The following is a 461,373-nucleotide window of genomic DNA, read 5'->3' as shown; positions in this document are numbered from 1 at the left end:
GGGTGATGTGCTCGGGTCGTAGCCCGAAACACGCCTCCGGGTCGGTAGCCGGTGGTAGGCCAAGCAACGCCAGGTGTTTACCGCGAATACTATTCACCGGGCCGGTCATGCGGGCCGCATACGTGGTTTTGGGGTTGAAATAAACCTCGCGTGGCGTGCCAATCTGCTTTAGCTGACCCTGTTGTAGAATGCCGATCTGATCAGCAATGGATAGCGCGTCGGTGGCATCATGGGTGACGAACAGGCAGGCGGGTGGTGGCTGGGTACCGCTTTTCTGCCTGACAAGGTCAAACAATAAATCACGGATTATCAGCCGGTTGGGAAGGTCAAGGTGGCTGAATGGTTCATCGAGAAGCAACACACGGGCGGGTTCGGCAATGGCACGGGCGATGGCCGTTCGCTGCTTTTCTCCGCCCGAAGCTTCGCGTGGTTTATGGTGCTGAACGGTCTCCAGTCGACACAGTTTCAGCAATTCATCCACGCGGGCATCCCGGTAGGTACGTTCATAGAAACGGAGGGCATAGTTGATGTTTTCGCGAATAGACACGTTGGGCATCAACTGGTATTCCTGCGGCACCACCCTAATTTGAGGGTGACCGGCCACCAGTACGTCTTTCGGGCCAGGAATAAGGGCACCATCGAGACGAACCTCACCCCGGTCAGTATCGAGTAAGCCGGCAATCAGATTTAGTAAGGTACTTTTTCCAGACCCGCTGGCACCGACGAGGGCCATAATCTGTCCGGCGGCGAGTGTCAGTGAGACATTTCGCACGGCGGGCAGGTCGGTAAATGATTTAGACAGATGAGAGGCAGTCAGCATAGCGGGGCAAGTTAAGCCCGGATTGCTTACTGAACGTAGGGCGTAATGAAGGCGTAGAACTGTTGGCGCACGGTGATGAACTGCTGCTCGAGCATCTGGTAACCACTGCGCATGCGGCGATGACGCTCGTCGATCTCCTGCCGGCGCTGCCAGTTGGGTATTCCCTGGGCCGTTGATCGCTCCTCCATTTCAATCAGCTCGGATAGCTGGGCCATCTGGGCGCGCAGGCCCGTAAACCATTGCCGAAAAGACCCCGACCGGTTTACAATGTCGTAGTCGGCAGTGCTGTCACACACATGCGACAGGAGTGAAGTAAAGTACGTTTCCTGATCAGAGTACAGGGCAAGCGTGCGAAGCCATTGTTGATATTCGTGCTGATAAAGCGAAAATCGTTCTGTGGTTAGTTGAGCGGTCGCCATGACAAGTTGCCAGAAAAAATGGGCGATAAGATGTCGAGTAGTAGAAAAGAGGAAGAATAAGTAAAACTATATATTTTAGAGAATGGTACATTAAAAATGTAAAAATTATCTTTTATTAATAAGCCAACGGGATGCTGGTTGCCTGCTACTGGAAGTCGACCGTAGCCCCTGAGTTTGGCCGTTGGATTTGGCCTGTAGACGTTGACCTCTTCTGCCAACTACGCGTCCAGTAAATATTGAGTGGCTGGTCTACGCAATGATATAACTTGCTAAACGCGTATTTATACAATGCGTCTTGACCGAAATTGACCATTGACCTTTAAGCAAGTTAAGACTATGCCTCCAGCCGCCCGACTCACCGATATGACTACCTGCCCATTGACTACCGGCCCTGTGCCGCACGTTGGCGGACCAATATCTGGCCCCGGAGCCCCAACTGTATTGATCGGCAAGTTACCGGCCGCCTGTCTGGGCGATATGTCGATCTGTGTTGGACCACCGGCCGCCATCATCAAAGGCTCGGCAACCGTACTGATCGGGGGGCGACCCGCCGCACGGATGGGCGACCAAACAGCCCACGGCGGCGTGATTGTGTCCGGTTTTCCCACTGTTATGATTGGAGGTTGATTTCTATGGCGTCACCCGTTCAATTTTTTCTGACGTACCTGCTGGTCCCGCTGATGGCCGTGGTACTTACTACCGCACTGGCGGCGATCAACCAGAAGAAGGCGCTGCTCAGTGGTCGTAAGCTGTTGATCAGTGTGGCACAGTTCACGTTGCCAATGGCGCTGGCCGGGCTTTTCGGCATGATCGACCTCTGGTTTATGCCGCTTTATTACCTGTTGATGGCCGTGGTTTTCCTGGTTGAAGGCATGCTCTATGTGCGGCAGCTTGTTCGGCTTATGGGCGACGAGCAACGGACCGAGCCGCTGTTTGTGCTGCTGCTCACTATACTCATTCTGGTTATCGGCGGGTATTCGTTCGGCTGGGTATTCAACTATTTCAGCACCCTGAAATATGGTTTCTGGGCGGCAACCTGTATTGTACCCTTCTCCATACCCCTGGTGTTTTCCCGCACCTACGACGCCCTGCTGGCTATACCCAACGAGGTACATAAAGTCTGGTATTACCCCCGCCAGGCCAAAGAGATCGAATTTGAAGGCGTTGACTATTACCGGCTTATGATTCTGGAAGTTGAACTTCGAAAAGACCCGGCCAGGCCCGCAGAGGGGCCGGTGAAGGTAAAAGCCCGTGCCACCCAGGATTTGTCGTTTGGGTTGTGGTTCCAGAAATTCATCGACGATTATAACTACAAGTTTCCGAACGACCCCATCGTCACCGAGACGCCCGAGCAGGCGGCCTATGGCTGGCTCTTTTACTACGTTCGACCGTCGTTCTTCAGCCTTCGACGCTATATCGATTTTGACATAAGCGTGGCTCAGAACCGGCTCACCGAACGGCATACGATTCAGGCCAAGCGGGTAGAATCCCATCAACTAACCTAGTTTCTAAACAGATCCCTTTTTATGCTCGTAGCCCGTACCTATCACCCCGTCAACTGGGTAAACGGGATGAAACTCTCGCAGAGCCATTTTCTGGACACCGACCAGCATGTGCAGGATATGGTCCGCGATGCGCTCTCGCTGTTTCTGACTAATTACAATTACGGGCTGTTGCCTCCCGAGCGGGGTAGTGCGTCTTCGAATGAGATTGAACTGCTCGAAAAAATAGGCAATCACGTGGAGGTACGTCTGCTTCGGTGCAACGCCATCACGTCGGGCGGGTGTCGGGTGGCCATTAACCCGGATGTGCTGCGTTTCCGAACGCTGACGGCATCCTTTGTAGTGGAAACTGAACTCGATGATCTGGAACGGCCACCTTACGATATTGTCTTGCTGGTCAACCCCTTCGAGCGCGTGCCGATGGGCGAGCCCGACCCCGAAGAGTCGCCGTTGCGTCACCCGTTTACGGATACGCATTATCAGTTGCAGGCCATCCCGACGGCGCAGCTAAATGCCGACGAACTGGGGCAGCATTACCTGACCATTGGCCGGGTAGTGTGCCGCGAAGGCAGGTACGTTGTTGAAGAGAGTTTCATTCCACCCTGTACCAGCTTATCCAGCCATCCGAAACTGATGGCGTACTATAAAGCGTTTGGCTGGAGTCTTAACGACCTACAGATCAGCTCGTTCAAGATTGTTCGAAAGGTATTCGACCGGAACCAGCCGTCTGATATTGCCAGGAATGTGCAGATGCTCTGCATAAAACTGCTCGACTCGCTGGGTCAGCTCTTTTTTGAGTATCGTAACCTGGATTTCCAGCATCCGCCCGTGAAAATCCTCGATTATTTCGCCAACCTGACCAGTCTGGTGTATACCAACCTGTATTGTATTCCAACGCGGGAGAAAGAAGAGTTGCTGCATTATTTCTACGAGTGGACCGACGTGACCCCCAACCATTTCGAGGGCATGCTCCTGAGTCTCCTCGAACTCGACTATAACCATAACCGAATTGGCGAGGCGATGCAAAGCGTTGAGACGTTCCTGGAGGTGATGACCCGGCTATGGAGTAAACTGAGCACGCTGGAGTACATCGGCCAACGCAAAGACAACATCGTTGTCCGGGAAGAAGCGGGTGCCCGACCCATTATTCGCCGGGGCTGGAGCGTGCTGGATTAACCCCACCTGCACGATGTCCGTAGAAGCGATAGCCTACTGACTGTAAGTTGATAGGTCAATAGGAGCCGATTGGCTTATAGTCGGTGCTTCCTTTTTTGGCGGGATGCCCCTGACCAGGTACGCCTGCGTGGGTGATGGAATTCTGGTGGTAGAACGTATACAGTTTTTCCAACTCCTGAGGCAGCCAGGATTCATACTGCTGTATCCGTATTTGTAGTTTTTCTTCGGTCAACAGGCTGGCTTTCAGAACCGATTTTTTCTCCTCTTCGGGCAAGCAGTTAATCAGTACGGCCAGCGACTGAAGGCGTTTCGACACGCCGTCCCACACACCAAGGCGAAGCGAAAACGCGTAAATTTCACTGGGTGACCATAGTTTCGGATTTCTATGGCGGCGGTCTTTCGAGTTTCCGTAGAGGCCAGTGACCCGGCCAAACTCGGCCTTGGTCATCGTCTCAAAAGCCATCGACCGGAGAATAGAGGTCTGGAAATTATAGTAGGATTGTAAGAGTTGATAAATCTGCTCCATAGCAAGTGGGAAGAAACACAGTGGTCATTTCTGGTACTATCAACAACCACGCCGATGTTATTCCGACGACTGTATTTATCAAAAAAACACGATTGATAAGTCAGTCGTGTTTTTTACCACAGGGCTTGCCTGGCAGTATTTCTAAAGCGTATCAATTGAAGTCACTGCGTGTTAGAGGCGTCACTTTCAACTAGTTCGAGGTGTAATCAAATTAAGAGTGGCGCGGTGTTGGTGTCGATCAGTACCGATTTTTTGATCCGTCTGGCAAGTGGTGCAGCTACCGTCCTGATGTTCTGCCCGGTTGCGTTTCTGTTATACACGGCAATGTGCGAGTTCATCGAATCGCAGCATAATACAACGCCGTTGGCCCGTGTTCCCACATTTGGCCCAAACGGAGCCATGCCATCGGAGACGATGATGTGTATATCCAGATTCTGGTTGGCCATCGTCCCGGCGTTGTGATCAGCACAGATTTCGACGCCCACCCGCAACCCATCTACCGTGCAGGTGGTCACGGTTGTGCCTCCCATAAATGTGAAAAGCCGATCTTCCGGGCTGTCAAGCTCATGGGAGTTTTGAATCTTATGGTACGCACCGATCTGAGCGCCATTGTGGAAAAGATAGCACGTATTTCGGGCCGTTCCTTTGGTGATCTGCTCGGCCCGACAGAAGCCAGCCGGCCGAATCACCGGTTCACGCTCGACCCAAAACATAGTGCCGGCAACGATCAAGACGTTGTTTGCCGACAGGGCCGACAGGCTGGCTACCAGCAAGTCGCGTTCCTGTGGCGAATACATCGTATGCTTCCGTTTAACACCCCTAAACTGGTTCAGATGCGCCTGCGTTATCATTTTCTCTGCAACAGTTGGCCCACGGTAGCCGTGATAGGTCTCGGCCAGTGTTGACACAACCTGAATCGGGCTTTTCCGGAAAAAATACTCCGGCACAACCACGATATGCAGGGTATGCGGATCAATAAGCGAGGTCATAAACGTCTCGCTGCACATCTCTCCGATAAGGGCTATCCGATCGGTCAGGCTTTGCGTCATCTGTTGCCAGTTCATCGACAGCATCGACACGTTAATGGCTTTTTCCATATCATCTCAAACCAGTACGTACACGTTGTCATGAACGATTAGTGCATTCCCTGCCCGTACCACTTCGAACGTTATTTTTTGAATGTATTGCGTGGGGTTGGGAGGAATCGTGGCGAGTGGATAGGGAAAATCATAACGTATCTTCACCGTTATTGATGTATGATGTTGGTTGGGCTGAATATGCCCGAAAACGTCCTGGTAAGTTGAACTCATTCTGGAGTTTTTTGGCGAGTTTACTACTTTTCTCAGGGCAAAGGCATTTGTATCTGTCAGCTTGTGAAAGGCTGCCGCATTGAGGCCATTGACTCCGGGTTTGTACTTGGTTAGTTTAGCTTGAATTTTCTGTTTTGCTTCGGTCTGGTACTCTGCCAGGGTTTTATGCCCAAATGTTGCCTGATACTTGAATGGCCAGGGGTTTGATGGATTCCTGATGACCACGTCGATGACCCATCTGTCGCCTGGTCTTGGGTTTTCTCCACGTTCACCGGTAAGCTGATTGGCTGCGTCACCGATCATGTTGAGCACCGCAGCACAGCCATCGTCGTATGTTGACTTTAATTGAATGGCTATGCCGCCCTGCCCGTTACCATAATTTGCTGTTACGTCGGCTATCCTGCCCTGGTATTTGACTTCACGCCTTTTTTTGAACCGGTTTTTATAATAAGCTTTCAGTTCGGCGTGTTTACCAGCAAAAGGGCCTATTGCTGTATTCAAAATACTGGCAATGTCATTCATCAGCTCATCGTCGAAGTGAGCATTATGATTAAAGCCTCCCGCCAGCACATCGTAAGCAATAATTTCATCAATCATGAGCAAACTCTCTTTTATCAGTTTGCTCTGAGCCTCAGCCTGTTTAATGTTCATGATTTACTTGTACAACTAGGTGAAAAATAGCCAAATATGATCCCTAAGGTGAGTATGTCAAAATGGGTAACGTATACATTCGCATCTGTGCCGAACAGATGTATTCATACAAGAGAAGTCTGCCCAACGATTAGTCTGGTTTGCTGACATTAGTAGTGACTGCCAATGCCTTCAAATCCCGTTCAGCTTCCCGGATGCTGCTGTTTACCCGGCGGAGGGCTGGTCGGGCACGTACCCAGGCAACGAAAAAGCCAGCCAGAAAGGTGGCGGCCAGTAGCAGGGTGATCTCGGTAAACGCCACCCAGGGCGAGAGTGGATTCATAGCTAAATCGGTTGGGTACGTTCTGTTTCGGCGAGGCCACGGCGCATCCGGCCCTGCCAGGCGCGTAACTCGCCCCATTGCCCTTCATGAGCGAGCCGAGCCTGATCGGGCCAGGTGGCGGGGTCGTATGGGTGCATAAGCGGCCCGTTATCTGTCAGAATACGCTGAATGGTGGCGGGCGTTTGCCGGGCAAGCTGCGCGAATGTCTGGATACCGGTCATGAGCAGGATACGCTCGACGGGCGCGGTGATGCCCAGAATTTCGATGAGCCGGTCGCTGCCTGGCAGGTTGTCGGTATCAACGGGGATCAGGCGGCTTTTTCGGAGTTGATCAATCCGTCGCTGAAGCCGCTGGAGCGTTTGCAGAAGCGTTAACTGCCGCCGTTTATACACCTGCTGGCCAATTAGATAGCCGAAAATAAGCATGCCCTGAAGCATCAGGAAATGCAGCAGGCTGGCATGAAGCAGGTGAAACGGGTTTAACTGGAACATGCCTTTATCGTTTAATGACGACCGTCACGCGGCGATTGGCCAACCGGCCTTCGGGCGTGGCATTGGCCGCAATAGGCTGGCTCGGTCCGCGCCCCTGCGGCAGAATCCGACCCGGCCGGGCGCCCAGCTTAACCAGAAACTGACGCACGGCCACGGCTCGCCTGAGGGATAACCGCTGATTGGCCGCCAACGTACCTACGCTATCCGTATGGCCTGTAACGCGCAGCGCCGGGCCGCGTGCCTGCTTGAGGAACGGAACCGCATCGGCCACAAACCGGTCTGTTTCCGGCGTTCGGATGAAGGTGGTCTGGCCGCTTTCAAAATACAATTCCATAGGGTGGAATAAATCGATATACCGCTGCGCATCAGCCAGCGAACGGGCCGTGGTGGGCCGGGCTTTCGTAAAAGCCACCGTCAGTGCGCCGGTTGAGTCGTTCACGTACCTGAGCGATGGTACGCGCTCACTCCCTACCTGAATCTGCCCCGGTCCAATGCCATCGGCCATCAGGCGGTCGGCTAGGTTGGCGGCGCGGGCTTTGCCCAGGTCTGGCGCCACCGTTGCCGACGCTTCGTCGAGCGTATACTGACCGGTGATGGCAACGGCCAGCCCCGGATTGGCTAATAAATGCAAGCTGAGCCGGTCAATCGGCGTATGGGCAGCACGGGCCATATCGCTCCCCGCGCGGCTGAATAGCGCACCCGGAAGCCGCGTTTGCCAGTCGGTTCCGTGCTTAATCAAAATGGGGGGCAGCGGTTCGATAACCTGCTGCCCCACGCGTTTAATGTAAAATAGATGCACCGCCACTGACCCCGCCCACCAAAGTCCAGCCAAAAGCCATAAGGCCGTTAAGCGGGTGATGAAAGGCTGTGTCATTGGATTGGGGATCTTGGATGTCGGATTGTGGATTTATAAACGCTGGAGATGGCTGGATCGCCGTATTTTTAAAATCACAATCCGGCATTCAAATCCCCAATCCGACTCCTGCTTACTTGTACGTATCTACCGGCCAGTCGTTCACCTGCTCGGCTTCGCCATTTTTAATCTTCTGGGCGTGAATCGTGATGCCCAAGGTAATGTTATCGCCGCCGAATGCCGAAAATGATTCGCTGTAACCCGTCAGAAAGCCATCGGTAAAGATGATATCTTTCAGCTTTCCACCATCTTCTTCGCTTTTGCTGATAGTGATGGTGCCGGTAGGAATAGGAATGTGCCCTTTGTTCACCATCTGCACCGCCAGGTCGGTTGTGAAGGGTGCGTCAATCGTCATATTCAGTTCACCGCCCTGCACGTTACCACCGGGCCGACCTTTGCTATCGACTCCGCGTGAATAACCGATGCTGTAAGAGAGAACGTCGTACTTTGCCCCAGCTATGTCTAAGACTGCCTTTGCCATTTCGTTTTTTAGTTAAAGTGAATAGTCAGTGTATTAAGCCATTACGCCGTAGTCAGATACCCACTCCGGGCTGTCGACGTCGTCGCCACGGCGTCCGTCGAGACGGATAACGAAGCTCTTGGCTGGGAAATAAGGTTTGATGAACAGGTCGAGGTGAATCAGATCCTTGATGTTCTTGTCGCGCTCGAACCGCATGATGCTGTGCTTCTCGATGAGCCGGTCGGGACCCATGATGCTGTCGAGGAACTGCACGATCTGGCGGCGCAGATCGGCCTCCATGCGGGGCGTCCAGTTCTCGAACGCGCGGCGGTTCAGGAAGTCGAACAGCACTTTCACCACGTGGTCGAATACCCGCACCACCGAGTAGGTCTGCAAGCCTGGGTTATCGCCGTTGAAGAGCGTTTTGGCCGAGAAAGCCATCACCTTGCCGTATTCAAACACCATTGGCACCAGACCCAGGCGTTCCAGATGCGAGATTTCGCTTTTCTTCAGCGGGTAACGTACCCCGTCGACTTCGTTCATGCCGCCATGCTTCTTACCCGCTGTCACCTGCGACATCAGCGTGTAGTAGATCTTGCCGGCCAGCGCGGCCGATGGTGGTACATACAGGTTGTCGGTCTCGCCCACTTCGGCTACCTTGCCCCGGCCAACCATCCAGTTGCAGGCCATAATCACGTTTGAGCAGTGCAGATCACCGCTGCTCATGTTGGCGGTGCTGAAGAGTTCGATCGTATCTTCCGGCGACTCCAGATCGGCGAAGTCGGTAACCAGCATCACTTTACTGTTATGAGCAATACGCGCCCATTTTTCCAGGATACCGTTTGTCCGCATAAAACCCGGCACGACCAGCAACGAATAGTTGGTCCGCAGGTCAAGGCGATCATAGTTTTGCTTGAACTCTTCGTTTACCCGATCAATGAAGATGGGATTGTCGAGATCGGTTAGCTGAGCCAGCGATGCGTTCAGGACGGTGACGTTGGGCACGCGGTCCATATCCGTGTTCTTGTAGAACAGAGACAGCGCCCGGTAGCTGCGTTCCAGTTCACGGGTGCTGTTGAGGGCCCGGAGCAGGTTTTTACGCAACTGCGCGTTAGAGAGGTTGGCTTTTTCTTCCGTCTTCTCCAGCATCTCCGTCTGGTTGCTGCTCGATTCGAGGAGGTCGATCCAGAGGTTCAGCTTCTGCTTCAGCATCTGCCGTTCCACCTTCTTGTTCTCATCGGTCATGAAGATGTTTTTGCGGGCCTTGCGCTCCGGGCTGATGTTCTGGATGCCGTCGATGAAGCTTTCAACGAATGGAAAGCCACCATAGGCTGCCAGCGTACTAAGGCCGGGAAGTCCGGTTGAGGGAGCGGCAACAACCGCTTCGGAGGCGACAGCAGCTTCGTCTGCGGCGGCCGATTTTTGTTCTTTTGCCATGAGGCAGAATGCGTTTAACCGTTAACGTTTGGTAAAATCAGAAGGGAGGGGGTGGTTATTCCTTGTCGGCGGCGTCTAATTCGCTCACCAACGATTTAAGCGCAGCCACCAGCGCCGCTTTTGCGTCGGGATTATCGAGGGCCGTCTGTAGAATCCGGTGACCTTTTAGGCGGCGGCTGATCTGCGTGTATTCGCTGTACTGGCCGTCGAGCGAACGCAGATAGGGGCTCTGCATGCTCAGTGCTTTGGCCCGGAAATCGGCAATGCTGCCAAATTTCAGGTTTTCCTGAACGGGAGTTCCGTTCTCGTCTTCGAATTCCACATCAACGTTTGGCTGATAGCGGTTGAAGACATCCTCGACCGTTTTGAGGCCGGTAACCAACTCAGGGGTTACGGGTTCCTCGTCGGTAAGCTGAAGCGCAAGCAGGGTCCGGTTGAACGGAATATCGGCAATGCCTTCCGAGGCCATCGGCTTGATCTCGTTCCCGCCAATCTCGTAGTTAAACATAGCAGTGACTGTTAAAAGGTTGAAATACAGTCTAAAGCTATATCACCTCCCAACGCACAGCAACTGAGCAACCCGCCAGACCTACCACTCAGTATATTTAGAGTTGCCAAATATATTGAATGGTAAAATATCGTCACGTCTAATAAATATCCGCCAAAAAGATTTCATAGGACTTGACAAGGAAAAAGTTGAATACCCCACCCCAACCCCTCCCCGTTAGGGAGGGGCTGATGATTCGCATCATTGGCTGATTCTTAGCCCCTCCCTAACGGGGAGGGGTTGGGGTGGGGTTCTACACCTTTGTCGGAATGAGCCATTCGATCTGACCCGCCTGGACAGGATCGGGAACGGTTGCATCTTTCACCACCTGCCAGCTTAGCTCCCCGTCGGAACGGGCCGTTACGCGCAGCCACTCGCCGGGGTGAATCTGGCCGGCAATGATCATCCGGGAAATAGGTCGCCGCAGCCGGTTTCTGATCACACCGGCCAATGGACGCGCGCCATATTGAGGGGTGTAGCCACTGAAGGCAAGCTGCTGCCGGGCGGCGGCATCCAGCTCCAGCCGGATTCCCTGGCGCTGAAGGCTGTCGGTCAGTTGCCGTAGCTGGATGTCGAAGATATGCAGTACGTGTTGCTCGGTGATGGGACTAAACGGTACTATTTCGGTAATACGAGCCAGAAATTCGGGTCGGAAGCTACCGCTCATCCGCTCCATGAGTTGCTGCGACGTGGGGAGCCGTCCCTGCTGAAATTCATGGCTGATCCATTCGCTGCCGATATTGGACGTGAAAATGAGCAGCGCGTTCGAGAAATCACCTTCTTTGCCCAACTTATCATGCAGGCGACCTTCGTCCATGATTTGCAAAAACACGTCGAAAATGGACGAATGGGCCTTTTCTATTTCGTCGAACAAGACCACGGCGTACGGTTGCTGGCGAATCCGGTTCACAAGCAGGCCCCCTTCTTCGTACCCTACGTACCCGGGAGGTGCCCCATACAACAGCGCGGCGGCATGCTCTTCCTTAAACTCCGACATGTCGAAGCGGATCATGGCCTGTTCGTCATTGAACAGAAATTCCGCCAGTGATTTAGAGAGTTCAGTTTTCCCCGTGCCGGTTGGGCCTAATAAAAAGAACGTACCTATGGGCTGCCCCGACTTCTGCAAGCCAGAGCGCGACTCCAGAATAGCGTCTGACAGCGCTTTCAGGGCGTGGTCCTGCCCAACAACGCGCTGCCGGAGGTGATCTTCCATCGTCAGCAGTTTCTCTTTTTCGCGCTCCTGCACCTTGCCCATCGGAATACCCGTTTTGTAGGCTACCACTGCTGCCAGGTCCGTTTTGCTGACGTGTGCTTTCCGCGCGTCGGCCAGTTCGTGCAGGCGGGTGAGCTTGGCCGTCAGGTAGGGAAGATACGATTCGGGCGTGATCAGTTCGGTGGGGTCAACGGGGTCTTCCCATTGGCCCATCAGCACGGGGCTGATCTGCTGTTGCAACTGCTGATCGAACCAGCGGTAATCGTCGAGCCGTTCTTCGGCCGTTAATTCGCTTTCGTTCAACTCCGCCAGCGCCTTGTCGAACTGGTCGAGGTCAGAGCCAGCCAGTTCGGTCACGGTACGGATGGCGGCCATCGTGCGATCGAGCAGGTCGAGGGCGGCATCGGGCAGGCGGCGGTCTTTCACGTATCGTTTGGCCAGCCGCACGCATTCGGGTACCACATCGGCATCAACGGTAAGCTGGTGGTGTTTCTCATAGAGCCCCACCAGCCCGCGAATCATGCGTTCGGCCACGTTTACGGGCGGTTCATCTACGTTCAGCAGTTCAAAACGGCGGCTCAACGCCTGATCGGGTTCAATCAGCTTACGGAATTCGTCGCGGGTGGTGGCACCGATCAGGGTCAGTTCACCGCGCGCCAGTTCGGGCTTGAGCAGGTTTGCCGCTCCGCCACCCGCCCCGCCTTTCGGGTCGAGCAGCACGTGGATTTCGTCGATGAAGAGAATGCATTTTTCGAATGCTTTCACCTCCTTTATTACATTTTTAAGGCGGTCTTCTACCTCGCCTTTATACGATGCTCCCGCCAGCAGCGCACCGGGGTCCAGTTCGAGCAACGTGGCTCCTTTGAGCCAGCCGGGCACTAACCCTGTGATTAATAACTGCGCCAGCCCATCGATCAGGGCCGATTTCCCGACGCCGGGATCACCGGTGAGCATGACGTTGGGTTTGCTACGCCGCCCCAGAATCTCGACCATCATCCGCAGTTCGCGCTCCCGGCCAATGATCGGGTCGAAGTGACCACCGCGGGCCAGCGCCGTTTTGTCGGTACAATATTTCTGTAAAACGCCCGCCGTTGCTCCTTCCCCCGCATTTGCGGAAGCCGCTGGTCCGGCAGGCGTTATGGTCCGGCCGGCATCGGCGGGGGTGATGGGTTTCATCTCGTTGAGGTATAAACCCAATAGGTCCCGCTCCTGAAGGGGGAGTGACCGCAGTTGTTCGGAGGGAAAACCCATTCCCGGCTTGGTCAGGGCCGTCAGTACGCAGATCGGCTCTACTTTATCAAGCCCCAGCCGCACCCGAACCACATCAGCCTCGTCCAGCACGCGGTCTACCGAGGTATCACCCGCCGGTTCGTCGGGGGGAATAGCCACCCTGGGTGACTCTTCCATTCGTACTTCGGCCCATTCGCGCAGGTAGGGGACGTCTTTATGCAGGGAGGTGAGCAGCGTGGCACCGGCCGAATCGGCGTGGACAAGCGCCCGCAGGAGGTGGGCGGCAGAGTACCGTTCATTGCGGTATTCCCGCGCCAGTGACTGCGATACGTACAGCGCCGTTTGAACAGCTTCGGAGAGAAGAAAAGAAGGGAGCATGTGAGGAGTGGTTTTAAAGGGCTGGGCTTCGTGGGAACACGCTGTTTGTTACGTCAGTCTTCAATTAAGCTACTGCTAATCAGTTATTTGAACAGATCGCTGCTAAGCCAGTAGTACGTGTGTCCATTGGACGTGAACCGGCTATTGGGGAAGGTAGGCAGTCGGGCCAGGTAATCGCGGCGTTCGCGAATGAGGTACAACAGCCGGAGCCATACCCCCGGACTCACCAGATCAGGATCAGCGAGCGCCCGGATCGGCAGGCTGGTCAGCAACGCATGGCGGCAGGGCAGGCCCGTTAGTGTCGCCATCAGATCGGCAACCGTAGCGGTATCGTGCTGCGACTGTCCCTGTTGCCTGGCCAGTTCGTCATACCTGCGAATGAGCTTGAGCCGGTCTGTATTGGCCAGCGGGTCCAGTTCGTCGGCTGCTAAATGGTTGATCCACAAGCTGATCCGGTCCATATCTGCCAGTGATAATAAACGAATTGGTCGGAACGCCGCTGGCAACGAATCGGCTGTGCGTACGTAGGTCTGCCCCATAAACGGGTAGGCCCGATTGGCAAACAGCGCTGGATCGACACTCGCCAGCGTGGGCTCCAGCCGGGCTTTCAGGGTTCGATTGACCACCGGATTGATCCGGCTACGATAAATGGACTGACTACGAAATACATCGCTCAGTGCCCCATCCACACGTTGGGCGTCGAACCGCATCTGGCGCAATAAACTGTCGGTCACGGCATGTAACAGGCTAAACGGTAGCTGCTGCCGTTTGCGTGGGAAGAGTACCCAACCCGGCGACATGCTGGCGTTTGGAAAAGCGAGCCGGTAGATATTCGAGACGCCGTAAGTGAGATCATAGGCGGGAGCTGGAACCACCAGTGCCGGGCTAACCAGCCGTTCGCGCTTGGGCTGACTGGCTTCGATAGCCGACTGATACACCAGTTGTTCGGCCTGTAACACATAACTGTTGGCCAGGGTGTCGGCGGGGGCTTCTACCTGGAACGAGAGGAAACGCGCCTCTGATGCCTGCATCCCGCTTCGGATATCGCTCAGTTGGGAAATATCGCGCGTATCGCCGTTGATGCCAACCATGATCACCGTATTGGTTTCGCCCGGATGAGTCGCCAGCATCGCCAGTGCCCGCTCCAGCCCCGCCCGGATTGGCTGCGCATAGCCGTCATAGCTGGGTACGTTGCTTGGTTTGGCGCGGTTCAGAAAGTCGGCCGCCCGGGCAATATCGCGTCCGATGGGAAAGCTGTTAACGTACCCGGTGCGCGTGCCCGAACTAGCTTCGCCGGGGCGATAGATCACGATGCCCACGCTGCCCTGCCGCACATTGGTCGAGTCGGCCAGAAGGGTGGCCGAGGCCTGAACGGTGTTTACCAGATCGCCCCAGTAGGGCAGCATGGCGCGGGTGCCTTCAACCACATACACGATGTTTTCGCTGCGCGACCGGTCGCGCCAGTTCTGGTATTGCCGGTGGGTAAGCCGTTGGCCGTTTACGTTCAGCACCGAACTGTCGGTCTGGAAAAGTGGCAGCAACGTACCCAGTTGCCAAACCGTCTGCTGCCCTTTTACACTACAGGCTTGCAACACCGGAAACCGAACGCCCGTCTGCTGCCAGGCCACCGCCTCATACCGAAGATTGCTGCGGTTAGGGCCGCCCTGCGCCGAATCGGGGCGGTTTTGCCAGGCCGCTTCGGCGGTGCTGAAGAACGGATAGGCAGGTGCGTTGGGCAGTAAACTGTCGCTTTCCCAGAACAGCCCATGCCCCAGTGGCTGAAGCGCTTCGGTAGGTGCCCAGCCCATCAGGTGCTTGGAAATACTGTCGGTGGGAAACCAGGGCGAGCGGCCAATCAGCGCTTCTTTCCCGCTTTCCGATAACTTGTATATGTAAGCAATGTCATATAACCGCAAGCCCCGGCCAGCGGACTGCTGCCCGCCTGGCTCGGTGTATAAACGAAGCGTGTCGTGAACGAGAAAAGGCACCGGTTTAGCCAGCAGTCGACCGCTGGTGAGGGCCGCGCAGTATAACGATGGCTGGTCACTGTCGGGGGCTGTCTGGGCCTTGGTAGTGGTCAGAAAGGAAGATTTCGGGGCCCATCCGTAGGCAACGGCCGACTTGCGATCTTTGAGCAGCCGGGGAGCGTACCACGTACCTACCTTTAAGGCTGCATCGTATTTGATCAAATTCAGGTAGCCGTCTTTCTCTTTCAGCACGTAAAATGCGTCGCGAAAATTGATCTGTTTAAACCGGGTAGTGGGCCGGGGGTAGTGGTAGGTAGGTACGTTGTTTCGGTCGGCAAAGACAATCCAGGGGCCGGTTCCGAGTTGCGGAGGTCCGGCCAGTGCCGCCTTACCCCGGCTTTGCAGCGATTGAGTTTGCGGTCCTTTCTTCGACGCGGTGGGAACAGGCGGACGTTTCAGGCTGGCAAACGGCGGCAATACCCCCTGTGCCTGACCGGTGAAGCCAGTAATGAGTAAAAGGAGTATCAGGCAAAAAAGGCGCATACAGGCCGTGGCGTTATTTTTTATGTTGAGTAATGGTCATTTTGGTCAGGCAGCTTCCATTCAGCCCACCCTCCAGCGCAACGGCGTCGATCAGGTTACGCCCCTCGAACTGGAGTGCCATGCAGTATGAATAGAAGTCGCGCGGGGGCTGGCCATTGGCGACCACCGGAAAATCAGGGTTGCCGCAGAGGTAATGGCTAACGAGGTAGCTGTACTGCGAATTCACCTGCTGCCCGTTGGCGATCCGCTGCAATCGCCAGCGAATGTCTTCGGCGGTGGTATCCACGGGCACCGTAAACCGGCTGTAGCGCGGCATCACCCGCACCTTCTGGGTGAGGGGCCGCTGCGTAATGTCGGTGGTGAGCGTGACGGTATACGTACCTGGTTCCACATAGCTGTACAGCGCCGTGGGTTCGCGGGAGTCGACCAGGCCGGTTTCGCCAAACTTCCAGGCAAACTTGTTGGGGCTGGCACCAAACGTGGTGAAACTGAGCTTTTCGTCCTGGTAGGCCACCGTTGGCCCAAGCAACCGCACCAGCGAGTCGCGCCGGGTGGGGGCGGGGCGCACTTTTACGGTAAACGTTTGCTGTTGTTTTCCGTCCACCGTCAGCCGAATCTGGTAGAGACCGGGCTGGGTATAAAAAAACTGACCCCGCTGCGCCCGATTGTCGGACCCCTGGCCAAACTCCCAGCGCCATTCTGTGGCCCCTGACGTGCTGTCGGCAAAGTAGATCGGCTGATTCACCATCACGCCCAGCGGCGTAACGCCTGCCCGAACCACTGGCCCCCGGTTATGCCAGTACAACAGCCCCAGCAGTAGGGCTGTTACCACAAAGGTGGCGCCTGTCAATATCCATTTACGTTCGAGCATGAGTGGTTACTGGGCCGGTCATCGGGCCGGAAAACGGGGTGTCAGGGTAGCGGTTGGGGCGGCGGGGGCCGAAGCAGCGCCAGCCGCTACGGGCTGGAAGCCAACTTCGCATTCTTCAAGTTGCTTACTGAAAAGCACAATGTTGTCCTGTTTGGTCCAGAGCACCCGTTTATCGTCATACATCATCCGGTAAAAATCGGCCGCCTGGGCAAACGCCCGGTACGACGCCACATCGGGGTTCTGGCTGTAGATGCGCCGGATGTCGTCGATCTGATTGTCGATATCGGCCTCCACAAACAGGGCGGTCATGGCGGGCCGGTAGGTGGCAATGGTGTGATGGGCCGAATCGAGGAGGGGCAGATACCGTTCCTGCTGTTGCAGAATGGCCTGTTGCCGCCGAATCCGGTCGGCCAGGTAAACGGCATTCGTCGTCGGGAAATCATAGGAACGGTACAGCACCCAGCCCGCCAGGCCGCCCAGAATCAACGTACCTGCCAGCAGGTACGCAAACAGGAATTGCCGTTCATTAACCCGAAATCCAAAAATGGTAAGCATAACTGGTGAAAAGTCATTTGGTGGTCATTACGCTTCGCTGTCATTAAGTGGTCATTACGTCGTTTTTGCAATCAATGACCACAAATGACGTTACCCTCATCGCGATAATCGTTCTCGCTGTTCGCAATTCGATAACTCGCGGCGGATCTCGAAAACGTTGGTTTCAACGCTGCGGATCGAGTCTTTCAGTAAGAGCATCTGATTCACGTATCCGTTGAGTTTCTGGTACACGGCAAAGGCTTTCTCGTTGCCGGGATGGTCGGTGATCAATTGCCCGATCGACTCTTTTTGCTGGCTGATCAGCCGTTGCATGGGGCGGTCGTAGCGAATCAGGTTTGTGTTCAGCAGCCGCATGTGTTTATACAGCGAGTCGGTTTGTTCGGCCAGTTGCCGCTGCACATACAGCACCTCGTCGTAGCGGGCTTTGTCGGCACTTAGCTGGTTGATCTGTTGCGAAAGGGACCGTAGAAAGCCGTAAACGCTCACCAGTACCACGCCAATCAGCAGCATAAACCGCCAGAGAAAATGCCAGTAGGCCTTCGTGATGGCCCTGTTGTTCAATGCACTCATAGACCGTTTAGCGAATAAATCCCGTCGGCAGGCACTACCTGGCGTTGGATTGGGGTTATTGACTGTATTTTTAGTTCGGTAACCGACTGGCTTTTCCTCTGACTATGACTCCACCCGCTTCTGCGCAGACGCAGCAACCCGAGTATGTGCTCGACCAGCTTGACCTCGACCTTCGGGCCGACCTGGTGGCCGCCGATCTGCTGAGTCGTATGCTGCCGCTCGATAAGCTGATCCTGAACCCGACCGGACCGGACGCGCGGGCTTATTCGAAAGATCATAACCCGCTGACATCCTGGCTGATCGATGGCTCCACAGCCCCGTACTGGCGACTCGATACCCCGCGTGAGGGAATCTACGACCAGTTGCCTCCTTACCTCTTTCACGCACCCGGAGCGGGCGAGGCTGGCCCGACGCGTGATGCCTTCGACGTCGACAGTATCCTGGATTCGGTGCAGCGGACGCACGAAATTGAGCGGGAGGCCCGTCAGTTTTTCCTGCCCTTCGATACCGAACTCAACTACCTGCGCGTGCTCCGTGCCCTGCGCGACCAGCAAAACGACCGGCTCGAAAATGCCGATACCCTGATTGACCAGTTTGCCGTTGGCTGGCCGATTCTGACCCGCCTCGATCCCCTGCATCGGGGATTGTTTGTCCAGTTGCTGCCCCTGATTCACCAACTGAGGAGCAACCTGAACTGGGTTAGCCGCCTGTTGGGTATGCTGTTTGTTGTGCCCATGCGCCTCGAAAGTGGCCGCCACCTGAACCGCCCCGCCGTCACCGACGACCGGTCGTCGCTGGATGGTTGTCGGCTGGGTATCGACGCCATCATGGGCAACTCGTTCGATGATGGCCGAAATGGCATTCGCCTCATCATCGGCCCCGTTCCCGACAACCGGGTGGCTGATTTTCTGCCGCATACCGACACCATGCAACTCATCGACGAATTGCTGGCGTATTTTCTGCCGGCGGCCAATGAGGTGTCGCGGGTGGTGCTGACCGAACGCCCCGCCAGCCCTACGCCTGACCATATCGATTACCTCGGATTCAATAGTTATCTGTGACATCGTGTGGCTGGTCAGGGGGTGAGGGGCTTCGCGGGTGTGGCTACTGCCTTACGCAGCCATTGGGCCCGTTCGGCGTCGGATAGTACGCTTACCGTACCCGGCATTCCCGGTGTAACCAGCAGCGTGTATTTCCCCTGAACCGCACCCGCTTCGTTGCGCAGTACATACAGGTAGAGCGTTGGCTTTTCAGGGTAGGGAATACCACCTGGCCAGATCACATCATTACGACGGGTGATCTCTCTGAAAATCAGCACATCCACCGTTGGGGGTACGGGTGCCAGTACGGCCGACGCCGACGCAGGCTTTGCAGGTACGTTGCCTTTCTTTACCGCCACTCGTTTACCCCGTTTGACCACTGTACTCCGCCGGGCACCTGACCCGGAAATGGCTGCTTTGGGGGCAGCGACACTGGCTTTCACCAGCCGTATCTCGTAAATATCAACGGTGAGCGGACTGGTTTCCCGAACCACATCGACCCGAACGGCTTCCCGCTTATAAAAACGCATGGAGCCGGTTACAGCCGGGCTGATGCAGGATTGCCCGGTCTGGTCGCGTCGCGAAGCCTGGATGGTGTAGTAGAACTGAGCGGTTGAATCGGGCACTTTCAGGGTTGGTAACCAGGGAAGAGCCCGACCGTCGGTTGTCCGTTCGTCAACCAGTTTGTTGCCGGGCAGGGAATAAAGCCGGAGGGTGAATGATTCGTCAGTTGAATAAACGGGTGCGCCACTATACCACACAAAACTCGGATTGGGCTGTTTATCAACGTCATACGTTAATACCTGATTGGGTAGAATGGGTGGATAACAGGTGGGTAGTATGGCCGGTGTGCCCGCCGCCCGTCGACCCCGGATGGCCAGCGAGGCACTCAACTGGACTGAATAGCCAACAAGGGCGCGGGAAAAAACAAAGAACGACCCATCCGGCCCATCTACGTTATACGATAGCTGACTGAGAAACCCAACGCCCCGCAATCCGAGTCGAAACGATTGGCCCATTGTCCGCTCCAGGGCTACCGACGCTGTCAGGCCGGGGCGAAACCGATCTGCTGCGGGCGAGAACCGGAACAGGAGCCGCTCGTTGGTGATGTCGTAGGCACCGGTAATGGGGGCATCGTTGAAAAAAAGACCGCCCCGCAGGGTCGCTGCTCCCGTGACACGCCTGCCCAGCGGCAACCGAACAGATGGCCCGGCAACCAGGTGAAATGAATGAAGATTGGCCGGTTCCAGCAGACCCGCCTGGTCGAAAGGGAGTTTGAGCAGTGCCAGTGCTTCCTTGATATACTGTTCGTTCTGGCGTTGCAGGCTGAAGCCGAAATACCCGGCTTCGATGCCCAGCCCGAACTTCCGTTTTAGAAAATAATCGGCCGAGAAAGACAGCCAGGGGCCAGGGGCACCGAAGAATTTGTTGCGGTATATGGTGCGCTGATACTGACTGGTGATGCCCGCGTGCAGGCCCAGTTCCCAGTAGCCACGGAAGGGTGGTAAAATGGCCGCATTGAGCGCAGGTACGTGCCGACAGCAGGTATCGGTCGAAAATTGAGCCACTGCCGGCGTTGCACTCCCCAGCCAGCCAGCCAGCATAAATAAACGTACGTTCATGAGGCAGCGGTGGGTTCGGTCAGGAAAAAGCGGTACTGGTTTACCTGCCCCGACCGGCTGATGAGCTTGGCTTTCAGGCTGGCATTCAGAGTATGCCAGTCGCTCTGGGATAGCTGGCAGTTGGCCGCCGGCGTCAGGTAGAGATCAATGGTACGGAGCAACCCTTCTTTGGGCTGGGTGCCAACCGCCACGCCCTTGCGAATAGTCACATCGGCCAGCAGGTCGGCCAGTTCCGCTTTGATAAACGAGCGAATATCCTCCATCGTCACAATCCGGTCGCGGCTCATCAGGGCGTATCGGTACGCATCGAGCTGGTTAGCGGCTTTCAACTGGCTCCGTCCGCCGAGGGTAGGCGTAAGAAGTCGGCAATGATCCACCAGCAGGTCGGTCATGTTATGGGGCAGCAGGGCCGTGCCGCCGGGAATATTATTGGCCGGTTCGCCGTCGATTGTCCAGTAACTCACTTCCAGCGTGTCGCCTTCTTCCTGTGGCTTAACCAGCAGGTAGTGAGGTAGTTCTCTGGCAACGCCTTCCTGTTGAAAAAGCAGCATCTCCAGTTGGGCGAGCCGTTCGTTGAGGTCGCGGGCATGCAGGAGTACCGCATCCTGCCCATAGGCCGTGAAGGCCACGGATTCATCGCGCAGCACTTCCAGCAGGTAATGCAGGTGCTCACGGGCGTCGCGGGCGTCGAACCGTTCAACGCCACCCCGGCGCAGCGCGTAACAACCCGTGGGTAGCCGGTCGACCTGCCGGAAGGGAAAGGGCGTGAACACCCGGTTCCGGCTGTCGATCAGGGAGCGAACGGCCAGAAACGTTTCGTTCTGCATTACCGGAAGCGGCAGAATATTATGCACGATTCGGGTACGGTATGTAAGCCGGTTCAGCTTCCGGTTCATGACCGGAAACGCGTTGATGCACACCTCCACCGACCGCAGCGCGTCTTCGTCAAAGCGGGCGGGGAGCGTCACCGACAGCCACACGATCTCCGGGTCGTTGAGGGTCATCAGGGCTTCGGGCGGAAAACAACTCGCAAAATCGGCGGGGTACAACTGCCGGGCTGCGTTGATCTGGTCCGAATAATCGTCAAGCGGTTGGCTCAGGTGGATAAACCGGCTGTGATAGGTCCGTTTAACGTCCATTTCCAGCAACTGATCCACCTCGAAGGGCGTCAGGAGCCGGTCGTGCTGATGCTCGGGTCGCCTGTTCTCAAAACTGGACGTACCTGTCAGTTCCACCGCCGGAATCTCCATGCCGGGCGTAACCATATTTGGGGCGGGTTCGTAATTGAAACCAGCCACCGACTTGATCCGTTGCCCGTTCATGTACCAGTGGCTCAGCGCCAGCAGGTCGTACAGGGTTTCGGTACGCTCGGGCCCTGTCTGATCGGGCCAGTTCAGGTAAAATGTCAGCCGGTCGAGCGAGGTCAGTTCCGTATGCAGGCGGAGGCCCAGCCAGAGCGTATGCGCAGGAAGCCGTTTCCGGCCGGCACCCGACCGCGCCACCAGCATCTTGCCCACCTCGGGATCGTTTTTGAACAGGCAGTCGGCAGCAGCAATGTAATGTACAGCGCCGTCAATGAGTTTGACCGTATCGGCGGGGCTAAAGAAAAGATCCTGCCGACTGTCGAGTTCGCCGTAGGGCTTGGACGCAAATCGTTTCGAGGTATAAAAGTGATGGTCGGGCAGCAGGTAGCCCACTGCTTCGGCTGGCTGAGCCTGCATGACGGCATGGGCCGGCCGCGGAACGGTCAGTAGATCAGGGGTTAGTAACGACGCCAGCTTATCGAGCAGACCCACTTCCGAGTCGAGGTATTCGTTACTGATTTTGTTGAGTTCATTGGCAAGCGTGTCCATCAGCAACCGAACGAAGGGGTCCAGATGGCTCAGGCTGCGCACACCCCAGAGGTGCATCACGTGCTGGAGCATCCGTTGCCGGATGGCTTCTTTCGTAAACTGATCACGGTACGTACTGAATGGCATAACAGAAAGCAGAAATCGGCTACCGGCCCGAAAGGGTGCCCAGCAGCAGACGGGTGGTGAAGCGGAAAGGTTCGTTGGTCATTTGTACGGTGGCCGACACCGACACATCGGCCAGCCGCCGGGTGTTGCCGGGCAGGCCGTCGATGCCCGCCGCCGACTGAATCACCACTCGCACGGTTACGTCGCGCAGCCGGGGTTCCTGCTGCCGGATGGCCTCGGTGAGCGATTGGGTCAACTGGGCCTCCCAGGTGTACTGGTTCACGGTATGGTCGAACTCCGTGTCCCAGATGGAATTGCCAAACTGCGGGTCGCTCCGTAGTTCGTTGAAACGCGAATGGAGCAGCATGTTCAGAAACTGAGCGATCGACGCCCCAATGTCGCAGGTGGGCAGGTCAGCACCCGTCATCAGGCTATTCAGCCGGATGGGGTAGCGGTAATACACGTGGCTCATAGAAAAGCTGGATGACAGGGTACGCGTCGGTTGGGGTACGAAATAATAGACTAAATTGGCCCATTTGCCTGTAAGACTACCGACATGTTACTGATATATATTGGACGGTAGGCTAGTATATACTGAGCGGTTTATTTGGGGTAGAACGGCAGCAGAAATTAACTGAACTTTGTTCTGCTATGAGCAAAACCGCAACCATCTCCATCGAGGGTACCCGTATTGAAGGGGTTCGCCACCTGGTCATCGAGCAGTCGATTCACACGTACCATACGTTTGAACTGGCTATCGAACACGAACGACTAAACGAGCATTTTTCGATAAAGCCTAAGTTTGGCCCATTTTTAGGTAAGAATATTTCTATTGTTATTACTGGTGAAGGCAGTATGCCCAAATTGACCTTTGAAGGAATAATTGCTGAAGAGGGGCTTTTTCAGCGGGACGATGAGTATCGGGGCGAGATTGTTTTCCGGGGCTATGGGCAACCCTACCAACTGGATAGTCTACCCGGCATTAGCATGTACGTCGACAAGTCGCCGACCGACATTGCCAACACCTGTTTGGCGGGGTACAAGAAGACCAAAAAGGTGGTGTCGGTGGTTGGGCCAACGGCGGCGATTCCGTATTGTGTTCGTTATCAGGAGACGTACTGGAATTTTCTGCGCCGACTGGCCTACGATTACGGTGCGTGGTTCTATTATGACGGTCAGGTCCTGAATTTCACCCAGGCACCAGGTACGTCTCCCGCCGTGAAGCTTGTCTTCGGCTCTGATCTGACCTGGCTGCGAACGGGCACCCGTTCGGTGGCGACCCACCATAAGCAGATCGATTATTTTTCGGAAACCCACACGAACCAGACCGCAGAAGGACCAGCCAACCCGGTGCTTTTTGCCACGATGGATGAACTGTTTCAGACGGGGCTGCGCAAGTCAAACCTGGCGGCGGATGTGGCTCCGCTCGCGCTGAACCGGTCTGAGTCGCAGAAGTCGATGACCCAGTTTACCCAGGGCCGGACCGTGATTCCCGGCATTTCGCCCGGTACGTCGCTTCAGATCGGAGCCACCTTGTCAGGCGATCAGATCGGCGAGTTGCACGTGCTCTCGGTGCGCCATGTACTCGACCAGATGGGCGATTATTACAACGAATTTGAAGCCACTTCCGGCGACTTCAAGCGCATGCCTCCCGAAATACTGCACCGCCCACAGGTGGGTCCGCAACTGGGCGAGGTGACGGACAACAAAGATCCCAAGAACCTGGGCCGGGTGAAGGTGCGCCTCGAATGGATGGATAGCGGCACCACGCCCTGGATCAGAACGGTGATGCCCAGCTTTGGCAAGGGGCAGCGTCCGCTGAAGAATCGGGGTTTCCAGTTTGTGCCCGATGTGGGCGACCAGGTGCTGGTTGCTTACGAACAGAACGACCCCGACCGGCCGGTGGTGATGGGTGCCCTGCCCCATTACGTGAACGCAGCCCTGGACACGCCCGCCGTGAAAGAGCACCATATCAGTGTGATGAGTGGGAGTATTCTGCGCTTCGTCGACACCAGCACGGTGCATGAATTCCACATGGAGGTGAATCCGCAGAACACGGTATTCATTAAAGTCGACAGTAACATGGGGACGATCACGGTGAAGTCGAACGATAAAATACGGATCGAGGCCACCAACCAAATTGATATCGAGGCCATGACGATCAACATCAAAGGCAAGAACATAAACATCGACGGGTCGATCAAAGTAGATGTGAAAGGCGGGGAGATCGCCGAAAAAGCGACGGGGCCGGCGTCGTTTGAAGGAGCAACCGTTGACGTGAAAGCAACGGGCACCCTCAACGCCAGCGGGGCTATGACCACCGTGAAAGGCACCGGCATGGCCACGCTGGAATCATCGGGCATAACGACCGTGAAAGGGTCGATGGTGATGGTCAACTAATGGGGGAGGAAACGTACCCAGTCGCCCTGTCGGCGTTGCAGGAAGCACTTGGACAGGGCGATGAGTCGATGGTACGGCTGGCCGTGGCGCGATGCCTGACGAGTATGGAGGTGGTGGCCCATCCCATTCTTGGCGGTGGCCTGTACCTGATGGCCGGGCATTTTTTTCTCCGACGAAAGCAGTATACGGAGGCCCGCACCCTCTACCAGCAGGGGCATCAGGTCTACGCAGAAGCTTATGCAAAAGGCATTTCCGGGGCCGACTGGCTGTGGGTGCAGGCCCAACTGTGTGAAGCACAGACGTATTACCGTGCGGGCAGGCACCCGCAGGCGCTGGCCGTCTGGCAGGCAACCCACCGGTTTGCCGCTACGCTGCCCGCCCCGTCGCCCCTGAGTGTAGAAGTGGCCATCCGCCTGGCCGAAGCTTACCGCCGCGACGGGCAACGCCGACAGTCTATTGCGCACTATGAAGAGGCATTGACGTTGGCCGAGAAACTGCCCCCGTCGCTCTGCCCGGTTCCGCTATTGCACCTGCTGCACAAAAACTACCTGCCCCTCCTGGATATTGCCCCCGATCGCCGCCGCCTCCAGGTACGTATCGATTCGCTGCTGCTGGGCCATTAAGAACGTACCTGGCTCAGGCGTCCGTCGTCGGTACACGTCTGGTGGACACCATACCTATCGAGACATTGGTGCCGGGTGGTGCTTTTGACGCCAGGAGACGATCCCTTCTTATCCGGTATGTTCGGTATATTGAATGTGAATGTACGTTTCAGGCTGCCAGTGCCTGGTCCAGATCGGCAATCAAATCCTCAACGTCTTCAATGCCGACGCTCAGGCGGATAAGGGTATCTTTTAAGCCATTCCTGGCGCGTTCTTCTTTCGGTATGCTGGCATGGGTCATACTGGCGGGGTGCGTGCAGAGCGATTCAACGCCACCGAGCGATTCGCCCAGGGAAAACAGTCGAATGCTTTCCATCACTTTGATGGCCTCTGGATAGGAGTCACCATGAAGTTCAAACGAGAGCATACCCCCAAAACCGCGCATTTGACGGGCCGCCAGTTCGTGACCGGGGTGAGTTGGTAAACCGGGGTAATGCACCTGGCTCACACGCGGATGCAGTTGCAGATACTCGGCCACACGCTGCGCATTCTCACAATGGCGTTGCATTCGGATATGCAGGGTCTTTATGCCACGAAGGGCAAGAAAGCAATCTTGCGGCCCCGGTACAGCCCCACACGCATTTTGAATGAATTTTAGCTGGGCGGCTGTTTCGTCATCATTGCAAATAATGGCACCCATTACGGTATCCGAGTGGCCACCTAAGTATTTAGTTACAGAATGAACCACGATATCGGCCCCCAGGTCGAGTGGGTTTTGCAGATACGGTGACGCAAACGTGTTGTCGACGACCAACTGGATATCTTGCCGGGTACGTTGCGCAATGGCCTGAATATCAACGATACGGAGTAATGGATTCGTTGGTGTTTCGATCCAGACCATCCGGGTACGTTCGGTCAGGGCCGCTTCCAGGTTGGCGGGGTTATCGAGCGAGACGAACTTGAATGTTAAGCCGAGTGGTTCAAATACCTTCGTCATGATCCGATACGTACCCCCGTATAGATCGCTGCTGGCAATAATTTCGTCGCCGGGTTTATACAGCTTCAGGATCGCGTCGGTGGCGGCGAGACCGGAGGCGTAGCAAATGCCGTGTTTGCCATTTTCGAGGGCGGCCAGGTTTGCCTGCAAGGCGTCACGCGTAGGGTTCTGGGTACGCGCATACTCGTAGCCTTTGTGTACGCCGGGCGATTCCTGCACGTAGGTCGAGGTTTGGTAAATAGGGGTCATGATGGCCCCCGTCGTAGGGTCGGGCTGTATGCCCGCGTGAATGGCTTTGGTTCCGAAATTCATCTTCGATGGGAGTTTACGGATTTCTGTTTGTCGTTTACTGTTGCGCTTCTAATTAGCAAAGTACAGATTAGCAACGCAACGGTAAACAGAAGACAGTAAACTAATTTTATGCAGTTACAGCCGCCAGAAGGTCAGCCTGGGTAATTACGTGGATATTGTCGGCGTCGTCACGGACGAGGAGGGCCCGGTTTTCACGGTCGATGAGTGAAGATAGCACGTCGAGCGTATTATCTAAACCGACGAACTTGAAGGGTTTATCCATTACCGTTTCTACGGGTTGGTCTTTCACCGATGGGTCGTCGATCAAAAGGGACAGGATAGCGGAGTCGGTGAGGCTACCGATAATGTGGCCGGTTAAATCAGTAACGGGCATCTGCGAAATGCTCTGCTGGTTCAGGAGCTTAATGGCCTGACTGACAGGTACGTTGCCACCGATGGTCGTGAGCGAGCTGTGCCCATTCCTGCTTTTAACGATGTCGCGGGCGGTGGCAAACTGGCGGGATTCCAGAAAGCCGTGGTCCTTCATCCAGGTGTCGTTGTAGATTTTGCCGAGGTAGCGTGTGCCATGGTCGGGAAGCAGGATAACCAGTACATCCTCTGCCTGAAGATGGTCTTTTGCCCATTCGAGCGCACCGTGCACCGCCGAGCCGCACGACCAGCCAACAAACAGCCCTTCCTCACGCGCCAGTCGCCGGGTCATGATCGCAGCATCCTTGTCTGTTACCTTTACGAAGTGATCAATCAGACTGAAGTCTACATTCTTTGGCAAAATATCTTCGCCGATTCCTTCCGTCAGGTAGGGGTAAATCTCCCCTTCGTCGAATACGCCGGTTTCTTTATACTTTTTGAAGACGGAACCATAGGTGTCGATTCCTATTGAAACGACCGTTCCGTTTTGCTCTTTTAAAAATTTGCTGGTGCCACAGATCGTGCCTCCGGTCCCGACGCCCGCCGCAAAATGGGTAATTCGTCCGTCAGTATCGCGCCAGATCTCGGGGCCGGTGGTCGCATAGTGCGCCGCGGTGTTCGACAGGTTGTCATACTGGTTCGGGTAAAGTGCGTTCGGTATGTCGCGGCTCAGGCGTTGGGCGACGGAGTAGTAGGAGCGGGGGTCATCGGGCGTCACGTTGGTTGGACAAACGATCACTTCAGCACCAACGGCCCGCAGGATGTCTATTTTTTCCTGCGACTGTTTGTCGGCCATTGTGAAGATGCATTTGTACCCTTTGCCAATAGCGGCCAGCGCCAGGCCCATGCCCGTATTGCCGGAGGTGCCTTCGATGATGGTACCGCCTGGTTTGATGAGACCCGCAGCCTCAGCGTCTTCGATCATCTGGACGGCGATACGGTCTTTGACCGAGTTGCCCGGGTTAAAGTATTCAACCTTCGCCAGGACCGTGCCCCGAATGCCACGGGTAACTTTATTCAACTTAACCAGGGGCGTATTGCCAATGGTGTCGATAATTGATTCGTAGTAGTTCATGAAGAAGAACAGTTTGCTACACCTATAAAGAGGTGCGGGGCCTAAGAGGTTTGAAAGATGCAAAAATTAAACCATCAGCAAACCTGCTTCTTTCCAATCGGCCCAGGTTTCGGACAGTAACAGCTTATCGATGCTCCCCAAACCGGCCTGTTCAAACTCCGTCTGAAACTGTCGATACGTCAATGGGGCCGGTGCCTGCGTGCTCAGCTTCGGCCACATCTCCGTCAGCCAATCGCCCAGATCAACGGGCATGTCGATGACGATATCATCCTGTTGGCGGGAAACCTGCCACTCGGCCCGTTCAATGACGCGCTTTCCCTGCTTCATCTGAACATGCTCGAGGCTGGGTGCGTAGCCCGGCCAGATCAGCAGCGCGTTGGCGCGAGGTTTGGGTACGTCGGGTTCGGCAATGGCTCGTTTAATGTAAGCGCGGGGAATCGAGGTGGGTGGCACCGGAAAGGAAAACCATTTTTTGAGCGGAAAATCCAGCCCGATGCCGTGCATGAAATTGAACAGCGATTTGCGGAGTCCTTCGCTAAACTGCTCATGATCAGCGCCCAGCGGATCGTCGTGGTCGAGGTCATTATCGGCAAACGGACCCATGACCGGGCCAACGCGTTGCACGTCGAACTGTGCAGGTTGCAGGCCAACGGGCGAATGGGCGGTCATGGCAAACCGGTGCCAGAAACCGGATTGTACCACGCCAGCCGCAAATAACTGCCTGACTATTTCGAGGGAGTCGATGGTTTCCTGGGCGGTTTGCGTAGGGAAACCGTACATCAGGTAGGCGTGTACCATGATCCCGGCCTGGGTGAAATGATCGGCTACGCGGGCTACCTGCGCCACCGTTACCCCCTTTTGCATGCGGGCTAGCAGGCGGTCGGAGGCTACCTCCAGGCCACCGGAAACAGCAATGCAGCCCGACAGTTTCAGCAACTGGCACAGATCGGCGGTGAAAGCCGACTCGAAGCGGATATTCGTCCACCAGACGATGGTGAGGCGGCGGCGGACGATTTCCAGGGCCAGGTCGCGCATCAGGGCGGGTGGGGCCGCTTCATCGACAAAATGAAAGCCATGCTGCCCGGTCTGGGCAATCAACTCCTCAATCCGATCGCAGAGTAGATTGGCCGTAACCGGTTCATAACGAGCGATATAATCGAGGGAAATGTCACAGAACGAGCATTTGCCCCAGTAGCAGCCGTGGGCCAGTGTCAGCTTGTTCCAGCGGCCATCGCTCCAGAGCCGGTGCATCGGGTTGGCTACTTCAATAACCGACAGGTACGTATCCAGGGCCAGGTCGCTGTAATCGGGTGTGCCAACGTCGCGCTGGGGTACGTCTTTTTCACTGGCTCCATTGGCGTATATAACCCGTCCGTCGGCGTTGAGCAGGAACGTGCGTTTCAACCCGTTTTGTGGCCGGTTGCCGCGCACGTACTCGATCAAAGAGCGTAGCGGGGCCTCGCCATCGTCGAGGCTGACGAAGTCGACGTAGCCGAACAAACGGGGCTCGGCCAGGCTCCGAAGCTCGGTATTGGCGTAGCCGCCACCGAGTACCACCCGAACGCCGGGATAGTGCCGTTTGATATGCTGCCCACACAAGAGTGCCCCAAACAGATTGCCGGGGAATGGCACCGTCAGGCAAACCAGATCAGGTACGTTGTGGGCCATATGCTGGTCCAACTGCCTGAGCAACAGGCTACCGATCAACGAAACGGGCTGTTGTAAGGCGGCGTTCAGTTCATCGAAATGAGTAGCCGAACGCCCCAACCGCTCGGCGTAGCGACTGAAACCGAAGTGCGGGTCGATCACCTCGACCAGTAAATCGCTCAGGTCTTCAAGGTACAGCGTAGCCAGGTGGCGGGCTTTGTCTTGCAGGCCCATGCTGCCAAACGCCCATTCCAGGTCTTCAATTTCGGCAAAACGACTGGCTTCGGGCAGGTAAGTACGTCCCGAAATGGCGTGGGCCAGCGTTGGGTTTTTATGCTGTAAAAACCGGATCGTCGGGTCGATTGTGACCGTGTAGGCATCGCGCAACCGACTGATTCGCTGGCTGTTATCGGAAACGATTATTCCCGCAGCCACGGCCTGATCGACAGCAGAGAACACGCTATTCAGCCCCGTTGCCGAGAAAAGGGCGAGAATTGTCTCCATCCCCAGATCGGCCTGACGGGCCTGCACTGCGCCATCGGGCCAGGTCAGCGTATTAAGATACCCTTTCAGGTACGCTGTGGCCGGATAGGGGGTGTTCAACTGGGTAAACGGCGGGGTAAGGAGCAGAACGTTGGTCAGCACTGGGTTGGTTACTAGTGTAACGCGGACTTCAGTCCGCACGTTGACTTATTAAAATGCGGACTGAAGTCCGCGTTACACTAGTCAACAGCTTTTGGCGCATATTGACTCCACGATTTACCGGCAGTTTGTCGTCAGCAGTGCGGTGGCTTCGGCATCGTTGGCCAGTTTACCCCGGCTCCAGGCTTCGCAGGCGGCCGTTTTGTTGCCCGCCAGTTGGTGAGCCTGACCCAGCCAGGCATAGAGGTTATCGACAGAGGGGTCAATTGCTTCAGCCTGTTTTAAGGCGGTCAGGGCGTCGGTTGCTTTTTTCTGTCGTACCCAGTAAATGCCCAGATTTCGGTGCGCCCAGGCATTTTGTCCGTTCAACCGGATACTTTCGCGCAGCAATGGTAGCGCCTCGCTGTCGCGGTTGAGCATCAGGAGCAGGAAACCCTTATTGTTCAGATAGAACGGCTGATTCGGCTTCTGGCCCAGGGCTTTATCGACAATGGGGACGGCATCGGCATATTTTTTCTCCTGAGCCAGTAGTAACGCCTTGTTGTTCAGGGCTTCGGGCTGGTTTGGATTGATAGACAGCGCCTTGTCGATATCGGCGCGGGCGGAGGGGTATTGCTTCTGGGCAAAGGCGAGGGCGGCCCGGTTGGTGAGGGCTTCTACATTCCGGGCGTCCAGAAAGATGGCTTTGTCAAACGCTGCCTGGGCCATAGGTACGTTGCCCAGGCCGGCGTATGCTTCGCCCAGTCGGCTCTGGTAAAAGGTAGAATCCTGGTAGGTTTTCTGAATGTGCAACAGATCCGTGAGGGCGTTTTGGGCCTTGCCGAGGGCCAGGTACGTATCCGCGCGGTTGACATAAGCGGTGCCAAAATCGGCATCTGTGTCGATGGCTTTGTTGTAGTCGGCCAGTGCTGCTTCGATCTCCCCATCCCGGAATTTAGCCAGTCCCCGGTTGCTGTAGGCATCCGCAAAGTCCGCTTTTTTGTCGATGGCTTCGGTGTAAAAACGAATGGCTTCTTTGTATTCCCGTTTCTGAAGCTGAACATTTCCCCGCAGAAAAAACTGGGCGGCTTCGTCGGTATCCGACGAGGAGCAGGCTGCAAAGAATAAAGAGACATTGACTATACTAAGCAGAAAATACCAGCGTGGTTTCATAAATCGGGCTACTAGATTGAACGAACGGGCAAATATACCCGGAACGTGCTGCCCAAACCGGGTTTACTGCTGGCGGAAATGGCACCACCGTGTTGTTCGGTAATTTTGTAGCAGATAGCGAGCCCGATGCCAGAGCCTTCGTAACGATTCCGGCCGTTCAATCGTTGAAAAACCTGAAAAATCCGGTCGATGTATGCCTCGTCGAACCCGATGCCGTTGTCGGTTATGCTGATTTCATGGACTAGCGCATAGCCCGATTCTGGTGCATCGGCGGCACCTGGTAACTGTACGCCAGGCGGTATATCCTTCGGGCTGACCTCCCGACAGGTGACCGAAATGACGGGGGAAACGTTTTTAGGACAGAACTTAATGGCGTTTGACAGCAGATTCTGGAATAGCTGACGCATCTGGGTAGGATTGGCCAGGATCGTGGGCAGACCGTTCAGGCTTATCGTTGCCTTGGTCTGGTAAATTCCTGACCAGAGTTCATCGGTTTGTAATTCGCCGATCAGGGTTGTCAGGTTAATGGGTTTATAGGCTTCCCGCTGCGTGCCAATCCGGGCATAGGACAGGATATCCTGGATCAGGAGCCGCATTCGGACGGCAGACGAGTTGATGATACCGATAATCTCCGTTGCGTCGGCGTTGAACTGCCCGGCGTACTGACCGTGTAGAATGGCCGCGAACGAGCTTAGTTTCCGAAGCGGTTCCTGCAGATCGTGGGAGGCGATGTAGGCGAATGATTCAAGACTTTCGTTTGAGTGTTTGAGGTCCCGGTTTGCCTGTTCGAGCTGATGGCGGTAGGTACGTTTGTCGGTATTATCCTGAACAGCCACTACGATGCCATCGCCAAACCGGGCTACCGAAAAATCGTACCAGCGTTTCCCCCAGGGCACATCGAGGCGGGCGGGTTGTCCGGTTTCCACCACCTGTTTATACTGCTCGAACAACGGCGTGTTCAACAGGCCGGGAAAAAATTTGGAGATTCGCCGGTGCTGAATCGCGTCGATGGGGTGTTTAAGCAGATCGGCCGCCACCTGATTGAGTTGGACCATTCTGAAATCGATGATGTCGCCCTGCTCATTCCGAATGCTCTGGTGCACCACGATAGAGGCCGGCGTTGTATTCATGACCTGTTCCAGCAGGGCAGCATGCTGTTGCTGCGCCATTTCTGCTTCTTTCAGCGGCGTTACATCGGTGTAGGTATACAGGATACAGCCATCGATGCAACAGAATGTTCCGTCGAACCAGCCTTTCATCCCAAAGGCCTCGTACGGAAACGTGACATGCTGCGACTGCCCCGTTTCTACCACCGCCACGTAGCGGCAAAACAAATCGGACTGCTGCCAGCCAGGAAAAAGGCTACTCACCAGCGCCCCCGTCATCTCGGCTACCGATCGGCCGGTGATGCGGGCGTTATACGCGTTTGTCAGCAGGTACTGGAAATCGATGATCTGCTGCTGCGAATCGCGGATTGGCCGGGCAAAAACCAATCCCGCCTGTGTATGCTCCAGAACCTGCTGTAAGACAAGGTGTTGCTGGGATTCATTATTATCCCGCCTAGCCGATTCGGTTCCCTTAAAAACCGTGTCGATCAGTTGATGTTGCCAGGCTGGTGACTGCGTAAACTCGACCGGTGACGTAATTTTCGTGAAGTGAACCAACACGCCCGTGTCTGTTTTCGATACCAGGAAATCGAATTTATCGGGCGGTCCAGTTGGCGAGAAAATACAGTCGATACTACATCGAACAGCTCTGTTACAGTCGATGACCAGGCTGAACTGTTTGCGTAGAAACAGCCAGTCTTCTGGAGTAACTAGTCGACGGAGAAGCGGTTCGAGTAGCTCGCCATCAGCCAGGGCCAGGTTTTCAGGCGGCGAACCGGTTATACCAACGAGTTGATAATCAATGGGATAACCATCAGACCCGTACCTTGCCCGAAAGGCCATTTTGCCACTCTGTGGTGCCGTCTCGAAGAAGGGGTTAAACTGGTTATTGGCTGATGAGGCGGGTGTCATTGGGCAGGTAGTTCGATAATCAGATACCTATGCAGTCCATGTCAATGTGTTCAGTAACAGTTGGGATGATCAGTTTTACCAGAACCATCTGCCAAAAATAGGCGATTCAACGGTTGAAAACGTAGTTGATCGCCGAATTAAACCGGTTAGTACCCGGTTATTTTTTGTAAGGGTTTTCGGGTAATACCGTAGCCCGGTATCTACTTTCTACCTCGTTTATGCGGTACATAAAAGACATCAGTCACGCTCAGTTGAAAATCAGTCTGTTCGCCTGGAACAGCAAATACATCGTAAAAATAGAGGCCGGTCCCTACGAACAGACCTACAAAGTAGCTGAGTTCGATGTGACCGGCCCCGATGACGTGGAGTCGCTGTTGACGGATTCGTTTATCGCCTCCGTGCTGACCCGTTTCCAGCAAATGGATCAGGACTGGACGGAAGCGATGAACACGTATCAATAAAACAATGGTCAGTTGGGCACAGGTACGTTCTGTAGCCGAGCGGACCAGGTTTCCTTACTTAATGTACAGCCACTTGCTGTACAGGGATTTCTGTTTGTCAGAAACGTTGGGGAGGGCTTCCAGTCGGTAGGAGACGAGCGGATTGGTGCCTAACTGAACCGACAGTTCGCGTGGCTGACCACCCCGATTGATCGAAAGACGGACCGTTTCGCCGGGTTTTTTACCTGCCAGTTGCTTCGATAACTCGTCTGTCAGTCGGTTGCCGTCGATGGATAAAATGATATCGCCAACGTTGACCCCAGCCTGTTCGGCAGGGCTTCCGCGACGGACAGACGCGATCACCTGCCGCGCTGCCGACGGGTTGAACGAAGGAGCTACGGATGCGCCGAAGTACCCGTCGGTCGAGGGTGGGCCGGTATTGACGAGGCGTAGCCCCACCGGCGCAAAGTACGTATCGTAGTCGATCGTGCCGGTGCCGTTGACGCCTTTATCGAAGAAGCTGGCGAGCGATGTACCGGCCATCTGCTCGGCAGCCCGGCGAAATTCATCGTCGGTAAAGCCACGTTTCTGCTTTTTGTAGTAGTCGTTGTATAACAGCCGCAGCAGGTCATCCATCGACCGCTGCCCGTTGCTGCCCGATAGAATGGCGAGGTTCAGCAACGTACCCAGCACCGATCCTTTCGAGTAATAGGAGATGGTGCTATTGGCCGAGTTTTCGTTGGGCCGGTAATTTTTTATCCACGCATCCCAGCTTGCTTCGGCGGCCGACTGCACCTGGTTGCCCGGCTGATTTTCGATGCCGGTGATGTCGCCGGCCACAATCTTAAGGTACTCTTCCGGCGTATGAAAACCGGCCCGGCGAAGAATATAATCTTCGTAGAAAGACGTGCAACCCTCTGACAACCAGAGCATGTGGGTGTAATTTTCTGTTTCGTAATCGAACGGGCCGAGGGCGATTGGCCGAATCCGCTTCACGTTCCAGAGATGGAAATATTCGTGGGCCACCAGCGTCAGAAATCCTTTGTAGCTACGCTCGGTCGCGTAGGCGTTGAGGGTCGTTTGTAAGGTGGTCGAGTTCAGGTGCTCAAGGCCACCGCCGGGCTGACTGGTATGGTGCACCAGGAACGTGTAGTCGGTGCAGGGGTGTTCACCTACTACCGTTGCCGCCGTTTCGCAGATCCGCTTGTAATCGGCGGTCAGTTTCTCGGCATTGTAGTCGAGTGGGCCATTGGCAAACATCGCCACCGTATGCGGGATAGCCTGCGCCGGATTGGCGGGGTTGGCGACCGTAAAGGAAAGGGCGGTGTGGTTGCCAATCTCGATGGGTGAATCGACCAGGATATCGTAGTTGGGCGCTTCATAGGTGAAAGGCGTTCCTGTGACCGCTTTCATGCCCGTAGCTACTTTTTTCCAGCCCGTGAACGGATTGATCTGCACCGTCAGCGGCTGGTTCTTCAGCGCATCGTTGTAGAGGAACATGCTGGCCCCGTTCAGGTAGCCGTGCTGATCGTCGAGGTAGCTGTTTCGAACGCTGAATTCGAACGAATATACCCGGTAATGAACCTGTACATCGTCGGCATTGGTATACACCCGCCAGGTGTTCTTATTGATCTTATCCGACCGGACCGGCTGCCCTCCGGCTGTGGCTGTGAAGCCTTCCACGTTCTTGGCATACTCGCGGATCAGGTAGGAACCGGGCGTCCAGACGGGCATTTTCAGGTCTATATAGCCATTTTTACGGGCGTTGGTGGCGGCAGCGGCATTCTGGAGGCGCATATCCACCTCAAAATAGTGTGTTTGTGGCTGCGGCATCGACAGCGTATAGCTAATTCGGGCGGCGGCGGCTTCAGTGGGGTCATCGCCGGTCGGGTTGTTTGCTGAACGGAATGGCGAAGCGGGAGGGGAGGGAAGAGCCAACAGTCCAGTGCATAGGGTTCGTTGAGTCAGCAGTAAAAACAGAACGAGCAAGCGTTTTTTCATACGGAAAGACCAGTACATTCGTTGAAACAATCGTAGTATGGGTACGTTTATTTGGCTACACCGGCGAAGTGAATCCGGTTTGGTCAGCTAAACTACAACCCTTTCTCTTCATTACACAACCGTTAATCGGTTCTATGCATCCAGCATCTCCCCGCGTTTGGGGGGCCGTCTGTGTGGTTGCGGGGTCATTGATGACTCCGGCCCTACTGGCTCAACGAACGTTAACCTACACTGAACCCGATCTGCACTACCGCAATGGGGTTGAACTTTTTGAACGAAGCAACTACGCGGCTGCCCGCTCGGAATTTGAGCGGTATCTCAGCCAGCGACGCCCGTTGCTCAACACATCGGGTACGCCCGCAGCCGGGTCACCCGCCAGTGATCCCAATGCCGTGTCGGCCGAGTATTACATGGCGCTGGCCAGCCTGTACGCCGACGAACCGGGGGCCGAAGCCCTGGTCGACCGGTTTGTGCGGAATCATAGCGAACACCCCAAAGCCGGTCAGTTATACGGCGATCTGGGGCTGTATTACGTCAGCCGGGAAGATTATACCAACGCGATAACGTACCTGGGAAAGGCCGTCAACCAGTCGAATTCGGCTGGCAAGCAGCGCGATTACCAGTTCAACCTGGCGCTGGCCTATTACAACACGCAGGATCTGGCGAAGGCGTTGCCGTTGCTGAATGCGATAAAAACCGATCCTGATTACGTCAATGCGGCGGCGGCTTCGTATTATGCCGGGGTGATCAACTTCCGCAATGGGCAGTACAACGAAGCCATCAGCGATTTCCGGCGCATCGAAAGTAACCCGACCTACCAGAGTGAGGTGCCGAACTGGCTGGCGCAGGCCTATTACAAACAGGGACGTTACGACGAACTAACGGCCTACACTGAACCGCTGCTGAAACGGAACACCGGCCCGGCCTTGGCCGAGGTGGCGCTCTTTACGGCCGAAGTCTACTACCGGCAGGGGCAATACGCGCAGGCTATTCCAGCCTATAAACGATACCTGACGGCCAAAGGCGCGGCGGCTCCGGCGGCGGTGAAATACCGCTATGGGCAGTCGCTGTATAAAACCGGGAACTATCCCGATGCCATTACGCAGCTCAAACCGGTTGCGTCGGGTAAGGATACGACCGCCCAGTATGCGGCCTACACGCTGGGTATCAGCTACCTGCAAACAGATAATCCATCGTATGCCCTGACGGCTTTCGATCAGGCCGGGCGGCTGACGTTCAACCCGTCGATTCAGGAAGAGGCCCGGTTTACGCACGCTAAACTGCAACTCGATCAGAAACGGGGCTCGGAGGCGATCACCGAACTGAACGACTTCATTAAGAAGTACCCCGACAGCCGATTCGAGAATGAAGCGAACGAACTGGTTGGCGAGGCGTACCTGGCGTCGAACAATTACCCGGCGGCGATTGCGTATATCGAAAAACTGAAGAATCGCACCGCCCGCATCAACGCAACGTACCAGCGACTGACGTATAACCAGGCGGTGGCCGATTACAACGCGGAACGCTATCCGGCGGCGCTGGTCAATTTCAATAAATCGCTCACCGTTTCCGGCGACGCAGAGTTGAAAACAAACGCCACGTTCTGGAAAGCCGAAGCGTTATCGGCGCAGAAGAAATGGGCCGAAGCCATCCCGCTCTACACCCAGGTACGTGGTGGCGAGTATGGGGCCAAGAGCCTGTACGGTCTGGGTTATGCGTATTACAACCAGAAAGACTACACCAGGGCGTTGTCATTCTTCCGCGATTTCATCAAAGTATCGGCGGGTAGTGATGACCCGACGGTTGGCGATGCCTACATCCGGTCGGCCGACTGTTTACTGGCCACCAAGCAATACAACGAGGCCATGAAAGCCTACGACCAGGCCATTGCCACCGGCCGGGCCGATTCCGATTACGCGACGTATCAGAAAGGAATTATCCTGACCTACGTGGGTCGTGAAACGGAGGCCAAAGCGTTGTTCGACCAGGTGCAGCGTAACCCATCGTCGCGGTATGCCGATGACGCGCAGTTCCAGACGGCTAACGTTGATTTCGAGAAAGGTAATTTTGCGGCGGCTGTAACGGGCTATTCAAAGCTGATCACCGCGAAACCCAACAGCTACCTGATTCCAGCGGCGCTATTGAAACGGGCCGTTGCCTACGCTAACCAGCAGCAGTATGATCCGGCCGTAGCCGATTACAAGCGTATTCTGGATGAGTACGGCAATACGCCCCAGGCACAAAGTGCGTTGCTGGGCCTTCAGAACACTCTGGACGATGCCAATCGGACCGACGAGTTTTCAGATGTGCTGGGTAAATACAAGCGGAGTAATCCGGGGTCTACGGATGTAGAGAAGGCCGAGTTTGAGAACGCCAAGTCGCTGTATTTCGCCGAGAAGTATCCGCAGGCGCTGGCGGCGTTCAAAGCCTTCTCGCAGGAATACCCGAACAGCCCGAACCGGAACGAAGCCCGCTATTACGGGGCTGATGTATATGCCAAGACCGGCGACGTACCGGCAGCTCTTCGTCTCTACGGCCAGTTGATCCAGGAAGGTAAATCGACGTTTGCCGTAAAAGCAGCCAGTCGCGCCGCCGAGCTGGAGCGTCGCCAGAAAAATTACCCTGGGGCCATCAAAAACTACCAGTATGTGCTGTCGCGTTCCAACGAACGCACCGATCAGATTACGGCGCAGCTTGGTTTGATGGACACGTACTATACGTACAAGATCGATTCGGCGGGCGTATTGGCCCGGCAGATCGTTTCGGCGGGTAATATTGTGCCGGGGGCTCAGAACCGGGCGCAGTTGATGCTGGGTAAAGTGGCGCTGTCGAAAGCCGACTACAAAACGGCGGTGGCTGATTTCGAGAAAACGATCGCCCTGGCCAAAGACGTGAGCGGGGCCGAGGCCAATTACCTCATTGGCGATGCGCAGTATCGGCAGAAGAAATACAAAGAGTCGATTGCAACGCTGCTGCGTTTCAATGAGCAGTTCGACGGGTTCGAGTACTGGAAAGGAAAAGCCTTTTTGTTGGTTGCCGACAATAATATTGCTCAAGGTGATTTACTACAGGCAAAAGGGGTCCTTAATTCGATCATCGAAAATGCTGCCGAAGCCGAGATTGTGGCCGAAGCCAAAACCAAATTAGCCGCCATTGAGACGAAATAGCCCTATGTCACGTACCTACAAACCGCTGTTTCTGAGTGTGTTGACCCTGTCCTGTATGGGCACGGTGGCACAGGCGCAACAGCCCGGAAAAATTGATAATCAGGAGATCACGGTTGAAAAGAGCCGCCGTATCGAATTGCCCCCCGCTGACCGGATTCAGAACAAGATTCCGTCGCCGAAAGCCAACACAGATACCAAGAAGCTGACCTACGAGTTTCAGGATCGCAAACTGACCATCGGCGATCCCCGCATCCAGCCAACGGTATTACCCCTGAACGCCACGAAGGCAGAGACTCCGCCCGCTTTTACCAACTACGTAAAACTGGGAGCCGGTAACTACAATACGTTCTACGGAGAAGGTTTTTACGGCCTGACTACCGAGAGCGGATTAGGCGTTGAAGCGTCGGTCCGCCATTTGGGTTCTGGTATCGGACCCGTCGACGGAGCCAATTCGGCTCAGCGTGAAACCCGGATCGATCTGAAAGGCACCTACAATACCGATCTGTTCAAGCTGACGGGTGGTCTTGGGTTCGAGCAGGAGCGGTACTACTTCTACGGTTACCGGCCGCACTATCTGGATGGCAACCGGGTAGTACCTGATCGTGATTCGCTGCGTCAACAGCTCAGCACCTTCCGGGTCAATCTGGGCATCGAAAATAACGGCAAAGACCAAACGCTTGATTATGCCCTGAAAACGAGCCTGACTACCCTGAAAGATGCCTACCGCGCCTCGGAAACAGACTGGGCTACTACCCTGCAAACATCACTGGCGATCACCGACAAGGTTATCGCATTGGTGAATGCTGACGCGTACATCACCCAGCGCAGCGACCAGGAAGTGGATAACCGCAACCTGTTCCGGCTTCGTCCGGCCTTCCGGTATTCATCGCCCAACCTGACGGTGACCCTGGCGCTGAATGCAGTGAACGAGACAGACAAGCGGCTGGGCATCAACAATACACTGGCTTTCCCGGTGGCCAACGTCGATGTAGTGCCGACGGGGAATATTCACTTTTTTGCCGGGATCGATGGGGATATTGTTCGGAATACACTGCGGAGTCTGCTGAGCGAAAACCGCTGGCTGGCTCCCAACGTGTTGCTGGCAAACACCATTAAGTCGTATGATCTGTACGGTGGCTCGAAAGGGCAGTTGGGCAATGGCTTCAACTATGAAGGAAAGGTGTCGTATGCCCGCTATCGAAATTTTTACGGCATCAACAACACCTGGCCCGACACGTCGAAGTTCTTCGCCCTGTATGATGGGGGGATCGCCCACGTGCTGACCCTATCCGGTCAGATTGGTTATTCGCTCAACGATCGCTTTACGTCTACGCTCAAAGCGGATGTGTTCCGGTATGATCTCGACCGGCTCGACGACGCCTGGGGCCGACCCCGCGCCACCGTGCAATGGCTCAACAGTTACACCCTCAACAAAAAGTTGTTCGTCACCTCCGACCTGTACGTCAACACCGGGATACGGAACAAAAACTTTAGTACCAATGAAACGGTGCAGTTGCCCGCGATCTATGATCTGAACCTTAAAATCGACTATTTCCTTGGTAAACAGGTGTCTGCCTTTGTCTCGTTAAATAATATCTTCGGGCAAACCTACCAGCGGTATTTGTATTATCGGGTGCAGGGTCTTAACTTTCTCGGAGGAATTTCATACTCCTTCTGAATTAGCCCTTTTAGCCTATGCAACCCATCGGTGATTACCTGAAGAAACTGCTGTACCAATACGATTGTATCGTGGTGCCTACACTAGGCGCTTTTCTGACGCATTCGGTGTCGGCTTCCTTCAATGAAGCAACCGGTCAGTTTTTGCCACCCCGTCGTAAAGTTGCCTTCAACGAAGCCCTGATGCTCGACGATGGCATTCTGCTGAATTACGTGATGCTGCACGAACGCATTACCCGTGATGAGGCCTTGCGGGGCATCAACTCGTTTGTAACAACGCTGAAGCAGCAGGCCAGGGAAAGGGGGAGTTTCTCCATCGATGGACTGGGTCTATTTTCATACAATGCTGAAGAAAGCCTTCAGTTTGAGCCTGAACTTCGTCATAACTTCCTGGGCAATGCCTATGGCATGCAGCCCGTCATGCTCGCCAACAAGGTGGTTCACCTGGCTCAGCCTGTACCAGTTGTGAAACAGTTGCCGGTGCCGCAGGTACGTCATCTGCCTGCGGTTGCGTCTGTACAAACGGCTGCGCTGGCCACAACGGTCGACGTTGAGGAAGGGCAGGTGTTATCCATGCCGCCCCGGCGGTCGGGTCAGGTATGGCGCTGGGCAGCGGCGGCCCTGCTGGTTGGTTCGTTAGGCTTCATCAGCTACTTCTCGGTAATTCGCCCCGGCGATCCGCTTCAAAGTAGTCTGAACCCTGCTTCGTTGCTCCGGCTACCCGATTTTTTAAGAACTGAGTCGACGGTATCAGCGCCTAAACCAGCCGTTGAACCAACCAAGACCGCCGAGAAACCAGTAGTTGTTTCCGTGGCTACGACTGAAGCTGAGGCTTCTATCCCCGTCGCTTCAGTAAAAGAAGTGGCTACAGCCGCAAAAGTAGACGCCCGTAAATCATTGGTTGCCGGGTCAACCAACGTACCTGCGCCGGGGGTAGAAACGGCTCCTGAGGCGAAAACGAATTTCACCGTTATCGCCGGTAGCTTCGCCAGTCGGATCAACGCCGTTCGTTTCAAGAAACGCCTGGTGAAAGCCGGCTATTCAGATGCCTACATTCTCCAGGGAAAGGGGCTCATTAAAGTAGCGGCCATTGGTGCACACACCCTGACAGAAGCCGAAGCGGGTATTGATTCGCTTAACTCATTAACAGGCATTACCCCCTGGATCATGCGTAATTAATCAGTGAACCTTCCTCAAGAGCAAAAAAAGGCGGCCATCCAGTCGCCTTTTTTTATGTTTGTACCTGAACAGTATAACGAAAGGCCCTGGCTACTCGTTAGGGAATAAATCGGTTCACCTGACCGACGCTCACTTATGCGTATTGCGTACGAAAACGAAACTGAAGCCCGCACCGTTGCTTTTGCCTCGGCAACAGCAGCTATGGTGGGTATACTGATTATCCTGTTTCTGGTGACCCTGTCAAGTTCCACCCCAAATCCACCACCCGTGGAATATGTTGAGGTGAACTTCGGTACATCTGATGTGGGGAGTGGTTCTGTTCAGACCTACAATAAGCCTAATCCCTCGCCGCGGGCCGAGAACGTTAAGAAATCAGAAGATAGACCGAACCCAAAGGTGACGACTACGCCCCGGGTAGAACGTACCCCCGTGGCCCCAACAACGCGGACGGAAGAAACGAAAACCAGTAAATCGCCCGCGGAAAAGCCAATCATCGCCAGCCGGACGGAGAGCCCCGTTAGTGTGCCCGAACGGCCCGAAACCAAACGCCCGGAAGCAACCTCGCCTAAATCGACACCGGCTCCGCCCAGAGCCGAACCGGTAAAAAAGGTAGAGACAGTCGATCCTAGTGCCTTGTATAAACGGTCCTCAGGCGCAGCAGGCTCCAACGGCACTAACGGTCGGGCAGCCGGAACGGGAGGCAACAACAATGGCGATGACAAGTCGGGGGTAGGCGATAAGGGCAATCCAGATGGGAACATCAATGCCAAAGAGTTTTACGGAAAGCCCGGTGGTAGCAAGAGTGGTGTTGCGCTGAACGTCTCGGGCTGGTCGTTTGGGAATAATAAACTGGATAAAGATGACTCGGATGAAGGAGGCAAAATCATCTACCAGATTCGTGTTGATAGTGACGGAAACATCGTGTCGGCCCGGCCCATGCAGCAAACTGTAAGCCCATCGGTCGAAAGTTTTTACCGTCGTCAGGTAATGCGGTTTAAATTGCGGCCTAAAGGCTCCGTAACGCCGTCAGAACTGGCGGTAGGTACGTTGACGATATCCATTAGTGCCAACTAGCGTATGACTTACAACGAGGCTATCTCGTATTTATATGATCGCCTGCCCGTATTTCACCGGGTGGGCGTTTCTGCTTATAAGCCCGGCCTGACCAATGTGCTGGCTCTCTGCGAAGCGCTGGGTAACCCGCAGCATCAGTTTCGAAGCATTCACGTGGCCGGTACCAACGGCAAGGGTAGTACATCGCATTTGTTGGCGAGCATCTACCAATTGGCTGGTTACCGGGTTGGGTTATATACCTCACCTCATCTAAAATCGTTTACCGAGCGTATTCGGCTTGGTGGACTTCCTATACCAGAGGCTGATGTGGCTCAGTTTGTTCGGAATCATCGCCCGCTCATCGAAACCATCGAGCCCTCTTTCTTTGAAGTGACCGTAGCGATGGCGTTTGATTTCTTTGCCCGTGAGCAGGTTGACCTGGCTATTGTGGAAGTTGGGTTGGGAGGGAGGCTTGACTCGACCAATATCATTACGCCGATGGCTAGTGTAATCACCAACATTGGGTGGGATCATGTGGAGGTGCTGGGCGATACATTACCTAAAATCGCGGCGGAAAAATCGGGAATTATCAAGCCGAACGTACCTGTCGTTATCGGCGAAAGCCAGTCCGAAACAAGTCCGGTATTTACGGCTATAGCCGAAGCCAACCAGTCACCCATTGTCTTCGCTGATCAGCAATGGCATTTAGCCGACAGCGGGTTAGCTAACGGTGTTAGGAAAGTGCTGTGTTATCACCTTCATACTGATGAACAGCCAGTTACAGTTGACTTACCATTGACAGGTCTTTATCAACTCGCGAATCTAAAGACGGTACTTGCTACGGTTGAGGTAATACAATCGGCCTACCCGGTGCACCAGAAGGCGCTGGTTGACGGGTGTCGATTGGTAACCGCCCAGACGGGGTTGAAAGGTCGATTTCAATGGCTACAGCAACGGCCAATCGTTATAGCCGATACGGCGCATAATAAACCAGGTATTGAGGCACTATTGGCCACAGTCCAGACAATTCCGCACCGGGCACTTCGTCTGGTGATCGGTTTCGTGCGCGATAAAGATGTATTGGCTGTCTTAGCCTTATTACCGACGAACGCGATCTATTACTTTTGTCAGGCCGATTCGCCCAGGGCACTGCCTGTTGACGAATTAGTGAGCCTGGCTGGTTCGGTGGGTCTGGCCGGAGTCGGTTATGCAGATGTCAATCTTGCTTTGGCGGCGGCCAGTCAGGAGGCTGACCCCGACGATTTTATTCTTATCACCGGTAGCACCTATGTGGTGGCCGAAGTAAATTCTTTATAAGTAGCATGGCAAGACGCCGGAAAATGTACCGTTTTGAGCAAAATCGCGAAGCCGATAATGTCATCGAACGGGGGAAGCCCATTTATTCGACCATCAAAGGGCATTGGCTCAGTGATTATTTCAAGAACACGAACCCAATTGTGCTTGAGCTAGGCTGTGGCAAAGGAGAATATACAGTGGGACTAGCCCAGGCGTATCCTGAGCGAAATTTTATTGGGATTGATATAAAAGGGGATCGTATTGCGCGAGGGTCTCAGGCAGCTCTTGATGCAAACCTGGCCAACGTTGCGTTTCTGCGTACCGATGTTCAGTACCTGCTTGAGTTCTTTGGTGAGCATGAAGTAGACGAAATATGGATCACGTTTCCTGACCCCCAGCCTCGCGACAAGCAGGAAAAGCATCGCCTTACTTACGCATCATTTCTGGCTCTCTACCGGTCTATTCTGAAACCAGACGGATTGCTGCACCTCAAAACAGATCATTCTCCCTTCTTCGAGTATAGCTTAAGTACTCTTCCCCAGAATGGATTTATTATACTAGCCTCGACGACTGATCTTTATCAATCTGCTCTGAATGACATTCACCTTGGCATCAAGACAAAATATGAAGGGATGTTCTTTGCGAAGGGCTTTTCGATCAACTACCTGCAAAGTCAAAAAGCGGGCTAAGTAAAGAAGTTATCTCTTTACCCAGCCCGCTTTTTGGGAGTTATTCTGGAATGCTTAGTTAAATAACCGCTCCATAAGATCGGCTACCCGACTAGAATACCCGTACTCATTGTCGTACCAACCAACGACCTTAGCAAAGTTTCCCATTGATGTGGTCAGCTTTGAGTCGAATACGCAGGAGTGAGGGTTACCAATAATATCTACTGATACCAGTTCATCGGTAGCAAATTCCAGAATGCCTTTCATCGTTGTTTCCGATGCCTGTTTCATGACCGCGTTGATTTCTTCAGCGGTAGCCTCACGTTTCAGGATAACTGACAGATCGGTGATAGAGCCGTCTGGTGTAGGAACACGCATGGCGTTTCCATCAAGTTTTCCTTTCAGATGAGGTAATACTAAACCAACCGCTTTAGCAGCGCCCGTTGATGTCGGAACGATTGATAAAGCAGCGGCCCGTGCCCGACGAAGGTCGGAGTGAGGGGCATCATGCAGGTTTTGGTCAGCCGTGTAGGCGTGAATGGTTGTCATAAAGCCTTTTTCGATACCGAAGTTATCGTCAAGTACTTTAGCCATTGGAGCCAGACAGTTCGTTGTGCAGGATGCGTTTGAGATAATTGTCTCGCTGCCCGTTAGTGTGTTGTCGTTTACACCTAGTACGACTGTTGGAATATTGCCTTTAGCCGGTGCTGAGATAACTACTTTTTTGGCTCCCGCCTGTAGATGCTGACCTGCGCCCGCCTCATCGACAAACCGTCCTGTTGACTCAAGAACGACGTCTACGCCGAGGCTTTTCCAGGGTAATAATTTAGGATCACGTTCCGCATAAGCATTAATCCGCTTACCGTTTACTGTGATGCTGTCTGCATCTGCGCTTACTTGTCCGGGGAAACGACCATGAACAGAATCATATTTTAGCAGATGTGCTAGTGTGGCATTATCAGTGAGGTCGTTTATTGCAACAATCTCAATGTTTTCCTTTTCCAATAATCGACGGAACGATAGACGGCCAATGCGTCCAAATCCATTGATAGCTACTTTAATGGTTGCCATTCGTTATGCAAACAGGTTTGGTTAACAGCCCAAATATAGGGGAGGTACATGACATTGACAGATATTTAGCAAAAAGACTTGATTTTAGCAAATATATTAGTACAGCAGTAGTATAATAGCAACAGAATTTAGCAAAAACGACTATTTACTAATAAATTTACCCTAAACAAGCTAATTATTTCGCTAAATTTTAGCTGATTAACTATAAATAATAGTAATAATTGACATTTGCTAATAAATTTACTATTGAATTGCTAATATTACTAATGCCTTTGTTGCTAACTTGATCTGCTAAGATCGTATTGCCCCTGTCTGTTTAGAACTATAGATACTTTTAGATTACTATTCATTAATACTGCTAACAAAATAAGGATATCATGATAAGGGCCTTTAATAAAAGGGTGGCATAACAATACAAAAAAAGTAAAGAAATCACCCAGTTATCAACTTAGCTAGTTTGGGCTTATTTAGATGAACATTCGTTCCGTTTATGGGAAAATGGAATACACCATAGGACAAATGTCCATCTGAGCAGCCTACGAAATGATTAAACCCTACTTACACATTTATTGAAAGCATATTTGACTTCCAAAGTTAAATACCAACGTAAATAAGTGAATCATAGAATTACTCTTACCTAATTGTCTAACACCTATTATCACTTACGCCAGTTCCAGGTTATACACGTCAACCAAAATTCCAGAAAGACAGAGCAAGACCAACACATATACAGCATATCGATTAACTATAATGACTCCTCATATATATGTAAACATATAGCCCCAACTACAGGTCCAGATGAGATGCATACCCGTAACCAGAGTTAGCTTCGTAATTAAGTGAGGGCTTTTAAGAGGTTCATATGGTAAAGACAAAGTATACAAATCGAATGCCCTTATATTTACAACCGAATCCAAACCTACTGATTGCGCATCTCTAATAGATTTGACTTTGATTAGTAGGTCCTCAATTTTTATGACAAAATATTATTTGCTCATTCAAAATTGATTCAACTTAAATACGCTGTTTATCAGTCAGTTAACACCACATTAATGAAGTATTACTTTCTATTATGAGTAACAAAATAACACAAATTCTTGAGGCTTGGACAGATCGTTCTTTATTATCCAACCCCACTTACAAAGCCATTGTTGACAATGTAATACAGGAATTGAACGATGGGAAAATTCGTGTAGCTGAGCCAGTAGATGGCAAGGAAGGAGAGGAATGGCAGGTTAACGAGTGGGTCAAGAAAGCGATACTCCTCTACTTCATCAGTCAGACCATGAAACCGGAAGAGGTCGGTATCTTTTCCTACAACGATAAAATTCCGCTAAAATCTGACTTCGCGGAAAAAGGCGTACGGGTTGTTCCTCCGGCCACGGTACGCCACGGGGCCTACCTGGCACCGGGTGCCATTCTCATGCCCTCATACGTTAATATTGGAGCTTATGTTGGTGAGCGTACCATGATTGATACCTGGGCTACGGTAGGCAGTTGCGCACAGATAGGAAACGACGTTCACCTAAGTGGAGGCGTCGGAATAGGAGGGGTACTCGAGCCGCCACAGGCAGCCCCGGTAATCATTGGAGATGGTGCCTTTATTGGGTCGCGGTGCATTGTTGTAGAAGGCGCCCGCATCGGGAGCAGGGCCGTTCTGGGTGCTGGTGTTACCATCACCGGGTCATCTAAAGTGATAGACGTCACTGGCGAAAAACCAGTTGAATACAAAGGATTCGTACCAGCTAACTCCGTTGTCATTCCAGGCAGTTATACAAAAGAGTTTCCAGCCGGAAGCTTCCAGGTACCCTGCGCCCTAATCATTGGTCAGCGTAAGGCGTCAACAGATTTGAAAACGTCGCTCAACGAAGCACTACGCGAAAACAACGTAGCTGTTTAACTTTGTCAATCTCCATTCTACAAGAGTGAGCGTAGCCCGTATTACAAATGTAATGCGGGCTATTTAATTGCCTACTCATTGACAATTGTATATAGACACCTTATATTTACAAAAGTAATTTACATATAGCAACTTCATACAAATGTCAATCAATGACAAAATTAAACAGGTCTTGACAATCAAGAACTTATCGCCTTCCTACCTGGCTGACGATATTGGCGTTCAACGCTCCAGTATTTCCCATATACTTTCTGGCCGCAACAGGCCTAGCCTGGATATCATTCAGAAAATTGTGCGACGCTTTCCTGAATTTACATATGAGTGGTTTCTGGAATCCGATATACAATTATCAACAGATGAGGCACCACCTCATGACCCTCCGAAATCACCTCTTCCATCCGACACTGCCCCTCAGGCGATGTCAACCAATCAAGGAAACGAAACGATCATTCCAAAACAAACTGGCACAACAAAACAGGTTATTGATCGTATCTTAATCTTTTATACCGATGGGACGTTCCGGGAATATACGCCAGCCTGACGGGACGTACCTGAACAGGTGGTTGGCGGGTATTATCCCGATCCAATCACTAACATATAATCGCTGAAGCTTTATTGATGGGTATCTTTATCCACTTATTCATTATTTCATGTATCAGCATCGTCCATTACGTTTATCGCTTCTTGGTTTAACGCTTCTGTTTTTTTCAGAAGCCTGCACCATCACAGAACCTCTGCGGACCGAACCATATGAGCATGGTGTCATTGTGCTCGAAGCAGGACAGTCCGGTAAAGGGAACGCATCAGTAAGCTTTATTTCATCTGATAGGGGATCAGTAAACAGCATCTTTACAACTACCAACGATCGGCCTCTTGGCGATCTTCTTCGATCCTATACTGAAATTGATGGTAAAGGGTACCTGCTCGTTAGCAATAGCGATAAAGTGGAAGTAGTTGAAAACAGTACCTTCCGTAGCATTGCGCTGGTTGATAAAAATGTTGAGCAGTGCCGATATATGGTTGCGGCACCTCCACAGAGTGGCTTTTACCTCAAAGGATATGTCAGCTACTGGGGAGGTAAAACGATGGCCCCAGGTATAGCAATCGTTAACTTGGCGGATCGAAAGGTAATTAATCATATTTCGGTTGGCCCGGGACCAGAACAGATGGTCGTTGTTGGCGACCAATTGTTCGTGGCTAACTCAGGTGGTCCTGATAATGGAAACACCGTTTCTGTCATCAATACAATAACAGACCAGGTCGTAACGACTATTCCGGTAGGGGACGTACCGACTTCTGTTATCTATGACCCTACAGCAGGACTTGTCAATGTACTTTGCAGCGGAAAGCCAAGCCGGCTTACCGCCGGAGGCACGACCACCGCTGAACTGGCCCGTATCAATCCGGTAACCCGGCAAGTAGTCGGCCACGTCAGTATTGGTGGTCATCCAGTAGCTGGCAACCCAACCAACCTGGTTTTTAACGCTACCAGCCAAACGTTCTATTTCCTGCTAAAAGGAGCCGTTTACTCGTTTCCGGCTGGCGCCACATCAATTCCAGTGGATAAACCCTTACTGAATCAATCGTTCACCGGGCTTGGCGTTGATCCATCTACCGGGATTATTTACGGTGGTTACTCGCGCGACTCAACGAGTAAAGGCGTCGTGAGGCGCTTTCAGCCAACAGGTCTCCGCATCGATTCTGTTGCCGTGGGCTACGTACCCAATGGCTTTTACTTTAAGTAGAGGGTGTGTATAAATCGTCGGGCAAGCTTACTTAACGTCTAGCTTTATTCGACTAAAAAACGCGCTATATGATCCATATAGCGCGTTTTTTAGTTAACTCACTCTCTAGTAATACATTAACGTTTCACGTGGATATGTTGTTGATAAGACGTGAATAACGTCCTTCTGTTTAGTTGTATAATTTATATTATGTTAAGTAAAAACCGACAAAAAGAAGGGAAGCCGTTTTAGCCTCCCTTCAACTCTTTATTTACCTGGATCTACACAGGCTACTTTCTTGTCTTCAAACTGCTTCAAGATACCTTCCAGTTGTTCCAGCGTACTGTTCAACGTTGCGTCGTCTGCCTTCACTGATTTAGCTTTCTGGAAAAAAGGCAATGCCTGTTTGAACTTACCACACACACGGCCTTCCACTTCTTTACCACTCTTTGTGTATTCAGCCATGCTCATGTTATCAACCTCGCTCTTCATCTCCACAGCGTCGTTAAATATACCGACACCCGTGTTGAAATTGGCTTCGAAGTTGTTGGCGTCTGCAGTCAGCGCTTTCTGATAGTAGTCACGGGCAATAGCCTTCGTATCATTCGCTTTCTTGCTCAGCTCAGTTGCTTTAGCCTGTAAAGCAGTGCCATCGACTCCTTTAGCGGCTTCTGCTTTAACCTGCTGATCAAGTTCGGCCATCTTCGTTTTCTGCTCAGCTATCTTGGTCTGAACGTCCGTCAGTTGACGCTTCAGTTCAGCACTCTTTGGCTGTTTCTTTATAGCAGCCGTTAACCGAACAACCTCACTCATATAGGTATCCATAAGTGCTTTTTCGTCGGCTAGCTTCTTGGTCAGCTTGCCTCCTTTCTTTGCCTCGTCAGCAGCTTTTTTTGCATCGGCCGAAAACTGCTGCGCACTGTTATCATACATGATACCGAGGTTCACCGCCGATTGGGCATCGTTCGGGTTTTTCTCGTACAATTCCTTCATGCCATTGATCGCCTCGTCCATCCGGCCCGACGATTGCAGGATGCTCACCCGCGTTGTGCCCAGGTCCCGGTTGGTCGGGAAGATTTTCATGGCCCGATCCAGCGTAGCCAGGGCCTTGTCTACTTCTTTATCGCTGTTGTACATCTGCGCCAGGCTAGCCCAGATCGTTACATCACGACCACCATTCTCCGCATATTTTTCAAACTGCTGTTTGGTCTTCGTCATGTACTCGGCGCGGTTGGCCCCCTCTCCTTTCGCCGACATAGCCTGCTGGGCACTGATCCCGGCATACATCGGTGCAGTGGTATCCTTGGCATTGATGTTGGCAGCCAATGACATAGCCGTATACGCCGCATCGTAGCTCTTGGCCTGATACCGCCGTATGCCCTGATTCATCATAGCCGAATAAAGCATCTGCCCTGACAAGGCGTCGTTGATTTCCTTGGTCATTTTGCCGTTTGGCTCTACCTCCAGGGCTTTTTTGTAGGAATCATAGGCGACCATCGCTGCATTTGAGTCGAGCGCCGATGCTTTCGTATCATTAGCCAACGCCTCATAAATCTGCGCCCGGCTTACCCATGTCTTGGCTTTAGTAGCCAGTTTAGGGTCATTGACGTTATTATCAATTTCGGTTTTGGCTTTGTCCAAAGCACCCTGTTCTTTGAAAAGAAGGGCTTTATTTTGGGCCATTGCAGACACGGATAAGAGTGTCGCTGCCGATACGGCCATCATGGTTTTCACGGAATGTGTCATGGAGTGTGCCATCGTTTGATGTGCCATGTAGTCTAATACTAAGTTTTGTTCAACAATACGGCGAAAATACACATTTCACCCGGCATTTTGACATAAAAAAGAGCCTCCGGTTTAACACGGAGGCTCGTTGCAATAAATTATTAACTGGCTCTCAGGCAATTATTCAGCCGCCTCGGGAGTTGGATCGTCGCTTACAACAACTTCAGCGGATTCGTCGGCCACGTCTGTTTCATCACGTAAAACGGTCATTACCGATGAGATAGCATCACCTTCACGTAGTTTAATGATCCGTACGCCCTGCGTATTCCGGCCAATAACGTTAATGGCATTAACCGGTGTACGCAACAGGATACCTGACCGGTTGATGACCATCAGATCGTCTTCATCAGATGCCTGAAGGATACCAACCAGCGCACCTACTTTTTCCGTAATCTTCAACGTACCTACCCCTTTGGCACCCCGGTTTGTCACCCGGTATTCATCAATGGGCGACCGTTTACCATATCCATTTTCCGAAATAACCAGCAGTTGCGCATCCGGTCGGCCGATACAAACCATGCCGATCACCCGATCGTCTTCTACCTCATCATCAAGTGTAATGCCTTTAACACCGGCTGCTGTACGACCCATCGGACGTACCCGGGTTTCGTGAAAACGAACCGCTTTACCAGCGCGCGAGGCAATCACCAGGTCATTATCACCGTTTGTCATGACCACGTCCAGCAGGCGATCGCTTTCGTCAATGGTGATGGCGATAATACCGGTCCGGCGAACGTTTGAGTAGGCTTCCAGCAAGGTCTTTTTAATCGTTCCCTGCTCGGTACACATCACAATGAAATTATTCTTGATGTAGTCGGGGTCATCCAGGTTCTTCACGTTGATTACCGCCCGTACCTTATCGTCGCTGTCGATCTGAATGTAGTTTGGTAGCGGTTTTCCCTTGGCGTCACGGGCACCCTCCTGAATCTTGTAAACCGGCAACCAGTACATCCGCCCCTTCTGGGTGAAGATGAGCAACGTATTGTGCATAGTGGCTGAGTACAGGAATTCAGTGAAGTCGCCGTCTTTCGACGATGCCCCCTTCGATCCTTTTGTACCCCTCCCCTGCTGACGATACTCGGTCAACGCCGTCCGCTTGATGTAGCCTTCGTGCGAGATGGTAATGATCATCTCTTCATCATCGATCAACGACAGGTCATCCAGGTCACCATCGCCCAGGGCGTTGATCTGGGTACGTCGTGGATCGCCAAACCGGGCCCGCAGATCGGCCAGTTCATCTTTGATGATCTGCTTCTTCCGCTCGTCTCTGGCCAGTATGTCGTTATAGTCGGCGATGTCACGCATCAACTCGTCGTACTCCGCCTGAATCTTGGCCCGTTCCAGACCGGTCAGGCGCTGGAGACGCATTTCCAGAATGGCTTTCGCCTGAATTTCTGACAAGGCGAACTTCTCCATCAGGCCATTCTTGGCCACCTCAGCATCTTTCGACGAACGAATCAGTTCGATCACCGCGTCGATGTTATCCAGGGCGATGAGCAGGCCCAACAGAATGTGCGCCCGCTTTTCGGCTTCACGCAGTTCGTACTGGGTACGTCGGGTAATCACCTCATAGCGATGCTCTACGTAATAGCGCATCATGTCTTTGAGGTTCAGAATCATAGGGCGCCCTTTCACCAGCGCCACATTGTTGATACTGAACGATGATTGGAGCGCCGTATGCTTATACAGGTTGTTCAACACCACGCTGGCATTGGCATCCCGCTTGATATCGTACACTACGCGCATCCCATCCCGATCCGATTCATCGCGGAACGCCGAAATACCTTCGATCTTCTTCTCATTGATGAGATCGGCCGTTTTTTCGAGCATCACCGACTTATTGACCATGTACGGAATCTCCGTAACGATAATCTGCGTTTTGCCCCGGTTTTCTTCGATCGTGGCGTTAGCCCGGATCACCACCCGGCCGCGCCCTGTATGAAACGCGGAATGCACACCACTCATGCCGAAGATCGTACCTCCCGTCGGGAAGTCAGGTGCCACGACAAACCTGATCAGTTCATCAATGGTAATGTCGGGGTTATCCAGAAAGGCCGTGATACCATCCACTACCTCCGTAAGGTTGTGAGGAGCCATGTTGGTAGCCATCCCAACGGCAATACCCGACGAGCCGTTGAGCAGCAGGTTAGGCAGCTTGGCTGGCATGACGGTTGGCTCTTCCAGCGAATCATCAAAGTTGGGTTGGAAATCAACCGTTTCCTTGTAGATATCACCGAGCATTTCGTCGGCAATCCGTTTCAGGCGGGCTTCTGTATAACGCATCGCCGCTGGTGAGTCCCCATCGACGGAGCCGAAGTTTCCCTGGCCATCCACCATCGGGTAGCGCAACGACCAGTCCTGGGCCATACGCACCATGGTATCATACACCGATGAGTCGCCGTGTGGGTGGTATTTACCCAGCACTTCGCCCACGATACGGGCCGATTTCTTATGCGGTTTATTGTAGTTTACACCCAGTTCGGCCATGCCAAACAATACGCGGCGGTGAACGGGTTTGAGGCCATCACGCACATCGGGCAAGGCCCGCGAGATGATAACCGACATCGAATAATCGATGTATGCCCCACGCATTTCATCCTCAATATTAATGGGGACAATGTTGCTGGGATTCTCCATTTCGGGAGTCTGTTCTGCCATAAACGGAAGGGGGAATTTCGCGAAAATTTGCAATTTCTGCCCGTACCGTTTCACACGGAAGGGCTATAGACAAATATACAAAATTTTCACCAGAAGAGAAAATAAAGCCTTGAATCGCCCGTCTGGAGGCTTATATCTCCTATCTACAGGCTTCACTGGCCAGGTACGTTCCAGGTACGTTCGCCTTCGTGGAACACCTCTATATTCTTACTGAAATACAATTATCCGCTATCTAAAACATGCCTTGAAATATAGACGCTGCCACGCACCAGTTTAGGGTTGGTGATGAGCCCATTAGCCGCAAACGAACCGCCCATCGAGGCAGCATTCACCGGCTACATCACCGCTAGCTAGCTTTTCAAACGGGGATCAAATGTAAAGGCTTCGGTGCGCAGTAACTGTATGGCAGCAAAAGAAGGATGAGCCGGGTTGAGTAAGTAATTCCACTCCTGCGGCACCACGGCCGACGGCACTTTCAACACAGGGGCAGCTCCCCGGAGCAACCATAATTCGCCCCGTTGCTGACAGATATCATAGTTCTGATAATCAGCCCAGTCAGTGGGCAGATCGGCCAGGGTAATCGTATCAACCGGTAAGGCGTTAGGTACGTCGATAACCATGACCCGGAATAATTCCTGCAGGCCTTCACCACTCCGGTGAACAACGTTTTCCAGACAGGCCAGTGCGCGGCTACCAGCCGTGTAAATAACGAAACGACCCCGGCTATTCCAACGGGCTGCTCCGCCCGACGCCACCAACCGATCCGTATAGATGGCGCGGGTAATTCGATATACCTCCACCCGTTAAGCCAGATCGCCGTAGTCGATCCGAATGAGCTCATCCATGATCAGATCGATTCCTCCGGAGGTATGGAGTAGCGCAAACGGCACTTGACCACCCAGCCCGAAAGCCGGTTTGTCCATCCAGCGACGAAAGGCCTCGGCCGACCCGAATACGTCGGTGCCCCGGCTGAAGAGTGCCTGAATTTTTAGTACTTTCTCGCTATCCTGCGGGTTCAGATTCCGGTGTTCACGTTCGTACCGTTGAAACGTTTTCAACGACGTATCGAACACCTCGGCAACCTGCTCGCGCCGGTACCCGGTCTGATCGGCCACCTCGAAGAAAAGCAGGGCCGGTACTCCCCGCAGGGCGGCTAACACTAATCGGTTACGATCCTGAACTGCCATGTGCTGTTTATTTACCAAAAACCAATATAGACATTTGTCTGGCAAACAAAGAATTTTGTCTATTTGTTCAGTTGACTAAGCTACTAATTCCAGCAGGTGATCCTGCTGAAGAACGGCCTTCATTCGCTCACCCAGGTCATCTGATGCTTTCATTAGTGGCAGACGAACATCAGAGCCCATCAGGCCGATCAATTCCATGATTTTCTTCACACCCACCGGGTTACCTTCTTCGTAGAGCAACGGATCAATGCGCAGGAAGTGGCTGAGCTCACGGCTGGCAGTTCGGAAATCACCTTGCAGTGCCGCGTCGATCAGGCCACAGAAACGGGCGGGAAACGCGTTGGCAATCACCGACATAACCCCTACCCCACCGATGCTGATGATGGGAACGCCCTGCACATCATCACCGGAGATGAGCAGAAAATCGTCCGGTTTGTCGCGGGCAATTTCCATGCACTGTTCAATGACGCAGGAAGCTTCTTTTACGCCAATGATATTCGGGTGCTGAGCCAGTTCAACAATCGTTTCGGCCGACATGTTAATGCCGGTGCGGAACGGAATGTTGTACAGGATAACGGGGACCGGGCTGGCGTCGGCAACGCGCGTAAAATGTTCGATTACGCCCCGTTTTCCAGGCTTATTGTAATAAGGGCAAACCGACAGAATAGCATCGACGCCCTGAAAATCAATATCCTTCATGCCGCTTACGACATCGGCGGTCACGTTTCCGCCAACGCCAAACACGATGGGCAGGTTACGCGGATTGTTTTCGTTTACGTACTGAAGCAACTGCTGCTTCTCGGCTTTTGTCACGGTCGGCGATTCGCCCGTGGTGCCCTGGAGCACGATATACCGCACACCTCCTTCTGAGATGTGATTGATAACCCGGCCAAAACCATCGAAGTCGATGGAATGGTCCGTATTGAAAGGTGTTACGATGGCAACACCCACACCGTGAAACTGTGTGTGCATGAGCAGAGAAAGGTCATATTGGCCCTTACAAAGGTACGAGTTAAGTATTACAAGTGTCAGGTTTCAGACTTCAGGTTTCCAGTGGCGTTGTTGACTCACCATTTAGTTGATTGGCAGTGTCACTCGAAACCTGAAACATGAAACATGACACTTGCTCATTCTCCCAGCATCGCCATGAACTCGTCTTCGCTGAGCTGGGTAACATTCAGTTGCTGCGCTTTCTGCACTTTAGACGGCCCCGCGTTTTCACCCACGATCAGGTAGTTTAGTTTTTTGGAAACACCGCTCAACAACCGTCCGCCGTTGGCGGCAATCCGTTCTTCGAGCGTCTCCCGGCTGAAATTGGCGAACGTACCTGTGTAAAGGAACGTCTTCCCCGCCAGCGACTCACTCTCCTGGGCGACTTCTTTTTTCTCCGAAACAAACGTCAGCCCGGCCGCCCGGAGCCGATCGATATAGCGCCGGTTTTCGTCGTCCTGACACCACAGGTACGCACTTTCGGCAATGCGCGGCCCCACGTCGGGTACACCCGCCAGTATGTCGAGCGGGGCCGCCATCAGCGCATCCATCGAGCCGAAATAATCGACCAGCCGGTCGGCCGTTGTTCGACCAACGTACCTGATACCCAGCGCAAACAACACGTTGGCAAACGGCTGCGACTTTGACCGCTCAATGGCCGTCAAAATATTATCAACGGTTTTCTGACCGAACTTCACCGTCCGGGCTTTACCCGGCTCTTCCGTTCCGTCTTCATGCACGATCGGACTGGCCGGATACGTCTTCTGAAGCCCCAGCAGCTTGTCGTTCGTCAACTCATATAAATCGGCGGGACTGTCTACGAGGCCCTGATCGATCAGCAATTCGATCTTGCCTTCGCCCAGGCTTTCGATATTCATGGCCCGGCGCTGAATGAAATGCTCGAAACGAGCCTGCCGTTGCGGCGGGCAATGTTTCTCGTTGGTGCAATAGAAGTGCGCCTCTTTCTCGCGACGGACCAGCTCAGTGCCACAGGCCGGGCAGTGCGTGGGGTAATCGACGGGGCGCACCAACTCAGACCGTTTGCTAAGATCTACGCCGGTTATTTTCGGAATAATTTCGCCGCCCTTCTCCACGAAAACCGTATCGCCCAGCATCACACCAAGCCGGGCAATCTCATTGGCGTTATGCAACGACGCCCGTTTTACCACCGTTCCGGCCAGCAACACCGGCGACAGGTGAGCTACCGGCGTAACCGCGCCCGTACGCCCCACCTGGTAGCTCACGCTGTTGAGCGTGGTTGCCGCCGCTACCGTTTTGTATTTATAGGCAATCGCCCAGCGCGGACTCTTGGCCGTGTAACCCAGTTCGCGCTGCTGATCGTAGCGGTTTACTTTGATCACAATGCCGTCGGTGTTGAGCGGCAGGGTAAAGCGTTTTGTCTCCCAGGTGGCGATATAAGCCAGTACAGCGGCTAAATCGGCACATTTCGCCCAGGTTGGCGACACGTTGAACCCCCAGTCGGCCATCTTCTGCAAACTTTCTTCATGCGTGGCAAACACCGATTCGTCCGCCAGAAACGAGTAGAGGTAACAATCCAGCCGCCGTTTGGCTACTGCCGACGAATCCTGTTGTTTGAACGTACCTGAGGCCGCATTGCGCGGATTGGCCAGCAACGGTTCGCCAATATCTTCGCGCTCTTTGTTGATCCGCTCAAACTCCGCCAGGGGCAGAAAACCCTCACCCCGTACCTCGAACAGGGCAGGAAGCGGATCGGCGGTGATGCGCAGGGGCACCGTCCGAATGGTACGGATATTGTTAGTAATATCATCGCCGCGAACCCCATCGCCACGGGTAGCTCCCTGCACCAAGAGGCCGTTCTCGTAGGTCATGCTAAGGGCTACCCCGTCGAATTTTTGTTCGCAGATATACTCGAATGCCTCCCCGTTGAGCCCTTTTCGTACCCGGGCGTCAAACTCGGTCAGGTCGGCTTCTGAATATGTATTCCCGAGCGAAAGCATGGGAAAACGGTGATAAACCGTCGTAAATTCCTTGCTGATCGTACCGCCAACCCGCAACGTGGGAGAATCGGGTAGGGTCAGATCAGGATATTGCTTTTCTAATGACTGGAGTTCGGCCAGTAACTTATCGAATGTAAAGTCATCCACAACCGACTGGCTATGTTGATAATACTGATCGTTGTAGTAATTGAGTTGGGTCGTCAACTCCTGGATACGGTCTTGTGGAGACATGGATAAAGAGGCAATAGCGGCCGGTCGATGGCCGTTTAGACAGGACAGATTCTGGACGGCACGAAGATGGCGGAGTTTCGGCATTCAGGCAAAAAAAAGGTAGTTTTACAAGCTTAGCTTTACAGTCCGCAGGCTTTCGCCGTTTAATAAGCTTGCTCACGCGTTTACCATGACCGATTTACTACTGGCTCCGTCTATCCTGGCCGCCGATTTTGCCAATTTACAACGAGATGTCGAACTGATTAACCGCAGTGAGGCCGACTGGTTTCATATTGATGTAATGGACGGTGTTTTTGTCCCCAACATCTCGTTTGGCTTTCCCGTCATGGAAGCCGTTCGCCGCCACACCACCAAACCCCTCGACGTCCATTTAATGATTGTGCAGCCTGAGCGCTATGTGGATGCGTTTGCCAAAGCGGGAGCTGCCGCCATTACGGTGCACTACGAAGCCTCCACGCACCTGCACCGCACGCTCACCCAGATTCGGGAAGCGGGTTGCCGGGCGGGTGTAGCTCTCAACATGCAAACCCCCGTCGACGTGCTCGCCGACTTGACCGATGCCTTTGATCAGGTACTGATTATGACCATTAATCCGGGCTTTGGCGGACAAAAACTGTTACCGCTGTCGATTCCTAAAGTCCAAAAGATGCGCCGACTGCTGGCCGGGGCAGGCAGTCCGGCACTAATTGGCGTGGATGGTGGCGTTGATCTGAATACCATTGGGGCTGTGCTGGCGGCGGGTGCTCACTACGCCGTTGCTGGCACGGCTGTCTTTGGCGCCGACGATCCGCTGCTCGCCATCCGGCAATTAAAACAACGCCCCACTCCTACCGTCGCCTGACTCCCCGCAGATAACTGAGGATCAGGCATTTCGCCCAACAGGACCCACCGTACTGAAACCGACATCTATGAAACGCACTTTTATTCACCTGGCCCTGCTCGTACTGACGTTGAGTGTCGGGGGATGTAGAACCAGTTCCGAGCAGACCGAAACCCAGGCCGGCTCATTATCTGTTACAACAAAACTCGATTCCACCGCCCAGGCAAGCCCAACCGTACCCGCTCCTGAGTGGACGAAAAACGCAACGATCTACGAAGTGAATGTCCGGCAGTTTTCGGCGAAAGGTGATCTGGCCGGTGTGGAAGCCCAGTTGCCCCGCCTTAAAGAGCTAGGCGTTGATATTGTCTGGCTAATGCCTATTTATCCTATTGGCATACAAAAGAAAAAAGGTACATTGGGTAGCCCCTATTCGGTGGCCGACTACAAGGCGGTCAACCCGGAATACGGCACGTTTGAAGACCTGAAGAAACTCGTGCAGCGGGCGCACGATCTGGGCATGCGCGTTATCCTCGACTACGTACCCAACCATACCGCCTGGGATCATCCCTGGGTGAAACAACACCCGGACTGGTATACGCTCGCCGGTGGCAAAATGACATCGCCGCTGGACGAGAAAGGTAAACCAACGGGCTGGGACGATGTAGTGGATTTGAATTACAACAACCCTGACCTGCGGGCGGCCATGATCGATGCAATGACCTTCTGGGTACGTGAAGCCGACATTGATGGCTACCGGATGGATGTGGCCGGCCTTGTGCCCGATGATTTCTGGCAGGAAGTCCGCCCAACGCTCGACAAGATAAAGCCCGTGTTTATGCTCGCCGAATCGGAGGGTGATCCATCTCAGTTCCGCTCCTGCTTCAACATGAATTACGGCTGGGCTATGCACGCGTTGTTGAAGAACATTGCCAAAGGAAAAGCCAACGCCAGAGCCATCGACTCGCTATTGGCCCTTCGCCGGAAAGAATATCCACGATGGGCCTACCAGATGCAGTTTACCCAGAACCACGACGAAAATACGTGGAACGGCACCCTGAGCGAATCATTTGGAGCCGGGGCCAAAGCCTTCGTAGCGCTGACCAGCACCTTCAACGGCATGCCGCTGGTGTATAACGGCATGGAATCAGGACTGAACAGGCGATTACCGTTCTTTGAGAAAGACCCCATCAACTGGGGAACGTATGCCGACGCTACGTTCTATAAATCGTTGCTCACGCTGAAACACCGCAACCGGGCGCTGTGGAACGGCGAAGCCGGTGGCGACCTGGTAAAAATTCCGACCGGACGCGATGAGCAGGTATACGCCTTCTACCGGCAACGGGACAATGACCGGGTCACCGTTGTCATTAACCTTAGTAATCAGGTGCAGAGCATTCGGCTGGGTGGCGATGGCTACGCAGGCCTGTATACCGATGTCTTCGAGCATAAGCCAATGGAATTAAAAACGGGGATGACCATGACACTCAAACCCTGGGAGTACCACGTTATGACCAATTAATCGTTCTTCATCAACCTATGTTTCCGCTTCAGCCTCACTCTATTTCCCACTTTCGGATCAGCCCCCGGTGGCTACTATACGTCTCGCTGGCCCTTCCCCTGGCTGGCCGCAGCCAGGCCATACAATGGGCAGACCGGGTGGTGAGCGTATCCTCTGAAGGACGGGGCGAAGGCGGTGGTAAACAGATGAAAGCGTCGCAGGCGCTCGGTGCACCAAGCGTCTTACTGCCGGTAAAGAGTACACCCTGCGCCTGGGCCCCCGCCAACGTGGATGGAAATACGGAAGAGTCAATTACCGTTGCCATGGCGCGACCGCAGGCCATCCGGCAGGTGCTGGTGGCCGAATGGACCAATCCGGGAGCGATTGTGCGGGTGATCGTGTATGATACCAAACAGCAGGAGCACGTTGTCTTTTCAGAGAAGCAGGCAGCCAGCCGAGCCAGCGATAAAACCATCGATCCGCTGCTCCGCATTATTTTACCCGACAGTTCGCTGGTTGGCCAGCAGGTAAAAGTGGTCTTGAACCCCAGCCGCACAAAGGGCATCAACCAGATCGACGCCATCGGGATCACAACCGCCGATAAACCCGTAACGCTGGCAGTGACTGTAGCGCCAAACACGCCCAACACGCTGGAAAAAGAGAACCTCGGCACAAACATCAACTCGCCCGGTCAGGAAGTTGCCCCGGTTATTTCGCCCGATGGCAGAACGATCTACTTTACCAGGACTCACAAAGGCAACATCGGTAATGCTAAAACGCAGGATGTCTGGTACGCAACCCTTAATACTGATCGGAGTTGGAGTGAAGCCAAAAACATTGGCGCACCCATCAACAATGCGGATAACAATGCAATCAGTGGCATTTCGCCCGATGGCAAAACGATCTACCTCCTCAACGTCTATAAGCCAGATGGCAGTCTGAACTTCGGCGTCTCGAAATCGACCTTTTCAAAAGGCGGGTGGACGTTTCCACGGGAATGTAAAATTACCAATAACTATACCCGGCAACCGACCGAAACGAGTAACCACGAAATCACACCGCCCCAGATGGAAATAACCGTCGCGCCCGACGGACTGACCATGTTGCTGGCAGTACAACGAAGCGAAACTGAGGGCGATCGGGATCTGTACGTTTCTTTCCGAACACCTGACCTCAGTTGGAGCGAACCCAAATCGCTGGGGGCCGTAGTGAACACGGCAGCCGAAGAAAGTGCCCCGTTTCTGGCCGTTGATAACCGAACGCTCTATTTTACGTCGGAAGGACATCCCGGTTTTGGCAACGGCGATATTTTTGTTACCCACCGCCTCGATGACAGTTGGGCCAACTGGTCGCCTCCTGAGAACCTTGGCCCGGCGGTCAATACCCCCGAATGGGATGGCTATTTCACCATTCCGGCTTCCGGCGATTACGCTTACCTGAGCTCCCGGGCCAATTCGCTGGGCGAAGACGATATTTTCCGGTTGAAACTGTATCCCGCCATTCGGCCCGAACCGGTAGCCATCATTTCGGGGCAGGTGCTGGATGCCATCAGCAAAAAGCCCGTATCGACCGAAGTGGTCTCTGGCCTGCTGGATACGGACAAAGAATTCAGTAAAGTGGAATATGACCCCGAAACGGGTGAATATAAAATGGTACTGCCCACCCAGAAAGCGTACAAACTGTCGGCCCGGAAGGATGGCTATTTCCCCATGACTGAAACGCTGGACCTGAGCCGTGATAAACGATTCCGCGACATCCGCCGGAACCTGTATATCATGCCCATTCAGCCGGGGGCCAAAGTGGTGCTGCGCGGCGTCCTCTTTAAACAGAGCGAAGCAGACCTGCTGCCGGGCTCAGAAGCCGAACTGGATCAACTGACAACCCTGCTGGCGCAGTACCCAGCCATGACTATCCTGGTAGAAGGCCATACCGACAACCAGGGGGAATGGAACCTGAACATGAAACTGGCCGAAGACCGGGTGCAGCGGGTAAAGCAATACCTGATAACCAAAGGCGTAACCGAAAACCGCATTCAAACCAAAGCCTGGGGGCCCAGCAAACCCATCGCCAGTAACGAATCGGAAGAGAAGCGACGGCTCAACCGGCGGGTAGAATTCACGATCCTGACTTTGTAAGTTAGCGGGGTGTTGGCTTACTTTGTAGCCACCCCCCCATTGCCTGCGGGCTAGTTTATCCCATGAATGTTCGCCAAACCGGCTCTAGTTTCGCTTCCCGACAAGCGCTGATCACCCTTTCCCTGATTCTACTGGTCGCGTTTGGGCTGCGTATCTATAAACTGGACGCCCACGGTATTTTCCTCGACGAGAAGTTCACGCTCGTCTGCACCCAGGGCGTTGTGCAGGAAGGCTCTAACCAGAAAGACGTTTTCTTCACCCCCGGCAAAACGTATTTTACCCCCGCCGAATTCTGGAAACCCAAAACCCTGGCCGATTATAACGAGGCCATTATCCGCAGTGATATCAGCAACAGCCCGGCCTATACCGGACTACTGGCCCTGTGGATCGAGGTCTTCGGCATCGGCGATTATTCGACCCGGTTCCTGTCGGTGATCTTCAGTATGGGCGTGATCATATTAACGTACCTGCTTGCCGTTCGCTACACGGGCTCCGAGCGGGTGGGACTGTTTAGCGCCGCCCTGGCCGCTACCGAGCCTTTCTTCGTGGCCTACGCCCACGTGGCCCGCAGCTACAGCATGACCATCTTCGTGTCCCTGCTGTCGACGTACCTGTTCCTGCTTATCCTGGAACGGCGGCAAACCAACAAACACCCCTGGGGCCTCTACATCGCCTATGGCCTTACCTACGCCATGACCATTCTGGGGCATAGCCTGGGCGCGATGGTCTTTGTGGCCCACGGCCTGTACCTGCTCTTCTATATCCGCGACATCCGAACGTACCTGGGTCTGGGCCTGACCTGGCTTATTGCCACCGTTACGTTGCTTGTTCCCTGGTTCACCATTGGCGGCGGCAAGTACATTTTCATGACCATGGCCTATCAGGCCCAGTTTTACCGGAACCTGGCCTACAGCAGCCCCGGCAACAACGGTTTTGGTTATATGCTGCCCGGCACGATTCCAAATATTCTGAAGATGGCGCTGCCCGTTTTCGCCGACCTCTTCTGGCTCACCAACGGCCTGACGCTGGATGCGCTGGGTAAACGAAACACCGTAGTCGGCCTATTTGTCGGCTTACTGGCCCTGGCAATTGTCTGGCGCTATCGACGGTCGGTTAGCGTACCCGCCTGGGTGTCGGCGGCGATTCCGGTGCTACTGAGCAGCGTGTTACTGATTGCCACCATCAAAACGGGGCAGCAGGTAGTGCTGGCGGCTGTACCGCTGTTTGGGTACGTTCTCTACCGGGCAATGACCCATTACAGTCAACCCGGCCAGCGGCAGTTTGCGGTGCTGCTCACTATGCTGCTCATCACGCCAACGCTGTTCCTGCTGATCATGGCCTTTAAGAACGACCATACGTACGGCATCACGCAACGGTATACGAGCTTTTCGTTTCCGTATGCGCTGATTCTGCTGGGTATGATGCTCGATCAACTGTTGCGTATGCCCCGCTTTCTGGCGGTGACCCTCGGCGTTGTGGTGCTCGTGCAGGGCTATTACATTTTGGCCCTCGACCAACGGATTCTCGACGATGTTGCCGTAAAGTATACCCAGTTCGGCGTACCCCGAATCCGGAATCCGTATATGACGGCGGCCGAATCGATTAAAACGCAGTATGCGCCCGGCGATACGGTACTGTATCCTGCCATACGGCTTCACCCCGCCGATGAAATTGAGAAGACCTACTGGCCATTTTCCATCAAAGATGCCCAGATGACGAACCTGTATTTACCCAAAAAAGCCACGTATTACCAACGCATGGACACCACCCAGTCGGACCGGATTTGGCTGGTAAAGGGGAAAACAGGCCAACGGGTGCTTATCTTTGATTTTAAAGGCCAGACGTACCGCTACTAGAGGCCGCAGCACATGTCGTTTACGCAACACCGTCAACCCATACAGCCCATCGTACCAGACCCGGCCGCAACAGGCAGGCCTTCGGTCTGGCCGGGTTGGCTCTATGCGCTGGTTTTCACGGCCCTGCCGATTGGGGCGGTGAGTTGGGCCTGGGCTAACCTGGCGGTGAACGTACCCAAGTGGGATGATCATGCGCTGAAAGGCTTTTTGATCGCGCTGGAACACGAAACATCCCCGCTGGGCTGGTTCCGGCAGGTGGTGAAGCAGCATAATGAACACCGGATTGCCTATGACCGGCTGCTTACCTGGGCCGATTATACCCTGTTTGGCAAGCTTAGCTTCAAACGGCTGATGATCTACGGGGACCTGAGCCTGCTGGCACTCGTGGTGCTGTTCGGCGCGTTTCTGCGCCGCTACGTCCGGCCGTGGTACCTCTTCCTGCCCCCCGTCGCCCTGTTTATCGTTAGTCTGGCGCAATGGGAAAATCTGTACTGGGCGCTTTCTTCCATCCAGAATTTTTCGATCGTTGGCTGGTCGATAGCCTGCCTGTACCTGCTGGCGCATCACCACCGGATTGGGTGGGCCATTACCCTGGCCATGATCGCCACGCTGGTGAGCGGCAACGGCTTTTTGGTCTGGCCTATCGGCCTGGTGTTGCTGCTGGCGCAGCACCGGACAAAGGAATTGATTCCCTGGTGCGTTGCTGCCGTACTCCTGATTGCACTCTACTTCGGCGATTATGTCCAGCCCACCACACACCCCCAAACCCGTGGCAGCCTACTTGAACTGGCGGGCGGATGCCTGGCTTTTCTGGGGGCTGCAGTCGAGGCACTACCTACAAACAAACCGTACCCGTTCAGTATCGTGCTGGGTGGAGGTTTACTGGCCTGCTGGGGCGTCATCTTTCTCCAAGCGCTGGCCCGTTCCCGCCAAAAAATAGCCTGGACCCCGTTGCAGGCATTCGGCCTTGGTGCACTGGCCTTTCTGCTGGGCACAGCCGTGGTGGTGGTGTGGGGCCGGTATGGCTACGGACACGACATGCTGCTGACGAGTCGGTACAGAATCTACTCCCTAACACTGTTAGCTTTAACGTACACCTACTGTATATCAGCCTATTACCAAACATATGCAGTTCCCTTTAGATCAGGCTGGTTTTTAGCGTTAATCGGGCTCGCTGTCGGTGGTATATTCTGGTGGAGTGCTTTCCGCTTTAACGCGCATGAGAGCATTGCCCTGCGCCGGATGCTGCTGACCAACATGCAGTATAACTGGACCTACACGACGAATAGTCCACTCTCGACGATCGACGATACGACCCGTCGCCTCATCGACAATGCACCTGCTTTCTACGACGCTCAGGTACCCGCTTTTTTTATCGGTACCCAGGCGCCACCCGTTCCGGTCGACACCCTCTTTAAACGCAACAACGCCTACGTCATTCGGCTCAGTGCACAGGTGGCTGGTGGTGATGTTCCGTCGCTCACCCGGCCCGACGCCGGTCTGAACGTGCTGCTGCGGTCGGCCAAACGTACCTACCTGTATGGAGCCCTGCCCGCCCCCCGCCGGCACTGGCGCGTGCTGGTCAATCTTCTGCCCTTGTACGCCACCGACCAGCCCATCGAACTGGTCATTCCCGACAACGAGCTGGAGGTAGGCACGTATCAGGTCGCCATCGTTCACTACAAGGCCAACCAGCCCGCTGGCATCATTCAACCAACCAGCCAGTTGCTGACGGTTTCCCCGCACCGGCTGGCTACTGGTCCTGCCAAAAACTGGTAGACCGACTAACGCTATGATCCCTACTACCAAATCAGCGACACGCCCCGTACTTAATCACCTCATTCAGTTAGACGGGGTGCGTTTTCTGGCCGTAGGCCTGGTCCTGATCGACCACTGGACTGCCGAACGGCTGCCACCGGCGCTGACCCTGCCCCTCGGCTCGCTGGGGGTCACCATCTTTTTCGTGCTCAGCGGCTTTCTGATCTCGCGCATTCTACTGTCGGGAAAAGACAAATTACCCCTGCCTAAAACAAGTCATCTGGGCAGTTACCTGAAGACCTTCTATATCCGGCGGACACTGCGCATTTTCCCCATTTATTACCTGACGCTGTTTGTTCTGTATCTGCTCAATGAGCCGCCCGTCCGCCGCACCATTGGCTGGCTGGCCCTCTACGCCAGTAACCTGTACATTGCCCGTTACGCTACCTGGATGGGCACCGTCGATCACCTTTGGTCGCTGGCCGTCGAAGAGCAGGTCTACCTGTTTATGCCCATGCTCCTCTTTCTGTTACCACGTACCTGGGTGATGCCCACCGCCCTGCTTATGCTGCTTGGTAGCGTGAGCCTGCGGTATGGGCTACTGCTACATGGCGATCCCTGGTTCATTGGGTACGTGTCCATGCCTACCTGCCTGGATGCCTTCGGGCTGGGGCTGGCCATGGCCTGGCTATGGCTCTACCAACGCGCCCGGTTCGAGGCCCTCTTCAGTTCATCCATTGGGCTTCTTGGCAGCATTGCCGCCCTGGGGCTGGTCGTCTGGGCCGCCAAGTCATACGCCGCCCAGCACCCACTCATCGACCATAATTCCTTTAACGTATACACCCATGTGTGGGAACGGCTGGCCGCTTCGTTTATCGGGTTCTTCCTGATTGGGAAAGCCATTGTCGGCTTTAAAGGCCCCATGAAAACGCTGCTCGAACACCCGGTCAGCCAGTACATGGGGCAAATCAGCTACGGCCTGTATTTGTACCATAACTTTATCTACAACGCCTATCACACGCCGCAAACGCACATTGTGCTGCGTGTGTGGCGAAAACTAACGAGTTGGGTTTCATTTCTGGATACCTCCTTTGCCTTCCAGTTTATCTATTTGCTGGCAATCACCATTGGCCTGGCTACCCTGTCGTGGTTCCTGATCGAGAAGCCAATCAACAAATTGAAAGATCGATTTGCGTATTAAGGCAGGCCACTCCCTAACCAGCAGGGCCACTAAGGCGAGTGGGCCAAACAAATACCTATCTTTGTGTTGTTAACTGCTAAGAGACCCTTATACGCTGTTTCCATCATTCAGCTCCATTGACCAACTAAACTTCATGAGCGTATTATTATCGATTGTCATGCCGGCCTACAACGAAGAAGCCTGTATCGAAGACGTTGTAAACCTGTGGACAAACCTGTTAGACCAGCAGTTCCCAACGGAAACCACCCGGCTGATTGTCGTTAATGATGGATCTAAGGATAAAACCGGCGCCATTCTGGACCGGATCAAGCCAAATTACCCCAAACTCATTGTCGTGCACCAACCCAACGGTGGCCACGGAAACGCCGTCGTCAACGCCTACCGGCAGGCAACAGCCATCGACTCCGACTACGTGTTCCAGACCGATAGCGATGACCAGTTTGTGACCGATGATTTCATGAAACTGTGGGCTAAACGGCACGAATCGCCGTTTATTCTCGGCTGTCGTGAAGTTCGGTACGATGCCCTCGCCCGCCTGATCATCACCCGTATTCTACGACTGAGCATCTTTCTGATCTACGGAACGTATATCAAAGACAGCAATATTCCATTCCGGCTCATCCGCGGCAGCTTCCTCAAGCGCCTGCTGGCTCAACTGCCAACGCCAACGCCGTTTGCCCCCAATATTTTCCTGGCCGTCATGGCCCGTAAAGCCGGCAACGACCTCTTCAATATTCCCATTACTCACAAAGAGCGGCTGACGGGCACGGTATCCATCCTGAAGTGGAAGTTATTGAAAGTATGTATTCAAAGCTTTAAAGAGTTAGCCCGGTTCCGCCTCGAATTGAGCGGTAAAGTGGCTGCTTTGCGCAAACCAGAACCCGTTTTGCACTAGGTTAACACAACGACTTTTCCGTTGTCGATTTGTTTCATTTACTCTCTCAAATGCACACTAAATACGTAATAATCGGCTCTGGACCAACAGGTTTAGGTGCCGCTTACAGACTCAACGAACTGGGCGTCACTGACTTTGTCGTCCTCGAAAAAGAAAACCGGATCGGAGGCTTGTCGAAAAGCTTCGTCGATGAAAAAGGCTTCACCTGGGATGTGGGCGGCCACGTGCAGTTTTCGCACTACAAATACTTCGACGACCTGATGCTCAAAGCATTGGGCGAAGATGGCTGGCTTAAACACCAGCGCGAATCCTGGGTCTGGATCGAGAACCGGTTTGTTCCCTATCCATTCCAGAACAACATCAAGTACCTGACCACCGATACGATGTGGAAATGCCTGGAAGGGATTATCCATGTCTACAAGAATCCCACCAACAACAAGCCGAAAAACTTCCGCGAGTGGATTCTGCAAACCTTCGGACCAGGCCTCGCCGAAACGTTTATGTTCCCGTATAATTTTAAGGTATGGGCCTACCCAACCGAAGAAATGAACGCCGTATGGGTGGGTGAACGCGTAGCCGTGACCGACCTCGGCCGGGTAACGAAAAACATCCTGTTCGATCAGGACGATTTCTCCTGGGGGCCAAACAGTACCTTCCAGTTCCCCAAGCATGGCGGAACGGGCGGCATCTGGGAATCGGTCGGTAACCTGGTGGGTCGCGACAAGATCAAGCTGAATGCTACGGTCGAAAAGGTAGTTGGCCCTGAAAAGAAGATCGTACTGGCCAGCGGCGAGACGATCACCTACGATCACCTGCTGAGCACCGTTCCGCTCGATATCTTTACCCGGAAGATAGAAGGGCTTGATGCACAGATCGTTGAAACGGCGCAGGGTCTGAAACACTCCTCTACCAACGTGGTGGGCATCGGCCTGAAGGGCAAGCCGAAGAAAAGCCTGGAGACGATGTGCTGGATGTACTTCCCGGAATCGAACAGTCCCTATTACCGGGTGACGGTTTTCTCGAATTATAGTCCTAATAACGTACCTGATTCGGAGCAGTTCTGGTCGCTGATGACAGAGACGAGCGAATCATCGGCTAAGCCAGTGAACCGCGAAACGCTGATCGCCGATACCATCAAGGCGCTGATCGAAGATCAACTGATCGAATCGGCCGACGACGTGGTGTCGACGTTCCACAAAGCATTCGACTACGGTTACCCGACTCCTTCGGTGGAGCGTGACGGCATTCTGAAGGCCGTGCTTCCCGCTCTGGAGCCGTTCGGCATCAAGTCGCGGGGCCGGTTTGGCGCCTGGAAATACGAGGTTAGTAACCAGGATCACTCATTGATGCAGGGTGTTGAATGGGCTAACCGGGTTGTAAACGACGTACCTGAACTAACGCTTTTCTTCCCCGAAACGGCAAACGCCATGTGGGGTAAATAAGAGATAGCCGCGTTTTGAGTTTTCCGGTTATTGACCAAACACTTGATCAATAACCGGAGAACTCAAAACGCATAATTAGTATATATTGCTTAAACCCGCGCGATGAAACGACCTGTCTGGTGGCTCCTCGGTAGCGCCGTGCTGGCGTTGCTGTGTTGGTTTGGTTATCAGTATTGGGCCACTAATCAGCAATCCATCGCCAGGTACGTTCCCACCGATGCCCTACTGATTGTTGAAAGCCGTGAGCTGCAAGGTGGAACGGCCACACCAGGCACCCCACCGCGCGGCCTCTCGATTCGGCAGCTTCCCCTGTTTGCTACCGCCGCTGCCCGCCTGCAGCGCGTGATCGCCACCGGCCTTGACTCAAGTGGTGCCGCCCGGTTTCTGAACCGGAAGATGATCCGCTATTCGCTGCATCCCGTCACCCGCGATGCCCTGGATTTCATCTTTTACATTCCCCTGGCCAACGACCAGCAACTTGTCGAACGGCTCCAGCAACCCGACCCAAATCGGTTTCGTGTGTTGAGCCGTCAGTACCAGGGGCAAACCATCTACAACCTGCGAGACCGGACCAACCAGTCGTTCGGTTTTTACCTGCTGTACCATAACTGCCTGATTGGCAGCCCATCGGGTGTGCTTGCGGAGAACGTTGCCCGGCATTTGCAAAAATCGGTGTCCAGCGCGGGCGTTACCTTTCCCGATTCGCCGGATAACCTGGCAACGCTCTTTGTGCGCGCCGAAACGCTGGATCAACTGTTGACCGATCGGGCACCCGGTCGCCGCACGTCGTCGGGCTCGTTGCTGCGCGTTTTCCTGCCTCAGACCATGACCCTCCAGTTCAGACGGTCGGCCTCGCCGACGCACTGGCTGGGGTTTGCTTCCGATGCCGTGGGCGACCGGCAGGCCATAGCCGACCTTTTTTATGGGCAAACGCCTCACCGAATCCGAAGCGGCCACCTCATTCCGGCCAGGGTGGCCACACTCTACCACGTCGGCCTGTCTGACAGTCCCCGATTTGGCAAGGAGCTGGCCCGGTTAGTTACGAATGCAGACAATGAGGGACTCAGGCAACGGGTTGAGCGGCTGGACGACCTGCTCCCGCAATTTTACGCGGCCCTATCCGGCGACTTGCTGCTTTGCCGGTCAGAAGCAACCAGCGAAGCCACCAGTCAGGTAATGCTGCTGGAGGCGACCGATGTAGGTACGTTGAGTCAGGTGATTCAGAAGGTAGCCTACCGATTGGGCGCCAACCGAGCGGGCGCGCCGCGTGGGTTTCTTGGTCATCAGCTATTGCCACTGTCGATCAGCGAATTACCGGCAACGTTGCTGTCTAACCTCTTTACAGGCTTTCCGCAAACCTGGATCACGCAGCACGACAGGTACGTTGTGCTGGCCAATTCAGAAGCTGCGCTTCAGACGTACCTGGCCCAGGTAAGCAGCGGCGCGGTCTGGACCAACGATACCCGACTGACTCAACTGCTCAACCAGACGCTTCGCCCTGCTCACCTGACCACGTTTACGCAGTTGAACCGGTCTGGTCTGTCGGTAACCCGTCAATGGCCCACCCCCTGGCAATCACTGCTGGGCGCTTTCCCGTTCGGGCAAGTCGAGAACCTGGCCTACCAAGTGGCCTATGGACAAGACCACATCCTGTCGACCGTTGTGCTGGGACGCACCACCCGGCAGGCCGATACGACAGTGCTCAACAAGCTGCTTTTGCGCAAACGTATCCCGTTCAACGCCAGCCTGATCGCGTCGCCCGTAGTGATCGGCCGACTGTCTGATCCATCGGCGCAGATCTGGGCGCAAAACTCGGCCCGGCAGTTTGTGCTGCTGACGACCGATAAGGACAAGATCGTTCAGGATACCACCGATGGCCCTATTCGCAGCAACGTGGTTGGAGTAGACTGGCGTACTAATGGCCGGCTGCAATACATTTTTCAGACCGACCGCTCGCTCTACGTAGCCGATCTTGGCAATCGTACCGTACAACTCCAGCGAATCAACCGGCCAACAGGGCTGGAAACGTCACTGATCATTCCCTTCAGTGGAAGCAGCCAGTTGCCTGATGTGGTGGCGCTCATTGCCCATCACGACGGCTCCATCTATGGGCTTGACCGGCGACAACAAAAACTGAACCGCCTGTTTAACAGCCGGAAACCATCGCCCCTTCTGCTCCCTTTTCAGGTAATCAACCAGGGGCAGACCGCAGCGGTACTGGGCTTACAGACCAACCGGTTGCTGAACCGATGGACCGATCAGGGCGGGACAGCCGGTTTCCTGCAAACGCCTCGCTTCCCCGCTCTTCTCGATTTACAGGGCGATAGTACCCGTTTTGCCGGTCCGGCCTTGTGGCTCCCGACCGAAGATCGAATCGCCACCATCACTACGGCGGGCGAATTACTATCGCTGAATGCCAATGGGCTGGTGGCAACCCGTAAACAATTATACCGCCCGCTACGGGGTGGGCAATTTCGACTGTTTCCCGATGTAGAACAAACTGGTTATGTATTACTGCGTTCGACCGACACCGATGTAGCCGTACTCGATGCGCAGGGAAACCGGCAGTTTGAACTGCGAAACCTCCGCCCCGAAGACACCCACCTGCAATACCACCGGCTCGGTAACGGTGTGGAGGTACTGGCCGTAAAATCCGGTAACTTTACCACCCTCTACACCCTGACCGGTCAGCGTATTGGCGACCGGCCAATACCAAGTTTGTTTCCAGTCACGCTCCAGTATGATGCTCAGTTGAACGAATTATACATTGTGAGCAGCATTCAAAAAGCCGTGCAGTTATTTACTATCCGCCTTCAATGAAGCCTATAAAATACGCTATTCTACTGATTGTCTGCCTGTTGTGGGTTGGCGGTTGTTCGAAAACCGTAATGCATCTGTTGTATGAAACAGGCATCATCGCCGACGATTACCGCTACGGAGACCTGTACCGCCTGTCGAATCTGGCTCAGTTCAAAGACCCGGCCGCCCCTTGTCCACCGCGTGCCGTTGCACAGGATTCGACACGTACCCACCTCTACGTGATCGGCGATAGCTTCACCGAACCGGGACGACTTGGTAAACAGGACGTACCTGTCTCGTACTTCCGGCGGGTTCAGTGGGACGAAAAAGACACGGTTCAGCTAGATCCTTCCGCGCATAACGTGCTGCTGATCGAATCGGTGGAACGCCATTTTCGGGAGCACGCCGCCAGCTCATCAGGCCCTATAGAGAATCTGTTCATTGTTGCCGACACAAATAGAACGCCTGGTCCAGAACCAGTATCACTCTCCTGGGGTCAACAGTTGGTCGACCTTGTTCACTCGAAAGGCATCGAGGAACAGTTGGAAACCGTGCTGTTCAGTCACGATCTGTTTTTATGGGTCAGAGAATTGAAAGCGGCATTGACGCTACGGGCTTTCGATCGGGTAAGTCCCACCGTTTCGCTCTCGCACGATAAGCAGCACATTTTCACTGGCCTCGATACCGATACCACCAACCGGTTTAACGCAGGTACGTCTCCTTTGCCAAAGCAGGAGTTGACTGGCCTCGTTCAGACGATCAACGAAACGGCAGCCCGCTATCAGTCGGCAGGTTTCAACCGGGTTATTCTCTCCATCATTCCCAACAAGTCAACTATTCTTGACCCAGGCCCCGCCTACAATCACCTGATCGAGCGGGTACAGGGCCACGCCAGGCTGACCGTGCCGGTGGTTGATACGTACTCGCAGTACAGGCAACACGCCCATGCGAGCCAGCCCCTCTACGCCCTGGGCGATTCACACTGGAACTGCACAGGCCGCGCTATCTGGCTTGATGAACTGGCAAAGAAGCTTCGATGAATTGAGCGAGGTACATAACCGGTGATTCGCTCAAACTGGCTGACGACGGTTCCCCACTGCCGCCTTCGACGATCAGGTAAGCACAACGATCTTCCCACCTGCTTTATTCTGCTCCATTAACTGGTGGGCTTTCTCAATGTTGTCAAGTGTGAACACCTGACTGACGTTGAGCTTGATCTGACCCGCTTCGACGGTACGAATAAACTGTTGAAAGGCAATCGCCTCGCTTCTAATCTGGCCTGTATCATAAACGGTCAGATGCACAGTTGCCGGTATAAATTCCATTGGAGAAAACGTAGCAATAGACCAGTTTTCAGATAGCATACCCGTCATGCAAGCCGTTCCACCAGGTTTCAAACAGTACATTGAATCCTGCAAGGTAGTTGTTCCCACCAACTCCAGCACCTTATCGATCCCGTTTGGGAAAATAGCCCTCACCTGATTGTACAGACTTCCCTCGTCGATCAGCACATAATCGGCACCATTAGCGGCCAACAAGGCTTCCTTGTCGACGTTCCGGGTGGTAGCCAGCACTGTAAGTCCGCCATTTTTAGCCATCTGCGTAGCAAGCATGCCAATTGATGATGTTCCGCCCCGAATTAATAGCGTTTCGCCCGGCTGAATACGAAGCGACAAGTGCAGCGACCCATACACGGTCTGAAACATTTCGGGGATAGCTCCCAATTCAGTCCAGGAAAGCGTACTGAGAAACGGATAAATAATGGACTTGGGCACTACAGTGTATTCTGCGTAGCTCCCATCAAACTCGCGGCCCATCCCCCCCATCAAAGCTGCTACCTGCTGGCCTGGTGCGTATTCTCCGGTTGGGTCATGCGCTACCTCACCTACGCACTCGATACCCAGCACACGCGGGAACCGTACATTGGGCGACAGTCCTTTTCGGGTCATCAGTTCAGATCGGTTTAAGCCAAAGGCTTTCACCCGAATTAGTACCTGTCCGAACTGAGGGGTAGGTATTGGCTTGTCTTCAAGGCTAAACTGGTCAGCCGTACCAGGGCCGTATAGGAGAGCCGCTTTCATGTGGTTTGGAAATTACCGTTAGTGCATCAAGGTGCAATGAGTAAGCATTCAACTTACTGTTAATTAATAAGAATACCATGTGCCCCGCCTTGGGGACGATGCCAAGTCCGACAGCCGTTGTGGTTCGGGCACCAACGCCAGTTGTTGCGTCCAGTACAGACTATCTAATCTAATAACCTGTTGGATCGTGAACTGGTATGAGCTCGGGCCGGGAACCATCTCGGCAGCGCCGATAGCAATCAGCTTTCGAACGGTTGCCGGGTACATACTCGCCAGCTTGTAACCGGCATAGGCCCCGGCACTGAATCCCGGCACAATAACACTATCCTGAGTTACAGCCCGGATAACAGCCTGAACGTCAACCGCCTGCTGTTCATAGGTAAGAGGTGCCGTACCAATTTCCGACTTACCATGTTCCCTGGCCGACATTGCAATGACCCGATAACTCTTCGATAAACTATCAATAAGCTGGACCATTTCGTAGGTAGAGCCCATAATACCGCCATGCAGAATGACAACAGGACTCCCTTTACCATATACTTCGTAATACAGACGCGCGTCACTCGTCTGAACGTAATGGACCTGCTCTCGAATTATTTCCCTAAGGAGTGCCATTGACTGGTGAGGGCGTTGCCAGCATTCGGGAGCTGACTGCTGGGCAAAAGCAGTTGAGGCGATAAGGAGACAAAACAAGAAGCTAGATTTCATTCTAAAGACGATTTATCCTGCAAAATTGTCCTGTTTGCGGCCAACTAACCCATAAACAATCGTAAGAAACAGGCTTAAGCCAGGTTAAGGATATTTAGCCGGAGGCGAGTCCTGTCTTAATTTTGCTCAAAATTCAGGCGTAATACCCAGATATGACGCGATTTGGGTATTAGGCAGCCGCTGAGCTAACGTTGGGTACTGGCCTAGAAACGCTACGTAACGCTCTTGTGCCGTTGAACTAATTGTCTGAAGCAGCCGATTTTGCAGTTCCACGAACCTGTTCTCGATAATCACTTTGAACATCCTGTCGAGCTTAGGAATATTTATGTATAAGAAGTACAAATCTTCTTTTTTATCTGCAAGATGACCGACGGTTCTATCGCCTCAATAAATAACTGGCTCGGCTTACCCGAATGACAACTCCCAATGTCCGCAATCCAGTCATTTTCAGCCGCGAACTGAAGGTTGTGTTCGGTACTTTTCACATCAACACTGTATAGTTTAAAACAGCCTGAAACCACAAACGAATAATACAGACAGGGGAAACCTTCCTGCAAAATGAGCTGCCGTCGTTTTAGCTGTCGCTGGAGAACTCGGCCTTCCAATAGCTGTTTTTCGCTCTCTGTGAAAGGCAACAGGTGATCAAAATAAGAAAGCAGTGGTGACAGAGTCACGTTGAGCAGGTGTTGAGCTGGTAAAGCGCTACTGAAAAATGATAGACCAAATCTAACCAAAATAAGCCTGACAGGTACCAGAACTGTTGTTTCATTGCTCAATATGGAACCTGTACCTGACTACTGCCACGCCTGTTTCCAATTTAGTAGATTTCAGAGGCCTTTACCAGGCTTTTGCTATTTTTATGAAAATAACTACACGATGCAGGGACTGTTTATCGAATACGTATTTCTCATTCTAATTATTCTATCGCTGGTCATGCTGGCCAATAAGCTTCGGCTGGCGTACCCTATCGTGCTTGTTCTGGGCGGATTAGCCCTTAGTTTTACGGATCAGTTTTCGAAGATCCTTATTGATCCTGACCTAATCTTTTTTCTGTTCTTACCTCCCCTCTTATACGAAGCTTCGTGGCAGATCTCGTGGAAAGAATTCTGGCGGTGGCGACGAATCATCACCAGTTTTGCCTTTCCCATTGTCATTCTCACCTCCTGCGTCATCGCGTTGGTATCCCACGCGCTCATACCGGGATTTACACTGGCACTGGGCTTTCTGCTGGGTGGCATCATCTCGCCGCCCGATGCCATTTCGGCAAGCACCATCATGCGGCAGGTGAACGCCCCCAAGTTACTGGTCAGCATTGCTGAAGGTGAGAGCCTGCTCAACGATGCGTCGTCGCTGATCGTGTTTCGGTTTGCGCTGGTTGCCGTCATCACCGGGCAGTTCCAGTTTCAGCAGGCCATCACCAGTTTCGGACTCGTTGTATTCATGGGGATAGGCATTGGTCTGCTGGTCGCGTTTATTTTTTACGGCATTCACCGCTGGCTGCCTACCACCCCCAGTATCGAAATCGTGTTAACGCTGGTCACGCCCTATTGCATGTATTATGCGGCCGAACATTTTCATTTTTCGGGTGTGCTGGCGGTCGTTAGCGGGGGGTTGCTCCTGTCCAGCAAGCGACAACACATGCTAACGTACCTGAGCCGGATTCAGGGCGTAACCGTGTGGACCAACCTTGTTTTTGTGCTGAACGGGTTTGTTTTCCTGCTCATTGGCCTTCAACTACCGTCTGTTGTTCAGCAACTTGGCGACGTAAGCCTACCCGATGCTATCGGCTACGGGCTGGCTATCTCGCTGGTATTGATGGCCGCACGGCTGCTTTGCACGTATGGCGCTGTGCTGTTTACCAAATTTGCGAGCCATTTTATCACCGTGGCCGATGCCAATCCTGGGTGGAAAGGGCCGCTGATTTTGGGTTGGGCTGGTATGCGGGGCGTGGTTTCGCTGGCCGCTGCCCTATCAATTCCTCTGGTCGTTGGGGCGGGGCAACCGTTTCCGCATCGCAGCCTGATTCTGTTCATCACGTTTATCGTTATTCTGATGACGCTGGTCTTTCAGGGATTGACGCTTCCCTGGCTCATTAAAAAAATAGACCTGAACGAGCGGGATAACGCCCTACTGGAACAGCAGCAGGAATTGCTTATCCAACAGAAAATTGCCCAGACGTCGCTTCAGTTTCTGGATATGGGGGATAATGGGTTGCTTACCAATGAGCACATTGCCAACCTGCACGAACGGCTACAGATTGACCTGCGATTGCTCAACCACGAATTGACCGAAACAGACACCATCCGGACAGATGCCATACTCACCTTTCAACGTACCTATCTGGATGTACTCCAGCAACAGCGAAACACGCTGAATGAACTGAATCACCAACCGGAAGTTGACGAAGAGCTAATTCGGAAATACCTCTCCTTAATCGACATTGAAGAGTTCAAAGTCCGCGAGAAGCTGGTGCAGGAACTGGGGTGATTCATCAAGTTGCCAGTTACCGCCTACAAGGTCGCGGCCATTTTTGCCAGCACGAGCGAATACTCGTGAATGTAGTTTTCTCCCGTTGGGTACGTCTTAACCGCTTTTGCTGCCCGTCGAAAGTATTCATGCGCCCGCTCGGCATTCCGCATGGTCGCGTAGGTCTTCGTCCAACTGGCTGTCGAGTCGAATTTGTATGGCACTTTCACACCCCCGTTGTAAAATCGGATAGGCATACTGATGGCGGCGGGCTTGAACCGGTTGAACTGGTTGGTATAAACGGTTCGGAAGAAGAGCGAATAGAAGTACAGGCTATTTTTTACCCGCTCCCGAATTTGCGCATCCGTTTCGGGCTGGGTAGGGCGCGTAAATGCAGCCGCTTCCAGAGCAGAAAAGCGTAAACCATCTATACTTAGGCCAAGCCGGTAGGCATGGCATCGAAGCTCAATCTGTTTATCGTTCGTCTCCTGCGTCAGCACCATCGAAATCGACTGGCGCCTAAGGGTGAACTGCTGAAAAACGGTTGCTCCGAAGGTCAGATTAGTGCCCTTCAGCACGTATGGCCCCTGTTGTAAAACACCGCCCCGCAGGTATCGGCATTGCCCATCGGGCGTAAAGGTATACAGGCTGTATTCCAGCGATTTAGCGTAGGCCAACAAGTCGTTGTACTCGTCTTCAGATGACCCCTGATGCACGCCGACCAGCCGCGCAGTGGTAAGCAGGTACGTACCTGCGAGCGCCTGAGTCGTCAGTGAATCAGGCACCTCCCCCGACCTCGGGTCAGATCGGCAGCCGCCAAGTAGTAAGCAACTTAGCCAGCAACTGACCACAGCGCCAATCAGTGCGGTATAAAAACGAGTAGCATGGCAACGGGCACCACCCTTTGGCAACTTACGGGTCATAACTGATTACAGAGCGGAAAAACGAAGAGGTGCGGTAGCTAATTTAAATGTAGCGGAAGAACGTATTGGTTGTGTTGACCCACCGTTATTTGTTTACTACCGATCAGGGAACGCCCATAAAAAAGCCCGGACGTTGCTACCAACATCCGGGCTACTCAAGTAGTCATCAGGTACGTTAGGCCGTTGCCAGCATTGATACGGCTTTGGCTTCCAGCATACTTTCACCCATCAAATAGATATCGGCGGCACGAGCGGCTTCACGGCCTTCTGAAATAGCCCACACTACAAGCGACTGCCCCCGGCGCATATCACCGGCGGCAAATACATTCGGATTGGTAACCGTCTGGTAATTAACCGTTTTCACGTTGCCCCGCTCGTCGCGCTCGAGATTCAGATCAGACAGTAGCCCGTCATGTTGTGGATGCAGGAAACCCGCCGCCAGCAAGGCCAGTTCACAGGGGACATCCCGCTCGCTGCCCGGCACTTCAACCATCTGCATGCGACCGTTTTCATTTTTCCATTCCAGATCCACCAGCCGCAAGGCTTTGAGGTTACCGGTTTCATCACCGATAAACGCTTTGGTGTTGATCGACCAATGGCGTTCGCAGCCTTCTTCGTGGCTGGTACTCGTCCGCAACATCATCGGCCAATGGGGCCAGGGTGTGCTGTCGGCGCGTTCTTTGGGAGGCATCGGCATCAGTTCGATCTGTGTGACGCTCGCCGCACCGTGCCGGTTCGACGTACCTACGCAGTCGGAGCCGGTATCGCCGCCGCCAATAACGACCACGTTTTTACCCGTAGCCAGGAGTTCGCCATTGTAGTACGGGACACCCCGGTGGTCGATGGTCACCGCGCGGCCAGCTACCCGCTTATTCTGCTGGCTCAGAAACTCCATGGCGGGATACACACCCGTCAGTTCACGCCCCGGAATTGGAAGGTCGCGCGGAACGGTTGACCCACCCGTGAGCATCACCAGATCAAAGTCGGCTAGTAAATCTTTGGCTTTCACATCAACACCCACGTTGACGCCTGTGCGGAAGGTAATTCCTTCGGCTTCCATCACAGCCAGGCGGCGGTCGATAGTCCATTTTTCGAGCTTAAAATCGGGGATGCCGTAGCGGAGCAAGCCACCAATCTGGTCGGCCCGCTCGAAAACGGTCACCGTATGGCCCGCCTTGTTCAACTGAGCCGCAGCCGCCAGTCCAGCCGGGCCGGAACCAACTACCGCTACCGTTTTTCCGGTACGTTTCAGCGGCGGCATAGGCTTGATATACCCTTTGGCAAACGCAACTTCAGCGATCGACTTCTCAACGAACTCGATGGCCACGGGTGGCTTGTTAATACCCAACACACAGGCCGATTCGCAGGGAGCCGGACAGATTCGTCCGGTAAATTCGGGGAAATTATTCGTTGTCGACAGGATTTCCCAGGCGTATTCCCAGTTCTGCTCGTAAACGGCGTCGTTGAATTCGGGAATAATATTGCCCAGCGGACAGCCGCTATGGCAGAACGGCGTGCCACAGTCCATGCAGCGGGCCGCCTGCTTCTGGCTATCAGACTCAGCAAACGGTTGCTCAATTTCCTTATAATCATGTACCCGCGCCGCAACGTCGCGCTTCTTGGGTAATTCGCGGGTAAATTCTAAAAATCCGGTAGGTTTTCCCATTTTACAAGGAGTAAATAAATGTCGGTCCGATGAATCGGCGAGTGGTTGACTAAATGCTTGATTGTGGCAGACTGACTTGGTTAGCTCGGGGCCACATCAACGATAATGTCCTGGTAAACAACGCTTTTATCGCGAAGCTGATCGCTCAGCGCAATACCCCGGCTGGCTAGTGCCTGTTTGAAATCATCAGGCAATACCTTCACAAACTTACCAATCTGGGTATCCCAATCCTGAATCAGCGACAGGGCCACGTTACTGGTCGTATGCTGGAAATGCTTCTCGACATACTGCCGGACAATAGCCTGATCTTCCTCATTCAGCGCATCAAGGCTGACCATTTCCCGGTTCACCTTCGGCGCAAAGGTGCCGTCGACATCGTACACGTAGGCCACTCCTCCCGACATACCTGCCGCGAAGTTCTGTCCGGTGCGACCAAGGATAATCGCCAGTCCGCCCGTCATGTATTCGAGGCCGTGATCGCCCACACCTTCCACAACCACTTTGGCACCGGAGTTACGGACCCCGAAGCGTTCACCGGCCATACCCCGGATGTAGGCCTCGCCCGATGTTGCTCCGTAGAACGACACGTTACCAACGATGCTGTTTTCTTCCGGTTTAAACGTAGCCGTGCGGTCGGGGTAAACGATCAGTTCGGCACCACACAGACCCTTACCGAAGTAGTCATTGGCGTCGCCTTCCAGTTCCAGACGTACTCCGGCGGTGGTGAAGGCGCCAAAACTCTGGCCCGCCGTTCCGCGCAGTTTAACATGAATGGTATTGGTGGGTAAACCCGGCCCGCCATACACCTTCGAAATCTCGTTCGATAGCATCGTGCCGATACTCCGGTTGATGTTCTGTACCGAATACTCGCCATACACCGACTCGGCACGTTGCAGAGCGGGCTGAGCCAGCTTTATCAATTGACGATCAAGGATATGATCGATGCCGTGATCCTGATCTTCCTGCTTGTAGAGCGCCACATCGAGGCTGGCTGGCTCCCGGAACAGAACGCCCGACAGGTCAAGGGTTTTGTATTTCCAGTTGGTGATATCGGGGCGCATGTGCAGCATCTGAACCTGCCCGATCATATCGGCCACGGTACGGAAGCCTAATTCCGCCATGATCTCGCGCAGTTCCTGCGCCATAAACGTAAACATGTTCACGACATGCTCGGGCTTACCCGTAAACATGGCCCGTAGTTCTTTATTCTGCGTGGCCACCCCTACCGGGCAAGTATTCAGATGGCATTTGCGCATCATGATACAGCCGGCAGCCACCAGCGCCGCCGTGGCTACGCCAAACTCTTCGGCACCGAGCATGGCGGCAATCGCCAGGTCACGCCCCGTCCGAATCTGCCCGTCGGCCTGCACCGTTACCCGGCCACGGAGTTTGTTCTTCACCAGCGTCTGATGCGCTTCGGCCAGTCCCAGTTCCCAGGGCAAGCCAGCGTGGCGGATACTCGACAGCGGCGATGCACCCGTACCACCGTCGTGGCCCGAAATGAGAATATGATCGGCATGCGCTTTGGCTACACCGGCCGCAATGGTGCCTACGCCCGCTTCCGACACCAGTTTCACACTGATCCGGGCGGCCCGGTTGGCGTTTTTCAGGTCGAAAATTAGCTGGGCTAAGTCTTCAATCGAGTAAATATCGTGGTGCGGCGGGGGCGAAATCAGGCCAACGCCGGGCGTGCTGTGCCGGGTACGTCCAATCCAGTCGTCGACCTTATGACCGGGCAACTGACCGCCTTCGCCGGGTTTGGCACCCTGCGCCATCTTGATCTGTAACTCACGGGCATTGCTCAGATAGTAGCTTGTTACACCAAACCGGCCCGATGCCACCTGCTTGATGGCCGAGTTCATGTTGTCGCCGTTGGCCAGCGGCGTAAACCGAAGTTCATCCTCACCGCCTTCGCCGGAATTGCTCTTGCCGCCAATACGGTTCATGGCAATGGCCAGGGTCGTGTGCGCTTCCCACGAGATGGACCCGAACGACATGGCCCCGGTGGCAAACCGTTTGAAGATGGCTTCGATCGGCTCAACCTCGTCGATCGGCACGGGCGTTGCTTTTTTGAACGTCAGCAGGCCACGAAGTGTCAACGCATTTTTCGTCTGATCGTCAATTAGTTGGCTGTATTTCTTGAACAGCTTGTAGTCGTTCTTCTGCGTCGACTGTTGCAGCAGGTGAATCGTATCCGGGTTGAAGATGTGCTTTTCACCCCGCTGCTTCCACTGGTAAATCCCCCCCACTTCAAGGCGACGCGCCGAAACGGACGGAATTGGCGGGAACGCCGTATGGTGCCGAACCAGTACTTCGCGGGCAATTTCGGCGAGGCCCATGCCCCCAATCCGCGACACGGTGCCGGTGAAATAATGATCAACGACGGACTTGTTCAGGCCGAGGCACTCGAAAATCATGGCCCCCTGATACGACTGAAGCGTGGAGATACCCATCTTCGAGAAGATCTTCAGCAACTCACCGTTGACCGCCTTGATGTAGTTTTTGCTCAGTTTTTCAAAATCGTAATCGACCTGCAACTGGTTTTTTTCTTTCAGGCTGGCGATGGTTTCGAACGCCATATATGGGTTCACCGCCGACGCTCCGTAGCCGATCAGCGTGGCTACGTGGTGGGTTTCCCACACATCGCCCGCCTCGACCAGAATACCGACTTTACCCCGCAGCCCTTCCCGAATCAGGTAGTGGTGAACGGCCGCCGTAGCCAGCAGCGACGGAATTGGCGCGTGGTTGGAGTCGATGGCCCGGTCAGATAGTACCAGAATGGTGTAGCCGTCTTCAATGGCATCTTTCGCATAGCGGCATACCCGGTCAATCGCCCGTTCGAGCGATTCACCTTTGCCGTCGGCCAGGAACAGCGTATTCAGCGTCTTTGCCTGAAAATTCGGCCGGTCGATGAACCGCAGCTTGTCAAATTCCTGCGTCGTCAGCACGGGTTGCTCCAGTTCTACCTGACGGCAGTGTTCCGGCGACTCGGTAAGCAGGTTGCTGGTGGCTCCCACGAAGGAGATCAGTGACATGATCGCCCGCTCTCGGATCGAGTCGATGGGCGGGTTGGTTACCTGGGCAAATAATTGCTTGAAGTAATGGCTCAGGTGCTGACTCTGCTCCGACAGAACGGCCAGCGGCACATCGGTCCCCATCGAGCCCAGCGCTTCTTTGCCTGTTTCCACCATCGGGGCCAGAATCATGCGCAGGTCTTCCGACGTAAAGCCGAAGGCCTGCTGCGACCGAAGCAGCGATGTTTCGTTGTAGCGGCTGTAGGTACGTGCCGGAGCGGTGAGATCAGCTATTTTTATCTTATTCTCGTCGAGCCACTGCTGGTAGGGCTGCGCCGAGCATATCTCGTTCTTAATTTCTTCGTCGGCAATGATGCGGCCCTGCTCCATATCGACCACAAACATTTTGCCGGGTTGCAAACGCCCTTTGCTAACGACTTTGCTCTGGTCGATATCGAGCACCCCGGCTTCCGATGCCATAATGACAATATCTTCGTCCGTCACCCAGAACCGGGACGGACGCAGACCATTCCGGTCGAGGGTGGCGCCCACAACGCGGCCATCGGTGAATGAGATCGAGGCCGGGCCGTCCCAGGGTTCGATCAGCGCCGCGTGGTATTCGTAGAACGCTTTCCGAACCGGGTCCATGTGCGTATTGCCATCCCAGGCTTCGGGGATGAGCATCATCATCACGTGCGGCAGCGACCGGCCGCTTAGTACAAGCAGTTCAATGGCATTATCGAGGTTGGCCGAGTCAGACTGCCGGTGGTCACAGATCGGCAGGAGCATGTCCATTTCTTCGGGCGTAAACTGGTTCGATTCCAGCAGCGATTCAGCCGCTTTCATCCAGTTCACGTTGCCCTTCACGGTGTTAATCTCCCCATTATGAGCAATGTAGCGGAACGGCTGCGCCAGTTTCCACGACGGGAATGTATTGGTCGAGAAGCGCGAGTGTACTACGCCCAGCGCCGACACCACGTCTTCGTTTTCCAGATCAGGGAAATACGGCTCTAGTTGCTCCGTCGTTAGCTGTCCTTTGTACGTAATCGTACGGCACGACAGCGACGAAAAATAAAAGTCGCCAACCCCCGAAATGGTTTCGTTGATGATACGGGTGCTGGTATTCCGAAGTACGTATAGTTTACGCTCCAGTTCGTCGGTGCTGGTTACCGTAGCCGGGCGCTTGATGAACACCTGTTCCATCTGTGGTTCACAGGAACGCGGCGTATTGCCGAGGTCGCTATTATTGACCGGCACTACCCGGTAGCAGAGCAGTTCGAGGCCGAGCTTTTTCATTTTCCGGTTCAGTACGGCCCGGCACTCTTCGCGCAGCCACACATCTTTCGGAAAATAAACCATGCCTACGCCATAGGCACCGGCGGGTGGCAGGTGAACGCCCAGTTTACGGCATTCATCCACGAAAAATTCGTGCGGAATCTGAATAAGCAGCCCGGCGCCATCGCCCGAATTCCCTTCGGCACCCACCGCGCCACGGTGCTCCATCCGGCGCAGCATAGACAGTGCGTCAGACACGATGCGGTGCGATTTGCGGCCCTTGATGTGGGCGACAAACCCAATACCGCAGTTGTCGTGCTCAAATTCAGAACGATATAAACCCGCTTGAGCAGGTTGATCTGTACCCAGGTCGACTTGGTCAGCCATGAACGAGATATAGGTTAGATGGCCGGTAGCCAACGAGCCTAAAGGTGGCTCTGTGGAACCGACGCTGTATTAGTATAAGTACAACGAGCGATTCTGGTTACGAATAACAACAGCAGGCGGGACGAGCTGGTTATTCGTGTCTGTTTGTGATGAAAGCTTCGGTGAAAGCCACGCAATATACACGTTGCTTTCTTTGGTAAAAAGGCGAATTGACCAAATTTCGTTCGCAGGCAATCGATTATATAATTAGTAATAAAACTCCTGCAAAAATGACTATTTTGTAAGAATAACTTTCTTTTATCAACAACTTTTCAGCCTTTCCTGAACGATATAGCTAACAGCAACGTACCTGACGCCCGATAGTAAGCCAATTAAAATACGGTGGTTCGGTTGGGATCGTAATTTGTTTGATCGGGCGTATCGCTCATCGAAAACGACGAGGCTACGCTGTCAATCGCAAACCGGAGAATGGTGCTGCCGGCCATAATCAGGTCTTCAGGTTCCAGGCAGATACTGTCGTGCGCCTGCTTATCGGCTTTGGCTGCAAACAGTTGCACACTCGTGATGCCATTCACCGTTTGCCGGGTAACGCGGGTGCCGTGAACACTACTTAGGTCCGAGACCATGTAGGACGGAATCCGGTTGTGCATGCGCGACTCGATCTGAAAATGCAACCGGCTCATCTTCTTATCGTCGGTCTGAATGGGCTGATCGCTCAGGTCGAAGTCCGATTTACGACCAAACGTCTGGATGCGTCCTTCACCGATCGGTAATCGCAATATGCCCCCATCCATACTCTGTACTTCCAGGTACGCCACTCGTTTGGCGGCTGGTACGGGTTCATCGAGCAGGATGGTGGGCGTGCTCGACGGCGGTGGTGAAGCGGCCCCGTTGCCCGACCCCGGCGGCGGGGTCTCTCCTACCGGCGGTTGTGGGCGAGGTTCTGACAGGCCCAGGCATACAACCGTACATTTTGGCTGCTTACCGACCAGGCAGTTTACCGACGCTTTCTGGTCCGCTTTCCAGGCAATATCACTTTCGGTATCGAACTGCTTCAGACAATCGGGGCAATTGAATTTATAGATAGCCATCGGGGTGGGATGTTAGATCGTCCAGATTGCGCCGCAACCGGCCAGACAGTGGCCCTGCTTCTGGTTCACAGACCGCTGCAACAGCATTCTGAAACTCGAGTCACGGGTGAGTGGAAAGGGCGTGCCGCATTTGGGGCAGGCATAAATCTGGGTCATCTGCGCTTCCAGCTCGGCCAGTTCGCGCTTTTTCCGGGCCGACCGCTCGGCGCCCAATAAACGACCCAGTGCCAGTCCGATCAACGGTACGCCAACGGTCAGATCGGATACCTGATCGGCCAGATTGCGGTTTTCCAACTGCTCTTTTAGTGCTACGTAATCTTCCCAAACGTTTTCCAGTTCGGCAAACTCACGGGTGTAATCGTCGGGGTTACGGGAAAACGCTTTGATCAGCCGCCGGTACGTCAATACCTGATTGCCAACACGTACCTGATCGTCGGGTTGCAGTCGCCGCCGCACAATCCGGAAATCGTTGACAAACGTGCCGTTCGAACTGTTGTTGTCTTCGAGCCAGTACGCATCGCCCTGCCGGGTAACGCGGGCGTGAACCTCCGTGATCGACAGCGTGGGCACGACAATATGGTTGGACTTACCGCGCCCAATGGTAATCGACTGTTTTGTAGCGGTTTCCTGGTTCATGACGGACGAGTTTTGGCCAGTTCTCTTGCCTAAGACAACCAACGGTCAGACGATGTTTCGCCTGACCGTTGAAATTTACTACTAAATCGATAAACGAACGTACCTACTCGCCAAGATGGTGTTGATCCATGCCATACTCATCCTGTGCATGATTGTGGTCGAACTGGTCGTGATGGTCAATCGAATCGATCGTGCTGCCAGCGATGCCTTCGCCATGCAGCGCGTTGGCCCCGTGGTGATCGGCGATCATCGGTTCGGGGAAGTTCGCATCGTCAGACGAATGCGCATCGGCCAACGGGGTCACTTCATGGTCAGCAACGGCCGCCAGCGGCACCACCGTGATGGCCGGTACCACGGCTACCGTACGGTGTTCAGCGTCAGCATCAGCCAGTTGAGGCTCAGCAACCGCTGGTGTCTGGTGACGTACCCCGCCCGACGGATGCACCGCACGTGCAGGTGCTTCCGGTTCGTTGGCCGAAGCTGATTCCTTATCGGTGGGCAGCGTAGCGATGAACGCATCGCGTTCAGCTTTAGTCAAGTTTGCTTCTTCCTGTTGGTAAAACGTATTGTACGTTCCTGAATGCCAGTTGAAATGATGAGCAGGACCCATTTGGTGACGGGCAGCGGCGAAGGCTTCATCAAACGTTAGCTCATCGAGCCGGTCCAGGGGCCAGTCCAGTTTCGATAGTTCAGACTCCACTGGCATCACAACGGGCAATACGGGTAACGATGCTTTGGCGCGGGCGTCGGCAGCAGCAGCGGCGGCCACCGCAGAAGAATCATCACTTACGGGTGCTTCGCTACTTCCGTCATCAAGTAAGCTCAGCCCGTAGGCAGCGGCTCCCAGCACCACCGAACCACCTACGGCAGTAGCAACGGCCTTTTTGTGATCGGTAGGCTCCTCGATCGTGTTGGCGTCGGGCGTAACTTCGGGATACTCCTGATAAGCGGGGTTATTTTCGTACATGGACTTGGCGTTTAGTGGATTCTAACGTTGATTAAAGACCCAGTGTAGGCTCTTGTGCCGAAAGCTCAAGTTAACTAATCAAATCTATATACTAACGCGGCTCAATCGTAAAAGATTATCTACTAATCATATCAATCTGATTATCAAGCCGCAAAAGCACGTTCATTTATCTATTGGTCAAAAATGGGTATTTAAAAAAGCCCGTATTCGCTAATTGTGATCAGCCACGGGGTAAGATGCCCCCCTCCTCGTCTTTTCCAGGCAGACAACCAATTCAGTCAATGCGCCATTCTCTGCTTACAGTTTATTTCCTGCTGGCCTCGCTCCCACTGACAATGGCCCAGCAAACGGGCAAAACAACATCCGGTAACCCCATTTTCCCGGGCTGGTACGCCGACCCCGAAGTGGCCGTTTTTGGGAAGCAATACTGGGTTTACCCCACCTTTTCGGCCCCCTACAACAAGCAGGTCTTCATGGATGCCTTCTCGTCGCCCGACTTGGTTTCCTGGACCAAACACCCGCGCATTATCGACACCACGGCCGTTAAATGGGCTAAACGGGCCATGTGGGCTCCGTCGGTGATCGAGAAAGGCGGCCAGTATTTCCTGTTTTTCGGGGCAAACGACGTCCACGAAGGAGAAATTGGCGGCATTGGCGTGGCGGTGGCCGACAACCCGGCGGGCCCCTTCCGCGATTACCTGGGTAAACCGCTCGTTGGCCAGATTCACAACGGCGCGCAACCCATCGACCAGTTTGTTTTTCAGGATAAAGACGGGCAGTATTACCTGATCTATGGAGGTTGGCGGCATTGCAACATCGCTAAGCTAACGCCCGATTTTCGGGGTTTCACGCCGTTTGCCGACGGCACGACGTTTCGCGAGATTACGCCCAAAGGCTACGTGGAAGGGCCGATGGTCTTCATGCGCGGCGGCAAATACTACTTTATGTGGTCGGAAGGCGGCTGGACAGGTCCCGATTATTCGGTGGCCTACGCCGTAGCCGACTCGCCGTTTGGCCCCTTCGAGCGAGCGGGCAAAATTCTTCAGCAGGACCCAAAGGTGGCCACCGGTGCCGGGCATCATTCGATTCTGCACGTACCCGGCAAAAAAGGTGCACCAGACGATGCCTGGTACATCGTTTATCACCGCCGCCCACTGACCGAAACAGACGGTAATCACCGCGAAACCTGCATCGACCGGCTTGAGTTCGACGCGAGTGGAGCCATAAAACCCGTCCAGATTACGGTGGAAGGCGTCAACGCCCGCCCACTGAAGTAAAGCCGGCCGACATCGCAGGTACGTTCCTACCCGATCTCCTTCGTTATGAAACAGCTACTCACGCTCACCAGCCTGCTTGTTTCGGGCTTTACCATCTCGCAGTCGGCCAATCCGCCCCGCTTCGTGAAATACTTCGTTGCCGCCGAAAGCTACGAGTCGGCGGGCGTGGTTGATGTGGATGGAAACGGTACACTGGACATTGTGTCGGGCGATTTCTGGTACGAAAATGAAGGCGGCCCGCGTCAGGGCGGCCCGCGTCAGGGGAACAGCCAGCCAACCTTTCGCAAACGACATCTGATTGGCCACCAAAAACGGGAAGATCAGTATTACGACGACTTCTCGACGATTCCTTTCGACGTCAATGCCGATGGTCGCCCCGACATTATTACGGGTGGCTGGTGGAGCGGCCGGTTACGCTGGCTGGAGAACGTACCCAAGGGCGACTGGCCCATTCACGAGATCGCTACCGTGGGTAATGTCGAGACAACCCGCGCCTGGGACATCGACGGCGACGGCAAGCCTGAAATCTGCCCCAACAACCCCGGCAAGCCCCTCGTCTACCTGAAATACCAGCCAGCCGAACGTACCTACAAGACGATGCCCGTTCATTCAACGCAGGGGCATGGGCTGGGTTTTGGCGATATCAACGGCGACGGGCGCGGCGATTTTATCATCAGCGATGGCTGGCTGGAACAGGCGGGCGACCGAAATAATCCTACGTGGACGCACCATGCGGCGTTCAGTCTCGGCACCGCCAGTGTGCCCATCCTGGTCGTTGACGTCGATGGCGATCAACTCAACGACCTCATCGTTGGGCAAGGCCACGGCTACGGGCTACACTGGTACAAACAGACGAAAGCAACCGGAACAGCGGACCAACGTACCTGGACGAAGCAGAGCATCGACGAGAAAAATTCGCAATATCACGTGATGGAGTGGGTAGACATTACCGGCGACGGCAAGCCGGAACTGCTGACCGGCAAACGATTCCGAGCCCATAACGACAACGACCCCGGATCAAACGACCCGGTAGGGCTATATTATTTCACCGTCGAGAAAGGCGTTTTCAAGAAGAACGTCATCAGCTACGGCCCGGCTGGCGAGGGAAAAGGAACCGGCATTCAGTTCGCCACCGCCGATCTGCGTCAAAACGGCCGAACCGATATCGTCGTTGCCGGCAAAGACGGGCTGTATGTATTTTTCAATGAGCAGTAGAGGTTATCTCAGCTTAGCCCGCACCGAGCTAACGTTCAAAGGTCCAATGTTGCTCCGCCCTTCCAAATCTGGAAGCACAGCAGAGCAACATTGGACCTTTGAACGTTAGACCTTTTAACTAGCTAAACCTTCACAGCCTCTTCTACCCGGCGTTCGTGCCCGGTTTCAAATTCGGCGGTGGCTTTGGCCGGGCGCATCTTAATGATTTTCAGGCCAGACAGTACCTTGATCATTGGGTACGTTGGATCGAACTCAAACCATTTGGCACCGAAGTTGGCGGCATTGGGGCGTTTGTGGTGGTTGTTCTGAAACAGCTCACCCATCATGACCACATCCATAATCAGCGAGTTCTTCGACTTGTCGTGGTTATCAAAGTTGGCATATCCGTATTTATGACCACTCCAGTTGATGATGGCTCCGTGTACAGGTCCCATCACGAAGTGAACCGGTAGCAGGAAGAAAAACGCCCAGTGCATGTCCAGATAGATGAACGCGAAGATGTAGAACAGGCTGTAAGCCACGCCCCATCCGGCCCGCGACACCCACGAATCGCCCAGTTTTTCGATCAGGTTCCACTCGGGGTAATTGCGGTCAAACTGACGTTCGATGGCCTGTTTGCGGTGCAGCACGGCATTGTAAATATTTTTCGTCTGCCACATCATCGTAAATACGTTTTTGGTGTGGTGCGGCGAGTGCGGGTCTTTCGGCGTGTCGCTGAACGCATGGTGCATCCGGTGCAAGACGGCGTATGCCCGTGGGCTCAGGTACGACGATCCCTGCGAAATGTAGGTCAGGGCATAAAAAAAACGCTCCCAAAACTTACTCATCGAGAACATCTTGTGCGCTGAGTAACGGTGCAGGAAAAACGTTTGGCAAAACAAAGAGAGATACCAGTGCGCAACAAAGGCGGCTACAACTATCACAGACAATAATGTTTAAAGATGGTAGACAACAAACAGAACAAAAATACAATTTTTCCGGGTTGCTATGCCTTACATACGAAATTTAGGCCTGTTTAGTTGGCTATTGTCGTGGCGTATTGCAATAAATTTGCGCCCATCCGCAAGGCCGACTGCCGCACCGACTCCGGATCATTGTAGACGGCCTGGTCTTCCCAGCCGTTGCCCAGGTCGCACTCATAACTGTAGAAACACACCAGTCGCCCCTGATAAATAAGGCCAAACCCCTGAGCCGCTTTACCATCGTGTTCGTGCACCTTCGGTAACCCGTTGGGAAACTTGAACTTCTGGTTGTAGATCGGATGTGAAAAAGGCAGCTCCACAAACGACAGTTCAGGGAAAACGCGCTTCATCTCCCGCCGGATAAATTTATCCAGTCCGTAATTATCATCGACATGAAAAAAACCGCCCGACATCAGGTAGCGGCGCATGTTCTGCACTTCAGCGTCGGAAAACGACACGTTGCCGTGGCCGGTCATGTGCACAAACGGGTAGGAAAATAAATCGGGGCTGCCTACCTCCACAATATCCTCTTCCGGGAAAATATTCATCCGCAGTTGCTGGTTGGCAAACTTGATCAGATTAGGCAGGGCCGTTTTGTTGGCGTACCAGTCGCCGCCGCCGTTGTACTTCAACTTCGCAATGCGGTATGCATACGGCTGCGCAGCAGCGACGCTACTGAACAAGGAGCAATGAGCAATGAACAGGGAGGCGATAACGAGAAGCTTCTTCATATGTCGGTTTTCACGCATACAAGGTCTGAAGGAGACCTTACAGGTTAGTTACTGGTTTAAAAAGTTTAGCGCCTGGCAGGCCGATAGGGCGGCGGTTTCGGTACGGAGCCGGTTCGGGCCAAGCGTCACCATCTGGAAACCTGCCTGGGTAGCCTGTTGCAATTCGGATGCCGAAAAATCACCTTCCGGTCCAATCAATACGGCATACTGACCCGTAGGCGTAGCCGTCCTGATCAAAGGTTGGGTGGGTACGTTCTCGGGCAGATGGGCGACGAACCGCTGCGACTCGCTTACCGAGGCTACCAATTTGGCAAACGGTATGGCTTCGTCCAGCTTCGGTAACCACGCCTGCAAGGATTGTTTCATGGCAGCCACGGCAATCTTCTCAATTCGTTCCAGTTTCAATATCCGCCTTTCTGAATGCTGCCCGACGAAAAAGCTGATGCGCTCGATGCCCAGTTCGACCGCTTTTTCGATGAACCATTCGATGCGATCCAGATTTTTGGTCGGCGCTACGCAGATACGTACGGCGAAAGGTCGGGGTGGCGTTTCGATCACCGTCTGCACCCGAAAAGCGCAGTGCTTATCGGCTTTAGTTATAACGCTGTCATAGCGATTTCCGCGTCCATCGGTCACGGATAAAGCGTCGCCGACGCCCAATCTGAGGGTACGGGTGGCGTGCCGGGCGTCTTCGTCGGTAAGCAGACCGGCCGCATCGGCTGGTGTAAGGGTAGGCTGGTAAAAAAGGTGCATAATTCCCGGATGGTGCCCGTAAAAATAGTGAAAGCCGGTCAAGGGCGGGTCACCTGTTTAAAAAGCATGTAACTTCACTTCTTCAATTCATCATCTATGCACCTTAAACGATCCCTGCTCGTACTTACCGGGTTACTGCTCGCTCATCTCACCCCGGCCCAACCTCGTTTACGAGCCATTCGCTGGTCGGCCGATGGCAACGCGACCCTCTCCACTGCCAGAAACGCCATTGTCCGTACCGATGTTCGCACGGGTACCGAAACGGAACTGGTGTCGGCCGCTCAACTTACGCCCACTGGTAGTAAAACACCGATCACCATCGCCGACTTCGCCTTCAGCAGCGATTCGACCACCGTACTTATTTTTACCAACACAGCCCGCGTCTGGCGGTACAATACCCGGGGCGACTACTACGTGCTGACTCGCCCGAAAGCGGCAGGTAGCTCTGGTACGCTGCGGCAGGTCGGTGCCAGACAACCCGGCCAGTCGTTGCTCTACGCCAAGCTGTCGCCCGACGGAAAACGCGTAGCCTACGTGAGCAAAAGCAACCTCTTTTCGGAAGAAATTGCGACCGGGAAAACAACCCAGCTTACCAACGATGGCACCCGCAAGCACATCAACGGCACCTTCGACTGGGCCTACGAAGAAGAATTCAGTTGCCGCGACGGGTTCCGCTGGAGCCCCGACAGCAAGCAATTGCTCTACTGGCAGGTCGACGCCAGCAAAATCCGCGATTTCCTGATGATCGACAACACCGACTCGATCTATTCGTATACCATTCCGGTCGAATACCCAAAAGTGGGTGAATCGCCCTCCCCTACCCGCCTTGGTGTGGTGTCGGCTACAGGCGGCCCTACCAAATGGCTGGCGATTCCCGGCGATCCGGCGCAGCATTACCTGGTTCGGGCCGAGTGGTTTCCCACGGCTGGTCCAGTCGGCGCAGAGCTGATCGTTCAGCAGTTGAACCGCAAACAGAACGAAACTACGCTCTTCGTGTGCCAGCCCGCCAAAAATACGGTGACGCCTATTTTCACGGAAAAGGACAACGCCTGGATCGACATTAAACCCCGCTGGGACAGCTACGACGACCCGAGCGGCTGGGAATGGACGAACGGCGCAAAGTCATTTCTCTGGATATCCGAGAAAGATGGCTGGCGGCATATTTACCAGCTCAGCCGCGACGGCAAAATCCAGACGTTGCTCACCCCCGGCAACTACGACATGGCCGAGTTGGGACGCATCGACGAGCGCGCTGGGTACGTCTATTTCACGGCCTCGCCCGACAACGCTACGCAACGCTATCTCTACCGCGTTCCGCTGGCTGGTGGCGGCAAGGCCGAACGCATCTCGCCAGCTACTCAGGCGGGTACCCACGGCTACGACGTTTCGCCCAACGGGCAGTTTGCCATGCACACGTTCACAAACGCCACCACCCCCCCGACGCGTGCCTGGGTGAAGTTGCCCGATCATTCGCCACTGCGCGCAAGCACGGCTCCAGCCAGACCGACGCAGGCGAGAACCAAAAACCTGCGTTTCTTCACTGTCACCACGGCCGACAATGTGACGCTCGACGGCTGGATGGCACTACCCCCGGCTTTCGATAGTACCAAACGCTACCCGATTGTGTTTCAGGTATATGGCGAACCGGCGGCTGTTACGACAAACGACGTTTTTTCGGCCGGCAACAATGACCTGTTTATAGGCGATATGCTCAGGGAAGGCTACATATACGCCGCGCTCGACAACCGGGGAACGCCCGCCTTGAAAGGTGCAGCCTGGCGCAAAAGCATTTACCGGCAGATTGGCCGCATCAACATCCGCGATCAGGCAATGGGTGCCAAAGCCCTCTTTGCCCGCCATGCATTTATCGATACCAGCCGGGTGGCCGTCTGGGGCTGGAGCGGCGGCGGCTCTACCACGCTGAATCTGCTGTTTCAATACCCGGAGATTTACCAGACGGGCATTGCCGTGGCGGCCGTGGCCAACCAGCTTACCTACGACAACATCTATCAGGAGCGGTATATGGGATTACCCCAGGAAAACCGGGAAGATTTTGTGGCCGGTTCGCCCATTACGCATGTGAAAGGGCTGAGAGGCAATCTGCTCTACATTCACGGCACCGGCGATGACAACGTTCATTATGCCAACGCCGAAATGCTGGTGAACGAGTTGGTCAAATACAACAAGACATTCCAGTTTATGGCTTATCCGAACCGCTCGCACGGTATCTATGAGGGCGCCGGCACACGGCAGCATCTGGGTACGTTGTACACTGATTTTCTGAAGAAAAACTGCCCGCCGGGCGCTCGATAAGCTAGACGTTCAGGTACGTTGCTATCCGTAAAAAGAGCCGCGCAGGACCAGGTTGATCTTCACCCGGTCCTGCGCGGCTCTTTTTAAGTAGTTCCCTCAAATGAGAGTAAGTAAAATAGGTCTTTAAAATCTAATAGAATAAATAGACTAAAGCTTTAACATGTTGATAAGTAGATTATTGTAAAAATATTTTTTAATTAAAAATCCAAGCTATCAAGTTCTCCCGTAGGTCTACCTGTCGATCGATCGCACACAGTTTCACTCACAAAACAAGTAAATCAAATTAACGACATGAAGACGATTAAGCTTCTTTTTTCGATGCTCGCCGTAGCTGCTATCAGCACAGGTGCTTTTGCCCAGGAGAAAACAGTAACGGTAGGTGGTGCCCCCATGTACCCGTCAAAAAATATTGTTGAAAACGCGGTAAACTCAAAAGATCACACCACTCTTGTTGCCGCTGTTAAAGCCGCTGGTTTGGTAGAGACCTTGTCGAGCGCTGGCCCGTTCACGGTGTTTGCACCAACCAACAAAGCCTTTGATAAACTGCCTGCCGGTACGGTAGAAACACTGGTGAAGCCAGAAAATAAAGCCACGCTGACCAGCATTTTGACCTACCATGTGGTATCGGGCAAAGTGAGCGCCGCTGATCTGATGAATCAGATCAAAGCAGGCGGTGGTAAAGCTACCTTGAAAACAGTAGCCGGTGGTACTCTGACGGCCACCCAGAAAGGCAAAAAAATCATGCTGACAGACGCCAAAGGTGGCATGTCAACCGTGACAATCGCCGATGTGAACCAGTCGAACGGCGTGATTCACGTAATCGATACCGTGCTGATGCCCCAGTAGGCACACGGATGTACCGCCTGTGTAGATGTGCCCGGACCCAATGGTCCGGGCTTTTTTTGTGCTCGGTTTTACCCCTGAGCTCGGTTTTACCCCCAACCCCCTGAAGGGGGCTACTGCGCTGCTTCTTGCCATCGCGGAGCATTAGCCCCCTTCAGGGGGTTGGGGGTAGACCGAGCTTACTGGGTAAACTGAGCACAAAAAAAGCCTCGCTACAAGTAGCAAGGCTTCAAATAGCCAGTGCTGTTTCGCCTTACGCCATTGACGGACGCAGCACGGAGAACCGGCGTTGCAGCAGGGCGTAACCACCAAACAAAAGACCGTTGAAGAACAGGTCGCCCAGCAGACCGTTCAGGAAAAACGACTGGTTGTTGTAGAAGGCGAGGCCGGCCGTGTAGCAGCCGAGTAGACCACCAGCCGTTTGTGGATAGAATGAGCTACCATACCACACCGCGAAATTGGTGATCAGGAAAAACAGGATCGATGCCGCCACCGAACCACCCACAACCCGGCCAAACGTTGGCTTACGCAGAGCAACTACGCCAATAAGCCAGGCAAGTGCCAGTGAGCTGTAGACAGCGCCCATAGTGCCGTGAAAGCCGATCAGGGCGTCGCTCAGCAGCATAGCGAGCACCGGAACAACCAGACCCAGCCACTTCCGCTCGAACAGGGCACCGCCAAACAAGGCCATCGCCATCACCGGCGTTGCATTGGGCGGATGAGGAATAAACCGTGCCAGCGCAACAAGCAAAACAAGTGAAGCAGTGGTAGTCAGGCGAATGTGAAGAGGTTTCATAGAAAAAAGTAACGTTTATAGGTCTCCGTTCAAGCCTTAAAAAGGCTGTTTTGTTTAACGATTGATGTATGCTACCGTGTAGGTTCCGTTCTGAACAGCGAGTTTCGTAACAGCGCCGTAGTCGAGGTGGAGGCGGTAGGCGTTCTGCAAAGGTAACTCCAGGAATAAACACAGCAAAGCCCGGATTACACCCCCGTGGCTAACGATATAGACGGTTATTGGCTTCTCGACGTTGGCCAGCGGCAATACTTCGTCACGCCAGAAGGCGCTCACCCGGTTGAACACATCCTGAAAGGAGTCGCCGTTATGCGGAGCCAGGTTCACAAAATCAGTCATCCAGGTATCGAGCGCCTCGCGGGGAATATCGTTCCAGGGCGTCATCTCCCAATCGCCGAAATGGTATTCGCGCAGCCGGTCGTCGAATTGAAGCGTTACATCGTGAACGGGCGGACTCACCTCTTCGGGCATCAATTGACCATTCATGGCCAGGTCCTCGGCCAGTTGTCGGCAACGCGCCAGCGGGCTGGAGAACACGACATCCGGCCCGGAATGGGGCAGATGCGTGGTGAGGTTGAGCCGCTGCGCCAGGTAATTATCGGCCAGTTCAACGTCGGAGCCGCCGTAGCAGACCGATCGACCAACGGCTACTTCCGTATGTCTGATTAAATAGATCGTCATGGTTATTGAACCAGTTGTTCATACAGCCGGTCAAGGGTTTGTTGAGGGTCGGCGCACAGACCCGGATGCACCGAGGAGGTTTGTACGACCGTACTGCGGGTGGCTGTCAGCCAGCGAAAACGGGACGCAATAGGCAGTTGTCCGATGGGGCCACCCACTTTACGACCGGCACAAATCTGGTCAAATGCCTTCAGCCGATCAGCCAGTTCATCCGTGTCAGGTACGTTGGGGAAGGCCCTGAGCCGCTCCACCGGTACGTCAAACCGGGTTTGCAGAAAGCCCTTCGCCGCGCAATACACCACCACCCCGACGTTGATAAACTCTTCGCGTTCGACCCGTGGTACCACCCGGATCACGGCGTATTCAAACAAGTGCATGTCGGGCATCATTGGCGGCGTTAACGAATCGGTCAGACGCGGCAAGCCGGGTCGTTAAAAATTGGACGTACACGTTCCGCTGTTCGTCCGGTGAAGCCTCCGCTCCTTCGGTCATCAGCCAGTCGTCGGGGATGAGCGCAACTATTTCCTGAATGCGTTCGGTGGTCAATATGAGCCGAAATTCAGCGTCGACAGCCGTTAATTCGGTGGCTCGGGGAAGCAATACGTGGTCTTTCACCGCCGCAAATGGGCGCAGTGCTTGTTCCTCCCACGGTTGCCCGCTGTGGTGAAAATAGAGGGAAGCGCCATGATCGATCAGCCACAGTTCCTTATGCCACATCAGCATGTTGGTGTTGCGGGCGGTGCGGTCAACGTTGGTCACGAGACAGTCGAGCCAGACGATCTGCGAGGCAAGCCGGGGTTCTACGGTGGTCACCAGCGGATCGAAGGTGATGGCCCCCGACAGGTAATGCAACGCCAGATTCAGCCCGGCGCTGGCTTTCAGCAGATCCTGAATTTCTTCGTCGGGTTCGGTCCGGCCAAAAGCGGGGTCGAGGTTGACAAACACAATTTCGGGTACGCGCAGGCCAAGTGTCCGGGCCAGTTCGCCCGCAATCAGTTCGGCAATCAGGGCTTTGGTTCCCTGCCCCGCTCCCCGAAACTTCAGCACGTACAAAAAATCGTCGTCGGCTTCGACCAACGCAGGCAGCGAGCCCCCTTCCCGAAGCGGCGTAACGTACCGGGTAACATCGACCGTTCTTAGTTGTATCTCCTTCATATACTATTTGTCATTAGGCTTCGCCGTCATTAAGCTGCGCTGTCATTTATGGTCATCAGGTGGTAATTGTTCGAAAAACAAGTAATGACTACAAATGACGCCGCAGGTTAACGACTACCTAATGACCATAAATGACAGCGTAGCTTAATGACTAATTTATTTCATAGACTCACCCACACCAGTGATACATACGAGAGATAAACCACCACTTCGGTGAGTTGTTGAGTGGCACCAAGGCAGTCGCCGGTGTAGCCGCCCAGCCATTTATTGAAAAAGCGGATCAATCGCCAGCGAACGAGCCAGAGCGGAATCAGGAAGGTAAGATACACCCAAAGGCCACTCAATGCGACGAGTACCAGTGTAGGTGCCAGACCAAAAAACGTGGCCACTGCCAGCGGCAGGCCCGTGATGCCGCCCTTGGCAATCGGCTTGGCTTTTGATTCTTCATCTTCCCGCGCATAGGTCATCGTCGCAATTAGCGTGGTGGCAATCCACCGGCTCAGGCTATGGGCCGAGATGTATTTCAGAGCCACTTTCCAGCCGAACGGTTCGCCGGGCAGTAGTTTCATCAGCGCAAAAAATTTGATAGCCAGCAGCAAACCCAGCCCCACCACACCATACGTACCCAGCCGACTGTCTTTCATGATGGTCAGGATCTGCGTCTTGGTCCAGCCACCGCCGAAGCCGTCGCACACATCCCCGAAACCGTCTTCGTGAAAAGCACCCGTCGCCCAGATCGTCGCCACCATACTCAGCAGCACGGCCAGTTCGGGCGGAAACAGGATGCTGCTCACCCAATACGTACCTACGCCAATGCCACCGATAAGCCATCCTATGAGCGGGAAGAAGAGCGTCGACCGGTTCAGCAGATCAGCCGAATGGTCAATGCCCTTCGGCACCGGCAACCGGGTGTAAAACATCAGGGCCGTAAAGAAGAGAGTTCGCATAGGGGGTTGTGATGAACAATGTCATTTATTGCTTACTCCTGCGCTGTCGAAGGAGGCCATTTCGTTGAGCATTGCCACGGATGCCTGTACAAGTGGATAGGCCAGCGCACAACCCGTACCCTCGCCCAGGCGTAGGCCCAGGTTCAGCAACGGACTGGCATTCAGGCGTTCCAGCATGAGACGGTGTCCTGTTTCGTCGGACCGGTGGGTGAATACGCAATAATCGATTACGGCGGGGTCGAGAGCCTGAGCCACGAGCAACGATGCCGTCGATATGAAACCGTCGACGAGAATAACCATCCCGTTTTCGGCGGCTCGTAACATCCCACCAACGATAGCCGCAATCTCGAAGCCACCCATCGCCGAGAGCAGCGCCATTGGGTCGGTTAGATCGGCGTAGCGGTCGCTTACTTCGGTCAGGATGGCGAGTTTGTGGGTGAGTTGTTCGTCGGTCAGGCCGGTGCCCCGGCCAACGCATTGACCCACAGGTACGTTAAGCAATCGATGCATGAGCAACGACGCCGATGACGTGTTACCAATCCCCATTTCGCCAAAGCCAACCACATTACAGCCCCGATGATGCACCCCATCGACCAGCAACCGACCAGCATCCATTGCCGCCTCGGTATCGTCGGAGCTCATGGCGGGCTGATGCCGCATATTTTGCGTGCCCGGCTGCACCTTGAACTTCACAAATTCGGCGGTATTGGAGTCGAACGTACCCCGCACGCCTACGTCGCAGACAACCAGCCGCAGCCCGTTCTGGCGCGTGAATACGTTGATGGCCGCGCCCCCGTTCATGAAGTTCAGCACCATTTGGTAGGTTACCTCGGCGGGATAGGCGCTCACCCCGTCGGCGGCAATGCCATGGTCACCGGCGAATACCAGAATATGCGGGTTTGTCAGCGTGGGCGTTTCAGTTTGCTGAATCAGTCCGATGTGCACGGCCAGCGTTTCGATTTGCCCAAGCGCACCGAGCGGCTTGGTTTTATGGTCGATAATGTGTTGTAAACGGTTCTCCAGCGAACGGTCGAGTAAGGAAGCGGGCATGTTGATGGCTAAGAAATCGAAACCGCAAAGGTGGCAGATAATGGCACGCGGATGACACGAATGCCGGTGGCGACGCGGATTAACACGGATTTTTATCTCTTTTCCAGATAAAAATCCGCGTTATCCGCACTACGGTATCTGCCGCCCCTGCAAGCCACCCGTATGAATGGCTACCACCGTTGCCTGATCAGGAAAATAACCTTTCCGGGCCAGATCATACAGCGCAAACAGCAGTTTCCCCGTATAAACCTGCTCTAGTAAGATGCCGTTCTTTTGCTCGAAAGCCCGGATAAAATCCAGCAGTTCAGGCGTGGTTCGGGCATAGCCGCCGTAATGATAGTCTGTCAGGACGGCGACATTTGACGGCAATACAGCCGGCAATCCGTCGAAATGAGCGTTGCTACCGGGCGGAACCTTCACAGCCGAAATGCCCAGCACCTGCACCGACGACGGGGCCGATCCGATCAGGCCCGCCAGCGTACCACCTGTTCCAACGGCACAGGCTACCGCCGTTGGCCACATACCCAGTTGGGCATTCAGTTCGGGCATCAGTTCGGCGGTGCCTTGAATTGCCAGCGGATTGGTGCCGCCTTCGGGCAGGATATAGCAGTGACCGTAACGTACCTGAAGGTCAGACAGATAAGCCGGATCAGTGGCGCGCAGGTACGTTGCCCGATCAGTAAATTGGAGGGTCATTCCCTGGCCTCGGCAAAAGGAAAGTGTAGCATTCAATGGCTTATTCGCCAGTTCATCGCCCCGCACAATCCCGATCGTATTGAACCCGAATACCCGTCCGGCAGCCGCGGTAGCGTATAAATGGTTGGAATACGCCCCGCCAAACGTCAGGAGCGTTTTGATGCCCAGCCGGTCTGCTTCGAGCAGGTTATATTTGAGTTTGCGCCATTTATTGCCAGATACCAACGGATGCAGCAGATCGTCCCGCTTCAGATACAACCGGATGGGCACCGGTTCGGGAAAGGGGTTGGGCAGGAACTCCAGCGGCGAATGGCCGACAATCTGGGCCAGATGAGCCACTAAATCAGACATGCTGCGTAATTTTACGGGAAACTTACCCAATACATATGCTCGATCACGATACCCAGCCCGACGAGACTGAAGACGACGACCTTTTTGAACACCATAGAATCGTAGTCGATGCGGGTCAGGCAATGCTTCGGATCGACCGTTTCCTGGATACGAAATTAGCCAATACCTCGCGAACCAAGCTCCAGTCGGCCATCGACGCTGGTGGTGTAAAAGTAAACGGTCAGGCGGTCAAGGCCAGTTATAAAGTAAAGCCCGTTGATCTGATCACGGTCTCGCTCCCCCACCCGATCCGCGACACCACCGTTATTCCGCAGAATATCCCGCTCGATATCGTCTTTGAAGATGACGAGCTTATGGTCGTAAATAAACCCGCGGGCATGGTCGTTCACCCCGCTCATGGCAACTGGGACGGTACGCTGGTGAACGCACTGGTGTATCATCTGCAAAACCTGCCCACGACGCGCAACGGCGAAGGAAGGCCGGGGCTGGTCCACCGCATCGACAAAGACACCTCGGGCCTGATGGTGATTGCCAAAACGGAATACGCCATGAGCCACCTCGCCCGGCAATTTTTTGAGCACACCATCGAACGTACCTACAACGCGCTGGTCTGGGGCATTCCCGACCCAGCCGACGGCATGATCACGGGCTACATTGGCCGGTCGGCCAGCGACCGGAAAGTGATGACGGTCTATGACGACGAAAGCAAAGGCAAATGGTCAGTGTCGCATTACAAGACGCTGGAAGCCCTGAATTATGTCTCGCTGGTGCAGTGTAACCTGGAAACGGGACGTACCCACCAGATTCGGGCGCATTTCCGGCACGTTGGCCATCCGCTGTTCAACGATACCACGTATGGCGGCGACAAAATTTTGCGGGGAAACCCAAACGGCACCTTCAAAGCCTTCGTAGAAAATACCTTTGCCTTATTGCCCCGGCAGGCCCTGCATGCCCGCTCACTTGGGTTCGAGCACCCGCGTACCCAGGAATGGTATCAATTCGACTCACCCTTACCCACTGATTTTCAGGCTGCTCTAGACAGGTGGCGCAACAAAATATGATAACGATCCGCACCGGCGTAGAGGCCGATATCCCCCAGCTTTTCGACCTCATTGTTGAGCTGGCCGTTTACGAAGAAGCCGCCGACCAGATGACCAATACGGTGGAGCAACTCCGCGAAGACGGTTTTGGCGCAACGCCGCTTTTTCATTTCCTGGTGGCCGAAGAGGTGGAAACGCAGAAGATTCTGGGCATTGCCCTCTATTATTTCCGCTATTCGACCTGGAAAGGGAAGCGCCTGTATCTGGAAGACATCATCATCACGGAAAGCCACCGTGGGCAGGGCCTCGGCAAAGAATTGCTCGACGCCACCATTGCCAAAGCCCGCGAATTAAACTGCACCGGCATGATGTGGCAGGTACTCGACTGGAACGAGCCCGCCATCGGCTTCTACAAACAGTTCGGCACCCGCTTCGACGACGGCTGGACCAACTGCCACCTCGATTTCTAGGATTGTAAAAGCAACGTACCACGTACTTCAGTCCGTTTGTTCAGGATGATGTACGGACTCAAGTCCGTGGTACATTGCCCTCCTGCTCAGCCTGACGCGTTATTTCTTCAAAAACGACACCACCTGTTTAGCGAACTCGGCTGTTCCCATTGTTGTGTTGTGCGTGCCGGGAACGGTAGCGAGTGTGGCGTTGGGCAGCGTGGCCGCCAGATCGCCGGCTTTGCCGTTATCTTCGTCTTTGTCGCCCGAAATAACCAGCACGGGTTGCTTAATGCGCTTCAGTTCGCCGGGCAACGTTACCGGCTGATACCGCTGCATCCACTTTAACGCCACCGTATCCGCCCCCGATTTAATGGCGTAATCGACAGCCGATTGTAAATCGGGATGGCTACCGGGGCGGGCCAACGCTTCGTAGAAGTTGCGACGACGAATCCAGTTTGGGTCAGAGAAATCCAGCCCCATGCCGCCAAGCACCGCCCGACGTACCTGCTGCGTTGGCGTTACGGCCAGCAGTTTCGCCGCGATGATCGACCCACGCGAATAGCCGACTACATCATACTGAGCAAAACTAAGGTGCTTCATCAGGGCCATGACGTCATACACTTCCTTATCCTTCTCATAAGCCGCGGCTTCGTGTGGCCGATCCGACCGGCCATTTCCCCGCAGGTCGAGCGTGATGACGGTGAAGCCCGAATCGGCCAGCATTGCCCGCAAAGGGGAGCGTTTCCAGGATTCACCGTTGCCGATGAAGCCGTGTATCAGCACTACGGCAGGGCCGCTGCCGATTTTATCGTAGTGAATCTTCGTTCCGTCCGTAGACGTAAACAGCGGATCGCGGTCCGATTGAGCCAACGAGACGGTGGTTAGCAGCAGAAAAGCAAAAAAGGCGGAGAGGAGTTTCATAATGGTATAGCTAGCATCGAAGCTGAAGCTTCTGTAGTGGTTTGATCTGCAACGTACCTGATTATCCAGGGCTTTGTGATAAAAAACTGCTTTCGCGTGGCCCTTCGACTCCGCTCAGGGTGACAGGAAACTCAAGAATGGTTATGACAAACTTGAGTAAGCTTGTCACCCTGAGCGGAGTCGAAGGGCCTAGATTATCACAAAGCCCTGCCTAACTACTACCGAAGCGGCGGACAGCTTTGGCACTACTTCTCCCTACTCTAATCCCTGCACCCGAATGTTCACCTTGCCATTGGCATGCACGACGGCAACCATCGCCGTGGGCGTAAGATAGACCTGATCGGGACGTACCTCGTCGATCTTTCCCGATAGCGTCACGCCTTTTGCCAGCGAATAATTGGCCATCCGATCCTGCACCGATTGCCGAACAGCGTCGATCTGATCGCCCACCGGAAAGGTCAGGTTTTTTTCCAGCGTTCGGGCCAATGTGCTCTTCAACAACCAACTGGCGGCTTTCTGCAACAAATTTCTGGTCTCCAGATCGTAGGTCAGGTTGCGCAGCGTGACCGATTTGGTTTGGGCATCATAATATGGTTGACCGCGCAGGTAAATATCGCCGGTAACGCTACCTGCAATACCCGCCTTGATGATCAGGTTCTCGTTCTGCCCGTACAGATCCAGATCGGTGATGGTGATCGAATACGTGCTGAAGCTGAACGACTTACCGACCAGTTGTTTTTTGGCCAGATCGGCCACCTCCGGGTACGTTGCCTCGCTGATGATGCCCACCCGAAAATCGTCTTTCACGGTCGGCACCACCGTCAGATCGGGCAGGTCGGTGGCGGGACGGACGGCGGGTTTAGCGCCAACGGTGGTGAGCGTGTGGCCTTCCAGCCCGATGGTAGTTCGGATTTCGCCTTGCTCGAACCGCAACGGCGTGATCAGCACCCGGCGCGGCACCACCATCAGCCACGTTCTGTATTCGTCGGAAACGTTGTAAGGCTCCCGGATCAGGTTCCAGGCGTGAAGTACGGGTGTTCGTAAATCGATCTTGTCACGTACCTGCTTATCAAGCGTTTGCGTCACCGTTCCCAGGTTACTGTTGATCGCTTTACTGACCAGGCCGGTGATCGGTATGTCGATACCCACCAGCCGAATGGTCGGTTTTGTCACGTAATCGAAGCCTTCGGCCGTTGTTTTGGTACTGACCGTCCAGTCTTTATCGATGGAAAAACGGGTGGCGAATCGCAGATCGATCTCGAAGGTGGTTTCCCCCGATTGCATGAAACCGAGCACTTTTTTGCCTGCTTTTGCCCAGATTTTCAACGGCACACTGAAGTAAAACAGGCTGTCGCCCTGCACAACGCCCGCTTTCACGCCAATGGGGGCCCGTTTCCAGACTTTGGTCATAAAGGGGGTTCCCTCACCATCGTCGTCGAACGAATTGTCTTCGTAAATCAGCCCGTTGACCTGCGTATTGATCTGTCGCTCTACATCTGCCAGCGCAATAGCTACCGGAATATTGACGGTGGAAATCAGGGCATCCGTACGTACGTCCATGCTAGTGTTGGTGTAAGCCGCTTTCGGGGCAGTGGGATTCAGCCGATTTTTATTGATCGACTGGCAGGCGGTGAAGAGAAAGAGACAGAGCAGCACCCCACCCCAACCCGGAAGCGGGATCTTACTTAAGTGTAACCTTCGTGGCACCGTAGCCAAATTTCTGCTTTTGGGCATCTTCAAAAAAACGAACGTTGGGGTGGCGGCTCAGGTGGCGGTGGAGTTCCTGCCGGAGCTTCCCGCTTCCAACGCCGTGAATAAACGTAATATCGGTCATCCCGCTGGCAATGGCATTCTCTAAATTTTTCTCGAAGGCCCGCAGTTGCACGTCCACCAGATCGCCCGGCGATTTACCGGTTTGGTTACCAGGCATCAGCTTTTCGATATGCAGATCCACCACGGCTTCCGGCTTGTCGACTGATACGGTCCCCTGCTCGGATTTCGGTTCAAGCAACGCCGATTTGATCGTCTCGGCCTGCGGACTCATCGCGGCGTTACTGGTTTCATCGTCGAGCTGGAAAAGGTGGCCCGGCTGGTTCAGCACGGGTACGTTCTGCTTGCTCTTGAAAAAGGATTGTGCCTTGGGTTTCAACCGTTTCACCAGCGGAATGCGGGGTGGCTGCCCAGCGCCGGGCCGGAAATACAGCGCCTGAAACAACAGCATTGGCCATTGTTCAAACCGCTCCATCACGTACATCTCGTTGAGCTTGAGCTGCGTTTTGGCTTTTAGCGTTGCACTCTGCAAACCCCGCGTTTTGCTGTCGCGCTCTTCAGTCACCGTCAGCAGAATATCCCAGTCCGTGTTGTTCACGATGTGCAACGCCACATCGCGGTCGTTCTGCGGCACGTAGGCCAGATATAGCCCCACGTTCGACAGAATCTGTCCGGCCGACGTACCCAGCGGCGTTGCCGTGCGTTGTGGGGCAAACCCTTCACGTGCTTCGGCCGCCTGCCCCGACGGCTTGAACCGCTCGGCCTCCATCGGCGACACCACCACCAGTTCCGACTGCATCACGGGAATCCGAAAGCCGTCTTCAATTTCAATTTCTACCCGGTTTCCGCTCAAAAAACGGACAATGACGCCCTGTTCTTTTGCCCGGATCATCCGTACTTTATCGCCAATGTTCATAGTGCTTAGTTTGTGGTTTGTCGTCTGTGGTTTGTGGTTGCGCTGCTTAGGCACCCGTTCCGTGGATTAGCAGCGCAACCACAAACCACGGACAACAAACCACAAACCTACTTTACTTCCAACCGCAACCCTACCGTAAAGTTCCGGCGGGGGGCGGCGTTATAATATCGGTTGCCAACCGCGTTGAGGTCATATCCGAGGCTGTAGGTCTGGTCGAGCAGATTATCGCCACCCACATACAGATCAGCCGCCAGGTGCTTGCTCAGGCTGCGTTTGTAGCCCGCCGTTGCCTGCAACAGCCGGGTTGGGTCGGCCTGGGCCGAGTTGGCATCGTTCAGGGCAAAGGGCGGCAAAAACTGGAACGTCAGGTGGGCGTACAGGCCATTCGTGTGGGTATAATCGGCGCCCCAAACGCCCGTGAACGGAGCCACGCCAGGTACGTTGTTGCCCGACAGATCAACGGCCAACTGCCGGTAGTTCAGGTACGTGTAATCGGCCAGCGTTATACTTTGCCAGAGGTTCAGCCGCGAACCGGTTCCCGTTTCAGACGGCCGGATCAGTTCGTAGCGTAGCGATGTCTCCAGACCCAATTGCTGCGTATTGCCCGCATTGACGAAGTACTCGGCCCCGTTGTCCTGAGAACGGCGTACGATGGTTTGTCTTAGTTGCAGCGAATAACCAACGAGGTCGTATTGAAAGCGGCTCGCCAGTGTTCCGCGTAGACCCAGTTCGGCCTGTACGCCCCGCTCCGGGTTCAGGTCTGCATTGAAAAAGCCCGCCGAAGACAGAATTTCCTGACTCGTTGGCGTTGAATACCCGCTGCTGACGTTAACGAAAACAGCGGCATTCGGCCCCAGCGTTTTCAGCGCCGACGCCCGAACCAGCCAGGCTGGCGTAAAGGTCCGTTGCTGTGGACCGGGGCCGGGTTTGCCCGCAATCGAGTAGCGCGTGAAGTCGTAGCCCGTCGAATTCCGGCTGAGGCCCGCGGTCAGGATCAGCCCGAGTGGCACTAGGTTTACTTCTTCCTGCACAAATACGGTCCACTGTTTAGCCCGCAGTTCGTCGTCGGTTTGCAGCGTGTCGGGCTGCCCTCGACGGTTGCCGAAGTTGCGCGAACCGGTTCGGTTAGTCTGCCATTCGCCCCCAAAAACCAGCGTGACCGGCACTTCCGGGCTTTTAACCTGTGTAAACCGCGTCACCGACCGTACGCCCATGCCCTGATCGGTGCGGCGTTCGTAGTTGGTAATGAACGGGTTATTGAATTCGGTCGATGACCCGTATAAGACGTTGGTCGTTTGCCAGCGGCTGCTCCAGGCCATCGTGTGTGAAAGGCCCAGATACCCTACTTTCTGGTAAATTCCGGCTCCCTGCGCGGCACTACCCGGTAAGGTGGCCGTGGCTGGTCGCGACGCCTGTGGATTCGCCCGGAACTGTGCTTGCGTGAGGCCGCCCGGTGTCTGGTAAGCCAGGTCAGAATACACAAAAAGGGCGGTAATGGTTTGCTTGTCGTCGGCGGGTCTGAACGTACCTGTAAACGCAACGTTATCCCGCGCCATGCCGCTCTGCTCCCGGTAGCCGTTGGCCTGTAAATGATTTATGCTCAAAGTAATAGCCGACCGATCGGTGGCTGTTTGGGCCAGCACGCCGTAGCCAACCTGACCGTAGCCACCGCCCAGCGCATTGACTTCAACCCGGTGTGTGCCGGGCGACGCCGCCGGACCAGTCAGCAACACGGCTCCACCCGTATTGGCCCCGTACAAGCTTCCCGATGGCCCCTTGATCACCTCTACCCTGCCCAACATGCGTACATCGAGGGCGTTCAGCGGCGTATTGCCGGCCGCATCGGTCAGCGGCATATCCTGGTAATACACTTTCACGTTCCGAACGCCAAACGGCGACCGAATCAGGCTGCCCCTGATGGAGAGGCGGTAACTGCCCGGCGACCGTTCGTCCATACGTACACCCGGCAGCGTATTCATGGCCGACACGAGCGTTGGCGTGGCAAATCGCTGCACCAGTTCGCGCTGCGACAGCAAGCCTACCGTGGCGGCCGTAGACAGCAGCGACCGGTTACTCTCGTAGGCCCGAACAACCACCTCATCCAGCGAACGGGCTGTTAACGTATCCTGATTGGCAACAACGACGCTATCCGTCGACTGAGCCAGTGTCGGCACGGCTGCGAGTAGAAAAAGGCCGCTTACTAGCGTAAGAGTAGTCATAGGTCGTAAAAGTACAGACAGCTCATGTAACACGGACTGAAGTCCGTTTTTTTCGTTATAGAGCGTACTAAAAAAACGAACTTCAGTCCGTGTTACATCAACCAATTTATTCACTAAAAATAGGCCAAAATGGACCGTTTAAGGCATTTTAGCTGTTTTCTAAATGATGGAAGATGTGCTGGAGAATCGTGTAGAACATGCGCCAAAAACCGATCTGCGGTCGGCGCGGGTATGGATGCCAAAACGGGTTTTATTTACGCCCGACGCCTTGAATGAACCTTTCGGGCAACAGATTTACGAACGCGTCTCGGCGCTGAATCTGCCCATTGAGGTGATGAAGAATAACCGCCTTACCGGCCTGCGCGGTGCTGATGAACGCGAGACATACCGCATTGCCAAGAATACACTGGCGGTGGTAAACGCCCCCCCGTCGGCCATGCGTCTGCAACCCATTCCCCCCTCGGCCGACTGGCAGATGAACCTCGCTGAAGGCTGTCCGGCTCACTGTCAGTACTGTTATCTGGCGGGTAGCTTGCAGGGGCCACCGGTGGTACGCGTGTACGCCAACCTGCCCGCCATGCTGGCGCATACGGCTACTTACGAAGGCACGTACCCACCCAACAAAAGCTGGCAGACATCCGACGCCAACCGGCCAACTACCTTTGAAGTAAGCTGTTATACCGATGTGCTCGGCATCGAACACCTGACGGGTAGCCTCGCCGAATGCATCCGGTACTATGGCTCACGGGAAAACGGTCAGCTCCGGTTCGTGACCAAATACGACCAGGTAGACAGCCTGATCGATCTACCGCACAACGGACAGACGCGCGCCCGGTTTAGCCTGAACGCCGAATCGGTAGCCCGGAAACTGGAAGGCGGTACCGCCTCGATTGAAGCACGCTTGCAGGCGTTGCGTAAACTGGCTTTACCGCGCAGCCTGGGTGGCGGCGGCTATCCGGTGGGCATCGTATTGGCCCCGATCATGCCTATTCCAAACTGGCGGGAAGAATACACTAGCCTACTCGATCGGATCTATACCGCGCTTGATTACGGCAACAATGCCGGTGTGCTGGATATGAATGTGGAATTGATCAGTCACCGGTTTACGCCCGGCTCAAAAGACGTGCTGATGCAGTGGTATCCGAATACATCGCTCGACATGGATGAGGCCAGCCGGGCGCAGAAACGCAACAAGTTCGGCGGCACCAAGTATGTCTACCAGCCCACCGATATGCAGGAGTTGAAACGGTTCTTCTACGACGAATGGGCGAAGCGCTTTCCAACGGCTCCTATCCTATACTGGACGTAATAATGTCGTACAGGGCACCAGCCCTGTACGACGCTAAAAAACATAATTTCTTGCCCGGAACTGGATCGTAAGCCCTACGGAAACGACAGCCAGGCTGAGTTTTTTCTGGCTACTCATGGTCGATTGTTGCGCTATATTGCCCAGTTGAGACTCCACAGGTACGTTGGCAAAATTGAACGCAGCCGAGCTATAATCGCCGTTGACGTGCAGGGCAACGGCGGGCGTCAGGCGGTAACGGGCCGTGAGTCCAAGCCCCGCCGAAATGGCTTTTGCTTCCTGATTATCGGTGCGGACCATCATGTTTACCTGACCCAGTTTGCCCTGAACACAGGTTTCGGGGCAGGTGGCCCAGATTTGGCCTGCCATTGCGCGCAGATCAACGGAAAAGCGGCCGATGGGAATGGTCACGTATGGACCTGCCATGATACTCCGCGTTTGCCATTGTCCGGCCCGACCAGCCGCCGCCGAAACCGTCAGTTGGCTATTCGGAACTTGTTCAAAGCGACCAAGCATCGCAGTGGGGTCAATGCCGTTATAGGTTTGTTCGTAGCGGGCCATCAACCCAAGCGGACCAGCCATGCGGTACCCGCCCGACACACTCATCGACTGACCACGAATAGCCATGCCGCTGTTATCTTCGCCGGAGAGCTTGCCGAACGTACCCAGTGGCTGACTGATACCCGCAGAAATGGAGATAAATCCGTTCTTTTGAAGCGTATTGTAGATAAACGCTTTTTGCGCCATACCGGCTGAAGCAGTCAGGAGTAGCAGTAAAAGTAGAGAGATCCGTTTCATAAGGAGCGCGTCGGTAATAGCGTATCTGTTGATTACCAAGCCTTCTCACAAATGCAATGCCAAACTTATAAAAAGGGTTACTTTCTTTGGCTCATGCACGCACCAACCGTCGACTACCTACTTACCAGAATCGCTGATAATCAGGCTATAAACTCACCTTTTTTCATCAACGGCCTGCTCCCCGCCTACCGGTACAACGCAGCCTGGGCTTACCACCGGCCCGATCAGAACCTGTTTTTTACGGCCATCAGCCTCTTCACGCTGCAACGGCTTATACCCCTGCTAACCACCGCTGAACAGACGATTCTCGACCCGATCATGGCCCGTGCCTTACCTGCTTATGATCGCTTTCGGAATAAAGATGGGCTGGCTACCTACAACTTCTACGCCACCAACCCCTCAGCGCATTTTCCGCACGGCTGGCTGATGCACCGCTTTCGTCATTTTCAACTCCCCGACGATATCGATGATACGGCGATGGTGTACCTAACCCGCAGCGGCGGACCGTCCCAGCCAGCGGCCAGCGACCTCGATTTCCTGAGCAAAAAACTGGCCCGACACGCCAACCGCACCAGCCTGACGGTGCAAAATACCTTCCCTGAGTATCGGCAGTTGCGCGCCTATTCAACCTGGTTCGGACTGCATATGCCCATCGAGTTCGACGCCTGCGCGATGACGAATATGCTGTACGCCGTGTATGAATACGGCCTTCCGCTCGACGTACACGCGCAGGATAGCCTGGCTTTTTTAGCCGACATTGTGCAAACGGACCGGTACCGCACCGATCCGTTTCGATGCGCGCACAACTACGCCCGTACACCGTTGATTGCCTATCACCTGGCCCGGCTCATTGGTCGGTTCGACCCAGAACCACTGCAAGCCATTCGGCAGAAATTTATCGCTGATCTCAACGCCGATTTCAGCCGGACAACAAGCCGCCCGGATCAACTGCTGATCGCCATTGCACTGATGCGGCTGGGTCAGATGCCCCCTATCGACGTACCTATGGATACTATCGAAGCCGACTTCGCGCCGTTTTCGTTCTTTATCGCGGGCCTGCTTTCTGCCTACACTCAGCCGTGGCTATATCGGTGGGCAAACCGCCCGTTCTGGCATATCCGCTGGCAGTGCGACGACCATAACCGGGTCTTACTGCTCGAATACCTTGTTCTGAAAAGGCAGCTAGCGGCAAAACCAGTGCGATCAGTCGTCACTGACTGACCGGCGTTGTATCAGCCGACACCCGGCGATTCACCAGGAGGAACCCGGCCGCCGACACGATGGTGAAGCCAAGCATGACCATCCACAAGGTTTGAAAACCGAATCGCTCGGCCACCTGCGAACCAATCAGCGGGCTACACACCTGCGAAAGTGCCCAGCCCATCGAGTACAGGCCCAGGTACTGCCCGCGATTACGTTCCTCGGATCGGTTGGCGGCGAAGGTGAGCAGAAACGGCATGGCCAGCATCTCGCCGACCGTGAGCAGAATAATCGTGAGCCAGGCAATGCCGGGCCAACGGGTCAACGTCAGAATAAACAGCGCCACACCGGTCAGTAAAGCACCTACGGCCGAAATGATCAGCCGCTGTTTCACTCGCTGTTCCAGTGAGTAGACCATCGCCATTTCGACAACTACGATCAGCAGCCCATTCAGGGCCATGAACAGACCAATCCGGCTTTCATTTGCGCCCAGGTACGTTTTGAAGTAAAGCGGCAACAGGCTGAAGAACTGCATGAAGGCCGTTAGGTAGAGAAACAGACAGGCCGTAAAAAGTAAAAAAAGGCCGTCGCGGTACGGCGACCGGGCAGCGGCCAGAGTGCCATCCGATGCGTGATGAACGGACGTATCCCGCTTCGGGGCCGGCAAGGCATAAACCAGGTATAGGGCGGCACTGATGCAGGTAAGCCCATCGACCCAAAACAGCAGGCGATAGTCGACACTCGCCAGCAAGCCACCCAGCCCACCGCCCACTGCCCAGCCCAGATTGATGGCCAGGCGATTCAGGGAGTACGCCCTTGTCCGGTTGCCCTGGTTGCTATAAAAAGCAAAAGCCGCTGAATTGGCTGGCCTAAACGCGTCGCCGAGTGCCGTAAAAATAAATACCGTGACGCAGAGCCACTCAAAGCGGACAATAAACTGCATCAGAATCAGCATAATGCCACCAAACAACAGGCTGCCTACCTGAATGGCATAAAAGCCAATCCGGTCAGTCAGTTTACCGCCCAGAAACGTACCCAGCAGCGAACCCATCCCGAAAAGCGCCAGCACAATCCCCGCCTGTTCGACCGAATAATGCAGATGTTGCGTCAGGTACAGCGACAGAAAGGGCAGTACCATTGTCCCGCTGCGGTTGATGAGCATCACACCCGCCAGCAACCAGACAGGCCTCGACAGCCCCGCATATGCATTTCGGTACAGTTGTAGAATCATAGGGCCAATGATCAATTGTCAGGTATCAATGATCAACACGGCCCTGGCAGTTCCCTCGATCACTACTCAATGATCATTATTTTCTTGTCCGTGATCTGGTCGCGGTGCTCGTTGATGAAGGCTTTGAAGAGGCGAATTTCTTCGAGTTGCCGGTCAATGGGGTGCGTGAGCGCGTAACTTTCCACGTAGACGTCGGTAAAGTCGGTGATGAGGTATTCCATCAGCTTGATACCGTGGCGTTTCAGGGCGTGCAGGTACAAATTCTGGTGGTTGAACAGGTATCGGCCGGGCTTGTACGATCCCGTTGTTTTTATGTCGACGGCCTTATATTTACCGATCAGGTCGACGTACCCGTAGAACAGCACATCGTCGATCTGCCACTGGCAATACACCTGCGTATCCACGATGGGTCGGGGAAGCAGCTTGCGCATTTTCTGAAGGATCTCCGCATTGAATTGTTCCTCTTCAGTGCCTTTTACCAGGGTTTCTTCAAACGAAATACCCCGTTGCTGCGCGGCTGTCGTAGGCGACGGCACCCGGTTGATGGCATCGAGCACCTGCTGTTCGGTTAGATTGTCTCCGTTTAAAAAACGCGAGAACGTATTCAGTAAGGTGGGGTAAAACCGGTAGGCAGGTGTCATAAAAAAGAAGTTTCAGGATTCAGGGATCAAGTGCGCTGCTTATCAACTATCCGTCAACAAGCAGGGCACTTGATCCCTGAAACATGAAACGTACCCCTTAAGTTACCCCACTTTTCCAAGCGCCACCAGGGCTGATAGTGTAGGCACCGGACTGCCGCCCGCTTTTTCGATGGTGATCGCAAAGGTATCGGCAGACTGAATTGGCCGGTTGGTCTGTTGCAGTGAATACCGTTCGGCCCGGTTATTAAACACACCGGCATCAATCGGCTTGCCATCAACGAGCGCCCAGAGCTGGTACTGTTTGTCGGACGGTAACTCGGGGAGCTGTTCCACCTCCAGGGTGACCAGTTTTTTCTGCCGATCCCAGTATACCAGTACATTAGCCGGGTCACCGTCGGGTTTGGCGGCGGCCAGACGCACCGTTTCAATGCCTGGCTGGCGCAGTAACGTCAGCAGTTGTGAATCGTGCGATTGCTGCTGTCGTAGCTGTCCAACTTCAGTCTGTAGTTGCGAATTAACCTGGGCTAGCTGGTCGGCGAACGCCCGTTTATTCTGCAACTGATTCATCAGGAAATAGGCAAAGGCAATAAGCAGCAGCGCCACGGCGGCGGCGGCCAGCCAGGCTACCTGAAACACAGGCCGTTCGCGATGCAGCGGAATGACTTTCGTTTCTTCGGTTGCGTCAGCAACGAGGGTTGGATCAGCGAACGATAGACGCTGGCGGATCTTTTCCTGTAAATCAACGGGGGGCGCTACACTATACATGAGCGCGTAGTTTTCCAGCGCCAGTGTAAGCCGATCAAGTTCCTGACGAAGCTCGGGATAAATCGCTGACATACACTCGACCTCACGCCGTTCCTGATCACTGACGGTACCTAACGCGTAGGATTCCAGAATACCGGAGGTTATGTAGTCGGGAATATTCATTGGGTAAATAAAGATTTAAGTTCTTGAAGAACATCACGTAGCCGATGTTGTAAAGTAGGTTCAGGTTGCTGACTAATGTCCGCCAGTTGACGAACAGATTGCCCCCGAAAATATACAGCGTCTAATAAAGTACGTTGTTCTTCGGCAATTGGATTGTCAACTATCTTGTTATCAGCGATAGATTTAGGCGAAGTTGGTGTCATTTTTGCTAATGAGGCGGCAACTTCGGCCCGTGCGCGGTTCAGTAACCAGGTCAGCAGGCGGGTTTTACGTGGGTTATACTGATCGAAGTCAGCCCAGGCTTTCACAAAAATCTCTTCCACGATCCGGCTCGCTACCGCTGGTTGCGATACGCTGCTTAACACCACGCCATACAGCACGTGCGCATACTGATCATACAGCCATTGAAACGCCAGCTCGTCGCGCCTGGTCAGCTTACGAAGCAGTATTTCTTCCGGAACCAGATATGATGGTGACTTCACAGGGTAAGGGTATGGTGGTCAAATATAGCCAAAAGCCCGAATTACCGCAGGTCATTAGCCTTAAGTATCTGCATCCAAATCTCTTTTCCGGTAGCATCGTAGGCCCGAATAGTTAACAAACGGGCATTCGCCGGGCCGCTAACGACCATCGTGGCAAAATTTCGGTCGGTAACCAGTGTCCCCGCCACCACCGTCGGTTGAGCCAGTTCGGACGCAGTGGGTGGCGCGGGGCCGGATGTCAGCGGAGAGATCGTGAAATCGTATAGCGGGTACGTACCTGGCCGCTCCAGTTTATGAACGATACTGTGATGCCGGTCGCCGGTGATAAACAGCAGACCCGGAATAGCCGCCTCGGTCAGCCTGCTCAGCAACTGGGTACGTTCGGTACCGTATACGGCATAATTCTCGAACACCGCCGCCGGATTGATGATCTGACCGCCCGTCACCACGAATTTAAACGTGGCCTTGCTGAAACGCAGGGCATCGATCAGCCAGTCGATCTGCTTTGTTCCGAAGTAAGCTTTTTCCGGTCCGGCCGCCCCGCCGTCGGGCTGCTTGTCGGGGGCGCGGTACGTACGATCATCGAGCAGAAAAAACTGGCAATCGCTCCAGGTGAACGTACCGGTGCACCCCTGATCGAAAATAAAATTCGGATTGGCCCAGAAAAGCTTGAACGCCTCCAGCGTGACGGGCTTCATCCAGTAGCTCCGATCAGAATCATCAGGACCGTAATCATGGTCGTCCCAGATGGCGTAGTTGTGGGTACTGGCCAGCAGAGGCTGCATTTCCGGCAGCGACCGGGTGTGGGTGTACCGCCTCAGCACGCCGGAACGTGAGTTCCAGTCTACTTCTCTGGTATAGGTGTTATCGCCCGTCCAGAGCATGAAGTCGGGCTTTTTGGCAGCAACGCTGGTAAAAATACCATAGCTGTCCCCGTAGGGTTTACCTGGCCGGTCAAACGGCGCTTCATTTACGTACGTGCAACTGCCTACGGCAAAGGTGAAATTGGGTGGATCGGTACGGAACTGCCAGAGCGGCTGCGTCTGAAACGCAGTGGCGTAGGGTAACGTCACCGGTTTGCCGTTCACAAGTACCTCGTAGGTGTAGCGTTTTCCGGGCAGCACGTCACTGGCAATGAGATGCGCCGTGTTGGCGTTGGCGGCTATAGTGGGCACTTCCGCCGTGTGCATCACGGGGGCTTTGGTGCCCTGCTCAACGTACCTGATCTGAACCCGGCCCGGCTGTTTGGTCTGTACCCAGAGCATCACCTCCCGCATGTCGGCGTACCCAAGCATCGGCCCCGACTGGATGGGTGAGCCAACTGATTTCGGTATAGCCCGACGGGCTTTTGGGGGCGACTGGGCCTGAGCGTAGCCCAGTTGCAGCAAGACGAGTAAACCAAACAGACGGAGTCTTGAGCGAAGCATGGCGAGGCGAGCCTTTGTTGATGGGCTAAAAGTACGGTAATCTACCTACTCCGAAAGGACGCACCTTGCCCCTCCGTTGATCAAACCGTATATTTGCGCCCTGTTTTTAACGAACTATGCATCCTCCTTATCAGATTCAGGGCCTCGATACGCTGGCTATTGCGCGGCAATTTGGCCTACCCCTCTACGTCTACGATGCCGACCGGATCATCCGGCAGATCGACACGTTTCGTTCATCATTTACCGGGGTTAATCTGAAGATAAAGTACGCCGCCAAATCGCTCACCAACCTGTCGATCCTGAAATTGATGCGTGCCCAGGGCGTCGACGTCGATGTGGTGTCGGTCAATGAGGCGAAGCTGGCGCTGCTGGCGGGGTACGTACCCCAGCAGATCATGTATACGCCCAGTGGCAATGCCTGGTCTGAAATCGAAGAAGCCATTGCCATGGGCCTGCGACTGAATGTTGACAGTCTGCCGCTGCTCGAACAGATCGGGCAAACCTATGGCGCTACGGTGCCGGTTTGTCTCCGCATTAATCCAAGCGTGGCCGATGGGGGTAACTTCAAGATTCAGACGGGTCACGCCAATTCAAAATTTGGCATTCCCAACGACTACCGCGACCGGATTCTGGCCCTTGTAAACCAGTACGATATAGCCGTTGCCGGCCTGCATATTCATACGGGCTCTGATTTTAAAGACGCAGGTACGTTCCTGAAAGGAGCCGCCGTGCTGTTTGACATGGCCGCCGATTATCCCGATCTCCAGTTTATCGATTTTGGGAGCGGCTTTAAAGTCGCTTATCGGGAAGGCGATCTGGTGACCGACTTAACGGACCTGGGCGCGAAAGTGTCAGCCGCTTTCCAGGATTTTTGCCAGCAGTATGGCCGTGAACTGGAGCTGTGGTTTGAGCCGGGTAAATACCTGGTGAGCGAAGCGGGGCATCTGCTGGCTCAGGTAAACGTGGTGAAACAGCACCCGACCCGCCGGTTTGTGCAGGTCGATTCGGGCCTGAACCACCTGATTCGCCCTATGATGTACGATGCCTGGCACGATATTGTGAACGTTTCCAACCCAACGGGTGAGCCTACGCTGTATGACGTGGTGGGCTATATCTGCGAAACAGATACCTTCGCCACCGACCGGATGTTGCCCCAGGTACGTCCCGGCGACGTGGTATCTTTCGAGAATGCCGGTGCCTACGGCTATAGCATGGCTTCCACGTATAACCTCCGCGAACGCCCCGCCGAAGTACTTGTCTACGAAGGCCAGGCACACCTGATCCGCCAGCGCGATACCTTCGAGGATCTAACGCGGGGCATGGTCGACATTGACGTATTTACAACTGTTGAAACAATCTAAAAAATGGCTCAAGGTCCAGGGGCTACCGTCTAAAGTTGCTTCGCGTCTTACTATGATGAGCGGAGCAACTTTAGACGGTATACCTTGAACTTTAGACTTAATATTTCTAAAAAATGGGACGCGCATTTGAATACCGGAAAGCCCGAAAAATGAAACGGTGGGGACAGATGGCCAAGACCTTCACCCGCATTGGTAAAGACATTGTAATTGCTGTGAAAGCCGGTGGTCCCGACCCCGATACAAACGGGCGTTTACGAGCCATCATTCAGAATGCCAAGGCCGCCAACATGCCCAAAGAGAACGTGGAGCGGGCTATTAAAAAGGCGTCGTCGAAAGAGCAGGAAGACTACAAGGAGATTGTGTATGAAGGCTATGCGCCGCATGGTATAGGGCTGGTGATCGAAACCGCCACCGACAACCTGAACCGGACAGTGGCCAATATCCGCAGTTACCTGAACAAACTGGGCGGTAGCCTGGGTACACAGGGAATGCTCGATTTCATGTTTACCCGAAAGTCGGTATTTCGCATTCCGGCCGATGGTGTAGACATGGAGGAACTGGAACTGGAGTTGATCGATCTGGGTGCCGACGAACTGGAACTGGATGAAGAAACCAATCAGATCGTGATCTACGGTGATTTCACGGCCTTTGGTGCCTTGCAGAAATACCTCGAAGAAAAAGGCTACGAGCTAAAAGGCGCTGAATTCGAGCGGATTCCAACTGATTATAAAGAATTGACCGACGAGCAGGTTGCCGACGTGGAAAAACTCATCGAGCGCATCGAAGAAGATGACGATGTGCAGATGGTTTACCACAACATGAAATAGCCGGTTACCAACTGACACTTAAAAACGGCTGGCCAGTGAGCGCATATACCGGGCAAACCGGCGATAAAGTGCTTACTGGTCAGCCGTTTTCAATATTTTTATGCCGATTCTTACCTGTAGCTACCCTCACTTTTGATTAAACGGTACATCGAGCCATGCCCGCTTCCTGTACTTTGGCCGTATTAGTCTAACGTGTCGGCAAAAGTGCTCACTATTACGCTCAAACCTGCGGAAGATTTGTTACCTGATGAGGTTCAAAACCTGTATGCGTTGGCCCGTCGAACCGGGTTTCCCATTGCTCAGGGGTATCTGGAGAAGTCCCATTTTGAACACAAACCAACCGTTGTGCTGGCGCATCAGGGGCAGGCACTGGTCGGTTTTCAGTCGTATAATACGTACCGGCTGAAAACGCCTTTCTTTCGGAAGCAGGTCCCGTTCATCTACGGTGGCCTGGCCTTTCAGGACAATGCGGTGGCCGGGCGGGGGCTTGGGTATCGAATCAGCCGCTACTACATGCAGCACACCCTTGGCCGGTTCTTCTTTCTTAAAAATTATGCGTTTGCGGTTCGCACACCAACGCCCCGCCTCATCCAGATCCTGTCGATCCAGCATAAGCTGATTCACTTCAAAAACGGGCTGGTTACCCCCGATGTGTACCAGTTTACCCAGCAGTTTGTACGCCACGTGCGGCGGTTCAGCGATCCGCTGGACGAACGACTCGTGGTACACACCAAACCCATTTGTGCCGACATTACCGACCAGTGGCCGACGCTCTTTATGGCCACCGACGACTATTACAATCAACTGGTATACGAAGCCGGGCTCATTCGGGCAGATGGCGACAAGCGGTTTATCACCGGCAATTACCTCATTCTCCTGGGGCATTCGTCGTTCAGGCAGCTCATTCGTTCGCTGACGAACTAAAAAGTATATTGCCACCAAATGACCCACCACCTCGCTCAACTTAACATCGGCCGCCTCCTGGCACCGATCGATGACCCGTTGATTGCCGACTTCGCCGGGCAACTCGATGAAATCAATGCACTGGCCGAACGCAGTCCGGGTTTTGTCTGGCGATTGACCGGCGAGGGGAATGACGCCACCAGCCTGCACCCGTTTTCCGACAACCTGATCATCGTTAATATGTCGGTTTGGGAGTCGATCAATACCCTGAAAGACTTTGCGTTCAAATCGGTCCATGCGGTTGTTATGCGCCGCCGCGCCGACTGGTTCGAGAAGTTCCCGACCGCCTACCTGGCCCTGTGGTGGATCGACGCCGGGCACGTACCTACCATTGATGAAGCAAAGGACCGGCTTCGCTCACTGGACGCGCACGGAGACACTGCCTATGCGTTTACATTCCGAAAACTGTTCGATCCTTCCTGATTAGTAATGAACTGGCCGTTTCAGTGGCGGCAAATACAGCTACCCGTCCGGGCGACATCCTGATTTTCGTATCTTTACCGGCCAGCATCAACGCTTATGATCAAGACCTTCGCCCAACTCGACGAACTGAATGCCGTGGCTCAGGAGCTTATTACTGAAGCCGCCGATCAACACGTGTGGCTGTTTGAAGGGGACATGGGCGTCGGTAAAACAACTCTCATAAAGGCACTCTGCCGGGCCGTCGGCGTGGTCAGCGTGGTGCAGAGCCCTACCTACGGGCTGGTGAATGAATACACAACCCAGACCGGTGAATCAGTTTATCATTTCGACTGCTACCGCCTTCGGAACGAAGCCGAAGCCTTGGACATTGGTCTGGAAGAGTACCTCGATTCAGGTGCGTATTGCTTCGTTGAATGGCCCGAACGCATCGAATCGCTCTGGCCACCAACCTATTACCACATCAGTCTATTTACCGACCCTGCCGGCATCCGTACGGTATCAACCCAACTCAAGTAGCAGTTGCTCACTACACTATGACCGGTTTTGAAGAATTAGCGAAACAAACAGCCCTGTACACCAGGGAGTCTCCGGCGCTTGTGAAGAGCACCCAGAGCAGCCTGCTTATTGGGTTGCCAAAAGAAGTTTCGTTGCAGGAGAATCGAATTGCGCTCACCCCCGAAGCCGTGGCTATCCTGGTTCGGAATGGCCATCAGGTCATTGTAGAGACGAACGCCGGAGTGGGTGCCAAATTCAGCGATTCAGATTATAGTGAAGCCGGGGCACAGATTGCGTATTCGCCCAAAGAGGCGTTTGAAGCCAACCTGATTCTCAAGATCGAGCCATTGGTCGATGAGGAATTTCAGTACCTGAAAAACGGCACAACGGTCATATCGGCCCTGAACCTGCCTGCCCGCGAACGGGGGTATTTCGAGAAGCTAAACGAACGCAACACAACGGGTATCGGCTACGAATACATTGAGGATCAGGCAGGTGGCATGCCCGTCATTCGCTCGATGAGTGAAATGGCAGGGAGCACGGTCATGCTTATTGCGGGCGAATACCTGAGTAGCAGTGCCAACGGCCGGGGCATTATTCTTGGTGGTATCACGGGCGTCCCACCCACCAAGGTCGTGTTTCTGGGAGCCGGTACAGTGACCGAATACGCCACCCGAACCGCCCTTGGCATGGGGGCCGACGTGAAGGTGTTTGATAAGGATCTGTACAAACTGCAACGCTTCAAATACGCCGTAGGTACGTCTGTCTATACGTCAATCTTAGACTCGGATACACTCACGGAAGCCATTGAACGGGCCGATGTAGTGATTGGGGCACTACGCGGCGAAGATGGGCACAGCCCCGTGGTGGTTACCGATACGATGGTCAGCCGCATGAAACCCAACTCGGTGATCATCGACGTGGCCATCGATCAGGGTGGTAATTTTGAAACCTCCCGCATGACGTCGCACAAGCACCCGACCTACCGGGTACACGACGTTATTCATTTCTGCGTGCCGAATATTGCCGCCCGCGTATCCCACACGGCCAGTATCGCGTTGAGCAATATTTTTCTGCCATTTCTGCTCCAGACCGGTACAAATGGCGGCATCGAAGCCATGATCTATGCCAACCGCTGGTTTATGAAAGGCGTTTATTGCCACAAGGGTTCGCTGACCAACCTGTATATGGCCCGTAAATTCGGCATGCGTTTCAAAGACCTGGAACTGTTGCTCGGCGCAAGTCGGTTTTAAACTAGTTTGTGGTTTGTTGTCTGTGGTTTGTGGTTGCGCTGCTAAAGCACGCGTTCCATGAATCAGCAGCGAAACCACAAACCACAGACAACAAACCACAAACTATTTTGATTAACAACAGCAACGAAAACGTCCTGATGGACGATGCCAATTCGCCCGATCTGAACAAGAAACTGATGGGCATGGTCTCGACCGATTTTGTGAAGGTGGCCGATAATCTGAAGGAAGCCTCCTACCAGATTCGTAAGCGCGGTTTTTCGGAGTATCCGGTTTTTGTCGCGTCGAAAAAAGACCTGCCGGTGGGCCAGCTTCTGTATGCGGAAGGCGATCTGGGCAACACCTTTACGTATAAAGCTTCTTTTTACGATGAGTTTGTTCAGCGCGAACTGATCGGCGAAGACTCGTACGACCTTTGGAAAGAGAATTATAAAAACCCGGATGAGTTCTGCTGCCTATTCGTGGTCCTTGGCGAATTCACGGGCTTTATTTATATCCCCTACCCCGAAGATTAAGTGGATTTATAGCCATAAGCGCGCTGCCAGGTTTAGAGGTTAAAATAAAAGAGCTACTTTTGTGCCAGATTATGGGTGCCCGATGCCAGCCTCTGCGCTGGCCCGACGGCTTAATAGGGAACATCGGTGACGTCACTTTTGACCAATCCGGGGCTGTCCCCGCAACTGTAACGCTCAACCAAGAGCCGATTGATCTACATCACCACTGGGCTAGCCCGGGAAGGTGTCAATCGGTGAGCGAAGCCAGGAGACCTACCCATAGTTCGCTGCTGCAGGGGCCACACGGAGGATGTGCCACCTACCGCCCGAATACCCCGACCCATTCGCTGGAGGGTCGTTGTTGAGTTATCAGGTATCATGTTTCGTTTCACAGCCTTGTTGCTGTGGGTCAGTGCGTTAGGTACGTCCTACGCGCAGGACTCGTCGTCGGTTCGGCACTTACAGACCGTCACCGTTCGCGGTTTCGCGCCCGAACGGTTCATGGCGGGCCTAAAGATTCAGCGGGCCGACTCGGCCTTGACCGAGGCCTACAGTTACCAGACCCTGGCCGATCTGCTGGCTTTGCAGGCCCCGATAAACTTCAAAAGCTACGGCCCCGGTCAGCTTACCACCGTTGGCCTGCGCGGCACATCCGCCAACCACACCGCCGTTCTCTGGAATGGGGTGAATATCAACCCACCCTATCTGGGGCAGACCGATTTCTCGACTATTCCGGTTAATGGGTTCGATCAGCTCAGCATTCAATACGGATCGGCCGCCTCGTGCGTGGGGACCGACGCTGTGGGCGGTAGCATCCTGCTCAATAGCACACCCGGCTGGAAACGGCAGGGCGTTACGGCCACGCTGGGTCACCGGTTCGGCTCCTGGAATTCGGGACAAACGCAGGTAGGCATCCGGTTTGCTACGCCGCTTGCGGGCGGAAGGCAACTGGCCGGCAAAACACTGGTTTACGGGGGCACTAACCGGTACCTGCCCGCTTATAGCGAGCGACAGGGGTATTCAGTTGAACCGTCGGAGACAGCACAGCAGGGGTTGATTCAGGATCTGTTTTACCGCACGAAAAACCAGCATCAACTGTCGGTAAATATCTGGCTGACAGACAATAAACTCACGGTATCTCCCGCCAGCCCAACAGGCCGTGAGGTGACACGTACCCAGGCCTACCGGTTTCTGACAAACTACGAATTTGGCGAAAGCAAGCCAGGAAAGTGGCTGTCGGGCCGGACCTTGCTACGGGCGGGGTTTATCCGCGACATCCTTGATTATGGCAAAGGAGACAGTTTCGATACGGCCCCCAGCCACTCTCAAACCGACCGTGTTCTGATTCGGGCTGAGCATGAACTGGAGCAATCGTTGGGTACGTCGGGGCAGTTGCTGAGCATCCGGGCCGGGGCCGAGTGGGTGCATTACACCGCCCGGGTAGATGGCTACGGCGATGGCGCACTCACTGAACAGCGTGCTGACCTCTACGCGCTCATTCGTTACCAGCCTACCTCCCGCCTGGTAACGGCACTGAACCTTCGGCAGGCGTTTATTACCCGCTATAACCCACCGTTTACGCCTTCCTTCGGTATCGAATACCGGCTGCTCAACGTCGGTAACTGGCGGCTCGACGGGCGGGGCAATGTGGCCCGCTCCTACCGCGTGCCCACGCTGAACGAACGCTACTGGAAAACACTCGGTAACCCCGACATCCGGCCTGAACGCGGTTTTTCGCAGGATCTGGGCCTGAATCTGTCGCGCAACGTACCTGGCCGGTCAATGTCGTTTAGCCTGAGTGCCTTCCGCAATCATGTTGACGACTGGACCTACTGGAACCCCGCCAAAGGCTACCGCGTCGAGAATTTGCAGGAAGTGCTGGCGCGGGGTTTGGAAGTGCAGGGACAAACCGCTCGGCAGTTGGGTACATGGCGGGTTGGTGCGTTTGGGCAGTACGCATACACCCGGTCTACGCAACTGCGCGTGTACGACCCATCGGCCATCGATGTGGTGGGCAAGCAGCTGATCTACTTACCGCTACACACCGCGTCGGCCAACGCTTTCGTGCAATACGGGCTAAACCGCCTTACCCTCACCTGGCAGGGAAGCGACCGCCGGGCTTCTACATTCGACAATAGCAAGTACTTACCTGACTACCAACTTGTTAACCTGCTGCTCGAAACAGCCGTTCGTATGCACGGCTGGCAAGGGAAAGCGGTAGTGCAGGTCGATAATTTGTTCAATGAATTTTACCTCAACGTAAAAAATAACGTCATGCCGGGCCGGAGTGTGGCGTTAACCCTTGTTCTCACGGCGAATACAAAACCTGATTGATACTAAAAGTCAACATGAAAAATCGTTTAAAAACCGCAGCCACCTACCTGCTGGCTACGGCCATCACCGGTGCTTTGTTCACTGCCTGTTCAAAAAACACAGATCCAACGCCAGCTGGACCCTACACTAATGGCGTAATCGTGATGAATTCCGGCAATTTCCTGCAAAACAACGGCTCACTCTCTTGGATCAACCGCACCAGCACGACCGCCGCTATCGATATCTTCCGCGCCCGCAACAACCGCCCCACGTCTGGACTGGTGCAGGAATACGTGGAAGCAGGCAACCGGGGCGTGATTCTGGTCGATAACTCGTCGGCAGGGTTGGATAAGGTCGAAATCGTAACGGCCGATTCGTTGCGCTCGGTGAAGACGCTCGGCGCACCAGACATCGAAAACCCCCGCCATGCTGCCCGCGTTAGTGACACGAAGGTGTACGTAACGTGCTGGGGAACAACCGGTTCAGGGGCCAACTTTTACGGAACCGCTGGGTACGTGGCCGTGATTGACCTTACCACGAATTCCGTCTTAAAACGTATTCCGGTGAACAAAGGAGCCGAGGGCGTAACGGTTGTCGGAAACGAAGCTTTCGTGGCGAGTACCGCCTATAGCGATGCCAAAACGATCACCGTGATTGACACACAAACCGACGCCGTGAAACAGCAGATAGCTGTTCCCACTGACGTAGTGAATCTGGTAGCCGACGCAAACAATAAGTTGTGGACCCTTTCGGGCAGAAACGCCCTGCGTATCAACCCGGCAACTAAAAGCATTGAAGCGACGATTCCGATTGGCACGGCGGACAATGCCAATACGCCGACACCAGACAAACTGATCGCCAGTGCCGACCGGCGGACGCTGTATTATACCTACACCGTTTCTAACGCGAGTTTTCTCCCCGATGGGCAACTTTACCGCTTTAACATTAGCGACGTGACGATCACCCCAACAACGCCCGTCATCAACCGCACCTTCGTAGGTTTTACCGGCGTGGGCTTTGATCCTCAGTCAAATGTAATCTATGTGGGTACAACGCCCAGTCTGGCGCAGGCCGGGTACGTGTATCGCTACCAGCTCACCGGCCAATTGGTTGATTCGGTACGGGTCGAAATTTCGCCGGTTGGGTTTTATTTTAAGTAGGCACATTACCCCATTTACCAATTACCCAATCCCCTAATCAACCAATCCCTAACCTCCATGCAAACGATCATCAACTGGTCGGGCGGGAAAGATTCGGCACTGGCCCTGCACCGTATTCGGCAGCAGGGCCAGTTTGCTGTTCAGCACCTGCTGACAACCATCAACGGAGCCTACGGCCGGGTGTCGATGCATGGCGTGCGCGAAGAACTGATTTTGGCGCAGGCTGAGCGGATTGGCCTGCCGTTAACGACCGTTCGACTTCCCGAAACGGCCAGTATGGACTTGTACCAGACCACCATGGATGAGGCTCTGCGCCCGTTGGTGGCAACTGGTGTGACCCACGCCGTGTTCGACGATATTTTTCTGGAAGACCTGCGGTTGTGGCGCGAACAGCAGTTGGCACCGGTTGGCTTGACGGGTGTTTTTCCACTCTGGCAAATACCATCGCTGGATCTGCTAAGCGAATTCTGGGAGGCTAGCTTTCAGACCATCGTGGTGGCGGTGAATGGAGCGCACCTCGACCGGTCGTTCTGCGGCCGGGTGCTAAACCGGCAGTTTGTGGCCGATTTACCATCAGGCGTCGACCCGTGCGGCGAAAACGGTGAATTTCATACCTTCGTTTTCGACGCCCCGTACTTTAACCGCCCGATCGGATTCACGGTCGGCGACGTTGTGGAACGTACCTACACTTTCACCGACGCAGACGGTCAGGAACGTACCTCGACTTATTATTTTGCTGACCTGATCCCGAACGGATGATCACCCCTGAGATGGAAAAACACGCCCCCGATAGCTGCCCCCGCTGCGGTAATCTGTTTACCTGCTCGGTTAATTCAGTGCTGAAATGCGACTGCATGTGGCTGAATCTCGCGCCCGCCGATCTGGCCTACATCCGGGAATACACCGAAATTACCTTTGGCGAATATACCTGTCTCTGTGTCAACTGCCTCCGTGCGTTGCAGGCCGAACGGATCGTAACAACTAGTTAAACAGGGAGTTAGTCCGGCGGGAGTCCAGTTTCAGGAAGATAAACAGCAGCAGGGTAAACGACCAGAGCGACGAGCCGCCGTAGCTGAAGTAGGGCAACGGAATACCGATAACCGGCATCAGGCCGATGGTCATGCCAATGTTGACCAGGATGTGGAAGAACATGATGCCGGCTACGCAATAGCCGTACACCCGGGCAAACTTACTGCGCTGTTTTTCGGCCAGAACAACGATCCGGCTAATCAGCCCGATAAACAGGATGATCACGATCAGGCTGCCGATAAACCCATGTTCTTCGCCGATGGTGCAAAAAATAAAATCGGTGCTTTGCTCGGGCACAAAGTCAAATTTGGTCTGGGTTCCCTCCAGGAAGCCCTTGCCATCCAGACGGCCGGAACCGATGGCAATTTTAGCCTGCGTCACGTTCCAGCCAACCCCCAGCGGGTCAACGTTCGGGTCGATCAGGACTTTGATGCGGTTGCGCTGGTGCGGTTGAAGCACCTTATTGACAAAAAAGTCGACGCCGGTTGCGGTGATCATCATCGCCACGCCGATCAGTCCAATACCGATCATGCTGCGGGCGGTGCGGTTGTAGCGGGGCAGCAACAGAATCACGATCACACACAGGACCGCAATACCCGCAAAGAGATATAGGGGTGGCACAACCAACGCCAGAATCAGTAGTACGGCCAGGGTGATTCCCAGCAACGGAATCCAGCCGGGTAGCCCTTCCCGATACAGCATGATCACGAACGACGCAAAGACCAGCGTCGACCCGGTTTCATTGGACAGAATAATCAGGATGGCGGGCAGACCGATGATACCGCCAATCCAGAGTAAATCTTTCTGCTTGGTCAGGTTAATGCCGGGCTGATCGAGGTATTTGGCCAGCGCCAGACTGGTAGCCAGTTTGGCAAACTCGGCTGGTTGAATCGTGAACGAGCCAAATTTAAACCAGGAGCGCGACCCATTGATGTTTGTCCCGGCCACCATCACCAGCAACAGCATGGCAATCATGAAGAGGTAAAACACAAAAGCGAACGTGTCGTAAAATTTGTGATCGATCACCAGCACGCAGATAATCAGCAACACAGCGGTACCAATCCAGATCAGTTGCTTACCGGCATTACTCGAAAAATCAAACAGGCTTGTCTGATCCTCTGGACTATATACGGCGGCATAAACATTCAGCCAACCCATCAGCACGCAACTGATGTAGAGCAGCACCGTCAGGGTATCAATATTTCGGGTTAATTCGGCGTTACGGGCCATTAGTTAGCACAATGAAGAATAAAGAATGACAAACAGCGTGCTACGGGAATCCACATGTTGCATTACAATGCAACTCGCACTTTTTCAATGAATTACGTTTCTAGTTTCCACCAACCGTTGACTTTTGATCCGTATCAATCCGGGTCATCAGTGGGCGGGCAGGTCGGCTCTCCGGCTTACGCAGGGTATCTTTTACGGGAGGCTGTTTGGCCGATGAATCCGGCTTTTTAGGAGCCCGGGGTTTGGGCAGCATCGACAGGGGCGGCATGTAGTTCTGTTTGATCAGCCATTCTTTCAGTTTCTGTCCCTGGGCTTCGTTTTTACCCTTCAGGTACCGCTCAGCCACCAGTGCAGCCACCGATGCAGCCGCTACGCCACCCCAACCGGCATTTTCGACAAACACCGCCACGGCAATTTTGGGATTATTCATGGGCGCAAAGCCGATGAAGATCGAGTGGTCATGGGCGTGGCCAAACTTGGCGTTTTGCGACGTACCTGTCTTCCCGCACAGCTCAATACCGGGAATATCGGCGTCGCGTTTCACCGTGCCCGCCTGCACCGCCATCCGCATGCCTTCAATCACCGGCAGGTAATACTTGGCGTCAATATCGGTGTAGTGTTTCTCCCTGTATATATCAGGAATGCCCTCACCCAGTTTGCCAATGCCTTTCACATAGTGCGGCGCAATGTACCAGCCCCGATTGGCGATGGTAGCCGCCAGGTTAGCCAGTTTCAACGGGCTGATGAGCAACTCCCCTTCGCCGATACTCAGCGAATAAATGTTGGAAAACTTCCAGGTTAATTCACCCCGATACGCTTTGTCATACGTGTCGACAGAGGGTAGATTGCCCCGCAATTCGCTGGGCAAATCAACGCCGAGTTTCTGGCCGATGCCGAATTTCATCGCGTGATCATGCCACTCCTGTAACCCAATCGCGGATGCTTTAAACGTATTTGGATTACCATTGTGGTAAATGTATTTCCGGAAAACCTGATAGAAGTACGGATTGCAGGAGAACCGCACGGCACCACGCAGGTTATTTCCCCCATGACAGTGACAGCGCATGGGCGAACCGCCGTGACCATACACCGTATTGGTGAACAACGACCCCTGTTGCTGGGCGATCAGCGCCTGAATCAATTTAAACGTCGACCCTGGCCGGTAGCTAGCCATAATTGGCCGGTTGATGAGTGGCTTGTAAGGGTCTTTGAGCAGCTTCCTGAAGTTTTTCGAGAAAAACCGCGACGACAACTGATTAGGGTCGTAAGTCGGAGCCGACACCGACACAAGTATTTCGCCCGTGCTGGGATCAATCGCCAGCACCGAACCCACCTTGTTTTGCATCAGACTGTCGGCAAACTGCTGCACGTCTACGTCGATACCCGTATACAAGTTTTTGCCGGCTACCGCCGCCGTATCGTACTCCCCGCTTTTAAACGATCCTTTCGCTACCCCACGTACGTTCTGCATCACGTACTTGATCCCGCGACGGCCACGCAATTCTTCCTCGTATTGCTCTTCCAGTCCGTTATGCCCCACATAATCGCCCTGGCGGTAGTAGGGTGTTTCCTGGCCGTCGAGCTTCTTTTTGCTGATCTCCGATACGTACCCGAGTGCATTGGATAAAGTGTGCGCCGGGTACGTTCGCATCGACGACATGACGGGCTCGAAACCACGGTAATCGACCAGTGCGTCCTGAATGCGGGCGTAATCTTCCTTGGAAAGCTGACGCAGAAAAACAGACGGTTTTACGGGTGAATAGGCTTTCGCCAATTCCATGATGCTATCGAACTCGGGACGCGTTACATCCATCATCCGGCAAAACGCCAGCGTATCTGGGATCTTCACCCGCTTAGGCGTTACATATAAATCGTAAACAGGTGTGTTATAGACAATTAGCTTACCATTCCGGTCATATATCTGACCGCGATACGGTATCTCAATGACACGCTTTATGGAATTGCTGGACGATTCAAGGGAGTAGCTGTCGTCCAGAATTTGCAGGTAGAACAGGCGGGCGGCGTAAATCAGGCCCACTAAGCAGAAGACGCCGATAATAATAAACTTCCGGTTTTCAATCATTGGTTCTCAACTCCTGAGAGACGCTCATAAACTGGCTCGAATTACGGTTTTCGAACCCTACTACAAAGCTACGAAGTTAGCGGCGATCAGGCCGCAGAGAAACCCACAAGTTTGACAGATTTAACTACGATTTATTGGCAGGCAACCAAGCGATGAAGTACGACTGAAATTAATCCTGTAAAATCATATAATTATGTCAGGAAATAAACTAACTGGCTTGGTGCCCCTTATCTATCGCTTGTGGCGAGGTCAGGTTCAGGTTGCTGAACGGCCGGTTTTTTCCCGGTAACTCTTGCAAAAGCTGCGTCATAATCGGGGCGGGTAGTGCCCATCCACTCGTCCCAGAAGCGGAAGTAAAGCCCGTAATTTCCGTTGAAATACTGGTGATGCTGATTGTGGTTCACCGACGTGTTGAGCCAGCGCGCCAGCCAGTGCCGGTTCCAGCGGGCGGGGAAAAGCTCCCAGCCCAAATGCCCGTACACATTGTAGCTAATCATAAAAAACAGGAAAGCCAGAATCGTGACCGGGTGCAACGGCAACACAAACGTAGCCAGAGGAACGATGGCCGCCTCCACAACGGCTTCGAGCGGATGGAATGCGTAGGCCGCCCAGGGCGACGGATTGGTCGACTTATGATGAACTAGGTGCGTCGCCTTAAACAGCCGGGGGTGGTGCATGGCCCGGTGCGTCCAGTAGAAGTAGGTGTCGTGCAGCAGAATGAGCAGCACAAATGACAGCAGCCCATACACCGTTCCGTAGTCAGACCACTTCATGTACAGCAGGTTATAGTGTCGGGCACCCGTCACAACCATCAGCCAGGTAACACCCGCGAAAATCACCGTCGTGCTGATCGAGTACAGAATCTCGCGCCGGTAATCAGTGGCTTTAGGAAAGCGGAGCTGAATTTTTTTGTATGCTATCGACGCCCGTTTCCAACTGTAGAAAATAGCGTAGAACAGACCGGCTACCAGCAGGTAGCGCAGCAGGTGAGTGAGCCAGACGGCAACCATGCCCCAGCCCGGATACGATTTCAGGATCGTGTACATATGGTTTAAAACACGGATCAACGCGTGTCAGTTTCTGCTACAGAACACGACTTTAGTCCGTACCTTGGACACTAAAAATACGGATTAAAGCCCCTGTTACGTATTCATGCCGCTTTTTATATTGACCAAGGATGACCGGGATTTTATTGCCAGCCACCTGACCGCCGACGTGCAGTCGCTTTTGCTTCGCCCACCAGCGGGCTCGGCCGGGCTGCACCTGCGCGAGGTGGCGGAACAGATTCAGGCGCGGCAAAAAGCAAAAAGTAAACTACCCTCCTGGTACGCCAACTCCGGCCTGACTTTCCCCCCGCCGATCTCCGTTGAACAGGCGTCGTCTGAACGAACGGCAGCCTACAAAGCATCGCTTGTCTCGGGCGATAACCTGGCCGATCTCACGGGCGGAATGGGTGTCGATACGGCGGCGTTTGCCCGGACAATGAACCGGGTCGACTATGTGGAACGTACCCAGCCCCTGGCAGAAATAACGGGCGACAATCTGGCCTTGCTGGGCCTGCACAACGTGTCTGTCCATACCGGCGATGGCCTCGACTGGATTGCCAGCCAGCCCGCGCCCGTCGACTGGCTGTACCTCGACCCCGCCCGTCGGGACGATCGCGGCGGGCGCGTCGTTGGTCTGGCCGATTGCGAACCCGACGTGCTGACGTACCTGCCGATGTTGCTCAGTAAAGCCCGCCACATAGTCTTAAAAACCTCTCCCCTGCTCGATATCGACGCTACCCTTCGCCAGTTGACCACCACCCGGGCGGTGCATATAGTGGCCGTTCAGGGCGAGGTAAAAGAAACGTTGTTTGTGCTGGGCCAACCGAACGTACCCAGCGCCGACGTCACCATAACCGCCGTTAACCTGCGTGAAAATGGTGACCAGCCGCCGTTCACGTTTCGGCGCGGCGACGAAGCAACGGCGCCCGTTACGCTCGCCGATCCGCAAACGTACCTGTATGAACCCAATGCCGCCCTGTTGAAAGCGGGCGCATTCCGGTTGGCCGGTGCCCGGTTTGGTCTGGCCAAGCTGGCTCCACACAGTCACCTGTACACGTCCGATGAGCTGGTTGCTCATTTCCCCGGCCGCATCTTTACTGTTGATGCCAGTTGCCGCGCCGACCGTAGATCGGTGCAGGCGAACGTACCCGGCAACCAGGCAAACCTGACGGTACGCAACTTTCCGCAGTCGGTTGATGTACTACGGAAGCAGTTGGGTCTACGCGAAGGCGGTGCCATCTATCTATTCGCTACCACGCTCCGAAATGGAGACAAACGATTGATTGTTACGCACAAAGCCGTAATATAGGCCCCTATTTCAACCATCTTTACTAGCTATGAATTTCCGTAACATTTTGGTAAGCGCCGGCCTGCTATTGGCCGCATACAGCACACAGGCTCAAACCGTTTACGCCGGTGAACAAACCATTGACAAACAGGTCTATAAGGGCCTTTTCCTGACCATCCCCCTCAGCGATAAGCAGGTAGAGAAAGATTGGGAAGAATATATAAAGCCTTTTGGCCGGGCTGCGTCGTCGCGGGGTACTTACCGCATCACCACGGCCGATATGAAAGATGTTTCGGCCGAACCCGTCAATTTCACGAGCCAGGTGAAAGGCAATAAAAAATCGACCACGATTTTTACGGCCTATGACCTGGGCGGCGGCAACTACGTGAGCGCAGGCAACGGAAACTACGACGCAGCCGATAAGCTACTGAAAGATTTTGCGGCTAAATCGTTGTTCAACGACGAAGTCCGGGTAGCCGAAGACGGTTTCAACGAGTCGCAGAAAAACCATCAGAAAATGGTTAAGAAAGGCGAGACGCTGGCCCGCGACATCGAGAACAACAAGAAAGAAAAAGAGAAACTGCTGCGGAAGATCGATGAAAATGCCAAAGAACTGGAGCAACTGCTGAAAGACGTGGAAACCAATAAAGTAGACCAGACGACCGCTATGACCGACATGGACAACAAACGCAAGAACGTTGAAACGGTGAAAGCAAAAAAACAGTAATCCGCTTTATACTATTTATTTACAGCCCTCTAACTAGCCATTCAGCTTCGTTAGGGGGCTTTTTCATGTTGGCGTAGAGCATCCGGGAAAAAATCATTTAACGAATAAAAAAGCATTCCCTTCAGAACTGTGTTACTTGCATAGTGTCTGTTGTCTGCCTGCTTACCGGCAATCAATGTTCGATCGATCAGAATCGAACAACCTGATAAAGCCTGGAATGAGCCGCAATTGACCTAGCCTCCCGCCTGCCCCGTCGAAACACGGGCCATCTATCAGGTACGTTGCTCCTCTTCACGGGCAGTTGAAGTCTGCCCGATTCAGCGTGTTACTACGCGCTTTTATCGACCACCCAACGAGCCGGTACACCGTTTTTACGAGTAGTACGTGTTGCAGGGAGTCGACTGATCTCTTTCAATTCATAGTGAACTCAGCGCATTCAGCAATGGGGCGGATGTGTCACTTATTGTGGCCATCAAAGTCAATTAAAACCAATGTCTATCATGTCTATCGACACAAAGAAAGCAAAGAAAGTAGTGGTAAAAGGAGCGAAAGCCGGGCATAAAGTGCCCAAATACGAACAACGCGAAACCGATTCGGCCCCCATTGCTCCTAAAACTGCCCAGAAAGGAGGCAAATAAATTGGTTCACTGCTTTGTACTTGACCCACATGGATGGCATCTGACCCACACCACAGGTAGTCTGTCAGCTTTTTTGCTGACAGGCGTCATGTACTTTTTCGCTCGGCCAACTGACCTTAGTGTGGTTAGTACGCAATTTCTGCCTGACACTACCGTCAGCAACCAACGTTTTGATACTCGTCATGAATACGATCATTCTCGCAACCGATTTTTCGGCGAATGCCACGCAGGCAGCCCATTTTGCGGCGCAGTTGGCCAACGACCAGAAAGCCACCCTCGTTCTGGTTCACGCCTACCAGGCCTGGCCCGATAACCCAGCCAAAACAGGCGATTTCCCGCTGTCGGTAAACGCCACACGGGAAGACAGCGAAACCAGGCTCAGTAACCTGGCCCACGATCTGACCAAAACTTTTGGTGCGTATACGCCTATCCGTTACTTAGTCATGGAAGGTCATGCCAGTGATGTGATCCGTCAAATCGTGCAGACGGAGAACGCCGATCTGCTGGTGATGGCGACGATTGGCACGGCCCCGCAAAGTGCCCGTCTGATGGGTAGCCTGGCTACAGCCATGGTCGCCGAAACAACCGTGCCGTTGCTGCTCATTCCGCCCGGACGTACCTATTCCCGTCTGAAAAAAGTGGTGCTGGGTATCGACCTTGCCTCGCCGCCCAACGCCCTAACGCTGGCGACGGCCCTGGAGCTTACCCGAACCTTTGGCAGTACCCTAAACGTGATCTGCATCAGCGACCAGCTCGACGACCCCAAAACCCTGGAGCAGGTGGCTCAGCTTAACGGATTACTGGGGAACCATCGTCATTCGCTCACGATTCAGGCCAGCGATGATGACATTTACGCGCTCCTGCTCGCCTTTGCCCACCAGACCGAGGCCGACCTGATCATGATGCTCCCGCAGGCACATAACTGGCTGGATAGCCTATTCGTTGAAGGTGAAACCCAGCGCCTGGCCCGACTCACCGACATTCCACTCGTAGCCGTCGTTTAACTTGCTCGACCAACACCAGATGAACATCGCCTTTTTTAGCTGTCACCCCTACGAGCAACCGTTTCTGGACGCCGCCAACCACAACCAGCGCCATACGCTGACCTTCTTAACCGATTCATTATCAGACGAAACCGTTCAATTGGCTACCGGCCATGAGGCCATCTGTGTCTTCGTCAACGATCAGCTTACGCGCCCTGTCCTCATGAAATTAGCGGAGTTGGGCATTCACCTGGTTGCTCTTCGCTGCACAGGCTACAACCAGGTAGACGTACCTGCCGCCCGGGAATTTGGCATCCGCATCCTTCGCGTACCTGCTTATTCACCACATGCCGTGGCCGAGCATGCCGTAGCCCTGCTCCTGTCGTTGAACCGGAAAACGTACCTGGCCTACCAGCGCACCAAGCAGAACGACTTCACCCTGGATGGGCTGATGGGATTCGACCTGTTTGGCAAACGGGTCGGGATTATCGGCACCGGAAAAATTGGCGCGGCCTTCGCACGCATCATGCTGGGGTTTGGCTGCCGCGTGCTGGCCCACGACAAAATTCGATCGGCCCTGTTGCAGCAACTGGGCGTTGAGTACCTGCCGCTCAGCGAGTTACTGGCCGAAGCCGATGTGGTATCACTGCACTGCCCGTTAACTCCCGACACGCACCACCTGATCGATGAAGCCGCCCTTGGCCAGATGAAACACGGTGCGTACCTGATCAATACCAGCCGGGGCGGCCTGCTCGATACGCCTGCCGTACTCAGGGCGCTGGCGAGTGGGCAGGTGGCCGCGCTGGGGATCGATGTGTATGAACTGGAAGATGACTACTTCTTCGCCGACTGGTCGGACAAACCCCTGCCCGATACCGACCTCAACGCGCTCACCCATCTGCCCAATGTGCTGCTCACGTCCCATCAGGGGTTCTTCACCCGCGATGCCATGGAGCAGATCGCCCACACCACTCTCAACAACCTGACGTACCTGGAACAGCAACAGCTTCCGGCCGACTGCATTGTGGTTGGATAAAATGGCCTTGCCATCAGACTGATTCTATCCCCATTCTCAACGTAGCTGTATTCCCCTCAGAAAGCCTATGAAAAAGGTTCTATTGCTGACCAACTTTTCGTCAGCCTCGCGCAATGCCCTTCAGTTTGCCCGTTCATTTTTCGGCGACACTGTCACTGATTTTCACCTGCTCTATCCCCACTCCGCGGCCCCCGATGGCATTCGACCGCCTGGGTACGTGGCCGAAACCACGCGCATTGCCTATGCCAATCAGCTCCACGAAGTGGTTCACGGACTGCGTACCGAAGCCCTGACGGACTGGCACACGTTTCGTTCGTCGGGTAAGGCGGGGCAGCCTTATGATATTGTTGAACAGTCGGTTGGTGCCGAAGTGTATGATTTTGTGGTGATTGGACCCAGTGAAGACGAAACTGATATTGTATTTGGCAACAGCGCCATCGCGCTCATTCGTCAGCTAAAGGCAAACGTACTGGTTGTTCCTGCCAACGCGCATGCCAAACCGGTTCAGCAGATTGTACTCGCCATCGACTTCGCCAGCCTGACGAATTATAAATTACTCGATCCCGTCAAAGAACTGGTACTACAGAAGAGTGCCCTGCTTACCCTGTTGACCATTGATACACCCGACAAGAAGATCATTCATGTGGAACAGGAAGCCCTGATTCGCCAGTATCTGCACCCGATCGATCCAACCATTGCCCACATACAGGCGCCAACCGCCAAAGCAGGGATCGACGACTTCCTGTCCGGCCATTCAGTTGACCTGCTCGTTACGATTCCAAAGTACCAGAGTCGCCCCAGACCATCGGCCAGTAACAGCCATATCCGGGCGCAGGCCTATTCCCCGGCTGTGCCGTTGCTCACCATCTTCAACAACAACAGCAACGAGCATGCCGAACAGATCGAGGATTTGTCAAACCTTGATTTTGCTTTATAAATCCGGCCAACATACTAATAGTCAAACTATTAGTCGAATTTCCTCTGGTTATGCATTCACCCATCAGAAGCGTTTTAACCCTCAACGGAGGTTCGTCGAGCATCAAGTTCGCCATCTATCAACTGGGCGACTCGCTCGAGCGGAGCCTCCACGGTCAGATCAGCCGGATTGGATTGCCAGGCACCAGACTGACCGTCAGCCGGCCGGTTGATGACGAGCCAGCGACCTTTACCGTTCCCGCGTCAGACCATTCGTCGGCAGTGACTTATCTGATCGACTGGCTGGAGAAGCAACCAGAGTTCAGCACGGTGGTCGCCATCGGCCACCGCGTGGTTCACGGCATGAGTCATTCTGATCCTGAAGCGATTACAAACGAGCTGCTCACCGAATTACACCGCATCAGTGTAGTAGACCCCGACCATTTGCCCGCTGAAATTGAGTTGATCGAAGCCTGTCGGCAACGCCATCCGTCTCTGCTACAGCTTGCCTGCTTCGACACGGCGTTTCACCGAACCATGCCCCGTGTGGCCCAGTTGCTGCCCATCCCCCGCCGGTTCGATGCGCAGGGTATTCGCCGCTACGGTTTTCACGGGCTATCCTATACGTACCTGATGCACGAACTGGATCGCCTGGCTGGCGCTACTGCCGCAAAGGGCCGGGTTATTCTGGCACATCTGGGCAGTGGAGCCAGTCTGGCCGCTGTCCGGGATGGCCACAGCCTCGACACCACGATGGGCTTCACTCCTACCGCCGGGTTACCAATGGGCACGCGCCCCGGCGACCTCGATCCGGGTGTTGCCTGGTATATGATGCAATCGGAACAGCTAACACCTCCGCAATTCAACCACCTGATCAACCATGAATCGGGCTTGCTGGGCGTCTCCGAAACGAGTTCCGACATGCACGATTTGCTCGATAGGCAGGCAACCGACAACCGGGCAGCCGAGGCCGTTGCGCTGTTCTGTTACCAGACCCGTAAGTCGATCGGGGCCTTTTCGGCTGTGCTGGGTGGCCTCGATACGCTGGTTTTTTCGGGTGGCATCGGCGAAAATGCCCCGGAGATACGTACCCGGATCTGCGATCAGCTTGGCTATCTGGGTCTTGAACTGGACGAGCAGCAGAATATCCGTAATGCACCCGTGATTTCAGTCGCAGCAAGCCGGGTTACAATCCGTGTGATTCCTACCGATGAAGAGAAAATGATGGCCCGGATCGTGCAGCAGCACCTTACGATGGCCGCCCACTAAACCACCATAACTACATGGAAACCAACACGCTGCAACAAACGTACCTGACGGCCGAAGCGCTACACCGGATCGATGCCTACTGGCGAGCCGCCAACTACCTGTCGGTGGGGCAGCTCTACCTGCGCGACAACCCATTGCTACGCGAACCGCTTACCCTGGCCCACGTTAAACCGCAGCAATTGGGCCACTGGGGCACCACGCCGGGGCAAAATTTCATCTATGCCCACCTGAACCGGGTCATCAACGCCTTCAGCCTGAATATGATCTACATGTCGGGGCCCGGTCATGGTGGCCCGGCGGTGGTGGCCAACACGTACCTGGAAGGAACCTACACCGAGGTGTATCCGGCCATCACGCAGGATGAGGCGGGCCTCAAAAAGTTATTCAGGCAGTTTTCGTTTCCCGGCGGCATTTCGAGCCACGCCTCTCCCCAAACGCCCGGCTCTATTCACGAAGGCGGTGAACTGGGCTATTCACTCAGTCACGCGTTTGGGGCGGTTTTCGACAACCCCGATCTGGTTGTTGCCTGCGTTATCGGCGACGGCGAAGCCGAAACCGGACCGTTAGCCACGGCCTGGCATTCCAACAAGTTCCTAAATCCGGCCACAGATGGTGCCGTACTACCCATTCTCCATCTTAACGGCTACAAAATTTCTAACCCCACGGTGCTGGCCCGCATAACCCATGAAGAACTGGATCAACTTCTTCGCGGATACGGCTGGACGCCTTATTTTGTGGAAGGCCACGAACCGGCGCTGATGCATCAGGCGATGGCACAGGCGATGGATGAGGCCGTTAGCCAGATTCGGCAAAGCCAGTTCGACGCCCGCCACGGGGTACGTACAACTCGCCCCCGCTGGCCGGTTATTGTGCTCAAATCGCCCAAAGGCTGGACCGGCCCTAAGTTGGTCGATGGGAAACCAAACGAAGGCACTTTCCGCTCGCACCAGATCCCAATTACCATTTCGGCTACTACACCACCTGAGCATCTGACCTTGCTGGAAAACTGGCTGGCCAGTTACAAACCACATGAACTCTTTGATGAGCAGGGTCGACTCGTAACGGAACTAGCCGAACTGGCCCCGAAAGGCAACCAGCGGATGGGCGCTAATCCACACGCGAACGGCGGGCTGCTGCTCCGCGACCTCCACATGCCCGACTACATTGATTACGCCGTTGACGTACCTGCTCCCGGAACCGTACAGGCCAGTGATACGCAGGTAGTCGGCCGGTTTCTGGCCGACATTATTGCTAAGAATCAGCACCCGAGAAACTTTCGGGTGTTCGGTCCCGACGAAACCCTATCCAACCGGCTGGAGGCCATTTTCGAGGTAACAAACCGGCAATGGGAAGCCGAGACCAATGTAAACGATCAGTTTCTGGCTCCGTCGGGTAGTGTCATGGAAATGCTAAGCGAACACCAGTGCGAGGGCTGGCTGGAAGGCTATTTGCTGACGGGGCGGCACGGTCTGTTCAATTCCTACGAAGCGTTCATCCACATTGTCGATTCGATGTTCAATCAACACGCCAAGTGGCTGAAAACGTCGATGGAACTGCCGTGGCGGCGCAACATTGCGTCGTTGAACTACCTGCTGACGTCGACAGTGTGGCGGCAGGATCATAACGGGTTCACACATCAGGACCCTGGCTTCATGGATCATGTGGTGAACAAAAAAGCGTCGATTGTCCGGGTATACCTCCCGCCCGATGCTAACTGCCTGCTTTCGGTGATGGACCATTGCCTGCGCAGTCGCCAGTACGTCAACCTGATTGTAGCGGGTAAACATCCGGCTCCGCAGTGGCTCAACATCGACGCTGCCCGCCGTCATTGCGCCGAAGGCATCGGTATCTGGACCTGGGCTGGCAACGACGAAGGCGACGAGCCAGATGCCGTGATGGCCTGCTGCGGCGACGTACCTACGCTCGAAACCCTGGCCGCCGTATCGATTCTGCGGGAACACCTGCCCGACGTAAAAATCCGGGTCGTCAACGTGGTTGATCTGCTGAAATTAGAACGCCAGACCGAGCATCCCCACGGCCTCAGCGATGCCGATTACAATGCCCTGTTCACCACCAACAAGCCGGTCGTTTTTGCCTTTCATGGCTACCCGTGGCTGGTTCATCGGTTGACCTACAACCGCGCCAACAACAGTAACATGCACGTGCGCGGCTATAAAGAAGAAGGCACCATCACCACCGCTTTCGACATGACCGTGCTGAATGAGCTGGACCGGTTTCACCTGGTCATCGACGTACTCGACCGGTTACCCCAGTTGGGCAATCGGGGAGCTTACCTCAAGCAACAGTTGAAAGACAAACTTGTTGACCACAAACACTACATCAAGCAGCAGGGCGAAGACATGCCCGAAATCCGCAACTGGTGCTGGCCTGCCTGATTTAAATCAGCCAATACTATCTTCGCCGGCATGACCACAACCACAGAACTGGTTCGTCAACGACTGACCAGTCAACAGCTTAGTACCTCGTCCTGCGGGTCTGTCGCGCAGGTAGTGCAGCATATGGGAGCCATGCAGGCGCAGGATTACGACATGGCCAAATGGGCCGTCGGCGTGCGGTTACCCGGCTCTACCGAACAACTGGTTGAAGAAGCCATGACCAGGGGCGACGTGTTGCGAACCCACCTGCTCAGGCCAACCTGGCACCTGGTAGCCGCCAGCGACATATACTGGCTCCTCGACCTGACGGCACCACATGTGAAAAGGCTCATGGCGGGCCGGAATCGCGATTTAGGGTTAACCGAAGACGTACTGACGAAAAGCAACACACTGATCGAACAGGCGTTAGCCGATCATACGTACCTGACGCGCGAGGAACTGATGAGCCGTCTGCAATTGGGTGGAATCAACACCAGCGACCTTCGAGCGAGTCACCTGATGATGCATGCCGAGTTGACAGGACTTGTCTGCAACGGCCCCCGCCTACCCAACGAACGCGGTGTCAAACAGCCTACCTATGCACTCCTGCGGGAACGGGTGCCAATCCGCCAGACCCTGAGTCGCGACGAGGCGCTGACCAAATTGGCAAAGCGTTATTTCACCAGCCACGGCCCGGCGTCGCTGAAGGATTTTGTCTGGTGGTCGGGCCTGTCGGTCACCGATGCGAGGCGAGCTATCGAGGATGCCCACTCCTTGCTCACGTCGGTCACCGTTGAGCACCAGCTTTACTGGCTGGCGCAATCAGCAGGCAACGTACCTGAACGACCCGACCAGGTTCAGTTTCTCCCCGCCTTCGACGAATTTATGGTCAGCTACTGCGACCGAACGGCTTCGCTGGCACCCGAATTTACCCGGCAGACCATCACCAGCAACGGTATTTTCAAACCAGTCATCATCGTCAATGGGCAGGTCGTTGGCAGTTGGAAACGTACCCGGACCCTCAACTCGATCACCATTGATCTTACCCTATTCTACGCCTTATCCACCGATCTGACCGAGCAGATTCACGAAGCCGCAAACGCGTACCGGACCTACGCGGGCGTAGAAAAAGACTGGCGGCTTCGCCAGCAGAGTTAACCAGCCACCAGCCTGTCAAATTGAGTAGTGGACGAATGTGTTTCGTCTTCTTTATATTTGATTTTCACAACCGGCCGTATGACAACTACCTCACTCGACGATTTTTATAAAGAGATAGCCACCCTTGTTCCAGATGGGGTTAGCAAAGAAATAGGTCACTTCAACGTATTTAACATTGCTGACCTGTTTGCGGCTACTAGCAGGAAACACACGGGCATGCCCTATAATCGGAGAGCCTACTATAAAATCAGCCTGATCTGCGGGCGCAACCGGGCCGAATATGCCGACAAAGTAGTTGATATTGAGCAGCATGCACTGCTCTTTGGTACGCCTAAAGTGCCGTATCACTGGCTGCCCCAGGACGACAATCAGACCGGCCATTTTTGCGTCTTCACCGAAGAGTTTCTCGTGCATTCAAAGAGCGGTGTCGTGCTGGATGACTTACCAATTTTCAGGCCCGGCGGCTACCCTATTTTCCAGCTCAGCCAGGACGAAGCCGACGATATAGGGTTCATATTCAAGAAGATAACCAAAGAAATAGCTTCTGATTACGCCTTCAAGTATGATCTGCTGCGCAACTATGTACTCGAACTAATCCACTACGGGCAAAAACTGCAACCAGCCACGGCCATGTATCCGTCTCATACGGCGGCGGCGCGTATCTCATCGCTGTTTATCGAACTGTTGGAACGTCAGTTTCCTATCGAGTCTCCCCGGCAGAAACTCAGCCTGCGAACAGCCAACGAATACGCCCACCGGCTGTCTGTTCATGTGAACCACCTCAACAAGGTGCTGAAAGAACATACCGGCAAAACCACGACCGACCTCATCGGAAGCCGAATTGTTCAGGAGGCTAAAATCCTGCTGAAACAGACCGACTGGACCGTTTCAGAGATTGCTTACTGCCTTGGATTTGAAGAAGTAGCTCACTTCTCCAACTTCTTCCGAAAACAGACCACCTTCTCGCCAATAGCCTTCCGCGCCTGACGGTTGCTTTGATCTTTGCAAACAACCGATTGATGTTTGCAAACAGCCTGCCTGTTTCCCATCGGACCTTTGTTCCGTCGATAACGCGTCGTAAAGACGAGGAGATCAACGAGTAAACCAGTTGGGATGGAGCCAGTTTCCTGGCCCGGACAAGCACACAAACAACCTTACATAATGTCAACTTTCAGTAAAATTGCCCTCGTGACCGGTGGTAGCCGGGGATTAGGAAAAAACATGGCACTCAGCCTGGCCCGGAAAGGGTTTGATGTTATATTGACGTACAACGCCCGAAAGGACGAAGCGCTGGCGGTAGTGACCGAGATTGAGCAGACCGGCCAGAAAGCCGCCGCGTTGCAACTTAATACCGGCGATGTGCGCAGCTTCGACACCTTCGTGAGTCAGTTCAGTGCCGTACTGACAGACAATTTCGGGGCCGATCGTTTCGATTTTTTGATCAACAATGCGGGTATTGCCGCCCACACGCCGATTGGACAGACGAGCGAAGAAGACTTCGACCAGTTGACGAATATCCATTTCAAAGGCGTCTTTTTCCTGACCCAGCGCTTATTACCCATTCTGAATGACGGGGGGCGAATCATCAATATATCTACCGGTCTTGCGCGTTTCACCTCACCCGGTTACGCCGTGTATGCTTCGCTGAAAGGAGCCATCGAGACGTTGACGAAGTACATGGCCAATGAGCTTGGCGCGCGCGGTATCGCGGTCAACGTGGTTGCTCCCGGCGCGATCGAAACAGACTTCGGCGGCGGCGTAGTGCGCGATAATGATCAGGTGAACAGGCATTTAGCCTCCGTTACGGCCCTGGGCCGCGTTGGTCTCCCCGATGATATCGGCGGTGTTGTCGCGTTCCTCTGCACCGACGAAGCCCGCTGGATCAACGCCCAGCGCATCGAAGTGTCCGGCGGCATGAATTTATAAGTCAGGTACGTTGGTAAACTGCGCATTGAACGTATAGCCCACTTTGGTGAAAAAATCGACCGAGCGTTTTAGCTCTTTGACGGGCATGTTTACAAAAATTTTGGTAGCCATGTATCTGTTGTTTAGCTGATTTCACAACAAAGATACCGCTGCGGCTCCGTTGCGCAGCCCCTGAACATGACAACTAAAAGGGGGTATTGGGCCATTCTGAACGGGCGGGTTACTGCTTCGTAAAATCGATGTTATAGACTACGTTTAGCCGAAAGCCGTTGTTGATTTCAAAGACCGGTTTTCCAGTTGCCGGGTCTTTAGCCGCGTGCTGGAGCACCTGATTCAGGTAGTTCAGTTCCAGTTGGATATTGTCACGAACCTGATAGCCCAGCCCACCCGAAATACGGTTCTGGTTGAAAATATTTTGTCCAACATTCTGCCCGAAGCTGATAAACAATTCGTCGAAAAAAGTCAGGTATAGTTCGCCGTCATCTATTTTGGGACCTTTCAGGGGTAATTCGCCAGCGATCTGGTACCGAATCCGATTCTGGAATTTCCAACTGGCCACCTGGCGCGGGTCCTGCTGCGACAACGTACCCAGCCAGCGTTGCTCGAGCCGGAAACGCTGCGTCAATTCAAGCCGTCCGTAGCTATCTTTCAGTTGTATATCTTCGTGCAGGCGATGTTCAGGGTACGGAACGCCCGCGTCGGCTTGCGGGTACTGGCCAAATGGGTAAGTAACAAAGTACGTGTAGCCAGTTCCCAGTTTCACGCGGTTACTCATCGTACGCACCACGTCCAGGCGGGCCAGCGACTGCTGCCAGGTACGTATCAGGTCAATGCGCCGCCATTGGTATTCGGTGTGAATTGCCCATTTATCGCTGATCTTATGATCGCCATTGTAGGTATACCACCCAACGGCATTATGGTCGAGCACCCGGTTTTGCCCGGCAGCAAAACCACCGAACAAGTATACTAATACCGTCATCCAGACGTAGCCCGTACCCATTTTATTCCGTATCATTCGTGCAAGTTCGCCACACCCGGCAATTCTGAAATCAGTTATTTATTAAGGCTTCCGGCAAACCCGGACGGAACCTGCTTAAGGCATCTTTTTTGCTTATAACTAAAAAAGCCGTTCGATACATCGAACGGCTTTTTTAGTTACTTTTTGGAGCCCCCAGTCGGGATCGAACCAACGACCTACTGATTACAAGTCAGTTGCTCTACCAGCTGAGCTATGGAGGCTTTTCCGACTCGCAGTAGCTATGCTTCCTGCGAATTGTGGTACAAAAGTAGGCCTTTTAGCGGGTTTCTGCAAGCATTTATATCAAAAAAAATGGCCTGCTGATGCATTATCAGCAGGCCGTTTTCTAACTCCTTGATTCTCTTACTCCTGATTCCGAAGCTGCTCAATCTGACGCTGTGCATCGGCGATTTTTTTCTCGATGTCTGCCCGTAATTGGTCGGCATTTTTCGAGCGGGCAAAAAACTCAATGTTATTTTGATAGGTAGCGATGTCGTTTTCCAGCGAAGAGATACGACGGCGGGTTTCGCTGCCGCTGCCTTCATTACTACGACGGTAGGCTGCATAGTCGCCGCTATCGCGGTAACCGCCGCTGTCGCGACCGCCATCACGTCCACCGCGGAAGCCACCACCGCCCTCGCGAGGTGCCCGATTTTGCCGGGGTGCGTTACCATCACCGCCTGGCCGTGGGCCTCGGTTCGGACCGTCGCCGCGGGGAGCACCACCTTCACGGGGGCCACGGTCGCCACGCGGTGCGTCGGAACGCGGCCCGCGATCGCCTCGTGGACCACCAAAGCGCGATACTTCGGCCTCGTTATCCTGAATAGCACGCTCTTTTTCGGTCGTCGATAAGGCACCGTTGGCACGAACCAACGCGTTGATAGCGGCAATATATCCTTTCTGGATACGCTCTTTGTCCTTCTTAGGCACAAACCCGATGCTGCTCCACTCCTCTTTAAAGGCGTTTAACTGCGATAAATCTGCGCTTTGTGTAGCCGACGCTTCAATGCGGGCAATCAGATCTTCTTTTTTGCTCAGATTGGCTTCAAACTCACGATCTGTATCCTGACTCCGATTGCGTTTTTTATCGAAGAAGGCATCGCAGGCGGCTTTGAAACGTTCGAAAATACTGTTCTTCTGCTTTTCGGGCACCTGCCCAATGTTCTTCCACTGTCGCTGGTACTCGATCACCCGCTGCGTAGCCTCGGCTGATTCGTCACCAGCAGCCAAAATAGCTTCAACCTGCTCGCACAACTCTGTTTTCGCTTTCAGATTCTCCTCGCGCTTACTTTCTAACTGACGGAAGAATTCCCCTTTATTGGCGAAAAACGTTTTCAGCGCCGCCCAGAACTTTTTGCTCAGCTCTTTCCCTTCTTCGCGGGGCATCGGCCCTTTGATGGCGTTCCAGCGATCCTGAATGGCCATGACCTCCTTGGTCTTGTCGTTCCAGTCGTTGATCCCCGACGAAGTAAACGACGTTAGCGGAATCAATTCTTCGTAAATCTTCGACTTCTCTTCGTAGAGTTGCGACGATTCTTTACGGTTTTCCTCATTCTGGCCACGCCGTTTTTCGTAGAGGGCGTCGAGGGCTACCTTCATACGCTGCCACAACACTTCCTGCTCCGCTTTTGGGGCCGGGCCGATGTGTTTGTATTCCTCAAACAGGGCGTTGGCATCGTCGATTGTCTGGCGTGTGACGTCTTTATCGGCATACGCTTTGACCATCGCTTCGACTTTGTCGATCACCTCCGCTTTTTGGGTGGCATTTTTCTTGCGATCGAGTTCTTTCAGTTCGAAATAAATATTCCGGTTACTGTAATACCGATCAACCAGGGCGTGGTACGTTGCCCAGAGCGTCGCATTATGGGGTGAATTGATATTGCCCGCTGCTTTCCACTCATCCTGAATAGCTTTGAAACCATTCCAGCTTGTTTTGGCATCACCGGCATTCGACTCATCCGATTCGACCAGCTCACGCAGGCGACGGAGCAGGTCCGTTTTAGCGTTGAAGTTCGAATCTTTAGCTTTATCCAGCGTCTGAAAATACGTATTCTTTTGCGACTTGATCTGTTTGTACAGGTCTTCGTAGCGAATGGCCAGATCGTCGGTACGGAACTGAAAGCCTTCCTCCGAACCGGTTTCTTCAACATATTTGGCCAGAGCGGCCTGACGTTCAGTTCGTTTCAACTGATCCATCACCGGCTTGCTCTGCTTCAATATATCATCGGCCTGACGAAACAGGCCAGGGGCTACGGTTTCCCCTTTCAGGCTGTTCAGTGTCTGGTCGAGTAGATTAACCAGATCCTGTTTTGAATAATTGCTATAGTCAACGGCAGGCTGAGCCGGGGTTTCGTCGGCCGCTTCAGTGTCTCCATACGTGGCCTCAGTCTCGCCCGATTCACCGGCCGCATCCAGTTCGGCTACAGGTGCATCTTCGGGTTCAGGGGTCGTATCGGGCACTCCCGCCTCAGCAGGATCATCTGCCGGCAAGGCTTCAGCCTCAGGCTCGTCGGGGGCTGAAGCCTCCGGTTCCGCCGATGCCACGGGCTCGGTGGCCGCAGGTATGTCGGGGCTGTCAGTCTCCGCAGCGTCGCTGGTGGCTGTCGTTGGCTCCGTGTCAGGTACGTCGACGGTGGGCTGTTCGGCAACCGGCTCATCCACATCGTCGTCAGCTACCGCAGGGGTAGTCTGTTCAGACACAGGGGCTTCGGCTGGCGTCGGCACAGAGGCTTCGTCAGTATCCGATACGGGTGTTGAAGCGACCTCATCGGTCGCCATAGTCGTTTCCGGCAGTTGGTTGTCAGGCGGGCTCACTTCCTCAGGCCGGTCGATTTGCTGTTCTTCGTTTGTCATGTTGGTTACGCACCAATTACTTTTGCAAAAGTAATGAAAATACGCGGCTTTTACCCATTTTTCCCGGTTCTTGCCCCTTCTCCCTGCTTACTATGACAGCTTCTATTGCCGACTTGCGTAAGGAATATACGCTTAACGGTTTGGATCAAACAGATGTTTTACCTGACCCTTACGCTCAGTTTCAACAGTGGTTCAACGCCGCCCTTGCCGCAGGGGTGCATGAACCAAACGCCATGCATTTGGCCACCATAAGCCCGGAAGGCCGTCCAGAGGGTCGAATTGTGCTTATTAAAGGGATCGATGCACCGGGGTTTACCTTCTATACGAATTATCAGAGCCGAAAGGCTGCGTCGCTGGCCATTAATCCGGTTGCCTCGCTCACGTTTTTTTGGCCTGAACTGGAACGTCAGGTCAGAATTGAGGGAACGGTAAAAAAAGTGTCAGAGGCTGAATCAGATACGTACTTCAACAGCCGCCCACGGGGCAGTCAACTGGGTGCCTGGGTGTCGCACCAGAGCGACGTTATTGCCGGGCGCGACGTGCTTGAAGCGGAGCAGAAACGGCTTGAGGTCCAGTTTGATGGACAGCCCATCCCACGCCCACCGCATTGGGGTGGCTTTCGGCTTTTGCCCGACCAGATCGAATTCTGGCAGGGCCGACCCAGCCGCCTGCACGACCGGATCCGTTACCGACTAGACGCAGGTACGTGGCTGATCGAACGCGTATCGCCGTAGAAGAAACAAAGAGAGACGGTTGCTTAAGCGATAGCAAAACGTTGGCGTAAGCAACCGTTCACTCTTTATTTCAGATCGAACAGGTTTGTCACGCCGAGCATGCGTTTGCTGATGAAGCCTTCGCCGAATTCGACGTTGATCATGTGCCCCTGGTCGCGGGTGCGTGATTCCAGGAACTTCATAAACGGCTCGCCGGAAATGTAGCTTTGTGGCTCAGAACTATCCGGGTTGAAAAACTGGCTTTTATACGCCTTGATGGCTTCCAGTTTCTGAGCCCAGTAGGGCGTGATGTCGACGACAAAATCAGGCTTGAGGGAACGGTCCTGAATGAAGAAATAGATAAAATCGGGACGATGGGCAGCCTGCACTTCACCTGTTACCGGATCGTTGGTCGCTATCTGCCTTAGCCCACTATAAAAACAGGCGTCGTTGACCAACTGGGCAGCGCGGCCATGATCGGGATGGCGATCGTCTACGGTGTTTGTCAGTACAATTTTTGGCTGATAGTGGCGAATCCAGGCGATCAGGGCACGTTGATGGTCTTCGTCGTTTCGGAAAAAACCGTCTTTGAACCCCATATTCTGCCGGTCGGTCAGCCGCATGATACGCGCCCCTTCGGCCGCTTCCTGCATCCGAATATCGGGGGTACCTCGGGTGCCAAGCTCACCTTTGGTCAGATCAATCACGGCAACCGTTTTTCCCTGATCAACCAGCGAAAGAACGGTACCGGCACTTGTCATCTCTACATCGTCTGGGTGGGCCCCGATGCACAATACGTCAACGTTCATAAAGGAGAAGTTTCAAGTGTCAGGTGCCTCGCTTAGTCAATAAGCAAAGCACTTGACACTTGAATCCTGTTTAGGGAAACTTTGGAAACTTGCTGAAGTCGGGTTTGCGCTTTTCGAGGAAGGCATTTTTGCCCTCTTTTGCTTCTTCTGACAGATAATAGAGCAGGGTAGCGTCGCCAGCCAGTTGCTGAATGCCTGCCTGACCGTCGAGTTCAGCGTTGAACGATGCTTTCAGCATACGAAGGGCAATGGGACTTTTCTCCAGGATTTTACGGCACCAGGCCACGGTTTCTTCCTCCAGCTTTTCCAGCGGCACCACCTTATTGACCAGTCCCATATCCAGGGCTTCCTGCGCATTGTACTGATCGCAGAGGAACCAGATTTCACGGGCTTTTTTCTGGCCAACGACCCTGGCTAAGTAAGACGCACCAAAACCACCGTCGAAGGAACCGACTATGGGGCCAGTCTGCCCAAATCGGGCGTTTTCGGCGGCAATCGACAGGTCACAAACCACGTGCAGCACATGCCCGCCGCCAATGGCGTAACCGGCCACCATGGCAATAACCGGCTTGGGAATGCGGCGAATCTGCATCTGAAAATCCAGCACGTTCAGGCGCGGTACAGAGTCTTCGCCAATATACCCACCATGCCCCCGCACCGACTGATCACCGCCGCTACAGAAAGCGTCGGGGCCTTCGCCGGTTAAAATAATGACGCCAATTCGTTCCTCCTGCCGGGCAATTTCCATGGCCTCCGACATCTCTTTGACGGTCAGTGGAGTAAAGGCGTTGCGTTTATGGGGCCGATTGATGGTAATCTTGGCGATTCCGTCAAAATAGTCAAACTTAATCTCGCGATACTCGCGAATCGGTTGCCAGTCGTATGTGCTCATAGTATGAATGAGTATCACTCATTCGCTCATTATTAGTTCGTGATAGGTAACGTCCCAGGTGTGGTCGGCCAGCATGCGGACTGTGGCGACACACCGTTCGAACGGAAATTTGCGCCCCCACTCGTTGGGCGCGATCATTGACAGGGCGTCGGTCCCATTTTTACGGAGGTAAAAGTAATAGGTGTGACCAATTACAGGCTCAAAGCTCATCTGGGCGCTGTAAATCCGTTCAGACACTTCAACCCGGTTTCGGATGGCCGTGGCCTGCTCGGCAAGCAGTTGCATCTGTTTGTACAGTTGCGCGATCTGCATGTCGGTCTGTTCACGCATGGCCGTCACGGCGCGGCCGGTGATTTTGCCCTTGTCTTCCGGCCGGATGATTGCGCCGCCGGCCGTGTGGGCGTACTCCAGGAGTCCGGGCCGATCGGTCACTTTATCGGGCGAGATCGGATTGACGATTTTGGCTTCTTCCATACTGTAGTGTAACGACCCGACTGGGGTATTGTTCGGGGATGGTCGTCGGTGTCGCTTGCTGATAAAGTCAGACCGTTCAGGTACGGTATTGTGTTGCAAAAGTACTTACATTTGGTCTCATACTGACGCCCAGCTTATGGAAAATACGCCCGACTCAACCACTACTCCTCCACTGACCCGCGCTGACTTCATGCGCCTTGTAGGTACCAGTATTGGCGTTATCGCCTTTACTAACTGTGTTTCAGCCTGCGGGAAAGAGAGCAGTGACCCCGCCCCGGCGGCAACCGTTGATTTCACCATCAATTGGGCTAAAAGTCCGTACAGTAATCTACAGACAAAAGGTGGGTACGTTACCGAACAGGGTGTGATCATCGCGCAAACGCTGACGGGAAATTTCGTGGCGGTTTCGGCCATCTGCACGCATGATAAAAATACGCTGGCGTTTCAGGGAGCCAACAACCGCTTCTACTGTCCGGCCCACCAATCGGCGTTCAGTACGTCGGGAGCAGTGCTGAACGGACCGGCGGTGAACGCCCTGAAGGCATACACGGTGACGGTAAACCAAACCACAGGCGACATTCGTGTACAGGGTTGAATGACCATGCATCCATTTTTAGCGGCCTGGCGATCGGGGGAAACGAAATTCACGTTGCATACGTCGGGGTCGACTGGCACGCCAAAGCCAATTGACCTGACCCGCGCGCAGATGGAAGCCTCGGCCCGACTGACAGGGCAAACATTTGGACTTCAACCGGGCGATAAAGCGCTGGTCTGCCTGAATACCAGGTACGTTGCCGGAGTGATGATGCTGGTCAGGGGAGAGGTGCTTGCGCTCAACCTGACCATCGTTGAGCCGTCGGCCAATCCGCTGGGTACGTTCAACCCGGCAACAACCCGCTTCGATTTTGCCGCTTTTGTGCCGCTTCAACTCCAAACTATGCTGGTCGACGTGGATCAGTCGGAAAAACCAGTTGCCCTGCCAATTCTGAACAACATGAAAGCCATTCTGGTGGGCGGCGCGGCCACTAGTCCGGCACTCGAAGATGCCCTGCAGGTGATTCAGGCACCAGTTTACAGCACCTACGGCATGACCGAAACCGTATCGCACATCGCCATCCGTCGGCTGAACGGCCCCGAACGCACCGATCTTTTTCAGGTATTACCCGGCGTTGACGTGGGAACAGACGAGCGTGGTTGTCTGCATATTACGGCTGCCGCATCAAACTTTGAGCGCATTCAGACCAACGATGTCGTTGACCTGATCTTACCCGATAGCGAAGCCGGTCAGGTACGTTTCCGGCTGCTTGGTCGGGCCGATTCGATCATCAATACGGGCGGCGTCAAGGTGCAACCAGAGGCTGTGGAGCGCGTTATCGAGAACACGCTTGTCCGGTTCGGATTAACACCCCGCCTCTTTATTGCCGGCCTACCCGACGAACGGCTCGGACAACGCATCGCCCTGTTTCTTGAAAATACAGCGTTGACTTCGGGTCAGTGGGAGGCTATCCAGCAGGCCGTCCGTACCGGTTCAGGTATGTATGCCGTACCGAAAGTCTGGTACAACGTACCTGCATTTCCTGAAACTGCTACCGGAAAAATTGACCGCAAGGGATTGTTGGAGGAATGGGTGAATAGGTAATAGGCGTAAATGGTATTCAGTCTCACCGGGCTGTGCCCGGTGCAAGTAGATGCGTTGCTTATCAACGCCCTTTTAGCCGCCTCAACTCGTAGAACAGCTTCTCGATCAGCCTTGTATCGTCGGTGATGATATTCCCGGTAGCTACGAGACCATTTCTGACACACGACCAGAGGCCACTTCCCAAACCGAGCTAACGAACAGTGCCAGGCAAAAAATTAATCCAGCTACCATAAGCGGCACACGACTTTGCTGAACAATCTCCCGCCGTCGGCTTATGGCATACTGTTTTTCGCCCGATTCCTCAGTTGGTTCAATTAGCAAGGCAATACCCGTCCAGTGCGCTAAAAAACCGGGCAACAGCTCCTTTTGCCAACCCTTAGCGGTATCATACCACTCAACGTGTTGCTCGTCCAATCGTCGAATTGGCGCAAATAGGTCGTCATCAGCCACATGTACTTGCACGAGTACTGGCAGAGGAATCTCTGCCAACCGATCTGCCGATAGTCGCGTTGCCAGATGAGGTACGCTCAACTCCGTCAGCACGTTGCCGTTACCGAGCTGCTTCCCGCTTGCTACGCAAACCATACGGGCACGAATCGGGCTGGTGCGGGCAGTTCAGCCCACTCGCAACCCATATCAGGTACGTACCCCGACTACCGCGACGAGCTGATTGCTGCGCAAAAGCGCGAAATCGAGTTACTGGATCTTCGTCTAGTTGACTTGGAATGTAGGCTAATAGGGGATAACCATATAAGGCCTGGGCGGCCCCGTTTCAAAACCTTATAGGGTTTAGAGTGGATTTCCTCGAACTAAATCCGTACTTTTGCGGGAAATTAAGGCACCGCAACATGGCTTCGTTTAATCCCGTCAAAATCTTTTCAGGCAGTCAATCCACGTACCTCGCGGAGAAAATTGCGCACTATTACGGAAAAGATCTGGGCGGGTATACCTGCCGCCGTTTCAGCGACGGAGAAATGTCGCCCAGCTTCGAAGAATCCGTCCGGGGTTGCGATGTGTTCCTGATCCAGTCGACCCCACCGCCGGGCGACAACCTGATGGAACTGCTCCTGATGGTCGATGCCGCCCGCCGCGCGTCGGCTCACTACGTAACGGTGGTTATCCCCTATTTCGGCTACGCCCGGCAGGACCGGAAAGATAAACCCCGCGTGGCCATTGCCGCCAAACTGGTGGCTAATATGCTGGCCGCCGCAGGTGCCGATCGCCTGATGACCATCGACTTACACGCCGGACAGATTCAGGGCTTCTTCGATTTCCCCGTCGACCATCTGGAAGGTACGTCGGTATTTGTGCCTTACATTAAAAGCCTGGCCCTCGAAAACCTCATTATCGCCTCGCCAGACGTAGGCGGTGCCAATCGCGCCCGGACGTTTGCCAAGCACTTTAATGCCGAAATCGTGTTGTGCGACAAGCACCGGAAACGCGCCAACGAAATTGCGTCGATGCAGGTGATTGGAGATGTAGAGGGCATGAACGTGGTGCTGGTCGATGACCTGATCGATACGGGCGGCACACTCTGCAAAGCGGCGCAAATTCTGCTCGACAAAGGAGCGCAGTCGGTACGGGCTATCTGTACGCACCCGATTATGTCGGGCAAAGCGCACGAAAACATTGCCAACTCGGTGCTGGAAGAACTGGTGATAGCCGACACGCTACCACTGAGTCAGCCAAATCCAAAAATCAGGGTGCTGTCGGTAGCGGAGTTATTCGCCAAAGCCATCGGCCGCATCCGTGACCACGAATCTATTAGTTCACTTTTCATACGGTATTGACGCATCAGGGACCAGCCTACTTTCGGTACAGGTTCCAGGTACGTTCAGTATTTATTTTCTTACTTATTTAATACGGACTGAAGTCCGTGCTACAAAATGAAAAAAATCGAGATTGTAGGGTATCAACGAGCGAATCTCGGCCGGACGGAATCACAAGCCATTCGTGCCGAGGGTAATGTACCCTGTGTATTGTACGGAGGCGCCGAGCAGATTCACTTCACCGTGCCTGCCATTCTATTCCGTCCGTTGGTGTTCTCACCCGATGTCTATGACATCACGCTGAACATCGAAGGCGCAGAGTACCGCGCCATTTTGCAGGAAACTCAATTCCATCCGGTGAATGACTCGCTGATCCACGCCGACTTTTTGTTGGTGACCGATAAGCCAGTTAAAGTAGCGGTTCCTGTTCGGCTGGTAGGCAATGCCCCCGGCGTACAGAAAGGGGGTAAACTGGTGACCCGGATTCGGAAACTCCGCGTTCGTGGCCCGGTAGACAGCATTCCCGAATACATTGACGTTGACGTGTCGAAGCTGGATCTAGGCAAAGTGGTTCGGGTAGGTCAGATCGTCGTAAACGGCATCGACATGCTGGAAGAAGCGGCTAACCCCGTAGCCAGCATCGAAATCCCACGTGCACTGCGTGGTACGGTGTCGGCCAAATAAACAATTTGTCTTCTTTTTTCCGTTTACTTTCTTCTGTGGCTCTGCTACATAGCGAGGCAACAGAAGAAAGTAAACGGAAAAAAGAAGACTAGTTTTCGCTAATAGATACACACAAAGCCGACCCATTTGGGTCGGCTTTGTGTGTTATTTGGCTGTCTGGATTTTTTGTCGGTGGTTTGTATGGCTAACTTTTCACTTCATCAACCATTCATACGCTATGCAAAACATCGTCATCGTCGGCTTAGGCAAAGTAGGTTCATTAGTTGGGCTACTGCTTCATAAACGCTTCACAGTCAGCGGATTTGACCAACAGATACCCGTTCAGTCTCTCCCATTTCCCGTCCATCATGGCAACATCAGCGATACGGCTGCGCTCTATGCCGCCCTCAAACAGGCTGATGGTGTGGTATCCTGCTTACCCTACAATCTAAATCTACCGATTGCACAGGTAGCACACGAACTTGGTATTCATTACTTCGACCTGACCGAGGACGTACCCACCACCGATGCCATTCGGGAGATGGCCAAAACTGCCAAAGGCGTGATGGCCCCACAATGCGGTCTGGCCCCCGGCCTGATCGGTATCGTTGGCTCCGATCTGGCCAAACGCTTCGAGCGCATTCGTGACATTGAACTCCGCGTAGGTGCCCTGCCCCGTTACCCAAACGGTTTGCTTGGCTACTCGTTTACCTGGTCGCCGGCGGGGGTGATCAACGAATACCTGAATGACTGTGAGGTGATTGCCAACGGGCAGCGTAAGATGGTACCTGCACTGGATGGCATTGAAGTGATCAACATCGAAGGGCAGGAGTTCGAGGCTTTCAGCACATCCGGCGGGCTGGGTACGTTGTGTGAAACCTACGAGGGTAAGGTCGATACCTTGAATTACAAGACGATCCGCTACCCCGGTCACTGCAAACTGATGCGGTTCCTGCTGTATGAATTGATTCTGAAAGACCAGCGCGAGTTGACGGAGAAAATCCTTACCGAAGCCAAACCGCCCGTTCAGGATGACGTCGTTTACGTTTATGCTGTAGTGGAAGGCTGGCGTAACGGTCAACTCGCCCGCGAAGAATTTTATCGGGCCTACCACCCCCGCTTAATCGACGGACAGTCGTGGCGTGCTATTTCCTGGACTACAGCCGGCTCAGTGGCAGCGGTCGTTGAACTGGTCGCCGACGGTAAAGTAGCGCAGCAGGGCTTTCTCAAACAGGAAGATATTCCTCTGGCAACGTACCTGAACACTGTGAACGGAGGGTTTTTCAACAATTAGTTAGTAGTTATTTAGGATCGGTTATTGGGACTCCGCAAAAGCATGCTACCTGGAGGAGCAAACTGGCTCCACGCAACAGGCCTTTGCGGAGTTCCAATAACCAATCCCAAATAATTACTAACTATCAAGTTCGTAAGGCAGGAACGCGTCGACGGACTGACCATAGCGGTGCAAATCGCGGATGATACTGGAGCTGATTGGAGCCAGATGCGGTGAAGTGATCAGAAAAACGGTTTCTACTTCTTCGTATACGTACCTGTTCACCTGAGAGATGCCGTTTTCGTACTCGAAGTCGGTGGTATTGCGCAGGCCACGAAGCAGGAAACGCGCCCCCAGTTTACGGGCCACGTTGGCCGTGAGGTCGTCATAGCTCACTACGCGCACGGCCGGTTCGTCGCGGAAGGTGCCTTCTATCCAGGCGGTCATCTGCTCGAGGGTAAAGTACCGCTGCTTGTTGGCATTGCGACCAATGCCGATGATTATTTCGTCGAACAGGTGTAGACCACGACGAACAATGTCTTCGTGACCTTTGGTGAACGGATCGAATGAGCCGGGAAATAGCGCAATACGGGGCATAAAGCGATCTGAGGTCTAACGTATCAAGGGCCAAAGTCGCGCAGCTAAATGCTCACGCGTCGCCAGAACAGCCTGGCATTGGACAGTGACTTTCTTTTACCCCAGCAAACATAAGCCCTGAAGACCAAGATACCGATGCTCAGGTAGCTCTTCCAATTCGGAAGAGGGGTTTATGCCCGGTGGTAGCTGACCAATGTGCATTGTGGGGACAAACCGCGACAGGGCTACATAACTTTCGGCAAAAGGGGTGCTCTCGCCATAAACAAACGCATTAACCGCCTCAGGATCAACGCCTAGCTCATCGAGCACATATAGTACGTAATACGTCAGGTCCTGCACGTTTTTATAACCGAACCGATTACAGTAACGCAGTTGGTGGTCATCACGAAACAGAATGGTAACATACTCATCTTCGAAATAGAGAAAGAGATTTTCCCTGCTCGTCAATTCCCGATCGACAGCTCTCGTTGCCTGAATCAACGTCGTGTGCTGATGGACGTAGGTAAACGGCTGCATGGGGTACTGCTCACCCATGAACTCGGTTATCGCCCGATCGATTCCAAAAACAGAGACGAACCCTTCTTTATGCTCATAGGCATGTGCCAGTTCGTTGGGCGGAGGCTGATGACCCCGCATAAGCGCCAGATAGCTACTGGCGTACTCTTTTCGATACAACTGGGCAGGAATCAGCGTGAAAGCAGGCGACAAGACCGACACCCGGACGTGCTGAAATTCGTCGAAGCTCAGTAATGGATGCTCTTTGAACAGAGCGGGCAGATAAGCCAGTACCGATTGATCGGTAAGCACTGATGATTGCGCGTATTCATCTAACCACACCATGCGCCGTTGCGGATCGAGCAACGAAATTCGAAGCCGCTGTGTGGCCAGTTCAAGGCACAAGACAGAGTTCGACGCCTGTCGGGGCGTTACCTCTTCAGCCCGAATAGACAGCGTAGGCGCAAGCGTGGAAAGTGTCACCATCGTTTAGTTAAGTAATGAGCCCGGTCAGATCAAACACGTCGTTGAGCGACTGACACCGTTGAAACAGGCCGTGTACCTCCTGTGGAGGCAGGGCCTTTAGTTGCTCGAACGTCATCAGGCGCACATCACGTATGATCTGATCGTCACTGTTCATTTCCGGGTCTGTACCAACCGTAAGCTGCCCGCCTTTATGCCCAACTTCGAAAAATAATTCGATGGCATGAAGGGGCGGGGCCACAAATTCATTGACGCAAACCAGTCGTTTTACGTCAACAATCAGGCCGGTTTCTTCCAGCATCTCACGCTGCAACGCCTCAACCGCCGATTCGCCAAACTCGATTCCGCCACCCGGAGGCGACCAGAACGTACCTGACGTACCCAGGCCCGTGTGCTTTACCATCAACAGGGTCTCGCCTTTCCGGTATAGGCCACAAACCCGCACTCGCAGCCGTTGACCAAACAAATCGGTCACCAGTGATAATGGGTTGGGGGCTTTTTGAGGCACTGACCGCGTAGCAGAAATGAAACAGGGGGGCAAATATAAGCAAACAAGCCAGATGGACCGGTCAATATGAGCTACCGGTGATATAGCTTTCCAACGAACTGATGCGGGCTTTTTGGTCATGAATAATCGTATTCACGACGTCGTTGATCGAGATAATGCCTACCAGTTTTTCACCATCCATAACGGGCAGGTGGCGAATGTGCTTGTCGGCCATCGTGATCATACACGATTCCAGCGACTGCTCCGGGGTGATGGTGATTACGTTGGCTGTCATCACATCACGAATCAAGGTGTCTTTCGACGCCCGGCCCTGTAGAATCCCTTTTCGGGCATAGTCGCGTTCTGAAAAAATTCCCACCAAATCGCCACCTTCCAGCACAAGCACAGCGCCAATATTTTTGGCGGCCATCAGTTCCAGAGCCGAGTAAACCGTCTCGCCGGGGGCAACTGAGTAAATAGTGTTAATCGTTTTACGCTGAAGTACCTGCCGAATGTTCATGAGGGAGAAGGAGTTATGAGAAGGTGAATCTAGGTAATTTTAATCGCGAACGCAACCCCGCACTTACTTTTTAGTAGCATGACCGGTTTTTCGGGCACAATGGGGAGTCAAGCCGCGCGAACCAGCTAAAATCAACAAACAGACCGCCTTTTTCCCCGCCCCGGCCCCTTCTCTTTCTGGTCGGATTTTCGTAACTTAGAGGTATGAACGAAACGCAAACGGCGACCCAGCTTTTAGTTAAACGGTTTCCGTATAAGCCAACAGAAGGGCAACTTTCATTCTTCGGAAAGATTGGCGAATTCATCACCCGCGAAGATTACGAGCATTACCGGGACTGCTTCCTCCTGCGTGGATACGCCGGTACGGGTAAAACCACACTCATCAGCACACTCATCAAAGTTCTCCCCCGATTTGGCTATAAATCGGTCTTGCTGGCCCCCACCGGCCGGGCGGCGAAGGTGATGTCGAACTACGCTAAAAAACCCGCACAGACTATCCACCGGAAGATTTACCGGCAAGTGGCCGAACAGGGTTCAGCAACGTTGTCTTTCCAGCGGCAGAAGAACTACCATGAAGAAACGCTCTTTATCGTCGATGAGGCCTCAATGATTTCCGATGAAGCCGAATTTGGCGGCAAAGGGCTGCTTAGCGACCTGATTAACTTCGTTTTCGAGAATCCGGGCAACAAGTTAATGCTGGTGGGCGATACGGCCCAGTTGCCACCCGTTGGCCGCGACGGTAGCCCTGCCCTTGACCGGGGATTCCTGGCCCGCTCGTTCGATATGACTGTCTACGAGCAGGAACTAACCGAAGTGATGCGGCAGGACGTTGAATCGGGCATTCTGTACAACGCCACCGAGTTGCGGCAGTTATTGTCTGACGAAATCCTTAACCCTTCGAACGAACCAGCACCCGTTAATTTTGAGCGGTTGATGAGCGATTCGCCTCCCAGTTCACCAGCGGCGGCTCCGTCGATCCGGATTACGACGAAGCCGTTTCATGATCTGTACAAAATGACGCAGAACAAGCTGGAAGACGGTATTCGGTATGCCTACAACAAATACGGCCGCGAAAATACCGCCATCCTCTGCCGGTCGAACAAGATGGCCGTGCAGTATAATCAGTTTATCCGCCGTATGATCGACAACTGTGAGGATGAACTTGATGCGGGCGACATGCTCATGATTGCGCGCAATAACTACACCATCCTCGGCGACGATTCACCGGCCGGATTCTTGGCCAACGGTGAATTTGCGGAGGTGATGAAAGTACGTCGGCAGGAAGAAATGCATGGGTTCCGCTTTGCCACTGTCACGCTGCATCTGGTCGATTACGAAGATCAGCCCGATTTTGAGGCTAAAATCATTCTCGATACGCTGCATACCTCGACGCCCTCGCTGAGTCAGGAACAGAATAAAGCCCTGTACGAAAGTGTGTCGCAGGATTACATGTACATCACTAATAAAAAGGAACGGTCGGAAGCCATTCGCCGCGACCCGTACCTGAGTGCGCTTCAGGTGAAATTTGCCTATGCCCTCACTACCCACAAGGCGCAGGGCGGCCAGTGGAGCGCGGTGTTCATTGATCAGGGGTATTTGCCGGAAGGGCAAACCAATCAGGAATTTATCCGCTGGCTCTACACGGCCCTTACCCGCGCCACCGACGAAGCTTTCCTGATGAATTTCAATCCCGATTTCTTCGTGTGACGTACCACGGACTTCAGTCCGTATCTGTTAATTTTTGGACTGAAGTCCGTGGTACGATCATTTATTCAGCAGAAAACGGCCTGCCTGCCAGGTTTGCGCCGCGTCGAAGCGGAACAGGTACGTTCCGGTGGGGTATGGCATCATGTTGAGCCGGGTAGTGGTCTGGTCGGGTGTTTCGCGCATCAGCACTTTGCCGGTGATATCCATCACAAACAACTCGCGGATGCTGTCCTGGCTCTCGATGGTCAGGTAATCGCGGGTGGGGTTCGGAAAGTAGCTAAAGCGAGGTTCGCCCCCCGACCGGTTCGGCTTCGACGTGGTATCTACCGGCTGCCCTTGCTCCGTGTAACGTACCTGCGTGTTTGCCTGGCCTACCTGCGGGCGGCAGTCGGGCGTTTGGGTAAACTTTGCAATCAGCCTTACCAGTAGGTCGTTCAGTTTTTCAACGGTGTATTGATCGGTCGTCGGCTTGATGTGGCTGTCGCCAATACCGCTGTCGTCAGTCAGGAACACGTAGGTCCCGTTGGTGCCAAGGGCCATCGAGCGCAGCAGGTATTCGGTGCTTTTATCGATACCACTGGCCGCAATCGGGATAATCCGAATACCCATTTCGGCCGCTTTTGCTACCGACCGCTGCAACGACGCTTTCGTAGCGTCGTCGTCGTGCGGCGGCGCGTCGAGCACCAGAAACAGCAGGCGTGTTTTGGCGGTTTTACTCCACGACAGCCGGGTTAGGGCAACCGTCAGGGCCGTATCGACCGCCTCGGGATAGTCGCCTCCCCCACCGGCTGATTGTCGCTTCATGAACGAAATCGTCGAATCAGGCTGATCAGAAAAGTCACGGTGGCGGGTCAGGTACTCGTCGGTTTTATCCCGATAAAAAACGCTGCCCAACCGGATATTACTCCCTGTCGCGGCCTGTTTCGACTGGTTGATCACATCGGTTAGTTCGGCTTTAAGGAACGCGATCTCGTCGCCCATCGAGCCGGTAGCATCCACCACAAAGGCAACATCAACCGTCTGCGGCGCACCCTGGCAAGCCTGGCCGATGGTCAGGCTGTTTGTTCCCTTGCCAAACGCAGCAGGGCGATTCAGAGTATAGGTATGTCCTTCGGCCGTGGCCTCTACGGTCAGTTTTCCTTTAGTGGCAACTGCTGAATCGCCGTCATAATGAAACAGATTTGCCCATAATTCGCCCCGGCCAGTGTTATCGGTTCGGGTTTGCCAGATCACTTGCCGCTGGCTATCGATCAGGCGAATAGGTACGTCCACGACCGGAAACCCGTCGGGGGTAACGAGCTGAATCGAATAGCGTTCGGCTGGTACCTGCCGCCAAAGGGCACCATATTCCCTCAGGTCGCTCTTTTTGATATCCTGCCAGAGTGTCCATTTGCTGTAATCGTGAATTTCGCCCGCCGTTAACTGTCCCGCCTGAACAGGTCGGTTAGTTGATATGAGTTGCGGAGCTGATCGTCCTGGCAATACGTTTCTGCCGGGCGACACGGAGGTACGTTCACTGGTAGCGAATGAGCGGGAACGCGCCGACGAAATCGTGCCAACACTGCCTGTCATGCTTCGCTTCGCCGTAGTACCATAGCCTGTTATCACTACTTCGTCCAGTGTTCGTGTATCGGGCATCAATCTGATAGTCAGCGTATCGGCATTGTTTTTTAGCACAATACGCTGACTAACGTAGCCGATAAAATGGGCGGTGAGTGTGACGCTACCGGGCGGACTCTTGATGGCAAATCGACCATCTTTGCCCGACTGAACACCAGTTGCCAGCCCTTTACGTTGAATTAGAACACCTGGAAGTGGCTGCGTTGCCTCGTCCAGAACCAGTCCCCGGATCAGGCGTTGTTGTGCCTGCGTACCAAACGCGGACAGCAGGCAGATGAGCAGTACACAAAATCGGTTCATTGGCGTTTAGTCAGTTTAGGGAAAGTAATTAGGCACGATAATCTTATTTCTACTACAATTTACGTTACTAGACTAACCAACCTGGGGCACATCTCAGGCATGGTTTTTGAATTTCCAGCTTTATTCGTTGTGAACCGATCACCCATAACATTCAATAGTATGAAACGTCTGGCCTTTTTTCTGCTCTTCGTAGCGGGAGTTGCCACTTCCTGTACAAAAACCATTGGTACCGATTCAGTAACCCCTGCTGTCGACCCCCGTGATCGGCTGGTGGGCACCTACACCATTGGGTACAATGTTGTTGTCCGGTTTGGGTCAAGAGTAACTAACCCGGAAACTTACACAGGTACGTTAGGAGTAAGTAAACTACAGGCCACCAACCAGTTAACTTTGGACTTTGATGCACCAGGCATAAAAGAGAAACAAACGGCACAGCTCACTGACAGCACCTTCACGATAATCGATAAAAAGACCCAGCCAATTGTAGTGAATGGTACTACGTATACCGGTCAGTACAGTGCCAACGGCCTGTTTCTACGAGAAGGCGGTCAGCAGAAGATGACCTATACGGGAGTTTCTGAAGACACCGATCTTAAACTGGTTATCACCATGACAGGCGCAAAAAAGTAGTTGCCATCCCCTGACAATCCCGTAATTTTGGCTCATTAAACCACTTATCTGATCAGGTACGTGGTTCGATGAGCCACTGATTACGGTTTTTTTGTGGTCAGTCGTGTCCGTATGATTCCTACTGCCTGCGGTTCGTTGTAAACCCTGACGTTTTTTTGAGTCAATTTTCTACATTCATGAATTTAGTTACCGGAAAAGTCGCCCTGGTTACGGGCGCATCGCGTGGAATTGGTCGGGCCATTGCCCTACGATTTGCGCAGGAAGGGGCCAACGTGGCCTTTACGTACCTGTCGAGCGTTGAGAAAGGCGAAGCACTGGAAGCTGAACTGGCCCAGTTTGGCATCGTAGCCAAAGGCTATCGCTCCGACGCCTCCGACCACAAAGCCGCCGACGAACTGGTCACCCAGGTGCTCACCGATTTTGGTCGCCTCGACATTCTGATCAATAATGCCGGCATCACCCGCGACGGACTGCTGATGCGCATGACCGAAGAACAGTGGGATTCGGTGATCACCATCAACCTGAAATCGGTTTTTAACCTGACAAAAGCGGCCATCAAGCCTATGATGAAGGCCAAAGCAGGCTCCATCATCAACTTAACATCGGTGGTTGGCTTGCGGGGAAATGCGGGCCAGGCCAATTATGCCGCCTCCAAAGCAGGGATTATTGGCTTCACTAAATCAGTTGCGCTTGAATTAGGCTCCCGCAACATTCGCTCAAACGCCATTGCACCAGGCTTTATCGAAACGGAAATGACGGGTGAGTTGAACGAAAAGGCCATTGAGGAATGGAAACAGCAGATTCCACTCAAACGCGGTGGTCAGCCCGACGAAGTAGCCGATGCATGTTTATTTCTTGCGTCAGACCTTTCCCGCTACATTACCGGCCAGGTACTTCAGGTCGATGGCGGTATGTTGACGTAAAGTCGATAACAGTCGGAAATAGTTATCAGTCTGGAAAGTCAGTTCCCTTTACTGACTCATTTGCTAAGTGCCGACCATTAATGTAATAGTAACTTTCCAGGCTGTGGACTTTTTCCGACTTTCGACTCTCTTTCTATGTCTCTAATCTTCCAAAGTTCGCCCTGGTGGGTAGCGGTTTGTTTGCTGGCTGGTGCCGTGTATGCGGCGTCTATGTACCAACCCTTACCGGGAACCACTATCCCCGGCGGCTGGGGAAGCCGGTTGAACTGGGGGTTGGCCCTGCTACGGTTTGTGGTGGTCAGCCTGGTTGCGTTTCTGCTGCTGAATCCGCTAATCCGAAGTTTTCAGACGCATACAGAAGCGCCCAAAATCGTGCTCGCCATCGACAACTCGGAGTCGGTAGCCGCGGCTGGTCGGCCGGCAGTGAATCAGACACTGACGTTCCTGAACACCCTCCGGCAACAACTTACCGATAAGGGCTATGAAGTTGCCGTCCGTACATTGTCTGACACAACGGCGCCCGATGAGTTGACCCAACTACCGTTTCGGCAACGCACCACCGACCTGGCTTCCCTCCTGACCGGCATTCGGTCTGACTATGAAGGGCGTCACCTGACCGATGTGGTGCTGGTCACCGATGGCATTACTAATCAGGGGCTTTCGCCTACGTTTACGTCCTACCCTTTTGCCGTGCATACAATTGGCTTAGGCGATACGATTCCCAAGAAAGATGTATCGCTGAAAGGGGTAATTGCCAACCGGGTAGCGTACCTGAACAACGCCTTTCCGGTTCAGGCTGAGATCATTAGCAATGGATTTCAGGGGCGCAGCGCACTGGTCGTTCTTCGTCAGGGCACACGGGAAGTGGGTCGGCAGACCGTTCGTTTCGACCGGAATCAAACGTTTGCTCAGGTAAAGTTTCAGACATCAGCCACGCAGAAAGGCGTACAGCGGCTGACGGTCGAGGTGCTGCCACAGTCGGGTGAATTCAGTACTGCCAATAACCGGCAGGACGTATACATTGAAGTGATCGACGGACGTGAGAAGGTATTACTGCTGGGCCTGGCTCCGCATCCCGACCTGAAAGCACTACGGGCCATTCTGGAAAAGAATCAGAACTACGAAGTCGATGTGCGCACGCTCACGACCGCTGAAGGCACCAGTATTCCGATTGATAAGACCTACGATCTGTTGATCCTGCACCAACTCCCCGATCTGAGTAACCTGGGCAATGCCGCAGTGGCCAAATTGATGGCGCAGAATACGCCTACGTTATTCGTGGTTGGCACACAGTCGTCGACGGCCGCACTCAACCTGATCAATCCGGTCATCAGCGTGCTGGGACCGCCCAATCAGGTCGACAAAACAACGGCTTACTTCAACAGCGGTTTCAAGCAGTTGAACCTGGACCCGGCCAAGCTGGAAATTCTCGATAAACTACCGCCGCTGACGTCTCCCTACGGCGAATACAAATTGTTACCGGGTAGCGAAACGGTGCTCTGGCAACAGATTGGTACGGTGCGTACCACCAAACCCATGCTGGCCCTGAATACAACGGGCACCCGCAAAGCCGCCGTTCTCCTGGGTGAAGGCATCTGGCAGTGGCGGCTGGAAGAATACGCTTTGACCGACAAGCAGGAAGTTGTCGACGAGCTGATTCAGAAGGTATTACAACTCATTTCGGTAAAAGAAGACCGCCGGAAACTGCGAGTTTACCCGATTCGAAACGAGTTTGTGGCGGGCGAAACGGTCTCGTTTGAAACCGAACTCTACAACGACATTTACGAACGGCTCTACGACGTACCTGTAAAACTGGAAGTTACCGACGAGCGCGACGTGATCCGCACGTTCACTTACACGCCAACCGAAGCCAACAGTCGATTCGACATTAGCCGCCTCCCCGACGGTGTTTACCGCTACAAAGCCACGGCCACCTTGAATAACCGCGCTGAACAGTCGACCGGGCAGTTTATTGTGCGGGATGTGCAGCTCGAAGCGTTGAACACGACCGCCGATCACGGTCTGCTCCGGCAACTGGCCGTTCAGACGGGGGGGACGTTCCGCAACGGCGCAGATGCCGCCAGCTTAGTGAATGACCTGACAAAAAGGGATAACCCAGCCCGACTGAGCAGCATCGAAGCACTAAACGAACTGATCAACTGGCGCTGGCTCTTCTTCCTCATCCTGGTGCTGGCCGGCACTGAATGGGCCCTACGGAAATATAATGGGGGGTATTGAGATCAGGGTCTACCCGTTACCGGTCAAGGCTCCGCTTATCACCATCAGGTCAATAAGCGGAGCCTTGACCGGTAATGGGTAGACCCTGATCTCAACAAACCTCACTTCGGGCGGGCTTTTGTCAGGGTTTGTTCAAATAAAAGCTGGATGGACGTACCTGAGGTTGACGGGTAGCTTAGATTTAGAAAAGCCGCCTCTTTCACCTTTGGCAAGTATACAAAGCCCCGTACAGACTCTCCCGGATGCACCAGCGAGCGTTTCAGGGCCAGTTCACGCCAGCGGTAACCTTCAAACTGATAACGCTGCATCCGATCAACAAATACGCCATGATCAATAACGCGCTTGGCCTGAATCAGGTTATACGCCACGTCATGGGAAACCCGGTTGTTGGCCCAGCTTTTATAGTCACGGTTCGTGCTGCGCGATGATGTCGAGGCAATATCGCTTGCAACCACGGCCACCAGCAGTACCGTATTCAGGATTTTGGCCGTCTTCAGCCGTTTCTCTTCTTTTTTGATATTGAACTCCGTCCGACCAGCTTCATAGCCAGGATCAGCCGCCTGCCGGATGTTGGTTGTCCCAGGCAACGTCAACGGTTGGCGATCCGCGTTGAGCAATTCCACCTGAAAATCAGCCGGGTTGATCTCGATCGTAGTCGCCGTGCGGTTTTTCAGCTCAATATCCAGGGCCAGATACTCCATGTCTTCCCGCTCGAACGAAGCGACAACCTCCAGGCTATCGGCGCTGGCTTTCGTTACCAAACGACCGTCGACGGGCGCGATCGGACCAGACACGGGGTGCAATTGTACATACTGCGCTGGGGTGCAACTGACCAGTAGCCCGGTTATTCCAGACACGAGCAGTAACCGGCGGGAAAGGTAAACGAGTCGAGTCATATTACAATTGGTTACTGGCCCAACCAGCATATTGAGGGCCAATGATTTAACAATCAAGAGAGTACAAATATCAATAACTCGTTGTAAAGGGCAGAGAAAAAAGTGATGAATGGGGGAAATTAGTTCAACGTCTAAGGTTTAAAGTCTAAAGGCTCCGCTTATCACCAATTAGGTTAATAAGCGGAGCCTTTAGACTTTAAACCTTAGACGTTGAACTAATTTTTCTTCACTTCCTTCGCCCAGGCATCCTTGAGCGTCACGGTGCGGTTGAAGACCAGGTGGCCGGGTGTCGAATCGGCATCGACGGTGAAGTACCCTTTGCGCATAAACTGAACGCGGCTACCCACCGCCCGGTCGGCCAGATTAGGCTCAACCAGCGCCTTTACCACAACCAGTGAGGTTGGATTGAGCAGTGACAGAAATGCGTTGCTATCGTCTGATTCCAGTTCTTTTTCCTCAACCGCCGGGTTTTCAACGGCAAACAGACGATCGTAAAGACGTACCTCAGCAGGCACGGCATGGGCAACCGACACCCAATGAATAGTGCCCTTGACGTTGATGCCCGATGTATCGTGACCACTTTTACTCTCTGGCATGTAGGTACAGTGCAATTCGGTTACTTCGCCCGCGTCATTCTTGATAACAGCGTCGCACTGAACAATATACGCGCCTTTTAACCGCACCATTTTACCGGGAGCCAGCCGAAAATACTTCTTCGAAGGCTCTTCCATAAAATCGTCGCGCTCCACATAGAGTTCGCGGCTAAACGGCACAGGCCGGGTGCCTGAGGTCAGGTCTTCGGGGTTATTTTCAATATGCAGTGTTTCCTCCTGCCCTTCCGGGTAATTGGTCAGCACCAGTTTGATGGGATTATCATCAACAACGGCCATAACCCGGTCGGTGGTGCGGTTCAGTTCTTCACGGATGCAGAACTCCAGCAGGCCCACGTCGATCAGGTTATCCCGTTTCGCTACACCAATTCGCTCGCAGAATTCACGCAGGCTATCCGGTGTGTAACCCCGCCGCCGAATGCCGGCCAGGGTCGGCATCCGGGGGTCATCCCAGCCCGTCACAAAGCCGCCTTCCACCAGCTTTTTCAGCTTGCGCTTGCTCATCACCGTATAGGTCAGGTTCAGCCGGGCAAACTCGTATTGTTTCGACGGAAAAATGTCGAGTTTCTCGATGAACCAGTCATAGAGCGGGCGGTGCGGAATAAACTCGAGCGTACAAACCGAATGCGTGATCTGCTCGATGGAATCAGACTGACCGTGCGCAAAGTCGTACATAGGGTAAATGCACCAGGTGTCGCCCGTACGGTGGTGATGCGCGTGCTTGATCCGGTAAATGATCGGGTCCCGGAAATGCATATTCGGCGAGGCCATATCAATTTTAGCCCGCAACACCTTCGCGCCGTCGGGAAACGTACCTGCGCGCATCTGCCGGAATAAGTCAAGGTTTTCGTCGGCCGACCGATCCCGGTACGGGCTGTTCTGGCCCGGTACCGTAGGCGAGCCTTTCATAGCCGCAATCTCCTGCGCCGTCGACTCATCAACGTAGGCCAACCCTTTCTGAATCAGCGACTCAGCAAACGCATAAAGCTGCTCGAAATAATCGGATGCGTAGCGTTCTTCGGCCCAGTCGAAACCCAGCCAACGTACGTCAGCCTTGATCGAGTCAACGTATTCGGTATCTTCTGTAACAGGGTTAGTATCGTCGAAACGCAGGTTTGTCTGTCCACCATAGCGTTGGGCAAGGCCAAAATTCAGGCAGATCGACTTGGCGTGCCCAAGGTGCAGATACCCGTTTGGTTCGGGCGGGAAACGCGTCAGTACACGACCGTCGTGCAACCCTGCCGAAATATCCTCTTCAATAATTTGCTCTAAAAAGTTCAGCGACCTCTCGGTTGATGACTCATTGGCGGCTGGTGTCATAGTTAGTGCGCTCCGGTTGTAGTCTCCTAAATCGTCAAAAATACAGTGATTGGGTGGGTTTGGCAAACGAAACTCCCTGATAGACATAACGGTTTTGCCTGCTTCCAGGTACGTTACCAGTAGGTGACAAGTTGCTTTTCGATGAGTTGCTGTCGCGTGGCCCTTCGACAGGCTCAGGGTGACAGGAAACCCAGGTACGTCGATGACGACCTTGGGTGAGATTGTCACCCTGAGCCTGTCGAAGGGCTATGCGACAGCAACGCACAAATACACTTAAAACAAAAGCCATATCCTTGTTAACCAGTCACTTACCTCTATTATAAAAGGAACAATAACGACATCAGGTACGTTCTGTTTGTATACCACTCAACGACCATTTATGCCTGATTTCAAGCCCTCTGTTGTTCTGTATACTGCCGACGCGATGAATGAACAGGGAGAGGCTATCCTGGCCCAGTATCCCGACGCTGAAGCCCTGCAAATCACGCAACATAACCGCCTGCCCGAATTGGGCATGAATCACTTCAAGGTAAAGTCAGATGTGCTGGTGTTGGGAAAACTGAAGACACAAACCTGCAAATGGAGCGGGCGGAGTTCCGATTATATTGCGCCCAGTCTGGCCAACGGCTGCTTTGCGGGCTGCGCCTACTGCTACGTAGACCGGCATAAGCCCGTGAATCCGATTACGCTGTTTACCAACGTGGATGAGATTCTGGCAACGGTTGACATGCACGTAAACGGCCTGGCCTGGCCCAAGCCCGCCAACCAGACAGACACCACGTTCTGGACCTACGATATTGGCTGTAATTCCGACGTTTCAGTTGACTATAGCCTGACCGATGGCGTTCGGCAGGTGTTCGATTTCTTCCGCGACCACCCGCGTGCAAAAGCAACGTTTGCGACCAAATTCGTTAACCGCGACTTACTGGACTACAATCCCAACCGCAAAATACGCATTCGATTTAGCCTGATGCCTGCCCATGTGAGCAAACTCGTCGACGTACGTACCGACAGTATTGACAAGCGCATTGCCGCCATCAATGACTTTTATGACGCTGGTTATGAAGTGCATGTCAACTTTTCGCCGGTGATCGTCTACGGCGGCAAACAATGGCGCGACGACTATCGGGAGTTGTTCCGACAGCTCGATGCAGGCGTACGGCCCGATGTAAAGGCGCAACTCCAGAGTGAAGTCATCTTCCTGACGCACAACCAGTTTCAGCACCAGGCGAATGTGGCGATCAACCCGAAAGCTGAAGAGTTACTGTGGGTGCCTGAATTGCAGGAAAATAAACAGAGCCAGTTTGGTGGTTGGAATATCCGCTACAACCACCAGTTGAAGGGCAAAATGATTGATGTGTTTACCCGCATGGTGCAGGAAGAAATTTCCTGGTGCAACATCCGATACATTTTTTGACATATCCGGCAGTTGATCAATTTGGCAGGGCAAACGAATGAGGGTTAAAATTGCTTTCGCCAAGCCTGTCAAAGAACTACGCGAAAGCAATTTTAACCCTCATTCGTTTGCCTACAAATTTAGCCAGTCTACTGTCTGGCTGCTCAATTCCACGCTATTTGCGTAATTCATCGAGTTAGGGACCGGGTTCGTCGGAAAATGATAGTCGGCACGTTGTCGCATCAGTAGGTTTGGGTTTTTGAATGATCACACAGCAGCAGTCGGGAGGAACGCATATCGATTTGCTTCTGGCTCTATACAATGCCCATAACGAATAGCCACCGTCTTCCACGTTACGCATGACTCGCGAACAACTTATACAACGAACGGCTGGCGTCAAACGCCTGCAAATGAGGGGTCAAGACCTGGCCAGGTTTGACTTTAGCGGGCTCGATCTGACGGGTGCCGACTTCAGTTTTTCAGACCTTAAGAAAGCTGATTTCGAAGGAGCCACCCTGAAGGGAGCCGACCTTAGTTTCGCTGCCCTGGATGGTGCCAACTTCACCAATGCCGATCTGAGCGATGCTAACCTAAGTTTCAGCGATTTGTCGGGCGTTTCGATTGAAGGAGCGAACCTGTCGGGGGCCAAAATGAATTTCTCGGCCATCTCGGCTAAGCGAGAAAAACTACCCGGCCGGGCCGAGTCGATTACGGTGACGACCCTGCTCAATCAGCCGGGCTGGGGATTACTGATCGGCATGACCCTGGGCGCGCTGGTCGTGTATGGCTTCAGTGGTATAATCTACTTCACGGCTCAGATCGTGACCACGAAAGACCAGACAATGGCGATGCTGTACCGGTTTCTGGTCACGTTGAACGTTTTGCAGGGAGCCACCACCTTTCTGCTTGTCTGGGCTATTTCCAGATGGCTCGACCAGAAGAACTGGACAATCTGGGTCCGGCACCTGTTAGTCACCGTCATGACGATCGTTTCTACCACAGCTACCAGTTTTCTGTGCTATTTCTGGTTGGGTCGGCAGGCGGTACTTGAACTGGCACAACGGCCTGGCTATGTAAATGACAACGCTCCCGGCGGCATCTATTTACTTTCTTATCTACTCACCGCCAACGGCATACTTTACCTGTTGCATCAGGGGCGGCAGGTGACACGCAAGCTGTCTGAACAGGAATTTCAGTTGCTGAATATGGAGAAACTGAAAACGCGTGCTGAATTGGATGCGCTTCAGGCCAAAATCAACCCGCACTTTCTCTACAACGCCCTGAACAGTATTGCCAGCCTGGTACATGAAGACCCCGACAAAGCTGAGTCCATGACGCTGCACCTGTCGAAGCTATTTCGCTACACCACGGGCCGTGACGGGTCGCATTTTAGTAGTCTTGCCGACGAAATCGACATGGTGAAGACGTACCTACAGGTTGAGTCAGTACGGTTTGGCGACCGGCTCACCTTCACCATCTCACCCATCACCGAGGCTATAAGCCAGACCCAGATTCCTCAGTTTTTGCTGCAACCGGTGGTGGAAAATGCGATTAAACATGGCATCGCCAAACGCGCCGACGGTGGACTGATCGACATCCAGATTACCGAAGATGCTGGCTGGCTCACGCTTTGTGTACATGATAACGGGCCGGCCTTCCCCGACACGATGGGTGCCGGCTATGGCCTGCGGAGCATTCAGGATAAACTCCGATTGCTGTATGGTGAAGCAGCAACAGTTACCTTGCAGAACGACCCGAAGAAGCAGGTGATCATTAAACTCAACATGCTATGAGTCTACCACTCAATACAATCCTGATCGACGACGAACCATTGGCCATCAGCCGGTTACGACGGCTACTGCTGCCTCGCGCCGACACGTTCACGATCATCGGTGAAGCCCGAAATGGAGCCGAGGGACTGGCCCTTGTTGAGACAGAACGGCCCGATCTGATCTTTCTCGATATTGAGATGCCGCTGCTTAATGGCTTCGAAATGCTGGCCCGGCTTTCGTATATGCCGCTTGTTGTATTTGCCACCGCCTATGATCAGTATGCCATTCGGGCATTTGAAGAAAACTCTGTCGACTACCTGCTGAAACCGATTGAAACAGACCGGCTCGACCGCACGGTGGCCAAGATTCGAAACCTGGTTGGTAGCCGACCCGCAGGTACGTTGCCTGCTATCGCTAACCCCTATGCCGATAATTTGATGCGGCTACTGGAACAGATGAAGCCCCGAAAAGAATTGTATTCGATTTCGGTAAAAACGGGCGAAAAAATCCTGCTCCTCCCCCTCACCGACGTAGCCTTCTTCGAAGCTGAAGAGAAATACGTCTTCGTGGCAACCACCGACGGGCAAAAGTACCTGACCTCCTATACGCTAACTAACCTTTGCGAGCGCCTCCCTGACACCTTCGTACGCGTGAGCCGTTCGGCGGTAGTGAACAGCCACCGCATCCGGGAGTGCCAGAAGCAGTTCGACGGTAAATTCGTGCTCACCCTGACCGACAAAAAAGCGACCCGGCTCACCACGGGGAGTACCTATACCGACACTGTCAAGCAGCTACTTAGCTTATAAACCAGCAGGCTACGTTAGTTTTTTCGTCCCATCTCGCTTTGTCGCATCGGCATGGCATCAACGATTTGGAAGAGTTCAGATGTCGCCACTGGCTTTGAAAAACGCTGTTTTACACCACCATCTTTCCCAATCAGGTACGTCATAAAACCAGCGGTAGGGCTCAGTTTCCGGTCGCCGCCGCGCAGGTACGTCCGGTCGGCTTCGGTGAGGTCGCTTTCCAGCACCACGATCTGGTCAAAATCACGCTCGGTAAAGCCGGTTCGCTGCTCGGCGAATACCCGTTTCTGAGCTACCAGATCAGCGTTACCGGCGTCGCGGGCGTAAACAAGTACCACCCGTCGTTGCCACTTTTTACCGGCAATGCGGGCCTCGAGCGACTTGCCAGGCTCAGATAAGCTGTTTGTCACTGCGCTCATCAGGGTAAATAACAAAACGATACGACTGATCATACAAACATCGGTTAGCGAACGTCGTACACGGCACCAGTTGTGTAGTCAGCGAAAGATATACTATGCTATCAACCTACACGGTACCGCGTACGACGTTACGTGTACGGCTCTAATCGAACAGACTTTCGGAGCGTTCGAGGAGTAAAATCGAGGCCTGCGGCACAATGACATAGGCGACTCCTTCGTAGTCAAGTTCGATGGCATTCCGTTGAAGGTAGATCGCCAGATCGCCCTCCTGGGCCTGCAAAGGCATATACTTTACCCGCTCTTCCGTTTCTTTCCACGGTTCATCCTCGGCCGCAGCCGGAATCGGATAGCCCGGCCCCACTTTTACAACGTACCCAGACTGCACCTGTTCCTTTTCCTGCACGGTCGGCGGCAGATACAAACCAGACGTGGTACGGTCGCTCGCCGATTTCGGTTTAATCAGAACCCGGTCGCCTACCACCAGCAGGCGAGTCAGTTTATTATCAGGTGTTATGTTTAGCATATTTTTTAAGGTACTGGATCGTATCCGTGTGTGCCCCAGGGATGGCAACGGCCAATGCGTTTCAGGCCAAGCCAGCCTCCGCGTACGGCCCCATGTTTCTGAATCGCCTCGACCATATACTGCGAGCAGGTAGGCGTGTGGCGACAGGCATTGGGGAAGAACGGAGAAATGGCCCCCTGATAGAACCGAACCAGGCCAATCAGTAGATATTTCATGGGTAGGGCTGGTTAACCAGGTTTGACCAGCAGGTATCATCCGTGTAGCGCATCCGGGATTGAAATCTGTCTATCTTTGCCGATAACAAAAAAAAGCCCGTTAGATTCCTCACTTCTCACACGAATGCTTTCTTATATCCTCTGGGACGCCGATCCGGTTCTCTTCGCCGTCGACGCGTTTACGCTATTTGGCATCAACTTTGGCCCTTTTGAAATACGCTGGTACGGTCTGCTCTTCGCCGCTGGTTTTCTGATCGGCATGCAGATCATGACCCACATCTTCCGCAAAGAGCGTAAACCGCAGGAAGATCTGGATGCCCTGCTCATCTTCATGGTCGTTTCCACCGTGCTGGGAGCCCGCATTGGCCACTACCTCTTCTACGAACCGGAAGTGCTCTTCCGCAACCCAATGGAAGTGATCATGCCCCCCTATCGCGGGTTAGCCAGTCACGGAGCTACCATCGGCATTCTCACCGCGCTCTGGCTGTACTCCCGCCGCAAATCAAGTCGGCTCACCGGCCAAACCTTCCTCTGGACCACCGACCGCATTGTGATCGTGGTGGCGCTGGCAGGTGCCTGTATCCGGCTGGGCAACCTGATGAACCACGAAATTGTGGGCCTGCCGACGACCGTTCCCTGGGGGTTCATCTTCAAGTATAACAACGAGTACCCCGTCGGTGTACCCCGCCACCCCGCTCAGTTGTACGAATCACTCTCGTGCCTGACCCTGTTTTTTATTCTTTTTGCCCTCTGGAACCGCATGAAAGAGAACACCCCACGTGGCCTTTTTCTGGGTATCTTTCTGATCTGGGTATTTGGTCTCCGGTTCTTCTACGAGTATCTGAAAGAAAATCAGGTGGCTTTTGAGAATACACTCCCGCTCAACATGGGGCAGATCCTGAGTATCCCTGCGGTACTGGTCGGCATTTTCTTCGTCATCAGAAGCAGGCAGAATAAACTGCCAGCCGCCTGAGTATCTGGCGCATAACGTACCTGAATAGAAACGGACTGGGCGAACCCTGGTCCGTTTTTTTATACATATCTGTTACCACATACCTGCTCAGGTTGACGCTTACTCAAAACTTGTCACCACATGTCAAACACAGATCGTACATTGGTCAACTAACTGATTTACTGACTATATAAACCCAATTGACTATGTTTATCCAAACACGTTCGGGTCTGCTCACGGGCACGGCTTTACTCATTGTTCTGACGCTTGCCGCTGGTTGTGGCGGCAGCGATGAGAAAAAAGAAGAGAACGACGGCGCGTCGGCATCTCTTGGCGGTACGCTAAATGCCGTGCAGGAGATGGCCAAGCAGGCCGAAGAAGCCCAGAAAAACGGGCCTGTTGCCACTATCGACTTCCGAAAGCTGAAAGACCTGCTGCCTGCCGATGCCGACGGGCTGCCCCGTAAAAGTGCTACCGGCGAAAAAAATGGTATGGGCGGGTTTAACTTCTCGACCGCGACGGGTAAATACGAGAACTCCGATAATACGGAGAACATTGAGCTAGCCATTGTTGATGCCGGCGGATCGGGAGCCATGATGGGAATGGCCGCCTGGTCGATGGTCGATATGGATAAAGAAACAGAGTCGGGCTACGAAAAAACCACCAAGATCAACGATAACAAGGCCTACGAAAAATACGACAATACGAACAAATCCGGCGAGATTGCCGTGCTGGTCAAGAATCGATATATCGTCACCATAAAAGGCAATGGCGTAGACATGACCAAAATCAAAGCCGTTCTCGACGACGTAGACCTGGACAAACTGAGCGACATGAAGTAGGGGTTGGATGTTAGTTATTGGTTATTAGTCATTGGCGACGATATAATAGACTGGTAACCAATAACTAACATCCAATACGGAATTGCTCATCCAGTGCCAGAACCTGTGGGATGAGCAATTCCGTTTCGTCGTTCAGCAACACATAATCAGCCAGTTGTAGCCGGGCCTCATCGGTGATCTGGCGGTCTATAATTGCCCTTATTTCTGATTCACTCCGTTGCGGATCACGTTCTCTGATCCGTTGAATCCGCAGGCTAAGCGGGGCCGTCACCACCACAACAGCATCCAGGTCATTCTGGTCACCCGCTGCGCGCATCAGAGCGGCCTCTTTCACCACGTAGGGAGCCGCCTGTTGCTGTACCCATTGATCCGTATCAGCAAATACACGCGGATGAATTAATGCATTTAGCGAGGCCAGCCGTTGAGGATTACTAAACACCTGGGCCGCCACAAAAGCCCGGTTGTAGTTGCCTGCCTGGTCATAGGCTTCCCGACCCAGTAACCGAACAATATCCGCCCGTAAAATCGGGTCATGTTGCGTAAGCCATTTGGCTCGTTCATCGGCCTCGTAAACGGGAATACCAACCAATTGAAATACCCGACACACTACACTTTTTCCAGAACCAATTCCGCCGGTAATTCCTATTTTTCTCATAACCCAATAGTGCCCTTCATATTTATCCCTACTTAACAGACTAACATGATAGAATTGTATCCAAAAAGCAGCACTAATTAACTGATAATTTGATTTAATAGCTTTTTCGTACAATCTTGGGGGTGACATTAGCTTCTCATTTCCGTACCTTTTAATTAATATTCGGTCCATTCGCACACTATCTAGTAAAAACCCTTTTCCTCTATGTGCCACATAGTTTACTTCGTGTATTCACCAAACTAATCTGTTATCGTATGTGATTATGACAGCCCCAGTCGCTAAGGATGAAGACTTGATACGCATGTATCTGTCAACACACAAAAACAAGTATTTTGAAACGCTCTACCAACGGTATGCAAACAAAGTTTTCCGACGATGTTACTCGCTAACCAAATGCAGCGCAAAAGCTGAAGATTACACGCACGACATTTTCATCAGAGTCCATTCAAACCTAACTAATTTTAAAGAACGCTCTACTTTCTCAACCTGGTTATACTCGATTTCCTACAACTACTGTATGGATCAGATTAGGCAGGGAAATAGGCTAACGACCGTGACCATCGACGATGAAATGGCCCACCTGATAGCCGACGAATCGGACAGTGACCAGCACGAAGATCAACTCCAGACGCTGACACTCGCCATTCAAACGATCACAAACGAAGAAGTAAAAATGCTCCGTTTGAAATATGAACACGATCTGGATATTAAAGAGATTGCCCGACGGTATAATTTGAAAGACAGTGCCGTTAAAATGCGTCTTAAGCGTACCCGAGACAAGATTCGTGACCAGTACACGTATCGTCTCAATATCTAAGTACCGGCTTTACAATTGAGTGACTACAACGAATTCAACTACCTCAGCGATTTGTGTTGTGTGCCAATAGGCACAAGCCTCCTTCACAAATCACACTGAGGTAGCCAAGTGCCATAATTTGTATACTACAACGGTTAAACCCGCTGCCTTAGGTTGCTGACCAGTTCGCCAGCCAGTTTGCCGGAAAAGACGAACTTAACCTGCCTGTACGCACCACAGAGTAACCGCAGGTAAGCACTAAAAGTACAAACTACGAAACAATCCTTTGGGCGTAATTTAGCGAACGTGAACAGCTTGTTCTGTAACTTGAGCAGCGATGAAACTGACTCTAGTATTTACCCTTCCATTCTTCCTGTTTCTGGTAGCCTGTCCGGGTTTGACCGTTGCGCAGACTAATAGTACGTCAGGTACGTCCCCGGACAGCCCCTCGAAGGCCAAAACCACCGATTTGTTTCTCCGCGAAGAGCCGCTGACCTTCACCCTGACGGCGCGCATGCAACGCATTGTCCGTGACCGAACGAAACCCAAAGATGACTCCCTGTCTGTGAAGCATCCGGCCCGGCTGACGTATATGGATCTGACCAGGGTGGATACAGTCTCGCTACCCCTCACCCTCATCGTGCGCGGGAACTTCCGCCGGAACGCGAATAACTGCGATTTCCCGCCGCTCTATCTCGACTTCCTGAAGAAGACAACCAAAGGAACGCTCTTCGCCAAACAAAACAAGTTGAAACTTGTAACCCACTGCCAGGCAGAAGATTACGTGGTTCGAGAGTATCTGATTTATAAACTCTATAACCTGGTTACCGACCTGAGTTTCCGGGCGCGACTGGCGAGGGTTACCTATGTGGACTCACTCCGTAAGCGCCAGAACGAAACGCGCTGGGGATTTCTCATCGAAGATGAAGACGATATGGCGAATCGAAATCGGTTAACCGAGCAAAAAAAAGGTGTCGAGGCGTCGGCAGTCGATTCGCTGTCGATGGCCCGGCTGGCCGTGTTCGAGTTTATGATCGGCAACATCGACTGGTCCGTTTTCTACCGCCATAATATTCGGCTGGCTACGGGACCTGGTTACCAAAAACCAGCAGTAATCCCGTACGATTTCGACCACGCTGCCCTGGTTGATGCGCCCTATGCGCAAGCCATTGAACCCGATAACACCACAGGCATACCCGACCGCCAATACCGCGGCCCCCTTTATCCAGGCTGGCTGCTGAAAAAGGTATTTACGGAATTTAACACGCTGAAACCGGAATTTTACGCCCTGTATACAAACGACAAGCGCCTGAACCGGGCCTATGTGAAACAGACGTTACGGTTTTTAGACGCTTTTTACTCGCTGATCAATGACCCCACCGCCGTACGGGCTAATTTCTTTAACGGCGACACCAACGGCGTACTGTTTGGTAGCTTTAAGTGACCCTATCTCCCACCATGAAAAAGAACATCTACCTGGCAGTCAACCTGTTGATTTGCACGCTTTCGCTGGTTTCTGTCGACGCAACGGGCCAAACTGATTCGTCAGGTACGTTACCTGAGAAAAAAACAAAGGCGAAAAAAGTCGCTGTTGTGAAGCCCCTCTTCACAAACGACCAGGTATTGTCGCTCACCATCGCCGCCCGGATGCAGCCAATCCTGCGCGACCGTGCTCCGACCAAAGCCAATGAAAAAGGCACCGACCACCCTGCCTTGGTAAGTGTGTCGACTGATTCAGGAAGCGTAGCGCAGTTGCCGATCAATATCCAGGTACGTGGTCATTTTCGGCGTAGTTCAGCCAACTGCGTATTCCCGCCCCTCTCGCTCATACTGCCCAAGCAAACCACCAAAGGCACCCCCTTTGCCAAACAGTCGTCGCTTAAACTGGTGACGCATTGCAACAACGAAGAATATGTGGTGAATGAATACCTGGTTTACAAAGTCTATAACGTGCTCACCGATTTAAGCTTTAAAGCACGACTGGCTCAGGTCACCTACGCCGACTCGGCCAAAAAGCAGTCGGTGATCACGCGTTGGGGCATCCTGCTTGAAGATGATAGCGACGTGGCTAAACGAAACCGGGCCAGGCCGTATAAAAGCCGTTACAGGGCCGAGAACTGCGACACGATGGCGACGGCAACCATGGCAATTTTCGAGTACATGATTGGCAACACCGACTGGTCGGTCGTTTATCAGCATAACGTCCGGCTCGTTCTTGACTCTACCAAGGCCCGGCCGTTACCGATTGCCTACGATTTTGATCACTCAGGTATTGTCAACGCGCCGTATGCCAGGCCAGCCGAGCAGCTCGAACTTTCATCGGTACGGGAACGCCTTTACCGGGGACCTATTTACCCGGCGTCTGTACTGAAACGGGTTTTTGCTCATTTCAACGCCATGAAGCCCCAGATTTACGCGATTTACGAAAACGAGAAGCGGCTGGAACGTGGGTACGTTAAACAAACGCTGGCCTACCTGAACGATTTCTACGCGCTGATCAACGACCCGGAAAAAGCACGACAAGTGTTCCAGGACCCAAATGGGCGGGGGGTGCAGATAAAAGGATTAGGCAATTAACGATTCAGTAGCAGCACGATCACGCAGCAGACAACGACTACCGAAAAGCCGATCATAAAAAAGCTATAGGCGATCGTAAGCAGCCGGTACTTCTTGATCAGCACGCGGCCCTGCGCGTAGATGTTATCAATCAGGCTGTTGTAGAGGCGTTTATCGTCACCAATCAGGTCACGTACCTGCTTCCGGTATTCGGCGGCGGTCAATTGAGTGTAATCACCAAAAAAGAGCAGGTCGATTGGGCGTTTGCTCGCCGGATCGTCGGCATCGTCGGGGGCCATTTTCTGCTTCAGCGAAAAGGTGGGCTTGGTGGCGAAAATCGAGATGATTACGGTGATCAGCGACACGATCAGCAGCAGGATTTCGGGAATCAGTAGCCGCTCCATGCCGTTGACCGGTTTCAGGAACGACGACATCGTGATGGAAATCAAAATGGCGTTGATCGAGATCATCAGGTTGGCCTTCCGGTCGGCCATCTCACTCAGACGCAGGTGATTAGCCAACGTGGTTCGAAACATCGTTTCTACCCCTTTGCTGGCTTTTTTCTTCTTTTTCTTCTCCTTTTTGGCCTTCTTTTCGGCTTCTTCATCAAACGGCAGCATAGCCTGAGTGTCGTTGATGGGCAGCGTGGTTTCGGTCGGATTCATGAGCGCAGAGCTTTTCTCAAAGATAGCAAAAAGGCCCGGTGGGTTGCAGCTTTTAATGGTATAAGTGGCTTGCCCTGCTGGATATACGGTCGTATTTAATGGGCAAAAAAAGAGCCGGACACTGGCCCGGCTTTTCACCTTACTGATTGACCGGCAGCAACCGGAAGACGTACCCAGGGTCTTCAACCGATACGTAGAGGTAGCCGTCGGGCCCCATGTCTACGTTCCGAAGTCGGCCGATATTCTTGAGGATATTCTCCTGTTTCACAATTTTATCGCCTTCCACTACACAGCGATTCAGGTACTGGAAGCGCAGCGAGCCAACCATCAGGTTACCTTTCCAGCCGGGGTATTTCGTGCCGTCAACAAAGGCCATGCCGCTGGGCGCAATGGATGGAAGCCAGTACGTAAGTGGCTGTTCCATACCCTCTTTAGCCGACAGATTCGTGATTGGTTTCCCATCGTAGTTGATACCGTAGCAGATCACCGGCCAGCCGTAGTTCGCTGCTTTTTTGATGATGTTCACCTCATCGCCACCCCGTGGGCCATGTTCGTTGGTCCAGATCTGGCCCGTTGCCGGATTCAGCGCCATGCCCTGCGGATTGCGATGTCCATACGAATAAACGGAGGTACGTTCCTTTTTATCGTTGGTAAACGGATTATCAGAGGGAATCCGTCCGTCGTCGAGCAGGCGGTGTACCTTACCGCAGTCACTGCCCAGCGATTGGGGGTTTTGTTTCTCGTTGCCCCGGTCGCCAACCGTCACATACAGGAAGTTAGCCTGATCGAACTTGAGCCGGGAGCCATAATGGTGCCGTGTTTTTGCGTAGGGTAAGGCTTCGAAAATAATTTTCTGATCGGTCAGGGCATCGCCCACCAGTTTGGCGCGCATCACCGCCGTGGTCGAGAGCTTGTCTGCTCCCTCCTGCTTCATGGCCGAATACGACAGGTAGACAAGCTGGTTCTTCGCAAAATCCGGGTGCACTTCCACGTCGAGCAGGCCGCCCTGCCCTTCCACGAGCACCGTTGGCCCGCCCGTCAATTTCGTTTTCCTGTTCGCTTTATCCACCCGATACACATCGCCCGACCGATCAGAAACCAGCATGCCTCCATCGGGCAGAAAAGCCAGTCCCCAGGGAGATTGCAGGCCACTGGCCACCGTGTCCAGTTTCACCGTCAGCCCTTCGGTGGTAAACACGTTGGACGTTGGTTTGGTAGCGAACTTGTACTGATCCACGTTCTTCAGGCTTTCCAGAATCAGGTCGGCCATCTCGCTGATCTCTTTTTCGTTCAGAACGGGACGCCAGGTGGGCATCCCAAGATCGGGATACCCGCCTGATATACTCTTTATAAGATCACTCTTCTCCTTGCCGTGCTTCCAGTTTCGGTCAACAAACGCCTCTACTTTCTCGCCGTGGCAGGACGAACAATACTGTTCATAATTCTCGCGGGCCGTCTTTACGGCGGGCTGCCGATCAACCAGAAAACTACTCAACAGGAATACGACAAGAAAGGCTGCGCCAAGGGTATAGTTTAACATACATGCATCTGTTTACCGTAAAACATACTAGCCTCCGTTTTTCTACTCCCGGCCCCCGACCGTCTTCGTCAACAATTCCTTCACTGGTCATCCAGACGGACTGTTATCCATTCATGTCTACCCAAATGGCCCCTAAAACAGGCTGACTCCATTACCTCACTCGTAACCCGAACATTTAAAACGATTCCCTGTGTGGGGTGTATAGTTTACAGATTATTTAACCTCCGAAAATTGGTAAACTAATGAACTCAGTTACAGAAAACATGACAGCTACGTTGCAGGACCCACTGATGAAGTACCCCGCGCCGCCGTATCCAATTGACGAGCAATCGACACCGGGCACCGAAGCAGCCATGCAGCCTATTGCCGATCACGGTGAAACGTCGTACAAAGGGTCTGGCAAGCTGATGGGTCGAAAAGCGCTCATTACCGGAGGCGACTCTGGTATTGGCCGGGCAGTAGCCATCGCCTTTGCCCGTGAGGGCGCCGATGTGCTTATCTCCTATTTAAACGAAGAGGAAGACGCCCGTGAGACAGCCAGGTACGTTGAAGGCGCCGGGCGGAAAGCCGTATTGGTAGCGGGCGACATCAGCGACGAAGCCCACTGCCAGCAGCTTGTGCAACGGGCTGTTGACGAACTGGGCGGGCTGGACATTCTGGTAAACAACGCGGCCTATCAGATGGCGCACGAGTCGTTACAGGATATCTCCGCCGACGAACTGGACCATACGTTCCGAACAAATATTTTCGCGATGTTTCACCTGTGTAAATTCGCAGAACAACATCTGAAACCCGGCAGCACGGTAGTTAATACCACGTCGGTGAATGCCTATAAACCAAGTCCGCAGTTACTGGCTTATGCCGCCACGAAAGCTGCCATCCAAAACTTTTCAGCCAATCTGGCGCAGGTATGGGCCGAAAAAGGCATCCGGGTCAACTGTGTAGCACCCGGCCCCATCTGGACACCCCTGATTCCGTCGACGATGCCACTGGAAAAGGCGAAGACCTTTGGGCAGGACGTACCCCTGAAACGGGCTGGCCAGCCGGCCGAACTAGCCCCGATCTACGTGTTGCTGGCGTCGGATGATTCCAGCTACATGACCGGCAGCACGGTGCAGGTTACTGGCGGTTCACCAACCATTTAGGCAGATGAGTAACCGGATAGGCAACTGGTCGGTACTCAGAGCACACCAGCCCACCAACCTGGCCCTTTGGGGTGGAATCGAATGCACCGTCAACCGGGTGGGCGATACGTACAGGACCGGGTAGTCTGGCTGCTTGAACAGACGCTGAAGAAAGGGGCACCAACAGCAACCTTACCACTACGGCCACTGGTGAAGGGAATCACAAAGCGGCCCAATCTTGACAAACGGCCGGGTAGCTCGCTACTCGCTGGTTACCCGGCTCTTTTACCCATTGCTATGGTCACTGACCAGTCACCCAATGACATCTGCCAGCGCGAAGACGACATGGCCCTCTTCATGGACCAGTTTCTAACCGATCAACCGCTCGACATCCTGGCGCATCTACAGGCAACGTACCCAACACCTTAAACAAAGCTTCTGGAAGGATTCCCTTCTAACAAAGCTTATCCAATACGCATGAATCAGTTAATGGAACCAACCACAACGTCATTTACCCCGCCCCACAATACGGACCTGCCCAATCTGCATCCGTTTACCGTTCAGCACCGGTCATTAGGGGTCACGTTTCCTGCCGACGGCCAGGCCGAGGTACTGGTTTGGGCTCCCCTTGCCAGCCAACTGGCCATTTGTGTACATGGATTATCGGATCCTATTCCACTGGCGAAAAAAGCCTATGGCTACTGGCACCTCATAACCGACCAGATCAGCCCCGGCGACCGCTATACCTTTCGCATCAACAACGACAGCCAGCAACCAGACCTGGACGAGGCTGGGCTGGATGGCCCCAATCCCGCCGACAGAACCCTTGACCGGCCCGACCCCGCTTCTCTGTCTCAGCCCGATGGGGTGCACGGGCCCTCGCAGGTCGTTGATACCGCCGCCTTCTACTGGGAAGACAATCAGTGGGTTAACCCGCCTCTGGCCGAGTATGTCCTGTACGAAATTCATACGGGCTCCTACACGACCGAAGGCACGTTTGCTGCGCTCGAAAGCAAGCTCGACTACCTGAAAGAACTTGGTGTAACGGCCATTGAAATCATGCCGGTAGCCCAGTTTTCGGGCGAACGCAACTGGGGTTACGATGGCGTATATAGCTATGCGGTACATCAGGCCTATGGCGGCGCAAAGGCGTTGCAACACCTGGTAAACGCCTGCCATTACCGGGGCCTGGCCGTCGTGCTGGATGTGGTGTATAACCACTTTGGCCCTGAAGGCAACTACCTGACCGATTACGCGCCCTACCTGACCAGCCTGTATAGCACCCCCTGGGGCAAAGCCGTCAACTTCGACGATACCTGGTGCGATGGCGTTCGACGGTATGTGATCGAAAACGCGCTCATGTGGTTCCGCGATTTCCATATCGACGCGCTTCGGCTCGATGCGGTGCACGCGATCAAAGACTTCAGTCCGGTTCATATCCTGCGCGAACTCCGGCAGCAGGTGGATGCGCTCGTGGCACAGACGGGGCGGCAACATTACCTGATCGTAGAAAGCGACCTGAACGACCCCCGCGTGATTAGCCCCATTACCGACCACGGTTACGGCATGGATGCCCAGTGGGTCGACGAATTCCACCATGCCCTGCGGGTTAGCGGGGGCGAAGCACGAACCGGCTATTATGCTGATTTTGACCAGATTTACCACCTGGCAAAGTCATACATCGACGCCTATGCTTATGACGGGCAGTTCTCCAGCGTGCGGCAGAAACGCTTTGGTCGAAAGCTGGATAACCATCCGGGACATCAGTTCATTGTGTTTTCGCAGAACCACGACCAGGTTGGGAACCGCAAAGGCGGCGAGCGGTCGAGTCAGCTTTTCAGCTACAACATGCTGAAGCTGATGGCCGGGGCGGTGATCGTCAGTCCGTTTATTCCGCTGCTGTTTATGGGTGAGGAGTGGGGCGAGACCAATCCGTTCTTCTACTTCGTGCACCACTCCGACCCGGAACTAATCAAATCGGTACGGGAGGGGCGCCGCGAAGAGTTCGCCGCCTTTTACGCGGGTACTACCATGCCCGACCCACAGCGCAGTGCGACGTTCAGGAAGACGAAATTACAATGGGACTTACCCTTGAGGGAGCCGCATCAGACGTTGCTTCGGTACTACCAGCACCTGCTTGCCCTGCGGAAACAGTTGCCAGCCCTGCATCAGCTCAGTCGGCAGCACCTGGCCGTACATCCCGATACGGATAAGCGGACGCTTATCCTGCATCGATGGGCCAACGATCAGCACGTTCTCTGCCTGATGAACTTTGCCAGTACGCCTCAGCAAGTTACGCTGCCGGTCGACGGGGAATGGCAAAAACTAATCGACTCGGGCGATGCTGACTGGCAGGGTTCAACCACAACGGCAGTCAGTTTGGCCCCACACTCGGTGACAACGCCCTGTCCGGTTGAGCTTCAGCCCGAGTCGATCGTGGTGTATGCGCAGGGTCATGAGAAATTTCATCCCATGATACCGCCCGCGATCTCAGCCCATCATTTTCAACGCTAAGGGGCGGACACGCTGACGATCGTGTGAGCAAGCCGCCCACCAACTCAACGCATTATGAAGCCACAAGAAATTCACCTGCTCGACTGGCAACGCATTCTGTTCGGGAACGCCCCCGGCGAATTCATGCTCGAAACGTTTCTGCGCTCGATCGTTATCTACCTCGTCCTGACTGTGATTGCCCGTTTATTGGGCAAACGGATGAACGGACAGATCACTCAGACAGAAACAGCGGTAATGCTTACCCTGGGGGCCATTGTTGCACCTGCCATGCAACTACCCGACAAAGGCCTGATGCTGAGCACGTTGGCGTTAACCTGCATCTTGATTTTCCAGCGAGGTATCGCCTTCTGGGGCTTTAAGAACAGTCGGGTAGAACAGATAACGCAGGGTAGAGAAAGTGCCCTGGTGAAAGATGGCGTGCTGCAACTCGATGAAATGAGCCGCTGCCGGGTCTCTAAAAACCAGGTCACGGCCGTTTTACGGGCGGAAAATATCTACAACCTCAAAAAAGTAGAACGCCTTTATATCGAAGCGTGCGGTCTGTTTAGCGTGTATACGTCCGAAAAAACCGGACCTGGCTTATCAACGCTGCCATATGGCTATAAAGACATCCAGTCGGCCAACCTTCACGGCATTCTGGAATCGGCCGAGAACGGAATAATGGCCTGCCAGCATTGTGGCAACACCGTGTCGGCAGCCCAAGCGACGGCTGAATGCGATGTGTGCCATAGCGACGAATGGGTAAAAGCCGTCTGCCAACCCCAATGACCTGATGAATCCAGAAGAAATTAAACTAGGTGACTTGCAGCGAATACTGCTTGGCAACGTACCTGGCGCCTTCTACCTCGAAGTGATTTTTCGGGTGGCGGTGTTGTATCTGCTCCTGATTGTCTCGATGCGGATAATGGGTAAGCGAATGGCCTCGCAACTGAATCGCAGCGAGATGATTGCTATGGCTTCACTCGCGGCGGCGATTGGTATTCCAATCCTGGCGCCCGACCGGGGGGTGCTGCCCGCGCTCATCTCTGCGGCGGTTATCGTTGCCAGCGAGCGGCTTATTTCGCGCCGGGCCGTTACGAGTGACTCATTCGAAGGGCTGGTAGAGGGCAAAATGACTATTCTGGTTCAGGATGGCGTCATGCGGCTAGCCGATATGCAGCTAACGACCGTTACGCGGGAGCGGGTCATGGCTCAACTCCGCTCAGGAGGCATTTATCAGTTGGGTGCCGTGAAGTTTTTACTGATGGAGGCAGACGGAAAGTTTACGCTGATTGAGAATCCAGCCCCTAAACCCGGTCTCTCGGTGCTTCCTCAATGGGATAAAGACTATACCAGCAAGCGCGAAAAAGTAGCGGATGTGGCAGCCTGTAAAAACTGCGGCCACACCGAGCCCACCCCGATTGACAATTCCATCGCCTGCCCCAGTTGTGCCGATCAGAACTGGGTACCGGCGGTAAACTGACAACCGTCAAAAATCGACTGATTTATACATGGCAACCTTCTCAATGCCGAAGGATTTGGAGCGTGTTTGTTCACAAGCGCCTGCGTGGTAGAATGCCCCGCTTCGGTGTCGCTGGAAAAAATTACCCGCTTAAACCGGGAATATCTGGGTGCCAAATTGACTTCTGAGAATCTGTGATTGGTGCTTAAGGGATTGGGTTATTAAGGAATTAGGGGATTGAGGCATTGGTTAACTGGGACTAAGGCAACTAACTGTGAGGTAGCTGACTAATCCCTAATTACCTAATCCCTTAATCCCCCATTTACCTAATCACCAATCCCCCATTCTACGCTTCTTCGTTGAATAAGCGGCCAATAACGGTGTTGGCCATTGCCATGGCTCCTTCACGGGCCGTTTTTTCGCTTCCGGTCATGGGCGCGGTCACGCTCAGGATATGGTTGAGGTGCAGTACGTGCAGCGTCCGTTTGGCGGGCTCCCAGATCGCCTTGTCTCCCACCCCATTGATGGCTATCCCCGTTGCCGTATTCTGTGCTGGCGCAACCAGCCTGGCTGCCGCGTCTGTTTTACCCGGCGTGGGTTGATTCGTTGAGTCATTTTTAGCCGATGGATCAATGCCTCCGGCTGGCGACGATCCCTCAGCGGGCCGTTCAGCAGCGGTTCCTTCCGGTTTCGGCCCGTGATACGACCCTTGTTTTACGCCGGTCCGTTCACTTATGGAATCAAGAATGGCTACCTGACCAGGCTGGTACAATCGGTCAAAGGCGTACTCTGATTTAAAGGTAGACTCGTAGGGTGAGCCCTCCTCGAAGTATAAGCCTACCTTCTGGCCGTCCCAGCGTACTTCACATCCGTTGGTGAGGTCGTATTTTTCAAGCTTGACGTCTTCACCCAGTTTGAATAAAGACTGCACATACTCGACCGGCAGGTAGTTGCACCGCAGGTCATAATTATAGTCTGTGCTTAATAGCCATGTACCCGACACCCGTCGGGCCAGATCGGCATCGCCCGTACCGGCCGCATCGTTGGCATCGTCTTCATTTCGTGCATTGTCGCCCTGAAAACAGGCCGTCATGCAACACAAGAGCCCTACAAGCAGGAACGTGAGTGGTATTCGTTTCATAATCGTTGACGTTTTATCGTCTATTTTCAACGAAGTTTCGCCCGGTTTGAGCAGCTTATAATAAGGTAATGGCTCACCTGACCTTATTATAAGCTGCTCAAAAAGGGGACTAAGCCAACAGTCATTTCCGGCCAGCAGCAGCCCCAAACTGGTCTGTCTGACCATTCCCTTACTCGTTCATTTTTCTTGAAGCGCTGACGGTATTTGGCGGTTTCATCGGTGAGTATCCATTATCAGGTGCTCATAAACGAAACACAACGTATGAAAACCACAGTCATCACAATGGCCATGCTCCTTGTCGTAGCCATCGGGGCACAAGCCCAATCATCAACATCTGGCGGAGGAAGTTCGTCGTCGCAAGGCACAACTGGATCGAGCAATCGGCAGTCAGGAACGTCGTCGGGAAGTGGTTCCCGGCAGAGTGGCACCTCAGGTACGTCCGGCCAGAGCAACGGGTCGACGGTCGGCTCCGGGTCAACGGGGTCCTCGTCTGGGGCAGGCAGCACAGTAGGTAGCTCATCCGGTAGCAGCCAGTCGGGCGGCAGTACATCCGGACAGGGTAAAATGAGCCGGGGCAACAAATCGGGCGGAAAAAGCAAAGCCCGCTCTGGTAGTGGAAGTGGTAGCGGTTCGAGTAGTAGCGGTTCGAGTGGCAGCGGGTCAAATGGTAACCAGTAAACCCTGACCTCATGTTCTATCACGATAAAAAACTCCAGTACAAAGTTCGGGTCGATAAGCCAGATCCACAGTTTGCCCGTGCGCTGCAACAGGCTATTGGTGGCGTTGAAGGCGAAATCCGGGTTTGTCTGCAGTACCTGTTTCAGGCGTGGAACTCGCGTGGACCAGTTCGTTATCGCGACATGTTGATGGATACGGGTACTGAAGAAATCGCCCATATCGAGATGCTCGCTACAGCCGTAGCACTCAATCTGGAGGGGGCCTCGAGCAGCGTCATCGACACCATCGTTGGCAACGACCCGATCATGGAAAAGATCGTTGGTGGCGGTGATCCACGGCACTTCCTGTCGGGCGGGCTGGGAGCCATGGCGGCCGATGCCAATGGCGTACCCTTCAATGGCTCGTGGGTGGTTAGCTCCGGCAACATTGCCGCCGACATGTTTGCCAACGTAATGGCCGAGGCCACTGGCCGGGTGCTGGCAACGCGCCTCTACGAATTGACCGACGATGCCGGTATGAAGGATATGCTGTCGTTCCTGATTGCCCGCGACACCATGCACCAGCAGCAGTGGCTGGCCGTGCTGGAAGAGTTGGGCCATGGCGACATTCGGGGCGTGCTTCCCATCCCGAACAGCTTCCCGCAAAGCCAAGAAAATCAGGCGTTCAACTACGCCTTCGTCAATACCAACATCGACCCGGTTGAACCATCCGTTGGCCACAACCGGCGCTGGACGCACGGCACGTCGCTCGATGGGCGAGGCCAATTCCACGAGGTGAAAGCACAACCACAGGGTGACGAGCCTATGCTGGCACCACCTATTCCGCAGGGGCACGCCCAGACGGAACAGATTGAACAGGCTGGGCAGAAGAACTAGCACCGACCGTCTGACGTACCTGACCCATCAGCTCAGTTCTCAAACTGACTGGTGGGTCTTTTCTTTCTGGCGATGTTCTGTAACGTACCTGGCGGTGACCGGCCAGTAAAGTGTATTCCTGCGAGAGGGTATTTTGTGCCTTATATGAGGTAACTGCCTCCTTTTTCCTACTTTATATATAGGTTTTATATTTATTAAAGACAATCCGTATTGATCTGATACATGAGTACCCCAACCCAACGAGACTGGCCAGGTCGAAGGAGAAATGTAGAAACGCGGCTGCTGGTTATTGAAGACAATCCAGACCACGGCCTGCTCATTCAAAACGCGATTCTACAGAGCATGCCAACGGTCACGTCGATCGTTGTTGCGACAGAAGCAGCAGCCGTGGCCTACCTGGAAGAGTGCCTGGTAGACGTTTGGAAAGTGCCAAAGATGATTTTGCTGGACCTGTACTTGCCTGACCGCGAAACAGGCTGGCGCGTACTGGATCAGATCCGGGCCTTCTCAGGAACGCTGGGCAAGTTACCCGTTGTGTTGCTGAGCTATTCAACCTGCCGGGCCGATATAACCGAGGCCTATGACCGTGGCTGCTCGTCGTATCTTTCTAAGCCAGAGGCCGTTGCCGACTGGGTAACGTACCTGGATGCCATACGTACCTACTGGATGGAAACCGTTACACTACCCGACAAACATAGGGACCAGTAAGTTGGCGACCGACCCACATCGCCTGATGGAGAGGCCATCCCACAAAAAAAGGGCAACCACCTGGCTCCCCTTTTCCCCGAACAATTCAAAAAACTACACCGCTCCTGCTTTAATCTCCTCCACAACGGCGGGATCGAGCAGGGTGGTGATGTCGCCAAGGTTAGCGGTATCACCCTCGGCAATTTTGCGCAGAATCCGGCGCATGATTTTGCCTGAACGCGTCTTGGGCAGGCCCGTCACGAACTGGATTTTATCCGGCTTCGCAATGGGGCCGATAACGCGGCTTACCGTGGCCAGAATGTCGCGCTTTGTCAGGTCGGCATCATGCGCTTCGGGAAACTGATCGGCGATAACGTAGGCGTAGATACCCTGCCCTTTGATATCGTGCGGATACCCAACAACGGCACTTTCCACCACACCCGTGTGCATGTTGATGGCATTCTCGACCTCGGCCGTGCCAATGCGGTGGCCCGATACATTCAGCACATCATCGACCCGGCCAGTGATGCGGTAGTACCCCTCTTCGTCGCGCAAACAGCCGTCGCCGGTGAAATACAGGCCCGGGTACGTGGCAAAGTACGTTTGCCGACACCGCTCATGATCACCATACGTGGTACGTAGAATACCCGGCCACGGAAACCTGATGCAGAGGTTACCGCTAACGCCGTTCCCCTCGATCTCTTTCCCGTTCTCATCAACCAGGATGGGTTGTACTCCGGGCAGCGGCAGCGTCGCGTACGACGGCTTGGTTTTGGTGATGCCCGCAATGGGCGAGATCAGGATGCCACCCGTTTCGGTCTGCCACCACGTATCCACAATCGGGCAGCGGTTTTTCCCGATATTATCGTCGTACCAATGCCAGGCTTCTTCGTTGATCGGCTCACCAACCGACCCCAGCACGCTCAGGCTGCTCAGATCCTTATTTTTTACCGGGTCGAGGCCGAATCCCATCAGCGACCGAATGGCCGTGGGGGCCGTATACAGGATGTTGACATCGTATTTATCGACCACATCCCACATTCGGCCCGCGTCGGGCCAGGTGGGTACGCCTTCAAACAGCAGGGTTGTGGCCCCACAGGCAAGCGGGCCGTACACGATATAGCTATGGCCGGTAATCCAGCCAATATCGGCCGTACAGAAATGGACCGGTGCCCGCTCGCCCAGCGGAGCCTCATACTGAAATACGTTCTGGAAGGTATAGGCTGCATACACCATGTAACCCCCACAGGTATGCACTACGCCTTTGGGTTTACCGGTACTGCCCGACGTGTACAGAATGAACAGCATGTCTTCGGCGTCCATTTCTTCGGCGGGACAATCAGACGTCACCTGCTTCAGTTCCTGCTCCATCCACACGTCGCGGCCTTTCAGCATGGCTACCGGTGTGCGGGTACGGGTCATCACAATGACGCGCTCAACGGTTGGGCAACCGATCAGGGCGTCATCGACGGTGCCTTTCAGCGAAATCTCTTTATTACCCCGATACGAACCGTCGGCCGTAATGATCAGTTTACACTGCGCGTCATTGATCCGGTCGGCAATACTCTGGGCCGAAAAACCACCGAAAACAACCGAGTGAATCGCGCCAATCCGGGCGCAGGCCAGCACGGCAATGGCCAGTTCGGGCACCATCGGCATGTAGATACACACCCGGTCGCCTTTCACCACACCGTTCCTTTTCAGCACGTTAGCCATCCGGCATACCTGCTCGTGCAACATCCTATACGTCAGCGTTACGCCAGTTTCGGCCGGGTCATTGGGTTCCCAGATCAGGGCAGGCTGATCGCCGCGCGTGGCTAAATGCCGGTCGAGGCAGTTTTCGGTAATATTCATCTTACCGCCCACGAACCACTTGATGCTGGGTTCGTTGAAATTCCACTGAAGAGTTTTGGTCCACGGCTTGCGCCACTGAAACTCCTGGGCGATTTCGGCCCAAAAAGATTCTGGATCGTCGACGCTTTTCTGGTAAGCGGCCTGGTATTGATCGAAGGTTTGGATACGCATGGGTACTGGATGATTAACGGCTTTAAAAGTACGAGCATCGCCCGACTTTACTTTTCATCTATCCTATCAAACTTGCGTATTATACCTGTCTACTGGTTGATTTTTATCGTAAACACCACCATCTGCCCATCGGCAGCAGCCAGAAGCAACCACCCGCTGGGTCAATCCTCAAACGCCACGCCAATCCGGTATTGACGCAACACCGTCTTGATTTCGTCGATAATGGCCGGGTCGTCGATAGTCGCTGGCATCGAAAACGGCTCGCCGTCGGCCACTTGCCGGATGGTTTTTCGCAGAATTTTTCCGGAGCGCGTTTTGGGCAATCGCTTTACAATAACCGCGTTGCGAAAGCTCGCCACGGCTCCAATATTGTCGCGAATCAGGGCAACAAGTTCCTGTTCCATCTGGTCGCTGGCGATGGTTTGTCCGTCTTTCAGCACAACCAGGCCAATGGGTCGCTGCCCGCGCAGCGGACAGGCAATGCCCACCACCGCACATTCGGCAACGGCCGGATGATCCCCCACGATCTCTTCCATTTCGCCCGTCGACAGTCGATGCCCCGCCACGTTGATCACATCATCGACGCGCCCCATGATAAACACGTACCCGTCTTCATCAACGTACCCACCGTCGCCCGTGAGGTAGTAACCGGAAAACCGGCTCAGGTATGATTCTTTAAAGCGGGGCGTATCGTTCCACAGTGTGGGCAAACAGCCGGGCGGCAAGGGTAGCTTCAGGCAAACATACCCTTCCTGATTCGGGCCGAGTTGCTGCCCGTCTTCATCGAGAATCTGCAAGTCATACCCACAAACTGGCTTCGTTGCCGAGCCCGGCTTCACCGGCATCGGCTCAATACCGAGTTGATTGGCAACCATCGGCCAGCCCGATTCAGTCTGCCACCAATGGTCGACTACCGGCACATTCAGGGTCTTCTGCAACCACCCAAGCGTAGGCGGGTCGCAGCGTTCACCCGCCACAAACAGGGCCTGCAATGACAATAAATCGTACGGCTTCCGTAACCGGGCGTCGGGGTCTTCTTTACGAATGGCCCTGAATGCTGTTGGTGCGGTAAAAAAAGTGCGGACACTGTGCTGGGCAATTACCCGCCAGAACGTACCTGCATCGGGCGTGCGCACTGGCTTGCCTTCAAACAGAATGGTAGTGCAGCCATAGAGCAATGGCGCGTAGACGATGTAGCTATGACCCACCGCCCAACCCAGGTCAGAGGCGGCCCAAAACACGTCGCCCGGTTTCACGTTATAAATCGCCTCCATGCTGTAGGCCAATGCAACGGCATGCCCGCCATTATCGCGTATAATGCCTTTCGGCTTACCGGTGGTGCCCGACGTGTAGAGTACATAGAGTGGGTCGGTCGCCAGCACGGCTACAGGGTCAACCGGCGCAGCCTGCTCAAGCAACCTCATCCAGTCGTGGTCGCGGGGCAGTTGCAGGTCGGCCTGGAACTGGGGCCGTTGCAGTAGTACGCAATGCGCTGGCTGGTGACTGGCCAGTCGAAGGGCGGCGTCAAGCAGGGGCTTGTAGGGCACCACGTTGGCGAACTCGATGCCGCAACTGGCCGACAGCACTACCTGCGGGCGAATATCGTCGATGCGGACGGCCAGCTCGGGCGGGGCAAACCCGCCAAACACCACCGAATGTATGGCTCCCAGCCGGGCGCAGGCCAGCATGGCGAAAACCGCTTCGGGCACCATCGGCATGTAAATCACCACGGTACTCCCTTTCGACACGCCCAGCCCGCGCAACATACCCGCCAGCCGGGCTACTTCATCGCGCAGTTTCAGGTACGTATAGGTACGTACCTGCCCCGTTACGGGCGAGTCGTAAATCAGGGCGGGCTGATCGGCGCGTCCATTCTCGACCTGGTAATCAAGGGCGGCGTAACAGGTGTTCAGCTCACCATCAGCATACCAGCGGGTCAGACCGTCGGCGTCGGTGGAACGAATTTGCTCCGGGAAGCGAAACCACGGAATCCGGGCGGCCTGCTCGCGCCAGAACCCGACCGGGTCAGCGAGGCTGCGCCGGTATTGCTGCGTGTAGGAGTCGGCGAAATGCATACCGGCTACTCTTCATCGTATTCGCCCTGAAGCGCATACAGGCCAAAGCGAACCAACCCGCCCACAATGATGGGCAGCAGCACAAACAGGATGATGATGCCAAAAACCAGGTCATCCGATTTGCCGGATGCCAGTTTGGGCAGACCAAAATACATGACACCAAAGTAGGCGCAGAGGGCCGCTAAAGCCAGCCAGACAACACCCAGATAACGCCGTAATGCGTCCATATAAATTCGATTTAAGCAGTGAAGCGTTGTTGTGTACAATTAATCGGCGACCCGGCGTGAACTGCTGATATACACCAGCCCGATGGCCAGACTAACCCCGGCAATGACGATGGGATACCAGAGCCCTTCCAGGTAAGGCGCCGCGAAGGGCAGTGCCGCACCCGCTTTTTCAGCCGCGGCGTTGGCCGCGTTGGCACCCGTAGCCAGGTACGTTGCCACGGCAGGCAGCAGACCACCAAACACCCCGTTGCCAATATGATACGGGAGCGACATGGACGTGTAGCGAATTTTGGTCGGGAACATCTCAACCAGGAAAGCGGCAATTGGGCCGTACACCATCGTAACGAAGATGACCTGAACAAACACCAGCCAGATCAACGCCCACCGGTCGGTATCGTTGATCGTCACCGTTTTCTTCACTTCCGGCTTGGCGGGTTCGGTGCTCGACGCGGCCGACAGTTTCGTTTTGGTAACCTCCGTTAGCTGGGTTCCATCGGTATACGCCTTCTTCACCGTTACGGTTCTGATCTGCCCACCCGCCACTTTGGGATCGGCCACCATCGTTTGTTCGCGGGTTGTGCGGCCAGCCACTTCCTGTTTAGCCGCCAAATTCGTGGTCTGGTACATCCGTTCGTAGATGGGCCGGTACGAAAGAATGGCAACGAGCATGCCCGCCATCATGATGCCTTTGCGGCCAATCCGGTCCGACAGCCACCCGAAAACAACGAAAAACGGCGTACCCATCAGCAACGCAATCGCCATCAGTTCATCCGATTGCAGGGCGTCGACATTGCAGACCGTTTTAATGAAGCTCATGGCGTAGAACTGGCCCGTATACCAGACTACTCCCTGCCCCATCGTAGCCCCGAACAGGGCCAGTAGCACAAACTTGAAGTTGTATTTGTTACCGAAACTTTCTTTCAGCGGGTTGGTCGATCCTTTGCCTTCGGCTTTCACTTTGGCAAAAAGCGGCGACTCGTCCATGTTTTTACGAATCACGTACGAGATGAACACCATCAGAATGGACGCCCAGAATGGCACGCGCCAGCCCCACAGATCAAATTCTTCCTTCGACAGCGATTTGCGCGTGATCAGGATGACCAGCAGCGACACAAACAGCCCGACCGTAGCCGTGGTCTGAATCCACGACGTCCAGAACCCGCGCTTGTCGGCGGGCGAGTGCTCGGCCACGTAGGTAGCTGCGCCGCCATACTCGCCGCCCAGCGCCAGCCCCTGCAACAACCTCAGGATCAGCACCAGCAGGGGTGCCCAGAATCCAATGGTTTCATAAGCCGGAATCAGGCCAATCAAAAACGTAGCACCGCCCATCAGCATCAGGGTGACCATGAACGTGTATTTACGCCCAATCAGATCGCCCAGCCGACCAAAAAATAACGCCCCAAATGGGCGAACGACAAACCCGGCGGCAAAGGTGGCCAGTGTCGACAGGAAAGCAGCGGTGGGATTTCCCTCCGGAAAAAATTTGGTCGACAGCACAACCGCCAGCGAGCCAAAGATGTAAAAGTCATACCACTCAATGAGCGTCCCAACCGACGACGCGCCAATTACGCTGATCAGCGACTTGGTGGTTGACGATGAGGTAGACGATTTTTCAGATATCATAACAGACTAAAAGGGTGAGAAATAGGCCAGATCAGGTTGTCGGTCAGCGTTGGAGCGGAGGCCCGTTCGCTGATGTACCGAAGACGGGCACGGTGTATTCATACTCAGCCCTGATTTTGAATTCTCGGAGCAGAAACCGGGCACCGCGGCCATGCTTCAGGTTTTACCTCAACATATGAGCGTATAATTCGCGCAGAAATGGCTTTAACAGATGGGTTATAATCGGGTTCGCCCTTGTTGCCCTTGCCGTTTGCCTGTATTTTAGGGGTTCTCAATGCGTGTATGCTACGTACCTATTTATCTACTGCGCTTCTTTTTCTCATTATAGGACTGTTCGTTAGTTGCAAGTCCCGTCAGGCTGGCACGGCAACACCGCCGACACCGCTAACCGCCTCGCAGTTATCCGGCGAGCAACTTGCCACGGCTTATTGTGGTAATTGCCACCTGTATCCAGAGCCCGCTCTATTGCCCAGGTCCCTTTGGAAAACTAAGATTTTGCCGTTGATGGCACTGCGGCTTGGCTTCATGGCCGATTCCATATCGCCCTTTATGTCATTGAGCGATGCCGCCGAAATCAACCGGGTGATCCAGTCAGGTGTCTTCCCCGGCAACCCGGTGCTCCACCCCGACGACTGGAAAAAAATAACCGACTTTTACCTCAAAAAAGCACCCGATCAACCAGTTCCCCCACCCACTAAACCATCCGTTGCGGTGGGTTTACCCCTATTTAAGCTCCGCCCTGCGCAGCGCATAAAAGCATCTATCACCATGCTGCACTATGATGCGCGTACGCACCACATACTGGCGGGAAACGAACAGGGGCAGTTGGTCAGGCTCGACGGGCAACTTCATCTCATCGACACTGTGGCCACCGGATCAGCCATTACCGACCTTCGGGACCGGCCCGACGGCTCCGTTGATGTGCTGACGGCTGGCAACATGGAACCAAATGACCAGTTGAAAGGCAGTTGGCAACACGTCTCGTTCGGTAGTCAGGCAGGCACGACCGGCAGTGTTACCAACAAACCACTGATCGACTCGCTGGCCCGACCAGTAGCAGCAGCTTTCGGCGATTTCAATCAGGACGGGCAGGAAGATGTGGTTATCTGCCAGTTTGGCAATTATACGGGTCAACTGAGCTGGTTTGAACGGGATGGAGCCACTTACCGGGAACATATTCTCGACCAGGTACCCGGTGCCCGTCGCGCCCTTGTGCGGGATATAAATCAGGACGGCCGCCCCGATATTGTGGCCTTACAAACGCAGGGAAACGAGCAGATTGCGGTGTATTACAACGACGGGGGCGGGCGATTCACGAAAGAGATCGTGTTGCGGTTTCCGTCTGTCTATGGCTCCAGCTACGTTGACCTGATCGACATGGACAAGGATGGCGACCTGGATATTCTCTACACCAACGGCGACAACGGCGATAAATCGTACTCGTTGAAAGCCTATCACGGTGTTCGGGTGTTTTTAAACGACGGAAAATTCAAGTTTACCCAGTCGCTTTTTTACCCGCTCTACGGGGCCACTCAGGCCATTGCCCGCGATTTCGACCAGGATGGCGATCTGGATATTGCCGCCATCGCGTTCTTTCCAAACTACACCAACAACACCGCCGAGTCGTTCGTTTACCTGGAGAATCAGGGAAATCTACGGATGAAAGCGCAGACGTTTCCGCATCCAGAACAGGGCCACTGGCTGGTGATGGAAGTCGGCGACGTTGATCAGGATGGCGATGACGACCTGTTGCTCGGCTCGTTCTTCCGCGCCATTACGCCAACGCCTGCCCCCCTGCTGAAGCAATGGTACACCGGCGGTCAGGGCATTCTCCTGCTGGAAAACCAGATACGCCACCCGGCTGTACGATGATTGGTTATTGGTTGATTGGCTAAATGCGCTGCTCTGTATAACAACGTACCTAAGCGGACCAGTAACCAATCAGCCAATAACTAATCATCGTAAACATGACCTTATTCTATAGGTTAACTAGTCATAACCAGACTGAACATTATGGAAATTCAGACCGTTGATACGCCTGCCTCTCAAGGCAACGCCGATGAGCTTTCGACCTACACGGCTCCTGAACGGGCTACACCGTATGACGTTACCGACGACGTATTTGGCATTAAGACACTGTTTGTCAACGTATTCTTCGTTGGAAAGCCCGGCATTGGCAACGCCTGGACGCTGATCGACGCGGGCTTTTTTGGCTATGCCGATGCCATTCGGACGCGGGCCGAGCAGTTGTATGGGCCAACAAATCCGCCGCAGGCAATCGTATTGACCCACGGCCACGCCGACCACGTAGGTACGTTGCACAAATTGCTGAAACAGTGGGGCAACGTACCGGTGTACGCGCATCCGCTGGAACGGCCTTACCTCACCGCTGTGTCGAGCTACCCGCCACCCGACCCGGCTATTGGCGGCGGTGGTATGTCGCTGATGTCCTGGGTATTCCCGATTGGGCCAGACGATTTTAGTGAGGTGCTGACAGCGATTCCGGCATCGGGACGGATTCCCGAATTACCAGAGTGGCGGGTCATTCATACGCCCGGACACGCGCCCGGCCATATTTCCCTGTTCCGCGACAAGGACCGGACGCTGATAGCCGGCGATGCCTTTGTGACCACCAATCAGAATTCGATCAGCGCGGGCATCAACCAGACAGAGGAAGTACATGGCCCGCCCGCCTACTTCACCTGCGACTGGACAGCGGCTGAAGAGTCGGTCAGGAAACTGGCTTTACTGAACCCGCTTAAGGTTGGTACGGGTCACGGCGTTTCGATGCGCGGCCTTGATCTCCAGCTTGAGCTTGGCCGACTGGTCAGTGAATTCCGGGAACGATCTATTCCGTCGGAGGGCAGGTACGTTAAAGAGGCCGCCAAAACCGACGAAAACGGGATCATCTCTATGCCCGAACCCACCTCGTTCACTATTGCCCGCGCTATCGGTATCGGCCTGGCCGTTGGTCTGGTATGGGGAATGGTCCGGTCTGTACGATAATGTAACACGGACTGGGCATCCCCGACTAAAGTCAGTGTTACGTTGTGCTTTTCAGTGCCCATGCAACGAGGACGGGCTGAAAAAAGAGGCGGATGAGCCGTTTGCGGTCGGTGTCTAATCCGAATGCGCTGCGTTGATGTACGTATTGAGAAATATTGCCGGGAAAGACAGCGGTGAAAAACGTGGCCGCTACTTTCCCGACTGTTTCCCGATGTTTCTCACTGGCAAATACCAATGCGCTACCCAGCACGATCTCGGCAACTCCCGAATACACCACGGTATCATCGACCGGTAAGGGAACCCAGTCAGGTACCTGCGCCCTAAACGCTTTTCTGGCAACCGTCAGGTGGCTGATACCAGCGATGATCAGGTTACCGCCCAGGAGAATTCTGGCCGCCCTTTTTATGGTCTCTTCTTTCATGGCTTGTTCATTAATTATTGGCAGATAAAGGGTATACGGGCCTGCTTTTAGCTCAATCATCGCAGAAAAAGCTTTTTTAGGCCTGTCCGGTTTGTTAAGTTTACCCGCTGCTATTTTGTTATTTTTCCGATCATCCGCTTTCCTACGAAGAGCGCCTGCCAGTCTACGGCCTAAGAAAAGTAGCCATGAATCAAGAAGCGGCATTCACCACGTACCAGTAACGTACCTGTACCAGTTTACGGCCTGTTGTCTCCCGACTTATGAACCGCATCGACCGCCTGACGGCCATTCTGATTCATCTTCAAAGCAAACGGGTGGTGCGGGCACAGGACCTGGCCGACCGGTTTTCCATCAGCCTGCGCACGGTTTATCGCGACATTCGGGCGTTGGAAGAAGCGGGTGTTCCCATTGGGGCCGAAGCGGGCGTTGGGTATTTTCTGGATGGTTACCACCTGCCACCGGTCATGTTTACCAATGCCGAAGCCAGTGCGCTGGTGTTTGGCTCGAAACTGGTTGCCCGAATGGCCGACCTCTCGCTGAAGGAACCTTACGAGTCGGCGCTGTATAAAGTAAAATCGGTGTTGAAGCGTGACGAAAAAGAGCATCTCGACGAGTTGGAGCCGCTTATTGGTATCTCGAATTATCCCCGCCCCACTCCTTTTTCCGATCAGTTGCTGAACCAGATCCAGTCGGCCTGTGTGCAACAGCTTGTTCTCGCGATCGACTACCAGACGCCGTATAATGACGATCATACGACCCGCGAAGTGGAACCGATTGGCCTATATCACTACAGTTCGGGCTGGCACCTGATCGCGTTTTGCCGCCTCCGCAAGGACTACCGCGATTTCCGCACCGATCGGATTCGCCAACTGACGGTCACCTGCCAGTTATTCTCCCGGCAATCGCTGCTCTCGCTTCAGGATTATCTGGCCCGTTTCCGGGAAAAAAGAACGTTGACGGAGGTCATTGTCTTATTCGACAAGTACGCTGCCCGATTTACCGAGCAGCAACGCTTTTCGTACGGGTTTCTGTCGGAAGAAGTGCAGGGCGATCAGGTGCGAATGATCTTTCTGACGCAGCATCCTCAGGGGCTGTGCCGCTGGCTACTGATGTTTGGCCGGATGGCGATGATCGAGCAGCCCGAAAACCTGAAAACCACCATGCTAACGCTCACCGACGAACTAAAGACGCACTATTCGGAAGCCCCCGTACCCTACTGACATAGGGTTGTCACTACGTTGCTCTACCTTCGGTTTGGTCGTTCACCAAAACCAAACTACTAATGACAACAACCTTATCAATTCCGGAAAATGCCTTGACAGTCAAGGATATCGAACCATTCCTGGCACTGACAACCAGGTTACGCACGAGCCTCCCGGCGCTGGCCGAAACGGGCGGCGCGGCCAATCGGCAGCTCTGCGCAGAAGCAATCAGGCTCGGCATCAACGCGGCGGTGCCAACCCAATGGCTGTATAGCGGCTTCTCGGGGCACCCGGATGATGACTTTGATCTGCATATCGCTCTTCCCATCCGCTCCCGTGTGTTGGGCCTACCCGGCAGCAATTTTGCCGTTCACTATGTACCTGCGTTTCGCTGTGCCCATTACACATACACTGGCTCATGGCGCGACCTCGGCGGCGTATATGAAGCGTTATTCACCCAGTTTTATGCCGCCGACTACGTGTATGATGGGTGCGTACGCGAGGTGTATCGGGTAGTTGACCAGCAGGGTATGAACAACTGCGTCACCGACATCCAGATTGGCCTGGCTGGCCAGTTGCCCGGCATCTGAGCATGCCTTGACGCGTTGCCCGACGCGGTACAGATGATGCCTGGTGCGGTAGTGTGTACCGCACCAGGCATCATCTGTGTACTCCCTGAAATCGTTAAAAGCCTGCTCCTTTTGCGAGCACGCTGATGCGGCAGAGATACATATCGGCCGTGATATAGAGCGTATGTCCGTCATTGCCCCAGGCACAGTTCGCCGTCGCTTCGCCCGGATCAATTCGGCCCAGCAACGTACCCAGCCCGCCTTTTGGGTCGGGCGCAATCACCAGAACACCACCCGGCCCCGTGGCCCAGAGGTTTCCCTGCTGATCCACTTTCAGTCCGTCGGGTGCTCCTTTAAGTCCTTGCTTCACCAGTGCCGATGCATCGAATACAGTTCGACCGGTCCCCACCGAACCGTCGGCCAGAACGGGATAGGCTTTGACGACCGGCTGCGACAAATCAGACTGGGCCACATAAAGGGTCTTGTAATCGGGCGAAAAAGCAAGGCCGTTCGGACGGGTTAAGTCGCTGACCAGCAGCAACACGTCGCCCTTAGCCGACACACGATACACCCCAAACACGGTTGTTTCGCGGGTCGGATCGTTCTCTTTTCCTGCCAGTCCATAGGGTGGATCGGTAAAGTAGTAGCTACCGTTCGGGTGAGTAACCACGTCGTTGGGGCTATTGAATCGTTTGCCCTGATAGCGGTCGGCCAGTGTTTGTTTACCGCCCAGCCCGGCCAATGGCATAGCCGATACCCGGCGGTCGCCATGCTCGCAGGCGATGAGCCGTCCCTGGGCGTCGATCGTAAGCCCGTTCGAACCGGGCTCGTCGCTATATCTGCCCAGTCCCGTGTAGCCGGCAGGTGTCAGAAACGGCTGGCAGCCATCTTCGGCTGTCCAGCGGTAGATAGTGTTTTTGGGTACGTCAGAGAACAACAAATAACCGGCAGTAGACGTACCTGAAGCCACCGCGGACGTACCTGGCTTTATCCAGACCGGCCCTTCTGCCCACACAAAACCGGAGGCCAACACCTCTATCCTGGCATCTTTTGCCACGAGTTGATCCAGTCTTGGGTCGAGCCGGACAACGTTACCAATGGTTGGGTAGGTTTGCCCCATGAGTAAAGAAACAGGCAACATGGCCAGTACCAGGAGTAGTTTAGTCATTTGGGGTAGGTATTTATGAATGGGTTAGTGGGCGGCAGGCGGTTTTTCAGCCGGGAATAATCGATCAATCTGGTACATAAAAAATAGACGTATAGATTAACCTACTTTTGTCAAAGCGCAGAAGTTTGGCAAAGTTTGCAGTTCAATCAATATAAGCCATCTATTTTGTCGTCTGTTGCACAAACTGTTGCCCGCCATCTACTCGATGTGCAGGCCGTTCGCCTTCGCCCCTCCGACCCATTTACCTGGAGTTCGGGCTGGAAATCACCGATTTATTGCGATAACCGGGTTACACTGGCGTATCCGCAGGTACGTACCTACATCAAACAGGCGCTGGCCGATGCCGTACGGCAGGAATTCCCCGATGTGCAGGTGATGGCTGGTGTGGCTACCGCTGGTATTCCCCAGGGCGCACTGGTAGCCGATGTTCTGGACCTTCCCTACTGCTACGTTCGGCCGGAGCCCAAAAAGCACGGCATGGGTAACCAGATCGAAGGCCGGTTAGACGCTGACGGACCAACCGGCCGGCCGAAAGTCGTGGTGGTCGAAGACCTTATTTCTACCGGCGGCAGTTCGCTCAAAGTGGTTGAGGTGCTTCGGCAGGCTGGTGCCGATGTGATTGGCATGATCGCTATTTTCACCTACGGATTCGCCGTTGCCGATGAAAATTTCGCGCGGGCCGGTGTGAAACTGGTATGCCTCAGCCAGTACAACACGTTGGTGCAGGAAGCTCAAGCCCTCAACTACATTCCCGTCGACGCCCTGGCCTCGCTAGCCGACTGGCGCACGAATCCGTCTGAATGGGGGAAGAAATGAGGTTCAATGCCTACTACTGTCCAGGGTCCAAAGCGGCTTCGCTCAATGGCTAACCAGCGGGGCCATTAAACTTTGAACGTTAACTGAATCCTGAACTTGACACCTAAAACTAAAGTAGCCTGGATAACCGGGGCATCGTCGGGCATTGGCGAAGCGCTGGCAATGGAACTGGCCCGGCAGGGAACCCGGCTGGTGCTGTCGGCAAGGCGGCTGGACGAACTGCAACGCGTGGCCGCCGCCACCGGATTACCCGACAGCCACTTGCTGATCCTGCCACTCGACGTCACCGACGAGGCGTTACTGCCGACGCATGTTCAAACCGTGTTAGCGCAATTCGGACAAATCGATTCTGTTTTTCTGAACGCAGGTATTACCCAACGCAGCTTTGTGAGCGAGACCGATTTTGCCGTGTACCGTCGGCTGATGGATGTCAACTTTTTTGGGGCCATTGCCCTCACACAGGCCGTTCTACCAACCATGCTCGCTCAAAAAGGCGGTCATTTTGTCGTTACCAGCAGTGTTTCGGGTAAGATAGGCGTGAAACAGCGGTCGGGCTATTGCGCGTCTAAACACGCGCTGCACGGCTTTTTCGATTCCCTCCGTGCCGAAGTAGCTAGTGAAGGCCTCAATGTTACAATCGTTTGCCCCGGCTACATCAAAACGCCCATTTCCCAATCAGCACTCGATGCGCAGGGCGGCAGATATGGCAAATCAGATACCCATCAGGAACAGGGCATGGCTGCCGGCGAGTGTGCCCGGCGTATTCTGAAGGCCGTAGCCACCAAGCGTGAGGAAGTGTACATCGGTGGTACGGAACTGCTGGGCATCTACCTCAAACGGTTCTTACCTAGTCTTCTCTCCCGCATACTCCGCAACAGAAGTGTAGAGGCCTAGCCATTGGCAGGCTGTCTGTCAATGGCCAGGCCTCTACCACTAACTTATTTCTTCGTCTTCTGCTCCATGTAATCAACCGTGAGGTGGCAGAGTGAGCGGACTCCCAGCGTGAAGCAGCTCTCGTCGATCTGAAAATCGGGCGTGTGGTGGGGGGCCGCGTCTTCCAGTTTCTTACCTTTTGTCATACCACCCAGGAAGTAGAAGAAACCGGGCACTTTTTTCTGATAGAAAGAAAAGTCTTCCGCCCCGGTTTGCGCGGGCGTTAACTTAATGTTGTCTTTCCCGGCCATTGCTTCCAGTGTTGGCACCATCCGGTCGGTAAGGGCAGGGTCATTATACGTGACCGGGTACATAATGTCGATCTTTACGTCGGCTTTTGCCCCGGCACTCGACGCAATACCTGTGGCGATTTCGTTAATGCGGCGATGAACCAACTGCTGCGCTTCGGGACTAAATGTGCGAATGGTGCCGATCATGTTGGCTTCTTCAGGAATGATATTCTGGCGGATGCCACCATGAAACGCACCGACCGTCACAACAGCGGCATTGTCCGTCAGCACTACGTTCCGGCTAACGATCGTTTGCAGTCCCATAATAACCTGAGCACCCGTCACAATTGGGTCAACCCCCGACCAGGGCGCCGCGCCGTGCGTTTGTTTACCCCGGATTTTGATGGCATACTGATCCACGGCCGCCATGGTAGCACCGGGACGGTACTTGATGGTTCCTACCTCGGTTTGTGAATTGATATGGAGTCCAAAAATGGCGTCGACCTTTGGATTTTCCAGTACGCCTTCTTTCACCATCAACTGTGCGCCCCCTTCTTCACCAACGGGGGCACCTTCTTCGGCTGGTTGAAAAATGAACTTCACAGTGCCTTTCAGTTCGGTCTTCATGGATGCCAGTACTTCAGCGGCTCCCATCAGCATGGCCACGTGCGTATCATGACCACAGGCATGCATCACGCCCGTTTGCTGGTTATTGTACTCAGTGGTCACCGTCGATTTGAAGGGTAGATTTACGCGTTCGGTGACGGGTAGCCCGTCCATATCGGCCCGCAGTGCTACTACTGGTCCGGGCTTCCCTCCTTTCAGAATACCAACGACCCCCGTTTTACCGACACCTGTCTGCACTTCTATTCCCAGAGCATGCAAATGAGCGGCGATAATACCGGCCGTACGTGTTTCCCGGTTCCCCAATTCAGGGTTCTGGTGGAAATCCCGGCGCCAGCTAACAACCTTCCCCTCAACTGAAGCGGCGAGCTTATCGATTTGTAACTTTATCGGGATTATCTGCGCATACACACAATCTGCATAAACAGTAATAAATCCAACTAGACAGGCCGATACTGCAAATTTTCTTTGGCTATTCATGCTATAGTTCAATTGATACTTCGTGCAAATTAAGACGAAAAGTTAAATAATTTTGGAACATTATTGTTGTGTTATGGTTGTATTAAATAATTTTGCTACCGTTTAATCATATTCAACAAACTAATTCTATCGTCAAACTTCTATGAGCAAATCTTTATTGGGAAGCTGGCTGCTTCTATTGCTTCTCGCTCTGCCCGCGTTGGCACAGGATGTAGCAATAACTGGCCGAGTAACTTCATCCGATGATGACTCGGTTTTGCCGGGTGTGAGCGTGCAGGTAAGAGGTACTACACGCGGTTCCGTAACTGATGCAACCGGTAGCTACCGGATCAGTGCGCCGAAAGGGGCTAAGCTTATTTACAGCTTCATCGGCTATGCCAACCAGGAGATTACGGTTGGTACGCAAACCGAGGTGAATGTAAAGCTGGTTGCCGGTGCGCAAAGCCTTGATGAGGTCGTGGTAACGGGTTATGGCGGAACAGTGAACCGCCGGGAATTCACCGGGGCCATTTCTAAAGTAACGGGTGCGCAAATCAGCAACATACCTGTTGGTAGCTTCGATAAGGCACTGGCCGGACGTGCTGCCGGTGTTCAGGTAACGTCGGCCAACGGGGTACCGGGTGGAGCCATCCAGATTCGTATCCGGGGGGTTGGTTCGATCTCAGCCGGTAGTGATCCGCTCTACGTTATTGACGGTGTGCAGATCAACACCACCAACAACTCAAGCTTTACCAGCAGCAACCCACTTGCGTTCCTGAACCCAAGTGATATCGAGAATATCGAAATCCTGAAAGATGCCGCGGCGGCGTCTATCTACGGTTCGCAGGCAGCAAACGGTGTAGTACTTGTGACAACAAAACGTGGTAAGGCGGGTAAAACGGCCATAACATTCAACTATTATAAGGGTATCTCAGACCCGATCAAGAAACTGGCCGTTCTGAATACGCAGGACTGGATCAAGTTGCGTACGGAGAATTTGGTGAATGCGGGTACTACACCCGTAAACTCCTTGACGAGCGTATTAAGCACGTTACGGTTACCAATTAATCTAGGAGAAACTGAGATAGCAGCGCTTCCATCTTACGATTGGCAGGATGCCGTTTATAAACAGGGGCAAACCAATAACTACGAGTTGGGCCTGAGCGGTGGTAATGAGAAGACCCGTTTCTTCGTATCTGGCTCGTACTACACGCAAAGTGCCAACATTATCAATATTGACTTTGCGCGTGGTACGATCAACACAACGCTGACCCACCAGATCAATAACAAACTCAGCATTGAGCAAACGCTCAAGTTGACTACCATCACGTCGCGCGGTCAGTTTGGTTCGCCAAACGGCGGTTCTTTCCTGGGTGCGGCTGCGTTCTCATCGCCCCTGATTCTACCAAGCGTACCCATTTACAACCCTGACGGATCGTACTACGGTACGCCTGCATTAGGTGGTATTCCGGGTGTCCTGAACCAGAACATTGTTCAGGTGAGTGAACTGAACACCATACGGGCCAATCAGAACAGCTTTGTTGGTAGCCTTGCGCTGAACTACAAAGTGAACGACAATTTGACCATCCGGCCATTTGCCAGCATAGATTATCGGTCTATTCGTGGTCATAACTTCTCTGACCCACGTACGGCCGACGGGTTCAACGTGCGCGGCCGGATTCAGGATCAGTTGAATGAAAATAAAAACTTCCTGACGAACATCACGGCCAACTATAACAAGATTTTTGCTGGTAAGCATGACGTAGGTGTGCTGTTAGGTGCTGAGTATCGCTCAGATATCAACGAAAACCTGTCATCCAACATTACCAACGTACCTACGCCTGATTTCCAGTACGCCAATGCAGCGGCGCTACCGGTCAGCATTGGTGGTAGCTGGACAGGCTACCGCAAAGGGTCGGTATTCGGTAATATCAAGTACAATTTCAACCGCAAATATGACCTGAGCTTCATTGGTCGTCTTGATGGCTCGAGCCGGTTTGGTGCCAACAACCGGTTTGGTTTCTTCCCATCCGTATCGGGTGCCTGGTTGATCTCTGAAGAGAGCTTCCTGAAAGGCAAGTCTACCATAAGCGACCTTAAGCTGCGGGCGTCTTTCGGAACAACAGGTAACGACCAGTTAGGCTCAGCGTTCGGTGCAGCCAACTTCCCTAGCCTAGGATTGGTTAGTCCGGGAAATGACTACAACGGAGCAGCCGGTTTTTCTCCCAGCCAATTGGCAAACCCCGATCTGAAGTGGGAAACCAACGAAACCATCAACCTGGGTCTTGACTTTGGCTTCTTCGGCAACCGCATTACCGGTTCGGTCGACGTGTTCCAGCGTACCAGTAAAGACCTGCTTCTGCCTTTCAACCTGCCCTTCACAAGTGGCTACAGCTCTATTGCCCGTAATGCCGGTGAAGTGCAGAACAAAGGAATCGAGCTGGAGATCAATACGGTGAATGTTCGGTCGGGTCAGTTTCAGTGGAAATCGTCGTTCAACATTACGTCGATTGCTAACAAAGTCACGAAACTATATCCGGGTATCGTTCCATTGCTCAACCCTGATAGCACAGTCCTGCTAAGCTATACTGATTTCTACGGTGTAGGCCGGAACGCGATTCTGGGTCGTCCGTTACAACCACAATACACGACAGACTACGCCGGTGTGAACCCAGCTACAGGACGGGCAATGTTCTATGATTACGCTGGCAACATAACCTATCGTCCGCTGACGCCACGTGACCAGAAGTACTTTGGCACCGAGCTACCTAAATTCTATGGTGGGTTCAACAACACGTTTGTCTATGGTGGCTTATCACTCGACTTCCTGTTTCAGTTTGATTACGGTCGGCGCTCATTCAACTCGCAGACGTCATTCCTGGAAGAAAACGCAGGTCGTAACTTCAACGCCCTCCAATCGTTCTATGAGCGTCGCTGGCAGAAACCGGGCGACATCACCGACGTACCCCGTGCCTACAATGCCAATGCCGAAGTCAATAGCGTGAGCAACTTAGGGGGAACACGTACTCTGGAAGACGCCTCGTACCTCCGTTTGAAGCAGGTAACGTTAGCGTATGACATTCCTGCTGTGATTGCCCGTAAGATAAAGGCATCTAAAGCCCGCATCTATGTTCAAGGTGCCAACCTGATTACCGTTACGAACTGGACGAGCTATGACCCCGAATTCCTGAACTTTGGCTCAGGCAATAGCGGCTTGGTACCAAACTCGAAGACCTATCAGGCCGGTATCAACATAACGTTTTAATTCTGAACTCCGATCTTAGACGCTATGCGCACATATAAACTAATCCTGTCGGCAAGCTTGCTGACAGCGGGTCTACTGACGATCTCGGCTTGTAAAGACAGTTCCCTGTTGGAGGTTAAGCCCAGAACAGCTGTAAACGCCGAGACTGCACTGAAAACCATTGAAGGCCTTGATGCCGGTGTGAATGGTATCTATGACCGATTACAATCTGTCGTTCTGTACGGTCGCGACATGTTAGCGGTCTCTGAAGCATTGGGTGACAATGCTCAGTTCACAAACAAGTCAGGCCGTTTAGCAAACGAAAACAGGAACATAGCCAACAACACGTTTGGTACGGCGACATCCTCTGGCGGTTCATGGTTAACGGCTTATTTTGCTATTAACCAGGCAAACCTGATTCTGGACAATATTGGCACTGTAACCGTCGCGGCAGCCGATACGGCCCGTCGGAACAGCTATCAGGGACAAGCTTATTTCCTGCGCGCTTTATTGTACCATGATCTAATGCGTATCTATGCCTACGATCCTGGTGCTGAAATTGCTTCGCAAAACAAGGGTGGCGTGCCTCTCTTACTTGTGGGGGTTGCCGACCAGAGCAAGATCACCTTTCCTACCCGTCCGGCTATTGCCGATGTGTATAAGCAAATCTATAGTGACCTGCAAAGTGCGATCACCGCACTGACCCGCTCAAATGGCTATGCGGCTGCCCCTAACTATGCCAACGTTCAGGCAGCCAACGCCTTGTTTTCGCGGGTTGCCTTGTACAACAAAGACTATGCTACTGCCGTGAAGTATGCTACAGCCGCGATTGCCGGTTCCATCAAACTGTCTGACAATGCTTCCTATGTGGGTGGGTGGCGTGCGCCAAAACAGCCAGAGTCGCTATTTGAGGTTCAGTTTGCTGTTAACTCAGAGAACATTGGTGTGAACACGTCTCTGCAAACGACCTACACGACGCTGGTTCGGACGGGGGACCGCACTACCACTGGTGGCTTTGGTGACCTTGTGCCAACAACTGCGTTCATTGCTGATCTGGAAGCAGAAAAAAGCTCGACGGGCACCGTGTTGGATATCCGGCGCCAATTGTATGAGCTTGGCACAACTGGTCGTGGTGCAGCCTTCATTGAATCGACTAAGTTTCTAGGCAAAAACGGTACGATCAACCTGGATAACGTACCTGCGATTCGGGTTTCAGAACTTTACCTGAACCGGGCCGAGGCCAACTATTTCCTTGGCAACACGGCTGATGCGCTAGCTGATCTGAACGTGATTCGTACACGGGCTGGCTTGCCTGCGTCAACAACGCTGACCGGCGCTCCCCTACTGGCGGAAATCTATCGTCAGGCTCGGCTAGAGTTTGGGTTTGAAGGACATCGCTGGTTTGATTTGAAACGTACGAGCCAAAACGTAGTGAAAGCCGCCGCACAAGGTGGTGGGCTGATTTATGGTGACTTCCGTTATTTAGCTCCTATTCCGGTCAACGAATTGTCGACAAACGCAGGCATCAAGCAGAATTTCGGTTACTAATCGCGCATTACCAGGCTGCTAGCTTCTTTCCATAGCCTGCCTGATTTGCCAAACTACTGACTTCAATGAAAAAAATAACAACCATTGCCCTCTGCCTGCTAGCCCTCATCAGCTTGTACGCCTGCAACAATGACCTTAATAAGGTGTTCGATCCTGAAACTCCACAGGTAGAGTTTCAGCCAGCTGTAATCAATGCAGCAAGCGTTGGCCGGACGTACCCACTTTTGACTATTGCCACCAGCACTACGGCTGGAGCAACCATTTTGCCGCAACTCAATCTGGTTGGACGGCAGCGTAGCGCAGACCTTCCGGTGCGTGTATTTGTTGACCCAACGTCAACGGCGGCGGCCTCAAGCTACACAATCTCTAATGGAGGCGTTGCTACGTTTGCAGCCGCCGGTGCGCCTACCTCGAGTACGGTTGCCATGACCATTACGGTTGCTAAAGCTAGCAGTGCCACTGCGCCATTTGGTAACCTGATTTTAGTTATCGACAGCACAAGCGCCGACTTCAAGCCAAGTCAGAACTACAAGCGTATCGGCTACTCGTTCCGGCAGTAAGCGGATAAAGTCAAGACATAAAAAAACCGCTCCGGGTCGCCGGAGCGGTTTTTTTATGTCTTGATAAATTTAGCCAAACAGCATGAAAGCGTATACATCTGGGTAGATTCCTCTAATTAATTCACAATAAAATGGCATGTAAATGGAAGAATTTAAATTAATTATGAATTTTGTCATATACATTTAATGTAGAATTAAAATTTGATTATAAGCTCTTCAACCTTATTTTTGAGATGTCAATATCAGAATTACCAAATATTATCAATACTATACTGGCTTTCATTACTGTCAATTACACCCATAGGCTTCCGGCATTAAGGTGCCATGAATCTGTCCTTGCTTCACCTAACAAATCAATTATCTACAAATCATGAGAAAACTGTTTACAGGCATCTGGTTACTCTTGATGCTGTTCTCGTTGCCCATGTTGGCACAGGACATCACCATCCGGGGCCAGGTTACGTCATCAGATGACAATACGCCACTTCCGGGTGTAAGCGTACAGGTAAAGGGTACAACCCGTGGCATATCAACAGACGGACAGGGCAAATACCAGTTAACTGCTCCGGCGGGTGGACGATTAGTGTTCAGTTTTATTGGCTATCAGGCTAAAGAGGTAGCGATCAGCAATCAGACAACGATCAACATTGTTCTGTCCGGCGATGCGCAGCAATTGACCGAAGTGGTGGTGACTGGGTACGGTACCCAGTCCCGGAAGGATGCAACGGGGAGTATTACAACCATCAAAGGAGCGGCCATCGCTCAAACACCCATTCAAAGTTTTGAAGCCGGACTGGCCGGGCGTAGTCCAGGCGTGCAGATCACGGTGCCCAACGGCGTACTGAACAACCCACCCGTATTTCGGATTCGCGGTACGAATTCGATCTCGCTTAGCTCGTATCCGCTGATCGTGGTAGACGGAATTCCGACCTATACGGGTGACTACAGCTCAACAAATGCACCGGCAAACCCACTGGCCAGTATCAACCCCAATGATATTGAGACGATGGACATTGCCAAAGATGCGGCAGCAACGGCCATTTACGGTAGCCGCGCGGCCAATGGGGTTGTATTCATCACGACCAAACGAGGCAAGGCCGGCAAAGTCAAAGTGAACTACGATGGCTGGGTTGGCTTTACTAATACCTACCGACTACCCAATATGATGAACGCCGCCGAGTACGTGGCCTTCAAAACGCAGGCGGTAGCCAATAACCCAACATCGACGGCCAAGTTTGTGCAAACCAACGATGCCAATGGTAACCCGATCGACACCCGCTGGTATGACTATATCTACCGGCAGGGTCTGTCGCAAAGCCATAACGTGAACGTATCGGGTGGCAGTGAAAACACAAACTATTATTTCTCAACGGGTTATACCAAGCAGGAGGGTATTATCAAGAAGAACGATTTCCAACGGATCAACACGCTCTTCAACGTAGATAGCAAAGTAGGCAAACTGATCACGATTGGTGGCAAGATCTCCTACTCCAACGAGCAGAACTATTCATCTTCTTCATCGGGCTCGCTCAGTGGTGAAGCCTTCTCAACCTCTGGGCTGGGTCGGGTTGGTTTGGTACTTCCTCCTATTCTGGCCCCCTACAATAATGACGGCTCCTACAACGTGAGCGGGCCCGCCATCGGAACAGGCACCAACGTAACGGGAACGGCTATCTCGTACCCAAACCCAGTGCCTTCGCTGGATTTGAACCGCTCTAATTCGGAGAACAACCACATTCAGTCGAACCTCTATTTTCAGATCAAGCCGGTGAGCTGGATCACGCTGAAAAGCTCGTTTGGTATCGATTACCTCTATATCGATAACGATCTGTTCTCTTCACCAATCACCAGTGAAGGCAACTCTACCCAGGGGTCTGCATCGAGTATCTTTGGTCGGTATAAAACATCCCTCTGGACCAATACCGCTCAATTCGACAAGACAATTGCCGGCGCGCATAACATCAGCCTCCTGGTTGGTCAGGAACAACAACGCCGTACTTCACTGGCGTATGGCCTGAACCGCCAAACCCTGTCTGATCCTGCCTACACGGTTATCCAGGCTGGTTTTGTCACAAACAATGCAACGGGTTTAAGCTACGGAGAGAACTACCTGCTGTCTGGCTTTAGCCGTCTAAACTACAACTATAAAGAGAAATACCTGATTGGTGCCAACGTTCGTCAGGACGAATACTCGGCATTGGGCGTGAAAAAAGGTATCTTCTACGGTCTGTCGGCTGGGTGGGAAATCACCAAAGAGAACTTCTGGACAGGCGCTGGACTGGACCGGCTATTCAGCAGCTTCAAAATTCGGGGTAGCTATGGTAAAGTGGGGAACATCGGCGGTATCGGCGACTACACTCCTTACTCTACGTATTCGTCGGGTCTGTATGGCGGTATAGCCACGTTGAATTTCTCGAGCGTGGGTAACCCGAATCTACAGTGGGAAACCAGTAAGAAAACTGACATTGGCTTTACGTTTGGGTTGCTCAACGACCGGATTACGGGCGAAGTGGCCTACTACAAAAACGATATCGACAACCTGATTCTGAACGTAGCCCAGTCTCCGTCAACCGGCCTGCCATCGAGCCCGCCTCAGAACGTGGGTGCAATGTATAACAAGGGGCTTGAGCTCTCATTCAATGCACGGGTAATCAACACCAGAAATTTCCAGTGGTCGTCCAACTTCAACATCACCTTCAACGAAAACCAGGTAACTGCCCTGGCCCCCGGCCTGACTGCCCTTCAAACGGTTACGTCGGGTCTGGAAACGGTCAGCCAGACAATGGTGGGGTATCCACTTGGCCAACTCTGGGTATTACCCACCGCCGGTGTTGACCCGACGACGGGCAAACGAATTTTCCTGAACTCAGCCGGTACGCCCGTCTATTACCAGTTCTACGCGCCTGCTGGCCAGTTTAACTACTCGACTACGGCCGACGGCAAAACCAGGTACGTTAGCCCAACGGGTGGCACATCGATCACGCAGGCCGCCGATGGGGTCATGTATGGTAATGTGAGTCCAAAGCAATATGGCGGATTTGACAACAATTTCAAGTACCGCAACTTTGATCTGGGTGTACTGCTCACCTATCAGCTTGGCTTCAATGTGTATTATGGTACCAATGCCGGTTTGCACGATCAACGGTTCTGGAATAACGACCGCGATATGCTTACCGAAACCTGGCAGAAAGAAGGCGATACCGGTAAGTTATATCCCAAGTCTGTGTTCGGCGATAACGTATCGAACGGGTCAGGCACGCCGATGGACATCAACGTATTCAAAGGTGATTTCCTGAAGCTACGCAACCTGACGCTCGGCTACACCCTACCCGCCAGCCTCACCAACCGGGCCAAAATCACCAACCTTCGCCTCTATGTCAGCGGCCAAAACCTGGCCGTAATGACCAAATACCCTGGTCCAGATCCAGAAGTATCCTCTAATGGGAACAGTACGAGCTCGCAGGGTATAGACCGGAATACAGTCGGAAACGCCCGGACAATCACCATCGGACTACGTGCAGGCTTCTAACCAGCTACTCATCATGAAGAAGACAATCATCAACTTAGCCATCTTTGGCGCAATTGTAGGTACGTTCACGTCCTGTAATCGTGATTTATTGACGCCAATTCCACAGACTTCTGTTTCAGATGCGTCTGCGTTTAGCACCTCGTCGCGTGTTCAGGGTCAACTATTATCGCTCTACGCAGCCTTGAAAGCGGGTAATTTTTACGGCGGCCGGTTTGTGATTTATGGCGACATCAGAGGCGAGAATTTCATCAATGAAACCTCGAACCTGGTAACAGGCTCTGACGTCTGGGGCATGAACGCCACCAACAGCGCCACTGCCGTGCAAAACCTGTGGAGTGCCGCCTACGCGACCATCAATAAATCAAACATTTTCATTGATGGCATGGCCGCCACTGGATCTACCGTTGTGGGGGCCGATTTGGCTGGTAAGTACGTTGCCGAAGCTAAACTGATCCGGGGACTCTCTTACTATAGCCTGCTTCAGTACTATGCCCGTCCTTATGCCGATGGCAACGGAGCGAAACCTGGTGTTCCTCTTCGCCTTAAAGGCATTATTGGGGCGGGTGAATCGAACATTGCCCGTAGCACGGTTGCCGAAGTTTACACCCAGATATTGAAAGACCTGAACGATGCCGAAGCCAGTCTGCCATCGTCCTACACAGGTGCAGGCGAAAATACCACGCGGGCGCATAAAAACACTGCTATTGCCTTGAAAACCAGGATTTACCTGAGCATGCAGAATTACGGAGCAGCGATTACGGAGGCCAATAAGATTGTGAGTGCCACCGCGCCGTTCGCCGCACCAACGGGTGTTGCCCACCGGCTACAGGCCGATATTGCCACGGTGTTTACAAATTATTTAACTACGGAGTCGATCTTTTCGATGCCGATGACCAGTACGGCGGGTGACTCGCCAGGTACGCAGAATCAGTTGGCCTTCTATTTCTCGCCAACGGTGGCCAATGGCGGCGTCGGGGGTGGTGAGTACTCGCTAAACCCGAAGGGGATCATTGCCGAGCCAACCTGGAAAGACACCGACAAGCGGCGCCTGTTTATTAAAACGAGTGGTACGGGCGCTACGGCCAAAAGCTGGTGGACTAAATACAAAACGGCAAGCCCTTATACAGACTACGTACCTGTGATCCGCTACGCAGAAGTGCTATTGAACCTGGCCGAAGCCAAAGTTCGGACCACAAACACAGTCGACGCTCAGGCGGTGGCCCTGCTCAACGCGGTTCGTAACCGGTCTGATGCCGCTACTACCTACACGGCGGCTAGTTTCGCAACGCCAGCCAGCCTCATCAGCGCTATTATGTTGGAACGGCAAATCGAGTTCCTGGGAGAAGGGTTACGTAACAATGACCTGATACGGCTCCTGGAGACGGTTCCGGCTAAAGGAACCGCCCCGGCAAAGGCAGCGACTGAATCAGGCTATATCTGGCCAATTTCATCGTCAGAATTAGCCTTGAACGCCTTGATAACCGACAATTAGCCGCCCGCCATCAGGTACGTACCGAAAAAGGTAGTGGCCTAAGCCTGGATCAGTCTATACACTTTTTCGAATTCCCCATCATGCCCCGGCCGATGGGGAATTTTTTATTTATTAGTGTGTTATACGCATACAATTTTACAAAGTTGCCAAGCTAACTAACTGAATAATAGCGGTCTTCTTAAAAAGAATTAATTATAACTTTTTTAATATTTACTCGTATATACAATTAAGTATTAACTGAAATAAATAAGCCTAAATAACCGCCCTATTGTTACTATTTGACCTTTTCCATAAGGTTAACTGACTTCTTATGAAATTGCCATAATTATACTTTTCTCAGAATATCAACTCGGAAATATCTCCATTGTCCTTACATTTGCTTCACGTTTCCAGAATTATCGAAACAATTCTATAGACTAAATATTGTATAGCAAAAACACGATGCTATACAGGTGTAAGCTAACCAGGTGGCACCTGTTTTTGATGTGCCGGTAAACCAGATTATTCCCTTCAAGTAAGCCAGTTAGTCTATTGATTGTATTAATCGGGAAGCGTCAATCCATTTTTCACCAATTCATAAATTCACTTATCAGAACTTCTATGAGCAGATTGTTTATGGGAAGTTGGCTGCTATTGCTGCTGTTCTCGTTGCCAACACTGGCACAGGACGCCACTATTCGCGGCCAGGTTACTTCATCAGATGATGGCACAACCCTTCCGGGTGTGTCTGTCCAGGTAAAAGGTACAACGCGCGGTACAACCACCGATGCTGACGGTCGCTACCAGATCAACGTACCTACGGGAGCCCGACTTGTTTTTAGTTTCATTGGTTTTGGCACTCAGGAGGTACCAGTTAGCAATCAGACTACACTCAACATTAAACTGACAGCCGGAGCACAGAGCCTCGACGAAGTGGTAGTTACTGCTCAGGGTATTGAACGGGACAAACGCTCGCTGGGCTATTCGATTCAGGAGGTAAATGGAGCCGCACTCGCACAACGGTCGGAGCCAAACCTGCTGAACACGCTGCAAGGCAAGGTGGCCGGGGTGAGCATCACGGGGTCAAGTGGCGCGCCGGGTGCCTCGACGAACATTAACATTCGGGGTATCACGTCTTTCACAGGTAGCAATCAGCCGTTGATCGTGGTTGACGGGATCATCTTCAGCAACAGCACAGACGCTAGTCAGAGTACATTGTTTGGTGCCCAGTCATCGAACCGCCTGTCTGATATCAACCCGGAGAGCATCGAGTCGGTCAACGTTCTGAAAGGACCAGCCGCCGCGGTACTATACGGTTCACGGGCATCGGCCGGGGTAATTGTCATTACGACCAAAACCGGTCGCAACTCAGGTGGCAAGACCGAAGTAACGGTCTCATCATCATATAACGTTCAGAACGTATATGGTCTGCCTAAATTCCAGAACGACTATGGTCAGGGTCTGAACAACCTGTTTGTTCCCAACCAAACCAACTCATGGGGACCTATTTTTGCCGGTGGCCCAACGTCGGTGACCAATATTCAGGGGCAAACGGTTCCGTACCAGGCATACCCCAACAACATCCAGGACTTTTATAAGCAGGGAAGCATCATCGACAACTCGGTGAACCTCCGGTCGGGCGATCAGAACAAGAACTTCTCACTGCTGCTGGCCAATACGAGCCAGAACGGTACAATTCCCAACTCGAAATTTATTCGGACGAACGTTGGCTTGCAGGGTGCCACCAAATTACAGAACGGAATCAGCCTGAGCGGTACCGCCAACTACGTTCAAACCGTTCAGCAGGGAACCCCAATCGGGAACGGTGGTAGCGCTTTTGGGCAGATCACGCGGGTGCCACGGAGCTACAACCTGGCTGGCGAACCATTTCAGGATGCGGCAGGCAATAGTATTTATTTCACTGGCAGTTCAACGCCAACCAGCCCTGTTGCCAATAACCCATTATGGAGCGTCTACAATGAAGTACAACGTGGTCAGGTTGACCGGTTTTATGGTAATTTCATCGTAGGGTACGATGTAGCTAAATGGCTGAACGTGTCGTATCGGGTAACGGCTGATACCTACACTGACCGCCGGAAAATTACTGAGCCAATCTATGCAGGCCGGTATGCAACGGGGGCTGTTATTCAGGATAACATCTTCCGGGCTGAGTTGAACGGTGACCTGCTGATCAATGCCCGGAAGGACGATATCTTCCTGAAAGGCCTGAACGGTAACCTGCTGTTAGGTAACAACATCAACCAGCGTCGTTTCCAGGAGAACTACCTGCAAGGCGATCAACTGACGATTCCTGGTTTCTATAATATCAGTAACGCATCGGTGTTCACCAACAGCAGTGAATCAACCTCCCTCCGGCGGCTGGTTGGTTATTACGGTCAGCTCTCGCTGAACTATAACAACTACGTCTTCCTGGAACTGTCGGGACGGGCTGACCAATCGTCTACCCTGCCAAAAGCGAATAGTACCTATTTCTATCCGTCTGCCTCGATCAGCTTCGTGCCAACCGACGCGTTCAAGCTAAATTCAGACGTGCTTTCGTATGCTAAAGTTCGGGTGAGTGCCGCCCGTGTTGGTCGCGATGCCGATCCGTATCAGCTCAACACCTTATATGGTAAAGCTGGTTACGGTAACAACGTAGCGAGCATCACCTTCCCGCTTGCCGTAGGTGCCTCGGGTAGCACGCCTGGTTTTCAGGTGAACAGCCAGATTGGTAGTAACGCGCTGACGCCTGAGTTTGTGACCTCTTATGAGGCAGGTATTAATGTAGGCTTGTTTCGTAACCGCTTCAGCGTGGATGCAACGGTTTTCGATACCCGGTCAACCAACCAGATCTTCCCGGTTGCCGTATCGCCCTCATCTGGGTTTGACACGCGCCTGACCAACGTAGGCGAGTTGAGCAACAAAGGGTTTGAACTGATCCTGAACACAACGCCGGTTCGGTCGGGTGGCTTTAAGTGGGATATCTCGCTGAACTACACGCTGATTCGGAACAAGGTAATTTCGATCACGGAGGGAGTACCCTCAGCTCCGATTCCCGGAGCTGGCTTTAGTGGTATATCGCCATCTATCGTGGTTGGTCAACCGTACGGTGCTATTCTTAGCTCGGCGTATCCGCGCGTTCAGTCGACGAACCCAACCGGCGCTAATTACGATGCAACCGGCCAATACACTGGTCAGATTGTCATCAACGGTACAACCGGTCTGTTTGCCCCCGCCCTCACGGGTCAGGTCGTGGCTATTCCACAAGCCCGTTACACGGCTGGTCTAACCAATACCTTCTCGTATAAAGGCTTCAACTTATCGATATTGACCGATACACGTCAGGGAGGCCAGATTTATTCGTTTGTGGTGAGTGATCAGCTAACGCGTGGTGCCCTGGCTATCACGGGTATCGAGCGCGACCAGCCCCGGATTCTGCCCGGCGTGATCCAGAACGCCGATGGTACGTTTCGCGCAAACAACATTCAGTTGAGCGCCCAGACGTACTGGAGCAACCTGGGTGGTCTGGCTTCAGAAACGGCCTCCTTCGATGCCACCGTGTATCGTCTGCGTGAAGTAGCCTTCAATTATTCGTTCCCAAAATCGTTCTTCAACAAGACGCCGTTCGGTGGCATCTCGGTAGGTGTTAGCGGCCGTAACCTGTTCTTCTACGCGCCTCATTACATTGGTGACCCGGAAGTAAATACGCAGGGTGCAGGTAACATTCAGGGGCTGGACATCAACGGACCAACTAACACGCGCAACTACGGTGCCAACGTACGGCTGACATTTTAGTGTTGCCTCAACATTCGATCTTACTTATGACTACTCTATTTTGGAAAGCCTGCCTTGTCGCCACCGCCTTCACCGGCCTGACGGCTTGCAGTAACTACCTGGACGTTAACGTAACGCCCAACAACCCTACCTCTGTGACGCCCGGCGTTTTATTGCCTTCGTCAGTAGTGGGTACGGCTTTTGCCAACGCCAACGAATTGAACCGCTTTGGTGAAGTAGTGGTGCAACATCTGGCTGGCGCAGCCAACAACCCGGCAAACTATGACGTTTACCAAACCAATGGAGCCGATTTTGGTAACCAATGGCGGTTTGAACTGTATGGCGGTGCACTGATCAACTACCAGAAGCTGATCGAAACGGCGAATCTGACCAACTCGAAGGCGTATACAGGTATTGCCAAGATCATGAAGGCGTACACGTTTAGCCTGGCCACCGATGTGTGGGGTGATGTACCCTACTCACAAGCCCTGCAAGGTGACGTGATACCACAGCCCCGGCTCGATAAGCAACAGGATATCTACCAGGGCAATACCGCATCGGGTATTCAAAGCCTGTTTGATCTGGTGCGGGAAGGACTGGCCGATCTGGACGCTGCCACCGCCACTGGGTATACAGGCATTAAACCCGGTAACGATGATCTGGTATATAACGGTGATCTGACCAAATGGAAGCAGGCAGGCAACACCATGCTGCTGAAGTTTGCCGCTACGGTAAGTCTGGTTAACCCCCAGTTGGCTACCAGTGTGATCAATGAAGTGTTGACCAAGAATCAGTACATCAACTCGAACACCAACGACCTGAACGTACCCTTCGGGGCCAGCGTCGGCAGCCAGGATCCGCGCTACTCCTATTCATTTGTGACGAACTTCGCGACTGATCTGATCCTGAGCACCCGGTTTCTGAATCTTCTTCAGGCCAACAATGATCCACGCTTACCGCTTTACTTCACCAGTCCGGGTGGTAAGTATACCACGATCGACAACGGTTTCCGGGGTGTCTTACCCTCTCCGACGTCCACCTGGTCGAAGTATAACACGGCCATTGTCGGAAATACCGGCGTTGGTCCCGTTCGGCTGATCACCAACTTCCAGCGGGCATTTATTCTGGCCGAAGCCGCCCTTCGTCTGGGTACGCCCGGCGACCCTCAGGCACTCTATACGGAAGGTATTACCGCGTCGATGGCGCTGGCCGGTCTGACCTCAGCCCAGATCACGGCGTACCTGGCGGCCAACCCAACCGTTGCCACCCTGACCGGAACCAATGAGCAGAAGATCGCCCAGATTATTACGCAGAAATACATTGCCTTGACGGGTAACGGTATCGAGGCCTGGAATGATTACCGGCGGACGGGCTACCCAACCTTGCAGCCCTCGCAGAATGCAGCCGGTATCGACGGTACCCGGCCAGTGCGTGCGGTGTATATCAACGAAGAAGTTCAGCGTAACCCGAACTTCCCCAACCCATCGCCACAGTCAAACACCAAGGTTTGGTGGCAGACTAAGTAATTCACTTTCAATTAGTTGAACGACACAAACGCATGAAACATATAGTAATCAATAGTTGTCTTTGTCTGTTGCTGGCCGTTGTTGGTATGTCTTGCAAAGACAATTTCAACTACAGCGAGCTGGTACGGGACAATCGGCCAGCTATTCCGGTAACCTTCCCCGGCACCACGTCATACGGTTTCAACCCGTTTATCCAGACGTCGATAGCCGCTGGTGGACCCATTCAGTTTACCCTCTCGATTCCATCGGCTAGCGGACGCACAATCAAGGAGATCACCAAAGTGGTGGGTGGTGCTACGGGAATCACGATAGCGACGCTGAATGCGGCAACAGCAACTTCACAGTTTAACGCCGCGCCTATTCCAGGAAGTGGCACCACGGCTGTGTTTACTACGACCCTGGCCGCTTTCAAAACAAAGTATCCATCGGTAGTGACTGCGCCGGTTGCGCTGCCAAACTACACCGAGATCCAGTTTATTTTTCTGGTAACCCTCGATGATGGTACGCAACTCGTTCCTGAGCCTGTTCGGGTACGGTTGGTTCCCTGATCGGAACGTACCTGAGTCTCGCACAAAAAAACCGCAGCCTTCTGGTTGCGGTTTTTTTGTAGCTTCTCAGTCTGTACATGTTGGTTCCAGGTACGTCTCCCCTACCACTCGATCGGCGGCAGCCCGTTGCTAATTAGGTATTCGTTGGCCTGGCTGAAGTGCTTGTTGCCAAACCAGCCCCCCCACTGTGCCGCCATCGGCGACGGGTGTTTCGACTTTAGAACAAGGTGCTTCTTCTCGTCAATAACAGCGCCTTTTTTTTGGGCATACGCGCCCCACAGCATGAAAACGACATGCTCTTTCTGCTCGGAAATAAGCTTGATCACGGCGTCGGTAAAGGTTTCCCAGCCTTTACCCTGGTGCGATCCCGCCTGACCAGCCCGAACAGTTAGCGTGGCGTTGAGCAACATAACGCCCTGCGACGCCCAGCGTTCCAGATTACCCGATTTGGGAATTGGCTTGCCCAAATCGTCCTGAATCTCCTTGAAAACGTTGATCAGCGAGGGCGGTTTGGTGATGCCGTCGGCCACCGAAAAAGCCAGTCCGTTCGCCTGCCCTTCGCCATGATAGGGGTCCTGCCCAAGAATAACCACGCGGGTTGACTCAAACGGGCATTTATCAAAGGCGTTAAACATAAGCTTGCCGGGCGGGTAAATGCGCTGCGTCGAATACTCTTCCCGCAGAAACTCAGCTAATTTTGTAAAGTAAGGTTTGTCGAATTCGGGTTGCAAATAAGGCTTCCAGGAATCAGCAATGAGTACGTTCATAAAGTGACGAATGCGTTGGCAGCTAACTAGCCATATGCTGGCTAAGCTGGCTACAAAATTACAGGAGGACTCTGACAGGAAATGAAATTTATTTTAGCCCTCACTGGTTGAGGAAGCAAACTTATCAACTTATTTTACGTTGTAAAGTTGTCAAAAACGAGTTTTTTTTATGATTACGGCAGTAACGGAAGGCATTAAAGTCAGCGTGAAAACGGAGTATCAGCACGGGTATTCCAGCCCTTTGCAGGCCCACTACGTATTCACGTATCGTATTGCTATAGAAAACCACAGCGAGCACACGATTCAGTTGCTGCGCCGTCACTGGCTCATCTACGATGCCCACGGGCAGGTGCGCGAAGTGGAGGGCGAAGGCGTAATTGGCCTGCAACCGGTGCTCGAACCCGGCGAACGCCACGAGTACGTATCGGGCTGTAACCTGCACGCCAGCATGGGTAAAATGGTGGGCACCTACCTCGTTGAGCGGTTGATCGACGGTAAACAGTTTCGTATTCAGGTCCCCGAATTTACAATGGTGGTGCCTTTCCAGTTGAATTAACGGTATCAGGAATCTGTGGTTGCTGCGTATCTCCGTTATCTGTGGCAGGCTGGCAACCTGCACGGCTTGCACTCGCCCTTCATTTATGCCCTCTACCGCGATATCATCCGGCATCGGCACCCTGCCCCGCCAGGTACGTCTCCCATAGAATCGCTTCGTAAATCGCTGCTGAAAAGCAACGAAACACTGACCGTAACCGATTTGGGAGCCGGTTCGCGACGGAGCAATGGAACAGTTCGCTCCGTGGCGACCATTGCCCGAAACGCGCAGAAACCGGCTCGCTACGCCTGGTTACTTCACCGGCTCATTCTCCGTACCAACGCCAGATACGTGCTGGAACTGGGTACGTCGCTTGGGCTGACGACCGCCTACCTGGCCGATGCCGTGGCGCAAACCGGCGGTCAACTCTATTCCTTTGAAGGTTGCCCAAATACGGCTGCCCTGGCCAAAGCCCACCTCAATCAACTTGGCTACGCGGATACGCGTATCGTTGTCGGAAATCTGGACGAAACACTGACCGAAACAGTGGCCCAACTACCACAGATCGACCTGGCTTTTTTCGACGCGAACCATCGCTACGAGCCTACAGTTCAGTATTTTATACATTGCCTGCCGCACGTTCATAACGATACTCTTTTTATATTTGACGACATTCACTGGTCAAAAGGTATGGAACAGGCCTGGGAGGCCATCAAGGCGCATCCATCCGTGCAAGTTACCGTTGACCTGTTTGGCGTTGGTCTGGTTTTTTTTCGCCGCGAGCAGCCTAAACAGCATTTTATCCTCCGTTTTTAATCCTACTGGTATGACTTACCGCGTTCTACTCACCACAACTTTAGGCGCGGCTTTGCTGATTGCCTCCTGCAAGAAAACCGCCGACGTCACGACGACCGATTTAGCCAAAACATCGTTCGAGTTAATTCAGGATCGAATCCTAACGCCTTCGTGCGCCACAGCCGGTTGCCATGCGTCGGAATCAGATGCGGCTTTTCGGCAACACGGCCTCGTGCTGGCGGCAGGTGTTGCGTTTAAAAACCTGGTCGGTATCGATCCTAAAAACGCGGCCTCACTGGCCGACGGCCACAAGCGCGTGAAAGCGTTCGTAGCACTGGAGAGCCTCCTGTATCACAAGCTCAATACCGACGCATCGCACCATAGCGGAAAGAGTTACGGCAACCCCATGCCGCTGGGCAGCGATCCGCTGTCTGTTGGGCAGATCGAATTTGTTCGTCGCTGGATTGATGGGGGTGCGCTGGCTACGGGCTCGCTCATTGACCCTACCCTGCTGGACGATAAAACGCCCAGCGGTGCAACGAATAGTTCGTTTACTGCACCAGCGGCGCCAGCCAGTGGAACAGGTTACCAGATGAAAGTAGATGCCTTTGATGTGGCGACCAATTTCGAACGGGAGCTTTTCGTTCGGCGGGCAGTTGGCAACCCGACCGATATTTATATTAACCGATTTACAGTGAACATGCGACCAGGTAGCCACCACTTTATCGCCTACGATTTCGATAACAAATCAATCGCGCCAGCCATGAATCAGGTACGTGACCTGCGCAATGCCGACGGGACCACAAATCTGCTTACGGCAATCCAGATGTCGAATCATACGTACCTGATGGGTAGCCCAAGTGCCTCGTTCGAGTATAAGTTTCCGGAAGGAGCTGCGCTACAAATTCCAGCCAATGCCTCGTTTGACTTGAATGTTCACTACGTAAACAAAAGCCAGACGATAACAAAAGGAGAAGCCTACATCAACCTCTACACAACGCCACAATCGAGCGTGACTAAGGTAGTTAAGACGCTGAACATGAGTAATACCAGCCTGGCCATTCCGGCGAATTCCCGAAAAATGTTCAGCAAGTCATTTACCGTGAGCAAGCCCTCGCTCATCCTGATGCTTACCTCGCATATGCACAAGACAGGTGAGAAGTTCGTGATTAAGATAAAAGGCGGTGCCCGCGATGGCGAGATCGTGTACACGACTACCGACTGGGAACACCCGGATGTGATCAATTTCGCCACGCCGATTCAACTGGCTAAAGGTGAAGGGCTTACTTCCGAAATTACGTATAATAATACCACAGCCAAAGCTATCCAGTTTGGCCTGACGAGCGACGACGAAATGGGCATCATCTTCGGCTATTATTACGAAACGAATTAAAACCAGCAGTAGTCAACCCTAAAAAAAGGTGGCTTAACAAGGCGTTAGGCCACCTTTTTTTAGGGTTGACGCCTATTTTGCAGGATGATGCATCGCTACATTTTTATTGCCCTTGGCTTCCTGACGGGAAGCGTTCAACTGGCAGGTGCCCAGTCAGCAGGTACGTCCACTTCACCTGCCTTTCCTGACCCCGACCGGATGGCCAAAATCAATGCGGCGCTGCCCGTCATTGACAAATTATACCGCGACTATGCCGCGCAGCGCAACGTACCCGGACTCGGTTTCGGTGTCGTGGTCGACGGGAAACTGGTATACGGAAAAGGCGTTGGTTTCGCCGATCTGTCCACGAAACGCCCCGCCACCGAGCAGTCGCAATTTCGAATTGCGTCGATGACCAAGAGCCTGACGGCGATGGCCATTCTGAAACTGCGCGATGAAGGCAAGCTTAGCCTCGATGACCCCGCTTCGACCTACGTACCTGAGTTGAAGCAGTTGAAACCGCTGACGACCGACGCGCCCGCGATTACCGTGCGGCATCTGTTGACGCATGCCGCCGGTTTCCCCGAAGACAACCCCTGGGGCGACCGGCAACTAGCCGATTCGGAAGCTGAATTTACCCAGTTTTTGAAAGGCGGACTGTCACTTTCCAATGCGCCGGGCGTAGCCTACGAATACGCAAACCTTGGCTTTGCGCTGCTTGGCCGGATTATTACCAACGTAACCAAACAGCCATACCAGCAGTACATTACCACTGCCATTTTAAAGCCGCTGGGCATGAACAGCACGATCTGGGATTACCGTAAGGCTGATCCGAACAGGTACGTTAATGGCTACCGCTGGCAGGAAGGACAATACCTTCCCGAGGTTCCACTGGCTGATGGCTCTTGGGGCGCGATGGGCGGCCTGATAACGACCGTTGAGGATTTTGCGAAGTACATGGCGCTGCACCTGAGCGCCTGGCCCGCCCGCGACGGTGCCGATACGGGCCCGGTGAAGCGCAGTTCGATTCGCGAAATGCAACAGCCCTGGAATTTTCGTGGCCTGAATTCCCAGTTCCGGTATGCGTCGGGTCGGCTGTGCCCGCAAACAGCCAGTTATGCCTACGGGCTGGTTTGGGTACGTGACTGTGAAGGGCGCGTGAGCGTTGGCCATAGCGGCGGCCTGCCCGGCTTTGGCAGCGAATGGCAGGTACTTCCCGACTATGGCATCGGCGTGATCGGCTGCGCCAACCTGACATATTCGGGCCTGCGGGGCATCAACACGATCGCGCTGGATACGCTGATATCACTCGCCGGGTTAAAGCCGCGTGCATTGGCCGTTTCACCGATTTTAGCGAAGCGTAAAGCGGAGTTGGTCAAACTGCTACCTGACTGGAAAGATGGTGAAGCGAGCGGCATTTTCGCTGAAAATTTCTTCCCCGATACACCAATTGCCCTTCGCCAAAAAAATACGCAGGCGTTGTTTGAGAAGATTGGAAAGGTGAAAAACGTAGGTGAACTTATTCCTGAAAACAACCTGCGGGGTACGTTCCGCATCGACGGGGAACGGGGTAGCGTGAACGTATTTTTTACCCTCACCCCCGAAGCCAACCCGTTGATCCAGCAACTGGATATTACGGAAGTAAAGTAGGTACGTTGCTTCGCGAAAGCAACGTACCTACAACAAAAAAAGCCCGCTCCGGATTCCAGAGCGGGCTTTCAACTATATGATTGCTACTTATTTAGCGATCTCTACGTTTACCTGACGGCCTTTGATGTTGTTACCGTCCATGGCTTGAATCACCCGGCCAGCTACATCATTAGGTACGTCGACGAACGTGTGCTTGTCGAAAATATCGATGCTGCCGATGCTGCTGCCTGGGATACCTGACTCGCCGGCGATAGCGCCAACCAGATCACCCGGACGAACATAATCACGACGACCGATACTCACGCTCAGGCGGGTCATGTTTGGCTCACGCTCACGAACAGGCCGCTCGTTGCTACGGGCAAAATAACCTTCTTTGCCACCTTCACGCTCCGGACGAGGGCCACGATCTTCGAAACGACCGCCGCTGCGACGATCTTCAAAGCGACCGCCACCCCGTGAGTCGGCACCACGGCTTTCGAAACGTCCGCCCCGATCACCGCCTCCGCGACGATCTTCGAAACGACCACCGCCACGCGAATCATTGCGACGGTCATCGAAACGACCACGGCCACCCTCACGAGGACCACGATCTTCGTATTTTCCGTTGCGACGATCTTCTTCGTTCAGGTCTTTATCCGAGAATTCGTTTTTCTCGATACCCATGCTCCGCTTCATCAGCGCGGCCACGATCTGCTCCGTAGAGAAGCCCGTGTGCTGTAGTTGAGTCAGCATGTCGTCGTACAGATGCAGGTCTTTGCTTTCCGTAATGTCAACTTCCAGTTGCTCGATGAACCGGGCTTTACGGATGCCGACGATATCTTCAAACGAAGGAATTACGCCCTTATCAACCCGTACCTTCGTATACGTCTGGATGTCACGGAAACGGAATTTCTCATCACGGCTCACCAGTGAGAACGCCCGGCCTGATTTACCGGCACGGCCTGTGCGGCCAATCCGGTGTACGTAATACTCTTCGTCGAGGGGAATATCGTAGTTGATCACCGCATCCACGTTGTCAACGTCGATACCACGGGCAGCTACGTCAGTAGCGACCAGGATCGTTGTTGCACCGGCGCGGAATTTGCTCATCACGTTACTCCGCTGCGCCTGACGCAGGTCGCCATGCAGACCCTCGGCCTGGTAGCCGCGAATCATCATGTCTTCCACAATCTCTTCCACCTTCCGCTTCGTGTTACAGAACACCAGCATCAGTTTCAGATCGTACAGGTCGATCAGGCGGCACATCACTTCGGTTTTTGCCTTCGGCTTCACCTCGAAATATACCTGCTCGATGTTGGTAGCGGTCAGTTCTTTCTTCACCACCTTCACCATCACCGGGTTCACCTGGAACCGCTGCGTCATGGCCAGAATTGGCTTCGACATGGTGGCTGAGAACAGGACCGTCTGACGTTGCTCTGGGAAATCTTCCAGGATACTTTCGATGTCTTCACGGAAGCCCATGTCCAGCATTTCGTCGGCTTCGTCAAGAATGATCATCTTGGCGTCGTCGAGTTTCAGCGTGTTGCGCTGCATGTGGTCCATGACACGGCCGGGCGTACCCACCACGATATGCACCCCTTTTTTCAGCGACCGGATCTGACGCTCGATTGAGTCGCCACCGTAGATCGTTTCAATATAAATACCCCGCTTAAATTTGCTGAGTTTACGTAGTTCTTCGGTTACCTGAACGGCCAGTTCGCGCGTTGGGCACAGGATAAGCACCTGTACGCTTCGGTCGCTTGGGTCGATCAGTTCAAGGGCGGGAATACCAAACGCGGCCGTTTTACCGGTACCGGTTTGTGCCTGTCCGATCACGTCGCGGCCCGCCATAATTGGCGGAATGGCCTCGGCCTGAATGGGTGAAGGCGTGGTAAAGCCCATTTCCGTAACAGCCGCCAGAATATCGGCCGATACATTCAGGTCGGCAAACGTAAAGCCTTTGGCTACGACAGGTTGTACCGTAATGGTTTCTTTAATGATGGGTTGTTCAACCTCGGCGGCTGGCATTGGCAACTCTTCATCGGCTAGTGCGGCCTGGAAAGCGGCATTCGCGTCGAGTTGCTGGTTGTTGGTCTGTGCGGCCTCTTCCTGCACAGGAGTTTGATCGACGATTTCGTCGGTCTCGGGCTGGATGTTGTCCAGATTCATAGAAAATTGGTAAGAAATAATTCATTCCGCATACGGCGGAAATTCGTCAAGCTGACAGTGACGTGTGCAGGATACCCACTAAGCACCAACCCAGGATGTTCGTCGTAACCGACGTGGAAATAACCCCTACCCCAACGAGTAACCCAGGTGAATTTTTAAATCGCTTAGACTAGCGTAGTTGACCCTCGTTAACTTAAAGCCACCGCCCCACAGCCTGTACTGTCTTTTTGTACATCCATGTCGGCTCTGTAGACCACATCTTACAAACGAGTGCGACCTGAAACGATCGCTTAGAACAGAGAGAAGCCGACGGATGTCGCTTGAAATTCTGGTGCAAAAGTAAGACTAATTATCGAAAAAAGCAAGTGAGGCTAAATTATTTTTGCACTTTTCTAACAAGAGGGGGAAAGCTTGTTCATGTTGTGCGTGTAATTGTTGGTTTGCCTTAGAAACGAACGTTGCTGACGTCTTGCTGGTAGTATATTGCTTGGGCCTGTGTCTGGTTTTCTGGTGGCTTCGCTAGTCGTGCCCTTCGACAGGCTCAGGGTGACAGGAAACTCAAGCAAGTGAATGACGACCTTGAGTGGGATTGTCACCCTGAGCCTGTCGAAGGGCACGACTAGCGAAGCCACCAGAAAACCAGACACAGCGTGAAACCAGACCCAGACTCATCGGTAGATTTTCACCCACAACACTGTAGCTTCGCGGCATGCAGTCGAACATAAATTCCAGTTCTATTACGGCCTTACTGGGGGCATTTGGTGAAGAAGTAAAGCTGATTGAAGAGTCGCTTCAGGATGCTGCCGTTGTTGACCTCAACGGCCACCGCTTCGTTACAGGTACGTTGGGGACACAGCGGGTTGTGGTTACACTAACCGGAATTGGCAAGGTCAACGCCGCCATGACAACGGCCTTTGTCATTGCGCACTTCCGTCCGCAGCGAATCATTTTCACGGGTATTGCCGGTGGTGTACGTACCGATCTGCAACCCGGTGACCTGGTGATTGGCGGCGAAGTAGGTTTCCACGATGTGCGGTCGGTAACGCTGACGATGGAGCCAACGCGCCGGTCGATGCACCCGGTCAGCTACGAGCTTAATCCGCTGTATTTCCCCGCCGACCCTACCTTGCTTGCTCTGGCTGAACAAGCCGCTAAATCGCTCGACTTTGAGCAGGTTCCCGGCAGCACACGCGCTCCCAGCGTTACGGTTGGCCGGATCTTAACCGGCGATGAATTCATCCATTCGGCTCAGCGAGCGGCTGAATTACGCACGGAATACAGTGCTGACGCCATCGAAATGGAGGGGGCTGCCGTGGCCCAGGTGTGCCATCAACAAAACATTCCCTGCCTTGTCATCCGCAGCCTGAGCGACCGCGCCGACAGTCACGCCGTCATTGATCTACTCGCCTTCCTCAGCACCGCCGCGAGAAATTCGGCAGGGCTGGTGACGGGGATGATGGGGTTTGAGTTGGTCTAACCCCTAAATCCCCTAAAGGGGACATTGCCCTGCTAGCCAATAATTGGCGTTCATTAGCGAAGCAAAGTCCCCTTTAGGGGATGATGGGGTTATGTCTACGCATAATCTTCTTACTACTAATTTCCTACATCACTACATTCACAATGCGCTTCGGGACGACTACGATTTTCTTCGCTGGTTTGCCTTCCATCCACTTCTGTACGACCTCGTTGGCCAGCACATCCTGCTCGATTTCGGCGGTTGGCCGGTCGAGGGCGTAGCTGATCGTGGTGCGTACTTTGCCGTTGATCTGAATCGGATACTCGAAGGTATTTTCGACCAGGAACTGCGGATTGAAGACGGGGTACGTTGCCTTTGAGACGGTACCCGGTTCGTTGCCCAACGCGGCCCAAAGCTCTTCGGCAATGTGCGGCGCGTAGGGCGAAATGAGCAGCACCAAATCCCGAAGGATTGCCCGTTTGTGGCACTTCAACGTCGATAACTCATTGACGCACACCATGAAGGCTGACACCGACGTGTTGAACGAGAAATTCTCGATGTCTTCCTGCGCCTTCTTGATCGTCTTGTGCAGCACCTTCAACTCCTCCGCAGTAGGCGCGTCATCGGTTACGATCCACTCGTTCGTCTCAACGCCAGGTACGTCCTTATAGAATAACCGCCAGAATTTGCGGATGAACCGGTAGGCTCCATCAATACCATTCGTATTCCAGGGTTTCGCCTGCTCCAGCGGGCCAAGGAACATTTCGTACAGACGCAGAACGTCGGCACCGTAGCGACCAGCCACATCGTCGGGGTTCACTACATTATAATAACGCTTGGACATTTTTTCGACTACACTGCCACAAACGTACTTTCCATCCTCAAGAATAAATTTGGAATTGGCATAATCAGGTAGCCAGGCTCGAAACGCCTCTATATCAAGCACATCATTTTCGACAATATTAACGTCGACATGCAACTCTGTCGTTTCGTACTGGCCTTTCAGACCATGTGAAACAAAGACAGGAGCACTCCCCTGCTGACCTGTCCCTTCGAGCCGATAGACCAGCATTGACCTACCCTGAATCATGCCTTGGTTGATGAGCTTTTTGAAGGGCTCTTCCTGCGGGACGTACCCACGGTCTTTCAGGAATTTGTTCCAGAAACGGCTGTAGAGCAGGTGGCCGGTGGCGTGTTCGGAACCGCCCATGTACAGGTCGACGTCCTGCCAGTAGTCGATGGCGTCGCGGCTGGCAAACTCGCCGGTATTCTGCGGGTCCATATAGCGGTACCAGTACCACGACGACCCCGCCCAGCCGGGCATGGTGCTCAGTTCGTACTCGTACCCCACCCCTAACCCCTCCCCGTTAGGGAGGGGAACCTCCTCGGAATATGCTGATGCGGTTCCCCTCCCTAACGGGGAGGGGTTAGGGGTGGGGTTATATTTCCAGCCTTCGGCGCGGCCCAGTGGTGGTTCGCCGGTTTCGGTAGGCAGGTATTTGTCGATGGCAGGCAGTTCCAGCGGCAGGTCGGCCTCGTCGATCAGGTGCGGGATGGGTTCGCCGTTGCTGTTCGGTCTGAAATAGACTGGAACAGGTTCACCCCAGTAGCGTTGACGGCTAAAGACGGCATCGCGCATCCGGTAATTTACCTTGCCTTTGCCCGCGCCTTTTTCTTCCAGAATAGCAATTAACCGAGCCGTTGCTTCCGGGTACGTTAATCCGTTGACCAGGTCAGAGTTGATGTAGCGGCCTTCTTTGGTATTATCAGCTTGCTCATCCAGCCCTTTCTGCGCGTCGAGGATCGGCACAATGGGCAAGTCATACTGTTTGGCGAATAGGTAGTCGCGCTGATCGCCGGAAGGTACGGCCATGACCGCGCCCGTTCCGTAGCCAGCCAGCACGTAGTCGGCCAGCCAGATGGGCACCTGCGCGCCGCTGATGGGGTTCACGCAGTAACTGCCCGTAAACACGCCCGACACGGTTTTAGCGTCCATCATCCGGTCGCGTTCCGAGCGGAGTTTTACGGCCGCGATGTAGGCATCAACGGCTTCCTGCTGTTCGGGGGTGGTCAGGTCGGCAACGAGTTCGTGTTCAGGAGCCAGCACCATGAACGTAACGCCATAGATTGTATCGACCCGGGTTGTGAACACTTCGATAAAGCCTTCAACCCCAAGCGAGAATTTAACGCTAGCCCCTACGCTCCGGCCAATCCAGTTACGCTGTTGCTCTTTGATCGATTCTGACCAGTCGATGGTGTCGAGGCCGTACAGCAGGCGGTTGGCGTAGGCGGTGATGCGCATCATCCACTGGCGCATCAGTTTTTGCTCAACGGGATACCCGCCACGCTCAGAAACACGCCCGTTGGGGCCGTCTTTTACTTCGTCGTTGGCCAGTACCGTACCCAGGCCAGGGCACCAGTTCACCATCGCGTCGGCCAGGTACGTTAGGCGGTATTGTAAGGTGACGGCGTACTGCTGTTCGTCTGACATGGCGTGCCACTCGTCGGCTGTGAACGGCAGGGCGGTATCATCGCAAACGGCCTGCACGTCGGTAGTACCGTTCTGAGCAAACTTTTCAAGCAGTGTTTCGATGGGCTCGGCTTTATCGGTTTTCCGGTTGTACCAGGACCGGAACAACTCCATGAAAATCCACTGTGTCCATTTATAATAATTAGGGTCTGAGGTACGTACCTCACGGCTCCAGTCGTAGCTGAAGCCAATATTTTTAAGCTGTTCGGTATAGCGCTTCAGGTTTTCTTCGGTCGTGAGCGCAGGGTGTTGGCCGGTTTGGATGGCGTACTGTTCGGCGGGCAGGCCGAACGAGTCGAAACCCATCGGGTGCAGTACATTGAAGCCTTTGAGCCGTTTGTACCGCGCCACAATATCAGACGCAATGTAGCCCAGCGGATGGCCTACGTGCAGCCCCGCCCCCGATGGGTAAGGAAACATATCGAGGACATAGTACTTGGGTTTTTCAGACTGATCATCAGTCTTGTACGTTTGGTTGTCTTCCCAGAACTGTTGCCATTTCTGTTCGGTGTCGCGGTGATTATAATCGGCCATTGGGGACTGTATAGTGTAAAACGTAGACTGGATATCGGTACGCTTCTTTCGTTGCGCCAATCAGGTGACCTGCTTCTGCCCATCCGGTCGGTCAGCAGTAGCGTTCCACTCATTGTGCCTCATCCATGTTGCTTCCGGTACGGCTGACCGGGAATTTAGTTGCAAAAGTAGCCCTTCGTATGGACTTTTACGCGATATGACCACCACCTCGCTTCCTGTCAAGCGTCAATTCACGTTTCTGGTTGCCTTCCTGCTTTTTCTGATCGTGGCCGCGCTGGGCGTTGGCATCATTCGCGACTTCAGCGGCCCCCTGCTCGATGGAGGTGATACCGACCAGTACGCCTACACCAGTTATTATTTTGCCAGAAACGTGTCGATCTGGCCCGTTCCGCTGCTCGACCTATATAATAATCAGACCCTGTACCCATACGGAACCCACCACGTTTTTTTGCCCTGGGGATTCGAGCGCGACTATTTCTACGCCCTGCTCGACCGCTGGCCCAATGCCGAATACAAGCCCTTTCTACAAGGGTATTATCTCTACAGTTTGCTGATTGGGGCCGTGGGTACGTTCCTGCTCCTTCGTGGTCGTTTCGGTATCGCCAAGGCCCTGCTAGCCGGACTCATTGTGTCGGCATTTACCTTTTATAACCTCTACAAATACCCGATTCACCTCAACATGGCGGTGGTTCACTGGACGGTCATCTGTATGTTCGCCACCTTTCTACTGCTCTACGACCTGTATAATTCCTGTAGAGTGAGCTTGTCGTTCTGGCTGGTCTGGGCCTGGCTGCATCTGGCTGTTCTGGGTCTGGAACTGGGGTATGTGGCTGGGTACGCACTGGCGTTTACAACCCTTTGTTCGCCCTTCATTGGCTACCAGTTATGGCGCAGCACCAATGCATCAAAAGAGTCTTACTTAACACTGTTAACCAACTGGTTGACAGCAGAATACAAAAATCAGAAAACAGGCGTTATTTTTCTATTGATCCTGTGTTTTTTCACGGCCTGGCTCTACATACCCCTGTCGGCGCAGATCAGCATCGACGCGCTGGGCTATACCTTCTCCGAAGCTGGTCAGATGCGAGCCTGGTCGCATCCCCTGCGGCTACTCATTCCGAGTCTGGCAGATGTAGATAGCTTTGGCATTCACTACGAAACGTACCTGCATGATCCAGCGCCTGAGAGTTACGCCCAGACCAGCCCCGGTCTGTATCTGGTCATTCTGGCAATAACAGGGCTTTGGCAACAGCGAAGAAAAGCAGGTCTTTGGGGACCAGTCGGGCTGTTGCTGTTGCTCTGTCTGCTTTACCATCCGATTGCCTTTCCCACGCTGAAGGTTTTCCCGTGGTTTGCCTTCAACCGGCACGGTGGCCGATCGAGTATGATTTACCCTGCGCTACTCTGCATGCTGGCGCTTCCTGTACGGCTTCCTCAAAAAAAGATTGGCCAACTGGTATTTGCGGCCGTGTTGGTATTAATGTTGGCTGAGTGGTATCATGGCTATACCCTGCGTCGGGATGCGCAGCCAGAACCCATTGCGCCGACCCTGCTTTCCTACCTGAAAACCGTTCGCGATACGCCGGGCAAAGCCGTGTTCGATTGGCCATTTTGCATTCAGGGGGCTGATGGCATCACCAACAGTGACGGGCTTTGTCCGTTCTACGACGCGCAGAATGGCGTGAATACCCTGCGTCGTTTTTATCACAAAGCGGTCGTAGGCCAGTATGTTGGGCGGCTTCACCCCGACCTTGTCAAACCGTTCATTCGCGATCAGTGGCCCCGATTATTAGCCGCCGATTACCGGTTTACAGAGGCAGACTGGGCGTTCATCGATCACTTTTTGCGCGCCAATCAATTCGCCGGCATCAACCTATACGCCGACCTGCTCACTCCTGAACAAACGCGGGCTTTTCTAACGCGCTACGGTCCTGCCATTGCAGAAGCCCGTCATCCAACGGCGGGTCGGCTGCTGTTTATTCCGCTTCGAAAACAGTGACCAGTCTACCCGGCAGCTTCCATTTCCAGAAACAGGGAACTGCCGAATGGAGCGATGGGGATTAGCTTACGCTCGATACCAACGAGGCTGTATAAAAATCTGTTTACCAGCGCGCCGGGCAATTCAACATCAGACACGAGTTCACCTGCCGATCGCCAGCCCAGCCGAAGCTGGAGCGCCTGCCATTGCCGGATGAACAGAATGAGCGGCGAAAGCACGAAGCTCCAGTACGTAGCCGATTGAATACGAAGTCCGTTGGCTGGGGCCAGCTTCTCGAAATCTGCTTTCACGAAGCGGCGCAGGCTACCAACAGCCAGATCATGCTCCCCTTTGAAAACGTTGTACGCATTGTTGTTGCTGATGAGCACGCCACCCGGCCGGAGGCGACGCCTGAGTTCGCCAATCAATGCGTTCAGTTCGGGATCGCGGAAGTAACAGAAAACATCGTTGCAAATGATGACGTCGAAACCGTCGGGAGGCGCTCCACTGGGGATATAAGTCGACAGATCGTTCAGGTTGAGCAGATCAACGGTAAGACCACGTTCCTGACAAAAAGCTACGCCCTCTACCGACCCGTCAACGCCACGGCTGTCGGTATAACCAGCCTGGCGGAGGCGATGCAACAGGCCACCAGTACCACAACCGGCATCGAGTATGGTAAGGCCTTTTCGGCTACCGAACCGCTTCTGAATGCGCTGCATGACCAGATCATGCAGGTGGCGATACCACCAGAGTTGCTCTTCAACAAGGAACATCCGACGGAATTCGCCGGTTTTCTCAATCATGTGTCTTCTCTTCCAATAGGCCCCAGGTACGTTTGACAACGTAGGGCGGCATGCCACTTTGAGTCATTGATAAGCGACCCACATATTCGCCCAGAATACCTACGAACAGCAGTTGTAATCCGCCCAGCATCGCCACAATCCAGAAGGCCAGTTCCCACTCACGCACCACCAGCCAGCCTGTGACCTTGCCAACAAAAAGGACAATACCCAGCCAGATACTGAAGCCAAGCAGTGATGCGCCAATGCCCGTGAGCACACGAAGGGGAAGCACCGAATACCCGACCAGAACAGTCAGGAACAGGGAAATCAGCTTACGAACGGTGTAGTTTGACCGGCCTTCCTGTCGGGAATGATGGGGCACCAATACGCTGCCGACATTACTGGTAACCCGAAAAATCAACCCGTCGATGTAGGGATAAGGCCCCTTGTACCGGATAATTTCGTCGATAACCTCCCGGCGGATCAGCTTGAAGCTGGACAGGTATAGCTCGCTGGGTTTGCGTAACAGGTACGTTGCCAGCGCGTTGGTCAGGTCGCTACCTGCATTACGAAACCAGTTGTGCTGTTTCTGCTCGTACCGGCTGTAGACCACATCGTACTCATGAGCCTGCGCTTCCTGTAGGAGAGCCACAATCGCTTCTGGTGGATTCTGAAAATCATCGTCGATGATAACGGCAAACTGGCCAACGGCAAAATTAAGGCCGCAGAGCACCGCGTTGAATTCCCCAAAATTACGCCGCAGACTAACAGCCCTGACATTACTAAACCGGTTGGCCAGGCGGGAACAAACCCATTCTGACCGATCCTTACTCCCATCATTTATCAGGATAACCTCGAATTCATATGTGGTCAGGCAATCCATCAACCGTTCGAGCAGCGGAGTCAGCGTACGCTCGCTGTTGTAGACAGGTATGATGATGCTTAGTTCCACAACGCAGGGCGGCTATAGTTTATGGGTTATTGACAGATGTGTAGCGGCAATCCGGATAGGGCTCGTCGATATAATCTGCTTTGTCGTAAGACACATTCGAGAGCACCAGCAATACGGCGTCTTCACTGAACTGGTCCATAACATGCCAGTCTTTAGGTTCAAGAACCAAACACGTGTTTGGGCTCACTAAGGTATAGTCCTCTTCGCGTTGACCATCCTGTACATACACGTGACATTGGCCCACTAAACAGATCAGTGCATTCCAGGCCTTGTGATGGCGATGCCCCCCCCGTTGCCCGATACCTCCACCATGAATGTAAAAAACACGCTTGATGTCACCAGGTAGTGTATTGTTGTAAACAGTTAGATTACCAGAAACAGAATTGAATGTTTCTAAGGTAAAGATTCTTGCCATCGTCACTCAATTATATGCTCTAATCGATTCAGTGTTGGAAAATTACGCACTTCCAGTCAAAATAAAGCATCTTTTAGGAAGCGGTTAAATCCAGATTAAAAGTTTGAGAATCAGCAACTGACAGACGTTACTCAGTATGTATTACTAATTAATACAGATGAATAGCAACAAGCTTTAATTAATAAAATACAGGTGATATATAAATAAACCCGTATTTATATATAGTATACTTTTTGTATAAACGGCCGTTGACAGTTTATAACAAGTAGCCGTTGATAAGTATTACCCGGACGTCGATGTAATCATCATACGCAGATAGAAGTCATCAAGTCAGTCAACTATCTTCAAGAGCAAATTTCACTGGTTTGTTCAACATCCGACGATTGAGACGCAACAAACCAATCCACTGGTACTAAGGTTTTCAGGCCCGGCAAGCACTGTAGACGTACCCTGACGAACGAATTACTCACCAAATTGGGATGAATGTCGCTGTCGACGGAGTTATCTTTACAGATACACTGCCTTTTTTTCCGTGACTTTTCTTCAGCAAACAGCCAGCTATATCTACGCCAAACACAGCGCTACGGTTCAACAGCCGCTTGATCACGTTTGGGTAATCCTGCCCACACGACGTGCGGTATCTGTGTTTGAGCAGGAATTGGCCCTCCTTGCTGATCGGCCTATGCTGGCCCCTCATATGGTGGCAGTCGATGATTTCATCACTGAAGCAGCGGGCGTACAACTCATCGACAACGTAAGCTTGCTATTTGAACTGTATGATGTATTCCTGGAACTGGATAAGAAAATTGAATTCGAGCAGTTTGTGGGCTGGGCGTCTGTCTTACTGAACGACCTGGACCGAATCGACCAGTACCGGATCGACCCCAACTACCTGTTCGAATACCTGACCGAGGCTAAAGCCATTGAGCGCTGGACACCCGAAAATCACCAGTATACACCCCTACCGGACAGCCGGACCCCGGATGGCCGTACCCCAGCCGTTTCCAATTACTTTGGTCTGTTTAGCAACCTGAAAGCAGCGTATTATTCGCTTCGCAAACGACTACTGGCCAATGGTCTGGCCTACCGGGGCATGGCCTACCGATTACTGGCCGACGAGATTCGGCTTCGGGTGCTCGATAATCCTGACTACGAAAAGATCTATTTCGTTGGCTTCAACGCCCTTACAGCTTCGGAAGAGCATATTATTCGGGTACTGACAAACACAACCAAGGCAGAACTGATCTGGGATACGGACAGCTACTACCTCGATGACCCCGAACAGGAGGCAGGCTATTTTCTGCGTCAATACAAGAATCAGAAAGGGTTTCCCGGCTTTAAAAATCGCACGGGGCACGTTGGGCAGGGTGAAGCTGCCAGTGTTGGGGTAGGCAACCAACTCACCACTACCCCCAAGCACATGCGCATGGTGGGCGTACCGACGGCCTCGCTCCAGGCTAAAGTAGCGGGGCAGTTGGTCGATCAGTTTGACGCCACTGATAACGGAACCAGCCGAACGGTCGTTGTCCTGGCCGATGAAACGCTGCTGATACCCGTACTTTATTCGCTCAACGAATCGGTTGTCGATCTGAACGTGACGATGGGTCTCTCACTGCGCAACTCCCTGTTGTTTACGCTGATAGACACCCTGTTTGAGATGCAGCGCACGTTGATGGAGTTTAAAACCACCGACGGAAAAGTGGACAAGACCCCTAAATTCCACCATCGGCAGGTAGTCAAGCTACTGAACCACCCCTTTGTGCGGCAGTACGAAAAAATACACGGGCTGATGGCGCCTGACCGGGAAAACGAACTGCCCCGCCCCCTGCTCGACTGGATTCTGAGCGAGGTAGTTACGGGCAAACGGGCCTATCTGGGCGAACATGAGTTACTCGACCTGGGGCAGGGCGATGCGTTATTTGGCGTGCTGTTTAAACGCTGGCGCCCCGCCCACCCCGCCGATGCCATTGAGGCGCTGTTCAGCCTGATTGATTTACTGCGGGAGGTGTATCGCGATAGCCAGGACACCATCGAGATCGAATATCTCTACCTTTTCTTCAGCCTGCTCAAACAACTGGAAACAACCCTGAACCGGCAGGCCGAAACGACCCGATCAGTCAGTAGCAGACCGATGGTAACGGTGCGTAGCTTCCAGCAGTTTTTGTATGAGCTGATTCGACAGACGACCATCCCGTTTACCAGTGAAGGCGATAGCCGGGTGCAGTTGATGGGGCTACTGGAGACGCGGACGCTTGATTTTGAACGCGTTATCATTCTATCGGCCAACGAAGGCGTCCTGCCCCAATCGCGCCGTATGAACTCATTGATTCCCTTTGACATAGCAATTGAAGTAGGCTTGCCAACCTACCGTGAACAGGAAGCGGTAACCGCCTATCACCTGTACCGGCTCCTGCAACGGGCCTCCGACGTCACCTTCCTCTACACCACCACGGCCGATGCGTATGGCAACAGCAAAGGCGAACCCAGCCGGTTCCTGCGCCAGATCGAACACGAGCTGGTACAGGCAGCCAATGGTAATATTCACTTCAGCAAGCCCCTGATCCGGGTGGCCGATGGCGATGCCCGTACCGACGCCGTGGTGTTGTCGGTTCCCAAGACACAGACCATCCGCGAAGCGCTGAAGACGTACCTGACCCAGAAGGGCTTGTATCCCACGGCGCTGAATCACTTTGTCGCCTGCTCAATGCGCTTCTATTTTGAACGGCTCGTTCAGATTCGGGAAGAAGAGGAAGTGGATGACCGAATCGACAGTGCTGAGTTTGGTACGTGGCTCCACAACACGATGGAGAATCTCGACAAAAACTACCGCATGCTCGACCTGCCCGTAACGCCCGACGTGGTGCAACTGGTGCTTGAGACCGAATACCGCAACCTGATGGGTGGCCGCGTGGCCGATACGGGCTACAACCTCCTGTTTTATCAGTTGGCCAAAGACCTGATGCAGGCCTTTCAAACGTACCAAAATAAAGAAACACTGGAGAAAGGAATCCGGGTGCTGGCTACCGAACGCACCTTGCTAACGTACCTGCCGGTTGATATTGGCGGCGAAATCATACAGGTAAAAATTGGCGGAAAAATTGACCGGCTGGAACAACTGGCCGATGGCACCGTCCGAATTGTCGACTACAAATCGGGCGTTGTTAAACTGCCAACCAAGATCGACAACCTGGCGGAATCGCTGACGACACTGGCCGATAAAGATAATAAATGGGAGAAAATCAGGCAGTTATGGCTCTATAAATACTTGATCCTGAAAGAGAATCAATACCCGACAGCTCCAGTAGAAGCAGGCTTTTACTCGTTGCGTACCTTCCAGAAAGAACCGCAGTTCCTGACAAATCGGGTCGCGTTTTCAGACGATAACGACCGGGAAACCTATATTGCCGAAACTGAAGTTTTGCTGAGTCAGATGGTTCAGCGCATGTTCGACACGGCCCAGCCCTTCGGCATGACCGACAATATCGAAACCTGCAAATACTGCAACTATACCAAGATATGTGGGAGGGGGTAAAGTTTAGGTTCAACATTGAACCTAAACTTTAAACGTTGAACCTAAAAATACATGTTCGCGGCGACGCGGAAGGTGTTGCAGTGTGCTTCAACAATATCGGCGACACGGGGTGAATAGCCGCCACCCATCGACACCACAATGGGCAGGTTAAACCGTTGGGCCTGCTCGAAGACAAACTGATCGCGTTGTCGGACACCGTTCATAGACACCTTCAGTTTGCCCAGGCGATCTGTTTCGAGAATATCGACGCCCGCCACATAAAACAGAAAATCAGGCTGTTGTGCAGCCAGCAGACGGGGCAGCGTGTCGTACAGCGTGTTCAGGTACGTTTCGTCTGACGTACCTGTGGCGAGGGCAATGTCCAGATCGGACTGTTCTTTTTTGAGCGGGTAGTTATCTTTCCCGTGCATGCTGAAGGTAAACACACGCGGCTCGCGCTGGAACATCACCGCCGTACCATTGCCCTGATGTACGTCGAGATCGATAACCAGAATGTTGCGGGCCTGGCCGGTTTCGAGCAGTTGATGAGCGGCTACACCTACGTCATTTAGCAGGCAAAACCCTTCTCCGTGGTCAGGATAGGCATGGTGTGTGCCACCGGCCACGTTCATGGCTACCCCATCGCGCCGGGCCAGGTACGTGCAATCAAGCGTACCCTGCGTAATGACCCACTCCCGTTCAATAAGACGGGGCGACATTGGAAAGCCGATACGGCGCACCATCCGGGCATCGACCGTCTGTGTTTTCAGGGCGTCAACATACGCTGGTGTATGAACCCCCAATACCCACCGGTCATCGACGGGTGACGGAGCGAAGAAATTCGCGTCTGTACAGGTACCCTCATACAATAACTGCTCATGTATTAACTCGTATTTCAGCATCGGAAAGCGGTGAGGCTCTCCAGTTGGGCTTGCGGGTAATTCATGTTTGTAGAGCGGTGCGTAGGCAATTTGTAGCATATACTGTTGCGGACCATTGAATAAATACCCGAACCCGCTTGCGAACTGATTGTGAACGTATAGGCAGAAACGTTAGTAATTTAGATACATATTGTTTTGGGCCTCAGAAAAACCAAAATTACTCTTGTTAGTTTATCTATTAACAATAGATTCATCAACCTATGAACATTGAACTCTCCACATCTGCTGAACCAGCACCATTTGAGCTACTAGATGTACTAGTACAAAACCGGCGCGATAATAACCGATCGCTGCTGTCGCTTCACTTCGTTGGTAAGCGTGGTCGGCAGACCGATCGGCTGAAAATGCCGCTCTTGACCTGGTTCGATGCAAATCGGCTGCAACAGTTTACCTATCAGCTTGCACACTCGACCCGACCGGCAGATAGGTGCCATATCGACCTTCCAGACGCGGGCCTACGGCTCACATCGGGTGGCAAAAACCAACGGTCGATCCGGGTTGAAGCGCTTCCGTCGGCTCAGCGTCGGTTTACGCCCGTTGAAATCAATGGGTCTGCAACCGGCCTCCGCGATTACGCCAAAGTGCTTTACACGCGCTTATGGGAAGCTTTCTGCCGAGGGTAGACGGCAACTCACTAGTGCTTTTCAACATAACGGTCTCCGCAATGCTCCTTTTCAGGTCTACTGCGGAGACCGTTACGTTTTAAAGGGATCAACTTTGCCAGCCATCTTTATTAAACTACCAATACTTCTTCTTCTCGCTGGGTAGCGTCGTTTGCTGGTTCCGAATCGCTGAAGAACAGCCACTGAATCGCTCTGGGCAGTTCAACACTCCAGCGTTTTTCTTCATGCAACCCGGCCGGATCAATCGCCGCCTGTAGAAATGCACAGGCATCAACGGAGCAGCGCAGGTTGCTTTGGAGGCGTTTCAGGTTGGGGACCATGTACTTCGATTCTGCCTCGCCGCCGTACAGATACACCTTCGTATGCGCTGCCAGTTTCCGTTGGGCTGCCTCCCGGTACACACCCGGCGAAATCCAGAGGGCAGGTGAAAAAACCAGCCACCGCCCGAATATATCTGGATAAAGCAGGCCGGCCCATACCGTAATGAGCCCACCCAGCGACGAACCGCCCATTCCCGTGTTTGCCGCATCCGGCAGCGTTCGAAAAGTGGCATCAATCGCAGGTTTGAGCACCTTGACCACAAAATCCAGGTACGTTCTTCCGCCACCTAATTTCGGTTTTATGGCCTCTACCGTGTACTCTTTTAATCGGTTGGCTTCGGCATGGTCAATCGCCACGATGATCACGCCATGCTGACGCCGGGTTGCCAACTGCGCCAGCCGAAACTCGGTTAGCCACGAGCCGTAGCCCGCCCCCTCGCCCAGTAAATTTTGACCGTCGTTGAGGTAGAGCACCGGATAAGCTTCGCCGCTATATTCATAATCATATGGCAGGGCAACCTGCACCCGACGCGGTACGTCGCTACCCGGAAGCTCAACATAAAGCGTTTGTTCAATCGGTAAAAACGCCGGATTGATTGGTTGCCCATTCCACTGCCAGTAAGGCACTTCATCCTGAACGGATGCTTCATCGCGGGCCACAGTACGGTTAGCCGTCTGCTCGCCCAGTTCATCTAACTCAAGACTTCCTTCACTACCCCGGTAATATTTATACTCGATCAGCTCAGGCCAGTTTTCATCAACGGTCAAGTCAACCGCATAGCGACCATGCTCAACCTGCTGAAGCCGGAATGCCTGATTATCAATAGACCACCCGCAAAAATTACCGGTAATGTAAACCGGTCGGTCATCCTGGGCGGGGGTCGTTAAGTCAATATGAAGCGTATGCATGTTCATACACATAAAACCCGTACCAGTCGCGAATTGTCCCGTAAATGAAGCAGAAAACGTACCTGCGGGTCGAAGCTTCGATTTCCCAAATCATCCAATACCCCAATTACCAATCCCCAATCCCCAATCAACCATTCCCCTACTTCCTCAATAGCGGCGCTACGCGGGTACCGATAAGCTCGATCGACTGCAAGAGCTTTGCGTGCGATAGATTGGCATTGTCCATCTGAAACGTTACTCTGGAGATACCACCCAGGGCCGCACTATGCGCCAGGATTTTTTCCGCTACTTCATCCGGGCCGCCCACCAGCAACGCTCCCTTTGGGCCAATCTGCGCGTTGAACTGGGCGCGCGTCACGGGCGGCCATCCCCGCTCTTTGCCAATTCGGGTCATGGTTTCGGCATAACCGGTAAAATAATCAGCAACGGCCGCGTCAGTTGTCTGCGCCACGTACCCAAGCGAATGCAAGCCTACCTGTAGTTGATCTGGTGCGTACCCGGCCCGTTGCCCAGCCGATCGGTATATATCAACCAACGGACGGAACCGATGCGTTTCGCCGCCGATGATAGCCACCATGAGCGGTAACCCCAGCGAACCTGCCCGCGCAAATGATTCGGGTGTGCCGCCAACGCCGAGCCAGACGGGCATCTGCTTCTGCAACGGGCGGGGGTAAACAGGCTGGTTTTTCAGCGGAGCCCGATACCGACCCGACCAGGTGACAAACTCGTTCTCACGAATGGCCAGGAAGAGTTCAAGCTTTTCGATGAAGAGTTCGTCGTATTCCTGGAGATTAAATCCAAAGAGTGGAAACGCTTCGATAAACGACCCCCGACCAACAACCAGTTCGGCCCGACCTTTCGAGATCAGATCCAGTGTGGCAAAATTTTGAAATACCCTTACCGGATCGGCGGCGCTCAATACGGTGACCGCACTGGTCAATCGTATTCGCTTTGTCCGGGCTGCTGCTGCGGCCAGAATAATGGCCGGGGCCGAATCCAGAAATTCTTTCCGGTGGTGCTCACCAATGCCAAATACATCCAGCCCAACCTGATCGGCCGCTTCAATTCGGTCGAGCAATTCGCTCATCGCATCTACCGCACTGATGACGGTGCCATGCTCATTACTCAACATCGCCGAGGCAAAACTATCAATACCAATTTGCATTACTTCCGTTTGTTGACTGGTGATTTCACAGTACGACATAACCAACAAAAAAACGGTTCCTGCATAGCCATCGAGCCATACAGGAACCGTTGGAACGTACCCGGAAAACGTACCTATTTTTTCTTCTTAGGCTTGTCTTCTTTTGCTACCTTATCCGATTTGGCCTCCACCTGCGATCCTCGCTCAGATTTCTTAGGCTTGCTTTCTTTTACTGGCTCACCAACGGCGACAACGGCGGGCGGAGTTTTCTTCTCCGGTTTGGGCTGAACAAGGCCCGTGCCCTCGATCGAGCCACGGACGAACGTACCCCAGGTAAGGTTGTCTTTACCCTTCTGTACCCGTTTGGCGCGTTCAATGGCCATGTTGGCGGCCGCTTCGACTACCCACTCGAAGTTGGCCTGCCCTACCGAATTAACATCAGCGTCGGGGGCCGGATTGCAGAAGTCAATGGCGATAGGCACCCCGTCACGAACGGCAAACTCAACGGTGTTGAAATCGTAGCCCAGGCCGTGATTCAGTTTCAACACGTAGTCTTTCATGGTAGCCATCAGTTTTTTACCAGCGTCGCCGGTTGTCTTCATCTCGGTGGCGTAGCGCAGATGGTGCGGGTTACGGGGCTCGTAGGGCATAATGAGCACATCTTTACCGCCAATGCAGTAGCAACGGAAGTAGTCTGTGAAGTCGATGGCTTCCTGATACAGCATTACCAACTGCCCGGTTTCGTCATATGCCTTGAACATCTCGTCTGGATTATCGACTTTGTAGACGCTTTTCCAGCCACCGCCAGAGTGCGGTTTCATGAACGCCGGAAAGCCAATACGGGCGAAGATAGACTCCCAGTTCATGTGCTGAAGGTTCGAGAACGACTCATGCTTGGTATCATCGGGGCGTTCCTTAGAGGGGAGCAGAATTGTTTTCGGAACAGGCACACCCAGGTGAACGGCCAGCGCGTTATTGAAGAACTTTTCGTCGGCACTCCACCAGAAAGGGTTATTCACCACGGCGGTGCCGCAGAGAGCCGCGTTCTTTAGAAACGCCTTGTAGAACGGTACGTCCTGCGAAATTCGGTCGATGATAACGGCGTAGTCGGTGGCAACGCCCTGCTCTACGCGATCGATGGAGACGAATTCGGCCTGAAAGTCAGACTGTTTTTCATTGACCCGATCAACGAAAGCATGTGGGAAAGACCGTTCCATGCCGAAGAGTATGCCAATTTTTTTCATATGATTTTTTGTTTGTTTGAATCAACCCGCCGCAGCGGATCACACAGATTGGGCAAATTGAGTTAATCTTCACAGATAACCGACACGATTTGCGAAAATCTACTGAAATCGCCGAATAGGTTTACTGATTTTTAATCTGTTAAATACCGTTCAGGTAATGCGGAAACTGATCGCGCCAGACAGGCCAGTCGTGTTCGCCCCACGGTTTAATGTCTAGCCAGTGCGGAATACCCTTTGCCGCTAACAATTGCGACATCTGAATGTTTGACTCTTTGCAAAAGTCATATTCCGACGTACCCAGCACAATGCGCATCTGGTACAGGTGGTCGTTTTGCAGCCCAGGTACGTAGTCGGGTGGATTGTTATAGTACACGTTGTCGTCGTAGTACCCGTCCATGAACGACCGTATATTGAACTTTGCTCCCATCGACATCAGATGTGCCACCTGGTCGGGGTGACGGAACGCGAAGTTCAACGCCTGAAAACCGCCGAAACTGCAACCGGCTACGCCAATCTTGCCAACGTTACATTCCCGTTGAATGTAGGGCACCAGTTCTTCGCACAGGAACTTGTCGTACAGCATGTGGTTCCAGATTCGGGTGCCGGGATGCAGGTGCCGGGCATACCAGCTATCGCGGTCTATACTGTCAATACAGTATAGTTTAATATGGCCAGACTCTACGTGACCCCGTATGGCTTCGGTGAGTTGAAAATCGCGGGCTTCGTAAAAACGGCCCATCGTGGTTGGGAATAACAGCACCGGATACCCCCAGTCACCGTAGACGAGCATCTCTATATCGCGCCCCAGACTGTGTGAATAATACTTGATGTACGACTCTTTCATGGCACAAAAGTACGAAAGCCGGATGTGCTGAACCGACTATTGGGTAAATTGTGGGAACTTTACCACCTGTGAAACATCTATTTACCTCCCTGCTTGTGCTTATGCTTACCTCTGCAGCAGCCCAGCCGTCGGCTTCTGTGACGGTATTGCCCGACGATTCCATCGTATCGGTTCCCCTGAATCGTGCCGTTCACCTGACCATTATGCTGCCTCCCGGTTTCTCAGAAACAGGGCCGCTGTGGCCGGTGCTTTACCTCAACGACGGCCAGGACCTCCCCCGGCTGAACATGAGCGAGGTGCTCGATTCGCTCTATAAAGCACAGACTATCAGGCCATTCGTGCTGGTAGCCATGCACGCCAACGTTGATCGGATTCAGGAATATGGCACCGCTTCCCAAGCCGATTATATGAAACGCGGCAGCAAAGCCAGTGCCTACGCCGATTTTGTGCTGACCGAATTACTGCCCTACGTGCGAAAGCGGTATCATGTCTCGGCCGATCCCGCGCAGAGTGCCATTGCAGGTTTTTCGCTGGGCGGATTGTCGGCCTTCGACATTGGCTTTCATCACCCGGACCGGTTTAGCCGGGTTGGCGTATTTTCGGGTTCGTTCTGGTGGCGGAAAAAGAAGTTCAATAGTGCTTACGACGACGAAACCGACCGAATCATGCACAGCCTCATCCGCGAAAGTACAACGAAACCGGCCGTTCGTTTCTGGCTCCAGACAGGAACCAATGACGAAACCAGCGACCGGAATAACAATGGCGTTATCGACTCAATAGACGATACGCTGGACATCATCAACGAATTGGAAAAGAAAGGCTTGCAGCGCGAGCAGGCTGGCAACCCGCACGACATCAGGTACGTACAGGTAGAAGGCGGCGAGCATAACCAACGTACCTGGGGCGCTATCATGCCCGACTTTCTGACCTGGGCCTTCGGTAAATAAGCGGTTTATTTGCTTATCCCATTAATCAACTATTCCTGACCATGAACATCTTACTGCCTCTCACCATCCTGGCCGTGCTTGTTGCGTGCAACAAAGCCATTGTTCAGCCCACCTTACCGCCATTGCCGGATACGCCCGTTGTGGTAACTCCAGCCACAGAACGCAAGCTTGTCTGGTCTGACGAATTTGATAAAGACGGCTTACCCGATCCGGCTAAATGGGGCTACGATGTGGGTGGCAATGGCTGGGGGAACAGTGAACTGGAATATTACACAAAGGAGCGTAAAGAGAACGCCCGGGTCGAGAATGGGAACCTCATCATCGAGGCCCGAAAAGAACCGTATCAGGGAAACGCCTACACGTCGGCCCGCCTGCTCACGCAGAACACCGCTACCTGGACCTACGGTAAATTCGAAATCCGGGCAAAGATTCCCGCAGGTCGGGGCACCTGGCCCGCCATCTGGATGCTGGGCAAGAATATCTCGAGCGCAGGCTGGCCACAATGCGGCGAAATCGACATCATGGAACACGTTGGTTTCGACCCCGGCGTGATTCATGGAACCGTTCATACTGAGGCGTATAACCACAACAAAGGCACACAGAAAGGCCAGCAAACAACCATTCCAACGGCCATGTCTGATTTCCACGTGTATACCGTTGACTGGACAGCCGACCAAATCGATTTCCTGGTTGACGGTACCGTCTATTACACCGTTACCAGGGCCGCGCTGGGCAGCAATACCGCCCAATGGCCCTTCGTACAGCCGTTTTTCCTTATCCTGAATGTGGCCGTTGGTGGTGCCTGGGGCGGGCAGCAAGGCGTAGACGAAACGATCTGGCCCCGACGCATGGAAGTTGATTACGTTCGTGTCTATCAGTAAGATTATATACCCGGCAACTGCATTTCAGGTACGTTGGCTGCGTAGGTAAGGGTAACAAATACTATATATCCAACATATGTTGATGTACGTAGAAATACGTAACTTATCTGTTCATACCGTTCGCTTCTAGTGCAACCCCTCTTCCTTTAGCTTATTTCTTTACTCAAAACAGGCCATACAATGTTGTATGACCTGTTTTTGCGTTCAGGCTTCTGGGCGGCGAAGCGCTGCGCTGGCGCGTACAAGTACCTGATTTATGTGAGCGGGCCTATTGCTTATTCTAAAAAAAAGCAGTTTTGGTGGCGGCGACCGACAACCAGTTAACTAAACCAATCCGGTCAGTGCTGCCAACTGCCATGACAAACAACGCTCTTTTCCGCAACATGCTCCTGTTTACCACCGCTATTGCCCTCCTGCTCACGGCCTGCCAGAAAAGCACCCCGGTTGATCCCGGAGCGGCAAGTGTACTCTACTCGCCCTGGATTTCGACAACCTTTACGGGCAGTGGCACCGTATATACAGGAAGTGTTACGGCACCTAAAATCACCCAGGACGTGCTTGACAAAGCCGACATCCGCGTTTACTGGAATGAAGGGGGCCGGGTGCTATCGCTGCCATACGCCGAAGTAGTTGGCACAACTCCCTATACGGTACACCAGCGAATTTACGTCGGGCGCATTGAGCTAAGAGCCAGCTATAGCCTTAGTACACAGTCATTTCGCTACGTGATCATCACCGGTGGCGTCTCGTCAGGCCGAACCGCAACTGATGGCGTCGACCGTTCTGATTACCAGGCTGTTAAAGCCTACTACAACATCCCCGATTGATTGCTATACTCCCCTTATGGACCAACTCAAAGCGACTGTTCAATGCAGCAACGCCATTGATTTGCGTCCATCCCCCTTTTATGGGATACTGATATAGAAGTAGACCCCGCAACTTTGTCAACGTCAATTCGCTACAGAGCGTCATCTGTCAGGATTATGGTAGAAGTACTCGACTAAGTGCCTTAAAATCAGGAAATACGGCTGCGCCATTTTGAGTGATGGGAACGCCGCATTGACGACGAATGGCAGCCCTTACCTGAACCGGTGTAATGAGCTGGTTCTTTTGGCGAGCCAGTTGCTTTAGCTGCACTATAAACCCTGCCACGAGTGCTGTAGCCCCGGAGGTCTCACCGAACGCCTGCGTTTGTCCATTCCCGTCATCGGTGGTGAGCAACTGTTCACCAGGAGCCAGGCAATCGACCCGGCTGCCGTAATTACGGCCGTTTTGCCAAACGCCGGTGTGATTGGGTTGCACGGCAGCACCAACCAGAATAGCCCCGGAATCGGTATCTGCTGAAGCGCGGGCCGACGTCTGCGGCTTGTTCGAGAGGTAACGGGCGCGGTGTATAACTGACCTTTCCGTGAAGGATAGGCTACTGGTGCCGGGGCTTAGCGTGGGTTTGTCAAAGTCGGCCTGTACCCGCTCATCGACACGTCCTTTCGACAAAAGAAACGCGTCGAGCAGGTCCAGATCCGTTGATCCATTACCGGCTGGCTCAACAACCGTTAATCCGAGTTCGTGGGTGGCGAACCAAATCAGATCGTAGCAAGCCTGATCAGTTTCAACCGGATAGTCGCCCGGGAGATTGCTAAACCGTCCATCGTGCCTGCTTAGGTTCCCCAAAGCAAGCTCAAGTAAGATCACGTCACTCGGTGTTGATGCATATAGTGCCTGGGCCAGGGCATCATCGATTCGGGTTCGCGAATTTGCGCCGCCAGCATAGGCAGAAAAGAGCTTAACGGCTGCCTGTGGAGCCGTTCCCCGGAAAGGCGCATCTTGCGAAATCAGAACGCCCAACACCCAGCATCCATGCTGATGAGGGCCGGAGGGCGGTGCTACAACCGACGGGAACTGAGGCTGTTGCGCGAAGTTTACCCGCCCTCTGAACGCTGTATGATCAAGCCAGGCAAAATCAACGATATGGATGCCGATGGGCGCCTGGTTCGCCACGGGCAACGTACCTGTCAGATTAAGCAGCGCCATATAATCGGTGGGCAGTTGGGCCGGAGTGGTTGGTACCGAAGCTGGCACGAAGGTTCCCCGCTGGTAGGCAAGCTCCAGCAACGGGTATTTTGACTTATAGCCGGGTGTGAAATTCTGTAATTCGTTGTCGAGCGCTTCAGCTTTTTCAGCCGGGCATTGAAGCTGGAAATACGTGAACAGATTAGCCGACCTGAGCAGTGGACTGATGTTGTGGGTTTTGCCATAGCCTGGATCCAGTGCGGCAGCGCGCTGCTGAGCACGCTGCACTAGCTCGAGTAGCATGATGGGTGGCGTGTCGGCATACAGGAACGTCAATTTCGCTCCGTACGCGCTGAGTAAATTCCAGAATTTCGACAGATCGTCGGTTACGGGTACGTACTCGCTAAAAGGACCGTACAGATGCCAGGCAACGCTTGCTGCTTTGAAGAAGTTTTCGGGCAGGTAGTACGGAGCATCCGTGTCAAAAACCAAAGCCAGTGAGATGGCTTCCTGAAATTTGACCACGATAGTCGCTTCATTTTCAGAATCGGTGCTAACAAACAGATTTGGTGAGGTTGGCATATCGGATTTTCCATTTAATAAATCGCAAACAAACTACTTACCTTTCTACTAGAATCATTCATTACTTTACTAACCGTTAACAAAAAACAGTATGATAACCCCAAAAATGAGTTGTGATGGTGCCGATTTCATGGATCGGCCGTTTGATGCAGGACTGAAAAAAATCACTGCTGCCGTTGCCAAAACGTACGAAGCCAATTACCAGGCGCTGATCACTGTCCTGACAAGCGATGACCCCACGGCGGGCGGCGTCTTATCGCCTGATTTACTGAAAGACATGTTACTGATCCGCGGCTATTACCTTGGCAAAGAGCAACTTATGTGTCTGTTAAATAACGAGTTCACTGACTTCCGGGGTATTCAGGTACAATTAGGGCTAACCGAGCACCCCATCGATGGGCAGTCAATAGGCAATCTAGTGTACACGATCAGAGGGCAGTTTTCTACCACAGGCTATGCGCCTGACGACATCATACTGGCTAACGGCTCACGCATTGACGGGCATTTCGGGCAGATGAGCGATGTTGTTTACCTGGCAGGGGTAGAATCGGTGGTGCAACAGCCTGACCCGGCTACCTACCCCAATCCGCCGTTTGTCCCCCCTGTCACCACGTCTACAGACTAGTATCAACTGGTAAACTCATGACCACGTCGTTGTCTTATCTGATCATGAACCTGGGGCGCTACTCGCGAATCGCTTCGGTGGGGGTTGCCGCGTACCGGTACTCCTACCTGCTGGGGCCGGTACGCCTGTTTGCCGCGCTGGAAACAGTTGGGTTGGTCATTGTATTGTATTCACAATGGCTTTCCAAATCGAATAACACCTACCTGTTTTTCATCGAAACAGGCATAGATGCCGTGGTCATGAGCCTGATGTACGCCCCCCTGATGCCTTCGCTGGCCTGGAAGCGGGTGGCCTGGGCCTTTGCTCCGGTTATGCTCCTGGTGTTGCTGGCCGACTGGCTTTGGTACGAAGGACTTCAGCAACAAGGCAACAGCTATGTTGCCGCACTGGAATGTGCCGGTGCCATCGTCCTCCTGACGGTGTACCTGAATTCCCTGCTGGCCAGTGATCGGGTGGCCTCGTTACGGCGCCATCCGATGTTTGTGATTAGCCTTTGCCTGCTACTGATCAGCCTGATAGCCATTCCGCTGTATTTGTTTCTTCCCGCGCTGATGAGCTATTCAATGACCCTCACCCTGCGGGCCTACGACCTGATGTTTCTGAGTGCTTTTTTGGCACATACTGGTTATGCGTATGCTTTTTGGATTACAAAAGCCCATACGAGCCTGGCCAGCAAAAGGGTGGCCCAGGCTACATCGGTATAGGGCACGATGGGTAGTCTACCTCCTTTTTGCGACTGGGTCAGCCGCCCAGTATAGCTATGGCCAATCCCTGACGGTGGTTGTCAATGGGAGTGTCCTGTCCGCATCGAGTTGGGCCGCTAATGAGCAATCGTTGATTCCTGCTCGGGAAAATACACTACAAATCGATCTGGTATTACCCGGTTCTGCTACGGGGTACTCGTATCGTTTTTGGCAGAATCGAAAACAGGAGTGGCAGCCAATAACAAGCACAACCCGGTTATGCTACCATAACTTGTCGGGCGATGAATACCAGTTTGAGGTGCGCAGGTATACCCAGCCTCCGTTGGTTCGGCACCGCTTTCTGATAGAGAATGCCCTGTGGCAACGCTGGTGGTTCGCACCTGCTTTGTTTGGGTATGGTTTGTCTGTATTTGGGGTGCTTATGTATCTTTTCTACCGCTACCGGATCCGCCAGTTCACGCGGATGCAACAGGTACGTGACCGTATTGCCCGCGACCTGCACGACGACATGGGCAGCTACCTCAGCAGCATCAGCATCATGAGTGAGCTGGGCCAGCGCAACGCGCTCCGTGACCCCGAAAAAACAAAAAAATCACTGGAGAAGATCGGCCACACAGCCCGGCAGATCATGGACGCCATGAGCGACATGGTTTGGAGTATCAACCCCAGCCATGACTCCATGCCGCATGTAATTACCCGCATGACCGATGTCGGAAACAATTTGTTTGCTGATACAGCCATCGACTTTCAGCTTCAGATTGACCAGGATGTAGGTACGTTCCCGCTAACGGCAGAGGCACGCCGCGATCTGTTTCTTATCTACAAAGAGGCCCTGACCAATGCCACCCGCTACGCAGGCGCAAGCCGCGTTCGGGCTGCGCTGCAACGTACCCACATGGGCCTGACGCTCAGTATCCAGGACGATGGGCGGGGCTTTAATCCCCAACAGCCTGATTATCAAAATCCGGGCGGAGGCAATGGCATTAGAAATATGCAGACCCGCGCCAGTCTCCTCGGCGCGCAGCTAGCGATCAGGTCAGGTATTGGTGAAGGCACCAGCATTCAGTTGATGGTTCCCGGCGGTTCACCGGGTTAAATAAACGGCCATACCATACAGGAGGGTATCCCCCCTTTATGGTATGGCCCGCTATGGTGCCTTTATCTACTTTTGAGTGAACTTAACTTCGCCTGTTATGCCAATCCGAGTTGCTATTTATGAAGACAATCGCCCTCTACAGGAAGCATTAGGTACGCTAATTGCCGACACCGATGAGCTGGTTTTAGTAGGATCATATGGCGACTGCATTCAGGCCAACGACAACACCTACCGCCACCAGCCCGATGTGATTCTGATGGACATTGACCTTCCTGGTCGCGACGGTATTCAGGCCGTGACAAGCCTACACCGCGACTTTCCAACCGTGGAGGTGCTGATGCTGACCGTGTTCGACGATGATGACCGGGTATTCCGTGCCCTTTGTGCGGGCGCAGCGGGCTATTTGCTAAAGAAAACAACACCCGACCAGATTATCGACGCCATCCGATCGGTGTACGCGGGTGGAGCACCCATGACGCCCAGCATTGCCCGGCGCGTGATTCAAACCTTCCCTGCCAAAGCTACTCAATCGGCTGACCTCGACCAGCTTACCAGTCGCGAGAGTCAGGTGTTGCATTACCTGGCGCAGGGACTAAGCTACAAACTGGTGGCCGCCGAACTGGCTATCAGCATCGAAACGGTACGTACCCACATTAAGCGTATCTACGAGAAACTGCACGTGCATTCGGTGGTTGAAGCCGTGTCTAAATACCGTCCCTGATGGCTCAGGTACGTAGTTCTGGCAACAGCTACGTAGTTTCCACGTCCCCCCTTCATGGGATAGTATAGTCAGCAACAGGGTATGAACTTTGGGGTAAACAAATCGGCTTTCCGCCTCAATCCACCCCATGAACAGTTTCCTACCCACGCCCACTGCCCGACGGAATTTGGCAGTGGGCCCTCATCCCGTATACCAACCTCCACAAGCTGGCCCCCTACTGCTGCTCTGCTGCCTGGCCATTACCAGTTCCGGGCTGGCGCAACAACTCGATCCAGTACCGCCGGCTGAGGGTTTACCTATCGAAAGGCACATAAGCCTGATGCAGGCCCGCCTTCGTCAGCCACCACCACCACCAGAAGGTGGCTTCTGGGTAGTTGAAGACCAACCGGACCGGAAAACCCCCACGCTCATCCGGTTTTATACCGATCAGCAACAACTACTCCGTACCGACACCCTGGCCAACACGCGCCTCAATATTCGTCGCCGCGCTGTTGTCGACCGGCTCAACGAGCGGCTGCTACAACTGCTTCCTACGTACCCAGCCGAGCGCCTGGCAACACATCGGACAGATCAGTGACCTGGCTCTGCGTCTCATCAGTGGCACTGGCGACGCGCGAAGTCTTTTTCCTCAACTCTGTTTTACACCTTATAAAATGGCTCATCGCCTCAGTCCATTCCATGAACACGACTATGATCTGCCCAAAGTTAGCGTACTCAATTGCCCTGTTTGTTCTGCTCTACAGCTTGAGCGGTTGTACTAAAACGACGGAGACCGTCAAACCCGAAGAAACGCCTTTCACCGCTTTAACCGGTAGTAGTTCGCTAACCTTTTCCAGCTCGGCAAACAATAATGCATTTGAGTTAGGCACGGCTTTTAGCCCTTCTGTCGATGGAAAAATCACCAAATTAGGCTGTAAGCTTACCGATGCAGGGAGTTACCGGGTAACTCTCTGGAATTTTACAACTAAAGCCGTCTTACGTCAGGTTACAATTGAGCAATCGACCCCCGATAAGCTCACCCTTGAAACGATTGATCCGTTGGCCGTTACCAAAGACAGCCGGTACATGGTCAGCGTGAATAACCAGTCGGCGGGGGCCAATCGGAAGTATGCGCTTTATAAGCGGGTACAGGGCGGTAGTGTATACCCCATCGTTGCTGGTAATCTGCTGCTTTCAGGCTTTTACCTTACTACTGGTTCCGCTGCCGTATTTCCGACAACACAGGTAACTAGTGACCAAAACTACCTCATCGGCCTGCCAGAGTTAGTCTTTGTTCCCAATTAAGGCAGTCTGTTAAATCATGCCAGTACCACACCTGTTCAGGCCACTAGCCGTACACCTTACACGGGCGGGCTAGTGGCCTGAACAGGCAGTGCTAACGGGCAGGTGAGGGTCAGGCTGGCCCCCTCGCCCGGCGCTGACCGGATGGTAAACTGCCCACCCAGATCGTTAGCCCGCTGTTGCAGGCTTCGCAGGCCGTTGCCAGCAAATCCGACCTGTTCGGCAGAAAAGCCAATACCATCGTCGGTGACCGTGAGCGAAAGTGCTTCGTTATGTACTTTTAACTTCACGTAAATAGAATGGGCTTTGGCATGCCGTAAGGCGTTATGCAACAGCTCTTTGTACGTTAAAAATACAGCCCTTTTCACTTCAGGTGAAACAACCTTACCAGCCGACAGTGGGGGAAAATCGAGGTGTAATTCAACATCCTGATGCTCGAACAGCGCGTGCGCAATCTCACTAAACCGGTTCGCAAATGCATCGCCCGTAGCGGGGGTTTCGGTCAGGCTCCAGACAATCTGCCGCATGGTGGCCAACACCTGCCGGGCCGACTCGCCAATAAGTTTAAGGGTGGCCAACGCCTGTTCAGACCGTTGGCTCACCTGCCGCTCGGCTGCCAGACTCAGCATGCTGATACTGCTGAGATCAGCGCCGATGTCGTCGTGCAGGTCGCGGGCAATGTCGGCCCGGATGCGCTCTAGTTGCTGTTGCTTGCGTTGATTTTCTTCCAGTTGCAGAATCAGTTTGGCCTGTACACTCAGCCGCTCATCGTCTACCTGCTTGTTCACCAACGACATACCCATCGTAAAACAAAGCACTTCGAGCACAACGCCCAGTTGCATATACGTCACCGGAAAGGTGGCGGCGTTGGTCAGGTCGCGCGTGAAGAGGCTGGGTACGTAGTTTACGCCCAGGGCAATCAGGCAGCCCATTACGAAGAAAAACGAGCCTACAATGAAATAGACCATGACATCCTGCCTCAGCCGGATCACCCGTGGAACGACGATCAGGGCACCCATAGCCAACAGGGTTCGATTCGCCACGTATAGCCCCGACCGAATACCCGGCGACGTACCCAGCCCCCAAAGAAGGGTATCGAGCAGCAAATGGCCAGCCAGCAGCCAGATCATTACCCGTAACAGTCGATAACTCCAGGGATCGTTGCGTGGCATGTCCATCAGCAGAATGGCAAACCGGATGTAGAGCAGAAAGGCCGTCGACTCAAGCAGGGTAACCAGGTAGTTTACCCCCGGCTGATAGGCTTGCCGCGTGTACTCCTGATCGTCGATGCGAAAGGTGATGACCATGCACACAATGTAGAGTGCGTACTGCCAGTAGATCACCTTCCGGTGCTGCACATACGATAACAGCCCGTAGAGGGCCATCATCGCCAGCATACCGTCTAAGAACAGGCGTAATGGCAGGTACGAAACTGACCAGACAAACATGGTGTAGCTAGGTTAGGCGGCAGCAACTACCCTAAAACTACACATTTTGTTTGTTACTCCCCTTATTTGGCCACCAAGTAATTGGCTGACTGTTAAGGAATAGAGGTCAGGAATTGCATCGTATCCACGCCATCGGCGTAGTCCATCAGGCCCGGAAACTGCGTTTGCCCGAATGGCACTGACCCGGCATACCAGCCATTGGCCGAGGCCACCACCTGAATTTTGTCGGCGTACCCCGCCAGCAGTGTTTTCAGGTGATCAAGACTCTGATAGGTCTGGTAGTAGACCACCGAAATGGGCGATACCAGCCCCGGCTGCTCGGTGATCATCAGAAACCCATTGTCCAGGTGCTCAACGCGGTTTACCAGGTAGATAGACCGGTTGTAGTCGTAGTTGTTGGAGTACTTATGCTGGCTTAAGAACTCAGTTGACCGTGGTTCAAGCGTATGCAGCAATGGCGTGAAACTATAGGGGTGCCCGTCGTAATCAGCAGGCACAAACAGTGTCGATACGTTCCGGCAGCCCAGGCCAAAATAGGTCAGTATGTCGTCGCCCAGCAGGGCCAGTTGCTCCGTCGTTTCGTCGCCCGTCAGCACGGCCACCGACGAGCGATTATGCCGGATGATGTTCGGTTTCTTGGCGAAATAGTAGGTAAAATAACGGGCGGTGTTATCGCTGCCTGTCGCAATAAATGCATCAGCCTCGTTCAGGCGGTCCACAATTTTGATGCGCTCGGCAAAGGTTGGTTCAACTTCTTTCAGCGTGTGAATCAGGTAGCGCATCAACAGTTCATCCAGGCTACTGAGCTTAGCCAGCAGGTTATGGCCACTGATCAGTACGCACAACATATCGTGGAAACCAACTGCCGGAATATTGCCTGCCATCACCACACCCACCCACCGGGGCAAAGCGGGTTCGGCCGGATAGTGACTCGTCCACTCTGTAAGGGCATCATGGGTAAGCATACGCTGCGCAATGGCATCCAGCGCCCGTTGTACATTCTCCGGGTTGAACCAGTTATTTTTAGAATTGGCTCGGTACGCTGCTTCTTCCCGATCTGCCCGGCGGGCAGGGTCGCGGAGCACGTCACCGAGTTTTACAAAAGCAGCTATTCGTTGTTGACAGTTCATGTTTTTGAAGGTCCAAGGTTCAATGTTCAATGTTTAAAGTCGCTCCGCTAGCTAACGGAGTCGTGTTTTAGCAGAGCAACTTTGACCCTTGAACATTAGACCTTAAACTATATTTATTCGCCCAACAGATCAGGCCTCCGCGCCTGGGTACGTGCCAGTGCCTGCTCGTAGCGCCAGTTGTCGATCATCGCTTCGTGGCCCGACAGTAGAATCTCGGGTACGTTCCACCCCTCGAAACTGGCGGGGCGGGTGTAGATGGGCGGAGCCAGCAGATCATCCTGAAAGGAGTCGGTCAGGGCCGACGTTTCATCACCCAGCACACCGGGGATCAGGCGAATAAGGGCGTCGGATAATACCGCTGCGGCCAGTTCGCCACCCGACAGTACGTAGTCGCCAATGCTTATTTCGCGCGTAATAAAATGCTCCCGAACCCGCTCGTCGACGCCCTTGTAATGGCCACAAAGGATAATCAGATTCCGGGCCAGCGACAGCCGGTTAACCAGCGGCTGCGCCAGCCGCTCGCCGTCGGGAGTCATGTAAATTACGTCGTCGTAGGTACGTTCGGCCTGGAGTGTGCGGATGCACTTCGCAATAGGTTCGATCTGCATGACCATACCTGCCCCCCCGCCAAACGGATAATCATCAATGCGCCGGTGTTTATCGGCGGTATAGTCGCGGAGGTCGTGCACGAGGACTTCGACATGCCCGCCCTGCTGCGCCCGTTGCAAAATAGAGTGGCCAAAAAAACTGTCGAGCAGCCTCGGCAGGCAGGTAATAATGTCAATCCGCATGGCTCAATCAGGCTTTATCATCGTCATAGTCGGCGTCACCATCAACGGGGAGGTCCGCTTCGGCATCGTCGGGAATACCGGCATCGGTCAGGTATACCTCCAGCAGACCCTCTGGTAGGTCGACGTTCAGCTTTTTGGCTTCCCGGTCTACTGTTTTCACAATGGCACTGTTGATAGGAATCAGCATTTCCTGCCCACGATACTGCATCGCAATCAGGTCCTGCGTGGCCATCGCCATTACAGAGGTAACCGTTCCAAGTGGCCCTTCTGTTTCGTCAACAATCTGGTAGCCAATAATCTCGTGGTAGTAAAACCGGTCGGGATCGGTTATCGCTTCCAGGTTATCGAGTGGGAGCCAAACCGGGCAGTTTATTAGCTTTTTGGCCTCTTCAAGTGTTTCCACGTCCTCCAGCGCCAGAATAGCCCGGTCGCGGTTGATCGAGGAGGATTCAATAAAATAAGGCGTCAGTTCGCCCCGTATTTCGATCAGTACCGAGTCAAGGTCCTCATACTCAGACGGGTCATCTACATCCAGAAAAAGTACCACTTCTCCGTTCAGCCCGTGCGTCTTGGTAATATGCCCCAGTTGAAAGCAATCGTCTTTGGTCATGCTTGAAAGAAGTTTTAGGTTTCCCGGCGTAACCCCCAACGCCCTAAAGGGAGCTAAACCAGCCGGCGGAGCATTAGCCCCCTTTAGGGCGTTGGGGGTTACACCGGGAAACCTAAAACAGTTTATTTTTATTAACTTCTTTTTCTACAAAAAAAGCCTGCTCGGTTGAACAGGCTTTTTGCATTGACATGAATGCGGATTAGGCAGCCGGTTCGTCAGTTGCAGGTACGTCTGCGGCAGCGGGCGCTTCAGCAACTGGCGTTTCTTCAGCAGCCGTCTCAGCTACTGGCGCTTCTTCAGTAGCGGTTTCAGCTACCGGTGCTTCTTCGGCCGCAGGGGCTTCTTCAGCAGGTGCTTCCACTACAGGCTCTTCCACTTTGTACTTGGCCGCAATGGCTTCGGCACGGGCAGCACTCACCTTCTGTTCAGCGGCCAGACGATCCTGACGGGCTTTGTCTTTCGCCTGATCTTTCGTGTCGGCAGTACCAGCTACGCGATTGGCTTTATCGTCTTTCCAGGCGTTAAATTTCTCGTCGGCTGCTTCCTGCGTGATAGCGCCTTTTACAACACCCACCTGAAGGTGTTTCTTCAGCATGATACCTTCGTGCGAAAAAATCGAACGGGTGGTATCTGATGGCTGCGCACCAACCATCAGCCAGTGAACGGCACGGTCGGCCTGCAACACGATGCGGGCAGGGTCAATGTTTGGGTTGTACGAACCGATTTTCTCGATGTACTTACCGTCGCGTGGTGATTTTGACTCAGCTACTACGATATCATAGATAGCCATACGTTTGCGTCCACGACGCGCTAAGCGAATTTTAACTGCCATTGTCTGGAGTTTTTAATACCCGGAAAGAACTCGTCTTTCCATGGGGGGAGCTCGTCCCCCGGGTGAAACATGGCCGCAAAGGTACAAAAAAAAGTTTACTGTTTTCTGTTGCTCCGCTCAGGTACGTGCTGTACAAGCGGAGCAACAGAAAACAGTAAACTAGAAAAACGCTACATCGACCCGAGTCTATAAGCCGGATTCTGTCGGCCCGACCGTACCCGTGGGCGCGTCGGACCGTCTTACCATTTATCTGGGAGAGCCGTCACCGACTCCCTCTATCGACCTACCCGTACCGGCACGCTGCCCTTGCAGGCAGAAATGGAGACGAGCAGCCCCGCATCCGGTACATATTTGGTCTTTCAGCCCCTAAGGTTTATCCTGCCCCGCTGGTCGCCCAGCGCGCGGTGGTCTCTTACACCCCCTTTTCACCCTTACCGAAACAATGGTCAATTATCAATGAACAATTATCTGTTTACACTAAAAAGTAATTGATAATTGACCATTGTTTCGGCGGTATCTTTTCTGTGACACTGGCTGTCGAACGGTGGTTACCCGCCGCCCGCCTTCCCGTTAGGAAGTAGGGTGCTCTATGCTGTCCGGACTTTCCTCCCCGCCCGAAAGCGAGGCGATAAGACGACCCGGGTCGTTGTAACGCAGCGCAAAGGTACAGGTAAAAAGTGGAAAGGTGTATTGGGCGGCATAGTGCCGGGTCTGGACAGTCTGCTAGTCCTGCATCAGCAAAACCATAACAATTTTCCAGACCCGGCTCGCCTTTTCACTTCTATGCCTGAAAGGCGGGGGCAAACTCATTCTGAGCAAAATCTTCGAGCTTGGTTTTGCTCAGAGGTGGTCGGTTGGCCACATAATCGGCCTGCATGGAGCCATCGCGCAGGGAAGCGCCCATCTCGGTGTAGTTGCTGGCGACCTCCTCGTTCAGGCCCGCCTGAAGCATACCCTGCTTATTCTGATCATCCGGGAATACGATCCAGGGTGTTTCGGGCCTACCAACAGCAGTGCCCAAAATCCGGGCGATTTCGGGGCCTGTTTTTTCATCACCAGCAATGTAACGTACCTGGAAACGAGTGAAATCGAGACGAAGAAGCTCCTCAAGGGCTGCTTCAGCAATGTCATTGGTATGGACCAGTGCAAGCGGCTCATCCCCAAAGTTGGCACCCATGATGCCCATTCCTTTCACCATACCGATCATGCCAAACAGGTTTTGCATATAGTACGATGGGCGTAATGCCTTGACATTCAAGCCATCTACCGTTTTTAGCTTCTGTTCAAGATCATATAAGCCGTCCACGGGTCCAGTTCCCTGCCCTTTGTGCGCGCCTATGCTGCTCAGCATTACGACAAACCGGATATCATTGGCTTTGATAGCCGCCACGTAGTTATCGCCTACCTGATTGTGATAACCCCGCCAGTCGGTCGTGTCCATTTTGGGAGGAACCATGAGGTACACCGCGTCGGCATCAGCGAACGCAGCCGTGACGAAAGAAGCATCTGACACATCGCCAACGGCTGCTTTAGCACCCAATGCGTCAATTTTAGCGGCTGTTTCGGGCTTACTAGTCAATACCGTAACAGTGTGGCCAGCCTGTAGAAGCCCTTCTGTAATTGGCTTACCCGTGTGGCCCAACGACCCCGTAATAACGTAATGCATGATGATAAACTGGTTAGTGGTTAACAATATTTGTATGTACAAACAAAACGATCTCAGTTATAAATAGTTCAGTGAATCCATCACACTTTTTTACTTTTGTTGATCTGTTTTACTTTATCTCAGCCTAAACGCTGACGAACACCAATGCCTTTTTTAGTACTGGACCTGGAAATGTCTGGCCCCGAGCCGGGCTATAACGAAATCATCCAACTGGGTGCTGTTCTGTTTGATGATAACTGGGTTGAGAAAGGGCAGTATTTGACCAACGTGTACCCGGAGAATGCAGAAGCGTTCACTGCCTCGGCCGAAAAAGTCCACAACCTCTCCCTGGCCGATCTCGACGACGCACCCATGATCTACGACGTTATCCCGGCGTTTGAGAACTGGATTTGCGAGAAACTGTCCATTCGTGTTCCACCCAATCAAATCGACAAAACGCCCTTTCTGCGGAATGTGACCATCTGCGGACAGAGCGTGATGCACGACATCAATTTCCTGAAGCAGGCTTACACTGACGAGAAGCTGAAATGGCCCTTCTCCCGTACGCTGGTCGATCTGCATACGCTCAGTTATTTTGTATTTCGGGTGTTGCAGAAGAATGGCAAACCCACGCCCAAAAGCCTGAGCCTGACCGCCATTGCCGCCCACTTCGGCTTCGAGCGGGAAGATTCATTCCACAACGCCTTGGAAGACGCCATCCTGACGGCGCAATGCCTGAAAACCATTTTCGCCCTCGGCGATGGATTCAAAATGGCATAAACTGGATGGGGGATATGGGATTGGGGATTTGTTGCTGACGCAAGAATAGGCGTGCGTCAGCAACAAATCCCCAATCCCATATCCCCCATCCAGTTTACATTTCCAGTAAAGCACGAAGCTCAGTGGCTTCCTGAGGTTTCATTCGACCGGCCAGCACAAGGCGCAGTTGCCGACGGCGGAGCGCGGATTCGTACCGGGCTTTTTCATCATCAGTTTCAGCAATCACGGGCGGCACTTCGATGGGGCGTCCGCTCTGGTCAACGGCCACAAAGGTGTAGTAGGCGCTGTTGGTACTAACCCGAACGCCCGCCGGAATATCTTCGGCCCACACTTCGATAAACACTTCCATCGATGAACTGAATGCCCGGGTCACCTGCGCTTTCATAGTCACAATGTTGCCCAGCTTAATGGGCTCCGCAAACGATACGTTGTCGACCGAAGCCGTCACCACAATCCGGTTTGAGTGCTTTTGGGCGGCAATGGCGGCGGCAATATCCATGAAGTGGAGCAGTCGTCCACCCATCAGGTTGTTGAGCGTATTGGTATCGTTGGGTAGCACCATCTCGGTCATGATGGTATGCGATTCACTGGCGCGTTTGGGTTGCGGCATTCAGAAGATGACGATAAACGTCGGCTGGTTGATTAAGTACTTGGGGAAGTTTTTTTGACAGGATTTACATGATTAACAGGCTTTTCTGTTTGTTTTAGTTACTCCGAAACAAACAGAAAAGCCTGTTAATCATGTAAATCCTGTCAAAAAAACTTCCTGCGAAAATAACAGACGAAACCCTGATTGCTACCGGATGGGAATCGTTATGCCCACGCCCATCGTCGAGCCCTGCGTTGAACAGCAGGGTCTGCTTCATCGAGTTGTGCTTTTGTACAGCCTCGCCCAGCGTTTCCGATTCAGGATGCTGCTTGCGTAAGCCCAACAGGCCTAGACCGGCAATCCCCAGATTGACGGCGTTCCAGTACAGGTTCATCTGGTGAATGTACTTGGTCTCACCCGACGATTGACCAATGGCAACCCCGCTCACGGCCAGATTAGCCAGCGCGTAGCCGCCCAACGTCAACCCCAATGTTCGGGTGTGATTGTATCGATCCTGGCTAAACTGCAGGCGCTCGGCTGCCGACGCAGCCAACGGTTGACCATGCGCAAGTTGACCAGCAAGGGAAGCGCCAACGGTATAAAGGATAGCGTGTAATCGGTTCATAAACAGTCTGGAAAATTCCTATTCGTTATACTAACCTGACATAAACGGATAAGTTTTCAACCAGCCGATTCGACGTTCCCGACTCATTTCGTGAACTGATACGCCCACCAGATAAGGAGCCCTTGAAGTGGTAACCGCCCCCACCGTAGCCAGGGCGACATTTGCTGGAATTTCTCGCCTACGGCCATGTAATAATTCGCTGGAAATACGGCGATCAGCAGGGCGATCAGGCCCCAGGCTGCCCACACGCGCGTGGCCGGAAACAGCAACCCAACGCCCACCAGCACCTCGGCCACGCCACTCCAGAACACCAGCGCCTGATGAGCGGGCAGGTAAGGCGGCATGATGTACAAGTAAAATTTCGGGCGAACAAAATGCCAGATCCCCGCCAGAATATAAATGGCAGACATGATATAAAGCGACATAACATCAGGGTTTAGAACCAACCCACAAGGTACGCAACACGGGCTATTCCCCTTCCAGCACCGCCCGCATGGCACTGGCTTTCAACAAACATTCGGCATACTCCTGCAATGGGTCAGCGTCGTAGGTAATGGCACTCCCCACACTGAAGCTGGCGTAGCAGTCGGCAGCGTTGTAGAGGATACTGCGAATGACCACGCTGAAATCGAAATCGCCATCGGGCGTGATGTAGCCAATCACTCCTGAATAAACGCCCCGCCGACTAGCTTCCAGTTCATCGATGCGCTCCATGGCCCGAATCTTTGGTGCGCCTGTCATGCTGCCCATCGGAAATGCATGGCCCAGCACTTCGGCCAGCGACGCATCGGAGCGCACCGTTGCCGACACCGTTGAAATCATCTGGTGCACCTGCTGAAAGGTATAAATACCAAACAACTCATCGACCCGCACCGACCCGGTTTCGGCCGACCGGGCCAGATCATTACGGACCAGGTCAACGATCATCAGGTTTTCGGCCTGTTCCTTCTCGCTACTCCGTAACTGCGCTTTCAAGGCCTCATCGTCAGCGCTGGTTTGGCCGCGTCGGATGGTGCCTTTTATGGGTTGCGACAGGAGTTTAGTGCCCGTTTTCTTCAGGAATCGCTCCGGCGACGCGCCCATAACGTACCTGTCGTGTTGTTTCAGGAAGACCGAAAACGGCATTGGTGATCGCTGGCAAAGCGCCCTGTAGGTATCGACGGGCACGAGTTGCAACTGTTCAGCGTAGAACTCCATGCAGTAGTTCAGCTCATACACGTCGCCCGCTTCAATCAACGCCCGGATGTGGTCAACGGCGGCAACGTACCTGGCCTCCGACACCCGCGCCTGTATGGTTGCACCTCCCTTCGCCACTCGCCGGGACGCAGGCAACGTACCTGGCGAAGTCAGCCAGTCAGACCACGGCCCGGCATCGGGTAAGTCGGTATGAATGACGATCGCGTCGGGCTCAAAATCAACCAGGTACGTTGGCTCGAAGAACCAGATAGCTGGAAATCCAAGCCGGTTGGGGTGGCGGCTTTGCAGGTTTTCCAACTGGTTTTTCACGTCGTAGCCAACGTACCCAACCAGATGGCACCGGTGTTGGGCATGAAAGTCGGCCAGCGTCTGCAAATCATGACTGGGTGATTTCTGGGGCGTAAACGAAACGACCCGTTTCGCACCGGCATAGAGTCGGTTGGGAAACGGGTCGTTAGGATAGGTCAGGTCATTGTTGTTCAGGAAAACAACCTGCCCGAATGTTGCTTCAGCAGCAGCTAACAAGGCCCAGCGCCAGTTTGGATAGCCAGCCGGAACTACGTCAGTAACTGCAAAGCGAAATTGGTTCATGGCTGGTATTCAACCACTTGCACATCAACGGCAATATCTTTGCCTTCGTTGTTCTTACCCAGCCTAAACGACACTTCATCATCGATCTGGAAGTCGTTGAAGTCGCCCGCTGTAACACTGGTGTAGTGGAAAAACAGGTTATTCGGCGGCCAGTTGATGAAGCCGTATCCGGTTTTCAGGCTGCGAACCGTGCTGATATGCCGCTCGTCTGAGTTCTCGAAATCGGGCTGCATATCGTCTTCGCCTTCGCTTTCACCAGGCAGCAACTGCACATTCTCGTCCGTGAAATTCGGGTTCTGGTACGTACCTGTTCCGTTTCCATTCCCGTTGATGGCTCCATTCTGGTAGAACTGACGGGGCGGCGCATCGGCACGGGGCTGTTGTTTCACAAATAAATCCCGAATCAGCGAATCGTTCTTTTTGAGGCGATTATCAATGATTTCATGCATCGGTACCGGGTACGACACCTCTTCGAGCAGGTCCTGCGAGGTGCGGGTCACCATTTTTTCCCCTTCGTCATTGAGGTATTCAAAATCCCAGCTCAATACCATTACCCGCGTACCCAGCGTGTTCAGTTTTCGAATCAGCGGCACGTAGTCACCGTCGGCCGTGATCAGCACTACCACGTCGAATTCTTTGTAGGTAGCCAGTTCGTAGGTCTCCAGCGCCAGCCATACATCGATTCCTTTTTCCTGCCGGTAACCCTGATACGTCTTCACAGGCAGGTAATGAGTCACTACACCTTCCGACATCAGGATATCGTCGAAAAGGCGATCGTAGAATAGCTGGTTGCCCCGTTGGCTGGCTTCGTGCGCATTTAGCCGCCCCCGGAAGTAATGCGCATCAACAATCTGGCAAAGGTGTTTATCGGTATCTTCAGCATCGGCTACCTGATTACGAATAAACCCGTGCAACCCCGATATGCTGATACGGCTGCGACGTTCGTGCGAATAATTGTAGTAGTTACTTACATGAAGAAAATAATTACCATCATAGAAAACCCCGATCCGGGTAAGTTTAGTACGTCTTGACTGCTGCATTTTTTGTACGAAAAACGATTATATATGGAAATCTGGTTATTAATTACAGGGTACGAAATTCTGGCTTATGGGGATTTGTCGATTGAAAACCGGGTAGGGAAATGAGCGACAGTTTGTTTACAAAACAATCTTCTTTGTTAATCCTATCGTTAGCAAATACCTATTTGAATGCCTTTACTTTTACTTCGTTGCACTAAGTATACGGAGGTAGCTATATGCCGACATTAGCGGCTATTTTACTCGATTTTTATGCCCAAATATAGCGCAAAAACTGGTTTCAACGCGATTATGGCCGATTCTTTCTCCCCGACCAATTAACTTGCGGCCATGCAACCCCTATTATTCATCGACCGCGACGGTACGCTCATTATCGAACCGCAGTCCGACTTTCAGATCGATTCGCTCGATAAACTCGAATTCGTCCCTAATGTGCTATCAGCCCTGCGGAAAATTGCCGAAGAAACGCCTTACCAACTGGTTATGGTAACTAACCAGGACGGACTGGGCACGGCGGCGTTTCCCGAAGAAACCTTCTGGCCCGCTCATAACAAGATGATGCGGACACTCGAAAACGAGAACATTCACTTCGCCGCCCAGCACATCGACCGCACTTTCCCCGCCGACAACGTACCTACACGCAAGCCCGGCACCGGCATGTTGACGAGTTACTTTTCTGATACCTATGATTTGCCCAACAGCTATGTCATCGGCGACCGCCTGACCGACGTGAAACTGGCCCTTAATCTTGGTGCGAAAGCGATTCTATTTATTCCGCCAAACATAAACCCGGATACCCAGGCAGCCGATACCGACGGGTTAACCGACGAGATGAAGCAGGCTATTGCCCTGACAACCAGCGACTGGAACGAAATTTATACGTTTCTTCGCCTGCCCGCCCGTACTGCCCGTGTGGAACGAAACACCAACGAAACAAAGATCAGGATTGAGCTGAATCTGGATGGAACGGGCCGGGCGGATATGCACACAGGTCTCGGCTTTTTCGACCACATGCTCGACCAGTTGGCGAAGCATTCCGGGGCAGACCTGAGCATTCACGTCGACGGTGACCTGCACATCGACGAGCACCACACGATTGAAGATACGGCGCTGGCTCTTGGTGAAGCCTATCGGCAGGCACTTGGCAACAAACGGGGTATTAGCCGATACGGTTTTTTGTTGCCGATGGACGAAGCCCTGGCGCAGGTAGCCATCGACTTTTCGGGTCGGCCCTGGCTGGTGTGGGATGCCGAATTCAAGCGGGAAAAAATCGGCGAAATGCCGACAGAAATGTTCTTCCACTTTTTCAAATCATTCGCCGACACCGCTCAGGCGAATGTAAATATCAAGGTCGACGGCGATAATGAACATCACAAGATCGAAGCGATCTTCAAGGCCTTTGCCAAAGCCATCAAAATGGCGGTGAAACGTGATATTAAAGCGCTAGACAGCCTGCCAAGCACGAAGGGTGTTCTATAAATTTCAGGTGCTTCGCTATTCAACGGGATAGTTGAGTGGCGAAGCACCTGAAACTTGAAACTTATTTCACCTTGATATCGCCGCGAATTTCGCCGGCTGGGTAGGCGCTTGTATGGAGATTGGCGTAGAAAAAGCCGTTTTTCATACTATCCACCTGCGACTGGCGGAGCGTGCTGGTTGTGCCGATGATGGGCGAGGTCAGCGAGGCGAACGGAATGGTTACCGGGCCAGTGCCATCGGCGGCAGTAACACGGTGCAGGTGACCGGCGATTGGCGTGATGCCAGAGTAAGTCACCGTGTAGCTCAATACCCGCGACGTTTGATCGATGCTGCCGACGAACGTACCTGTAGCAGCCGATGTGGTCGACGTTGGTTTTTCGCTGGCCCCATTCAGCGAAGCGGTCAATGCTATAGGCTGTAGCACTGGCGGAACAGAAATATAATTTGTTGAGAGCGAATTTTCATAGCAACTGCTCAGGCCAAATACAGTGCTGATAAGAAGGGCGGCGGCTAGTGTAATGCGTTTCCGGGTTGTAAACATGATCATGAAGATTTGGTTGATTACGGCTAAATAAGCACAAATCCGCGGCAATTGTTACAAATCAAGCTCCAGGTTCTTCTATACGGTAAGCTCAATCGATTGAACAGACCGGCTATCATGGTCAGATAACCAGACCAAAAGTAAGGGCCCGACTACCTCGGAAGCGGTAGTCAAGGCCCTTAATCAGCACTCGTTCATCATAGGAATTATTTGACGTCGCCGCGTATTTCACCCCCTGGAAAAACTGTTGTGTGTAGGTTCGCGTAGTAGAACCCATTAAATAAACTGTCTAGCCGTCCGTTGGTCGTCAACGTAGTTGTGCCAATAATTGGCGACACCAGGCTGGCAAACGGAATTTCGACGCCACCCGTGCCGTTGGCCGCCGTAATCCGGTGCAGGTGACCAGCCGTTGGTGCAAGACCAGAATACGTTACGGTATAGCTAAGCACCCGCGTTGCCGGATCAACAACGCCCGCGAACGTACCTGAAGCCGCTGAGGTGTTGGACGTCGGCTTTTCAGACGCTCCGTTCAGGGTAGCATTTAATTTGACCGGTCCACTCACGCGTACGTTCCCCCGGATTTCGCCGTTCGGATAGGCCGTAGTATGGAGGTTGGCGTAGTAAAAGCCATTGATCAGACTATCAACCTTTCCAACAGTACTGATTGTGGTTGTGCCAATGATCGGCGAGGCTAAACTGGCAAACGGAACATCAACGCCGCCTGTACCGTTGGCCGCCGTGACCCGGTGCAAATGCCCGGCTGTAGGCGTAAGGCCCGAATATGTCAGCGTATAGCTTAATACACGAGACGCCCGGTCGAGTTGCCCAACGAACGTACCTGTTGCGGCAGACGTAGCTGACGTGGGCTTTTCGCCAGCACCCGACAGCGTTGTTACGAGCAGGATGGGTGGATCAGGCGTAACAGCGGGGGTTGTATCCCCATTTTTGCAGGCAGTGAACAGAATGGCCAGTGCCGAAAAGGCAGCGAGCTTCACAATTGGAGAATTCAGGATCATATTGAAGGTGACTAGTAAGTGTACTGATTAACTTTACCATAACAGTGTACGTAGTAACTAGTAAAATGGATGCTTCACCTGCCATTTTCTACCACTTATTTTTACTTAGCTGTTCAGCGGCGGCCTACAAAGCAAGCGGGCGACGCCAACACAGACCGGTGAGTTTCCTATTTTTCATTCGTTGACAAGCGAGTTAGCCGACTAATAATCCACACTACAGACTAATCATACTATCTACTTTGCGGGTAAAGACGGTCTGTAAGGTAGTGTGCTGGTCAGAAGGCAACGTTGAGCAAACGGCCCCGCAAACTGGGCGGCAAGGTGGCTTGTACAGACTAGCGCAGAGAATATTTCCAAGACGAATGAGAATCACCTAATTTTGGCGCAACAATCGGAATTCATTCGGGCAAATCGGTGGTTATTCTGATGTATCCCCTTATTCAGTAATCGTTATCTCTTTTTTATTATGGCTTTTGACTTAGATATGATTCAGCACGTATACGCCCAACTGGGCGAGCGTGTCGAAGCAGCCCGGCAGGCAGTCGGCAAACCCCTGACGTTGTCGGAGAAAATTTTATACACGCACCTTTCGTCAGGTCCGGCTACCGAAGCCTTCGAGCGGGGGAAAGCCTACGTTGACTTCGCGCCCGACCGCGTTGCCATGCAGGATGCCACGGCCCAGATGGCCCTGTTGCAGTTCATGCAGGCTGGTCGGCCACAGGTTGCCGTTCCCTCAACGGTACACTGCGATCACCTGATCCAGGCCGAAGTAGGTGCTACCGCCGACTTAGCCACCGCCAACAGTAAAAACAAAGAGGTATACGATTTCCTGTCGTCGATTTCCAATAAATACGGCATTGGTTTCTGGAAGCCCGGTGCAGGTATCATTCACCAGGTGGTGATCGAAAACTACGCTTTCCCCGGCGGCATGATGATCGGTACCGATTCGCACACGCCAAACGCGGGTGGCCTTGGTATGATCGCCATCGGTGTTGGTGGCGCAGACGCCTGCGACGTAATGGCGGGCCTTGCCTGGGAACTGAAAATGCCCAAACTGATCGGTGTGAAGCTGACCGGCAAACTGTCGGGCTGGGCATCGGCCAAAGACGTTATCCTTCGTGTGGCGGGTATCCTGACCGTGAAAGGCGGTACGGGCTGCATCGTCGAATACTTTGGCGACGGTGCCGAAAGCCTGTCGGCCACGGGTAAAGGCACGATCTGTAACATGGGTGCTGAAATTGGCGCAACGACGTCGATCTTTACCTACGACGAGAAGATGGCCGATTACCTTCGCGCCACCAGCCGCGCCGATATTGCGGATGCTGCCGATGCCGTGAAGCAACACCTGCGTGCCGATGATGAAGTATACGCTGATCCCGCCTCGTACTACGATCAACTGATCGAAATAGACCTGAACACGTTGGAACCGCACATCAACGGTCCGTTTACACCTGACCTCGCCTGGCCCCTGTCGAACTTCGCCAAAGCGGTTCGTGAAAACAACTGGCCCGAGAAACTGGATGTGGGTCTGATCGGCTCGTGCACCAACTCAAGTTACGAAGACATGACCCGTGCGGCCTCGATTGCAGCACAGGCGGCGACAAAAAACCTGAAAACAAAATCAGAATATACGGTTACACCGGGTTCTGAACTGGTTCGGTTCACGGCCCAGCGCGACGGTCTGCTGACGACGTTTGAGAGCATTGGCGGCGTAGTATTGGCTAATGCCTGCGGTCCCTGCATCGGGCAGTGGGCGCGTCACATGGACGACCCTACCCGCAAGAATTCGATCATCACGTCGTTCAACCGGAACTTTGCCAAGCGGAACGACGGTAACGCCAGCACCCACGCATTCGTGGCCTCGCCCGAAATCGTAACGGCCCTGGCCATTGCTGGTGACCTGACGTTTAACCCAATGACCGACACGCTGACCAACGAAGCCGGTGAGCAGGTGATGCTCGACGAGCCACAAGGCATCGAGCAACCAGTAAACGGGTATGCCGTTGACGATGCGGGCTACCAGGCTCCTGCCGAAGATGGATCGACGGTTCAGATTGCCGTATCGCCAATATCAGATCGGCTGCAACTACTGGAGTCGTTCCCGGTCTGGGAAGGCACCGACCTGAGCGGTCTGAAACTGCTGATCAAAGCGAAAGGCAAGTGTACAACCGACCATATTTCGATGGCGGGCCCCTGGCTGAAATTCCGTGGTCACCTCGACAACATCTCGAACAACATGCTGATCGGCGCGGTGAACTTCTACACGGAGAAAACCAACGCTGTGAAGAATCAGTTGACTGGCGAATACGGCGAAGTACCAGCCGTACAGCGGGCGTACAAAGCAGCGGGCATTGGCTCGGTGGTTGTCGGTGACGAAAACTACGGTGAAGGTTCATCACGGGAGCACGCGGCCATGGAGCCTCGCTTCCTGGGTGTTCGCGCCATTCTGGTTCGTTCATTCGCCCGTATTCACGAAACCAACCTGAAAAAGCAGGGTATGCTGGCCTTAACATTCGCCAACCCCGCCGATTACGACAAAGTGCAGGAAGACGACAGTATCGACATCAACGGGCTGACCACGTTTGCTCCCGGCCAGCAATTGACGGTAGTACTTCATCACGCCGATGGGTCAACCGATGAGTTCCCGGTGAATCATACCTACAATCAGGGCCAGATCGAGTGGTTCAAAGCTGGTTCGGCGCTCAATCTGATCAAAATGCAGGTTCAGGCATAAGCAGTAATTAAACCTATAAGGTTTCCAAAGACCTTCTAGGTTTAGAAATAGATTAAGTACAAAAAAGGCCTCAGGTACGTACCTGAGGCCTTTTTTGATAAGAGTCAATTGGTTTAAATATCCGAATAATCGGTTGGGTGAAGCAGGTAAATGTCGGCGCGGAGGAAGTTATGTGCGTATTCGGGCAGCGAGTTCAGCGTTTTCCAGGCGGGGTCGGCACTGAACGCTTTCCAATGGGCATCGCGCTCGGTTTTGTTCTCGAACGAGGTCATGTACATCATGCTGGGCAGTTTGGCTCCCGCTTTCACCTGGCCGCAGAAAACGGTGTTGAACCCCAACCGGCTGAAGATATCCAGCTCACCGTTGTTGAACTGACTGATTTTATTTTCGTGCAGTTTTTCGGTGGCCGCTTCGTAGAGGCGCAGTTCATACACCCGCTGGGCTGCCGCGCCTGTCAGTTTCGGCTGAACCAGTTTGGGCATGCCGGCAAAGGCTTCCATTAGTACCGATTCAAACTTTTTGTACGTCGGCTTATTGAACTCAGCGTTCAGGTAATCCTGCCCCGCCGAAGCATACTCTTTGTCTTTAGCCAGCTTGTCAGACAAATCCATGAATTGGTCGACCGACTTGAACGGAATCAGCACGTACACCAGTGAATCGGCTTCTGCACCCGGCTTAAATACGCCTACTTTTTCGATGCCAGCGCGGTGAAGCGCGGGTAAATAAGCCTGTTTCAGGTACGTTTCCAGCCGCTCTTTCTGGTTATTATCGGCCAGGTGATACACTTTTAGCTGGTAGTATTCCCGCTTGGGCGCGAAGCCAACTGCCAGATTAGTAATGAAAATAAAAGCCACAAATAGGCCTGTAAACAGTGTTTTGCCAAATTTAATAGATCGTTGCATGTCGGAAGTTTATAGCATTTACTGAAGTTAGAAAGCACAAAACAGCCGGAATCTTACCCGGCTCTTCAGAAAAAAGTAACGAGGCCTTCAGTCCGTATTTTATCTCGTAAAAGCGGACTGGGCCTCCCCGATTGAAGTCCGCATTACACAGTAGCCAACTCATCGTTATATTTGGGCGAAAATAACGATAGCCTACTTAAACTAGCCAACTGGCCTCTGCTACTTTTGCTAACGCTCAACTCAATGAACCGAAAAATAGTACTGCTTTTTCTTAGTCTGGCTCTGCTCAGCACGAGCCATGCCCAAACCCTGACTGTTTCGGGTGCCGTTTCCAAACCATTGGTGCTCGAAGCCAGCGCCCTGAAAGCCATGACCCATGCTGATGTGCGGGGGAAAGACCACGATGGTAAGGAGCATCGGTACTCTGGCATTCCGCTGGTCGATCTGCTGAAACGGGCTGGTGCTCCAATGGGCAGTGAACTGCGCGGTAAGAACCTGACCAGGTACGTTGTTGTGAAAGCGGCCGACGGATACGAAGCTGTTTTTGCCCTGCCCGAACTTGATCCGGAGTTTGCTACCCGGACGATCATTCTGGCCGACAGCGTCGATGGCGCGGCACTGACTGCCACTACCGGCCCTTACCGGATTGTGGTTCCCGACGAGAAAAAACAGGCCCGCTGGGTTCGGGGCGTGACAGTCATCGACGTACGGATTGCCAACTAGATCGGCTACGCCTGATGAAAAAAATCTTCTTCCTGCTTTTGCTCTGGTCATCCGGTGTGCAGGCCCAGCCGTTGCGGGTAGCCGTGGCGGCCAATGCCCAGTTTGTGATGGAATCGCTGCGGGTGGCTTTCCAGAAACAGACCGGTATCAGCATCGAAACGGTCATCAGCTCATCGGGCAAGCTGACAACCCAGATTCAGCAGGGGGCACCCTACGATGTTTTTTTATCGGCCGACATGGACTACCCGCGTGCCCTTTACCAGCAGAAACTGACGGCGGGCGCACCCGTCGTGTACGCCTATGGGTCACTGGTGCTGTGGACGCTGGGTACGTTCCCCCTGACGGCCGATCTGAGCGTGCTGAAAAACCCGGCCGTGCGGCATATTGCCATTGCCAATCCGGCCACGGCTCCGTATGGCGAAGCGGCCGTTTCGCTGTTGACCCACCGCAAATTGCTCGGCGCGGTTCAGCCCAGACTGGTATACGGCGAAAGCATTTCGCAGGTTAACCAGTACATCTTATCGGGTGCGGCTGAGGTAGGCATTACGGCCAAATCGGTGGTACTCGATCCGGGTCTGGAACAACGAGGCCACTGGATCGACCTCCCTCCTCCCGGTTACGCGCCCATTGCGCAGGGCGTGGTAGTGTTGAAGCGAACGAGTCAGGCTAAGGCTGCCACGCAGTTTGTTCAGTTTTTACAGACTGCTGCCGCCCGCCGTATCTTGCAACAGTTTGGTTACTGATCATCCGCCTCCTGATTTGTTCTGTGTATGCCCATCGACTGGGAACCCATCTGGCTTACCCTTCGCCTGGCCAGCGTCACCACCTTATTGTTACTGCTTATCGGTGTTCCACTGGCGGGGTGGCTGGCGCTAAGTCAGTTTAGGCTCAAGCCGCTGGTCGAATCGCTGATTAGTCTGCCGCTGGTGTTGCCGCCTTCGGTGGTGGGGTTTTACCTGCTGCTGGCTTTCAGCCCATCGAGTACGTTTGGGGCCTGGCTACTCCGAACGCTCGACCTGCAACTGGTTTTCTCCTTCAGCGGGCTTGTCGTGGCTTCGTTGCTCTATAGCCTGCCGTTTATGGTGCATCCCATTCAGGCAGGGCTGGAAAACCTGCCCGTTTCCTGGCGCGAAGCGTCGTACACACTCGGCCAGTCGCCCACCCGGACGCTGTGGCGGGTGATGCTGCCAAACTGTAAACCGGCGTTGCTAACGGGTATTATCCTGACCTTTGCCCACACCATTGGCGAATTTGGCCTGGTGCTGATGATCGGTGGCAATTTACCGGGCCAAACCCGCGTAGCGTCGATTGCCATTTACAACGAAGTGGAGCTACTGCATTTCGATACGGCCCACGCCTACGCGGCTCTCTTGCTGGGGCTGTCGCTGGGAATTCTGCTGCTGGTATATAGTTTCAACAAACGGGTAACGGTATGATCGACCTTACCGTGACAGTACCCCGGTTGTTCACCGAAGGCCCAGGCAGTCTTCAACTGGCGATGCGCTTGCCGAGCGAAAGCCTGACCGCCATCATCGGGCCGTCGGGCTCGGGCAAAACGACGCTCCTTCGGCTACTGGCGGGACTCGAAACGCCCGATCAGGGCCGGATTGTGGTTGACGGAAGCGTCTGGTTCGATCAGCAGCAACGCATCAACCTGACACCTCAGCAACGTTCGATTGGGTACGTCTTTCAGGATACGGCCCTGTTTCCAAACCTGACAGTCCGCGACAATATTGCCTACGCCACGCAACGTACACAACGTACCCAGGTCGATGAACTGATCGAAGCGGCGGGGCTTACTTCGTTTGCCGACACCAAACCGACCCGCTTATCAGGCGGTCAGCGGCAGCGTGTGGCCCTGGCGCGCGCCCTTGTCCGCAAGCCTAAACTGCTATTGCTGGACGAACCTTTCTCGGCGCTGGATACCGACGCAACCGACCAACTTCGGCAGCTTTTACTGGCGCTTCATCGGGCCTGGGGCACAACCACGGTGCTGGTGAGCCACCACGAAGCTGACGTAAACGCGCTGGCTGACCGGGTCATCACGTTATCGCAGGGAAAGATCATTGCCGATCAGGACCGGCAACACGGCCCGGCAGTTCCTCCATCGAGCGGACAGATCAGGCGAGTTTGGTTTGACGAGCCACAGCAACAATGGGTGATTGAAACAGACACCGTTCAACTTCGCTCGACCGATACGCGCTGGGGAAAACTGGTCGTAGGTGCCCGAATCGACTTATCCTGGCATTGAAAGAATACAGGACAGTTTAGGTCGTAAACTGCCCGATAATGCACCGACTATGCCCCGCTCATCTACTAAAGTTAAAGGCTCCGGCGTTACCTTTGCTGAGTGACACGTCTGTCTAACTATCATGTTTAATTTAGCCGCCGTTCTTCGGCCACACATTGCCTCGCTGACGCCCTATTCATCCGCCCGTGACGAATACACGGGTACGGAAGGCGTATTTCTGGACGCCAACGAAAATGCGCTCGGGTCAACTACGCATTCGGGGCAGTATAACCGATACCCCGATCCGCATCAAACGGCCATAAAAGCCCGGCTAGCCCCGTTGAAAGGGGTTCAGACCAATCAGCTTTTTCTGGGTAATGGCTCCGACGAGCCCATTGATTTGCTGGTTCGGGCTACCTGTCGGCCGGGGGTAGACAACGTGCTGCTGCTGCCGCCTACCTACGGCATGTACGAAGTGTCGGCCCGCCTCAACGACGTAACGGTAAAAAAAGTCCCGCTCACGACGGATTACCAACTGGATTTACCGGCGGTGCTGGCGGCTATCGATGCCCAAACGAAGATCATCTGGATCTGCTCGCCCAATAACCCATCCGGTAATCTCATTGAGTCAGACGCTATCCGGCAGGTGATCGAAGCAGCCAACTCAGCGCTGGTGGTCGTCGACGAAGCGTACATCGACTTTGCCGGACCGGGCTATGCGTCCTGGACAACGTACCTGGACACGTACCCAAACCTGGTGGTGCTCCAAACCTTCTCAAAAGCGTGGGGACTGGCCGCGCTACGCCTCGGCATGTGCTTCGCCTCGGCTGAGCTGATCCGGGTGATGAACATTATCAAACCGCCCTACAATATTTCGGCTCCTTCGCAGGCACTGGCCCTGGACGCTCTGGACCACGTTGCCCAGAAAGAGGCAATGGTGCAGCAAACCTTAACCGAGCGCGACCGGCTGGCCCGGCAGTTAGGTACGTTGCCGAACGTGCAGCACGTGTTCCCTTCAGACGCGAACTTCCTGCTCGTCCGTTTCGACGAAGCTCATTCGGTTTTCGAGCAACTCATTGACAGTAAAGTCATTGTGCGCGACCGGTCGAGCGTAACGCGCTGTGAAGACTGTCTGCGAATCACCGTGGGTACCGAGGCCGAAAACGCCCGCCTGATGGACGTCCTCCATTCCATTGCCGTACCCATTTAGTTTATGTAACGCGGACTTCAGTCCGTTTTTTGTCTCGTAAAAGCGGACTGAAGTCCGCGTTACCAACCTTCTACTGTACCTTATCATGCGCCGTATCCTTTTACTTATCGCCATTCTCACCGCGTGCATGGCCACGCCCAAACAGGCGGTTGCTCAATACAACAACTGGGCCTTTGGCTTCCGAATCGGGGAACCGGCGGGCGTTAACATCCGAAAATATTTCGGCGAGAACCACGCGTTCGATCTGAACGTGGGTACGTATGGTGGCCTGTACGGCAACAACCGCGCCTACCGGAGTGGCTATTACAAAACGGTGGGTCTCAGCGTTCAGGGCCATTATCTCTGGCACGACCGGGTGTTGGGCAATGACAATATTCGTGGGTATTACGGTTTCGGTGGGCAGATCAACAGCCGCCGCTATTACCCCGATCGGTTTGCGGCCACGAATGATTACGAAAGTGCCATTGCGCTGGGTGGCTCGGCGGTAGCGGGTATTGAATACTTCGTACCCAACAAACAGTACTCCATCTTTGCCGAATTAGGCCTCTACGCCGAAGTGCTACCCTCCCCCCTCTTCCTGAGTATTAGCTCGGGCCTTGGGATACGGTTCAATCTTTGAAAACAGGGTCAAAGGTAATTGCCCAACGTTCAACGCCTAACATATAAAGTTGCTTCACCCGATAGCGTCTGGCGAAACGGCGGAGCAACTTTATACGTTAGACGTTGACCCTTGAACCTATTTTCTCAGTCATGTTCAACGTATACAGTGCTTCTGCCGGGTCGGGGAAAACGTACACCCTGACCAAAGAGTACCTGAAGCTTGCGCTGGGGGAAGGCCGGACGGTGACCGAGTCGGACACGTTTAAGGGCACGTATTTCCGAACTATTCTGGCCATCACGTTTACCAACGCTGCGGCTAATGAAATGAAAGAACGAATTCTGCGCGAAGTATCCGGCATCGCGCAGAACAACCCGGCATCAGAACGTTTTTTGAGCGAATTGACGGCAGAACTGACAAAAAAAGCACCTGATTCTCCCAGCTTTCCGGCCTTGACCGAACTCGTCCGGGGCCGCTGCCGCCGACTGTTTCAATCCATTCTGCACCGCTATTCCGATTTCTCGGTAACGACCATCGACTCGTTCACGCAGCGGCTCGTGATGGCTTTCACCGACGAGTTAGGACTCCCCTATTCGTTCGAAGTGGAAATGGACACTGACCGGGTGCTGGAAGTAGCCGTCGACAACCTGATCGAGCGCGTTGGCACCGAGGAAATGGCCGACATTACCCATATCCTGCACCAGATTTTCGAGGAAACTGCCCGCGAAGGCCGTAGCTGGAATCAGATCGCCGAGGCACTTCGGGATTTTGGTAACGTGCTCACCTCCGACCAGCATTACGAAGCCGTGGGTCGTATTGCCGACCTGACACCGGGCCAGATTCGGACCATCAGGCAGCAGTTACTCACCTTCGGTGCCGACGTGGCCGACCGGATTCAGAATCATGGAAAAACTGCCTGGGAACACATCACCAGTGCAGGTTTAACCGAACTCGATTTTAGTCGGAAAGACAGCGGTATCGGTGGCTTTTTCAAAGCGGTTGCCGCCGGAGAAACCGACAAAAAGACAAATAGCTATCATACTGCGGCTATACTGGAAGGCAACTGGTATACCAAAACAACCCCGGCCAGTACACGGGCCGCTATTGACAGCATCGCCAGTACCCTCTGCGATTGCTTTAATGCGATTCTTGACGAGCGCGAGGCCAACGAAAAACTACTGACGCTGTACCGGGCCATTGATCCGCATTTGCAGAAAATGGCCCTGCTGAAACAGATTCGCGACGAGTTTGTCGACCTGCTTCGGAAAGATAACCGGGTGCATATTTCGGAATTCAACAAGCGCATTAAAGCCATTGTCGAGACCGAACCCGTGCCGTTTCTGTTCGAGCGGCTGGGGAGTAAATACAACCATATCCTGATCGACGAATTTCAGGACACCTCCCAGCTTCAGTTCGCCAACCTGATGCCACTGATCGAAAATGCCCTCGGCAGCGGGTATTTCAACCTGGCGGTGGGCGATGGCAAACAGGCCATCTACCGGTTTCGGGGCGGCGACATGGATCAGATTGTGGCCCTGCACCGGGGCAACCTCAACAGCCTGCAACGCCTGCACGGCCCCCATACCTGGACGGCCGAACGCATCGACGCACTGAACGGACAGATCCAACCACAATTGCTTGACACCAACTGGCGGTCGGCCCGACCAATCGTGCAGTTCAACAATGACTTTTTCGACTTCGTTGCCCGCAAATACGCCCACACAAACCAACGCATCGACGAAGTGTACGATGCCCTGAAGAAATTCCAGCAAAAGCCGTCGCCAAAGGCTCCCGATACTGGTCATATCCAGATCGACTTTATCGGTGCTGATGACCTGGGTACAGGCGGTAAAGTGGCCAACGAAATGGTGAAGCAGACCATTGAACACGTTCGGCGGGCGCAGGCTGATGGGTATGCGTTTGGCGATATGGCAGTGCTGACCCGCAGCCGGAAAAGTGCCCAACTGGTGGCCAATGAGCTGAACCGGCTGGGCATTCCTCTCTCGTCGGCCGATTCGTTGTCGCTCCAATTTTCAGAACCGGTACGGTTACTAATCGCCATGCTGACCATGCTCAGTCGGCCGGGGCAGAAGCCGGTGCGGTATGAGATGCTTTACCTCTACCATAGCGTTGTACATAACCGGGTTCCCAACGACGCGCAAACGGAAGTGCTTCGCCTGGTAGCCGATGCGCCCGATGAAGCACCCGTATTTGATTACCTGGCGAAAGATGGCTACAACCTGGACCCGGCGGGGCTGGTACAACTGAACGTGTATGAACTGGCCGAGAAACTGGCGCACTGTTTTCACCTGTTCAACCGCCCCCACGACCAGCCGTTCCTCTTTCGCTTCCTCGACGAAATTCTTACGTTCTGCGGCCGGGAAAGCGGGCATCTGGCCGACTTCCTGACGCACTGGGAAACGGCTAAACTGAAGGTATCGGTGAGCGAAGGACTTACCTCCGACGCCGTTACGATTCAAACGATCCATAAAGCGAAGGGACTGGAATATCCCGTCGTGATTATTCCTTTCGCTGACTGGACGGTTGACCCGAACCCCAGAGACACCATCTGGGTAGATCTGAGCACGGTCGAAACCAATCCATTGGCGGTGACCATGCCCGACGGGAGCCTGAGCCGGTTGATGAACGCACAGGTAACCCTGACGCAACAGCTAGACGCCACGCCCGACGAGGTGAGAGAACAGTACAGCGACGAGAAAAGCCGCACGTTCATCGAAAACATGAACCTGCTCTACGTGGCATTTACCCGCCCCGTTGATCGACTGTACATCATTGCCGAACGCAAAGAGTTCAGCAATGCACGTGGCCAGGCCACAGCGGCGTATTGGCTACACAGTTTCCTGCGCGACAGCGAGGTAGCCAAACAGGCAGGTTGCTACTGGGAAGAAGGTCGCTGCCAGTACATACTCATCAACGGAGTTGGCCCGCGACTACTAAATGAGTCTACAGCCGCCGAAAACAGTACCGTCACGCTACCTATTGATTTACAGTCGATTAAAAGCGGATCGCGCGGACAGAATATGCAGTTACGCCGGATGGCCGAACGCGTTTTCGACACTCGGACGTTTGAGCAGAACCGCGAGCGTGACCGGAAACTATGCGCCGCCCTGAGCTTTATTAAAGGAGTCGATTGCGTTGATAAAACGCTCGGGCGGCTCGTGCGCGAAGGTGTTATTCGGTCGGTCGAAATCGCTGATCTGCGCGAAGGGCTGTCAATGATCGTTACCCACCCCGACCTGACAGACGTGTTTGGCTATGACCGGCGCATCGACACAGACCGGAGCATTCTGACCCAAAAACAGGCCAAAGGAGCACCGCACCGCGTTGTTCACCGCCCGGATGGCGGTATCATTCTCGTGCAGTACCAGAGCCTGGGCGACCAAACCGAATCGTATCTCGCTACCTTTATCGAGTTATACAAAGAAATGGGTTACTCTCCCGTTGAAGGCCGGATTGTCTGGCTTGGGAACGTACCCGGAATGGATATTCCCGGAATGGAGATTCCCGGCGTTGATCGTTTATGAAAAAATCGCTTTTAGGCTTATTCGTTTCCCTTTCTCTCACCGCCTACGCCCAGGTCGATACTGTATCGCGGAGTTCGCCACCCGTAAATCAGTCCCCTTATTCGTTAAAAACGGGCCGCGAGATTATACTGCTGAGCACAGGAGTGGCGTCGTATGGAGCAGCTTATGTGTTCAATAAAAGCCTGGACCCGCTGACCGTCGATGGCGTTGCACAACTGAATAAGACCGCTATCCCCGCGTACGACCGGTCGGCGACAAACCAGTATTCGCCCGATGCCGCCCACCTTAGCGACCTCACACTGGGTGCGGGTATCGGGCTGACAGGGCTGGTTATTCTGTCGGCCAAAGCACCGGCCAATGCCGTTCCCGGACGTACCCAGATGGTGCCGGGTGAGCCCAAACCAACCTTGACCTACTCCTTTTTCAAGAGCGAGCTATTTACCGTTGGCGTCATGTATGTAGAGACCATGCTGCTTACGAACGGGGTTAAAAGTGCGGTGAAAGATGCGGTGGAACGTACCCGGCCCTTCGCCTACAACGCCGCCGCTCCCCTCAGCGAGAAGCTCGACAAAGACACGCAACGGTCTTTTTATTCGGGACACGCGTCCAACGCTTTTGCCACGGCCGTATTTGCCGCCGAAGTTTTCCGCCACTACCACCCAGATTCCAGGGCTAAACCGTGGGTGTGGGTCGGCTCGCTGGGGCTGGCTACCGGAACAGCCTATCTCCGGTACGAAGCGGGCCAGCATTTCCCCAGCGACCTGCTGGTTGGCGCGGCGATGGGGTCGCTGGCGGGTTGGGGCATCCCGAAGCTCCACGAAACCCGGCGACGTGGCAACCAGCCAGCGGGCCGGGCCAACGTGTCAGTAAATCCGTGGAGTAGCGGCCTTGCCAGCGGAGTGTCGATTCGATGGAGCATTTCCAGTCCTAGTTTTGTTGCCGAATAGATTAACCTTCTTTAAAGGATACCCACCCAATGACCAAGATTACCGAACACATCCGCCGCGCCAATGGCAAGCCGATCTTTTCAATTGAAGTAATTCCCCCCATCAAGGGCGACAACCTAAAGAATCTGCTCGGCAACATTGAGCCGCTGATGGAGTTCAGGCCCCCGTTTATTGATGTTACCTATCACCGTGAAGAGTATATCGAGCAACCGCAGGCTGATGGCACCATTCGCAAGATCGTGACCCGCAAACGACCCGGTACAGTAGGCATCTGCTCGGCCATTATGCACCGCTTCGACGTCGACGCAGTGCCGCACGTGCTGTGTGGCGGCTTTTCGCGCGATGAGACCGAAGACTTCCTTATCGACTTGAATTACCTCGGCATCGATAACGTGCTGGTACTGCGTGGCGATCCGGCCAAGCCGTTTAAAACCTTTAAAGCCAAAGAAAATGGCTATTCGTATGCGAGCGAACTGGTTGAGCAGGTTGCCAATATGAATCGGGGGCAGTACCTGCACGAAGAAGACACGGCAATGACCCCCACCGACTTCTGCATTGGCGTTGCGGCCTACCCGGAGAAACACTTCGAAGCCGAAAACCACGACATCGACTTCGATTTTCTAAAGCAGAAAATCGCCAGGGGAGCCGATTACATCGTTACGCAGATGTTTTTCGACAACGCCCGCTACTTCGATTTTGTGAAACGGTGCCGGGAACACGACATTAATATCCCGATTATTCCGGGCCTGAAACCAATCAGTACCCGGAAGCAACTGGACATACTGCCTCGCCTGTTTCACCTTCACATGCCCGACGACCTGGTCAACGCCATTGCTGCCTGCGAGAATGACGCGCAAGCCCGGCAGGTAGGTATTGAGTGGAGCATCCAACAAGGCCGCGAACTGATTGCCGCCGGTGCGCCAGTACTCCATTTTTACACAATGGGCAAGGGAGATAACGTTCAGAAAATCGCGAAAGAGTTATTTTGACAAAACGGCCCCTGGTAACCACACTTGCTCGGTATATATCTGTTGCTGGCCATCCGCTACTCACGCTCCCTGGTTGTTCATTGGTAGCTCTGTTCCGCTATGAACCACTTGCCAATGCATCATTACTGGCGTTGCTGCTTGTGAGTGGTCTTTTTGTGCCTCTTGCAGTTAGCATGTATCGAAAACAGTTGAAGGGCGTTCATACCAACTTTGACGTTTCAGATCAGAAACAGCGCCAGACCTGGTATTATCTGGTTATAAGTCTGCTACTTGGTGTCACACTTGTGGTTTACCTGACAAACCAATCCTATATACTACGCCTCAGTTTCCTGATGGCAACTTTGCTCCTGGTCACATCGCAATTCGTCAATCAGTTCATCAAAAGCTCATTACACGTATCGCTGAATACATACCTGGCTTTCCTGTTACTGCTTTTAGACCTAAAGATCGGCGTATTATGTCTAGCCTTCATTCCACTGGTTGGCTGGTCTAGATTTCAGCTAAACAGGCACACGTTAGTCGAGCTTGTAACGGGAGGAGTAGTTGGAGCAATGTTCGGTGGGTTACTGTATTATCTCGCCCAGTAGCGTATCAATTACGTTAATTACCTGTTGCGTACGGGCTTCATAATCAGCACCCGAAACGACAACGTACCTGATGCCGCGCTCGGTTAACGCCTGTTCGAACAGGTTGTACATTTCGGCGCGGCGATGACCCAGATCGCGCAGGCCATCAGCCACCCAGGGCACATCCGGGTTTAGCAGAAAGTAAGCATCGAAGTTCTCCTGAGCCGCCAGTTCCGTTAATTCGGCGGGGTGCGGCACGCCGTAGATGGTAGCATATAATTGCGTGGTTATCAGGTCTGTATCGCAAATCAATACCCGGTTTGCCTGCGGAATAGCCTGCGCGACAGCGGCCGTCTGCGCCACAGCGATGCGGGCGTAATCATCGCTTGTCAAGTCGTTAGACGTGATCAGATCGCGTGCCACTTCAGGTACGTACACCGTCTGGTAATGGGCGGCCAGTTGCTGGGCCATCGTGGTTTTACCGACGCTTTCGGGGCCGTAAAGGCAAACGAGTAGTGGCTGCGCCATTCGTATGGAGTAGTTGAGTGATGTCCGATTCAGGGATGGCCCGTACATCAGCGGGTTGCATGCCTTCGGCAGTGAGATGCCCAATGGCCCAGCGTACCAGCCGGAGCGTTGGAAAGCCAACAGCGGCCGTCATCTTACGTACCTGACGATTTTTTCCTTCGGTGAGGGTCAAGGCGATCCATGACGTTGGAATTGCCGCCCGGTACCGAATGGGCGGATTACGGGGCGGCAAAGCCGGCTCGTCGATCCGTCGGGCAATAGCGGGAAGTGTAGCATGGGGTTTCCCATCAACGGTAATCGTCACACCGTCAGCCAGTTTAGTCAACGCGTCATCCGTCACAGTTCCATCTACCTGCACGTAATAGGTACGTTCGTGAGCAAAGCGTGGATCGAGCAGGCGGTGGTTGATCGATTTATCGTTGGTTAGCAGCAGTAACCCTTCGCTATCCGCATCGAGCCGCCCAACGGGATAAACGTCCCGCTCAATGGCGAAAGATAGATCAGCCAGCGTCTGCTTTTCCCCTTCCGCCGAGAACTGCGACAACATGCCGAAGGGTTTGTAAATAAGGTAATGCATAGGGTAAGTACCACGGACTTCAGTCCGCTTTTTTGTTAAAAACGGACTGAAGTCCGTGGTACAATTTCTGCCCAGACAGGACCGTGATCCGAGTGAACGGCTGACGGATGATGACCGGCGGCCAGCAGGCGGTCGCGCAGGGGTTCGGCCAGGGAAATATAATCGATTCGCCAGCCTTTGTTATTGGCTCGTGCCCCAGCCCGGTAGCTCCACCAGCTATATTCAACCGATTCGGGATTCTTTTCACGGAACGCATCAACGAACCCACTGGCAAACCACTTGGTCATCCAGGTACGTTCTTCCGGCAAAAAACCCGTCGTATACTTGTTCCGAACGGGATCATGAATATCGATTTCGGTATGGGCAATGTTATAATCACCCACCACGATCAGGTTCGGCCGCGACTGACGCAGGTTTTGGGCGTAGTCGAAAAACTCATCCAGAAACTGCATTTTGAAACCCTGACGCAATTCGCCCGACGTACCTGATGGGAAATAGCAGTTCAGGATGGTAAGATCGCCGAAATCCGTCCGTAGAATACGCCCCTCACAGTCGTAATGGGCTAGTCCGCAGCCCAGCACGGCATTATCGGCGGGCATTTTAGCGAATGTAGCCACGCCCGAATAGCCTTTCTTTTCGGCGGCATGCCAGTGGTAGGTAAACCCAAGTTCATCGAAGAGCGTCAGGTCAACTACATCGTGCGTCGCTTTCACTTCCTGAAGGCAAAGCACATCGACCGGATTCTCGCGCAGCCAGTCGATCAGGCCGTTTTTGATGGCCGCCCGGATGCCATTGACGTTATAGGTAACTAAGCGCATAGGCTGCAAAGATACAACGTGGCCTGCTACCGCGTGAATAACCCCAACTGCGCCAGCTTCGCTTTTATGGCAACAAGGCCCGTTTCTCCACCCTCCCGCATCAGAATGCGCCCTTCCGGCGAGATCAACATATATGTGGGATATGCCTGTACGCCAAGCCGCCGGGGAATACTGGCCTCGTTTTGTTTGCCCGAAAACTCAACTACCTGCTGCCAGCTAAGCTGTTTGTCAGCCTCAATCTTGCGGGCCTTCATCAGGCCCTCTTCATTGTATTCATAATCGACGCCAATAAACTGAATTTTATCGGCTTTTACCTGCCCGTGCAACGCTTTCAACGCAGGTATACTTGCAATGCACGGCCCGCACCAGGAACCCCAGAAATCAAGTAGCACATAGCCTCCTTTTTTCCACAACTCATTAATGGCCAAGTCTGCGTTATTGTCTGTTTTTCCAACAAGCAGCGGAGCCAAATTACGAACCCGCCCGCCTACTCGGTTGGGGTCGTACCGTTCGGCTACCAGCGTCAACTCGCCATCTTTCGTGCTCGACAGAATGGTAAACAGGTGGTTACCAGCTAGCATGTCTTTACCAACTGAAATACGGATCTCCTTATTTGCGTCGTAAAGCAAATCAGCTAGTTGTATTTTTAGGTCGGGTTTGGTGTAATCGTCCGTTTGCTCCCAGCTACCTGGTGACATACTCACTTTGTAGGCTTGACCATCCACCTCAAAACTACCTTCCCGATATACTTGGGTCTGAACATAAACGACTAACAGCCCTTCTATACCTCCTAATCCGTAATCCGAATCGTAAGGCAGAATACGCAGGTACGTATGCGCTGGCTGTACACCCTGTTTCGTGGCGTTTTCATACTGCACCCTAACCAACGGAGCAAGTTCAATGGTATCACCTTTGTAACTCCGCTCCATCGTCAGCGTATCGAATTCGTAGGCCGTATCATCCGAGAAATCGTGATTATTGTTGGCATCGACGATAATTACCTTTTTGGGTCCCTTCAATCCAGTAAATACAGATACATAGCTTTTAATCCGCCGGGGCACCAGTTGAGTGGTGTCGATAGAATACCGTTTCTGAAGTTCCAAGAATTGTGCAAGCGTACGTCGTTTCTCTTTATACGAGCTAAACAGTTGTTGGTTTATATTTAGGGTAACGACCGTAAAAGCCGCCGTATCACAATAAGGAAATCCTATATATTCACTGGTGTAGGGGGACGGTGCCGTAGGCGAGGTAGTGGTTGATATTCGGCTTTTCGGGTTGAACGACAGCTTCGTTTTCACCCGTAGCGTATCCGATGCAATTCCTTGACTAATCTGGCTGAAGCAGACAATGATGAGCAGAACGTACCTGATCGTTTTCATGGTAAAACGGTTAGTTGCTGACGTTTGGTTACATGAACAAAGAAAAGACTTTTTATTTGTAGAATCCGTTGTAACGAAAAGCTTCTCCCATCACTTTATGAAACTTCCGCTCTGCGGCCTTACGCTTCTTCTGCTTGCCTCCTGCGCAGCCCCTCGCCCGCTCACGGCCGAATTAAAACCCAACTCGCTCAAGGCCAACAACCTCGAAGAAACGCTCAGCCGCCGCGATGAGGTTATGCTGGCCTACTCGCTGGTGAGCTACGATGCCAATAACAAAGCCGTTGGCGTGGTCAATGGCGGCTGGGGCGTGCAGGCGATGGCTAAAGGCGCATCGGCCAATCTGGCCCAGGCTGTGCCCGTTCGATTACCGATGCCCAAAAACGGCCGAATTGTGGCCTCCATTGTCCTGATCGAAGTAGACGACTATAACAAGGCGGCCGAACTGGTCGGAAAAATCCAGAAGGTGAATACGGTTATCAGCGTACCAGCGGGCCTACTGCTGGCCGGGGCCGAAGCCCTCACGCCACTTAAATACGTAACGGCAGGACTGACGGCAGCGGGCATGGGCCTTCAGTTCGTCAATCAACTCGACGATGACGACGTCCTGGGCCAGAGCAGCGTTGAGCTGACCGATGCCGCCACCCGGAAGTCGGGAAAACGGATGATGCGGATCCCGGCCCGCTTTACAGGCCAACACCTGCGCGATTCGTTCGACTATGAATTGACGTACGATCTGACCCTAAAAAACGTTAAAATAGAGCCTTCTGGCCAATAAGTCCTATCTTTGTTGGTTCTCAGTCGGCACTATTCTACGGCGTTCGCCTGTTTTGAACATAGCAAATCGTACATGCGCTTACCTGGTTCAATTTCGTTGTTCTTGCGGCTCTCTCTCCCTCCCTTCGGCTCCCCAACAGCCCGTCGACTTACTGGCTCAGCCCTGCTTTTCTGGCTCGTTACGGCCTGTAAAACATCGGCGCCTGTCGCCACTACACCCCCTCAGACAGCACCGCCCAAACCGGTCGTGCTGATGCTAGGAGGCAATAAAGCATTCACCAGCGACGAATTTTTTGATTCCTTCACCAAGAATCAGCTATCTGCCGACTCATCGCAGCGGACCGACATTCGGAGCTACCTCGATCTGTATACCAACCTGAAACTGAAGGTACTCGCCGCCGAACGGTCGGGCCGCGATACAACCGAGGCTTTTCGCGAGGAAATGGCCACCTACCGCAAACAGCTCGCGCAAACGTACCTGACCGATAAAACGCTGGTTGAGCAACTAACCAGCGAAGCCTACCAGCGCATGCAGCAGGAAGTGCGCGCTTCGCACATTCTGATCCCGGTTACGGAAGAAGCCGCCCCCGCCGACACGCTTGCCGCCTATCAGCAGGCACTGGCTGCCCGCCAACGGATTCAGAATGGGGAGCCCTTTGCCACCGTGGCAAAAGCGGTATCGAAAGACCCTACCGTAGCCAGAAACGGTGGTGACCTGGGCTATTTCTCCGTTTTTCAGACGATCTACCCGTTCGAGAATGTGGCGTACCTGTCGCCTGTTGGCAGTTTATCGGCCCCGGTACGTACCCGGTTTGGTTACCACCTCATCCAGATAAACGACCGTCGTCCATCTCGCGGCAAGATTCAGGTGGCGCATATACTGGTTCGGCTATCACCAACGGCCGAGCCTACGGGCGTAGCCGCCGCCAAAGCCCGCATCGACGAAGTTTATGCCAGGCTCCAGGCAGGCGAATCGTTCGAGACGCTGGCCAAAACCTATTCCGACGATGTGAACAGCAAAAATGCGGGCGGTAAGCTCCCACCTTTTGCGACCGGTCAAAACGTACCTGCGCTGGAGGAAGCCGCTTTTGCGCTGACCACACCAGGCAGCTACAGCCCGCCCGTCAGAACCAACTACGGCTGGCATGTGCTGAAGCTCATCGAACGCAGACCGATTGAGCCGTTTGCTGAACTGGCTCCGGCTATTCGGCAAAAAGTGGTAACCGATAGCCGGTCCGAAGTGATTCGGCAAACTATGCTCCAGCGCCTCGGCCGCGAATACACCGTAACCGAAAATGAGCCGGTGAAGCAGGCCGCGCTGGCCAAAGCGGATTCAAGCCTGGTACAGGGCCGGTGGCGTATACCAGCCACGACCGATGAATCGACGCTATTGACGATTAACGGAGCAGGCGGGTTTACAATGAACGTACCTGTGTCGAAATTTTTCACATTCGTCCAACAGAAGCAACTACCACGGTCAGAAGCGGGTCTTACATCGCAACGGATCATGCAGCGGATGTACACGCGGTTTGTGGGCGATCAGTTGCTGGCCGCCGAAGAAGCTAATCTGGACAGGAAGTACCCCGAGTTTCGGAACCTGCTGACGGAAGTACGCGATGGCGTGTTGCTGTCGCAGATGATGGAAGAAAAAGTCTGGGAACGCTCCCTGACCGATTCTACAGGCCAAAAGGAGTTTTACGAGCGCAACAAGGCTAAATACACGTACCCAGCCAGAGCCGTGGCGACAATCATCGACGCAACCGACGACAAGCTGCTTGCCGAAGCGAAAGCCCGGTTAGCCGCCAGCCCTTATCCGCTGAAACGGTCGGCCGCCGACCTGCTTTTCGACCCTAACCAGACAGCCTTGTCGGCCGTTGGCCGCGACGCGCTGTTTGAGGTACTGGTGACGATGGTAAAAAACCCCGCCTATGTGCTCGACGTAGCCGCCTCGCATGATGCCAGCGAAAAAGACAGTACGTCGGCAGGTCGGTTACGGTCAGTCGTCACGTACCTGACCAGTAACGGCATTCAGTTGGCACGCATCAACGAAAAAGACCTACAGGGTGCCCGTACCAACGGCAATGCCGCCCGCCGCGTATCATTTACGTACCTGACAACGGCCAAACAGGATATTGCCCGCGTACTAAGTGGTACGGTTACCAACGCTGTAACGATTACAGAAGGCATCTTCGCCAAAGGGCAAAATGCTTACGTCGACGAATTACCGTGGCAAACAGGTGCCAACACGTTTGCCAAAAACAATCGGGTGGTGCAGGTCACGATCAGCCAGATTGAACAGCCCCGTCCCCGGACATTTGCCGAGGCCCGTGGTGCCGTGATTAACGATTACCAAACGTACCTGGAACAACGGTTTTTAGCCGATCTGCGCCAGAAATACCCCGTTCAGGTGAACGAGGATGAATTGAAACGACTCTTGAAATAGGTTACTGTTTGCTGTTTTCTGTTGCGCTGCCCTTCAGCGAAATCGCCCAAATAGCAACGCAACAGCAAACAGTAAACTCAGAAAATATGAACAAACTACAAACTGCATCGCTGAGTCTGCTGGGCGTTACCCTGACGTTAGCACAGGCGTTCAGCACGGGGGGATTTGCCGCCCGCACCACAGCGCTACCAAAACCCGTTCGGTCTACGGCTGCCCAACTGGCCGTTACACCGACCCGGTTGGCTGTAGCCGCTCCCGATACCGTTGGCGAAGAGACCGTGCTGCTGAACAAGATTATCGCCAAAGTCGATAATTACTATGTGCTTAAATCGGATCTGGAAGAAGCCCTTCAATCCTATGCGGCCAACGGTCAGCAGGCTCCGCAGAAATGTCAATTGCTCGAAAGTCTGGTTATTAACAAGATGATGCTGGCCAAAGCGGAAATTGACTCGGTCGTGGTTGAAGACAAGCAGATCGACAGCCAGTTGGATAGCCGGATGTCGTACATGGTTCAGCAATATGGCTCGGAGAAGAACATCATCGAGCAGTTTGGCAAGAGCCTGGAAATGCTGAAAGGCGAAGTGCGCGTTCAGGTACGCGACCAGATGCTGACCCGGAAAATGCAGGAAACCATCACGGCTAAAACCAAGGTTACGCCCCGCGATGTGCTCAAGTTCTTCAACACCATTCCCAAAGACAGCCTGCCCTACATGCCTGCCGAGGTAGAAGTTGGTCAGATTGTCCGGTATGCCGTGGTGACAAAAGCGCAGAAAGATGTGCTACGGCAGCGGTTACAGGCCTTGAAAGACAGCGTTTTGCATGGCGCTGATTTTGCCACGCTCGCCAAAGCCAACTCGGAAGATGTAGGATCGGGCGAAAAAGGTGGTGATCTGGGTTATGCCAAACGTGGTATGATGGTGGCCCCTTTCGAAGCCGCCGCGTTGAAGCTGAAACCCGGTGAACTGTCGGATGTTATCGAGTCTGACTTTGGTTTCCACCTGATCCAGCTCATCGAAACCCGGGGTGCTGAATACCACGCCCGCCACATTCTGCTTCGCCCTGAGTATAGCCGTCTTGATGTAACCGAGTCGACCCGGTTTCTGGACAGCCTGCGCACGATGATTCAGAAAGACAGCATTAAGTTTGAGAAAGCAGCCAAAAGTTTTTCGGAAGATAAAGCCACAGCCGACGCGGGTGGTCTTCTACGTGACCCTCAGTCTGGTAACTCACGAATGTCGATGGATGGTACGATGGATTATGCCATGTTTTCGATCCTCGACACGATGACTGTCGGTAAAATAACCCCTGTATTGCCTTACCGGTCAGACGACGGTAAAACTGGGGTACGGATTTTGTACTATAAAACCAAGATTGCCCCACACACGGCCGATTATAAACTTGACTTTGAAAAGCTGCAAAACATCGTCTTGCAGAACAAGAAGAACAAGGCTATCGACGAGTGGTTCCGCAAATCGGTCAGTGATGTGTATATCACCGTTGATCCTGAATACACCAGTTGCCGCATTTTTGGCACTACCCAGACCAACGGTGCTCAAGCTTCGAACTAATGCCCGCTAAAACAAGCGTGTAAACTAAAAAATGGCACGGCTAAGTACCAATTTGGTACCGAGCCGTGCCATTTTTTAGTTTACATTCTACATTTTGCATACTCAATTCATCATACCTAATTTATTATTCCCTAATGCCTTATACATCCGACGTGGAGGCTGCTGAAGCCCTGAAAGACGCTTACAAGAAACTAAGTACCGAAATCGGGAAGGTCATTATTGGTCAGGACGAAACCGTTCGGCTGCTGCTGACGGCTATTTTCTGCCAGGGCCACTGCCTGCTGGTGGGCGTACCGGGGTTAGCTAAAACGCTCTTGATTCAAACCATTGCGGGCGCGCTCGACCTTGATTTCAACCGAATTCAGTTCACGCCTGATCTTATGCCCTCGGATATTCTGGGCTCTGAAACGCTCGATCAGGACCGGAATTTCAAATTCATCAAAGGCCCTATTTTCGCCAATATCATCCTTGCCGATGAAATTAACCGGACACCACCCAAAACACAATCGGCTCTGCTGGAGGCCATGCAGGAGTATAAGGTGACCATTGCCGGCCAGAACTACGCGCTGGGCCGTCCGTTCTTCGTTTTGGCCACGCAGAACCCTATCGAGCAGGAAGGAACGTACCCACTCCCCGAAGCGCAGCTAGACCGGTTTATGTTCAACATTTATCTGGACTACCCGTCTTACCAATCGGAAGTAGCCATTGTAAAAAGCACCACCTCCGATCAGCGGTATCAGGTGCAGCGAGTAATTACCGGCGATCAGATTAGTGAATTTCAGCACCTTGTCCGTCGGGTGCCGGTGGCCGATAATGTAGTGGAGTATGCTGTAAAGCTGGTTCACAAGACCCGTCCAGACACAGAAATGGGGTCTACAGAAGCCAATCAGTACCTGGAATGGGGCGCTGGCCCCCGTGCCTCGCAGGCCTTGATTCTGGCGGCCAAATGTAATGCGCTGCTGGCTGGTAAATACTCCCCTGATATCGAAGACGTACGGGCAGTAGCCATGCCGATCCTGCGTCACCGGGTGGTTCGTAACTTCAAAGCCGAAGCCGAAGGCATCACCGTCGAGCAGTTGGTGAAGAAGATGATGTAGGTTGGGAAATTAAACGATTTGCGGTCTAAACTGTAGACGTTTAGACCGCAAATCGTTAGTAGCCCTAGCTTTCCAGCGCTTCCACCTGCGACCAGAAATCGAGGTCGATGGCGGCTGGTTCAAAACCGACTTCAGCGAGGTCGGTTTTGTGTTTTATGATCACCCATTTTGGGGCTTTGTCACCTGTTAATTCCGAAAGCGGTTCGGCATACTGACGCGTAAATAAAGCAGGCATATGCACCTGCTCGGCAAAACGAGTAGCCACTACCCCCTTCCCGGACTCCTGTTGCGTCGCTACGAGTTGCCCGAGCAGAGCGGGTGTCAGAAATGGCTGATCACAGGGCATTACGATAAACGTGTCGATGTCAGGCTGCATTAAGAACAGCCCGGCCAGGCCCATTTTCACCGACGAGGCTATTCCATCGTTGTAGGTCGGGTTATCGATCAGGGTAACGGCCAGTCCGTCCAGTTCAGGCGCTATCTGTTCACGACGATCGCCTAATACCACAACCACCGGGCCACCCAGGTTTGCTGCCAGCGCAGTTTCGGTAGCCTGACGAATCAGCGACGTGCCATTTACGGTCAACAACTGCTTGGCAATACCCCCAAAACGCTTCGACGATCCCGCTGCGAGTACAATGATGCCTGTCCTCATAAATAAATTGAACGAATTACCGGAAAAATGGAATCGTAACGGCCACGTAGGTTAGCCCCGAACGACTCCTGAACCGGTTATTATCATCGACTACATTTTTCACCGATGCCGTGTATTCAGTGATGAGCCACTGGTAACCAACCTTAACGCCAAAACGCTGTCCGAGCAATACTCGGGCATACACTTCGGTTGCTAATGTACCAATGGAGTTATCACCCAGTAATTGCAAATTGGCAATAGTTGGTGCGGCCGTCTGGCTAACGTGGCCTCCGGTGAAACGGGCTGTCGAGTCGGTACCGGCAGCAGACGTACCTACAACAAATGAACCCGTTGATGAGATGTACTGCCCTATGCGATTGCGGCCAATAGTTATTCCAAGCAGGTCGGCCGTAGCGCCAATGTCGACATATTTAAGGTGAATCTGAGCCCGTATGCCCAGGTTGAGTGACGTACCTGAGGCCGATGACATCCGCAGCGTATCCAGATTACCGGCTATCAACGGTGCGCCAAGTGCATAAAAACCGGTTTTGCCACCACGCGACAGGTTCGCCGGTGCGGTGATATAATCAACGTTACTGGCATAATTGGCCCTTAACGTGGCCGTCCACCCGAGTGATAGTAGTTTTTGTCTGGTTACGTTTAGTAGCTGATAGTAGGCGATGGATGGGCTTATTTGCTCCTGTCGAAACCCGGTTCCAATGTCGAGGCCCGAGCTAAGCCGGGTTGAAACTGGCCCCTGTGCGGCTGCCATAAGTGGCATAAAGCAGATTAATAGAATTTTTACTTTGTTCATAGTCAAAAAAAAGTCAGAGGCTGGGGCCGGGCAGGCCAACCTCTGACAATAGTGTAGTCACCGGCAAATATACGCTTCCTTTTCTGGCAAACAGGTGATTACCTTATACCAGTGGCTCGAAAGCCGACGCCTGTTTCAGCGTACGCTCGTTACCTGTTTCCGGGTCATTGTAGGTATAGTCTCCTACCTCGATGGAGATCTTTTTACCCAGCAACAGGCTCGTATCCAGTTCTTTCTTTGCCTCAGCTTTTACATCGGCAGCCTGGCATAGTTCCATTAGAATGGGCATTCCGGCGGGCGAAATATAAAACCGCTGCGTAACGAATCCCTCCTCGTTTTCAAAGCGACAGGCAATGAATGGAATGCCTTTATACTCACTCGTTCCTTCGTCGATATTGGTAATTTCGACTTCGTGTCGACCATCAGTAAGGAATGGCTTATCCAGTCCTTCTTCTACATTAATTTTCATCTCGCTGAGTGTTAGATTCGTACTTTAGTAACGGAAATACCCTACGCAGTGTTAATAGAATGTAGCGAAATACACGTCAACTTTTCATTTTACCAGAGAGCGGCTACATGTTATATACAAGGCCTTGCTGCCTGTCAATTTATCAACGTATGAATACAACCCGGCTACTTCTGTGGCTGTTAGGGTGGGTAGTCGGCCTGAGTGCGCCTGCATGGGGGCAGGCGTCTGTACGTACCTATCATTTTGTGGTTACAGAGCTTCCTGAAAATACACCTCATGATGCTCAGTTATTCCTTTCCGGTAATTTTGTGAAGTGGAACTCGGCCCATCCGGCTTATCAGTTCAAGCACATGCTCGATGGGTCTTATCAGCTTACCATTCAATCTGACTTACCCCGGCTTGAGTACAAGGTAACACGGGGTAGCTGGGAATCGGTTGAGGGTAGAGAAAGTGGCAACGCCCGCCCCAACCGTGTACTGTACCGTACCGATAGCAAGACTCCCATAGACGTTGATCTGGCCATTCTTAGCTGGGAAGATCTGTCAGGTACGTTCCACTTTTATTCTATATACGACCTGCTAATGCTCTTTTCGGCTTTTCAGGGTTTTCTGCTCTTAATTGCTATTCCCAGCATTCAAAATTATAACCGCCCGGCTAACCGATGGCTTGTCTTGCTGCTGGGCTTAACCTCTGTTCTGCTTTTCGTCAGAACGGTTGCCGCTTACCGTGATGTAGCTCAGGCCTACACCAAGTTATTACTGTTGCCCGATCTTATTTTATTTCTATACGCGCCCATATTCTACATCTACCTGCGTCGGCTACTTTTCAATACGAGTCGGCCTGCCTCAGACTGGTGGCGGCATTTTGTTCCGTCGCTGATTCAAATTGGGGTGTACATGCCCTACCTGTTGACCGACAACAAATTGCTTCAGCTTAAGATCGTCAATCGCGACCCCTGGCTTTCTGGTCTATTTCTGGTGGCAGGCCTCATTGGTTTGATCTATAATTTCAGCTACTGGTTGCTCTGTCGTCGGGCAGTACGAACGTACCAGGAGCACCACCAGATGAGCCATTCAACTGAGCCACAGGTACGGTATTTGAATACGGTGCTAACGATACAGGCCGTTTGCCTAAGTTTCTGGTGCTTTTTCTACGGTCTCGTCTCCGTTGGCCTGCTGTTTGAGGTTGAGGTACTCTCAATTGCTCAAAAAAATGTGGATGTGATCTGGCTGACTTTTTCGAGCATCATCTATCTATTGGGCTACTACGCCATTCATCAGCCAGAAATTTTCAAACTGCCTGATCCAGAGCCCGCTCTACTTCCAGATGTAAGTTTCACCGTCCATCAGCTTAATCCGGCGACGCCTGTACAAGACAAGCTGCCGCCTGTTTCGGTTGATCAGGTACTTCCAATCAAGCAAACAGAACTTCCGGAGAACGTTTCATCCTCCTCCTCAGAATCAACAGAATCAATACTCGCCCTTCGGGAACAGGTAGACACGTACATGAAACGTCAGAAGCCCTACACGAATCCCAACCTGACATTAGCAGAACTGGCCGTTCGCCTCCGAATTCCACCGCATGTATTATCTAAACTTCTCAACGAGGCGTATCAAAAGAATTTCTTCGACTTCATCAATTACCACCGGATCGAAGAGCTTAAACGGCGGCTGAACGATCCAAGGTTTCGGTCCTATACCGTGCTTAGTATGGCATACGAAGTGGGCTTTAATTCTAAAACCGCTTTCAACCGCTCCTTTAAGAAGCTAACCAATCAGACACCTAGTGAGTACCTCAATATGCACGCAACACGTGTTGAGCTCGTAGAATAACCCAACTTTTTCTGTCTTTACTTAGCTACTTGGCGTACCACTTTTCAAAAGTGGTACGCTTTTTCATATGCGTAATACCTCAAAAACAGCTAATTAAGGCTGATAAAACCTATATAACAATCATATACGTCACTTACCAGAAACTGGAACGACAGAGAGTAAGTATTATATTATTTTTGCAAGATAAAGTTGTCTCAGTCAGACTGAGATGTAATCTCTACTTAACAATTAATACGTTAACCTATGAATCACCTCTTTGTCAGAAGGTTTTTCCAAACGGCAGCGGCGATCTGTACTAGTTCGCTTAAAGCGTTTATGGTGCTGGTGCTACTGGGAACTCTTCCAGCACTCGCCCAAGACCAAACAATTACGGGGACCGTCACAGAAGTGGATGGGTCGCCTTTACCGGGTGTCACCGTCGCCCTGAAGGGCACTACGAAGGGAGCAAATACGGATGCAACTGGTTCGTTCCGCATTCAGGCTCCCTCAACGGGCGTACTTGTCTTCAGTTTTGTGGGTAAAATTCCGAAAGAAGTAGCCGTTGGCAACAAGACAACAGTGAATGTGACACTTGCTGATGATTCGAAATCACTACAGGAAGTGGTTGTAACGGGGTACGGTACACAACGCCGGAAAGACTTGACAGGCTCGATCGCCTCTATCTCATCGGAAGAATTTCAGAAGGGGAATATTGTATCACCTGAGCAACTCATCGCCGGTAAACTGGCGGGTGTGGCCATTACACCACCAAGTGGCCAGCCCGGTGGCGGCAGCACCATCCGTATTCGGGGTGGATCATCCCTCAACGCCAGCAATGATCCGCTGGTGGTGATCGACAACGTACCTGTTGATAATAATGGAATCTCGGGTGCGTCGAACCCACTGAGCCTGATCAACCCGAATGATATCGAGACCTTCACGGTATTGAAAGATGCCTCAGCCGCCGCTATCTATGGTGCCAGGGCCGCTAACGGTGTTATCCTGATCACGACCAAAAAGGGAGCAACGGGTGCGCCAAAAATCACGTTCTCGTCGCAACTGTCAATTTCACGCATTGCCAAAAAATTATCGGTGTTGAATGCGGACCAGTTCCGCTCGCTGATCAACGACGTAACGCCGGCTACAGGTTTTACTACCCCGGAGCAACGCTCGCTGACCAGCGGCACTACCAGCACCGACTGGCAGGACCAGATTTATCAGACGGGTATCAGCAGCGACAATAACCTGGCGGTATCGGGGGCGTACAAAAATATTCCTTACCGGATTTCGTACGGCTACACCACGCAGAATGGTATCCTGAAAACGTCGAACTTCCAGCGCCATTCCGTTTCTCTGAATCTATCGCCGAAGTTTCTTAACAATGACCTGCGGGTTGATGTCAGTGCCAAAGGATCGCTGATTTATAATCGCTTTGCCGATCAGGGTGCTATTGGTGCTGCCGCCAGTTTCGACCCAACCAAGCCTGTTTTAAGTGGCAATCAGAACTACAGTGGTTTCTATGAATGGCTCGACCCAACCACAGGCCGCCCCAATAACTTAGCCACGCGCAACCCACTTGGCCTGCTCTATAACCGCGACGACCGCAGCCAGGTAAATCGCCTGATCGGTAATGTTCAACTCGACTACCGGATGCCGTTCCTGCGTGAACTGCGCGCCAACCTGAACCTGGGTCTGGATGTGTCATCGTCTGACGGGAAGATTTTCGTACCAGCCTACGCAGCCGCAGGCTATGGTCGTGGGCAGGGCCGTCCGGGTATTACGGGCGACTACGCCGTGACGGGGGGTACCAATAACCAATACTCGCAGACACGGACCAACAAAACGCTGGAGTTCTACCTGAACTACACAAAAGATGTAAAAAGCATCAGGAGCCGTATCGACCTGACGGGTGGTTACTCCTACCAGGACTTCATCCGTGACCAGCCTAGCTACGGCGATAACATCGCCACTGGCCAGGAAATTAACCCACCGGGCAACCCATTCCGTACACAATATACACTGCTCGCGTTTTTCGGCCGGTTGAACTACACATTCAATGATAAGTATGTGGTTACTGCCACGATTCGTCGGGATGGTACCTCACGCTTCAGCCCACAGGCCCGCTGGGGCTGGTTCCCATCGGTGGGTGCTTCGTGGAGTGTGAAAGACGAGAACTTCCTGAAAGATTCGAAAACGGTTTCAGCGCTTAAACTGCGGGTTGGTTACGGTATCACGGGGCAACAGGATATTCCGGGTAGTGATTACGCCTACCTGCCAACGTACCTGATCTCAGACCCAACGGCCCAGTATCAGTTTGGCAACACCTTTTACCGTACGTTGCGGGCCGGTGGCTACGATGCCAACCTGAAGTGGGAAGAAACAGAGTCGATCAACGCGGCGGTAGACTATGCTTTATTCGATGGGCGTATTTCGGGTAGCGTCGACTTGTATGACAAGCGTACGAAAGACCTGCTGGCGGTTATTCCGGTGGCAGCAGGCTCAAACCTGACCAACCAGATTCTGACCAACGTGGGTAATCTGCAAAACCGGGGCGTCGAATTTCTGATCAATACAACGCCGATTGAGCGCGAAGGCCTGAAACTCGAAGTAGGGTTCAACTATACCTACAATCAGAACAAGATCACGAACCTGACCAAGGTGCCAACGCCGAACGATCCGGGTATTCAGGTAGGCGGTATTGCCGGCGGTACGGGCAACACGATTCAGATTCAGACAGTAGGCTACCCAACCAACACCTTCTATGTGAACCGGCAGGTGTATAACGCCAATGGGCAACCAATCGAAGGCGTGTATCAGGATGCCAACAACAGTGGCTCAATCACTGTTGATGACCGGTATCGGTACAAATCGGCTAACCCGGTACAACTGTTTGGTTTCACCTCAAACCTGACGCTCGGCAAGTTCAACGCCGGTTTCGTACTGCGTGGCACAGCGGGTAACTACGTGTACAACAACGTGCGCTCAAACACAGGCACCGCGCAAAGCCTGGTAAATTCGCTGAATTTCCTCTCGAACGGATCGACAAACATCCTGGATACGCGCTTCCGGACCCAGCAGTTCTTCTCTGATTATTACGTGGAGAATGCATCATTCCTGCGCCTCGATAACGTGAACTTCGGCTACAATTTCGGTCGGGTGTTGAGTTCGCGGGCTAACCTGCGCCTGAATGCAACCTTCCAGAACCTGTTCGTTATCACCAAATACTCAGGCCTCGACCCCGAGATTTCGGGTGGTATCGACAATAATTTTTACCCCCGTCCACGTGTCGGTTCTGTGGGACTGAATCTTGACTTCTAAACGACAAATCGAACCATGTTCAAATTCACAATAAAAGCAGGTATGCTGGTTGCCGCAATGGCGGTGGCTACCTCGTGTGTCAATGACCTCGACCGCGTACCCAAATATGAAGTAACGTCTGCTTCAGTATATAAAGATTTCGCTAATTACAAACCGGTGCTGGCTCGTTTATACGCCACACTAGCCGTAAGCGGACAGCAGGGACCTTCGGGTAAGCCTGATATTTCGGGTATCGATGAGGGCACCTCAAACTACATGCGCCTGCTCTGGAAATTGCAGGAGCTACCAACCGATGAGGCGAAGATTGCCTGGAACGACGGGACGATTCAGGATATTAACAAGATTACCTGGACATCGAGTGATGGCTTTATCACGGCGATGTACAACCGGATTTTTTACCTGATCTCACTGTCGAACGAGTTCATCCGGGAAACGTCTGATGCCAAACTGAGCGAGCGGGGAATCAGCGGCCAGAATGCGACGGATGCCAAAACGTACCGGGCCGAGGCTCGTTTTCTGCGGGCAATGGCCTATTTCCACGCCATCGACCTGTTTGGAACAGTGCCGTTTGTGACTGAAGCCGACGCGCCAGGTTCATTCCTCCCCCGTCAGGCCACTCGTCAGGAGCTGTTCACCTACGTAGAAACGGAGCTGAAAGCCATTGAAACAGAACTGGCTGCACCGGGTGCTGCCGAATATGGCCGCGCCGACCGTGCCGCCGCTCAGGCTATTCTGGCCCGGATGTACCTGAACGCAGAGGTGTATATTGGTCAGCCTAAGTATACTGAAGCAATCGCCTATACAAAGAAAGTGATTGATTCTGGTGTTTATAAACTGGAACCGACCTACCAGAACCTGTTTACGGCAGATAACAATATCTCGAAAGAGATCATTTTCCCGATCACGTTCGATGGTACACGTACCCAGACCTATGGCGGCATGACCTTCCTGGTACACGCGCAGGTTGGCGGCAGCATGTCGGCGGCGGCGTATGGCGTTGGTAGTGGTGGCTGGAGCGGAATCCGTTCGACCCAAAAACTGGTTGATGTGTTCCCCGACGTATCGGCTACGGCCGACAAGCGTGGCATGTTCTACACAGACGGCCAGAAACGTGAACTGGAAGACCTGGGTACGTTCACGGATGGCTTTGCCGTTCGGAAATACACGAACGTTAAGTCGACCGGGGGGCAGGCTTCAGACCAGCAATTTGTTGATACCGACTTCCCGCTGATTCGTCTGGCTGATATGTACCTGACCTACGCCGAAGCGGTATTGCGCGGCGGTACAGGTGGCGATCAGGCAACGGCTATCAGTTACGTAAACCTGCTCCGCACGCGTGCCAAAGCAGCTACCGTGACCACGATCAACACCGATTTTATCCTGGCCGAGCGTGCCCGCGAACTGTACTGGGAAGGCTACCGCCGAACCGACTTGATTCGGTATGGTCGGTTCACGACAGCTACGTACCTGTGGCCGTTCAAAGGTGGCATTAAAGAAGGTCGCGCTGTAGACGCCCGCTTTAATCTATACCCGATTCCGGCAACAGATCTGGTGGCAAACCCAACACTAAAGCAGAATAATTCAGGCTATTAAGAGAAACCCGGCCTTACTCCCCGCCCTAAAGGAAGCCTTGCTGGCGCTAGCGTACGTTCGTTAATGCGGAACTGAAATGCGTCAGCAAGGCTCCCTTTAGGGCGGGGTAAGGCCGAAAAATTCTAAACAATCAACTCTATTGATATGAAATCGTTACTAAAAAGCTTTCTGGTTGCAGCGTCGGCATTGCTGGCGTTTACAGCCTGTCAGAAAGAGGAAGAAAGACTCCTCCTCGATTTTTCGGCGGTGCCGGTCGTAAGCGTTTCGGCGCCGACGGTTGTGCTGACTAAAGACAATGCCGACAAAGATGCGTTGACTATAAGCTGGCCTAAGCCCAATTACGGCTACAATGCCGCCGCCAACTACACGATCATGATCGATAAGAAAGGTGGCGACTTCTCGAAAGCAGCTACCTTTCCCGTTGGAACGGGTTTATCGAAAACCTTCAAAGCATCTGAGTTGAACAGCCTGCTGCTAGGTTTGGGCCTTACGCCCGCTACAGCCGGTGATGTTGATGTAAAAGTAATGTCGGCTCTGGGTGGTCGCACAGTGCTATCGTCTGCACTCGCTTCTGTAAAAGCAACGCCTTACCTCGACCGACTCGACCTGAGCTCTCCCTGGGGTCTGGTTGGTAGTGCCACCGCCAACGGATGGGACGGTCCAGATCAGCCTTTCTACAAGACGGAAACTCCCAGCGTTTTTGTCGCCTACGTAAAGCTGGTTGATGGCGACGTGAAGATTCGGCAGGATAATAAATGGGATACTAACTACGGTGGGTCAGGCGGAAAACTGTCACTGAATGGCGATAACCTCAAAGTAACAGCGGGTACGTATAAAGTAACCTTCAATCCAACAGCGCTGACTTATGCCATCGAGAAGTTTTCCTGGGGCGTTGTTGGCGATGCCACCCTGAACGGATGGAACGGCCCGGATCAGAACTTGACTTACGATCCATCAACGGATCAGTGGTTTGCGCTCTTGCCCTTAAAGGTGGGTGATATCAAAATTCGTCAGAATAATGACTGGGCTGTCAATTACGGCGGAACAGCGGGTAAACTGGTTGCAGGCGGCGACAATGTAAAAATTGCAACGGCTGGCACGTACCTGGTTGTTGCCGACCTGAAGCCCACCGGACTAAAGTATACGGTAACTCCAGCAAAAGCCTGGGGTTTGGTAGGTGATGCAACACCAAACGGCTGGGACGGTCCAGATCAGGCGTTCCGCCCTGATTTAACCAAAGACGGTGTTTGGACGCTGACTGGCGTTAAATTAAAAGTTGGCGAAATGAAGGTGCGGGCTGATAATAAATGGGATACTAACTACGGCGACGACGGAGCTAACGGTTCACTCGAGTTGAACGGAGCCAATATTAAAGTTGCCGCAGCAGGTACGTATGATATCACGCTCGACTTCACCAATGCAAATGCCCCTAAAATCGCAATCGCGAAGAAGTAACCAGTACGTAAAAAGTACCGTTTGTAAAAACTCGCCAAGTCTAGTGATTTGGCGAGTTTTTTTGTGTCCAATCAAACCTATAATGTTTTGAAAACCTTATAGGTTTAGAACCAATGACCGCTTCTCATTTTGATCACCGAAGTACTTACCCATACGCCTGCGATCGGCACCACTAGCGTGGGGGCCACCGGCGTACACTACGAAATCTTTGTCCGTGCCTTTGCCGACAGCAACAACGATGACATCGGCGACCTGAATGGCGTGACCCAAAAGCTGGATTACCTGCACGATCTGGGCATTTCGGCCATCTGGCTCATGCCCATCAACCCCTCGCCCACTTACCACAAATACGACATCACCGATTATTACGGCATCGACCCGGAGTATGGCACGCTGGCCGATTTTCGTCGGCTTGTCGAGGAAGCACACAAGCGGAATATCGCCGTGTTGATGGACCTGGTTATTCACCACACCAGCATCAAACACCACTGGTTTCAGGAAGCAGCAAAAGGGCCTGACAACCCGTATCGGGCGTTCTATAAATGGATGCTGCCCGATGAGATTAAACGCCGGAATCTGGCTACCCGCGATATTACGGCCGATTCCAACGAGCGCAGCCCCTGGCACTACGCACCGGGTAGTAACCAGCGGGATCTACAGACGGAGAAATATTATGGTATGTTCTGGAGCGGTATGCCCGACCTGAATTTCGACCATCAGCCGCTACGCGAGGAAATTTACAAGATCGTTCGCTACTGGCTGACTGATGTTGGCGTCGATGGCTTTCGGCTCGATGCCGCCCGGCATCTGTACCGCGAGGCCGAGGAGCCCAAAAACCATCAGTTCTGGGAAGAATTCGGGCAGGTGGTTCAGGCGGCAAAACCAGGAGCCTATCTGGTTGGCGAAGTATGGACGCGGCCCAATAAAGTGGCTCCTTATTTTCGGGGATTGCAGGCCAACTTCAATTTCGATCTGGCCCTCGAACTCGAAGAGATAATTCGGCAGGGCGACGATGCCAACGATGTGATGGCCTTTCTGCACGAAACCCAGTCGGCCTACGGTGAAGTGAACGACCAGTTTATCGACGCCCTGATTCTGTCGAATCATGATCAAAACCGCATTGGCAGCTTACTTAAGGGTGATGTAAACAAACTGAAAATTGCCGCAAACCTGTTGCTCATGCTGCCCGGGAATCCGTACTTATACTATGGAGAAGAAATCGGAATGCTTGGTCTGAAACCCGACGAATACCTCCGCGAGCCGTTCATCTGGAATGTAGGGAAACAAGACCCAACCCGCGCCCGCTGGATGCACGCCCGCTACTCCACCAGCCGGACGATTCGGCCATTGGCCCAACAGCAGGCCGATCCCGATTCATTAGTTCAGCATTACAAGCACCTGATTGCCTTCCGAAATAGTCATCCGGTGCTGAATGACAACCGCAGTCGTCTCCGGCTAAGCGGTATTCGTCAGAAAGGGATCGTCTCGTTTGGGCGGCAAAATGCGCAGGGTATCGTTTGGGTAGTGCAGAACCTCACCAGATCGCCTATCAACGTAGGTTTATCGGCGGCGGAGCAGGCTGCTCGCAGCGTTCAACTGGCAACGCTGCCAGGTACGTTGCTGGCCGATGGTACGTTAACAGTACCAGGATTTGGGGTAGCCGTACTGAGTTGTTCGAAGTAATAGGTCCGGCTTTCGTTTTCAACATCGTCGTAGGTAAAGAGCTGCCGGTGCTGGTTTTTGCGCCAGAAGTTGATCAGGATAAAATCGCCCAGGCAGCCAAACGTGTGCAGGCCCAGCAGCGTGAGCCAGGTGATGGCAAATTGAGGCCAGACAAACCAGGCAACTGATAGTGCCGCCGTGATGAACACAAACGGCATAACCGCCACATAGGCAACCTCGCGCAGGTTCAGCACGTAATTCTGGGCATAGGCATAGGCCATCATCCCTTTCCACGACCAGCCGTAGCCCACGCGGGGTGCCCCAACCTGTTTGAAGAAAAGGCCGTGAATAAACTCATGCACCGTGATCAGCGGAACAAAAGCCAGCAATCCAGCCAGGAATTGCTGGCTGCCGATGGCCAGCGTACCTACGGATACCCAACTCGAGATACCCGCGCCGACAATCCAGCCCAGGCCCATCGACACAGCCATAACGAGCGCGATGCGGAGCCAGTTTTTGGGTTTCTGCGCCGATGTCGGCCCATTGGTTCCGGGGGTATCAGGGTTACCTGTTGAGTTGAAAGCCGGTGACAGCCCAAGCTCGCGGGCGAGAAACTGCGTCATCTCGTCGATTTTAAACGTTTCGACAAGGCGATACTGACCTGATTCGTGCAGGTCCTGGATAGTCGGTTTCATGAAGCATGAAGTCTGTTACTTGGCGGGGAGATTTACCCGGTAACAGCTTGAAAACACATTGGGTTTCGCCATCTTGTGTGGACGTTGGTTGCCGGCTAACCGTTGGCTATTTCATCAGCTCCTATCCAGCATCCAACGACCAATGTCCACCCTTCACTCCTACTCGATGCACACGTTCTGGCACATCGCCCGTTTTGAGTTGCGGTATCACATCAACCAACCCGTTTTCTATCTCTTTTATGGATTGATCGTCGCACAGGGATTTTTGTACGGCCAGCAGGCGGTCAACGAAGAAGCGGCGGGTTTGCTGTACTCGAATTCGCCGGGTCTGTTTTTCAGCGTTTTTTCGACGGTTGGCGTGCTGCTTACCGCCATAGCGGCGCTACTCGCCGGGCAGTCGCTACTGCGGGATCGCACCTACCGGGTGGGCGATTACCTGTATGCCCTTCCGCTGAATGAGCGGCTTTATTTTGCGGGCAAATTAACGGGGGTACTGGGTACGTGCCTGCTGCTATCGACGGGTGCTGTTGTGGGTGTACTGTTGTTGCCAGTCTGGGTTACCACACCAGCAGGCCCCTTTTCCGGCGCGGCCCTGCTCCTTTCATTCGTTCTGCTGTTACTGCCTAATCTGCTGATTGTCGTCTGTTTAGCCTACGCGCTAACGGCCTTTTTTCAGCGAATGGCGGGTGCTTATGTTGCCCTGCTGGTGCTGGTTGTGGGGCAGGTGCTGTTCCGGCTCGGCGAACACACGGTTCTGGATAATGACCTGCTGTTGCTACTCGACCCGTTCGGGCATGTGCTGATTCGCGAAGCCCTGAGCCAGCAAACACCGGCCGAGCAGTGGGCAGGTACGTTGCCGGTTCCTGATCTGCTGCTGATCAACCGGTTGCTGTGGCTTGGCCTGAGCGGTGGCCTCATTGTCAGGGCGGCCGACCGGCTGACGTTTCAGTACTGGGCGAGCCGCGAGACGAACCGGGCCGCGCACAGTTCGGTTGCTGGCACCAAACAGACCGGCACAGCGGCGACCAGCGGGCAGTATACCCTACCGACGCTTCACCGCCAATTTACCAACCGCGCCTGGTGGAAATTGATCTGCCAACTCGCCCGACGAGATTTTCTGTACGTGGTTCGCCAGCCGGCGTTTATGGTTGTGGCCTTGCTACTGGCATTCGCAATTCTGGGCTACGCCACCGGGCTTGGCAATCTGAACGAGACGGGTCAGCGGTTGCTACCGTTTACGTCCCGCATGACCTACGTTCGTCTGCCGCTTCTACTGTTTATTGGTTTATTCCTGACTGTTTTTTCGGGCGAATTACTCCACCGTGAACGCAGTTCGGGCATGTGGCCACTGGTTGATGCAACGCCACAACCGGGTTGGTTGCTCCTGCTGGCAAAATACGGGGCCATGCTGGGTGTGGCCGCACTACTCACAGGTACGTTGTTTCTAACTGGCTTATCCATACAACTCCTGAATGGCCAAACGCCTGTTGACTGGTCGTTATATGCAACGGATTTACTACTCGACGGGTGGCTGCGTTACGCCCAGCTTATAGCACTGGCCTTTCTGATCCAGACAGTTATACCGAACCGGATGCCTGGACAGCTAGCCTCGGCAACCGTGATGTTACTTCTGCTGGCAGTCGATCAGACTGGCCTCAACGGCGTATGGTTTTCACTCTATAGTAGCCTGCCAAATTCGTGGGAGTATTCTGAAGTAACCGGCTATGGCAATCTGGATTCAATACGCTGGGTGTATGCGGCCATGTGGTCGATGGTCGCCCTGTTGTTACTCCTGCTGGCAAGTGGCCTGGGGCAACGGGGCGTGGTGGTGTCTGTTCAGACGATTGGCCAACGGTGGCGCGCATCGTTGAAACCGGGTTATGTGGCCTGGCTAACGGCGGTTACGGTGGGGGTACTGGTTACTCAACTTTATCTGCGATTCCCTGTCAATCAGCCCCAACAAAGAGCAGTGGTGCCTGCACCCGTACCGATCGGCTATCGGCAGGCGACGCAGCGGGTTTTGGTAGCTAACCGGCCGGTTACTATTCGGTATCACTATGTTCATGATCAGAATCTCGGGCAGCTACAGGCTATCGTGGCCCGAACGCTGACGCTGGGAAACGCCTGGCTGGGTACGTTCCCCGAAGCAGAGTTGACCATTACCGAAGTGCCGTTCTACCAACCCACCCGTTCAGCGTCGCCAATGAGTATTGACTTAAGCGAGCGCGACGGCTGGCTGACCGACATACGCTCTCCCGATGATGCCGGACAGGTGGACATCACCATTGCCCGAACGCTATTACGCCACTGGGTTGGGCAACGAATCACCGGCGACACATTTATCACCCAAAGCTTACCCGATTATTTGGCCCTTCGGGTTATACAACGGCAACGTGGCGATGGGTGGCTCACCACCGAACTGACCCGCCTGCAACGTACCTGCCGCAAGCTGGAGAGCCGACAGACCGTATCCGGAGCCGACCTACTGACAGTACGTGGTCCGCTATCGCTGACCTGCGTGGGTGAAGTGTGGGGGCATGAACAGCTTTGCCAACAGATCGGGCAGTTTATTCGGGCGCACGAAAAAGCACAGCCTGCCTCTTTCGATCAGGACCTGGCGAAGGCACTGCCCGACTCGCTAACGTACCTGACAACGTATCTGAGCGAACAGCCAACCTTCGATTTCCGAATCGGCCAGCTAGGTACGTACCCCGACCGTATTTCGGTTCATGTTCGGGCGCACAAATTTAGCCATGAGCGGGCAGGCAGTTCCAGCGAACAGCTACTAAACGACTATGTACCAGTTGTGTTGCTAAACGCCCACGGCCGGGTACTTTATCGACAACTGATCCTGGCCAACACAGACGGCCGAACGGATAAAGTAGACTGGCTACCCGCACATCCCGACGCTGTAACGATCGTCATTGACCCGCTTGGGGCGTGGCCTGAACGCAACAAACGGGATAATCAGAAGCTATTGGCCAGGGTTTACTGAGGCCGCCGTTACTTCACAAACCGAAAAACCTGCTGCCCGGTCAAGGTTTGCAAACGCAGTACATAACTGCCGGTTGATAGGGTCGATACGGACAACTGGCTCAGTTCACCGGGCTCATCAACCGACTGAATCACCTTGCCCGACATATCGAGTAGCTCATACCGGGTGTAGGGTACAGCGGGCTCCAGTGTTAGCAGACCAGTAGTCGACGTGGGGTTCGGGTACAAAACCGGCATCGTATTCTCGCGACTCAGCGCAATGATCTTACTATAGGCCCTCGTCCCGTCCCGATCTTTCTGTTCCAGCCGGTAATAGTTAATTCCCGGAAGCGGTTGTGTATCGGTGAAGGTATAGGCCTGGGCAGTGGCCGTAGTGCCGTCTGGAGCCTGTGATGGCACTTGACCGATTGCCTCGAATCCAATGGCGTCGCGGCTCCGCTGGATAGTAAACCCAGCGGCGTTCATCTCCTGGGAAGTGGCCCAATTCAGTACCGCGCTACTCTCGACCATTCGGCCCCCAAAATAGCGTAGTGTGACGGGCAGGGGCGTTGTTGGCGAAAAAGCCAGCCCGGATAAGGTGTAGGAGCCCGTACCGGGAGGCGTAAAGAGTAAAGAGGCGGTTCCGCTTGTTCGGTCGACGGCATAAATTCTGGGTGTATTGGCCTGAATATTAGATACCAGAACACGATCGTTGGCATCGTCTATGGCTATATCACCCGGTGCGTTGACAAAGCCACTGGCCACCAGTTGGTCGCCTGTTCCGGTGAAGCCAATCCGGCGCAACTGATCTGCCGTTGAGCTAACCTGGCTATCGGTAAATACGTAATAGAGCTTGCTGTTGGTGGCATCAACCGCTATACCGTTCACTACACTCGTTGAACTAACCAACGTAGTCACCGCATTATTTGTCAGATTAACAGACAGGATTTTAGGCGCTGTAGCCCGTAAATCGACCGCAAACAAGCGGTTATTGGCCAAATCGAGTGCGAGTGGCCCCGGCGAGTTTTCGAAACCACTAGCCAGCAACACGTCGTTTGTTCCGTTCAGATTGATGCGCCGCAACTGATCGATATTCGTGGCAAACTGCGCATCAGACAACACGTAGTACAAATAATTATTGGTGGCATCAAGCGTTAACCCGGTAACTGTACTCGTAGATGTCAGAAATGTCGAGGTGGCTCCGGTGGTCAGGTTAACGGTATAAATCCTGGGTGAAACATTGGCCCGGGCTTCGGTAATAAAGGCCCGGTTGTTGGCTTTGTCGATGGCGATGTATCGGGGCGAATCGGCAAAATTGGTGGCAATCAATGCGTCGCCTGTTCCATCGGCATTTACTTTTCTAAACTGATCAGTTCTGGTTGTGGCATTATTATCATTCAGCAAATAGTATATCTGCGCTTTAACCGGCCCTAACCCAGCCAGACACACAAAGTATACGATAACCATCCGCCTGATTAACAACGCTCTACAACTCTGCCCACTGGTTATGTGTCGCCATGTCCCAACAAGCGAATTACGCGCGTAAGTAGTTTTCATGAATGAGAAGTCAACGATAGTTACCTTGACTGGTGTGTGGTGAAAATAAAAACAGCATTGCTCCTTGTACAAGGAGCAATGCCTTCACGCTAATACAGATCAGTTGCCGCTACCTACCCCCTGCTTGGGAAGATGCCAGTGAGGGCAATGCAATAGTTCATTACCAGATAAGGCTGCATGTTTTGATGCGACTGGCCACTGCCGGCCATCCCAATAGCCTGTGGATAAGCCGTACTGTTAGGCGTGGGGTTGTAGGCTTTGACAGACACATTGGTGCCATCCGTATCTACCGTACCTATAGGTGTCGCCACTACATTTCCCGTGGGACTAGCCTCTGTACCAATCTGCGCTGAAACCATCAGTAAGTGGTTATGCACGGGCATCTGGCTGGAGAGCAGCGTTACGTTTTCGGAACCCGACGATTCGCCCATCTGCCGGGGCGTCAGGCCTGGGCCGGAGCCAAAGTGCAGGGCAGCCCGGCCCCTGAGATCGGGCAATGCGAACGTGTTTACGCCATCGCCGCCATAGGTTGTTCCCAGCAGCGCGAAGAGCGCCGAATTCTGGGCGATAGACATCAATTGACCATTACAAAACGCCCAGTTTTTGGGTGCAAAATTGAAGCCGAACAGGCAGATTTGACCGATAAAAGGTTCCATAAGAAATATAGGGTTTAAGACTAGAAATACACCGCCTTTTGATTATCAGACAACTAACTACAGTAACTTATATTACCCTTAGTTTAGATTCTACAAACAAGTAAGTCACTTCATCCTGTTTCTTTAGCCACTACATAGGTAGCTTTACGAAGTTGTTAGATAACGACGTAGTAATCACTAGTTGTATTCAATTCAAATTAGCCAGGCTGATAATCGAGAACGAAGAAACATATTTATAATAGTCGCTATATATTATATCTACTATTCGGTAGATCCTTAGAACAAATTATGTATCAGCGCCCAGAATATATATACTTATTAGACTACGTATGCGAAACTAGTGCTAGTAGGCAGAGGCTGCCATTGAGCACTTACAGGGACTTATTTATTTGTCTGTGATTGATAGAAAGAATGGACAACGCTTCCAGTTGGCAGGTAGGGAATTGATCACAATTTCTTAATGAGGCTGGCTTGACTTCTACCGACCTACTACCTTAACTTTTCGGTAGATATGATAACGATAACCAATCGTATGTCTGGAGACGAAGCGGCCCTCTGGACCAAACTCAGCACCTTCGCCATCGATGGTGCCGATACCCGGCTCACCTTTGCGGCTCGACTGTCCCGCGAAAACGGCTGGACCACCGCCTATACGCAACGCGTGATGGAGGAGTACCGCAGATTCCTTTTCCTCTGCTGCGTCACGCCCACCGGTGTTACGCCCTCCGACCCCGTCGACCAGGCCTGGCACCTGCACTTGACCTACACCAAATCATACTGGATCGACCTTTGCCAGCACACGCTCGGGCGGGATATTCACCATAATCCGACCAAAGGCGGAGCCAGTGAAGGGCAGAAGTTCAACGGCATGTACAGCCATAGTCAGGCGTTATATAGCCACTATTTTGGCACGCCTCCCCCCGCCGACATCTGGCAGGATAACCAGCAACGTTTTTCGGATATCGACTTTAAGCGGGTCAACCGGCGCATGAACTGGATTATTCGAAAACCAGCCTGGGTACGTGCCAAAACAATCCCATTAGGCCTATGCCTGCTTGTTATCACCGGGCTTTTCATTCAGGCAGTGGGCAGTTCGTTGCTGGCCCTGGTCATTGGTGGCTCAGTAGTTGCGTTGCTCATCTACAGTCTAGCCTCAGAGTTTACATCCTATCGAAAAGGGTCTGACGCGGATGGAGGCGACGGAGTTTTCATCGACTCCACCGATTTGGGCGACGGGCATAGCCACGGCCACGGTGATGGCGGGCATGGCGATAGCGGGGGTGACTCCGGCTGTTCCGCCAGCGGGTGCGGTGGGGGTTGTGGTGGGGGCGACTAGGCCATAAAAAATCCGGCCAAGGCACGAAGCCTCAGCCGGCTCTTACTGACTTGACTAGTTACCTCAACTAGGCATTTCCACCGTTCACGTCCAGCAGGCTGCCAGTGATATACGACCCATCGCTCGATGCCAGCAGCACGTAGGCGGGCGCCAGTTCATCAGGCTGACCGGGACGTTGCAGAATAGTTTTACTGGCGGCTTCCGCAACGCCTTCTGGTCCCATACCGGCACCTGGCAGAAACGGGGTGTAAATCGGACCCGGCAGTACGGCGTTGACCCGGATCTTCTGTTCACCCAACTGCGTGGCCAACGACATGGTGAAGGCATGAATGGCCCCTTTCGTGGAGGCGTAATCGACGAGTTTGGGCTGACCCATTTTACCAACGATACTGCCCGTGTTAATAATCACATCGTTCTCGTGCAGATGCGGCAAAGCGGCCTGTACCATGAAGAAATAACCGAGGATATTGGTATCGAATGTACGGCGGAGCTGCTCTTCGGTGATGTCGGTAATTTTTTCAACAATGTGCTGGTAGGCCGCGTTGTTCACCAGAATATTCAGCTTACCAAACTCTTTTACCGTCTGATCAACAGCCTGTTGACATTTTTCTTTGCTCCGAACGTCTGACGGAATCAGCAGGCATTTCGTACCAAACTGTTCGGCTAACCGCTTCGTTTCTTCGGCGTCTTCCTGTTCTTCGGCCAGATAGACGATGGCCACGTTGGCTCCTTCTTTGGCGTAGGCAACCGCAACAGCCCGGCCAATTCCACTGTCGCCACCGGTGATGACAGCCACTTTACCGGCCAGTTTTCCGGCGGCGTTGTAGCTCGTCAACTCACTCTGCGGTTCGGGCGTCATTTTAGCCTGAATGGCGGGAAAATCCTGCACTTCACTTTTCAATTCGTCGCTTTCGGGACGTTTCACCTCTTGTTCCATAGATTTAAAGAATCTGTTGACAGTCTGTTAGCCCAGCCTATGCCGGTCTCTCACTTAAGAGAACCAAACGGGGTGTTTTGTTTCGCGAATAGGCCCCAACGGCCCGGCTATGGGGCATCCGCTGGAGAATGTTATCTTTACAAGTCTAAATCCGTTTCCGTGTCGCTTTCTTCTGATCATATTCGCCTGCTCTTTGGGCTGAAACTTCGTCAACTCCGCCAGGAAAGAGGTATCTCCGTGAGTGAACTGGCCCTGCGGTCGGGGATGGCGATCTCCTATATCTCAGAGATTGAAAAAGGGCGCAAATACCCCAAAGCCGATAAGATTTCGGGGCTGGCAAAGGCACTTGATGTTGACTACGACACCCTGGTTTCGCTAAAAGTCAACAAGAAGCTGGCCCCCATCGCCGACCTGCTCCGCTCAAAATTCCTGACCGAGATTCCGCTCGAACTGTTCGGCATCGACCCGTCTGATCTGCTCGATCTACTGGCCGGTGCACCCGACAAGGTAAGTGCCATGATCCGCACGTTCATGGACATTGCCCTGAGCTATAATATGAGTGTTGAACGACTGTACCTAACCATGTTACGCTCGTATCAGGAAATTAATGACAATCATTTTGAAGAGATTGAAACCGACGCCAGCCGCTTTCTTCAGGAGTTTGCGTCACCGGGGCAGCCCGCCGATTCAGCCTTACTCACCAACCTGCTCAAGACCCGCTACACCGTTACGCTGACGTTTTTCGACCCGGTTCAGCAGCCTGCGCTGGCATCGTTGCGGTCGGTTTACCGGCCCGAATCACGCACGTTACACCTGAATTCGACCCTCTCCGAACCGCAACGGGCGTATGTGCTGGCGCGCGAAGTCGGGTTTCATTACCTCAACCTGAAAGTCCGCCCGTACACCTATGCTTACGTTGAAGCGGAGTCGTTTGAGCAGATCCTGAACAATTACAAAGCCTCTTATTTTGCCGGTGCCGTTCTGATTCGCCGCGACACAATGGTGACCCGCCTGAACGAACTCTTCGCCCGCGAAACCTGGAGCAACGAAGCCTTACTGGCCATTATCGACGAGTTCAAGGCAACGCCTGAACGTTTTTTTTATCGCCTCAGCAACATTTTGCCGCGCGATTTTGGCATCGACCAACTCTTCTTCTACCGATTCAACCATACGCCCGGCCAGACCACATTTGCGCTCACCAAAGAGATGCACCTCTCGCGGCAGCAGGGGCCACGCGGTATGGTCGACGAGCATTTTTGCCGCCGGTGGGTCGCGCTGACGAGTTTACAGGAGCTAGGCTTTTTGCAGCATCATAAAGATTTCGACGGGTCACTTTGCCGGGCACAACTGTCTACTTATGCCGATACGGGTCAGACGTTCCTGATCGTGTCTGTTGCCCACCCGCATCGCTCCGATCGTTCGGATGGCAGCGCGGGGCAGAACATGAGCGTATCGATGTGTTTCGCCGTCAATGATACCCTGCGCAGTAAAATGCGGTTCCTGACCAACCCGGAGGCGGGCATTCCGCACCGTGTAGTCAACGAAGCCTGCGAACGCTGCGGTATTTTCGACTGCCGCGAACGAGTCGCTTCGCCAAAAGTTCTTCAGAAAAAACGCCAGTTAGAAGCTATGAAAGGCGCACTCGACACGCTGTAAACGTTGACGGTTATTGGCCGTTAGACATTGGACTTTACACTAACCTTGATTCCTATCAGCCCTTCTACCAAGACCGAAATTCTGGCGGGGATTTCGACCTTCATTGCCACGATGTACATCATTGTGGTCAACCCCGCCATTCTGAGCCAGAGTGGATTGCCTTTTTCGGGCGTTGTCACGGCTACGGTGCTGCTTTCGTTTTTTTGTAGCCTGATGATGGGCCTGTACGCCCGCAACCCGATTGTGGTAGCACCGGGCATGGGGCTAAATGCATTCTTCACGTTTTCGGCCGTAAAAGGCATGGGCATTGCACCGGAAGTGGCGCTGGGTGCCGTTTTCTGGGCGGGTGTTCTGTTTCTGCTGCTGACCGTTTTCAATGTTCGGACGGCGTTGGTCCATGCTATTCCAAAACCACTCAGGTACGCTATTTCGGTGGGTATCGGTCTGTTCATCACGCTCATCGGTTTCGAGAACGCCCATTTTATCATCGCCAGTCCTGTTACGCTGGTACAAATGGCCAGTTTCCGCGATCCGGTGATCATCACGTTCCTGGTTGGCCTGCTACTTACCGCCGCACTGGTAGCCCGCAGGGTGCCGGGAGCCATTATTCTGGGTATCGCCCTGACCACCGCGCTGGCCTGGCCCATTGGTCGCTGGTGGGGCGATGCATCGGCCGTCAATTTCGGGCAGGCCACGCTGGTTAGCTGGAAAGGTCTGTTTTCAGCCCCTGACTTCAGCCTGATCGGGAAACTCAATTTGCTGGGTTCGTTAAAGTGGTCACTCGGGCCGGTCATCTTCGCCTTTGCTTTCACTGATCTGTTCGACAGTATTTCCACCTTCGTTGGTGTTGCCGAAGCATCCGGGCTGCATGACGAGCAAGGCGAGCCGCAACACCTGAACCGGTCGCTGCTGACCGACGCCGTAGCGACAACGCTGGCGGGCGTGTTAGGCACCAGTCCAGGTACAGCCTATATCGAGTCGGCGGTGGGCATTTCGCAGGGCGGTCGAACGGGGCTGGTTGCCATTGTGGCGGGCTGTTTATTTCTGCCTTTTTTGTTTTTGTCGCCCCTGCTTTCGGTGATTCCCAGTCTGGCTACGGCCCCCGCGCTGGTGCTCGTAGGTACGTTCATGATCCAGCCCGTCACCCGCATTCGCTGGACCAACCTCGACGAGGCGATTCCGTGCTTCCTGGCCCTGGTCCTGATTCCATTCAGCTATTCCATTACACAGGGAATTATCTGGGGCTTTCTAAGCTGGACGGTGATTAAACTAGCCGTAGGCAAACGCGAGGAAATACCGGTTGGCCTTTGGGTGGTCGATGTATTCTGTCTGGCATCGTTGCTACTGTGAGGCGGACTTTAGTCCGCTTGTTAGAGTAAAAAAATGCGGACTGAAGTCCGCCTTACACAACTCAGGTACGTTGGTAGAAAGCCTGATCGCGTATCTTCGTAAAACGCCCGGAGCATACCATACGCTTATGTTTACTGACCTGTCTACCCTCATTCTTGAATCGGAACGGCTGCGCCTGCTGCCCATCACTGATGCGTATACCGATCTGATCTTTCGGGAATTCACGCCGGAAGTAGCCACGTACATGCACCCGCGTCCGGCTACAGAGCGATCAGAAACAGAGGCCTTTGTCGAGGCAGCTAGAGCAGGTAACCGGGAAGGGTACAGCCTGAGCATGGTGATCACCGACCGGCAGTCGGGCGATTTTCTGGGTTGTGTAGGCCTGCATAAACTGGCCGACAAGCGACCGGAATTTGGTATCTGGGTGAAGCAGTCGGCGCATATGCACGGCTACGGACGCGAGGCTATTCACACGCTGAAACGATGGGCCGACGACCATATTCCGTACGAATACCTGATTTACCCCGTCGATTCGCGCAACATGGCCAGCCGTAAAATTCCCGAATCGCTCGGTGCGGCCATCATTAGTCAGTATGACGATACCGGCGGTATGGGTCAGGAGCTGACGCTGATCAAATACCGGATCGACCGGGGAACCCCAACCCTATAAGGTCTCAAAAAGACCTTGTAGGTTTATAATGGCAAAGCCAAATGACATTCTCAGAACGGGCCATTCGTTTTTACTTCAGTCAACACGAACCAGACCGCTTGCCTACTGGTGTTTCGGCCATGAATCCGTACGCTGATCCGGTGGTTCAGGATATCGTCAGGCAGTTTTATACCAAATTCTACAGCGACAATCGGCCTCGGGTGTTCATCCTCGGCATCAATCCGGGTCGGTTTGGGGCGGGCGTTACGGGCCTGTCGTTCACGACGCCTCAGAATCTGGCCCGCTACTGCGGTATTCCGAACAACCTGCCGCCTACCCCCGAGTTATCGAGCCGGTTTATCTACAAAGTGATCGAGGCTTTTGGGGGCGTCGATGCGTTTTATGGGCGGTTCTTCCTATCGTCGCTGTATCCCCTGGCGCTGGTGAAGGATGGCAAAAACTACAATTTTTACGACGACAAAGCCACCACGCAGGCCCTATGGCCAGTGATGACCGACAGTTTGCATCAGCAACAAACCTTTGGCTGCGACCGACGGGTGGCGATTTGCCTGGGTCGCAAGAACGAAGGCTTTCTGAAAAAGCTGAACGATGAGCAGGGATTTTTCGACCGCATCGTTACCGTCGATCATCCGCGCTACATTCTGCAATATCGATCAAAGTACCTGGAGCAATACATCGACACGTACCTGCAAGTGCTAACCGACTGCCTGCCGGAATAAGTAGGTCTAAAGGTCAAGGATTAACGTTAAACCTTGAATTTTAGCCCTTTACTCCTTGCCATCCTAGCTTACAGTCGTTAAGTTGCGGGTAGGTCGCTACTAACCGCGCCAGTCGCTCACTTGCTGATTCTCTCCATCCTGTTTCTGAATGTCGTAGTCTGCGAATGGCTGGCCACAAAACCGTATTTCCGTCACCTTGGCACCGCCCTGCTCGTCATCATCCTCACCGCTATCGAGGCTAACCTGGGCGTTGTCCCCACCACGGAGACGCCGCTGTATGAAGGCATCTTTACGTACGTCGCTCCGTTTTCGCTTTTTCTGTTACTGCTTCAGGTGAACCTGAACGACCTGCGCCGGGCCGGGCTTCCCATGCTGACCATGTTTCTGATCGGATCGGCCGGTACGATAATCGGGGTAGTCACCAGTATGTGGCTGTTCGACGGCTCACAGACAATCGGGAAATTATATTACGCATTGGCAGGCATGTTTACGGGGACTTACATCGGTGGAAGCATTAATTTCCATGCGCTGGCCCTCCACTATGGTGTGTCGAAATCGGGTAACCTGTTCATTGCCGCCACCGCCGCCGACAATATCATGACCGCGCTTTGGATGGTAGCCACCTTAGCCATTCCACAAGCCCTACAACGCCTCAGGCCCAGGCGACTGATCAACCCAACCCATCAAGTTGATGATGCACTCACGAGTCATGATGAAGAAACCGTTTCGCCCAGGCACCTGGCCATACTATTGGCACTGGGAACCGGCGGTATTTTTATCTCGAAAGAACTATCGGCCCGTTGGCCAGTGATACCATTTGTACTCGTCCTGACGACCATTGCTCTCATTCTGGCCCAATTTCGGACGGTAAACCGCCTCCGCGGCAGCCGACTGCTTGGCCTGCTCGGCATTTATCTGTTCCTGGCGGTCATTGGCGCCTACTGCGACCTGGGCGCTCTACTCCATGATGGTAAACTAGCCATTGTGCTGTTCGGTATTATCTGTACGCTGGTGCTGATTCACGCCATTGTTGTTTTTGGGATCGGGGCGCTGTGCAACGTGGATTGGGATGTGCTCGGTATTGCGTCGCAGGCCAATATTGGCGGGGCCACCTCGGCCCTTGCCCTGGCACGCAGCCTGAACCGGCCCGACCTGCAACTACCCGGCGTGCTGGTAGGCTCACTGGGCAATGCCATCGGAACGTACCTGGGCATACTGGTTGCCGAATTTCTACGATAGTAACGCCTGATTTTCTTTTCCAGGGTACATCTCCCTAAGCACACAATGACGCTTGTTTGTGTTGGCTATCAATCACTCGCCACAAAAACCAGGTCTGATTGAACTATGCCGACTAAATATTTCTTTTACCTTTGCACGACATCAACAAGACCCAAAACGCCACAATTGCTGTGGCGTTTTTCATAAAAGCACTAATCTATTAAGTCGATATAGTTAATACATTATGCAAATCGACAATCAGGCAGCGCCTGTTTCCGAGCCGATTTCTACCGATTCGTCCGCTCCATCAGTTGACCTGAATGGCCTGACTGTGCTGGTTCAGGGGAGTAAAGCCGCTCAACAGGCGGTGGCTCTTAAGCAGGCATTCCCGGGGGCAAAAATCACAACCGAACCACCTCAGCCTATCTGGCGTCGACGTACCCGCACCGAAATTGCGATCTACGTCACGGCTGCCTTGTCGCTGATGATCGTTGGGCATCTACTATTCAGCTATTTCACTCTCGACAGGCTTACGGTACTGGCCACGTCGGTGCGGGTAGAGCCCGAATTCTTCTATTTCCTGATGGCCGGTTTCGTGGCCCAGATGATCGACGGGGCACTCGGCATGGCGTACGGCGTAACCGCCACAACCTTTCTGATGAGCGTGGGGATCAGTCCGCTCCACGCCACCGCCAGCGTACACAGTTCCGAGATTTTCACATCGGGCGTGTCGGGTTATATGCACCTGAAGTTTGGCAACATCAATAGTAAGTTGTTCAAGGCTGTGCTTATTCCGGGTGTGATCGGTGCCGCGCTGGGAGCCTGGGTCATTTCAGAATTATCGTCGTTTGAGAGTTATGCCAAGGCTCTTCAGCCCATCATTTCGGTTTACACCGCGTTCCTGGGCATCCTGATTATCAGGAAGGCGCTGGTAAAACGGATCGAGAAGAAACCGATCAAAAAAATTGGCCTGCTGGCCTGGACGGGCGGCTTCCTGGATTCGATTGGCGGCGGCGGCTGGGGCCCTATCGTGAACTCAACGCTGATTGCCAGCGGTCGCCATCCGCGCTACACCATTGGCTCGGTGAATCTGGCCGAATTCTTTGTTTCTTTCGCCTCGTCAGTAGTCTTCGCCCTGTATGTCGGCCTTGGCAACTACGGGCTCGTTATTCTGGGTCTGATCCTGGGTGGCAGCATCGCCGCTCCTATCGCCGCTCATCTAGCCCAACGACTACCCGTTAAAACCATGATGGTCTTAGTCGGCATTGTTGTCATCATCGTAAGTTTGCGGAAAATAATTTTATTCTTTTAGCCATTAAGTGGTCATTACGCTTCGCAGTCATTAAGTCGTCATTTGTCGCAGAACAATTAATGACAACAAATGACGACTTAATGACTGCGAAGCGTAATGACATTTCATTTATGAAAAAGCAGACCAAAGCCATACGTACCCAGACGAAGAAGACCCAGTATCGGGAGCATTCAACTCCGCTGTTTCTAACGTCGAGCTTCACCTTCGAAAGCGCCGAACAAGGCAAAGAATTGTTTGAAGAAACGCTTGAAGGCAATATCTACAGCCGTTTCTCGAACCCCAACGTCACGGAATTTGTCGACAAGGTATGTATGCTGGAAGGTGCTGAAGAAGGCATTGCCACAGCAACAGGTATGGCCGCGGTTTTTGCATCGATGGCCGGCTTGCTGAAGTCGGGCGATCACCTGGTAGCCTGTCGGGCACTGTTTGGCTCGGCCCATCAGATCATCACGCAGATCCTCAGCAAGTGGGGCATTACCCATACCTACGTGGACGCTACAGCCACCGAAGCTGAGTGGGAAGCCGCCATGCAGCCAACCACAAAGATGGTGTATCTGGAAACACCGTCGAACCCCGGCCTGGAACTGGTCGACCTGGCAATGCTTGGTCGATTGAAAGCCAAATACGGCTTCATTCTCAACGTCGATAACTGCTTTGCTACGCCAATTCTGCAAACGCCCATCGACTTCGGTGCCGACCTGTCGGTGCATTCGGCTACTAAATTCATGGACGGCCAGGGACGGGTTCTGGGCGGTATCGTTGTTGGCCGCGCCGACCTGATTGCCCCCATCCGATTCTTTGCCCGCCATACCGGTCCGTCGCTCTCTCCGTTCAACGCCTGGACGCTGTCGAAAAGCCTCGAAACGCTTGATCTACGCATGGAGCGGCATTGCTCCAACGCACTGGCGCTGGCCGAAGCACTGGAAAATCATCCCGACGTGGCGATCGTGAAATACCCGTTCTTGCCTTCGCACCCGCAGTACGATCTGGCCAAATCGCAGATGAGCGCTGGTGGTGCCATCGTGACCATCGAACTGGAAGGCGGCTTCGAGCGCGTGCAGGCGTTTATGGAGGCGTTGCAAATTCCAACACTTTCGTCAAACCTGGGCGACTCACGCACGATCGTCACCAACCCCAATACAACGACTCATGCAAAACTGAAACCCGACGAAAAAGCCGCTTTGGGCATCACGCCGGGCCTTATTCGTATTTCAGTCGGCCTGGAACATGTCGATGACCTGATCGCCGATTTCGAGCAGGCCGTAACGGTTAGTGCCGACATGCTGAAGGAGCGCGTATAACGAACTGATTTTTAGGAATATTCCTAAAAATCTTACAGGTTTCGAAACCATATAAGGTTTCTATTCACTTGAACGTACCTGAACAAGTTTCTCCATGAAGTACGCGCTACTCCTGCTTAGCCTCATCTACGCGCAATTCGCTCAGGCGCAAACGACCCCCAAGCCCTTGCGGGTGGGCATTGCCGGTCTGACGCACGCCCACGTGCATCAGATTTTGGGGCGACTAAAACAGGGCGATCTGGTGCTGGTGGGGATTGCCGAAGCAAACCGCGATCTGGCAACCAGGCTGACGAAGCAGTATGGCATCGATATGGCGTTGGTGTATCCAACGCTCGATGAGATGCTGAGCAAGGGGAAACCGGAAGCCGTACTGGATTTTGGTTCCATTGCCGGGCATGTCAACACGGTAAAAACCTGTGCGCCAAAGGGAATTCATGTCATGGTTGAAAAGCCACTGGCCACGCGCTATTCAGATGCCGTTGAGATGGCCGCCCTGTCCCGGAAACACAACACGCAGTTGCTGACGAATTACGAAACGACCTGGTATGGCAGTAACCACCGTGCCTACGCCGTAGCAAATACGGACAAAGCCATCGGCGATATCCGTAAAATTGTGGTCCACGATGGGCACAAAGGGCCGAAAGAGATTGGTTGTAATCCCGAATTTCTGGCCTGGCTTACTGACCCGGTAGCCAACGGGGCCGGAGTCCTGTTCGATTTCGGCTGCTACGGTGCCAACCTGTCGACCTGGCTGATGCAGGGCCAACGACCAACGTCGGTGCGGGCCGTAACCCAGCAGATCAAGCCCGACATGTACCCGAACGTTGATGACGAAGCTACTGTTTTACTGACGTACCCAAAAGCGCAGGCCATCATACAGGCATCGTGGAACTGGCCATTCAGCCGGAAGGACATGGAAGTGTATGGCCAAACCGGGTACGTTACCACCCTTGATGGGACCCGAATGCGCATCCGGTTGAAAGCCGATAAAGCAGAGCGAACGATGGACGCACCGCAAACCGAAGCCGCCGCCAACGATCCGTTCACCTACATGGCCCGGCTGTTACGCGGTGAAACCAAACCCGACGCACTGACATCGCTCGAGAATAACCTGATTGTTGTAGAAATTTTAGACGCTGCCCGCCAGTCAGCCAAAACTGGAAAGGCAATAGAATTGAAATAGTCATTGTGTGGTCATTGGTAGTCATTTACAGTCATTGGGTGGTCATTCGTTGTAAGACAATAAATGACTACCAATGACCACATAATGACCACAAATGACCACACAATGACTGCTTCTTACTGACAGTTCAATCATGAGTACCGAACCTACTACACACACTTTCGACTCGCTAACGGCCCAATTAGAAGGCCTGAACGAGATCGACGCCATTCGTAAACTGACCGATCTGTTTCCGGGTCAGGTTGTTTTTTCAACCAGTCTGGGCTACGAAGATCAGGTCATCACCGATCTGATTGCAACCAACCAACTTCCCGTTCGCCTCTTCACGCTCGACACGGGCCGGATGTTTGGCGAGACCTATTCCGTTTGGAACAAGACGTTGAGTCGCTACGGCCTGCCTATCGAAACAATGTATCCGAAGCAGGAAGCCGTGGAGCAACTGATGACCGCCAAAGGGCCGTACAGCATGTACGAGAGCGTGGAGAACCGCAAAGAATGCTGCTTCATTCGGAAGGTAGAACCACTAAATCGGGCACTGGCAGGTCAGAAAGTCTGGATCACCGGCATCCGCGCTGAGCAGTCGGCTAACCGCCACGATATGACGCAGTTGGAGTGGGACGAAGCCCATCAACTGGTGAAATTTCACCCGCTGATGAACTGGACGTTCGATGACGTGAAGGCGTATGTGAAAGAGCACAACGTGCCCTATAACCCACTGCACGATAAAGGATTTGTCAGCATCGGTTGCCAGCCCTGTACCCGCGCCATTCAACCGGGCGAGGATTTCCGCGCCGGTCGCTGGTGGTGGGAAGACAATTCGAAAAAAGAATGTGGACTACACGTGCACGAAGAAGTATTCAAGCCTTAGGAATGGCATTAGGTAGTCATTGATTGTCGTTAAGTAGTCATTTGTTGTAGAACAAGTAAGACCAGAAACTGACCATTAATGACAGCGAAGCGTAATGACCACCTAATGACAATCAATGACCATGGATTATTTAGATCAACTCGAATCGGAAGCGATTCACATCATGCGGGAAGTGGCCGGGCAATTTGAGCGGCCTGCGTTGCTGTTTTCGGGCGGTAAAGACTCGATCACGCTCGTGCACCTGGCCCGTAAAGCCTTTCGTCCCGGCAAATTTCCGTTCCCGCTCGTGCATATCGATACGGGACATAACTTTCAGGAAGCACTCGATTTTCGCGACTGGCTGGCCGACAGCCTCGGTGAGCGGCTGATCGTCAGGTACGTTGAAGATACCATACGTACCCGGAAGCTGAAGGAGCCAACCGGCCGCAACGCCACCCGGAATGGTCTGCAAACGTTTACGCTGCTGGATACAATCGAAGAGTTCGAATTTGATGCCTGCATTGGTGGTGCCCGCCGCGATGAAGAAAAAGCGCGCGCTAAAGAACGTGTCTTCTCGGTACGCGACGAATTCGGTTCGTGGGATCCCAAAAGGCAGCGTCCTGAGCTTTGGAACATGTACAACGGCCGTATTCACAAAGGCGAAAATGTGCGTGTGTTCCCGATCTCCAACTGGACCGAACTCGATGTCTGGAATTATATCCGCCGCGAGAATATTGCCCTGCCAAGCCTCTACTTTGCGCATGACCGCGAATTGCTGCTGCGTGATGGTAAACTGATGGCCACTGCCGGTAACGTCATTCAGCCCGAGGCGGATGATGAGCGGGTGACGCGCCGGGTACGTTTCCGCACCGTTGGCGATATCTCCTGCACGGCCGCCTCTGAATCAGGAGCCGACACATTGGACGACGTAATCGCCGAGATTCAGGCAACGCGCGTGTCTGAACGGGGCGAAACCCGCATGGACGATCAGCTTTCGGAAGCCGCGATGGAAGACCGCAAGAAAGGCGGCTATTTCTAAAGAATGCAACGGAGAGAGTGAACGCGTGGCCAGCACTGCTGGCACTTCCTCTCCCCTTTCATTCATTCACACTTTCACTCTTTGTTACCTTGGATTTACTACGTTTTATAACCTGCGGTAGCGTTGACGACGGGAAAAGTACCCTGATCGGTCGCCTGCTGTACGATTCAAAGTCGATTCTGGCCGACCAGCTCGAAGCCATTGAGAAAGCCAGCAAAAGCCGCGACAATGGCGAAGTGGACCTGGCCCTGCTCACCGACGGGCTCCGTTCGGAACGCGAACAGGGAATTACCATCGACGTGGCCTACCGCTATTTCCAGACAACGGCCCGCAAGTTTATCATCGTCGACGCGCCGGGGCATATTCAGTACACCCGCAACATGGTGACGGGCGCTTCGAACTGCCAGTTGGCCATCGTCCTGATCGACGCCCGGCATGGCGTGGTGGAGCAAACACGGCGACATTCGCTTATCGCCAGCATGCTGGGCATCCGGCATGTGGTGGTGGCCGTGAATAAAATGGACCTTGTCGATTTTTCGCAGGATGTATTTTCCAACATCTGTATTCAATACGCCGAGTTAGCCCAGAAACTGTCGATTCCCGACATTACATACATCCCGCTGAGTGCGCTCAACGGCGATAATGTAGTTGACAAATCAGCGGCGATGCCCTGGTACGAAGGCACCACATTGCTGAATCACCTGGAAACGATCGAGATCAGTCAGGATGATGATCAGACGTTGGGTCGCTTGCCGGTTCAGTTGGTGATTCGCCCTCAAACCGCCGAATTACCCGACTATCGGGGCTACGCGGGTAAAATTACCAGCGGTTCCTTCCGCGTGGGCGAGCCGGTGACAGTACTGCCCTCTGGCGAAAGCTCGACTATTTCACGCATCGAAACCAACGAGCAGGACGTACCTGAAGCGCATGTCAATCAGTCGGTTATTCTGCATCTGGCCGACAATATCGACGTCAGCCGGGGCGACCTGATCGTACCTTCAGCCAATCAGCCGGTGCTGAGCCAGAATGTAGACGCCATGCTTTGCTGGATGGATACCAAAACACTGGCAGTAGGCAGCAAATACGTATTGCAGGTAGGTACATCGCGAACGCGCTGTTCGGTACGCGCGATTCCGTATCAACTCAACATCGAAACCTACGAGCAGATCGAAGGCGTAGATACGTTGAAATTAAACGACTTGGCGCGCGTTGTTCTTCGCACAGCCCAACCGGTCGCTTTTGATCCGTATGGCTACAACCGGGCCAACGGCGGCGCTATCCTGATCGACGAAACCAGCAACGTCACTGTTGGAGCGCTCATGCTTCAGGGGGAGGCCTGATAAACAATGTTCAAAGTTTAACGTTCAAAGGTCTAAAGTTGCTCTGCTAGGTTATAGTCAGCAGAGCAACTTTAGACCTTTGAACGTTAAACTTTGAACCATAAAATGACCATCGGCACCATCATTCTGGCCGCAGGCGAATCATCACGTCTGGGGCAGCCCAAACAATTATTGGAAAAGAACGGACAACCGCTTGTTCGACACATGGCGCAGCTTGCGCATGACCTCAATGCCGGGCCGGTGGTGGTGGTGGTGGGCGCCAATGCGGACCCCATTACCGAGGCACTTCACGACATTCAGGTACGTGTTGTGACCAATCCAGATTGGAAAAGCGGTATGGCCAGCTCGCTCAGAATCGGCGTTGAAACCCTGGAGCGGGCACTTCCTGATGCTATTCTGGTGCTGTTGACCGACCAGCCCTACGTGAATCGGGCCTTGGTCGAGCAACTCATCGAAACCGCCACATCGACGCACAAAGCCATTGTTGCCAGTGAATACGGCGATACACTTGGTGTGCCTGTACTGTTCCGACCTGAGTTTTATGAAGCGTTGAAATCGCTGGAGGGTGATACTGGCGCCAGAAAGCTGGTACAAAAACACCCCGACGATGTAGCCGGGGTGCCGTTTGAACAGGGAAATATTGATCTGGATACGCCCGAAGACGTAGCCAGGTGGCAGGAGAGCCTATAAGATATAGTTGAACCTACAAGGTCTTTTTGAGACCTTATAGGTTTGCCCGAGTTAATACAACACCCGATCCAGTGTAATTGGCAGGTCGTAGATGCGTTTGCCGGTAGCGTGGAAAACGGCGTTGGCAACGGCGGCGGGCATGCCCACAATGCCGATCTCGCCCAGTCCTTTTGCGCCCAATGGATTCACGATCTCGTCATGCTCTTCCACAAAGAGCACGTCGAGGTCCTGAATGTCGGCAGCCACAGGTACGTGGTATTCGGCCAGATTATGGTTCATGAAGCGGCCGTAGCGGTGATCCATTTTGCTGTCTTCCTGCAACGCGCTGCTGATGCCCCATACCATGCCGCCGATGATCTGACTACGAGCCGTGCGCGGATTCAGGATACGGCCACCCGCTACCGCCGTCACCGCACGTGTTACTTTCACCGTGCCCAGGTCCTCGTCCACTTCCACCTCCACAAAAGCAGCCGCGTGCGTATGCCGCGAATACTTTTTCAGTTGCAGCGGATTAGGCATCGAAGTAGCTGTTTCGCTGATTGCCCGTCCGCCGTTCAGGGCCACAATATCAACTAATGACATAGCTACCGAGAGGTCATTTTTCAGTCGTACATGTCCTTCGGCAAAAACGACGTCATTCCAGGTAGCGTCGTAGAAAGGCGATTGCGCATCCTTGGCAGCCAGCTTCAGGAGCTTTTTACCTAAATCTTCACAAACCTGCTTCACTGCTGATCCAACCGTTGATGCTGTCCACGAACCGCCCTGAATGGGTGCCAACGGCATGTCGGTATCACCTAGCCTGAAGATTACATCCTCAATAGGCATGCCGAGTGTGTCGGCGGCAATCTGGGTCATGATCGTGTAGGTACCAGTACCAATATCGGCGGTGGCACTGCTGACGCGGAGTTTACCGTTGACGGTCAGTACGGCTTCGGCGCGTGCGGGCATCCGGCTGGCATCCCAGATGCCAGTGGCCATTCCCCAGCCCACCAGGTTGTGCCCCCGCTTCATAGACCGTGGTTCAGGGTTTCGCTCTTTCCAGCCGAAGCGTTCGGCACCCTGGTAAAAACAAGCACGGAGTTCTTTGCTCGAAAACGGCTTGTCACTTTCTGTCCAGTCTTTTTCCGAATAGTTTTTCAACCGCAGTTCAATCGGGTCCATGCCCAGTTCATGAGCCAACGCGTCCATCGCCGTTTCAATGGCATGGTCGCCGGTTACGCCGCCGGGAGCGCGCATATCGAGCGGCGTGTAAATATCCAGCGACTTTAGTTTGTAGGTCAGCGTCGTATCAGGTACGTCGTAGAGAATACCGGTCCAGTTTACTACCACCTCGGTATAGTCCTCGAACTGCGAAGTTGCCGCTTTCGCATCATGCTTGATTGCGGTAATCGTTCCGTTGGCCGAGGCGCCTAATTTTACTTCCTGTACGGTATTGGGGCGGTGCCCAAAAGAGAACATCTGCTGTCGGGTCAGCGTAACCCGCACCGATCGTTTTAATGCTTTAGCGGCCATAACGGCCAGAAATAACTGATATTGAGGACGTAACCCAGAGCCAAAGCCACCACCCACATAAGGTGAGATAACCCGGACATGACTGAACGGCAAGTCGAAGATCTGGGCCACGTACATCTGACTGTTTGGCGCTCCCTGGGTCTTGTCGTAAATGGTCAGGTGTGGTTTCCCATTGGCATCTTCCTTTCCGTACTCGACTGTGGTACCAAACATTTCCATTGGGTTGTGGTGCTGGGCACCATGTACATGACGAGCCTGAATAGAGACGGTTGCTTCCGCCATCGCTTTGTCTGCATCACCCCGGGGTTTAGGTGGCAATGGTTTCAGGAATTGAGAAACACCCGGCTCAGGGTCACGCGCCTCTGACAGATGCGCTTCCAGATCCGTTTCGTGGGGCTCGGTCTCATACGTCACCTTGATCAGCGAAGCGGCGTAGCGGGCCATCTCGAACGTTTCGGCCACAACCAGGGCAATGGGCTGGGCGCTGTACTTGATCTTATTATCCTGCAACGGCCGAAATGGCGACCCTGGCGGCGCATCCTGGTCTTTATAATTCATGTCGAACCAGGCGGTATTCGGCCGGTTCTCGTGGGTAAACACTTGCAATACGCCGGGCAAGGCCAGGGCCTCTGCCGTATCGATGCTGGTGATTGTTCCTTTAACAATGTCGCTGGAGCGTACGAAGCCGTAGGTCAGGCCGGGTACGTTAAATTCGGCGGCGTATTTTGCCTTGCCGGTCACTTTATCTATGCCGTCGACACGTTTGACGGGTTGTCCGATGTATGTCATGGATGTTGAGTCTGTTGAACAATTATCAGTCATCAATGGCGCTGTTAAATCAACACCTCGATGACTTCGTAACGTCACTGTTCATTGATCACTGTTGTTTTGCTTTTTGCATCGTCACCGCTTCGGTCAGCGCACGCACGATGGCGCGTTTGGCCAGATCGATCTTGAACGTGTTGTGGCCGTATCCCTTCGCCCCTTCCAGCAGCAGTTCAGCCACTGGCCGAAAGCTGTCGGCAGTGGCTTCCTTACCCACAAGGTGCTGTTCCGCTTCGGGTTTCCGCCAGGGTTTGTGGGCTACGCCCCCCAACGCAATTCGAGCGTTGGTAATGGTATTTCCTTCCAGTTCCAGACCAACAGCGACAGAGACGAGCGCAAACGCGTAGGATGCCCGATCGCGGAGTTTCAGGTAATCGTAGTGTTGCGCAAACCCCAGGGCAGGCAGATCGATGGCCGTAACAATCTCGCCGGGTTGGAGTGTATTATCGTATTGAGGCTGATCACCTGGAAGCCGGTGAAAATCAGCGAAGTCGATAGTTCGCTCGCCGTTTGGTCCATCGACCCGCACAACCGCCTCAAGCGCGGCCAAAGCAACGCACATATCCGACGGATGCGTGGCAATACAGGCGGTTGGTGAATCTGTAGTCAGCGGGCTGGACGATTCGGTGCCAAGTATCGCATGGATGCGGTTGTAGCCACCGATGGCCCCGCATCCACTGCCCGGCTCCCGCTTGTTGCAGGGCATGGCCTTGTCGTAGAAATAATAGCAACGGGTACGTTGAAACAGGTTTCCGCCGTTGGTAGCCATGTTGCGCAATTGCGGCGAAGCACCAGCCAGAATCGTCTGCGACAGTAGCGGGTACCGTTCTTTCACCAACGGGTTATAGGCGGTGTCGGCGTTGGTGACCAGCGCACCCAGGCGTAGGCCACCATCTGGTAGTTCAACAATATCAGTAAGTGGCAACCGATTGATATCGATCAGGCGCGATGGCTTTTCGATATTTTCCTTCATCAGGTCGATGAGGTTGGTGCCGCCGCCAATGAATTTAGCGGCCGGTTCCGTCTTCAGCTCGTCAATGGCCGAGTCAACTGTGTTGGGCCGGGAATAGGTAAATGGGTTCATAACGTTGGCAGAGTTAGGCGTTAGGCGCTGTTCGACTAGTCATGACCTCCATCACCGCGTCGATGATGTGTGGGTAAGCACCACACCGGCAGATATTGCCGCTCATCAGTTCGCGCACGTCGGCCTCGGTTTTCGCCTGCCCTTCGTTTAGCAGGCCCACCGCCGAACAAATCTGGCCGGGGGTGCAATAGCCGCACTGGAAGGCGTCGTGATCGACAAAGGCAGTCTGGAGCGGATGCAGTTGAGGCGCTGCCCCTGCATGGCCGGGCGTGGCCAGTCCTTCGATGGTCGTGATCTCATGGTCGTCATGCATCACGGCCAGCGTGAGGCACGAGTTGATTCGTTTGCCATTGACAAGGACCGTGCAGGCACCACACTGGCCATGATCACAGCCTTTTTTAGTGCCGGTAAGGTTCATGTATTCACGCAGGGCGTCCAGAAGCGATGTCCAGGGAGCAATCTGTAGCGTTCTGGCTACCCCATTGACGGTAAGCCGAACGGTTCCGGGCGTTGATAGGGTGGCTGAGTCCTGCACATCGGGCGAAGGTGGTGACAGAGTCGTTTGCATAATGGATCACATAGTCGAGTATGTCACTAGAACAACCAACCTTACCCTGTGTTCAAAAAAGCCGGTTAAAGGCGATGGAACCCAGATGTTGCCAATTACCCGGCTTTTTTTACGAACTTGCTCCTGATTCAACGTATACCAAACCCCTGCATCCATGAACAAGCGCATTCTATTGACCCTCAGCCTATTTCTAGGTATCACCGTGGTAGCTGCGGCCCAAACCACAGCCCCTGCCACCACAACGACCAGCCAGTCATCTGCCCCTTCGGCCGACGCCCTGCGTGCGTATGCAGGTACGTATACGTTTGCTGGCGGCAGTCCGCTGAGTACGTATACGATCACCGTGAAAGACGGCGATCTGTATGGCGATGCGGGCATGGGAGAAGCCTACAAGCTGGTGAAACAGGACAAGGCTGATCAGTTTAAGTCGACCAGTTCGTATGGGTCGATGATCACCTTCCAGCGAGATGCCGCCACAAAAGCTATTACGGGATTGACGCTGGCGGCGCAGGGCCAGGAATTAGCCGCGACTAAAGCAAAATAAGGCGTTCTGAACTGACTGAGAGCCACTAAAATCGACCGTTTCGGAACGATTTTAGTGGCTTTCAAATTTACTGGGTACGTACACTTCAGCACGACTAAGCCGGACTCCACCTCCGGCCTTTGTTTTAATTAGTCAGTATATAAACTCTATAGAGTAATAGTAAATATGTCTATTACCTTTTCTCCCACCGTAAGCCGGGCGGCTCAACGCGACATCAACGACCTCAAGCAAAAAGTCGATGCCTTCACCAATGGGCAGATGACCGACGAGCAGTTCCGTAAATTCCGTCTCGCACGGGGCGTTTACGGGCAGCGTCAGGCCGGTGTTCAGATGATCCGCATCAAGCTTCCCTACGGACGCATTACGGCCGATCAGCTTGTTCGTATCGCCGATGTGTCGGACCGGTACGCCACTGGAAATCTTCACGCCACCACCCGTCAGGACATTCAGCTTCACTTTGTTAAACTGGCCGATTCACCGCAGCTTTGGGCTGAACTCGAAGACGTTGGCATCACCCTGAAAGAAGCTTGCGGCAATACCGTTCGGAACGTGACCGGCTCGGCGCGGGCCGGTATCGACCCGGAAGAACCATTCGATGTGTCGCCTTACGCTCACGCTATTTACGCCTACTTCCTGCGTAATCCGATTTGCCAGGATATGGGTCGTAAGTTCAAGATTGCCTTATCGTCGTCGGAACGGGATTCGGCTTATGGCTACATGCACGACATTGGCCTGATTCCGCGTGTTCAAAACGGCAAACGGGGCTTTAAAGTGTTGTTGGCGGGTGGACTTGGCGCTCAGCCATTTGCCGCTCAGACAGCAACCGAATTCATCGGGGAAGATCAGATCATCCCATTCATAGAGGCGGTTATCCGCGTATTCGACCGGTATGGTGAACGCACCAAACGGCACAAAGCCCGGATGAAATACCTGCTCAACGATATTGGGCTGGACGAATTTCTGAACCGGGTTCAGCTCGAATGGACGGCTCTCCGGACAAAAGAGTTAGCCGTTGGCAGTTTACCATTTACCGTTGTCTCGGAAGAGCCTCGGCCCGAGGCATCAGGCTATCAGCCAGGTAGCGAAGATACTGCGTTCAACACCTGGTTTACCACCAATGTTTTTGAGCAGAAACAGGCGGGCTGGTACGCAGTGCAATTGCGGGTATTACTGGGCGACATGTCGTCGGATACGGCACGGGCGCTGGCACAAGTCGTGAAGCAATACGCGGGTGACGACATTCGGGTGACGGTAAATCAGGGCTACCTGCTCAGGTACGTTCGGCCCGAAAACTTAGTAGCGCTGCACCAGGCTCTCGATGCCCTGGGCCTCGCCGAACCGGGTTTCGACACCACGGCCGATATTACTACCTGCCCCGGAACGGATACCTGTAACCTGGCCATTACCAGCAGTTACGGCATCACCCGTGCGCTGGAAGAGATGATGAAGGACGAGTTTCCCGACATCGTTTACAACACCGATATCAAGATCAAAATCAGCGGCTGTATGAATGGCTGTGGTCAGCATTCGGTGGCGAACATTGGTTTTCACGGCTCGTCGATCAAAAACGGCGCGTATGTGTTACCAGCCCTACAGGTGCTACTGGGGGGCGGTTTCAATGCCGAAGGCGTTGGGCAAATGGGTGATAAAGTCATCAAATTGCCGACCAAACGTGGTCCTGCGGCGTTGCGTACGCTGTTCAACGACTACGAAGCCAACGCCTTCGACGGCGAGTATTACAACAACTACTACGGTCGGCAGGGGAAAAACTATTTCTACACGCTGTTGAAACCACTCGCCGACCTGAAAACAGTGCAGGACAGCGATTATGTAGACTGGGATCATACCGAGCAATACGCCACCGAAGTAGGGGTTGGCGAGTGCGCCGGGGTGATGCTTGACCTCGTGGCAACCACGCTTGATGAAGCCACCGACAAGCTTGGCTGGGCAACAGAAGCGCAGGAAGACGGCCGGTGGGCCGATGCTATCTACCACGCCTACAACGTGTTCGTCACCGGTGCAAAAGCCGCCCTGATGAGCCGTGACGTCCCTACGAATACACAGCATGGCATCGTATCCGATTTCGACCGTGAGTTTGCAGGGGCCGCCGGTTTTCACACCGACGAATCGGCGTTTAAATCACTGGTCTTCAGTATCAACAGAAACGAACCAACGGAAGCGTTCGCAGGTACGTTCATCAGCGAAGCCACTCAGTTTCTAGCGGCCGTGCGGGCTTATCGCACCCGGCAAATCCAGTTGGAAGGCATGCCCGAATTGAAAGAACTCGTTCAGGCACAGGACAGCTAAACTGAATTACGGGTTATGATGTACGCTTTGCGCTGCTGTTTCATCACAGGTTTACGTAAGCAGCGTACATCGTAACTCGCACATTGTATCATGAAGGTAACCCTCATTGGCGCGGGTCCTGGCGACCCTGACCTGATTACAGTAAAAGGAATAAAGGCATTGAAATCGGCCGACGTGGTGATGTATGACGCCCTCGTTGCCGAAGAACTGCTTGATTACTGCCGCCCCGATGCGCTGAAAGTGTATGTGGGCAAACGGCGCGGGGCCTACTCGTGCATGCAGGAAGATATAAACCCGCTGATTGTCCATTACGCGCAGCATTACGGGCATGTGGTTCGGCTGAAAGGGGGCGATCCGTTTGTGTTTGGACGGGGTCACGAAGAGCTCGACTATGCCCGTCAGCATGGTCTGTCGGTCGAGGTTATTCCCGGCATTTCGAGTAGTTACGCGGTGCCGGCGGCGGCGGGTGTTCCCCTTACGTCGCGTGGGCTGTCTGAAAGTTTCTGGGTGGTTACGGGCACAACCAAGGCCGGTAAGCTGTCGAAAGATCTTCAGTTGGCTGCGCAGTCATCGGCCACGGTGGTTGTGTTGATGGGTATGCACAAACTATCCGAAATTGCGAACCTCTTCAGTGGTGTAGGAAAGAGCGAAACCCCCATCGCCATTATTCAGAACGGCACCACGACGCAACAGCGGGTAGTGGCAGGCACGATTGGTAGCATTGTAGACGATGTAGCGAAGTCAGGCATCGACAACCCCGCCGTGATTGTTATTGGTGCGGTAGCCGCGCTGGCAACGAATCCCGAAAACGCCCGTTTTTTCGTAAATTTGCAGGCTGATCGGGCTTAACAGTTGCCCAGCAGATGCTATGAAACCATACCGCGTACTTCTTTATTACTTCTATACGCCAATTGCTGACCCTGAGCAGCTTCGGGAAGAACAGCACCGGCTGTGTCTTGATCTGAATTTGCTGGGCCGGATTATCGTGGCTCCTGAAGGGCTGAATGGCACCGTTTCGGGTCTGCCTGCCGATTGTGATGCTTACATGGCCGCCGTTCGGTCGGACCCACGTTTTTCAGGCATTGAGTTTAAAGTCGAAGCGCATGACGAGCACGCTTTCCAGAAGCTCCATGTCCGGGTAAAGCCCGAAATTGTCCATTCCGACCTGCCCGTCGACCCGTTAAAGCAAACAGGCATTCATCTGGAACCGGCCGAATTCAAGGCGATGAAAGATGATCCTGATGTGGTGCTCGTTGATATGCGGTCGAACTACGAGCATAGCGTCGGCAAGTTTAGCGGGGCGATAACCTTCGATATGGAGAACCTGCGCGAACTGCCTGACCATGTGAGCGAAATTGCGCATCTCAAAGACAAAAAGATCATTACGTACTGTACGGGCGGGATCAAATGCGAAAAGGCATCGGCTTATCTCCTGTCACAGGGTTTCGAGAACGTGTACCAGCTCCACGGTGGCATTATCAAGTACGGTCTGGAAGCTGAGGGAGATGGGTTCGATGGCCAGTGCTACGTGTTTGATAATCGGCTTGCCGTTGACGTGAATCACGTTAACCCAACTATCATCTCGACCTGTTACCGCTGCGGCACCACCACCAGCCGGATGATCAACTGCGCCAGTCCGGCCTGCAACAACCACGTTCCGCTCTGCGAAGCGTGCGGCGACACTCATGCAGGTACGTGTACTGACAACTGCAAGCATGACCCGTTGCTTCGAGCATATGATGGAACTGGTTATTACAGCAAAAAATCGATGGGTTATACGCCGGAGCAAGGCTATAAGAGCCGCCAGCGAAGCCAGTTGGAAGCATAAGCAGCAGGCTTTCCTACCGCTTAATTGATTTGGCAGAAAACGCCCAGAAAGGCAGCGCTGAGATTATACCGGCATTAAAACTATACACGTTTACCAAACCGGAAGGGCTACACCTCTTCCGGTTTTTTTGTGCCTGTTCAGTGCAACGAATGTAACTTTTAATGAATCCTTACACCACTGGAAAGGCAATGAATACTCGAGATGTACCCGCAGACATGGAACGGTGAATGTCAGTCGAGGCAACGCAGACCTGTCTCTCAACTTTTACATGTTGCTTACAATATTTTACTCTTTTTTGACATGTGCATACACGTTTAACCGCTACTTGCGTCCCATTCCGTACAAGTTAATGTTGACGTTGCCCTTATGCAATCTCGATGGGTAATGCATCTACTCCCAGACCACTCGTGGTTCAGAATTACCGTTCAACTAAATTTATAGTTAATTTTTCTTAACCAGTGTCGTTCAACTGGCTACGTGCCTACATTTGTCCGTATTGAATCGCTATCACTCTCCTGCGTATGAAAAACCGATTACTTCTGCTTCTTTTCTGGTGCCTGCTGTCAGCCTCGGCAGTTGCCCAGACTCCCCCCTCCCGCTTTGCGCTTCAGGCCACCGTTACCGATACGCTCGGTGCCAAACTGAACGGCGTCACGGTCATGCTCCAGACGGCAAAAGATTCAGTTCTCACCAATTACGGACGTACCGACGAGTCGGGTAAATTCTCTCTGAAGGGCGTTCGTCGGGGTACGTACATTCTAAAAATAACGTACGTGGGCATGATGCCCCTTAACCAGACGATCAATCTGGACGCTGAACCAACCGTTGATCTCGGCACCATCAAGCTCAAACCGATCGCCAAAGAATTGTATGAAGTGGTGGTCAAAGCGGCCCGCGCCCCACTCACCATCCGGGGCGATACGGTCGAATATGACACCCGGGCGTTTAAAGTACCACCCGGATCGTCGGTCGAGGATCTACTGCGCAAATTACCCGGTGTCATTGTCGACCGGGAAGGTAACATCAGGGCGCAGGGCCAGGAAGTGAAGCGAGTAACGGTGGATGGCAAGCAGTTTTTCAGCGATGACCCGAAGACGGCTACCAAAAACTTACAGGCCGAGGCCATCTCGAAAGTACAGGTATTCAGCGACCAGACCGAAAAGGCCAAACTGACGGGCGTTGACGACGGGACGAAGGAGAAAACCATGAACCTGGAGTTAAAAGAAGAGTTCAAAAAAGGCGGTTTTGGCAAAATTACCGGCGGTGCCGGACCGGCCAGCAACCTGCCAGCCCGAGCCGAAGTACGTGGCAGCTATAATAAGTTCGACAAGAAACAGCAGCTTTCCTTGATTGGTCTGGCCAACAATACCAACCAGACTGGCCTATCCTGGGCTGATTATCAGGACTTTAGGGGCAGTAATTCGTTTAACTGGAATGACAATGCCGATTTCGGTTTCAGCAGCGGCGGGAACTACATCATTTTCGGGGGCGACGATGAAAGCCTGTCGATCCCTATTAGCGGCGGTAGCCGGGGCAATGGCCTGTCAGACAATGTAGCGGGCGGAGCCAACTACAACTACGACACCAAGAAAACGAAGATCAGCAGCAGCTACTACTTCAGCCAGACGAAACTCCGCTCGGAAACACAGAGCGAAGTGACTAACTTTATTCCAACCGGCGACCTGAATACCACGACCAGTACGAATCAGACCAATCGGAACAGCAGTCACCGCGTTAGCTTCCGACTGGAAAAAGAACTCGATACACTTAATTCACTGGTGTTCGTCAATAACAGCCGGTACAACACGAGTAATGCCCTGCTATTGAGCAACCGCGACATTCGCCGCATTCTGAATACGTCTGCCACGCCAACCACTTCGAATCTAACGAACAATACGAGCAACGGAAACTCGTTTGGTACGAATAACTCGCTGATTTACAAGCATAAGTTCATGAAGAAAGGGCGCAGCTTTGCCGCCAGCGTTGGGTATCAGCTAACGGCCAGCGACGCTACCCTGGATCTGGAAGCCCGTAACCAGTTCTTCGAGGCAACTAACATCAACGATCAGCTTCGCATTATCAGCCAGTTACAAAGTACCAACAGCAACGTTTCGCAGTACAAAGCCAGTTTGCTGTATGTGGAGCCGCTGTCGAAGAAATTCTTCTGGGAATCGTTCTATAACTTCAGCCTGCGCTACGACGAAGTTGACCGGAATGTACTGAATACGCAGACGGACGTACCTACCCGCAACGATTCGCTGAGCCGGTACTATACCAATACGTACCTGTACAACCGCCTGGGTACCAGTTTCCGGTACACCAATAAAGGGCTGAACGTAGGCGTAGGCGGTGCCGTGCAGCAATTCAAGCTGAATGGCCAGTATGCATCTGATCAAACCCTGCCAATCCTGGGCCGGATCGACCGCACCTTCACCACGTTCGTGCCGAACATGTCGGTCAACTTCGACCTTAAAAATAACAAATACCTGTACGGAGGCTATAACCTGAGTGTGCAGATGCCCACCTCGCGGCAGCTACAACCGATCATCGACAACAGTAATCCGCTGTTTATTACGCAGGGTAATCCAGACTTGTTGCCCGCTCTCACGCACCGGGCCAACCTGGGTTTCAACTACTTTAACCCCGGCTCGTTCACAAACTTTTATGGTGGCTTCAATTACGGCTACAACGTAAACCAGATCGTATACGCCCAAACCATCGACCCGCGCACGCTCATTACCAGTACCAAGCCGCAGAACATCACGGGCGGCTACAACATCGGTTATTATAACTACGTCAGTTTCCCTTTGAAGAAGACGAAGGCAACCCTTGATGTCGGTGGTGATCTAAACATTGGCCAGTTAATTACGCCTATCAACGGCGTTGATAACCAGACCAATACAACGAATTACAGTGTAAATACACGGCTGAGCCTGACGCCCGCTGACTGGATAACATTCTACGGAAGCGCGGCCATGAGTATCGGCAACGCCCGCTACTCGATCAATACGGCACAAAATGCCCAGACGATCAACAACAGCTACAGTGCCGATGCGAATGTGAAACTACCGGGCGATATTTATGTGAGCAGTTCATTTAATTACCAGCTTTACCGAAATGAGCGTTTTGGCTTTAACCAGGGCGTTCCGATCTGGAATTCCGCTATTTACCGGCTGATTGGAAAGGCCAAGAAAATGGAAGTTCGTCTCTCGGCTTATGACATGCTAAACCGGAACATCAACGTGAGCCAGTATGCTGGTCAAAACTCGGTTTCGTCGTCGACAACCCGTACGCTGGCCCGTTATTTCATGTTCAGTATGACCTACAACATGCGCGGTTTGAAAGCCAGCGTACGTAAAGAAAACGGTTGGGATTAACCCTGTAGCGCCGAAGCTCCAGCTTCGGTAGAGCCTACACCGGCATATATGACCAGACTACCTGCTGAAGCTGGAGCTTCGGCGCTACCAGAACCGAAACACGCTATGAAAAAGCATCTTACCCCCATTTTCGCTGCCCTTCTCCTGCTGACAACCCTGATCGCTCAGGCGCAAACCAATCAGAGTGAGGGCGTGGTGATTTATACCCGCCGGACTTTCTGGCCAAAAATCATTGCCCGAATGACGTACCTGAGTCAGGAGCAGAAAGACCGGGCGGCCAATACCTGGAAAAATGAGGAAGGCAGCAAAGAGAAGATGAAACTCGCGTTTACGCCCACAACCAGCCTCTACACCTACGAAAGCGAATCGGGTTCAACGGAAGACGGACGATATACCTGGCGTAACAAAGAACTGGCCTTTTTCCGCGATTTCGAGAAAGAGCGCCAGATCGACACGGAAGAAATGCTGGGTAAAGTCTATGTCGTAGAGGATTCACTGCGCCTTCCTTCCTGGAAAATCGGCAATCAGGTTCGGGAAATTGCCGGGCATATGTGTATTAACGCCACAATGACTGATCCCGTTAAAGAGCAGGCACTTACGGCCTGGTTTGCGCAGGACATTCCCGTTTCGGCCGGTCCCGAACGGATCTGCGGCTTGCCGGGACTCATTCTGGAGTTAGACATCAACAATGGCGATGTCATCATTGAAACGGCCAGTATCACCTTCAAACCGGTCGCCGCTGATATGAAAGTGCCCAAGATCAAAAAGCCCAAAAAGGTTGACGAAAAAGCGTACGAAAGCCTGCTCAAAACATACATCGCCGAGCAGATGAAGGAGCATCAGAATCCGTTTTGGGAGATTCGGTATTAGAGTTAGTAACAGTCGGCGGCGCACCTAGGCACTGCTTATGACCAAGCCTGGTGCGCGCTTTGGTAATAGGCTGAGGAACAAAAAGCATTTTTACATCAGGCAAATTAGGGGCATCGCCTGTTGCATGTGAACCATCACGTGCAACAGGCGATGCCCCTAATTTGCCGCGTTTCGTATCTTCTGAAACTATTTATTATTCCGTATCTAACGCATTCTCCTTGTTGTAGTCGTACGTACAGGTAGCTATTATGTTAGTCTTGAGCAGGGGCTAATTTGAATAGATAAAGTTTTTTACGAGTAGGGTATTGCTGTTATTCCCAACTCCGTCTGTTTCAAAGATTGTTTGTTGTTTTACCCGATTTTGGTCATCAAACTCGTAGGCGTAACGGGTTTTAACCGTACTGTAACTGGTATAAGGGGGAAAAGACCAGACAGAAAGCGTTTGAGTATTTACAGAAGTTAATAGATTCCGGCTCCCCTTCCCTTCTCTGAATAAGGCCAGCGGGTCTGGTAAAGCTGGCCGGGTGACATCATACACATAGTCGGTAGTTTCAGTACTCGACATAGTAGCACCAGATTGAACCACCTGTTTGATCACATTCTCGTTATCAACTGTTCGTAGAGTGATCTCATAAGGTGACTGTCGGCGCAGTAGATACCCATTTTCATCATAGGTGTAGGTGGTCATAATCCTTACGCTATGAGTAGGAATAGCATAGCCCAATCTGTTAAGTGTCAGTGTATCACCATTATCTCCCGATACTATGGACCGCTTTTGAATCACTGTGTTGCCCACGTAGTGATACCAGTTTGATTCATTGCCCTGATAGGGACCATCAGGATCATCCAAATTCGTTTGTTTCACAAGTATAAGTCGGCTTTGCGTGTCATACTGATAGGCTTGTTCAAACTGAGAAACATAATAATAAGGAATACCATCCACTATAAGCGGCGCATGGGACGAAGCAAGGATGGGCTTTTGACCGGCAATGTATCGGGTTGTAATCTCCTTAGTCAGCAAGGGTTGCTGAGAAACAGGCGGTGCCTGCTCTGTTTGACAGGCACTTAACAAGCCAACTACCATTACTGAAAGCGAAAAGCTTCTATATAGTACCGAAGATAACAGCATGACCACTTACGTTGTTGATTAATAGAGCGTTGTCTTTATTTATGGTTAAATAAAGACCTTAAAGAATACCAATCGTTCGGCGGCAAACTAAAATTAGTCAATGGCCTTTTAATAGATCGACCTGCTACCCGATCAGAGTACTTTACGCCGTTAGCCTAAATAGTTTGTAAGGCATCGTCAACTGTAGGGCCTACTTTTGCGGTATGGCTTCCGACAAATTTATCATTTACCAACTGCTACCCCGGCTGTTTGGCAATACGAATACAACAAATCGCCCGTGGGGAACACTGGCAGACAATGGCTCAGGTACATTCGCCGATATTAACAACGCAGCCCTCGACAGTATAAAAACACTTGGCGCCACGCATGTCTGGTACACGGGCGTGCCCGAACACGCCAGCATGACCGATTATTCGGCGCAGGGCATCAGGGCCGATGACCCCGCTGTGGTGAAAGGGCGGGCCGGCTCGCCCTACGCCATCAAGGATTATTACGACGTGGTGCCTGATTTTGCCCAGTCGGTGCCGGACCGGATGGCGGAGTTTGAGGCGTTGGTGGCACGTACCCACGCCCACGGCCTGAAGGTTATCATCGACATTGTGCCCAACCATGTTGCCCGTCAGTACGGCTCCGATGCCAAGCCAGCCGGTGTCATCGACCTGGGCGAAGACGACGATGTCAGGCAGGCCTTTTCAACGAGAAATAACTTCTATTACCTGCCCGACACCACGTTTGTGGCTCCGTTTGTACCCGGCAGCATTGACGCGGACCCGCCGCTCATGAACTCGGCCACGCCCATTCATGAATCGCCCGCCAAAGTGACCGGGTCGGGGTCGATCAATGAAGCGCCGCATATCAACGACTGGTACGAAACGATCAAGCTCAATTACGGCTACAACGTCTTCGATGGATCGCTACATACCGATCCCGTGCCCGACACCTGGCATAAGTTGCTGGATATCATGCTCTTTTGGGCCGAAAAAGGCGTTGATGGTTTCCGTTGCGACATGGCCCATCTGGTACCGGTGCCGTTCTGGAAATGGGTTACAAGGCAGGTGCGGGCAACGTACCCAGCCCACATTTTCATTGCCGAAATTTATGATCCGGGACTCTACCGGTCGTTTATCTTCGAGGGTGGCTTCGATTACCTGTACGATAAAGTTGGCCTGTATGACTCGTTGCGGCGGCTCATCGAAGGGCATGGCAGTTGTTACGACCTCACGCGGGTATGGCAGCAGGAGTCGGGCGATTTTTCGGAGCACATGCTCCGTTTCCTGGAAACGCATGACGAGCAGCGGATTGCGTCTTCCTTTTTCGCCACCGAGCCAACCCGGGCAATACCGGCAATGGTTATTACCGCAACGATGCACACCGGGCCCTACCTGCTCTATTTCGGACAGGAAGTAGGCGTCCGCGGCGAAGATACCGAAGGATTTAGCGGGCACGACGGTCGAACGACCATCTTTGATTATTGGGGATTGACCGACTGGCAGGGCTACCTGAACGGCCATACGTATGATGGTGCGGGCCTTACCGAAGACCAACAGCACCTGCGGGCTTTCTACAAAAAGCTGGGTACGTTCGTAAACGGATCGGCGGCCGTTCGTGAGGGTGCGTTTTACGATCTTCAGTGGGCCAACCAGTTTACCGCAGGATATGATCAACATCAGGTTTACAGCTATCTGCGTTATACAGACAGCCAAAAGTTACTAATCGTATGTAACTTTGATCAGTCGACGACGCTTTCGACGACGCTTAACATACCAGAACATGCCCTGTCACTGATGCAGTTATCGGTAGAAGGCGACCTTCGTTTGACCGATCAGTTGCTGACAAATGAGGTGATAACGGGCAATGGCACAACGGGTTTTCCGATCAGTATGCCACCAGTCAGCGTCAGAATTTTTGCACTCAACACCCTGTAAACGCGATACTTCCTGGAAGAAGCACGTCTAACGTACATGAAATTCCGACTACTCTGGCTAGGACTATTGGCCTCACCCCTGCTGGCATTGGCCCAGACCGCCGACGAGTTACGTCAGATTACCATTGTACCGGGACGGACGGTTGCCGAAACGGCCGTGCAAACAGCCGGCACGTTGCTCGGAAAACCGTATGTGTACCATACGCTCGAAGGTAATGAACACGAGCAACTGGTGGTAAACCTCCATGAGTTCGATTGTTCGACGTTTATCGAGACCACCCTGGCCCTCGCCCTGGCCGAGCAGGAATTGCCCGCCAAATACACGCCCGCTCAGTTGGAAACCACCTTCTGCCGATACCTGACGAAATTACGTTATCGAAACGGCCAGATCGATGGCTACGCCAGTCGCCTGCATTACCTCTCCGACTGGCTGCGCGACAACGAGCGTAAGGGGCTGTTGCAGGATGTAACACACGACATTGGTGGTATACAGGTGCAGAAAGCGGTTAATTACATGACTGCCGCCGTTCACAAATACCCGCATCTGGCCGACCCTGCGGTGTATAAGCAGATGGTTCAGGTGCAGTCAGACATTAGTCAACAGCCGTTTTACTTCATTCCAACAAAGCTGTTCAAGTCGCTGGAAAGTAAGTTTCGCGAAGGAGATATCGTGATGCTCACCGCCGCCAGACCCGGTTTAGACATGCGCCATGTTGGGTATGCTACCTGGCGAAATGGACGGCTCCATTTGCTCCACGCCTCATCGGACTATAAGAAAGTGGTGCTCACGCCACAGCCACTCGCCGAGTATCTGCTGGCCAACAAACGACTGTCGGGGGTCCGTGTGGCCCGAATAAAGTCAACGGCTGTACGGATGGCGATGCAACCGGAATCTCCTCAAGAAACCGTGAGTGCCCGTAGGTAAAGTGGCATATCCGATTAGACACATTCGTACTCATAGTCAGTAATATATACCGTTTGGAAAGGTAAACCGTCTGGAAGTTCGACACGCCATTCCAAACAAATCCGGCGACTTACACGGCCCTGAACATCAAATTGATAGCGATATTCATAATGCCATGGTCCGCAACAACTTGTGCCTGAACTGGAGCTGATCAGCAGCAAATTCCTGCTCATTCGGCCTTCGTACTGCCTCGGATTTGGCAGGCTGAAATGCGTAAGATCGTAGGTGTAGTTCAGGGTGGTTAGCCGGAAACCACCATCTATCACCTGCTGAAGAGGGTTTCCATTTTCCCGTTTTTCTGAAAGAACGTATGATAGGCGACCTTGTATCCCTTCTTCATCATAGGTATATCTGGCATCGTATCCCCGCTCGTTTAAGGCAACTGAGTATGGATAAACCTGTATAAGCAGGTTATTGGCGTTATAACTTGTAAACACCACCGACACTTTGGAGGCGCTATAGGTAAACTCACTGGTGCTGTGGCCACCTACTCCAGTTCTGAACTGGTTACTGATTCGCCGCTGACCATCGTAGCGATACATAACCGAATCGTCGAAGTAAACAGCCACGTTTTTACCATCTATCATCACCTGTTCCTTCTCCCCTTTGGGCACAGATGTGTAGGCGTTGGACTTATGGATTTCTTTGACGATCAGACAAACTGGCACTGGTGATGCCGCTGGAATGTTTGTGTAGCAACCCTCCAGGAAGACCATTGGAACAATGGCCATGAGACAGGCCAAAAATAAAAAGCGCATACTCGATCAGGTGTGTCAGTAGAAGAAACGTGCCGCCTTCCCAACCAACGTACCTATTTGTTTGTAGAGACAGGTAAATATACTTGTCTACACACTATCATTCTCTAATAGCCTACTTACTCTAGAAAAAAGAGACAGATTTAGTACTCCTTAGCTGGCATAAGCCTATATAGATCAAGATATTTATGAACAATTTGTTACTAGTATATCAGTATCATTTATATTAGCGTCTTAACCTACCTGAAAAGATGCCTAATCATAATCAAAACGTTGGTTTTATCGACCGGCTTGTGCGTGGCTTATTGGCGATCGACTTGCTGGCCCTTTGCCTAACCTCCTTTATCAGCGGACTATCCGTTATTTTATCCCTGTTCCTGGTCGTGTACCTGGCCTATAGCGGCGCAACTGGATTTTGCGCAATTTACGCCGCACTCGGTCGGCATAGCCGCCAGCGAACGGAACCTTAGCCGGAACCGTCCGACTGCAAAAATGCCCCGTTTTTAGCCAGAAACGGGGCATTTTTGCGTTCAGACACTGTATCTTTGGCTATATGTCGCATAAAGCGTTTTACCAGACCTTCTTTCAAACCGAGCAACTCTTCCGTCGAAGCGACGACGCGTTGACGTTTCCTGCGCTGGAGAACGTCGTCGCGAACCGACACGAGCCTGCGTCGACCAGTACGCCAGGTAGGTTACCCAAAGAGGAATCAGTAGCCGCCCCTTCCGTGCAAATTAGTGATCCCGTTGTGCCACCTCCGGTTGAGGCTACGCCCGTACTGATTGAGGAGATTGTGGCTACGGTTGCTATTATTGAGCCAACGAGCACGGCTGACGAAACGCCTAAACCCACGCCCGAGCCTGTAATTGTAGCTCCTGTTCAGCCGCCACAGATTCCTACGGCCGTTAAACCAGCCACGCCATTGATCAGCCAGAAAGTGCTGATCCTGGTTGATGAAGACCTGCTGCCGAGCGACCTGCTCTTCCTGGAAAAAATTCTTAAAGCCGTTCACCTCGACGTAGACGGGGTTGACCTGCTGAACGTCCACGGCACAAAAAATGTCGATTTCGCCGAATTGCTGACGGGCAAATACATCCACCACTTTTTCACCTTCGGTGTCCCCTTCAGCCGGCTGAATCTCGACATAATGATGGATCGCTACCACCCCGTGCGCTTCGAGGGCATCACGTTCCTGATGGCCGATCCGTTGCCTGCTATCGAAGCCGACGTAGCGTTGAAGAAAAAACTCTGGGAGTCGTTAAAGAAGGTATTTCTATGGCGCTAAACGAAGCTACCGGTAGCCCGAACCGAACGCTGCTTCGCGTGCTCACCACGCCACAACTCTGGGGAATTGCCGTTGGCCTGGTCATTTCGGGCGAATATTTTGGCTGGAATTATGGCTGGGCAGTGGCAGGTACGTTAGGATTCATCGTTGCAACAGGAATCGTCACCCTCTTCTATATTGCCTTCATTTTTAGCTATACCGAGCTTACCACGGCCATTCCCGACGCAGGTGGTCCGTTTGCTTACGCCTACCGCGCCTTTGGGCCAATGGGCGGTTTCCTGGCGGGCTTTGCCACCCTCGTCGACTTTCTGCTGGCTCCTCCGGCCATTGCGGCGGCGCTGGGTGCTTACGCCCATTTTCTAAATCCCGGGTTATCGGCTATCTGGATCGGCGTATTGGCTTACGTTGTCTTCGTTGGCATCAATATGCTGGGAATCAGGGAATCGGCTAATTTTTCCCTGTTCATCACCATTCTTTCGGTAGCCGAACTGCTGGTGTTCATGGTGCTTGTGTGGCCAGCTTTCAGGGTCGAAAACGTGGTGGCGCATACTGAATCGTTTGGCTGGCAGGGCGTATTCGCCGCGTTGCCCTTTGCCATCTGGTTCTACCTGGCCATTGAAGGGGCAGCCATGATGGCCGAAGAAGTAAAGGACCCGCGCCGCACCATTCCCCGAGCCTACCTGCTCAGTATCGGCACGCTGGTGTTTCTGGCGCTGGGCACCATGCTCCTCTGCGCAGGCGCAGGCGACTGGCGGACTTTATCCGGCATCGACTATCCATTACCCGAAACACTGGCGATGGTGCTGGGTCGGGGCAATCTCTGGACGCGTTTCTTCGCCAGTCTGGGGCTGTTTGGCCTGATTGCGTCGTTTCACTGCAACACCCTGGGCTACTCCCGACAAATTTATGTGCTGGCCCGAAATGGCTACCTGCCTGCTTTTCTGTCGCAGATAAACGAACGGTTCCGAACGCCACACTGGGCTTTGCTGGCTGGCGGACTGGTGGGTTTAGTGGCGCTTTTCCTGGGTAGCACCGACCAGATCATCATCTTTTCGGTGCTGGGAGCGATGATGATGTATGCCATCAGTCTGGTGAGCCTAATCGCCCTCCGCAGGCAGGAACCCAACCTGGAACGGCCTTTCCGAACGCCTTTTTACCCATTCCTGCCCCTGTTGGCGCTCGTTCTGTCGGTAATTTGCTTACTTGCCATCGTCTATTTCAACCCCAAACTCAGCGCGCTGTTTGCGCTTATCGGCGGACTGTCGCTGGGGCTCTTCCGGCTGGTCGGTCGACGACAGGTAGCGGTTCAACTCCACGTGCTGGACGAACGACCCTCAACTACCGAGGCAAAATAGACCGCAACGTTATCCTACTGATGTATCCTGTTTATACACTACCCGTCTGGCTCACCGATGAGCAACAGCTTCGCGATGAAGCCGTGCTATTCGGTTTATCGGAAGCCCGGCCCGACGAAAAAATTGCGACAATCCGGTTAGCCTTTGCCGCCCTGACGGCTCCGCTTGAAAAACAGATCGAGCAACACCACGAAGCCGTTGGGACGCTGAACTCCCTGATAGATTCTCTTGACAGCCAGCTTATTAACCAAACGACAAGCAGTCAGAAAACGGTAGCTGGTCATTGGCCGGTGGCTGAACTGGCTGTTGGGCTAATTGCGTCATTGCTGCTCTGCGCAGGAACGTACCTGGGTACGTTATCGCTCGTCAATGCGCAACTGGCGATTCTCCTGGCTGGGTTAACGGGTATAAGCGGGTGTGTGCTGACGTTGTTTATTGGTTTCTCCGCATATCGCGATCGGGTGAAAAATGAAGGGCTGCTTCGACACCGACTGGACGAGGAACGAAAACAGCAGTTGGCCATGCTGGCAGGCTGGCGCAACCAGAAACAGGCTGAAATAGAGCAACTCTACAAAGCGGAGGCGACCCTAAACCAGCAAAATGCCCACCGCGATTTGCTGATTCGTCTGTTCGAGAGCGAGTTCGATCTGGCCCGAAGCTTACGTCATCGGGTACGTGACCGATTCGTCGATCTGTAAGGCTGCGCTCACTATTTGCTACGATGTGCCTCTTACTTTATTAACCCCAACTCTGGTATGCAATCCGATTTTCAACACGGCTACGACAGCGGACACGACCAGGCGCAACGCGACCATTTTGAGAGCTACGTATCCAGTCAGGAAAATGAAACGTTCCTGGCCAGTCAGCTTGCCCGGTACCAACGTGACCTTGATCGCCTCGACGCCACCATAGCCACCACCGAACAGCAGCGTCAAACACTAGATCAGCAGCGCAATACGCACCTGATCGCCATTAGCTCGTTGTCGGGAAAAGTAACCAGGCTACGTGAGCAACTCACCCAGATCCACGACGAACAGACCGATCTGCGTGTAAGGCGTAAAGCCGTAACGCCGGAGTATTCGCTGGTCGGCGGGCTGTTTTTTCTGGTAGCGGGGCTTTCATTCGTTTTCGGCGACCTGATCATCTCGCACGAAATTGTTGCGTATGCGCTCAACATTCGCGATAACATGGAAGCCTGGGCTTTTGCACTGGGGCTCGCAATGGTCACCGTTCTATTAAAACCAGCCTACGACCGCCTCCTCGAACGCCCTTACCAGACAGATCCGGCGCGGCATCAGGTACGTTATGAACGGTTCAAGCTGTCGTTGGCCGTGTTTGCGCTGTTGACACTGGCCGTACTCGGCTGGTTCCGGTACGAAGCGTACCGCACCGATCAGCTAAAGGCCGCGATCAACCGTAGTATCCGCCAATTGCAACAGCAGGCCACCCCACTCGACGGCTCGACGGCCCCGGTCGACGCGGCGGTGCTGGCAAAGATTGAGCAGCAACTCCAGCAGTCGGGCGAGTTGAACGTGGCGTTGGTCAGCAGTCCGTGGGCGATGTTATCATTTGTGCTGAGTGGCCTGCTGTTTGCGCTGGCGGGCGCGGTCTGCCTCGGCATCGGGCTTCCGGTGCTCTCGGCCTTCTGGTTCAGATGGTTGCAGGCCGACCGGCGGCTTTGGGTGTTGCGTCGACGCGAAAAGAAATTGCTGACCGACCTGGACCCCGCCGATCAAACACTGAACCAGGAGGCGATGCAACAACAGTTGCTGGACGCCCAACTCGATAAGCTACCCACCGCCGAATTGCTTCAAGCGCAACGTACCCAGCTTCTGACCGACATGAACCAGATTGGCAACGAACATCGCCTCTCCCTCACCGACCGGCGAATTGCCCAGTATAACGACGGGTATATAAACGGAACCGCTGACCGGCAAGCTAAGGATAAACCGCTAAATCGGTCGGCGCAATTACGTCCCCACCAGGCGATTCGCGAGCTTTTGCGGGATGGGTTCGACTCTAATTCGTAATAAATTATTCTTTTCTATAGATTTAATATAAATTATCTAAAAACTAACAGTGTAGTAACACGTAGGTAATAGGTACCGCTTAAGTTTGTGAACAAGCTTCATTATTCAACAACTTATCCAGCTATTGCGTATGCGTCAACCGCTACAGTTTCTTTGGCTCCTTTTGGCAGGAGCCTTCTTTTTTTGTGTGTCCGCTGCAAATGCACAGGTATCGATTACATCAACAGCATCACCATACACACAGGATTTCAATACCTTATCACAAACGGGTACCACAAACACCTGGACAGACAACAGCACAATTCCTGGCTGGTACAGTACCCGGACCGTTTACCTGGCAGGAACCGGCACCGCCACTAACGGTGGCCTATATAGTTTCGGGCCTGCCAGTAACGCTGACCGGGCTTTGGGCTCAATGGCCTCAGGCACCGTTACGCCCATTCGTTATGGTGTAATCTTCAAAAATAGTACTGGTGTACCCATAACGGCCATTCAGGTAAGCTACGTCGGTGAACAGTGGCGAAATGGGGGGAGTACTGCCGTTAATTCGCTGACATTTGCGTATGCCACCGGGGCAACCGTAACCTTAACCGGTGCCGCAACGGAGGTGAGTGCGCTCAACTTTAACAGTCCGATTACCGGCACCACATCCGCTGCATTAGATGGAAATGCAGCCGCGAACCGTACGACTTTCCCATCAACGACAATCACCTTCTCGACGCCCGTGGCTAATGATGAGCAGATATTACTGCGATGGACAGATATTGACGATCCGGGATCAGACCACGGAATAGCTGTTGATGACCTGTCGGTCACGTTCACTACATCAACTCCGTCAACAACGCCCACGCTCACGGCCAACCCTACCACACTGTCAAACTTTTTCACCTCGCAAGGCACCGCATCATCATCAAAAACATACACCTTGACCGGGAGTAACCTGGGCACAGATAACGTAGTGGTCACAGCACCAACCGGTTATCAAATCGCTACTTCCGGCGGTGGAACATTTGGCACTTCACTGACGCTCACGCCATCTTCCGGGGCAATTAATCAGTCAATTGATGTTAGGCTCACGGGAGCAGGCTCTGGAAATGTAAGTGGTACAATTACGCATACGACCGGAACCACAGCCGTAGCATCAGTTAGTGTGAGCGGACTGGTCGATACAGGGGGAGGGCAGGTTGGACCCTGCGGCACAAGCCAATCTATTTTATCCGCACGTCAGTTAGGAACTGGTCAAACGGTCACTATTTCAGGTCGCCTGACGGTGTCGGGGCAGTTCGCCAATGGTCGTAACTACTATATCCAGGACGAAACGGGCGGAATGGCCATTTTCGACTCACCCGACAACCGGGCCATTGATTACAGTATTGGCGACCTGATTCAGGTAACGGGTACAACGGCTGCTTTTAACCTCGACAAACAGGTGCAGACGCTGACCTGCTTTAGCCGGGTAGGCACCGATAATGTGCTGCCCGTGCCGACACCAATTGCCGTAGCTGACCTCTGTAATTACCAGGGACAACTCGTGTCAATCGCCGATGTTACGCTTACAGGGACTGGGACAAGCTTTCAGGGTAGCACCAACTACAGCATTACCGGCCAGGCGGGCCAGGTACGTATCTACAACACCACCAACCTGGTGGGTGCCCTTCGCCCCACCGGCACAACCAGCGTTACCGGCGTTGTGGGCGTGTTCAACTCGACCTGTCAGATTTTTCCGCGCTTTGTCGATGACGTGGCTGGTGCGGTGGCCAACTCAGGAGCGGTCTGCGGTGTGCCAACCATCACGCCGGATGCCAACGCCCTCGACGTGGTAATCTGGAATGTGGAGTGGCTGGGTAACCCCGCCAATGGCCCCAGCCAGAGCGGCACAGGCGACGCTACTCAGATTGCCAACGTAACCACCGTGTTGAAAAACCTGAATGCCGATGTGTTCATGCTCGAAGAGGTTTGCCAGTACAACGCCGCTAACCCTACCGACAACACAACGGCTTTCGGGCAACTGATCAATGGCCTCAATGCCCAGTATGGCGCAGGTACGTATACCGGTGAATGTTCATCGGCCGTGTCGAACAGCGTACCCGACGCCAATCCGCAACGGGTGTGTATCATTTATAAACCGTCGGTGGTGACGAAGGTGAGCAGCAGACCGTTGCTGACCGGTGCCACCGTAACGGGTTATCCGACCGGCAACGCGTCTCAGTTCTACGCATCGGGTCGTCTGCCGTTTATGTTCACGGGAATGGTAAACACCAGTGGCACCAGCAAACTGGTTCGTTTCATTGGTATTCACGCCAAGTCAGGTTCCGACGTTACCTCCTACAACCGCCGGGTGTATGACGTAAAAGCCCTGTACGATACCCTGACGGCTCAATATCCGAATGATCTGATCATCTACGCCGGCGATATTAACGATGACGTAGACAAGTCGATTTACCTGACCGACCCCACCAACAACGTCGCAGCCATCAGTAGTTACAAGCCATTCCTGTACGCCAATCCGGCCGAAACGGATATCAACGGCGTGCGGCCAAATGCCAACTTCGTTGCGCTGACCAAGGAGTTGAGCGATGCCGGTTGTGCCTCGACGGTGAGCTACGCTGATATTATTGACCACATCATTGTTTCTAATGAAATGGCCCCTGCCTATGTGGCCAATTCGGTGACGCGGATCACGCCGGGCATCAGCAACTACGGCAATACTACGACCGACCACTACCCAATTTATGCCAAGTTCAATATGGCGAGTGCCTTACCCGTACAGCTCATCAACTTCCAGGCAACTGTAGCGGGCGACCGGGTATCACTGGCATGGGAAACAACCGCTGAGCGCAACGCGTCGTACTTCGTGGTGGAACGCAGCAGCGATGCCCGCGAATTTAGCGCCGTTGGCCAGGTAGCCGCCACGGGCAACTCAGAGTCCCGCAAAGCTTACGGCCTGCTGGACACCCGGCCACTGACGGGAACCAACTACTACCGCCTGCGGACGGTGGACCGTGACGGCAGCAGCGAAACCAGCAAGATCATTGCCGTTACGCTCGACGACGTTACGCCTGCGATGGCACTCATGGGCAACCCGGTTGCCGACAACCAGATTCAACTGGCGGTGCGGAATATGGCGGGGGCTACTTACCAGTTGCGTACGCTAACAGGACAGGCCATTCGGACGCAACTACTTCAGCAGACCGACCGGATTGTGAAACTCAAGGTCGACCAGTCGGTATCGACGGGCGTTTACCTGCTCGAAGGCAGCACGTCGACCAGCCGCAACGTGGTAAAAGTGGTGATCGAGTAAATTTAGTGCCGACTCTAACCCAGAAGAGGCAATCCAGACCGGATTGCCTCTTTTTTTATGCTGTGATCAGGCAGTTTACGGTTAATAAAAAGAGGCTCGTTCACTCAAACGGGGATATCTACGTGGGGTTTGCGTCAATTACCCAATTTTATAAATCGGTTACTTTTACGCTAAAACAGGTGGCGTCCATCGAGCACCTTTGTCAGGCTTTTCCGGCTCAGTTTACGCACTGACCGAGCGGCTATATCCTGACAAAACCCCTTACCAATCATGGTTCACCAAGCAATTCAACCGGGCAATCAAACCCTGTTGACCCTCGATACGGCGGGCGTCGTACGAGACATGAATCACAGCGCAGAGCCTGTGCAACTTACCGGAAATTCGGCGCGTGAAGTGGCCGATGCTTACCTGCAACAGCAAACCGACCAGCTAATGGTGCAGCCCGCCTCACTGACAAACCTGTCAAGGGCGATGGCCAAAGCACCCGAGGAAGAAGCCGCCGGTTTTCGGTTCACCACTGAGAAAAGTCAGTTTGATATTACGACGGTAGGCTATCAGCAAACGTACTTTGGCTTGCCCGTCTGGAATTCGGGCGTAGCTGTTCAGGTGAAAGATGGCCCTTACCGGGTCGTAAGTTCCCAGAATTCATCGGTGATGGATATCATGCCTGGTAAGCCGTCTGATGAGGCGGTGCGTCACATGAACGCGTTGAAGGCACCGGAACTGGCCGAGTTGCTGGGTACGTCCTACACCAAATTGACCATCAATGCCCGGACGATGTATGTGTTCCGGTATGAAAAAGCGAAACGCACCGCCGACCATAAGGGGCATAAATACGATGGTTTCGCCCATGCCGACCTGACCCTTCCGCTGCCCAAAGTGCCTTCACCAATTAAAGACGGCCAGTTTTATGTGGCAGAAGAATTCCTGTTCACCATGCCCCTGCCCGAGATGGGCGACGTGAACTGGCGGGCGTTTGTAGAAGTAGAAACCGGCGCTGTGCTCTACCTGCGTGCCCTGATCGACAATGTAAACGGGCTCGTTTTCGAGGTCGACCCGATTACCCGAACGGGCAACGCCGCCAACGGGCCAACGGCAACGGGAGCTACCTTGGATACGCTGCGGCAGGTGGTGCCCCTTCCCCTCAATGCGCCCGTCGGCGGTGTTCAGTCGCTGACAGGCCCCTTTGTGCGGCTGACCGATTTTGAAACGCCTACCATTGCACCGCCCACAGCACCGGCCGCCACCGACTTTAACTTCAACGCCCGCACCAACGGCTTTGCGGCCGTAAATGCCTACTACAATAACGACCGCTTTTTCCGACTAGTCCAGAGCCTGGGCTTCAACCTGGGCTCTTACTTCGATCATACGTCGTTTCCGGTTCCGGTCGACCACCGGGGGCATATCACCACGGCCAATGGCAACGAGATCAACGCCTATTGTGGCGGCAACGGAACCGGTAACGGCATTGGGCGGCTCGGCTATATGCTCGCCAACACGGCCGACGTGGCCAACCCGATCAGCATTGCCGCCGACTGGCGGGTAGTGTTGCACGAATTGGGCGGGCACGGCATTTTGTGGGACCATGTCAACTCGCCCAATTTCGGCTTTGCCCATAGCGCGGGCGACTCGTTTGCGGCCATTCTCAACGACCCGGAAACACACGCTACCGACCGGTTCGAAACGTTTCCGTGGACATTCTCTTCCTTACCAGCCGGTTCACGGCGGCGACATGACCGGGCGGTAGCCGCTGGCTGGGGCTGGGGTGGCACCAACGATACCAACGGTTATAGCAGCGAGCAAATCGTGTCGACCACGCTCTTCCGCCTTTACCGGTCGATGGGCGGCGACTCGCCCGACCTGGGTCGTCGGCAGTTTGCAGCCCGATTTGCCGCTTACCTCATCCTGCGGGCGGTGGGTACGTTGACACCCGCCACCAATCCACCCGCCGGGTTGATGGGGCCAACCGCGCTGGCTTCGGCGCTGATGACGGCCGATCTGGGCGACTGGACATCGGAAGGGCACGCTGGCGGTGCTTACAGCAAAGTCATTCGCTGGGCGTTCGAGAAGCAGGGGCTGTATCGTACACCCGGTACACCAGCCACGTCGGAAGGGGCACCACCGCTGGTCGACGTCTATATTGAAGATGGCCGGGGTGGGCAATACCAGTACCTGCATAATCACTGGAGCAACCAGAGCATCTGGAACCGCCGACTAGCCGACGGCGGCACCACCCACCAGGAACCCATTGTTGGCCAGCCCAATTTCGCGTATGTGAAGGTAAAAAACCGGGGCACGCAAACCGCAACCGGCGTTGTGGTGAAAGGCTATCACTGCACACCAGGCACTGGCCTCACCTGGCCCGTTGACTGGGTTCCGATGACAACACCACAACTGGCGGGCACCAACATTGCCCCCAATAGCGCGTCTGAAATTGTGGTAGGCCCGTTCGAGTGGACACCCAGCCAGGTTGGCCACGAGTGTATGCTGATGATTGCCTCGGCCAATGGCGATGCCAGTAACGTGGTCAACTTTTCGGCGGGCGACACCATTCCCGAATGGCGGCTGGTGCCCCACGACAACAACATCGGTCAGCGCAACGTAGCCCCGGTGGCGGGCAGTCTGAAAGGGTTGCTACGTGCGTTTGAGGGTCGTCAGTTCCTGATTCGGAATCCCATGCGCGAGGCGGGTAAATTGCAGATCAAGGTAACGATGCCGCCGTTCCTTGAGAGATTAGGCTGGAAACTCCACTTCGCCAACGAACAGGAGCTACGAAAAATAGACGGCCGTGGCAAAGTTGTGGCAACGATGAAACTCGAGCCCGGCGAGAAATTCACCACCACCGATCTCCGTAAACAGAAGAATCTGGCGTTTGTAGTCGAAACCTACATCGACGGTATGCTTACGGGCGGCATGACGTACCTGATCGACCCCAAGCTAAAAGAGAATGAACTGAACGGACCGCTAGTATTGTAAGTACCAGCCACATCAGTCATATGTAAAACCCTATAAGGTCTCGTAAAGACCTTATAGGGTTAATTTTCAATGCGTTGTCGTGGGGTGAAATGACTGCCACGAATGCCAAAACTCCTGGTAGGCTTGAACTGGCGCTAGCTGCTGCCCTACTAACGTACCTGACACTGCCAGCCCGGTTTTAGTCCAGACAGTTCCCGTTTCCTTATCCACCAGTTCCCCATTGGCTGCAGGCTTAAACGTAAGTAACCTACTGTTCACCAACCGGTTGAACGTCCGAAACGTCTGTTGGTCGGGTGCGAGAGCAACGGCAACAGGCTGCCGGCCAACCACCGTGTTGACGACTCGTTTGTTAACCAGTTCATTCCAGTCGACGGCTTTGGCAGCTTTGCCATCCAGCAGGCCAACCACCCACGATTTAGGTTTCCAGGAGGCCGAGTCGCGCCGGGTGAGCTTCCCCCGCCGAACCCCGGTATCGTAGGTAGCCAGGCTATCGATTTCTTCCCGAAAAGCCGGATCGGGCTGCATCACCAGCGTGGTTGGGTGCTCAGCGACCCATTCAGCCAGCGTCATCTGCCGGGCGGTGAGCTCGGTTAATGCGGTGCCCCGAAGCGGACCCATAATGGCCTCACCTGTTGCCTGTCGCCACCAGCTTCCCGTACTATCGTCTTCAAACATGGCGTTGAAGTGATCCATCCCTACTAATCTGAATGTGACCGGCTTTCCGTTCACAACCGGATCGAACACCCGCCCTGTCCGGCAAACGGTGCAGTAGGTAACTAGTATGGGCTTGCCGCCCACCGTGTCACGTACCTGATGATGATAACCGATCAGTTGCAGCGGGTAAGCCCGAGCTTCCCCATTTTCCAGTATGCCCAGCACCAGTTTGTTTGACGGAATTTTGTTCTGGCTCATCGGCACCAGCCGTTTAGTTACAGGCTGCAAGAACATGTGATCGGCCATCATTTTCTGATTCACCATGTAGAATACAATTGCATATACACCAATCAGTCCGGTAATCAGCCAGCGGCTTCCGCGCTTAAGGGGTTTTGTATAGGCATTGAACACAGGGGTGATCAACAGCAGGAGCAGCATGGCCCGTACCCAGGGTCCATATTGGTGGAGCCAGTACGCGACCCCTACCCGACTTAGATCGGCTGCCGTATCGAGCTGGCTGCCGGGCATCGGCATGATAAGATAAACCCGCGCCAGTTCGAGCAGGATGAGCAGTAACAGGCCCACCAATGGCCAGCGGAGCGGATTTCGATTCATTGAGCGACTATTTGCTTCGTAATCTGGTTAAAATCAACCACCGAAAAGCCTTCTGCTATTTTCCCATCCCGAACTGTGAATCGGGCAAACCCCGGCACGGTAAATGGTTTGTTGGTCGCCGCCGGAGCCAGAAAAGCAGAGCTGTGTGTGCCTGAAAAAGTAGCCTTCAGAAATACAGCGTCTCCTTCGGCAATGACTTCGGTGATTTCAATTCGAAAGCCGGCAAACGTATTGTCCATCTTGCCCATCATCGCCGTTAGCCCGTCGATGCCGTTGACTGTGACACCCAGCGAGTTCCGAAACGCCACATCGGGCGTAACAATGGTCTTCAGAAACGCGACATCACGGGCATTGAGCAGCGCATTGAAGAAAGCAACTGCCGTTTTTGCATTTGGCGACTTCACCGCCAGCGCGTTGTTCTTCTGAATAATGGCCTCATTTTTCTGCGCCACGCCCGTGTTCATCGAGGTGTATTGAGCAGACGCAAATTGTGGAGCGGCGAGCAGCAGCCCTACGGCTACCAGGAGTTGTTTGTGTACAGTCATTTGTAGTGAATTTATTGTAGTCATGTGTTAATTAGAATCAGAAGCCGCATACCCATTCTGGACCACGAGCGCAGCCCGGTTGCGGTAAAAATCAGGCTCATCAACGGGGGCCAGCGTACCCAGGCCATCGACGTACCGGTTGAACATACAGAAGGCAGCCGCAATCAGCACCGTGTCATGAATGTCCCGGTCAGTAGCCCCTTCAGAGCGGGCCGCCTCGATCTGTTCCGACGTCACGTGCTTCCCTCCCTGCTGTACACTCCCTGCTACCGTAAGCAGGGCTTTGAGTTTTTCAGAGATGGGAGCCTGTACATAATCTCCCTTCACAGACCGTACCAAACTCCAGTCAGCGTCGCCCAGATGATGGCTGGCAACGGCTCCGTGGATAGTTTGGCAAAAGAAACAGTCATTTTGTGCCGATACGTAGGTGGCTATCAGTTCGCGTTCCCCTTCGCTCAGGGTCGATTCCGGGTGCCGGGCGTTGGTGCGGAGTAATAAATTGGCGAGTTCATTCAACGGACGCGCCGTTTCCGGACTATAAGCCATTGGCCCACGAATACCGGGAATATCATCAGGAAGTGGAATATGGGGCATAAAACAGATGACTAACTGTAGTTGATATACCCTCAGCCAATTGCTGACTGAGGGATATGAACTACTAACCTATGATAAAAAGTTGAACTGGTTTTTTGTGTTAACGTACCTGGGCAGGCCCTGGCAATATGTAGCCCAGCGTACCCATCCGCTCGCCCATCGCCGTATAAGCGGCGGGGTCTGTGGGTGTCAGGGTAGCAAGCCCATCAACGTAGCGGTTGAACATGCAGAAGGCAGCGGCGATCAGCACCGTGTCATGGATGTCGCCATCGGTAGCACCCATCGTCCGGGCCGATTCGACAAGCCCGGTGCTCACCGTCCGGGCATCGGCCTGAACGTGGTCGGCAATGGCGAGCAGTGCCCGAAGCTTCTCTGAGATCGACGCCGCATTGTATGAGTCAAGCACCTGATCGACAATAGTTTGCTGATCGCCGTACAGAAAACGGGAAGCCGCCGCATGACTATTCATACAGAAATCGGTACAGTTCCGGCTCGATACAAAAGCGGCAATGAGTTCGCGCTCGGCATCGGTGAGCGTGCTATCGGGCGAACCGGCGCGCAGGAGTGCCTGCGCCAGGGCATACAGTTGCTGACCAGTATCGGGCCGGTAGAGGGCAAGGCTCCGAATGCCGGGCGCATCGTTGTTGAGTTGAATATGAGGCATTGTGATATGGGGAGTTAGCCGTGAACAGGATCAATCAGGCGTCGAGTCAAGTGGTTTATAACGTACCCAGACTGTAATCAGGGCGATCAGGAAAGCAACCGAAAAAACGAGCAGCGCACGGCCAAAGCCGCCCAGGCCCGCCACCATCGTTCCGACAAAAAATACGGCAGTAGCCGTGAAAAACCGACCAATGTTGAAGCTGATACCTGCCGCAGTGGCGCGAATGTGAACCGGAAACAGCGCCGGAATAATGCTGGACAACACGCCCTGACTGATGCCAAAAAACAGGGCCAGAAAAGCCGTTTCGGCATAAATGATCGGCGAGAAATGGCTGTTTGTCAGGAAGAGCAGACTACAACCACCTGCACAACCGGCAAAGGTCATCAACAGGGTCAGGCGCGACCCGAACCGGTTGAGTAAAAGACCCGAAAACAGACCGCCGATAATACCGCCCATTCCGAGCAACATCATGGTGAGGCCACGCTCATGCTCGCCCGTTTGGCCCGCTGGCAACAGGGTCTGCACCCAGGTGGGAATCCAGGAGAACGTACCCCAAAGGCCAACCAGCACGGCCCCAAACACCAGGACACCCGTGAGCAGATTCGTCCGGTTCAAGGCTGTCCAGGCGGGGTGGCCCCGTTGGTTCCGGGTCTGTCGTTCCCGCTGCCAACTCGCTGACTCAGGCAATAGAACCACCATTAACAAGGCTACCAGCACGGGAACCAGCCCCAGCCCAAATGCCTGCCGCCAGGCCACTTGACCAACATTCAAGCCACCCGTTGCCACAATGCCCACCGGGAACATAACGGCCAGGACGCCCAGCACCACGGCACGATTTCGCACCGGCCAGATCTCGGACAGGTAAACCGTTGTCAGCAGCAGCACGCCCCCCACACCCGCTCCCGTCAGGAAGCGACACAGGAGCAATAACGGCCAGTTGGGCACCACCGTAGTCAGCAGCATGGATACTCCGTATAGCCCTGTGGCAAAGGCAATTGCCCTTGAACGCCCCAACCGGTCGCTGATAAAGCCAAAGGTCAGCCCGCCCGTCATCCAGCCGTACAGGAAGGCCGCACTGATGTAGGCCCCTACATCGCCCATCTGCGCGGCAGTGACCGACGTACCCAGCAAGTCGGGCACTACTACGGGCAAGACCGTGGCCATCAGCGTAGATGCCGTTCCGCCCAGCGCATACGAGGCTGCGCACAGGCCAAACGCCAGCCAGTTGGCCGTCAGTGTATCAGGTTTTGTTTGAATTACGTTCATCGTTGTTCGTTTTTTTAGCACCTGCTGCCCGTTGAAAGCAGCAGGTACGTTGCAGGTACGTTCCCTATTTCAGCCCTTGATCGAACGTAATCGAGATGTAATACAGCCCGCCAACAGCCGGGGAGCCATACGCCTGTACCACATACTGATTCGTGAGGTTCGATGCGCCGAGTTTGAACATCGTTTTCAGCGAAGGCACCCGATAGTTAACCTGCGCGTCGAGCAGGTGATAGGCCGGTACGGGTCCAGGAATCAGGGCATTGAACGAGCCTACCCAATCAAACCCTTCCTGCCAGTGCCAGGCCACATTGAAGCCCAGGTTAGGCGCTACATTCCGGTGGCCGAGCGTTACATTGGTTTTAAGCCGGGGGGTGTTGAAAGCCGCCACATTGTTCGGGTCGGCGTTCCGGATATCGAACGATGACCAGGTACCGTTGCCGCTCAGTTGGTAACCGCCCGGCGTCCGGTAATTCAGGCCAAGCGTTGCGCCCTGTGCCGATACGTTGTCGGGGGCATTGGTGTATAGCTGAAACGCCTGCACGCGGCCATTCAGAATATCCTGTGCGGCGGCCGGGTTGGGTTTACCGTCGCTGCCCAGCACCGGGCTGTCGGGACGAAGCACCACGGTGTTGAGAATGAAGTTGGTATACACCCCATAGTAATAATTGGCATCGACCGATAAGTTGCTGGTGAGTAGCCCACGGTAACCCACTTCAACACTGTTGACCCGTTCAGGAGCAATGTATGGTACGTTCGATTTCTGCAGTTTGTCTTTATTGTTCAGCACCGCCTGTTGCGGACCGACCTTGTTCACATCGGCCCCAAAACCAGCCCCAAACTGGTTGACACTACTGGCCGTAAATGAATTTTCATACACATTCATGCCTGCACTGTTGCTCGGCGCTCCGCCCAGAATCGTGATCGGCCCAACGTTTAGTTTGATGAATTGGTCGGAAGGCGTGGGATTGCGGAAGCCGGTTTGGTAGCTGGCCCGGAAGTGATGCCGGTCTGTGGCCGAGAAAACCGCCGACGCACGCGGCGTGAAGTAGCCCGCGAAGTTCTGGTTCTTGTCGAACCGACCCGATACGGTCAATTTCAGCCGGTCGGCGAGCAGGGTTTTACTCACCTGCATGAACGCGCCGAATTCACTGTACAGAATCCGCCCGCCCTTATCGTCGAATAACGTTCCGTTCGTGAACAGGCTGTACTGCCGGTAATTACCACCAACCAGCACCTCGGCCGCATTTTTCAGTACCGATGTGAGGTTATACTGTCCGTCGGTGTGCCACATACTGGTCTGGCTCAGAATACCGGCCCCCGCCAGCCCCTGAACACCAGTCAACCGGTTTTTCTGGGCTTCATATTCCGACGTACCTGGCAATAACCGCCCCTGATCGGCAAAGGCACGCGCCGCCGCCTGACTATTGGCACTCACAGACGGAATGGTTCCGGCGAAAGCGGCAGCGTACCGGTCGAACCATGTCTGATCGGCTTTATCGGGCGTTACAACATTGCCGGCCAAGTCACGTACCCACGTGCGATTGATCTGCTGACCCAGCGAACGCGTATTATACGAATCGTGCGAGTCTTCGGCGTTGCTGTACCAGCGTACGAAGAAGTTACTGCCCCGCAACTCAATCCGGTGCTGAGTCAGCGAGAACCCGTTGACAGAGAACCGGTTAGAACCCGTGTAGTTAGCCGTTCCCCTGGCGAAATTATACGCATAAATCGCTTCCAGTTTGGGCGTTATCCGGTAGTGAAGCGCCCCGTTCAGTTTCAGACTATACACGTTATAGTCGGTCAGGTCTTTTTCGGCATAACCCGTCCGCGATACCTGACCGATGCCCGGCAATGTCCGAACCACTTCATCACCGTAGACATTCAGCGCATTGCGGGCCGGGTTGCTGGCCCCGCGCAGTTCGGGCGATGTTGTCTGGTTTACGTCGGAGTAAACGGTGGCGAACCAGTCTAACCCGGCCATGTACGATGCATTTAGTTTGAAGGCGAACCGCGAACCAACGGCTTTGGCATACCGAATGGCATGGTCGGTATATAGGGCCGCGCCCGCATTGGCGTCGCCCAGGTGATTGACACCCACCTTCGATTGCACACTAAGTCCCTGATTGCGGAACGGATCTTTACTGGTCATCAGCAACACACCGTTGAACGCCGCCGGGCCATACAGTGCAGAAGCAGCACCCGGCACCAGTTCCACACTCTCGGCATCCAGGTCGCTCAGCCCGAACATGTTTCCTACCGAAAACCCAAACCCGGCGGGCTGGTTGTCTATTCCGTCAATAAGTTGCAGAAACCGGCTGTTGCCCGTGCTGGCAAATCCACGGGTATTGATCTGCCGGTAGGTCAGTCCGCTGGTGACCATATCCACCCCCTTGAGGTTATTGATCCCTTCATAAAACGACGCCGATGGTGTTTCGCGAATGGCCCGAACGTCCATTTTCTCAACGGTGACCGGTGCCCGCAACAAGCGTTCTTCCACACGCGAGGCGCCCACGACAACCTCCTGTAGCTGACTCGTCGTTGCCACCAGACGTACCTCGATTGGTTGATCAACCCTAGTAACTGTCAGCTCCTGCCGTTCATGACCAACCATCGAAATAGTCAGCCGTATCGGACCTTGCTGACTGGCGTTCAGCGAAAATCGCCCGTCGCCGTCGGCTGTCGCGCCAGCCAGTTGTCCCTTGATAGTGACCGATGCACCCGGCAACGGTTGCCCCTGACCATCGCGAATTATGCCCGTCAGGCGACGTACCTGGGCCAGTGTGGGCAGAGAAATAGCAAGCATCATCGCAAACGCGATGACAGTATATATGAATTTCATGAGTAGTAGTGTAAAAGGTAGTTTCCCTGCTTTCAGGGTTCATTTACTTCGCTTGCGTTGGGTAACCGCCCGGCGGACGGACGTACCCCCTCCCTGTGATTCGCTCGCCCAGCATCTGGTAATACGCCGGATCAGCAGGTGTCACCGTTTCCAGTCCATCCACATACTTATTGTACAGGCAAAAGAGGGCGGCAATCAATACGGTATCGTGAATTTCACGATCCGTTGCACCGGCTGTTCGCGCCCGCGAAACCGCTTCAGGCGATACAGCACGTCCAGATTGTTGCGTGAGGGCAGCAATCTGGAGCAGCGCTTTCATTTTCTCACTCACAGGAGCCGTTTCAATGTCGTGCTTTACCGCGCGTGCTGTTTCAGAGTCGCCCAGCAATAGATCGGCGGCTTTGGTATGAGCCGCATTGCAGAAGTTGGTGCAGTTCCGCGCTGACACCAGCGCCGCAATCAGTTCGCGCTCGCCTTCACTCAGCGTAGACTCGCCCTCAGGGGAATTTCCCCGCAAGAGCAACTGGGTCAGGTTACGAATAGGCTCAGCCGTATCCAGCCGGTATTCGAGCAGGCCGGTAATACCCGGCAAGTGATCGGGAAGTGGAATGTGTGGCATATGCTCAGATCAGTTTAGTGATTTCTGTCATTTTCATGGCCACACAAAACCCGGCCAGCAACACAATTGCCGTTCGTAAAAAGTCTAAATAAGTCATGTGAGAACGTTTGTCTTTGGGAACAGAGTCAGCGCTGATGCCGCCTTGCATGTGCCACTGTTGGCGACTGGCGCATCCAGGTTACTGATACACTGTACCCGGTTTGGTTATTGGAGATTCCGTTGTAATAGTCAACTTTTTGAAGCGTGACCGATAGGCGATCTTTTGTATACAGCAGCCCCACAAGCTCGCTGGACTGAGGCTGCTTATCTACTGAAAAACCCAGTGAAATCAGTTGGCTCTGCCAAGCTTTATAATCTGCAACCGACTTAGTCTGTTGAATAAGCACCGTAGCATGCTGGCCGAAAACGTATTGCATTACGTCTGATGCTAATGCTGGCTGATTCATGTAGGCAGGCCGCTGGTCCATAAACAGGCAGCTCCAGGTCGTGAGCGACTTTTTCTGCTGATAACAGGTGTACCCTTTTGCTACCATTTCCTGCTCAAACGCAGCGGGCGCGCTGGCAACCAGCCGAAGCAAATCGGCCATTTTGAGCGACTGCCCAGTTAGGGAGCTCGTTGTCATTAACCAGAAAATACCCGCTAAAAATTGAATCCGCATAGTAGGTATAGGGCTAAATTTTGATACCAACTGATAAAACGGCGTTGCGCCCATCCGACGGCCAGACACCGGGGCCGGGGTAAAATAAGGGCCGCTTCGTGAAATACTGGCTGTTCAACAAGTTGTTGACGCTCCCCCTGACGTGTAGCCAACTGGTAGCCCGCCACGTAGCGTTCAGATCCCACACACCATACGCTGGCACTGGCCCTTTTGCCCCATTAGCCGACGCAACGGGCGTGTTCAGCGCATCCGAGTAGGTCATTCCTACGTAGCTGTACTGCGCCGTGAGGCTGGCCGTGCGGTAGCGAAAGGTCAGCCCGTTGCGCGAGGTGAAGCGTGGGGCAGATTCGACCTGATTGCCCGTCACATTCCTGTTTTCTGTTCCCGCCGAGACATTGGCGTTCAGATACCGGGCATCCATGAGCGCCGTGGAGGTGAATCCACTGACAAGCCAGCGGCCCGAACTCATCAGTTGCCCTTCAACCAGCAGTTCAACGCCCTGGCTCCGGCTGTCGCCAATCGTTGTCCGAAAAGTATAGGGTTGACCGGTGGCGGTGGTTTGCACCAATGTTCCCATCCGGTTTCGGTAGAGGACATCGAAAAGGCTCATGTTTACGTGTAGTCCTTTCCAGCGTCCTTCCATACCCAACTCGGCGTTGTACCCGCTGGCATCGCGCAGATTCTTGTCGACCTGTTCGTAGGTCGAGGCCGGAATAATATCCTTGAAAATCACCGGCCGGTACGCCTGCGACCACCCGCCATACAGCCGAACGGCCTCGTTGACCCTGTATTGTCCACTCACGCCCAACAGCGTAAACTGGTGACTGATGTCATTGGGTACGTTGCCGGGATCATAACTTGTGATCTCCCCACGCATCCGGGTCAGGCCACGTTCAATCCGAACACCGGGCGAAAGGGTCAGCTTTCGAGTCAGTTGAAGCTGTACTTCGGCAAAAACGGCCCCGTTTCGGGTGTAATACCACAAATCGCGACCGAATGGTGCAGTCAGCGACATGTCGTAATCGGAGCCGGTTGTCCCTTTCCCCAGTTGCTGCCGATGCAGATCATTGTGCATCAACTGCGCTCCGACAACGGCTGTCGAGGTCAGGCCGACCACCTGAAACCGGTGCAAAAGCCTGACTTCTGACGTGTAGCTATTGAAGTGATCTGCGTCTACCTGCCGTTGGCGGTACTGGTTCGTTACTGGATCGGGCTGGTCGCTAACCGTAGCAAAGGCGTCGATCAGCACGCTGTTTCGTACCCCCAGCACCGCCGAAGTGATCCATTGCAAACGGGTACGCTGGGTCAACTGCCAGTCGGCCCGCACCGAAGGCACCCAGATATCGGGACTGAAATAGTTCCGGTTACGGGTTGCCTGGCGCGGGTCGGCCCGAAACATGGAATCGGTCAGCGGTCCCGGAATCTGGTACAGGTACGTTGATCGCGCCACTTCGACCGATAGGCTTAATCGGGACGAAGCCTGGTAACGTAAACTGGCAAACAGTGCCTGCGCATCAGACCGGCTGTTTTGCCGATACCCGTCGGAATGCCGCCAGTAGGCATAACCATAGTAGGTAAGTTTCCCAACGCGCCCACCCACGGCATTATAAGTGCTTCGTAACCCGTATGAACCTACCGAACCAATACTTTCAAACCCGAACCGGCGGGTTGTGTCGGCCTGTTTCGACACCATGTTGAGCATGCCGCCAAACTGGGCACCATATTGCAGTGACGCGGTTCCCCGCACCAGTTCGATCCGTTCCAGGCTTTCGCCGGGTGGCGAGAAATGGCTGGCCGGGTAGCCATACATATCTGAATTGGTCAGCACGCCGTTGTAGCGCATGTTCATCTCCCAGGAACGGTGGGCGTCTAACCCCCGCGTAGCCACATTGATCTGATTACCAGAACCGTCCATGTCATACACAAACACACCCGGCACACGCGCCAATAGTTGACGCGGGTTTTTCTGGGCTACATCCGCATCCGTATCGGCTAGTCGGATCACCTCAGTCCGTCGGCCCGCCATCAGGTACGTTCCCTGCTGATCGGGTAACGAACGGGCTTCACCAAATCGGGCGCTCCGTACTTCTACCGTTCGTAGCTGCTGGGTACGCAGCGTGTCGGAGGATTGGGCAAAGCTATCGCTGGCCAATAGCAAAACCGCTATTGATATAGACCCTAAGATCTTCATAATGAGTGAGTAAGAGGAAAGTATACCTAAGCGATGACCACAGGTGCCAATAATGAGGAGACGCCCATTAATGGACCAGCTTTCCCCTCATCATGTAGTCGCTTACTTATCTACAAACCTGACCCGTCTGCTTTACCCCTGGTTACGGCGTAGGAACCAATATTTTTTCCACACGCTAAACCTGCCGTACAGTCTGACCGGAAGTGGATCATGCCATAAACACGCGACACCGAAGCTTCCTGTGCACGCGCCCAGAATTCGTCGGCCCGGTCGGGGAAAATGCTGCCAAGTACGGTAGCCGCCGCCGCCGAAAACGTTGAATGACCTGAGGTGTAGCTTGGGAAGTTGGGCAGTCCCACCGACGTTTTCACGCCATATTGCTGAGGCCGGGGCGTGTAGTAATAAAACTTAGTTTCCCAGCAGCACACACCGGCATCCTGCAAGGTTGTGCCAACGAGTGCCAGCGTCCGGGCCATCCGTACTTCGCTGTATTTGGCTTCGTGGGCGGCATCGGCCGCCGAGCGCATCCAGTGGCCGGGCGGCGTGTAACTGCCAGCGCCATCGGCCCAGTAGTTGGCAATCCGCGCCTGCTCACGCGTCTGGTTTTTGTTGATCTCCTGCAATTCAGCCAATTCCGTATTGAACTGGTCTGACCCTGGCAATGGTGCTGGTCCAGGCCGCAGTTTCACGAGGGTGGCCCGGTCGAAATTCCAGGTCGAAACGGCTCCGTAGTTGGGCAGCATCGGCGGGCGGGCAGGTGACTCCTGACTCGTCCAGACTTCGGTTTGTCCGCGCCCTTTCGCCGACTCGATCATGCCGGCCGTCAGCGTCTGGTTATTGGCTCCGCTCATGCCATCTGTTTTAGCACGGGCCATTACTTTAGCCGCCACCTGTGTACCCAGATCAGCACCCGCGGCGAGTTCGCTGGTTACGTTCATACCTGCCCATTGGCGCGAATCGCGGTGCTCGGCTACTTTGGCGTCGATGAAGGCCACTTCGCCGGGAAACATCGCTTTCAAAATCACCGCCGAAGCCGCCGCCACCACCGCATCTTCGGATGGGTACGTTGGCAACGCCGACACGGGCAACGCCGCCGGAACGGTGGCATCTACTTTTGACGGAGCTGTCCGCTTAAACTTGTATTTATAGCTCCAGGCCGCTACCAGGGCATCATACTGGGCTACGCTCAGGTTGGCCAGTGCCCGCGCCGTATAAGGCGGATTGGCGAATGGAAACTTCGGATCGGCCAGGGGGTTGGCCGCATCTGGCACCGGGTATTTGCCATCGGCAGTCGATGCGGGCGGTACGTTGTAACGGGCGGCTAGTTCACGGGCAATCTCGTTCCATCGATAGGCCGCACCAGCCCCCCAGTACACCACAGCCTGTTGCTGCGCCAGGGATAAGTTGGCCGCTTTTGATTTCAGATCGGTCAATTCAGCCTGATAGTCGGCCGACGAAGTGGATGACGGCGTAGCAATCGTTACGTCGGTCGGGCTGGTCAATACGTATGTTTTCCACGTACCTGCCTTGTCGTCGACGCTCACCGGCGTATAGCCCACGCGCTGTGGTTCTTCGATGGTTTTATCGCAGGAAATTACAGTTACAGCAAGCGCAACAAAGCTGACAATGAGCCCCTTATTTATATGTTTCATGTTGATTCAATTGATCTGGCCTACAGGTTTTCGATGTCTTGCAGGTACGTTATTTCAGGTTGATTTGATAGAGTAGGCCCAGCATGAAGCTCGTGCTCTGCCCCATGTTCAGGCCGTTGGTCACGTACCCGGCCCGCGCGTTGAACCCAATATTATGCGGTTGGTATTTTCCGTACCAGCCCACGGTGGTTGCCTGCATGTTGTTGGTCGGAAACGGCATATCGTTCCGGCGGATATTATCGCCCGATGTACAGGCGAACTGTTCGGCAAACACTTCTGTCTGGAACGTACGGCGAAGAATTCCCAGCCGAACGGCGGCGTCGGTCGCGTTTGGCACGGCCACTTCGTTGGTATTATACACGCGTCCATCAGCCTGGTACGAGTCCTGGTCGATGCGAATGGTGCTGCGCCAGATGTACGAGCCGTGAGCGGTCAGGTACAGGCCGGTTTTAGGGTGCTTGTAATTCAGCAGCACCCGTCCGGCTACTGACCGGGCTCCCATGCCAATCGACATGGGCTGGAAGCTGGGTACGTAACTACTCAGGGGAGTCGACACGCCGGCAATGCCGTGTACCGAAAAACCTTTGTACTCAAATGCGTTGACTTTCAGCCAACCCGAAATATCCTGAAAACCCTTCTGTCCCATCAGGTTACCCGCACTGGTGCTTGTCCAGATGTAGGGCACGTTTACGATCAGGTTTACCCGGTCGCTCAAGCCAACGGCGGCCATTAGCGAGGCACTTTGCGTGGAATGGGTGCCGATGTTAAAATTTTCGCGTTTCAGCGTATTTTCCCAATACCAGTTCCAGTTGCTGCGGCCATACATGGCGGCGGCACAAATGGTCTTTTTAGGCATGTAAATAGCATCATGGGCCATCTGTGCCCAGCTTGTGGCTGCGCTCGTCAACAGGAGCGCAGCCGTAAGGAGTTGTTTTTTCATGAGAAGGTAGTGGCTGTTTTTACAGGATGCAGGGCGTTCCAAACGCTGTTCGGAAAGCTCCTGATCCTATAAAAAGTCAGACGTCTTGCGCCAAAGAGTGAAGTGGGCGATCTAGAAAGACCGGCTTACGTTGAACGAGATCAGGTAATCGGCGAAAGCGGCATCACCATGTTTCAGGCCAAGCGGATCGAGTTGATCGGCGTAGCTCCTGGTCCGGTTACGGTACACGGCCACCGGTACGGTCAGGGCAGCCGAGTAGCCATGCTTCATATAGGAGAAGCCCGGCTCAACAGACACGATATAACCCGGCCGACGGAAACCCAGACTACCACCGAAGGCATCTTTGGCCGGCACGCCTTCTACCCGTCCGCCCAGCATCACGGCCAGGCCCGGCACAAAACCAATCGACTGGCTAAGGCCCAACCGGGCCGCAAACTGATCGGCCACCGAAAACTCACCTGTGACCAGGTCGATGGTTGTGGCCGTTGGGTTGCGCTTAACACCGTTCGTTTCGCGGGGGTTAAACAGGTAAAACCCGTTGGCATAGGCCGTCAGACCATTGGTGAGCTGCGAATATCCCTGAAGTTCCAGACTCGCCCCAACGCCGCCATCGCCCAACTGAATCGACTGGTCGACGGGGAGTGTAACCGTATAATCGGCCCCTTCTTTTGTCTTTTTGTGAAACTGATCGGTAACCGCATAATCACCTGTAGGGAGTTTCACCCCAACACCCACAGCCAGATTGGTTTTAGGTAGTTTGGCCGGGTTGATCAGCCAGTAGCTGGTTGAAATGCGCAGGTCGCCGATGCCTTTCGACTTCGTATGAAAACGGTTAGCGTCGGGGTTGATACCACTACCTGCTGCCGGATTGCCGTAATGCTCATACAGCGACGAACGGTCGTTGATTTGAATCGGCAGGTTGACCGATACCGACCACCGAAGAGACGGCATGTAGGTAATACCCAGGTCAAGCGCGTGGGCGGTGTTGATCACCTGCGTCCCCTGTTCAACGCGCTGTTTCTGTTCAACATCGCCGACAAAATGCTTGTACGACTCATAAAACCGGTAGCCCGCCGACACCTGCCAGTGGCCGGTACGCTGTTTAAAGAACGCCGACGACGAACCCGCGGGGGCCGCGCAACTCATGTGACGTACGGCCACACATCCTTGTGCAGTAGCCAGTTGGGTACTCAGTATCAGGCCTAGCGATGCCAGCCCGGTGTATTTTAGAAATGAGATCATGGACGAAAAAAGTCCGTTCCGCTCCAGGTACGTTCGCAACCGTTCTGTCAGCGACTATCCGCGTATACACGTTGAGCAAGCACCGCCAGCCTTCGCCCAGATGCAGATCGTCCATGCAATATGAACATCCACGGGAAAGACAAAGCAGTTTACCTACCAGTGTAACAAAATAGCCTGTTTAACAGCGTATTAAGCGGCGTTTACCGCGTACCGTAAAGCAGAGTTGGACCGATTAATTGAGTAACTGATTGATACACAGTCCTGCGTAGCCTATGTCGGCATCAGGTACGTACCTGACCAACCGCCATTTGCTGAGGACAACAAAACAGTACGACTCAATTAGCCGCGCGGAGGCGGAGACAATACCGCCAGATAGCGGGTGAGCATGGCCATTGGTGCGTCGGCAATGCGAACGTCGACCAGCCACGATAAGAGAGAGGGAATGAGAACTAACCGATCGGTTAGCTGGTATTCTTTAAGCAATAATTTCAGCCAGTGCCCCGCCTTACGATGCGTATCGTCGCCAGAAGCCGTATTGATCGTCTTTTTAACAAATGCCAGCAGGTCCTGCTGCCAGAAACGGGCTGCTTTATTCTCCATACCCGAAATACGAAGCGTATCACCCCTCAGGTCCAGGCTGATCACATCGTAAAACCGGCCATGATACGCAAAACCATCTTCCGACGTCTGTTCAACCAATTTCTGCGCTTGCCCTGCTCCTAACACAACCTGAAACTCGACCATGCTATCCACTGAGGAATAAACGGTTAGTCGTTCTGTTAAGTCGTGCTGATCCTGCCACCAGACACCAACCGCCACCCACACCGTTGCCAGCGTATGGTAGAGCAGTAGGGCCAATAAGCTAAGACTTAGCAGGCGTTTCATGGTAGACGGACAGGTGTATAGCGCGCGATTTCCGGCTTTTTAGGAAAAAGAATAGAACAAATATAGCGAAATGCAGTTTGAGGGTACTCTTCGCAACCAAAAAATAGCAATTATTAAGCCAAAGAATTAGAAAGGCGGTGTTAATAACCAGGTTGCCAGCCCATCGAGGCTAAAGTTGGTAGCCCACTGAATCTGTAGCAAATGTAGGTTTCTGTGATCCTGAGCCGGGTTACGAACCAGGTCCTGGTATTGATACCCGAGTTCGATCTTGCCCCAGTGGCCCGTATTGTAGCCAACCCCGGCATAGCTCCAGTTTTCGCCGTAAAACGCATTCTTGGAACTGATCGGACTATTTTTTGCGCCCGAGAAGCAAAAGAATGCTTCGTTGGATAAGGCAGCGTACCAGCCGGTTTTCTGTTGTTTTGGATCGAAGAACGGGATGGTTGCCGCCACATGGTAACGCCCTAGTTGTGCCAGCGACCATTTATCCGTAGAGAGGCGCAGCGGGTATCGTTCTTCGTAGCGAAGTCGATGACTCATCCTGATCCGGCTGTTGGTGATGCCATGCGTCAGCAGAGTTTGCGCCCATAACCGATTCTCGTTCACCCGAATGCCAAACAGGTTGTGCCGTACATACGCGTAGCCCAGTCCTACCTGAATATTCTCGGTGACTTTATACGTCAGGCTCGGCTGGGCATAGTACTGTAGTGCCAGCATAGCTATTCCCGGCGACTCAGCGGCCTGTGAGGTGGCATGGCTCGTAGCCGACAGAAACACGTTGTAACTGAGACGCTTGGTGATGGGTCCCGTCTGAGAATACTGCGGGTATACGCCAAAGAACGTCCAGGTTTGGGCGGCGAGGGGAAACGTTAAACAAAGAAATAGAAGGCAGGAAACGGCGGTTGGTAGCCAGTTCTTCATAGTGGGCCGGGTGGCTTTCTTGTCCACCCGACCACGCCTCTACAATATGTATGCCAGCAGTTTCTTAGCTGTTTACACTCAAGCCGTACCTGTAAATAATACGACTATGTCTTTAAAAAATAAAATTTGTACTCAAGAAGACGGACTTGTGATCGCTCACGATCTCATTCAGAATTTCTTTATTCGCTGCCGTGTCTTTGGTTGCCACCGCCGAACGGATTGAGAAAGACCGGATCGCATCCTCGACCGACAGAGTGCCTTCGGCCGAATCTTTACGCCCCGTGAATGGAAACGTATCGGGACCACGCTGGCATTGCGCATTGATATTCACCCGGCTAACCAGGTTAACCAGTGGATCGATCAGGGCCGAAATGGCCGTTGTATCGGTCCCGAAAATGCTCGCCTGCATGCCGTGGTCGTCCGTAATCAGGTAATCGATGAACTCGTTTACCTCATCGTAGGCAACGACCGGCACCACCGGACCGAACTGCTCATCCCGGTAGAGTTTCATGCCTTCTTTCACCGGATAAACCACCGCCGGGCGGAACAGCGACGCTTCTGTTTGGCCCCCGCCTTCGTTCACGACGGCGGCTCCCTGCGCTACGGCGTCCTGGATGCAGTTGGTGAGGTAATCGATTTTGCCGGGTTCGGGCAACGGCGTTATCTGTACGCCGTCGGCCCAGGGCATGCCTGGTTTCAGGCTGCTCACTGCCGGACCGAATTTTGCCAGAAACTGATCGGCAATACTCCGGTGCGCCCAAATGATTTTGATGGCCGTACACCGCTGCCCATTGAACGACAGCGAGCCAAGGATGCACTCCTGAACGGCAACATCCAGATCGGCATCGGGCAGGATGATCGCCGCATTCTTGGCGTCCAGGCTCATCACCGACCGGAGCCGGTTTAGCTTGGGGTGCTGCCGCTGAAGTTCATCTGCCACCCGGCTCGACCCGATCAGTGTCAGTACGTTTACCTTACCCGACTGCATGACGGGCGGAATAACGTCGGCTCCACGGCCATACAGCGAATTGACGACGCCTTTCGGGAAACTCGTCCGAAACGCCTCCAGCAGCGGGTAATGGAGCAGTGAACCGTGCTTCGGCGTTTTAAACAGGATGGTATTACCCATCAGAATAGCCGGAATCAGCGTCGTATAGGTTTCGTTGAGCGGGTAATTGAACGGCCCCATCGACAGGACAACGCCCATCGGCGACCGGCGAATCTGCCCGATGATACCTTCCTCGATCCGAAACCGCGACGAGTTGCGGTCCATCGTTTTCAGCGCATCGATGGTATCGTAAATATACTTCACTGTCCGGTCGAATTCTTTGGTAGAATCGGCCAGGTTCTTGCCAATTTCCCACATGATGAGGTTAATCACCAGCGAGCGTTGGGCCAGCATTTTCCCGACAAAGGTTTCCATACAGGCAATCCGCCCCGCTACCGACATCTGAGGCCATTCTCCCCGCCCATTATCGTAGGCGGCCACGGCGGCGTCGAGGGCGGCCATTGCTTCGGCTGGTCCGGCTACCGGAAACGAACCGACTAGCTGCCGTTGCAACGTACCCAGAGTGTATGCGTCTGATGAAATGGGTAGGCAAACAGGCGAATACACGTCGGATACTTTGCCCGTCCAGGGTATCATTTCGCCGTTGAGCAGGTACTCGCGCTGGTGAATGGGTTCAATGCGATACTGCGCCGGAATTTGAGACAGATCGGTGGGGAAGAGGGTAGTCAGATCAGTGGAAGTCATCTTTCGTTGACATTTGTTCAGCCGCAAGTTTGCGTATTATCCTGACAATGACAGACCGGGCAGTAACAGACGTCAAAAAACAGCACTGATCAGCAAATCCAGGCGATGTACATTATTGATTTGTCACGTACCTGAAATCAAGGCATTACTACTGCCCAGCCACTCACCTGTACCTGATCAACAATCCACTCAGTATATATGTAAAGACAAACATTCACCGGACTAGCTCTATAGGCTACCTTTATCTTTCTTCATATGTTATTTTATTCGTTTTAAGTAGTGTCAGTCAGTTTCACTGCTCACAAGCGTAGTCCTTCTACTTGCAGACCCCTGGCTGATCTATCGGCTCCATAAGCCGAATTTACAAAATGCCGCACCTCAGTTTACATGTTCAGGCTATTCCCTCCCTTACTAAACGCGTGCTTCACGCCTCAGTCCGGCGGGTATCTGACCTGGTCCATTCCTTCCGGCAGCCCCAAAAATCGTTGCTCTTTCTGTATGATGGCCCTGCCAAACATTGGCCAGGAATGGGGCGGGTATTGTATGAGAAGGAGCCTGTCTTTCGCGCAACGACACAGGCATGCTGCCAATTTTTTCTGGACGCCACCGGCTACGACCTCCTGCCTGCTTTTGCAGGGCCACTTAGCGCGGATTTTTTTGCGGACGGAAAACAGGTCACCTTCACGAGCCTGACCATTCAACTAGCCCTGACTGATCTATGGGCAGAAAAAGGACTACTCCCCGACGCAACAGTTGGGTTGAGCCTGGGTGAGTTTGCCGCAGCGTACGCAGCGGGCGGGTTGACTCGCCAGGATGCCATGCGCCTGTGTGCAGCCTGGGAACTAGCCAGCCATGAAGAAGATAAAGACTACATCACGTTATCGATTGGCGTGTCTCTAGATCAGGCACAGCCACTTTGCCGAGCCTGCCCGGTTGGGTTATGGCCTACTCATGAAACTAGTGCAGACAGCGTAATCGTCATCTGCCGATCAGCCGATAAAGACCAGGCCACGGCTTTCCTGAATGAGAACACGATTGACTGGCACCAACCAGTTCCAGACCCGATTCGCCCGCTTCACACGGCGCTCCTTAGAAAGCACCATCAGCGCATCCGGGAACAGCTCAATCAGGTTACACCGCTCCCCTTGAGACGCGATTTTTATTCAGCAACAGCAGGCAAGCTAATTCCAAAACAGACTCTGATCGACACCAGTGTCTGGTACGAACTGATGTGTTTGCCCATTCTGACATACAGAACCATACAGGCTGCGTTACAGGGTCGTCAACTGGTGATAACCCATATTGGACTGCCTCTTCTGTTGACTGCTAACGCCCATAAGTCGGTTTTTAGCTGGCCAAATAACATTCAGCCAGTCGATTCAATAGATATCGGATCGGTTGAATTACATCAATTCCAAACCACTACCCGGCAATTGAAACGGCTACTTCGCAGGCGAAAACAACCCCGGTTGATCAGGGCACATAGAGCGATCAATATCTTGCCACGGCTACACCTGCTCGATTCGAACACGGTAAACAATGCACCAGCGGTATTTGCTTACCTGCGTCGGCAGCATCGTATCTGTTTTTTACCGCAGCATAAAGCGTGGCTCCTTCTTCATAACGAGGATGTGAACTACGTACGTCAACGGCCCGACCTGTTTTCTGACGTACCTGACCAGCTAGTTGCTCCGACTTTATGGAATACTAAACTACCCGACTATCCACAGGTACGTGCCCTGTTACAGCCTATGTTTACACCGCAGGCAATGGCCGATCTGGGAGAGTATATCACGAATGAAGTCAATCACCGGCTGGATGCATTGGTGGTCCGGTCATCGTTTGATTTTGTTGATGAACTGGCAATTCCTCTGGTTCAGTCGGTGATGGGCCATTTTTTGGGCCTAAGGCCAATGGAATCGGAATCGTTGCAGGCCACATTGACCGGCCATTTATACGACATGGGGTATCTCGCTGATCTGGAGCGCTATTTTCAATTTTATTTAAAGCAATTACCGGCACGCACTAGCAACCAGATGAGTGATCTACTCCTGGAACAGGTAAAAACTGGTCAGTTGTCATTCGATACGGCGGTGAGTCTGATGCAACTGATCTGGACCGCAGGTACGTCTATGGCTAGCATAATCCTGGTCAATCTGGTCAATGCACTGGTACGCCAGCCTCATCTTGCCGATCAGTTAAGGGCTAATGACGCGTTGATTCCTAACTTCGTGGAAGAAGGCCTTCGGCTTGATCCGCCCCAACCGATACGCTGGCGAACGGTGAGCCAGGATACAACCCTGGCCGGGCAACCCCTATCCAAAGGGAGCCGTATTATGAGTAGCCTGTTATCGGCCAACAGAGACCCACAGGTTTTTGTCGATCCAGACGAGTGGAACCTGAACCGTTCAGCAAAACAGAACATGGATTTTGGTGGTAGCCTCCATCATGGCATCGGTGCCAGTATTGCCCGGCTGGAAGCCCAGGTAGCTCTGAAAGTTATTTTGAATAGACTACCGAACATGCGCGTCGTTGACGAGCCACCCATCTACTTCGCCTCTGCCAGTCTGCGTGGTCTGGCCAAACTACCTATTGACCCCTCGTAACTGGTTGTACAGAGTACATTGGTTTGTGTTGTGACCCAGCGTTGACCGCTAGCGTAAACGCTCAGATGCCTGCCCGCTTGTCCCAGTAGCTAAAAAATGTCTACATATTCTATAGATTTTTGTTATTATTCCATTTTGGTAAGTGACCGACCGGTATTATGGCATACATTCAGGACAAAGATACAGTCAGAGCTAATTTCAAAGGTGCCCGCATTTTAGTAGTTGAGGACAATGATGACTACTGGCTATTAATTCGGCAGGCCATTGCCCAGGTTCTGCCCGAGGTATCGCCTATACGGGCCACCAGCTATGAGGAAACGCACGACCTGCTGGTTGAATGGGCACGGGATGAGTGGGAGATGCCCAAGCTTGTGTTGCTGGATTTGTACCTTCCCGAACGCAGCCAGGGTTGGAAGGTACTGGCTCACATCAGAGAGATGGACCCGCCGTTCAATCAACTTCCCGTTGTGCTGCTGAGCAGTTCCAGCGAGAACGCTGATATTACAGAGGCGTATAACAGAGGGGGTTCCGCCTATCTGGTGAAGCCCACCGTCTTTCCCGACTGGATCGAATATTTCAAGCAACTGCGCAGCTACTGGTGGGAAACGGTTACTCTGCCAACGATGCGGCCCTCTTTTTAACGTACCTGGCCGTTGCCAGTCTGTGCCATCCAGGTACGTTAGCAAGGAGCGTCTACAGTAACGCGTACTTCTCAACAGTATGTTAATTCGATAACTATGGTTATCAGTGAAATTCGGACTGATATTGAGACCGTTGAAAAAAACATTTCGCTCTGGAAGGAAATAAATTTTGCGAGCCGGATAGCCGCCCTGGATTTCCTTGAGTTTCACGTCATCGATCGCCTTGACGGGCTATGCCAACAGGCCAACCCACCAGCCGAATTGCTTGCTCTACAGCAGGCTGCGGAGCAGTTGAAGAACCAACTGGAAGCCATCGATATCGCCCTTTTCCGGCGATTGCGCGAAGCAATTCGACAGGGGCGTTGTTCGGGTGCAGCGCTACTACATCTGATTGATACGTACGTCGGGCGTTGCTCTGGTGGTCGGCAGGCGCAGCAGCAAATCGGCTACGATAACCTCGATCTCTTTACCAATAGCCTTTTTGATGGCCAAACCCTTCCGCAGGAAACCATTGAACGGGAGCCGCAGATGGTGCACTACCAAAAAACACCCGCCCGGGTCATTCTTGACCTGATCGAGCGAGCCCAGTTCACGGAAAAAGATGTTTTCTATGATTTGGGTTCTGGCTTGGGGCAAGTTTCACTGTTGGTCCATCTTCTCAGTGGAGTTACCGCCAACGGTGTAGAAGTAGAACCCGCTTATTGCGCGTACGCAAACGCATGTGCGGCCGATTTAAACGTACCCAACGTTTCATTCATTCAGGCAGACGCTCGAACCGCCAACTATGCCACCGGCACTGTCTTCTTCCTGTATACCCCCTTCGAGGGCCAACTCCTGCAAGACGTACTAAACAGATTACGGGCAGAATCGCAACGTAGACATATCAGGATTTTCACTTATGGACCGTGTACACGTCCCGTATCCCGGCAGAGTTGGCTGACAGCTATAGGTCAGACTGGTGTTGGTAATGAGCTATATAAGCTGGCTCACTTCGTGAGCGCTCCAGTCGTGGTAGGGTCTTGACGGTCCTTTTCAAACCAGAATCTGTAGCCGATTCCGTAAAACCTGCCTCTACTTAAAACAGGGGCGCAAGACGACCATGAGCGGCACTTTTCAGCACCGCTCATGGTCGTCTTGCATTATTTACAAAAATCGTTTTCATCTGATGTGACCAATAGCTTCACTTGACTAATCACACTTAAGTACATAAATATATTTACTTAGTACTTGCTTCCCTCAAGACGGCACTTGATCTTTGTCAGCAACAGGTAATGCTACCCTGTTTATAAAACAGTAACGCTCCTCCTAAATATGGGATCATCATTTTACCGTAAACTACTGGCGAGTTTATTGATCCTTTTTCTCAGCAGCCTATATGTAGTCAGCTTTATGCCATCATTGGTGAAAGCCTTTGTTATGGCTCGGGATAAATTTCCATCCAACCATCCATTTGCTTCTGATAAACTCCGGTTTGGCGATTTGTATGGCATTTCGTTCATCCCTACGTTTCGGATGCCATACCAGACCCATTCTCAAACGCTCGATTTGGCGGGCATTCAGCCAGGGAAGCCTTATAATCTATGTATTCTGGGAGATTCCTACAAAGGTGCTGCGCTGCTACAATCCTCAGCATTTACCCATGTTAACGAGCTTACATTGGGCGAAGTTGAGGGTATTCTGACCAACCAATTAACTGTACCAGATGCGCAGTATCAATCTGTACTTGTGCTTGAAACGGCAGAACGCTACGTCCGGGCTCGCTTAGGGTCAACGACAATAGACACTGCCCGACCCGTACCCGTAAGCCTTAACTCTTTGAGTTGGCTACAGCAGCAAAGCATGCGGCTTATTCGCGCTTTTTGCCGAGACTCCTCCACCGATCTGGAATACTTTGTTTTTGATTACGGTTGCCTAAGGCCACTCAAAGAGGCAAGGGCGGCTCTGGCTTTTCGTTACTTTGACCGGGTTCCAGATGGAGTTGGCATTTCGGCCAACAAACAGCACCTCTATCTTAAAGAAACGTTATTAGGCGAAAAAACCAGTTCATTCGCCGCCCTCGATTCGGTTGAGGTCGATAGCATTGTCGCCAATCTGAATCGGCTCAATCGGCGTGCCCTACAAAAAGGCTACAAGGCCGTTTATCTGTCTATCATTCCTAATCCCGTTTCAGTCATCGAGCCTACCAGGTCGGCCTACAATCATCTTATTGAACGAGTTGAACAACACCCCGCTCTTGAGATGGGTGTAATTAGTCTGTATGAGCGGTTTAGCAAGAATGGAGGTTATTACTATCATCCTTCTGATTCCCACTGGAACCAGGCTGGCATTGATGTTTGGGTAAGGAGCATGAACCACATAATTGACCCTAATCTCCCAATCAGTGCTCTTTAATTCGCTCCAGTTTCTGCTGTTTTTTACGATTGTCACTCTTGGCTATTACCAGTTAGGGTGGCAGGGGCGCTGGCGGTTATTACTGCTAGCGAGTTTGTATTTTTACATGGTTTTCAAGCCCGCCTACATCTTAATACTGGGCCTAACCATTGTCATTGATTACATCGCTGGTATCTGGATTGAGCGTACCTCAGGGTCCGCCCGGCGACGGCTACTGATTATCTCGCTAATTTCTAATCTGGGTATTCTTGCCTTTTTCAAATATCTCGGATTTTTTACTGAGAATATTGCTGGCTTGTTCGACCTCCTGAAGTTACCGCATCTGGCCGATCTACTAACCACTCTATCCAATCAGCTATTCATCAAGGTGCTTGTCGCCTTCGGTCAGAGCGATATAACAGCGTTTAAGGATAGCGTTATCAATATTTTGCCCATTGGCTTGTCGTTTCATACGTTTCAGGCTATGAGCTATACCATCGAGGTATACCGGGGTAATCAGAAAGCCGAACGCCATTTTGGGCTGTATGCCCTTTATGTTATGTTCTACCCGCAATTAGTTGCTGGTCCTATCGAACGGCCGCAGAACGTTTTACCGCAGTTTCACCAGTATTTTAACTATGATTTTGAGAATGTAAAGGCCGGACTTATGCAGATGGCCTTTGGTTTCTTTAAAAAACTGGTCATTGCCGACCGACTGGCTATGGTTGTCAGTAATGCATATAGTCACCCCGAGCAACACAACGGCCTGACACTGTTAGTGGCTACTTTCTTCTTTACGTTTCAAATTTATTGCGATTTCTCCGGCTACTCAGACATTGCCATCGGAGCCGCCCGCGTGATGGGATTCAACCTGATGGAGAACTTTCGCGCGCCTTATTTTGCTCAATCTATTTCGGAGTTCTGGCGACGCTGGCATATGTCACTTTCTACCTGGTTTCGGGATTACCTATACATCCCGCTGGGTGGCAGTCGTAGGGGAGAGGAACGGCAATACCTGAATCTATTTATTGTTTTTTTGGCGAGTGGTCTGTGGCACGGTGCAAACTGGACCTACATAATCTGGGGCGGCCTAAATGGTAGCTACCAGATTATGGCTGTACTGCGGGATAAAGGGTTAGCTCGTTTAGGATATATATCAGAAAACAGTCAATCGACTACAGCAGTCCGGGTCTTCACGAACCGGTTAACAACCTTCGTACTTATTATGCTCACGTGGGTATTTTTTCGGGCTATTACCGTGCACGATGCCTTCCTGATTTTATACCGAATTGCTACCTTATCCTTTTCCGACCCTGTCGTTACCTCGTTAAACAATATTGAAATGTGGTTTAGTGTTGGACTGATTGGTCTGCTATTGGTAAAAGAATATTACTACCAGACCATTCCAACCCGGCATTCTATCCGGTTTTACCTGTTAATGCTTTTGTTACTTGTAACGATCTATTTCTTCGGCGTCTTTACCTCAAATCAATTTATCTACTTTCAATTTTAATGAAGCTTGGCCCAACCCGGTCTATGCTTCCATATCTTATCTAATCAGGTTGCTACATTATTGATGTTAAAGCCTTTAAGAATAAACGACCACCCAATATTTTATCATGAGTGCATACTTATGCTAAAATATTGAGTGGTCGTTTATTTACACATAGCAGTCACCGCGACCAAAATCAGCTCATCACTCACGTGCCCGCTCTTCTTCCCGTCGTGCCCAATGACTTACCAGCGGTAGCCTCAATGTGGTCATAAAAAACATGCCTGGCCAAAAAGTGGTTACTCTTTATAATTATGGAACAGCCAAAAAGCAATATCATTCTGTTGGTCGACGATGATGAAGATGATCAGTTATTCTTCCGCGAACAACTCTATAAGCACGCTCCAACTTATCAAGTAATTTGCTTGTCAAATGGAGAAGAATTATTAGACGATTTGGCGCAATGCCGGGAGTTGCCGGAGTTGATTTTACTTGACGTAAATATGCCCCTCCTGGATGGGTTTGAAGCCTTGAGCCAAATACGAGCTGACGAGGCATATAAGCACATCTATATCGTCATGATAACGACTGCGGGCCGGGAGTTAGAAAGAAACAAAGCACTGTTTCTGGGGGCTAATCAGTTTATGGTCAAGCCAACGTCTATCAAGGAGTCTGACGAGCTTATGCAACGCTTATTGCAGCGGTGGAGAGACAGAGTTCAGGAAACAGAAACTTTCTTTTAGAAACTACGCTCGTGTGAGCCACCCCCATTTTCCGGCCCACTCAGAAGCTGAAAATCGGGCGGTCTGAAGCCTACATGGATTGAGCCACGCACTGACGACTAAAATTATCCACTATAGTTAAGGCTTAGGGAAGTTGGCAGGATGCAGAATACCCCTACTTACGCTGTTCTGCCTATTACTGATTGTCAGTGGATAAACCCCTCAGCACATTTGGCGAAGTGAGCGAAATACTAGATCAACGGTAAGGAGGTATCTGATTATAGGTCCCCACTGTATGCAGACGAGCAAAGCACTCATTGCAAGCTTTTACCTTATTCACTTCAGTAGGAATAAAAAAACCTCTGCAATTCGGTGATTAACAACGAATTACAGAGGTGTATTGTACCGGGTGCCGGACTCGAACCGGCATGTCCTTGCGAACAATGGTGTTTGAGACCATCGCGTCTACCGGTTCCGCCAACCCGGCAGGGTTAAACTCAGTAGTGTTCAGTTGAACGTGGGGCAAAAGTAGTGTTTACAGTCAGCAAAAGCAACATCTGCCTTTGAATTCAGTAGCAATAGGTGTGATCTGTCCATCTACGAAGTGGGCATATGGCCGTATCTTGCCACCATGACCAAGCTCTACTCAGACCTGGCGTATCTGTATGATGCGCTCTATCAGACGTTTATCGATTATGACGCCGAGTTTAGTCTCTACCAGCACTGTTTTAATTCAGACACGACAAATACTGTACTTGAAATTGGTTGTGGTAGTGGGCACCTGGCAAATCGGTTTGTAGCTGCCGGGTACGAGTATGTAGGCGTCGACATCAGTTCTCAAATGCTCAACCTTGCCCGGCAGCGATGCCCGACAGCCCATTTCGAGCAGGCCGATATGCGGACGCTTCAACTCGGCCGAACGTTCGACGCCGTACTCATTACCGCCCGGAGCCTGAGCTACATCCTGACAAATGCTGATGTGCTGGGTACGTTCCGGCAGTTGGCCGAGCACCTTACTCCCACAGGTACGTTGCATTTTGATTTCATCGACGCGGGTTCGTTCATGAAAACCCTGAATCCGGATGCGGTGGTCGAACATCGGGCAGTATATAATGGACAGACGTACCTGAGGCAGAGCCGGTATGCACTCCAACTCGCTACTGGCTTTACCTGGAACTGGCATTCCGAATTTTACATCGAACAACCCGGACAGCCGTTACAAGCAGTTGCTGATGACGATGCTACCCTGCGCGCTTTTCTGCCCGACGAAATCCGGCTGCTTCTGCAACTGGCGGGTATATCGATTTTAAATGAGCAACGACAGCCAACGTATGCATTTGATACGTGGGTGTTTTCGGCCAGGAAATGAGGTTTAACGTTCAAGGTCTAAAGGCCAGCGTGCTCCGCCCGTCGACGACTTGTCTATGAGCGGAGCACGCTGGCCTTTAGACCTTGAACGTTAAACGTCAAACCTTAAAACTTGATATTCAGGTTCGCATTGAACGTTGTGCCCAACTGGCTAAACTGCGAGCCGTTGTAGCCAAGAATATCATACCGGCCGCTGAAGCCCAAATCACCACGCAGGCGAGCTTTGGCAGCCGCATCGTTCGTTACTTTAGCGCCCTCAGCATCCATCGCAATCAGGTCCCACTGGGGAAGCACGTTAAAGATATTGTTGACGTTGATGGTTCCCGTCACACTTTTGCTGAACGTATAGCCAACGCTCAGGTCAGTAACGGCAGCAGGAACAAACGTAGCCTTGATATGCTCCATAACCGACCCACCATTGTCCAGATCCTGGAATGAGGTTGAGCCAAACAGGGTGCTGTTCAGGTTGAAATTGAATTTTCCAATGCCGTAGTCGCCACCGAAGATTACTTTATAGCGGGGCCGGCTCTCAGTCAGCAGAGATTTGATCTGCGTGTTCAGAATTGTTGCCCCAGCGGCTTTGATCGGCGCGGGATCAATCGGTGTTCCTACGATCTCGTTCTGTAACGTGAAGTTACCGGCCACATTCAGCCCCAGTTTACCGCCACCCAGTATGATGTTCCGGTATGAAACCACCGCATCAAGCCCCGAATTGGTGGTCTCGATCCCGTTGATGAAGAACTGAATGCTGGTTACCCCATACTGGTTCAAAATCTGGCCAAGCGCACTCGCTTTATCCGACGAACTGATTGACGAGCTGTATACAATCCGGTCTTTCACGTTGATCCGGTAGTAGTCAAGTGTGATGCTGAAATCTTTCGTTGGGTTCAGCGCAACGCCCAGCGTGAGGTTGGTCGACTTTTCTGGCCGCAGTTGCGGAATACCTAACTGACGGGCCTGCGAGCTACGGTTATTGAAAAGTCCTGATGACTGAATCAGACCACCGGCAAAAGATGCCTGAATCGACTGTGCGTAGATCTGATGCAGCGTTGGTGCCCGAAAACCCGTTGAATACGAAGCCCTCAGCACGATTTTATCGTCGGCCAGTTTATAGCGGGTAGAGAACTTGTAGACGTTTGCACTACCGAAATCGCTGTAGCTTTCGGTACGAAACGTACCGTTGAGCAGGAAGTCTTTCGTCACATCATAGCTCACATCGGCGTAAGCACCAATGTTGAAACGCTGATTGGTGCCCGCACTTAGCGGGTTGATACCCGGAAACGAGTTTGACCCTTCGCCTGTATAGGATGCTTCATCGCCGGCGATGATCGTGTATTTCTCCTGGCGTGCTTCCATCCCGAAGGCAATACCCAGTTGATCGCTCACCTGCTTCGACACGTCGACGTTGCCTACGATGTGACCAAACTCATAACCACCGGGTTTAAAACGCGTTGGACTTGCTTTGCCTAATGACCGGTTCACGGTGTTGTCGACGGTGTAGGACTGTGCATTATAGCCTGTTGTCAGGCTCACATCATGTTTCCATCCGTTTGTTTCCCCTTTAATGCCCAATGTTGCATTGTTGTCGACCATGTCGCCCTCGAATGTAGGTACGTAGCCAATGTAGCCTCTGTAGAGGTCAACATTATCTTCGGTCGGGAACGCCAGTGTGGCCTGAGTCAGGTAATTTTTACCCCCATTGTCGGTGACGCTATGTAAGAGGCCGCGATCCTGACGCCAGTAGGCCGGCCGGTAATTGGCGAAGCTCGATACCCGCTTCACAACCATCGCTGCATTGCCGTAAAGATCAAGTTTAGGGCCAATGGATAGGCCGCCGTTGATGAGGAATCGAGCCGCCGCCGTTTCACCGGTACCGTTGATGTTATTGGCTGTTGGATAATCTCTCAGGTACGTTGTGATCAACGCATTCTGCGCGGCACTACCGCCGAAAGCAGCGATTTCAGAAGGTGCATAAATTGTACCTGACCGAACCGCACTGTTCTGCTGCTGTAAATCGAGCGTGTAGTTCACGAATCCTTTACCAGCCAGGTTCGAGCCACCGTTGAAGGCAACTTTATACATGCCGCCATCACCTTTCGAGGTAAGCCCCGCGTTGATATCCAGACTGGAGTAGTCGAATTTGTCTTTCAGGATGATGTTGATAACACCCGCGATAGCATCAGAACCATACTGGGCCGACGCGCCATCGCGCAGGATTTCGACCCGTTTGATCGCCTGCGTTGGAATAGCCGAAATGTCGACACCCGTTTCACCACGACCTGGCGAAAACTGTACGTAAAGCAGTGAGCTAAGGTTTTTACGCTTTCCGTTGATTAGAATCAAGGTCCGGCTTGGCCCCATGTTCCGAAGCTCCCAGGGGTCAAGCAGGGTGGTGGCGTCGTTTACGGGGGTGTTCACCGTGTTGAACGAGGGCACCCGGTACTGCATCGACTTATCGAACGTGGGTTGACCGGTTGTCTTTAAGTCGGCGGCCGAGAGAATATCGACCGGCACAGGGGAGTCAATGATGGAACGCTGTGAGGCCCGACTGCCTACTACAACCACTTCCGAGAGGATGGCCGCCGATGGCTCCAACTGCACATCGAGCATGATTTCACTACCGGCTACGGTCACCGATTTGGTGGTTGTATTGAAGCCAATGAATGAATAGCTGATCTTGTACGATCCGTCAGCTACTTTTAATGAGTAATTTCCGCTAGCGTCGGTAGAAACACCGGTGTTTGTGCCAGCAATTACAACCGAAACGCCGACTAAAGGCTCCTGTTTATCGTCTTTAACAGTGCCTTTGATGAATTGCTGGGCTAAAAGGCTTCCAGCAGTGCTGACTAAGAGCAGTACGGTAGACAGTAGAAAACTACTGATTTTGTAACTTTTCAACATAGATTATTTGGGTAAATTGTAAAACTGAAAAACAGTTAACTACCCCTAAATAAGTTTACGAAATCCGCTTAACCTATACCCATGTTGTTTTTATCGCTTTAATATACGTTTAATGACAAAGGTTATAATTATAATACAAATACTTAACCGATAACTAAGTATTTATACTAAAATATAACCTTTCTTGCCTACAATCAGTACGAACCAGGTGTCGCTTTTTTATCCATACCGCAAGGCATCGATTGGATCGAGTTTGCAGGCACGAATAGCCAGATATATTCCAGAAAACCGGGTGCCTCAGGGTACAACGATGCGAAACTGCGCGGGGCCATTGGCACCCTCCACTACCAGCACATATACCCCACTGTTGAGGCCACCCACCGAGAGCTGCCTCAACAGCCCCGGCTGTTCCTGACTGGCTGCTACCCGCCCCTGCACGTCCACGAGGCGGTAACGCTGGTAGGCAATGGCCGGTTCGATCTGCATCAGCCCATTGGCACCAGCGGGGTTGGGAAACAGCACCATCGGCTGGTTTTCCCGGCTCAGGGCAATGATTTTGTGGAGGGTGCGGGTGCCGTTGTAATCGGTCTGGGTGAGGCGGTAGTAGTTGATGCCGGGCAGGGGCTGGGTATCGGTGAAGCTGTAGGTGAGCAACGTACCTGAGTTGCCACCGGGGGCCTGGCTGGGTACGTTGCCAATGACCTCGAAGCTGAGGTCCGGGCCGACGTTCCGGTCATGGCTGCGCTCGATGCTGAAGCGGGCGTTATCTTTTTCGGTGGCCGTGGCCCAGTTCAGCAACGCCCCCGCCGCAGTCATGCGCCCGTCGAAGTAGCGTAGACTCACGGGCAGGGCCGCGTCGTAGGGTGAGGTCATTACCCGGTTGCCTGTGCCATTAATCGCCACGGCCACAAACAACCCGTTACCGTAGGTGACCGAATACCAGAAATTATTTACGGCAGCGGAGTGGGCGATCCAGGTGATGCCATCGCGCGAGGTCATCACCCGGTTTGCGCCCCCATCAGCCACGGCTACAAATAGCCCATTGCCGTAGGTAAGCGAATTCCAGGAGCTATTTACGGCAGCGGTGCGGGCGGTCCAGGTGATACCATCGGGCGAGGTCATCACCCGGTTTGCGCCATTAACAGCCACGGCCACAAACAACCCGTTAGCGTAGATGACGGAATACCAGCTACTATCAGCAGCCGAGGTACGGGAAGTCCAGGTGATACCATCGGGCGAGGTCATTACCCGGTTGCCTGTGCCACTGGAAGCCACAGCCACAAACAACCCGTTACCGTAGGTGACCGAATACCAGAAATTATCAGCGGCCGAGGCGCGGGCGGTCCAGGTGATGCCATCGGGCGAGGTCATCACCCGGTTGCCCGTACCACTGGAAGCCACAGCCACAAACAACCCGTTACCGTAGGTGACCGAATACCACAAATTATCAGCGGCCGAGGTGCGGGAAGTCCAGGTGATACCATCGGGCGAGGTCATTACCCGGTTGCCTGTGCCACTGGAAGCCACAGCCACAAACAACCCGTTACCGTAGGTGACCGAATACCAGTTATTATCAGCAGCCGAGGTGCGGGCGGTCCAGACAGACTGGGCGGTAGCGGCGGGCGGGGTGGCCAACCACAGCAGCAGTAGCAGGGCCGTCTGGCAGGTGGCCCGGTGCAGTAATTGAATGGCAGCCAATGCCGCCAGAGGTAAAAATAGTAGTTGTTTTTTCACACGATGAAAATTGTGGGGCAGTAACTGACAGAAACAGATGCAACAACCGTTCTTGGCTTATCGGTTGGCCGCACCGGCACCGAGAGCGGTACGCAGCACATAGATACATATGAACAGGGATATTAAAAAATGGCAGCCGTTGTTCAGTGAACAAAACACACTGACGATCAATCCGTTGACCTCCCCCGCTCCTGCTGATGCACCCACTATCCGGCCCTACTCATACCGCAAGGCATCAATCGGGTCGAGTTTGGAGGCGCGAATGGCCGGATAGATTCCCGAAAAAAGGCCCACCGCAATGCAGACCACCAGCCCAAGGCCCATCCAGAGCCAGGGCACAACAAATTTCCCGGAGCCACTACTCACGCCCATCGCGATTAGATTACCAATAGCCAGGCTCATCAGAATACCACCTAGTCCGCCAAGAATACAGATAACGATGGCTTCGATCAAAAACTGCTGCCGGATGCGCATCGGCGTAGCACCCAGCGATTTACGAATGCCAATTTCCCGGGTACGTTCCGTCACTGATACCAGCATAATGTTCATCAGCGCAATAGCGGCCCCAAGTAGCGTAATGGCCCCGATGCCAAATCCACCCCAGCGGAGGTAGTCTGTCGTTTCGGCAATGTCATTGACCAGCGCATCGGCCTTCTGCACTTCAAACGAGTCGGGTTGCCCCAATCGGTCCTGCCGAATCTGACGCATGAGTCCGGTGGCTTCACCAACTGCCATATCCTGATCGCCGATCTCCGTCACCGACGCCGTAATCTCAAACGTCAGTTGGCGTTCGCCAGCCAGTTGACGGGCGTTTTCGAGCGGGATCAACAGCACCCGGTCATCGCCTCCGCCAGTGAGTGACCCTTTTTTGGCCAATACCCCCACAACCCGGAACTGGCCACCCAACACGCGCACAACCTGATTGACCGGATTAATTTTTCCTTTAAATAAGGTACTGGCCAACTCACTCCCGATCAGTGCAACGTTTAGTGAGTTAGTGAGGTCATTCGCGTTGATAGCCCGCCCCGACGAGACTTTGTAGTTTTTTACCGTCAGGTACGCATCGTCGATGCCAATAACCTGCACGTTGGGGTTTGTTTTTGTTGAGCCATATTTTACCTGCCCGGCCCCGGTAACAGCCGCCGAAAGTGCGATTGTGGCCCCGTATTTGTAGCGACGACGGAAGGTGAGTGCGTCATGGTAGTCGATGGGTTTGTCTTTCTGAACAACCCGTCCGCCAAATCGACGTGCATCCTGCCGGGCCACCACACTGAACGTGTTGGCGCCCAGCCCTTCAAAGCTGCTATTGAGCGACGCCTGAATGCCGTCAATGGCGGTGAGGGTTCCCACCAGCGAGGTGATGCCGATAGCAATGATGAGGGCAGTTAGAATGGTACGGAGGCGATTACTCAGAATTGAGCGAATACCTTCCCGAATATTTTCCAGTATGTTCATATTAGACTGATTGACTTAGTGAATGGGTAGATGAGCGAACGGCGGAATTGATAAACAGATACAGTTCACATTCGCCCAGTCACCCCTTTCACTAATTATCTACGTATCTTCGTTACAAAGCTACAACCTGACGCTCTCGACAAACCGCCAATGAAACGCCTGCTGTTACCGCTTATCCTATTTCTGCTGACCCTGCCGGGTGTAGTTTCGTCGGCCCTGGCGTCGAAGATTCTGGTGCCTATGGATGAGGCGCAGAAAAACCACCTGAAGGCCTATGGTATTGCCTATTGGGTATTGAAAACACACGATACCGAAATTGACTGGCTGCTCAATTATCGGGGCGGTGCCTTTCTGCTGCCTCAGTCGGCTGCTTTTACCAACGAACTGCTGATTCGGGGGGTGACGTATGAAGTCATTTCAGATGCCGACGCAGCGAATATTCTGGCTGAGATCGCTTCACCCAACGCCAACATGGATGCGGTAAAATTGCAGAAAGCACCCAAGGTGGCCGTTTACTCGCCCAAGACGAAACAGCCCTGGGACGATGCTGTAACCATGGTCATGGCCTACGCCGAGATTCCGTATGACGTTGTTTTCGACGAGGAAGTGCTCAACGGGAAATTACCCGAATATGACTGGCTTCACCTTCATCATGAAGATTTTACGGGGCAGTTTGGCAAGTTTTTCCATATGAAAGATCAGCCCTGGTACATTGCGCAACGCCGCGAAGCAGAAATTATCTCGCAGAAATTTGGCTACAGCAAGGTGCCTCAGATGAAGCTGGCCGTGGTGAAAAAAATCCGTGATTTTGCGCTGGGTGGCGGCTATATGTTTGCCATGTGCAACGCAACGGATACCTACGACATTGCCCTGGCGGCCCAGAACACCGACATTGTCGATGCCTTCTACGATGGCGACTCCTTTGACCCGCAGTGTAATAGTAAGCTGGATTTCAGCCAGACGATGGCCTTCAAAGACTTTCAGGTGTATACGAACCCGTATATGATCGAGTTTTCGAATATCGACAATCAACCGGAAGAGCGCGGCCTGAGCGAGCATAACGACTATTTTACGCTCTTTCAGTTTTCGGCCAAATGGAACCCGATCCCGACCATGCTCACTCAGAATCACCAGGGGACGATTAAGGGATTTATGGGCCAGACCACGGCGTTTAAAAAGGCGTATATCAAACCCCAGGTCGATATTTTGGCCGAGAACCGGTCGGTGGGTGAAGCGCGGTATATTCATGCGCCCTACGGCAAAGGCTTCTTTACGTTCTATGGTGGTCACGATCCCGAAGATTATCGCCACGAAATTGGCGAAGAACCAACCGACCTGAACCTGCATCCGAATTCAGCGGGTTACCGGCTCATTCTAAATAATATCCTCTTCCCCGCTGCCAAGAAGAAGAAACAGAAAACCTAGGCCAGATATGTTGGCTGTAGGACGAGTTTATTTTTTGACAGGATTTACAGGATAAACAGGATTTGTTTTCGCTTTGGAGAAACTAGAGCAAAAACAAATCCTGTTTATCCTGTAAATCCTGTCAAAAAATGAACTCGTCCTACAATCCTACACGTAGGTACGTTCGTAAAGTCGGTCGATTCAGGCATTTTTAGCAATTTGCCAGCTTATTCAAGGTAAACATGATGAACCCGAAATTCACAGCCTGGATTAAACGTATGGGCTGGGCTGGTTTCTTTTTTTTTCTGATTAAGGGCTTACTCTGGTTGTTGATTCCCTTCCTGATTGCCAAAGGATGCTGGTCAAAGTAAGCCAAGCTGATATCCGCTGGTAATCAGGCAGCGGAAGCTGTTCACTGTTTTCGCTGCTTTAGTAATCCCTATTGACCATTTACCGTATTTTAGAAAAATATGGTAAACTTTTTTTGCATATTTAGGCCCTTTGCCCGTAGCAACCTAACGTATGCAATCAGCACTATCCTCCTCTACCTATCCGCTCTCTCACTCGCCGTCCACAACTGACTGGCGACTCGGTCTGCCAACCTACGCCTACGCGGTCGTTTTTGCCTCGTTCTGCATCATCATGGGCCTGCTTTGGGACATCATGTGGCACATGAGTATCGGGCGCGACGGTTTGTTCTCGGCCCCTCACGTGGTCATGTATACCGGCGCGCTGGTATCCGGTCTGTTTTCGGGCTATCAGATCCTCTCGCTTACCTTTCGTAAAAGCCATCCCGACCGCGCTAAGTCGGTCAAGTTCTGGGGCATTTTCCACGGCTCACTCGGGGCCATGTATTGTGCCTGGGGTGCGCTGGCCATGCTGACGTCAGCCCCCTTCGATGACTGGTGGCACAACACCTACGGCCTCGACGTTCAGATTCTGACCCCGCCCCACACCATTCTGCTGGTTGGCATGATGATGGTGCAATTTGGGGCTATTGTGGCGGTGTTATCGTTGCAAAATCAGCCGTCGGCGCAGGCAAATCCAGCGCAACTGGCCCGAATCCGGCTCCTGTTTATCTTATCCGGTGCATTTTTCCTGAGCGTTCTGTTCGTTTTGCTTTCAGAAGACATGGGACCTAATGCGTCGCACAACGCATCGTTCTACGTGACGGCGGCCATTGCCTTTCCTTTTCTGTTGCTGGCCATTGGCCGCGCGGGCGAACGTAGTACGGCTACCAATTATCCAATCACGGCAGTTACGGCGGTTTATATGCTGGCGATTGCCGCGCCCAGTTGGATACTTCCCCTTTTTCCAGCCGTTCCCAAGCTGGGTCCGGTAGCCAATCCGATCACACATTACCAGGCCTTTAATTTTCCGCTCCTGCTCGTCGTCCCCGGATTTGTGCTCGATCTGATCCTGAATAAATTCTCGGCAATCCGTGGCAATAAACCACTGAACGACTGGTTACTGGCTGCGCTGGCAGGTACGTTGTTCATGGTGGCTTTTCTGGTCGTTCAGTGGCCATTTGGCGGCTTTTTGCAGGAATCAGTCTACGCCCGTAACTGGTTTTTCATGAGCGATGCGTGGCCATACGGAGCCGATCCAACCTGGCAATATCGTTTCAAGTTCGCCCCGTGGTCTATTCAGCCGCCTCTCACTTTTGCGCTGGGCTTTGGCAAGGCAATACTCTTTGCTATGTTATCGGCCCGAATTGGCTTACTCTGGGGCAGTTGGATGCGCCGTGTAGTTCGATAAATCAACCGGGCGGCGAGTCTCCGTCGCCGATTTGCTTCCTCCTCCAGCCAATTCATGAAACGCCTCCCCTACTTTTTACTAGTCTTTGTATTTCTCACCCGTTCGTTCGTTGCAACGGCCCATATTGGCAGTGCCGGGGTGATTGTTCAGAAACAGGTTGGCAAGTACCAACTTCTGGTCAGCGTGCAACCGCCTGATGTTGTACCCGGTACGGCGAAAGTCACGGTTTTCGTTGAAAAAGGAAACCCCACCAGTATCCAGGGACGGACGGTCTACTTCTTTGCCGGTGATGAAGGCGCTCCCGAAGCCGACCCGCTAACACCAGTTGGCGCCAATCAATTTGAGGGAGCTATCTGGCTTATGGAATCCGGGTCGACCAGTATCCAATTGACCATCAACGGGCCGGATGGGCCGGTCAACGTCGTTGTTCCGCTGCTGGCTACGTCAACCGCCACCCGTGAAATGCCCGCTGGCACTGGTGCGGGACTGGCGGTGATGGGCCTTTTACTGCTGGTGATGATGATCACGATTATCGGGGCCAGTAATGCCGATGGCGTTCTTGCCCCGAACGTACCCGGCGGGAAAACAACGCAACGCCGTCGGCTGATTGGCATGGGCGTAGGTGGCGTATTCCTGATCCTGGTGCTTACGGGTGGCCGAATGTGGTGGAACAGTTGGGCCGATAATTACCGGACTTATCAGTTGTACAAAGCCCCGCCTCTGATCAGCTCTGCCAAACCCGAGAATGGACAAGTGCTGCTTACTATGCAGCCCGATACCACCGGATTTGCGGGCAATCGGCGGCGGCGGCGAGATTTTAACCTGATGGTGCTGGACCACGGAAAGCTGATGCATACGTTTATGGTCAGACTGCCGGGCCTGGACGCTTTTGCGCACCTGCACCCTACCCGGCGCGACTCACTCCATTTTGAGACCCGCTTACCCAACCTGCCCGGTGGCAAGTACCTGCTTTTCACTGACGTTGTATACCGCTCCGGCTACGCCGAAACCCTGACCGACACCGTCGATATACCTTCATTGAAAGTATCGGCACAACAAGCAGCCCTTCGCACGATCGACCCCGACGACAGCTATCTGCTTACTGAGCCAATGGGTAGCAAACAGGAATCAGCCGGTCCGTTGACGCTTGACAGCGATATGGCCGCTTGTGGTAAACCGGGGGCCAGCACGCGCCTCGCCGACGGATCGACGATGATCTGGACCGATAAACCGTCACCTGTTCTCGACGCCGGGCAGTTGTACACGCTGAAATTTGCGGTGGCTGACCCAGCCGGTAAAGCAACAAAGCTGGAGCCCTACCTCGGCATGAGCGGACACGCAGCCATTCTGCGCTCCGACGGATCGGTTTATATTCATCTCCACCCGGTAGGTACGTATTCAATGGCGTCGGAAGCCATGCTGGTCAAGCGTATTGCGGATACCGCCCGAACGGTTCCCCAACTAAATGGCGCTCGCTTCCGGGATAGTATCGATACGTACCTGGCTCGCCTGAAAACGCAGCCCGCCTCCGAACTGTATGCCGCCCTTACGCCCGAAATGACCGGCATGAACCATACGCAAACGACCAACAACATGGTCACGTTTCCGTATGCATTCCCCAAAGCAGGTAATTACCGCATCTGGGTGCAGGTAAAACGCAACGGCAAAGTGCTAACCGGCGCTTTCGATACGCAGGTACGTTGACAATGACCGATGATCAATTAACAATTATCTGTGCTGCCAATGCAGATAATTGTTAATTGATCATCGGTCATTGTCACAACGCCAGGATAGAAAATTCGACGCGGCGGTTTACTTTGCGATCTTCGTCGGTGCCTTTCGTTATAATCGGCCGTGTATCCCCATAACCGATCGTTTCAATTCGGTCGACGTCGATTTGCTTTTTGACGAGATAGCTCTGGCAGGCCAGTACCCGATCGCGGGAGAGCTGCAGATTAGCGGCCTTGTCGCCCACAATATCGGTATGCCCTTCCAGCCTGATCCGCATCTGGGGGTTATCCTGCATCATTGTCACCAGTCGATCCAGTTCAGAGAAGGACGCAGGCAACAAATCTGATTTCGACATGGCGAAGTAGATATTCTGAAGCGTGATTTTAGTGCCTACGGTCAGTGGTTTCAGCGCAATATTCCGGGTGATCTTCTGATTAGCCGACGACTTTGTCAGGTCAAGCACCCCACTAACTGGCAGATACCCTTTTGCCGACGCCACATAGGTATAAACCTGACCGCGATTGAGATACATACGATACAGCCCATCAGAGGCAAAGCTCTGCACCGAATCAACGGAGGTCGATTTATTAGAAATCTGATAATCTATCGTAGCTGTAACTGGCTTATTAGTCAACGAGTTACTAACAACACCGGAAATAAATACCATCTGCACGACCGGTGGTTCCACGGGCTTTGGCTTGGCTGGAACGGGCGTTGGTAGTGGTGTCTCGCCTGGTAGCCGGTTCGGGTTACCTGGCATCGGTTGCGTATCTACCGGGGGCGGAATAATCGGATCGGCCGGGTTTCTTATGTATAAATTGTAAATGTTCCAACAGACAAGGTGGTCGTAGTCATTACATTCAAACAGATCGAAAGCCTCCAATCCTTTGTCGAGCCGCTCAAAATAGACCGTAAACGAATAGGACCGCCCCCCATAAGTTGGTCTGTTTTTGGGATGAAGGGGAATACTATCAGCTTTGATAAACCTGAATTCCCGCGCTCCATTGGCGGCAATTAGTCGCCCCTGCGGTTGAAAAGCGATTGTATTAGTTGGCACTTCCCTACCCATCTGATCATACTTCGGCCTGTTCGGGTCGGTAAACGTCAGATATAGAATGGTGTAGTCCTTCGTCAGTCGGATATTATCTACTGTCACGCCGCGTTCAGCAGATTGAGGCGGTCCTGTTGGTGATGACCGCCCGTAGGTATCGTCACCGGTTCCATTGGTGCCACGACCATCGGTGCTGCCCCCCGAAGAGCCACCGCCCCCCGTGCGCGGGAAGGGGTCCATACAGCTTGTCAGTAAAAACGGAAGACAGCAGAAAAAGAATAAACGAGTCACCATAGAAAGCAGTAGGTTACGGTAAATTAAGCCGGAAAGTACGACTTTCCCTTGTTTTTCAGAGATACCTAATCAGTAATGCTCCGAATAATATACTCAACTACCTCAAATGACCCAGGCTTGCTTTGCGCTGTTTACCTTGCTCACTTATGCTTGACAACCGGTTGGCCAGCCTTTTGCCAACCGGTAAGCCCGCCGTTCAGATGACGTACCTGCGTGAAACCAAGGCTATCCATGACGGCTACTGCTTTCCGGCTGCGGCCACCAACGGCACAGTGGACAACGTATTTTTTCGACCTGTCGAGACGAGCCATCTTCCTGGTAAAGTCAGCGTCGTGTAGATTAAGGTTCATTGCCTTATCGATATGCGCTGCGGCAAATTCGTCGGGGGTGCGTACATCGAGTACAATCACCTCCGGGTTGGCCTGAATGAACTGCCATGCCTGTTTAGCATCCAGGTCTTTACCGGTTGTGTCGGTCAGACGGCTTACGTTGAGCTGTGAAACAATGGGCGCACAAGTAGCGTCTGAAGATGCACAGGCCAACATAAACAGGCCCATAACGGCCAGTTGGCGGAGATTGATTAACATGATCGGACAGTGGTGATTGACGGCGAACGAACGGACTATGCTTAAATCAGTCAAATTGGCGATGGTCGTAAACATTTTCGCAGGGAATATAGTCATTCTACCGACGAATCATTCACGCTTCCCCGCTTTTATGGATACTGCCGAACCAACCGTTACGCTCAACCAGGCGCACCATCGTTTCGAACTACTCACTGATGGCAAACTATCGCTGGTGGCCTTTTTCCAACCCGACGATCACACGCTAGCCCTCACGCACACCGAAGTTGATCCAGCCCTCGAGGGCAAGGGCGTAGGATCAAGCCTGGTGCGGCAGGTGCTCGAATACATCGACCAGCACGGGCAAAAGATTGTCCCACTTTGCCCGTTCGTAGCGGCCTATATCAAGCGGCACCCCGACTGGCAGCGGGTAGTGTCGACGGAATACGACGTGGCCGATTTTTAGGTTCGCCTCACCACGCTGGTCAGGGCATTTTCCAGCCGGTCAATGGCCGATTCCGTTCGCCATTTTTCGGCTACCCAGGTACGTCCCTGTTCCGACAGGCGCCGTTGAAGTGCCGGATCGGTAAGCAGCCGTTGTACAGCAGCGGCGAGCTGAACCGGGTCGCGGGGAGCCAGCAGGCCGTTCTGCTCATGAATAACCGTTTCGCGAATACCTCCTTCAGCCACCGCTACCGTGGGTAATCCACAGGCGTTGGCCTCTAACGGTGCGAAGCCAAACGGCTCCAGCTCAGAGGTATACAGCAGGCAGGTAGCCGTATTGAGCAGGTCTACCAGTTCGGACTGGGCTACCCGCTCGCGGGGCTGAAAATCAACGCCAAGGTCAAGAGCCAGTTGCTTCATATCGGCCACGAATAGCTGATTTCCCATGTTTCCTACCCATACCAACGGCGGGCGCTGACTGGCTGGTAGCTGCGCCAGGGTACGAATCGCCGTATCGGGCCGTTTGTGCGTGAAAAAGGCACCCAGGCCCATGACGAAGGGCTTTCTGGGTACGTTCAAGTACGGAAACAAGTCGGTATCGATGCCGAGGTAACAGACTTCTCCCCCGCCGCCATACGCTTTTACCACGCTCTCGTTGCTGAAATATGAGTTGAGTAGCACTTTATCATACGAGTGATAGTTGGCGATTTCCTCGCGTACCCGCACCCGCGCCTGCCGTTGCTCGAAGATATCGCGCCAGAAGGCTTTCCGGTACGCGGCCTCACGCCACCGACCCGCCGCCGACGGCAACGCCGCCCAGCGCTGGGTCGGAAATGCTTCGAACAACGATCGATTGGGTTCGCCCAGATACAGCACTTTAGGCAAGTCGACAAAGCGGCCAATGTAGGGCATCATGAAATGCTGGCACGAATTGGCAAACAACACATCGTGCCCCCCCGCCCGAATCTGCTCCGCTGATTGCTGGCAGGCTTCCAGCATCCACTCGATCTGCGTATCGGGCAGTAGCGCCAGCGAACGTACCTGATCGCGGTATTCGTGGCGGATGCGCCGGGTCATCTGAAGCGGCACCACCCTGGGCGCACCGGCATACTGGTCTACGTCCAGGTACGTGCTGTCGGCCAGTGAGGTAGTATAGACCGTGAGTGAATGCCCCCGTTCGGCAAGGCCCTTTATGTGTTGGTGGAGGGCGCGGCTGGCTCCGCCGCTGGGAAGATTGTGCCAAACGGCAATGTTCATGCGTAACTGCTATCAGAAGGAAACTGCAAAGAAACAGCCTTTCAGTCAGAACTTACGCAAGTCTGGTTTGCCTATTCAGCCAATAGGCATTTCTATTGAATTTTGAAAAGGGCTGGAGTCGTTGATCGATCAGACCGGAACTCAGAGAACCAGTTAACCAATTACTAATCAACTTCGCTACGTGGGCAGGTAAACGCTGAACGTAGCGCCACGGCCAGGCTCTCCGGTGGCGGTAATGGCCCCACCATGATTAAAAACCACTTTTTCGCAGATAGCCAGACCAATTCCAGTACCTGCATACTGGTTCTTCCCATGCAACCGCTGAAAGACCTGGAAAATGCGTTCTGTATATTTTTGCTCGAAGCCGATGCCATTATCCGACACGTCGATCCGGTGATAGACGTTGGCCAGGCGGGCTGGTTTTACTGAACCAGGCAGTTGGGAAGCCGTAATCAAGAAGGCCCGGACAGTAATCTCCGGCACTACATCCGGGCGTTTGAATTTGAGGGCATTGCTCAGCAGATTCTGAAACAACTGTCCCAGTTGCGAATAATCACCCAGAACAAGCGGTAGTCGATCAACCCGAACAACGGCACTGGTCTCCTGAATCGCAATTTCCAGATCAGTCAATACCAGCCCAACTACCTCATCCAGCGACACTTCGCTTCTTGAGTCCTGCCAGGTAGAGATGCGCGAGAAAGCCAATAAATCCCGGATAAGGGTCGACATTCGACCGGCCGCTACCTGCATGCGCTGGAGGTAGTCGACGCCCTCGCCCAACGCGTCGGCATACTGGTTCTGTAGCAAGCTCCCGAACTGCTGAATCTTGCGCAGGGGCTCCTGTAGATCATGACTGGCGATGTAGGCAAACCGTTGCAGGTTCTCGTTCGACCGGATTAGCAGCTCGGTCGATTCCGTTAACTCGTCGTTCGACGCTAGCAGTTCTTCATTGGTGGCCGCCAGTTCTTCATTGCTTGTTTCCAACTCCTGCGTACGCAGATCGACCTGCTTTTCGAGTTCGGCCGAGAGATGGCGGTAGCGCGCTTCACTGTCAGACAGGTGTTGCCGAGCCAGGATCTCAGGCGTTACATCAACTGCAATGTCCAGAATCGCATATACCTTTCCCTCCCTATCCAGCAGCGGCGTGTAGGTGATATTGTAGAAATTGTGGGTCATTATCCCGTGTCGGGCAATATCAACTTGCGAACCGAAACTCTGGAACATCTGGCCCGATGTAAAGACATCATCCAGTATCTGCAAAAACGGTTGATTACCGGTTATCAGTTCGGGCATTGCCTCCCGAAGTGGTTTACCTTCAATGTCCGGGCCTTTTCCAATGATGTCGATAAACGTCTGGTTGGGCATCTCTATAATCAGATCCCGACCCACAAACAAACCAATGCCGGCCGGAGCACTGGCAATGATGGAGCGTAATTTCGCCTCACTTTCTTCAATTTTACGCCGGGCCAGCACCTGTTGGGTTACGTCGGTAGCGACAATCAGCACCCCGGTCACCCGTTCCTGCGTGCCACGCATCGGCTGGCAAGTGAGATCCACGTAAATGGTCTCCAGTTTCCCCGAGCGGGTCAGATTAACGGCGGTTTCCTGGGCGATGTAGGGAACACCAGTGGCCATTACTTGCCTGAGTACGCTATCGAACCGCTGACCCGCCAATTCAGGCAACGCGTCCAGCAATGATTTACCAACGAGTTCATCGGCTTGTCGGCCGGCCAACTGGCTGAAAAAGAGATTGGATCGCCTGAACGTCAGGTTCGGTTCGGTGATAATGGCGATGGCAACCGTAGACTGTTCAAACGAATCAAGCAGTTGCCGTTGCACAATATCGACCTGCTCCTTTGCCAGCACTGCCGGCGTAACATCCTGAATAATACCACTGAAGCGTATGATCTGGCCCTGCCCGTTTCGGGTTGTTTTTCCTTTCGCCTCAACCCAGCGGATGGTCCCTGCCTGGTTTAGCGTGCGAAAAACAATGTTATGATGTCCATTGCCAGCAGGGTCAAGTGCTTCCCTATTGGCTTTATCCACACGCAGCCGATCGTCGGGGTGAACCTGTTCCAGCAGAATTCCTGACGTAACGTCGGCATCGGGCGAGAGGCCAAATAGTTCTTTGCAGATACCAGACCACTCCGCTTGCCCTGTTTGCAGGTCGTAGTCCCAGGTGCCCACTCCAGCCGCCTGGAGCGCAAAAATCAACCGCTCATTCTGGGCATGGGCAGTGGAGTCCTGATCAGAAGCCGTTTGTCCGCCAGTCATGAATTATGACACTACTATACGGGTAATGACCCGATAAATGAAACGGAGAGATACCAGGGCACCTGCCAGAATGAGTACCCCAAAAACAGGAATTCAAGTCAGGCTACAGTGCTCTGGATCAAATATACAACTTAGCTCTCTTTCTCTACCTTGAAAGAAGACTAATCGAGGATATGGGTATTTTCGCCTGATCGCAGACATACATAGCCGGTCGCAGGCGGACTTCCTCCTGTCTATAGCAAGCCTGTCAACACTTCCCGATCAACCACGTGTTTGCCCGGGAAGGGAACAAGCGTTAGCTGAGGCACGTCTGTCTTGAGGCGGTTCAAATACCGGTCAACATCAGGAAGTTGGCTGATGTATTCATCTTCGTGCCCATAAATGTAAGAGACCGGCAGACCGGCAATCGTCTCCGGGCTTAGCACATCGCTCAGACCATTCGGAAAGTAGCCCGCCCAAAGCAACAGCCGGTCAGCCCGAATATGGCTACTCTTATCGAGCCACCGACAAGCCGTCGATGCGCCTTGCGAAAAGCCGAACAGCGTAACATCAAGCCCATCGAGCGAGCGATCTCCCAGCACCAGAGCCAGCACCTGATCCAGATAGGCCACGTAGTCAGTCACCTCGTTGTCGCGGTCTTCGCGGGTTATCCAGGAGGCACCAACTTTTCCCGCTTGCTGATCCGTATACAGCCGCGACAGACCTTCAGGCGCAATAATTAACGTTTCGTCGGTGGCGACCACATCAAACCGGCGGATGAAATACTGAGCCAACTGGCCGTAGCCGTGGAGCACGAACCAGATTCGACGTGTCTTCTCCGACAACGTACCTGAGCCCAGGGTATAGTACCTGGCCGTTCGCTGCACCGTTACGTGATGTTCTTCGATCATGCTTTCCGGTCGAACCGCGACGACTGGCGGTCCTGTTTCTTCTGTTCGTAATGTGTTTTGTCGGCCACGTAAATGGTCCGTTCGATCTGGGCATGCACCACACCCGCCGCATCAACCCAATCAAGCAGCAACACTTCTTCGGTCTGTCCATTTGCAGCTACCTCGGCCCGGATACGGTCAATCACTTCGTCGGTCAGCACGTACCGGGCGTAGAGCGTGGTGCGGCCCGGCTTCCGAAAACGAATGCTGGCGGCTTTATCCCACACCACAAACTCGCGGCCGAGTATGTGGTACAGCATAAGCATATAGAATGGGTCGGAAGCAGAAAACAGACTACCCCCAAAAATCGTCCCGACGTAATTGTAGGTCCAGATGTTTCGACGGAGGCGCAGGTGCACCTCCCGCCAGTCGCCCGACCAGAACAGAATTTTTCCACCCGTACCGAAATACATCGGATACCAGTTCATGAAGGTGCGAAACCGCCAGGATTTGCCGGATTCTGTTCTGGTTGTTTGAAGGAAGGCTGGTTTCATATAGTTGGCAAGTAGTCCATTGGTCCATTACGCTGTCATTGCGTGGCACCAGTTGGCTCATATACTTTTCCTTTTTTAATGGCCTGGGCAATCTGGCCGCAGTGATACGAGTTGTGATGCATCAGGAATTGCAGTACGCCCATTCGCGGCACCTCACCGAACGACGTTGGAATTATTTCTGTCCACTGCTCATCCGTAGTTGCTTTAATGTGCTCAGCGATCAGCGAGAACCCACGCTCGAGCGTTTGACGCACCATATCCAGATCAAGTACCCGCCCATCATCAGAAATACCGCCCATTGCCTGCGCGGCCAGTTCGGCATCGTAGTTAAACAACATTTTGGCAAACCGGTGCATGGCTTCGCCCGTATGCAGCGCAATGAAACCCGCCGAAGCCGTGTCGGGTGTAAGCCGATAACGTGCCGTCTCTTCAGTCATTTTATTGATCGGCCCCATGATTGTGAGTTGATTGACGCCCCACTGACGGGCCATGATATCTTGAATGGTCATATAAAAAGAATTTAGGATTTACCGGGTAATTGCTGAATGGCGTCTGACAAGGCAGATAGCCCGGTCAGGGCCTCCGGGCCAAGTTGCTCACGTACCTGAGTGTTCAGCGTTTTCCAGATTTTATGGCACCGCTTCGCCAATAGGCGGCCTTCTTCAGTGAGGTACAGCCCCTGCCGAATGTTATCGGTTAGCCAGCCATTTCGTTGCAACAACTGCACATCCCGACTCAGCGCCGATTTTTCGATCTGCAACTGCTGCGACAATGTAGTCTGCCGCACGCCGGGCTGCGCAAACATGTACATGAGCAGGCTTGCCTGCGCAAACGTGACTCCCTCCCCCACAAATGCGTCGTTGTAGAGGCTGGTCACCACCCGGGCCATCCGGCGCATCTGCCCTGCTACACAAGCGTTTATGTCAGTCATGGCGTAAAAGTAAATGACAGAGTTGTATATGCAACTTATTTTACAAAAATAATTTCTTTGTCAGTGTAACACGGACTTCAGTCCGTTTTTGGCAGAGAAAAACGGACTGAAGTCCGTGTTACATTAACCGACTACCGGGAAAGAGCCATGGCAGCGCAGGCCGTACATATGATTTTCAGGGTACCAACCGCGCGTATACTTCAAGGCAGGCGCGGGCGTTGTGGTACGGGCATTTCCAGAAGCCGATCTTATCGTCGGAAGCCATCGGCCGGTAATCGTCGAAGACGCCCCACCGCCACTCGCCGCCCTGCTTATCCAGCAGATATTGCTGAATAAATTGCCAGCTTCGTACCGACTGCGTGTAGAACGTATCGTCGCCGGTGAGTTGCCAGGCGTTTAGGAAGCCAACCATCGCCTCGGCACTGACCCACCATTCGCGGTGAGTATCGTAGTGATTGGCGTCACGGTCCAGTTCGTGATACAGGCTACCATCGGTTTGCAGGCCCGCGCCAGTCGCTTTTGCCATCGCCACAGCAAGGCCACGAAACTCAGCGATCAGAGTCTCGTCGTGCAGTACGTCGGCGGCTTCGAGCAACAGCCAGGCGGCTTCAATATCGTGCCCAAACGAAACCAGGTTAGCGGTGGGGTGCCAGTCGGCGGTGAAGAACAGCCGCATCTGGCTTGTTTCCGCGTCGAGAATATGGGTTCGGAACGTACCCAGCAACGCCCGTATCTGCGCGGCCAGTCCTTCGTCGGGCCAGATTCGATACAAGTTGGCGTATCCCTCCAGAATATGGAGGTGCGTATTCATCGTCTTTGGGTCGTTGCGGTCTTTTTCGCTCAACCGCAGGTCTTCCAGCAACGTACCTGCGCGGTCGAACGCTTCAAAATAACCACCGTGCTCTGCATCGAAACTATGCGTTTCAATCCACCGGTACAGGTTCTGAGCAAGGGTAAGCGCGGTTGATTCGCCCGTGAGCTGGTAGTACTCGCTGAGGCCATAAATGGCAAACGCCAGCGCGTAAATCTGTTTTCGGGTGCTCAGCGGCTTCCCTTCCGGCGTCACCGACCAGTAGACGCCACCGTATTCCTCATCAACAAAATGCTGCGTAACATAGCGAAATGCCTCATCGGCCACCGCCCGGTAATCGGCCCGGCCCGTGTGGCGGGCAGCGGCCGAAAACGTCCAGAGAATGCGGGCGTTCAGGACGGCACCTTTCGGCGCGGTCTCGTCTACCTGTCCGTCGCCGGTAAGCCGCCCAATGAAGCCCCCCCTTTCTGAATCGGGGCTATGCTGCATCCAGAATGAAAGGATGTTGGCCAGTTCTTCCCCAACTTCCTCCTTGTATTGAGTGGGGTTTAAGAGGGTCATAATAGATCGTATGGAAACCAGTTCAGTGGGTACGTTACGTTCGCGAATTACTACCGGGTTATACTCCCTTCAGCGGCTACGCCTTCTGTGGCGCGGTAGGCCATATTCCTGTCGATCAGCGCGTTCAGCCGGTCGACGGAAGCGGCAGAGCGGAACCCATCGGCGGGGGTATTCACCACGTAGTCGAGCAGTTGATCAAGGGTCGACGTGGCTACGTGCATGCGGGTATCCGACGAGGCGTAGTAGATGAAAACCGTACCATCATCGTCCAGAATCCAGCCATTGGCGAAGGTTACGTTCGATACATCGCCAACCCGTTCGTCGCCTTCCGGCGCGATGAAATAACCGGCCGGTTTATGAGTCACCTTGGTCAGGTCGGTCAGATCGGTCAGGAACATATACAGTACGTACCGCAAACCGGCGGCCGTGTTTCGCACGCCATGCGCCAGATGCAGCCAGCCTTTGTCGGTCTTGATGGGGGCCGGTCCCTGGCCGTTCTTCACTTCGTACACCGTATGATAGTGCTTCTCGTCGACGATGAATTCCTTCCCAATCACGGCGTTTTCCATCGAATCGGCAAAGCCGAAGCCAATGCCGCCACCCGTTCCGGCTTCGATGAACCCATCTTGCGGGCGGGTGTAGAACGCATATTTTCCGTTGACGAATTCGGGATGAAGCACCACATTACGCTGTTGGGGCGACGGCGTTTTCAGATCGGGCAGTCGTTCCCAGGTGATCATGTCGTGGGTCCGGGCCAAACCGCACTGCGCCAGGGCCGACGATTCATCGCCCGGTTTCGCATTGGGGTCTTTGCGTTCAGTACAAAATAGCCCATACAGCCAGCCATCCTCGTGTTGCACCACGCGCATGTCATACACATTACCATCAGGTACGTCGGTTTCGGGCATGGTAATGGGCCGATCCCAGAACTGAAAATTATCGACCCCGTTGGGACTTTCAGCCACGGCAAAAAACGATTTCCGGTCCACCCCTTCTACCCGCACCACGAGCAGGTATTTACCATCCAGTTTAATCGCCCCGGCGTTGAAAGCCGCATTGATACCAAATCGCTCCATCAGGTACGGATTAGTATCGGGGTTGAGGTCGTACCGCCAGAACAACGGGGCATGCTCGGCGGTCAGAACTGGGTACGTATAGCGATCGAAGATGCCATTGCCAAGGGGCCGCTTGCTGTTACCACGGCTAATCAGATCGAAATGAGCCTCTTCCAGTAGGGCAAGGCGTTTCTGAAATACAGAATTCATAGGTTGTTGACCTCACCCCCAACCCCTCTCCGTCAGAGAGGGGAGCCGTACTACCCAAAAGCGTTGCCGGTTGGCGGAGCTATTCGGAAGCGGCTCCCCTCTCTGACGGAGAGGGGCTGGGGGTGAGGTAGTTTAATGCGTTAACACTACTTTTTTAAGTACCTCCGGGGCATCGGTCGGGAGGTTGTTCCACCAGGTACGTTTCAGGATGACGATGCATACCGCCAGAATACCCAGTGTGACCGACAGTTCGGTGTACATCTTCACGATCAGGTACATTGGCAACATGGTCAGGCAGCATTGGGCAACAACCCCGACAACCACGTTGAACATGTCGAGCCGGAAGTTTTTATTGGCTTCGAACGATGGATCTTCGGCCACCACTTTATCGTGAATCGGCCCCCAGAAACCCCAGGGACGAATGGTTTTGTAGAACGATTTAAGCGTGGCTTCGTTCGTGGCCGGGGTCAGCAGCGAACCCGCCATGCAACCCGCCAGCGACAGGCCGAACAGCACCGGAAAGTAATATAGCTCCAGGGTTTCCTTGAAGATCGACGGCAGAATCAGCGCGGGCACGATACCAGCCAGCATACCCCAGAAGAAGCCACTGGCATTGAACCGCCACCAGTGCCATTTCAGCACGTTGGCGGCAACGTACCCACCATACAGTGCCGACACGATCCATTGCAGAATGCTGTTCACGTCTTTGGCAAAAAAGCCCATCAGAATGCCAACACCGGCCACCAGTAGTCCCGAGCCATAATTCATCGTGGCAATGCGGCTGTTGGAGGCTTGTGGTTCAACATATTTCAGGTAAATGTCATTGACGATGTAGGCCTGCGCGGCGTTGAGCGTACCGGCAAACGTACCCATGAAGGCCGCCAGCAAACCCGCGAGTAACAGGCCCATCAGGCCGGCCGGTACAAACTGGAGAATGGCCGAAGGCAGGATTTTCTCGAAATCGATACCCGTTGCCGAGCGAAGATCGAGCTGATCGTAGTGGAGCAGGGCCAGCACGGTAAAGCCCATGATCATGGCGTAGCGCACCGGCAGCAGCACGATCGATACGAAACCGCTCATCTTGGCGGCGTCCTGCGGCGACTTGGTCGACAGCACTTTCTGCATGTCGTAGTTGGGCGCAGGCCCCGCCAGACTGGCCAGAATGCCTTTGAAAGTCATCATCATGAAGAAAATTCCGAACAGCGAATAACCGTCCGATTTGATCTTGGCATTCACTTCGTCGATCATACCGGTCCAGTTGAGGTCGTTCAGTTCCCAGCTAAAGAAAGGCGTATACCAGCCGCCGGGTACGTTCAATTGCTTGGTGCTGAGATTATTCATGGCAATCCAGGCGATGACCACGGCGGCAATGCTCATGATAATGTATTTGAGTACGTCGCCGATCACGATGCTGGTCATGCCACCCAGGATGGCGTAGAAAACGGCCACGGCGGTGAAGATGATCCCGTAGAAATGAGGTACGTATTCGGCCGAAACGGCGAAGGGAACGTAGGCCGAAATACTGCTGAAAGGAATGAAAATCTCCACGAATTTGCCCAGCCCAACAAAGCCATAGGCCAGAAAGCCGAGGCAACTCAGCAGCGCAAAAACGACCACGATCGTGTGCGACGCCATCACGCCTTTCCCGCTCGTCCCGAATCGCGTACCGATCCACTCGGCCCCCGTCGTTACGTTTGATCGACGCAGCCAGACCGACAGGTACATCATCATGAAAATCTGGTTGAACACCGGCCAGAGCCAGGGAATCCACAGGCTTTTCATGCCGTAAACGAACGCCAGCGACACCATCCACATGGTGCCCGAAATGTCGAACATATCGGAGGCGTTCGACAGGCCAAGCATGTACCAGGGCAGGGTTTTTCCACCAAGCATGTAAGCCTCTTTATCTTTTGACGCCCGTTTCTTGAGCACCAGCCCCAGCACGATCACGGCAATCAGGTAAGCGACAATAATGCTGATATCGAGGGCTGAAAGTTTCATAGTTACTTGGTAGTTAATGAGTTACCATACCTGATCCAGGTACGTTAGTTGGCCACAACGGGTTTGTACAGCGTGGCGGCCTGCGCTTTTTTCTGGAGTAGAATCTGCGGGTCGGCCGTAAACGCTTTAAAATTTTCGGCGCTGACCTGCCCCGGATAAGGCGCGTAATAATGATTGGGCCGGCCGTTGCGCCAGACCAGCACGTACGATAAACCGGCGTCTTTCACGATGGGCAGCAAGGTGTTGGTCCACCAGTTGGCCGACGGAATGAGTTCGAGTCCGGTTTCAGTGATTGCCCAGACTTTGCCCCGCTCCTGCCCGATGCTCCGTAGCGTCTCTACCATCGTCCGGGTCTCGATCACGAACCGGTTGGTGGTGTCTTTCGGCGACGGGCGGTGGTAGATATCAAAGCCAACAAGGTCAACATAATCGTCGCCCGGATAGCGTTCCATGTAGTCGTCGCGCGAACTGAACTTGTCGGTCGAGTAAGCGTAGATCAGGTTGTGTACCTTTTTCTTCCGAAAATAATCGACGGTAAAGCGCCACAGCTTAACGTACTCGGCGGGCGAACAATGGCCGCGCCCCCACCAGAACCAGGAACCGGTATGTTCATGGAACGGGCGGACTATCAGGGGAATAGCTTCGCCATTCGGGCCTTTCATGCTTTTCAGGTACGTTGCCGCCTTCTTCAGCCACGACTTGTAACGGCGCATCGCCTTCCGGTCATCAAACAGGTGACGGATGGTTGAGTCCTGTTTATCCCAGCTTGTTTTCAGAGGATCGACCGGGTTGTTCAAATGCCAGCTAAACGTGTTCACGCCACCCTGCGCGTAGACCTGCTGCACATACTGCCGCTGCTTCTCGAACGGAACGCCGTCGATCTGGTTGAGGCTATCAAATTCAATCCGGGCCATATCCCAGCCAAACACCGCCGGGTATTCGCCAACTACATCCCGCACATCTGACCGACCGGGTTCGTATTTCCAGTTTACCCCGTAGGCAAGGTCATCCTGATGGCCAAACATCACCCCCTGTTTCGACACTCGTTTCAGGTTGGCGTACAGTGCTTTGGTTTCCGCTGTGGCTTTGGTATCAATTTGAGCGTTGGCAGTCAGGTAACTTGTCAAGCCAGTGAGCCAGACAACCAGCATCATGAAAGCACGCCTCGCCAGGTGCCTGAGTAGTGTTGACATGGAAGAATAAAAGGAGGTTTTCATATCGTTGCGGCCACCCAGGCGTTGCTTCCTTACCCGTTGGCCTGTAGAATCACTGGTAAGATTAGTTTAAACAAAACTATAGCAAATAGGCCTCCTATATATAGTACTTTTTTATCCTGGTTTCGACCCAAAACGATGATAATTTAAAATAATTAGAAGATTATTAGCGACAAATCCAATATTTACGGTACTTTTCTGTGCTCCAATACCAAGTATTCCGTTTAAACTACCTTACTTGGTCGTATGCTGGTATAGTACTTTTTTAGCCCCCGTCAGCGCCTATATTTACTCTTTATTGATTACGAACGAACGTAAATTCCCAGACAGATGAGTACTATTTATCGTGAAATAACTCCGCTTACGCAAAGCGACTGTTTTACACTGTTCCATCGCACAGATAAGGTGTTCGACTTTCCATTGCATAATCATGATGAATATGAGCTTAATTTTTTAGCCAATACGAAGGGCGCAAAACGGATCATGGGCGATCACACGGCCCTCACCGACGACCTTGATCTGGTACTGGTGGGCAGTAACCTTCCCCACGGCTGGTTTGACCCAAACAGAAGCTGCCAGCACGTTCGGGAAGTAACCATTCAGTTTCACCGAACGCTATTCGATGAGAAACTACTTCAGCGAAATCAGCTAAGTTTTATTCGGGCGCTGTTGGAGCGTTCGGCCAAAGGCATTCTGTTTTCGCAGGAAACAGCCGCCGCCATCCGGCCCCGCCTCGAAGCATTGACCCAGAAAAATGGCTTCGATTCCGTGCTCGAGCTGATGTCGATTCTGCATGACCTGTCTACTTCACGGAATATGCGGACGCTCTCGAATACGGCCTTCACCAATGAGCAGATCAACTATAATAGCCGCCGGATCGAGAAAGCGTTTGCCTTCATGCACGAAAGTTTTGATAAGGAAATTTCGCTGGCCGACGTAGCTAAGCTGGTGAATATGAGCGAAGTGTCGTTTAGCCGGTTCATCAAGAAACGAACGGGCAAGACGTTCATCGAAAGTCTGAACGAGATTCGGCTTGGGCAGGCATCACGCCTGTTGATCGATACTACGCACACCATTACCGAAGTGGCGTATAAATGCGGCTTCAATAATATATCGTATTTCAACCGTGTGTTTCGGAGTAAGAATGGCTGTACGCCCCGCGAATTCCGCCAGAATTATTCGGGCACGAGGGTGTTTATCTAACGCCACTCACAGGAAGTTAACCGTCTCATCCCAGATTCGACACTAGCAGCGCAATGAAAAAATGGCAACAACGTCTACTGCTTCTTATAAGCCTGGGGCTGTTCCTATTAGTGCTCGTCACTCAAGGACGTAAAGAAACTCCATTTTCGCGGCGTATTTACCAGCAATACAAGAAGCCTTTCATCGATGCAGAGCTAAACGGTGTAATTATCGACGTTAGGTCTAAAGCCTCAGATCTGGAGAACATAGTTTATTGGCGAAATGCGAAGGAAATCATTTACCGAGATTTACAAACAGCTGGTGAAAGTCGCTATGAAGTAGACTGGAATGAGCCAGTGCATGTAGGCGATACCATTCGGAAAGAAAAGGGACAAAACGGGTTTTCATTGTTTAGGTTAAATGGACGAGTCTACCAATCAGATCGGTAGAAGGCAGCTCTCCCCTGATTCACCTTTTTTCAAAATGTGACAGCCTAACACCGTATTCGCTAGCTAAATAAATCCGCTAGCGAATACGATGCAGACTGCAAATTAGACCTACACCAGCTTGGCTTTCAGGAATTTAGTCGTCCGTTCCCAGGCTAGTTTGGCGGCAGCTTCATTGTAGCGGGTTGGTGCCGTGTCGTTATTGAAAGCATGCTGGGCACCTTCGTACACGTAGAGTTCGTAGGGTACGCCAGCGGCTTTCAGAGCCGCTTCATAGGCCGGAATGCCGGCGTTGACGCGCTCATCGAGGCCACCATAATGGAGTTGCACGGCCGCTTTGATCCTGGGTACGTCGGCGGCTTCGGGTTGGCGACCGTAGAACGGAACGGCGGCTTTCAGGTCCGGTACGTGAACGGCGAGTTGATTCGCCATAGCCCCGCCCCAGCAGAAGCCAACGCAGCCTACCTTCCCGGTACTTTCCGGGTACGTCTTCAGGTAATCCACCGCCTTCACGAAGTTGTTGCGCGTTGTGGTGGCATCGAGTTTCCCGAACAGTTCACGCATCTGCGTCTCGTCGGTTGGTGTACCACCTGCTCCCGAAAGTGCGTCGGGAGCCATAGCCACGAATCCGGCCAGGGCCATGCGCCGGGTGATATCTTCAATATGCGGGTTGAGCCCCCGGTTCTCGTGAATGACAACAACGGCGGGGTATTTGCCAGCCGCCGCCGGACGGGCCAGGTACCCTTTCATGGTTATGCCATCGCCCGGGTACGTGATCGACTCCGTTTTTATCCGGTCATCGTTGTGGGGAACGGTGGCGGCCTGCGCGTAATTCACCTCCAGCAAGGGCAACACCGACAGAGCAGCGGCCATACTGCCCGTTAATTTGGCCAGGCGTTTGAGAAAGTCGTCGCGTTTAAGCGGTTTGTGGGTGTACTCGTCGAACAGATTAATAATGCGCTGATCCATAATTGGTTTTTTAGACTGATTGACTTGATAAGTTGACTAGTCGGGTACGTCTGTCGTGAGCCAGACTACTTTTTGTTCCGATTCATGCGGCTGGCTGATTACGTTGGCGTATAGGTCGGGGCGACGGGCATTCCGATAGCGAGTCCCGCCCGCGAGTTTGAGTTTTTCGGGCGTACAGGTAGCCGTAACGACTTCGTTACCCAACTGGCGGCATTCGGTCAGAACATCGCCGAACGGATCCAGAATCATCGAGCAGCCGTTTTTAAGCTGGTCTTCGTCCATACCGATCGGGTTCGAGAACACCACGTAAATGCCATTATCGTAGGCGCGGGCGGGAAGCCACTTCATGAGCCAGGCGCGGCCTTTCAACCCGTCGAATTCCAGCCGGAGCGACGTGGGATCATTCTCCCGATTGGCCCACAACGCCGGGTCGGCAAACCCCGCGCCGGGCCGGGTTGAGGGCGTCATCATGGTGACGTGCGGCATGAAAATAATGTCGGCCCCCAGCAACGCTGTAGCCCGCACGTTCTCGACGATGTTGTTGTCGTAACAGATCAGAATACCGCATTTCCAGCCAAACAGGTCGAACACGACATACTCATTGCCGGGCCGGATGTGCGGATTGATGAACGGATGCAGCTTACGAAATTTAGCCACCAGTCCGTCTTTATCGACGCATACGTAGGCCTTAAAAAGCTGGTTGTCCCGGTCTTTTTCAAACAGACCAGCCAGCACAACGATGTCATGCTCGTGGGCAATCTGCCGGAGTGCTTCTATGCTTTCTCCTTCAGGAATGTATTCGGCAATGGCCAGCATCTGCTCTTTAGTGAGGTGCCGCGCAAAGGTGTAGCCTGTAACTGAACACTCATGAAAGGCCACCACCTGCGCGCCCTGCCGGGCAGCCTCACCAGCCAGTTGCCGAATGATAGCCAGATTGGCCGCTTTGTTGCCACTGGCATTCTCAAACTGGGCGGTAGCGATTTTCAGATTTTGCATAAGACCAGACAACGTACCTGGAGTAGATCGAGATCAAAAGGAGGAAACAAACACAGGCTACCGTGCAAGACGACAAAAAAGCATCGATGCCAATCCGTTTCGCTTATTTTTGGCCAAAGTAATCAACCGAAACGATGCGTAAATTCCTCCTTTTCTTCATCAGCCTTCCCTTTTTCGCCAACGCCCAGCATTCGTTGAAAGGCGATCCGTTTGCCCATACGTTTTCCATTGTTGCCCGCGACGAAAAAACGGGCGATCTGGCCGTTGGCGTTCAAAGTCACTGGTTTTCGGTAGGTACGTCGGTATCGTGGGGCGAAGCGGGCGTGGGCGTTGTAGCCACCCAGTCGTTCACCAACAAATCGTTTGGTATCCGGGGTTTGCAACTGCTCAAGGAAGGCAAAACAGCTCAGGAAGCACTTGATGAATTATTGCGTACCGATGAAGGCCGCGAAGTTCGGCAGGTAGCCATTGCTGATGCGAAGGGAAACGTGGCGGTACATACAGGCAGTAAATGCATCGACTTTGCGGGTCACAAAAAAGGCGCGACTTATTCGGTGCAAGCCAATATGATGCTCAACAACACCGTACCCGATGCGATGGCGGCCGCTTACGAAACGAACAAGGCCCTGCCCCTGCCTGAGCGGGTACTCAGTGCGCTCAATGCAGCGCAGGCGGCCGGTGGCGACATTCGCGGCCGACAATCAGCGGTGTTACTGGTGGTGAAAGGTAAAGCAACCGATGCCCCCTGGGACGATAACCACCTGATTGACCTGCGCATAGATGATGCCGAACAGCCGCTTCCTGAAATGGCACGCCTGCTACGTACCCACCGCGCTTATGAATTCATGAACAACGGCGATCTGGCCACGGAAAAGAACGATATGAAAGCGGCGATGGAATCATATGGCGCGGCGATGAAGCTGTTTCCGAAGAACCTGGAGATGCAGTATTGGACGGCCATCGCCCTGGCCAACACCAAACAGGTCCCCAAAGCCGCCGGGATGCTACGCGGTATTTACGCTCAGGACGCCAACTGGCGCGAACTCACCCGCCGCCTGCCCAAAGTTGGGCTCTTGACGGTATCGCAAGCCGAGCTGGCGCAGTTGGTGAAGTAACCCGGACTTCAGTCCGTTTTTTTTATAATCAAAAAAACGGACTGAAGTCCGGGCTACATTAACGCCCCATCCAGCCACCGTCGACAGTGAGGATGGTGCCGTGAACGTAGCTGGCCGCTTCTGATGCCAGAAAAACGACCGGCCCTTTGAAATCATCGGATTCGCCCCAGCGGGCAGCAGGAATGCGGGACAGGATTGACTGGCTGCGGTCGGGGTCGGCGCGCAGGGCTTCAGTGTTGTCAGTTGAAATATAGCCGGGCGCAATGGCATTGACGTTGACGCCTTTCGAGGCCCATTCGTTGGCGAATGCTTTTACCATACTGCCAATTGCGCCTTTGCTGGCGGCATAGCCAGGTACGTTGATGCCGCCCTGGAATGTGAGCAGCGAGGCCGTAAAAATAACCTTGCCACTCCCCCGCTCCAGCATTCGTTTACCAATTTCACGCGTCAGAATAAAGGGCGCATGCTGATTAACGGCGATTACTTCGTCCCAATATGCGTCTGAATGTTCAGCGGCTGGCTGGCGTAAGATCGTACCGGCGTTGTTCACCAGAATATCAATCACCGGGTGGTCGGCCTTGACCTGTTCCAGAAACGCATAGAGTGAATCGCGTTGCCCGAAATTGGCCTGGTACGCGTAAAAACGGCGACCCAGCGCTTCAACAGCCTGACCGACGGCGCTTCCTTCGGCTGGCAAATTGGCCGAAACGCCAATGATATCAGCCCCCGCTTCGGCCAGCCCTTCGGCCATTGCCTTCCCGATACCCCGATTACAACCCGTTACCAGAGCGACTTTACCGGCTAATGAAAATGATTGACTTATGTTGGTCATTACAAAGAAAGAGAAAATTAAAGAGTGTGATTTCTTGTGAGAATCAACGTACCTACTTAGGCCATTGCGACAATGGCAAAACGGGTGTTGCAGGGATATTTCCCGCTTTTTCAGGAATTAGCAGAACGGTTAGAGCTGCTTTTGAGTTGGCAGGCACCACTACCTCAAAACCAACCAGGCTAATGCCAGTGTTGGGGTTCTCGTAGCTGCGCGACGGAGTAGTCGGCCAGGTTTTCATCGTCACGCTGGCTGGCTCCTGCACCTGTAAGACGAGCTTTTTGCCATTCCTGGTCAGCTCAACCCGGTTAGTGCCAAGTATATTCACCAACGCCGGTGTGGCCAGTGTCCAACGTACTGTTGTTTCGTTGGGCAGCGTTTCCAGCTCATCACGAACCACAACGTATGACTTGTTCATGATGGCAACACCCCGATTGGCTTTGGCGACCTGTCCGCTATAAACAGGCGTAAGGTCGGTTGTGGCATTCATAAACTGGGGGCTGGCCGATGACGAGGTGATCGACGAATAGCCGTTCACCTGCTGTAATTGCCCGTTGATTGTCAAGGTGTTGTGCGCCTGGTTATTGTAGCGAAAAACAGTCCAGCGTTCTGAGTTTTGCGTCATGCCCCACAGTTTAACGCCGTTAACTTCCAGTGCGTTGTACTCTTCCATGCCCATGTCCATTGCCCAGCGAACGCCGTCGGCATCCATCACAAACGAGCCTACATCCATATGGCCGTGGTTCACGCCGGGCGAGCCCGTTTTGACACCCACATAAATAGCGTCCGGATCAGTCCAGGATGAGCGCAGCATGGCAACCGGATTTTTACCGCCGCCCACCCAAACCGTAGAAGCAGGCGCTTTGATCTTGTCGAGGCTGAGGCCCGCGCTCCAGATCATGACGGCCGGAATCAGGCGATTTTTGACATGCCTTGAGGCTGGCGCACTCGTCAGGCGGCGACGTTCTTCAACCAGCAGCGACGGGTCGTTCAGTTTATTGGCAAACCAGAACATGGCGGGTTGTAATTCGCCGAACCCGCCCGAATCAGAAAAGTTGAACGGAACGCCAGTCGGACCGGTCATATTCTCCATGAAACCCGCCGTTTTCATAAACCCAGTGGACTTCGTGAGGCCAAAATCACTGCCAAACGCTTTCTCGAGGGCGCTGATCATCATAACGTTGAAGCCGGTTCCGTAGCCCCAGTAGCCGTAGCCTTCCTGATAGGCGCCGTCGGGTTTATAATCATCCATCGGTAGTTTCACCGTCGTTATGGCGCGGTTAATCAGGGTGCGGGCCAGTTCTGGCTGATCTTCGTAAATAGCCATTGCCCCGTAGGCAATCCCTGCATTACAGACCTGATTCCAGTTATGGGTAGCCGTTAACCAGCCGTTATTTTTCGGATCGAGCGAAGGGTTGAGTCCTTTCTTCAGGATGGCTTCGCGGATGGTCGCCCGCGATGTCGTCGGCAGGCCATCGTACAACCAATCATACCCAATGGCGACGGCCATGGTCATTTCGGCCACGTCCAGAAAGTGCGACGGATTCCAGTCGGTGAAGGCGGAAACGGCCAGCAATTCCTGTTCGGCCCGCTTCAGGTACGTTGGCTGTTGGGTGAGTCGCCAGGCATAGGACAGCGTAAAAATGCGGCGCAGCGCTTCGCGTGAAATGGACAGCAAACGTCGCCCGGTCATTTCCCGTTCAAGCAAGGGCGTCTTGCTGATCAGGTTAGCCTCATCCAGAATCGCCTGGTGCATGCTGGCCCAGGTGGAGTCGCCTTTGATCGTCTTCCGAATAGCTTGTTCCTCCCCCTTTAGCAGTAAAATACGGGGATGTCCCGGCAGCTTTGTATTGGCTGTCAATGGGTTGGTCTGGCCAATTGCAGACAAGCTACACGTCACTACGATTAGAAGCAACAACAGGCGATTCAGGTTCATAACGAAGGTAATGAGGTGGCAGAGTTAGCTTCTCTTTTTGCGCAGGGCTTCGTAGCGCAGAAGGGCTTCGAGGTAATAGTAGTCAGCGTAGACCAGCGGTACGTCAACCTCGCTTTTGGCGGGTTTATGTCCCACGCAGTGCTTGATAATGAAGTGGTTGTTCTCGCCCACAGCAGCCCGGTACGTTGGGCTCGACAGGCTTTGCAACATTTGTTCAGCCGCCTTCACGTACGTCTTCGCCGCAGGGACGCCATACGTACTCAGTTCGAGGAGAGCCGATGCGGTGATGGCGGCCGCCGATGCGTCGCGCTCTTCGTTCGGAATCTGGGGCGCGTTGAAATCCCAGTATGGAATCTTGTCGGCGGGCAGGTTCGGATGATTCAGGTAAAAATCGGCGATGCGCTGGGCCTGAACCAGGTACTTCTTGTCTTTCGTTTCGCGGTACATGACCGTGTACCCATACAGGCCCCAGGCTTGTCCCCGTGCCCAGGCCGATGCGTCGGCGTATCCCTGCGCCGTTTTTTTGGCGGCAACCGTGCCATCGGGGTTGTAGCAAATCACGTGGAAGCTGCTGCCGTCGGGCCGGTAATGGTTTTTCAGCGTATTGTCGGCATGGATAATGGCGATGTCTCTCAGCCGTTTGTCTCCCCCATTTTTAGCCGCCCAAAACAGCAGTTCCAGGTTCATCATGTTGTCGATGATCACCGGGTAGTCATAGGTCTGAAACTTATTCCACGACTTGATAAGGCCTACTTTCGGATCAAATCGGGTGGCCAGTGACTTGGCGGCGGTGAGCATGATGGGCTTATAAGCCTCGTTTTTGGTGAGGCGGTAGCCGTTGCCAAATGGGCAGTAGATCATGAAACCCAGATCGTGCGTGCCCGTATTGTACTGCTCTTTCGCCACGGCCATTGTCCATTGCTGAGCGGCCTGTTTCCAGCGCGCACTGCTGGTTTCTTCAAACAGATACCAGAGCGAGCCGCCAAAAAAACCGCTGCACCACCAGCCCGAATTCATATCGCGGGGGCTGCCGTCGGGGTTGGTTGACTGCGGAAATTTAGTGGTGTCGGGATGTGCTTTCAACATGCCTTCATACTGCTGGGTAGCCAGCGCAAAAGCACCTTTTACATCAATGGGTGACTGTGACTGGGCCGGCGCCAGCCGGGCCAGCAACAACAGGGCAAGTAGGGTAGTGTAACGGATCATTATCGAAGCGAAGAAATTGGTGCAAAATCCATGTCGGCAAAGTCGAGATTTTCACCGGCCATGCCCCAGATGAATGAATACGAAGCGGTGCCGCAGCCTGAATGAATAGACCAGGGCGGCGACAGAATGGCCTGGTGATTGGCCACAATCAGGTGGCGCGTTTCGTCGGGCGGCCCCATCAGGTGAATCACGCGGTGTTCGGCAGGTACGTCGAAATATAGGTACGTCTCCATGCGGCGGTCGTGTACGTGGGCAGGCATCGTGTTCCAGACGCTACCTGATTCAAGAACAGTCAGGCCCATCACCAACTGACAACTGGCCAGACCATTAGCGTGAATATATTTGTAGATGGTGCGTTCATTGGCAGTTTCTGGTGCGCCGAGTTTCGTCGGGTTAGCGTCCTCTTTAGCCAGCTTTGCCGTTGGGTAAACGGCGTGAGCGGGGGCCGACATCAGAAAAAAGCGCGCCGGATTGGCCGCCTCATCGCTTTGAAAAGAGACGTCGCGGCAGCCCTTCCCAATATAGAGGCCGTTGAGTTTAGTAAGCGGATAAGCCGTGCCATCTACTGTTACCGACCCGGCGCCGCCAACGTTGATTATTCCCAGTTCGCGTCGTTCGAGGAAGTAAGCCGACTTGAGGTTATCATACGTGGGCAGCGCGACCGGCACCTGAACCGGCAATACGCCGCCTACAATCACGCGGTCGTAGTGCGTGTAGACAGCCTGTACCTGATCGGGCTCAAATATGGAGTCGATCAGGAAGTTAGCGCGTAAGCCTTCGGTGGTAGCCCGTTGCATGTCTGGCAGACCAACAGCGTGTCGAATGGGTAATGAATGAGGTGTTACAGTCATGAATACGTGTAGGGCTTTTCTTGGAAAAGTTAAATTTTGATTATGCAATAGCGACCGCTTTATGAAGTAGTGCCAGTGGTAAGCAGGCCGCCTTTCGCTTACTTTATTGATAAATTAGGGGAAAGTCGCTGATGCGACCAAGTCAAAATGGAGACTTACGGCAATTAACTACCTGCAAACGTTTGCGGAAACCTTTGCATTTAACGTATTTTCACGAAATAGTTGACTTTTTCAGTTGTTATGCTGCTTTCACGACAGTTCTCCCGACCAAGTCAATTAGTTAGTGAATTAATGCCGTCAGCTCAGAAAAGTACTACTTGACTAACTAGCTTATGAGAAGCGCGCCTGTTACTATAAAAGATATTGCCCGGGCATTAAACATCTCGATCTCTACCGTTTCGCGGGCGCTTCGGGGAATGCCTGAGATTCACGCCGATACCAGGGCGGCGGTGATGCGATTGGCTGAAGAACTGGATTATCAACCCAATCAATTGGCGAAAAATCTGCTCAAGAGCCGAACCCGGACTATTGGCGTCATCGTGCCGAACCTGAGCTACTACTACTTTTCGGCCATGCTTAACAGCATCGAAGAAGCCGCCATGCAGGCTGGTTATAGCGTGCTGGTCTGCCAGTCCAACGAGTCGTATCTGCGCGAAGCAACCCACATCCAGAACTTGCTCCGCAGTCAGGTGGAAGGGTTTATTATTTCGTTGTCGCGCGATACGGATAATTGTGAACACGTCGAACGTCTGGTTCGGAAGGGCGTACCGGTGGTGCTCTTCGACCGGTATTCCGATACGATTGCCGCCGACAAAGTGATTGTAAACAACCATGATGCGGCCTTCAACGCCACCATGCACCTGCTCAATAACGGGTGTCAGCGCTTGGCTGTCCTGGCTGGCCCACCCCAATTGCTGATCAGCAACGAACGGCTGGCCGGTTATCGGGCCGCATTGGCGAGCGCGGGCATTGCCGAAAATAAAGCCTACGTGCTGCATTGCGATTTCACGCCCGAACGTACCCGTCTGCAAACGACGGCGCTGATGAAGCTACCTGAACCACCCGATGGCCTTCTGACAATCAGCGACCGGATCGCATTTACAGCCCTGTTTGCGCTGAAAGAACGGGGCGTACGCGTTCCCGACGACCTATTGGTGGTGAGTTTCAACAACGAACCCCTCTGCGATTTCCTGAGCCCTTCACTCAGCAGCGTAAGCCAGCCCATTCAGGAGATGGGTATGGAAACCGTTCGGCTATTGCTCCGGCAAATTGAAGCGACCGATACGGACACCTACGTACCTGAAACGAAAGTGATGGGTACCGAGCTGGTCATTCGGGAATCATCACAAAAGCGGTGACAGGGAGCTACGCCCGGTGAATGAATGTCGCTATTCAGCCTATGAACCTACTGTTGTTTAAAAGGTAAACCACTATAAATCAGACGACGAAGCATTGCAGACGCATCTTTTAGCGCTTATGGTTGGTAACTTTGGGGCAGTCTTGTCTCTATCAACGATAAGTTTGTCTACGCAAATGAGTAAAGAACATAGAATTGGCCCATTGCTTTTTCTGGCTTATCTGTGTTTGCCCAATAGCCCATTTGGCCAGGCTGGTCTGCCAGTGGTCACGTCAACGTATGAAAAACACACTACTTCTTTTATTGATCTGTTCAAGTATTTATACTTATGGTCAGACGCCCGATTCTGTCAAAACGCCCCATCCATCCGACTCTCTGAAAGCTGGCTCGATTGACTCGTCAGCAACGTACCTGACTGTTCCTAAATCGATTTCGGCCACCCGGTCGGCAACCAACGCGAGTGGCCGGATCAGCGGCGCGCTGCGCGAAGGGGACTTGAATAAACCCGTGGAGTTTGCCACTGTTGCCCTTTATAATCCGCTGACGAACAAGCCTATTGGTGGTACCACAACCGATGATCAGGGCAAGTTCACCATCAGTAATGTGGCACCAGGTACGTATCGGATTACGGCCAGTTTCATGGGCTTCGAAACAAAAACCATTGATAACGTGATCGTTACTCCTAACGCACTCCCTATTCTGCTGGGCGTTATCACGATGCGAACGGATAGCCGGACCCTCAATGAAGTGGTTGTCACGAGCGAAAAAGCCCTGATTGAAGATAAAGATGACCGGCTGGTTTACAATGCCGAAAAAGACCTCACCAACGTGGGCAGCACCGCTATCGACGTGTTGAAAAAAGTACCGCTGCTCACCGTCGACCCCGACGGAACGGTACAGTTGAAAGGCAGCAGCAGCATTAAGGTGCTGATCAACGGAAAACCGTCGAGTATCATGGCACGGAGCATTAGTGAAGCCCTTCAGATGATTCCGGGTGAACTGATCAAATCGGTTGAAGTAATCACGGCACCCTCAGCCAAATATGACTCAGAAGGCACGGCCGGGGTGATTAACATCATCACCAAGAGCAAGTTGCAGGGCATGACCGGCGGGCTTACCGGAACGGCCGGTAACCGGCGAAACAACCTGGGTGGTAACTTCAACATGAAACGCGATAAGCTCAGTGTCACCGCTTTCGGTGGCCAAAACTGGACCAACTCCTTTGGCAGTTCGGAAAACGTGCGCCGTAACCTGCGGAATGGCGAGGTCTCGAGCGTGATTGCGCAAACCAACTCGTTTCAGAATCAGGGACAGTCGTTATTCAGCTCATTCAGTGTGGATTACGACCTTGACTCAACTAATCGGGTTGGCGTCGATGCTAATTTCGGGGGTGATAATCGGACGACCAATTCCATCCGGGATACCCGGCAGACCGTCGACACGACCAAAGCGTTTCGGCGTTATACCGACAGCAAAAGTAAGAACAGCAACATGGACATGAACTTCAACTACACGAAGCTGTTCAAACGCAGTTCCGACCAGGAATTTAATTTTCTGGCTCAGTATAACCAGAACGACGGGCTGAGCGGCTACACGCTAAACCAGTATCCGCTGCCCGAAAACGGAGTGGTCAACTACCGGGAGCAGAACCGCAACGAGAGCAGCCAGAATGAGTTGACCCTGCAAACGGACTACTCACATCCCTTTTCAACCACCAAGCAACGCCTGCTCGAAGTAGGCTCGAAGTACATCAGGCGCGATGTAAGCAGTGATTTTCGGCTGGAAAACTCGCCCGATGGCGCACTTGAGTTTCGGGAAGATCCTCGCCGGGCCAACATCTTCAGTTACCAGCAGGCCGTCTGGTCGTCCTACGCTTCGTTCCGCCTGCGCACCACCAACCGATGGAGTTTCAACCTGGGAGGACGCTACGAGAAGACCATGATCGATGCCGATTTCAAATCGACCAACACGGCATTCAGCGATAACTACACCAATTTTCTGCCAAACGTGAGCGTATCGAAACGGTTTGGCAAAGACCAGCGGGTACGTTTAAACTACAGCCAACGCATTCAGCGTCCGTCGATTACGTTCCTGAACCCGTATGTCAATTCGATTGACCCGAAGAACCTGCAATCGGGCAACCCCTTCCTTGACCCTGAACTGGCGCATTCGGTGGAAGGGTCGTATAGTACGTTTTTGACGGGAGGCACCACGATCAATCTAATGGTTTTTGGTCGCCAGACAAACAACGCCATCGAGCGGATCACGACGGTCGATTCCACGGGCATATCGACCAGCACGTACCGCAACATTGCCAGCAACGCTACCTACGGCACCAACCTGTTTGGCTCGACCAAACCCACCAAAGGCTGGAACCTGAGTGGATCTATTGCCCTGAACTACAACATATTGAACAGTACAGCCCTGCGTATCAGTAACCGGAACTGGAGTTATCAACTGAACCTGAATACGTCGTACCAACTCCCCAAAAACGCCAGTCTTCAGGCCAACGCCTCGTATACATCGCGCCGCATACAATTGCAGGGTCAATCGACAGGCTATTTTTACTACAGTTTATCGGCCCGTAAAGAGATCAAACCGCAAAATATTACGCTGACCGCTACCTGCGAAAACCCGTTCAGGCTCTATAATATTGTAGAAAGCCAGTTGCGTACGGCCACCTTTACATCGGACGGCACCAACTACACGGTCATCCGAAACATCCGCCTGACGGTAAACTGGCGGTTTGGCAAAATGAGTGCATCCCCAAAGCGGGAAAAGAAGAAGGTGTCCAACGATGATAAAAAGTCGGAATAGCTGATCGATTCTTCAGGTACGTTGTCTGGCCTGCTGGCTTTCTGTTGGTTACGCCATTTCTCCGAGATATGACCTAACTGCCATAAAGCCAGCAGACTCTTTCTTCCAGTCTACTCGCTCAAGCCATAGCCCTGCTGAATCATCGTAAAAAACTCTTCATTGCTGATGGCCTTCCACTGGGCATACAGGCGTTTGGCATCATCGCCGGCAACGTACCTGAGTTGATCCAACCCATCAGTAGCAGCCGTATAAATGACTTCGGCGATCTGTTCGCCCGTCGAATAATTACCGCCCCGTTTGCCAAAGGCGGCAAATACCTTCTGGAGGTACTCATCATACACGCTGGCTCCCTCCATCGTCTGTTTTAGCGAACGCGTAGCAAAATCCGTAACGACCCCACCCGGAGCCACCACTTTGACCCGGATATTGAAGGGGCTCAGTTCAAACTTCAACGATTCTGACAACCCATCGAGGCCAAATTTAGTGGCGTGGTAGATCGAGTTGAACGGCAGCCCAACCAGCCCGCCAATCGACGTCACGTTGATGATGGTACCGCCGCCCGTTTCCCGGAAGTGGGGCGTCAGTGCCTTGATTGTCCTCATCGCTCCAAAGAGATTAGTCTGGAACTGCTCCATAATCTTTTCTTCAGAAGCTGTTTCAAGCGGACCAACCAGCCCGTAGCCGGCATTGTTGAGGAGCACGTCAACACGCGGCCAATCCTGCAACACCTGCAAAACAGCCTGATCAACGCTGGCAGATTGCGTAACGTCCAGCGTATACAGTTTGATGGTCGGATACTGAGTGAGTTCTGTTTCTTTCTCTGGATGCCGCATGGTGGCGGCCACGTTCCAGCCCCGCTGGGCGAATAAAATTGCGGCAGCTTTACCAATCCCGGACGAGGCACCGGTAATAAAAATGACTTTGCTCATAGTGTTTTTTCAGCACTTGCTTTAGCTCACAACCCCGGAAGTACGCCTTCTGTTTGCCCAGCCAAAACTAGTACGAATAGCCTGCATGCGGCCGGTCGGCTCAATGCGATTTATACTTAGATAATTTAACCAGACCAGTAGCCTGTCCAGCTCAAAAAAGTGGACGTTTCCCTGCTTACTCACTTTTAATAACGCTCATATCCCTGAAAACGGAAAATTTACGAAAACGATGTAGTTGCAGTATTAAGCGGATAAATTGGGAATTATAGGGATTACCCTAGTCTTGAGCAAGTAGATTCTGGTAAAAGGTAAACTTTTGCCACGAATAGTGAATAAATCCTAATCGCAAGTTCATCTCGATTTAACTCTATGTTAAAACATTACCCTTCCAATCTATGATCTCGAACAACTCTTATGCGCCGAAGTATCGGCGGCTATTAGCCTGGACCTGCTTATGGTTATGCAGTCTGTGTGCCCTTCCTGCCCTTGCGCAGGATCGTTTTGTATCCGGTCGTGTTAGCGACGAACAAATCTCTTTACCAGGTGTAACTGTTACCGTAAAAGGAAGTACACGTGGTACAACTACTGATGCTGAAGGGGCCTACCGCATCAATGTTCCCAATGACAAGGCAGTTCTGGTTTTCTCTTCGGTGGGCTTTACCTCGCAGGAGCTTGTTGTGGGCAATCGCAGCACTATCAACGTAACGCTGGCCAACGATGAGCGGGCACTGAATGAAGTAGTGGTGGTTGGTTATGGTACCTTGAAAAAGAGCCAGACAACGGGTGCCATCTCATCAATTACACCCAAGCAAATCACGGAGCAGCCCATCACCAACATTGGTCAGGCCATGCAGGGTCGGGTAGCGGGTGTAGACGTAGCGCAGTCGGGTAGTCGGCCAGGGTCCGTACCAACGATCCGGATTAGGGGCCGCCGCTCGTTCAATGCTGGAAATGACCCGCTGTATGTAGTGGATGGTATTCCACTATCGGCTGGTTACGAAGACATCAACCCAAATGATGTTGGTTCGATGGAGATTTTGAAAGATGCCACGGCAACAGCCATTTATGGGGCCAGAGGTGCCAATGGTGTTGTACTGGTTACCACGAAACGCGGTAGTCAGAATGGCAAAACAACGATCAGCTACGATAACTACGCGGGTGTTACCGATGCACTGGATAAAGTGCACCTTTTCAGTGGGCCTGAATTTACCGAATATGTGCGGGAAGCCTACCGAACAACGAACAACTACAAAGATGCCGCCGGAAACCCAGTTCCTACGGGCGTAACCGATGCCTATGCCGATTCGAAAGTGGCGGTATTAGGTGGTGATCCAAACGTTGCCGCGGGTCTTGCCGCCAACCGCAATACAGACTGGCAGTCATTGATTCTGAAGCAGGGTTTTCAGCAGAACCACTCACTGGGTATCCAGGGCGGTACGGATAAAACCCAGTTCTACATTTCGGCAGGTTACTTTAAAGATGAGGGGATCATGCCTGGTCTGGACTTTACCCGCTACTCGCTCCGGGCCAATGTTGACCATCAGGTTAATAAGGCCCTCCGTGTTGGTATCTCTACGTACATGATGTACAATGTCCGCAATGGAGAAGGCCTGAATCCGTACAACTTCACCCTTCAGCAAAATCCACTTGGCCGGCCCTACGACGATAACGGAAACCTGATTTTCTCACCAACCAACGATGCGTTGTTAACCAATCCGCTGGCTGAAGTTGTACCGGGTGCACAGATTGAAGAACGGAAAAAATACCGGATATTCAACAGCATCTATGCCGAAGTAAAAATCCTTGATGGCCTGAAATATCGGGTCAACTTCGGTCCTGACTTTACCATTAACCGGTATGGTCGCTTTATTGGCGCCCAGACCAACGCACGTAAAGGAGGTGATCCCCAGGCACAAACAGCCAGCGCATTCGGCTTTAACTACACGCTGGAAAACGTAGTGACCTACAATAAGAAAATTGGCGATCATAATTTTGGCGTTACGGGTCTATGGTCGGTTCAGCGCGATAATTTTGAGCAGAATAACATCTCCGTTCAGGGTGTTCCGGCCGAATCGCAGCAGTTCTACAATGAAGGCAACGCCAGTTCAGTACTGGGTGTGGGCAGTGGGCTGACGCAGTGGACGATCAACTCGTATATGGGTCGTATCAACTACGACTATAAGGACAAATACCTGGTAACAGCCACGATTCGTCGCGATGGATCGAGCCGGTTCGGTGTCAATACCAAGTACGGTAACTTCCCGGGCATTGCCCTGGGCTGGAATATCAGCAACGAAGATTTCATGAAAGGCTCTACCTGGGTTGACCTGCTGAAATTACGGGCTAGCCGGGGATCGGTTGGTAACCAGGGGGTTGCTCCGTACCAAACGCAGGGATTGCTTGACCGGACGGTCTATGCCTGGGGCAATAACCCAGCCTATGGCTACCGCCCCAACACGATCGGTAACCCTGATCTGAAATGGGAAACGTCGACCACCACCAACATTGGGTTGGATTTCAGCCTGTGGCGTGGCCGCGTAACGGGTGCCATCGAAGCGTACCTGACCAATACAACCGACCTGCTGCTGTCTGACCTGCTGCCAACCTCGATTGGTTTCAACGCGGTAACCCGGAATATCGGCGAAACGCAAAATAAAGGTATTGAACTGAGCGTGTCGACAGTGAACGTAAACAAGGGCGGTTTCAAATGGAGTTCTGACTTCGTTTTCTCGAAAAACACAGAAGCCATTATCTCGCTCTTCAACGGACCGGTCGACGATGTAGGCAACAAACGCTTCATCGGCTACCCACTCACCGAGTTCTATGACTACAAGAAAGCGGGTATCTGGCAGACCAGCGAAGCCGACGCTGCCAAGTCATATCAGAGTGCCGTTGGTCAGATTAAAGTACAAGACAACAATGGGCGCGACGATAAAGGCAACCTGACGGGTATGCCCGATGGTAAAATCACGGCCGATGACCGGGTTTTCCTGGGCTCTGATATTCCTACCTGGAGCGGTGGTGTGACAAACCGGTTCAACTACAAAGGTTTTGATTTGAGCTTCTTTATTTACGCTCGTATTGGTCAGACTATTCTGAGCGGTTTCCACCGGGACAACAACCAGTTGGCCGGTCGTTACCAGCAGATCAAGGTTGATTACTGGACACCAAACAACCCAACGAACGAATTCCCGCGGCCAAACTCCAGCCAGGAATTTCCGGTCTACAACTCAGCTATCATCTATTTCGATGGTTCGTTTGTGAAGGTGCGGAACATCAACTTCGGGTACACCTTCCCAACCAGCATCACCTCGAAGCTCCGCATTCAGTCGCTGCGTCTGTTCAGCAGCATTCAGCAGCCGTTCATCTTCTCGTCATATCGATCGAAATACAACGGTGTCGATCCGGAAACAAGCGATGGAACGGTCAGCAATGGCGTAACGCCGGCAACCCGGGTGATGACCTTCGGTTTAAACGTCAAATTCTAAACTCGGCTGTATTGCCTGATGTGTTTATAAACAGCTTAAGTTTCAAAAACCATGAAATCAACATTTTCACATAAATCACTCCGGGTCCTTGCCCTTGCCGCACTGATGCTTAGCGGTCAGGCCTGTAAGGATATTCTGGATGAAAAAGTAGTCTCTGCCATTGGCAACGATTATATCAATACGCCAAAAGGGTTTGAAGATGCCAGCAAAGCAGCCTACTCCTCGCTGAGGAACTTCTACGGATCAGAGCGCGGCCTGACCCTGACCGAGTACGGTACGGACATTTACACAACCGGGGCAGATGGCAGCTACAAAGGGTTTCACTTCTATGATACCCAGATGAATAGCTTTGTTGATATCCTTCAGCAGACTTGGGAGGAGTTATACAAGGGTATCAACACCTGCAATGCGGTTATTAGCCGGGCGCCCGCTGCTACAGTCTCAGACGCGATCAAGAAATCACGCGTGGCTGAAATGAAATTTTTGCGGGCGCATTACTACTTCATTCTCGTGCAGCAATGGGGTGGTGTTGATCTGCGGCTAACTGAAACGCTGGGGCCAACAAAATCAACAAAACGGGCATCAGAAACGGATATCTACAAGCAGATCACGGCCGACCTGGAATCGGCTCTGCCCGACCTGGATACAAAAATCAGAGCAACTGACTACGGCCGGGCTACCAAAGGCGCAGCGGAGCATTTGCTGGCTCGTGTATATCTGACAAAAGCCACCTCTACGGCTAAGGCTACTGATGATTATGCCAAGGCAGCCACCTACGCACAAAGCGTGATTGCCAACTACGGCTATAAATTGCTGCCTGATTTTGCCAGTGTATTTGTTCAGGGGGCAGGCGAAATCAGCGATGAGGTTATCTTTTCTGTTCAGTATACGTCAGATCCATTGACCAACATCAACTCGGCCAATACAAACAACGGCGACGGTAATAAGCTCCACCTGTACTTCGGGATGCAGTATGATGTACAGCCTGGCATGAAACGGGATATCGCCGGCGACCGGCCGTTCAAGCGGCTACGTCCAACAACGTATCTACTTGAAACCGTTTTCAAAGAACGGGTCAATGACTCTCGCTACAAAAAGACGTATAAAGACACGTGGTTGAGTAACAACCCCGGCGCAAACCTGAATACTTCTTTTGACAACAGTAAGGATAAGATAACCCTAAAAGCGGGAGACACAGCCATTTATATTCCAGGCGTTGAATGGACAAAGGCACAACGGGCGGCAAAGCCGTATCAGGTACTGGTACCCAGCGCATATACCGCTGCGTTGTTCCCAACGCTCCAGAAATTCCTTGACCCACTTCGCCCAGATTTAACCTACGAGCAGGGTAGCCGGGATTACCTGGCGTTCCGTCTGGCTGAAACGTACCTGATTCTGGCTGAAGCTCAGTTCAAGCAGGGCAAAACAACTGAAGCCGTAGCCGCTATCAACGCAGTACGTCGCCGGGCTGCCTATCCTGGAAAAGAGTCAGCTATGGAAATCACAGCGGCTCAGTTAGACATGGAAATGATTATGCAGGAACGTGCGCGTGAGCTGGCTGGCGAACAAACGCGCTGGATGGATCTGAAACGCTGGGGCAATCTGGTGGAGCGGGTTAAACTGTACAACCCCGATGCTGCAGCCAACGTGAAAGACATTCACAACCTGCGCCCGATTCCACAAACCCAGATCGACCGGACCGAGAAAGCCGCTGATGGCAGCCCTGGTTTCGCGCAAAATCCAGGATTTTAAGTTGGTTACTGGTTGATTAGATACTGGTTATTAGTGGCTTCGCTCAGGTACGTTAGGCAGCAGAGCCACTAATAACCAGTAACCAATCAACCAATAACCAATCTCCTTCCCGTCGCCCTGTCATGAAAAAGCTCGTCACCCTGAAAGACCTGTCGCAGGAACTAGGCGTATCGGTGTCGACCGTATCGAAGGCACTGAATAACAACCCAACCATCGGGCATTATACCCGCGAACGGGTTGAGCGCCTGGCCAGAGCCCGGCAATACATTCCGAACCAGGTAGCCCGTAACTTTCAGCGACGGCGCAGCCTCACCATCGGTCTTATTGTTCCCAACGTGCTCGATCAGTTTTTTGTGCAGGCCATCAACGGGGTAGATCAGGTTGCCAGCGACCGTCAGTATAGCGTGTTGGTGAGCCAGACACTGGATGATGAAGGACGGTCGAACGCCATTTTAGACCTGATGCGCCTCGATGGTGTTGATGGGCTGATCGCAACGATTACGCCCACAACCACCGACCTGACCCCCTACCGACGATTGGAAGCGGCGGGTATTCCGGTGGTGTACATCACGCGAAGCCCCAACGATCCCGATTGCGCCCAGGTTATCACACTGAATACAGAGTCGGCCAGGGTAGCGACCGATTTTTTGCTCAGTCGCGGTCATCGGCAACTCGCTTACCTGAATGGGCCGCCCAATATCAACGCGAGTAAGCAGCGAAAGGCGGGCTTTGAACAGGCGTTACGGGCGCAGGTGGGAACGGCCGTGGGCAGCGTGTACCAACCCGATGGCCTTTCTCCGGCCGATACCGAGGCCATCATGACCACCATTATGGCACGGCCAGCTTATCCAACCGGTATTCTGACCTTCAAAACGTACATGGCCCTGGATGCGATCACGTACCTGAAGCGGGCGTATCCAGAGCGGTTGAACCAGGTCGAGTTTATTGGTTTTGGAAATTTACCTTTGCTGAAACACCTGACCTACAAACCCGTGGCGTCCATTGAAGAGAACCCCGCCCTTATGGGTCAGGAAGCTATGCGGTTACTGATGCAATTGATGACCGACACCCCCGTTGATTCCACGCATATTGAAATTCCGGGTGAGCTGGTCATTCATTAAGTAGCTAATAAACAGTCAGATGACACGGAATCTTCACCTGACGCTCAACCAGGTCAGTTGCATTGCCCATCCGTTGATGAAGTAAGGCAAATGCGGCGGCTCCCAGATCGATTGGATCAGCGTCGATGGCCGCCAGCGGGCGGTAGTCGATATGTTTCAGCAAAGGTAAATTTCCAAAACCAATGAAATCGAGTGGTCGGGCTCTGGTTGGGTACTCCCGTTGCAGAAAGGAGATGGCGTCCAGCGTCAGGTAGTTTTTATACGTGAAAATGGCCGTGGGTGGCTCGTTGAGTTGTATGAGTTCACACATGGCCCGATCGGTGGGGTCGGGTCCCGATTCGGGCAATTTGATCAGCTCCGGGTCAACAGGAAGCTGGTGGTCGCGCAGGCCCTGTAAGTAGCCTTCGTAACGTACCTGACTTAGCGTCATGGCGGTGGGTCCTCTGAGGTGCGCAATCCGACGGTGACCCTTCTGAACCAGGTACATTATGGCCTCACGACTTCCTTCAAATGAATCGGCGGTAACGTCATAGCTCACCCGGTCATGGGGCGTGCGAACAAAGAATACCACCGGAATACCGGCGGCCTCCAGTTGGTCAACGAAATCGGTGCGGTCTGTTTTTGCGGTAATCGAGATCAGCAGCCCGTCGATCCGGTTACGGAGCATCGTGTCGATCAGCGCCCGTTCCCGGTCGGGCTGTTCGTGCGTCTGGGTGAACACAACGGAGTATTGATGCCGGGCGGCGGTGTCTTCAATACCTCGAAGCACCAGGGCGTAGAACTGATCGAACAGATCGGGAATGATGACACCGATTTTAAAATTGCGTTTCTGTTTTAGATGAATAGCCGCCAGATTAGGCACGTAATTTCTACCCTCAGCCAGTTGCCGGACCCGGACAGTGGTAGAGGGGCCAATACTGGGGTCGTTACGAAGTGCTTTTGACACAGCAGACACAGACAGGCCCAGTTCTTTTGCCAGGTCTTTGAGGGTGACACCTCGTCTCATAATCGGCTATTGATTCACAGGGACACACGTACCCAACTGACATACAAAACGCTGAATGTAGGCAATCAGCCTATGGTGCGCAAATTTACTGACTAACGAGGCCCAACAAGTTTCCCGCCAGCCCATCGAACATAAACCGCAACCCAGGTACGTATGGAATCGCGGTTTCGATGCGTGGACTATCCGGTTTTACACCCAGGTAATTGATCTGTAGCCAGCAGAACGACCGATTGACGAGTAGGAACGAACAAGGAATATGCTGTAATGAATAAGGAAAATAAGTGGTAGCCGATTGGTATGTGAGTAGGATATACCCCTACTCTTACATTGTAGAAAAAACATTACCATTTCTTTACTGCTTAACGACAAGCTGAATGAATCTTCTTCAAGCATGGCGCTGGTTTGGACCAGGCGATCCGGTAACGCTCGCCGACGTACGCCAGACAGGAGCCAGCGGTATTGTTACTGCCCTTCACCAGATTCCACACGGAGACGTCTGGCCAATCGACGCCATCCGGACCAGACAGGCCGAAATAAAGGCGGCAGCCCCCGGCGCCTCCCCACTACACTGGGCCGTGGTCGAAAGTCTGACCGTTTCTGAACGTATAAAAACCCGGTCAGACGATTACCGGCAACATATCGAGGACTACAAACAGAGCCTGCGTAATCTGGCGGCCTGTGGCCTACAGGTGGTTACCTATAATTTCATGCCAGTCAATGACTGGACGCGGACCAATCTGAATTACCCCATGTCCGACGGCTCTAAGGCTCTGTACTTCAACTGGTTCGATCTGGCCGTTTTCGATATTCATCTCCTCAAGCGCCCCAACGCCGCCGACGACTACACCCCGGCAATTGTGGCCGAAGCCGAGCGCCGATTTGCGCAGTATACCACTGATGAATGCGAACACCTGGCTGATATTGTGATGTTTGGCATTCCGGGCGAAGCCAGGCAAACACTCGCCGGAATGCGGACTAAACTGGCAACGTACAGCGACATTGACGCCAATGCGCTCCGATCAAACCTGACCGATTTTCTGGCCGAAGTGGCTCCGGTGGCCGACGAACTGGGCATTAAGCTGGCCATTCACCCCGACGATCCGCCCTTCCCCATTTTCGGCTTGCCGCGCATTATGTCGCAAGCCGCCGATTATGAATACATGCTGACAAAAGTGCCCAATCCGAGCAACGGCGTCTGTTTTTGTACTGGCTCACTGGGCGCTAATCCGGCTAATGATCTGCCCGCCATGGCCCGGCAGATCGGCGAAAAAATTCATTTCGTTCACCTGCGCAACGTCCGAAAAGACGAACATGGCAATTTCTACGAAGCCGACCATCTGGATGGCGACGTGGACATGTATGCCGTCATGCGCGAAATTCTGGCTATTCAGCAGCGGGTGGCCGAACCCATTCCTTTCCGACCCGATCACGGCCACCAGATGCTCGACGATCTGCACAAGACCACCAATCCCGGCTATTCATGCATTGGTCGCCTGCGGGGCCTGGCTGAACTGCGGGGGCTCGAACTAGGCATAACGCGGGCCGAAGGCTGGTAACCATATCCCTAAACGACATTGTATTCTTATGCTTCCTGATCCATTGCTGAACACGGCTACCGAGCCATTTATTTCGGACAATTTCGTGCTGGAAAACGAACCGGCCCGTGCCCTGTATTTCGACTACGTGCGCGACCTGCCCATTGTCGACTACCACAATCATTTGCCGCCCGATGAGATTGCGGGCGATAAGCGGTATGCCAACATGACCGAAATCTGGCTCAAAGGCGACCATTATAAATGGCGGGCCATGCGGGCAAACGGCGTTCCTGAATCCCTGATCACCGGCGATAGCGATGACTGGGATAAATTTCTGGCCTGGTCGAAGACGGTGCCGTATACCATGCGCAACCCGCTTCAGCACTGGACGCAAATGGAGCTGAAAAACCCTTTCGGCATCGACGACCTGCTCACGGGCGACAACGCCAGGTACGTATACGACACCTGCAACGAGCAGTTGCAAAGCCACCTTACGGCCCGCACGCTCCTGAACGGGTACAACGTGCAGGTCGTTTGTACCACCGACGACCCAACCGATGACCTTCGCTACCACCGCCAATACGCGGCCGAGGGGCAGGCTCTGACGATGTATCCGACGTTTCGGCCCGATACATTGCTCCCCGCCCACACCGATGCCTGGCGGCAGCAGGTGGCCAAACTAACGGCTATTACGGGCATTGCGGTTACGGACCTCGATACACTCCTCGAAGCACTGGTCAGCCGGATCGACGCGTTTCATGAACTGGGTTGCCGGGCATCAGACCACGGTCTGGAGCGAATTCCTCCCATTTCGGAACGTACCCAGGCGCTGGAACGTACCTGCGTACAGCTCCTGACCCAAGCCGGATCACCCGATGCGCACACGGTGGATCTGTTGCAGGGGTACGTGCTGGTTGAGCTAAGCCGCCAGTACGCCAAACGCGGCTGGATTCAGCAGTTTCACCTCGGTGCCCTACGGAATGTGAATACCCGGTTGCGCAACCGGTTAGGTGTAAACGTTGGTGTCGACTCGATGGGCGACTGGAGCCAGATCGAGCGGCTGGGTACGTTCCTGGACACCCTCGACCGCGACGAGCAACTGGCCAAGACAGTACTGTATAACCTCAACCCGGCCGACAACGAGACGTTTGCCACCATGGTCGGCAACTTCCAGTCGGGGTATGCGCAGGCGGGTAGTAGTCCGGGAAAAATTCAGTGGGGGTCGGGCTGGTGGTTTCTCGACCAGAAAGACGGCATGGAAAAACAGTTGAACACACTGTCGAACATGGGGCTGATGAGCCGTTTCATCGGCATGGTGACCGATTCGCGCAGTTTTCTCTCCTTCTCCCGCCACGACTATTTCCGCCGTATTCTCTGTAATCTCATCGGTCAGGACATTCAGCGGGGGCTCCTGCCAAACGACCTGCCCTGGCTGGGGCAAATGGCGGCCAATATATCGTATCATAATACAGTAGATTATTTCGGCTGGACCATTAAATAGGCATTATCTCTGTTCTTATGCTAAACACCGCTCCCAACACCCCTTTAGTGGAAACGACCCAGAGCCAAACCAATTACCGATGGGTGATTGCCGGTTTGCTCTTCTTCGCCACCACGATCAATTACCTCGACCGGGTAGTGATCAGCTTGTTGAAACCTACCCTCGAAAAAGACTTCAACTGGACCGAAACGGATTATTCCAACCTGGTTATTGTCTTTCAGGCTGCTTACGCCCTGGGTATGCTGGGAATTGGCAGTATCATTGATAAGGTAGGTACCCGAATCGGATACGCCCTGTCAATCACGGCCTGGAGTGTAGTAGGCATTGCTACAGCCTTCGCCAAAACAACGTTTGGGTTTGGGGTGGCTCGTGCGGGACTTGGCTTAAGCGAAGCGGGCAATTTTCCGGCTGCCATCAAGACCGTTGCCGAATGGTTTCCCAAGAAAGAACGGGCACTGGCTACTGGTATCTTCAACTCAGGTACCAACATCGGGGCCATTGTTGCTCCGCTCACCGTTCCTTTTATCACCGCCAACTACGGCTGGGAGTGGGCGTTTATCATCACGGGGCTAACCGGATTTATCTGGCTCGTACTCTGGCTGACGATCTATAAAAAGCCAGCCGAGCACCAGAAAGTATCGGCGTCTGAACTGGCCTATATCAACAGTGATGTCGATGAGCGGGCCGAAGAACTTACAGCCAGCGGTGCGTTGAAGATATCCTGGTTCAAGTTGCTGACCTACCGGCAGACCTGGGCCTTCTTTTGCGGCAAGCTGCTAACCGACCCGATCTGGTGGTTCTATCTGTTCTGGTTGCCCGCCTTCCTGAAAGCACAATATGGCCTTCAGGGCACCGATCTGGCTATTCCGGTGGCCTCCGTATACACTATTGCCAGCGTTGGCAGCGTGTTTGGTGGCTGGTTGCCGCTCAATCTTACCAAGAAAGGGATGTCGATTTTCCGGGCCAGAAAAACAGCCATGCTCATCTACGCACTCTGCGCGTTACCGGTGGTATTTGCTCAGTGGCTCGGTAGCATGAATATCTGGCTGGCCGTGTTTATCATTGGCTTTGCCGCTTCGGCCCACCAGGCGTGGAGTGCCAACATTTTCACGACGGTATCTGACATGTTCCCCCGCCGGGCGGTGGCTTCTGTCACCGGCATTGGCGGTATGGCCGGTGCTGTTGGCGGCATCCTGATTGCCAAACTGGCCGGTCGCCTGTTCGATCATTACAAAGCGCTTGGTCATATCGAAACCGGCTATTACATCATGTTCATTATCTGCGGTTTCGCCTACCTGACGGCCTGGGGCGTCATGCACTTACTGGTGCCCAAGTTCAAAACCATCAACCTGTCCGGGCAAACTGCCTAACCGGTCTGTAACCAGCTAATCGTCAACCGAATCAGTTTTTCTCTCTACCGATCATGACTCCTAAATCGCTTTCCCGTCGCTCGTTCCTTGACCTGTCGGCCAAAGCAACGGCCGTTGCCGTTGGCTTTCCGACCATCGTACCGGCTTCGGTATTTGGCAAGAACGCGCCCAGCAATCGCATCAACGTCGCGGCTATTGGCACGGGGCGTATCTCGCGGGGACATGACATGCCCGGCGTTTGGCAGTACGACAACGCGCTGATCATGGCCGTGTGCGACTTAGACAGCAACCGTGCTAACGAGGCTAAAAAACTGGTCAATGGCTATTATGCGAAGAAGACCGGTAAAGACTACGACGGCGTTCGCGTGTATACCGACTACCGCGACTTGCTGACCAACAAAGACATCGACGCCGTGATCGTTAGCACACCCGACCACTGGCACGCGCCGATCGTGATTCATGCGGTGGAGGCGGGGAAAGACGTCTACATGCAAAAGCCCGCGTCGCTCACGATCTCGGAAGGGCGCATGATGGCCGACGCCGTGAAACGATCTGGCCGGATTGTGCAGGTGGGGAGTCAGCAGCGGTCGTCGAAGCAGTTCCGGTACGCCGCTGAACTGGTGCGCAATGGTCGGATCGGTGACCTGAAAACGGTGTATGTCGGTCTGCCCGGCGACCCCGGTGGCGACGAAGAACCGCCAATGCCTGTTCCGAAAAACCTGAACTACGATATGTGGCTCGGCACAACACCGGAGGTGTATTACACCGAGAAGCGGGTGCACCCACAGGTCGGCTTCGACCGGCCGGGCTGGCTGCGTTGCGAGCAGTTTGGGGCCGGTATGATTACAGGTTGGGGCGCACACCACATCGACTGTGCCCACTGGGCCATGAACACAGAGCACACCGGCCCCGTCGAGATTTGGGGGAAAGCCGATTTTCCCAAAAGCGGCTTATGGAACGTGCACGGTATTTTTCAGACCGAAGCCCTGTACAAGAATGGTGTGAAGATGGTGGTGAGCAACGAGATACCGAACGGCATTAAGTTCGAAGGCACCAAGGGCTGGATCTTCGTGTCGCGGGGCGACGCGGCGGTTACGGCGAGCGATCCGATTGCCAAGCAGAATGCGGCGAAAGCACTCGACGCCAGCGATCCCGCGATTATCACGTCAGTCATTGGCCCGAACGAAATAAACCTGCCCGTCAGCAAAGAGCACCACGGCAACTGGCTCGACAGCATTGTAAGCCGGAAGGAGCCTATTGCGCCGGTAGAAATAGGCCACCGCTCGTGCTCGGCCTGCCTGCTCCATCACGCCGCCATGAAGCTGAACCGCAAGCTGTACTGGAATCCCGACAAAGAGCAGTTTGTCAACGATCCCGAAGCCGATAAACTCCTGTCTCGTCCACAGCGTAAGGAGTACGCGATTGTGGCATCGGGCGTTAAAAAGACGGCTAAAAAAGCATAAGTGCTGGCTAGCGTATACGTACCTGCGCTTCTGAATAGGTACGTAGCACCGAAGCTCCAGCTTCGGTAGAGTCACTTCATTACTACTGAAGCTGGAGCTTCGGTGCTACTGAACTATGAAAATTGCCGTTTCAATTTCGCTTACGCTTGTTGCTGCCGTAGTGGTGTCTTTCCGAATGCATACGCCAACTGCCGACGGTCCTATTCGCCTGATCACGCTTGATCCGGGCCACTTCCACGCGGCGCTGGTCCAGAAGTCGATGTATGCCGATGTTGACCCGACCGTACATGTGTATGCACCCGAAGGCCCCGATGTACAGATGCACCTCGACCGGATACGTACCTACAACACCCGCGCCGACAACCCGACAACCTGGAAAGAAGACGTCTATCGCGGCCCTGATTTTATGGCGAAGATGCTGGCCGACCGCGCGGGTAATGTGGTGGTGATGGCGGGCAATAACCGGCTGAAAACCGATTATATTCACCAGGCTGTCGACGCCGGGTTCAACGTGCTGGCGGATAAACCGATGGTTATCAACGGGGCTGAGTTCAGTAAACTTCAGGAGTCGTTCGCTACTGCGGCGAAGAAGAAGGTGATGCTCTACGACATCATGACGGAACGCTACGAGATCACGACGATGCTACAACGGGCTTTCTCGCGCCAGACGGCGTTGTTCGGAACACTCGAAAAAGGTACCCCCGAAAACCCGGCCGTAACTAAAGAAAGCGTGCACCATTTCTACAAAAATGTGTCGGGCAGTATTCTTACCCGGCCAGCCTGGTTTATGGACGTAGCTCAGCAGGGCGAAGGCATCGTCGACGTAACCACGCACCTGGTCGACCTGGTGCAGTGGGAATGTTTTCCCGAACAAACCCTTGATTACAAGAAAGATGTGCGCCTCACGTCGGCCCGCCGCTGGACAACGGACATGCGGCTGAGCCAGTTCAAAGCCATCACGAAACTACCCGCTTTTCCCGATTATCTAAAAAAAGATGTGGTGCAGGATAGCGTTCTGCGCGTGTACAGCAACGGCGAAATCAACTACCAGCTCAAGGGCATCCACGCGAAGGTGTCGGTGATCTGGGCCTATGCGGCACCAGCCGGGGGCGGCGACACGCACTACTCGATCATGCGCGGCACCAAGGCCAATTTGATCATCCGGCAGGGCGCCGTTCAGAACTACAAGCCTACCCTCTACATCGAGCCGGTAATGGGCAACAACACGCTGGGTACATCGTTGAAAGCCATTCTACCCGCCATTCAGCGCGAATTTCCGGGAGTCGATGTGAAGCAAATGGGAAATAGCTTTACCGTAACAGTACCCGAACATTACAACGAAGGGCACGAAGCGCACTTCGGCCGGGTGATGCAGAATTACCTGACGTACCTGAAAGCGGGTAAACTACCAGCCTGGGAAGTGCCGAACATGATCACTAAATATTACACAACCACACAGGCGTTGACGCTGGCCAAGAAAAGCCAGGTACGTTAAGGGTTGCATTCCTAAACATCATTTCCTATGACCTCTCTATCAGCATCAAACCGGCGTACGTTTCTGAAGCAGACGACTGGTATTGCCGCCCTGTCGGCGCTTGCTCCCAGTTTGCAAGCCAGCCCTACCTTTGCTCCACGGATCAAGTTCTCGGTGGTTGGTATTAACCACGGCCATATTTATAGTCAGGTTGAATCAACCATTCGTGGTGGCGGCGAGCTAGTCTCGGTTTACGCCAAAGAACCTGAATTACTGGCAGCTTTCACAAAACGGTATCCGCAGGTAAAAGTGGCGCGTTCGGAAGATGAAGTGCTGAGTGACAAGAGCACGCAGCTCATTCTGACCTCTGGTATTCCCGACGAACGTGCCGGGCTGGGTATCCGGGTGATGAAGGCGGGTAAGGATTTCATGACCGACAAACCCGGCATTACGACCCTCGAGCAGTTGGCGCAGGTACGTAAGGTGCAGCAGGAAACGAAGCGCATTTACTCGATCATGTTCAGCGAACGGTTCGAGAACAAGGCCACCGTGAAAGCAGGTGAACTGGTGAAAGCCGGGGCCATCGGGCAGGTTATCCAGACAATTGGCCTGGGGCCGCACCGGATCAGCCTGACGTCGCGACCAGAGTGGTTTTTCGATAAAAAACGGTTTGGCGGCATCATTTGCGACATCGCCTCCCACCAGGTCGATCAGTTTTTGTTCTTCACGGGGTCTACCAAAGGGGAAGTCTTATCGTCGCAAACGGGCAACGTGCATTATCCACAGTACCCGAATTTTGAGGATTTCGGCGATTTGACACTACGCGGCGATAAAGGTGCCGGCTATATCCGGGTCGACTGGTTTACGCCCGATGGTCTCAACACCTGGGGCGATGGCCGACTCACGATTTTGGGAACGGAAGGCTACATCGAAATCCGTAAAAACGTGGATATCGCCGGACGAACCGGTGGCAGCCATCTGTTTATGGTCGACAAGAAAGAAACGCGCTATATTGACTGCAGCAAGCAGGACCTGCCCTACGGCACGCAACTGGTCGACGACATTCTGAACCGGACCGAAACTGCCATGACCCAGGCACACTGTTTTCTGGCAACCGAACTGGCCCTGAAAGCCCAGAAGCACGCCCAAAAGCTCACGATCGCTTAATGGCCTGCCCCTATGAAATCGAGCTGGATGCTCCTTCTGCTGCTTGTGTGTAGCCTGTCTGTACGCGGTCAGGCTATTCCCTATGGAAACAACGCTGCCGCTGGCAAGTACCAACTGGTCAACGGTGTTCGACTGTATTACGAAACATATGGCAAGGGAAAACCGCTGTTGCTGATTCATGGCAATGGCGGCAGCATCGGTTCGTTCGGCAAAACCATTCCGTACTTTGCCCTTCAGTATCAGGTGATTGCGGTGGATAGCCGCGCACACGGCAAGTCGGTGGACACCGGCGATTCACTCAGTTTCGAGCTGATGGCCGATGATTTTGCCGCCCTGCTGACGACGCTTAAGATCGATTCGGCGTACGTAATCGGATGGAGCGACGGCGGCATCAACGCCCTGCTACTGGCGATGCGGCATCCTGATAAAGTAAAGAAACTGGTATCTACCGGTGCCAATCTCTGGCCAGATTCTACCGCGCTGGTGCCTTCACTCTGGAATCAGATGCAGAAAGAATACATCGAGAAGAAAGACAAGCCGCGCACCAGCCCGAAAGAGAAAAACGACTGGAAGGTTTTCGTGCTCGACGTTCTTCAACCCAACATCCCACTTACTGCGCTGCGTTCGATCAAAGCGCCATCCCTGATTGTGGCCGGCGATCGCGACTTGATCGTGACGGACCATACGGTAGCCATTGCCAGCCACATTCCCAACTCGTGGCTCTGGATCATACCCAATTGCGGCCATGCCACCCTGATCGATCGCGCCGACGAATTCAACGCGAAAGTGACAGAGTTCTTCCGCTTCAAGTAACGCTGGTTTTCAACTGGATGAAGCTGGATAAAAACATTGCTTCGTGCCTGTATGTATGGCTGACGTGCGTTAGCCATACGAGAACCTTTCATCATCCAGCATTTGCGTCAATCGATTAGTCAACCACGGTCTACTCGCTTCCATGTATAAGGTTAACCTGCTCACACTGTTGCTTTTCTTAACGATCTGTTCCGCAATCAACGCCCAGACAGACCGGGTCAACTGGAAGCGGGTGAAGGTGCTGGTGTATACCAGAAATGGCAAGGGGTACGTCCACGACAATATTCCGTTTGCGGTGGCGTGCATCCAGAAACTAGGGCAGAAACATGGTTTTAAAGTCGATACATCATCTCGCCCGGATGCGTTCAGCGAGGCGAACCTCGGGCAGTACACGGCGCTGATCTTTGCCAGTACCAACAACGACGTGTTCGATACGGATACACAGCGGCTGGCGTTCCGGCGCTACATCGAGGCGGGCGGTGGCTTTGTTGGCATCCATTCGGTGGTTGGCACCGAACGTAACTGGCTCTGGTTCAAACGAATGATTGGGGGCACCTTCCTTTGGCATCCCCGTTTTCAACCGTACCGGCTGCGTGTATTGGCGGCGCAACATGCCTCCATGACGAACGTACCCACGGTTTGGTCAAAAGCAGATGAATGCTATTTCATGAAAGAGCTGTCGCCCGGTCCAACGGCGGTGCTGGCTCATGAACTTAGCTCGCTCAACACCGACGAGGCCGACAAGATCAAAACGTCGGCAGGGTCGTACGGTGATCTGTATCCCGCCGCCTGGTACTACGAGTTCGACGGTGGGTACACCTGGTGTACAGCCCTTGGTCATGATAAAAAAGACTACGAAGAGCCAACCTTTGTTAATCACCTGTTTCAAGGGCTCAGGTACGTTGTGGGCCAGGTAAAGACGGTCGATCCGGCTAGAGCATACGCCCAAACGGCTACCGAAGCGATCCGGTAAAGCTGGCAACCAGGTGAAACAGGCACGCCGTCGGTTGCCCTATTTACTCACCAACAGCGTAATTGTCAGGAACAACCAAAGGAATTTTTACAATAAACTCGGTAAAGAGACCAGGTTCGGTTTGTACGTCCAGTTGGCCATTGTGGCTTTTCGTGATGATGTCGTAACTCAGCGAAAGGCCCAGGCCAATTCCCTGGCCAGTGGGTTTCGTTGTGAAAAACGGCTGGTAAATTTTACTGAGCAGATCACGCGGAATGCCTATTCCATTGTCTTTCACCCGTATTTCAACCAGGCCGTTATCGAGCCGGGTGCTCACCGACACCTGCGGTTGATACTCGCTCAACTGCGTCGCACTCAGATGGGTAGCCTTTTCGTGGGTGGCATAAAACGCATTGTTATACAGGTTCAACAACACCCGCGCAATTTCCTGCGGTGTCAGGTCAACGAGGCCGAGTTTACTGTCGAAGTTGGTGATCAACTGCGCGTTGAACGTTTTATCTTTGGCGCGCAATCCCTGGTATGATAGGTGCAGATACTCGCTCACCAGGGCGTTGATATCCGTTGGCTGGCGCGTACCGGCCGTACTGCGTGAATGCTGAAGCATACTGCGCACAATGCCATCGGCGCGTTTTCCATGATGCCGGATTTTTTCGAGGTTCGGAATCAGATCGTCGGCCAGTTGGAGTGCCTCCTGCCGGTGGTTTGCCTCAACTTCCTCTTTCAGCTCACCGAGCAGTTCAGTCGATACCTCGGCGAAATTATTGACGAAGTTGAGGGGATTTTGAATCTCGTGGGCAATACCGGCCATCAGTTCGCCCAGACTAGCCATCTTCTCTTTCTGGATCAGTTGAGCCTGTGTGGCCTGCAATGTAGCCAGCGCAGCCTGCAGTCCTTCTTTCTGGACATTCAACTCGTCGGTCCGCTCGCGGACTTTGCCTTCAAGTAGGGCATTCTGTTCTTCCACCAGTTGTTTATTAGCTTCAGCCAGCCGGAGTTGTTCGCGCACGGCTCCCTCCTGCCCTTTTTTCAGCAGATCTACTTTGTAAACCAGGGCCAGCGTGAACAACATAATCTCAATGCCAGAGCCGATATGGATGCTGTTATACGTCCAGAAAGTATGCGGCAACCCACCCGTAGCATAGCGTAGAAAAACGAATATCGAAGCGAAAAACACCAGGTTACCAATGATGTAGTAAAGAGCCGGCTTGAACCCACCCCGGTACGCCACAATGCCCGCCGTGATACTGAACAAGCCCTCTACCAGGGCAAGCACAGGTATGATGTCGATTATTTTCCCCGTTGTTCCAACCCGATACGTTGACCAGACAAACAGCATAACGCCCACGACATAGATGCCAATAACGACCAGACCCAGCCAGTAGAACAGGGGTTCCTTTCGGCGAAGGCGCAGGAACGAAATGGTAAATAACACGTGTAACAGACCGGTGACGCCCGCAATCGCACTGCCATATTGTTCCAGCGAAGAGTGCCCCGGCCATAAAAATTCGGCTGTAAAGCCCCGATACAGTGCCAGTTGAAGGCCAATGCTCAGCACCCACAACGCGTAACGGATGGTCTCACGCTCCCGTATCCGAATAAACAGCAGGAAACTATAGACAACAATCATCAGGATGAATCCGTAGTAGAGGCCGTAAAACAGGTCCTCGTTATGAACCAGGTTCAGCAGGTTGGTCGTCGACCGGGCGTCGAAGTACAGGCAGGTCGTATAGATGCCCTCCATGTAGATGTAGAGCGTGTGTACTTGCGGACTCTCCCGACGTACCTGCATAGGCCAGAATAGCTTGCTGTAGCGGAAGTTGTCCAGGCTTCTATCATCGAGGCGACCCAATCCACCCGTTCTAATAACCTTATTATCAACTACTTCATAGATAGTAATATGTTCTGTGCCGGAATAGACGAAGTTCAGGAAGAAGGCATCGGGCGTCTGGTTGGTTACGTCGACCCTAAACCAGTAGCCACGCTGATGATCATTAGGGCGGATGAGATCATTGCGTGTTGGCTGAAACCGATAGCGACCAGGCGATTGCAGCAAATCACTAATTTTCACCCGCCCCGGCTGTACTTCCAGGATCGAACTGGCCCGGAACAGGTCGTAGGTTTGATCTGTCCTGGTCAATAGCACGGGCGATGCCTGGAGCGCAACGCTCAAAAACAGGAACAGCAGGAACGGTAGATTTCTTTTCATCAAACCAGGAACTTGACATTATCGTATGGATGGCAGTAAGGCGGTACGGAGCATGACATCTACTTTTTGAGCCGGGGTGCCAAACTCTTTTTCGGCGATCGGTTTTAATAACCAGCGAACCAGTAGCGGCGGGTGAACGACCTTCAGGCCCAGGGCGGCCGAATGCGCTTCGATACGGGCAACGATTGCACGGCGATCGGCTTCGTTTTCGGTCTGATGCAATTCAGTACTGACCTGCCAGGCATACGCCCGATTCTGCTTCATCATGCTTCGTTCCAGGTTCTTGAACCGGTCTTCGATCAGGTGCAGCACCCGTCCGAAAGGCCGAAAAATACGCCCTACGTTGTCGTTCATCTGGTCGTACATATCGTCGAAAAGCTGGTTCATCAGGGCGAAATCGTCGACGACAACCGCCAGATCCTGCCCCCGAAATACATCGGCCAGCACAATGGGCAGATCGAAGGTGATGTGGGCGTTGGCCGCCGAAAATAGGTGCTGGTTTGTAATGACCGGCTGCCTGGCCGCATCGAATGATACCTGCCAGGGCGCGGTGGCCTTTTGGCCGTCGAAATACCGGTTGACAGCCTCGAAGTACCGATTCCCGAAGCCGACATCCAGCCGCTCCATGGCGACGGGATTCTTGAAGAGGCCCTGTTTCAGGCCATCGGCCACGCGTTGGGTCACTACCCGGTACACAGCCGCAAACAGGCCCATCGGATTATTCTGGGCTTTAAAGTGACGCGCCACCTTGTCGAGGTAAAAAATTACATCATCGATTTTCTCCAGCGGTGGAATCCTGAAGTCGGCGGCCAGATCTTCCCAACTATCGGTCAGGGCTGAAGGCAGGTAAAACTGTTCGCTCTTGGCCGCATTTGTATACGTAAGAATTCGCCCGATCATACCGTGGCTGAACGCCCGGCCCAGCGCCGCGATAAGCAGGCTGTGATTATCAAAATTCCGTACCCGCCGGTCGAACCACTGAATCGCATCCATTGCAAACGAGTTGTCGTCATCGTTGGGAGCCACATTAAGCATATCGGCATACGTATCGCCCACAAAAAAGCGTACAAATGAAGGCGACAGCCGTTGTAACGGGCCAACAATGAGCCGGTTGCGCATCAGGTCGATACACGCCTCGGTCAGTTCGCTCCCCTCCGTCGACGGGCCTGACTGCTGAGCCAGGATCGCATTCATCAGCAGTCGGCACTCGGTTTCGTCTTCGCTGAGCAAGTCGTCGTCGATACCCATCATGGCGCCCACCACACGCCAGAGGTGCAGGTATGCCTCACGCTCTTCGGGAGTGAGACTGATACCCAGTTGGTCCAGTCCATCAATGATGACGACCCCAAACGAAAGCAACGTACCTACCAAGTCTTGCTGATTGATCGGAATGCCATACAAGTCTTTATCCCAGTTTCGCTGTTGGGCAAAATACCGGATGATCGCGTGCATGAGCCGTACTTTCTGCGTGGCTACGATCGCCGTTCCGTCCTGCTCGAAGTTGTTCTGCGTCAGCATGTCAACCACAAACTGCGCCGTCTCCATCAGTCGGCGGCTGAACGCATCCAGCGATCCATCGTGAACGCGCAGCCGGCCCGTCTGGTACAGCACTTTGGCCCCGCGCCAGCAGGTGTAGCAGAGCGGCAGTGACTTACAGAGCAGGATCAGCAACATTTTGGGGCCATGCTGTTTGAACACATCCGCCGCAATCATCAGCTTAAACGGTTCGGCGTAGCCGGGCAACTGCCGCGTATGCACGAAATACCCTTCCACAATCCGTTTCACCGGGTCGGGCAGCGCGTCGAACGCGGGGTTGGGAAACTGCCGGTTCCGAACTAGCATCTGAAAAATCTGGTCAACTTCTCCTTTCTGGTTCTCGTTGAGTAGCGTAGCAATCACCTCGTCGGCAAGGGGGTCGCCGATGGCTCGCTTACTCCATAAAAATTCGTCGGTCCAGCGGGGTAGCTCGGTAGGTAGCGGTGGGGGCATATCAGGCAACGGGTTCTGTTTTCAGCCTATTGATTTGGGTCACAAACTTTGACGAGAGGCTCAGGAAGCCTTTATCGTTCGGGTGAATTTCATCATACCAGTAGTCGGCCAGCCGATCTGTGCGCCGAACGGTACCGCGTAAATCCAGGTACGTTACGTTCGTGTATTCGGTGGCGATCTGGCGTAACTGTTCGTTGAAGGCATCGACGATATACCGCGTAATGCCCTGTCGTTCAGCCGGATCATTGATTCCCCGTTGCGTCAGGGTCTCTCCCATCCAGCTCAGCGCACCGGGCAGTTTCTCCGTCCCCGACGGAATCACGTAGTCGTAGCCGTGCAGCAACACACGTACCTGCGGGTAGCCGAGCTGCACCAGCCGGAGAATGCGCCGGTACCGATCACAGACGGCCGCCAGCGTTATCGGAAATGCGTCGGTCAGGTACATTGCCGGGCCGGTTAGCTGTGGGTTTGGCTGGTCGCGAATGAGGGTGGCGAAGGTCTCGCCCAGCAGGTCGTTTCCGCCGCCGCTGAGCAGAAAGAAGGTTGGCTTTACCTGTGCAATAGCTTCCAGAAATTCGCTGTTCTTCAGGTAGTCGGCCAGGGTTGCGCCAGCAGCGGCTACGCTAAACACGGTGTATACCCCCGACAGGTAGTCGATAATATCGCGCAGCAAAAATGGGTACTGAAACCAGGAATCGCCTTCGGCCACGATGCGTATCCGGTCTGGGTAGCGAAGGAGATCCTGTCGATACTGTCGGTTCTGTACCTGTTGCGCAACAGTATTGGCAAGTGATAGTTTGAGATCGGTCCAGAGACCACGCTGGCCATCGTCGAGGGCAATGACCCGCATCCCTTCGCGGAGTTTAAGCGTTGGGGTTAAGGATGTGGTGGTGTCGGGTTCAAAATACAGGCCAAGAACGAAATCGGCCAGGGTATCATCGTAGTTCGGGTCATCGGGCGGCGTCAGCATCTGGCTGAGTTCGTCGGCCCTGACGGTATTATACACCGGATTGATCAGTTGCAGACTAATAGTTTGCGTGCTCCAGTCTGGAAACGGCTCCGATTCGTCCGTGTCGATCTCGATGCCCCCCCGGCTTTCGGCGGGTTTTAGCCGATCGGCCAGCACGGGCGGCGAAGGCAACGGATCGAGGTTCAGAAAAGCCAGCGTCTTTTCCGACAACGGATCGACCGTAATCAGCAGTTTGATATACTCCGCTGCAAATGGCCAGTTATACTGCCGAATTACCTCTTCCAGTTTCAGCCTGACCTCGGTTTTTCGGCCGGTTGGCAGTTTTTTGTCGGCCAGTCCCAGGTCAACACTTTGTCCCGGTTCGAGTCGGTAGTTGGTGGGCAGAAAACCGGGAAAGGACATAAAATCCCGCGACAGATATAGCGCTGTGCAGTACAGTGGCCGGTCGGTGGGGTTCGTCAGTTGAATGGTCAGTGTGGTAGTCCATTGGCCATTGTTGTCCAGGTACGTTATCGGCACAGCCGCTGGCACAATCCCGTTAAGCTGACTGGCACTACCATCCTTCGGCGTTAGCTGAACCGACAGGACTGACGTGCTGACGTCTGCATTGGCCAGTTGTTTCACATACTCCCATTTAGCCAGGTGCCGCAGATCGTCAACCAGCCAGCTAAGCAACTGTGGATCAGCCGCAGACAGCGGGCGTATCAACGGCCGGTTTGCTTCGTTGGCATCTGCATGGGCGGGCCGGGTAATGTAGTAAAGACCGTTTCGGACGTGCAGGGTATAGTCGGCCTGCGCTTCATCATTTTCGGGAATGACGATACCATCGGTGGGTGTCAACAGGTCGGGCAGGTCGTTGTTGGGGCCTCCGTGGTTGGTAAAATGCAACCGAATGGGCCGGGTCAGTAAGCCCGAAACAGCGGCCCGGTAGCTACCCTGCTTGTTCAGGTGTATGGCAACGTCGTCGGCAACAGCGAGTACGGTGTAGTCTGCCCCCACCCGACCGACGTTCACCGTATATACCGCCTGGGTTGTTGGGTCAACGAGTTGAACAACCCCGCCAGCGGCCATTCCGTGAATCGCTCCTACGTCGAGCAGCCAGCCTTCTTTCGGGTTGTAAGTAGCCGAAGCCGCCAGTGTATTGGCGTCGATAGGCTGGTTCAGAAATCCCCGATTCGTCATCTGATTTCGCTCGCTACCCGTTTCCGACAAGTCAGGTACGTAGACTCGGGGCCGCTGTTCGTAGCCGAAGCGCATGTACTGCCGAACCCGATTATGGAGGTCCAGGTACGTTACCTGCCCGTGGGCAGCTTCGAGTACGGCCAGCAGATTTTTGGTGAAAATACCTTCTCCGTTCACTTCCACGGCACTTTCATCCGATTCGCAGGCGGCCATTTGAATGTACATTCCCTCGGGAAGGGCCACCGCTGGTCCCTGTTTCATGAGTTGATCAGCCGTGACCAGTTCGTGAAAGCAGAACGCATCATACGGTCGGCGGGGCGCAGCATCTGCCAGGCGGCGGTCGCGAACGTCCTGCCCGGCCAATGCTGCCGCCAGCAGGTCTACCCCGCGTGTATTATCGCCAGCGTGGCAGCAGTCGAAGATGGTTACAACATGGGCACCCGTTGCCGCGACAGGGCCAAGCAGAAAGCGCAGCTCTTTGTCGGCCAACAGAAACTCGTAGTAATTGCTCGTGTTGGCATCGTGGCACACCAGGCATTCCAGCTTATTATCGGTTTCCGTTGCCCATAGGGATGGATCGGCATCTTCCTGCGCTCCGTGGCCAGCAAAGTAGAACAGAACGGTGTCGGCGGGACCAGCTTTTGTGAGGTGTTTCTGAAAACCTTCGATAATGGCCGCTTTACTGGCCTCCTGGTCGGTCAACAGCCGTATATCGGTTGCAAAACCGGGCAGTTGATCCAGGTAGTCCGCCATCGATTTCGCATCGCCGACCGGCCCGCTCAGCGCCCGCACCCGCTCATACGCACCAATACCGACCAGTAGCGCATAAAGCGTCGGAGTAGACGGTGTAGACAAAGAAGTAGATATCGAGTTCATGGGTTTATGAATTTACCAAACTTACTGAAAGTGAGCTTTATTAACAATGTGGTAAGTATTCCGTTAGCCCGCCTATCACTGATATCACAGAAATGTATATACCTGTCGTAATGACGGAGTCAATGGCGCAACCGGAGCGCGTTTCAACCAGTTTATCACGTCGAATGGCGATCGTATCAGCCGTACCCCGGCGGTCGATACTACCCAGACGTTTCCGTTGGGTCGCAGGGTGTAGTCCAGCACTGAGCCAAACGGTATCCTGACCAGCGTTTGCGCGGTGGTAAGGTCCAGCAATTCAACCGTTTGCTGGCTCTCGTCGAGCTTACGGACCCACCAGGCCAGCTTTTCCCGTGTCAGCGGTGGATGTTCCAGCGAACCGTAGCCAAGTGCCAGGGTACGGGTACCGCCCAGCCCATAGCGCAGCAGGTACGTTTGCCGGGCGGTGGTGGTGTACAACAACCCAACGTCACGTTCATCGGCGGGGCTTGGGCTGATCAACGCCGCCGCCAGCAGCTTGCTATTCAACCGAACAACGGGCTTCAGCGTAGCCCCGGCCAACGCGAAAAGCGTTGTTGGTACAGGTTCATCGGTCGGCGCCAGCAAGTAGCTACCCATTGGCGAAAACCAGCTTTGTCGGCGTGGTCCCTGCCAGTTCAGGTTCATGCCTCTATACAGCTTGCTGATGGTAGCGATGGGTTTCAGATCGGTACCGACCCGCCGCCAGAGGTGCAGCGTATCGGGTGTGTCGGGAATGGTATAATCAACTTTGTACCGTTGCCGCACAGCCAACTGATCGACATACTCATTGGCAAAATCCGTTCGTGTCAGCCAGAAATCAGCCTTGTCCGATACATCCATTGGCCAGCCTGTTGTTTCGGTCAGGAACGTACCTGCGCTCATGGTTGGCTTCATGGCATACAGCCGCAGACTGTCCTGCTCTTTGGTCAGCAAAAACCGGCCATCGCGCGCAAACAACGCTGCCGGTGACACATGCCATTGTTGATACACAGACTGTATGGCAGTGTTAACAATCTGTTTATCAACCAGGTGTACCGTGCGACCCAGCGGAAGAAGCATCCCCGGCATTCGCGGATCCGGCAGTTTTACCAGTCCGTTATACTGTACGTGACGCACTGAATCGACCACCGGCAACAGGGCCGTGAGCCAGCCATTGCCATCCGGTGTAAACATTCCCCCCTGGTAAGACCGGAGCGTGACCGTTCCTTCGCTGAGCGAATAGCGTAGTATATCGTTTTCGTTCTCACCCAGCAGGTCCAGGCTATCCGTACCCAACTCATACAGGCTGGTTCCCGGGCTATCGGCCGGACCAGTTGTGCGGGTATTCACAACGTACCTGTCATCGGGCGAGAACTGGCAGTTGATCAGGGTGGTGAACCCCGTTGGCCGCCGCAGCCGTCGTAATTCGCGGTCAGTAACCTGCCAGGCCGCACTATCGGTAAGCAGGTAATTGCCCCGCCGGGAGAATAAGCCCTCGTTTACCGCCAGCAGGTTTGGCACAGTCATCGCCACCTGCATAGAGAGATTCCAGAGCACCGCCGGCTGAACCCCATTGCCACTTGTGAGCAGGAACCGGCTATCGGGCGAAAAAACAGTCGACGATGCCCGAAGCCGATTAGTGAATCCGTGCAAAGGCCGTATTCGTTGTTGGTCAAGTTGCCACAGGCTATCGGCGGTGAGGGCGGTAGCGGCATATGTCAGCAGGTACCGGCTATCGGCCGAAAAATAGGCGGTGCCCGGCGGATACCCATCTACATCGAATACGGTGGGGGCCTGCAAACGTCGGCTAAACGTATGAATCAATTGCAGGCTATCGCTCAGGTGCCAGAGCCGGTCGGGTTGCGGCTCACTGTGGCGGGTCAGCAGGTAGTGTCCATCCGGCGAAAAAACATCGTCGTAACTATTCACTTTCTGCTCGAATTCATGAACCAGGTACGTTTGTCGACCAGCCAGTTTCCAGAGCTGCGTCACCTGTTTATTTGTCAACGAGACAAGCGCATACTGCCCCGACGGGGCGAATCGAATGGTAACGAAGTTATTGACGTACGTACTATCCTGCCCTGGCCTGGTTAATGGAATCGGTTTCCACTGTCCCTGATCCTGAAAAAACAGGCTGCTGTCGGGCTTCCCGAACACGCAGTAGTAATGGCCATCGGCTGAAAAGGGAGCCCACAGTCGACGGGGTATATTCATGTAGGAATCGAGGAACCGACTAATCCGAACAGAATCAATTGGCTGATTGACTGGCCGTTCCGGTAGCCGGTACAGCGCCGTTTGAAGGGACATCTGCCCACTTTCCTGCGAGCCAATCCTGATAATATACTGCGTCGTCAGCAGGTTTCGATCGTTATTCGAGAACCAGACGGGCGAGAAACGGTCGATCCAGTCGCCTACCGTCACTTGCAGCGGCACCCACCGAATGCCAGTTCCGGTGAGTTCATATAACCCTTTCGACGTGGTAACGTAGCGGCCCGTGGGCGAAAAAGCACACGTTGACCTGAACATAAACGGGCTGTTGAGTAACGGAGTGGACCGATAAGTCAGGCTCACCCGGCTTCTGTTGTATTCAACAAGCAGGTAGTCGTGGGCGGGGCCATATCCTGCCGGAAACTGCATGTTCGTCACCGTATCGCCGTAGGTACGTATCAGTTTCGGCGGGCCACTGGTCAAGGCGTATAAAAACCCGCTCTGTTGCTTACCAGTTGCCACAAACAGGTACGTATCATCGGGCGAAAAACGCCTGAGCGTCGGCCGTTCGGCAAAGGTGTGAAGTAACGTGAGTGCATCGCCCTGCCGACGATACAGTCGGCATTTGTCGGTATCGGCAAGCAGGTAGGTAAAGCCCGGAGAAGCCCGGATGCTATCGCATCTGAGCGTGTAATACCAGTTAGTAGTCTGGTTGGCTACTTCGCCAATGGCTTTTAGCAGCGAGGTGCTGTCGGGAAATACAGAGCGGGCGTATTCGAGCAGCCGCAGGCTTTGGGTCGGATCGGTGGCCGCCAGCAACCGGGCTTCGTTCAGCAACGCCCGTAATTGAATACTGTTCAGGTTTCGCTTTTTAGCCAGCTCCATCTGCGCGGCCATATTGGCGGCGCCAAGACTACGGGCCAGTTGAAAAGCCGTGTAAGCTTGTGCGTACTGCCCCGCCTGCATCAGGCTTTGCCCTTTCGCATACCAGAAAGTCGCGCTCTCGCGTTCGTTCGGCCGCGGTTGAGCCATAAGCATCCGCGTTGCCAGCAGTAGCCCAATCAACAAGCTACCCGGCCCGGTCAATAACCGTATCAATGGTAACGTATCTGGTTTTAAAAAACACATAAACCTTTGATTAACAAACAACTATTCCAAGCCAATGACGATTTGCCTAATAACCAGCCCTTGCTGTGGCAATGGCAGCTCCCGGCTTCAATACGTTCTGCTCATATGTCTCCAGCGCGGTGATGTACCGACCGTATTGAGTTGCCAAATCCGTTTGCCCGTTCAATTGGTAGCTTTCCTGCACTTCGCGGCAGGTAGCCAGCAGGTTCTCGCGCATCACCTTTGTAAACTGATACCCGGCCTGAGCCCGGCTTTGCATCCGGCTGATCGTTCCGTTGTCTAATAGTTTCCGGGTACGTCTGTGTAGCAAGGCTATGTCAAGGGTATGATAAAGCCGGTCGGTCTGAATGAACTGGCCGAACGACCGACATACCTGGGCCACCCCCATTCCCTGCAAGTCGGGGTCATTCCGGCGAGCCAGCAACAGCACCGATTTATTGGCCAGGGTGTCGGCCTTATCCAATTGCTGACAGAGTGCCCTGTAGACGGCGGCGCGTTGCCCGGCCAGGTCGGCCAGAATCAACAGCGAATCGGGAGGGAATCGTAGAAATCGTCGGCCCGCCTGCAATACGATGCTTTGTCGCACCAGGGTGTCGGCCGTTTTATAATCGAGTTGGGCACGCTGGTACGCATTCTGCGATTCGGCATATAGTGCGTTGCTAATCAAGCGGGTATACGCTCCCTGAGTTTGAAAAAAGAGGGCCACTCCAATGGCCATGAAGATCAGCAGGCCAAGCCCCGCCAGGGCCAGTTTGTTCTGCAACTGCACGCTGAAGCTACGTTTGAGAAACAGCCGCTCGACAACCGACAGCCAACTCAACTGCCCAAATTGAGACGAGAATGTGCGAAAATTCCAGAACCGTGCAACACCCGTATCAACCGGTTTGTCGGCCTGCATCAGGTTTGTCAGGGCCACGCTGCTCCAGGTGTAGGCACGCCTGCTCCCCAGTTGTACATAGCGCTGGGCTGCTTCGGCCAGTTCTTCCCGCAGGGTCAACTGTACCGATCCTACCTGCTGAATCCACTGCCGGTACGTTCGCCATGAGCCAATCAGCGCTTCGTGGGTCAGTTCATAATAGCCATCACCCGCCTCGGCATCGCGGCCAGTCAGTAACCGGTTATCAGTCAGCGTTTTCAGAATTTGCTGGCATAGCGGCTGTTTCTGGATACCAAAATCCAGCTCTACAACATCGACGCGGCGACGCACGAACTCCCCTCCCTGAAACGCCACAAACCGAAGAAGCAGGTCGCGGAAGAAGTCGATGTTTTTGCGAAATGGCTCCAGAATGGTCTGCTCTTTCTGCTCCAGAATTTGCCCGATGCCGGGGTAATCACGCTCGTAGATGGTTCGTTCAGGTCTGTCTTTGGCCAGTTCGTAAAGTTCGTTAAGTGCCAGAGACAGCAGCGGTAACGCATTCGGATAATGACGAAAATCTTCGATGATGCGCGCCACCGTCTCTTTTTCAGGATAGTAAAACATACCCGTTTGCAAAGCAGGCCGAATAATGATCTCCTGCAGTGCATCTACGTCCAGCACCGGAATGGTATACTGCTGTTTTTCGGTAGTCCAGAATCGCTCCTGCCGGTTGAACTGCCCCACAAATTCGATGCGGAGTGTGGCCACTACTTTCATCTGTCGACCTGCTTCGGTAGCCTGAAAAGCAGCTAGTTCGGCAAAAAAGCGGAGCAATTCTTCATCTGATCGATCACCCGACTGGGTCACAAGTTCCTCCATCTGGTCGATGAGCAACAGCCGTGGCGGGGCCTTCCAGGTACGTTCAAGTTCAGCCATCGGTGTTTTGCCGGGGCGGATAGTCGTGTATGACGTACCTGAGCGGTGATATGGCCCCAGCACGCCCGCTTTGACGAGCGATGATTTTCCGGTACCGGATGCGCCAACGACAACCACAAAACTGGTTGCCTCAAGCAGTCGGTTAAGCTCGCGGATGGCGGCATCACGCCCATAGAAAAACGAACTATCTTCGGGCTGATAGGCATCCAGTCCTTTGTAAGGGTTTACGCGCTCCCGTCTGGACAGCGTAACCGGATTGAACGTCGGTTCAAGAAACATGAATTCGCCACCCTGATGGTTGGAAAACGAAAAGAGGCAGGCCGTTTGCTCATGCTGTTGCAGGGCCGCCGCCGCTTCGAGTCGTTGCTGCACGTACAGTTGTAACTCGTTGACCGTCACGATGCCATCGTGGTTAGTGTCGGCATCCCGTTGAGACAGCGCCCGGTAGAGCAGCGTCGCAAAAGGCGAAGCTGCTTCAGTTGCCTCGCCTGATTTCGCGGGTCCACTTTCAGCCGTTACGTACTGATCTAACGCCTGCTGATTATGAGCCGAGGAGGTCAGAATCTGATTGGCCCGGTACCGTGTGTAGTGGCCGAAATCATCCTGAGAAATATCACCGACTTCGGTTTCCAGGCCACCGCGAAAAGCTGAAGCCGCCTGTTGCACCGCCCCGGCATAGCAACAGTCTAAAATCAGCAACACCTGCTGGCTGGTGATCATCTTTATCTGATCAGATACCCACTGCATCGACACAGCCGTGTCAGCCAGCCGACTGCGTTCAACATCGATCGGTAACAAGTAGCCACTATAGGTAGGCGGGCCGCCGGTCTGTTGTTGGGTAATCGCGACACCATGTCCGGCATAATAGATGACGATCTGACCTTCACTGTCAGGGTCAAGCGTCTGAATAGTGCCCAGAAAGGCGGTAAACTCAGCTCGGGTCGGGTCCTGACAGAGGTGCGTCTGAAAGCCATAGGCCGCCAGTGCATCGGCCATCAACTGAATATCGTGGGCAGGGGTCTTCAAGGGTCGAATGCCTTTGTCTGCATACGCCTGTGCCCCAATCAGAAATGCATGGCGGTTTGGAAAAATAGCGAATGTCCTGTCCATACGTATGTGCGCCCAATTCTTCTCCCATTGACCTATTACGCATCTATAGCCAACCAGGTGCCAAGGGTTTATCGCTAATCCAAACGGCAGCTATTGACAGATCACAACAAGCGTATATACTTAATGATCACCTGGCCTAATGTAGTATATTCTCCTGTTCAATACAATTCAAATGGTTATCCTCTAAATAATTGGCTACCGTATTAGTTGCTTTATAAACCTGGCATTTATTAAGTATATTTATCTGGTAGCTAAAAACCCCACATCGATAACAGCCTGAATAATGCACCCTTACCGAAATACTGCTACCGGGTCTTTCTGAATGTCATTTTGTCGACTGATCGAAGCTACGAGTGAGTAACGATCGGCCCGTTGGCGCGCTAACTTGGTCTTTGTCTGCGAGGAGGTGTAGAAATCAAGCGGCAATTCTTAGAATAGTCTAAGAAATCGTCGCTTTGTTAAGCCTTAATCCGTGTTTTATCGAATTTTAACCCTACCTTTGCGCCCGAAAATTAATCTCTAACTAACGATTTCTCAGACTATATGGTGTCCGTAAGACCCGATGAGGTATCAGCTATCCTTCGTGCCCAGCTTGCTGGAGCGCAAACCGAAGCTGAACTCGAAGAAGTGGGTACGGTGCTACAAATCGGCGACGGTGTGGCGCGTATCTACGGTTTGTCTAAAGTACAGGCCGGTGAATTGCTCGCCTTCAACAATGGCTTGCAGGCACTTGCTCTAAACCTTGAAGAGGATAACGTCGGAGCCGTATTGCTCGGCGACTATTCTGAAGTAAAAGAAGGCGATACAGTTAAACGTACCAGCCAAATTGCCTACGTAAACGTAGGTGAAGGTATCCTTGGCCGCGTGGTTAACACCCTTGGACTACCTATCGACGGTAACGGACCCATTCAGGGCGAAACCTTCGAGATGCCCCTGGAGCGTAAAGCCCCCGGTGTTATCTACCGTCAGCCAGTAACCGAACCACTACAAACCGGTATCAAAGCAATCGACGCCATGATCCCCATCGGTCGTGGTCAGCGTGAATTGATCATCGGTGACCGTCAGACGGGTAAAACCGCGGTAGCCATCGATACGATCATCAACCAGCGCGAGTTCTTCGAAAAAGGCGAGCCTGTTTACTGTATTTACGTTGCCTGCGGCCAGAAAGCCTCAACCATCAAACAGATTGAAGCAACACTGCGTAAGGCAGGTGCAATGGAGTATACGGTAATCGTTGCCGCCGCTGCTTCTGACCCATCACCCATGCAGTTCTTTGCTCCGTTCACGGGTGCCGCCATTGGTGAGTACTTCCGCGATACGGGTCGCCCGGCACTGGTTGTTTATGATGATCTGTCAAAGCAGGCCGTTTCGTACCGTGAGGTATCGCTGCTGCTGCGTCGCCCACCAGGACGCGAAGCCTACCCAGGTGACGTATTCTACCTGCACAGCCGCCTGCTCGAACGGGCCGCCAAAATTAACCAGAACGACGACATCGCCCGCGAAATGAACGACCTGCCACCAAGCCTGAAGGGTAAGGTAAAAGGAGGCGGTTCGCTGACAGCGTTGCCGATCATTGAGACGCAGGCAGGTGACGTATCGGCCTATATTCCAACCAACGTGATCTCGATCACCGACGGCCAGATCTTCCTGGAGTCGAACCTGTTCAACGCGGGTATCCGTCCTGCTATCAACGTAGGTATCTCGGTATCACGCGTGGGTGGTAACGCCCAGATCAAGGCGATGAAGAAAGTGGCAGGTACGTTGAAACTCGATCAGGCCCAGTTCCGCGAACTGGAAGCGTTCGCGAAGTTCGGCTCTGACCTTGACGCGTCTACGAAACTGACCATCGACCGTGGCCGCCGGAACCAGGAGATGCTGAAGCAGCCCCAATATTCACCCGTTCCGGTTGAGCAGCAGGTTGCCATCATCTACGCCTCGACCAACGGTTTGCTGGATAAAGTGCCGGTTGACAAAGTGAAAGAATTTGAGTCGGAATTTGGCTTGATGCTGCAAACGCAGTACGCCGATGCCCTGACCGATCTTCGGAAAGGTAACCTGAGTGATACGGCTACGACCGCTATCCGCAAAGTAGTTGCCGATTTGACAGCGAAATATTAAAAATAGGTTCAGGGTTTAAGGTTCAACGTCTAAAGTTGCTTTGCTACTTCACTGTTCTTTGAGGTACGTAATGCAACTTCAGACGTTAGACATTGAACTTTAAACGGTAAAAAAATGGCCAGTTTAAAGGAAGTACGCAACCGGATTGTATCTGTAAACTCGACGCAGCAGATCACCAAAGCCATGAAAATGGTGGCGGCGGCTAAACTCCGGCGTGCGCAGGATGCCATCACGCAGATGCGTCCATATGCCCAGAAATTGAGCGAAATGCTCGGAACTGTTTCTGCTGGTGCCGAAGCTGCTGCTGATAGCCCGTACAAGCAAGTCCGGCCCGTACAGAACGTGCTGCTGATTCTGGTCACGTCTGATCGAGGCCTTTGCGGTGCCTTCAACACAAACGTGGTGAAAGCAGCTATGGTCCGCATCAACGAGCAGTACGCAGAGCAGGCTCGCCGTGGTACGGTACAGGTTATGGCTATTGGTAAGAAAGGAGCCGAGGCCATGCAGCGCCGGGGCTTTAAAGTCAACACGAACCACGTCAATGCCTTTGGCTCCTTGAGTTTTTCAACTGTTCGCGAAGCGGCAGAAGAGGCAATGGCGCAGTTTGTCAACGGCGAATTCGATGTAGTGGAGTTGATCTACAATGAATTCCGCAACGTTGCTACGCAAATCATCCGCGCCGAGCAGATGCTGCCAATCGTGTCGACGCCCGCACCGGCTGGTGTGACAACGGCAGTAAACTACAGTTTTGAGCCGGGAGAAGACGAAATCATCACGGAACTGATTCCAAAAACGCTTAAGATTCAACTGTATAAAGCAGTGCTCGAATCAAACGCGTCGGAACACGGTGCCCGGATGACGGCCATGGATAAAGCCACCGAAAATGCCGGTGAATTGCTAAAAGAACTGAAACTGGTTTACAACCGGACACGTCAGGCAGCGATTACCAAAGAAATCCTCGAAATCGTTGGCGGTGCCGAAGCACTTGCTGGTGAATAGACGAATTCAGCTACACGATACCATTATGAAGTAGACCCACTGCCACCCGCAGTGGGTTTTTTATTGCCCGTTATCAGGCTCCAGGTACGTTGTCTGGCATTATGCGTTGCTACGCGAGGTAGACGCCCACAAACACTACCTGCTATCAACACTTTAGAAAACCCCGACTGCTTTACAACGGCAACGCACTATCCGGGGTCTTTCCGGTAGGTCATTCACTTAGGATAAGTTGGGGTTTCCGTATTATAGTTTGATTATAAACGGCCAAAATCTGCCTGCATCAAACTGCGCTTTTTTTCTATATAAATTCTTGATGTTCAATGTATTATATTGACAATTGAGGTAGAGTAAGAGTCACAAAAATAGAACTTTAGCGCATGATTTTCAGTTATTACTATGCCACACAATAGCAGTCGCGTGCGTACCGTTTATTGGTAGTCTACGATGATTGTTTATACGGCGGGACCTTACCCTGCGTCGGGCAGACGACTTGATTTCTAACAACACATAACCATGCATATCAAAGGTTTAATAGCGGGTTTATTCGTAGCGGGTTTACTTGCTTCCTGTGCACCGTCGATTGCCGTTAAATACGACTACGACCCAAAAGTGAATGTTCGCCAGTTCAGCACGTACCGCATCGAAGCTGACCGGCAACGTAATGCTGACCCTATTGTGGGCAGTAACCTGAATCAGCGCCGTATTGCTGAAGCACTCGACCAGTCGTTGAAGGGATTGGGGTACAAACCCACCGAAGACATCGGGGCGGATTTAGTTGTTCGGTTCTTTACCGATTCGAAAGACCGCCAGCAAGTTCAGTCAACCGGCATGGGCAGCCCTTATGGCTGGGGTGGCTGGGGCTACGGAGGTGGCTATGGCAACCAGGTTTACTCGCGTCAGTATGAAGAGAACCGCGTTGTTATTAATATTTACGACAGCCGCACAAACAACATCGTATGGCAGGGCTGGGCAACCGGGCAGTTGAATACGAAGAAAAATGAGAAGAACCGCGATCTGGCTTTCCGGGAAACGGTGGCCAGTATCATGAAGAACTTCCCACAGAGTGCCGGACAAGATTACGGTGCCGTGCGATAAATAACGCCAGGCATAGTAACCAGCGCCCCCGATTCTCGTCTCAAGAATCGGGGGCGCTTTTTTATGCCCAATGAGTGATCAGGAATAGCCGACTGAATCGGTAATGTCAACTTCGTCAAAAAAGATTATTTACGCACTATTGGTTGGGTTTGGGTTGTTTATGCTTTGTGGAGCGGCACTACTTTGGGTCGACAACAGGCGTATTGAGCGGCATACCGACGAACTCAACGACTTGCGAATTCACCTTAATGGCCGTGACCAGGACGTAGAAATACTTCGCCGGCAGCTTCGCGCCTGTTGCCCCGACAGTAGTCTGTCAATCAGGCCGGGGAAACGCGCAACGGCCGCAAAACCTTCGTTTCCGAAAGAAGATGGCTGGGATCATTGAGTCGGCTTAGTTGGCCGTAACAACCAGCCGGTTTGGCCTGTTTCCCCGCGTACCAGCCAAAAGTTTGGTAACTGGGCCAGTACACGTACAGTTGTTCCCTGAGCCAACGTGGTAATAACCGCCGCCTGGGGGTGTGCCTCATCGAGCAGGGGCGTAGGTACGTTCAACGCTTCGCTCCTGATTGGCTTGTCGATCGCCTCAAAGCTTCCCTGCGCTACATAGCCCGCCTTTCCATTGGGCAAGCTTACCCGCAGCCACCGCGCCGTACCGCCCTGAATGGTCAATAATTGCCGCTTCGCCAGTTCGGTCAAAATAGGGGAATCACTTGCAGGGGCCAATCGTAGCAGGCCACGGGCTGTTGTTACCCGAACAGAATCACCCAACAGATTGCTGGCGGGCAGTTCCTGCCTGGCTGGTCCGGGGCCAAGCCGTACGTAAGGCAATGGATCAACCGCGCCGCCGTCGAACAGATACACGCCGAAATGAAGGTGTGGCCCTGTTGTTCGCGCATTGCCGGTGTTGCCCACAAAGCCAATCGTATCGCCGATGCTGACCCGCTGCCCGTCGCTAACGTTGAACCGATCCAGGTGAGCATAGTACAGGCGCTGCTGGCGTTCGTTATCCGTTAGAAAAACAACGTTTCCACCCAGTGTACTTACGCCAACGCGCGAGATAACGCCATCTACCGAGGCAAGGGCAGGCGTGCCTTTGGGCGCGAAAATGTCGATGCCTTCATGCCGACGACGACCTCCATCGCGGGGGACGCCAAAATAACTGCTGATCTGCCGACTGCTTCGTCCCTTAACCGGGAAACTCAGTACCGGGTCGCGGGTAACCGTCAGCGTATACCGGCCCGAGCGTAGGAGTTCCGGCTGAATCCGAATCAGGTAAAGCTGGGTACGTCGGGGTTCCCAGACGAGTTCGGCAATGACGTTGCTATCGCCATTGGCTTTGGCAAACGCCGCCAGATTTGGGGATGAACCACCCAGCGCAAAAACGTCGATGAAAACGCGCCCGGCCTGCCGCCCCTGCACCTCTACCCGAATGGTGAATTTATCGCCCCGACTGCCGTTGATCCGGTAACCGACCGCCGTTGGTTGACTGGCCGAAAAATAGCCACTCTCGCGGTAAGGAACGGTAATTTTCAGCGAATCACGCAGGGCCTGCTGAGCGGCCAGTATCCAGTCGATACCCAGGGCTGCCCGGTCGAGTTGGGCTGTCTTCAGCGATTGCTCGTATTGTTCGTGGGGCGTGTTGGCGCGGAACAGGCTACTGCCGGGGCCATTGGTCGTACAAGCCACAGCCCCAAGCACCAGCGGCAATAAGATGAACGTAAGTTTCATAACGTAAATAGAGAGGACATCTGTTGGCCATACACCCTTTGACAGTGTGGCGTGACACCAACAAATAACCTTTCTATAAACGTCCCGTCAGTGGTGATATTTCAGTTGTTACGCATTCGCTCGTTTTGTCCAGAAGTAGACGGGTACACCAATGCCCGCGATGACCAACCCCATGCCCGTGTTAAAGCGCGTTTGCGGGTCGATGAGCAGGATCAGGCAGATACCAACGCCCGCCAGGATGTAGAGCGCAGGAACAAACGGATAGCCAAAAGCCCGGTAGGGACGCTCGGCGTTGGGTTCTTTGGCGCGAAGGCGGAATAAGCCGCCTATGGTGACGATGTAAAATACCAGCGAGGCAAACGTGCAATAATCGAGCAGATCGCCGTACTTACCGGACAGACAAAGCACCGATGCCCAGGCGCATTGCAACCATAAGGCAGCCCCTGGCACCGAATTTTTGTTGAGCTTACTGGCCGACTTGAGGAACAGTCCATCGGTAGCCATTGCATAATACAACCGCGCTCCGGCCAGAATCAGGCCGTTGTTGCAGCCAAACGTCGATATCATAATGAGCACAGCCATAATGCCCACGGCTACATCGCCGAAGACCATCGAAGCCGCCGCGGTACCAATTCGGTCGAATTCAGCAAACTGCATTCCCCGGCCAACAACG

The 461,373-nt window shown here is 53.4% G+C and carries 373 protein-coding genes, 2 tRNA genes, 1 other RNA gene, 1 pseudogene and 1 riboswitch (2 of these 378 only partly in view); of the genes and pseudogenes, 196 read left to right on the top strand and 181 right to left on the bottom strand.

Annotation, left to right across the window (positions count from 1 at the left end; all coding sequences use genetic code 11):
* Positions 1–820, bottom strand: partial view of an ABC transporter ATP-binding protein gene (locus ACFE8Q_RS11900; protein WP_375445615.1) — the 5' portion only. It extends 185 nt beyond the left edge of the window; only the first 820 of its 1,005 coding nucleotides appear in the window; it begins with the start codon at positions 818–820; its stop codon lies beyond the left edge, outside the window.
* 26 nt (positions 821–846) lie between these two features.
* Positions 847–1,239 (bottom strand): hypothetical protein, encoded by a 393-nt coding sequence (locus tag ACFE8Q_RS11895; protein ID WP_375445614.1) that lies wholly within the window; start codon positions 1,237–1,239, stop codon positions 847–849.
* A 336-nt stretch (positions 1,240–1,575) separates the two neighbouring features.
* Here ACFE8Q_RS11895 and ACFE8Q_RS11890 point away from each other — a divergent pair, with 336 nt between their 5' ends.
* Genes ACFE8Q_RS11890 through ACFE8Q_RS11880 form a run of 3 tightly spaced genes read left to right on the top strand, consistent with a single transcriptional unit; the run spans position 1,576 to position 3,917 of the window.
* Positions 1,576–1,866 (top strand): PAAR domain-containing protein, encoded by a 291-nt coding sequence (locus ACFE8Q_RS11890; RefSeq protein ID WP_375445613.1) that lies wholly within the window; start codon positions 1,576–1,578, stop codon positions 1,864–1,866.
* Between the two features lie 5 nt (positions 1,867–1,871).
* The gene (locus ACFE8Q_RS11885; RefSeq protein ID WP_375445612.1) at positions 1,872–2,744 is read left to right on the top strand and encodes a TssN family type VI secretion system protein; all 873 of its coding nucleotides are present in this window, start codon (positions 1,872–1,874) and stop codon (positions 2,742–2,744) included.
* 21 nt (positions 2,745–2,765) lie between these two features.
* The gene (locus ACFE8Q_RS11880; protein ID WP_375445611.1) at positions 2,766–3,917 is read left to right on the top strand and encodes a hypothetical protein; all 1,152 of its coding nucleotides are present in this window, start codon (positions 2,766–2,768) and stop codon (positions 3,915–3,917) included.
* A gap of 55 nt (positions 3,918–3,972) precedes the next feature.
* On the opposite strand, the gene ACFE8Q_RS11875 is transcribed toward ACFE8Q_RS11880, so the two are convergent.
* From ACFE8Q_RS11875 to tssO (ACFE8Q_RS11810), 14 genes are all read right to left on the bottom strand, one after another.
* Positions 3,973–4,443 carry a hypothetical protein gene (locus tag ACFE8Q_RS11875; protein WP_375445610.1) on the bottom strand — a complete coding sequence of 157 codons (471 nt, stop codon included), beginning with the start codon at positions 4,441–4,443 and terminating at the stop codon, positions 3,973–3,975.
* Between the two features lie 206 nt (positions 4,444–4,649).
* A complete protein-coding gene (locus ACFE8Q_RS11870) occupies positions 4,650–5,540 on the bottom strand; it encodes a hypothetical protein (RefSeq protein ID WP_375445609.1) in 891 nt (296 codons plus the stop codon).
* A gap of 6 nt (positions 5,541–5,546) precedes the next feature.
* Positions 5,547–6,404: a hypothetical protein gene (locus ACFE8Q_RS11865; protein WP_375445608.1), complete on the bottom strand. Its 858-nt coding sequence runs from the start codon at positions 6,402–6,404 to the stop codon at positions 5,547–5,549.
* A 130-nt stretch (positions 6,405–6,534) separates the two neighbouring features.
* The gene (locus ACFE8Q_RS11860) at positions 6,535–6,726 is read right to left on the bottom strand and encodes a hypothetical protein (protein ID WP_375445607.1); all 192 of its coding nucleotides are present in this window, start codon (positions 6,724–6,726) and stop codon (positions 6,535–6,537) included.
* A 2-nt stretch (positions 6,727–6,728) separates the two neighbouring features.
* Complete coding sequence (locus ACFE8Q_RS11855; RefSeq protein ID WP_375445606.1) at positions 6,729–7,217, bottom strand: hypothetical protein; 489 nt, start codon at positions 7,215–7,217, stop codon at positions 6,729–6,731.
* Positions 7,218–7,221: 4 nt separating this feature from the next.
* Positions 7,222–8,091: an OmpA family protein gene (locus tag ACFE8Q_RS11850; protein ID WP_375445605.1), complete on the bottom strand. Its 870-nt coding sequence runs from the start codon at positions 8,089–8,091 to the stop codon at positions 7,222–7,224.
* A gap of 112 nt (positions 8,092–8,203) precedes the next feature.
* Positions 8,204–8,611, bottom strand: a complete 408-nt coding sequence (tssD, locus tag ACFE8Q_RS11845; RefSeq protein WP_375445604.1) for a type VI secretion system tube protein TssD — start codon at positions 8,609–8,611, stop codon at positions 8,204–8,206.
* A gap of 33 nt (positions 8,612–8,644) precedes the next feature.
* Positions 8,645–10,027 carry a type VI secretion system contractile sheath protein TssC gene (locus tag ACFE8Q_RS11840; protein ID WP_375445603.1) on the bottom strand — a complete coding sequence of 461 codons (1,383 nt, stop codon included), beginning with the start codon at positions 10,025–10,027 and terminating at the stop codon, positions 8,645–8,647.
* Between the two features lie 55 nt (positions 10,028–10,082).
* On the bottom strand, positions 10,083–10,535 hold the full coding sequence (locus ACFE8Q_RS11835; RefSeq protein ID WP_375445602.1) for a hypothetical protein: 453 nt from the start codon (positions 10,533–10,535) through the stop codon (positions 10,083–10,085).
* Between the two features lie 292 nt (positions 10,536–10,827).
* On the bottom strand, positions 10,828–13,395 hold the full coding sequence (locus ACFE8Q_RS11830; RefSeq protein WP_375445601.1) for an ATP-dependent Clp protease ATP-binding subunit: 2,568 nt from the start codon (positions 13,393–13,395) through the stop codon (positions 10,828–10,830).
* Positions 13,396–13,478: 83 nt separating this feature from the next.
* Positions 13,479–15,905: a type VI secretion system protein TssR domain-containing protein gene (tssR, locus tag ACFE8Q_RS11825; protein ID WP_375445600.1), complete on the bottom strand. Its 2,427-nt coding sequence runs from the start codon at positions 15,903–15,905 to the stop codon at positions 13,479–13,481.
* 13 nt (positions 15,906–15,918) lie between these two features.
* Positions 15,919–16,776, bottom strand: a complete 858-nt coding sequence (locus ACFE8Q_RS11820; RefSeq protein WP_375445599.1) for a PKD domain-containing protein — start codon at positions 16,774–16,776, stop codon at positions 15,919–15,921.
* A gap of 18 nt (positions 16,777–16,794) precedes the next feature.
* The gene (gene tssO, locus ACFE8Q_RS11815) at positions 16,795–17,331 is read right to left on the bottom strand and encodes a type VI secretion system TssO (RefSeq protein ID WP_375445598.1); all 537 of its coding nucleotides are present in this window, start codon (positions 17,329–17,331) and stop codon (positions 16,795–16,797) included.
* 96 nt (positions 17,332–17,427) lie between these two features.
* Positions 17,428–17,901 (bottom strand): type VI secretion system TssO, encoded by a 474-nt coding sequence (tssO, locus tag ACFE8Q_RS11810; protein WP_375445597.1) that lies wholly within the window; start codon positions 17,899–17,901, stop codon positions 17,428–17,430.
* Between the two features lie 104 nt (positions 17,902–18,005).
* Between tssO (ACFE8Q_RS11810) and ACFE8Q_RS11805 the strand changes: the two genes are divergently transcribed.
* Positions 18,006–18,962, top strand: coding sequence for a type VI secretion system baseplate subunit TssG (locus tag ACFE8Q_RS11805; RefSeq protein WP_375445596.1), 957 nt, complete (start codon positions 18,006–18,008; stop codon positions 18,960–18,962).
* A 14-nt stretch (positions 18,963–18,976) separates the two neighbouring features.
* Here ACFE8Q_RS11805 and ACFE8Q_RS11800 read toward each other — a convergent pair whose 3' ends face one another.
* Genes ACFE8Q_RS11800 through ACFE8Q_RS11790 form a run of 3 tightly spaced genes read right to left on the bottom strand, consistent with a single transcriptional unit; the run spans position 18,977 to position 22,993 of the window.
* The gene (locus tag ACFE8Q_RS11800; RefSeq protein ID WP_375445595.1) at positions 18,977–20,563 is read right to left on the bottom strand and encodes a hypothetical protein; all 1,587 of its coding nucleotides are present in this window, start codon (positions 20,561–20,563) and stop codon (positions 18,977–18,979) included.
* Complete coding sequence (locus ACFE8Q_RS11795; RefSeq protein ID WP_375445594.1) at positions 20,560–22,542, bottom strand: hypothetical protein; 1,983 nt, start codon at positions 22,540–22,542, stop codon at positions 20,560–20,562. Before ACFE8Q_RS11795 ends, ACFE8Q_RS11800 begins: the two co-directional genes overlap by 4 nt.
* Before the next feature lie 19 nt (positions 22,543–22,561).
* Positions 22,562–22,993 (bottom strand): GPW/gp25 family protein, encoded by a 432-nt coding sequence (locus ACFE8Q_RS11790; protein ID WP_375445593.1) that lies wholly within the window; start codon positions 22,991–22,993, stop codon positions 22,562–22,564.
* A 179-nt stretch (positions 22,994–23,172) separates the two neighbouring features.
* Here ACFE8Q_RS11790 and ACFE8Q_RS11785 point away from each other — a divergent pair, with 179 nt between their 5' ends.
* Positions 23,173–24,921, top strand: a complete 1,749-nt coding sequence (locus ACFE8Q_RS11785; protein WP_375445592.1) for a type VI secretion system Vgr family protein — start codon at positions 23,173–23,175, stop codon at positions 24,919–24,921.
* Entirely contained in the window at positions 24,921–25,544 is a 624-nt protein-coding gene (locus tag ACFE8Q_RS11780; protein WP_375445591.1) for a tetratricopeptide repeat protein, read from the top strand. The genes ACFE8Q_RS11785 and ACFE8Q_RS11780 overlap by 1 nt, the downstream gene beginning before the upstream one ends.
* Before the next feature lie 148 nt (positions 25,545–25,692).
* Here the strand turns inward: ACFE8Q_RS11780 and ACFE8Q_RS11775 are convergent, their stop codons facing one another.
* From ACFE8Q_RS11775 to ACFE8Q_RS11755, 5 genes are all read right to left on the bottom strand, one after another.
* Positions 25,693–26,832 carry a cystathionine gamma-synthase gene (locus ACFE8Q_RS11775; protein ID WP_375445590.1) on the bottom strand — a complete coding sequence of 380 codons (1,140 nt, stop codon included), beginning with the start codon at positions 26,830–26,832 and terminating at the stop codon, positions 25,693–25,695.
* 106 nt (positions 26,833–26,938) lie between these two features.
* On the bottom strand, positions 26,939–28,315 hold the full coding sequence (locus tag ACFE8Q_RS11770) for a cystathionine beta-synthase (RefSeq protein WP_375445589.1): 1,377 nt from the start codon (positions 28,313–28,315) through the stop codon (positions 26,939–26,941).
* 66 nt (positions 28,316–28,381) lie between these two features.
* A complete protein-coding gene (locus tag ACFE8Q_RS11765) occupies positions 28,382–30,607 on the bottom strand; it encodes a B12-binding domain-containing radical SAM protein (RefSeq protein ID WP_375445588.1) in 2,226 nt (741 codons plus the stop codon).
* 114 nt (positions 30,608–30,721) lie between these two features.
* A complete protein-coding gene (locus tag ACFE8Q_RS11760; RefSeq protein WP_375445587.1) occupies positions 30,722–31,756 on the bottom strand; it encodes a tetratricopeptide repeat protein in 1,035 nt (344 codons plus the stop codon).
* 11 nt (positions 31,757–31,767) lie between these two features.
* Positions 31,768–33,774 carry an ATP-binding protein gene (locus ACFE8Q_RS11755; protein WP_375445586.1) on the bottom strand — a complete coding sequence of 669 codons (2,007 nt, stop codon included), beginning with the start codon at positions 33,772–33,774 and terminating at the stop codon, positions 31,768–31,770.
* A 218-nt stretch (positions 33,775–33,992) separates the two neighbouring features.
* Between ACFE8Q_RS11755 and ACFE8Q_RS11750 the strand changes: the two genes are divergently transcribed.
* The gene (locus ACFE8Q_RS11750) at positions 33,993–34,235 is read left to right on the top strand and encodes a hypothetical protein (protein ID WP_375445585.1); all 243 of its coding nucleotides are present in this window, start codon (positions 33,993–33,995) and stop codon (positions 34,233–34,235) included.
* A 54-nt stretch (positions 34,236–34,289) separates the two neighbouring features.
* Here ACFE8Q_RS11750 and ACFE8Q_RS11745 read toward each other — a convergent pair whose 3' ends face one another.
* On the bottom strand, positions 34,290–36,215 hold the full coding sequence (locus ACFE8Q_RS11745; RefSeq protein WP_375445584.1) for a M61 family metallopeptidase: 1,926 nt from the start codon (positions 36,213–36,215) through the stop codon (positions 34,290–34,292).
* A 134-nt stretch (positions 36,216–36,349) separates the two neighbouring features.
* Here ACFE8Q_RS11745 and ACFE8Q_RS11740 point away from each other — a divergent pair, with 134 nt between their 5' ends.
* The 6 genes from ACFE8Q_RS11740 (at position 36,350) to trmB (ending at position 45,276) form a co-directional block, all read left to right on the top strand.
* Positions 36,350–39,382: a tetratricopeptide repeat protein gene (locus ACFE8Q_RS11740; protein WP_375445583.1), complete on the top strand. Its 3,033-nt coding sequence runs from the start codon at positions 36,350–36,352 to the stop codon at positions 39,380–39,382.
* A gap of 4 nt (positions 39,383–39,386) precedes the next feature.
* Positions 39,387–41,060 carry a TonB-dependent receptor gene (locus ACFE8Q_RS11735; protein WP_375445582.1) on the top strand — a complete coding sequence of 558 codons (1,674 nt, stop codon included), beginning with the start codon at positions 39,387–39,389 and terminating at the stop codon, positions 41,058–41,060.
* Between the two features lie 17 nt (positions 41,061–41,077).
* Positions 41,078–42,238 carry an SPOR domain-containing protein gene (locus ACFE8Q_RS11730; RefSeq protein ID WP_375445581.1) on the top strand — a complete coding sequence of 387 codons (1,161 nt, stop codon included), beginning with the start codon at positions 41,078–41,080 and terminating at the stop codon, positions 42,236–42,238.
* 135 nt (positions 42,239–42,373) lie between these two features.
* Complete coding sequence (locus ACFE8Q_RS11725; protein ID WP_375445580.1) at positions 42,374–43,312, top strand: hypothetical protein; 939 nt, start codon at positions 42,374–42,376, stop codon at positions 43,310–43,312.
* A 3-nt stretch (positions 43,313–43,315) separates the two neighbouring features.
* A complete protein-coding gene (locus ACFE8Q_RS11720; protein WP_375445579.1) occupies positions 43,316–44,608 on the top strand; it encodes a bifunctional folylpolyglutamate synthase/dihydrofolate synthase in 1,293 nt (430 codons plus the stop codon).
* A 5-nt stretch (positions 44,609–44,613) separates the two neighbouring features.
* Complete coding sequence (gene trmB, locus ACFE8Q_RS11715; RefSeq protein ID WP_375445578.1) at positions 44,614–45,276, top strand: tRNA (guanosine(46)-N7)-methyltransferase TrmB; 663 nt, start codon at positions 44,614–44,616, stop codon at positions 45,274–45,276.
* A 54-nt stretch (positions 45,277–45,330) separates the two neighbouring features.
* On the opposite strand, the gene gap is transcribed toward trmB, so the two are convergent.
* Entirely contained in the window at positions 45,331–46,326 is a 996-nt protein-coding gene (gap, locus tag ACFE8Q_RS11710) for a type I glyceraldehyde-3-phosphate dehydrogenase (protein WP_375445577.1), read from the bottom strand.
* Between the two features lie 1,072 nt (positions 46,327–47,398).
* On the opposite strand from gap, the gene ACFE8Q_RS11705 reads away from it, so the two are divergent.
* The 3 genes from ACFE8Q_RS11705 (at position 47,399) to ACFE8Q_RS11695 (ending at position 49,971) form a co-directional block, all read left to right on the top strand.
* The gene (locus ACFE8Q_RS11705; RefSeq protein ID WP_375445576.1) at positions 47,399–48,226 is read left to right on the top strand and encodes a 2,3,4,5-tetrahydropyridine-2,6-dicarboxylate N-succinyltransferase; all 828 of its coding nucleotides are present in this window, start codon (positions 47,399–47,401) and stop codon (positions 48,224–48,226) included.
* Positions 48,227–48,368: 142 nt separating this feature from the next.
* Positions 48,369–48,767, top strand: a complete 399-nt coding sequence (locus tag ACFE8Q_RS11700; protein ID WP_375445575.1) for a helix-turn-helix transcriptional regulator — start codon at positions 48,369–48,371, stop codon at positions 48,765–48,767.
* 109 nt (positions 48,768–48,876) lie between these two features.
* Positions 48,877–49,971: a YncE family protein gene (locus ACFE8Q_RS11695; protein WP_375445574.1), complete on the top strand. Its 1,095-nt coding sequence runs from the start codon at positions 48,877–48,879 to the stop codon at positions 49,969–49,971.
* A 246-nt stretch (positions 49,972–50,217) separates the two neighbouring features.
* Here the strand turns inward: ACFE8Q_RS11695 and ACFE8Q_RS11690 are convergent, their stop codons facing one another.
* The 6 genes from ACFE8Q_RS11690 to ligA form a co-directional block, all read right to left on the bottom strand.
* A complete protein-coding gene (locus tag ACFE8Q_RS11690) occupies positions 50,218–51,696 on the bottom strand; it encodes a tetratricopeptide repeat protein (protein ID WP_375445573.1) in 1,479 nt (492 codons plus the stop codon).
* Between the two features lie 159 nt (positions 51,697–51,855).
* Positions 51,856–54,393: a DNA gyrase subunit A gene (gyrA, locus tag ACFE8Q_RS11685; RefSeq protein WP_375445572.1), complete on the bottom strand. Its 2,538-nt coding sequence runs from the start codon at positions 54,391–54,393 to the stop codon at positions 51,856–51,858.
* Positions 54,394–54,743: 350 nt separating this feature from the next.
* On the bottom strand, positions 54,744–55,193 hold the full coding sequence (locus ACFE8Q_RS11680) for an RES family NAD+ phosphorylase (protein ID WP_375445571.1): 450 nt from the start codon (positions 55,191–55,193) through the stop codon (positions 54,744–54,746).
* 3 nt (positions 55,194–55,196) lie between these two features.
* Entirely contained in the window at positions 55,197–55,580 is a 384-nt protein-coding gene (locus ACFE8Q_RS11675) for an antitoxin Xre/MbcA/ParS toxin-binding domain-containing protein (protein ID WP_375445570.1), read from the bottom strand.
* Between the two features lie 75 nt (positions 55,581–55,655).
* The gene (gene dapA / locus ACFE8Q_RS11670) at positions 55,656–56,552 is read right to left on the bottom strand and encodes a 4-hydroxy-tetrahydrodipicolinate synthase (protein WP_375445569.1); all 897 of its coding nucleotides are present in this window, start codon (positions 56,550–56,552) and stop codon (positions 55,656–55,658) included.
* Between the two features lie 155 nt (positions 56,553–56,707).
* Positions 56,708–58,780, bottom strand: a complete 2,073-nt coding sequence (ligA, locus tag ACFE8Q_RS11665; protein ID WP_375445568.1) for an NAD-dependent DNA ligase LigA — start codon at positions 58,778–58,780, stop codon at positions 56,708–56,710.
* Between the two features lie 169 nt (positions 58,781–58,949).
* On the opposite strand from ligA, the gene rpe reads away from it, so the two are divergent.
* The 10 genes from rpe (at position 58,950) to ACFE8Q_RS11615 (ending at position 74,224) form a co-directional block, all read left to right on the top strand.
* Complete coding sequence (gene rpe, locus ACFE8Q_RS11660) at positions 58,950–59,621, top strand: ribulose-phosphate 3-epimerase (protein ID WP_375445567.1); 672 nt, start codon at positions 58,950–58,952, stop codon at positions 59,619–59,621.
* 67 nt (positions 59,622–59,688) lie between these two features.
* Positions 59,689–61,119: an alpha-amylase family glycosyl hydrolase gene (locus tag ACFE8Q_RS11655; RefSeq protein WP_375445566.1), complete on the top strand. Its 1,431-nt coding sequence runs from the start codon at positions 59,689–59,691 to the stop codon at positions 61,117–61,119.
* Between the two features lie 17 nt (positions 61,120–61,136).
* A complete protein-coding gene (locus ACFE8Q_RS11650; RefSeq protein WP_375445565.1) occupies positions 61,137–63,233 on the top strand; it encodes an OmpA family protein in 2,097 nt (698 codons plus the stop codon).
* Between the two features lie 62 nt (positions 63,234–63,295).
* Complete coding sequence (locus tag ACFE8Q_RS11645; protein ID WP_375445564.1) at positions 63,296–65,089, top strand: glycosyltransferase family 39 protein; 1,794 nt, start codon at positions 63,296–63,298, stop codon at positions 65,087–65,089.
* A gap of 12 nt (positions 65,090–65,101) precedes the next feature.
* The gene (locus ACFE8Q_RS11640; protein WP_375445563.1) at positions 65,102–66,868 is read left to right on the top strand and encodes a hypothetical protein; all 1,767 of its coding nucleotides are present in this window, start codon (positions 65,102–65,104) and stop codon (positions 66,866–66,868) included.
* 13 nt (positions 66,869–66,881) lie between these two features.
* On the top strand, positions 66,882–68,048 hold the full coding sequence (locus tag ACFE8Q_RS11635; protein ID WP_375445562.1) for an acyltransferase family protein: 1,167 nt from the start codon (positions 66,882–66,884) through the stop codon (positions 68,046–68,048).
* A 133-nt stretch (positions 68,049–68,181) separates the two neighbouring features.
* Entirely contained in the window at positions 68,182–68,943 is a 762-nt protein-coding gene (locus ACFE8Q_RS11630) for a glycosyltransferase family 2 protein (protein ID WP_375445561.1), read from the top strand.
* A 50-nt stretch (positions 68,944–68,993) separates the two neighbouring features.
* Positions 68,994–70,385, top strand: a complete 1,392-nt coding sequence (locus ACFE8Q_RS11625; RefSeq protein WP_375445560.1) for a protoporphyrinogen/coproporphyrinogen oxidase — start codon at positions 68,994–68,996, stop codon at positions 70,383–70,385.
* 102 nt (positions 70,386–70,487) lie between these two features.
* The gene (locus tag ACFE8Q_RS11620) at positions 70,488–73,205 is read left to right on the top strand and encodes a hypothetical protein (RefSeq protein WP_375445559.1); all 2,718 of its coding nucleotides are present in this window, start codon (positions 70,488–70,490) and stop codon (positions 73,203–73,205) included.
* A complete protein-coding gene (locus tag ACFE8Q_RS11615) occupies positions 73,202–74,224 on the top strand; it encodes a hypothetical protein (RefSeq protein ID WP_375445558.1) in 1,023 nt (340 codons plus the stop codon). Before ACFE8Q_RS11620 ends, ACFE8Q_RS11615 begins: the two co-directional genes overlap by 4 nt.
* Before the next feature lie 72 nt (positions 74,225–74,296).
* On the opposite strand, the gene ACFE8Q_RS11610 is transcribed toward ACFE8Q_RS11615, so the two are convergent.
* The 3 genes from ACFE8Q_RS11610 to ACFE8Q_RS11600 form a co-directional block, all read right to left on the bottom strand.
* The gene (locus tag ACFE8Q_RS11610; RefSeq protein WP_375445557.1) at positions 74,297–75,265 is read right to left on the bottom strand and encodes a zinc-binding alcohol dehydrogenase family protein; all 969 of its coding nucleotides are present in this window, start codon (positions 75,263–75,265) and stop codon (positions 74,297–74,299) included.
* A gap of 63 nt (positions 75,266–75,328) precedes the next feature.
* Complete coding sequence (locus ACFE8Q_RS11605; protein ID WP_375445556.1) at positions 75,329–75,880, bottom strand: alpha/beta fold hydrolase; 552 nt, start codon at positions 75,878–75,880, stop codon at positions 75,329–75,331.
* A gap of 416 nt (positions 75,881–76,296) precedes the next feature.
* On the bottom strand, positions 76,297–76,647 hold the full coding sequence (locus tag ACFE8Q_RS11600; RefSeq protein ID WP_375445555.1) for a Crp/Fnr family transcriptional regulator: 351 nt from the start codon (positions 76,645–76,647) through the stop codon (positions 76,297–76,299).
* Between the two features lie 202 nt (positions 76,648–76,849).
* Between ACFE8Q_RS11600 and ACFE8Q_RS11595 the strand changes: the two genes are divergently transcribed.
* Positions 76,850–78,460: a Na+/H+ antiporter gene (locus tag ACFE8Q_RS11595; protein ID WP_375445554.1), complete on the top strand. Its 1,611-nt coding sequence runs from the start codon at positions 76,850–76,852 to the stop codon at positions 78,458–78,460.
* A 23-nt stretch (positions 78,461–78,483) separates the two neighbouring features.
* On the opposite strand, the gene ACFE8Q_RS11590 is transcribed toward ACFE8Q_RS11595, so the two are convergent.
* The 6 genes from ACFE8Q_RS11590 to ACFE8Q_RS11565 form a co-directional block, all read right to left on the bottom strand.
* Positions 78,484–79,362 (bottom strand): hypothetical protein, encoded by an 879-nt coding sequence (locus ACFE8Q_RS11590; protein ID WP_375445553.1) that lies wholly within the window; start codon positions 79,360–79,362, stop codon positions 78,484–78,486.
* A 175-nt stretch (positions 79,363–79,537) separates the two neighbouring features.
* Positions 79,538–81,028 carry a glutamate synthase subunit beta gene (locus tag ACFE8Q_RS11585; RefSeq protein WP_375445552.1) on the bottom strand — a complete coding sequence of 497 codons (1,491 nt, stop codon included), beginning with the start codon at positions 81,026–81,028 and terminating at the stop codon, positions 79,538–79,540.
* A gap of 80 nt (positions 81,029–81,108) precedes the next feature.
* Positions 81,109–85,704 (bottom strand): glutamate synthase large subunit, encoded by a 4,596-nt coding sequence (gltB, locus tag ACFE8Q_RS11580; protein WP_375445551.1) that lies wholly within the window; start codon positions 85,702–85,704, stop codon positions 81,109–81,111.
* Between the two features lie 371 nt (positions 85,705–86,075).
* Positions 86,076–86,795, bottom strand: coding sequence for an FHA domain-containing protein (locus tag ACFE8Q_RS11575; RefSeq protein ID WP_375445550.1), 720 nt, complete (start codon positions 86,793–86,795; stop codon positions 86,076–86,078).
* Positions 86,796–86,807: 12 nt separating this feature from the next.
* Positions 86,808–87,431 carry an FHA domain-containing protein gene (locus ACFE8Q_RS11570; protein WP_375445549.1) on the bottom strand — a complete coding sequence of 208 codons (624 nt, stop codon included), beginning with the start codon at positions 87,429–87,431 and terminating at the stop codon, positions 86,808–86,810.
* Positions 87,432–87,534: 103 nt separating this feature from the next.
* Positions 87,535–88,398 carry a hypothetical protein gene (locus ACFE8Q_RS11565; RefSeq protein ID WP_375445548.1) on the bottom strand — a complete coding sequence of 288 codons (864 nt, stop codon included), beginning with the start codon at positions 88,396–88,398 and terminating at the stop codon, positions 87,535–87,537.
* Between the two features lie 335 nt (positions 88,399–88,733).
* Between ACFE8Q_RS11565 and ACFE8Q_RS11560 the strand changes: the two genes are divergently transcribed.
* Both ACFE8Q_RS11560 and ACFE8Q_RS11555 read left to right on the top strand, forming a co-directional pair.
* Positions 88,734–89,675: a glycoside hydrolase family 43 protein gene (locus ACFE8Q_RS11560; RefSeq protein ID WP_375445957.1), complete on the top strand. Its 942-nt coding sequence runs from the start codon at positions 88,734–88,736 to the stop codon at positions 89,673–89,675.
* 45 nt (positions 89,676–89,720) lie between these two features.
* Complete coding sequence (locus ACFE8Q_RS11555; protein WP_375445547.1) at positions 89,721–90,890, top strand: FG-GAP repeat domain-containing protein; 1,170 nt, start codon at positions 89,721–89,723, stop codon at positions 90,888–90,890.
* A gap of 122 nt (positions 90,891–91,012) precedes the next feature.
* On the opposite strand, the gene ACFE8Q_RS11550 is transcribed toward ACFE8Q_RS11555, so the two are convergent.
* The 3 genes from ACFE8Q_RS11550 to ACFE8Q_RS11540 form a co-directional block, all read right to left on the bottom strand.
* Entirely contained in the window at positions 91,013–91,813 is an 801-nt protein-coding gene (locus ACFE8Q_RS11550; RefSeq protein WP_375445546.1) for an acyl-CoA desaturase, read from the bottom strand.
* A 92-nt stretch (positions 91,814–91,905) separates the two neighbouring features.
* Positions 91,906–92,583 (bottom strand): DUF4159 domain-containing protein, encoded by a 678-nt coding sequence (locus ACFE8Q_RS11545; protein ID WP_375445545.1) that lies wholly within the window; start codon positions 92,581–92,583, stop codon positions 91,906–91,908.
* A gap of 48 nt (positions 92,584–92,631) precedes the next feature.
* Positions 92,632–93,336 (bottom strand): RsmE family RNA methyltransferase, encoded by a 705-nt coding sequence (locus ACFE8Q_RS11540; RefSeq protein WP_375445544.1) that lies wholly within the window; start codon positions 93,334–93,336, stop codon positions 92,632–92,634.
* A gap of 96 nt (positions 93,337–93,432) precedes the next feature.
* Here ACFE8Q_RS11540 and ACFE8Q_RS11535 point away from each other — a divergent pair, with 96 nt between their 5' ends.
* Both ACFE8Q_RS11535 and ACFE8Q_RS11530 read left to right on the top strand, forming a co-directional pair.
* Positions 93,433–95,649, top strand: coding sequence for a DPP IV N-terminal domain-containing protein (locus ACFE8Q_RS11535; protein WP_375445543.1), 2,217 nt, complete (start codon positions 93,433–93,435; stop codon positions 95,647–95,649).
* A 291-nt stretch (positions 95,650–95,940) separates the two neighbouring features.
* Positions 95,941–96,495, top strand: a complete 555-nt coding sequence (locus tag ACFE8Q_RS11530; protein ID WP_375445542.1) for a fasciclin domain-containing protein — start codon at positions 95,941–95,943, stop codon at positions 96,493–96,495.
* A gap of 250 nt (positions 96,496–96,745) precedes the next feature.
* Here ACFE8Q_RS11530 and ACFE8Q_RS11525 read toward each other — a convergent pair whose 3' ends face one another.
* The 7 genes from ACFE8Q_RS11525 to ACFE8Q_RS11495 all read right to left on the bottom strand — a co-directional run bounded on the left by ACFE8Q_RS11525 (position 96,746) and on the right by ACFE8Q_RS11495 (position 102,165).
* Positions 96,746–97,288 carry a DUF6580 family putative transport protein gene (locus ACFE8Q_RS11525; RefSeq protein ID WP_375445541.1) on the bottom strand — a complete coding sequence of 181 codons (543 nt, stop codon included), beginning with the start codon at positions 97,286–97,288 and terminating at the stop codon, positions 96,746–96,748.
* Positions 97,289–97,342: 54 nt separating this feature from the next.
* Positions 97,343–97,966, bottom strand: coding sequence for an alpha-ribazole phosphatase family protein (gene cobC / locus ACFE8Q_RS11520; protein WP_375445540.1), 624 nt, complete (start codon positions 97,964–97,966; stop codon positions 97,343–97,345).
* 2 nt (positions 97,967–97,968) lie between these two features.
* Positions 97,969–98,352 carry a DUF3037 domain-containing protein gene (locus ACFE8Q_RS11515; protein ID WP_375445956.1) on the bottom strand — a complete coding sequence of 128 codons (384 nt, stop codon included), beginning with the start codon at positions 98,350–98,352 and terminating at the stop codon, positions 97,969–97,971.
* Complete coding sequence (locus tag ACFE8Q_RS11510; protein WP_375445539.1) at positions 98,330–99,121, bottom strand: HipA family kinase; 792 nt, start codon at positions 99,119–99,121, stop codon at positions 98,330–98,332. The genes ACFE8Q_RS11515 and ACFE8Q_RS11510 overlap by 23 nt, the downstream gene beginning before the upstream one ends.
* Before the next feature lie 161 nt (positions 99,122–99,282).
* Positions 99,283–100,068, bottom strand: a complete 786-nt coding sequence (locus ACFE8Q_RS11505; RefSeq protein WP_375445538.1) for an adenosylcobinamide-GDP ribazoletransferase — start codon at positions 100,066–100,068, stop codon at positions 99,283–99,285.
* A gap of 21 nt (positions 100,069–100,089) precedes the next feature.
* Positions 100,090–101,118, bottom strand: coding sequence for a nicotinate-nucleotide--dimethylbenzimidazole phosphoribosyltransferase (cobT, locus tag ACFE8Q_RS11500; protein ID WP_375445537.1), 1,029 nt, complete (start codon positions 101,116–101,118; stop codon positions 100,090–100,092).
* Positions 101,119–101,247: 129 nt separating this feature from the next.
* Positions 101,248–102,165 (bottom strand): 1-aminocyclopropane-1-carboxylate deaminase/D-cysteine desulfhydrase, encoded by a 918-nt coding sequence (locus ACFE8Q_RS11495; protein ID WP_375445536.1) that lies wholly within the window; start codon positions 102,163–102,165, stop codon positions 101,248–101,250.
* 35 nt (positions 102,166–102,200) lie between these two features.
* On the opposite strand from ACFE8Q_RS11495, the gene ACFE8Q_RS11490 reads away from it, so the two are divergent.
* A complete protein-coding gene (locus ACFE8Q_RS11490; RefSeq protein WP_375445535.1) occupies positions 102,201–103,226 on the top strand; it encodes an RluA family pseudouridine synthase in 1,026 nt (341 codons plus the stop codon).
* A complete protein-coding gene (locus tag ACFE8Q_RS11485; RefSeq protein WP_375445534.1) occupies positions 103,223–103,675 on the top strand; it encodes a GNAT family N-acetyltransferase in 453 nt (150 codons plus the stop codon). Before ACFE8Q_RS11490 ends, ACFE8Q_RS11485 begins: the two co-directional genes overlap by 4 nt.
* A 99-nt stretch (positions 103,676–103,774) precedes the next feature.
* Here the strand turns inward: ACFE8Q_RS11485 and ACFE8Q_RS11480 are convergent, their stop codons facing one another.
* The 4 genes from ACFE8Q_RS11480 to ACFE8Q_RS11465 all read right to left on the bottom strand — a co-directional run bounded on the left by ACFE8Q_RS11480 (position 103,775) and on the right by ACFE8Q_RS11465 (position 109,483).
* Positions 103,775–104,578, bottom strand: a complete 804-nt coding sequence (locus ACFE8Q_RS11480) for an alpha/beta fold hydrolase (RefSeq protein WP_375445533.1) — start codon at positions 104,576–104,578, stop codon at positions 103,775–103,777.
* 255 nt (positions 104,579–104,833) lie between these two features.
* On the bottom strand, positions 104,834–106,138 hold the full coding sequence (locus tag ACFE8Q_RS11475; RefSeq protein ID WP_375445532.1) for a DUF4403 family protein: 1,305 nt from the start codon (positions 106,136–106,138) through the stop codon (positions 104,834–104,836).
* Between the two features lie 121 nt (positions 106,139–106,259).
* Entirely contained in the window at positions 106,260–107,264 is a 1,005-nt protein-coding gene (locus tag ACFE8Q_RS11470) for a Smr/MutS family protein (protein ID WP_375445531.1), read from the bottom strand.
* A 107-nt stretch (positions 107,265–107,371) separates the two neighbouring features.
* Positions 107,372–109,483, bottom strand: a complete 2,112-nt coding sequence (locus ACFE8Q_RS11465) for a TonB-dependent receptor (protein WP_375445530.1) — start codon at positions 109,481–109,483, stop codon at positions 107,372–107,374.
* A gap of 163 nt (positions 109,484–109,646) precedes the next feature.
* On the opposite strand from ACFE8Q_RS11465, the gene ACFE8Q_RS11460 reads away from it, so the two are divergent.
* Positions 109,647–110,792, top strand: coding sequence for a spore photoproduct lyase family protein (locus ACFE8Q_RS11460; protein WP_375445529.1), 1,146 nt, complete (start codon positions 109,647–109,649; stop codon positions 110,790–110,792).
* A 33-nt stretch (positions 110,793–110,825) separates the two neighbouring features.
* Here ACFE8Q_RS11460 and ACFE8Q_RS11455 read toward each other — a convergent pair whose 3' ends face one another.
* A complete protein-coding gene (locus ACFE8Q_RS11455; RefSeq protein ID WP_375445528.1) occupies positions 110,826–111,587 on the bottom strand; it encodes a hypothetical protein in 762 nt (253 codons plus the stop codon).
* A gap of 93 nt (positions 111,588–111,680) precedes the next feature.
* On the opposite strand from ACFE8Q_RS11455, the gene ACFE8Q_RS11450 reads away from it, so the two are divergent.
* Positions 111,681–112,808 carry a hypothetical protein gene (locus tag ACFE8Q_RS11450; RefSeq protein WP_375445527.1) on the top strand — a complete coding sequence of 376 codons (1,128 nt, stop codon included), beginning with the start codon at positions 111,681–111,683 and terminating at the stop codon, positions 112,806–112,808.
* On the opposite strand, the gene ACFE8Q_RS11445 is transcribed toward ACFE8Q_RS11450, so the two are convergent.
* The 5 genes from ACFE8Q_RS11445 to ACFE8Q_RS11425 all read right to left on the bottom strand — a co-directional run bounded on the left by ACFE8Q_RS11445 (position 112,798) and on the right by ACFE8Q_RS11425 (position 117,495).
* Positions 112,798–114,018, bottom strand: a complete 1,221-nt coding sequence (locus ACFE8Q_RS11445) for an MFS transporter (protein WP_375445526.1) — start codon at positions 114,016–114,018, stop codon at positions 112,798–112,800. The genes ACFE8Q_RS11450 and ACFE8Q_RS11445 overlap by 11 nt on opposite strands.
* Positions 114,019–114,080: 62 nt before the next feature.
* Positions 114,081–114,659, bottom strand: a complete 579-nt coding sequence (locus tag ACFE8Q_RS11440; RefSeq protein WP_375445525.1) for a hypothetical protein — start codon at positions 114,657–114,659, stop codon at positions 114,081–114,083.
* Positions 114,660–114,761: 102 nt separating this feature from the next.
* Positions 114,762–115,586, bottom strand: a complete 825-nt coding sequence (locus ACFE8Q_RS11435; protein WP_375445524.1) for an anti-sigma factor domain-containing protein — start codon at positions 115,584–115,586, stop codon at positions 114,762–114,764.
* Positions 115,583–116,068 carry an RNA polymerase sigma factor gene (locus ACFE8Q_RS11430; protein ID WP_375445523.1) on the bottom strand — a complete coding sequence of 162 codons (486 nt, stop codon included), beginning with the start codon at positions 116,066–116,068 and terminating at the stop codon, positions 115,583–115,585. The genes ACFE8Q_RS11435 and ACFE8Q_RS11430 overlap by 4 nt, the downstream gene beginning before the upstream one ends.
* A gap of 41 nt (positions 116,069–116,109) precedes the next feature.
* Positions 116,110–117,495, bottom strand: a complete 1,386-nt coding sequence (locus ACFE8Q_RS11425; RefSeq protein ID WP_375445522.1) for an alkaline phosphatase D family protein — start codon at positions 117,493–117,495, stop codon at positions 116,110–116,112.
* 116 nt (positions 117,496–117,611) lie between these two features.
* Between ACFE8Q_RS11425 and lysA the strand changes: the two genes are divergently transcribed.
* The 11 genes from lysA (at position 117,612) to ACFE8Q_RS11370 (ending at position 127,770) form a co-directional block, all read left to right on the top strand.
* Entirely contained in the window at positions 117,612–118,856 is a 1,245-nt protein-coding gene (gene lysA, locus ACFE8Q_RS11420; RefSeq protein WP_375445521.1) for a diaminopimelate decarboxylase, read from the top strand.
* 113 nt (positions 118,857–118,969) lie between these two features.
* Positions 118,970–119,683: a YebC/PmpR family DNA-binding transcriptional regulator gene (locus ACFE8Q_RS11415; RefSeq protein WP_375445520.1), complete on the top strand. Its 714-nt coding sequence runs from the start codon at positions 118,970–118,972 to the stop codon at positions 119,681–119,683.
* 204 nt (positions 119,684–119,887) lie between these two features.
* The gene (locus tag ACFE8Q_RS11410) at positions 119,888–120,607 is read left to right on the top strand and encodes a hypothetical protein (protein WP_375445519.1); all 720 of its coding nucleotides are present in this window, start codon (positions 119,888–119,890) and stop codon (positions 120,605–120,607) included.
* Positions 120,608–120,625: 18 nt separating this feature from the next.
* Positions 120,626–121,069 (top strand): DUF3291 domain-containing protein, encoded by a 444-nt coding sequence (locus tag ACFE8Q_RS11405; protein ID WP_375445518.1) that lies wholly within the window; start codon positions 120,626–120,628, stop codon positions 121,067–121,069.
* Between the two features lie 96 nt (positions 121,070–121,165).
* A complete protein-coding gene (tsaE, locus tag ACFE8Q_RS11400) occupies positions 121,166–121,585 on the top strand; it encodes a tRNA (adenosine(37)-N6)-threonylcarbamoyltransferase complex ATPase subunit type 1 TsaE (protein ID WP_375445517.1) in 420 nt (139 codons plus the stop codon).
* 17 nt (positions 121,586–121,602) lie between these two features.
* The gene (locus ACFE8Q_RS11395) at positions 121,603–122,817 is read left to right on the top strand and encodes an alanine dehydrogenase (RefSeq protein ID WP_375445516.1); all 1,215 of its coding nucleotides are present in this window, start codon (positions 121,603–121,605) and stop codon (positions 122,815–122,817) included.
* A 107-nt stretch (positions 122,818–122,924) separates the two neighbouring features.
* Complete coding sequence (locus ACFE8Q_RS11390; protein ID WP_375445515.1) at positions 122,925–123,329, top strand: hypothetical protein; 405 nt, start codon at positions 122,925–122,927, stop codon at positions 123,327–123,329.
* A 56-nt stretch (positions 123,330–123,385) separates the two neighbouring features.
* Positions 123,386–123,604: riboswitch (cobalamin riboswitch) on the top strand.
* Positions 123,605–123,686: 82 nt separating this feature from the next.
* Positions 123,687–125,642 (top strand): TonB-dependent receptor plug domain-containing protein, encoded by a 1,956-nt coding sequence (locus ACFE8Q_RS11385; RefSeq protein WP_375445514.1) that lies wholly within the window; start codon positions 123,687–123,689, stop codon positions 125,640–125,642.
* 14 nt (positions 125,643–125,656) lie between these two features.
* Entirely contained in the window at positions 125,657–126,781 is a 1,125-nt protein-coding gene (locus ACFE8Q_RS11380; RefSeq protein ID WP_375445513.1) for a YncE family protein, read from the top strand.
* Positions 126,782–126,838: 57 nt separating this feature from the next.
* Positions 126,839–127,540, top strand: a complete 702-nt coding sequence (locus ACFE8Q_RS11375) for a diphthine--ammonia ligase (RefSeq protein ID WP_375445512.1) — start codon at positions 126,839–126,841, stop codon at positions 127,538–127,540.
* A gap of 11 nt (positions 127,541–127,551) precedes the next feature.
* Positions 127,552–127,770, top strand: a complete 219-nt coding sequence (locus tag ACFE8Q_RS11370; protein WP_375445511.1) for a cysteine-rich CWC family protein — start codon at positions 127,552–127,554, stop codon at positions 127,768–127,770.
* Here the strand turns inward: ACFE8Q_RS11370 and rodA are convergent.
* From rodA to ACFE8Q_RS11355, 3 genes are all read right to left on the bottom strand, one after another.
* Positions 127,763–129,040: a rod shape-determining protein RodA gene (gene rodA, locus ACFE8Q_RS11365; RefSeq protein WP_375445510.1), complete on the bottom strand. Its 1,278-nt coding sequence runs from the start codon at positions 129,038–129,040 to the stop codon at positions 127,763–127,765. The two genes, ACFE8Q_RS11370 and rodA, sit on opposite strands and share 8 nt — an antisense overlap.
* Before the next feature lie 100 nt (positions 129,041–129,140).
* Complete coding sequence (locus tag ACFE8Q_RS11360; protein WP_375445509.1) at positions 129,141–131,123, bottom strand: peptidoglycan D,D-transpeptidase FtsI family protein; 1,983 nt, start codon at positions 131,121–131,123, stop codon at positions 129,141–129,143.
* 227 nt (positions 131,124–131,350) lie between these two features.
* On the bottom strand, positions 131,351–132,169 hold the full coding sequence (locus ACFE8Q_RS11355; protein WP_375445508.1) for a sterol desaturase family protein: 819 nt from the start codon (positions 132,167–132,169) through the stop codon (positions 131,351–131,353).
* Between the two features lie 106 nt (positions 132,170–132,275).
* Between ACFE8Q_RS11355 and ACFE8Q_RS11350 the strand changes: the two genes are divergently transcribed.
* The 11 genes from ACFE8Q_RS11350 (at position 132,276) to ACFE8Q_RS11300 (ending at position 144,484) form a co-directional block, all read left to right on the top strand.
* Positions 132,276–133,478 (top strand): SAM-dependent methyltransferase, encoded by a 1,203-nt coding sequence (locus ACFE8Q_RS11350; protein WP_375445507.1) that lies wholly within the window; start codon positions 132,276–132,278, stop codon positions 133,476–133,478.
* Between the two features lie 28 nt (positions 133,479–133,506).
* Positions 133,507–134,184 carry a hypothetical protein gene (locus tag ACFE8Q_RS11345; protein ID WP_375445506.1) on the top strand — a complete coding sequence of 226 codons (678 nt, stop codon included), beginning with the start codon at positions 133,507–133,509 and terminating at the stop codon, positions 134,182–134,184.
* A 500-nt stretch (positions 134,185–134,684) separates the two neighbouring features.
* The gene (locus ACFE8Q_RS11340) at positions 134,685–134,822 is read left to right on the top strand and encodes a hypothetical protein (RefSeq protein ID WP_375445505.1); all 138 of its coding nucleotides are present in this window, start codon (positions 134,685–134,687) and stop codon (positions 134,820–134,822) included.
* Between the two features lie 182 nt (positions 134,823–135,004).
* On the top strand, positions 135,005–135,826 hold the full coding sequence (locus ACFE8Q_RS11335; protein WP_375445504.1) for a universal stress protein: 822 nt from the start codon (positions 135,005–135,007) through the stop codon (positions 135,824–135,826).
* A 19-nt stretch (positions 135,827–135,845) separates the two neighbouring features.
* Positions 135,846–136,841: a 2-hydroxyacid dehydrogenase gene (locus ACFE8Q_RS11330; RefSeq protein ID WP_375445503.1), complete on the top strand. Its 996-nt coding sequence runs from the start codon at positions 135,846–135,848 to the stop codon at positions 136,839–136,841.
* Between the two features lie 67 nt (positions 136,842–136,908).
* Positions 136,909–137,778 (top strand): universal stress protein, encoded by an 870-nt coding sequence (locus ACFE8Q_RS11325; protein WP_375445502.1) that lies wholly within the window; start codon positions 136,909–136,911, stop codon positions 137,776–137,778.
* A gap of 50 nt (positions 137,779–137,828) precedes the next feature.
* Complete coding sequence (locus ACFE8Q_RS11320; protein ID WP_375445501.1) at positions 137,829–139,025, top strand: acetate/propionate family kinase; 1,197 nt, start codon at positions 137,829–137,831, stop codon at positions 139,023–139,025.
* Between the two features lie 14 nt (positions 139,026–139,039).
* Positions 139,040–141,421, top strand: coding sequence for a phosphoketolase (locus ACFE8Q_RS11315; protein ID WP_375445500.1), 2,382 nt, complete (start codon positions 139,040–139,042; stop codon positions 141,419–141,421).
* Between the two features lie 30 nt (positions 141,422–141,451).
* Positions 141,452–142,558: a winged helix DNA-binding domain-containing protein gene (locus ACFE8Q_RS11310; RefSeq protein WP_375445499.1), complete on the top strand. Its 1,107-nt coding sequence runs from the start codon at positions 141,452–141,454 to the stop codon at positions 142,556–142,558.
* Between the two features lie 78 nt (positions 142,559–142,636).
* Positions 142,637–143,545, top strand: coding sequence for a helix-turn-helix domain-containing protein (locus tag ACFE8Q_RS11305; protein WP_375445498.1), 909 nt, complete (start codon positions 142,637–142,639; stop codon positions 143,543–143,545).
* Positions 143,546–143,719: 174 nt separating this feature from the next.
* Positions 143,720–144,484 carry an SDR family NAD(P)-dependent oxidoreductase gene (locus tag ACFE8Q_RS11300; protein WP_375445497.1) on the top strand — a complete coding sequence of 255 codons (765 nt, stop codon included), beginning with the start codon at positions 143,720–143,722 and terminating at the stop codon, positions 144,482–144,484.
* 220 nt (positions 144,485–144,704) lie between these two features.
* Here ACFE8Q_RS11300 and ACFE8Q_RS11295 read toward each other — a convergent pair whose 3' ends face one another.
* The 3 genes from ACFE8Q_RS11295 to ACFE8Q_RS11285 form a co-directional block, all read right to left on the bottom strand.
* On the bottom strand, positions 144,705–145,499 hold the full coding sequence (locus ACFE8Q_RS11295) for a DUF2490 domain-containing protein (RefSeq protein ID WP_375445496.1): 795 nt from the start codon (positions 145,497–145,499) through the stop codon (positions 144,705–144,707).
* Positions 145,500–145,647: 148 nt separating this feature from the next.
* Positions 145,648–145,723: transfer RNA gene (locus tag ACFE8Q_RS11290), tRNA-Thr, on the bottom strand.
* Positions 145,724–145,865: 142 nt separating this feature from the next.
* Positions 145,866–148,355, bottom strand: coding sequence for a DUF349 domain-containing protein (locus ACFE8Q_RS11285; protein ID WP_375445495.1), 2,490 nt, complete (start codon positions 148,353–148,355; stop codon positions 145,866–145,868).
* Positions 148,356–148,447: 92 nt separating this feature from the next.
* On the opposite strand from ACFE8Q_RS11285, the gene pdxH reads away from it, so the two are divergent.
* The gene (pdxH, locus tag ACFE8Q_RS11280) at positions 148,448–149,089 is read left to right on the top strand and encodes a pyridoxamine 5'-phosphate oxidase (RefSeq protein WP_375445494.1); all 642 of its coding nucleotides are present in this window, start codon (positions 148,448–148,450) and stop codon (positions 149,087–149,089) included.
* A 65-nt stretch (positions 149,090–149,154) separates the two neighbouring features.
* Here the strand turns inward: pdxH and bshB1 are convergent, their stop codons facing one another.
* The 3 genes from bshB1 to ACFE8Q_RS11265 form a co-directional block, all read right to left on the bottom strand.
* Positions 149,155–149,877, bottom strand: a complete 723-nt coding sequence (gene bshB1, locus ACFE8Q_RS11275; protein ID WP_375445493.1) for a bacillithiol biosynthesis deacetylase BshB1 — start codon at positions 149,875–149,877, stop codon at positions 149,155–149,157.
* A gap of 70 nt (positions 149,878–149,947) precedes the next feature.
* On the bottom strand, positions 149,948–150,769 hold the full coding sequence (gene menB / locus ACFE8Q_RS11270; protein WP_375445492.1) for a 1,4-dihydroxy-2-naphthoyl-CoA synthase: 822 nt from the start codon (positions 150,767–150,769) through the stop codon (positions 149,948–149,950).
* A gap of 18 nt (positions 150,770–150,787) precedes the next feature.
* Positions 150,788–151,243, bottom strand: coding sequence for a DUF2452 domain-containing protein (locus ACFE8Q_RS11265; RefSeq protein WP_375445491.1), 456 nt, complete (start codon positions 151,241–151,243; stop codon positions 150,788–150,790).
* Positions 151,244–151,379: 136 nt separating this feature from the next.
* Between ACFE8Q_RS11265 and ACFE8Q_RS11260 the strand changes: the two genes are divergently transcribed.
* Positions 151,380–151,838 (top strand): ubiquinol-cytochrome c reductase iron-sulfur subunit, encoded by a 459-nt coding sequence (locus ACFE8Q_RS11260; RefSeq protein ID WP_375445490.1) that lies wholly within the window; start codon positions 151,380–151,382, stop codon positions 151,836–151,838.
* A 6-nt stretch (positions 151,839–151,844) separates the two neighbouring features.
* Positions 151,845–152,882 carry an AMP-binding protein gene (locus ACFE8Q_RS11255; protein ID WP_375445489.1) on the top strand — a complete coding sequence of 346 codons (1,038 nt, stop codon included), beginning with the start codon at positions 151,845–151,847 and terminating at the stop codon, positions 152,880–152,882.
* 141 nt (positions 152,883–153,023) lie between these two features.
* Here the strand turns inward: ACFE8Q_RS11255 and ACFE8Q_RS11250 are convergent, their stop codons facing one another.
* Complete coding sequence (locus ACFE8Q_RS11250; protein ID WP_375445488.1) at positions 153,024–153,467, bottom strand: hypothetical protein; 444 nt, start codon at positions 153,465–153,467, stop codon at positions 153,024–153,026.
* Positions 153,468–153,730: 263 nt separating this feature from the next.
* On the opposite strand from ACFE8Q_RS11250, the gene ACFE8Q_RS11245 reads away from it, so the two are divergent.
* The 3 genes from ACFE8Q_RS11245 (at position 153,731) to ACFE8Q_RS11235 (ending at position 156,608) form a co-directional block, all read left to right on the top strand.
* The gene (locus ACFE8Q_RS11245) at positions 153,731–154,672 is read left to right on the top strand and encodes a ribose-phosphate pyrophosphokinase (RefSeq protein WP_085413880.1); all 942 of its coding nucleotides are present in this window, start codon (positions 153,731–153,733) and stop codon (positions 154,670–154,672) included.
* A 96-nt stretch (positions 154,673–154,768) separates the two neighbouring features.
* Positions 154,769–155,335 carry a 50S ribosomal protein L25/general stress protein Ctc gene (locus tag ACFE8Q_RS11240; RefSeq protein WP_375445487.1) on the top strand — a complete coding sequence of 189 codons (567 nt, stop codon included), beginning with the start codon at positions 154,769–154,771 and terminating at the stop codon, positions 155,333–155,335.
* A gap of 217 nt (positions 155,336–155,552) precedes the next feature.
* Positions 155,553–156,608: a saccharopine dehydrogenase family protein gene (locus ACFE8Q_RS11235; protein WP_375445486.1), complete on the top strand. Its 1,056-nt coding sequence runs from the start codon at positions 155,553–155,555 to the stop codon at positions 156,606–156,608.
* Between the two features lie 117 nt (positions 156,609–156,725).
* Here the strand turns inward: ACFE8Q_RS11235 and coaD are convergent, their stop codons facing one another.
* From coaD to ACFE8Q_RS11215, 4 genes are all read right to left on the bottom strand, one after another.
* Complete coding sequence (gene coaD / locus ACFE8Q_RS11230) at positions 156,726–157,184, bottom strand: pantetheine-phosphate adenylyltransferase (protein WP_375445485.1); 459 nt, start codon at positions 157,182–157,184, stop codon at positions 156,726–156,728.
* Positions 157,185–157,280: 96 nt separating this feature from the next.
* Entirely contained in the window at positions 157,281–158,165 is an 885-nt protein-coding gene (locus ACFE8Q_RS11225; protein ID WP_375445484.1) for a DUF3822 family protein, read from the bottom strand.
* A gap of 7 nt (positions 158,166–158,172) precedes the next feature.
* The gene (locus tag ACFE8Q_RS11220) at positions 158,173–158,670 is read right to left on the bottom strand and encodes an NUDIX domain-containing protein (RefSeq protein WP_375445483.1); all 498 of its coding nucleotides are present in this window, start codon (positions 158,668–158,670) and stop codon (positions 158,173–158,175) included.
* A gap of 61 nt (positions 158,671–158,731) precedes the next feature.
* On the bottom strand, positions 158,732–159,169 hold the full coding sequence (locus tag ACFE8Q_RS11215; protein ID WP_375445482.1) for a CBS domain-containing protein: 438 nt from the start codon (positions 159,167–159,169) through the stop codon (positions 158,732–158,734).
* 203 nt (positions 159,170–159,372) lie between these two features.
* Here ACFE8Q_RS11215 and ACFE8Q_RS11210 point away from each other — a divergent pair, with 203 nt between their 5' ends.
* Positions 159,373–160,875, top strand: coding sequence for an ATP-dependent RecD-like DNA helicase (locus ACFE8Q_RS11210; RefSeq protein ID WP_375445481.1), 1,503 nt, complete (start codon positions 159,373–159,375; stop codon positions 160,873–160,875).
* Positions 160,876–160,932: 57 nt separating this feature from the next.
* Here the strand turns inward: ACFE8Q_RS11210 and ACFE8Q_RS11205 are convergent, their stop codons facing one another.
* The gene (locus ACFE8Q_RS11205; RefSeq protein WP_375445480.1) at positions 160,933–162,795 is read right to left on the bottom strand and encodes a carboxypeptidase-like regulatory domain-containing protein; all 1,863 of its coding nucleotides are present in this window, start codon (positions 162,793–162,795) and stop codon (positions 160,933–160,935) included.
* A 159-nt stretch (positions 162,796–162,954) separates the two neighbouring features.
* Here ACFE8Q_RS11205 and ACFE8Q_RS11200 point away from each other — a divergent pair, with 159 nt between their 5' ends.
* The 3 genes from ACFE8Q_RS11200 to ACFE8Q_RS11190 all read left to right on the top strand — a co-directional run bounded on the left by ACFE8Q_RS11200 (position 162,955) and on the right by ACFE8Q_RS11190 (position 166,586).
* Positions 162,955–163,425 (top strand): hypothetical protein, encoded by a 471-nt coding sequence (locus ACFE8Q_RS11200; protein ID WP_375445479.1) that lies wholly within the window; start codon positions 162,955–162,957, stop codon positions 163,423–163,425.
* Positions 163,426–163,601: 176 nt separating this feature from the next.
* On the top strand, positions 163,602–164,348 hold the full coding sequence (gene fabG / locus ACFE8Q_RS11195) for a 3-oxoacyl-[acyl-carrier-protein] reductase (RefSeq protein WP_375445478.1): 747 nt from the start codon (positions 163,602–163,604) through the stop codon (positions 164,346–164,348).
* 135 nt (positions 164,349–164,483) lie between these two features.
* Entirely contained in the window at positions 164,484–166,586 is a 2,103-nt protein-coding gene (locus ACFE8Q_RS11190) for a VWA domain-containing protein (protein WP_375445477.1), read from the top strand.
* Between the two features lie 101 nt (positions 166,587–166,687).
* Here ACFE8Q_RS11190 and ACFE8Q_RS11185 read toward each other — a convergent pair whose 3' ends face one another.
* Both ACFE8Q_RS11185 and ACFE8Q_RS11180 read right to left on the bottom strand, forming a co-directional pair.
* Positions 166,688–167,482: a hypothetical protein gene (locus ACFE8Q_RS11185; RefSeq protein WP_375445476.1), complete on the bottom strand. Its 795-nt coding sequence runs from the start codon at positions 167,480–167,482 to the stop codon at positions 166,688–166,690.
* A gap of 215 nt (positions 167,483–167,697) precedes the next feature.
* A complete protein-coding gene (locus tag ACFE8Q_RS11180) occupies positions 167,698–169,413 on the bottom strand; it encodes a glutamine--tRNA ligase/YqeY domain fusion protein (protein WP_375445955.1) in 1,716 nt (571 codons plus the stop codon).
* A gap of 379 nt (positions 169,414–169,792) precedes the next feature.
* Here ACFE8Q_RS11180 and ACFE8Q_RS11175 point away from each other — a divergent pair, with 379 nt between their 5' ends.
* The 3 genes from ACFE8Q_RS11175 (at position 169,793) to ACFE8Q_RS11165 (ending at position 173,387) form a co-directional block, all read left to right on the top strand.
* Positions 169,793–170,830, top strand: coding sequence for a spore photoproduct lyase family protein (locus ACFE8Q_RS11175; protein WP_375445475.1), 1,038 nt, complete (start codon positions 169,793–169,795; stop codon positions 170,828–170,830).
* 338 nt (positions 170,831–171,168) lie between these two features.
* Complete coding sequence (locus ACFE8Q_RS11170; RefSeq protein WP_375445474.1) at positions 171,169–172,602, top strand: histidine kinase; 1,434 nt, start codon at positions 171,169–171,171, stop codon at positions 172,600–172,602.
* Complete coding sequence (locus ACFE8Q_RS11165) at positions 172,599–173,387, top strand: LytR/AlgR family response regulator transcription factor (protein ID WP_375445473.1); 789 nt, start codon at positions 172,599–172,601, stop codon at positions 173,385–173,387. Before ACFE8Q_RS11170 ends, ACFE8Q_RS11165 begins: the two co-directional genes overlap by 4 nt.
* Positions 173,388–173,401: 14 nt before the next feature.
* On the opposite strand, the gene ACFE8Q_RS11160 is transcribed toward ACFE8Q_RS11165, so the two are convergent.
* The 3 genes from ACFE8Q_RS11160 to yidD all read right to left on the bottom strand — a co-directional run bounded on the left by ACFE8Q_RS11160 (position 173,402) and on the right by yidD (position 174,541).
* Positions 173,402–173,836, bottom strand: a complete 435-nt coding sequence (locus ACFE8Q_RS11160) for a DUF4174 domain-containing protein (protein ID WP_375445472.1) — start codon at positions 173,834–173,836, stop codon at positions 173,402–173,404.
* Positions 173,837–173,945: 109 nt separating this feature from the next.
* The gene (locus ACFE8Q_RS11155; protein WP_375445471.1) at positions 173,946–174,326 is read right to left on the bottom strand and encodes a co-chaperone GroES; all 381 of its coding nucleotides are present in this window, start codon (positions 174,324–174,326) and stop codon (positions 173,946–173,948) included.
* A gap of 5 nt (positions 174,327–174,331) precedes the next feature.
* On the bottom strand, positions 174,332–174,541 hold the full coding sequence (yidD, locus tag ACFE8Q_RS11150; protein WP_375445470.1) for a membrane protein insertion efficiency factor YidD: 210 nt from the start codon (positions 174,539–174,541) through the stop codon (positions 174,332–174,334).
* 124 nt (positions 174,542–174,665) lie between these two features.
* Here yidD and lgt point away from each other — a divergent pair, with 124 nt between their 5' ends.
* On the top strand, positions 174,666–175,514 hold the full coding sequence (gene lgt / locus ACFE8Q_RS11145) for a prolipoprotein diacylglyceryl transferase (protein WP_375445469.1): 849 nt from the start codon (positions 174,666–174,668) through the stop codon (positions 175,512–175,514).
* 185 nt (positions 175,515–175,699) lie between these two features.
* The gene (locus ACFE8Q_RS11140) at positions 175,700–176,335 is read left to right on the top strand and encodes a transposase (protein ID WP_375445468.1); all 636 of its coding nucleotides are present in this window, start codon (positions 175,700–175,702) and stop codon (positions 176,333–176,335) included.
* A 64-nt stretch (positions 176,336–176,399) separates the two neighbouring features.
* Here ACFE8Q_RS11140 and coaE read toward each other — a convergent pair whose 3' ends face one another.
* Entirely contained in the window at positions 176,400–176,990 is a 591-nt protein-coding gene (gene coaE / locus ACFE8Q_RS11135; RefSeq protein ID WP_375445467.1) for a dephospho-CoA kinase, read from the bottom strand.
* Positions 176,991–177,252: 262 nt separating this feature from the next.
* On the opposite strand from coaE, the gene ACFE8Q_RS11130 reads away from it, so the two are divergent.
* From ACFE8Q_RS11130 to ACFE8Q_RS11120, 3 genes are all read left to right on the top strand, one after another.
* Complete coding sequence (locus ACFE8Q_RS11130; RefSeq protein WP_375445466.1) at positions 177,253–177,807, top strand: RNA polymerase sigma factor; 555 nt, start codon at positions 177,253–177,255, stop codon at positions 177,805–177,807.
* A 316-nt stretch (positions 177,808–178,123) separates the two neighbouring features.
* The gene (locus ACFE8Q_RS11125) at positions 178,124–179,230 is read left to right on the top strand and encodes a hypothetical protein (RefSeq protein WP_375445465.1); all 1,107 of its coding nucleotides are present in this window, start codon (positions 178,124–178,126) and stop codon (positions 179,228–179,230) included.
* Positions 179,231–179,244: 14 nt separating this feature from the next.
* On the top strand, positions 179,245–180,363 hold the full coding sequence (locus tag ACFE8Q_RS11120; protein WP_375445464.1) for a hypothetical protein: 1,119 nt from the start codon (positions 179,245–179,247) through the stop codon (positions 180,361–180,363).
* Here ACFE8Q_RS11120 and ACFE8Q_RS11115 read toward each other — a convergent pair.
* Complete coding sequence (locus ACFE8Q_RS11115; protein ID WP_375445463.1) at positions 180,360–181,007, bottom strand: Pycsar system effector family protein; 648 nt, start codon at positions 181,005–181,007, stop codon at positions 180,360–180,362. The two genes, ACFE8Q_RS11120 and ACFE8Q_RS11115, sit on opposite strands and share 4 nt — an antisense overlap.
* A gap of 139 nt (positions 181,008–181,146) precedes the next feature.
* Positions 181,147–182,547, bottom strand: a complete 1,401-nt coding sequence (locus ACFE8Q_RS11110; protein ID WP_375445462.1) for a PQQ-dependent sugar dehydrogenase — start codon at positions 182,545–182,547, stop codon at positions 181,147–181,149.
* 242 nt (positions 182,548–182,789) lie between these two features.
* Between ACFE8Q_RS11110 and ACFE8Q_RS11105 the strand changes: the two genes are divergently transcribed.
* The 6 genes and pseudogenes from ACFE8Q_RS11105 to ACFE8Q_RS11080 all read left to right on the top strand — a co-directional run.
* Positions 182,790–183,692, top strand: coding sequence for an SDR family oxidoreductase (locus ACFE8Q_RS11105; protein ID WP_375445461.1), 903 nt, complete (start codon positions 182,790–182,792; stop codon positions 183,690–183,692).
* A gap of 81 nt (positions 183,693–183,773) precedes the next feature.
* Complete coding sequence (locus tag ACFE8Q_RS11100; RefSeq protein ID WP_375445460.1) at positions 183,774–184,100, top strand: hypothetical protein; 327 nt, start codon at positions 183,774–183,776, stop codon at positions 184,098–184,100.
* A 48-nt stretch (positions 184,101–184,148) separates the two neighbouring features.
* A complete protein-coding gene (treZ, locus tag ACFE8Q_RS11095; RefSeq protein ID WP_375445459.1) occupies positions 184,149–186,185 on the top strand; it encodes a malto-oligosyltrehalose trehalohydrolase in 2,037 nt (678 codons plus the stop codon).
* A 54-nt stretch (positions 186,186–186,239) separates the two neighbouring features.
* The gene (locus tag ACFE8Q_RS11090; RefSeq protein ID WP_375445458.1) at positions 186,240–186,953 is read left to right on the top strand and encodes a DUF421 domain-containing protein; all 714 of its coding nucleotides are present in this window, start codon (positions 186,240–186,242) and stop codon (positions 186,951–186,953) included.
* 4 nt (positions 186,954–186,957) lie between these two features.
* Positions 186,958–187,647 carry a DUF421 domain-containing protein gene (locus ACFE8Q_RS11085; RefSeq protein WP_375445457.1) on the top strand — a complete coding sequence of 230 codons (690 nt, stop codon included), beginning with the start codon at positions 186,958–186,960 and terminating at the stop codon, positions 187,645–187,647.
* Positions 187,648–187,686: 39 nt separating this feature from the next.
* Positions 187,687–187,824 (top strand): annotated as a pseudogene (locus tag ACFE8Q_RS11080) (succinate dehydrogenase/fumarate reductase iron-sulfur subunit); the annotation flags it as partial.
* A 148-nt stretch (positions 187,825–187,972) separates the two neighbouring features.
* On the opposite strand, the gene ACFE8Q_RS11075 reads toward ACFE8Q_RS11080, so the two are convergent.
* Positions 187,973–188,767: a hypothetical protein gene (locus ACFE8Q_RS11075; protein ID WP_375445456.1), complete on the bottom strand. Its 795-nt coding sequence runs from the start codon at positions 188,765–188,767 to the stop codon at positions 187,973–187,975.
* Between the two features lie 261 nt (positions 188,768–189,028).
* On the opposite strand from ACFE8Q_RS11075, the gene ACFE8Q_RS11070 reads away from it, so the two are divergent.
* The 3 genes from ACFE8Q_RS11070 (at position 189,029) to ACFE8Q_RS11060 (ending at position 191,028) form a co-directional block, all read left to right on the top strand.
* The gene (locus tag ACFE8Q_RS11070; protein ID WP_375445455.1) at positions 189,029–189,445 is read left to right on the top strand and encodes a hypothetical protein; all 417 of its coding nucleotides are present in this window, start codon (positions 189,029–189,031) and stop codon (positions 189,443–189,445) included.
* An 11-nt stretch (positions 189,446–189,456) separates the two neighbouring features.
* Positions 189,457–190,320 (top strand): manganese catalase family protein, encoded by an 864-nt coding sequence (locus ACFE8Q_RS11065; RefSeq protein ID WP_375445454.1) that lies wholly within the window; start codon positions 189,457–189,459, stop codon positions 190,318–190,320.
* A gap of 222 nt (positions 190,321–190,542) precedes the next feature.
* Entirely contained in the window at positions 190,543–191,028 is a 486-nt protein-coding gene (locus ACFE8Q_RS11060) for a response regulator (protein ID WP_375445453.1), read from the top strand.
* Between the two features lie 93 nt (positions 191,029–191,121).
* Here the strand turns inward: ACFE8Q_RS11060 and acs are convergent, their stop codons facing one another.
* From acs to ACFE8Q_RS11040, 4 genes are all read right to left on the bottom strand, one after another.
* Entirely contained in the window at positions 191,122–193,032 is a 1,911-nt protein-coding gene (gene acs, locus ACFE8Q_RS11055; protein WP_375445452.1) for an acetate--CoA ligase, read from the bottom strand.
* Positions 193,033–193,193: 161 nt separating this feature from the next.
* Complete coding sequence (locus ACFE8Q_RS11050) at positions 193,194–195,107, bottom strand: propionyl-CoA synthetase (RefSeq protein ID WP_375445451.1); 1,914 nt, start codon at positions 195,105–195,107, stop codon at positions 193,194–193,196.
* A gap of 5 nt (positions 195,108–195,112) precedes the next feature.
* Positions 195,113–195,334, bottom strand: coding sequence for a DUF6814 family protein (locus tag ACFE8Q_RS11045; protein ID WP_375445450.1), 222 nt, complete (start codon positions 195,332–195,334; stop codon positions 195,113–195,115).
* 39 nt (positions 195,335–195,373) lie between these two features.
* Complete coding sequence (locus ACFE8Q_RS11040; protein WP_375445449.1) at positions 195,374–196,957, bottom strand: MFS transporter; 1,584 nt, start codon at positions 196,955–196,957, stop codon at positions 195,374–195,376.
* Between the two features lie 504 nt (positions 196,958–197,461).
* Here ACFE8Q_RS11040 and ACFE8Q_RS11035 point away from each other — a divergent pair.
* Together ACFE8Q_RS11035 and ACFE8Q_RS11030 are read left to right on the top strand one after the other, a co-directional pair.
* Complete coding sequence (locus ACFE8Q_RS11035; RefSeq protein ID WP_375445448.1) at positions 197,462–198,829, top strand: FG-GAP repeat domain-containing protein; 1,368 nt, start codon at positions 197,462–197,464, stop codon at positions 198,827–198,829.
* A gap of 141 nt (positions 198,830–198,970) precedes the next feature.
* A complete protein-coding gene (locus ACFE8Q_RS11030) occupies positions 198,971–199,963 on the top strand; it encodes an MBL fold metallo-hydrolase (protein ID WP_375445447.1) in 993 nt (330 codons plus the stop codon).
* Positions 199,964–200,000: 37 nt separating this feature from the next.
* On the opposite strand, the gene ACFE8Q_RS11025 is transcribed toward ACFE8Q_RS11030, so the two are convergent.
* Positions 200,001–200,384, bottom strand: coding sequence for a hypothetical protein (locus tag ACFE8Q_RS11025; protein WP_375445446.1), 384 nt, complete (start codon positions 200,382–200,384; stop codon positions 200,001–200,003).
* A gap of 260 nt (positions 200,385–200,644) precedes the next feature.
* On the opposite strand from ACFE8Q_RS11025, the gene ACFE8Q_RS11020 reads away from it, so the two are divergent.
* Positions 200,645–201,604, top strand: a complete 960-nt coding sequence (locus ACFE8Q_RS11020) for a helix-turn-helix transcriptional regulator (RefSeq protein ID WP_375445445.1) — start codon at positions 200,645–200,647, stop codon at positions 201,602–201,604.
* A gap of 62 nt (positions 201,605–201,666) precedes the next feature.
* The gene (locus tag ACFE8Q_RS11015; protein ID WP_375445444.1) at positions 201,667–202,176 is read left to right on the top strand and encodes a GyrI-like domain-containing protein; all 510 of its coding nucleotides are present in this window, start codon (positions 201,667–201,669) and stop codon (positions 202,174–202,176) included.
* 94 nt (positions 202,177–202,270) lie between these two features.
* Here the strand turns inward: ACFE8Q_RS11015 and ACFE8Q_RS11010 are convergent, their stop codons facing one another.
* Positions 202,271–203,323 (bottom strand): SMP-30/gluconolactonase/LRE family protein, encoded by a 1,053-nt coding sequence (locus ACFE8Q_RS11010; RefSeq protein WP_375445443.1) that lies wholly within the window; start codon positions 203,321–203,323, stop codon positions 202,271–202,273.
* A gap of 165 nt (positions 203,324–203,488) precedes the next feature.
* Between ACFE8Q_RS11010 and pyrE the strand changes: the two genes are divergently transcribed.
* The gene (gene pyrE, locus ACFE8Q_RS11005; RefSeq protein ID WP_375445442.1) at positions 203,489–204,139 is read left to right on the top strand and encodes an orotate phosphoribosyltransferase; all 651 of its coding nucleotides are present in this window, start codon (positions 203,489–203,491) and stop codon (positions 204,137–204,139) included.
* 162 nt (positions 204,140–204,301) lie between these two features.
* A complete protein-coding gene (locus ACFE8Q_RS11000) occupies positions 204,302–205,033 on the top strand; it encodes an SDR family oxidoreductase (RefSeq protein ID WP_375445954.1) in 732 nt (243 codons plus the stop codon).
* A gap of 44 nt (positions 205,034–205,077) precedes the next feature.
* Here ACFE8Q_RS11000 and ACFE8Q_RS10995 read toward each other — a convergent pair whose 3' ends face one another.
* On the bottom strand, positions 205,078–206,337 hold the full coding sequence (locus ACFE8Q_RS10995; protein ID WP_375445441.1) for an amidohydrolase: 1,260 nt from the start codon (positions 206,335–206,337) through the stop codon (positions 205,078–205,080).
* Positions 206,338–206,548: 211 nt separating this feature from the next.
* Here ACFE8Q_RS10995 and ACFE8Q_RS10990 point away from each other — a divergent pair, with 211 nt between their 5' ends.
* The 8 genes from ACFE8Q_RS10990 (at position 206,549) to ACFE8Q_RS10955 (ending at position 222,585) form a co-directional block, all read left to right on the top strand.
* Entirely contained in the window at positions 206,549–209,650 is a 3,102-nt protein-coding gene (locus ACFE8Q_RS10990) for a SusC/RagA family TonB-linked outer membrane protein (RefSeq protein ID WP_375445440.1), read from the top strand.
* Positions 209,651–209,674: 24 nt separating this feature from the next.
* The gene (locus ACFE8Q_RS10985; RefSeq protein WP_375445439.1) at positions 209,675–211,177 is read left to right on the top strand and encodes a RagB/SusD family nutrient uptake outer membrane protein; all 1,503 of its coding nucleotides are present in this window, start codon (positions 209,675–209,677) and stop codon (positions 211,175–211,177) included.
* A gap of 65 nt (positions 211,178–211,242) precedes the next feature.
* On the top strand, positions 211,243–211,737 hold the full coding sequence (locus ACFE8Q_RS10980; RefSeq protein WP_375445438.1) for a hypothetical protein: 495 nt from the start codon (positions 211,243–211,245) through the stop codon (positions 211,735–211,737).
* Between the two features lie 370 nt (positions 211,738–212,107).
* The gene (locus ACFE8Q_RS10975) at positions 212,108–215,266 is read left to right on the top strand and encodes a SusC/RagA family TonB-linked outer membrane protein (protein WP_375445437.1); all 3,159 of its coding nucleotides are present in this window, start codon (positions 212,108–212,110) and stop codon (positions 215,264–215,266) included.
* A 13-nt stretch (positions 215,267–215,279) separates the two neighbouring features.
* Positions 215,280–216,758 carry a RagB/SusD family nutrient uptake outer membrane protein gene (locus ACFE8Q_RS10970; RefSeq protein ID WP_375445436.1) on the top strand — a complete coding sequence of 493 codons (1,479 nt, stop codon included), beginning with the start codon at positions 215,280–215,282 and terminating at the stop codon, positions 216,756–216,758.
* A gap of 600 nt (positions 216,759–217,358) precedes the next feature.
* Complete coding sequence (locus ACFE8Q_RS10965) at positions 217,359–220,532, top strand: SusC/RagA family TonB-linked outer membrane protein (RefSeq protein ID WP_375445435.1); 3,174 nt, start codon at positions 217,359–217,361, stop codon at positions 220,530–220,532.
* 26 nt (positions 220,533–220,558) lie between these two features.
* The gene (locus ACFE8Q_RS10960; RefSeq protein WP_375445434.1) at positions 220,559–222,037 is read left to right on the top strand and encodes a SusD/RagB family nutrient-binding outer membrane lipoprotein; all 1,479 of its coding nucleotides are present in this window, start codon (positions 220,559–220,561) and stop codon (positions 222,035–222,037) included.
* Positions 222,038–222,069: 32 nt separating this feature from the next.
* A complete protein-coding gene (locus tag ACFE8Q_RS10955) occupies positions 222,070–222,585 on the top strand; it encodes a hypothetical protein (RefSeq protein WP_375445433.1) in 516 nt (171 codons plus the stop codon).
* Positions 222,586–222,686: 101 nt separating this feature from the next.
* Here ACFE8Q_RS10955 and ung read toward each other — a convergent pair whose 3' ends face one another.
* A complete protein-coding gene (gene ung / locus ACFE8Q_RS10950; RefSeq protein ID WP_375445432.1) occupies positions 222,687–223,352 on the bottom strand; it encodes a uracil-DNA glycosylase in 666 nt (221 codons plus the stop codon).
* Between the two features lie 169 nt (positions 223,353–223,521).
* On the opposite strand from ung, the gene apaG reads away from it, so the two are divergent.
* The 4 genes from apaG to ACFE8Q_RS10930 all read left to right on the top strand — a co-directional run bounded on the left by apaG (position 223,522) and on the right by ACFE8Q_RS10930 (position 227,704).
* A complete protein-coding gene (gene apaG, locus ACFE8Q_RS10945) occupies positions 223,522–223,908 on the top strand; it encodes a Co2+/Mg2+ efflux protein ApaG (RefSeq protein ID WP_375445431.1) in 387 nt (128 codons plus the stop codon).
* A gap of 15 nt (positions 223,909–223,923) precedes the next feature.
* Complete coding sequence (locus tag ACFE8Q_RS10940; RefSeq protein ID WP_375445430.1) at positions 223,924–224,703, top strand: O-methyltransferase; 780 nt, start codon at positions 223,924–223,926, stop codon at positions 224,701–224,703.
* 10 nt (positions 224,704–224,713) lie between these two features.
* Positions 224,714–226,075 (top strand): hypothetical protein, encoded by a 1,362-nt coding sequence (locus ACFE8Q_RS10935; RefSeq protein ID WP_375445429.1) that lies wholly within the window; start codon positions 224,714–224,716, stop codon positions 226,073–226,075.
* Between the two features lie 84 nt (positions 226,076–226,159).
* The gene (locus ACFE8Q_RS10930) at positions 226,160–227,704 is read left to right on the top strand and encodes a serine hydrolase domain-containing protein (RefSeq protein WP_375445428.1); all 1,545 of its coding nucleotides are present in this window, start codon (positions 226,160–226,162) and stop codon (positions 227,702–227,704) included.
* Between the two features lie 87 nt (positions 227,705–227,791).
* Here ACFE8Q_RS10930 and ACFE8Q_RS10925 read toward each other — a convergent pair whose 3' ends face one another.
* Positions 227,792–229,852: a DEAD/DEAH box helicase gene (locus tag ACFE8Q_RS10925; RefSeq protein WP_375445427.1), complete on the bottom strand. Its 2,061-nt coding sequence runs from the start codon at positions 229,850–229,852 to the stop codon at positions 227,792–227,794.
* Positions 229,853–230,561: 709 nt separating this feature from the next.
* Here ACFE8Q_RS10925 and ACFE8Q_RS10920 point away from each other — a divergent pair.
* A complete protein-coding gene (locus ACFE8Q_RS10920; RefSeq protein ID WP_375445426.1) occupies positions 230,562–231,329 on the top strand; it encodes a 5'-methylthioadenosine/adenosylhomocysteine nucleosidase in 768 nt (255 codons plus the stop codon).
* Positions 231,330–231,453: 124 nt separating this feature from the next.
* Here the strand turns inward: ACFE8Q_RS10920 and ACFE8Q_RS10915 are convergent, their stop codons facing one another.
* Positions 231,454–234,372, bottom strand: coding sequence for a leucine--tRNA ligase (locus tag ACFE8Q_RS10915; RefSeq protein WP_375445425.1), 2,919 nt, complete (start codon positions 234,370–234,372; stop codon positions 231,454–231,456).
* Between the two features lie 196 nt (positions 234,373–234,568).
* On the opposite strand from ACFE8Q_RS10915, the gene ACFE8Q_RS10910 reads away from it, so the two are divergent.
* Positions 234,569–236,371, top strand: a complete 1,803-nt coding sequence (locus ACFE8Q_RS10910) for a hypothetical protein (protein WP_375445424.1) — start codon at positions 234,569–234,571, stop codon at positions 236,369–236,371.
* Positions 236,372–236,376: 5 nt separating this feature from the next.
* On the opposite strand, the gene ACFE8Q_RS10905 is transcribed toward ACFE8Q_RS10910, so the two are convergent.
* From ACFE8Q_RS10905 to ACFE8Q_RS10895, 3 genes are read right to left on the bottom strand one after another with little or no spacing between them, the layout of a single operon-like run.
* Positions 236,377–237,156: a methyltransferase domain-containing protein gene (locus ACFE8Q_RS10905; protein ID WP_375445423.1), complete on the bottom strand. Its 780-nt coding sequence runs from the start codon at positions 237,154–237,156 to the stop codon at positions 236,377–236,379.
* Positions 237,149–238,087, bottom strand: coding sequence for a glycosyltransferase family 2 protein (locus ACFE8Q_RS10900; protein WP_375445422.1), 939 nt, complete (start codon positions 238,085–238,087; stop codon positions 237,149–237,151). The genes ACFE8Q_RS10905 and ACFE8Q_RS10900 overlap by 8 nt, the downstream gene beginning before the upstream one ends.
* A 19-nt stretch (positions 238,088–238,106) precedes the next feature.
* Entirely contained in the window at positions 238,107–238,502 is a 396-nt protein-coding gene (locus ACFE8Q_RS10895) for an FdtA/QdtA family cupin domain-containing protein (protein ID WP_375445421.1), read from the bottom strand.
* A 532-nt stretch (positions 238,503–239,034) separates the two neighbouring features.
* Here ACFE8Q_RS10895 and ACFE8Q_RS10890 point away from each other — a divergent pair.
* Complete coding sequence (locus ACFE8Q_RS10890) at positions 239,035–242,034, top strand: PD-(D/E)XK nuclease family protein (protein WP_375445420.1); 3,000 nt, start codon at positions 239,035–239,037, stop codon at positions 242,032–242,034.
* A gap of 41 nt (positions 242,035–242,075) precedes the next feature.
* Here ACFE8Q_RS10890 and ACFE8Q_RS10885 read toward each other — a convergent pair whose 3' ends face one another.
* On the bottom strand, positions 242,076–242,993 hold the full coding sequence (locus ACFE8Q_RS10885; protein WP_375445419.1) for a histone deacetylase: 918 nt from the start codon (positions 242,991–242,993) through the stop codon (positions 242,076–242,078).
* Between the two features lie 161 nt (positions 242,994–243,154).
* On the opposite strand from ACFE8Q_RS10885, the gene ACFE8Q_RS10880 reads away from it, so the two are divergent.
* A complete protein-coding gene (locus ACFE8Q_RS10880; protein ID WP_375445418.1) occupies positions 243,155–243,577 on the top strand; it encodes a hypothetical protein in 423 nt (140 codons plus the stop codon).
* Positions 243,578–243,687: 110 nt separating this feature from the next.
* Here the strand turns inward: ACFE8Q_RS10880 and ACFE8Q_RS10875 are convergent, their stop codons facing one another.
* The 4 genes from ACFE8Q_RS10875 to ACFE8Q_RS10860 form a co-directional block, all read right to left on the bottom strand.
* Complete coding sequence (locus ACFE8Q_RS10875) at positions 243,688–244,806, bottom strand: alpha/beta hydrolase (protein ID WP_375445417.1); 1,119 nt, start codon at positions 244,804–244,806, stop codon at positions 243,688–243,690.
* Between the two features lie 139 nt (positions 244,807–244,945).
* Positions 244,946–245,971, bottom strand: coding sequence for an LLM class flavin-dependent oxidoreductase (locus ACFE8Q_RS10870; RefSeq protein ID WP_375445416.1), 1,026 nt, complete (start codon positions 245,969–245,971; stop codon positions 244,946–244,948).
* Positions 245,972–246,084: 113 nt separating this feature from the next.
* Entirely contained in the window at positions 246,085–247,194 is a 1,110-nt protein-coding gene (locus ACFE8Q_RS10865; protein WP_375445415.1) for a RimK family alpha-L-glutamate ligase, read from the bottom strand.
* 139 nt (positions 247,195–247,333) lie between these two features.
* The gene (locus ACFE8Q_RS10860; RefSeq protein WP_375445414.1) at positions 247,334–248,038 is read right to left on the bottom strand and encodes an esterase family protein; all 705 of its coding nucleotides are present in this window, start codon (positions 248,036–248,038) and stop codon (positions 247,334–247,336) included.
* 101 nt (positions 248,039–248,139) lie between these two features.
* On the opposite strand from ACFE8Q_RS10860, the gene ACFE8Q_RS10855 reads away from it, so the two are divergent.
* From ACFE8Q_RS10855 to ACFE8Q_RS10845, 3 genes are all read left to right on the top strand, one after another.
* Entirely contained in the window at positions 248,140–248,985 is an 846-nt protein-coding gene (locus ACFE8Q_RS10855; protein WP_375445413.1) for an alpha/beta hydrolase, read from the top strand.
* Between the two features lie 41 nt (positions 248,986–249,026).
* On the top strand, positions 249,027–249,866 hold the full coding sequence (locus ACFE8Q_RS10850) for a family 16 glycosylhydrolase (RefSeq protein WP_375445412.1): 840 nt from the start codon (positions 249,027–249,029) through the stop codon (positions 249,864–249,866).
* Positions 249,867–250,222: 356 nt separating this feature from the next.
* Positions 250,223–250,693 carry a collagen-like protein gene (locus ACFE8Q_RS10845; RefSeq protein ID WP_375445411.1) on the top strand — a complete coding sequence of 157 codons (471 nt, stop codon included), beginning with the start codon at positions 250,223–250,225 and terminating at the stop codon, positions 250,691–250,693.
* 154 nt (positions 250,694–250,847) lie between these two features.
* Here ACFE8Q_RS10845 and ACFE8Q_RS10840 read toward each other — a convergent pair whose 3' ends face one another.
* A complete protein-coding gene (locus tag ACFE8Q_RS10840; RefSeq protein ID WP_375445410.1) occupies positions 250,848–252,458 on the bottom strand; it encodes a S8 family serine peptidase in 1,611 nt (536 codons plus the stop codon).
* 91 nt (positions 252,459–252,549) lie between these two features.
* Between ACFE8Q_RS10840 and ACFE8Q_RS10835 the strand changes: the two genes are divergently transcribed.
* The 6 genes from ACFE8Q_RS10835 to ACFE8Q_RS10810 all read left to right on the top strand — a co-directional run bounded on the left by ACFE8Q_RS10835 (position 252,550) and on the right by ACFE8Q_RS10810 (position 256,888).
* Positions 252,550–253,083, top strand: a complete 534-nt coding sequence (locus ACFE8Q_RS10835) for a hypothetical protein (protein ID WP_375445409.1) — start codon at positions 252,550–252,552, stop codon at positions 253,081–253,083.
* A 17-nt stretch (positions 253,084–253,100) separates the two neighbouring features.
* Positions 253,101–253,787, top strand: a complete 687-nt coding sequence (locus ACFE8Q_RS10830; RefSeq protein WP_375445408.1) for a hypothetical protein — start codon at positions 253,101–253,103, stop codon at positions 253,785–253,787.
* Between the two features lie 130 nt (positions 253,788–253,917).
* The gene (locus ACFE8Q_RS10825; RefSeq protein ID WP_375445407.1) at positions 253,918–254,883 is read left to right on the top strand and encodes a sensor histidine kinase; all 966 of its coding nucleotides are present in this window, start codon (positions 253,918–253,920) and stop codon (positions 254,881–254,883) included.
* Positions 254,884–254,980: 97 nt separating this feature from the next.
* Entirely contained in the window at positions 254,981–255,604 is a 624-nt protein-coding gene (locus ACFE8Q_RS10820) for a response regulator (protein WP_375445406.1), read from the top strand.
* 127 nt (positions 255,605–255,731) lie between these two features.
* Positions 255,732–256,181: a hypothetical protein gene (locus ACFE8Q_RS10815; protein WP_375445405.1), complete on the top strand. Its 450-nt coding sequence runs from the start codon at positions 255,732–255,734 to the stop codon at positions 256,179–256,181.
* Between the two features lie 101 nt (positions 256,182–256,282).
* On the top strand, positions 256,283–256,888 hold the full coding sequence (locus ACFE8Q_RS10810) for a DUF4082 domain-containing protein (protein ID WP_375445404.1): 606 nt from the start codon (positions 256,283–256,285) through the stop codon (positions 256,886–256,888).
* Positions 256,889–256,944: 56 nt separating this feature from the next.
* Here the strand turns inward: ACFE8Q_RS10810 and ACFE8Q_RS10805 are convergent, their stop codons facing one another.
* From ACFE8Q_RS10805 to ACFE8Q_RS10775, 7 genes are all read right to left on the bottom strand, one after another.
* The gene (locus tag ACFE8Q_RS10805) at positions 256,945–258,333 is read right to left on the bottom strand and encodes a histidine kinase (protein ID WP_375445403.1); all 1,389 of its coding nucleotides are present in this window, start codon (positions 258,331–258,333) and stop codon (positions 256,945–256,947) included.
* A gap of 92 nt (positions 258,334–258,425) precedes the next feature.
* Positions 258,426–259,463, bottom strand: coding sequence for an acyl-CoA reductase (locus tag ACFE8Q_RS10800; RefSeq protein WP_375445402.1), 1,038 nt, complete (start codon positions 259,461–259,463; stop codon positions 258,426–258,428).
* A gap of 113 nt (positions 259,464–259,576) precedes the next feature.
* A complete protein-coding gene (gene trmD / locus ACFE8Q_RS10795) occupies positions 259,577–260,254 on the bottom strand; it encodes a tRNA (guanosine(37)-N1)-methyltransferase TrmD (protein WP_375445401.1) in 678 nt (225 codons plus the stop codon).
* Between the two features lie 7 nt (positions 260,255–260,261).
* Positions 260,262–260,864, bottom strand: a complete 603-nt coding sequence (rimM, locus tag ACFE8Q_RS10790) for a ribosome maturation factor RimM (RefSeq protein WP_375445400.1) — start codon at positions 260,862–260,864, stop codon at positions 260,262–260,264.
* A 199-nt stretch (positions 260,865–261,063) separates the two neighbouring features.
* The gene (locus ACFE8Q_RS10785) at positions 261,064–261,696 is read right to left on the bottom strand and encodes a 30S ribosomal protein S16 (RefSeq protein WP_375445399.1); all 633 of its coding nucleotides are present in this window, start codon (positions 261,694–261,696) and stop codon (positions 261,064–261,066) included.
* A 173-nt stretch (positions 261,697–261,869) separates the two neighbouring features.
* Positions 261,870–262,341: RNase P RNA component class A (rnpB, locus tag ACFE8Q_RS10780), an RNA gene on the bottom strand.
* A gap of 136 nt (positions 262,342–262,477) precedes the next feature.
* Complete coding sequence (locus ACFE8Q_RS10775) at positions 262,478–263,362, bottom strand: NAD(P)H-binding protein (protein WP_375445398.1); 885 nt, start codon at positions 263,360–263,362, stop codon at positions 262,478–262,480.
* Between the two features lie 144 nt (positions 263,363–263,506).
* Between ACFE8Q_RS10775 and ACFE8Q_RS10770 the strand changes: the two genes are divergently transcribed.
* Positions 263,507–264,121: an exonuclease domain-containing protein gene (locus tag ACFE8Q_RS10770; protein WP_375445397.1), complete on the top strand. Its 615-nt coding sequence runs from the start codon at positions 263,507–263,509 to the stop codon at positions 264,119–264,121.
* A 94-nt stretch (positions 264,122–264,215) separates the two neighbouring features.
* On the opposite strand, the gene ACFE8Q_RS10765 is transcribed toward ACFE8Q_RS10770, so the two are convergent.
* The 5 genes from ACFE8Q_RS10765 to ACFE8Q_RS10745 form a co-directional block, all read right to left on the bottom strand.
* Complete coding sequence (locus tag ACFE8Q_RS10765; RefSeq protein WP_375445396.1) at positions 264,216–264,731, bottom strand: acyl-CoA thioesterase; 516 nt, start codon at positions 264,729–264,731, stop codon at positions 264,216–264,218.
* A 94-nt stretch (positions 264,732–264,825) separates the two neighbouring features.
* On the bottom strand, positions 264,826–265,335 hold the full coding sequence (locus tag ACFE8Q_RS10760; RefSeq protein WP_375445395.1) for a DUF6992 family protein: 510 nt from the start codon (positions 265,333–265,335) through the stop codon (positions 264,826–264,828).
* Between the two features lie 83 nt (positions 265,336–265,418).
* A complete protein-coding gene (locus ACFE8Q_RS10755) occupies positions 265,419–265,760 on the bottom strand; it encodes a DoxX family protein (protein WP_375445394.1) in 342 nt (113 codons plus the stop codon).
* A gap of 43 nt (positions 265,761–265,803) precedes the next feature.
* On the bottom strand, positions 265,804–267,123 hold the full coding sequence (locus tag ACFE8Q_RS10750; protein ID WP_375445393.1) for an anthranilate synthase component I family protein: 1,320 nt from the start codon (positions 267,121–267,123) through the stop codon (positions 265,804–265,806).
* Entirely contained in the window at positions 267,120–268,163 is a 1,044-nt protein-coding gene (locus ACFE8Q_RS10745; RefSeq protein ID WP_375445392.1) for an NYN domain-containing protein, read from the bottom strand. Before ACFE8Q_RS10745 ends, ACFE8Q_RS10750 begins: the two co-directional genes overlap by 4 nt.
* A 327-nt stretch (positions 268,164–268,490) precedes the next feature.
* Here ACFE8Q_RS10745 and hisB point away from each other — a divergent pair, with 327 nt between their 5' ends.
* Positions 268,491–269,639 (top strand): bifunctional histidinol-phosphatase/imidazoleglycerol-phosphate dehydratase HisB, encoded by a 1,149-nt coding sequence (gene hisB, locus ACFE8Q_RS10740; RefSeq protein ID WP_375445391.1) that lies wholly within the window; start codon positions 268,491–268,493, stop codon positions 269,637–269,639.
* A gap of 61 nt (positions 269,640–269,700) precedes the next feature.
* On the opposite strand, the gene ACFE8Q_RS10735 is transcribed toward hisB, so the two are convergent.
* Together ACFE8Q_RS10735 and ACFE8Q_RS10730 are read right to left on the bottom strand one after the other, a co-directional pair.
* Entirely contained in the window at positions 269,701–270,186 is a 486-nt protein-coding gene (locus ACFE8Q_RS10735) for a CHRD domain-containing protein (RefSeq protein ID WP_375445390.1), read from the bottom strand.
* A 200-nt stretch (positions 270,187–270,386) separates the two neighbouring features.
* Entirely contained in the window at positions 270,387–271,196 is an 810-nt protein-coding gene (locus tag ACFE8Q_RS10730; RefSeq protein ID WP_375445389.1) for a CHRD domain-containing protein, read from the bottom strand.
* Positions 271,197–271,662: 466 nt separating this feature from the next.
* Between ACFE8Q_RS10730 and ACFE8Q_RS10725 the strand changes: the two genes are divergently transcribed.
* Positions 271,663–273,930: an aconitate hydratase gene (locus tag ACFE8Q_RS10725; RefSeq protein WP_375445388.1), complete on the top strand. Its 2,268-nt coding sequence runs from the start codon at positions 271,663–271,665 to the stop codon at positions 273,928–273,930.
* A gap of 113 nt (positions 273,931–274,043) precedes the next feature.
* Here the strand turns inward: ACFE8Q_RS10725 and ACFE8Q_RS10720 are convergent, their stop codons facing one another.
* On the bottom strand, positions 274,044–274,832 hold the full coding sequence (locus ACFE8Q_RS10720) for an NIPSNAP family protein (RefSeq protein WP_375445387.1): 789 nt from the start codon (positions 274,830–274,832) through the stop codon (positions 274,044–274,046).
* A gap of 243 nt (positions 274,833–275,075) precedes the next feature.
* Here ACFE8Q_RS10720 and ACFE8Q_RS10715 point away from each other — a divergent pair, with 243 nt between their 5' ends.
* From ACFE8Q_RS10715 to ACFE8Q_RS10675, 9 genes are all read left to right on the top strand, one after another.
* Positions 275,076–275,555, top strand: a complete 480-nt coding sequence (locus ACFE8Q_RS10715; RefSeq protein ID WP_375445386.1) for a molybdopterin-dependent oxidoreductase — start codon at positions 275,076–275,078, stop codon at positions 275,553–275,555.
* 14 nt (positions 275,556–275,569) lie between these two features.
* Entirely contained in the window at positions 275,570–276,298 is a 729-nt protein-coding gene (gene modA, locus ACFE8Q_RS10710) for a molybdate ABC transporter substrate-binding protein (protein WP_375445385.1), read from the top strand.
* A 27-nt stretch (positions 276,299–276,325) separates the two neighbouring features.
* Positions 276,326–276,991 (top strand): molybdate ABC transporter permease subunit, encoded by a 666-nt coding sequence (gene modB, locus ACFE8Q_RS10705; protein ID WP_375445384.1) that lies wholly within the window; start codon positions 276,326–276,328, stop codon positions 276,989–276,991.
* The gene (locus ACFE8Q_RS10700; protein WP_375445383.1) at positions 276,988–277,806 is read left to right on the top strand and encodes a sulfate/molybdate ABC transporter ATP-binding protein; all 819 of its coding nucleotides are present in this window, start codon (positions 276,988–276,990) and stop codon (positions 277,804–277,806) included. The genes modB and ACFE8Q_RS10700 overlap by 4 nt, the downstream gene beginning before the upstream one ends.
* A 121-nt stretch (positions 277,807–277,927) precedes the next feature.
* Positions 277,928–278,995 carry a histidinol-phosphate transaminase gene (hisC, locus tag ACFE8Q_RS10695; protein ID WP_375445382.1) on the top strand — a complete coding sequence of 356 codons (1,068 nt, stop codon included), beginning with the start codon at positions 277,928–277,930 and terminating at the stop codon, positions 278,993–278,995.
* 85 nt (positions 278,996–279,080) lie between these two features.
* A complete protein-coding gene (locus tag ACFE8Q_RS10690; RefSeq protein WP_375445381.1) occupies positions 279,081–279,614 on the top strand; it encodes a hypothetical protein in 534 nt (177 codons plus the stop codon).
* 131 nt (positions 279,615–279,745) lie between these two features.
* Positions 279,746–283,138, top strand: coding sequence for a UvrD-helicase domain-containing protein (locus tag ACFE8Q_RS10685; protein WP_375445380.1), 3,393 nt, complete (start codon positions 279,746–279,748; stop codon positions 283,136–283,138).
* The gene (locus ACFE8Q_RS10680) at positions 283,135–284,085 is read left to right on the top strand and encodes a phosphatase PAP2 family protein (protein WP_375445379.1); all 951 of its coding nucleotides are present in this window, start codon (positions 283,135–283,137) and stop codon (positions 284,083–284,085) included. The genes ACFE8Q_RS10685 and ACFE8Q_RS10680 overlap by 4 nt, the downstream gene beginning before the upstream one ends.
* A gap of 29 nt (positions 284,086–284,114) precedes the next feature.
* Positions 284,115–285,074 carry a methylenetetrahydrofolate reductase gene (locus ACFE8Q_RS10675; protein ID WP_375445378.1) on the top strand — a complete coding sequence of 320 codons (960 nt, stop codon included), beginning with the start codon at positions 284,115–284,117 and terminating at the stop codon, positions 285,072–285,074.
* Positions 285,075–285,637: 563 nt separating this feature from the next.
* On the opposite strand, the gene ACFE8Q_RS10670 is transcribed toward ACFE8Q_RS10675, so the two are convergent.
* From ACFE8Q_RS10670 to ACFE8Q_RS10655, 4 genes are read right to left on the bottom strand one after another with little or no spacing between them, the layout of a single operon-like run.
* Positions 285,638–286,168 (bottom strand): AAA family ATPase, encoded by a 531-nt coding sequence (locus tag ACFE8Q_RS10670; protein ID WP_375445377.1) that lies wholly within the window; start codon positions 286,166–286,168, stop codon positions 285,638–285,640.
* Positions 286,119–286,745, bottom strand: a complete 627-nt coding sequence (locus tag ACFE8Q_RS10665; protein ID WP_375445376.1) for a pseudouridine synthase — start codon at positions 286,743–286,745, stop codon at positions 286,119–286,121. The genes ACFE8Q_RS10670 and ACFE8Q_RS10665 overlap by 50 nt, the downstream gene beginning before the upstream one ends.
* Before the next feature lie 35 nt (positions 286,746–286,780).
* A complete protein-coding gene (locus ACFE8Q_RS10660) occupies positions 286,781–287,563 on the bottom strand; it encodes an exodeoxyribonuclease III (protein WP_375445375.1) in 783 nt (260 codons plus the stop codon).
* Between the two features lie 26 nt (positions 287,564–287,589).
* On the bottom strand, positions 287,590–288,942 hold the full coding sequence (locus ACFE8Q_RS10655; protein WP_375445374.1) for a TlpA family protein disulfide reductase: 1,353 nt from the start codon (positions 288,940–288,942) through the stop codon (positions 287,590–287,592).
* A gap of 97 nt (positions 288,943–289,039) precedes the next feature.
* Here ACFE8Q_RS10655 and ACFE8Q_RS10650 point away from each other — a divergent pair, with 97 nt between their 5' ends.
* The 4 genes from ACFE8Q_RS10650 (at position 289,040) to ACFE8Q_RS10635 (ending at position 294,824) form a co-directional block, all read left to right on the top strand.
* Positions 289,040–289,717 carry a hypothetical protein gene (locus tag ACFE8Q_RS10650; protein ID WP_375445373.1) on the top strand — a complete coding sequence of 226 codons (678 nt, stop codon included), beginning with the start codon at positions 289,040–289,042 and terminating at the stop codon, positions 289,715–289,717.
* Between the two features lie 102 nt (positions 289,718–289,819).
* Positions 289,820–292,159, top strand: a complete 2,340-nt coding sequence (locus ACFE8Q_RS10645; protein WP_375445372.1) for a peptidylprolyl isomerase — start codon at positions 289,820–289,822, stop codon at positions 292,157–292,159.
* 86 nt (positions 292,160–292,245) lie between these two features.
* Entirely contained in the window at positions 292,246–293,727 is a 1,482-nt protein-coding gene (locus ACFE8Q_RS10640) for a peptidylprolyl isomerase (protein ID WP_375445371.1), read from the top strand.
* Between the two features lie 134 nt (positions 293,728–293,861).
* Complete coding sequence (locus ACFE8Q_RS10635; protein WP_375445370.1) at positions 293,862–294,824, top strand: AAA family ATPase; 963 nt, start codon at positions 293,862–293,864, stop codon at positions 294,822–294,824.
* A 64-nt stretch (positions 294,825–294,888) separates the two neighbouring features.
* Here the strand turns inward: ACFE8Q_RS10635 and ACFE8Q_RS10630 are convergent, their stop codons facing one another.
* The 3 genes from ACFE8Q_RS10630 to ACFE8Q_RS10620 form a co-directional block, all read right to left on the bottom strand.
* Positions 294,889–295,479: an NTP transferase domain-containing protein gene (locus ACFE8Q_RS10630; protein WP_375445369.1), complete on the bottom strand. Its 591-nt coding sequence runs from the start codon at positions 295,477–295,479 to the stop codon at positions 294,889–294,891.
* Between the two features lie 16 nt (positions 295,480–295,495).
* A complete protein-coding gene (locus tag ACFE8Q_RS10625; protein WP_375445368.1) occupies positions 295,496–296,272 on the bottom strand; it encodes a hypothetical protein in 777 nt (258 codons plus the stop codon).
* A gap of 103 nt (positions 296,273–296,375) precedes the next feature.
* Positions 296,376–296,741, bottom strand: a complete 366-nt coding sequence (locus ACFE8Q_RS10620; protein ID WP_375445367.1) for a hypothetical protein — start codon at positions 296,739–296,741, stop codon at positions 296,376–296,378.
* Between the two features lie 149 nt (positions 296,742–296,890).
* Here ACFE8Q_RS10620 and ACFE8Q_RS10615 point away from each other — a divergent pair, with 149 nt between their 5' ends.
* The 5 genes from ACFE8Q_RS10615 (at position 296,891) to ACFE8Q_RS10595 (ending at position 306,601) form a co-directional block, all read left to right on the top strand.
* Positions 296,891–298,573 carry a helix-turn-helix domain-containing protein gene (locus ACFE8Q_RS10615; protein ID WP_375445366.1) on the top strand — a complete coding sequence of 561 codons (1,683 nt, stop codon included), beginning with the start codon at positions 296,891–296,893 and terminating at the stop codon, positions 298,571–298,573.
* Between the two features lie 243 nt (positions 298,574–298,816).
* Positions 298,817–301,870: a SusC/RagA family TonB-linked outer membrane protein gene (locus tag ACFE8Q_RS10610; protein WP_375445365.1), complete on the top strand. Its 3,054-nt coding sequence runs from the start codon at positions 298,817–298,819 to the stop codon at positions 301,868–301,870.
* A 15-nt stretch (positions 301,871–301,885) separates the two neighbouring features.
* Positions 301,886–303,463, top strand: coding sequence for a RagB/SusD family nutrient uptake outer membrane protein (locus ACFE8Q_RS10605; RefSeq protein ID WP_375445364.1), 1,578 nt, complete (start codon positions 301,886–301,888; stop codon positions 303,461–303,463).
* 144 nt (positions 303,464–303,607) lie between these two features.
* Positions 303,608–304,918 (top strand): SusE domain-containing protein, encoded by a 1,311-nt coding sequence (locus ACFE8Q_RS10600; protein ID WP_375445363.1) that lies wholly within the window; start codon positions 303,608–303,610, stop codon positions 304,916–304,918.
* A 129-nt stretch (positions 304,919–305,047) separates the two neighbouring features.
* Positions 305,048–306,601: an alpha-amylase family glycosyl hydrolase gene (locus ACFE8Q_RS10595; RefSeq protein WP_375445362.1), complete on the top strand. Its 1,554-nt coding sequence runs from the start codon at positions 305,048–305,050 to the stop codon at positions 306,599–306,601.
* On the opposite strand, the gene ACFE8Q_RS10590 is transcribed toward ACFE8Q_RS10595, so the two are convergent.
* Positions 306,511–307,275, bottom strand: a complete 765-nt coding sequence (locus tag ACFE8Q_RS10590) for a DUF3267 domain-containing protein (RefSeq protein WP_375445361.1) — start codon at positions 307,273–307,275, stop codon at positions 306,511–306,513. The genes ACFE8Q_RS10595 and ACFE8Q_RS10590 overlap by 91 nt on opposite strands.
* A 142-nt stretch (positions 307,276–307,417) precedes the next feature.
* Here ACFE8Q_RS10590 and ACFE8Q_RS10585 point away from each other — a divergent pair, with 142 nt between their 5' ends.
* Positions 307,418–310,270 (top strand): ABC transporter permease, encoded by a 2,853-nt coding sequence (locus ACFE8Q_RS10585; RefSeq protein WP_375445360.1) that lies wholly within the window; start codon positions 307,418–307,420, stop codon positions 310,268–310,270.
* 8 nt (positions 310,271–310,278) lie between these two features.
* On the opposite strand, the gene ACFE8Q_RS10580 is transcribed toward ACFE8Q_RS10585, so the two are convergent.
* Positions 310,279–311,805, bottom strand: coding sequence for a T9SS type A sorting domain-containing protein (locus tag ACFE8Q_RS10580; RefSeq protein ID WP_375445359.1), 1,527 nt, complete (start codon positions 311,803–311,805; stop codon positions 310,279–310,281).
* A gap of 113 nt (positions 311,806–311,918) precedes the next feature.
* The gene (locus tag ACFE8Q_RS10575) at positions 311,919–312,461 is read right to left on the bottom strand and encodes a phage tail protein (RefSeq protein ID WP_375445358.1); all 543 of its coding nucleotides are present in this window, start codon (positions 312,459–312,461) and stop codon (positions 311,919–311,921) included.
* A gap of 532 nt (positions 312,462–312,993) precedes the next feature.
* Here ACFE8Q_RS10575 and ACFE8Q_RS10570 point away from each other — a divergent pair.
* Positions 312,994–313,797 (top strand): glycine-rich domain-containing protein, encoded by an 804-nt coding sequence (locus ACFE8Q_RS10570; RefSeq protein ID WP_375445357.1) that lies wholly within the window; start codon positions 312,994–312,996, stop codon positions 313,795–313,797.
* A gap of 67 nt (positions 313,798–313,864) precedes the next feature.
* Here the strand turns inward: ACFE8Q_RS10570 and ACFE8Q_RS10565 are convergent, their stop codons facing one another.
* Positions 313,865–314,734, bottom strand: a complete 870-nt coding sequence (locus ACFE8Q_RS10565; RefSeq protein ID WP_375445356.1) for an SDR family oxidoreductase — start codon at positions 314,732–314,734, stop codon at positions 313,865–313,867.
* A gap of 159 nt (positions 314,735–314,893) precedes the next feature.
* Between ACFE8Q_RS10565 and ACFE8Q_RS10560 the strand changes: the two genes are divergently transcribed.
* The 12 genes from ACFE8Q_RS10560 (at position 314,894) to ACFE8Q_RS10505 (ending at position 328,059) form a co-directional block, all read left to right on the top strand.
* Positions 314,894–316,390: a helix-turn-helix domain-containing protein gene (locus ACFE8Q_RS10560; RefSeq protein ID WP_375445355.1), complete on the top strand. Its 1,497-nt coding sequence runs from the start codon at positions 314,894–314,896 to the stop codon at positions 316,388–316,390.
* Positions 316,391–316,501: 111 nt separating this feature from the next.
* On the top strand, positions 316,502–317,740 hold the full coding sequence (locus ACFE8Q_RS10555) for an NCS2 family permease (protein ID WP_375445953.1): 1,239 nt from the start codon (positions 316,502–316,504) through the stop codon (positions 317,738–317,740).
* A gap of 127 nt (positions 317,741–317,867) precedes the next feature.
* Positions 317,868–318,410, top strand: coding sequence for a GNAT family N-acetyltransferase (locus ACFE8Q_RS10550; protein WP_375445354.1), 543 nt, complete (start codon positions 317,868–317,870; stop codon positions 318,408–318,410).
* Between the two features lie 41 nt (positions 318,411–318,451).
* A complete protein-coding gene (locus ACFE8Q_RS10545; protein ID WP_375445353.1) occupies positions 318,452–319,129 on the top strand; it encodes a uracil-DNA glycosylase family protein in 678 nt (225 codons plus the stop codon).
* Between the two features lie 120 nt (positions 319,130–319,249).
* A complete protein-coding gene (locus ACFE8Q_RS10540) occupies positions 319,250–320,368 on the top strand; it encodes a DUF819 domain-containing protein (protein ID WP_375445352.1) in 1,119 nt (372 codons plus the stop codon).
* Between the two features lie 223 nt (positions 320,369–320,591).
* Positions 320,592–321,659: a sulfite exporter TauE/SafE family protein gene (locus ACFE8Q_RS10535; RefSeq protein WP_375445351.1), complete on the top strand. Its 1,068-nt coding sequence runs from the start codon at positions 320,592–320,594 to the stop codon at positions 321,657–321,659.
* Between the two features lie 110 nt (positions 321,660–321,769).
* Positions 321,770–322,960, top strand: coding sequence for a trans-sulfuration enzyme family protein (locus ACFE8Q_RS10530; protein ID WP_375445350.1), 1,191 nt, complete (start codon positions 321,770–321,772; stop codon positions 322,958–322,960).
* A 94-nt stretch (positions 322,961–323,054) separates the two neighbouring features.
* A complete protein-coding gene (locus tag ACFE8Q_RS10525) occupies positions 323,055–324,143 on the top strand; it encodes a Gfo/Idh/MocA family protein (RefSeq protein WP_375445349.1) in 1,089 nt (362 codons plus the stop codon).
* Positions 324,144–324,276: 133 nt separating this feature from the next.
* A complete protein-coding gene (locus tag ACFE8Q_RS10520; RefSeq protein WP_375445348.1) occupies positions 324,277–325,011 on the top strand; it encodes a phosphoadenylyl-sulfate reductase in 735 nt (244 codons plus the stop codon).
* Between the two features lie 121 nt (positions 325,012–325,132).
* Positions 325,133–326,029, top strand: a complete 897-nt coding sequence (gene cysD, locus ACFE8Q_RS10515; protein ID WP_375445347.1) for a sulfate adenylyltransferase subunit CysD — start codon at positions 325,133–325,135, stop codon at positions 326,027–326,029.
* A gap of 89 nt (positions 326,030–326,118) precedes the next feature.
* A complete protein-coding gene (locus ACFE8Q_RS10510) occupies positions 326,119–327,369 on the top strand; it encodes a sulfate adenylyltransferase subunit 1 (RefSeq protein WP_375445346.1) in 1,251 nt (416 codons plus the stop codon).
* Positions 327,370–327,462: 93 nt separating this feature from the next.
* Positions 327,463–328,059: an NTP transferase domain-containing protein gene (locus ACFE8Q_RS10505; RefSeq protein WP_375445345.1), complete on the top strand. Its 597-nt coding sequence runs from the start codon at positions 327,463–327,465 to the stop codon at positions 328,057–328,059.
* A 51-nt stretch (positions 328,060–328,110) separates the two neighbouring features.
* On the opposite strand, the gene ACFE8Q_RS10500 is transcribed toward ACFE8Q_RS10505, so the two are convergent.
* The 3 genes from ACFE8Q_RS10500 to ACFE8Q_RS10490 all read right to left on the bottom strand — a co-directional run bounded on the left by ACFE8Q_RS10500 (position 328,111) and on the right by ACFE8Q_RS10490 (position 332,048).
* Positions 328,111–330,360, bottom strand: a complete 2,250-nt coding sequence (locus ACFE8Q_RS10500) for a xanthine dehydrogenase family protein molybdopterin-binding subunit (protein WP_375445344.1) — start codon at positions 330,358–330,360, stop codon at positions 328,111–328,113.
* A gap of 88 nt (positions 330,361–330,448) precedes the next feature.
* Positions 330,449–331,480, bottom strand: coding sequence for an FAD binding domain-containing protein (locus tag ACFE8Q_RS10495; protein ID WP_375445343.1), 1,032 nt, complete (start codon positions 331,478–331,480; stop codon positions 330,449–330,451).
* A 13-nt stretch (positions 331,481–331,493) separates the two neighbouring features.
* Positions 331,494–332,048, bottom strand: coding sequence for a (2Fe-2S)-binding protein (locus ACFE8Q_RS10490; protein WP_375445342.1), 555 nt, complete (start codon positions 332,046–332,048; stop codon positions 331,494–331,496).
* A gap of 154 nt (positions 332,049–332,202) precedes the next feature.
* On the opposite strand from ACFE8Q_RS10490, the gene ACFE8Q_RS10485 reads away from it, so the two are divergent.
* The 6 genes from ACFE8Q_RS10485 (at position 332,203) to ACFE8Q_RS10460 (ending at position 340,974) form a co-directional block, all read left to right on the top strand.
* The gene (locus ACFE8Q_RS10485; protein WP_375445341.1) at positions 332,203–332,592 is read left to right on the top strand and encodes a DUF3471 domain-containing protein; all 390 of its coding nucleotides are present in this window, start codon (positions 332,203–332,205) and stop codon (positions 332,590–332,592) included.
* Between the two features lie 165 nt (positions 332,593–332,757).
* Positions 332,758–334,899: a nitrite reductase gene (locus ACFE8Q_RS10480; protein ID WP_375445340.1), complete on the top strand. Its 2,142-nt coding sequence runs from the start codon at positions 332,758–332,760 to the stop codon at positions 334,897–334,899.
* A 90-nt stretch (positions 334,900–334,989) separates the two neighbouring features.
* Positions 334,990–335,748: a uroporphyrinogen-III C-methyltransferase gene (gene cobA, locus ACFE8Q_RS10475; RefSeq protein ID WP_375445339.1), complete on the top strand. Its 759-nt coding sequence runs from the start codon at positions 334,990–334,992 to the stop codon at positions 335,746–335,748.
* A gap of 19 nt (positions 335,749–335,767) precedes the next feature.
* Positions 335,768–336,727, top strand: a complete 960-nt coding sequence (locus ACFE8Q_RS10470; RefSeq protein WP_375445338.1) for a rhodanese-related sulfurtransferase — start codon at positions 335,768–335,770, stop codon at positions 336,725–336,727.
* A gap of 521 nt (positions 336,728–337,248) precedes the next feature.
* A complete protein-coding gene (locus ACFE8Q_RS10465; protein WP_375445337.1) occupies positions 337,249–340,104 on the top strand; it encodes an outer membrane beta-barrel protein in 2,856 nt (951 codons plus the stop codon).
* A gap of 105 nt (positions 340,105–340,209) precedes the next feature.
* Positions 340,210–340,974 carry a GLPGLI family protein gene (locus tag ACFE8Q_RS10460; RefSeq protein WP_375445336.1) on the top strand — a complete coding sequence of 255 codons (765 nt, stop codon included), beginning with the start codon at positions 340,210–340,212 and terminating at the stop codon, positions 340,972–340,974.
* Between the two features lie 268 nt (positions 340,975–341,242).
* Here ACFE8Q_RS10460 and ACFE8Q_RS10455 read toward each other — a convergent pair whose 3' ends face one another.
* Positions 341,243–342,103, bottom strand: coding sequence for a hypothetical protein (locus ACFE8Q_RS10455; RefSeq protein ID WP_375445335.1), 861 nt, complete (start codon positions 342,101–342,103; stop codon positions 341,243–341,245).
* Positions 342,104–342,306: 203 nt separating this feature from the next.
* Here ACFE8Q_RS10455 and ACFE8Q_RS10450 point away from each other — a divergent pair, with 203 nt between their 5' ends.
* Positions 342,307–344,028, top strand: coding sequence for an alpha-amylase family protein (locus ACFE8Q_RS10450; RefSeq protein ID WP_375445334.1), 1,722 nt, complete (start codon positions 342,307–342,309; stop codon positions 344,026–344,028).
* A gap of 36 nt (positions 344,029–344,064) precedes the next feature.
* Positions 344,065–344,952: an N-acetylmuramoyl-L-alanine amidase-like domain-containing protein gene (locus tag ACFE8Q_RS10445; protein ID WP_375445333.1), complete on the top strand. Its 888-nt coding sequence runs from the start codon at positions 344,065–344,067 to the stop codon at positions 344,950–344,952.
* A gap of 14 nt (positions 344,953–344,966) precedes the next feature.
* Here ACFE8Q_RS10445 and ACFE8Q_RS10440 read toward each other — a convergent pair whose 3' ends face one another.
* Complete coding sequence (locus ACFE8Q_RS10440) at positions 344,967–345,749, bottom strand: hypothetical protein (protein WP_375445332.1); 783 nt, start codon at positions 345,747–345,749, stop codon at positions 344,967–344,969.
* A 248-nt stretch (positions 345,750–345,997) separates the two neighbouring features.
* Here ACFE8Q_RS10440 and ACFE8Q_RS10435 point away from each other — a divergent pair, with 248 nt between their 5' ends.
* The 7 genes from ACFE8Q_RS10435 (at position 345,998) to ACFE8Q_RS10405 (ending at position 356,693) form a co-directional block, all read left to right on the top strand.
* Positions 345,998–346,216 carry a DUF2892 domain-containing protein gene (locus tag ACFE8Q_RS10435; protein WP_375445331.1) on the top strand — a complete coding sequence of 73 codons (219 nt, stop codon included), beginning with the start codon at positions 345,998–346,000 and terminating at the stop codon, positions 346,214–346,216.
* An 83-nt stretch (positions 346,217–346,299) separates the two neighbouring features.
* Positions 346,300–347,031 (top strand): hypothetical protein, encoded by a 732-nt coding sequence (locus ACFE8Q_RS10430; RefSeq protein WP_375445330.1) that lies wholly within the window; start codon positions 346,300–346,302, stop codon positions 347,029–347,031.
* Complete coding sequence (eat, locus tag ACFE8Q_RS10425) at positions 347,022–348,386, top strand: ethanolamine permease (RefSeq protein ID WP_375445329.1); 1,365 nt, start codon at positions 347,022–347,024, stop codon at positions 348,384–348,386. Before ACFE8Q_RS10430 ends, eat begins: the two co-directional genes overlap by 10 nt.
* 20 nt (positions 348,387–348,406) lie before the next feature.
* Positions 348,407–349,084, top strand: coding sequence for a hypothetical protein (locus tag ACFE8Q_RS10420; protein ID WP_375445328.1), 678 nt, complete (start codon positions 348,407–348,409; stop codon positions 349,082–349,084).
* A 57-nt stretch (positions 349,085–349,141) separates the two neighbouring features.
* Complete coding sequence (locus tag ACFE8Q_RS10415) at positions 349,142–350,416, top strand: hypothetical protein (RefSeq protein WP_375445327.1); 1,275 nt, start codon at positions 349,142–349,144, stop codon at positions 350,414–350,416.
* 187 nt (positions 350,417–350,603) lie between these two features.
* Positions 350,604–353,717 carry a DUF5689 domain-containing protein gene (locus tag ACFE8Q_RS10410; RefSeq protein ID WP_375445326.1) on the top strand — a complete coding sequence of 1,038 codons (3,114 nt, stop codon included), beginning with the start codon at positions 350,604–350,606 and terminating at the stop codon, positions 353,715–353,717.
* 270 nt (positions 353,718–353,987) lie between these two features.
* On the top strand, positions 353,988–356,693 hold the full coding sequence (locus ACFE8Q_RS10405) for a hypothetical protein (RefSeq protein WP_375445325.1): 2,706 nt from the start codon (positions 353,988–353,990) through the stop codon (positions 356,691–356,693).
* A gap of 66 nt (positions 356,694–356,759) precedes the next feature.
* Here ACFE8Q_RS10405 and ACFE8Q_RS10400 read toward each other — a convergent pair whose 3' ends face one another.
* The 15 genes from ACFE8Q_RS10400 to ACFE8Q_RS10330 all read right to left on the bottom strand — a co-directional run bounded on the left by ACFE8Q_RS10400 (position 356,760) and on the right by ACFE8Q_RS10330 (position 374,732).
* Complete coding sequence (locus ACFE8Q_RS10400) at positions 356,760–357,962, bottom strand: DUF3179 domain-containing (seleno)protein (protein WP_375445324.1); 1,203 nt, start codon at positions 357,960–357,962, stop codon at positions 356,760–356,762.
* The gene (locus tag ACFE8Q_RS10395; RefSeq protein WP_375445323.1) at positions 357,959–358,507 is read right to left on the bottom strand and encodes an ester cyclase; all 549 of its coding nucleotides are present in this window, start codon (positions 358,505–358,507) and stop codon (positions 357,959–357,961) included. Before ACFE8Q_RS10395 ends, ACFE8Q_RS10400 begins: the two co-directional genes overlap by 4 nt.
* A 27-nt stretch (positions 358,508–358,534) precedes the next feature.
* A complete protein-coding gene (locus tag ACFE8Q_RS10390) occupies positions 358,535–359,101 on the bottom strand; it encodes a carboxymuconolactone decarboxylase family protein (protein WP_375445322.1) in 567 nt (188 codons plus the stop codon).
* Between the two features lie 100 nt (positions 359,102–359,201).
* Positions 359,202–359,765 carry a carboxymuconolactone decarboxylase family protein gene (locus ACFE8Q_RS10385; RefSeq protein ID WP_375445321.1) on the bottom strand — a complete coding sequence of 188 codons (564 nt, stop codon included), beginning with the start codon at positions 359,763–359,765 and terminating at the stop codon, positions 359,202–359,204.
* A 30-nt stretch (positions 359,766–359,795) separates the two neighbouring features.
* Positions 359,796–361,031, bottom strand: coding sequence for an MFS transporter (locus ACFE8Q_RS10380; RefSeq protein ID WP_375445320.1), 1,236 nt, complete (start codon positions 361,029–361,031; stop codon positions 359,796–359,798).
* A 64-nt stretch (positions 361,032–361,095) separates the two neighbouring features.
* Positions 361,096–363,870 carry a TonB-dependent receptor domain-containing protein gene (locus ACFE8Q_RS10375; RefSeq protein WP_375445319.1) on the bottom strand — a complete coding sequence of 925 codons (2,775 nt, stop codon included), beginning with the start codon at positions 363,868–363,870 and terminating at the stop codon, positions 361,096–361,098.
* A 43-nt stretch (positions 363,871–363,913) separates the two neighbouring features.
* Positions 363,914–364,489: a carboxymuconolactone decarboxylase family protein gene (locus ACFE8Q_RS10370; protein WP_375445318.1), complete on the bottom strand. Its 576-nt coding sequence runs from the start codon at positions 364,487–364,489 to the stop codon at positions 363,914–363,916.
* Between the two features lie 125 nt (positions 364,490–364,614).
* Positions 364,615–365,112 carry a hypothetical protein gene (locus ACFE8Q_RS10365; RefSeq protein ID WP_375445317.1) on the bottom strand — a complete coding sequence of 166 codons (498 nt, stop codon included), beginning with the start codon at positions 365,110–365,112 and terminating at the stop codon, positions 364,615–364,617.
* Between the two features lie 49 nt (positions 365,113–365,161).
* The gene (locus tag ACFE8Q_RS10360; protein ID WP_375445316.1) at positions 365,162–367,339 is read right to left on the bottom strand and encodes a TonB-dependent receptor family protein; all 2,178 of its coding nucleotides are present in this window, start codon (positions 367,337–367,339) and stop codon (positions 365,162–365,164) included.
* Positions 367,340–367,449: 110 nt separating this feature from the next.
* Positions 367,450–368,991 carry a phosphatase PAP2 family protein gene (locus ACFE8Q_RS10355; RefSeq protein WP_375445315.1) on the bottom strand — a complete coding sequence of 514 codons (1,542 nt, stop codon included), beginning with the start codon at positions 368,989–368,991 and terminating at the stop codon, positions 367,450–367,452.
* 49 nt (positions 368,992–369,040) lie between these two features.
* Complete coding sequence (locus ACFE8Q_RS10350; protein ID WP_375445314.1) at positions 369,041–369,931, bottom strand: hypothetical protein; 891 nt, start codon at positions 369,929–369,931, stop codon at positions 369,041–369,043.
* Positions 369,932–370,042: 111 nt separating this feature from the next.
* Complete coding sequence (locus tag ACFE8Q_RS10345; protein WP_375445313.1) at positions 370,043–371,173, bottom strand: hypothetical protein; 1,131 nt, start codon at positions 371,171–371,173, stop codon at positions 370,043–370,045.
* Positions 371,174–371,512: 339 nt separating this feature from the next.
* The gene (locus ACFE8Q_RS10340) at positions 371,513–372,058 is read right to left on the bottom strand and encodes a hypothetical protein (protein WP_375445312.1); all 546 of its coding nucleotides are present in this window, start codon (positions 372,056–372,058) and stop codon (positions 371,513–371,515) included.
* Between the two features lie 126 nt (positions 372,059–372,184).
* Positions 372,185–372,979, bottom strand: coding sequence for a DUF2490 domain-containing protein (locus ACFE8Q_RS10335; protein WP_375445311.1), 795 nt, complete (start codon positions 372,977–372,979; stop codon positions 372,185–372,187).
* Between the two features lie 112 nt (positions 372,980–373,091).
* Complete coding sequence (locus ACFE8Q_RS10330) at positions 373,092–374,732, bottom strand: NADP-dependent glyceraldehyde-3-phosphate dehydrogenase (protein ID WP_375445310.1); 1,641 nt, start codon at positions 374,730–374,732, stop codon at positions 373,092–373,094.
* A gap of 419 nt (positions 374,733–375,151) precedes the next feature.
* Here ACFE8Q_RS10330 and ACFE8Q_RS10325 point away from each other — a divergent pair, with 419 nt between their 5' ends.
* From ACFE8Q_RS10325 to ACFE8Q_RS10300, 6 genes are all read left to right on the top strand, one after another.
* Positions 375,152–377,338, top strand: a complete 2,187-nt coding sequence (locus ACFE8Q_RS10325; RefSeq protein ID WP_375445309.1) for a cytochrome P450 — start codon at positions 375,152–375,154, stop codon at positions 377,336–377,338.
* Between the two features lie 158 nt (positions 377,339–377,496).
* Positions 377,497–377,979 (top strand): response regulator, encoded by a 483-nt coding sequence (locus ACFE8Q_RS10320; protein ID WP_375445308.1) that lies wholly within the window; start codon positions 377,497–377,499, stop codon positions 377,977–377,979.
* Positions 377,980–378,075: 96 nt separating this feature from the next.
* A complete protein-coding gene (locus ACFE8Q_RS10315) occupies positions 378,076–379,002 on the top strand; it encodes a hypothetical protein (protein WP_375445307.1) in 927 nt (308 codons plus the stop codon).
* A 327-nt stretch (positions 379,003–379,329) separates the two neighbouring features.
* Positions 379,330–380,370 (top strand): hypothetical protein, encoded by a 1,041-nt coding sequence (locus ACFE8Q_RS10310; RefSeq protein ID WP_375445306.1) that lies wholly within the window; start codon positions 379,330–379,332, stop codon positions 380,368–380,370.
* Positions 380,360–381,862, top strand: a complete 1,503-nt coding sequence (locus ACFE8Q_RS10305; RefSeq protein ID WP_375445305.1) for an MBOAT family O-acyltransferase — start codon at positions 380,360–380,362, stop codon at positions 381,860–381,862. Before ACFE8Q_RS10310 ends, ACFE8Q_RS10305 begins: the two co-directional genes overlap by 11 nt.
* A gap of 293 nt (positions 381,863–382,155) precedes the next feature.
* On the top strand, positions 382,156–382,584 hold the full coding sequence (locus ACFE8Q_RS10300) for a response regulator (RefSeq protein ID WP_375445304.1): 429 nt from the start codon (positions 382,156–382,158) through the stop codon (positions 382,582–382,584).
* A gap of 382 nt (positions 382,585–382,966) precedes the next feature.
* Here ACFE8Q_RS10300 and ACFE8Q_RS10295 read toward each other — a convergent pair.
* Positions 382,967–383,050, bottom strand: a tRNA-Leu gene (locus ACFE8Q_RS10295).
* A 144-nt stretch (positions 383,051–383,194) separates the two neighbouring features.
* On the opposite strand from ACFE8Q_RS10295, the gene ACFE8Q_RS10290 reads away from it, so the two are divergent.
* Positions 383,195–383,932 (top strand): class I SAM-dependent DNA methyltransferase, encoded by a 738-nt coding sequence (locus ACFE8Q_RS10290; RefSeq protein ID WP_375445303.1) that lies wholly within the window; start codon positions 383,195–383,197, stop codon positions 383,930–383,932.
* Positions 383,933–384,036: 104 nt separating this feature from the next.
* Here ACFE8Q_RS10290 and ACFE8Q_RS10285 read toward each other — a convergent pair whose 3' ends face one another.
* The 3 genes from ACFE8Q_RS10285 to ACFE8Q_RS10275 form a co-directional block, all read right to left on the bottom strand.
* Positions 384,037–386,832, bottom strand: a complete 2,796-nt coding sequence (locus tag ACFE8Q_RS10285; RefSeq protein ID WP_375445302.1) for a TonB-dependent receptor domain-containing protein — start codon at positions 386,830–386,832, stop codon at positions 384,037–384,039.
* A 297-nt stretch (positions 386,833–387,129) separates the two neighbouring features.
* Positions 387,130–388,566 carry a T9SS type A sorting domain-containing protein gene (locus tag ACFE8Q_RS10280; protein ID WP_375445301.1) on the bottom strand — a complete coding sequence of 479 codons (1,437 nt, stop codon included), beginning with the start codon at positions 388,564–388,566 and terminating at the stop codon, positions 387,130–387,132.
* 216 nt (positions 388,567–388,782) lie between these two features.
* Positions 388,783–390,021 carry an ABC transporter permease gene (locus ACFE8Q_RS10275; protein ID WP_375445300.1) on the bottom strand — a complete coding sequence of 413 codons (1,239 nt, stop codon included), beginning with the start codon at positions 390,019–390,021 and terminating at the stop codon, positions 388,783–388,785.
* Between the two features lie 150 nt (positions 390,022–390,171).
* Between ACFE8Q_RS10275 and ACFE8Q_RS10270 the strand changes: the two genes are divergently transcribed.
* From ACFE8Q_RS10270 to ACFE8Q_RS10260, 3 genes are all read left to right on the top strand, one after another.
* Entirely contained in the window at positions 390,172–391,446 is a 1,275-nt protein-coding gene (locus tag ACFE8Q_RS10270; protein ID WP_375445299.1) for an asparagine synthetase B, read from the top strand.
* A gap of 501 nt (positions 391,447–391,947) precedes the next feature.
* A complete protein-coding gene (locus ACFE8Q_RS10265) occupies positions 391,948–393,183 on the top strand; it encodes a hypothetical protein (RefSeq protein WP_375445298.1) in 1,236 nt (411 codons plus the stop codon).
* A gap of 54 nt (positions 393,184–393,237) precedes the next feature.
* Positions 393,238–394,887: a hypothetical protein gene (locus ACFE8Q_RS10260; RefSeq protein ID WP_375445297.1), complete on the top strand. Its 1,650-nt coding sequence runs from the start codon at positions 393,238–393,240 to the stop codon at positions 394,885–394,887.
* A gap of 73 nt (positions 394,888–394,960) precedes the next feature.
* On the opposite strand, the gene ACFE8Q_RS10255 is transcribed toward ACFE8Q_RS10260, so the two are convergent.
* Together ACFE8Q_RS10255 and ACFE8Q_RS10250 are read right to left on the bottom strand one after the other, a co-directional pair.
* Positions 394,961–396,205: an OmpA family protein gene (locus ACFE8Q_RS10255; protein ID WP_375445296.1), complete on the bottom strand. Its 1,245-nt coding sequence runs from the start codon at positions 396,203–396,205 to the stop codon at positions 394,961–394,963.
* A 194-nt stretch (positions 396,206–396,399) separates the two neighbouring features.
* The gene (locus ACFE8Q_RS10250) at positions 396,400–396,846 is read right to left on the bottom strand and encodes a rhodanese-like domain-containing protein (protein WP_375445295.1); all 447 of its coding nucleotides are present in this window, start codon (positions 396,844–396,846) and stop codon (positions 396,400–396,402) included.
* Between the two features lie 130 nt (positions 396,847–396,976).
* Between ACFE8Q_RS10250 and ACFE8Q_RS10245 the strand changes: the two genes are divergently transcribed.
* On the top strand, positions 396,977–397,288 hold the full coding sequence (locus ACFE8Q_RS10245) for a GNAT family N-acetyltransferase (protein ID WP_375445294.1): 312 nt from the start codon (positions 396,977–396,979) through the stop codon (positions 397,286–397,288).
* Here ACFE8Q_RS10245 and ACFE8Q_RS10240 read toward each other — a convergent pair.
* From ACFE8Q_RS10240 to ACFE8Q_RS10195, 10 genes are all read right to left on the bottom strand, one after another.
* On the bottom strand, positions 397,285–398,523 hold the full coding sequence (locus tag ACFE8Q_RS10240) for a glycosyltransferase family 4 protein (RefSeq protein WP_375445293.1): 1,239 nt from the start codon (positions 398,521–398,523) through the stop codon (positions 397,285–397,287). The two genes, ACFE8Q_RS10245 and ACFE8Q_RS10240, sit on opposite strands and share 4 nt — an antisense overlap.
* A gap of 177 nt (positions 398,524–398,700) precedes the next feature.
* Positions 398,701–400,797 (bottom strand): PAS domain S-box protein, encoded by a 2,097-nt coding sequence (locus tag ACFE8Q_RS10235; protein WP_375445292.1) that lies wholly within the window; start codon positions 400,795–400,797, stop codon positions 398,701–398,703.
* 233 nt (positions 400,798–401,030) lie between these two features.
* Positions 401,031–401,687, bottom strand: coding sequence for an alpha/beta hydrolase (locus tag ACFE8Q_RS10230; RefSeq protein WP_375445291.1), 657 nt, complete (start codon positions 401,685–401,687; stop codon positions 401,031–401,033).
* Positions 401,684–402,220 (bottom strand): DUF4442 domain-containing protein, encoded by a 537-nt coding sequence (locus ACFE8Q_RS10225; RefSeq protein WP_375445290.1) that lies wholly within the window; start codon positions 402,218–402,220, stop codon positions 401,684–401,686. Before ACFE8Q_RS10225 ends, ACFE8Q_RS10230 begins: the two co-directional genes overlap by 4 nt.
* Positions 402,221–402,255: 35 nt before the next feature.
* The gene (locus ACFE8Q_RS10220; protein WP_375445289.1) at positions 402,256–402,729 is read right to left on the bottom strand and encodes a DinB family protein; all 474 of its coding nucleotides are present in this window, start codon (positions 402,727–402,729) and stop codon (positions 402,256–402,258) included.
* An 11-nt stretch (positions 402,730–402,740) separates the two neighbouring features.
* Entirely contained in the window at positions 402,741–403,151 is a 411-nt protein-coding gene (locus tag ACFE8Q_RS10215; protein ID WP_375445288.1) for a MarR family winged helix-turn-helix transcriptional regulator, read from the bottom strand.
* Between the two features lie 175 nt (positions 403,152–403,326).
* Positions 403,327–404,523 (bottom strand): AGE family epimerase/isomerase, encoded by a 1,197-nt coding sequence (locus ACFE8Q_RS10210; RefSeq protein ID WP_375445287.1) that lies wholly within the window; start codon positions 404,521–404,523, stop codon positions 403,327–403,329.
* A 50-nt stretch (positions 404,524–404,573) separates the two neighbouring features.
* Positions 404,574–405,788, bottom strand: coding sequence for a glycosidase (locus ACFE8Q_RS10205; protein ID WP_375445286.1), 1,215 nt, complete (start codon positions 405,786–405,788; stop codon positions 404,574–404,576).
* A gap of 132 nt (positions 405,789–405,920) precedes the next feature.
* Entirely contained in the window at positions 405,921–407,789 is a 1,869-nt protein-coding gene (locus tag ACFE8Q_RS10200; RefSeq protein WP_375445285.1) for a sodium:solute symporter family protein, read from the bottom strand.
* A 44-nt stretch (positions 407,790–407,833) separates the two neighbouring features.
* Positions 407,834–408,982, bottom strand: coding sequence for a glycoside hydrolase family 26 protein (locus tag ACFE8Q_RS10195; protein ID WP_375445284.1), 1,149 nt, complete (start codon positions 408,980–408,982; stop codon positions 407,834–407,836).
* A 351-nt stretch (positions 408,983–409,333) separates the two neighbouring features.
* Between ACFE8Q_RS10195 and ACFE8Q_RS10190 the strand changes: the two genes are divergently transcribed.
* Positions 409,334–410,206 (top strand): AraC family transcriptional regulator, encoded by an 873-nt coding sequence (locus tag ACFE8Q_RS10190; RefSeq protein WP_375445283.1) that lies wholly within the window; start codon positions 409,334–409,336, stop codon positions 410,204–410,206.
* 53 nt (positions 410,207–410,259) lie between these two features.
* On the top strand, positions 410,260–410,634 hold the full coding sequence (locus ACFE8Q_RS10185; RefSeq protein ID WP_375445282.1) for a hypothetical protein: 375 nt from the start codon (positions 410,260–410,262) through the stop codon (positions 410,632–410,634).
* A 108-nt stretch (positions 410,635–410,742) separates the two neighbouring features.
* Here ACFE8Q_RS10185 and ACFE8Q_RS10180 read toward each other — a convergent pair whose 3' ends face one another.
* Positions 410,743–411,600 carry a dienelactone hydrolase family protein gene (locus ACFE8Q_RS10180; protein WP_375445281.1) on the bottom strand — a complete coding sequence of 286 codons (858 nt, stop codon included), beginning with the start codon at positions 411,598–411,600 and terminating at the stop codon, positions 410,743–410,745.
* Positions 411,601–411,636: 36 nt separating this feature from the next.
* Positions 411,637–412,596, bottom strand: coding sequence for a nitrilase family protein (locus tag ACFE8Q_RS10175; protein ID WP_375445280.1), 960 nt, complete (start codon positions 412,594–412,596; stop codon positions 411,637–411,639).
* Positions 412,597–412,730: 134 nt separating this feature from the next.
* Between ACFE8Q_RS10175 and ACFE8Q_RS10170 the strand changes: the two genes are divergently transcribed.
* A complete protein-coding gene (locus ACFE8Q_RS10170; RefSeq protein WP_375445279.1) occupies positions 412,731–413,711 on the top strand; it encodes a DUF1028 domain-containing protein in 981 nt (326 codons plus the stop codon).
* Between the two features lie 58 nt (positions 413,712–413,769).
* On the opposite strand, the gene ACFE8Q_RS10165 is transcribed toward ACFE8Q_RS10170, so the two are convergent.
* From ACFE8Q_RS10165 to kduI, 4 genes are all read right to left on the bottom strand, one after another.
* Positions 413,770–414,534, bottom strand: a complete 765-nt coding sequence (locus tag ACFE8Q_RS10165; RefSeq protein WP_375445952.1) for an SDR family NAD(P)-dependent oxidoreductase — start codon at positions 414,532–414,534, stop codon at positions 413,770–413,772.
* A 61-nt stretch (positions 414,535–414,595) separates the two neighbouring features.
* A complete protein-coding gene (locus ACFE8Q_RS10160) occupies positions 414,596–416,476 on the bottom strand; it encodes a heparinase II/III family protein (protein ID WP_375445278.1) in 1,881 nt (626 codons plus the stop codon).
* 24 nt (positions 416,477–416,500) lie between these two features.
* The gene (locus ACFE8Q_RS10155) at positions 416,501–417,682 is read right to left on the bottom strand and encodes a glycoside hydrolase family 88 protein (RefSeq protein WP_375445277.1); all 1,182 of its coding nucleotides are present in this window, start codon (positions 417,680–417,682) and stop codon (positions 416,501–416,503) included.
* Positions 417,682–418,533, bottom strand: a complete 852-nt coding sequence (gene kduI / locus ACFE8Q_RS10150) for a 5-dehydro-4-deoxy-D-glucuronate isomerase (protein ID WP_375445276.1) — start codon at positions 418,531–418,533, stop codon at positions 417,682–417,684. The genes ACFE8Q_RS10155 and kduI overlap by 1 nt, the downstream gene beginning before the upstream one ends.
* Before the next feature lie 332 nt (positions 418,534–418,865).
* Here kduI and ACFE8Q_RS10145 point away from each other — a divergent pair, with 332 nt between their 5' ends.
* Both ACFE8Q_RS10145 and ACFE8Q_RS10140 read left to right on the top strand, forming a co-directional pair.
* The gene (locus ACFE8Q_RS10145; protein WP_375445275.1) at positions 418,866–419,891 is read left to right on the top strand and encodes a LacI family DNA-binding transcriptional regulator; all 1,026 of its coding nucleotides are present in this window, start codon (positions 418,866–418,868) and stop codon (positions 419,889–419,891) included.
* A 278-nt stretch (positions 419,892–420,169) separates the two neighbouring features.
* On the top strand, positions 420,170–422,707 hold the full coding sequence (locus tag ACFE8Q_RS10140) for a TonB-dependent receptor domain-containing protein (RefSeq protein WP_375445274.1): 2,538 nt from the start codon (positions 420,170–420,172) through the stop codon (positions 422,705–422,707).
* Between the two features lie 110 nt (positions 422,708–422,817).
* Here ACFE8Q_RS10140 and ACFE8Q_RS10135 read toward each other — a convergent pair whose 3' ends face one another.
* Positions 422,818–423,636 carry an SDR family oxidoreductase gene (locus tag ACFE8Q_RS10135; RefSeq protein ID WP_375445273.1) on the bottom strand — a complete coding sequence of 273 codons (819 nt, stop codon included), beginning with the start codon at positions 423,634–423,636 and terminating at the stop codon, positions 422,818–422,820.
* 395 nt (positions 423,637–424,031) lie between these two features.
* Here ACFE8Q_RS10135 and ACFE8Q_RS10130 point away from each other — a divergent pair, with 395 nt between their 5' ends.
* The 3 genes from ACFE8Q_RS10130 to ACFE8Q_RS10120 all read left to right on the top strand — a co-directional run bounded on the left by ACFE8Q_RS10130 (position 424,032) and on the right by ACFE8Q_RS10120 (position 429,997).
* Positions 424,032–427,124, top strand: a complete 3,093-nt coding sequence (locus tag ACFE8Q_RS10130; RefSeq protein ID WP_375445272.1) for a SusC/RagA family TonB-linked outer membrane protein — start codon at positions 424,032–424,034, stop codon at positions 427,122–427,124.
* A 51-nt stretch (positions 427,125–427,175) separates the two neighbouring features.
* The gene (locus tag ACFE8Q_RS10125; RefSeq protein ID WP_375445271.1) at positions 427,176–428,876 is read left to right on the top strand and encodes a RagB/SusD family nutrient uptake outer membrane protein; all 1,701 of its coding nucleotides are present in this window, start codon (positions 427,176–427,178) and stop codon (positions 428,874–428,876) included.
* Positions 428,877–428,998: 122 nt separating this feature from the next.
* Positions 428,999–429,997: a LacI family DNA-binding transcriptional regulator gene (locus tag ACFE8Q_RS10120; protein WP_375445270.1), complete on the top strand. Its 999-nt coding sequence runs from the start codon at positions 428,999–429,001 to the stop codon at positions 429,995–429,997.
* A gap of 4 nt (positions 429,998–430,001) precedes the next feature.
* On the opposite strand, the gene ACFE8Q_RS10115 is transcribed toward ACFE8Q_RS10120, so the two are convergent.
* Positions 430,002–431,003, bottom strand: coding sequence for a LacI family DNA-binding transcriptional regulator (locus tag ACFE8Q_RS10115; protein ID WP_375445269.1), 1,002 nt, complete (start codon positions 431,001–431,003; stop codon positions 430,002–430,004).
* A 374-nt stretch (positions 431,004–431,377) separates the two neighbouring features.
* Here ACFE8Q_RS10115 and uxuA point away from each other — a divergent pair, with 374 nt between their 5' ends.
* The 8 genes from uxuA (at position 431,378) to ACFE8Q_RS10075 (ending at position 441,299) form a co-directional block, all read left to right on the top strand.
* Positions 431,378–432,559 (top strand): mannonate dehydratase, encoded by a 1,182-nt coding sequence (uxuA, locus tag ACFE8Q_RS10110; RefSeq protein ID WP_375445268.1) that lies wholly within the window; start codon positions 431,378–431,380, stop codon positions 432,557–432,559.
* A 28-nt stretch (positions 432,560–432,587) separates the two neighbouring features.
* Entirely contained in the window at positions 432,588–434,039 is a 1,452-nt protein-coding gene (gene uxaC, locus ACFE8Q_RS10105) for a glucuronate isomerase (protein ID WP_375445267.1), read from the top strand.
* 17 nt (positions 434,040–434,056) lie between these two features.
* Positions 434,057–435,409 (top strand): MFS transporter, encoded by a 1,353-nt coding sequence (locus tag ACFE8Q_RS10100; protein ID WP_375445266.1) that lies wholly within the window; start codon positions 434,057–434,059, stop codon positions 435,407–435,409.
* Positions 435,410–435,462: 53 nt separating this feature from the next.
* A complete protein-coding gene (locus tag ACFE8Q_RS10095) occupies positions 435,463–436,872 on the top strand; it encodes a Gfo/Idh/MocA family protein (protein ID WP_375445265.1) in 1,410 nt (469 codons plus the stop codon).
* Between the two features lie 175 nt (positions 436,873–437,047).
* A complete protein-coding gene (locus ACFE8Q_RS10090) occupies positions 437,048–438,367 on the top strand; it encodes a putative oxidoreductase C-terminal domain-containing protein (RefSeq protein ID WP_375445951.1) in 1,320 nt (439 codons plus the stop codon).
* 27 nt (positions 438,368–438,394) lie between these two features.
* Entirely contained in the window at positions 438,395–439,513 is a 1,119-nt protein-coding gene (locus ACFE8Q_RS10085) for a Gfo/Idh/MocA family protein (RefSeq protein WP_375445264.1), read from the top strand.
* Between the two features lie 12 nt (positions 439,514–439,525).
* Positions 439,526–440,326 (top strand): alpha/beta fold hydrolase, encoded by an 801-nt coding sequence (locus ACFE8Q_RS10080; RefSeq protein WP_375445263.1) that lies wholly within the window; start codon positions 439,526–439,528, stop codon positions 440,324–440,326.
* 142 nt (positions 440,327–440,468) lie between these two features.
* Positions 440,469–441,299 carry a ThuA domain-containing protein gene (locus tag ACFE8Q_RS10075; RefSeq protein ID WP_375445262.1) on the top strand — a complete coding sequence of 277 codons (831 nt, stop codon included), beginning with the start codon at positions 440,469–440,471 and terminating at the stop codon, positions 441,297–441,299.
* A 43-nt stretch (positions 441,300–441,342) separates the two neighbouring features.
* Here ACFE8Q_RS10075 and ACFE8Q_RS10070 read toward each other — a convergent pair whose 3' ends face one another.
* The 5 genes from ACFE8Q_RS10070 to ACFE8Q_RS10050 form a co-directional block, all read right to left on the bottom strand.
* Entirely contained in the window at positions 441,343–443,505 is a 2,163-nt protein-coding gene (locus ACFE8Q_RS10070) for a 7TM diverse intracellular signaling domain-containing protein (protein WP_375445261.1), read from the bottom strand.
* 18 nt (positions 443,506–443,523) lie between these two features.
* Entirely contained in the window at positions 443,524–445,494 is a 1,971-nt protein-coding gene (locus ACFE8Q_RS10065; protein WP_375445260.1) for a DUF5995 family protein, read from the bottom strand.
* A 1-nt stretch (position 445,495) separates the two neighbouring features.
* Entirely contained in the window at positions 445,496–448,522 is a 3,027-nt protein-coding gene (locus ACFE8Q_RS10060; RefSeq protein WP_375445259.1) for a caspase family protein, read from the bottom strand.
* An 84-nt stretch (positions 448,523–448,606) separates the two neighbouring features.
* Positions 448,607–451,759 (bottom strand): hypothetical protein, encoded by a 3,153-nt coding sequence (locus ACFE8Q_RS10055; RefSeq protein ID WP_375445258.1) that lies wholly within the window; start codon positions 451,757–451,759, stop codon positions 448,607–448,609.
* A gap of 142 nt (positions 451,760–451,901) precedes the next feature.
* The gene (locus ACFE8Q_RS10050) at positions 451,902–454,757 is read right to left on the bottom strand and encodes a caspase family protein (RefSeq protein WP_375445257.1); all 2,856 of its coding nucleotides are present in this window, start codon (positions 454,755–454,757) and stop codon (positions 451,902–451,904) included.
* Positions 454,758–455,300: 543 nt separating this feature from the next.
* On the opposite strand from ACFE8Q_RS10050, the gene atpA reads away from it, so the two are divergent.
* From atpA to ACFE8Q_RS10030, 4 genes are all read left to right on the top strand, one after another.
* Complete coding sequence (gene atpA, locus ACFE8Q_RS10045) at positions 455,301–456,875, top strand: F0F1 ATP synthase subunit alpha (protein WP_375445256.1); 1,575 nt, start codon at positions 455,301–455,303, stop codon at positions 456,873–456,875.
* Positions 456,876–456,989: 114 nt separating this feature from the next.
* Complete coding sequence (atpG, locus tag ACFE8Q_RS10040) at positions 456,990–457,874, top strand: ATP synthase F1 subunit gamma (RefSeq protein ID WP_375445255.1); 885 nt, start codon at positions 456,990–456,992, stop codon at positions 457,872–457,874.
* Positions 457,875–458,387: 513 nt separating this feature from the next.
* Positions 458,388–458,969, top strand: a complete 582-nt coding sequence (locus ACFE8Q_RS10035; protein ID WP_375445254.1) for a DUF4136 domain-containing protein — start codon at positions 458,388–458,390, stop codon at positions 458,967–458,969.
* Between the two features lie 103 nt (positions 458,970–459,072).
* Positions 459,073–459,357: a hypothetical protein gene (locus tag ACFE8Q_RS10030; RefSeq protein ID WP_375445253.1), complete on the top strand. Its 285-nt coding sequence runs from the start codon at positions 459,073–459,075 to the stop codon at positions 459,355–459,357.
* On the opposite strand, the gene ACFE8Q_RS10025 is transcribed toward ACFE8Q_RS10030, so the two are convergent.
* Positions 459,351–460,700, bottom strand: coding sequence for a peptidoglycan DD-metalloendopeptidase family protein (locus ACFE8Q_RS10025; RefSeq protein WP_375445252.1), 1,350 nt, complete (start codon positions 460,698–460,700; stop codon positions 459,351–459,353). The genes ACFE8Q_RS10030 and ACFE8Q_RS10025 overlap by 7 nt on opposite strands.
* Before the next feature lie 108 nt (positions 460,701–460,808).
* Positions 460,809–461,373: the 3' end of an APC family permease gene (locus ACFE8Q_RS10020; protein ID WP_375445251.1), read on the bottom strand. The gene runs 917 nt beyond the window's last position; 565 of the gene's 1,482 nt are visible here — the last part of the coding sequence; its start codon lies off the right edge, out of view; it ends in the stop codon at positions 460,809–460,811.

Source organism: uncultured Fibrella sp. (assembly GCF_964250085.1).
In the GTDB taxonomy this organism is placed as follows: domain Bacteria; phylum Bacteroidota; class Bacteroidia; order Cytophagales; family Spirosomataceae; genus Fibrella.
This window is presented reverse-complemented; position numbering and strand designations above follow the sequence as displayed.

Excerpts from the sequence above, each read along its gene's own strand:
- ACFE8Q_RS11735 (WP_375445582.1), top strand. The coding sequence starts at position 39,387 with ATGTCACGTACCTACAAACCGCTGTTTCTGAGTGTGTTGACCCTGTCC.
- ACFE8Q_RS11530 (WP_375445542.1), top strand. The coding sequence starts at position 95,941 with ATGAAGACGATTAAGCTTCTTTTTTCGATGCTCGCCGTAGCTGCTATC.
- ACFE8Q_RS10535 (WP_375445351.1), top strand. The coding sequence starts at position 320,592 with ATGCAAATCGACAATCAGGCAGCGCCTGTTTCCGAGCCGATTTCTACC.
- ACFE8Q_RS10685 (WP_375445380.1), top strand. The coding sequence starts at position 279,746 with ATGTTCAACGTATACAGTGCTTCTGCCGGGTCGGGGAAAACGTACACC.
- ACFE8Q_RS10215 (WP_375445288.1), bottom strand. The coding sequence starts at position 403,151 with ATGACTGACATAAACGCTTGTGTAGCAGGGCAGATGCGCCGGATGGCC.
- ACFE8Q_RS10915 (WP_375445425.1), bottom strand. The coding sequence starts at position 234,372 with ATGGCCGATTATAATCACCGCGACACCGAACAGAAATGGCAACAGTTC.
- ACFE8Q_RS11360 (WP_375445509.1), bottom strand. The coding sequence starts at position 131,123 with ATGATTGAAAACCGGAAGTTTATTATTATCGGCGTCTTCTGCTTAGTG.
- uxaC (WP_375445267.1), top strand. The coding sequence starts at position 432,588 with ATGCTTCCTGATCCATTGCTGAACACGGCTACCGAGCCATTTATTTCG.
- coaD (WP_375445485.1), bottom strand. The coding sequence starts at position 157,184 with ATGCCCCGTATTGCGCTATTTCCCGGCTCATTCGATCCGTTCACCAAA.
- bshB1 (WP_375445493.1), bottom strand. The coding sequence starts at position 149,877 with ATGAACGTTGACGTATTGTGCATCGGGGCCCACCCAGACGATGTAGAG.
- ACFE8Q_RS10550 (WP_375445354.1), top strand. The coding sequence starts at position 317,868 with ATGTTTACTGACCTGTCTACCCTCATTCTTGAATCGGAACGGCTGCGC.
- ACFE8Q_RS10690 (WP_375445381.1), top strand. The coding sequence starts at position 279,081 with ATGCGCCGTATCCTTTTACTTATCGCCATTCTCACCGCGTGCATGGCC.
- ACFE8Q_RS10070 (WP_375445261.1), bottom strand. The coding sequence starts at position 443,505 with ATGAAAAGAAATCTACCGTTCCTGCTGTTCCTGTTTTTGAGCGTTGCG.
- ACFE8Q_RS10750 (WP_375445393.1), bottom strand. The coding sequence starts at position 267,123 with ATGAACCAATTTCGCTTTGCAGTTACTGACGTAGTTCCGGCTGGCTAT.
- ACFE8Q_RS10830 (WP_375445408.1), top strand. The coding sequence starts at position 253,101 with ATGACCACGTCGTTGTCTTATCTGATCATGAACCTGGGGCGCTACTCG.
- ACFE8Q_RS11595 (WP_375445554.1), top strand. The coding sequence starts at position 76,850 with ATGCAGGGACTGTTTATCGAATACGTATTTCTCATTCTAATTATTCTA.
- ACFE8Q_RS10920 (WP_375445426.1), top strand. The coding sequence starts at position 230,562 with ATGCAGTCGAACATAAATTCCAGTTCTATTACGGCCTTACTGGGGGCA.
- ACFE8Q_RS10360 (WP_375445316.1), bottom strand. The coding sequence starts at position 367,339 with ATGAAGATCTTAGGGTCTATATCAATAGCGGTTTTGCTATTGGCCAGC.
- ACFE8Q_RS10660 (WP_375445375.1), bottom strand. The coding sequence starts at position 287,563 with ATGCGCTTAGTTACCTATAACGTCAATGGCATCCGGGCGGCCATCAAA.
- tsaE (WP_375445517.1), top strand. The coding sequence starts at position 121,166 with ATGATCAAGACCTTCGCCCAACTCGACGAACTGAATGCCGTGGCTCAG.
- ACFE8Q_RS10760 (WP_375445395.1), bottom strand. The coding sequence starts at position 265,335 with ATGAACCGATTACACGCTATCCTTTATACCGTTGGCGCTTCCCTTGCT.
- ACFE8Q_RS11025 (WP_375445446.1), bottom strand. The coding sequence starts at position 200,384 with ATGAAAGAAGAGACCATAAAAAGGGCGGCCAGAATTCTCCTGGGCGGT.
- ACFE8Q_RS10835 (WP_375445409.1), top strand. The coding sequence starts at position 252,550 with ATGATAACCCCAAAAATGAGTTGTGATGGTGCCGATTTCATGGATCGG.
- ACFE8Q_RS11035 (WP_375445448.1), top strand. The coding sequence starts at position 197,462 with ATGGCACTGCGGCTTGGCTTCATGGCCGATTCCATATCGCCCTTTATG.
- ACFE8Q_RS11240 (WP_375445487.1), top strand. The coding sequence starts at position 154,769 with ATGAAAAAAATCGAGATTGTAGGGTATCAACGAGCGAATCTCGGCCGG.
- ACFE8Q_RS10130 (WP_375445272.1), top strand. The coding sequence starts at position 424,032 with ATGATCTCGAACAACTCTTATGCGCCGAAGTATCGGCGGCTATTAGCC.
- ACFE8Q_RS11395 (WP_375445516.1), top strand. The coding sequence starts at position 121,603 with ATGACCGGTTTTGAAGAATTAGCGAAACAAACAGCCCTGTACACCAGG.
- ACFE8Q_RS10300 (WP_375445304.1), top strand. The coding sequence starts at position 382,156 with ATGGAACAGCCAAAAAGCAATATCATTCTGTTGGTCGACGATGATGAA.
- fabG (WP_375445478.1), top strand. The coding sequence starts at position 163,602 with ATGAATTTAGTTACCGGAAAAGTCGCCCTGGTTACGGGCGCATCGCGT.
- ACFE8Q_RS10905 (WP_375445423.1), bottom strand. The coding sequence starts at position 237,156 with ATGATTGAGAAAACCGGCGAATTCCGTCGGATGTTCCTTGTTGAAGAG.
- ACFE8Q_RS11415 (WP_375445520.1), top strand. The coding sequence starts at position 118,970 with ATGGGACGCGCATTTGAATACCGGAAAGCCCGAAAAATGAAACGGTGG.
- gap (WP_375445577.1), bottom strand. The coding sequence starts at position 46,326 with ATGGCAACCATTAAAGTAGCTATCAATGGATTTGGACGCATTGGCCGT.
- ACFE8Q_RS11575 (WP_375445550.1), bottom strand. The coding sequence starts at position 86,795 with ATGGCTATCTATAAATTCAATTGCCCCGATTGTCTGAAGCAGTTCGAT.
- ACFE8Q_RS11585 (WP_375445552.1), bottom strand. The coding sequence starts at position 81,028 with ATGGGAAAACCTACCGGATTTTTAGAATTTACCCGCGAATTACCCAAG.
- ACFE8Q_RS10370 (WP_375445318.1), bottom strand. The coding sequence starts at position 364,489 with ATGCCACACATTCCACTTCCCGATCACTTGCCGGGTATTACCGGCCTG.
- acs (WP_375445452.1), bottom strand. The coding sequence starts at position 193,032 with ATGCGTATCCAAACCTTCGATCAATACCAGGCCGCTTACCAGAAAAGC.
- tssR (WP_375445600.1), bottom strand. The coding sequence starts at position 15,905 with ATGCGCCTTTTTTGCCTGATACTCCTTTTACTCATTACTGGCTTCACC.
- ACFE8Q_RS11265 (WP_375445491.1), bottom strand. The coding sequence starts at position 151,243 with ATGGAAGAAGCCAAAATCGTCAATCCGATCTCGCCCGATAAAGTGACC.
- ACFE8Q_RS11805 (WP_375445596.1), top strand. The coding sequence starts at position 18,006 with ATGACTCCACCCGCTTCTGCGCAGACGCAGCAACCCGAGTATGTGCTC.
- ACFE8Q_RS10190 (WP_375445283.1), top strand. The coding sequence starts at position 409,334 with ATGAGTACTATTTATCGTGAAATAACTCCGCTTACGCAAAGCGACTGT.
- ACFE8Q_RS11640 (WP_375445563.1), top strand. The coding sequence starts at position 65,102 with ATGTCGTTTACGCAACACCGTCAACCCATACAGCCCATCGTACCAGAC.
- ACFE8Q_RS10910 (WP_375445424.1), top strand. The coding sequence starts at position 234,569 with ATGACCACCACCTCGCTTCCTGTCAAGCGTCAATTCACGTTTCTGGTT.
- ACFE8Q_RS11000 (WP_375445954.1), top strand. The coding sequence starts at position 204,302 with ATGGAACTGGCCCGGCAGGGAACCCGGCTGGTGCTGTCGGCAAGGCGG.
- ACFE8Q_RS10565 (WP_375445356.1), bottom strand. The coding sequence starts at position 314,734 with ATGGAACAAGAGGTGAAACGTCCCGAAAGCGACGAATTGAAAAGTGAA.
- ACFE8Q_RS10125 (WP_375445271.1), top strand. The coding sequence starts at position 427,176 with ATGAAATCAACATTTTCACATAAATCACTCCGGGTCCTTGCCCTTGCC.
- hisC (WP_375445382.1), top strand. The coding sequence starts at position 277,928 with ATGTTTAATTTAGCCGCCGTTCTTCGGCCACACATTGCCTCGCTGACG.
- ACFE8Q_RS11370 (WP_375445511.1), top strand. The coding sequence starts at position 127,552 with ATGGAAAAACACGCCCCCGATAGCTGCCCCCGCTGCGGTAATCTGTTT.
- ACFE8Q_RS11740 (WP_375445583.1), top strand. The coding sequence starts at position 36,350 with ATGCATCCAGCATCTCCCCGCGTTTGGGGGGCCGTCTGTGTGGTTGCG.
- ACFE8Q_RS11545 (WP_375445545.1), bottom strand. The coding sequence starts at position 92,583 with ATGAAGAAGCTTCTCGTTATCGCCTCCCTGTTCATTGCTCATTGCTCC.
- ACFE8Q_RS11045 (WP_375445450.1), bottom strand. The coding sequence starts at position 195,334 with ATGGACGCATTACGGCGTTATCTGGGTGTTGTCTGGCTGGCTTTAGCG.
- ACFE8Q_RS11510 (WP_375445539.1), bottom strand. The coding sequence starts at position 99,121 with ATGAAGGAGATACAACTAAGAACGGTCGATGTTACCCGGTACGTTACG.
- ACFE8Q_RS11855 (WP_375445606.1), bottom strand. The coding sequence starts at position 7,217 with ATGTTCCAGTTAAACCCGTTTCACCTGCTTCATGCCAGCCTGCTGCAT.
- eat (WP_375445329.1), top strand. The coding sequence starts at position 347,022 with ATGGCGCTAAACGAAGCTACCGGTAGCCCGAACCGAACGCTGCTTCGC.
- ACFE8Q_RS10730 (WP_375445389.1), bottom strand. The coding sequence starts at position 271,196 with ATGATCCTGAATTCTCCAATTGTGAAGCTCGCTGCCTTTTCGGCACTG.
- ACFE8Q_RS11260 (WP_375445490.1), top strand. The coding sequence starts at position 151,380 with ATGGAAAATACGCCCGACTCAACCACTACTCCTCCACTGACCCGCGCT.
- kduI (WP_375445276.1), bottom strand. The coding sequence starts at position 418,533 with ATGACTGTAACACCTCATTCATTACCCATTCGACACGCTGTTGGTCTG.
- ACFE8Q_RS11785 (WP_375445592.1), top strand. The coding sequence starts at position 23,173 with ATGAGCAAAACCGCAACCATCTCCATCGAGGGTACCCGTATTGAAGGG.
- ACFE8Q_RS11160 (WP_375445472.1), bottom strand. The coding sequence starts at position 173,836 with ATGATCAGTCGTATCGTTTTGTTATTTACCCTGATGAGCGCAGTGACA.
- ACFE8Q_RS10185 (WP_375445282.1), top strand. The coding sequence starts at position 410,260 with ATGAAAAAATGGCAACAACGTCTACTGCTTCTTATAAGCCTGGGGCTG.
- ACFE8Q_RS11820 (WP_375445599.1), bottom strand. The coding sequence starts at position 16,776 with ATGCTCGAACGTAAATGGATATTGACAGGCGCCACCTTTGTGGTAACA.
- ACFE8Q_RS10450 (WP_375445334.1), top strand. The coding sequence starts at position 342,307 with ATGGCTTCCGACAAATTTATCATTTACCAACTGCTACCCCGGCTGTTT.
- ACFE8Q_RS11560 (WP_375445957.1), top strand. The coding sequence starts at position 88,734 with ATGGCCCAGCAAACGGGCAAAACAACATCCGGTAACCCCATTTTCCCG.
- ACFE8Q_RS11645 (WP_375445564.1), top strand. The coding sequence starts at position 63,296 with ATGAATGTTCGCCAAACCGGCTCTAGTTTCGCTTCCCGACAAGCGCTG.
- ACFE8Q_RS11770 (WP_375445589.1), bottom strand. The coding sequence starts at position 28,315 with ATGAACTACTACGAATCAATTATCGACACCATTGGCAATACGCCCCTG.
- ACFE8Q_RS11720 (WP_375445579.1), top strand. The coding sequence starts at position 43,316 with ATGACTTACAACGAGGCTATCTCGTATTTATATGATCGCCTGCCCGTA.
- ACFE8Q_RS10170 (WP_375445279.1), top strand. The coding sequence starts at position 412,731 with ATGCGTAAATTCCTCCTTTTCTTCATCAGCCTTCCCTTTTTCGCCAAC.
- ACFE8Q_RS11615 (WP_375445558.1), top strand. The coding sequence starts at position 73,202 with ATGAAGCCTATAAAATACGCTATTCTACTGATTGTCTGCCTGTTGTGG.
- cobT (WP_375445537.1), bottom strand. The coding sequence starts at position 101,118 with ATGCCCGCTTCCTTACTCGACCGTTCGCTGGAGAACCGTTTACAACAC.
- ACFE8Q_RS10445 (WP_375445333.1), top strand. The coding sequence starts at position 344,065 with ATGAAATTCCGACTACTCTGGCTAGGACTATTGGCCTCACCCCTGCTG.
- ACFE8Q_RS11330 (WP_375445503.1), top strand. The coding sequence starts at position 135,846 with ATGAACATCGCCTTTTTTAGCTGTCACCCCTACGAGCAACCGTTTCTG.
- ACFE8Q_RS10990 (WP_375445440.1), top strand. The coding sequence starts at position 206,549 with ATGAGCAAATCTTTATTGGGAAGCTGGCTGCTTCTATTGCTTCTCGCT.
- ACFE8Q_RS10630 (WP_375445369.1), bottom strand. The coding sequence starts at position 295,479 with ATGAGGACAGGCATCATTGTACTCGCAGCGGGATCGTCGAAGCGTTTT.
- ACFE8Q_RS10845 (WP_375445411.1), top strand. The coding sequence starts at position 250,223 with ATGACAAACAACGCTCTTTTCCGCAACATGCTCCTGTTTACCACCGCT.
- ACFE8Q_RS10980 (WP_375445438.1), top strand. The coding sequence starts at position 211,243 with ATGAAAAAAATAACAACCATTGCCCTCTGCCTGCTAGCCCTCATCAGC.
- ACFE8Q_RS11485 (WP_375445534.1), top strand. The coding sequence starts at position 103,223 with ATGATAACGATCCGCACCGGCGTAGAGGCCGATATCCCCCAGCTTTTC.
- ACFE8Q_RS11650 (WP_375445565.1), top strand. The coding sequence starts at position 61,137 with ATGTTTCCGCTTCAGCCTCACTCTATTTCCCACTTTCGGATCAGCCCC.
- ACFE8Q_RS10265 (WP_375445298.1), top strand. The coding sequence starts at position 391,948 with ATGCAATCAGCACTATCCTCCTCTACCTATCCGCTCTCTCACTCGCCG.
- ACFE8Q_RS11085 (WP_375445457.1), top strand. The coding sequence starts at position 186,958 with ATGAATCCAGAAGAAATTAAACTAGGTGACTTGCAGCGAATACTGCTT.
- ACFE8Q_RS11800 (WP_375445595.1), bottom strand. The coding sequence starts at position 20,563 with ATGAACGTACGTTTATTTATGCTGGCTGGCTGGCTGGGGAGTGCAACG.
- ACFE8Q_RS11190 (WP_375445477.1), top strand. The coding sequence starts at position 164,484 with ATGTCTCTAATCTTCCAAAGTTCGCCCTGGTGGGTAGCGGTTTGTTTG.
- ACFE8Q_RS11465 (WP_375445530.1), bottom strand. The coding sequence starts at position 109,483 with ATGACTACTCTTACGCTAGTAAGCGGCCTTTTTCTACTCGCAGCCGTG.
- ACFE8Q_RS11020 (WP_375445445.1), top strand. The coding sequence starts at position 200,645 with ATGAACCGCATCGACCGCCTGACGGCCATTCTGATTCATCTTCAAAGC.
- ACFE8Q_RS10175 (WP_375445280.1), bottom strand. The coding sequence starts at position 412,596 with ATGCAAAATCTGAAAATCGCTACCGCCCAGTTTGAGAATGCCAGTGGC.
- ACFE8Q_RS11775 (WP_375445590.1), bottom strand. The coding sequence starts at position 26,832 with ATGAATTTCGGAACCAAAGCCATTCACGCGGGCATACAGCCCGACCCT.
- ACFE8Q_RS11535 (WP_375445543.1), top strand. The coding sequence starts at position 93,433 with ATGCACCTTAAACGATCCCTGCTCGTACTTACCGGGTTACTGCTCGCT.
- ACFE8Q_RS11895 (WP_375445614.1), bottom strand. The coding sequence starts at position 1,239 with ATGGCGACCGCTCAACTAACCACAGAACGATTTTCGCTTTATCAGCAC.
- ACFE8Q_RS11625 (WP_375445560.1), top strand. The coding sequence starts at position 68,994 with ATGCACACTAAATACGTAATAATCGGCTCTGGACCAACAGGTTTAGGT.
- ACFE8Q_RS10885 (WP_375445419.1), bottom strand. The coding sequence starts at position 242,993 with ATGCTACAAATTGCCTACGCACCGCTCTACAAACATGAATTACCCGCA.
- ung (WP_375445432.1), bottom strand. The coding sequence starts at position 223,352 with ATGAACGTACTCATTGCTGATTCCTGGAAGCCTTATTTGCAACCCGAA.
- gyrA (WP_375445572.1), bottom strand. The coding sequence starts at position 54,393 with ATGGCAGAACAGACTCCCGAAATGGAGAATCCCAGCAACATTGTCCCC.
- ACFE8Q_RS10335 (WP_375445311.1), bottom strand. The coding sequence starts at position 372,979 with ATGAAGAACTGGCTACCAACCGCCGTTTCCTGCCTTCTATTTCTTTGT.
- ACFE8Q_RS11875 (WP_375445610.1), bottom strand. The coding sequence starts at position 4,443 with ATGGAGCAGATTTATCAACTCTTACAATCCTACTATAATTTCCAGACC.
- ACFE8Q_RS11445 (WP_375445526.1), bottom strand. The coding sequence starts at position 114,018 with ATGATTCTACAACTGTACCGAAATGCATATGCGGGGCTGTCGAGGCCT.
- ACFE8Q_RS11385 (WP_375445514.1), top strand. The coding sequence starts at position 123,687 with ATGTTTCGTTTCACAGCCTTGTTGCTGTGGGTCAGTGCGTTAGGTACG.
- ACFE8Q_RS10955 (WP_375445433.1), top strand. The coding sequence starts at position 222,070 with ATGAAACATATAGTAATCAATAGTTGTCTTTGTCTGTTGCTGGCCGTT.
- ACFE8Q_RS11525 (WP_375445541.1), bottom strand. The coding sequence starts at position 97,288 with ATGAAACCTCTTCACATTCGCCTGACTACCACTGCTTCACTTGTTTTG.
- ACFE8Q_RS11295 (WP_375445496.1), bottom strand. The coding sequence starts at position 145,499 with ATGATACGGAATAAAATGGGTACGGGCTACGTCTGGATGACGGTATTA.
- ACFE8Q_RS10140 (WP_375445274.1), top strand. The coding sequence starts at position 420,170 with ATGAAAAACACACTACTTCTTTTATTGATCTGTTCAAGTATTTATACT.
- ACFE8Q_RS11130 (WP_375445466.1), top strand. The coding sequence starts at position 177,253 with ATGACAGCCCCAGTCGCTAAGGATGAAGACTTGATACGCATGTATCTG.
- ACFE8Q_RS11655 (WP_375445566.1), top strand. The coding sequence starts at position 59,689 with ATGAAACGCACTTTTATTCACCTGGCCCTGCTCGTACTGACGTTGAGT.
- ACFE8Q_RS10365 (WP_375445317.1), bottom strand. The coding sequence starts at position 365,112 with ATGACAACGAGCTCCCTAACTGGGCAGTCGCTCAAAATGGCCGATTTG.
- ACFE8Q_RS10195 (WP_375445284.1), bottom strand. The coding sequence starts at position 408,982 with ATGTCAACACTACTCAGGCACCTGGCGAGGCGTGCTTTCATGATGCTG.
- ACFE8Q_RS11010 (WP_375445443.1), bottom strand. The coding sequence starts at position 203,323 with ATGACTAAACTACTCCTGGTACTGGCCATGTTGCCTGTTTCTTTACTC.
- ACFE8Q_RS10460 (WP_375445336.1), top strand. The coding sequence starts at position 340,210 with ATGAAAAAGCATCTTACCCCCATTTTCGCTGCCCTTCTCCTGCTGACA.
- ACFE8Q_RS11100 (WP_375445460.1), top strand. The coding sequence starts at position 183,774 with ATGCACCGTCAACCGGGTGGGCGATACGTACAGGACCGGGTAGTCTGG.
- ACFE8Q_RS11490 (WP_375445535.1), top strand. The coding sequence starts at position 102,201 with ATGCTCGATCACGATACCCAGCCCGACGAGACTGAAGACGACGACCTT.
- ACFE8Q_RS10145 (WP_375445275.1), top strand. The coding sequence starts at position 418,866 with ATGAGAAGCGCGCCTGTTACTATAAAAGATATTGCCCGGGCATTAAAC.
- ACFE8Q_RS10965 (WP_375445435.1), top strand. The coding sequence starts at position 217,359 with ATGAGCAGATTGTTTATGGGAAGTTGGCTGCTATTGCTGCTGTTCTCG.
- ACFE8Q_RS11435 (WP_375445524.1), bottom strand. The coding sequence starts at position 115,586 with ATGAATATTCCCGACTACATAACCTCCGGTATTCTGGAATCCTACGCG.
- ACFE8Q_RS11165 (WP_375445473.1), top strand. The coding sequence starts at position 172,599 with ATGAGTCTACCACTCAATACAATCCTGATCGACGACGAACCATTGGCC.
- ACFE8Q_RS10930 (WP_375445428.1), top strand. The coding sequence starts at position 226,160 with ATGATGCATCGCTACATTTTTATTGCCCTTGGCTTCCTGACGGGAAGC.
- ACFE8Q_RS11140 (WP_375445468.1), top strand. The coding sequence starts at position 175,700 with ATGTTTATCCAAACACGTTCGGGTCTGCTCACGGGCACGGCTTTACTC.
- ACFE8Q_RS11405 (WP_375445518.1), top strand. The coding sequence starts at position 120,626 with ATGACCCACCACCTCGCTCAACTTAACATCGGCCGCCTCCTGGCACCG.
- tssO (WP_375445598.1), bottom strand. The coding sequence starts at position 17,331 with ATGCTTACCATTTTTGGATTTCGGGTTAATGAACGGCAATTCCTGTTT.
- tssO (WP_375445597.1), bottom strand. The coding sequence starts at position 17,901 with ATGAGTGCATTGAACAACAGGGCCATCACGAAGGCCTACTGGCATTTT.
- ACFE8Q_RS11695 (WP_375445574.1), top strand. The coding sequence starts at position 48,877 with ATGTATCAGCATCGTCCATTACGTTTATCGCTTCTTGGTTTAACGCTT.
- ACFE8Q_RS10380 (WP_375445320.1), bottom strand. The coding sequence starts at position 361,031 with ATGAACGTAATTCAAACAAAACCTGATACACTGACGGCCAACTGGCTG.
- ACFE8Q_RS10765 (WP_375445396.1), bottom strand. The coding sequence starts at position 264,731 with ATGCCGCAACCCAAACGCGCCAGTGAATCGCATACCATCATGACCGAG.
- ACFE8Q_RS10805 (WP_375445403.1), bottom strand. The coding sequence starts at position 258,333 with ATGTTTGTCTGGTCAGTTTCGTACCTGCCATTACGCCTGTTCTTAGAC.
- ACFE8Q_RS10200 (WP_375445285.1), bottom strand. The coding sequence starts at position 407,789 with ATGAAACTTTCAGCCCTCGATATCAGCATTATTGTCGCTTACCTGATT.
- ACFE8Q_RS10580 (WP_375445359.1), bottom strand. The coding sequence starts at position 311,805 with ATGAAAACTACTTACGCGCGTAATTCGCTTGTTGGGACATGGCGACAC.
- ACFE8Q_RS11635 (WP_375445562.1), top strand. The coding sequence starts at position 66,882 with ATGATCCCTACTACCAAATCAGCGACACGCCCCGTACTTAATCACCTC.
- ACFE8Q_RS11325 (WP_375445502.1), top strand. The coding sequence starts at position 136,909 with ATGAAAAAGGTTCTATTGCTGACCAACTTTTCGTCAGCCTCGCGCAAT.
- ACFE8Q_RS10260 (WP_375445297.1), top strand. The coding sequence starts at position 393,238 with ATGAAACGCCTCCCCTACTTTTTACTAGTCTTTGTATTTCTCACCCGT.
- hisB (WP_375445391.1), top strand. The coding sequence starts at position 268,491 with ATGCAACCCCTATTATTCATCGACCGCGACGGTACGCTCATTATCGAA.
- uxuA (WP_375445268.1), top strand. The coding sequence starts at position 431,378 with ATGAATCTTCTTCAAGCATGGCGCTGGTTTGGACCAGGCGATCCGGTA.
- ACFE8Q_RS10205 (WP_375445286.1), bottom strand. The coding sequence starts at position 405,788 with ATGAATTCTGTATTTCAGAAACGCCTTGCCCTACTGGAAGAGGCTCAT.
- ACFE8Q_RS11310 (WP_375445499.1), top strand. The coding sequence starts at position 141,452 with ATGACCACAACCACAGAACTGGTTCGTCAACGACTGACCAGTCAACAG.
- ACFE8Q_RS11090 (WP_375445458.1), top strand. The coding sequence starts at position 186,240 with ATGAAGCCACAAGAAATTCACCTGCTCGACTGGCAACGCATTCTGTTC.
- ACFE8Q_RS11375 (WP_375445512.1), top strand. The coding sequence starts at position 126,839 with ATGCAAACGATCATCAACTGGTCGGGCGGGAAAGATTCGGCACTGGCC.
- cobC (WP_375445540.1), bottom strand. The coding sequence starts at position 97,966 with ATGACGATCTATTTAATCAGACATACGGAAGTAGCCGTTGGTCGATCG.
- ACFE8Q_RS10030 (WP_375445253.1), top strand. The coding sequence starts at position 459,073 with ATGTCAACTTCGTCAAAAAAGATTATTTACGCACTATTGGTTGGGTTT.
- ACFE8Q_RS10275 (WP_375445300.1), bottom strand. The coding sequence starts at position 390,021 with ATGAACATACTGGAAAATATTCGGGAAGGTATTCGCTCAATTCTGAGT.
- ACFE8Q_RS10025 (WP_375445252.1), bottom strand. The coding sequence starts at position 460,700 with ATGAAACTTACGTTCATCTTATTGCCGCTGGTGCTTGGGGCTGTGGCT.
- ACFE8Q_RS10665 (WP_375445376.1), bottom strand. The coding sequence starts at position 286,745 with ATGCATTACCTTATTTACAAACCCTTCGGCATGTTGTCGCAGTTCTCG.
- ACFE8Q_RS11755 (WP_375445586.1), bottom strand. The coding sequence starts at position 33,774 with ATGACACCCGCCTCATCAGCCAATAACCAGTTTAACCCCTTCTTCGAG.
- ACFE8Q_RS11125 (WP_375445465.1), top strand. The coding sequence starts at position 178,124 with ATGAAACTGACTCTAGTATTTACCCTTCCATTCTTCCTGTTTCTGGTA.
- ACFE8Q_RS10985 (WP_375445439.1), top strand. The coding sequence starts at position 209,675 with ATGCGCACATATAAACTAATCCTGTCGGCAAGCTTGCTGACAGCGGGT.
- ACFE8Q_RS10240 (WP_375445293.1), bottom strand. The coding sequence starts at position 398,523 with ATGAACATTGCCGTTTGGCACAATCTTCCCAGCGGCGGAGCCAGCCGC.
- ACFE8Q_RS10320 (WP_375445308.1), top strand. The coding sequence starts at position 377,497 with ATGGCATACATTCAGGACAAAGATACAGTCAGAGCTAATTTCAAAGGT.
- cysD (WP_375445347.1), top strand. The coding sequence starts at position 325,133 with ATGGATTATTTAGATCAACTCGAATCGGAAGCGATTCACATCATGCGG.
- ACFE8Q_RS11250 (WP_375445488.1), bottom strand. The coding sequence starts at position 153,467 with ATGGTTTGCGTAGCAAGCGGGAAGCAGCTCGGTAACGGCAACGTGCTG.
- ACFE8Q_RS11015 (WP_375445444.1), top strand. The coding sequence starts at position 201,667 with ATGACAACAACCTTATCAATTCCGGAAAATGCCTTGACAGTCAAGGAT.
- ACFE8Q_RS10440 (WP_375445332.1), bottom strand. The coding sequence starts at position 345,749 with ATGCGCTTTTTATTTTTGGCCTGTCTCATGGCCATTGTTCCAATGGTC.
- coaE (WP_375445467.1), bottom strand. The coding sequence starts at position 176,990 with ATGAGAAAAATAGGAATTACCGGCGGAATTGGTTCTGGAAAAAGTGTA.
- ACFE8Q_RS11340 (WP_375445505.1), top strand. The coding sequence starts at position 134,685 with ATGTCTATCGACACAAAGAAAGCAAAGAAAGTAGTGGTAAAAGGAGCG.
- ACFE8Q_RS10820 (WP_375445406.1), top strand. The coding sequence starts at position 254,981 with ATGCCAATCCGAGTTGCTATTTATGAAGACAATCGCCCTCTACAGGAA.
- ACFE8Q_RS11515 (WP_375445956.1), bottom strand. The coding sequence starts at position 98,352 with ATGCCCGACATGCACTTGTTTGAATACGCCGTGATCCGGGTGGTACCA.
- ACFE8Q_RS11790 (WP_375445593.1), bottom strand. The coding sequence starts at position 22,993 with ATGAGCCACGTGTATTACCGCTACCCCATCCGGCTGAATAGCCTGATG.
- ACFE8Q_RS11590 (WP_375445553.1), bottom strand. The coding sequence starts at position 79,362 with ATGACCCGTAAGTTGCCAAAGGGTGGTGCCCGTTGCCATGCTACTCGT.
- ACFE8Q_RS10735 (WP_375445390.1), bottom strand. The coding sequence starts at position 270,186 with ATGATCATGTTTACAACCCGGAAACGCATTACACTAGCCGCCGCCCTT.
- ACFE8Q_RS10680 (WP_375445379.1), top strand. The coding sequence starts at position 283,135 with ATGAAAAAATCGCTTTTAGGCTTATTCGTTTCCCTTTCTCTCACCGCC.
- ACFE8Q_RS11115 (WP_375445463.1), bottom strand. The coding sequence starts at position 181,007 with ATGAATCCGACCGAAACCACGCTGCCCATCAACGACACTCAGGCTATG.
- ACFE8Q_RS11760 (WP_375445587.1), bottom strand. The coding sequence starts at position 31,756 with ATGAAACCACGCTGGTATTTTCTGCTTAGTATAGTCAATGTCTCTTTA.
- ACFE8Q_RS10390 (WP_375445322.1), bottom strand. The coding sequence starts at position 359,101 with ATGCCCCATATTCCACTTCCTGATGATATTCCCGGTATTCGTGGGCCA.
- ACFE8Q_RS11745 (WP_375445584.1), bottom strand. The coding sequence starts at position 36,215 with ATGAAAAAACGCTTGCTCGTTCTGTTTTTACTGCTGACTCAACGAACC.
- treZ (WP_375445459.1), top strand. The coding sequence starts at position 184,149 with ATGAATCAGTTAATGGAACCAACCACAACGTCATTTACCCCGCCCCAC.
- ACFE8Q_RS11470 (WP_375445531.1), bottom strand. The coding sequence starts at position 107,264 with ATGAACATTGGCGATAAAGTACGGATGATCCGGGCAAAAGAACAGGGC.
- ACFE8Q_RS10650 (WP_375445373.1), top strand. The coding sequence starts at position 289,040 with ATGAAACTTCCGCTCTGCGGCCTTACGCTTCTTCTGCTTGCCTCCTGC.
- ACFE8Q_RS10815 (WP_375445405.1), top strand. The coding sequence starts at position 255,732 with ATGAACAGTTTCCTACCCACGCCCACTGCCCGACGGAATTTGGCAGTG.
- ACFE8Q_RS11170 (WP_375445474.1), top strand. The coding sequence starts at position 171,169 with ATGACTCGCGAACAACTTATACAACGAACGGCTGGCGTCAAACGCCTG.
- ACFE8Q_RS10050 (WP_375445257.1), bottom strand. The coding sequence starts at position 454,757 with ATGGACAGGACATTCGCTATTTTTCCAAACCGCCATGCATTTCTGATT.
- ACFE8Q_RS10400 (WP_375445324.1), bottom strand. The coding sequence starts at position 357,962 with ATGAATCGAAATCCGCTCCGCTGGCCATTGGTGGGCCTGTTACTGCTC.
- ACFE8Q_RS11675 (WP_375445570.1), bottom strand. The coding sequence starts at position 55,580 with ATGGCAGTTCAGGATCGTAACCGATTAGTGTTAGCCGCCCTGCGGGGA.
- ACFE8Q_RS10625 (WP_375445368.1), bottom strand. The coding sequence starts at position 296,272 with ATGAACAAAGTAAAAATTCTATTAATCTGCTTTATGCCACTTATGGCA.
- ACFE8Q_RS11305 (WP_375445498.1), top strand. The coding sequence starts at position 142,637 with ATGACAACTACCTCACTCGACGATTTTTATAAAGAGATAGCCACCCTT.
- ACFE8Q_RS10090 (WP_375445951.1), top strand. The coding sequence starts at position 437,048 with ATGCATACGCCAACTGCCGACGGTCCTATTCGCCTGATCACGCTTGAT.
- ACFE8Q_RS11075 (WP_375445456.1), bottom strand. The coding sequence starts at position 188,767 with ATGAAACGAATACCACTCACGTTCCTGCTTGTAGGGCTCTTGTGTTGC.
- ACFE8Q_RS10755 (WP_375445394.1), bottom strand. The coding sequence starts at position 265,760 with ATGTCGCTTTATATCATGTCTGCCATTTATATTCTGGCGGGGATCTGG.
- ACFE8Q_RS10490 (WP_375445342.1), bottom strand. The coding sequence starts at position 332,048 with ATGCAAACGACTCTGTCACCACCTTCGCCCGATGTGCAGGACTCAGCC.
- rimM (WP_375445400.1), bottom strand. The coding sequence starts at position 260,864 with ATGACCAAAGACGATTGCTTTCAACTGGGGCATATTACCAAGACGCAC.
- ACFE8Q_RS10870 (WP_375445416.1), bottom strand. The coding sequence starts at position 245,971 with ATGCAAATTGGTATTGATAGTTTTGCCTCGGCGATGTTGAGTAATGAG.
- lysA (WP_375445521.1), top strand. The coding sequence starts at position 117,612 with ATGCATCCTCCTTATCAGATTCAGGGCCTCGATACGCTGGCTATTGCG.
- ACFE8Q_RS10035 (WP_375445254.1), top strand. The coding sequence starts at position 458,388 with ATGCATATCAAAGGTTTAATAGCGGGTTTATTCGTAGCGGGTTTACTT.
- ACFE8Q_RS10935 (WP_375445429.1), top strand. The coding sequence starts at position 224,714 with ATGACTTACCGCGTTCTACTCACCACAACTTTAGGCGCGGCTTTGCTG.
- ACFE8Q_RS11440 (WP_375445525.1), bottom strand. The coding sequence starts at position 114,659 with ATGACACCTGCCTACCGGTTTTACCCCACCTTACTGAATACGTTCTCG.
- ACFE8Q_RS11495 (WP_375445536.1), bottom strand. The coding sequence starts at position 102,165 with ATGTCTGATTTAGTGGCTCATCTGGCCCAGATTGTCGGCCATTCGCCG.
- ACFE8Q_RS10075 (WP_375445262.1), top strand. The coding sequence starts at position 440,469 with ATGTATAAGGTTAACCTGCTCACACTGTTGCTTTTCTTAACGATCTGT.
- ACFE8Q_RS11105 (WP_375445461.1), top strand. The coding sequence starts at position 182,790 with ATGAACTCAGTTACAGAAAACATGACAGCTACGTTGCAGGACCCACTG.
- ACFE8Q_RS10975 (WP_375445437.1), top strand. The coding sequence starts at position 212,108 with ATGAGAAAACTGTTTACAGGCATCTGGTTACTCTTGATGCTGTTCTCG.
- ACFE8Q_RS10250 (WP_375445295.1), bottom strand. The coding sequence starts at position 396,846 with ATGTTAATCAATCTCCGCCAACTGGCCGTTATGGGCCTGTTTATGTTG.
- ACFE8Q_RS10470 (WP_375445338.1), top strand. The coding sequence starts at position 335,768 with ATGAAACCATACCGCGTACTTCTTTATTACTTCTATACGCCAATTGCT.
- ACFE8Q_RS10670 (WP_375445377.1), bottom strand. The coding sequence starts at position 286,168 with ATGGCGCAGCCACTACTCGTTTGCCTTTACGGCCCCGAAAGCGTCGGT.
- ACFE8Q_RS11255 (WP_375445489.1), top strand. The coding sequence starts at position 151,845 with ATGCATCCATTTTTAGCGGCCTGGCGATCGGGGGAAACGAAATTCACG.
- ACFE8Q_RS10375 (WP_375445319.1), bottom strand. The coding sequence starts at position 363,870 with ATGAAATTCATATATACTGTCATCGCGTTTGCGATGATGCTTGCTATT.
- ACFE8Q_RS10230 (WP_375445291.1), bottom strand. The coding sequence starts at position 401,687 with ATGATCGAAGAACATCACGTAACGGTGCAGCGAACGGCCAGGTACTAT.
- ACFE8Q_RS10220 (WP_375445289.1), bottom strand. The coding sequence starts at position 402,729 with ATGACCATTCAAGATATCATGGCCCGTCAGTGGGGCGTCAATCAACTC.
- ACFE8Q_RS10315 (WP_375445307.1), top strand. The coding sequence starts at position 378,076 with ATGGTTATCAGTGAAATTCGGACTGATATTGAGACCGTTGAAAAAAAC.
- ACFE8Q_RS10585 (WP_375445360.1), top strand. The coding sequence starts at position 307,418 with ATGTCCACCCTTCACTCCTACTCGATGCACACGTTCTGGCACATCGCC.
- ACFE8Q_RS11245 (WP_085413880.1), top strand. The coding sequence starts at position 153,731 with ATGGCTTCGTTTAATCCCGTCAAAATCTTTTCAGGCAGTCAATCCACG.
- trmD (WP_375445401.1), bottom strand. The coding sequence starts at position 260,254 with ATGCGGATTGACATTATTACCTGCCTGCCGAGGCTGCTCGACAGTTTT.
- ACFE8Q_RS10600 (WP_375445363.1), top strand. The coding sequence starts at position 303,608 with ATGAAATCGTTACTAAAAAGCTTTCTGGTTGCAGCGTCGGCATTGCTG.
- ACFE8Q_RS11725 (WP_375445580.1), top strand. The coding sequence starts at position 42,374 with ATGCGTATTGCGTACGAAAACGAAACTGAAGCCCGCACCGTTGCTTTT.
- ACFE8Q_RS11860 (WP_375445607.1), bottom strand. The coding sequence starts at position 6,726 with ATGAATCCACTCTCGCCCTGGGTGGCGTTTACCGAGATCACCCTGCTA.
- ACFE8Q_RS10455 (WP_375445335.1), bottom strand. The coding sequence starts at position 342,103 with ATGCTGTTATCTTCGGTACTATATAGAAGCTTTTCGCTTTCAGTAATG.
- ACFE8Q_RS10065 (WP_375445260.1), bottom strand. The coding sequence starts at position 445,494 with ATGCCCCCACCGCTACCTACCGAGCTACCCCGCTGGACCGACGAATTT.
- atpG (WP_375445255.1), top strand. The coding sequence starts at position 456,990 with ATGGCCAGTTTAAAGGAAGTACGCAACCGGATTGTATCTGTAAACTCG.
- ACFE8Q_RS10160 (WP_375445278.1), bottom strand. The coding sequence starts at position 416,476 with ATGAACCTGAATCGCCTGTTGTTGCTTCTAATCGTAGTGACGTGTAGC.
- ACFE8Q_RS10610 (WP_375445365.1), top strand. The coding sequence starts at position 298,817 with ATGAATCACCTCTTTGTCAGAAGGTTTTTCCAAACGGCAGCGGCGATC.
- ACFE8Q_RS10500 (WP_375445344.1), bottom strand. The coding sequence starts at position 330,360 with ATGACATACATCGGACAACCCGTCAAACGTGTCGACGGCATAGATAAA.
- menB (WP_375445492.1), bottom strand. The coding sequence starts at position 150,769 with ATGAGCACATACGACTGGCAACCGATTCGCGAGTATCGCGAGATTAAG.
- ACFE8Q_RS11480 (WP_375445533.1), bottom strand. The coding sequence starts at position 104,578 with ATGAAACTCCTCTCCGCCTTTTTTGCTTTTCTGCTGCTAACCACCGTC.
- ACFE8Q_RS11355 (WP_375445508.1), bottom strand. The coding sequence starts at position 132,169 with ATGTACACGATCCTGAAATCGTATCCGGGCTGGGGCATGGTTGCCGTC.
- ACFE8Q_RS10420 (WP_375445328.1), top strand. The coding sequence starts at position 348,407 with ATGTATCCTGTTTATACACTACCCGTCTGGCTCACCGATGAGCAACAG.
- ACFE8Q_RS10345 (WP_375445313.1), bottom strand. The coding sequence starts at position 371,173 with ATGATCTCATTTCTAAAATACACCGGGCTGGCATCGCTAGGCCTGATA.
- ACFE8Q_RS10970 (WP_375445436.1), top strand. The coding sequence starts at position 215,280 with ATGAAGAAGACAATCATCAACTTAGCCATCTTTGGCGCAATTGTAGGT.
- ACFE8Q_RS10725 (WP_375445388.1), top strand. The coding sequence starts at position 271,663 with ATGGCTTTTGACTTAGATATGATTCAGCACGTATACGCCCAACTGGGC.
- ACFE8Q_RS11700 (WP_375445575.1), top strand. The coding sequence starts at position 48,369 with ATGTCAATCAATGACAAAATTAAACAGGTCTTGACAATCAAGAACTTA.
- tssD (WP_375445604.1), bottom strand. The coding sequence starts at position 8,611 with ATGGCAAAGGCAGTCTTAGACATAGCTGGGGCAAAGTACGACGTTCTC.
- ACFE8Q_RS10720 (WP_375445387.1), bottom strand. The coding sequence starts at position 274,832 with ATGCAACGATCTATTAAATTTGGCAAAACACTGTTTACAGGCCTATTT.
- ACFE8Q_RS11610 (WP_375445557.1), bottom strand. The coding sequence starts at position 75,265 with ATGAAAGCGGCTCTCCTATACGGCCCTGGTACGGCTGACCAGTTTAGC.
- ACFE8Q_RS11320 (WP_375445501.1), top strand. The coding sequence starts at position 137,829 with ATGCATTCACCCATCAGAAGCGTTTTAACCCTCAACGGAGGTTCGTCG.
- ACFE8Q_RS11185 (WP_375445476.1), bottom strand. The coding sequence starts at position 167,482 with ATGACTCGACTCGTTTACCTTTCCCGCCGGTTACTGCTCGTGTCTGGA.
- ACFE8Q_RS11705 (WP_375445576.1), top strand. The coding sequence starts at position 47,399 with ATGAGTAACAAAATAACACAAATTCTTGAGGCTTGGACAGATCGTTCT.
- ACFE8Q_RS10055 (WP_375445258.1), bottom strand. The coding sequence starts at position 451,759 with ATGGCTCAACCGCGGCCGAACGAACGCGAGAGCGCGACTTTCTGGTAT.
- modA (WP_375445385.1), top strand. The coding sequence starts at position 275,570 with ATGAAAAAAATCTTCTTCCTGCTTTTGCTCTGGTCATCCGGTGTGCAG.
- ACFE8Q_RS10465 (WP_375445337.1), top strand. The coding sequence starts at position 337,249 with ATGAAAAACCGATTACTTCTGCTTCTTTTCTGGTGCCTGCTGTCAGCC.
- gltB (WP_375445551.1), bottom strand. The coding sequence starts at position 85,704 with ATGGCTGACCAAGTCGACCTGGGTACAGATCAACCTGCTCAAGCGGGT.
- ACFE8Q_RS10135 (WP_375445273.1), bottom strand. The coding sequence starts at position 423,636 with ATGAGCAAAGTCATTTTTATTACCGGTGCCTCGTCCGGGATTGGTAAA.
- ACFE8Q_RS11155 (WP_375445471.1), bottom strand. The coding sequence starts at position 174,326 with ATGCTAAACATAACACCTGATAATAAACTGACTCGCCTGCTGGTGGTA.
- ACFE8Q_RS10635 (WP_375445370.1), top strand. The coding sequence starts at position 293,862 with ATGCCTTATACATCCGACGTGGAGGCTGCTGAAGCCCTGAAAGACGCT.
- ACFE8Q_RS10270 (WP_375445299.1), top strand. The coding sequence starts at position 390,172 with ATGAAACGCCTGCTGTTACCGCTTATCCTATTTCTGCTGACCCTGCCG.
- ACFE8Q_RS10715 (WP_375445386.1), top strand. The coding sequence starts at position 275,076 with ATGAACCGAAAAATAGTACTGCTTTTTCTTAGTCTGGCTCTGCTCAGC.
- ACFE8Q_RS11570 (WP_375445549.1), bottom strand. The coding sequence starts at position 87,431 with ATGAACCAGGAAACCGCTACAAAACAGTCGATTACCATTGGGCGCGGT.
- ACFE8Q_RS10080 (WP_375445263.1), top strand. The coding sequence starts at position 439,526 with ATGAAATCGAGCTGGATGCTCCTTCTGCTGCTTGTGTGTAGCCTGTCT.
- ACFE8Q_RS10415 (WP_375445327.1), top strand. The coding sequence starts at position 349,142 with ATGCAATCCGATTTTCAACACGGCTACGACAGCGGACACGACCAGGCG.
- ACFE8Q_RS11180 (WP_375445955.1), bottom strand. The coding sequence starts at position 169,413 with ATGACACCAGCCGCCAATGAGTCATCAACCGAGAGGTCGCTGAACTTT.
- ACFE8Q_RS10245 (WP_375445294.1), top strand. The coding sequence starts at position 396,977 with ATGGATACTGCCGAACCAACCGTTACGCTCAACCAGGCGCACCATCGT.
- ACFE8Q_RS11065 (WP_375445454.1), top strand. The coding sequence starts at position 189,457 with ATGTTCTATCACGATAAAAAACTCCAGTACAAAGTTCGGGTCGATAAG.
- ACFE8Q_RS10395 (WP_375445323.1), bottom strand. The coding sequence starts at position 358,507 with ATGACTGTACACAAACAACTCCTGGTAGCCGTAGGGCTGCTGCTCGCC.
- atpA (WP_375445256.1), top strand. The coding sequence starts at position 455,301 with ATGGTGTCCGTAAGACCCGATGAGGTATCAGCTATCCTTCGTGCCCAG.
- trmB (WP_375445578.1), top strand. The coding sequence starts at position 44,614 with ATGGCAAGACGCCGGAAAATGTACCGTTTTGAGCAAAATCGCGAAGCC.
- ACFE8Q_RS11885 (WP_375445612.1), top strand. The coding sequence starts at position 1,872 with ATGGCGTCACCCGTTCAATTTTTTCTGACGTACCTGCTGGTCCCGCTG.
- ACFE8Q_RS10210 (WP_375445287.1), bottom strand. The coding sequence starts at position 404,523 with ATGACCCTCTTAAACCCCACTCAATACAAGGAGGAAGTTGGGGAAGAA.
- ACFE8Q_RS11835 (WP_375445602.1), bottom strand. The coding sequence starts at position 10,535 with ATGTTTAACTACGAGATTGGCGGGAACGAGATCAAGCCGATGGCCTCG.
- ACFE8Q_RS11110 (WP_375445462.1), bottom strand. The coding sequence starts at position 182,547 with ATGTTAAACTATACCCTTGGCGCAGCCTTTCTTGTCGTATTCCTGTTG.
- ACFE8Q_RS11730 (WP_375445581.1), top strand. The coding sequence starts at position 41,078 with ATGCAACCCATCGGTGATTACCTGAAGAAACTGCTGTACCAATACGAT.
- ACFE8Q_RS10095 (WP_375445265.1), top strand. The coding sequence starts at position 435,463 with ATGACTCCTAAATCGCTTTCCCGTCGCTCGTTCCTTGACCTGTCGGCC.
- modB (WP_375445384.1), top strand. The coding sequence starts at position 276,326 with ATGCCCATCGACTGGGAACCCATCTGGCTTACCCTTCGCCTGGCCAGC.
- ACFE8Q_RS11850 (WP_375445605.1), bottom strand. The coding sequence starts at position 8,091 with ATGACACAGCCTTTCATCACCCGCTTAACGGCCTTATGGCTTTTGGCT.
- ACFE8Q_RS10850 (WP_375445412.1), top strand. The coding sequence starts at position 249,027 with ATGAACATCTTACTGCCTCTCACCATCCTGGCCGTGCTTGTTGCGTGC.
- ACFE8Q_RS10855 (WP_375445413.1), top strand. The coding sequence starts at position 248,140 with ATGCTTACCTCTGCAGCAGCCCAGCCGTCGGCTTCTGTGACGGTATTG.
- ACFE8Q_RS10235 (WP_375445292.1), bottom strand. The coding sequence starts at position 400,797 with ATGACTGGCGGACAAACGGCTTCTGATCAGGACTCCACTGCCCATGCC.
- pdxH (WP_375445494.1), top strand. The coding sequence starts at position 148,448 with ATGACAGCTTCTATTGCCGACTTGCGTAAGGAATATACGCTTAACGGT.
- ACFE8Q_RS11200 (WP_375445479.1), top strand. The coding sequence starts at position 162,955 with ATGAAACGTCTGGCCTTTTTTCTGCTCTTCGTAGCGGGAGTTGCCACT.
- ACFE8Q_RS10875 (WP_375445417.1), bottom strand. The coding sequence starts at position 244,806 with ATGCATACGCTTCATATTGACTTAACGACCCCCGCCCAGGATGACCGA.
- ACFE8Q_RS11780 (WP_375445591.1), top strand. The coding sequence starts at position 24,921 with ATGGGGGAGGAAACGTACCCAGTCGCCCTGTCGGCGTTGCAGGAAGCA.
- ACFE8Q_RS10525 (WP_375445349.1), top strand. The coding sequence starts at position 323,055 with ATGAAGTACGCGCTACTCCTGCTTAGCCTCATCTACGCGCAATTCGCT.
- ACFE8Q_RS10675 (WP_375445378.1), top strand. The coding sequence starts at position 284,115 with ATGACCAAGATTACCGAACACATCCGCCGCGCCAATGGCAAGCCGATC.
- lgt (WP_375445469.1), top strand. The coding sequence starts at position 174,666 with ATGCTTTCTTATATCCTCTGGGACGCCGATCCGGTTCTCTTCGCCGTC.
- ACFE8Q_RS10800 (WP_375445402.1), bottom strand. The coding sequence starts at position 259,463 with ATGAACTGTCAACAACGAATAGCTGCTTTTGTAAAACTCGGTGACGTG.
- ligA (WP_375445568.1), bottom strand. The coding sequence starts at position 58,780 with ATGTCTCCACAAGACCGTATCCAGGAGTTGACGACCCAACTCAATTAC.
- ACFE8Q_RS10340 (WP_375445312.1), bottom strand. The coding sequence starts at position 372,058 with ATGAAACGCCTGCTAAGTCTTAGCTTATTGGCCCTACTGCTCTACCAT.
- ACFE8Q_RS11830 (WP_375445601.1), bottom strand. The coding sequence starts at position 13,395 with ATGCTCCCTTCTTTTCTTCTCTCCGAAGCTGTTCAAACGGCGCTGTAC.
- ACFE8Q_RS10785 (WP_375445399.1), bottom strand. The coding sequence starts at position 261,696 with ATGGCAGTTAAAATTCGCTTAGCGCGTCGTGGACGCAAACGTATGGCT.
- yidD (WP_375445470.1), bottom strand. The coding sequence starts at position 174,541 with ATGAAATATCTACTGATTGGCCTGGTTCGGTTCTATCAGGGGGCCATT.
- ACFE8Q_RS10100 (WP_375445266.1), top strand. The coding sequence starts at position 434,057 with ATGCTAAACACCGCTCCCAACACCCCTTTAGTGGAAACGACCCAGAGC.
- ACFE8Q_RS11285 (WP_375445495.1), bottom strand. The coding sequence starts at position 148,355 with ATGACAAACGAAGAACAGCAAATCGACCGGCCTGAGGAAGTGAGCCCG.
- ACFE8Q_RS10865 (WP_375445415.1), bottom strand. The coding sequence starts at position 247,194 with ATGAAAAAAATTGGCATACTCTTCGGCATGGAACGGTCTTTCCCACAT.
- ACFE8Q_RS10575 (WP_375445358.1), bottom strand. The coding sequence starts at position 312,461 with ATGGAACCTTTTATCGGTCAAATCTGCCTGTTCGGCTTCAATTTTGCA.
- dapA (WP_375445569.1), bottom strand. The coding sequence starts at position 56,552 with ATGCACACACAGTTTCACGGTGTGGGTGTTGCCATCGTAACACCTTTC.
- ACFE8Q_RS11060 (WP_375445453.1), top strand. The coding sequence starts at position 190,543 with ATGAGTACCCCAACCCAACGAGACTGGCCAGGTCGAAGGAGAAATGTA.
- ACFE8Q_RS11350 (WP_375445507.1), top strand. The coding sequence starts at position 132,276 with ATGCCGCTTTTTATATTGACCAAGGATGACCGGGATTTTATTGCCAGC.
- ACFE8Q_RS10810 (WP_375445404.1), top strand. The coding sequence starts at position 256,283 with ATGAACACGACTATGATCTGCCCAAAGTTAGCGTACTCAATTGCCCTG.
- ACFE8Q_RS11040 (WP_375445449.1), bottom strand. The coding sequence starts at position 196,957 with ATGATATCTGAAAAATCGTCTACCTCATCGTCAACCACCAAGTCGCTG.
- ACFE8Q_RS10640 (WP_375445371.1), top strand. The coding sequence starts at position 292,246 with ATGAACAAACTACAAACTGCATCGCTGAGTCTGCTGGGCGTTACCCTG.
- ACFE8Q_RS10745 (WP_375445392.1), bottom strand. The coding sequence starts at position 268,163 with ATGCAGCAGTCAAGACGTACTAAACTTACCCGGATCGGGGTTTTCTAT.
- ACFE8Q_RS11450 (WP_375445527.1), top strand. The coding sequence starts at position 111,681 with ATGCACGCACCAACCGTCGACTACCTACTTACCAGAATCGCTGATAAT.
- ACFE8Q_RS10605 (WP_375445364.1), top strand. The coding sequence starts at position 301,886 with ATGTTCAAATTCACAATAAAAGCAGGTATGCTGGTTGCCGCAATGGCG.
- ACFE8Q_RS10530 (WP_375445350.1), top strand. The coding sequence starts at position 321,770 with ATGAAAAAGCAGACCAAAGCCATACGTACCCAGACGAAGAAGACCCAG.
- ACFE8Q_RS10255 (WP_375445296.1), bottom strand. The coding sequence starts at position 396,205 with ATGGACCCCTTCCCGCGCACGGGGGGCGGTGGCTCTTCGGGGGGCAGC.
- ACFE8Q_RS10925 (WP_375445427.1), bottom strand. The coding sequence starts at position 229,852 with ATGAATCTGGACAACATCCAGCCCGAGACCGACGAAATCGTCGATCAA.
- ACFE8Q_RS11070 (WP_375445455.1), top strand. The coding sequence starts at position 189,029 with ATGAAAACCACAGTCATCACAATGGCCATGCTCCTTGTCGTAGCCATC.
- ACFE8Q_RS11315 (WP_375445500.1), top strand. The coding sequence starts at position 139,040 with ATGGAAACCAACACGCTGCAACAAACGTACCTGACGGCCGAAGCGCTA.
- ACFE8Q_RS10840 (WP_375445410.1), bottom strand. The coding sequence starts at position 252,458 with ATGCCAACCTCACCAAATCTGTTTGTTAGCACCGATTCTGAAAATGAA.
- ACFE8Q_RS10520 (WP_375445348.1), top strand. The coding sequence starts at position 324,277 with ATGAGTACCGAACCTACTACACACACTTTCGACTCGCTAACGGCCCAA.
- ACFE8Q_RS11840 (WP_375445603.1), bottom strand. The coding sequence starts at position 10,027 with ATGGCAAAAGAACAAAAATCGGCCGCCGCAGACGAAGCTGCTGTCGCC.
- ACFE8Q_RS10620 (WP_375445367.1), bottom strand. The coding sequence starts at position 296,741 with ATGAAAATTAATGTAGAAGAAGGACTGGATAAGCCATTCCTTACTGAT.
- ACFE8Q_RS10615 (WP_375445366.1), top strand. The coding sequence starts at position 296,891 with ATGAATACAACCCGGCTACTTCTGTGGCTGTTAGGGTGGGTAGTCGGC.
- ACFE8Q_RS10570 (WP_375445357.1), top strand. The coding sequence starts at position 312,994 with ATGTCTGGAGACGAAGCGGCCCTCTGGACCAAACTCAGCACCTTCGCC.
- ACFE8Q_RS10485 (WP_375445341.1), top strand. The coding sequence starts at position 332,203 with ATGAACAAGCGCATTCTATTGACCCTCAGCCTATTTCTAGGTATCACC.
- ACFE8Q_RS11865 (WP_375445608.1), bottom strand. The coding sequence starts at position 6,404 with ATGAACATTAAACAGGCTGAGGCTCAGAGCAAACTGATAAAAGAGAGT.
- ACFE8Q_RS11050 (WP_375445451.1), bottom strand. The coding sequence starts at position 195,107 with ATGCATTTCGCCGACTCCTACACGCAGCAATACCGGCGCAGCCTCGCT.
- ACFE8Q_RS11540 (WP_375445544.1), bottom strand. The coding sequence starts at position 93,336 with ATGCACCTTTTTTACCAGCCTACCCTTACACCAGCCGATGCGGCCGGT.
- rodA (WP_375445510.1), bottom strand. The coding sequence starts at position 129,040 with ATGGCCCGTAACGCCGAATTAACCCGAAATATTGATACCCTGACGGTG.
- ACFE8Q_RS11880 (WP_375445611.1), top strand. The coding sequence starts at position 2,766 with ATGCTCGTAGCCCGTACCTATCACCCCGTCAACTGGGTAAACGGGATG.
- ACFE8Q_RS11605 (WP_375445556.1), bottom strand. The coding sequence starts at position 75,880 with ATGGCACTCCTTAGGGAAATAATTCGAGAGCAGGTCCATTACGTTCAG.
- ACFE8Q_RS10480 (WP_375445340.1), top strand. The coding sequence starts at position 332,758 with ATGTCTATTACCTTTTCTCCCACCGTAAGCCGGGCGGCTCAACGCGAC.
- ACFE8Q_RS11030 (WP_375445447.1), top strand. The coding sequence starts at position 198,971 with ATGGAAATTCAGACCGTTGATACGCCTGCCTCTCAAGGCAACGCCGAT.
- ACFE8Q_RS10430 (WP_375445330.1), top strand. The coding sequence starts at position 346,300 with ATGTCGCATAAAGCGTTTTACCAGACCTTCTTTCAAACCGAGCAACTC.
- ACFE8Q_RS10330 (WP_375445310.1), bottom strand. The coding sequence starts at position 374,732 with ATGACTTCCACTGATCTGACTACCCTCTTCCCCACCGATCTGTCTCAA.
- ACFE8Q_RS10120 (WP_375445270.1), top strand. The coding sequence starts at position 428,999 with ATGAAAAAGCTCGTCACCCTGAAAGACCTGTCGCAGGAACTAGGCGTA.
- ACFE8Q_RS11205 (WP_375445480.1), bottom strand. The coding sequence starts at position 162,795 with ATGAACCGATTTTGTGTACTGCTCATCTGCCTGCTGTCCGCGTTTGGT.
- ACFE8Q_RS10895 (WP_375445421.1), bottom strand. The coding sequence starts at position 238,502 with ATGGCAAGAATCTTTACCTTAGAAACATTCAATTCTGTTTCTGGTAAT.
- ACFE8Q_RS10555 (WP_375445953.1), top strand. The coding sequence starts at position 316,502 with ATGTACATCATTGTGGTCAACCCCGCCATTCTGAGCCAGAGTGGATTG.
- ACFE8Q_RS11890 (WP_375445613.1), top strand. The coding sequence starts at position 1,576 with ATGCCTCCAGCCGCCCGACTCACCGATATGACTACCTGCCCATTGACT.
- ACFE8Q_RS10545 (WP_375445353.1), top strand. The coding sequence starts at position 318,452 with ATGACATTCTCAGAACGGGCCATTCGTTTTTACTTCAGTCAACACGAA.
- ACFE8Q_RS10775 (WP_375445398.1), bottom strand. The coding sequence starts at position 263,362 with ATGCATTACGTTATTACGGGGTCGTTGGGCCACACGGGTAAGCCAATT.
- ACFE8Q_RS10770 (WP_375445397.1), top strand. The coding sequence starts at position 263,507 with ATGCCTTTTTTAGTACTGGACCTGGAAATGTCTGGCCCCGAGCCGGGC.
- ACFE8Q_RS11120 (WP_375445464.1), top strand. The coding sequence starts at position 179,245 with ATGAAAAAGAACATCTACCTGGCAGTCAACCTGTTGATTTGCACGCTT.
- ACFE8Q_RS11505 (WP_375445538.1), bottom strand. The coding sequence starts at position 100,068 with ATGCGAACTCTCTTCTTTACGGCCCTGATGTTTTACACCCGGTTGCCG.
- ACFE8Q_RS10355 (WP_375445315.1), bottom strand. The coding sequence starts at position 368,991 with ATGAAACATATAAATAAGGGGCTCATTGTCAGCTTTGTTGCGCTTGCT.
- ACFE8Q_RS10860 (WP_375445414.1), bottom strand. The coding sequence starts at position 248,038 with ATGAAAGAGTCGTACATCAAGTATTATTCACACAGTCTGGGGCGCGAT.
- ACFE8Q_RS11630 (WP_375445561.1), top strand. The coding sequence starts at position 68,182 with ATGAGCGTATTATTATCGATTGTCATGCCGGCCTACAACGAAGAAGCC.
- cobA (WP_375445339.1), top strand. The coding sequence starts at position 334,990 with ATGAAGGTAACCCTCATTGGCGCGGGTCCTGGCGACCCTGACCTGATT.
- ACFE8Q_RS11175 (WP_375445475.1), top strand. The coding sequence starts at position 169,793 with ATGCCTGATTTCAAGCCCTCTGTTGTTCTGTATACTGCCGACGCGATG.
- ACFE8Q_RS10225 (WP_375445290.1), bottom strand. The coding sequence starts at position 402,220 with ATGAAACCAGCCTTCCTTCAAACAACCAGAACAGAATCCGGCAAATCC.
- ACFE8Q_RS11870 (WP_375445609.1), bottom strand. The coding sequence starts at position 5,540 with ATGGAAAAAGCCATTAACGTGTCGATGCTGTCGATGAACTGGCAACAG.
- ACFE8Q_RS11345 (WP_375445506.1), top strand. The coding sequence starts at position 133,507 with ATGAATTTCCGTAACATTTTGGTAAGCGCCGGCCTGCTATTGGCCGCA.
- ACFE8Q_RS10085 (WP_375445264.1), top strand. The coding sequence starts at position 438,395 with ATGACCTCTCTATCAGCATCAAACCGGCGTACGTTTCTGAAGCAGACG.
- ACFE8Q_RS10405 (WP_375445325.1), top strand. The coding sequence starts at position 353,988 with ATGGTTCACCAAGCAATTCAACCGGGCAATCAAACCCTGTTGACCCTC.
- ACFE8Q_RS10155 (WP_375445277.1), bottom strand. The coding sequence starts at position 417,682 with ATGATCCGTTACACTACCCTACTTGCCCTGTTGTTGCTGGCCCGGCTG.
- ACFE8Q_RS10290 (WP_375445303.1), top strand. The coding sequence starts at position 383,195 with ATGACCAAGCTCTACTCAGACCTGGCGTATCTGTATGATGCGCTCTAT.
- ACFE8Q_RS11235 (WP_375445486.1), top strand. The coding sequence starts at position 155,553 with ATGCAAAACATCGTCATCGTCGGCTTAGGCAAAGTAGGTTCATTAGTT.
- ACFE8Q_RS11795 (WP_375445594.1), bottom strand. The coding sequence starts at position 22,542 with ATGCCATTCAGTACGTACCGTGATCAGTTTACGAAAGAAGCCATCCGG.
- ACFE8Q_RS11455 (WP_375445528.1), bottom strand. The coding sequence starts at position 111,587 with ATGAAACGGATCTCTCTACTTTTACTGCTACTCCTGACTGCTTCAGCC.
- ACFE8Q_RS11620 (WP_375445559.1), top strand. The coding sequence starts at position 70,488 with ATGAAACGACCTGTCTGGTGGCTCCTCGGTAGCGCCGTGCTGGCGTTG.
- ACFE8Q_RS11210 (WP_375445481.1), top strand. The coding sequence starts at position 159,373 with ATGAACGAAACGCAAACGGCGACCCAGCTTTTAGTTAAACGGTTTCCG.
- apaG (WP_375445431.1), top strand. The coding sequence starts at position 223,522 with ATGATTACGGCAGTAACGGAAGGCATTAAAGTCAGCGTGAAAACGGAG.
- ACFE8Q_RS10880 (WP_375445418.1), top strand. The coding sequence starts at position 243,155 with ATGAACATTGAACTCTCCACATCTGCTGAACCAGCACCATTTGAGCTA.
- ACFE8Q_RS10350 (WP_375445314.1), bottom strand. The coding sequence starts at position 369,931 with ATGAAAAAACAACTCCTTACGGCTGCGCTCCTGTTGACGAGCGCAGCC.
- ACFE8Q_RS10590 (WP_375445361.1), bottom strand. The coding sequence starts at position 307,275 with ATGAAACCGACTATCCAGGACCTGCACGAATCAGGTCAGTATCGCCTT.
- ACFE8Q_RS11750 (WP_375445585.1), top strand. The coding sequence starts at position 33,993 with ATGCGGTACATAAAAGACATCAGTCACGCTCAGTTGAAAATCAGTCTG.
- ACFE8Q_RS10180 (WP_375445281.1), bottom strand. The coding sequence starts at position 411,600 with ATGGATCAGCGCATTATTAATCTGTTCGACGAGTACACCCACAAACCG.
- ACFE8Q_RS10655 (WP_375445374.1), bottom strand. The coding sequence starts at position 288,942 with ATGAAAACGATCAGGTACGTTCTGCTCATCATTGTCTGCTTCAGCCAG.
- ACFE8Q_RS10700 (WP_375445383.1), top strand. The coding sequence starts at position 276,988 with ATGATCGACCTTACCGTGACAGTACCCCGGTTGTTCACCGAAGGCCCA.
- ACFE8Q_RS11565 (WP_375445548.1), bottom strand. The coding sequence starts at position 88,398 with ATGTACGAAAATAACCCCGCTTATCAGGAGTATCCCGAAGTTACGCCC.
- ACFE8Q_RS11225 (WP_375445484.1), bottom strand. The coding sequence starts at position 158,165 with ATGGTGACACTTTCCACGCTTGCGCCTACGCTGTCTATTCGGGCTGAA.
- ACFE8Q_RS11690 (WP_375445573.1), bottom strand. The coding sequence starts at position 51,696 with ATGACACATTCCGTGAAAACCATGATGGCCGTATCGGCAGCGACACTC.
- ACFE8Q_RS10385 (WP_375445321.1), bottom strand. The coding sequence starts at position 359,765 with ATGCCTCATATTCAACTCAACAACGATGCGCCCGGCATTCGGAGCCTT.
- rpe (WP_375445567.1), top strand. The coding sequence starts at position 58,950 with ATGACCGATTTACTACTGGCTCCGTCTATCCTGGCCGCCGATTTTGCC.
- ACFE8Q_RS11555 (WP_375445547.1), top strand. The coding sequence starts at position 89,721 with ATGAAACAGCTACTCACGCTCACCAGCCTGCTTGTTTCGGGCTTTACC.
- ACFE8Q_RS11215 (WP_375445482.1), bottom strand. The coding sequence starts at position 159,169 with ATGAACATTCGGCAGGTACTTCAGCGTAAAACGATTAACACTATTTAC.
- ACFE8Q_RS10115 (WP_375445269.1), bottom strand. The coding sequence starts at position 431,003 with ATGAGACGAGGTGTCACCCTCAAAGACCTGGCAAAAGAACTGGGCCTG.
- ACFE8Q_RS11425 (WP_375445522.1), bottom strand. The coding sequence starts at position 117,495 with ATGCTTCGCTCAAGACTCCGTCTGTTTGGTTTACTCGTCTTGCTGCAA.
- ACFE8Q_RS11300 (WP_375445497.1), top strand. The coding sequence starts at position 143,720 with ATGTCAACTTTCAGTAAAATTGCCCTCGTGACCGGTGGTAGCCGGGGA.
- ACFE8Q_RS11380 (WP_375445513.1), top strand. The coding sequence starts at position 125,657 with ATGAAAAATCGTTTAAAAACCGCAGCCACCTACCTGCTGGCTACGGCC.
- ACFE8Q_RS11460 (WP_375445529.1), top strand. The coding sequence starts at position 109,647 with ATGATGGAAGATGTGCTGGAGAATCGTGTAGAACATGCGCCAAAAACC.
- ACFE8Q_RS11335 (WP_375445504.1), top strand. The coding sequence starts at position 135,005 with ATGAATACGATCATTCTCGCAACCGATTTTTCGGCGAATGCCACGCAG.
- ACFE8Q_RS10435 (WP_375445331.1), top strand. The coding sequence starts at position 345,998 with ATGCCTAATCATAATCAAAACGTTGGTTTTATCGACCGGCTTGTGCGT.
- ACFE8Q_RS11475 (WP_375445532.1), bottom strand. The coding sequence starts at position 106,138 with ATGGACGTACGTACGGATGCCCTGATTTCCACCGTCAATATTCCGGTA.
- ACFE8Q_RS10060 (WP_375445259.1), bottom strand. The coding sequence starts at position 448,522 with ATGAACTCGATATCTACTTCTTTGTCTACACCGTCTACTCCGACGCTT.
- ACFE8Q_RS10285 (WP_375445302.1), bottom strand. The coding sequence starts at position 386,832 with ATGTTGAAAAGTTACAAAATCAGTAGTTTTCTACTGTCTACCGTACTG.
- ACFE8Q_RS10495 (WP_375445343.1), bottom strand. The coding sequence starts at position 331,480 with ATGAACCCATTTACCTATTCCCGGCCCAACACAGTTGACTCGGCCATT.
- ACFE8Q_RS10960 (WP_375445434.1), top strand. The coding sequence starts at position 220,559 with ATGACTACTCTATTTTGGAAAGCCTGCCTTGTCGCCACCGCCTTCACC.